Source organism: Chitinophaga niabensis, from assembly GCF_039545795.1.
Classification (GTDB): Bacteria; Bacteroidota; Bacteroidia; order Chitinophagales; family Chitinophagaceae; genus Chitinophaga; species Chitinophaga niabensis_B.
The window spans coordinates 3406084-3867456 of sequence record NZ_CP154260.1 but is presented as its reverse complement, the minus strand read 5'-3'; the positions used below and the strand labels follow the sequence as shown (position 1 = coordinate 3867456).

389 protein-coding genes and 5 tRNA genes (2 of these 394 cut by a window edge) are annotated in these 461373 nt (G+C 46.2%); 237 read left to right on the top strand and 157 right to left on the bottom strand.

From position 1 onward, the window contains the following. Both AAHN97_RS15200 and AAHN97_RS15195 read right to left on the bottom strand, forming a co-directional pair. A protein-coding gene (locus AAHN97_RS15200; RefSeq protein ID WP_343302892.1) for a hypothetical protein crosses the window boundary here: on the bottom strand, nucleotides 1-272 show its 5' portion. Its footprint begins 121 nt before the window's first position; 272 of the gene's 393 nt are visible here — the first part of the coding sequence; its start codon is at nucleotides 270-272; its stop codon lies beyond the left edge, outside the window. A 297-nt stretch (nucleotides 273-569) separates the two neighbouring features. After that, a complete protein-coding gene (locus AAHN97_RS15195; protein WP_343302891.1) occupies nucleotides 570-989 on the bottom strand; it encodes a hypothetical protein in 420 nt (139 codons plus the stop codon). 111 nt (nucleotides 990-1100) lie between these two features. Between AAHN97_RS15195 and AAHN97_RS15190 the strand changes: the two genes are divergently transcribed. The 53 genes from AAHN97_RS15190 (at nucleotide 1101) to AAHN97_RS14930 (ending at nucleotide 47394) form a co-directional block, all read left to right on the top strand. After that, nucleotides 1101-1340 (top strand): hypothetical protein, encoded by a 240-nt coding sequence (locus AAHN97_RS15190; RefSeq protein ID WP_343302890.1) that lies wholly within the window; start codon nucleotides 1101-1103, stop codon nucleotides 1338-1340. Nucleotides 1341-1568: 228 nt separating this feature from the next. After that, entirely contained in the window at nucleotides 1569-1874 is a 306-nt protein-coding gene (locus AAHN97_RS15185) for a hypothetical protein (protein WP_343302889.1), read from the top strand. A gap of 139 nt (nucleotides 1875-2013) precedes the next feature. Then, nucleotides 2014-2433: a hypothetical protein gene (locus tag AAHN97_RS15180; RefSeq protein ID WP_343302888.1), complete on the top strand. Its 420-nt coding sequence runs from the start codon at nucleotides 2014-2016 to the stop codon at nucleotides 2431-2433. Between the two features lie 1778 nt (nucleotides 2434-4211). Next, on the top strand, nucleotides 4212-6257 hold the full coding sequence (locus AAHN97_RS15175; RefSeq protein ID WP_343302887.1) for an AAA family ATPase: 2046 nt from the start codon (nucleotides 4212-4214) through the stop codon (nucleotides 6255-6257). A gap of 9 nt (nucleotides 6258-6266) precedes the next feature. Next, on the top strand, nucleotides 6267-7121 hold the full coding sequence (locus AAHN97_RS15170; protein WP_343302886.1) for a recombinase RecT: 855 nt from the start codon (nucleotides 6267-6269) through the stop codon (nucleotides 7119-7121). Next, nucleotides 7121-7843: an MBL fold metallo-hydrolase gene (locus AAHN97_RS15165; RefSeq protein ID WP_343302885.1), complete on the top strand. Its 723-nt coding sequence runs from the start codon at nucleotides 7121-7123 to the stop codon at nucleotides 7841-7843. The genes AAHN97_RS15170 and AAHN97_RS15165 overlap by 1 nt, the downstream gene beginning before the upstream one ends. Next, a complete protein-coding gene (locus tag AAHN97_RS15160; RefSeq protein ID WP_343302884.1) occupies nucleotides 7843-8250 on the top strand; it encodes a hypothetical protein in 408 nt (135 codons plus the stop codon). Before AAHN97_RS15165 ends, AAHN97_RS15160 begins: the two co-directional genes overlap by 1 nt. A 254-nt stretch (nucleotides 8251-8504) precedes the next feature. Next, the gene (locus tag AAHN97_RS15155; RefSeq protein ID WP_343302883.1) at nucleotides 8505-8834 is read left to right on the top strand and encodes a hypothetical protein; all 330 of its coding nucleotides are present in this window, start codon (nucleotides 8505-8507) and stop codon (nucleotides 8832-8834) included. Between the two features lie 2 nt (nucleotides 8835-8836). Then, complete coding sequence (locus AAHN97_RS15150) at nucleotides 8837-9034, top strand: hypothetical protein (protein WP_343302882.1); 198 nt, start codon at nucleotides 8837-8839, stop codon at nucleotides 9032-9034. 11 nt (nucleotides 9035-9045) lie between these two features. Then, nucleotides 9046-9846, top strand: coding sequence for a hypothetical protein (locus tag AAHN97_RS15145; protein ID WP_343302881.1), 801 nt, complete (start codon nucleotides 9046-9048; stop codon nucleotides 9844-9846). Beyond that, nucleotides 9843-11228, top strand: coding sequence for a replicative DNA helicase (locus AAHN97_RS15140; protein WP_343302880.1), 1386 nt, complete (start codon nucleotides 9843-9845; stop codon nucleotides 11226-11228). Before AAHN97_RS15145 ends, AAHN97_RS15140 begins: the two co-directional genes overlap by 4 nt. A gap of 9 nt (nucleotides 11229-11237) precedes the next feature. Then, nucleotides 11238-11462 carry a helix-turn-helix domain-containing protein gene (locus AAHN97_RS15135; protein ID WP_343302879.1) on the top strand — a complete coding sequence of 75 codons (225 nt, stop codon included), beginning with the start codon at nucleotides 11238-11240 and terminating at the stop codon, nucleotides 11460-11462. A gap of 11 nt (nucleotides 11463-11473) precedes the next feature. Further along, complete coding sequence (locus AAHN97_RS15130; RefSeq protein ID WP_343302878.1) at nucleotides 11474-12343, top strand: phage Gp37/Gp68 family protein; 870 nt, start codon at nucleotides 11474-11476, stop codon at nucleotides 12341-12343. 3 nt (nucleotides 12344-12346) lie between these two features. Beyond that, on the top strand, nucleotides 12347-12790 hold the full coding sequence (locus AAHN97_RS15125) for a recombination protein NinG (protein WP_343302877.1): 444 nt from the start codon (nucleotides 12347-12349) through the stop codon (nucleotides 12788-12790). A gap of 679 nt (nucleotides 12791-13469) precedes the next feature. Then, nucleotides 13470-13916 (top strand): hypothetical protein, encoded by a 447-nt coding sequence (locus tag AAHN97_RS15120; protein ID WP_343302876.1) that lies wholly within the window; start codon nucleotides 13470-13472, stop codon nucleotides 13914-13916. Beyond that, a complete protein-coding gene (locus tag AAHN97_RS15115) occupies nucleotides 13909-15201 on the top strand; it encodes a DNA cytosine methyltransferase (protein ID WP_343302875.1) in 1293 nt (430 codons plus the stop codon). The genes AAHN97_RS15120 and AAHN97_RS15115 overlap by 8 nt, the downstream gene beginning before the upstream one ends. A 5-nt stretch (nucleotides 15202-15206) precedes the next feature. Further along, nucleotides 15207-15917, top strand: a complete 711-nt coding sequence (locus tag AAHN97_RS15110; RefSeq protein ID WP_343302874.1) for a DNA methyltransferase — start codon at nucleotides 15207-15209, stop codon at nucleotides 15915-15917. A 9-nt stretch (nucleotides 15918-15926) separates the two neighbouring features. Beyond that, complete coding sequence (locus AAHN97_RS15105) at nucleotides 15927-16349, top strand: hypothetical protein (RefSeq protein ID WP_343302873.1); 423 nt, start codon at nucleotides 15927-15929, stop codon at nucleotides 16347-16349. A 416-nt stretch (nucleotides 16350-16765) separates the two neighbouring features. Next, the gene (locus AAHN97_RS15100; protein WP_343302872.1) at nucleotides 16766-17878 is read left to right on the top strand and encodes a hypothetical protein; all 1113 of its coding nucleotides are present in this window, start codon (nucleotides 16766-16768) and stop codon (nucleotides 17876-17878) included. 457 nt (nucleotides 17879-18335) lie between these two features. Continuing rightward, nucleotides 18336-18641: a hypothetical protein gene (locus AAHN97_RS15095; protein WP_343302871.1), complete on the top strand. Its 306-nt coding sequence runs from the start codon at nucleotides 18336-18338 to the stop codon at nucleotides 18639-18641. 35 nt (nucleotides 18642-18676) lie between these two features. Continuing rightward, nucleotides 18677-19210: an RNA polymerase sigma factor gene (locus AAHN97_RS15090; protein WP_343302870.1), complete on the top strand. Its 534-nt coding sequence runs from the start codon at nucleotides 18677-18679 to the stop codon at nucleotides 19208-19210. 1 nt (nucleotide 19211) lies between these two features. Continuing rightward, nucleotides 19212-19511, top strand: a complete 300-nt coding sequence (locus AAHN97_RS15085) for a hypothetical protein (protein WP_343302869.1) — start codon at nucleotides 19212-19214, stop codon at nucleotides 19509-19511. 17 nt (nucleotides 19512-19528) lie between these two features. Continuing rightward, nucleotides 19529-19720: a hypothetical protein gene (locus AAHN97_RS15080; RefSeq protein WP_343302868.1), complete on the top strand. Its 192-nt coding sequence runs from the start codon at nucleotides 19529-19531 to the stop codon at nucleotides 19718-19720. 172 nt (nucleotides 19721-19892) lie between these two features. Further along, nucleotides 19893-20201: a hypothetical protein gene (locus AAHN97_RS15075; RefSeq protein ID WP_343302867.1), complete on the top strand. Its 309-nt coding sequence runs from the start codon at nucleotides 19893-19895 to the stop codon at nucleotides 20199-20201. Between the two features lie 259 nt (nucleotides 20202-20460). Continuing rightward, a complete protein-coding gene (locus AAHN97_RS15070; protein ID WP_343302866.1) occupies nucleotides 20461-20781 on the top strand; it encodes a hypothetical protein in 321 nt (106 codons plus the stop codon). Then, nucleotides 20778-21167: a hypothetical protein gene (locus AAHN97_RS15065; protein ID WP_343302865.1), complete on the top strand. Its 390-nt coding sequence runs from the start codon at nucleotides 20778-20780 to the stop codon at nucleotides 21165-21167. Before AAHN97_RS15070 ends, AAHN97_RS15065 begins: the two co-directional genes overlap by 4 nt. Further along, nucleotides 21164-21694 carry a DUF1643 domain-containing protein gene (locus tag AAHN97_RS15060; protein ID WP_343302864.1) on the top strand — a complete coding sequence of 177 codons (531 nt, stop codon included), beginning with the start codon at nucleotides 21164-21166 and terminating at the stop codon, nucleotides 21692-21694. Before AAHN97_RS15065 ends, AAHN97_RS15060 begins: the two co-directional genes overlap by 4 nt. Before the next feature lie 417 nt (nucleotides 21695-22111). Next, complete coding sequence (locus tag AAHN97_RS15055) at nucleotides 22112-22672, top strand: terminase small subunit (RefSeq protein WP_343302863.1); 561 nt, start codon at nucleotides 22112-22114, stop codon at nucleotides 22670-22672. Next, entirely contained in the window at nucleotides 22629-23918 is a 1290-nt protein-coding gene (locus AAHN97_RS15050) for a PBSX family phage terminase large subunit (protein WP_343302862.1), read from the top strand. Before AAHN97_RS15055 ends, AAHN97_RS15050 begins: the two co-directional genes overlap by 44 nt. A 1-nt stretch (nucleotide 23919) precedes the next feature. Beyond that, nucleotides 23920-24531 (top strand): hypothetical protein, encoded by a 612-nt coding sequence (locus AAHN97_RS15045; RefSeq protein WP_343302861.1) that lies wholly within the window; start codon nucleotides 23920-23922, stop codon nucleotides 24529-24531. Further along, nucleotides 24528-25169: an O-methyltransferase gene (locus AAHN97_RS15040; protein ID WP_343302860.1), complete on the top strand. Its 642-nt coding sequence runs from the start codon at nucleotides 24528-24530 to the stop codon at nucleotides 25167-25169. The genes AAHN97_RS15045 and AAHN97_RS15040 overlap by 4 nt, the downstream gene beginning before the upstream one ends. Nucleotides 25170-25172: 3 nt before the next feature. Then, nucleotides 25173-25844 (top strand): hypothetical protein, encoded by a 672-nt coding sequence (locus tag AAHN97_RS15035; RefSeq protein ID WP_343302859.1) that lies wholly within the window; start codon nucleotides 25173-25175, stop codon nucleotides 25842-25844. Next, nucleotides 25841-26866: a glycosyltransferase family protein gene (locus AAHN97_RS15030; RefSeq protein ID WP_343302858.1), complete on the top strand. Its 1026-nt coding sequence runs from the start codon at nucleotides 25841-25843 to the stop codon at nucleotides 26864-26866. Before AAHN97_RS15035 ends, AAHN97_RS15030 begins: the two co-directional genes overlap by 4 nt. Nucleotides 26867-26875: 9 nt before the next feature. After that, a complete protein-coding gene (locus AAHN97_RS15025; RefSeq protein WP_343302857.1) occupies nucleotides 26876-28282 on the top strand; it encodes a phage portal protein in 1407 nt (468 codons plus the stop codon). Further along, nucleotides 28283-29341: a hypothetical protein gene (locus AAHN97_RS15020; protein ID WP_343302856.1), complete on the top strand. Its 1059-nt coding sequence runs from the start codon at nucleotides 28283-28285 to the stop codon at nucleotides 29339-29341. Between the two features lie 140 nt (nucleotides 29342-29481). Continuing rightward, nucleotides 29482-30153 carry a hypothetical protein gene (locus AAHN97_RS15015; protein ID WP_343302855.1) on the top strand — a complete coding sequence of 224 codons (672 nt, stop codon included), beginning with the start codon at nucleotides 29482-29484 and terminating at the stop codon, nucleotides 30151-30153. After that, nucleotides 30150-30524: a hypothetical protein gene (locus AAHN97_RS15010; protein WP_343302854.1), complete on the top strand. Its 375-nt coding sequence runs from the start codon at nucleotides 30150-30152 to the stop codon at nucleotides 30522-30524. The genes AAHN97_RS15015 and AAHN97_RS15010 overlap by 4 nt, the downstream gene beginning before the upstream one ends. A gap of 46 nt (nucleotides 30525-30570) precedes the next feature. Next, nucleotides 30571-31671, top strand: coding sequence for a major capsid protein (locus AAHN97_RS15005; RefSeq protein ID WP_343302852.1), 1101 nt, complete (start codon nucleotides 30571-30573; stop codon nucleotides 31669-31671). A 15-nt stretch (nucleotides 31672-31686) separates the two neighbouring features. Next, the gene (locus tag AAHN97_RS15000; protein WP_343302851.1) at nucleotides 31687-31998 is read left to right on the top strand and encodes a DUF6706 family protein; all 312 of its coding nucleotides are present in this window, start codon (nucleotides 31687-31689) and stop codon (nucleotides 31996-31998) included. A gap of 307 nt (nucleotides 31999-32305) precedes the next feature. Beyond that, complete coding sequence (locus AAHN97_RS14995) at nucleotides 32306-32821, top strand: hypothetical protein (RefSeq protein WP_343302850.1); 516 nt, start codon at nucleotides 32306-32308, stop codon at nucleotides 32819-32821. Beyond that, nucleotides 32818-33234 carry a hypothetical protein gene (locus tag AAHN97_RS14990; RefSeq protein ID WP_343302849.1) on the top strand — a complete coding sequence of 139 codons (417 nt, stop codon included), beginning with the start codon at nucleotides 32818-32820 and terminating at the stop codon, nucleotides 33232-33234. The genes AAHN97_RS14995 and AAHN97_RS14990 overlap by 4 nt, the downstream gene beginning before the upstream one ends. A gap of 12 nt (nucleotides 33235-33246) precedes the next feature. Continuing rightward, complete coding sequence (locus AAHN97_RS14985) at nucleotides 33247-33753, top strand: hypothetical protein (protein WP_343302848.1); 507 nt, start codon at nucleotides 33247-33249, stop codon at nucleotides 33751-33753. Nucleotides 33754-33762: 9 nt separating this feature from the next. Then, the gene (locus AAHN97_RS14980) at nucleotides 33763-34275 is read left to right on the top strand and encodes a hypothetical protein (protein WP_343302847.1); all 513 of its coding nucleotides are present in this window, start codon (nucleotides 33763-33765) and stop codon (nucleotides 34273-34275) included. Nucleotides 34276-34458: 183 nt separating this feature from the next. Further along, nucleotides 34459-38538: a tape measure protein gene (locus AAHN97_RS14975; RefSeq protein WP_343302846.1), complete on the top strand. Its 4080-nt coding sequence runs from the start codon at nucleotides 34459-34461 to the stop codon at nucleotides 38536-38538. Next, nucleotides 38538-39026 (top strand): hypothetical protein, encoded by a 489-nt coding sequence (locus AAHN97_RS14970; protein ID WP_343302845.1) that lies wholly within the window; start codon nucleotides 38538-38540, stop codon nucleotides 39024-39026. The genes AAHN97_RS14975 and AAHN97_RS14970 overlap by 1 nt, the downstream gene beginning before the upstream one ends. Beyond that, complete coding sequence (locus tag AAHN97_RS14965) at nucleotides 39023-40567, top strand: hypothetical protein (RefSeq protein ID WP_343302844.1); 1545 nt, start codon at nucleotides 39023-39025, stop codon at nucleotides 40565-40567. The genes AAHN97_RS14970 and AAHN97_RS14965 overlap by 4 nt, the downstream gene beginning before the upstream one ends. Before the next feature lie 10 nt (nucleotides 40568-40577). Then, a complete protein-coding gene (locus tag AAHN97_RS14960; protein WP_343302843.1) occupies nucleotides 40578-41900 on the top strand; it encodes a hypothetical protein in 1323 nt (440 codons plus the stop codon). A gap of 56 nt (nucleotides 41901-41956) precedes the next feature. After that, nucleotides 41957-44224, top strand: coding sequence for a hypothetical protein (locus AAHN97_RS14955; RefSeq protein WP_343302842.1), 2268 nt, complete (start codon nucleotides 41957-41959; stop codon nucleotides 44222-44224). A gap of 125 nt (nucleotides 44225-44349) precedes the next feature. Continuing rightward, nucleotides 44350-44640 carry a hypothetical protein gene (locus AAHN97_RS14950; protein ID WP_343302841.1) on the top strand — a complete coding sequence of 97 codons (291 nt, stop codon included), beginning with the start codon at nucleotides 44350-44352 and terminating at the stop codon, nucleotides 44638-44640. A 294-nt stretch (nucleotides 44641-44934) separates the two neighbouring features. Beyond that, complete coding sequence (locus tag AAHN97_RS14945; RefSeq protein ID WP_343302840.1) at nucleotides 44935-45252, top strand: hypothetical protein; 318 nt, start codon at nucleotides 44935-44937, stop codon at nucleotides 45250-45252. Then, a complete protein-coding gene (locus tag AAHN97_RS14940; protein ID WP_343302839.1) occupies nucleotides 45249-46199 on the top strand; it encodes a hypothetical protein in 951 nt (316 codons plus the stop codon). Before AAHN97_RS14945 ends, AAHN97_RS14940 begins: the two co-directional genes overlap by 4 nt. Further along, nucleotides 46196-46870 carry a DUF6549 family protein gene (locus tag AAHN97_RS14935; protein WP_343302838.1) on the top strand — a complete coding sequence of 225 codons (675 nt, stop codon included), beginning with the start codon at nucleotides 46196-46198 and terminating at the stop codon, nucleotides 46868-46870. Before AAHN97_RS14940 ends, AAHN97_RS14935 begins: the two co-directional genes overlap by 4 nt. A 2-nt stretch (nucleotides 46871-46872) precedes the next feature. Next, entirely contained in the window at nucleotides 46873-47394 is a 522-nt protein-coding gene (locus tag AAHN97_RS14930; protein ID WP_343302837.1) for a hypothetical protein, read from the top strand. 97 nt (nucleotides 47395-47491) lie between these two features. Here AAHN97_RS14930 and AAHN97_RS14925 read toward each other — a convergent pair whose 3' ends face one another. Continuing rightward, nucleotides 47492-47887, bottom strand: a complete 396-nt coding sequence (locus tag AAHN97_RS14925; protein WP_343302836.1) for a hypothetical protein — start codon at nucleotides 47885-47887, stop codon at nucleotides 47492-47494. A 442-nt stretch (nucleotides 47888-48329) separates the two neighbouring features. Beyond that, entirely contained in the window at nucleotides 48330-48608 is a 279-nt protein-coding gene (locus AAHN97_RS14920; RefSeq protein ID WP_343302835.1) for a hypothetical protein, read from the bottom strand. Nucleotides 48609-48665: 57 nt separating this feature from the next. On the opposite strand from AAHN97_RS14920, the gene AAHN97_RS14915 reads away from it, so the two are divergent. The 3 genes from AAHN97_RS14915 to AAHN97_RS14905 all read left to right on the top strand — a co-directional run bounded on the left by AAHN97_RS14915 (nucleotide 48666) and on the right by AAHN97_RS14905 (nucleotide 50225). Then, nucleotides 48666-49133, top strand: a complete 468-nt coding sequence (locus AAHN97_RS14915; RefSeq protein ID WP_343302834.1) for a LexA family protein — start codon at nucleotides 48666-48668, stop codon at nucleotides 49131-49133. After that, nucleotides 49123-49353: a hypothetical protein gene (locus AAHN97_RS14910; RefSeq protein ID WP_343302833.1), complete on the top strand. Its 231-nt coding sequence runs from the start codon at nucleotides 49123-49125 to the stop codon at nucleotides 49351-49353. Before AAHN97_RS14915 ends, AAHN97_RS14910 begins: the two co-directional genes overlap by 11 nt. A 626-nt stretch (nucleotides 49354-49979) precedes the next feature. Further along, the gene (locus AAHN97_RS14905) at nucleotides 49980-50225 is read left to right on the top strand and encodes a helix-turn-helix domain-containing protein (protein WP_343302832.1); all 246 of its coding nucleotides are present in this window, start codon (nucleotides 49980-49982) and stop codon (nucleotides 50223-50225) included. On the opposite strand, the gene AAHN97_RS14900 is transcribed toward AAHN97_RS14905, so the two are convergent. The 6 genes from AAHN97_RS14900 to AAHN97_RS14875 form a co-directional block, all read right to left on the bottom strand. After that, the gene (locus AAHN97_RS14900) at nucleotides 50222-51439 is read right to left on the bottom strand and encodes a tyrosine-type recombinase/integrase (RefSeq protein ID WP_343302831.1); all 1218 of its coding nucleotides are present in this window, start codon (nucleotides 51437-51439) and stop codon (nucleotides 50222-50224) included. The genes AAHN97_RS14905 and AAHN97_RS14900 overlap by 4 nt on opposite strands. 98 nt (nucleotides 51440-51537) lie before the next feature. Next, nucleotides 51538-51621 (bottom strand) — tRNA-Leu (locus AAHN97_RS14895). Between the two features lie 69 nt (nucleotides 51622-51690). Then, nucleotides 51691-52503, bottom strand: a complete 813-nt coding sequence (locus AAHN97_RS14890) for a 2,3,4,5-tetrahydropyridine-2,6-dicarboxylate N-succinyltransferase (RefSeq protein ID WP_343302830.1) — start codon at nucleotides 52501-52503, stop codon at nucleotides 51691-51693. 51 nt (nucleotides 52504-52554) lie between these two features. Continuing rightward, nucleotides 52555-53538 carry an MvdC/MvdD family ATP grasp protein gene (locus tag AAHN97_RS14885; protein ID WP_343302829.1) on the bottom strand — a complete coding sequence of 328 codons (984 nt, stop codon included), beginning with the start codon at nucleotides 53536-53538 and terminating at the stop codon, nucleotides 52555-52557. Further along, complete coding sequence (locus AAHN97_RS14880) at nucleotides 53531-54493, bottom strand: MvdC/MvdD family ATP grasp protein (protein ID WP_343302828.1); 963 nt, start codon at nucleotides 54491-54493, stop codon at nucleotides 53531-53533. The genes AAHN97_RS14885 and AAHN97_RS14880 overlap by 8 nt, the downstream gene beginning before the upstream one ends. 70 nt (nucleotides 54494-54563) lie before the next feature. Further along, on the bottom strand, nucleotides 54564-54734 hold the full coding sequence (locus AAHN97_RS14875; protein WP_084185295.1) for a microviridin/marinostatin family tricyclic proteinase inhibitor: 171 nt from the start codon (nucleotides 54732-54734) through the stop codon (nucleotides 54564-54566). Between the two features lie 384 nt (nucleotides 54735-55118). Between AAHN97_RS14875 and AAHN97_RS14870 the strand changes: the two genes are divergently transcribed. From AAHN97_RS14870 to AAHN97_RS14835, 8 genes are all read left to right on the top strand, one after another. Further along, nucleotides 55119-56240: a glycosyltransferase family 4 protein gene (locus AAHN97_RS14870; RefSeq protein WP_343302827.1), complete on the top strand. Its 1122-nt coding sequence runs from the start codon at nucleotides 55119-55121 to the stop codon at nucleotides 56238-56240. Nucleotides 56241-56253: 13 nt separating this feature from the next. Further along, nucleotides 56254-56829: an L-threonylcarbamoyladenylate synthase gene (locus AAHN97_RS14865; RefSeq protein ID WP_343302826.1), complete on the top strand. Its 576-nt coding sequence runs from the start codon at nucleotides 56254-56256 to the stop codon at nucleotides 56827-56829. A 63-nt stretch (nucleotides 56830-56892) separates the two neighbouring features. After that, entirely contained in the window at nucleotides 56893-58311 is a 1419-nt protein-coding gene (locus AAHN97_RS14860) for a CCA tRNA nucleotidyltransferase (RefSeq protein WP_343302825.1), read from the top strand. Nucleotides 58312-58345: 34 nt separating this feature from the next. Next, nucleotides 58346-58924, top strand: coding sequence for an IS1096 element passenger TnpR family protein (locus AAHN97_RS14855; RefSeq protein ID WP_343302824.1), 579 nt, complete (start codon nucleotides 58346-58348; stop codon nucleotides 58922-58924). 10 nt (nucleotides 58925-58934) lie between these two features. Further along, nucleotides 58935-59837, top strand: a complete 903-nt coding sequence (gene miaA, locus AAHN97_RS14850) for a tRNA (adenosine(37)-N6)-dimethylallyltransferase MiaA (RefSeq protein WP_343302823.1) — start codon at nucleotides 58935-58937, stop codon at nucleotides 59835-59837. 253 nt (nucleotides 59838-60090) lie between these two features. Further along, nucleotides 60091-60609, top strand: coding sequence for a hypothetical protein (locus tag AAHN97_RS14845; RefSeq protein ID WP_343302822.1), 519 nt, complete (start codon nucleotides 60091-60093; stop codon nucleotides 60607-60609). Between the two features lie 47 nt (nucleotides 60610-60656). Continuing rightward, entirely contained in the window at nucleotides 60657-61703 is a 1047-nt protein-coding gene (locus tag AAHN97_RS14840; protein WP_343302821.1) for a hypothetical protein, read from the top strand. 15 nt (nucleotides 61704-61718) lie between these two features. Next, nucleotides 61719-63302, top strand: coding sequence for a hypothetical protein (locus AAHN97_RS14835; RefSeq protein ID WP_343302820.1), 1584 nt, complete (start codon nucleotides 61719-61721; stop codon nucleotides 63300-63302). Here the strand turns inward: AAHN97_RS14835 and AAHN97_RS14830 are convergent, their stop codons facing one another. Both AAHN97_RS14830 and AAHN97_RS14825 read right to left on the bottom strand, forming a co-directional pair. Beyond that, entirely contained in the window at nucleotides 63303-64853 is a 1551-nt protein-coding gene (locus AAHN97_RS14830; protein ID WP_343302819.1) for an OmpP1/FadL family transporter, read from the bottom strand. Between the two features lie 113 nt (nucleotides 64854-64966). Further along, entirely contained in the window at nucleotides 64967-65983 is a 1017-nt protein-coding gene (locus AAHN97_RS14825) for a hypothetical protein (protein ID WP_343302818.1), read from the bottom strand. Between the two features lie 320 nt (nucleotides 65984-66303). On the opposite strand from AAHN97_RS14825, the gene proS reads away from it, so the two are divergent. From proS to AAHN97_RS14810, 3 genes are read left to right on the top strand one after another with little or no spacing between them, the layout of a single operon-like run. Next, complete coding sequence (gene proS, locus AAHN97_RS14820; RefSeq protein WP_343302817.1) at nucleotides 66304-67779, top strand: proline--tRNA ligase; 1476 nt, start codon at nucleotides 66304-66306, stop codon at nucleotides 67777-67779. Nucleotides 67780-67813: 34 nt separating this feature from the next. Then, on the top strand, nucleotides 67814-70777 hold the full coding sequence (locus AAHN97_RS14815; RefSeq protein ID WP_343302816.1) for a sensor histidine kinase: 2964 nt from the start codon (nucleotides 67814-67816) through the stop codon (nucleotides 70775-70777). Continuing rightward, nucleotides 70774-71535 (top strand): LytR/AlgR family response regulator transcription factor, encoded by a 762-nt coding sequence (locus tag AAHN97_RS14810; protein WP_074237512.1) that lies wholly within the window; start codon nucleotides 70774-70776, stop codon nucleotides 71533-71535. The genes AAHN97_RS14815 and AAHN97_RS14810 overlap by 4 nt, the downstream gene beginning before the upstream one ends. A 295-nt stretch (nucleotides 71536-71830) precedes the next feature. On the opposite strand, the gene AAHN97_RS14805 is transcribed toward AAHN97_RS14810, so the two are convergent. Together AAHN97_RS14805 and AAHN97_RS14800 are read right to left on the bottom strand one after the other, a co-directional pair. Next, nucleotides 71831-73366, bottom strand: coding sequence for a trypsin-like peptidase domain-containing protein (locus AAHN97_RS14805; protein ID WP_343302815.1), 1536 nt, complete (start codon nucleotides 73364-73366; stop codon nucleotides 71831-71833). Nucleotides 73367-73598: 232 nt separating this feature from the next. Then, nucleotides 73599-74615: an acyl-CoA reductase gene (locus tag AAHN97_RS14800; protein ID WP_343302814.1), complete on the bottom strand. Its 1017-nt coding sequence runs from the start codon at nucleotides 74613-74615 to the stop codon at nucleotides 73599-73601. 92 nt (nucleotides 74616-74707) lie between these two features. Here AAHN97_RS14800 and AAHN97_RS14795 point away from each other — a divergent pair, with 92 nt between their 5' ends. The 4 genes from AAHN97_RS14795 to AAHN97_RS14780 all read left to right on the top strand — a co-directional run bounded on the left by AAHN97_RS14795 (nucleotide 74708) and on the right by AAHN97_RS14780 (nucleotide 77342). Then, nucleotides 74708-75055 (top strand): 4Fe-4S dicluster domain-containing protein, encoded by a 348-nt coding sequence (locus tag AAHN97_RS14795; RefSeq protein WP_343302813.1) that lies wholly within the window; start codon nucleotides 74708-74710, stop codon nucleotides 75053-75055. A gap of 109 nt (nucleotides 75056-75164) precedes the next feature. After that, entirely contained in the window at nucleotides 75165-76154 is a 990-nt protein-coding gene (locus AAHN97_RS14790) for a D-alanine--D-alanine ligase (protein ID WP_343302812.1), read from the top strand. Nucleotides 76155-76178: 24 nt separating this feature from the next. After that, nucleotides 76179-77006, top strand: a complete 828-nt coding sequence (locus tag AAHN97_RS14785; RefSeq protein WP_343302811.1) for a PASTA domain-containing protein — start codon at nucleotides 76179-76181, stop codon at nucleotides 77004-77006. A 30-nt stretch (nucleotides 77007-77036) separates the two neighbouring features. Next, nucleotides 77037-77342, top strand: a complete 306-nt coding sequence (locus AAHN97_RS14780) for a rhodanese-like domain-containing protein (protein WP_343302810.1) — start codon at nucleotides 77037-77039, stop codon at nucleotides 77340-77342. Between the two features lie 33 nt (nucleotides 77343-77375). Here AAHN97_RS14780 and AAHN97_RS14775 read toward each other — a convergent pair whose 3' ends face one another. The 7 genes from AAHN97_RS14775 to AAHN97_RS14745 form a co-directional block, all read right to left on the bottom strand. Continuing rightward, nucleotides 77376-77771 (bottom strand): RidA family protein, encoded by a 396-nt coding sequence (locus tag AAHN97_RS14775; protein ID WP_343302808.1) that lies wholly within the window; start codon nucleotides 77769-77771, stop codon nucleotides 77376-77378. Nucleotides 77772-77790: 19 nt separating this feature from the next. Next, nucleotides 77791-78981 (bottom strand): hypothetical protein, encoded by a 1191-nt coding sequence (locus AAHN97_RS14770; protein ID WP_343302807.1) that lies wholly within the window; start codon nucleotides 78979-78981, stop codon nucleotides 77791-77793. After that, nucleotides 78978-79799: a type 1 glutamine amidotransferase gene (locus tag AAHN97_RS14765; protein ID WP_343302806.1), complete on the bottom strand. Its 822-nt coding sequence runs from the start codon at nucleotides 79797-79799 to the stop codon at nucleotides 78978-78980. The genes AAHN97_RS14770 and AAHN97_RS14765 overlap by 4 nt, the downstream gene beginning before the upstream one ends. A gap of 13 nt (nucleotides 79800-79812) precedes the next feature. Beyond that, nucleotides 79813-80913: a carboxylate-amine ligase gene (locus tag AAHN97_RS14760; RefSeq protein WP_343302805.1), complete on the bottom strand. Its 1101-nt coding sequence runs from the start codon at nucleotides 80911-80913 to the stop codon at nucleotides 79813-79815. Nucleotides 80914-80954: 41 nt separating this feature from the next. Next, complete coding sequence (locus AAHN97_RS14755; protein WP_343302804.1) at nucleotides 80955-81899, bottom strand: ATP-grasp domain-containing protein; 945 nt, start codon at nucleotides 81897-81899, stop codon at nucleotides 80955-80957. A 3-nt stretch (nucleotides 81900-81902) separates the two neighbouring features. After that, nucleotides 81903-82613: an esterase family protein gene (locus tag AAHN97_RS14750; RefSeq protein ID WP_343302803.1), complete on the bottom strand. Its 711-nt coding sequence runs from the start codon at nucleotides 82611-82613 to the stop codon at nucleotides 81903-81905. A gap of 103 nt (nucleotides 82614-82716) precedes the next feature. Further along, nucleotides 82717-83535, bottom strand: a complete 819-nt coding sequence (locus tag AAHN97_RS14745) for a DUF695 domain-containing protein (RefSeq protein WP_343302802.1) — start codon at nucleotides 83533-83535, stop codon at nucleotides 82717-82719. Nucleotides 83536-83622: 87 nt separating this feature from the next. On the opposite strand from AAHN97_RS14745, the gene AAHN97_RS14740 reads away from it, so the two are divergent. Beyond that, nucleotides 83623-84387, top strand: coding sequence for an alpha/beta hydrolase (locus tag AAHN97_RS14740; protein WP_343302801.1), 765 nt, complete (start codon nucleotides 83623-83625; stop codon nucleotides 84385-84387). A gap of 61 nt (nucleotides 84388-84448) precedes the next feature. Here the strand turns inward: AAHN97_RS14740 and AAHN97_RS14735 are convergent, their stop codons facing one another. Further along, nucleotides 84449-87700 (bottom strand): TonB-dependent receptor, encoded by a 3252-nt coding sequence (locus AAHN97_RS14735; protein WP_343302800.1) that lies wholly within the window; start codon nucleotides 87698-87700, stop codon nucleotides 84449-84451. 316 nt (nucleotides 87701-88016) lie between these two features. Here AAHN97_RS14735 and AAHN97_RS14730 point away from each other — a divergent pair, with 316 nt between their 5' ends. After that, entirely contained in the window at nucleotides 88017-89219 is a 1203-nt protein-coding gene (locus AAHN97_RS14730; RefSeq protein WP_343302799.1) for a bifunctional 3,4-dihydroxy-2-butanone-4-phosphate synthase/GTP cyclohydrolase II, read from the top strand. 181 nt (nucleotides 89220-89400) lie between these two features. Here AAHN97_RS14730 and AAHN97_RS14725 read toward each other — a convergent pair whose 3' ends face one another. Further along, the gene (locus tag AAHN97_RS14725) at nucleotides 89401-94197 is read right to left on the bottom strand and encodes a translocation/assembly module TamB domain-containing protein (RefSeq protein WP_343302798.1); all 4797 of its coding nucleotides are present in this window, start codon (nucleotides 94195-94197) and stop codon (nucleotides 89401-89403) included. 513 nt (nucleotides 94198-94710) lie between these two features. Between AAHN97_RS14725 and AAHN97_RS14720 the strand changes: the two genes are divergently transcribed. The 4 genes from AAHN97_RS14720 to AAHN97_RS14705 are packed head-to-tail and all read left to right on the top strand — an operon-like array spanning nucleotide 94711 to nucleotide 101213. After that, on the top strand, nucleotides 94711-97959 hold the full coding sequence (locus AAHN97_RS14720) for a SusC/RagA family TonB-linked outer membrane protein (RefSeq protein ID WP_343302797.1): 3249 nt from the start codon (nucleotides 94711-94713) through the stop codon (nucleotides 97957-97959). Between the two features lie 18 nt (nucleotides 97960-97977). Beyond that, a complete protein-coding gene (locus AAHN97_RS14715; RefSeq protein WP_343302796.1) occupies nucleotides 97978-99570 on the top strand; it encodes a RagB/SusD family nutrient uptake outer membrane protein in 1593 nt (530 codons plus the stop codon). A 17-nt stretch (nucleotides 99571-99587) separates the two neighbouring features. Continuing rightward, a complete protein-coding gene (locus AAHN97_RS14710; protein WP_343302795.1) occupies nucleotides 99588-100256 on the top strand; it encodes a hypothetical protein in 669 nt (222 codons plus the stop codon). 18 nt (nucleotides 100257-100274) lie between these two features. After that, complete coding sequence (locus AAHN97_RS14705; RefSeq protein ID WP_343302794.1) at nucleotides 100275-101213, top strand: DUF5007 domain-containing protein; 939 nt, start codon at nucleotides 100275-100277, stop codon at nucleotides 101211-101213. 42 nt (nucleotides 101214-101255) lie between these two features. Here AAHN97_RS14705 and AAHN97_RS14700 read toward each other — a convergent pair whose 3' ends face one another. The 3 genes from AAHN97_RS14700 to AAHN97_RS14690 all read right to left on the bottom strand — a co-directional run bounded on the left by AAHN97_RS14700 (nucleotide 101256) and on the right by AAHN97_RS14690 (nucleotide 105307). Then, nucleotides 101256-101981 carry a LytR/AlgR family response regulator transcription factor gene (locus tag AAHN97_RS14700; protein ID WP_343302793.1) on the bottom strand — a complete coding sequence of 242 codons (726 nt, stop codon included), beginning with the start codon at nucleotides 101979-101981 and terminating at the stop codon, nucleotides 101256-101258. Between the two features lie 3 nt (nucleotides 101982-101984). Further along, nucleotides 101985-103073, bottom strand: a complete 1089-nt coding sequence (locus AAHN97_RS14695) for a sensor histidine kinase (RefSeq protein ID WP_343302792.1) — start codon at nucleotides 103071-103073, stop codon at nucleotides 101985-101987. A gap of 80 nt (nucleotides 103074-103153) precedes the next feature. Continuing rightward, nucleotides 103154-105307, bottom strand: coding sequence for an outer membrane beta-barrel family protein (locus tag AAHN97_RS14690; protein ID WP_343302791.1), 2154 nt, complete (start codon nucleotides 105305-105307; stop codon nucleotides 103154-103156). Between the two features lie 139 nt (nucleotides 105308-105446). On the opposite strand from AAHN97_RS14690, the gene AAHN97_RS14685 reads away from it, so the two are divergent. After that, nucleotides 105447-105773, top strand: a complete 327-nt coding sequence (locus tag AAHN97_RS14685) for a YegP family protein (protein WP_343302790.1) — start codon at nucleotides 105447-105449, stop codon at nucleotides 105771-105773. A gap of 2 nt (nucleotides 105774-105775) precedes the next feature. Here the strand turns inward: AAHN97_RS14685 and AAHN97_RS14680 are convergent, their stop codons facing one another. The 5 genes from AAHN97_RS14680 to ggt are packed head-to-tail and all read right to left on the bottom strand — an operon-like array spanning nucleotide 105776 to nucleotide 110375. Beyond that, entirely contained in the window at nucleotides 105776-106633 is an 858-nt protein-coding gene (locus AAHN97_RS14680; RefSeq protein WP_343302789.1) for a TraB/GumN family protein, read from the bottom strand. A gap of 9 nt (nucleotides 106634-106642) precedes the next feature. Beyond that, a complete protein-coding gene (locus AAHN97_RS14675) occupies nucleotides 106643-107707 on the bottom strand; it encodes an aminotransferase class I/II-fold pyridoxal phosphate-dependent enzyme (protein ID WP_343302788.1) in 1065 nt (354 codons plus the stop codon). A 1-nt stretch (nucleotide 107708) separates the two neighbouring features. Further along, nucleotides 107709-108119 (bottom strand): hypothetical protein, encoded by a 411-nt coding sequence (locus tag AAHN97_RS14670; RefSeq protein ID WP_343302787.1) that lies wholly within the window; start codon nucleotides 108117-108119, stop codon nucleotides 107709-107711. After that, the gene (locus tag AAHN97_RS14665) at nucleotides 108116-108652 is read right to left on the bottom strand and encodes a DUF1572 family protein (protein ID WP_343302786.1); all 537 of its coding nucleotides are present in this window, start codon (nucleotides 108650-108652) and stop codon (nucleotides 108116-108118) included. The genes AAHN97_RS14670 and AAHN97_RS14665 overlap by 4 nt, the downstream gene beginning before the upstream one ends. Before the next feature lie 28 nt (nucleotides 108653-108680). Next, nucleotides 108681-110375 (bottom strand): gamma-glutamyltransferase, encoded by a 1695-nt coding sequence (ggt, locus tag AAHN97_RS14660; protein WP_343302785.1) that lies wholly within the window; start codon nucleotides 110373-110375, stop codon nucleotides 108681-108683. Nucleotides 110376-110462: 87 nt separating this feature from the next. On the opposite strand from ggt, the gene AAHN97_RS14655 reads away from it, so the two are divergent. From AAHN97_RS14655 to AAHN97_RS14635, 5 genes are all read left to right on the top strand, one after another. Beyond that, entirely contained in the window at nucleotides 110463-112964 is a 2502-nt protein-coding gene (locus AAHN97_RS14655; protein WP_343302784.1) for a M14 metallopeptidase family protein, read from the top strand. 80 nt (nucleotides 112965-113044) lie between these two features. Further along, entirely contained in the window at nucleotides 113045-113743 is a 699-nt protein-coding gene (locus AAHN97_RS14650) for a basic secretory protein-like protein (protein WP_343302783.1), read from the top strand. A gap of 127 nt (nucleotides 113744-113870) precedes the next feature. Next, the gene (locus tag AAHN97_RS14645) at nucleotides 113871-115079 is read left to right on the top strand and encodes a sugar MFS transporter (protein ID WP_343302782.1); all 1209 of its coding nucleotides are present in this window, start codon (nucleotides 113871-113873) and stop codon (nucleotides 115077-115079) included. A gap of 46 nt (nucleotides 115080-115125) precedes the next feature. Continuing rightward, complete coding sequence (locus AAHN97_RS14640; protein ID WP_343302781.1) at nucleotides 115126-116445, top strand: PQQ-dependent sugar dehydrogenase; 1320 nt, start codon at nucleotides 115126-115128, stop codon at nucleotides 116443-116445. Nucleotides 116446-116456: 11 nt separating this feature from the next. Beyond that, the gene (locus tag AAHN97_RS14635) at nucleotides 116457-118418 is read left to right on the top strand and encodes a TonB-dependent receptor (RefSeq protein ID WP_343302780.1); all 1962 of its coding nucleotides are present in this window, start codon (nucleotides 116457-116459) and stop codon (nucleotides 118416-118418) included. Between the two features lie 2 nt (nucleotides 118419-118420). Here the strand turns inward: AAHN97_RS14635 and AAHN97_RS14630 are convergent, their stop codons facing one another. From AAHN97_RS14630 to miaB, 8 genes are all read right to left on the bottom strand, one after another. Next, nucleotides 118421-119023, bottom strand: coding sequence for a thioredoxin family protein (locus AAHN97_RS14630; protein ID WP_343302779.1), 603 nt, complete (start codon nucleotides 119021-119023; stop codon nucleotides 118421-118423). A gap of 104 nt (nucleotides 119024-119127) precedes the next feature. Beyond that, nucleotides 119128-120093: a YihY/virulence factor BrkB family protein gene (locus AAHN97_RS14625; RefSeq protein WP_343302778.1), complete on the bottom strand. Its 966-nt coding sequence runs from the start codon at nucleotides 120091-120093 to the stop codon at nucleotides 119128-119130. A 40-nt stretch (nucleotides 120094-120133) separates the two neighbouring features. Continuing rightward, nucleotides 120134-121183: an endolytic transglycosylase MltG gene (mltG, locus tag AAHN97_RS14620; protein WP_343302776.1), complete on the bottom strand. Its 1050-nt coding sequence runs from the start codon at nucleotides 121181-121183 to the stop codon at nucleotides 120134-120136. Between the two features lie 100 nt (nucleotides 121184-121283). Continuing rightward, nucleotides 121284-121637, bottom strand: a complete 354-nt coding sequence (gene secG, locus AAHN97_RS14615) for a preprotein translocase subunit SecG (protein ID WP_343302775.1) — start codon at nucleotides 121635-121637, stop codon at nucleotides 121284-121286. Between the two features lie 8 nt (nucleotides 121638-121645). Further along, nucleotides 121646-123502 carry a hypothetical protein gene (locus AAHN97_RS14610; RefSeq protein WP_343302774.1) on the bottom strand — a complete coding sequence of 619 codons (1857 nt, stop codon included), beginning with the start codon at nucleotides 123500-123502 and terminating at the stop codon, nucleotides 121646-121648. Nucleotides 123503-123560: 58 nt separating this feature from the next. After that, nucleotides 123561-124076: an LptE family protein gene (locus tag AAHN97_RS14605; protein ID WP_343302772.1), complete on the bottom strand. Its 516-nt coding sequence runs from the start codon at nucleotides 124074-124076 to the stop codon at nucleotides 123561-123563. A 19-nt stretch (nucleotides 124077-124095) separates the two neighbouring features. Beyond that, nucleotides 124096-125343: a sigma-54 interaction domain-containing protein gene (locus AAHN97_RS14600; protein ID WP_343302771.1), complete on the bottom strand. Its 1248-nt coding sequence runs from the start codon at nucleotides 125341-125343 to the stop codon at nucleotides 124096-124098. An 18-nt stretch (nucleotides 125344-125361) separates the two neighbouring features. Then, nucleotides 125362-126777, bottom strand: coding sequence for a tRNA (N6-isopentenyl adenosine(37)-C2)-methylthiotransferase MiaB (gene miaB, locus AAHN97_RS14595; RefSeq protein WP_343302770.1), 1416 nt, complete (start codon nucleotides 126775-126777; stop codon nucleotides 125362-125364). A gap of 82 nt (nucleotides 126778-126859) precedes the next feature. Here miaB and AAHN97_RS14590 point away from each other — a divergent pair, with 82 nt between their 5' ends. Then, the gene (locus tag AAHN97_RS14590) at nucleotides 126860-127129 is read left to right on the top strand and encodes a hypothetical protein (RefSeq protein WP_343302769.1); all 270 of its coding nucleotides are present in this window, start codon (nucleotides 126860-126862) and stop codon (nucleotides 127127-127129) included. Here AAHN97_RS14590 and AAHN97_RS14585 read toward each other — a convergent pair. The 5 genes from AAHN97_RS14585 to AAHN97_RS14565 form a co-directional block, all read right to left on the bottom strand. Further along, nucleotides 127118-127819 carry a hypothetical protein gene (locus tag AAHN97_RS14585; RefSeq protein WP_343302768.1) on the bottom strand — a complete coding sequence of 234 codons (702 nt, stop codon included), beginning with the start codon at nucleotides 127817-127819 and terminating at the stop codon, nucleotides 127118-127120. The genes AAHN97_RS14590 and AAHN97_RS14585 overlap by 12 nt on opposite strands. A 26-nt stretch (nucleotides 127820-127845) precedes the next feature. Then, the gene (locus AAHN97_RS14580) at nucleotides 127846-128040 is read right to left on the bottom strand and encodes a hypothetical protein (RefSeq protein ID WP_343302767.1); all 195 of its coding nucleotides are present in this window, start codon (nucleotides 128038-128040) and stop codon (nucleotides 127846-127848) included. A gap of 186 nt (nucleotides 128041-128226) precedes the next feature. After that, the gene (locus AAHN97_RS14575; protein WP_343302766.1) at nucleotides 128227-129213 is read right to left on the bottom strand and encodes a bestrophin family protein; all 987 of its coding nucleotides are present in this window, start codon (nucleotides 129211-129213) and stop codon (nucleotides 128227-128229) included. Nucleotides 129214-129612: 399 nt separating this feature from the next. Beyond that, nucleotides 129613-129685: transfer RNA gene (locus AAHN97_RS14570), tRNA-Gly, on the bottom strand. Between the two features lie 35 nt (nucleotides 129686-129720). Beyond that, nucleotides 129721-130125, bottom strand: a complete 405-nt coding sequence (locus AAHN97_RS14565; RefSeq protein ID WP_343302765.1) for a winged helix-turn-helix transcriptional regulator — start codon at nucleotides 130123-130125, stop codon at nucleotides 129721-129723. 106 nt (nucleotides 130126-130231) lie between these two features. Between AAHN97_RS14565 and AAHN97_RS14560 the strand changes: the two genes are divergently transcribed. Continuing rightward, entirely contained in the window at nucleotides 130232-130612 is a 381-nt protein-coding gene (locus tag AAHN97_RS14560; RefSeq protein ID WP_343302764.1) for a nuclear transport factor 2 family protein, read from the top strand. After that, nucleotides 130612-130923: a TfoX/Sxy family protein gene (locus AAHN97_RS14555; RefSeq protein WP_343302763.1), complete on the top strand. Its 312-nt coding sequence runs from the start codon at nucleotides 130612-130614 to the stop codon at nucleotides 130921-130923. Before AAHN97_RS14560 ends, AAHN97_RS14555 begins: the two co-directional genes overlap by 1 nt. 19 nt (nucleotides 130924-130942) lie before the next feature. Here the strand turns inward: AAHN97_RS14555 and AAHN97_RS14550 are convergent, their stop codons facing one another. Genes AAHN97_RS14550 through AAHN97_RS14540 form a run of 3 tightly spaced genes read right to left on the bottom strand, consistent with a single transcriptional unit; the run spans nucleotide 130943 to nucleotide 133561 of the window. Further along, nucleotides 130943-131452 carry a hypothetical protein gene (locus tag AAHN97_RS14550; RefSeq protein ID WP_343302762.1) on the bottom strand — a complete coding sequence of 170 codons (510 nt, stop codon included), beginning with the start codon at nucleotides 131450-131452 and terminating at the stop codon, nucleotides 130943-130945. Nucleotides 131453-131467: 15 nt separating this feature from the next. Beyond that, nucleotides 131468-132247: a (Fe-S)-binding protein gene (locus AAHN97_RS14545; protein WP_343302761.1), complete on the bottom strand. Its 780-nt coding sequence runs from the start codon at nucleotides 132245-132247 to the stop codon at nucleotides 131468-131470. A gap of 27 nt (nucleotides 132248-132274) precedes the next feature. Continuing rightward, nucleotides 132275-133561: a (Fe-S)-binding protein gene (locus AAHN97_RS14540; RefSeq protein WP_343302760.1), complete on the bottom strand. Its 1287-nt coding sequence runs from the start codon at nucleotides 133559-133561 to the stop codon at nucleotides 132275-132277. A gap of 63 nt (nucleotides 133562-133624) precedes the next feature. Between AAHN97_RS14540 and AAHN97_RS14535 the strand changes: the two genes are divergently transcribed. Next, nucleotides 133625-134122, top strand: a complete 498-nt coding sequence (locus tag AAHN97_RS14535; protein ID WP_343302759.1) for a phosphoribosyltransferase family protein — start codon at nucleotides 133625-133627, stop codon at nucleotides 134120-134122. Here the strand turns inward: AAHN97_RS14535 and AAHN97_RS14530 are convergent. The 3 genes from AAHN97_RS14530 to AAHN97_RS14520 form a co-directional block, all read right to left on the bottom strand. After that, nucleotides 134119-135102, bottom strand: coding sequence for a DUF2279 domain-containing protein (locus AAHN97_RS14530; protein ID WP_343302758.1), 984 nt, complete (start codon nucleotides 135100-135102; stop codon nucleotides 134119-134121). The two genes, AAHN97_RS14535 and AAHN97_RS14530, sit on opposite strands and share 4 nt — an antisense overlap. After that, complete coding sequence (locus tag AAHN97_RS14525; protein ID WP_343302757.1) at nucleotides 135099-136823, bottom strand: phospho-sugar mutase; 1725 nt, start codon at nucleotides 136821-136823, stop codon at nucleotides 135099-135101. Before AAHN97_RS14525 ends, AAHN97_RS14530 begins: the two co-directional genes overlap by 4 nt. 61 nt (nucleotides 136824-136884) lie before the next feature. Beyond that, nucleotides 136885-137640: a HEAT repeat domain-containing protein gene (locus tag AAHN97_RS14520; RefSeq protein ID WP_343302756.1), complete on the bottom strand. Its 756-nt coding sequence runs from the start codon at nucleotides 137638-137640 to the stop codon at nucleotides 136885-136887. Between the two features lie 47 nt (nucleotides 137641-137687). Between AAHN97_RS14520 and AAHN97_RS14515 the strand changes: the two genes are divergently transcribed. Then, nucleotides 137688-138344, top strand: a complete 657-nt coding sequence (locus AAHN97_RS14515; RefSeq protein WP_343302755.1) for a protein-L-isoaspartate(D-aspartate) O-methyltransferase — start codon at nucleotides 137688-137690, stop codon at nucleotides 138342-138344. Between the two features lie 44 nt (nucleotides 138345-138388). On the opposite strand, the gene AAHN97_RS14510 is transcribed toward AAHN97_RS14515, so the two are convergent. The 4 genes from AAHN97_RS14510 to AAHN97_RS14495 all read right to left on the bottom strand — a co-directional run bounded on the left by AAHN97_RS14510 (nucleotide 138389) and on the right by AAHN97_RS14495 (nucleotide 146627). Continuing rightward, the gene (locus AAHN97_RS14510; protein ID WP_343302754.1) at nucleotides 138389-139774 is read right to left on the bottom strand and encodes a right-handed parallel beta-helix repeat-containing protein; all 1386 of its coding nucleotides are present in this window, start codon (nucleotides 139772-139774) and stop codon (nucleotides 138389-138391) included. A 369-nt stretch (nucleotides 139775-140143) separates the two neighbouring features. Next, nucleotides 140144-142855: a family 78 glycoside hydrolase catalytic domain gene (locus AAHN97_RS14505; protein ID WP_343302753.1), complete on the bottom strand. Its 2712-nt coding sequence runs from the start codon at nucleotides 142853-142855 to the stop codon at nucleotides 140144-140146. A 2-nt stretch (nucleotides 142856-142857) separates the two neighbouring features. After that, complete coding sequence (locus AAHN97_RS14500; RefSeq protein WP_343302752.1) at nucleotides 142858-145914, bottom strand: glycosyl hydrolase; 3057 nt, start codon at nucleotides 145912-145914, stop codon at nucleotides 142858-142860. Between the two features lie 23 nt (nucleotides 145915-145937). After that, nucleotides 145938-146627 (bottom strand): SGNH/GDSL hydrolase family protein, encoded by a 690-nt coding sequence (locus AAHN97_RS14495; protein WP_343302751.1) that lies wholly within the window; start codon nucleotides 146625-146627, stop codon nucleotides 145938-145940. Nucleotides 146628-146748: 121 nt separating this feature from the next. Here AAHN97_RS14495 and AAHN97_RS14490 point away from each other — a divergent pair, with 121 nt between their 5' ends. Next, nucleotides 146749-147639 (top strand): AraC family transcriptional regulator, encoded by an 891-nt coding sequence (locus AAHN97_RS14490; RefSeq protein ID WP_343302750.1) that lies wholly within the window; start codon nucleotides 146749-146751, stop codon nucleotides 147637-147639. Here the strand turns inward: AAHN97_RS14490 and AAHN97_RS14485 are convergent. The 3 genes from AAHN97_RS14485 to AAHN97_RS14475 form a co-directional block, all read right to left on the bottom strand. Continuing rightward, nucleotides 147636-149048 carry an arabinose isomerase gene (locus tag AAHN97_RS14485; protein WP_343302749.1) on the bottom strand — a complete coding sequence of 471 codons (1413 nt, stop codon included), beginning with the start codon at nucleotides 149046-149048 and terminating at the stop codon, nucleotides 147636-147638. The two genes, AAHN97_RS14490 and AAHN97_RS14485, sit on opposite strands and share 4 nt — an antisense overlap. A 110-nt stretch (nucleotides 149049-149158) precedes the next feature. Continuing rightward, nucleotides 149159-151783, bottom strand: a complete 2625-nt coding sequence (locus tag AAHN97_RS14480) for a TonB-dependent receptor domain-containing protein (protein ID WP_343302748.1) — start codon at nucleotides 151781-151783, stop codon at nucleotides 149159-149161. Between the two features lie 248 nt (nucleotides 151784-152031). After that, nucleotides 152032-152105: transfer RNA gene (locus AAHN97_RS14475), tRNA-His, on the bottom strand. Between the two features lie 314 nt (nucleotides 152106-152419). Here AAHN97_RS14475 and AAHN97_RS14470 point away from each other — a divergent pair. Further along, nucleotides 152420-153625 carry a hypothetical protein gene (locus AAHN97_RS14470; protein ID WP_343302747.1) on the top strand — a complete coding sequence of 402 codons (1206 nt, stop codon included), beginning with the start codon at nucleotides 152420-152422 and terminating at the stop codon, nucleotides 153623-153625. A gap of 18 nt (nucleotides 153626-153643) precedes the next feature. On the opposite strand, the gene AAHN97_RS14465 is transcribed toward AAHN97_RS14470, so the two are convergent. Then, nucleotides 153644-154831 carry a hypothetical protein gene (locus tag AAHN97_RS14465; protein WP_343302746.1) on the bottom strand — a complete coding sequence of 396 codons (1188 nt, stop codon included), beginning with the start codon at nucleotides 154829-154831 and terminating at the stop codon, nucleotides 153644-153646. 71 nt (nucleotides 154832-154902) lie between these two features. After that, a complete protein-coding gene (locus AAHN97_RS14460; RefSeq protein ID WP_343302745.1) occupies nucleotides 154903-157332 on the bottom strand; it encodes an MG2 domain-containing protein in 2430 nt (809 codons plus the stop codon). Between the two features lie 158 nt (nucleotides 157333-157490). Between AAHN97_RS14460 and AAHN97_RS14455 the strand changes: the two genes are divergently transcribed. Further along, nucleotides 157491-158717: an NAD(P)/FAD-dependent oxidoreductase gene (locus AAHN97_RS14455; RefSeq protein WP_343302744.1), complete on the top strand. Its 1227-nt coding sequence runs from the start codon at nucleotides 157491-157493 to the stop codon at nucleotides 158715-158717. Here the strand turns inward: AAHN97_RS14455 and AAHN97_RS14450 are convergent. Both AAHN97_RS14450 and AAHN97_RS14445 read right to left on the bottom strand, forming a co-directional pair. Further along, the gene (locus AAHN97_RS14450; protein WP_343302743.1) at nucleotides 158704-160560 is read right to left on the bottom strand and encodes a hypothetical protein; all 1857 of its coding nucleotides are present in this window, start codon (nucleotides 160558-160560) and stop codon (nucleotides 158704-158706) included. The genes AAHN97_RS14455 and AAHN97_RS14450 overlap by 14 nt on opposite strands. A gap of 108 nt (nucleotides 160561-160668) precedes the next feature. Then, a complete protein-coding gene (locus AAHN97_RS14445; protein ID WP_343302742.1) occupies nucleotides 160669-161277 on the bottom strand; it encodes a hypothetical protein in 609 nt (202 codons plus the stop codon). Nucleotides 161278-161472: 195 nt separating this feature from the next. On the opposite strand from AAHN97_RS14445, the gene AAHN97_RS14440 reads away from it, so the two are divergent. Then, entirely contained in the window at nucleotides 161473-161679 is a 207-nt protein-coding gene (locus AAHN97_RS14440; protein ID WP_343302741.1) for a hypothetical protein, read from the top strand. 53 nt (nucleotides 161680-161732) lie between these two features. Here AAHN97_RS14440 and AAHN97_RS14435 read toward each other — a convergent pair whose 3' ends face one another. Continuing rightward, a complete protein-coding gene (locus AAHN97_RS14435; RefSeq protein WP_343302740.1) occupies nucleotides 161733-162356 on the bottom strand; it encodes a deoxynucleoside kinase in 624 nt (207 codons plus the stop codon). A 2-nt stretch (nucleotides 162357-162358) separates the two neighbouring features. Further along, nucleotides 162359-162853 carry a 2-amino-4-hydroxy-6-hydroxymethyldihydropteridine diphosphokinase gene (folK, locus tag AAHN97_RS14430; protein WP_343302739.1) on the bottom strand — a complete coding sequence of 165 codons (495 nt, stop codon included), beginning with the start codon at nucleotides 162851-162853 and terminating at the stop codon, nucleotides 162359-162361. A 137-nt stretch (nucleotides 162854-162990) separates the two neighbouring features. Here folK and sppA point away from each other — a divergent pair, with 137 nt between their 5' ends. Next, on the top strand, nucleotides 162991-164733 hold the full coding sequence (gene sppA / locus AAHN97_RS14425; RefSeq protein ID WP_343302738.1) for a signal peptide peptidase SppA: 1743 nt from the start codon (nucleotides 162991-162993) through the stop codon (nucleotides 164731-164733). A gap of 140 nt (nucleotides 164734-164873) precedes the next feature. Beyond that, a complete protein-coding gene (locus tag AAHN97_RS14420; RefSeq protein ID WP_343302737.1) occupies nucleotides 164874-165599 on the top strand; it encodes a hypothetical protein in 726 nt (241 codons plus the stop codon). 3 nt (nucleotides 165600-165602) lie between these two features. Here AAHN97_RS14420 and AAHN97_RS14415 read toward each other — a convergent pair whose 3' ends face one another. Then, complete coding sequence (locus AAHN97_RS14415; protein WP_143197310.1) at nucleotides 165603-165944, bottom strand: hypothetical protein; 342 nt, start codon at nucleotides 165942-165944, stop codon at nucleotides 165603-165605. Between the two features lie 197 nt (nucleotides 165945-166141). Between AAHN97_RS14415 and AAHN97_RS14410 the strand changes: the two genes are divergently transcribed. The 4 genes from AAHN97_RS14410 (at nucleotide 166142) to AAHN97_RS14395 (ending at nucleotide 168974) form a co-directional block, all read left to right on the top strand. Next, a complete protein-coding gene (locus tag AAHN97_RS14410) occupies nucleotides 166142-167239 on the top strand; it encodes an ABC transporter permease (RefSeq protein ID WP_343302736.1) in 1098 nt (365 codons plus the stop codon). A 62-nt stretch (nucleotides 167240-167301) separates the two neighbouring features. After that, the gene (locus AAHN97_RS14405) at nucleotides 167302-167841 is read left to right on the top strand and encodes an SRPBCC family protein (protein ID WP_343302735.1); all 540 of its coding nucleotides are present in this window, start codon (nucleotides 167302-167304) and stop codon (nucleotides 167839-167841) included. A 104-nt stretch (nucleotides 167842-167945) separates the two neighbouring features. Next, complete coding sequence (locus tag AAHN97_RS14400) at nucleotides 167946-168404, top strand: SRPBCC family protein (protein ID WP_343302734.1); 459 nt, start codon at nucleotides 167946-167948, stop codon at nucleotides 168402-168404. Nucleotides 168405-168479: 75 nt separating this feature from the next. Then, nucleotides 168480-168974, top strand: coding sequence for a DUF2911 domain-containing protein (locus tag AAHN97_RS14395; RefSeq protein WP_343302733.1), 495 nt, complete (start codon nucleotides 168480-168482; stop codon nucleotides 168972-168974). A gap of 58 nt (nucleotides 168975-169032) precedes the next feature. Here AAHN97_RS14395 and bioA read toward each other — a convergent pair whose 3' ends face one another. After that, a complete protein-coding gene (gene bioA / locus AAHN97_RS14390) occupies nucleotides 169033-170319 on the bottom strand; it encodes an adenosylmethionine--8-amino-7-oxononanoate transaminase (RefSeq protein WP_343302732.1) in 1287 nt (428 codons plus the stop codon). Between the two features lie 145 nt (nucleotides 170320-170464). Here bioA and AAHN97_RS14385 point away from each other — a divergent pair, with 145 nt between their 5' ends. From AAHN97_RS14385 to AAHN97_RS14365, 5 genes are read left to right on the top strand one after another with little or no spacing between them, the layout of a single operon-like run. Beyond that, nucleotides 170465-170764, top strand: a complete 300-nt coding sequence (locus AAHN97_RS14385; RefSeq protein WP_343302731.1) for a GNAT family N-acetyltransferase — start codon at nucleotides 170465-170467, stop codon at nucleotides 170762-170764. Nucleotides 170765-170781: 17 nt separating this feature from the next. After that, nucleotides 170782-171153, top strand: a complete 372-nt coding sequence (locus AAHN97_RS14380; protein WP_343302730.1) for a hypothetical protein — start codon at nucleotides 170782-170784, stop codon at nucleotides 171151-171153. A 13-nt stretch (nucleotides 171154-171166) separates the two neighbouring features. Further along, nucleotides 171167-171406 (top strand): (4Fe-4S)-binding protein, encoded by a 240-nt coding sequence (locus AAHN97_RS14375; RefSeq protein WP_343302729.1) that lies wholly within the window; start codon nucleotides 171167-171169, stop codon nucleotides 171404-171406. Next, on the top strand, nucleotides 171390-172262 hold the full coding sequence (locus AAHN97_RS14370; protein WP_343302728.1) for a pirin family protein: 873 nt from the start codon (nucleotides 171390-171392) through the stop codon (nucleotides 172260-172262). Before AAHN97_RS14375 ends, AAHN97_RS14370 begins: the two co-directional genes overlap by 17 nt. Before the next feature lie 10 nt (nucleotides 172263-172272). Next, the gene (locus AAHN97_RS14365; RefSeq protein WP_343302726.1) at nucleotides 172273-172980 is read left to right on the top strand and encodes a DNA alkylation repair protein; all 708 of its coding nucleotides are present in this window, start codon (nucleotides 172273-172275) and stop codon (nucleotides 172978-172980) included. A gap of 189 nt (nucleotides 172981-173169) precedes the next feature. On the opposite strand, the gene AAHN97_RS14360 is transcribed toward AAHN97_RS14365, so the two are convergent. The 4 genes from AAHN97_RS14360 to AAHN97_RS14345 are packed head-to-tail and all read right to left on the bottom strand — an operon-like array spanning nucleotide 173170 to nucleotide 178994. Beyond that, nucleotides 173170-174039 (bottom strand): aldose 1-epimerase family protein, encoded by an 870-nt coding sequence (locus tag AAHN97_RS14360; protein ID WP_343302725.1) that lies wholly within the window; start codon nucleotides 174037-174039, stop codon nucleotides 173170-173172. Between the two features lie 11 nt (nucleotides 174040-174050). Beyond that, complete coding sequence (locus tag AAHN97_RS14355; protein ID WP_343302724.1) at nucleotides 174051-175220, bottom strand: DUF5009 domain-containing protein; 1170 nt, start codon at nucleotides 175218-175220, stop codon at nucleotides 174051-174053. 50 nt (nucleotides 175221-175270) lie between these two features. Then, on the bottom strand, nucleotides 175271-178129 hold the full coding sequence (locus AAHN97_RS14350; RefSeq protein WP_343302723.1) for a PVC-type heme-binding CxxCH protein: 2859 nt from the start codon (nucleotides 178127-178129) through the stop codon (nucleotides 175271-175273). 25 nt (nucleotides 178130-178154) lie between these two features. Continuing rightward, a complete protein-coding gene (locus tag AAHN97_RS14345; RefSeq protein ID WP_343302722.1) occupies nucleotides 178155-178994 on the bottom strand; it encodes a phytanoyl-CoA dioxygenase family protein in 840 nt (279 codons plus the stop codon). Between the two features lie 113 nt (nucleotides 178995-179107). On the opposite strand from AAHN97_RS14345, the gene AAHN97_RS14340 reads away from it, so the two are divergent. Beyond that, nucleotides 179108-179953: an AraC family transcriptional regulator gene (locus AAHN97_RS14340; protein WP_343302721.1), complete on the top strand. Its 846-nt coding sequence runs from the start codon at nucleotides 179108-179110 to the stop codon at nucleotides 179951-179953. Between the two features lie 156 nt (nucleotides 179954-180109). On the opposite strand, the gene AAHN97_RS14335 is transcribed toward AAHN97_RS14340, so the two are convergent. Both AAHN97_RS14335 and map read right to left on the bottom strand, forming a co-directional pair. After that, nucleotides 180110-184096: a DUF7594 domain-containing protein gene (locus AAHN97_RS14335; protein ID WP_343302720.1), complete on the bottom strand. Its 3987-nt coding sequence runs from the start codon at nucleotides 184094-184096 to the stop codon at nucleotides 180110-180112. A 259-nt stretch (nucleotides 184097-184355) separates the two neighbouring features. Beyond that, on the bottom strand, nucleotides 184356-185120 hold the full coding sequence (map, locus tag AAHN97_RS14330) for a type I methionyl aminopeptidase (RefSeq protein WP_343302719.1): 765 nt from the start codon (nucleotides 185118-185120) through the stop codon (nucleotides 184356-184358). A gap of 49 nt (nucleotides 185121-185169) precedes the next feature. Here map and AAHN97_RS14325 point away from each other — a divergent pair, with 49 nt between their 5' ends. The 6 genes from AAHN97_RS14325 (at nucleotide 185170) to pepE (ending at nucleotide 190201) form a co-directional block, all read left to right on the top strand. Continuing rightward, nucleotides 185170-185904 carry a LytR/AlgR family response regulator transcription factor gene (locus tag AAHN97_RS14325; RefSeq protein ID WP_343302718.1) on the top strand — a complete coding sequence of 245 codons (735 nt, stop codon included), beginning with the start codon at nucleotides 185170-185172 and terminating at the stop codon, nucleotides 185902-185904. Between the two features lie 12 nt (nucleotides 185905-185916). Continuing rightward, a complete protein-coding gene (locus tag AAHN97_RS14320; protein WP_343302717.1) occupies nucleotides 185917-187773 on the top strand; it encodes a histidine kinase in 1857 nt (618 codons plus the stop codon). 173 nt (nucleotides 187774-187946) lie between these two features. Beyond that, on the top strand, nucleotides 187947-188519 hold the full coding sequence (locus tag AAHN97_RS14315) for a hypothetical protein (protein WP_343302716.1): 573 nt from the start codon (nucleotides 187947-187949) through the stop codon (nucleotides 188517-188519). Nucleotides 188520-188531: 12 nt separating this feature from the next. After that, a complete protein-coding gene (locus tag AAHN97_RS14310) occupies nucleotides 188532-188870 on the top strand; it encodes a hypothetical protein (RefSeq protein WP_343302715.1) in 339 nt (112 codons plus the stop codon). A gap of 35 nt (nucleotides 188871-188905) precedes the next feature. Continuing rightward, a complete protein-coding gene (locus tag AAHN97_RS14305) occupies nucleotides 188906-189385 on the top strand; it encodes a hypothetical protein (RefSeq protein WP_343302714.1) in 480 nt (159 codons plus the stop codon). A 111-nt stretch (nucleotides 189386-189496) separates the two neighbouring features. Beyond that, a complete protein-coding gene (gene pepE, locus AAHN97_RS14300) occupies nucleotides 189497-190201 on the top strand; it encodes a dipeptidase PepE (RefSeq protein ID WP_343302713.1) in 705 nt (234 codons plus the stop codon). 233 nt (nucleotides 190202-190434) lie between these two features. Here pepE and AAHN97_RS14295 read toward each other — a convergent pair whose 3' ends face one another. Beyond that, nucleotides 190435-191247, bottom strand: coding sequence for a hypothetical protein (locus AAHN97_RS14295; RefSeq protein WP_343302712.1), 813 nt, complete (start codon nucleotides 191245-191247; stop codon nucleotides 190435-190437). 284 nt (nucleotides 191248-191531) lie between these two features. Here AAHN97_RS14295 and AAHN97_RS14290 point away from each other — a divergent pair, with 284 nt between their 5' ends. Beyond that, nucleotides 191532-194555 carry a two-component regulator propeller domain-containing protein gene (locus AAHN97_RS14290; protein WP_343302711.1) on the top strand — a complete coding sequence of 1008 codons (3024 nt, stop codon included), beginning with the start codon at nucleotides 191532-191534 and terminating at the stop codon, nucleotides 194553-194555. Here the strand turns inward: AAHN97_RS14290 and AAHN97_RS14285 are convergent. Next, a complete protein-coding gene (locus tag AAHN97_RS14285; protein WP_343302710.1) occupies nucleotides 194552-195190 on the bottom strand; it encodes a response regulator transcription factor in 639 nt (212 codons plus the stop codon). The genes AAHN97_RS14290 and AAHN97_RS14285 overlap by 4 nt on opposite strands. A gap of 267 nt (nucleotides 195191-195457) precedes the next feature. Here AAHN97_RS14285 and AAHN97_RS14280 point away from each other — a divergent pair, with 267 nt between their 5' ends. From AAHN97_RS14280 to AAHN97_RS14270, 3 genes are all read left to right on the top strand, one after another. Next, nucleotides 195458-196738: a sensor histidine kinase gene (locus AAHN97_RS14280; RefSeq protein ID WP_343302709.1), complete on the top strand. Its 1281-nt coding sequence runs from the start codon at nucleotides 195458-195460 to the stop codon at nucleotides 196736-196738. A 157-nt stretch (nucleotides 196739-196895) separates the two neighbouring features. Then, on the top strand, nucleotides 196896-199241 hold the full coding sequence (locus AAHN97_RS14275) for an ABC transporter permease (protein ID WP_343302708.1): 2346 nt from the start codon (nucleotides 196896-196898) through the stop codon (nucleotides 199239-199241). Nucleotides 199242-199341: 100 nt separating this feature from the next. Beyond that, nucleotides 199342-200805: a Gfo/Idh/MocA family protein gene (locus tag AAHN97_RS14270; RefSeq protein ID WP_343302706.1), complete on the top strand. Its 1464-nt coding sequence runs from the start codon at nucleotides 199342-199344 to the stop codon at nucleotides 200803-200805. A gap of 192 nt (nucleotides 200806-200997) precedes the next feature. On the opposite strand, the gene AAHN97_RS14265 is transcribed toward AAHN97_RS14270, so the two are convergent. Beyond that, nucleotides 200998-201849 carry an AraC family transcriptional regulator gene (locus AAHN97_RS14265; protein ID WP_343302705.1) on the bottom strand — a complete coding sequence of 284 codons (852 nt, stop codon included), beginning with the start codon at nucleotides 201847-201849 and terminating at the stop codon, nucleotides 200998-201000. A 135-nt stretch (nucleotides 201850-201984) separates the two neighbouring features. On the opposite strand from AAHN97_RS14265, the gene AAHN97_RS14260 reads away from it, so the two are divergent. From AAHN97_RS14260 to AAHN97_RS14240, 5 genes are all read left to right on the top strand, one after another. Further along, nucleotides 201985-202875: a dihydrodipicolinate synthase family protein gene (locus AAHN97_RS14260; protein ID WP_343302704.1), complete on the top strand. Its 891-nt coding sequence runs from the start codon at nucleotides 201985-201987 to the stop codon at nucleotides 202873-202875. Beyond that, nucleotides 202872-204287: an aldehyde dehydrogenase (NADP(+)) gene (locus AAHN97_RS14255; RefSeq protein WP_343302703.1), complete on the top strand. Its 1416-nt coding sequence runs from the start codon at nucleotides 202872-202874 to the stop codon at nucleotides 204285-204287. The genes AAHN97_RS14260 and AAHN97_RS14255 overlap by 4 nt, the downstream gene beginning before the upstream one ends. An 18-nt stretch (nucleotides 204288-204305) precedes the next feature. Next, nucleotides 204306-205319, top strand: a complete 1014-nt coding sequence (locus AAHN97_RS14250) for a 4-hydroxyproline epimerase (RefSeq protein WP_343302702.1) — start codon at nucleotides 204306-204308, stop codon at nucleotides 205317-205319. 76 nt (nucleotides 205320-205395) lie between these two features. Then, nucleotides 205396-206643 (top strand): NAD(P)/FAD-dependent oxidoreductase, encoded by a 1248-nt coding sequence (locus AAHN97_RS14245; protein ID WP_343302701.1) that lies wholly within the window; start codon nucleotides 205396-205398, stop codon nucleotides 206641-206643. A gap of 10 nt (nucleotides 206644-206653) precedes the next feature. Next, nucleotides 206654-208372, top strand: a complete 1719-nt coding sequence (locus tag AAHN97_RS14240; RefSeq protein WP_343302700.1) for a DUF885 family protein — start codon at nucleotides 206654-206656, stop codon at nucleotides 208370-208372. Nucleotides 208373-208515: 143 nt separating this feature from the next. Here the strand turns inward: AAHN97_RS14240 and AAHN97_RS14235 are convergent, their stop codons facing one another. The 7 genes from AAHN97_RS14235 to AAHN97_RS14205 all read right to left on the bottom strand — a co-directional run bounded on the left by AAHN97_RS14235 (nucleotide 208516) and on the right by AAHN97_RS14205 (nucleotide 218104). After that, complete coding sequence (locus AAHN97_RS14235) at nucleotides 208516-209415, bottom strand: DUF6528 family protein (protein WP_343302699.1); 900 nt, start codon at nucleotides 209413-209415, stop codon at nucleotides 208516-208518. A gap of 21 nt (nucleotides 209416-209436) precedes the next feature. Beyond that, entirely contained in the window at nucleotides 209437-211125 is a 1689-nt protein-coding gene (locus AAHN97_RS14230) for a sodium:solute symporter family transporter (RefSeq protein WP_343302698.1), read from the bottom strand. A 17-nt stretch (nucleotides 211126-211142) separates the two neighbouring features. After that, nucleotides 211143-212645, bottom strand: coding sequence for an L-arabinose isomerase (gene araA / locus AAHN97_RS14225; protein WP_343302697.1), 1503 nt, complete (start codon nucleotides 212643-212645; stop codon nucleotides 211143-211145). Between the two features lie 9 nt (nucleotides 212646-212654). After that, entirely contained in the window at nucleotides 212655-213356 is a 702-nt protein-coding gene (gene araD, locus AAHN97_RS14220; protein ID WP_343302696.1) for an L-ribulose-5-phosphate 4-epimerase AraD, read from the bottom strand. Next, nucleotides 213353-214984 (bottom strand): ribulokinase, encoded by a 1632-nt coding sequence (locus AAHN97_RS14215; RefSeq protein ID WP_343302695.1) that lies wholly within the window; start codon nucleotides 214982-214984, stop codon nucleotides 213353-213355. Before AAHN97_RS14215 ends, araD begins: the two co-directional genes overlap by 4 nt. 79 nt (nucleotides 214985-215063) lie before the next feature. Then, nucleotides 215064-215774: an NUDIX hydrolase gene (locus tag AAHN97_RS14210; RefSeq protein WP_343302694.1), complete on the bottom strand. Its 711-nt coding sequence runs from the start codon at nucleotides 215772-215774 to the stop codon at nucleotides 215064-215066. Further along, nucleotides 215771-218104 (bottom strand): glycoside hydrolase family 127 protein, encoded by a 2334-nt coding sequence (locus AAHN97_RS14205; protein WP_343302693.1) that lies wholly within the window; start codon nucleotides 218102-218104, stop codon nucleotides 215771-215773. The genes AAHN97_RS14210 and AAHN97_RS14205 overlap by 4 nt, the downstream gene beginning before the upstream one ends. 172 nt (nucleotides 218105-218276) lie before the next feature. Here AAHN97_RS14205 and AAHN97_RS14200 point away from each other — a divergent pair, with 172 nt between their 5' ends. After that, nucleotides 218277-219416: an aldose epimerase family protein gene (locus AAHN97_RS14200; protein ID WP_343302692.1), complete on the top strand. Its 1140-nt coding sequence runs from the start codon at nucleotides 218277-218279 to the stop codon at nucleotides 219414-219416. Here AAHN97_RS14200 and AAHN97_RS14195 read toward each other — a convergent pair. Beyond that, the gene (locus AAHN97_RS14195) at nucleotides 219388-220767 is read right to left on the bottom strand and encodes an APC family permease (protein WP_343302691.1); all 1380 of its coding nucleotides are present in this window, start codon (nucleotides 220765-220767) and stop codon (nucleotides 219388-219390) included. The two genes, AAHN97_RS14200 and AAHN97_RS14195, sit on opposite strands and share 29 nt — an antisense overlap. A gap of 155 nt (nucleotides 220768-220922) precedes the next feature. Here AAHN97_RS14195 and AAHN97_RS14190 point away from each other — a divergent pair, with 155 nt between their 5' ends. The 10 genes from AAHN97_RS14190 to AAHN97_RS14145 all read left to right on the top strand — a co-directional run bounded on the left by AAHN97_RS14190 (nucleotide 220923) and on the right by AAHN97_RS14145 (nucleotide 237063). After that, the gene (locus AAHN97_RS14190; RefSeq protein ID WP_343302690.1) at nucleotides 220923-223163 is read left to right on the top strand and encodes a S9 family peptidase; all 2241 of its coding nucleotides are present in this window, start codon (nucleotides 220923-220925) and stop codon (nucleotides 223161-223163) included. Between the two features lie 67 nt (nucleotides 223164-223230). Continuing rightward, on the top strand, nucleotides 223231-224592 hold the full coding sequence (locus tag AAHN97_RS14185; protein WP_343302689.1) for a sensor histidine kinase: 1362 nt from the start codon (nucleotides 223231-223233) through the stop codon (nucleotides 224590-224592). After that, on the top strand, nucleotides 224589-225278 hold the full coding sequence (locus AAHN97_RS14180) for a response regulator transcription factor (protein ID WP_343302688.1): 690 nt from the start codon (nucleotides 224589-224591) through the stop codon (nucleotides 225276-225278). The genes AAHN97_RS14185 and AAHN97_RS14180 overlap by 4 nt, the downstream gene beginning before the upstream one ends. A gap of 77 nt (nucleotides 225279-225355) precedes the next feature. Next, the gene (locus tag AAHN97_RS14175) at nucleotides 225356-228061 is read left to right on the top strand and encodes an outer membrane beta-barrel protein (RefSeq protein WP_343302687.1); all 2706 of its coding nucleotides are present in this window, start codon (nucleotides 225356-225358) and stop codon (nucleotides 228059-228061) included. Nucleotide 228062: 1 nt separating this feature from the next. Continuing rightward, nucleotides 228063-228755: a hypothetical protein gene (locus tag AAHN97_RS14170; RefSeq protein ID WP_343302686.1), complete on the top strand. Its 693-nt coding sequence runs from the start codon at nucleotides 228063-228065 to the stop codon at nucleotides 228753-228755. 110 nt (nucleotides 228756-228865) lie between these two features. Continuing rightward, nucleotides 228866-229447 carry an RNA polymerase sigma factor gene (locus AAHN97_RS14165; RefSeq protein ID WP_343302685.1) on the top strand — a complete coding sequence of 194 codons (582 nt, stop codon included), beginning with the start codon at nucleotides 228866-228868 and terminating at the stop codon, nucleotides 229445-229447. 61 nt (nucleotides 229448-229508) lie between these two features. Continuing rightward, nucleotides 229509-230543: a FecR family protein gene (locus AAHN97_RS14160; RefSeq protein WP_343302684.1), complete on the top strand. Its 1035-nt coding sequence runs from the start codon at nucleotides 229509-229511 to the stop codon at nucleotides 230541-230543. Nucleotides 230544-230602: 59 nt separating this feature from the next. Then, nucleotides 230603-234322: a SusC/RagA family TonB-linked outer membrane protein gene (locus AAHN97_RS14155; RefSeq protein ID WP_343302683.1), complete on the top strand. Its 3720-nt coding sequence runs from the start codon at nucleotides 230603-230605 to the stop codon at nucleotides 234320-234322. A gap of 23 nt (nucleotides 234323-234345) precedes the next feature. Beyond that, nucleotides 234346-236022 carry a SusD/RagB family nutrient-binding outer membrane lipoprotein gene (locus AAHN97_RS14150; protein ID WP_343302682.1) on the top strand — a complete coding sequence of 559 codons (1677 nt, stop codon included), beginning with the start codon at nucleotides 234346-234348 and terminating at the stop codon, nucleotides 236020-236022. Nucleotides 236023-236115: 93 nt separating this feature from the next. After that, on the top strand, nucleotides 236116-237063 hold the full coding sequence (locus AAHN97_RS14145; protein WP_343302681.1) for a YihY/virulence factor BrkB family protein: 948 nt from the start codon (nucleotides 236116-236118) through the stop codon (nucleotides 237061-237063). Here the strand turns inward: AAHN97_RS14145 and AAHN97_RS14140 are convergent. Then, entirely contained in the window at nucleotides 237038-237784 is a 747-nt protein-coding gene (locus AAHN97_RS14140; RefSeq protein WP_343302680.1) for a DeoR/GlpR family DNA-binding transcription regulator, read from the bottom strand. The genes AAHN97_RS14145 and AAHN97_RS14140 overlap by 26 nt on opposite strands. Before the next feature lie 94 nt (nucleotides 237785-237878). On the opposite strand from AAHN97_RS14140, the gene AAHN97_RS14135 reads away from it, so the two are divergent. After that, nucleotides 237879-238427 carry a 5' nucleotidase, NT5C type gene (locus tag AAHN97_RS14135; protein ID WP_343302679.1) on the top strand — a complete coding sequence of 183 codons (549 nt, stop codon included), beginning with the start codon at nucleotides 237879-237881 and terminating at the stop codon, nucleotides 238425-238427. Nucleotides 238428-238485: 58 nt separating this feature from the next. After that, nucleotides 238486-239532 (top strand): hypothetical protein, encoded by a 1047-nt coding sequence (locus AAHN97_RS14130; RefSeq protein ID WP_343302678.1) that lies wholly within the window; start codon nucleotides 238486-238488, stop codon nucleotides 239530-239532. Here AAHN97_RS14130 and AAHN97_RS14125 read toward each other — a convergent pair. Then, entirely contained in the window at nucleotides 239523-240872 is a 1350-nt protein-coding gene (locus tag AAHN97_RS14125; RefSeq protein WP_343302677.1) for a glycosyltransferase, read from the bottom strand. The two genes, AAHN97_RS14130 and AAHN97_RS14125, sit on opposite strands and share 10 nt — an antisense overlap. 123 nt (nucleotides 240873-240995) lie before the next feature. On the opposite strand from AAHN97_RS14125, the gene AAHN97_RS14120 reads away from it, so the two are divergent. Together AAHN97_RS14120 and AAHN97_RS14115 are read left to right on the top strand one after the other, a co-directional pair. Then, nucleotides 240996-241433, top strand: a complete 438-nt coding sequence (locus AAHN97_RS14120) for a carboxymuconolactone decarboxylase family protein (RefSeq protein WP_343302676.1) — start codon at nucleotides 240996-240998, stop codon at nucleotides 241431-241433. Next, nucleotides 241433-241864 (top strand): GNAT family N-acetyltransferase, encoded by a 432-nt coding sequence (locus tag AAHN97_RS14115; protein ID WP_343302675.1) that lies wholly within the window; start codon nucleotides 241433-241435, stop codon nucleotides 241862-241864. Before AAHN97_RS14120 ends, AAHN97_RS14115 begins: the two co-directional genes overlap by 1 nt. Here AAHN97_RS14115 and AAHN97_RS14110 read toward each other — a convergent pair. The 4 genes from AAHN97_RS14110 to AAHN97_RS14095 all read right to left on the bottom strand — a co-directional run bounded on the left by AAHN97_RS14110 (nucleotide 241852) and on the right by AAHN97_RS14095 (nucleotide 245996). Further along, a complete protein-coding gene (locus tag AAHN97_RS14110) occupies nucleotides 241852-242469 on the bottom strand; it encodes a Crp/Fnr family transcriptional regulator (protein ID WP_343302674.1) in 618 nt (205 codons plus the stop codon). The genes AAHN97_RS14115 and AAHN97_RS14110 overlap by 13 nt on opposite strands. Nucleotides 242470-242489: 20 nt before the next feature. Continuing rightward, nucleotides 242490-243620: an epoxide hydrolase family protein gene (locus AAHN97_RS14105; protein WP_343302673.1), complete on the bottom strand. Its 1131-nt coding sequence runs from the start codon at nucleotides 243618-243620 to the stop codon at nucleotides 242490-242492. A gap of 309 nt (nucleotides 243621-243929) precedes the next feature. Continuing rightward, complete coding sequence (locus AAHN97_RS14100; RefSeq protein ID WP_074237686.1) at nucleotides 243930-244718, bottom strand: 3-keto-disaccharide hydrolase; 789 nt, start codon at nucleotides 244716-244718, stop codon at nucleotides 243930-243932. Between the two features lie 36 nt (nucleotides 244719-244754). Continuing rightward, nucleotides 244755-245996 carry a DEAD/DEAH box helicase gene (locus tag AAHN97_RS14095; protein ID WP_343302672.1) on the bottom strand — a complete coding sequence of 414 codons (1242 nt, stop codon included), beginning with the start codon at nucleotides 245994-245996 and terminating at the stop codon, nucleotides 244755-244757. 27 nt (nucleotides 245997-246023) lie between these two features. Here AAHN97_RS14095 and AAHN97_RS14090 point away from each other — a divergent pair, with 27 nt between their 5' ends. The 6 genes from AAHN97_RS14090 (at nucleotide 246024) to AAHN97_RS14065 (ending at nucleotide 255063) form a co-directional block, all read left to right on the top strand. Then, nucleotides 246024-246695 carry an RNA polymerase sigma factor gene (locus tag AAHN97_RS14090; protein ID WP_343302671.1) on the top strand — a complete coding sequence of 224 codons (672 nt, stop codon included), beginning with the start codon at nucleotides 246024-246026 and terminating at the stop codon, nucleotides 246693-246695. A 102-nt stretch (nucleotides 246696-246797) separates the two neighbouring features. Then, on the top strand, nucleotides 246798-247763 hold the full coding sequence (locus tag AAHN97_RS14085) for a FecR family protein (protein WP_343302670.1): 966 nt from the start codon (nucleotides 246798-246800) through the stop codon (nucleotides 247761-247763). 87 nt (nucleotides 247764-247850) lie between these two features. Then, nucleotides 247851-251312, top strand: a complete 3462-nt coding sequence (locus tag AAHN97_RS14080; protein ID WP_343302669.1) for a SusC/RagA family TonB-linked outer membrane protein — start codon at nucleotides 247851-247853, stop codon at nucleotides 251310-251312. Nucleotides 251313-251323: 11 nt separating this feature from the next. Further along, nucleotides 251324-252784, top strand: a complete 1461-nt coding sequence (locus AAHN97_RS14075; RefSeq protein WP_343302668.1) for a RagB/SusD family nutrient uptake outer membrane protein — start codon at nucleotides 251324-251326, stop codon at nucleotides 252782-252784. 10 nt (nucleotides 252785-252794) lie between these two features. Further along, nucleotides 252795-253628 (top strand): DUF4843 domain-containing protein, encoded by an 834-nt coding sequence (locus AAHN97_RS14070; RefSeq protein ID WP_343302667.1) that lies wholly within the window; start codon nucleotides 252795-252797, stop codon nucleotides 253626-253628. A 16-nt stretch (nucleotides 253629-253644) separates the two neighbouring features. Next, nucleotides 253645-255063: a PKD-like family lipoprotein gene (locus tag AAHN97_RS14065; protein WP_343302666.1), complete on the top strand. Its 1419-nt coding sequence runs from the start codon at nucleotides 253645-253647 to the stop codon at nucleotides 255061-255063. On the opposite strand, the gene AAHN97_RS14060 is transcribed toward AAHN97_RS14065, so the two are convergent. The 5 genes from AAHN97_RS14060 to AAHN97_RS14040 form a co-directional block, all read right to left on the bottom strand. Continuing rightward, nucleotides 255060-255203: a hypothetical protein gene (locus AAHN97_RS14060; protein WP_343302665.1), complete on the bottom strand. Its 144-nt coding sequence runs from the start codon at nucleotides 255201-255203 to the stop codon at nucleotides 255060-255062. The genes AAHN97_RS14065 and AAHN97_RS14060 overlap by 4 nt on opposite strands. Nucleotides 255204-255207: 4 nt before the next feature. Continuing rightward, complete coding sequence (locus tag AAHN97_RS14055; protein ID WP_343302664.1) at nucleotides 255208-255951, bottom strand: isocitrate lyase/PEP mutase family protein; 744 nt, start codon at nucleotides 255949-255951, stop codon at nucleotides 255208-255210. Nucleotides 255952-255962: 11 nt separating this feature from the next. Further along, complete coding sequence (locus AAHN97_RS14050) at nucleotides 255963-256460, bottom strand: SRPBCC domain-containing protein (RefSeq protein ID WP_343302663.1); 498 nt, start codon at nucleotides 256458-256460, stop codon at nucleotides 255963-255965. 219 nt (nucleotides 256461-256679) lie between these two features. Next, entirely contained in the window at nucleotides 256680-256865 is a 186-nt protein-coding gene (locus AAHN97_RS14045; protein WP_343302662.1) for a hypothetical protein, read from the bottom strand. Nucleotides 256866-256907: 42 nt separating this feature from the next. Further along, on the bottom strand, nucleotides 256908-257921 hold the full coding sequence (locus AAHN97_RS14040; protein WP_343302661.1) for a winged helix DNA-binding domain-containing protein: 1014 nt from the start codon (nucleotides 257919-257921) through the stop codon (nucleotides 256908-256910). Nucleotides 257922-257953: 32 nt separating this feature from the next. Between AAHN97_RS14040 and AAHN97_RS14035 the strand changes: the two genes are divergently transcribed. Next, nucleotides 257954-258844, top strand: a complete 891-nt coding sequence (locus AAHN97_RS14035) for a helix-turn-helix domain-containing protein (RefSeq protein WP_343302660.1) — start codon at nucleotides 257954-257956, stop codon at nucleotides 258842-258844. A gap of 66 nt (nucleotides 258845-258910) precedes the next feature. Beyond that, nucleotides 258911-259789 carry an NAD(P)H-binding protein gene (locus tag AAHN97_RS14030; protein WP_343302659.1) on the top strand — a complete coding sequence of 293 codons (879 nt, stop codon included), beginning with the start codon at nucleotides 258911-258913 and terminating at the stop codon, nucleotides 259787-259789. Between the two features lie 37 nt (nucleotides 259790-259826). On the opposite strand, the gene AAHN97_RS14025 is transcribed toward AAHN97_RS14030, so the two are convergent. The 6 genes from AAHN97_RS14025 to AAHN97_RS14000 all read right to left on the bottom strand — a co-directional run bounded on the left by AAHN97_RS14025 (nucleotide 259827) and on the right by AAHN97_RS14000 (nucleotide 263719). Beyond that, nucleotides 259827-261413, bottom strand: a complete 1587-nt coding sequence (locus AAHN97_RS14025) for an FMN-binding glutamate synthase family protein (RefSeq protein ID WP_343302658.1) — start codon at nucleotides 261411-261413, stop codon at nucleotides 259827-259829. 115 nt (nucleotides 261414-261528) lie between these two features. Continuing rightward, complete coding sequence (locus AAHN97_RS14020) at nucleotides 261529-262365, bottom strand: universal stress protein (protein ID WP_343302657.1); 837 nt, start codon at nucleotides 262363-262365, stop codon at nucleotides 261529-261531. 60 nt (nucleotides 262366-262425) lie between these two features. Then, nucleotides 262426-262773 (bottom strand): YciI family protein, encoded by a 348-nt coding sequence (locus AAHN97_RS14015; protein ID WP_343302656.1) that lies wholly within the window; start codon nucleotides 262771-262773, stop codon nucleotides 262426-262428. Nucleotides 262774-262815: 42 nt separating this feature from the next. Next, entirely contained in the window at nucleotides 262816-262977 is a 162-nt protein-coding gene (locus tag AAHN97_RS14010; protein ID WP_343302655.1) for a hypothetical protein, read from the bottom strand. A gap of 18 nt (nucleotides 262978-262995) precedes the next feature. Further along, entirely contained in the window at nucleotides 262996-263424 is a 429-nt protein-coding gene (locus AAHN97_RS14005; RefSeq protein WP_343302654.1) for a carboxymuconolactone decarboxylase family protein, read from the bottom strand. After that, nucleotides 263408-263719 (bottom strand): phosphoribosylpyrophosphate synthetase, encoded by a 312-nt coding sequence (locus tag AAHN97_RS14000; RefSeq protein WP_343302653.1) that lies wholly within the window; start codon nucleotides 263717-263719, stop codon nucleotides 263408-263410. Before AAHN97_RS14000 ends, AAHN97_RS14005 begins: the two co-directional genes overlap by 17 nt. Before the next feature lie 257 nt (nucleotides 263720-263976). On the opposite strand from AAHN97_RS14000, the gene AAHN97_RS13995 reads away from it, so the two are divergent. The 4 genes from AAHN97_RS13995 to AAHN97_RS13980 all read left to right on the top strand — a co-directional run bounded on the left by AAHN97_RS13995 (nucleotide 263977) and on the right by AAHN97_RS13980 (nucleotide 270605). Beyond that, entirely contained in the window at nucleotides 263977-265359 is a 1383-nt protein-coding gene (locus AAHN97_RS13995; RefSeq protein WP_343302652.1) for a sigma-54-dependent transcriptional regulator, read from the top strand. 33 nt (nucleotides 265360-265392) lie between these two features. Continuing rightward, nucleotides 265393-267726 carry a tetratricopeptide repeat-containing sensor histidine kinase gene (locus AAHN97_RS13990; RefSeq protein ID WP_343308262.1) on the top strand — a complete coding sequence of 778 codons (2334 nt, stop codon included), beginning with the start codon at nucleotides 265393-265395 and terminating at the stop codon, nucleotides 267724-267726. Between the two features lie 337 nt (nucleotides 267727-268063). Beyond that, a complete protein-coding gene (locus tag AAHN97_RS13985; protein WP_343308261.1) occupies nucleotides 268064-269425 on the top strand; it encodes an MFS transporter in 1362 nt (453 codons plus the stop codon). A gap of 7 nt (nucleotides 269426-269432) precedes the next feature. Further along, the gene (locus AAHN97_RS13980; protein WP_343308260.1) at nucleotides 269433-270605 is read left to right on the top strand and encodes an AGE family epimerase/isomerase; all 1173 of its coding nucleotides are present in this window, start codon (nucleotides 269433-269435) and stop codon (nucleotides 270603-270605) included. Nucleotides 270606-270644: 39 nt separating this feature from the next. On the opposite strand, the gene AAHN97_RS13975 is transcribed toward AAHN97_RS13980, so the two are convergent. The 4 genes from AAHN97_RS13975 to AAHN97_RS13960 are packed head-to-tail and all read right to left on the bottom strand — an operon-like array spanning nucleotide 270645 to nucleotide 274186. Further along, a complete protein-coding gene (locus AAHN97_RS13975) occupies nucleotides 270645-271274 on the bottom strand; it encodes a response regulator transcription factor (protein WP_343308259.1) in 630 nt (209 codons plus the stop codon). A 4-nt stretch (nucleotides 271275-271278) separates the two neighbouring features. After that, complete coding sequence (locus AAHN97_RS13970; RefSeq protein WP_343308258.1) at nucleotides 271279-273045, bottom strand: sensor histidine kinase; 1767 nt, start codon at nucleotides 273043-273045, stop codon at nucleotides 271279-271281. A gap of 16 nt (nucleotides 273046-273061) precedes the next feature. Then, nucleotides 273062-273541 carry a DoxX family protein gene (locus AAHN97_RS13965; RefSeq protein ID WP_343308257.1) on the bottom strand — a complete coding sequence of 160 codons (480 nt, stop codon included), beginning with the start codon at nucleotides 273539-273541 and terminating at the stop codon, nucleotides 273062-273064. A 60-nt stretch (nucleotides 273542-273601) separates the two neighbouring features. Next, nucleotides 273602-274186 carry a Crp/Fnr family transcriptional regulator gene (locus tag AAHN97_RS13960; RefSeq protein ID WP_343308256.1) on the bottom strand — a complete coding sequence of 195 codons (585 nt, stop codon included), beginning with the start codon at nucleotides 274184-274186 and terminating at the stop codon, nucleotides 273602-273604. Nucleotides 274187-274301: 115 nt separating this feature from the next. On the opposite strand from AAHN97_RS13960, the gene AAHN97_RS13955 reads away from it, so the two are divergent. Next, nucleotides 274302-275516, top strand: coding sequence for a sialidase family protein (locus tag AAHN97_RS13955; RefSeq protein ID WP_343308255.1), 1215 nt, complete (start codon nucleotides 274302-274304; stop codon nucleotides 275514-275516). A 163-nt stretch (nucleotides 275517-275679) separates the two neighbouring features. Here AAHN97_RS13955 and AAHN97_RS13950 read toward each other — a convergent pair whose 3' ends face one another. Then, on the bottom strand, nucleotides 275680-275919 hold the full coding sequence (locus AAHN97_RS13950) for a hypothetical protein (RefSeq protein WP_343308254.1): 240 nt from the start codon (nucleotides 275917-275919) through the stop codon (nucleotides 275680-275682). Nucleotides 275920-276076: 157 nt separating this feature from the next. Here AAHN97_RS13950 and AAHN97_RS13945 point away from each other — a divergent pair, with 157 nt between their 5' ends. The 5 genes from AAHN97_RS13945 to AAHN97_RS13925 all read left to right on the top strand — a co-directional run bounded on the left by AAHN97_RS13945 (nucleotide 276077) and on the right by AAHN97_RS13925 (nucleotide 278734). Next, nucleotides 276077-276280 (top strand): YwbE family protein, encoded by a 204-nt coding sequence (locus AAHN97_RS13945; protein WP_343308253.1) that lies wholly within the window; start codon nucleotides 276077-276079, stop codon nucleotides 276278-276280. A 75-nt stretch (nucleotides 276281-276355) separates the two neighbouring features. Next, nucleotides 276356-277186, top strand: a complete 831-nt coding sequence (locus AAHN97_RS13940) for a hypothetical protein (protein ID WP_343308252.1) — start codon at nucleotides 276356-276358, stop codon at nucleotides 277184-277186. A gap of 45 nt (nucleotides 277187-277231) precedes the next feature. Next, entirely contained in the window at nucleotides 277232-277690 is a 459-nt protein-coding gene (locus AAHN97_RS13935) for a response regulator transcription factor (RefSeq protein ID WP_074239142.1), read from the top strand. Nucleotides 277691-277805: 115 nt separating this feature from the next. Next, complete coding sequence (locus tag AAHN97_RS13930) at nucleotides 277806-278345, top strand: DUF4199 domain-containing protein (RefSeq protein WP_343308251.1); 540 nt, start codon at nucleotides 277806-277808, stop codon at nucleotides 278343-278345. Nucleotides 278346-278356: 11 nt separating this feature from the next. Then, nucleotides 278357-278734 (top strand): VOC family protein, encoded by a 378-nt coding sequence (locus AAHN97_RS13925; protein WP_343308250.1) that lies wholly within the window; start codon nucleotides 278357-278359, stop codon nucleotides 278732-278734. Nucleotides 278735-278764: 30 nt separating this feature from the next. Here AAHN97_RS13925 and AAHN97_RS13920 read toward each other — a convergent pair whose 3' ends face one another. The 5 genes from AAHN97_RS13920 to AAHN97_RS13900 form a co-directional block, all read right to left on the bottom strand. Then, the gene (locus AAHN97_RS13920) at nucleotides 278765-279412 is read right to left on the bottom strand and encodes a response regulator transcription factor (protein ID WP_343308249.1); all 648 of its coding nucleotides are present in this window, start codon (nucleotides 279410-279412) and stop codon (nucleotides 278765-278767) included. After that, on the bottom strand, nucleotides 279399-281117 hold the full coding sequence (locus tag AAHN97_RS13915) for a sensor histidine kinase (protein ID WP_343308248.1): 1719 nt from the start codon (nucleotides 281115-281117) through the stop codon (nucleotides 279399-279401). Before AAHN97_RS13915 ends, AAHN97_RS13920 begins: the two co-directional genes overlap by 14 nt. Nucleotides 281118-281240: 123 nt before the next feature. Continuing rightward, nucleotides 281241-281687 carry a DUF6265 family protein gene (locus AAHN97_RS13910; protein ID WP_343308247.1) on the bottom strand — a complete coding sequence of 149 codons (447 nt, stop codon included), beginning with the start codon at nucleotides 281685-281687 and terminating at the stop codon, nucleotides 281241-281243. A gap of 30 nt (nucleotides 281688-281717) precedes the next feature. Continuing rightward, nucleotides 281718-282206 (bottom strand): DinB family protein, encoded by a 489-nt coding sequence (locus AAHN97_RS13905; RefSeq protein WP_343308246.1) that lies wholly within the window; start codon nucleotides 282204-282206, stop codon nucleotides 281718-281720. Between the two features lie 122 nt (nucleotides 282207-282328). After that, entirely contained in the window at nucleotides 282329-282715 is a 387-nt protein-coding gene (locus AAHN97_RS13900; RefSeq protein WP_343308245.1) for a DoxX family protein, read from the bottom strand. Between the two features lie 160 nt (nucleotides 282716-282875). On the opposite strand from AAHN97_RS13900, the gene AAHN97_RS13895 reads away from it, so the two are divergent. Then, nucleotides 282876-283865 (top strand): GlxA family transcriptional regulator, encoded by a 990-nt coding sequence (locus AAHN97_RS13895; RefSeq protein ID WP_343308244.1) that lies wholly within the window; start codon nucleotides 282876-282878, stop codon nucleotides 283863-283865. Between the two features lie 258 nt (nucleotides 283866-284123). Here AAHN97_RS13895 and AAHN97_RS13890 read toward each other — a convergent pair whose 3' ends face one another. Genes AAHN97_RS13890 through AAHN97_RS13870 form a run of 5 tightly spaced genes read right to left on the bottom strand, consistent with a single transcriptional unit; the run spans nucleotide 284124 to nucleotide 292701 of the window. Next, complete coding sequence (locus tag AAHN97_RS13890) at nucleotides 284124-287597, bottom strand: hypothetical protein (RefSeq protein WP_343308243.1); 3474 nt, start codon at nucleotides 287595-287597, stop codon at nucleotides 284124-284126. Nucleotides 287598-287633: 36 nt separating this feature from the next. Beyond that, nucleotides 287634-288824: a hypothetical protein gene (locus AAHN97_RS13885; RefSeq protein ID WP_343308242.1), complete on the bottom strand. Its 1191-nt coding sequence runs from the start codon at nucleotides 288822-288824 to the stop codon at nucleotides 287634-287636. A 34-nt stretch (nucleotides 288825-288858) separates the two neighbouring features. After that, on the bottom strand, nucleotides 288859-289062 hold the full coding sequence (locus AAHN97_RS13880) for a hypothetical protein (RefSeq protein WP_343308241.1): 204 nt from the start codon (nucleotides 289060-289062) through the stop codon (nucleotides 288859-288861). A 17-nt stretch (nucleotides 289063-289079) separates the two neighbouring features. Continuing rightward, on the bottom strand, nucleotides 289080-290321 hold the full coding sequence (locus AAHN97_RS13875) for a hypothetical protein (protein WP_343308240.1): 1242 nt from the start codon (nucleotides 290319-290321) through the stop codon (nucleotides 289080-289082). After that, nucleotides 290293-292701: a hypothetical protein gene (locus tag AAHN97_RS13870; protein ID WP_343308239.1), complete on the bottom strand. Its 2409-nt coding sequence runs from the start codon at nucleotides 292699-292701 to the stop codon at nucleotides 290293-290295. Before AAHN97_RS13870 ends, AAHN97_RS13875 begins: the two co-directional genes overlap by 29 nt. Nucleotides 292702-292882: 181 nt before the next feature. On the opposite strand from AAHN97_RS13870, the gene AAHN97_RS13865 reads away from it, so the two are divergent. After that, on the top strand, nucleotides 292883-296032 hold the full coding sequence (locus AAHN97_RS13865) for a sensor histidine kinase (protein WP_343308238.1): 3150 nt from the start codon (nucleotides 292883-292885) through the stop codon (nucleotides 296030-296032). Continuing rightward, the gene (locus AAHN97_RS13860; protein WP_343308236.1) at nucleotides 296029-296790 is read left to right on the top strand and encodes a LytR/AlgR family response regulator transcription factor; all 762 of its coding nucleotides are present in this window, start codon (nucleotides 296029-296031) and stop codon (nucleotides 296788-296790) included. The genes AAHN97_RS13865 and AAHN97_RS13860 overlap by 4 nt, the downstream gene beginning before the upstream one ends. 49 nt (nucleotides 296791-296839) lie before the next feature. Here AAHN97_RS13860 and AAHN97_RS13855 read toward each other — a convergent pair whose 3' ends face one another. From AAHN97_RS13855 to AAHN97_RS13840, 4 genes are all read right to left on the bottom strand, one after another. After that, on the bottom strand, nucleotides 296840-297748 hold the full coding sequence (locus AAHN97_RS13855) for an IS3 family transposase (protein ID WP_343308271.1): 909 nt from the start codon (nucleotides 297746-297748) through the stop codon (nucleotides 296840-296842). Next, nucleotides 297676-298206, bottom strand: coding sequence for a helix-turn-helix domain-containing protein (locus AAHN97_RS13850; RefSeq protein ID WP_343307340.1), 531 nt, complete (start codon nucleotides 298204-298206; stop codon nucleotides 297676-297678). Before AAHN97_RS13850 ends, AAHN97_RS13855 begins: the two co-directional genes overlap by 73 nt. A gap of 62 nt (nucleotides 298207-298268) precedes the next feature. Then, a complete protein-coding gene (locus tag AAHN97_RS13845; protein WP_343308235.1) occupies nucleotides 298269-298676 on the bottom strand; it encodes a VOC family protein in 408 nt (135 codons plus the stop codon). A 101-nt stretch (nucleotides 298677-298777) separates the two neighbouring features. After that, on the bottom strand, nucleotides 298778-299137 hold the full coding sequence (locus AAHN97_RS13840; protein ID WP_343308234.1) for a winged helix-turn-helix transcriptional regulator: 360 nt from the start codon (nucleotides 299135-299137) through the stop codon (nucleotides 298778-298780). A 101-nt stretch (nucleotides 299138-299238) separates the two neighbouring features. On the opposite strand from AAHN97_RS13840, the gene AAHN97_RS13835 reads away from it, so the two are divergent. The 17 genes from AAHN97_RS13835 to AAHN97_RS13755 all read left to right on the top strand — a co-directional run bounded on the left by AAHN97_RS13835 (nucleotide 299239) and on the right by AAHN97_RS13755 (nucleotide 323522). Beyond that, nucleotides 299239-299616 (top strand): DoxX family protein, encoded by a 378-nt coding sequence (locus tag AAHN97_RS13835; RefSeq protein WP_343308233.1) that lies wholly within the window; start codon nucleotides 299239-299241, stop codon nucleotides 299614-299616. 734 nt (nucleotides 299617-300350) lie between these two features. Continuing rightward, nucleotides 300351-300992, top strand: coding sequence for a response regulator transcription factor (locus AAHN97_RS13830; RefSeq protein ID WP_343308232.1), 642 nt, complete (start codon nucleotides 300351-300353; stop codon nucleotides 300990-300992). Between the two features lie 38 nt (nucleotides 300993-301030). After that, complete coding sequence (locus tag AAHN97_RS13825; RefSeq protein WP_343308231.1) at nucleotides 301031-302224, top strand: serine hydrolase domain-containing protein; 1194 nt, start codon at nucleotides 301031-301033, stop codon at nucleotides 302222-302224. Between the two features lie 51 nt (nucleotides 302225-302275). Then, nucleotides 302276-302896 carry an RNA polymerase sigma-70 factor gene (locus tag AAHN97_RS13820; RefSeq protein WP_343308230.1) on the top strand — a complete coding sequence of 207 codons (621 nt, stop codon included), beginning with the start codon at nucleotides 302276-302278 and terminating at the stop codon, nucleotides 302894-302896. A 79-nt stretch (nucleotides 302897-302975) separates the two neighbouring features. After that, the gene (locus AAHN97_RS13815; protein ID WP_343308229.1) at nucleotides 302976-303992 is read left to right on the top strand and encodes a FecR family protein; all 1017 of its coding nucleotides are present in this window, start codon (nucleotides 302976-302978) and stop codon (nucleotides 303990-303992) included. A gap of 137 nt (nucleotides 303993-304129) precedes the next feature. After that, a complete protein-coding gene (locus AAHN97_RS13810; RefSeq protein ID WP_343308228.1) occupies nucleotides 304130-307558 on the top strand; it encodes a SusC/RagA family TonB-linked outer membrane protein in 3429 nt (1142 codons plus the stop codon). Nucleotides 307559-307568: 10 nt separating this feature from the next. Then, the gene (locus AAHN97_RS13805) at nucleotides 307569-309458 is read left to right on the top strand and encodes a RagB/SusD family nutrient uptake outer membrane protein (protein WP_343308227.1); all 1890 of its coding nucleotides are present in this window, start codon (nucleotides 307569-307571) and stop codon (nucleotides 309456-309458) included. Between the two features lie 23 nt (nucleotides 309459-309481). Next, nucleotides 309482-310666 (top strand): DUF5000 domain-containing lipoprotein, encoded by a 1185-nt coding sequence (locus AAHN97_RS13800; RefSeq protein WP_343308226.1) that lies wholly within the window; start codon nucleotides 309482-309484, stop codon nucleotides 310664-310666. A 26-nt stretch (nucleotides 310667-310692) separates the two neighbouring features. Next, a complete protein-coding gene (locus AAHN97_RS13795) occupies nucleotides 310693-311373 on the top strand; it encodes a DUF4998 domain-containing protein (RefSeq protein ID WP_343308225.1) in 681 nt (226 codons plus the stop codon). After that, the gene (locus tag AAHN97_RS13790) at nucleotides 311374-312078 is read left to right on the top strand and encodes an SGNH/GDSL hydrolase family protein (protein ID WP_343308224.1); all 705 of its coding nucleotides are present in this window, start codon (nucleotides 311374-311376) and stop codon (nucleotides 312076-312078) included. Next, the gene (locus AAHN97_RS13785) at nucleotides 312075-314033 is read left to right on the top strand and encodes an FAD-dependent oxidoreductase (RefSeq protein WP_343308223.1); all 1959 of its coding nucleotides are present in this window, start codon (nucleotides 312075-312077) and stop codon (nucleotides 314031-314033) included. Before AAHN97_RS13790 ends, AAHN97_RS13785 begins: the two co-directional genes overlap by 4 nt. Before the next feature lie 150 nt (nucleotides 314034-314183). Further along, on the top strand, nucleotides 314184-314774 hold the full coding sequence (locus AAHN97_RS13780; RefSeq protein ID WP_343308222.1) for an RNA polymerase sigma-70 factor: 591 nt from the start codon (nucleotides 314184-314186) through the stop codon (nucleotides 314772-314774). Between the two features lie 76 nt (nucleotides 314775-314850). Further along, nucleotides 314851-315798 carry a FecR family protein gene (locus AAHN97_RS13775; RefSeq protein ID WP_343308221.1) on the top strand — a complete coding sequence of 316 codons (948 nt, stop codon included), beginning with the start codon at nucleotides 314851-314853 and terminating at the stop codon, nucleotides 315796-315798. 39 nt (nucleotides 315799-315837) lie between these two features. Continuing rightward, nucleotides 315838-319248 carry a SusC/RagA family TonB-linked outer membrane protein gene (locus tag AAHN97_RS13770; protein WP_343308220.1) on the top strand — a complete coding sequence of 1137 codons (3411 nt, stop codon included), beginning with the start codon at nucleotides 315838-315840 and terminating at the stop codon, nucleotides 319246-319248. A 7-nt stretch (nucleotides 319249-319255) separates the two neighbouring features. Continuing rightward, nucleotides 319256-321163 carry a RagB/SusD family nutrient uptake outer membrane protein gene (locus tag AAHN97_RS13765; RefSeq protein ID WP_343308219.1) on the top strand — a complete coding sequence of 636 codons (1908 nt, stop codon included), beginning with the start codon at nucleotides 319256-319258 and terminating at the stop codon, nucleotides 321161-321163. Between the two features lie 35 nt (nucleotides 321164-321198). Continuing rightward, complete coding sequence (locus AAHN97_RS13760) at nucleotides 321199-322377, top strand: DUF5000 domain-containing lipoprotein (protein ID WP_343308218.1); 1179 nt, start codon at nucleotides 321199-321201, stop codon at nucleotides 322375-322377. Between the two features lie 17 nt (nucleotides 322378-322394). After that, nucleotides 322395-323522: a DUF4998 domain-containing protein gene (locus AAHN97_RS13755; RefSeq protein WP_343308216.1), complete on the top strand. Its 1128-nt coding sequence runs from the start codon at nucleotides 322395-322397 to the stop codon at nucleotides 323520-323522. Nucleotides 323523-323694: 172 nt separating this feature from the next. Here the strand turns inward: AAHN97_RS13755 and AAHN97_RS13750 are convergent, their stop codons facing one another. Both AAHN97_RS13750 and AAHN97_RS13745 read right to left on the bottom strand, forming a co-directional pair. Further along, the gene (locus tag AAHN97_RS13750) at nucleotides 323695-323964 is read right to left on the bottom strand and encodes a hypothetical protein (protein ID WP_343308215.1); all 270 of its coding nucleotides are present in this window, start codon (nucleotides 323962-323964) and stop codon (nucleotides 323695-323697) included. A gap of 128 nt (nucleotides 323965-324092) precedes the next feature. Then, complete coding sequence (locus tag AAHN97_RS13745; protein WP_343308214.1) at nucleotides 324093-324839, bottom strand: alpha/beta hydrolase; 747 nt, start codon at nucleotides 324837-324839, stop codon at nucleotides 324093-324095. Nucleotides 324840-324936: 97 nt separating this feature from the next. Between AAHN97_RS13745 and AAHN97_RS13740 the strand changes: the two genes are divergently transcribed. Then, the gene (locus AAHN97_RS13740) at nucleotides 324937-329205 is read left to right on the top strand and encodes a caspase family protein (protein ID WP_343308213.1); all 4269 of its coding nucleotides are present in this window, start codon (nucleotides 324937-324939) and stop codon (nucleotides 329203-329205) included. Here AAHN97_RS13740 and AAHN97_RS13735 read toward each other — a convergent pair. The 4 genes from AAHN97_RS13735 to AAHN97_RS13720 all read right to left on the bottom strand — a co-directional run bounded on the left by AAHN97_RS13735 (nucleotide 329195) and on the right by AAHN97_RS13720 (nucleotide 336357). Next, on the bottom strand, nucleotides 329195-330802 hold the full coding sequence (locus AAHN97_RS13735; RefSeq protein WP_343308212.1) for a caspase family protein: 1608 nt from the start codon (nucleotides 330800-330802) through the stop codon (nucleotides 329195-329197). The two genes, AAHN97_RS13740 and AAHN97_RS13735, sit on opposite strands and share 11 nt — an antisense overlap. A 93-nt stretch (nucleotides 330803-330895) precedes the next feature. Beyond that, complete coding sequence (locus AAHN97_RS13730) at nucleotides 330896-333076, bottom strand: TonB-dependent receptor plug domain-containing protein (protein ID WP_343308210.1); 2181 nt, start codon at nucleotides 333074-333076, stop codon at nucleotides 330896-330898. A 48-nt stretch (nucleotides 333077-333124) separates the two neighbouring features. Then, nucleotides 333125-335893, bottom strand: a complete 2769-nt coding sequence (locus AAHN97_RS13725; RefSeq protein ID WP_343308209.1) for an RICIN domain-containing protein — start codon at nucleotides 335891-335893, stop codon at nucleotides 333125-333127. A 35-nt stretch (nucleotides 335894-335928) separates the two neighbouring features. Beyond that, on the bottom strand, nucleotides 335929-336357 hold the full coding sequence (locus AAHN97_RS13720) for a hypothetical protein (RefSeq protein WP_343308208.1): 429 nt from the start codon (nucleotides 336355-336357) through the stop codon (nucleotides 335929-335931). Between the two features lie 403 nt (nucleotides 336358-336760). Between AAHN97_RS13720 and AAHN97_RS13715 the strand changes: the two genes are divergently transcribed. Next, a complete protein-coding gene (locus AAHN97_RS13715; RefSeq protein ID WP_343308207.1) occupies nucleotides 336761-337729 on the top strand; it encodes a hypothetical protein in 969 nt (322 codons plus the stop codon). A gap of 124 nt (nucleotides 337730-337853) precedes the next feature. Continuing rightward, nucleotides 337854-339284 carry a capsule assembly Wzi family protein gene (locus AAHN97_RS13710; RefSeq protein WP_343308205.1) on the top strand — a complete coding sequence of 477 codons (1431 nt, stop codon included), beginning with the start codon at nucleotides 337854-337856 and terminating at the stop codon, nucleotides 339282-339284. Here the strand turns inward: AAHN97_RS13710 and AAHN97_RS13705 are convergent. Beyond that, nucleotides 339276-339641, bottom strand: a complete 366-nt coding sequence (locus AAHN97_RS13705) for a response regulator (RefSeq protein WP_343308204.1) — start codon at nucleotides 339639-339641, stop codon at nucleotides 339276-339278. The two genes, AAHN97_RS13710 and AAHN97_RS13705, sit on opposite strands and share 9 nt — an antisense overlap. Nucleotides 339642-339652: 11 nt before the next feature. After that, nucleotides 339653-340696 carry a sensor histidine kinase gene (locus AAHN97_RS13700; protein ID WP_343308203.1) on the bottom strand — a complete coding sequence of 348 codons (1044 nt, stop codon included), beginning with the start codon at nucleotides 340694-340696 and terminating at the stop codon, nucleotides 339653-339655. Between the two features lie 394 nt (nucleotides 340697-341090). Between AAHN97_RS13700 and AAHN97_RS13695 the strand changes: the two genes are divergently transcribed. The 19 genes from AAHN97_RS13695 to AAHN97_RS13605 all read left to right on the top strand — a co-directional run bounded on the left by AAHN97_RS13695 (nucleotide 341091) and on the right by AAHN97_RS13605 (nucleotide 360890). Next, entirely contained in the window at nucleotides 341091-341759 is a 669-nt protein-coding gene (locus AAHN97_RS13695) for a response regulator transcription factor (protein WP_343308202.1), read from the top strand. Between the two features lie 124 nt (nucleotides 341760-341883). Beyond that, complete coding sequence (locus tag AAHN97_RS13690) at nucleotides 341884-342714, top strand: polysaccharide biosynthesis/export family protein (protein ID WP_343308201.1); 831 nt, start codon at nucleotides 341884-341886, stop codon at nucleotides 342712-342714. A 7-nt stretch (nucleotides 342715-342721) separates the two neighbouring features. Next, entirely contained in the window at nucleotides 342722-345070 is a 2349-nt protein-coding gene (locus tag AAHN97_RS13685; protein WP_343308200.1) for a GumC family protein, read from the top strand. A gap of 141 nt (nucleotides 345071-345211) precedes the next feature. Then, on the top strand, nucleotides 345212-345739 hold the full coding sequence (locus tag AAHN97_RS13680) for a UpxY family transcription antiterminator (protein ID WP_343308199.1): 528 nt from the start codon (nucleotides 345212-345214) through the stop codon (nucleotides 345737-345739). Nucleotides 345740-345745: 6 nt separating this feature from the next. Further along, complete coding sequence (locus tag AAHN97_RS13675; protein WP_343308197.1) at nucleotides 345746-346765, top strand: mannose-1-phosphate guanylyltransferase; 1020 nt, start codon at nucleotides 345746-345748, stop codon at nucleotides 346763-346765. A 1-nt stretch (nucleotide 346766) separates the two neighbouring features. Continuing rightward, nucleotides 346767-347717 (top strand): GDP-L-fucose synthase, encoded by a 951-nt coding sequence (fcl, locus tag AAHN97_RS13670; RefSeq protein ID WP_343308196.1) that lies wholly within the window; start codon nucleotides 346767-346769, stop codon nucleotides 347715-347717. Between the two features lie 29 nt (nucleotides 347718-347746). Then, a complete protein-coding gene (gene gmd / locus AAHN97_RS13665) occupies nucleotides 347747-348844 on the top strand; it encodes a GDP-mannose 4,6-dehydratase (RefSeq protein WP_343308195.1) in 1098 nt (365 codons plus the stop codon). 3 nt (nucleotides 348845-348847) lie between these two features. Further along, the gene (locus AAHN97_RS13660) at nucleotides 348848-350398 is read left to right on the top strand and encodes a lipopolysaccharide biosynthesis protein (protein WP_343308194.1); all 1551 of its coding nucleotides are present in this window, start codon (nucleotides 348848-348850) and stop codon (nucleotides 350396-350398) included. Nucleotides 350399-350401: 3 nt separating this feature from the next. After that, nucleotides 350402-351544 carry a glycosyltransferase family 4 protein gene (locus AAHN97_RS13655; protein WP_343308193.1) on the top strand — a complete coding sequence of 381 codons (1143 nt, stop codon included), beginning with the start codon at nucleotides 350402-350404 and terminating at the stop codon, nucleotides 351542-351544. Beyond that, entirely contained in the window at nucleotides 351541-352770 is a 1230-nt protein-coding gene (locus AAHN97_RS13650; RefSeq protein ID WP_343308192.1) for an O-antigen ligase family protein, read from the top strand. Before AAHN97_RS13655 ends, AAHN97_RS13650 begins: the two co-directional genes overlap by 4 nt. Nucleotides 352771-352773: 3 nt before the next feature. Next, nucleotides 352774-353400 (top strand): acyltransferase, encoded by a 627-nt coding sequence (locus AAHN97_RS13645; RefSeq protein ID WP_343308191.1) that lies wholly within the window; start codon nucleotides 352774-352776, stop codon nucleotides 353398-353400. A 7-nt stretch (nucleotides 353401-353407) separates the two neighbouring features. Continuing rightward, on the top strand, nucleotides 353408-354193 hold the full coding sequence (locus AAHN97_RS13640) for a glycosyltransferase family 2 protein (protein ID WP_343308190.1): 786 nt from the start codon (nucleotides 353408-353410) through the stop codon (nucleotides 354191-354193). A gap of 5 nt (nucleotides 354194-354198) precedes the next feature. Further along, nucleotides 354199-355329 carry an XrtY-associated glycosyltransferase XYAG1 gene (locus AAHN97_RS13635; protein WP_343308189.1) on the top strand — a complete coding sequence of 377 codons (1131 nt, stop codon included), beginning with the start codon at nucleotides 354199-354201 and terminating at the stop codon, nucleotides 355327-355329. After that, complete coding sequence (locus AAHN97_RS13630; RefSeq protein ID WP_343308188.1) at nucleotides 355329-356228, top strand: glycosyltransferase family 2 protein; 900 nt, start codon at nucleotides 355329-355331, stop codon at nucleotides 356226-356228. The genes AAHN97_RS13635 and AAHN97_RS13630 overlap by 1 nt, the downstream gene beginning before the upstream one ends. 3 nt (nucleotides 356229-356231) lie before the next feature. After that, nucleotides 356232-356777 carry a WcaF family extracellular polysaccharide biosynthesis acetyltransferase gene (locus AAHN97_RS13625; RefSeq protein WP_343308187.1) on the top strand — a complete coding sequence of 182 codons (546 nt, stop codon included), beginning with the start codon at nucleotides 356232-356234 and terminating at the stop codon, nucleotides 356775-356777. Then, the gene (locus tag AAHN97_RS13620; RefSeq protein ID WP_343308186.1) at nucleotides 356774-358015 is read left to right on the top strand and encodes a WcaI family glycosyltransferase; all 1242 of its coding nucleotides are present in this window, start codon (nucleotides 356774-356776) and stop codon (nucleotides 358013-358015) included. The genes AAHN97_RS13625 and AAHN97_RS13620 overlap by 4 nt, the downstream gene beginning before the upstream one ends. Before the next feature lie 5 nt (nucleotides 358016-358020). Further along, nucleotides 358021-359406 (top strand): undecaprenyl-phosphate glucose phosphotransferase, encoded by a 1386-nt coding sequence (locus AAHN97_RS13615; protein ID WP_343308184.1) that lies wholly within the window; start codon nucleotides 358021-358023, stop codon nucleotides 359404-359406. Beyond that, nucleotides 359396-360097, top strand: coding sequence for a tyrosine-protein phosphatase (locus tag AAHN97_RS13610; protein ID WP_343308183.1), 702 nt, complete (start codon nucleotides 359396-359398; stop codon nucleotides 360095-360097). Before AAHN97_RS13615 ends, AAHN97_RS13610 begins: the two co-directional genes overlap by 11 nt. Nucleotides 360098-360185: 88 nt before the next feature. Beyond that, nucleotides 360186-360890 carry a hypothetical protein gene (locus AAHN97_RS13605; RefSeq protein ID WP_343308182.1) on the top strand — a complete coding sequence of 235 codons (705 nt, stop codon included), beginning with the start codon at nucleotides 360186-360188 and terminating at the stop codon, nucleotides 360888-360890. Here the strand turns inward: AAHN97_RS13605 and AAHN97_RS13600 are convergent. The 7 genes from AAHN97_RS13600 to AAHN97_RS13570 all read right to left on the bottom strand — a co-directional run bounded on the left by AAHN97_RS13600 (nucleotide 360887) and on the right by AAHN97_RS13570 (nucleotide 373563). After that, nucleotides 360887-362710, bottom strand: coding sequence for a hypothetical protein (locus AAHN97_RS13600; RefSeq protein ID WP_343308181.1), 1824 nt, complete (start codon nucleotides 362708-362710; stop codon nucleotides 360887-360889). The two genes, AAHN97_RS13605 and AAHN97_RS13600, sit on opposite strands and share 4 nt — an antisense overlap. 165 nt (nucleotides 362711-362875) lie before the next feature. Further along, a complete protein-coding gene (locus AAHN97_RS13595; RefSeq protein ID WP_343308180.1) occupies nucleotides 362876-364132 on the bottom strand; it encodes a glycoside hydrolase family 71/99-like protein in 1257 nt (418 codons plus the stop codon). Between the two features lie 6 nt (nucleotides 364133-364138). After that, a complete protein-coding gene (locus tag AAHN97_RS13590) occupies nucleotides 364139-365470 on the bottom strand; it encodes a glycoside hydrolase family 71/99-like protein (RefSeq protein WP_343308179.1) in 1332 nt (443 codons plus the stop codon). Nucleotides 365471-365548: 78 nt separating this feature from the next. Next, on the bottom strand, nucleotides 365549-366226 hold the full coding sequence (locus AAHN97_RS13585) for a DUF3823 domain-containing protein (protein ID WP_343308177.1): 678 nt from the start codon (nucleotides 366224-366226) through the stop codon (nucleotides 365549-365551). 18 nt (nucleotides 366227-366244) lie between these two features. Then, nucleotides 366245-368134, bottom strand: coding sequence for a RagB/SusD family nutrient uptake outer membrane protein (locus AAHN97_RS13580; protein WP_343308176.1), 1890 nt, complete (start codon nucleotides 368132-368134; stop codon nucleotides 366245-366247). 10 nt (nucleotides 368135-368144) lie between these two features. Beyond that, nucleotides 368145-371285, bottom strand: coding sequence for a SusC/RagA family TonB-linked outer membrane protein (locus AAHN97_RS13575; protein ID WP_343308175.1), 3141 nt, complete (start codon nucleotides 371283-371285; stop codon nucleotides 368145-368147). Between the two features lie 115 nt (nucleotides 371286-371400). Continuing rightward, complete coding sequence (locus AAHN97_RS13570) at nucleotides 371401-373563, bottom strand: GH92 family glycosyl hydrolase (protein ID WP_343308174.1); 2163 nt, start codon at nucleotides 373561-373563, stop codon at nucleotides 371401-371403. 356 nt (nucleotides 373564-373919) lie between these two features. Here AAHN97_RS13570 and AAHN97_RS13565 point away from each other — a divergent pair, with 356 nt between their 5' ends. The 8 genes from AAHN97_RS13565 to AAHN97_RS13530 all read left to right on the top strand — a co-directional run bounded on the left by AAHN97_RS13565 (nucleotide 373920) and on the right by AAHN97_RS13530 (nucleotide 388947). After that, nucleotides 373920-376412 carry a Kelch repeat-containing protein gene (locus AAHN97_RS13565; RefSeq protein WP_343308173.1) on the top strand — a complete coding sequence of 831 codons (2493 nt, stop codon included), beginning with the start codon at nucleotides 373920-373922 and terminating at the stop codon, nucleotides 376410-376412. A 239-nt stretch (nucleotides 376413-376651) separates the two neighbouring features. Beyond that, nucleotides 376652-379591, top strand: a complete 2940-nt coding sequence (locus AAHN97_RS13560; RefSeq protein ID WP_343308172.1) for a SusC/RagA family TonB-linked outer membrane protein — start codon at nucleotides 376652-376654, stop codon at nucleotides 379589-379591. A 10-nt stretch (nucleotides 379592-379601) separates the two neighbouring features. Continuing rightward, nucleotides 379602-381230, top strand: a complete 1629-nt coding sequence (locus AAHN97_RS13555; protein WP_343308171.1) for a RagB/SusD family nutrient uptake outer membrane protein — start codon at nucleotides 379602-379604, stop codon at nucleotides 381228-381230. 18 nt (nucleotides 381231-381248) lie between these two features. Continuing rightward, nucleotides 381249-382196 carry a LamG domain-containing protein gene (locus AAHN97_RS13550; protein ID WP_343308170.1) on the top strand — a complete coding sequence of 316 codons (948 nt, stop codon included), beginning with the start codon at nucleotides 381249-381251 and terminating at the stop codon, nucleotides 382194-382196. Between the two features lie 11 nt (nucleotides 382197-382207). Continuing rightward, nucleotides 382208-385054 carry a glycoside hydrolase family 38 C-terminal domain-containing protein gene (locus AAHN97_RS13545; protein ID WP_343308169.1) on the top strand — a complete coding sequence of 949 codons (2847 nt, stop codon included), beginning with the start codon at nucleotides 382208-382210 and terminating at the stop codon, nucleotides 385052-385054. A 5-nt stretch (nucleotides 385055-385059) separates the two neighbouring features. Next, complete coding sequence (locus tag AAHN97_RS13540; RefSeq protein ID WP_343308168.1) at nucleotides 385060-386862, top strand: class I mannose-6-phosphate isomerase; 1803 nt, start codon at nucleotides 385060-385062, stop codon at nucleotides 386860-386862. Then, nucleotides 386855-388126 (top strand): MFS transporter, encoded by a 1272-nt coding sequence (locus AAHN97_RS13535; protein WP_343308167.1) that lies wholly within the window; start codon nucleotides 386855-386857, stop codon nucleotides 388124-388126. The genes AAHN97_RS13540 and AAHN97_RS13535 overlap by 8 nt, the downstream gene beginning before the upstream one ends. Further along, nucleotides 388123-388947, top strand: coding sequence for an ROK family protein (locus AAHN97_RS13530; RefSeq protein ID WP_343308166.1), 825 nt, complete (start codon nucleotides 388123-388125; stop codon nucleotides 388945-388947). Before AAHN97_RS13535 ends, AAHN97_RS13530 begins: the two co-directional genes overlap by 4 nt. Nucleotides 388948-388986: 39 nt before the next feature. Here AAHN97_RS13530 and AAHN97_RS13525 read toward each other — a convergent pair whose 3' ends face one another. Both AAHN97_RS13525 and AAHN97_RS13520 read right to left on the bottom strand, forming a co-directional pair. Then, complete coding sequence (locus AAHN97_RS13525; RefSeq protein ID WP_343308165.1) at nucleotides 388987-389715, bottom strand: GntR family transcriptional regulator; 729 nt, start codon at nucleotides 389713-389715, stop codon at nucleotides 388987-388989. Between the two features lie 71 nt (nucleotides 389716-389786). Further along, complete coding sequence (locus AAHN97_RS13520) at nucleotides 389787-390089, bottom strand: DUF1330 domain-containing protein (RefSeq protein ID WP_343308164.1); 303 nt, start codon at nucleotides 390087-390089, stop codon at nucleotides 389787-389789. A gap of 94 nt (nucleotides 390090-390183) precedes the next feature. Here AAHN97_RS13520 and AAHN97_RS13515 point away from each other — a divergent pair, with 94 nt between their 5' ends. The 5 genes from AAHN97_RS13515 (at nucleotide 390184) to AAHN97_RS13495 (ending at nucleotide 397549) form a co-directional block, all read left to right on the top strand. Beyond that, on the top strand, nucleotides 390184-390762 hold the full coding sequence (locus AAHN97_RS13515) for an RNA polymerase sigma factor (protein ID WP_343308163.1): 579 nt from the start codon (nucleotides 390184-390186) through the stop codon (nucleotides 390760-390762). Between the two features lie 59 nt (nucleotides 390763-390821). Beyond that, on the top strand, nucleotides 390822-391982 hold the full coding sequence (locus tag AAHN97_RS13510) for a FecR family protein (protein WP_343308162.1): 1161 nt from the start codon (nucleotides 390822-390824) through the stop codon (nucleotides 391980-391982). Between the two features lie 330 nt (nucleotides 391983-392312). After that, the gene (locus AAHN97_RS13505) at nucleotides 392313-395501 is read left to right on the top strand and encodes a TonB-dependent receptor (RefSeq protein ID WP_343308161.1); all 3189 of its coding nucleotides are present in this window, start codon (nucleotides 392313-392315) and stop codon (nucleotides 395499-395501) included. A 10-nt stretch (nucleotides 395502-395511) separates the two neighbouring features. Further along, nucleotides 395512-397020, top strand: coding sequence for a RagB/SusD family nutrient uptake outer membrane protein (locus AAHN97_RS13500; RefSeq protein ID WP_343308160.1), 1509 nt, complete (start codon nucleotides 395512-395514; stop codon nucleotides 397018-397020). Between the two features lie 4 nt (nucleotides 397021-397024). Continuing rightward, complete coding sequence (locus AAHN97_RS13495; RefSeq protein WP_343308159.1) at nucleotides 397025-397549, top strand: discoidin domain-containing protein; 525 nt, start codon at nucleotides 397025-397027, stop codon at nucleotides 397547-397549. 52 nt (nucleotides 397550-397601) lie between these two features. On the opposite strand, the gene AAHN97_RS13490 is transcribed toward AAHN97_RS13495, so the two are convergent. Continuing rightward, entirely contained in the window at nucleotides 397602-398327 is a 726-nt protein-coding gene (locus AAHN97_RS13490; protein WP_343308158.1) for an acyl-CoA desaturase, read from the bottom strand. A 328-nt stretch (nucleotides 398328-398655) separates the two neighbouring features. Between AAHN97_RS13490 and AAHN97_RS13485 the strand changes: the two genes are divergently transcribed. After that, complete coding sequence (locus AAHN97_RS13485; protein WP_343308157.1) at nucleotides 398656-399561, top strand: bestrophin family protein; 906 nt, start codon at nucleotides 398656-398658, stop codon at nucleotides 399559-399561. Nucleotides 399562-399563: 2 nt separating this feature from the next. On the opposite strand, the gene AAHN97_RS13480 is transcribed toward AAHN97_RS13485, so the two are convergent. The 3 genes from AAHN97_RS13480 to AAHN97_RS13470 all read right to left on the bottom strand — a co-directional run bounded on the left by AAHN97_RS13480 (nucleotide 399564) and on the right by AAHN97_RS13470 (nucleotide 401740). Further along, nucleotides 399564-400421 (bottom strand): hypothetical protein, encoded by an 858-nt coding sequence (locus tag AAHN97_RS13480; RefSeq protein ID WP_343308156.1) that lies wholly within the window; start codon nucleotides 400419-400421, stop codon nucleotides 399564-399566. A gap of 234 nt (nucleotides 400422-400655) precedes the next feature. Further along, a complete protein-coding gene (locus AAHN97_RS13475) occupies nucleotides 400656-401114 on the bottom strand; it encodes an ester cyclase (RefSeq protein ID WP_343308155.1) in 459 nt (152 codons plus the stop codon). 35 nt (nucleotides 401115-401149) lie between these two features. Further along, complete coding sequence (locus tag AAHN97_RS13470) at nucleotides 401150-401740, bottom strand: Crp/Fnr family transcriptional regulator (protein ID WP_343308154.1); 591 nt, start codon at nucleotides 401738-401740, stop codon at nucleotides 401150-401152. 55 nt (nucleotides 401741-401795) lie between these two features. On the opposite strand from AAHN97_RS13470, the gene AAHN97_RS13465 reads away from it, so the two are divergent. The 5 genes from AAHN97_RS13465 to AAHN97_RS13445 all read left to right on the top strand — a co-directional run bounded on the left by AAHN97_RS13465 (nucleotide 401796) and on the right by AAHN97_RS13445 (nucleotide 404588). Beyond that, the gene (locus AAHN97_RS13465; RefSeq protein ID WP_343308153.1) at nucleotides 401796-402842 is read left to right on the top strand and encodes a phage tail tip lysozyme; all 1047 of its coding nucleotides are present in this window, start codon (nucleotides 401796-401798) and stop codon (nucleotides 402840-402842) included. 111 nt (nucleotides 402843-402953) lie between these two features. After that, nucleotides 402954-403757, top strand: coding sequence for a hypothetical protein (locus tag AAHN97_RS13460; RefSeq protein WP_343308152.1), 804 nt, complete (start codon nucleotides 402954-402956; stop codon nucleotides 403755-403757). A gap of 4 nt (nucleotides 403758-403761) precedes the next feature. Then, nucleotides 403762-404067: a hypothetical protein gene (locus AAHN97_RS13455; protein WP_343308151.1), complete on the top strand. Its 306-nt coding sequence runs from the start codon at nucleotides 403762-403764 to the stop codon at nucleotides 404065-404067. Nucleotides 404068-404146: 79 nt separating this feature from the next. Further along, nucleotides 404147-404386, top strand: a complete 240-nt coding sequence (locus AAHN97_RS13450) for a hypothetical protein (protein ID WP_343308150.1) — start codon at nucleotides 404147-404149, stop codon at nucleotides 404384-404386. Beyond that, the gene (locus AAHN97_RS13445; RefSeq protein ID WP_343308149.1) at nucleotides 404370-404588 is read left to right on the top strand and encodes a hypothetical protein; all 219 of its coding nucleotides are present in this window, start codon (nucleotides 404370-404372) and stop codon (nucleotides 404586-404588) included. Before AAHN97_RS13450 ends, AAHN97_RS13445 begins: the two co-directional genes overlap by 17 nt. Nucleotides 404589-404650: 62 nt before the next feature. Here AAHN97_RS13445 and AAHN97_RS13440 read toward each other — a convergent pair whose 3' ends face one another. Continuing rightward, a complete protein-coding gene (locus tag AAHN97_RS13440) occupies nucleotides 404651-407212 on the bottom strand; it encodes a TonB-dependent receptor (protein ID WP_343308148.1) in 2562 nt (853 codons plus the stop codon). A 204-nt stretch (nucleotides 407213-407416) separates the two neighbouring features. Here AAHN97_RS13440 and AAHN97_RS13435 point away from each other — a divergent pair, with 204 nt between their 5' ends. After that, nucleotides 407417-408295 (top strand): NAD(P)-dependent oxidoreductase, encoded by an 879-nt coding sequence (locus AAHN97_RS13435; RefSeq protein WP_343308147.1) that lies wholly within the window; start codon nucleotides 407417-407419, stop codon nucleotides 408293-408295. On the opposite strand, the gene AAHN97_RS13430 is transcribed toward AAHN97_RS13435, so the two are convergent. Next, a complete protein-coding gene (locus AAHN97_RS13430; RefSeq protein WP_343308146.1) occupies nucleotides 408284-408688 on the bottom strand; it encodes a winged helix-turn-helix transcriptional regulator in 405 nt (134 codons plus the stop codon). The two genes, AAHN97_RS13435 and AAHN97_RS13430, sit on opposite strands and share 12 nt — an antisense overlap. Before the next feature lie 146 nt (nucleotides 408689-408834). On the opposite strand from AAHN97_RS13430, the gene AAHN97_RS13425 reads away from it, so the two are divergent. Genes AAHN97_RS13425 through metQ form a run of 3 tightly spaced genes read left to right on the top strand, consistent with a single transcriptional unit; the run spans nucleotide 408835 to nucleotide 411308 of the window. Beyond that, a complete protein-coding gene (locus AAHN97_RS13425) occupies nucleotides 408835-409851 on the top strand; it encodes a methionine ABC transporter ATP-binding protein (protein WP_343308145.1) in 1017 nt (338 codons plus the stop codon). Continuing rightward, nucleotides 409844-410500 carry a methionine ABC transporter permease MetI gene (gene metI / locus AAHN97_RS13420; protein ID WP_343308144.1) on the top strand — a complete coding sequence of 219 codons (657 nt, stop codon included), beginning with the start codon at nucleotides 409844-409846 and terminating at the stop codon, nucleotides 410498-410500. The genes AAHN97_RS13425 and metI overlap by 8 nt, the downstream gene beginning before the upstream one ends. A 1-nt stretch (nucleotide 410501) precedes the next feature. After that, entirely contained in the window at nucleotides 410502-411308 is an 807-nt protein-coding gene (gene metQ / locus AAHN97_RS13415; protein WP_343308143.1) for a methionine ABC transporter substrate-binding lipoprotein MetQ, read from the top strand. Here metQ and AAHN97_RS13410 read toward each other — a convergent pair. Beyond that, the gene (locus AAHN97_RS13410; protein WP_343308142.1) at nucleotides 411280-411939 is read right to left on the bottom strand and encodes an NAD(P)H-dependent oxidoreductase; all 660 of its coding nucleotides are present in this window, start codon (nucleotides 411937-411939) and stop codon (nucleotides 411280-411282) included. The two genes, metQ and AAHN97_RS13410, sit on opposite strands and share 29 nt — an antisense overlap. A gap of 104 nt (nucleotides 411940-412043) precedes the next feature. Between AAHN97_RS13410 and AAHN97_RS13405 the strand changes: the two genes are divergently transcribed. After that, entirely contained in the window at nucleotides 412044-412997 is a 954-nt protein-coding gene (locus AAHN97_RS13405) for a hypothetical protein (protein WP_343308141.1), read from the top strand. 59 nt (nucleotides 412998-413056) lie between these two features. Here AAHN97_RS13405 and AAHN97_RS13400 read toward each other — a convergent pair whose 3' ends face one another. The 11 genes from AAHN97_RS13400 to AAHN97_RS13350 all read right to left on the bottom strand — a co-directional run bounded on the left by AAHN97_RS13400 (nucleotide 413057) and on the right by AAHN97_RS13350 (nucleotide 432425). Next, a complete protein-coding gene (locus AAHN97_RS13400) occupies nucleotides 413057-414922 on the bottom strand; it encodes a DUF3472 domain-containing protein (protein WP_343308140.1) in 1866 nt (621 codons plus the stop codon). Between the two features lie 241 nt (nucleotides 414923-415163). Next, nucleotides 415164-416027: a sugar phosphate isomerase/epimerase family protein gene (locus AAHN97_RS13395; protein ID WP_343308139.1), complete on the bottom strand. Its 864-nt coding sequence runs from the start codon at nucleotides 416025-416027 to the stop codon at nucleotides 415164-415166. Nucleotides 416028-416179: 152 nt separating this feature from the next. Next, on the bottom strand, nucleotides 416180-418372 hold the full coding sequence (locus tag AAHN97_RS13390; RefSeq protein ID WP_343308138.1) for a S9 family peptidase: 2193 nt from the start codon (nucleotides 418370-418372) through the stop codon (nucleotides 416180-416182). Next, nucleotides 418353-419441: a thioredoxin family protein gene (locus AAHN97_RS13385; RefSeq protein ID WP_343308137.1), complete on the bottom strand. Its 1089-nt coding sequence runs from the start codon at nucleotides 419439-419441 to the stop codon at nucleotides 418353-418355. The genes AAHN97_RS13390 and AAHN97_RS13385 overlap by 20 nt, the downstream gene beginning before the upstream one ends. A gap of 7 nt (nucleotides 419442-419448) precedes the next feature. Next, nucleotides 419449-421695 carry a zinc-dependent metalloprotease gene (locus AAHN97_RS13380; protein WP_343308136.1) on the bottom strand — a complete coding sequence of 749 codons (2247 nt, stop codon included), beginning with the start codon at nucleotides 421693-421695 and terminating at the stop codon, nucleotides 419449-419451. 17 nt (nucleotides 421696-421712) lie between these two features. Next, nucleotides 421713-424178: a zinc-dependent metalloprotease gene (locus AAHN97_RS13375; protein WP_343308135.1), complete on the bottom strand. Its 2466-nt coding sequence runs from the start codon at nucleotides 424176-424178 to the stop codon at nucleotides 421713-421715. 78 nt (nucleotides 424179-424256) lie between these two features. Next, nucleotides 424257-425195: a hypothetical protein gene (locus AAHN97_RS13370; RefSeq protein ID WP_343308134.1), complete on the bottom strand. Its 939-nt coding sequence runs from the start codon at nucleotides 425193-425195 to the stop codon at nucleotides 424257-424259. Between the two features lie 11 nt (nucleotides 425196-425206). Beyond that, nucleotides 425207-426736 carry a RagB/SusD family nutrient uptake outer membrane protein gene (locus tag AAHN97_RS13365; RefSeq protein ID WP_343308133.1) on the bottom strand — a complete coding sequence of 510 codons (1530 nt, stop codon included), beginning with the start codon at nucleotides 426734-426736 and terminating at the stop codon, nucleotides 425207-425209. A gap of 20 nt (nucleotides 426737-426756) precedes the next feature. Next, entirely contained in the window at nucleotides 426757-430344 is a 3588-nt protein-coding gene (locus tag AAHN97_RS13360) for a SusC/RagA family TonB-linked outer membrane protein (RefSeq protein ID WP_343308131.1), read from the bottom strand. Nucleotides 430345-430606: 262 nt separating this feature from the next. Continuing rightward, nucleotides 430607-431767 (bottom strand): FecR family protein, encoded by a 1161-nt coding sequence (locus AAHN97_RS13355; RefSeq protein WP_343308130.1) that lies wholly within the window; start codon nucleotides 431765-431767, stop codon nucleotides 430607-430609. A 61-nt stretch (nucleotides 431768-431828) separates the two neighbouring features. Continuing rightward, nucleotides 431829-432425 carry an RNA polymerase sigma factor gene (locus AAHN97_RS13350; RefSeq protein ID WP_343308129.1) on the bottom strand — a complete coding sequence of 199 codons (597 nt, stop codon included), beginning with the start codon at nucleotides 432423-432425 and terminating at the stop codon, nucleotides 431829-431831. Nucleotides 432426-432600: 175 nt separating this feature from the next. Here AAHN97_RS13350 and AAHN97_RS13345 point away from each other — a divergent pair, with 175 nt between their 5' ends. From AAHN97_RS13345 to AAHN97_RS13315, 7 genes are all read left to right on the top strand, one after another. Continuing rightward, a complete protein-coding gene (locus AAHN97_RS13345; RefSeq protein ID WP_343308127.1) occupies nucleotides 432601-433593 on the top strand; it encodes a GlxA family transcriptional regulator in 993 nt (330 codons plus the stop codon). A 17-nt stretch (nucleotides 433594-433610) separates the two neighbouring features. Further along, nucleotides 433611-434621 carry a type I glyceraldehyde-3-phosphate dehydrogenase gene (gene gap / locus AAHN97_RS13340; RefSeq protein ID WP_343308126.1) on the top strand — a complete coding sequence of 337 codons (1011 nt, stop codon included), beginning with the start codon at nucleotides 433611-433613 and terminating at the stop codon, nucleotides 434619-434621. Between the two features lie 108 nt (nucleotides 434622-434729). Next, the gene (locus AAHN97_RS13335) at nucleotides 434730-435584 is read left to right on the top strand and encodes a helix-turn-helix domain-containing protein (RefSeq protein ID WP_343308125.1); all 855 of its coding nucleotides are present in this window, start codon (nucleotides 434730-434732) and stop codon (nucleotides 435582-435584) included. 86 nt (nucleotides 435585-435670) lie between these two features. Continuing rightward, the gene (locus AAHN97_RS13330; RefSeq protein ID WP_343308124.1) at nucleotides 435671-436087 is read left to right on the top strand and encodes an OsmC family peroxiredoxin; all 417 of its coding nucleotides are present in this window, start codon (nucleotides 435671-435673) and stop codon (nucleotides 436085-436087) included. Nucleotides 436088-436106: 19 nt separating this feature from the next. Beyond that, nucleotides 436107-436595, top strand: a complete 489-nt coding sequence (locus tag AAHN97_RS13325; protein WP_343308123.1) for a hypothetical protein — start codon at nucleotides 436107-436109, stop codon at nucleotides 436593-436595. 94 nt (nucleotides 436596-436689) lie between these two features. Then, the gene (locus AAHN97_RS13320) at nucleotides 436690-437385 is read left to right on the top strand and encodes a hypothetical protein (RefSeq protein WP_343308122.1); all 696 of its coding nucleotides are present in this window, start codon (nucleotides 436690-436692) and stop codon (nucleotides 437383-437385) included. A 72-nt stretch (nucleotides 437386-437457) separates the two neighbouring features. Further along, nucleotides 437458-438531 (top strand): serine hydrolase domain-containing protein, encoded by a 1074-nt coding sequence (locus tag AAHN97_RS13315; RefSeq protein WP_343308121.1) that lies wholly within the window; start codon nucleotides 437458-437460, stop codon nucleotides 438529-438531. Between the two features lie 200 nt (nucleotides 438532-438731). On the opposite strand, the gene AAHN97_RS13310 is transcribed toward AAHN97_RS13315, so the two are convergent. Continuing rightward, nucleotides 438732-439145, bottom strand: coding sequence for a winged helix-turn-helix transcriptional regulator (locus tag AAHN97_RS13310; protein ID WP_343308120.1), 414 nt, complete (start codon nucleotides 439143-439145; stop codon nucleotides 438732-438734). A 36-nt stretch (nucleotides 439146-439181) separates the two neighbouring features. Between AAHN97_RS13310 and AAHN97_RS13305 the strand changes: the two genes are divergently transcribed. Both AAHN97_RS13305 and AAHN97_RS13300 read left to right on the top strand, forming a co-directional pair. Next, nucleotides 439182-440060, top strand: coding sequence for an SDR family oxidoreductase (locus AAHN97_RS13305; RefSeq protein WP_343308119.1), 879 nt, complete (start codon nucleotides 439182-439184; stop codon nucleotides 440058-440060). Between the two features lie 22 nt (nucleotides 440061-440082). Beyond that, nucleotides 440083-440406, top strand: a complete 324-nt coding sequence (locus AAHN97_RS13300) for a nuclear transport factor 2 family protein (RefSeq protein WP_343308118.1) — start codon at nucleotides 440083-440085, stop codon at nucleotides 440404-440406. Between the two features lie 136 nt (nucleotides 440407-440542). Here the strand turns inward: AAHN97_RS13300 and AAHN97_RS13295 are convergent. Then, a tRNA-Pro gene (locus tag AAHN97_RS13295) sits at nucleotides 440543-440616 on the bottom strand. A 182-nt stretch (nucleotides 440617-440798) separates the two neighbouring features. On the opposite strand from AAHN97_RS13295, the gene AAHN97_RS13290 reads away from it, so the two are divergent. From AAHN97_RS13290 to AAHN97_RS13260, 7 genes are all read left to right on the top strand, one after another. Then, the gene (locus AAHN97_RS13290) at nucleotides 440799-442139 is read left to right on the top strand and encodes a Gfo/Idh/MocA family protein (protein ID WP_343308117.1); all 1341 of its coding nucleotides are present in this window, start codon (nucleotides 440799-440801) and stop codon (nucleotides 442137-442139) included. Between the two features lie 296 nt (nucleotides 442140-442435). Beyond that, on the top strand, nucleotides 442436-443011 hold the full coding sequence (locus AAHN97_RS13285) for an RNA polymerase sigma factor (protein WP_343308116.1): 576 nt from the start codon (nucleotides 442436-442438) through the stop codon (nucleotides 443009-443011). A 79-nt stretch (nucleotides 443012-443090) separates the two neighbouring features. Continuing rightward, complete coding sequence (locus tag AAHN97_RS13280; RefSeq protein WP_343308115.1) at nucleotides 443091-444245, top strand: FecR family protein; 1155 nt, start codon at nucleotides 443091-443093, stop codon at nucleotides 444243-444245. A 324-nt stretch (nucleotides 444246-444569) separates the two neighbouring features. Next, complete coding sequence (locus tag AAHN97_RS13275) at nucleotides 444570-447770, top strand: TonB-dependent receptor (protein ID WP_343308114.1); 3201 nt, start codon at nucleotides 444570-444572, stop codon at nucleotides 447768-447770. Between the two features lie 13 nt (nucleotides 447771-447783). Beyond that, nucleotides 447784-449313: a RagB/SusD family nutrient uptake outer membrane protein gene (locus AAHN97_RS13270; RefSeq protein WP_343308112.1), complete on the top strand. Its 1530-nt coding sequence runs from the start codon at nucleotides 447784-447786 to the stop codon at nucleotides 449311-449313. 12 nt (nucleotides 449314-449325) lie between these two features. Further along, nucleotides 449326-450024, top strand: a complete 699-nt coding sequence (locus AAHN97_RS13265) for a DUF4397 domain-containing protein (RefSeq protein ID WP_343308111.1) — start codon at nucleotides 449326-449328, stop codon at nucleotides 450022-450024. 24 nt (nucleotides 450025-450048) lie between these two features. Continuing rightward, nucleotides 450049-453795, top strand: coding sequence for a right-handed parallel beta-helix repeat-containing protein (locus AAHN97_RS13260; protein WP_343308110.1), 3747 nt, complete (start codon nucleotides 450049-450051; stop codon nucleotides 453793-453795). Nucleotides 453796-453943: 148 nt separating this feature from the next. On the opposite strand, the gene AAHN97_RS13255 is transcribed toward AAHN97_RS13260, so the two are convergent. After that, nucleotides 453944-454017 (bottom strand) — tRNA-Pro (locus AAHN97_RS13255). A 233-nt stretch (nucleotides 454018-454250) separates the two neighbouring features. Here AAHN97_RS13255 and AAHN97_RS13250 point away from each other — a divergent pair. Next, nucleotides 454251-456695 (top strand): ABC transporter permease, encoded by a 2445-nt coding sequence (locus tag AAHN97_RS13250; protein WP_343308109.1) that lies wholly within the window; start codon nucleotides 454251-454253, stop codon nucleotides 456693-456695. Nucleotides 456696-456707: 12 nt separating this feature from the next. Here AAHN97_RS13250 and queG read toward each other — a convergent pair whose 3' ends face one another. Further along, nucleotides 456708-457607, bottom strand: coding sequence for a tRNA epoxyqueuosine(34) reductase QueG (gene queG / locus AAHN97_RS13245; RefSeq protein ID WP_343308108.1), 900 nt, complete (start codon nucleotides 457605-457607; stop codon nucleotides 456708-456710). Nucleotides 457608-457709: 102 nt separating this feature from the next. On the opposite strand from queG, the gene AAHN97_RS13240 reads away from it, so the two are divergent. Then, nucleotides 457710-459740 carry a transglutaminase domain-containing protein gene (locus tag AAHN97_RS13240; RefSeq protein WP_343308107.1) on the top strand — a complete coding sequence of 677 codons (2031 nt, stop codon included), beginning with the start codon at nucleotides 457710-457712 and terminating at the stop codon, nucleotides 459738-459740. Nucleotides 459741-459742: 2 nt separating this feature from the next. Then, on the top strand, nucleotides 459743-461373 hold the 5' portion of the coding sequence (locus tag AAHN97_RS13235; protein WP_343308106.1) for a DUF3857 domain-containing transglutaminase family protein. It continues 274 nt past the right edge of the window; only the first 1631 of its 1905 coding nucleotides appear in the window; the start codon lies at nucleotides 459743-459745; its stop codon lies off the right edge, out of view.

The window sequence follows — 461373 nt, the reverse complement described above, 5'->3', positions numbered from 1 at the left end:
TTAGATTTCGTGACTTCCTGTCCAGTTCTGCGATCTGTAATTTTAACATATCCTTGGTAGGGCTGTTTAAGGCTCACAAATTTATAGGAACCGTCCATTAGCAATTCAATAATATAATCTGCAGATGTTGAATCCGAAGCAATTTTGTGACCTTCGAACTTAACCTTATTTGTAACATGCTCAACGCTTTTAATGTCTTTTCCGACAACAAAAAAGGTTTGCCCGAAGGAAGTTTTTGCGATCAACAATAGCGGGAGTAAAAGGAATTTCATTTTAGGAATTTTTGCGTTTTCAATTATTTTAAGTAGATCATTTTGTATCCTACGCACCTTATCTGCGTTCTAAAATTTAATTATCCACAGTGGATATATTGTGTACTACGCATTTCTACTGCGGAATGGTTGCAGACTTTTAATTCCTGTTACATTTTGTTTTATCACCAAAACCTGTTGAAATGGGAAACGCCAAAAGGAAGAAAAAGATGTCCGCAAAAGCCAAGGAAACATCACCTACTACAATTCTAAAACCCACCAAAAAGGGATTAACTTACCTCCGTTACTTAGACCGATCTACTCTTCAGATAATATGTTTAATAATTCGTTAGAATAGTAATCATCTATCGCACTATTGCTCTTTTTCCTTACTTCTGAAAGCAATTCTTTAATAAGTTTTGTATGTAAGCTATTCCTGGCTTTCAAATTATCAACATCCTGCCTTAACCTAATGATTTCCTCATTTTCATCTACAGTTACTACAGATATTTCTGTATGCTCCTCTGGGAGCCATTTAAATGTTTTCTGAAATAATTGCCATTTGTCAGGTTGGATATTGACTCTACCAGCCTTGATTTCAGAAATTGCCGTGGCATTTTTATAGCCCAAAATAGTAGCCAACTCCTTTTGATTTTTTATAACCTTTTGATTTGTAAGGATTTCTAGTGCCTTTACAAACTCTTTTGTCCGTTCTTCAATCTTTTCAGCCTTGGCCATAAAAAATAGTTCAGAAAAGTTTGGATAATTCAGAATAATCTGTACATTTGTATTGTCAACGCAAAGGTACACTACCTAGAAGGCGACAAACAAGAGCGAAAATACGAAATAATGAGAACCGTAGAACCACGCAGCAGGGTAAGGGTTGCAAAACGCAAGATCCGCTCTCAAATGAAGAAATGGGGAGTGATGGTGAAAGATGTGGCTGAAGCTACTACTTATCACCCCCAGACAGTGAAGGATGCTTTAAATCCAGAGCTGCCATATTGGAACGAGGCCATTGCACAAAAGGCAATGGAACTGGTGAAACTTAAGCAAGAGACTTTGAAGACGTTACCTGTACTGTTATAACTTCTTTGATACAATGCATGTTGCCTATAAAAAAGATGATCACGCGCTACCGGCGAAGAAACCTCTCAGCAGAAAGGAAATGATCACACGGTGGGCTGTAGTCTTGGAGAGGAAGTGGAGGGCTCGTGATAGAGCAGAGGCACTGCGGAAGTTCAGGGGGCGAATTGAGAAGTTAGGTGCGAATTGCTTATCAATATATAGTAAACCATAACCTTTTAATCCACGATCATGCCTTCAAGACAAACCGCGATCGAATACGCTACAGACCAATTGCAACAAGGTAATATAACTGCAGATCAAGCAAACGTAATGGCAGTTCAAATAGAGGGTGTTCGAGTTATTTGTGGGAAAGTTCCATCTTCTGTTAGGAAAGCTTTAAATGCGGCAGTTAAAGCTGGTGAATTAGGTCATATAAAAAAGGAAGGACTTAAACCAGAGGTATACCACCATAAAAATGCTCGTGCTAATGCGCTTGAAGAAAGGGAAAGAGTATTCAGAAGGGCTATTGAAAGTATTAAAGGTGTTTTTGCCTAAACTATAAAAAATCCACGATCATGAGCATTGATAATACAACCCTTCTTTGGTGTGCATTAGTTATACTGATGCTTGCAGATTTGATCCTCGGAACCTTACTATTCAAACTACTTTTCTTCAAACATAAAACTCACATCAAATGAATACAATTATACAATTCGTAGCAGAAAATCCGGTTCTTGGCCAGATCGCCTTGGCAGCTATCGCTGGTTTTGCATTTTACAAAGTAATGCCTGGTTTGCTGGAGCACTTTGATAGCCATGGAAAAGAGGTGACGATCGTTGAACCGAACGAAGAAGAAGTTCACCATCGGGAAGAAGTTGCGGAGGTCCAACTGGAGTGCTATAAGGATTATATGCGCCAGTCCCGTACCTGCCGGTTAATGGCAAAGGAAACGCGGTGGTTCTGGATGAATATCTATTACATATACAAAGCCAACCAGTACAGAGATTATGCACTGCAGCATTGGGAGTTATACGCAGCATTTTCTGGGAGGCACGACAATATTGGACCAGAGCATCTGGTAATAAATTCCTACGGCTCAATAGAGCAATGCTAGGCTGATCAAAAGGTAAGGTTTTTCATAGGATATGGTTTGAAAGGTAAACAGCCAGGTGAGATCTCTTTCCTGGGAAAATTTAAGGTATGTCACTTTTAGGTTTAGTTATTATAGGTTCCTTACTCAGTATTCTTGGTTATGCAGCATACTTGCAGGTCCGAGACTACAAAAGGGATAAGAACCGATTCAAATAGAAATTTATTGTTACAGTATTTGGGGTTGAAAAAAAGAACAATAAAACTCCGGCACTTTTCCAGGTGCCGGATTCCCTGAAGTTTTTTCATAACGTGGAATTTATAAGCGGCGTACCGGCCATGTTTATGGCTGGTGCCTTTTGAAAGTGATAGAAGTTCTTTGAAAATATTGGGGCAGGACAAATCCCTGGTCACCGAAAGGAGGCGAGAGTACTCTGGACAGCCCCAACCTTATTCCCGGTTACGCATATAAAGGAGTGCGGCGCCTGATCAGCGAAGAGCGGTGTCGAACGCCTTACCCGCACCGGGATACTTTATAAGGAGGGTAGTCAGCCCCTAAAGCGAGCATGAAATATCATATCGCTGCCCGGATGAATTGGAACCGCAGAAATAACCAGCCATTCTAACGAATGTGATGTGACGGCTGGTAGCTAAAGCCGGGGAAAAACTACGGCGGTTTTAAAGATAGTTGCAGGATTGTAGGGCAAGTACCCAGAAACCTGATCATCGGGCGGCGAGTGCGGCGCGGTTACTGGTGTTCGCTATCCACCAGACTAAAATAATGAAGCGGGAGCCTATCGGACACAAACCTTTACAGGGACGTCTTACCGTGGCCTTTGATGGCGAATAGGCGCAATGGTTAGTAGCATGCCAGAGTCAACTGCTACGGTTATGGTAGGACTGAAGCGACCCGTTAAACCATTTGAGGCGTAAAGTGGTGACTGAGGGAGAGCCACCTCGGACTGCCGGAAAGACGGGATCCCATAATGTAGTGTTACTGTCGCAGTATTCACGCACTACAGGAGCCGGGAGCGAATATTGCACAGCTTATCTAATGTTGGGCTTTACCAAGAGTGGCAGCCGGGGAAGACCGGCAAATGGGGGCAGACAATGGAGTTTTTCTCTTAGTCCATCAGGGTCTTGAGGGTTCGATTCCCCGGCCTCCACAACGCAACCAACACGAGGAACGAAGGAAAGTAGATTACGTGTAAACTTCCGGTGATCAGGTGTAACCGGTGACATGCTGGAAAGAATAGGGATACGACAGCACGGACGCGATTATTAAACACTAAACGTTGAAATCCTTCTGACCAGGCCGGGAAAGTAGCGGCCACTTTTTAAAAATTGGTTTATGGAAAAATGGATGCAATTAGATGTTAAAAAAATAGAGGGAAACACAGTTCAATGCAATTTGTATGCTGACGGCAGGTGTGTGCCCGTAATTATGAGGTCAGATGACTACCGCCTTCTTCAGAGTGAGGGATTCTTCATTCGTTCTGGCAAAGAACTGGATTCAGCCGGGGTATTAAACACAACGGAGACTTACAATTTTAAGAAATAAGTTTTCTATTCTTTAACAATAAAACCAAAAGCGAACATGGACAATTTCGATCCAGAAGTAAAAGACGGCCAGGGCGCCGAAGACGCAACCGAAAACGTTGCTGAAGCAGTCAATGCTGAACAAGGTGAAGCTGGCAGTGATGCCAGCGAATAGTTGACAGAAACTAGCGGGTAAAAGAAAGGCCCGGTCTGATCACCGGGCCTTCTTAAAGAAAACTTAAAATTTGAATACACTATAAAGTTATGAAAACAATTTATTTACAAACACTTTCTTTGAGAAATTTCAAGGGTATAACGGATCTCCTGATTCAGTTTGGACAGTCCACTAAAATCAGTGGGGCTAACGAGTCAGGCAAATCTACGATCCTGTCTGCGTTTTTCTGGTTACTTACCGGCAAGGATGAATTTGACCGTAAGGACTATGAGATCAAAAACACCCTCCGTAAAGAACTGAACGCACAGTCTCATGAAGTGGAGGGTGTCTTCCTGGTAAACAACCGGGAGCTAAAACTGAAGAGGGTTTACATGGAGGACTGGCAAAAGCCGAAGGGCCAGTCACAGAAGGTATTCAAAGGTCATTATACCGAATACTATGTGAATGATGTTCCCGTGTCCTTAACCGAGTATCAGGCAGATGTAGATGCAATGATCTCTCCCAGCCTGATCAAACTTCTCACCAACCCCCACTACTTCAATTCTCTTGACTGGAAGGACCAGCGCCGAGGCCTGGTGGATATTGCTGGGGAGATAACCAACGAGGACATTTTTACCTCGATGAACTCCAAGGTGACAGACTTCTCCCATTTAAGGGAAGTTCTCGGAAGTGGTAAATACAAGGACCTGGACGATTACAAAAAGCAGCTGGGTGCTAAGAAAGCTGGTTTGAAGAAAGATTCCGAACAGTACCTTCCACGAATTGACGAGGCAAAACGTGGATTGCCGGATGTTTTGGATTGGGACGACCTGGCCAAACAGATAAAAGCTAAGAAGGCGCGTGTGGAGGATATAGACCAGCAGCTGGCTGACTATTCAAAGGGATTACAGGAAAAGCAAAAGGGCATCACGGCTTTGAATAATGAGATTTTCCTGAAGAACACGCTCTTGGATGGAATCCGGAGTAAGATCAAAAGCGGTTTGCTTGAAAACCAAAATGGCAAAACATCTGAGATTGCCTCTGTTCAAAACCAGATTGATTCCAATAATCGGGAGGTTTCCAGGTTAGAAAAGGAGATCACATCCAAGGATGAAATGGTGGAAAGGTGTAAAACTGAAATTGAAAGGCTGGACATGCTGATCCAGGGCAACCGGGAACAGTGGGAGAAGATCAATGCAGAAAAGTTTGTTTTCGATGAAAACGGTTGCGTTTGTCCATCATGCAAGCAACAACTGCCAGTTGATGATGTTGTTAAAACAAAAGCGGGGCTGTTAAAGAACTTCAATGAAGGAGTTGCGTCCCGCAAAGCGGATGAAGTACGTAAGTCCGATCGCAGCAAGGAGCAAAAGGCGCAGGAAGAGAAAACCCTGCAGTCCTTAGAGCAAGCGATTGAAGACCTGGGCACCCAATTAAAAGTAACCAAGGAAAAAGTTCCTGCACTGGCCCAACAACTCGCGGACATTAAGGAGCTTGCGAAGAACGCATCGTCCATAGATATTGAAGCTGCAGTTACCGTTCTTATGGATAAAAACGGGGATGCTCTGAACCTTCTGGATGAAATAGAAGAACTGAGAAAGCTGGTTAAAATTCAGACTGACGCGCTGGGGGAGCCTGTGACATTTGAAAAGGAGAAGGCTGAGAAAGCTACCCTGAATGAAGAACTGGATGAACTTAAGGAGAAGTTATCCAGGAAGGCAACCATTGAGAAGACGGAATTACGGATTGCCCAACTTAAAAAGGAAGAATCCGCAACTGCTCAGGAAATCGCCACCATTGAACAGAAGGAGTTTGAGATCGAGGCCTATAACAGGGCAAAAATGGACATACTTGAGAAAAGGGTAAATGATCGCTTCCGGTATGTTTCATTCCGTCTCTTCGACCAGCAGGTTAATGGAGGAATCGCAGATACCTGTGTCTGTGAGTACAAAGATGTTCCATACAAGACCCTCAATACTGCCGCCAAACTGCTCGCCGGTCTCGATGTCCTAAATACTCTTTCCCAGCATTACGAGATCTATGCTCCTGTATTCTGTGATAACCGAGAGTCCGTTACGTTCATCCCGGAGATCAATTCCCAGATCATTTCTCTTTTTGTTTCACCTGCTGACACCACTTTGAGGGTAGAGGCTGCTTAATATTAATCGATGTCAAATACAACAACTCCGGCAGCACCGGCCACAAAACAAGACAGGAACATTACTGATGGTGTTCTATCAAGGATATCTCAATTCCAGGAAGCCGGCGAATTGGTGTTGCCCAAAAACTATAGTGCGGAAAATGCTTTAAAATCTGCTTACCTGGTTTTAGTGGAGTTAAAGGATAAAGACGGTAAACCTGTACTCGAATCATGTTCCAAAGATAGCATCGCAAACAGCCTGTTTAAAATGGTGACGGAAGGCCTAAGTGTTGCTAAAAGGCAAGGTTCCTTCATTGCATACGGAGGAAAATTATCCTGGCAACGGGAATACGCCGGCAACATCGCAATGGCGCGTAGGGTTGCTGGTTTGAACAAAATAAAAGGTAATGCCATTTTTAAAGGGGATGAATTTGAATTTGAAGTGGATGAGGAAACTGGCCGCAGGAAACTCATACACCATAAACAAACGTTGGAAAGCATTGGATCCGGAGTTATAGTTGGTGCATATGCCATAACCGAGCTGGAAGATGGGACTAAGGACATGGAGGTTATGACCTGGGATCAAATTCAAAAGGCGTGGGCACAAGGTCATGCAAAAGGAGGTAGCCCTGCACATAAAAACTTTGCTGACCAGATGGCCGCCAAAACGGTTATTAATCGTGCATGCAAGTTGTTGATAAATACTAGTGATGATGCTCACCTGTACGAAGATTCTACTGAAGATATCCAATCGGAAGTTGTTAGAACCACAATTGGCGAACGGGCAAACAGAGAAGTGCTCACAATTGATCCTGATCCTGCACCTGTTTCTGTGGAAGAAAAGGAAGAGGAATTAACCGGTGAAGAAAAAAATCCAATCTGATGGAACTACGGGTCATAGGTAGCAACAGCGCGGGCAATGCATATCTCCTTAAAGGGGAGACGGAAACACTTCTTATTGAGTGCGGAGTTCAATTTAGAAAAATAAAGGAGGCATTACAATTTAACCTCCAAGGCGTTTCCTGCATTGTTACCCATTGCCATGGCGATCATGCAAAGGCAATCAAAGATGTGCTGAATGCAGGAGTTCCTGTGTACGGTGGGGTGGATACCTTCAAGGCCTGTGACGTGGATAGGCATCATAACGCAATGGTTATAAGAGCGGGTCTTTCCTACCAGATTGGTGAATTCAAGGTGAGACCGTTTTCGGTAAACCATGATGTTCCCTGCTTTGGGTTTCTGATCCACCATCCAGAATGCGGCCTTACTCTCTTCCTGACAGATACTTATTACTGTGATTACGTTTTCCCAGGCATTAACAACATCATTGTGGAGTGTAACCATGATGAGTTAATAATGGAAGGGAATGGAACCCCTGGCTTTCTACGGGACCGGATTGTGCAATCACACATGAATCTGGAAACATGCAAGGGGTTGCTGGCTGCAAATGACCTGTCTACTGTGAATAACATTGTGCTTATTCACCTGAGTGACTCGAACAGTGATGAACGCAGGTTCGTCCGTGAGATCAGGGATTTGACGGGCAAGAATGTGGTTGCCGCTTCGGCCGGGCTTTCTATTCCATTTAATAAGACAGCCATCTAATGTCCCAGCGAATCTGCCATATCGAAAACGGCCGGATTAAGAACCGGGAGGAAATCAGAAAGCAGTTCGCTGAATTGAAGGATGGCATTTATCTGGTAAAAGTCTCAACCCGGAAGGTTAGGAGTCTGAGCCAAAATGCCTACTACTGGGGTGTGGTTTGTGATATGGTCAGGGATGGGTTGATAGACGCCGGCTTTGAATCAATAGAAAGTGGAGAGGATGCACACGAGGTTATGAAGGGGCTTTTCCTGAAACGGGATGTGATCAACTACAATACCGGGGAGATTTTGACAGGGGCCGTCAGCACAACGGAGCTTACAACCACAGAGTTTAATCAATATATAGAAAAGATCCAACAATGGGCTGCTGAATATCTCGGTATCAGCATCCCATCACCAAACGAATAACGATGAATACAAGGTTTTCATACACAGATAAGCAGAAGGTAAAACACGAAAGGGAAATCGTAGGTGAGTTTTATCAGTATGGCCGCAGAATCTATGATATGGTTGATCCTAAAACTAAGATGCCACACACAGGAATTGCGGACGAAATCGATAAAACTTTCTTTCCAAAGCGCGGTGCTGTGCTCCCGAGGAACAAAAAAGGCTTCATCGGTTTGAAGAGAAAAAGAGGTCGATAATCAAGCAAATAAGTTCTTATGCCACGAAATCCAAATGCAGTGTACAAATTTGACAGCCAGGGCAGAATGGTTCAGGAGTATCCAACAGTAAAGCAAGCCTGCAAAAGTGAAAACACCACGCAGTATAAGCTTTACAATGCAATGGAGCACGATCTGCTCATTAACGGACATAAGTTTTCCTTTGATGAGCATGCCGGTCTCCCTTTCGAACCGGAAGATCCAACAAAGGAGCGGGAGCCGTTCGACCGCAATGGGTTCTTCGATGTGGATGAGTTTGGTCAGCTGTACAATAGTGGTAAGTGGTCAGAGGAATCAAGCATTGAGCCTGTTAAAATAAAACTTCGGTAGCAATGGATAACGAAACGCTCCAAAAGAAGTTCGACCGGTTGCTGGAACTTTCCCGCCGGGTCCGAGGGTACCGTAAGGAATATGAGAAGTATCACGCTTCTGTTGATTGGGAAAAGACCAGGTACTGGGAAAGGAAACTGGATGCTTTTATAAAAACAGAATTGAAAGTCAGGGATTCGAAACAAAAGGAACTTTTCTAACAAAAGTGATAATGCCAAGGATAAGATCAATAAAGCCGGATTTTTGGAATGATGAGAAGTTGGGGCAGGAGCCCGAGGCTATCATGTTAACGTTTATTGGCTTATGGAATTTCTCGGATGATTATGGGGTTGTAAGGTCTAATCCCCTATGGTTAAAGAACCAAATATTCCCCTATAAATCGGCTCTCAGAATTGAGGTTTTTTCTAGCTGGCTGGAACGCCTGGCGGAGTTAGAGGCAGTGATCCCGTTCTCCTACCGTGGGGAAGGCTTCTACTGTATCAGAACTTTCCGGAGGCACCAGAAGGTAGATAAACCCTCCAAGGCGAGGAACTGCCCGGAGGAGGAATTATTAAGGTTAATGAACCTGAAAGGCTATACAATCAGTGAAGGCATTGAGTTTACACAGCACTCCACTAACACTCCACGAGTGTTAGACGAATACTCTACGAAGGAAGGGGATATAGGAAGGGGAAAAGGAGATGGAGGGGAAAGCGGAGGCGTGATGCCATCACCAATACTTTTTGGTTCTTCAATTTCCAAATCTGTGGATGTGCTAATGACCGATTGTTTGGCAGACAAGATCTACTTCGTTGACCATGTGCGAAAGAAGTTCACCATTTCGGAGATTCAGATTGTTAAAGCTCTTCAGGCGTTTAATTCCCATTTAAAGTCAGTGGGAGAAGGGGTCAAGGGCGTAAAGGATTATAGATCACATTTCCAGAACTGGCTTGCTAAGCAGGATTTGAAATCTTTCCGGATAAAGCCAGGGGGAGGATCAGTTGAAGAAGCGTTAAAAGGCTTAGGCATATGAAAGGATTTTTGTTTGATAAGGACATTGAACGCGCTGTTTTGGGGGCCATCCTCCTGGAAAAAACTGCAATCGCAAGGGTGAGTGTTCTACTCAGGCCAGAAATGTTTTACGTTCGGGCGCATGAGGAAGTAGCGAAAGCTGTATTTGTGTTATTCAAGAAGGCATCACCGATTGACATCATCACCGTGTGGGGAGAAATCAAGAAAGCCGGTAATGAGTCAAAAATAACAATGCCTGAGCTTGCTTCAATGACAAATTCTGTGGTTTCTTCTGCTCACCTGGAAGATCACACAATGAAGCTAGCCGAGCTTTATATGTCCAGGGAGTTACAGAAGATCACGGGAAGCATCCATTACCAATCAAGTGAGTGGGGACATGATGTTTTTGACCTGGTGTCTGATCTTCAAAAATCACTATCTGACCTTCTTGCCGGAACGATGCAGGGAGGGCTGGTGGGAATTGATCGGATCATTGTTGGAACGCTGAAGTATATCGATTCCATCAAACCTGGTGTTATGTCCGGGGTGCCGTCCGGAATAGATCCGTTGGATAAGATATTCTTCGGTTATAAGGCAGATGAACTGCACGTCATTGCTGCACGGCCGGGATGCGGAAAAACGGCTCTGGCACTTCAGATTCTTCGTAATGCGGCAAAGGCTAAGAAAAAGGGCGCATTCTTTTCCCTGGAAATGAACAGGGATAAAATTAACCAGAGAATGTTCTCGGCAGAGTCCGGAGTTGACTTTGCAAAGATACAGCGTAATCAGATGGAAGATTTTGAACGGCAGCTAATGAGTGAAGCTGCTGACAGATTGGCCAGGCTTCCCATATACATGGATGACTCCTTTAGCCAGAATGTACAGGTGCTGCACAGCAAATGCATCCAGCAGAAGTTTAGGACAGGTCTTGATTTCGCGGTAGTGGATTATCTCCAGCTAATCGGTGGAAACAGAGGGAGTAAATCCCAAAACAGGGAACAGCAGATTGCAGAGATATCTAGGGGATTAAAGGGAATGGCAAAAGACCTTCGAATGCCGGTCTTTGCACTAAGCCAGATGAGCAGGGATATCGAAAAAGGAGGAAGGAAGGAGCCTGTCCTATCTGACCTGAGAGAGTCAGGGGCAATAGAGCAAGATGCAGATAGCGTATTATTTCTCACGCCGGAAGAAGAATCAGAAGAAGTGCGATTTGGTGATCCAATATTGGTACGATTCAAAATCGCAAAGCAAAGGGATGGCGCGAAATTGTCCTTCCCAATGAAATTCGAAGGGAACTTCATGAGATTTTCCGTACCCGAGACAGAATCAAATCAACATTCACCACGGCCCGCTAATTGGCATCCTGTTCACAATACAGTTAATGAAGAGGACGGACCCTTTTAAAAAATATTTATGTGCATAAAGAAAACATTCGCCAGTAACCTCCTATTCCTGCGTGAGCGGGAAGGATGGACGCTGGATCAGGTCGCCCGTAAACTAGGGATAAACATATCCCGGTACCAGCATTGGGAAAGAGGGCGTGTATTACCACAAAGCCCGCAGTTCCTTATAACACTTTCCGATATGTACGGGGTAACTATTGATGATCTGTTGAAAACCGTGATGGTAAAAGCATAAAAAGTTAAAGCATGGAAAATTCTAAAATAGAATGGACAGATCACACTTTCAATCCTTGGTGGGGATGTATGAAAGTCTCCGAAGGGTGTAAAAACTGCTATGCGGAAACGCTGGATAGTAGATGGAAGGGAGGCCACTGGGGTCCAGGCAGTTCCCGGAAGCCAATGAGTGAGGCGTATTGGAAACAGCCATCGAAATGGGATAAAGCGGCGGCAAGAGCCGGAGTAAAAGCCAAGGTGTTCTGCGCGTCTATGGCAGATGTGTTTGAAGGACATCCTGATACTTTACCTCATTTGTCGAGACTTTTTAACTTGATTGACAACACTCCCAACCTGATCTGGCAATTACTCACCAAGCGCCCTGAGCATATAAATATCCTTTCCAAAGGTCATTGGCCTAACGGCCTTCCTGAAAATGTTTGGATTGGCACCAGCGTAGAGAATCAGGATACAGCCAAAAAGAGGGTTCGTGAACTTCTTAAAGTAAATGCGATCATTAGGTTCTTATCTATAGAACCTTTATTAGAAAACGTTAACCTAAGGTTTCCTCTTCTGCCAACTGATGTGATTACGGCGAATACATGTTGCAAAAACCCGAATAGAAACTTTGGTATTCATTGGGTAATAGTTGGGGGTGAATCAGGACATAATGCTAGGCCTCTACATCCGGATTGGGTTAGAAATATAAGAGAAGATTCAGACAGAATTGGGGCAGCATTCTTCTTCAAACAATGGGGAGAATGGTTGCCTGTAGAAAGGGGGCGATTATATCGGGAGCCCAGTATTGACTTCACGGATGGGCAGCAGATGGTAAAAGTTGGGAAAAGGGTTGCTGGCAGGAAGCTGGACGGAATAGAATACAATGATTTTCCAAACTATTGAAACATGGAACTAACAGCAGCTCAAATACAGAAATACCAGAAGAAAACAATCCCCCAGCTGATTAAACTGGCAACCGTACACTTCAACCGGTACATCCGGCAGCGTGATGACTTGGGTGGGTATTTCCAATGCATTTCCTGCGGGGAGCACAAATCGCTGGATCAGATGAATGCTTCCCATTATATGGCTGCAGGTAACTACTCAAACACCAGGTTTAACGAGGATAATGTTCATGGTGCTTGTATAAAGTGTAATAAGTTTCTTCATGGGAACCTTATTGAATATCGGAAAAGATTAGTGCAAAAGATTGGATTGGATCGAGTTGAGCTTGTTGAATCTATTGCCAGAAAGAACGTAAAGCAGGATCGTTTAAGCTTGATATGGGTTATTGAGAACTACAAACTCAAATTTAAAAATGGGAAAAAAGCTAATAGTATCTACCGGTGATCGTTATTGGAAGCTGGTAGTGCAAAAAGAAGGTGACCGCATTGTTTTGCCGTCAGGTCAGAAACATCGGGCATTTGTTTGCCAGTGTGATTGTGGAAAAATAAAGACGGTAAGGCTTTTACACCTGGTTAGAGGAAGAATAAGATCCTGTGGATGTTTGTCTGGTGTATTTCATGGGGAGTCAAGATCAATGTTATATACAGTATGGCGCGGCATGAAAAATAGGTGTTCAAGGGAGTATCCAGAAAAGCATCTTTATTGGGATCGAGGAATCACTGTATGCAAAGAATGGGATGAAAACTATCTCACGTTTAAGGCCTGGGCAATAAGCAATCAGTGGAGGCATGGGCTTCAACTTGATAGGATTAATACGGACGGAAATTATTGTCCAGAGAATTGTCGGTTTGTCACACCAAAGGTAAACTGTAATAACAGAAGATGTACTATGATGGTAACATTCGAAGGGAAACCTCAATCATTTCAATTGCTCTTGAGTGAACTGGGGCTTACAGATCACGAGGCAGCTATAAGGATGCGTATTGTCAGAGGATGGAATGATGAACTTGCGATTCTAACGCCGATTAGAAAAGGAAATTACCGGAGAAACTCTATACGTCAATCTACATGCTGTTTGTGAGTGATTGATCTATGTTATAGAAACCTATAAAGCTAAATGCAAATGAATCTTAAGAATTACACATCCGAAGTCCCTCCAGACCTATCGGTAAGCCGGATCGAAAGAAAGCTAGTGGAAATTGGAGCAACCAACATCAGCAAAAGGTATGAGGATGGTACCCTGGTGGCAATCTCCTTTGTCATACTGCAAAATGGTACAAGCATAGTATTACAACTCCCGGCCAGGGTTGAAAGGGTGTTCGAGGTAATGTGGAGAGAGGTAAAGCGACCGGTAGCCGGAACTAAAGCCAGAACCAAGGAACAGGCAGAAAGAACTGCATGGAAGATCGTTTCAGATTGGGTAGATGTTCAGGCATCCATGGTACTGCTGGAGCAAGCGGAGTTACTGCAGGTTTTTCTACCATATGCAATGGTAAGTTCCACGGAGACTCTTTTCGATAGAATGAAAGGGAGTGAATTTAAACTTTTAAATGCTGGAATTAATGCCTAAGAAAAATTCTCATATCACAGTTACAGATCAGTTCTGCGGAGCTGGTGGAAGCTCACAAGGCGCAAACAACGCAGGAAAAAAGATCGGTGGTGGAGTAGAAGTAAAATTGGCCCTCAATCACTGGGCATTGGCTATCGAGACACACAATACTAACTTCCCAAACACTCTGCACGATTGCACTGATATTAGCGCTAGTGATCCACGGAGGTATCCATCTACTACCATTCTGATAACATCCCCTGAATGCACCAACCACTCTGTCGCTAATGGCAAAAAAAAAGCAAAAAAACAATTAGATCTTTTTACCACTGGAAAATTAGATCCTGCGGCGGAGCGGTCAAGAGCAACAATGTGGGATGTACCTAGGTTTGCAGAGTACCATGGTTATGAAGCTATCATAGTGGAAAATGTGGTTGATGCAAGGAAATGGATATTGTTCGATACTTGGTTGAAAACAATGCATGCTCTTAATTATCAGCACCGATGTATTTACCTTAATAGCATGCATTGTTATCCAACACCACAGTCTCGTGACCGGATGTACATTGTATTTTGGAAAAAAGGAAATCGGGCCCCCCTTCTGGACTACACACCAACAGCGCATTGTCCGAAATGCAGTAAAGAAGTTAAAGCTGTTCAAACATGGAAGAAACATGGGGTTCGGTTTGGCAAGTATAGGGACCAGTACGTTTACTGTTGCCCCGTAGACGGAATGATAGTTGAGCCATATTATCATGCAGTTTTCAATATCATTGACTGGTCAGATTTGGGAGTTCGTATAGGGGACAGAAAAAAGGCCCTTTGTAAGAATACTATCAAACGTATAAATCATGGGTTAACCAAATATGAAAAAATATACACCAGTGGTGTGCCTCCCTTTATCATAAAAACAGAAAACACCCAAAATGAGGACAATGTTCGCTTGTTCAATGAAGTCCTGCAGACCCAGACAACATGGCAAACAATGGGTCTTGTAACTCCGATGGGGGTAAACGGATTTCTTGCTGGTTATTACAATGGCAGCCACTGTGTAAAGCATATAACTGAGGAAATGGGATCAGTCACTACTGTAGATAGCCACGCTTTGGTTACTTATCAATACCCAATACTGGAAGATTGCTATTATCGTATGCTCAAACCTCACGAAATTAAATTAGGAATGGCCTTCGATCCCGATTATATAGTACTAGGCTCGGGAAAAGACCAAGTAAGGCAGCTGGGAAATGCAGTTACTCCTCCTGCAATGGAATGGTTGGTCGGACAGGTTATTGAATCCCTTAAATAGCACAAATGGAGCTTAACAAGATATACAACATGGATTGCATGGAGGGGATGGCACAGTTTCCTGATAAGTTTTTTGACTTGGCTATTGTAGATCCACCTTATGGGATCAATGTAAATGGAATGCAGTTAGGTTCCGCCCCAAACCGATCTAAGATTGATGGTAGTGGACCAAGTTTAGGAACTGCAGCTAGATTGAAGAAAGAAAGGTACCACGGTAGGGGGAAACTAAAAGACCGCGCTTTTAACAGGCTTAATATGGATTGGGATGTTCCTCCATCTGTAGAATACTTTGAAGAGCTATTTCGCATATCTAAAAATCAGATTATATGGGGAGGAAATTATTTTGTCCTACCCCCTACGCGCTGTATTGTATGTTGGGATAAGGTTCAGCCATGGGATAACTTTTCTCAGTGGGAAATGGCATGGACTTCATTTGATCGGCCTGCGGCAATGTTCAGGTATTCAAATACAGGGGGGGGCAATCATGAAAAGAAGATTCACCCTACACAGAAGCCCATTGAATTATATCGGTGGTTACTTACCAAGTATGCTCAGCCTGGGATGAAAATTCTCGACACCCACGGAGGAAGCTGCAGTTCAGTAATAGCCTGTGAGGATCTGGGGTTTGAATACGCGGCGTTTGAGCTGGATCCTGAATACTATGAAGCGGCTATCAAACGAGCAGAGCAATTTAAATCTAAACTTAAGCTTTTTTAACCTGATACAATGAAACTTTTAAAATCTAAGAGGGTCATTTTCGGATGTGAACTGCGCGGTGACCACATGACGCCATACCTCACCAGGTACACCCTAATAGAATGTAAAAACTGGCAATTATGTCTTCATGTCTTTCACAGATCCGACTGGGAGGATGCCCTTCATGATCACCCTTGGAACTTTGTAAGCCTGTTGTTGTGGAGGGGTTATACTGAACATACGTTGACCGGCAAGCGTAGATATTACCCGGGTTCAGTCCTAGTAAGACCTGCAAGTCATATTCATAGGGTGGAGATCCCCGCTGGAAAGAAAGCAATTTCCTTGGTATGGATGGGTAAAAGGAAAAGGGAGTGGGGATTCGTGGTAAAAGATAAATGGGGGTACTTGACCTGGACAAGCTTCCTGAAGTATTTCATTAAGAATAAATGTTAGATGATGAAGAAATTTTGGTTCATAGTTCACAATGCATTAGCGCATCCCTTGCTTTGTTTTTCTAACAGGAAAGCCTCAATCTTTGGAAGGTTCCATGATTGGACGGCGGAGAAGATGGGGATGCCACACTAACTTAAAACGGCGCGGGCAACGATCCCGTTGAAATCAGATGAAAGAAATGATAATATCAATATTAGTAGGTTGTGTGATGATTCTATGGTTAGGGAGGACAACAATAATTTTCCATCCTTTCCGGATATCAATGGAACGTCCTGGAATGGGGATAGGAATCTTGTTGATAGGAATAGGGTTGTCTATCGTTTTCGCAAGCGAATTTAACTCCGGATGGAGAGAAGGCTTTAAGGAGGGCCAAAAGGAGGAACACAGCAAAAGTCAGAATTCACAAAATCAAAGCCATGAACAACGATAAACAACTTACACCGGAGGAAAGAAGCATTATTTGTAGTAGTTGCCATGGATCGGGTGGCGGAATGCTAAACAATGGTGACGGTTACATGGAGTGTATAAATTGTGATGGAGAGCCGATAGCAAAAGCAACATGGTCACATTTACAATACGCCGCCCAGCAGACCGCAGCGAAGGACGAAGAAAATACAAAGCTGAGGCAGCATAACAGCAGTATGGTTGCATCCATTCAAGACAGGGAGAGGGAAATATTAGCGAAGGACGAGGAACTAAAGGAGTTGATAATTAGTAGGGATAAGTGGGAAGAAACCGCATTGTTATGGATAAAGGAGGCGGATCAACGTAAAATTGAAGGGGACGAACGGATAAAGGAACTGGAAGGAGAATTGTTGAGAATTATGGAACTGTGTGGCGTACAGCATATAAGCGGAGAAGGTGAGGCTCTGGTGGCAGTTTCCTTCATTTTGAAAGAGAGAAAAGAATTATCCGCTTGGAAGAAAGAGCAGATAGAAACATTTTCCCCATTACTGAATTACGGTCATAGACCTGAATCAGGAATAAAAATAGGGGAAAGCATTGTTACAGCAGCAGTGGCGGCCTTGAAATCACAGAAAGAGCAGGCCTTGCGAATTGCGGAGCTGGAAAAAGAATTAGCAGATAAGACCGATTCCCCCGGATGGGATAGCTACAACCATGCTGTTACTGAAACAGGAGAAGCTAACATGAAAATTGGCGAACTAATCGAAAAAGTACAGCAGTTGGAAAAGGAACTTTCAAAAAGAACTAAAGAGAGGGATTTGCTCGCGGAGGTTGTTGTTAAGGATACCGAATTTGTAAAGACCAATCAGAAAGCGGCAATAGATATGAGAATTGAACGTGATCAGGCTTTTGGCCTGCTGGAAAGGTGCTTACAAGAGGACTGTCTTACCACTTCTTGCAGAACTGCTATTGAATCCCTCCTTTCCTCACGCGAAACTAAGCAGGTAGATGTAGACAATGACGAAATATTAAAACTTCATGTAGAGATACTTTCCTCACGCGAAAACAAAAAGCCTGATATCATTGATCCAGACTTTGAAAAGGGCATGATGGAAGGACTTTAAACCACACACCGGGAAGCCGGGTAAAATGTAAAAATTATGTTTGGACTATTCAGTAAAAAGCGATCATGCCCTAAATGTGGCAACACCAATTTACGTCTAGTGGCTGGCCCATTAACAGACAAGTTGAGGTGTGAACGATGCTTTAATGAAGCAGTAAGGATGGAGGCCGCAGAGAGGAGAATAGCGGAACTAGAAAATAAGATAAAGTTAATACCGAACAAAGACATTTAAAAAACCCTTCCGGCGGGATCACCGGGTAAAGTATGGAAATAGAAATTAAATCTCGCGGTATGTGGAACGCTTTGGTGCAAGTTGTTGAAAATAATAATGACTATTCAAGTCAAGCAAAGACGCTCTTAAGGCATTTGAACACGGCAGCTGGTAAATATTATTTGAAGGACGAAATATTGTCTTTCTTAGAACAAGTAAACGCATCCGGAAGCGATACCGGGATAATATGAATGTAATAGAAAAGCTTTTGGCTTTCATGGAAGAACAAACATGGACGCCTATATCCATAATAACGGAGGATCAAATAATAAAAGGGATTGAGCGAGATAACGGTAAAATCCTCTACTCTATTTCAGGCAAAGGTGTGCCACATCATATTAGTATGCGATTCTTCGAACGTCAGAAAGAGGAAGAATATTTCGATCATATCTACATATGGCAGACTGTTGGATTCCTGGGAGATGATTACTCTGGTTATCAGTTAATACCAGTTTATAAAGGTAAATATTTACTTGTCAGCTATGAATGTTGATTAAACGCCACCCGGAAGCGATACCGGGGAATGCCATGGTAACGGATGAAATAATTACAAAAGGCCTACGTGCAGGAGACAAAGCAGCGTTGAAATTGGCTTTTGATAAGTATTTCGATGCTCTCCTGATTAGGGCCATGCAATTTGTACCTGCAGAGGATGCCCAGGATATCGTACAGGAAGTATTAATTAAGCTGTGGAATCACCGATCCTCCATAAGGAGAGATAATGTTCTGGGTGCTTACCTGTTCAGAATGCTAAGAAATCAATGCCTGGACTACCTGGAGGAACAAAAACGACAAAGGAAGCATGATGCAGCGGCCTTCTACCTATCAGAAAGATATACAGATCCAGCAGTCAAAAAAGAAGATAATCCAAAAGAACAGGTGATTATCCGGGCCCTTGAAAAGGTAAGCCCCCGTAATCTGCAGGCAATACGGTTGGTTTACTACAACCGCCTTCGATATAACGATGCTGCGGTAGCTATGGGTATCAGTCCAAATACTTTGAGGAACCTATTGGTGAAGGGACTAAATCAGATTAGGAAATATTTTAACTCAAATAATTGATATGACCGCAGAAAATAAACAAGCCCAACCGGCTGGGGAAACTAAAACGATCAGGTATGAAAAGGGAGGAATACATCCCATTGGAAGCCTATGGTTTATTCCTGAGGTAGCTTTTTACCAACATTTTTTGTATAAGGCGTTTTCAGGAACAGATTATGTGTGTGTTAAATCCTTCACCCTACAAATAAACATCATTGAAGATAAAACCACACACAACTATCTGAATAACGATTGCAAACATCCGGATATTGGGACTGATGGTGGTGGGGATTATTGTAAAAGGTGTGGACATAGGTTTTAACAAATAAATAATTGAAGATGACAGTAAAACAACTTTATGACAAACTGGGTAGTTTCCCACCAGACTTGAATATTATGATACTGGAAAAGGGGGACGAATATTACATGGAAATAGAAGACGTTTCAGAGTTGACAAGTCCTGTTATTGACTCTTATGGAATTATCATTGGTGAACAAGGAGAGGGAGAATTAATTCTAACTGTAAAGTAATTGAAGATGAAGAAAGTTAGTTTTATAAAGGGGGTAGGTTATGGTTTTAGTGATATATCCTATCTGCCTAACGATATAAAATCAAATTTTTTTAGTGATGTAGATGATGGATTCTTTCCGTTTTATTGCACCGAATCCTTCACCGCAGATATCACCGTTAAAATCGTACCGTATGAGCAAGTATGAGGATTTGATTAAAAAACGCCAAGACGAACTATATGCATGCTGGAAGATGGGATCATCTGGTTCAGACGTATTTGAAGAACTTGCCCGGCTATCCGTCCAGCGGGAGGCAGAAGCGCATGAGCAAGGCTTTAGAACCGGATTACGATCTGGTCACACTGGCATAATGATAAAACGGAGTGACGATTTATTTAACAAAGGTTTTATAAGTGAAGAGGAACGTATAAAATGCGAAAATGAACCAAAGATAGAGCAATCTAACGGCCTTATTCCACCTAAAACAGAAACAACTATATGAAAAAGGGAGATAATTATTTTTATCAGGCAATCCTAAATTTGGATGGCACCGAAAACGATTTTACGCTTTACTATGTACACTTTTACGATGACGAAATCCCCACTATAGTTAGGGCTTCTAATACCACAACTGCTGAAATTCTAGCTATGGCATCCAGAATATTAGATAAAAAGTCCTTCGGCGTTAGAAAAGTGGTAAACTCTGTTACAGGAAATTATGTACCATCGGTAATGCAATCATATTGATAAAAACCAATAACATGACCAGGGAAGAACAGATAAAACTGGCGTCTGCACGATGGGCCGAAGGGAATACCGACCGCATTGCCACACAATTTATACAAGGCGCTCTCTGGGCAGACGCCAACCGATGGGTGAAGGTGGGGGAGGCGGAGCCGGAATACGGGGTGCTTTACGATATTGTTATAGATGGGTTTACATCCGGTATAGGAATATATAACGGTAAAAAATGGTTTGGCAAAACATGGGGTTGGGATTTTCTTAAAGAACATGATACGGTCACCCATTTTGCAATAAGATCCCCATTGCCATTACCCGAACCACCAAAAGCAGAACAATGACACCGGAACAAGAAAAACAAAAGGCTGCCAACGAACATGCAACCGCCCAATGGAAAGAACATCCTGAAGAAAGGAACGCTTCCTTCGAAAACTGGCAGAATTGCCAGGACGATTTTATAGCAGGGGCAGAATGGGAGGCAAACCGGGTAAAATGGATTCCTGGACTTCCAAATGACCAAGAAATATACCAGTTCCATATCATATATCAGGCTTTAGATACAACTGGTGTAGATGAATGGGTGGCTGCTGAGGAAATAATAATAGCCATGATGGACGACGAAGGAGGCTTGCGCTATCCTTCTGGTGAACCAACAGGATGGGAAGCAAAAGAAGTAGTACAGCATTATCAACCGGCAGCCGTGCCGCCTAAATCAGGGTCCAAATGAAAAAGGGTGCTACAATTTCAGAATGCGGAATTTTCAGATACAGTTTATGGAGGTTATGGGATGAAAAACCAATTGTACTATTTATTATGCTAAACCCCAGTACTGCGGATGGAGATTTTGACGATCCTACAATCCGCCGACTAATAGGCTTTTGTCAAAGATGGGGAACTGGCGGCTTTTATGTAGGAAATCTGTACCCCTATCGAACATCAAGCCCAGCGATACTGAACGAATGGTGGGGTAGTTTTGACAATTGGCATGAAATGATCGATGCAAACAAGGAAAACCAATGCCTCGTAAAGGAAATGGCTATCAAGGCTTCATATTGTGTAATAGCCTGGGGTGCAAATGGAATGTCTAAAGGCTTACGAACATCAGAAGAATATAGGTATGTTACAGGAGAACTCCAACTATTTTGTCTGGGAGTTACCAAGGCTGGTTTCCCTCGCCATCCGCTATATGTCCCGTATGATTCACCATTGATCACGTGGCCTGAATGTGAGAAGACGGAAAACCCTTTAGCCTAATGAAAAACCTCGGTAAACTCCGCCAACCGCCCATCGGATTAATCGTAACCAGAAGGGGAAGGCCTTATTTAAGATAAGGAACGACCACGTTGGCCTTGATCCCGTTTTATGGTAGCAAGGAACAAATCAGCAATTTAATCAACCCCAAAATTTTCATAATCTGCACAATAAGCTGTAGGATGGAGTTGATTACTCTAAATTTCTTGATGATTTGATCCCAGGTAATTTTGGTTTTCGTTTTTACTCCCTTACCCATAAAATGTTTTAATATTAAATAGCAGTTATTCTGGATTTTACCCAAAAAAGTAAAATTATTATGCCTCATCGACCTAAGAGCCCTTGGTGGCAGTTCGCCAACTTGGGTAGTACCATAATGAGATGAGAAAATTTCCCTGTGTATACCCCTAAAAATTACATTTGCCCGCAGAGGAAACTTTTAACCAGGTGGCATTAAAACCAGAACACAAGAATTTCATCAAGCATTACGTGAAAACGGGCGACCATATAGGGGCGTACCAGAAGGCTTTTCCGCATTCTGACCGCAAAAGTGCGGCAACAAATGGCGGTAGATTGCTGAAAAACGAAGAAATCGCCGAAGCAATCCGCAGAGAGGCTTCAAAAATCAGCAAAAAGGCTGAAGAAAAGGCGACAAATGAGCTGAAAGATGAAATCAAGGGTGAAGTGCTAACCGCAATAGAGAAGCGGGATTTGCTCCGTAGAATAGCGAAAGGTGAACTGGTAAATGGGAAAAAGGCAACCATCGCTGAAATGATCAAAGCTATAGAGGTTGATAACAAAATGGGGGGAGATAATGCCCCGGATAAACTGGATCATACTACTAAGGGTAAAGCACTTCCCGTTACAACCGTACAAACAATCCGAGTAATTCATTCCAATCCTGAGCATGGTAACCCAGACGCGAACGATACAGACGATGCCATCACCGATGCCGGAGATGGGGTCGATGGTGATCAATAGGGCCGGAGAGCTGAAAATGCTTGACGAGAATGGGGAGATCAGAGTCAGTAACGTATTTGATCGCCTGTATACGGCTTGGCAGAAGGTTATTTATAATGTTTTCGTGCTGGAAGGAGGGTCACGGTCATCTAAGACAATCTCTATTATCCAGTTTCTCCTTCTCTATGCACAGCTTACGCAAGGAACAGAAAAGAGGGTGATTATCAGCCGGGCGGTCGGCACCTGGATAAAGGGTACAGTGCTGCATGATTTTTTAAAAGTGGTGAAGGCTTACGGATGGTACGACAAACGACACTATAATAAGACGGACCGAGTTTATAAGCTCTTTGACTGTGAATTTTGGTTTCTAGGTTTAGATGATGACCAGCGACTCCATGGGATGACGTGCGATGTGTTCTGGATCAATGAGGCGATGGAGGCGGGGAAAAATGACTTCGACCAGCTCGAACAACGTTGTGCTGAGTTTGCCATCATCGACTATAACCCCACGGAGGAAGAACACTGGATCTATGAGAACGTATGCGGCAGGGATGATGCCATGTATATTCACTCTACGATGCTGGACAATCCCTTTCTACCGGCAAACATGCGGCGGAAGATACTGTCCTATAAGCCCACGAAAGAGAATTTCCGGCAAGGTACCGCGGATAAGAACAAATGGGAGATATACGGGCTGGGTAAGCGGGCGCGAATAGAGGGGGTAGTGTTTGAGAACTATGAGATTGTAGATGAGGTGCCGGCGTGGATCAAAAGGGTCTGCCAGGGGCTGGATTTAGGGTATACACACGACCCTACCGCAATACTGGATGTGTGGATGGATACTGGTCATAATGCACTGTACCTGGATGAATTGTGCTACCGGACCCACATGTTGAGCAGGGATATTGTAGCAGAGTTGAAGACTGTAAACAAGAAACGAAAAATCATCTCAGAGAGCGCAGACCCCCGCATGGTAGACGAAATTGCCCTGGGAGGCTTTAACATACATGCAGTAGAAAAAGGCCCAGGATCAATTAAAGCCGGTATCGACAAGATGAAGGGGATGAAGATCTATATCACCCGTAGATCCATGAACCTGATTAAAGAATTTAAGAACTACAAGTATAAAAAAGATAAGAACGGCAAGTGGTTGAATGAACCAATAGACGACTTCAATCACGGAATAGATGCAGCCCGGTATGTAGTTCTTATGGAGCTGTTAGGTAGGGCAACAAAACGGAAAAAATACACTGGAATATTCCATTAATATGAAGCTAAACATCATCACGCCGGTAACCCGGCCACAGAACCTCCCGGCAATCAGGGAAAGCATCAGGCAGCAACTCGGAAAGGGAATTGACATCGCCTGGTGGGTTATTTTCGACTCTACATGTCCGATGCCAGCGGATGGTTGGAAAGACCAGCTTGACGAGGTAGAGAATCAGGTCCAGGCAACCATTACCGGCATTGCCGGACACTGTCACCGTAACACCTTCCTTATGCAGCAGGAGCTACGGGCGCGGATAGAAAGCCTGAATGTTCTCAAAGAGTGGATATACTGCATTGACGATGACAATATACTTCACCCTGACTTAGTGCCATGGCTGGTAAATAAAAAAGCAGAACTCGGGATATATGGCATGGTGGCTTTTGATCAAGTCCTTAAAACAGGGGAGCTTCGCCTCAAAGCTGGTAAAATTGCGCCGAACCATATAGATACAGCCCAGTTCATGTGGCGCGGTCTCCGTTCTCAGGGTGTGAGATTCAGGGAAGATTTATATAACGCCGATGGATATTTTGCCATGGAGATATGCCAGCCTCACATCGAGGAATTGATCGTTAACCAGCCTCTGTGCTACTACAACTATCTCCGCTCATGAGTAACATCCTCGATAAATGCCCGGTTCCCATCCTGCAGGAGCCGTGGGAGTTTGAACAACTGGTAAAGATATTCAAGGCTTATTCCCCCAAGAAGGTGTTAGAGATTGGGTCGTTCTACGGAGGGACATTGTGGTTCTGGCTTCAGGCTAGAATAAAAAAGGACGGTCTTAAACAAGACGGCCTTTATGGGGATTTTAAACCTGCAGGAGAATGGCTGGAAGTCCCCGTTGTTCATTCACTAATGTCCGTTGATTATCCAATCGGCCCATCCGATGGAAGGTATGCGGAAATGCTTAGATGCCGAACATTATGGAGCGAATGGACAAAGCATATTGAATTCCATGATCTCCAAGGTGATTCACATTCGTGGGAAATCATACAGAAAGCGCATACCATATACCCGCAAAATGACGTGGATTTCCTCTTCATCGATGGTGATCACTCCTACAACGGTGTAAAAGCCGACTATGAAAACTATGCGCCGCTGGTTCGCTCAGGAGGGCTCATTGTCTTTCATGATGTATACGGTCTACCCGAGGTAAAACAGTTCTGGAAAGAGCTGAAACAGACGGAACGGACACAAACCATCATTGGCCAGCCTGGCGGATGGGGAATAGGTATTGTTTACAAAAAATAGCACATGAAATACTTCATTGGGACTTACACCAACTGGGCAAAGGAATACTGCGACAAACAGTTTTTGGAGAATATAGGGGAGATACAGCAAGCGGCTGAAACTATTCCACCTGTTGTGATCGTGGACAACACCGACCCGGAGAAGCATGATTACGTAGAGGATTTGACAGGTTTGGCGGACGAATATCTCGCTGGTAAGGTAGCAATTACCCAGGTTTACCGAAAGCATGAAGATCACCAGTTCCACCACAACGTTGTTGCTGGCGCATTATCGGTTCGTCAGCATTTTTTGAACAGTGACGCCCAATATCTTCTTCTGGTAGAGTCTGATGTCATCCCGCCTGTGGACCTGCTCGGCCGCCTGGATGCCTCCATTTCCCAACTCCCAGAGGATTGGGGTATCCTCGGATGCCTTTATTACGAAGGCTTCCACGACTATTCAAAAACCGGCATTCACCAGGCCGCCCATGCCCTGTCCGGATGTACTGTGTACCGCAGAGAAGTTGTTGAACAGTACCCGTTCCGTATCAGCGAGGAAAACTGGGCGGCCTTCCCTGATGCCTGGATATCCTACGATGTGAATAAAGACGGGAAGTTCAAAATTTTCAATGATCATGATATTCGGTGCGAGCACCTGCATTACCGTGGTCCAATGAGGCAATGCCATCCATTATGATCCGAGCGCTCGCCATATACTCCGACAATTCCGGGTGTGATTATCACCGGGTAAAATTGCCATTTCAGTATGGCGGCCAGTATGTTGATCATGCTGCATTCAAGCCAGCAAACGGGGACTTAAATAAGCTGCTGGATATATCGGAACTGGTTTTGGTGAATAGGGATTGTCCTCTACCAGGTGTAGACCTTTCTGCAATTAAGAAAAAGGGTGTCAAAGTAGTACTGGATTTGGATGATCACTGGGAGTTAAACCCGGGTCACTACATGACGGAGTATTACAGGTCACAGAGAGTACCAGAAAAGATCAGTCGAAATATTCGACTGGCTGATGTTGTAACGGTTACTACTTCCCGCCTCGCAGAAAAGGTAAAGCCGCTCAACAAAAACGTTCATGTGATCCCCAATGCCATTCCATACGGGCACGGACAGTTTAAAGATAGAGAATACCAGCCTTTCGAAATATTCAACGTCCTATATGCCGGCCAAAAGTCCCATTTGCATGATCTCGGATTGATCGGAGAAACAATGAAGAGGTTCGCGGAAGAAAACCCTTTAGATCTCTGCTTCGTTCTGGCTGGCTATCAGTCCGGAGATAAGGAATGGGAAGGGATGGAGGGTGTGTTTACTGCAGGTGGAAAGCTAAAGAATTATTACCGTATTCCCAATGCCCCGTTGGACAAATATATGTCAGTGTACGAGGCTGCGGATGCTGTATTGGTGCCCCTGCTTAATAACTCGTTCAACCGGCACAAATCAAACCTGAAATTGCTGGAAGCCGCAGCACAGAAGATCCCGGTAATATGCCAGCGGGTACCTCCTTACTCTGATACTTCGGACGCACCGGTTCTTTGGGTGGAATCGCCCGGGGATTGGTATAGGCATATCAAATACCTGTCGGCAAACAGGGAGGCAGCGAAAGAAATGGGACAGTCCCTACACGAATGGGCTGTAAAATACTACAATTTGATTACCTGGAACAAAACCAGGTTTGAACTATACGAAAGCATTGTTAACAGTTAACCCAACACAATGGAACCAAAAGATTTTACCGGGCTCTCAGGAGACGGTTACGATAAAGTAATTGAGAAGGTAAAGGACGCAAGTCCTCAGCCTAAAAAGGTGCCTACCGAAACATTACTTCAGCTCGATCCCAAGGAGCATGATGTCATGAAGCCTGGGAAACGGAAGGATAAGATTAAAAAAGTGGAGGAAGAAGATGGAACAAAAACCCAAACAATTGTTCCGGTTGCGCGCTTGCCTATTGCTCTACAAAAATTGATTGTTCGCCGTGCTGCAGCTTTCCTCTGTGGGAATCCTATTACCCTCGTAGCCCAACCCGATGGAGATGATCAGTCCGATTTTCTGGAACTTCTTAAAAAGGTGTGGGATGACAACAAACTTGATTATGAGTCATTGGAACTGGCTAAGAAAATGATGGGCGAAACCCAATGCGCCGAGCTGTGGTATTACGTGCCCGCAGAGCCGGGTTATTGGGGGGAGGGACCAAACAATAAGGCAAAGAACAAAATGCGCGTAAAGGTCTTGGCGCCTTCATTGGGGGATTTACTTTATCCTGTATATGATACTACTGGGGATATGATCGCTTTTGGCAGGGGGTTTAATATAAAGGTCGACCAAAAGGACGAGGAGCATTTTGATTTATACACTGCAGAACGCATTTATTACGGGAAGAAAGGCCCCACGAATTGGGAAGTGAAGGCAGAACCGAATTTGTTCAAGAAAATACCTGTTATTTATTGGACACAGGGCGTACCTGAGTGGTATGATGTAGAGGAACTGATAGGGGGATTGGAAACCGTTGTAAGCAATACGCGTGATACCAACGCCTATTTTGCAAGTCCAATGGTAGTGCTATCCGGGCAGGTTTCAGGGCTGGGTGATAAAGAAGATCAGGGGAAAGTGATCCAGACGGAAAACGGCGGTGAAGCGAAATACCTGACATGGGACAACGCTCCGGAGGCAACAAAGTTTGAGTACCAAAACTTGAAGAGCCTCATTTTCGAAATGACTGACACGCCAGATATATCCTTTGAAGCAATGAAAGGGGTAAATACCTTTTCAGGAATTGCCCTCAAAATGCTTTTCCTCGGTGCCCATCTGAAAGCAGCAGAAAAGGAGGGGACTTTTGGTAAAGGGGTTCAACGCCGGATTAACTTCCTAAAGGCAGGGCTGGTGACCATCAATGGGAACCTGGAAAAAGCGTCTTCAATGACGATCAAGCCGAAATTCGAGTACTACCTGCCGAAGAATGACCAGGAGGCGATTGAGGTATTAACTACAGCGGTCGGTTCGGGCAAAGCAATTATGAGTCAGGAAGCCGCAGTTAGACAGAACCCTCTGGTAGGTGATGCAGAAGCCGAGTTGGAGCAAATGAAAGAGGAGGGCAGCCTTGGATCTGATATTGAAGCATCTTAAATGGACGAAAACCAGCAATACCTAAAGAAGCTCGTTAACCTGCAGAACAAAAAGGAGCGAGAGATCCGCCAGATCTATTATGATGTGATAGTAGATCTGGCCGCTTTGGCCTCCACATTGCCATATAAGAAAACCATTTTCACCCTTTCTTTATATCCACTGCTTAAACGCCGGGTGGATTACTTACTCAAACAGATGGTCGGGAAGCTGGAATTGGCGGTAATAAATGGCATTGACCAGGCATGGGAGTTATCCGGACGAAAGAATATCCTCTTCCTGGACAAGAGGTTAAAAGGCTTCGAAATACCAGCAAAAACCCGAAAACGATTCTATGATCCCAACCTTCAGGCAAAGGAAGCATTCACGACCCGGCAGGTAAAAGGGCTGAATCTCTCTGATCGGATATGGAGGGCGGTAGAGCCGTTCCGTATTCAGCTGGAACTGAGTTTAGGGGAGGGGATATCCACTGGAGATAGTGCCAAAAGTATGGCAACCCGAATGAAACGGGAACTGAATGAACCTGATCGACTATTTAGAAGGGTGAGAACAAAGAGCGCAGATCCCAATTCCCCACTGAAGTTATCCAAAACTGCGCTGAACTACCAGCCGGGGCAAGGTGTCTACCGGTCCAGTTATAAAAATGCCCTCCGGGTAACCAGAACGGAGACGAATATGTCTTACCGATCAGCGGATTACGTTCGCTGGCAAACTCAACCGTTCATTGTTGGTATCGAAATACGTCTTTCCAATGCTCACCCGCGTGTTGATATATGTGATCCCCTGGCCGGTAAGTACCCGAAGGACTTTAAATGGGTTGGCTGGCATCCGCAGTGTATCTGCTATGTTGTTCCTATCCAGGTAACGGATGCTGAAATGGAGAAGATTATCGATGAGATACTGGGTAACGGCAAATGGGACGGCAAGAGTGTGAATAGGGTAGAAGATGCGCCGGCAGAATTCTACAAATATGTGGTTGATCACGCCGGAGAGCTGAAACGGTTGAAGTCTGCGCCATACTGGTTGCAGGACAATGGAAAGTTTGTAACATCATTAAAATAGATGGAAAAAAAGTTTGGCGTATATCGCTAAAAATTACATTTGCTGCATAAGAAGCTCAAAAACATTGTTTGTTAACCTTTCTTTTCTTTACCCACAATGGGTTTGAGCTGATTTTATTGTTAACCTAATCGTTCTTTCACATGCTTAAGGAGAAGATCCTGGCAGAACTGAAGAAGAAATATTCAGGGCTGTCCAACGAATTTCTGGGGTTTTTGGCTGAAAAAATGGCCGTGAAAACAACAGAAGAATCTCAAATAGAGGGCGCTATCAGCGAACTCGAAAAATCACCCATTTCCGTAACAGATCTCGCTGCCGAATTCCAAAAGGAAGGCGACAGGAGAGCAACAGGCGCATCCAACAAAAAGGAAGCTGAACTCAAAGAGAAATACAATCTAGTTGAAAAAAAGGCAGAGCCGCCAAAGCCGCCCACACCTCCTAACCCCGAACCGGGAAAGGAAGGGAATACTGAGATCGCAGAACTTAAAACTATGGTTCTGGAACTTAGTAAGACATTGGCAGAAAAGGACGCCAAGGCAACTAAGGATTCTCTGTTTGCAAAGCTGAAGGGGAAAAATCCGGAAAAGAAAATCCCGGATATGTTCTTCGAAGGGAAAGTGGTTGAAAAAGAAGAGGATATCGACAAAGTATACGCGGACGTGGAAGCTGCCTATACTGCTGCCAAGCAACATTTCATTGACCTGAGCATGAGCGAAAGCTCAAAGCCTCTCGGTGGAGCTGGGGCTAATGGTGACCAGGTGTCTTCTCTCATGAAGGAATACATTGATCACGAGAAAAAAACCGAGCAAAAATGAACGGTATCAAAATTACAGGTGGCGGATTCGACAAAGTAGTGTTCGAATCCGAAATAGATACACTCGCCGGGGGTGTCACGCTTGATGTATCAGGAGTGACCTTCGCGGATGGAGTGGTACCCGCCGGCACACTGGTTAGTGTAAAGGATTCCAATGGTTTCTCCTACCCAGTAAAAATCACAAACCCCGGTGACTCCGCAACTTTCGACAGAGTGCCCCTCGGTTTTGTGCATATGACAGTGCCGGTCGATGATAATACGCTCGTTGGAGTGGTTATCGAAGGTGTTGTTCGTAAGGATGCTGTAGCAGCCGATGTTAAAACATCTGCCAAAGCTATTGCCGCAGTGATTCCGAAGATAACATTCGTATAGTCACCGGCCAGTAAACCATTGTTTTTAACCACAATTTCAACACAAAATGGTAAAAGTAACAGACCTCGTAAGCGAGTTCAACAGGGCGGATATGCAGGCATACGTTGAGCGCTATACGCTGGGGAATTTACAATACAAAACCTATTTCCCTGGTGTTTATACGCCAAACCTCACATTCGAGTCCCTGCAAGCACAGTTCAGTGCTATTGTGGCCGCAGATGTGGTTGCGTTTGACAGTCGCGCACCAAGAAAGGGCCGTCCTCTGCCGGGGAAAATGACAGGCGATATTCCTAAGATCGAAATCTCTCGTCCAAAGAAGGAAACCGATCTCAACCGGTATCGTATGTTGCTTTCAGCAATCAGCCAAACATCAAATGGGAATGCTTCTGCTCAGGCAAAGCGAGCCCTGGTTGACTGGATGTATGAAGATACCAAGTTCTGCCTGGATGGCGTAAATGCTCGTTTAGAGTGGCTTGCTAAGCAAGTTGCATCAAACGGCAAATACAGCCTGACCATTGCTAACAACGAAGCTGGTGTTCAGACCAAAGTAGAAGTGGATTTTGGTATCCCTTCTGCAAACAGAAAGAACGCCGCATTCGACTGGAGTAATCCGACAACAGCAAAACCGATCACCGATTTCAAAACGGTTGATACTGCATCCCGTGCGAAGGGTATCATCCTGGGTTATGCCTTCATGACTAAGGAAACCTTTGATCAGTTTGTAGCTGCAGAAGAAACTCAAAAGGCGGCAGCAACATTCGCAAGCCTGGCTCTCAACAACCTGGCGGTTCCAAACCTGGAGACTGTAAACACCGTACTTCGTAACCGCAGCCTGCCTCAGATAATCATCTGGGACAGCTATGTTAATATCGAAAGCAAAGCAGGTGTGCACACAGCCGTTTCTGGCTGGCAGGAAGGAAACGTTACCTTCTCTGTAACAAACAGGCTGGGTGATACTGCAAACACCACGACTGCGGACGCGTTCGTGACCAATGATGTCTCCACTAAAGCGTTCAACGACTTTGTGCTGGTGAAATCTTGGGCTGAACAAGACCCTATCACGGTGATCACCAAGGGTATTGCGTATGCAACGCCCGTGTTGCAGGGTGTCAACAACATCTACATCCTGAAGACAAAACTCAGTTAAGCTCTTTGATATCTGATGACGAATAAAGAGTACATACAGGTTTATCTGTCCAAATTTGGGATTACCGATCAGGAAATTGAACTGATGCTGTTAAATGCCGGGTTGAATGGTGGAGATCCCGTAACCGACACAAAAGCGTTGGATACGGCTATCTACTATCAGTTACCGCCGCTTTTTGCTGGCATGCAGGACGTTTCTGAGGGAGGTTATTCTATCAAATGGAATTTGGACGGCATAAAACTGTGGTACTCTTGGCTCGCCCGAAAGCTCGGCCTTCCGGATAACCTCGTTCCAAAGCCTACCGTAAAGGGGATAAGTCCATGGTGACTCAATATCCCCATACGTTGACTGCCACTATCGTCACTGAATCACATCAGGATGCCAATGGCAATTGGGTGCCGGGAGTAACGACAACCAGGTCTTTTGATTGTCGGTCTGAACCTAATGGCGGAGGAAAGATGATCCAGGTTGCTGATGGCAGACAGGTAGTTTATGCCTCCACTGTGTACATCCCGAAGGGGACCGCGCCTTTACCCGATCAAACACAGGTAACTATTACCTGGAAGGGTGACGGCGTGTTTGTTTCCAGCGGACGGGTGCTTCGGTTTTCTCAAGGACAATTAAACTGCCGGCTATGGTTATAAAGATCTGGCCGAAGTTTACAGCGGCCGAGATTTCCCGGATGATACAGGAACGGTTGTTAAAGGTTGATGCTGCAATTATTGCCCGCCTCCTGTTTATAGGCGAGAAGTTCGTAAAAAATGCCAGAGAAAAAGGGGGTTATCGTGATCAAACGGGAAACCTTCGAAATTCCATAGGGTACATCATCATGAGAGACGGTGTAATCCTAATGGAAAATTTCAGGCGATCAGCATCAGTTACCAAAACTATCTCCCAGGGGAAGAACAAAGGGCAAACGAGGACAACATCTGGTAGCAAGGATGGGTTAACGACAGGGAAGGCAATAGCTTACCAAGCTTCAGCAAAGTTTCCAGAAGGCTATGTTTTGATCGTGGTTGCAGGAATGGATTATGCCGCAGCGGTAGAAAGCAGAGGCAAAGATGTGATCACTGGATCTAGCCTGATTGCCAAAGAAGATCTTAAAAAGGCTATGAAACAATTGCCCGCCCAAATATCAAAAATGCGATGAGGACTTCTTTTACTGCTGTGGATATAGTTTGGACGAGGCTTAAAACAAGCCCGCTCAGTGCTGCAATATCAGGAGGAATCTATAAACATGGCCGCCCATTGAATTCAGGGAAAGAGGATTGCGTAGTTAACAGTCTCCCAATTTCGGGTGCGCAATTGCAGGAAGGGGTTTTGAATGTGAACATTCATGTGCCCAATATAGTAATTGTCTCTGAAGGAAATCAGGATGCAACGCAACCAAATTCTCCACGCCTTGATGAACTGACCAGGATTGCGATTGACCGCCTCACTGATGCCTGGGAGGAAAGCGGTGATGTCAATTTTACAATAGAGCAGCAGGTCTTAATTCAGGAAGACAGTATCAATGAACATTATTCTAACATTCGACTTACATTTTTTTCAGTAAACGTATAAAATTGTTAACTCATGCCCAAAGTAAAAATTGGTCTTAAGCTACTCGAAATGGGTCCTATTGCCGTTGATGGAGGAATGGGAACCGTGCTTACTCCGCTTGCATGCACAGTAGTAGACACAGCTCTTCTGACAAGTGAGGCGGCGACTGTAACAGATTTCCCAATTGAGGAAGAGGATGATCCATATTACACAAGTTCTGTAGCTGGGAAAAAAACGCTCACTTTCAGTTCCTATGATATGGACCCGGCTTCCCTTGTGAGGGTGCTGGGAGGGTCCGCCACTACAGATGCCAGTGGTAACAACATCTACGAAGCACCATCTGCCACTCCGGTAATAGAGCAGTCATTCAGGCTAACGGATCAGAAGGGGAACATCACTGAAATCCCCCGGGGAAAGGTTGATGCCATCATTCAGCAAAAGTTCCAAAAGTCAGGGCTTGCTCAAGTGGACGTTACGGTGACTGTTCTCAAGCCAACAAAGGCAGGAGTCGCACCATACAGGATTATCAGTCTTCCGTAAAAGATATATATGAGTGATTTAAATCCTCAGGAGGTATTGACCTCAGAAGTAAATGCCATACTAGAAGAACCAGCAATCATCGAGATTGAAATTGTAAGTCCAGGACTATGGGATAAAATTCTTTTCAAATTTGGCGCACCAACCAAACGAAAATTTGAATTAAAGCCTATTGTCCTGGGCAATTTGGTTAGGATCTCAAAGCGGCTGCTAACGGTGGATATGGACATTTTTGAGCAAGGGGGGAATATCCTTGTTGCCAATTATACTGCCATTCAAAATCATTCAACAGCGCTTGCGGAAATAGTGGCCATCGGGATGACTAACCAACGGGAAGAACCCAGTCCGCGGCTGGTAAGGTTCATACTCAACAATTTTACGGCCGTGGAGTTGCTGAATGTTGTGACCAAGGTTGTGAAGATGATGGAAATAGGGGCTTTTATGAACACTATCATTTCCGCAAAGGGAATGAGCCTGTTAAATCCAGGGGAGACAATAGCCTCTGGGGTACCATCGGAGGGCTGATAAAATATTTCCGATTCACATGGGACGAGGTTCTTTGGGAAAGGAGCTGGACGAACCTGATGATGCTATCTGCCTCAGTTCCCACGTATGAAAAGACGGATGAAAAGAAGGGGAAGGAGGAAGAGCGGGAAGGTGATTTAACAGATGCAGCCAGCATTTGGGGAACAATTTAACTACTACAAAATGGCAGTAACGATAAATGGCGGGCCTCTTGAATTTGATGCCATAATTCACGGTTCACAATTCAAAGCGCAATTTGACGCTATAGAGCGCCAGTTGAAATCCCTTACTGTCACAGCCCAAAGAGAATCCAACGCCATCGAAAATGTAGCCAAAAAGGCTGCAACCGCGGTTGGAACATATTTATCTATTGCAGGGGCTACCAATTTTATTCAACAGATGATCAGGGTCAGGGGGGAGTTCCAGCAATTGGAAGTTTCTTTTAAGACCATGCTGAAAAGCAAATCAGAAGCAGACAAACTGCTGGCACAAGCCGTTGAGCTTGCTGCCAAAACCCCATTCCAATTATCCGATGTAGGAGCAGGAGCAAAGCAGCTATTGGCCTACGGTTTTTCAGCTGACCAGGTAATCGGCACCCTAAAAACACTCGGGGATGTATCATCTGGGGTAAGCGCACCTCTTGGGGATATCGTATACCTCTACGGAACCCTTCGAACCCAAGGAAGAGCTTACACAAGGGATATCATGCAATTTACTTCCCGCGGTATTCCTATTATCAGCGAGTTGGCTAAGCAATTTGGAGTTACCGAAGACAAGGTTTCGGAGCTGGTGGAAGCTGGTAAAGTAGGATTTCCGGAAGTAGAAAAGGCATTTAAGTCGATGACAGGGCAAGGAGGATTGTTCTTCAACCTGATGGAAGAGCAATCAAAAACCCTTACTGGCCAAATCAGCAACTTAGAAGATGCCTTTTCCCAAATGTTGAACAATTTAGGCAAATCCCAGGAAGGGCTTTTCTCAGGAGCCATCCAAAGCCTCACGTTTCTGGTAAATAATTATCAAACAGTTCTCGACATAATCAAGGTCCTCACCGTTGCTTATGGGGCCTATCGTACTGCCCTGATCATTACCAATGCGCTGGAAAGCATCAGGGTTATTCAGTTAAACCTTCAGGCAGCCGGTGTTTCCCGTCTTACTGTTGCTGAACTACTGCACTATGCTGCATTAGAAGCCACCAGCAGGGCACAGAAGATTTTGAATGCGACAATGCTATCGAATCCTTATGTGGCGTTGGCAACAATACTCGCCGGGTTGACAACCGCCTTGTTGATAATGAAGGATTCAACTCTGGAGGTAAAAAGTAGCCAGGAACTGCTGGCTGAAACCACGAAAAGATCGGGTTCGGCGCTTACCGAACAGGAAACAAAGATAAATGCTTATGTGACCGTACTGCAGAACGCAAACAGTACGGAGCAGGAACGGCTTGTTGCCTATCAAAAACTTCGGGATATCAATCCTGTGCTCGTAAAAGGCATAAATGCCCAATCGGTTGCGCAAGGCCAGCTTACTGCAAACGTTAAGGAGTATGTGGCGGCGCTGCGGGAAAAGTTCAGGCTTGAAGCTAATGAAGCCGCTGCTTCTGAAAGTTTCAAGCAAGAGCAATTGATCCAGGAGCGTATCACCAAGTTAAACACACAATTGGCTGATATTTCTACGAAAGACCAGCGTAGAAGAGAACAATACCAAAATGCCATCCAATACATGATTGGTGTAGAAACCAAAAAATTGGAAGAGCAGAAGAAGGTTACAGAATCCCTGATAAGTAGCCAGATAAAACAAGAGGGGGCAAAGGCAGAGGCAGCTAAAAAGACCAATGCACAGTTAATTGCAGAGGCGCAATCGCTGGAGCAAATAAAGGCTATCCGGGAGGACATAGAAAAGGCTTATAAAGCTTCCACGGTAGAGAAAGAACGTTTACAACTAACTAAAGACCTCGAAGCCGCTGATCGCAGAATAAAAGAACTCGATCCATACGGCCGGCAGAAAGCGTCTGCGAAAGAAGCGCAGAAAGAAGTTTCGAAACTAACAGATCTCCTGAAGGATTTGGCTGACGCTGAAGGAGAAGCAAGCAGGAGCGGACTGGTTCGTGATGAAAACGAAATAGCCAGGATCAATGCCCGTTATGACGAGCTTGTAAAGCGTGCAAAGGAACTACAAAGTGCAGGTGTAAAAGTGCCTGGTGCTGTTTTTACGCGTATAGAATCAGCCCGCGGTACAGAAACCGGGAATGCCCGTATAAAGCAGGATGTAGAGGATTATAAAAAGGTAATTGCCGCGCAAAAGGATATTTTTAAGGACTTCCAGGAGTTCCAGCAGGAAGTGGGGATTGAAAAAGCACAGCAGGTTTACCAGGAACAGGTCGGAAATGCTCTTTCCTTCGTTGAATTCCTACGGAATGAACTGTCCAAGCTGGATGGTGATTCTTCGGTAACCGCCAGTTTTAAACGGGACGCTTTGGCGAATGCGCTTTCTGCAGCGGATAAGGAAGAGATTCAGAACACCTTAAACAGGTATAAAGAAGTTATCCAGGCAACGCTGACCTATGAGCAGCAGAAGTATATCATAACCCAGAAATACGAAAAAGAGCGCGCCCTGCTCCTAAAGAATGGGCAATTAGTGCAAGCTGCCGAAAGGGACAAGCAGTATAAGGAAGATATTGACCGGCTGAACGATAATAATATTCAACAACTCAAAGCCTATAAGGATCTCTTTGGCGATATCGATGAGCTGGATACCAGTTCGATAAAGAAAATTATCGATGTTTGGACAGGTCCCGATGGAATGCTCGAACAACTGAAAAAGGCCGGGAAAATCAGTGAAGAAGAGATCAAAAAGATTAAGAAGCAGTTAGGTGAGGCGATGGAGGAGGTGACCGGAAGAGGCATTGAGGCGTTTGCCTCTTTTATTTCGGTATTAAGATCAGTATCCAACGAATTTAAGGGCATAAATGATGGGTTAGCGGATACTATCGATACTATGTCGGATGTACTGGAGGCAGTTGGAGGCATAGCGGCTGTAGCTGGGGTGGCATCGAATGTGAAAACAGGCAAATTTTCTTCTGATCAGGCGAATAATGCATTAGGAACAATCGGAGGTTTGATTGGTACAGGTGCGGCCATAGGAGGAGCATTAACATCCTGGACGGGGCCTGGGGCAATTATTGGTGCTGCAATTGGTGCAGTGGTTGGTGCTGTCGCTGCAGCATTAAAAGGTGGCAAAAAAGTCCGTGAATCCCTGCAAAAAACTTACGAAGCGCAATATGCCTTCCTGGTTAATCAGGAACTGGGAGAATACCGGATCAATGAAGTGATCCGTCAACGAAATCTCCTGAAAGCCCAGGAGATTGATTTAACCCTCAAAGGCATCCAGGCACAGAAACAGGCAAACATTGAGAACCAGAAGCAGAATAAAGCAGAACAGGAAAGGATCCTCGCATTGCTTCAGGGGGAGGCTTTTATTTCCGGTGTCGATGCAAAGAAATATGGTGGGTTTCTGGGTCTTTGGCGGAAAAAACAAGCTGTCAATCAGTATTCTTCTCTGATGGGGATGACTATTGACCAGATAGAAAAGCTTTACGCCGAGAATAAACTGGACGGCCGGGCCAAAACACTCTTTGAGCAGTTGCAGAAGCTTCAGGCGGAAGGCCAAAACATACAGCAGATGCTCAGCGACCTTGAGCAGCAAACAAAAGAGATTTTTACCGGTACAACTGCAGATAGCATCACTGATGCCATAGTAGATGGCTTTGCCAATGGCAAATTTGCTGCTCAAGATTTTGCCGGAACATTCGAAGATCTGATGCGTCAGGCTGCATTAAATGCCTTGAAATATAAATTCCTGGAAGAGCCGTTAAAGGCTTTTTACGACCAGTTCGCAAAGAACGCTGAATCCGATGGCGTGCTCACAGGATCTGAGATATCAAAATTGCGGGATCTCTATGATAAAATAATCGCCAAGGCAGGTGACCAGTTTAAAGACCTGGAGGATATCACAGGTTTGAATCTCGCAAACGGCGGATCTGGCGGCAATAGCCTCATGGCAGGAATCCAGGGTATGTCCCAGCAAACCGCAGAGCTGATCGCGGGGCAGTTTGGAGGATTAAGAATAACTGGGTTGCAGCAAGTCCAGATTATGAATTCAAGCCTCAGCGTATTGAACGCTATCAAAGGCGATACGTCTTATTTATTGAGTATAGACAGCCGACTGAGAAAAATTGAAAACGAAGGTATCAAATTGAAAAAGTAATGGCTTATCCAACCGGACAATATTATATCGATGGAGCCGACCTGTGGCTGGTATACGGAATGATCATAGAAGATCGTGCCGGTACAGATGCTCTCCTGCAATTCCCGGAAAGGAAGGAAAGTATTTCCCATGATTGGGCGGACGAGAATGGGCTGGATATCGATTTGTCCCGCGTATACCTGAAGGAGAAGGAATTTTCTTTAAATATTAGCATCCAGGCCGCGGGCGAAAGTGACTTTTGGGATAAGTATCACAAATTCCTGAACATGCTCCGGCAACCTGGTTTAAGGAGGTTGGAGGTTTCTGAGCTTGCCAGTTCATATTTCGTTTTCTATAAGTCCTGTACAAGTTTTGCCCGCCGTACCCGGATCAAAGGGAGTTCCAAAATAGCGGCACAGTTTTCCATTACCCTGGTAGAACCCAGCCCACAGTTGGACTCAACCAACGTTTACATTATGGATGAGGAAGGGAGGTTCCTGATCACATGATCACGCTGAACATCATGAGGGGAGAAGTCCAGGTGGAATCCATAAAGCCGGGGAACAACAGTTCCCAGTCTAAAACCATTATGGGTGATAACCAGCTGTCCATACAGTTTGAGCTGAGCAGACTCATGGACCTGCGGATCGGGGATTGGTGTGAAGTCTTCGGAGAGAGGTATTATATCAACCAGTTACCCAAGATATCAAAAGGATCCTCCCGAGAATACGCGTATGACATGGTGATGCAGGCAGATTACTTCGGGCTGGCAAAAACTATGTTCATGTTCTACGATGAAAACAATGAACTGAAGGAAGGCGTGTTTTCATTAATGGGAAAACCGGAAGTGTTCATTGATCTGATTGTGAAGAACGCAAATAGGGTAGGAGCGGGGTGGACTCGCGGAGCAGTGATCATTGCAGATGCACAGAACATGACCTTCAATTCTGAAAGCTGCCTGGAAGTACTCGGGAGAATAGCGCAGCAGTTCGGAACTGAGTATTTCATTGAGGGAAAGAAGGTTTCTCTGGATAGAAAGCTTCGGGACCGAGGTGTTACCCTTTCGGTAGGTAAGGGCAAAGGGCTGTATGATTTGGGTCGGGATCCGCTGAATGATACGAACGTTGTGACCAGGCTTTACGCTTTCGGGTCGGAGAAAAACCTGCCTCCTGATTACAGGAATTACTCCCGGAGGCTGAAGATGACAGGCGGAGAAGTTTATCTGGAAAAGAATGTCGGGACCTACGGGTTAAACGAGCAAACCACTGTCTTCGAAAATATTTATCCGCATCGTACTGGCAAAGTCACAAACGTGAATGCACTGAATCCAAATGTCTTCTTCGACAGTACAATGGATTTTGATGTGAATGATTTCCTGTTGCCTGGTGTAGCGGCAAAGGTAACGTTCAATACCGGCCAGCTGGCTGGTTATACCTTCGATATTAAAGCGGGAGGATATAATAACATCACAAAGCAATTCACGGTCCTTAAAAATAAGAATGAGAAAGCGATCGATGTACCCTCTTCATTATTCCGGCCGGCAATCGGGGACGAATATGTTCTGGTGGATATCCAGATGCCGCCGAGCTATGTTACGGCGGCTGAGGCGGAGTTAACCGCTGCGGCGCAAAAGCTGTTGGATACAATCAGCGTTCCTCAGTTCACAAACCCAATTTCTGTGGATCCGGCTTATTTCAGGAAAAACAACCTGCAGGTAGATATAGGCGACCTCATTTGGATCGTAGACACCCCTCTTTCGATAAACAGGAGAATTAGGGTAACCGCGTTCACCAGGACGTTTGAGGACGAGTTCAACTACCAGTTGACCCTATCGGATGGTTTGTCAATAAACGCCGGTTCTGAGATTTACAATCTCATTGGAAATAACGGGCGGTCCATCGATGAGATAAACAGCCAGTTGAATAACAGAGCAAGTGAAAATGATTTCATTGGGCCTGTGACGATGGCGGACTTACCAACAACGACAGATATTACCGGTATGTTTCCACTTTATGTGGATGCGACCGGGAAAGTATATAAAAAGATATAATTGTTAACCCATGGCTTTAGTTACAGGAACTATAGTAGGAACAGGGCAGGTTGTAACGATAGAATTGCCAACCGCGCGAGTGCCGGAATTACCCGATTTCGTTGTTATCGATGATGATGATGAGCTGGCAGGTTATGATACTTCGGAAAACAAAACCAAGGGAATGAAGATTTCCCAGCTCAGGGCGAAAATAAACGGCGTTGCAACGCCCGAAGCGCCAGTCGTGTCTGGTGCCGATATGGAATTGACAGTTCCTGCAGAGTTGGATGGTCTAAAGCAGTGGGATATTCCTGCACTGGCAGGACTGAACTACTCGCTGGAAAGGGTAGGACCTAGTTCGTCCTCAAGGTATATGTCGGATTGGTTTGAAACGCTATCAACTGGAGGATTTGAATTAACCAGGGACTTTGACGTTTTATACAGTGGTGAGCGATGGATTGCTCATATCTACGAGTATGAGGGTGGTAATAGTACGGTTCCGAGCCCTGGTGCTGGGCAATCTGATAAAGGATTCAAACTGATCGATAGTACGTACCCTTTGGTGCCTGATGATGTTGGTTACACGTTCAATATTTCTGGTGGAAGCAATAAGCCAGTGATAACATTGTTGGCTTTAGCCGACACTCCAGACAAAGCGGAGCTACCCTTCGAGACCATGATCAACAACAATTTTCAAAGTACAATCCAAACGAAAAACGGTGAGTTCATCTACTTCAAAGGCCAGGCACTGACGAAGGTTTATATGGGGAAAGGGGATACCCTCAAGCTTAAGAAGGCAGAGGACGGGTGGTATGTAATTGATTTCTTCGGTAACTACCTGGTGGCAGGCCAGCCTATCGCCGGTTATTCCACTATGCTTAACACATTGATTGCAGACGGATCCTTGGTAAGAAAAGATTCTTACCCCCGTTTGTGGGAAGCTGTGCAGGCAATGGGTGATGCATTGATAGAGGATACCTTATGGCTTTCCTCTGTTGATTACCAGGGCTGCTATTCTTTGGGGCCGGAGGATGATCCGGATGTATTCAGGATACCTGCTCTTGATGGTACCGTCTTGCGTTTTTTGAACCAGGGTAGAAGTTTGGATACAAATGGCCGCACTCACCAATTCCCTGGCGGATACCAGGCGGATGGTGTTGGGAACTTCCTTCCCGATCCGAATTTTGACAAGCTGCTGGCTGGTTCATCTGGAGGAAATGACACTGCGGCAACCTTTGCGCCCGGAGGTAGGCCCCCAAACTGGCCACAGATAGACGATTCGAAGTCAATAGTTGGATTGAAATCAGAAACCACGATGAAAAATACTGGGGTTTTAGGTCTGATTCTCACATGATATACCGCTAAAAATTACATTTGGCGCGAACATTTTTGTTAACCTAATCGTACGAAATGAAGCGATTGCTTATTATGGTCTGTGTTCTGTTAATCTCATTGAGAGTTTTCTCCCAGTCACAGTTCCCTCCGTTGGATCCGGCACCAAAGTCATTTAACCAGTTGAAAATTGGTAAAATATTTTGGATAAATACAAATGACACCCTGGGTGTTTCAGCGCTGTCCTATCCTGGCGCTTTGATATTTAGACAACAGACTGGTGATACCGCTCACTATTACTCGAATGGGGTAAAGTGGATGAAAATTGGAGGTGCCCCCAATTTCTCTACGCTTGTCAAATATACCGACACGGCGGCAATGCTTACTCCATATCTTCGAAAGGCTGATACCATTTATCTTTCTAGCCGAATCGATGGAAAAGCGCCTATCACTGGAGGCACAGGATATATTCAAAACCAAAATGCTGCTGCTCAAACAGCAAATTTTTGGTTAGACGGAACCGGACAGGGGAATGTTTTGCGCGGAAATACAAGATTAGAGGCTAGTGCCAGTTGGCATATCACCGGGAATTCTGGCTCACTCACTTTCTCTTACCCTTCTGGAAGCCGATCCCCTGTGACAATAAGTTCATCCGGCAACACAAACTTCGATGGTGGTGTAACCATGGAGAACGGTAATACTACTATGGATTTTGGCGGCACAGTTTCTCCGCGATTCATGCAGTTCACAAATTTTGATAACGTCAATCAATTAGGAACAACATCCAATGACTTATTGATGTTTGATCCTGCTACAAGCAGGATGAAGAGATTGCCTTTTGCTTCTGCCTTTGGGGCTTATGAATTACTGGCAAACAAAGCCACTACATTAGCCGGTGCAAATAACACAACCTATCCTACTACGCTGGCGGTAGCAAATTCCTTAGCAGGATATGCACCAGTAAGCGGCTCAGGCAATTATATACAAACTCAATTTTCCGCTGCACAGGCAGGGAATGGCTGGATTGATGGTCAATTTCGTGTAGGTGGTTCGCCAAGCAATGGGTACATTCATTTGAACACCGCTGTTGGTGCTACAGGCTGGGTAGGGTTTTATAAACCGGATAATACTCGGCTGGGGTATATCGGTAGTAATACTACAGACATGTCTTATGTGGCCGAAAATGGTGCTCGCCATGCTTTTTCTGGTGGCCGTATGCTGGTGAATGCGCCTACAGATGATGGATCAAGCGCAGTACAAATTAATGGAGTAATTAAAACGAATAACGATATTATTTCGACAGATGGCACTATAGACGCTCGTTTAACTTACAGCCCTGCCAATTCTATTGCTGCCATTGGTTCATTTTCTAATCATGCATTAGGTATTTATATAAATGCTATTGAAAGGATGCGCATTACCTCAGCAGGAAATGTAGGCATAGGCACAATAACACCTCAAGCCCCGTTGCATGTGCAAAACCCTAATGGTTTAGGGGTAGTGATTGGAAACAATGGCAATGCAATTGACGGGATGAACGGGAACGCATATGATAATTTATACATTAATCACTTTTCAAGTGGTAATGTGTTTATGGGTACAGGTGGTGGTAAGGTAGGGATAAACACAACAACGCCTGCCACTACTTTAGAGATAAATGGTGTCGCTACAGCGCCTGCCATATACAGCCCTTCTGGAAGCAGTTTAGAATTAAGGGCGGCCTCTGATTATATTGTTATGAGCCAAGGCGGTGCCGGTCAATTTACCTATGTTAATAGCGATGGATTAGGAGTTGGCGGGTTTGCAGGCGGTACTCACTCAGCAAAGGGTTTTTTTAATGGTAATGTTGTGAGTACAGACGCTTTTATAGCTGAAGGCGGTGGGGTATTAGCTGAATTTTGGTTGGGGACTGGCTTAGCGGGTAACCGCACTGTATCCAATCACCCTTTTACATTTTCAACCAATTCCTTAGAGAGGGCAAGATTTACGGCAGGGGGAAACCTACTTATAAATACAACAACAGATAATAGCACTCTCACTCTTAATGGCAGTTTTGCTGTAAAGACCCGTACAATTTCAACTGCAACACCCTTCACGGTTGCGAGTGATGACCATACTATACTCATGGAGGGAATGGGTACAGGTGCAGCGGATGGTGTACTGATAACATTGCCAGATCCCGCAACATGCCCAGGACGAATCCTGCATTTCCATGAGTACAGTGCAAGTAATTGGGCGATTAATTATAATATTTCACGACCCAATGCTGCGGCACTTACAACCATGACTTTAACAACGGTAATTCAATCAGTAGGCGGATCGTGGCGATTGATTTCCAGAAATTAAATTATTAGTCATTAGGATAGTGATCAAATAAAATCAGACAAATGGCAAATACAAAATTCGGGTTTACCCAGGTTACTGAATACTCCTTCTAAGTGGGGGATGGGTGGATTTTAAAAAATAATGAAATGGCGAATAATCTTTCAAAACACGCGCCTATATGGCTTGTAAACCTTACAGGCATTCTGGCAACTTTAACAGCAACAATATCCCCTTTAATATCCTCCATGCCGGGAAATGTCCCCCAGGATGTTAAGGACTGGATAACCTGGATATTTGCAGTCTTAACCTCTATATCAGGCATTGGAGCCATGGTAAGCAAGAGTACGTCCATTGCGGGCACAAAGCTAACGCTAGAAATTGAAGATCCCGGGGAAACTGACTTGGTAGGTGGACGTCCAGATGATCGTAAACCATGAGAACGGATAATACCATATTGCTAAGTGCTTTGGCCGTTTTAATCGTAGGCTATAACCTTTGGCCAAGATTATGGACAGGAGCATATTACCAATCAATTGCCATTGGGTTCTTTCTGCTTTTTTTGACAATAAAGCGTCTTAATAAGGGAGAGGGAGTTATGGACAAGGTAGCAACTATTGGGTTGTTCCTTTCCCTTAATAACCTGCTTGACGAGATTTTTTTCGATCCGAAAGTTTTCGGGATTAACGAATATATAGTAGCCACAATAATTATAACCGTTACACTATTGAGAAATGGCAGAAAACGCAAATGAGCAGGGTCCGCTTTTGGTCAAGATTTTAGTATACGTGGGCGGGGTAGTTATTGGATTGGCGGCTAAACTCGCAACACTCAACATGGAAGCTAAACTCACTTATAAGGCAATCATTTTTCACACAACAGTTGCTTTTGCTGCTGCATGGGCGGTGTGGATGTGGTTGGCCAGCTATGGCAAATATGATTTGGCCATCATCAGCGCAGTTATCATAGGGCGGTTTGGCGACAGCATTCTCCTGGCCATTGGTAAAGCCGTTAGACAAGGATTAATCAATCTATTCAAATTCGATAAATGAAGAAACTACTCTTAATACTACTATTTCTACCGATTTTGGTTTCTGCCCAATTCGGCGGTAACCTTCAAGCCTACCAGGTAAAAATTGCCAGCTACGGAGCGACACAGAACGCTTTGTTATCGCTTCCGGATGATTACACATCCACATCACAGAATTATCCGCTTATCATTTTCCTTCATGGTTATGGAGAAGTGGGGAGCACAGTGCAGGACCTTTCGCGCCTTATAAAGCAGGGATTACCCAAAGTGATCTCCAGTGGCCAGAAGGTGGAAGCCGTTCACCCGGTTTCTGGCCAGCGGACTAAATTCATCGTTCTGGCGCCACAGCATCATGGCTGGACAACAACTCCTGAAGCTATTGAATACATGTTGACCGACCTGCCAAAGAAGTTCCGCATAGATACCAACAGGATATACCTTACCGGTTTGAGCGCTGGTGGCCAGGGAGTAATCCAGGCAGTTACGTTCAAAGAGTCCTTAACCAAGAAGATCGCCGCCATTGTTCCCATGTCACCGAGTGCTCCGAGTGACGACTACATGAAAAACTTCAGATTCTTCTCGGGAGGATATCCTGCAGCCTGGTTCTTTACTGGCGATAATGATCAGGTGACACCGCCGGCGAATGCTCGCCGGTATAGTGATTCGATCAACAGATACAACCAAGGAGGCGGCACTGTTACGATATACAGCGGAGGCCATGATGGATGGGCCAATATTTACGATTCCTCTTACCGGGTGAATGGCCGGAATTGGTTAGAGTGGCTTTTGATGCATCCACATCCAGGTGGTCCTCCTGTAATTGATCCTAAGCCGGTACCTAAGTACACAACTATCCTGCACGACAAAAGCAGGATCAACAAAATTATAGTCCTGGACCTGGACGGTAAGGTGACGCTTTACGATTCTACCAGCGTGGAATCAGAGGGCATAAAACTGGAATTCAAATGAATACCATTTACCGGTTTATAATTGTTGCCTTGCTGGTTGTGATAGGAATCCTGGCTACCCGCTCATGCCATCGTAAAGAGAAGGTGATCACTTCAATTGAAACCATCCAGGATATCAGGGACGATAGCGTTAGATTCTGGCAAGATCTGGCCGGCAGGGAGCATGCTGAAAAGCAGGTGGCAGAGGGTAGTATCTCCGCATTGAAAATCTATTATAAATCGGAAATAGATAGCCTAAAAAGAATCTTCAGAATGAAGGAAAATGCCCTGCAAAGCTTTGTGTCCGCCCAAACCGAAACGAAAGGATCTGTGGTACTGAAGGTCGATACCGTTTATGGTGACACCAGCAAGACCTACCAGTTTCATTATGATGACCGCTGGATTTCACTGCAAGGAGAAATAGCCAAAGAGCCCTTTATCCGGTATTCGGTCAGGGATTCTATCACATTCGTTACCTATAGCAAGAAAAAGGGACTGTTCACAAAGGAAACCTATGTGGATGGTTTTAGCCAGAACCCTAATACACGAATAACTGGTCTTACCGGCATTCGGGTGAATAATGCGAAATCGAAGCGGTTTGGGGTAGGTCCTTATGCCGGCTATGGTTTTAATGGCACCAGGTGGACACCCTCTGCCGGAATTGCAATTCAGTACTCACTAATTAACTTCTGAACATGAGAAACGCATATCCAGAAAAACCGGTTCTACAATACAAAAAGACCAGCATCGAAATGGCGTTTGCCATTCAGTACATTAAGGAAAGCCAAGCACCTGCAGAGGTGAAACGGGCCGCTTACATCTTCTTCCGGATGGAGTCCGCTAACGGTAAAAGTGGCGTAAACAACAATTACGCCGGCATTCAGGCAGATGGCGCCAGGTGGCCTGCAGAGTTTGATAAGAAAATTGCCGGAACGGTAGTAAAGCGGGAGAACGGAACAGGAAAAGAGCGGATCTTTATTGCTTTTCACTCCTGGAAGGACAGCATAGATTTTACGATCAGCAATTCGCTACGGCGGGAACTATATATTGGTGGCCTGACCTGGAAATACACTCAAATAGCGATTAAGAATCCAAGGGACCTTTGCACAGCTTATAAAAGGGAGTGGGTGACCGGTGATCCAGAGCATGAACCCAGTGAGCAGAATTACCGGGATTTTGAATCAATGTATAAGCAGGCTGCAAGGTTATTTGTGTGACTGGAAGGCTAACTTCCTTCAACATGGAAAGCTAGGGTGGGAGGATTGCGCATCTTTTGATGTGATAGATAGGTTGGAGAAAGTGGACTTTAGCTGTTCATCTCGTCAGGAGTTTTTTCTTAAGTAGGTCCTTTACTGTGCCATCAAAATTCTCTTTCTCTGCTTTGTCATACACTGATAGAAGGTAAACGGAAGAATCTATTATTTTCACCTCTATTATAACCCGCGCCCCACCGCTTTCTCCACACCCTTTGTCGCTAATAGGCATTCTTACCTTATAGCAATCACAGCCAAGGGCATCGTTGCCCGTTATTGGATCTTTTTTTAGCGTGGTTGATAAGTCCCGGAAATCGCTGCCAATGTTAGGATATTTCTTCTTTAACCTTTTGGCTTCTTTGATGAAAAGGTCGGTTGTCATTACTTTAAAATCCTTCGAGGAATTCGTCGAATGTCTGTGCTTTCCTTTTCCCGGCGTGGATTTGTTTTGCTTCATGCAAGCTTCTCATTATTTTATTAACTCGCCTTTTGGCTTTAATTTTTACCACGCAACGTGTTATCCAGCCTACATTTTTGTTAGGAGTAGGGCTTGGAGAGGCCGTTACAGCTACTGCCGGTTTATGTGTCATTGCTATCGTGGTCATGGCATGTTCTTTTAAAACGTGAACAACGTGAAACTTATTCAGGAGTATAAATGCTGCTAATATGTCGTCTTTTGTTTTATGGATTTGGTCTAATTAATACAGATGAACAAAATTAACACCAAAATGGTTAGCATTGAAATATTTAACAAATTAAGTTTCCGGAAACATAAACAATTGACAAACAGTGGATTATAAAATATCTCGTGGTTGGTACAACTTTTCTGAGGAAATTTAGGGACTTTTTGGTATTGTAAATCCACAAAATCAGTGGCGGGCTACAGTGAAAATCTCTAATCAATCTTTTATTTTTGCTCTAATACCCTCTAATATCTTCATTTCTATGCCCGTCACATCCCCCGCAAAGATCTCTTCAATTATCTTCCGGTCCAGGTGTAATTCCATAACCAGGTAATCAACGGTAAAACCCCGTTCCATCCACTTCTCTGCAATCTGCTTTGCGAGATCCTGTTTTCTTTGATCAAAACTATCCATGCCTTCCCTGTTTCCCGCAAAATAATCCATCCGGTAATTATCCAACTGCCCTTTTGTTAATCGGGTTGTTAATTTCCGCAAACTCCTTTGATTGTTAACTAAATAATTTAGTATTATTGCTAAATAAATTAGTTAGACATGAGAGCTACAGCTGTGCGGAACGGCCTGCGATTCTATGGAGTTGAATTACAGGCGCCGGAATTCCTTTTGCCATATGTTGGACCTGTGAAGGCCGGATTCCCCTCCCCGGCACAGGATTTCATGGAAGAAGATATAGACCTCGTTGCATTTTTAGGAATGAACAAGCCCTCCGTATTCATTGTCCGAGTTGATGGTAATTCCATGCAGGATGAACACGTTCCGGATAAAAGCTACCTGATAGTAGACAGATCCCTTAAACCCCAACCCCATGACCTGGTAGTCGCGGTTTTGAATGGAGAATTTACTGTTAAGACCCTAGTAAGTTCGAAAGCCGGCTGGGTTCTGTATGCGGCTAACAATCTGTATGATCCCATTCCGGTAAAAGATGAAGACGAATTCCAGGTGTGGGGAGTTGTCGCCCAGGTAATAATTGATCGTAAAGAAATGCGGCGACATGCCAGATAGAATCCAGTTTCAGGCATCCTTTGGGCTGCAGGTCAAAACCGTAGAGATCAGCAAAGTATATGGCGCGGGAGACTCCTATCATGTGTACATTGATCGTTACTACAACGGGTCATTCATAAAAACCAATTTGGGCTACGCAAAGCACTTGCCACCAAACTCTCAGCTGACCTCAGACGACATACAGATCATTGAGGAGTTGATTGAGGGACTTTCCATGTAAGATAAAGGGTGTCTGATCGTTGTAAAGTGTAGTACCAGAGAGGAATCCCCGGTAGGTTAGGTAATTGATTATATTTCGTCTTCCCTTGGTCGGTTTCGGCTTCTGCCTTTATATATGATCCAGTAGTTTCTTTCCTTTGAAGGTGTTTGTACGTTGCGAATTGAATCAAAAAAACAAAAAGGCCTATCGCCAAAACGAAAAGCAAGGATTGCCAGAACGGAAATTCAAGGACCTGCTGGGGGGATGTGCTCGCTTTCATATCACCAGGTTTACTGATTAATATTCCGAGCACATAAAAATGGCGCGGAACTCAACTCTGTCGGCCAGGACGTCTTGGAACGCATGGAGCACGAGCAAAGAAGAGCCCGCACCGTTCTGGTACGAGCTGCTTTCTTCCCTCAGCGCTCCAAAGTGAATTTTCCAAGATTCCTGGCACTGATCGAAGTAGCGGCCTTCAATATTTTCAGGCTGCAAAGAAAGCTAATATAAAGCTTTTATACAAAAGGACTACTTAAATAGGGGCTATTAACATATGGGCTATTATAATAGTATTTTATTAACTCATTTGCAAATAAATTAACAATACTCGGGTAATTAATCATTTGTTGATTAAATTGCCCCGGCTTATGGCAGGTCAAAAAGAAATACCATCACCGCAGGACTATTATGAAAGATTGGGGGAAAGGCTTAAAACCCTTCGCCTTGAGGCCGGTTTTGATAGTGCCGAAGCATTCGCAATCCATCATAAAATGGGCAGAACGCAATATCTGGCGTATGAAAGGGGAAAGGACCTGCAGTTATCTACAATAAGAAGGCTTGCAAGGTTTCACAAAATTACTCCTGATGAATTATTGCGAGGATTAGGTAGTTAAATTACCCTGCTGTTTTCCACTGCTTCTCTGTTTACCAGTAACCCCAAATCCCTTAAGTATATCATGGTTTGTTCCAATGTAGTGTGCCGGAAAAGCTCCATGATGGCGTAGGGGCTAACTCCCGAAGTGGCAAGATGTATTGCCCTGGTATGCTTCCAATTATAAAGTTTTTTTGCATCATCAATCCCATGGCGCTCTCGTATTGGTTTGTACACTCGTGCATAATAATTCTCTGCGGCCATTTCCGGGCCTGGCCGATGATCCTTGCCAAAGAGGTACCAGTCCTTTGGAAGCCTATCATATCCCTGCTTCAAGTAGAACTCTTTTAAAACAGGATCAAGTGGCACATAATCTTCTCGTCTGGCTTTTGTGCCATCAGCTGACAGCAGTAGCATATCCCTGTCGAATAAGATATTTTCCACTTTAAGCGCTCGCATTTCGGCTTTACTTCTTACGGCCGCATAGTAACAGGTTAGGATAATACCCTCCATATAGGTGTCTCCTGCATCACGAACATCTTTTAGTATAGCTTGGAGTTCCTGGTCAGTATAAGCTGAGGGCTTACGTTTCAGTGTTTCTCTTTGGGTTGCACCTTTTATGGGGTTCTCTGGGATGATATTACCGTTAATCTTTTCAGCCAACCAGTTCAAAATTGTTTCTAGGTAAAGAAGATAGTTGTTGTATGTCTTGTTTGCCCAACCTACCCCCGTTTCCTTATCCACCGATGCTACGGTGATCATGTCCATGTACTGCGTATCTGTGATCAGGGCAGCCGGAACAAGAAGCATACCGTTGTCATTCAGCCAGTTCCTCATGAAATTGGCTGTGGTTGTGTAGGCGCTTATTGTAGAATCCGATTTACCTTCTTTTTCTTTAGCAGTCAGGAATAACTTTAATCCCTGGATCATCGTGAACTGGGTTTTAACCCCTGTAGAAGCCGCAGCATTCCTCTTTTCGGTTTCCTGGATCCACATTTCTACCTTTTCTACTTCATCAAATGGACTGTACCCATTACGCAGAGCCAGGTTAACGGCATCGCGCAGGTTCTTCGCATACTCTACTTTACTTTCTCCCTTATAGAGATTGATATCTTCATACACTTTTTTTCGCTCGTATTGCCCTTTAAAGGGATGCATGAACCAGTAATATACATACCACTTCCGGACTGAGAGGTCCATGGATTCAGGGTAAATTTTCGCGGGTCTGTACTGCATATCCAGGAATTTTTTCTTTTTTGCCGTGGCCCCATTGCGGCCCCGGTCTGGCCCTAAAATAGTAAAACCCGCTCTAGGAGCGGGTCTATTTTCTCTTGTGCCCAGAACTGGATTCGAACCAGCACATCCTTGCGGACGCTGCGACCTGAACACAGTGCGTCTACCAATTTCGCCATCTGGGCATCTTCAGGGAGTGCAAAAGTAAGGAGTTTCAGCATATTTCCAAAACTCCTTACAAATAAAATTTAATACTATACGGCAATATTGAATTCGCGCAGCGTATCATTCAGGCTGGTCTTCAGGTCTGTACTGGCTTTCCGCTGACCAATGATCAGTGCGCAGCTCACCTGGTATTCTCCTGCAGGGAATTTCTTGGTGTAAGTACCGGGGATCACTACGCTCCTGGCAGGTACACGGCCTTTGTATTCGATGGGCTCAGGGCCGCTTACATCAATGATCTTGGTAGATTGGGTTAACACCACGTTTGCACCCAATACCGCTTCTTTCTCAACATGCACACCTTCAACAACAATGCAACGGGAGCCCACAAAAACACCGTCTTCAATGATCACAGGGGAAGCCTGTAATGGTTCCAGCACACCGCCGATACCCACACCACCGCTCAGGTGAACGTGTTTGCCGATCTGTGCGCAGGAGCCTACTGTAGCCCAGGTATCCACCATGGTTCCTTCATCAACGTATGCGCCGATGTTTACATATGAAGGCATCAGGATAGCGCCTTTGGCAATGAATGCACCATAACGGGCCACTGCATGCGGAACTACGCGAACACCCAGCTCTTTATAATTGGTTTTGAGCTTCATTTTATCATGGAACTCAAAAGGAGGTAAGCTCATGGTTTCCATGGGTTGAATGGAGAAATACATCAGGATAGCCTGTTTCACCCATTCGTTTACTTTCCAGCCATTTTCTACGGGTTCCGCTACACGTAATTTTCCTTTATCTACTGCTTCAATCACTGCTTTCACGGCATCGGAATATTGTCTTTCTTGTAACAGGCCACGATCGTTCCAGGCAGTCTGTATTAGTTGCTGTGTATCCATTGTCTAAAAATATTTCCGCAAAAATAGTATAATCGGGCAGAGTTAACAGCCTTAATCTCTTCTTTCCGCCTGGTTTAATAATACGGCTGCCAGCTGGTGGGAAATAGCATTGCCGCATAGCTTGTCCAGCCAAAAATATTCCCCGGCGGCATTAACTTCCAGGAAATAATACTTTCCTTCCGGTGTAAGGATCAGGTCTATGGCTCCGTAGTTCAGGCCGTAAATATCCATGAAGCGCAGCAATGCCTGGCTGATATCGGGTGGCAGGATATAGGGTTGCCATTCATCGGCCAGCGCGGCTCCTTCTTTCCGCCAGTCTACCAGTTGCCGGGAGTCGATAGAAAAAGGGAAGATCTTACGGCCAACAATGGTGACGCGCAGTTCCAGGGACTTCTCCAGCTTTTCCTGGAACACCATGGGGCAATACCGTAATTCATTCAGCTGGTCCAGGTGGGCGGTGGTGACCTCATTGGTGAACACCACATGTTCCTGGCCATCCCGGTAAATGGCAAAAGCACTCTGCATTTTGGCGATCACGGGTTTGTTGGTGCCGGCCAGGAAGGCTTTTAGCTGTGCAGGAGAATTGGTGATGCAGGTGGCAGGTACTTCCAGCCCGCAATCCCTGGCAATGCGCAGTTGTTCTTCCTTACTGTCCAGGCGGCGGTATACGCTGTATCTTTCAATCTGGAAACACTTTAATCCCTCCAGCATCCCGAATAGCGTACGCCGCAGTTCGCCGAGGGTGGAAGAGAGGTATTCCTTTTCCAGCAGGGTTTCCAGGCCTTTGCCAATATGGTAACTGCGCCGGTACCAGACGGCGGTAATATCATCCAGTGTGTAAGTACCCGCTGTTGTTTCCAGCAGGCCCTGCCATTGCCCGTTGATAATGGAAGAGCTGAGCCTGCTTTCAACCGGGTAGCGGTCTACATCAAAACGTACGCAGCTGCCGCCCAGTTGTTGAATCTGCTGTATAACGGTATCTACTGCGTAATTATCTTCGGAATGGGTGATAATGAGGACTTTACCTTTATTCATTGGTGATCCGGTTAACTAATTTCTCTGCAATGGTTTCGGCGATAGGAAATCCGAGGTATTTTTCCAGCATGCCCCATTCTCCCTGTGGGTTCACTTCCAGGAAAACGTATTTGCCATCGGGCTGTACGATCATGTCTATAGCACCAAAGGGAAGGTTAAGCAGGCGCATCATGGCATCTATCTTTTCTGCTGTTTCGGGAGGGAGCTGATAAGGTTCCCATTGAATGATGGTAGTGCTGTTCGTGCGCCAGTCTGTAGACTCCGGGGCTTTCAGGCTGCCGGTAAAGATCTCTCCATCGATATAGGCAACACGCAGTTCTCTTTCTTTTGGAATGTATTCCTGCAGGATCATAGGGCAGGCGGCCAGGGATTCCAGCATGGGTACATCTTCTTTACGCAGGCGGGTAGTGGGGAAGAAGTCGCCGGCACCATCCATGGTTTTGGAAAGGGCGCCGTGCAGTTTTACCACCACGTCTCCGTTATTGGCATCATAAAATTTGATGGCGTCTTCTGCATGATTGCTGATGAGGGTTTGCGGAACATGCAAACCGGCGGCCTGTGCGGCGGATAATTGTATGAGTTTATTATTGCCGATGCCATGGTCTATATGCATGGGATTGATCCATGGTACATCCAGGGCATCGAGGAAAATATGAAGGGAAGTATTGTATTCTTTGATGAAAGCAGGAACATAGGCGGGGTCCAGGGAAGGAGGCACCTGTAGTTTCCATAGTTTTCTGTACCATACAGCACTGACATCACTGGCATTCAGTGTTTGTTTTCCATGCTGCAGCTGGTATTGCGGACCCTCTGGTGTGAGCCGGTACCGGAGCCGGTAACGGGTGCCAAATTCATCAGAGTTGAAGCGGAAGCTGGGATATCCAAGCTGTTGCAGGCGTTGTTGTACTAACTCTATCGTGTAGGCGTCCTGTGAATGAGTAATGCAAAGAATCATGAATTTTCAGATAAAAAAACAAGCAATAGCTACTGCCATTGCTTGCAATGATCATTGAATGTTAGATGAACTATAACAGCCACCATTCCTCATCCCCATCTGAAGGGTACTTGAGGGTCTGATCGGGAGCATCTGATAATTTGCTCGTCCAGTTACTTTCTTTTTCCTGGCGTTTTTCAGTTTGCTGTGCTTCCAGGAATTGTGCAAAGAATGGTTTCATTACTTGTTCATTGGGTTTCATACTTGATTGTTTTTTGTTGATGTTACAAGATGATACAATAATGGATACGTATGTTTAATGGGAGTAAATGTCTTTCCAAGCCTGATTTTCCGACCTGGTATGCTTCTCAAAAGCGGACAATTAAATTAGTCTTTTTTGTGGAATTAAACAAATCTAATTACCTGATCCCCCGGTTAATAGCGTATCAGAAGATGGTATTTACCAACGGTATATTAACCCTAAAGGGTGAAGCAATGAAAGAGCTTTGAAAGAGCCTTGAAAGAACTTTGATGGCCCTGTGTGAAGAATGCTTAAAATACCGGCATTACAGCCTGAAAACTGATAGCTTTTTAACCAATCGCATTTATTTTGTTATTTTGCCGCCTGAATTAAATGTAACGCAACTTGAACATTGGTTTCGATGCTAAGCGGGCTTTTCAGAATCGTACGGGGCTGGGTAATTACAGCCGTACCCTCATACGTTCCCTGGGAGAATACTATCCGCAAAATAACTATTTTCTTTTTGCCCCCAAAGAGAAACCGCTGTTTCAGCCATCTTCCGGTATGCAAACCATTCTCCCGCAACGGGCGCATCACAGGTGGTTAAAATCTGTATGGAGAAGCCGTTGGGTGATCCAGGACCTGATCGATAAGGAGATAGACCTTTATCACGGACTGAGCGCAGAACTGCCCTTTGGCATCAGCAACAGCGGTGTGCAGAGTGTCGTGACCATGCATGACCTCATTTTTGAACGCTACCCTGAGCAATACAATCCCATTGATGTGTACACCTACCGCAAAAAGGCCCGGTACGCCTGCAAACATGCGGATAAGGTGATTGCCATCAGTGAGCAGACCAAACAGGACCTTATACAATACTACCATACGCCGGAGAACAGGATTAAAGTTTGCTATCAAAGCTGCGATCCCTCTTTCGAAAAACAATGTACAAAAGAGCAGATCAGCAGTATGCTGGCGGCTTATCAGCTGCCATCCGCTTATTTCCTCTATGTAGGTTCCGTAATAGAACGTAAGAACCTGCTGGGTATCGTAAAAGCTATGCGTCTGCTGAAAGGTAAGATAGACCTGCCTTTGGTGGTTTTGGGCGATGGTGGTAAATATAAAGATGAGGTGAAAGCCTACCTGCATAAAGAAGGTATGGAAAAACAAGTCATCTGGCTGAATGAAGGACCTAAATTCTCCTTTAAAGATCTGCCGGCCCTGTACCAGGGCGCCACGGCACTGATATATCCTTCTATTTTTGAAGGCTTTGGTATACCCATCCTGGAAGCACTCTGGAGCCGTACACCGGTAGTCACTTCCAACGTTTCCTGCTTCCAGGAAACAGGAGGAGATGCAGCGCTGTACATAGATCCTTATCTGCCTGCATCTATAGCAGAAGGTATGGAAAGGGTGGCGATTGATCGTACCTTTGCGGCTGGTATGCAGGAAAGAGGCATAAAGCATGCACAGCTGTTCACTTTAGATAAATGTGCAGCCGCCGTGATGGAGGTATACCAGTCTTAAACTTACAACGTACATGATAACTGAATTTGAAGAAGATCTCGTGCAAAGTCTCAGCACCCTTCGCGCCGGAGGCATCATCCTTTATCCTACAGATACTATCTGGGGCCTCGGTTGCGATGCAACAGACGAAGCAGCTGTAAAGCGCATTTTTGACCTCAAGCAGCGGAGCGAATCCAAAAGCCTGGTGATACTGGTGGCAGATGTACGGGACCTTGTTAAATACCTGTCGCAACCACCTCCCGATATTGCAGATACCATTGCGGCCTTCGACCGGCCTACCACAGTGATCTATGAAGGGGCGCTGCACCTTGCGCCCAATGTGATCGCAGAAGATGGTACAGTAGCCATCCGCGTGGTAAAAGAACCTTTTTGCCGGCATCTGATCAAAAGATTCAGAAAACCGATCGTTTCCACATCCGCCAATATCAGTGGCGCTCCTTCACCTGCTACCTTCCTGGATATAACGGATGAGATCAAACAGGGGGCAGACTATACCGTAGTGCACCGGCAGCACGAGATCGCTATCCGCCAACCCTCACGGATCGTGCGTATTCAGCCGGATGGAAAGCTGGAAATACTGAGAAATTGACCTTTGGGCGGGAGGAATAAATCTGAATTGAGTACTTTTGCGCCTTAAACCAGTAGATAGTATATGCAGATTCCCTGTACAACACGGGAAAAGGAGTTATTCGATCGCGTGGCATTAGCGGCACGCCAGCTTGGCGTTCCCTGTTACCTCATTGGTGGTTTTGTAAGAGATAAACTACTGAACAGGAACACGAAAGATATGGATATCGTTTGTGTGGGAGATGGTATTGCGCTCGCACACAAAGTGGCAGCTTTGCTGGACCCTTCACCTAAAGTGAACTTTTTTAAAACGTATGGTACTGCCCAGATCCGTCATAAGGACCTGGAGATAGAATTTGTGGGGGCCCGTAAAGAAAGTTACCGCCAGCATTCCCGTAATCCTGAAGTGGAGCCGGGAAGCCTGGAAGATGATCAGCTCCGCCGGGATTTTACGATTAACGCATTGGCTATCAGTTTGAATGAAGCTGATTTCGGGACTTTGCTGGATCCTTTCAACGGGCGGCAGGATATGGCAGACAAACTGATCCGTACACCACTGAACCCTGTGCAGACCTTCAGCGATGACCCTTTGCGTATGATGAGGGCCATCCGTTTTGCCTCCCAGCTGCATTTCACCATTGTGCCTGAAACATTGCAGGCCATCCGGGAGAATGCGGACAGGATTAAGATCATCACCCAGGAGCGGATCACGGATGAATTAAATAAGATCATGTTATCGTCTAAACCTTCCATTGGTTTGGACCTTTTATATCAAACCGGCCTGTTAAAGATCATTTTCCCCCAGATGGTAGACCTGGCGGGGGTGGAAATGCAGGAAGGGAAGGGGCACAAGGATAATTTCTACCATACACTCCAGGTAATAGACAATATTTCCCGGAATACGAAGGACCTCTGGTTACGTTGGGCAGCATTGTTGCATGATATTGGCAAACCTGCTACCAAGCGATTTGAAGAAGGGCATGGCTGGACGTTTCATGGGCACGATGCAGTTGGAGGTAAAATGGTGCCGCGTATTTTTGCCCGGCTCAAATTGCCACAGCACGATAAAATGAAGTTTGTAAGAAAGCTGGTGGAGCTGCATCTGCGCCCGATCAGCCTTACAAAGGAGAATATAACAGATTCGGCTATACGGCGTCTGCTGTTTGATGCAGGGGATGACCTGGAAGCGCTGATGCTCTTGTGTGATGCGGATATCACTTCCAAGAATAAAGCGAAAGTTAAACGCTATCTTGAGAATTTTGAAATGGTACGGCAGCGTTTGAAGGAAGTGGAAGAAAGTGATCGTATCCGCAACTGGCAACCACCTATCACCGGTGAAATGATCATGGAGATCTTTGCTCTCAAACCGGGAAGAATGGTGGGCGATTTGAAAAGCGCGATCCGGGAAGCTATCCTGGATGGTGAGATACCGAACAGCTACGAGGCGGCTTATCAGTATATGTTGCAGAAGGCCAAAGAACTAGACTTGACCCCTGTTAAATAATTTGGTAATTTTACAGCACGTTTAATTTGATCATATGCCGGTATTGAAGTTCAGAGTTTATTGGGAGGAAGATGAGAGTGTCTATAGAGACATTGTGGTTAAGCCTACCCAGAATTTTTTACAGTTCCATCAGGCCATCTTGTTGGCATATGAGTTTGACTCCAAACATAAAGCCACTTTTTTCCGTAGTAACGACAACTGGCAGCGTGGCCGCGAGATCATCCTGGAAGCAGATGGGCAGCCGCGTAAAGCAGAGCCGTTATTAATGCAGGAAACCGCCGTTGGTGCAATGGTGCGGGACCCCAATCAGAAATTCATCTACCTCTATGATTATGCCAAGAACTGGACGTTCCTGGTAGAACTCATTGCTGTAGCCAAAGACGAAAACACCAAACTCAGTTACCCCGCCTGCGTACGCAAGGAAGGGCTTGCTCCGAGCCAGTACGGTACCAAAGGCCTCATCGGCGATAAGCTGGTGGAAATGGAAGAGAAATATGATCTCAACCGGGAAGGCATGCCGGACGATGGTTTTGGAGAAGAAGGCGAGGAAAGCGGAGAACGTGAGGAAGATGGTGCAGAAGAGAATGGCGCCGAGGAAGAAAACCTGTTCTAAAATCCATTGATTGAAAAATACGGTTGTTGTATTGGCTGGCCCTACGGCTGTAGGTAAAACTGCACTGGCTATACGAATAGCGCAGCAGCTGGGTACGGAGATCATCTCCGCAGATTCCCGCCAGTGCTACCGGGAACTGAGCATCGGAACCGCCAAACCGGATGCTGCAGAACTATCAGCTGTTCCTCATTACTTTATTAATTCTCATTCCATACGGGAAGAAGTGAATGCAGCCATGTATGAGCAACTCGCTTTGCAATATGCGGCCGATATCTTCACAAGGCACCCTGTTGCCATCGTTACCGGTGGTACAGGCCTGTATATCAGGGCTTTCCTGGAAGGTATGGACGAGATGCCCTCCATTCCGCCTGCTATCAGGGCTGCTGTCAGGGAACGTTATGCTGCAGAAGGTTTAACCTGGCTGCAGGAAACCCTGCAGCAAAGAGATCCTTCTTTTTATGCAACAGCGGAAACGCAAAATCCTCAACGTCTCATGCGTGCGCTGGAGGTACTGGAAGCCACAGGCCAATCCATCAGTACATTCAGAACAGCCACACCCCGTAACCGCGATTTCAGGATCATTAAAATAGGGATACAATTACCAAAGGAGTTATTACACGAAAATATTGTAAAACGTGTAGATGCCATGATGGTGGCAGGGTTGGTGGACGAAGTGGAATCGGTGAAGGAGTACCGCCATCATAATGCCCTGCAAACAGTAGGATACACAGAGATCTTCGATTATTTTGATGGAAAACTGCGGATAGCAGAAGCGGCAGAAGCTATTAAGATCCATACAAGGCAATATGCAAAACGCCAGCTCACCTGGTTCAGAAGAGATGCGGAAATGAATTGGTTTGATGCACGGGAAGGAGAAGAGGTGCTCACATGGTTAGAGAAACAGTTGCAGTAATGCTATTCATGCAGTGTGGAAAACTTCCATCTAATTTTTTTTATGAACTACTATAGTTGATTAAATATAAATTCCTAATTTAGACGAAATTATGGAAACCATCTATTTTAATTTTTGATCTGCCTGAATGGATCTGTTCATTACTTCGGCGGGTTGAAGTTAGCCCAGAGATAGATAAGACTTATTGTTGTTGCCTATGATGCTTTTCCATGCCATGAAGTCCCATGCTTTTTTCATCAATTAAACAAATACCATGCAAAAGTTAACTCGTGCTTTTTTGCTGCCATTCCTTGGTATCTCAATTGCCGCCCTATTGTCCAGTCTTAAGGCACCCGTACCGCCAAGTACCCGGCCATCTTTAACACCGGTGGACTGCAACCTTAAACTTCAGTTTATTGCAGACGTGTCTACGGACAGGTCTTGCCCAACGCCCAACCCTCAGTCCAATCCACAAACTGTCAATGGGGCTACTGCACTTGTCACCACCCAGAGTCACACTTACTATTGTAAGATCACCGTGGAGCCAGTTGAAAACATTTACAATTACAATGCAGCCACTTACAAAACTACCTGGGTTACGAGTGGTCAATCCATGAACATCAAGGTGCCGAGAGAAGTGCCTTCTACCCTGATCATTGACTTCTATGAGAATTGCAATGCCTGCAAAGGTGGAACAACAGGAAGACCCATGTTCAGAGGCCGCGCGCAATTGGCTCCGGGGCAAACGCATGCGTTTACGCTGCTCTCTTATTCCATGAAAGCGGGATGCTAATCAGCTTTCCACGCATTTTCTCTCACTCTTTTAATTCATTTAATGATATGAAGCCTATTAAGCTTTTCTTATATTTTATTGCCCTGATGGCAATGACAAGTTGCGATAAGAATGCAGTTAACAAACAAAATTCACTGGAGAAACTGGAGGTTGGAAGATCCGATGTATCTACCATGTCTGGCGTTGGTGACGGTATAGAAGCCTTTTATACATTTCTCCAGACACAAAGTAATGGTTCTTTCGGTTTGGTGAACTTTTCTTCTTATCGGGTAGCCGGGTTAACGTCTCCTGTAACAGGTGACCGCGGGGATGGCAAATATGAGTTCACCGGTGCATTTTATGATGATAACCAGAACATTGTTCCCGGTGGTTTGGTTAGCTTCGGCCCACTAAGTATTTCTTCGGACCCGGCCAGAGGTAATATGTATTTACAGAATAGTTTTGGAGGCGCTGCCGCTGCCGCTGCTCCTGCAGCTACTCCTGCCCCTGCATTTGACCCTGTTACAGACTATAATTCTGTAGCCGGTCAAACGCTGAACTTTACACTGAATCCCAGTGCTCCCGGACTCCCTGTTAGTGGCTCATTGTATGTTCCACAACGTATGTCAGTGAAGTTCGGTTTTGAAAACCCTAACACTGATGGCGGATCTTCCCCTCCACGTTCGAGCCCTATTATGGGTAATAATTTCCCTCGCTGGGGTACCACCGTTAATAACACGGTTGGATGCGAACTTGGTTGGGTGGCAGATCCTTTGAATACCAGCGGAGTGATTGTTACCGTGGAGTATGATGTTGAAAACAGCAAGTCGGTCCTTCCGGCATCACCAGCTGGTGGTGATCGCAAACGTTATGTGGCTTTCCGTGTTGCGGACAATGGAAGGTTCATCATTCCAACTACTGTTTACAGCACGTTATTCCCCGGATTAGACCCGAGAGATGGTTTTAGTGCGCTTGTGACGATAACTGTTGGTCGTGCGACTTATACCATGGCCAGCAATAGTGCAGATCCTGCCAGGAAATATTCTGTGTACGCCGCAACCGTGGTTGAAGTACCGGTATACATCAGCGTGGCCAGGTCTAACGGTCCGAGATAATAGAATAATAAGAGAATGAAGGGTCATATCCTCCTCCACGAAAACAATCGTCAGCAATGGCCACAATTCCTGATCAGCTGGCTGTTCTTTGGGCTCCTGCTATCCATGTCCTGGTACGTGCACCCGCTTTTTTCGCTGGTCTGTTTTGTGCCTTACTTTAAGGTATTGTTTCAGGCTAAAAAGAACCTGTTGTATTATGTTCAGCTGTTTGTGCTGAACCTCACATGGAATACAGCAGTCACCTATTGGATATACCAGTTAAGGCCGCTGAAAGGACTGGCTACGCTGCTGACCAATAGTATGCTCTTTTTGATGCCGGTGTTGATCTGGCATCTGTGTTCCCGTTCTTTTCTGAAAAAAGGGCAGGGGATGATGTTGCTGGTGTGCTGGTTGCTATTTGAATACCTGCATCATATATGGGATTTTTCGTGGACATGGCTCACTGTGGGGAATGTGTTCGGAAGCCATCCTCAATGGGTTTTGTGGTACGCATATGCAGGCGTATTGGGAGGGTCTGCCTGGATACTAAGCAGTAATTATCTCATTTATCAAGTAGCCAGGGTTTCTCGTCCTGGCCTGAAGAAATGGATTTTACCCGGCTTCACCATATTACTGCCGGTTGTGATCTCTTTAGGTCTAAAAGTCCGAAGCAATGCACAACCGGCAGGTATGGTAAGCCATATTACAGCGGCAGCGCTGTCTGTTCATGATAAAGACAGCATCAGTGACATCCGGAAGCTCAGGATTGTGGACTCCCTGCTGGTGAGTGATAAACAGCCCAAAGAGATCGTGCTGTTGCCGGAAGCATTATTGACGGACCAGGTTTGGCTGGACCGTTTTCCTTTCAGCCGGCAGTACGACCTGATCAAACAAAGTTTGAAAAGGTGGCAGGCCAGCCATATTATTACAGGTGCTCAACTGAATGTCTATGACACCACGGGAATAGTTAATGCTGGTCCGGAGCAGGCGGATGGGATCAGTGCATACAATGCCGCATTGATGATAGATACATCAGATATGATCAGCATCAAGCTTAAAAAAGTATTGGTGCCGGTAGAGGAGTATGTGCCTTCCTATCTTTCCTTCCTGCCCCTGAAAAAGCGGTTCAGGATAGAACGCAACAATTCAGATGTTTTTGAAATAAGCGGCCGGCAATACCTGATCGGTATCTGTTACGAAGTGGTGAATAGCATTTTTATAGCCAACAGGGTACAGGAGCAGACCAGCGCTCTGTTAATGCTGTCCAGCGAGAGTTTCTTCGGGCAGTCTGAAGTAGGGCGGGAACAATACATGAACATCTGCCGGTTGCGTTGTGTAGAAAACAACCTGCCCCTGGTAAAATCTTCCAACGATGGCATTGTAATGTCTCTGAGTGCAGGGGGAGAAATACTGGAAGCTAAAAGAACATCCGGGCCATACCTGCTGCATGCTGCAGTGAGGTCGCCGGGTATTTCGTTTTACCATATGATCGTACCCTTTGTGCCATGGGCTTTATTGCTCCTCCTGGGAGGTGTACTGATGGTGAATTTTTTCTTAAAAGTAAAAAGCCGGGAAAGCGTACATGCTCCTTCCCGGCTTTCTATTTACATAAATGATTGATCAGAATTTAAACCCTATCGTAGCCACTACGTTACCGCCGGTGGTTTCCAGGGAAGCCGGCTGCACGTTGGTAGCGCGTAATATGTAAGGCTGATACGTATCGTTCCAGGCCAATGTGTGGATGTAAGTGAGGTCTGCAAAAAATCCTTTGTTACGGTAACCTAAACCACCACTGATCTTCTTGATGCTGCCATCAATATCAGACTGTTTGTATGGACTGCCATAGTAAGAGAAACCAGCGCGAACGGCCAGTACAGTAAATTTCAATTCACCACCCACCCTCAGGTTCATGGCGCCCTGGTAGGTATCGCGGATAACCTGGTTCAGGCTATTGGCCAAAGCGGGTTGAGGGTTCGGGCCTTTGCTGAAATTGTATTTTGTTCCCCCGTAGTTAACGTATTCCACATCTGCAGTAATAAAGCCGTGTTGTTTGCTAACATCCGCATTGGTACCGAAGATATAAGAAAGACTCACCAGCGCGCGGGAGGGCGTTCTGAGCTTGTATTCATATTCCAAAGGGAACCCATCGTTTACCTCTCCTGATTCTATGTAAACGGGATATTGAATGGGATTGGAAGGATCCGGCTGGAAGCCTTCCAGGTCATTCTGTAAATTGGCGGTAGACTGGTCACGCATAGAATACCAGGATGGTGTATGATAAGAGAGGCCTATACGCAGGGCAGGCATGGGTGAATAGATCAACCCTAATTTAGCATTGAAACCCACAGCGTCTGTTTTCAGGCTCTCTTTGTATTCGAGGAAAGAAAACTCATTCCCGGTATCATCTGTATTATCGTCTTCCGCATAAGTGCGGTTACGTTCGTAACGAATAGTAGGAAAATTCAAAGCTGCACCTATGTAAAGCTGGTCGTTGTAGTTGCCGCCCAGGCCTATGGAGAACTCGTTCATGGCGCCACTTTGTTCCACCATATCCTGCTGGTAGATACCCTGATCCACTGGTACGTAGGAATGGTAATTTCCATCATTGGCCAGCGATACGAGATAGTTCCGGTAGCCAAGGCTTGCCCCGGTAGGGAAGCCGTTGGAAGCCTGGTCTCCTGTAACAGGCTGGCCGCCGTTGTTCAGGTCTTCCGCCCACCGGTCCGTGATGCTGGAGGAGGAATTTACCCCCTGAATTTTTATTGTGCTGTTAAAATCGGCGAGGCGACTATAGTTCAATGCCACTGCCATATTTTTCCATTTACCATTATTGTGGGCAGGCAATCCGAATACGATGCCGGCATTGCCCAATGTTACGCCGGACCTGTTGGCATCGTTGCCGGTACCCAGATATCCTGTCTGGATCTTGTTGAAATAGAACCCTGGGGTGATCACAACTTCGCTGGTTTTGAAAAAGCCAAGGCCGGCAGGGTTTACGTGAGTGGCGCTAATATCGCCACCAAGCGAGCCGGCGGCTCCTCCGATGGACTGCGTACGTGCAGTTCCTCCCGGAGTCAGGCGACTATAGCGTAATGCGTCCCATTCGTCCTGTGCAAGGACCTGGGTAGATACACCAATGGCTATCAAAAGAAATACGGTTCTTTTATTCATCTTAAAATCAGTATGGTGATAAATTGAGTGCTTATGGAGATATAGGGTTTAAAAGGAAACGATCAATTACGGGCCAGGTTATGATCCGCAATTGATCGTTCTTTAGTTATCTATTAACCGCCTCTCGGACGTGTTGTTCTTGCTGGTGCCGGTGAACTGCTTGGACTGCTGGAAGGATAACTGCGTTCCGGTGCACTGCTGCGTTCAGGAGCTCTGTACGAAGGTTCCGGTGTATACTGCCGTACAGGAGGGCGGTCATTACTATTACTACGGTCAAAATTCCTTGAAGGCGCTTGTCTTGAAGGTCTTGAATCCGGATTTGTAACAGGGCGTTCAGATGGAGCGCGGTCAAATGTTCTTCTCGGAGCACTTCCACGGCCGCCATTCGGATTGCCTGGATTCACCACGGTTCCGCCGCTGCGGTCAAACGTCCTTACAGGAGCTGAACCCCTGATAACAGGCCTTGGATTGGATGAATTGTAGTTGTTGGAATTGAACACGCGGGAAGAGGAAGAACCTCTCGGACCCCATGAGTTCGCCGGACGGGTGTAGTAGTAACCACCACCACCATGCCAGCCGCCACCGGGGTAACCGCCGCCATACCATCCATTGCCATACCATCCGCCACCATACCAACTGCTACCGTACCAGCTGTTGTACCAGGGATGACCGAAGCCACCACCGTACCATCCGTTTCCGTACCAGTTATTCCAGCGATAAGGGTTGTAGCCCCATCCCAGGCCGATACTGAAGGAATTACCCCAGGAAGGATAACCGTAGAAATTGTTCATGTAGATGTTGGGGCCGCCATAGAACGGGTCTGCATAATATCCATCCCAATAGTAGCCATTATAGCCCCTGCTGAAACGGTCTATACGCCGTGCGTAATCATAGCGTTCCTCATCCTCATCCTGGTATGTTACATAATTGTCGTCGCCGTTGTCGTTATACGTTTCCTCATCTGCATTACTAGCTTGTTGTTGCGTACTTCTGGCAGTGTTATTGGCGTAGACTTTGGCTCTGCCCGGTGAATAATACACATCATCGGGAGTCTGTGCTGTTTTGTATGCGGTAGAGCAGCTGCTTAACACGAGCAGTGCAGCTATCGCACTATATATCATAGGTTTCATCTGATGATATTTGATTAACAATGTAAATTTACTCAATTTAAACGAATTTTATCGTTGAAAGATGCCACGCACACGGCGTTTTATTATCTTCGCACACCCGGAGGAGGTTTTGGTTTTTTCTAACGTAGGTTTGTGGCGATTTCCGTCTTATCTTAAACAAATATTGCGCCAATAAATTGTGCCGGAAGCCTTATAAATCGTAGCTTTCTGCCGAATGGCAACAGGGATGGATAAACGGAAAATAAGACATACTAACTCCCTGTACAGGAACACGTTGGAAATTCCGGAAGCCGGGGAAACGGAAAAAGAAAAAAACTTATATGAGTAAAGAGATCACAGCCAGATCAGAGGATTATTCGCAATGGTATAACGACCTCGTTTTGAAAGGCGGTTTAGCTGACTATTCTGCAGTGCGCGGATGCATGGTTATCAAACCCCACGGATTTGCCCTTTGGGAGAATATGCGCGATGTGCTGGACAAAATGTTCAAAGACACCGGCCACCAGAATGCTTATTTCCCCCTTTTCATCCCTAAAAGCTTCCTGAGCAAAGAAGCCGCCCACGTGGAAGGTTTTGCGAAGGAATGCGCCGTGGTTACCCATTACCGCCTGAAGAACGATCCGAATGGCGGTGGCGTGGTGGTTGACCCGGACGCGAAACTGGAGGAAGAACTGATCGTTCGCCCTACATCTGAAACAATTATCTGGAATACTTATAAAGACTGGATCCAATCTTACCGCGATCTTCCCCTGCTGATCAACCAGTGGGCTAACGTTGTGCGCTGGGAAATGCGTACCCGTCTTTTCCTGCGTACCGCTGAATTCCTCTGGCAGGAAGGGCATACCGCCCATGCCACTGCGGAAGAAGCGATCGCAGAAACCCGCCAGATGCTGGATATTTACGCAGAATTTGCAGAAAAATACATGGCACTGCCGGTGATCAAAGGTGTTAAATCTGCGTCTGAAAGATTTGCCGGTGCGGAAGATACTTATTGCATTGAGGCGCTGATGCAGGATGGAAAAGCCCTGCAGGCAGGAACTTCCCATTTTCTTGGCCAGAATTTTGCGAAGGCTTTCGAGGTGAAATTCTCCAATAAGGAAAACAAACAGGAATACGTGTGGGCAACATCATGGGGGGTATCCACCCGCCTGGTGGGAGCACTGGTGATGGCACACAGCGATGACCAGGGGCTTATACTACCGCCACGCATTTCTCCGTTACAGGTCGTGATTGTTCCGATATTTAAAGGAGACGATCAGAAGAAACTGATAGACGACAAGGTGAACGAGATCATAAAAGAGCTGAAGGCAGCCGGTATCCGTGTGAAATATGATGATTCCGATAACGCCCGTCCGGGATGGAAATTTGCGGAATATGAGATGAAAGGAGTACCTGTACGTATTGCATTAGGTGCCAGGGACCTGGAGAATAATGTAGCCGAAGTAGCGCGCAGAGATGAAAAAACAAAATCAAGCCTGTCACTGGACGGCCTTTCCGGCCAGATCGTGCAGTTGCTGGAAGACATCCAGCAGAACATGTATAACAAAGCCCTTGCCTACCGCGAGTCACATATTACGCCGGTAAACAGCTGGGAGGAATTTGAAAAAGTGCTGGATGAAAAAGGTGGTTTTGTAGCGGCGCACTGGGATGGCACTCCGGAAACGGAAGCGGCTATAAAAGAACGCACCAAAGCAACCATCCGTTGCATACCTTTAAACAATGTGCAGGAAGCCGGAACATGTATTCTCTCCGGTAAACCTTCCAAAGAAAGGGTGTTGTTTGCCAGGGCATATTGATCACCGCTTAAATATTCAGACAGATACATCGTTGATGCAAGCCATCCGTTATATAACATTGCTGCTTTTTTTCCTGGCCTTTTCCCGCATCGCAGATGCACAGGGGCTGGTGATCCGCAATTATAATGTAAAGGATGGGCTTGCCAATGCTACTGTATATGGCGCCGTACAGGATGCCGAAGGTTTCGTCTGGTTTGCCACACCCACCGGTGTCAGCAAATTTGATGGAAAACGTTTCCGCAATTACACCAAAAAAGACGGCCTCACGGATAATGACGTGATCAAACTGGCCGCCGATTCCAGGGGAAGGGTATGGTTCTTCACCAATAACGGAAAACCTTCTTTTTATAGCAAACCCGGCATACACAACGAGGAGAACGATACATCGCTCCGTTTCAACAGTCGGAGCCAGTATATACAATACGCTTTTGAGGACAATGCCCGGGTTACCTGGTTCCTGAACAGCGCAGGCAGCGTTTTTAGTTACAATGGACGCCAAACCTCTCTTGGTAAACTAGGTACCTCAGGCAATAAACCCGAGACCTCAGAAACATCGCAGACAGACGTGTTTTTCTTCCTCAGAACAGAAACCGTTTACCGTTCCCTGCAGCGTACCTTGAACTTTCCCAGTGTAAAAGACAGTAACAATCGTGACCAGAAGATCTTCCTCACGGCGCTTTCTCCTGTGCAGGCCCCCGTGTTTAAGGAAAGGATCAAAAAACAACCTGTGATCATTACGGATAATGTGCTGTATTCTTATTCCCCGAAAGACATCATTCCTTTCTTCAAAGGGGAAGACTGGGGTATCACGGAGGAGATCAGCAGCATCTGTATAGACCGGGATAATCTCTGGATAGGCAGCCAGCGTGCGTTGTACCTGATACGCGATTATTTCAAAGGAGAAAAGAAGATCAGTAAACTCCTGTATAACCACTACATCACCTCTATTCTGAACGACCGGGACGGTAACATCTGGATCACAACATATGGAGACGGGGTGTATCATATTCCTTTCAAACATTTCTATTTCGGTTACTTCGATAATACCAATGGTCTTTATTCCCATTCTGTTTACAGTGTGTATAAAGACAAGCGGAACGGCCTCCTGTATATCGGAGAGAATGCCGGTATGCTGAATACCATGGACGGGGACGGTGCTATTAGCCGCCTGACGATGGATTCCACGCTTGGCCGGAACAGCATTTTCGGTATTCTGCCTTTGCCGCATGGGCAGGAGGTATTGATCGGCACAGATAACGGCATCTATCAGTATGCCCCTGGGTATAAAAAACCAAGGGAGATATTGAACATGAAGGCGGTGAAAGATATGGAGATGACACCTTCCGGCAAATTAAGGGTGGTAACCCGCAGCAAGGTGTTAAGTGGTTTGGATTTCAAACCCACGGATCTGGGCGTGCTGGAAACCCTCATCACCTCTATTGCCTGCCTCAGTGATACCTCTTATTACCTGGGTACCGGCAGCGGGCTGTATTTCAGTAATGGAGGTATGCCATATCCCATCCAGCAAGACCCGCGTCTGAGCCAGAGTATCAAAGACCTGCAGTGGATAGACGGATATCTCTGGATAGGCACCAGCGACCAGGGGATCTTTGTATTGAAGAATAACCAGATCATCCGGCACTTTAAAGTGTTCGACGGGCTGGTAAGCGATATCTGCCAGCAGTTGTATTACGATGGGCAGGGCAGGTTGTATGTGGCTACCAATCGTGGTGTATCCGTGATCGATACAAAAGAACGGGTGCTGCTGCGCAACATCACCTCCAACGATGGTCTGATGAGTGACGATATCCGGGGCCTTTGCCACTCCGGCGATACCTTATATGTAGCTACTTCCAACGGACTGTGTTATTTTTCCCGGGACCATATTCCCGTGGATACTTTCCCGCCAACCGTATACCTGAATGCCATACGTTACGGGGATAGCAGTTTCCCGGCTTATCCTTATTTCAGTCATTTATATGAAAGGGGCAGCACCTTTGAGGTAGAATTTGGCGCCATTGCATTCGATCTGCCGGAACTGGTGGAATACCAGTATAATTTCTCCAACGATACTTCCGGTGGCTGGGTGACCACCATGAGTAATATTATACCTTACCCTAAACTGCAGCCGGGAGAGTATAAACTGCTGATCCGTGCCCGTAAGTATAAGAGCAACTGGAGTGAACCCGTGTCCCTGACCATTTCCATTTTACCGCAATGGTACCAGGAATGGTGGGCGAGAGGTATCCTGGTGTTGCTGGGTTTATTAGCTATCATATTGATACTCCGTTATATAATAGGGAGGATTAAAGGAGGAGAGAAGCGGAAAACGGAGTATAACCGGCGTATCGCAGAACTGGAGGCAAAGGCGCTTACTAACCAGATGAACCCGCACTTCATCTTTAATTCCCTCAATTCTGTGCAGCACCTGATATTGGAAAAAGAAGAGAAACAGGCCCTGAACTTCCTGGCAGACTTTGCCACGCTCATGCGCCAGATGCTCAACAATTCCAGGAAATCGTATATTTCCCTGGAAGATGAGATTGCCTTCCTTGCCCGCTATCTTGAGCTGGAAAAGATCCGTTTTGCTAATTCTTTCGTTTATAAGTTCGAAATGAGTGATGAACTCAAGGAATATACCGTATACATTCCGCCTATGCTCATTCAGCCAATTTTAGAAAATGCCATCAAACATGGCCTTGCCCCCAAAAACGGGAGCGGGCACCTGCTGGTGAAGCTTGAGATGCATGGAGACCTGCTCTATTGTGCCGTTGACGATGACGGCATAGGCTGGGAGCATGCCAACAATATCAAGAGCGGAAAGCTGGCAAAACATGAATCCACCGCCCTGAGCGTAATCCGGGAAAGGCTCCAGATTATTAAATCTTTTAATGGAAGCGTTGGAAAGTTAGAAATTATTGATAAATTTAAGTCTGGATTCGGCAACAAGGAAGGTACCTTGGTTGAAATCCTGATTCCCATTGTAAAGATGTTATGAGTATTATTAAAGCTGCCATTGTTGACGACGAGGTCCGCAACATACATATCCTTCGAAACATTTTAGAGAATTACTGCAAGGATGTAAAGGTGATAGGCGAAGCACAAAATATCCATGAGGCCGCGGAAATGATCAAAAATAACCCTATTGATGTATTGTTTCTGGATATTGAAATGCCCCCGCACAACGGGTTTCAGCTACTGGAGATGTTCCCTGTCCTCAACTTTGAAGTAATTTTCATAACAGCGTTTCAGGAATATGCGCTTCAGGCTATTAAGTTTGCGGCACTGGATTATTTGCTCAAACCTATCAAGGTAAGTGAGGTGGAAGATGCATTGGAGAAAGTGAAGCGGAGCAAAAAAGGCCGTCTGAACGAACTGGCTTCCATTTTAAAGGATTATGTTAAGAATAACGATAATGCGTTCTCCAAGATCGTTATACCGGTGAATGACGGCTACAACGTTATTGACCTGAAGGATATCATCTACTGCGAAGCTTTTGACAGCTACACCAAAATACAGCTCATCAATAACGTGTCCCATCTCATTTCCAAGTCCCTGAAGGAGTATGAGGAGATGTTATCTGATAAAGGTTTTTATCGTGTTCACAAGTCTTTCCTCATCAATATCCATCATATCGTAAAGATCATCAAAGGATTAGGTACCGCCGTGATTATGAGCGACCAAAAGAACATCCCCATATCTTCCCGTAAGAAGGACGAATTCTTTACACAACTGAAAGGGGTGATCAACCTCTAACCCCGCATCTTTTCGGATATTTATACTTGAAGAATTTTTTCACCGCAACTTTATTGCCGTTAACGAGTTATTTCTTGACGTTTACCAACTCGTATTGTTCCGGTATAACATATAATCCTACATTTAGTATAGGGTTTTCATAGGATATATGGTCATTGTAGTAAGCTCTTTGCGATGATGATCATAATAAAGGCCTCTCGCTTGCGGGAGGCTTTTTATTTTCAGGCCAAACAAAAAGGCCTCCCGAGAAGCGGGAAGCCTTTAATCCTAACCTATAAAACCTATATGAAAACTCTTAGAATGCTACACTATTACTCAGATCAAGATCGTAGTAATAAATATTCGCCTGGCGGTCCGTCATATAAAATCCTTCGAGCCTCACTGATTTCTTTCCCTGTAAAGCACTTTTCAGGGCATCTACAGATTCGATCTTCGCATTACCTGCTTTCAGGATCACGAAATTGGATTTCATATTCGTTTGTTTCTTAATGATCCCGCTGTTAACATTGGTGACCATCACGCCGCCTTCCATACCCAGGCGCTGGGCAATTTCTTTTGGTAAAGGCCTCAATTCAGCCCCCAGGTAATCGAGTACACCTGGCTTTACAATGCCCGTATTCCCGTCGAGGTTCTTCAGGATTGCGCTGGCCGTGTACTCTTTGTCATTGCGCGTATAGTTTATACTCACTTTGTCACCTGGTTTGTATCGGCTGATCTGCTCCATTAATTCAGGAACAGAAGAGGTATTCACCCCGTTTATCTTTGTTATAATATCTCCTTCTTTAATGCCGGCCGCCGCCGCAGCGCCTGTGGGCGGAACACCCAGTACCTTGATGCCTGCCAGGTCCCTGCTCATGTTCAATGCACGTAACTGGGATTCGGACATCTGGGAAGGGTCCTGGTATTCAATACCCAGGTAAGCCCTTTGCACATTTCCGAACTTCATCAGGTCATTCACTACTTTTCTCACCAGGTTCACCGGGATGGCGTAGGAATAACCTGCGTAAGCCCCTGTTGGAGAGGCAATAGCGGAATTGATCCCTATCAGCTCTCCGGCTGTATTGATGAGCGCGCCGCCGCTGTTTCCCTGGTTCACCGCTGCATCCGTTTGAATAAAGGATTCAATGGCTGACCTGCGCTGCCGGGTGTTGATGCCTATTGCACGCGATTTGGCGCTTACGATACCCGCTGTTACCGTGGTTTCCAGGTTTAGCGGATAACCTACTGCCAGTACCCACTGGCCTACCTGTATCTCATCTGAATTACCATAGAGCAGGTAAGGCAGGTTATTGGCGTCTATCCGGATCACGGCCAGGTCTGTATTCGGATCAGTACCGATCACCTTTGCCGTGTACGTTTTATTATTACTGAGGGTCACGGAAATTTCATCCGCATCGTCCACCACGTGATTGTTGGTAACGATAAACCCGTCATCCGAGATCAGTACGCCGGAACCGGAAGCCATCTGGCCTGGTATATAATACCGGCGGCCGCCTTCTTCTTCGTCAAACTGCTCTCCAAAGAACTCTTCGATCAAACTCCTTCTTTTCTGCAGGTTATTGTTCACCTGCTTGGGATTGATCTTTGTTTTGATATGCACAACTCCCGGTGTACCTATTTTCGCTGCCTGCTGAAAATCCGTAGGTGGCGTCAGGTTATCGTTGGGAATGGCACCGGGCATGTATTTGGCGTAATTCACAGGGATGTCGTTTGAACCGTTCTGGAATGTGCCTTCCGGTTTTGGTGCAAAATATTTGCTGTAAACAAATATGCTCCCTGCGGCTGTAAGTACGCTGATTAAAAAAGTGGCGGCAACTTGCTGGAATCTCATATGTGCCTTGATTTTAAAAGGGTCAAATTGATAAGGAAAATCCTTCGCTTAAGTTAATCAATTTACATGCCTGTCACACAAAATTAAGGAGGAACGGAGGATATATGTTGTAACATGGAAGCATTTAACAGATATTTATGGGATTCGTTAAAGGCTCCTTAAATTAAACGCTGCAGGCACTGCCAAAAGTATGGCAATGCCTGTCAGTATAACAATCTTTAATGTCATTTTGCTAGAGGGAATGCAGGAAGGCCGCGGTATCCACGCCATCTGCATAATCGCTCAGTGAAGGTTTCTGCGCCTGGCCAAATGGAATAGCATCCCTTGCTACCAGGCATTGCAGGTCTTCATTTTTCCTGAGTTGTTCTTCCAGTTCTTCCCGGTTGCTGTAATACCCGTAGTGCAGTACGCTGATGGGGGAGAAGATGCTTTCGTTCTCCTGCAGCAGTATGCTGTCGTTCGTAAGGCAGGGGGTAGAGTTCAGCAGGAACAGGGCGAGGTTGTAATCGAAGTTGTTCTTGTACTTATTGTGGTCTGCCATGTAAGCATACTTTGTGAATGCTTCCAGCAGCGGGCCGAATGTATATCCCTCCGGCACATATACCTTGGTTACGTTCCGGCAGCCTAATCCGAAATACAACATCACATCATCTGCGAGTGCCTCCAGCTCTTCAGGGCTTTCATCTCCCTGAAGTACGGCAACGGATGTACGGTTGCGGCGGATAATATGCGGGTATTTGGCGAAATAATAGTTGAAATAGCGGGCGGAGTTGTTGCTGCCTGTAGCGATGTAAGCATCGCAGTCTTTCAGCATATCCTGTATGGAGGTGTATGCCGCCGCTTCAGGATACCATTCCTGCAGCTTGTTCAGCAGGTGGGGAAGCAGCACACTGTCCTTCGAGGAGAGTTTAATACGTATCTCATGCCCGCTGAGGAAACCAGTCAGCCAGTCGTGGAACCCTACGAGGGGAATATTCCCTGCGGCCACGATCCCTACCTTTTTTGGCTGAGCAGGTTTACCGAATCCGGGATAGGCAGTCAGCCATTGCTGCAGTTTATCCTTATCCAGGTAATATTGGCAGATGTTACTGATAGCCAGATCAATGAATTCCGGGGTAAACCAGCCATTTTGCACATACGCCCTTTGCTTCACTTCCTGCAGGGTTTCCCGCTCTTCTTCCGTACCCTGACCGCTCATATACGCTCCCAGGCGCTGCAGTGCTGTTAATTTTTGCGATAATTCCATCATTTCCCGGAAAATAAATTGAGTATTTTTAATTGAAGATATTCTATTTTTGGAGCAAAATTAATGGCTTACTACCTAAACTAAAAGTTTGAAACATGGCAATTAAGATAACAGACGAATGTATAAACTGCGGCGCATGTGAACCGGAATGCCCTAATAATGCTATTTATGAAGGCGGTGTAGAGTGGGCAATGGCTGATGGTACTACCGTTAAAGGGTCCTTTACACTGATGGATGGATCGGTGATAGATGCTGATCAGCGTAATGCGCCTGTAAGTGTGGATACTTATTATATCGTTCCCAATAAATGTACAGAGTGCCAGGGTTTCCATGAGGAACCTCAATGTGCGGCCGTTTGCCCGGTAGACTGCTGCGTGCCTGATGAAATGTACCAGGAAACAGTAGACGAACTGATGGAGAAGAAATCCAGGTTGCATCTTTAAACTGCAAATGACAAGTTGATCATACCCGTCCGGCCAGGTTATTCCAGGCCGGATTTTTTTTACTCATTTACCTTCTTATTTTTGCTGCCTTACTGTTAATGTCTTTATGATGAAAAATATAGCCCTGGTAGCCGGCGGATATTCCGGAGAATATGTAATATCTGTTCAGAGCGCCGCAGTGATCGAAAAGAACATCGATGCTGCTTTGTACACTGTTTACAAGATCATTATCACCAGGGAAGCCTGGAATTACACCGCCCCTGATGGTACGGTACATGCAATAGATAAGAATGATTTCAGCCTCAGCATTGCCGGAAAGAAGATCGCGTTTGATGCAGTGTTCATTGGTATCCATGGTACGCCGGGAGAAGATGGCCGCCTGCAGGGTTATTTTGAAATGCTGGGGATCCCCTACACCAGCTGTGGCATGGTAACTTCCGCATTAACCTTTAATAAAAGCTATTGCAATAAGGTAGTGGCGGCACTGGATGTGGTGAAAGTGAGCCGTTCCGCGCATATCTTCCGGGATAAACCTTATGATACTACCGCTATCCTGCAGCAATTGCGTTTGCCTGTATTTGTGAAACCCGCAGAAGGGGGCAGCAGCATCGGCATGAGCAAAGTGAATAAAGCAGAGGAGCTGGAGCCGGCTATCATCAAAGCGTTTAAAGAAGATAACCAGGTATTGATAGAAGAATTCATCAAAGGCACGGAGGTGACCTGTGGAATGTTCTTTGCAAAAGGACAACTGCATGTATTACCCCTCACGGAGATCCGCAGCACCAAGGAATTCTTTGATTATGAAGCGAAATACACGCCGGGCATCACCAATGAGGTAACCCCTGCTGAAATTCCGGAAGCAGCTGCGGAACATATCCGTACTGCCGGTAAGGAGTTATACCACCGCCTGAATTGCAAAGGCATTGTACGGGCTGATTTTATCCTGGAAGAAGGAACCGGAAATGTGTATTTCCTGGAAATAAACACCATGCCGGGCCAGAGTGAAAACAGCCTGGTGCCGCAGCAGGTACGCGCTGCAGGCATGACTTTACAGGCGTTTTACGGCATGCTTATTGAAGAATGCCTAAGCAATCACTAAATAAGGCATCTATCCATACAAACTATGAAACTATTCGATAAGATAACTAAACGCTCCTTTGGCTATAACCTGCTGGTCATCATCGGGTTAATTGTGCTGATCGGCCTCATCTTCTTTTTTTCGCTCGGTTTCCTCACCCGCCATGGCGAGGTGGTGACCGTACCGGATGTAAGGGGGAAAAGCATTAAAGATGCCACCACTTCGCTGGAAGGCCTGGGATTTGATGTGGAAGTACGGGATTCCATCTATATTGATACAATGCCGGCATTGCTGGTATATGAGCAAACACCGGAACGCGGGGATGTGGTAAAAGTGGGCCGTACGGTATACCTCACTGTCAATAAAGTGGTGCCGCCCATGGTACCGATGCCTGACCTGGAAGGCCTTACCTTCCGCAGTGCAGAAATGACGCTGCGTGCCCGCCGCCTGAATATCGGGGATACGATCTATAAACCTGATTTTGCTACCAATACGGTATTACAGCAATTGCTGAACGGTAAACCCATCAAACCCGGGAAGGAGATCCCCGAGGGCAGTAATATTACCCTGGTGCTGAGCAGTGGTACGGGCAGTATGGAAAACCCTGTGCCGGAAATCGTAGGGCTTACCTATATGGAGGCAAAGGAAGTACTGGCGGCCAGCAACCTCAATATCGGTACGGTGCTGATAGACGGCGGCGTAACAGATACCCTGGGTGCTTTTGTGTTTAAGCAAAGCCCTGCCCGCAGGAATGAACTGCACGAACTGAACCTGATCCGTGCCGGTGAAAGTGTGGACCTCTGGCTCTCTGCCACCCGCCCGGTGAAAGACAGTACGCTGGCTCCGGTGCAGAAACCGGCTGAAGAAAACTAATATATTATCTTTGTAAAAAATAAAAGCATCATGCAAAACATAACAGCAGAAGAACTGAAGCAGCGTATGGACAATGGTGAGGCGCTAAACATCGTGGACGTTCGTGAACCACATGAGCATGACGAATTCAACATCGGTGGAATTCTGATACCGCTTGGGGACGTGCGCGCGATGCAGATAGATGAAATCGAAGACCTGAAAGATAAAGAAGTGATCGTTTACTGCAAAAGCGGTAACCGCAGTGGTCAGGCAGCTATGCTGCTGGAAACAATGGGGTTCAGTAATGTGGTGAACCTGCAGGGAGGAATGATGAGATGGCGCGAAGTCATTAAATAATTGAAAAGGCCGCTCTGTAAAAGCGGCCTTTTTTTATGCTTTGGAAGAAGGTACAATCGCAGTAGCTTCAATCTCCACCAGTAATTCCGGACTGATAAGTTTACTCACTTCCACCATCGTAGTGGCCGGCCTGATAGCCTGAAAAAATTCACCATGCGCACGCCCGATCTTTTCCCATTGAGAGATATCGGTTACGTATATACGCGTACGTATCACATCATGCAGAGAAGCGCCTGCTTTCACCAATGCTGCTTCAATTTTAGCAAGGGTATGTTTTGTTTGTTCATAAGGATCGTTGATACCGATCACTTTATCCCCGTCCTGGGAAACCGTGCCGGATACTTCCACCACATTACCGATCCTCACTGCGCGGGAATAACCAACTTTCGCTTCCCAGGGCGCTCCTGAACTGATGTTTAAACGTTGCATATGGAGGGTGTTTTATGACTTATTCAAAGAAGCAACTACTTCCACCTACCCAGTCTTTATCCGCATTATAATTCACGCCTATCATCTTCCCTTTGCTGAGCCTGGCCAGGTTATGTGTGAGTATAGGATCAGCTGCATCATCCGGCCAGCAATACATCAGGCGGATCTCACATTTAGCCGGACCGCTGGGCGTTTTGATCACAGGCGCGTAATTTACTTTCTGTTGTAATATCCAGTTCTCAGGATCTTTTATGGCATCTATATCTGCGGGTGTGGGATCAATGATCACACCCTGTCCGGCAAAAGAGAACAGGGGTTTTAATACATAATTTTCCAGGTCTTTTGGCAATACCGCTATTTCATGCAGGAAACCTGCTTTCGGCGCATAAGCTCCCTGGATATATGGCAGCAGGAATTTGCTGATGCGGTAATACCAGTTGGGATGCGTCACCCATTCCACTTCCATTTCGTGCTGAAAATTGATCAGGGTACCCAGTTCTTCCCGGTGTTTTTCCAGGTCTTCAGCAATCATGCGGTTATAGATGCGTTTTACCGGTAACTTTTCCCCATCCTTTTCGTAGTAGAGTTTCTTTCCTTCCAGTACCAGTGCAGATACGCAAACGGTGGGGATGCCCAGCAACTGTTCTGTACGCACAAAATCGATCAGTGTTTTTTGTTGCTGCGGCAGCACTTCCAGCAGGATCACCTCTTTGGGATCATGTCCATTGAGGATGGTTCTGCGGAGCAGTGTTTCGTATTGCGCAGCATCCATACCACCGAGAAAGTTGTTCAGGGATGAAGGTATATCAAAGTGCTGCCGGTATTGTGCAGCGAGTAGTTCCTGGAATCCAAAGAGGCTGGGAAATCCCTGTAGTTCTATCAGCTGAGGGGATAAAGCGCCTGCCTCATCCTGCGTAACAGCAAAATCTACGATCAGGAATTGCGGATGTGCATCCTGCTGCGGTACCACCTGTCCTTTCGGGATAGCCATTTCCGTGAGTGCATTGAAATCTTTCCTGCGTATTACTTCTATCACGGCATCCCCGGCTGCGATCAGTTGCTGCTTAAGGGCTGCAGGCACAAATACGGGAGTTTCTGCTACACGGAAAGAAGGGGTTATACCGGTGATGTCTGTTAGTGACCGCAGCAGCGCTTCATATGCGCCGGAGCTGAATTGGCTGTTGTATTGCTGACGGATAGCAGGGATCATGAGATCGTTTTAGTATATAGGTGTTGCAGTGCATCCTGCAGGAAATCAGGCAGCAGGGTATCATGGGTGAGCAGGATCTTATCCGGCTCCATGAGCAGTTCCAGCATATTATGATACTTCTCTGCACCATGTTCTTCCGTCACCCTTTTCTTTTTGGCGGGCGACATCAGGTATTTGCGCATGCCAACGGCATCTGCTTCAGGATGGAATTGGGTACCGGTCATGTATTCATTGAAGCGGATGGCCATGATAGCCCGTTCAAGCGGTACATGTGGCCTTTCTTTTTCAATGGCCAGCACTTCTGCACCCATGGCCTTTAGTTTTGTTTCATCAGGACTGATCACCTGCCAGTTGCGGCTATCCACAATGTAGAAAGGATCGTTCAGCCCGGAAAAGTAAGGTTCATGCAGGCCTGCGGCTGTTTTATGCACGGGAAATACACCAAAGGCGGGAGACTTGCGGCGTACTACCTGTCCCAGTTCAAAATACCTGCATACTATCTGAAAGGAGTGGCAGATCAGGAATACATATTTTTTGCGGTTACCGGGTACGCTGTTCCAGGCCAGCACACTATTCAGCCAGTTGAAATAAACTCTCTCCCATTCGCTGCCGGCACTGTCTACCGGGCTGCCGGGGCCCCCCGTTGAGATGTATGCATCGTAAGAGAGGTCCGGCACCTGTTTTTGCTGGCGCACTTCAAATTCATTTACCTGCAGGGGGATCTGCTGCTTTTCTGCAAAATCGATCAGCAATTCGCGGATGCAGCGCATACCTTCATTGGGTACGCCCTCGTACAGGTCTAATACGGCTACTTTCATGTATGCTGCAAAATTACGCCAGAAACTGCGATTGTATGAAATCAACTACCGGTACCAGTCCATTTTGTTCCTCGTAAACCTTTAGTTGTTTGTCTGCTCCTGTGCCCATGGCCAGGATGCGCTGTGTTCCCTCTACCACTTCAGCGCGGGAACCCAGGTCGTTCAGAACATCGTCCACAAAATCCAGCAGCTCATAGATCAGGGCGCGGGTGTTCACTTCCATTTCTTTCCCGAAATCTATCAGGTTACCGTCTATACCGTAACGGGATGCGCGCCATTTGTTCTCATTCACCAGTGCGCGGTTGTAAATGATGAAATTGAGGTTCTGCATGCGCAGTTTATAGATCTTCACGCATACCGCCTGGAAAAGTGCGGCAAGGGTGATGGTTTCTTCTGTGGTGAGTGGAACATCGCAGATACGGAACTCCACCGTGTTGAAGAAAGGATGTACCCGGAGGTCCCACCATACTTTTTTGGCGTTATCGATGCAATTGGTCTTTACCAGTAGTTTGATATAATTATCGTATTCCTCTATGCTGGCAAAATAGTCCGGGATCCCTGTGCGGGGGAATTTATCGAACACTTTGGTGCGGAAAGATTTGAAGCCGGTATTGCGGCCTTCCCAGAAGGGGGAATTGGTGCTGAGGGCAAAGATATGCGGCAGGAAATACCGGGCGCTGTTGGCGATGTGAATGGCCAGCTCGCGGCTTTCCATCCCTACATGCACATGCAAACCAAAAATGAGATTGGAACGGGCAGCATCCTGCATTTCATTCACCAGCGCAAAATAGCGGGGATGATCTGTGATCAGTTGTTTTTCCCAAAGGGAGAAAGGGTGAGTGCCTGCGGCGCCGATACTGAATCCCAGTTCACCGGCTATCTGGTGGATGGTTTTACGTAAGAGAAGCACATCCTCCCGCGCTTCATGGATATCCGCACAGATCTGTGTGCCTACTTCCACAACGGCCTGGTGCATTTCGGCTTTTACTTTGTCTTTGATCACCTTCTGTGCCTGCTCTACGATCTTTTGTTCATGGGAGCGGAGTTCACGGGTTTGTGGGTCCAGCACCATGTATTCTTCTTCTATGCCTAATGTAAATGCTGAAAAATTCATGTATAAGATTGCGTTACGGTGTGAATGTCCGAATTATCTGATCAATGTTGCACAGATTTTTTAAGATAGGTTCCCCAGGTAAGATTGTCTTTCCCGAATTGCTGTATCCTGGCCCTTTCTACGGCGTACTGTGCCATGGTGTTCACTACCCATTCAAAGTTCTCTTCACCAACGGATACAGCATCTGCATCCGGGGCGGGGTTGCAGAAGTCTATGGCGTAAGGGATACCTTCCCGTACAGCCAGTTCCACGGTATTGAAATCATAACCCAATGCGCGGTTCAATGCCAGCACATAATGTTCCATGGCCTGGTACAGTTTTTCAGCAGGTTGGAAGCCTGCTTTATAACGGTCTGCCGGTGGGTTGCGGGGTTCATATGGCATGATGCGCACGTGTTTACCGCCGATGCAGTAACAGCGGTAATATTCTTCAAACAATATTTCTTCCTGTAATAACATCACAGATTGCCCCGTTTGTGCGTGGAGTTTGAAGAAGGCTTCTTTGTCCGCCACCCGGTATACATCTTTCCAGCCGCCGCCGGCAAAGGGTTTCATGTAAGCGGGGAAACCTGTATAGTTAAAAATGGCATCCCAGTCCATTGGGTACCGGAGGTTACGGAAAGAGCGGGCATTGGTATCTGGTGGTAGTTCAAAAGAGGGAAGCAGTGCGGTTTTCGGAACGGGAATATCCAGGCTTAATGCCAGTGCGTTGTTGAAGAACTTTTCATCTGCGCTCCACCAGAAGGGATTGTTGATAACGGCGGTTCCATCCAGTGCGGCATTTTTCAGCCATGCGCGGTAAAAAGGAACATCGTGGGAAATGCGGTCGATGATCACGGCATATTCTCCCGCCTGGCCCTGCAGGGCTTTATCGATCACCACAAACTCCGCATGCATGCCGGGCTCGCAGTGGCGGTTCACGCGGTCCACAAAAGCCTGGGGGAAAGTATTCTCCTGCCCAAACAAGATTCCAATCTTTTTCATCATGGATCATGGCTTTAAGAACGACAAATAATGTGGCAGCATCTCTCTCCATACCGGCCAGTCGTGCAGGGTATTGGGTCTGATGTCCAGCCAGTGCTGTATCTGTTTGTTGGACAGGATGCCGGAGAACTGTTCGTTCTGGGAGAGGGTCACATCCCTTTCCGCAGCGCCCAGCACAATACCCATCCTCCAGAGGTCGGGATGTTTATTATCCGGCATGAAGTCCATGGGGTTATTGTAATACACATTATCATCGTAATACCCGTCTATCCTGGAACTGATGTCAAACAAACCACTCATGGAGAACAGGTAGGACACTAACTCCGGATGCCTGAACGCAAAATTGGCGGCGTGATACCCCCCGAAACTGCAGCCTGCTATCGCTACCCGCTTGTGGCCGGTTTCTGCTATGGCACGGGGGATCACTTCATTCAATATAACGGCATCATAACACATATGGTTCAGTGCTCTTTCCGCAGGACTGATCTGTTTATTGTACCAGCTCTGGGTATCAATGCCATCCGGACAATAGATCTTCACATGCCCGTTATTGACGTACCAGGCTACAGAGTCTATCAGGCCACGGTCTTTGCTTTCGTAGTAACGGCCCATAGAAGTGGGGAAGAGGATGAGCGGGTAACCGCTATCCCCGAAGACCAGCATTTCGAAATCCCGGTCAATATGTTCAGAGTGCCATTTATGATAGTTTTCAGTCAAGGGATCGGGTTTTAGAAAAAGGATATTTCTTGGATGCCCCGGGGGCATTGCAGGCTCTACGAATTTCATGAAAAATAATGGCTTCTCAAAGGTCAGGGAAAATTTAGTTTTTGACGGGGACGGTTTCCCATCCTTTATATTCGCCACCTAGTGCAGCGGCCTTTTTACGGAGGTATATGATCATACCGCTGATGGTGGATGCATCCGGCAGGGCATTTTTGGAAATGGTCACCAGGCCGGTACCTTCTTTGCTAATGGCTTTTTTAGGCTCGTCTGTGACCCGGAATCCTTCTTTCTTCATCTCTTCAATAAAAGTGCTTCGGTTCTTTCTGTCGGCGAAAAAGAAGCTGTAATCCACTGGTCTTTCTTTTTCCTTTTTGTCTCCCCCTTCGGCTAACTGATGCAGTACTTTGGATACATTGAGCTGTTCCAGGATGATCTCATTAGGATAGAGGAACTGCAGGTAACCCTGCCATTCAGGATCATGGCGGATATTGATATAGTATTTGAAATCCGGGAAATTGTCTTTGTAAAAGGTCTGCAGCGAAAACCGTACATCCATGGAATCCTGCAGGTAGAAATAGTTCAGGCGTTCGCAGTTATGCGTCCAGTTACCGGCAAAGGTGGTTTTTCCCAGGAAGCTTACCTGGCGTACCAGCGCATCATCGATAGATTGGAGCGTTTCCTGGATTTCGGGGGAAGGAAGGCCGTCTTTGCATTGGGTGAAAGTTACCCCTGTGATCAGCACAAATCCCTGCTCTTTCACCGGCGCTTTTTCTTTCAGGCTCATATTCACCAAAGTGATGCCGGCACCCTTTTCGTAGGCTGCTATATAAGATTCCCAATGATCTTCAACCTGGGCTGCTGCGTTTTCAGAGATGGTTAAAAGCAACAGGATATGTGTCAGTTTAGCTAAATTCATCATATAGGATTTCTACATGTAAAATATCGATTTCTTCATAATCTTCTAGCATTGTTTTTGCTAACTTAGTGTATAACCCTTCTGCTTATGCTTCCCAGGAAAGAATCTTTTGGACAATTCTCACTTTACCTGCAAAGGGAAGTGACCTTCGATTGCTATCTGCCCGCCAATACCCGCGAAACGCCTCACCTGTTATTGCTGAACGACGGGCAGGACCTGGCGGAGATAGGTTTTCCCGCAATGCTGGAACAATTGCAGGATACCATTCACCCTTCATTATGGGTAGTGGCTGTGCACGCAGGCCCGCAACGGCTGCAGGAATACGGTACGGCAAAACATGTGGATTACCAGGGCCGTGGCTGCAAAGCAGGGCTGTATACACGTTTTATCCTGAAGGAATTATTGCCTTTCCTGCAGCAGCGTTATCATCAAAGCTTTCCCGATAAAACCTTTGGCGGTTTTTCCATGGGAGGCTTGTCTGCACTGGACATTGTGTGGAATAATCCCGCGCAATTCCACAAGGCCGGCGTATTCTCCGGTTCGTTATGGTGGCGTTCTTCCAATGAGGATACCAATCACCGCATTATGCACCGCCAGGTGAAAGAAGGACGTTTTCATCCTGACCTGCGTTTCTTTTTTGAAGCAGGTACGGAGGATGAAAAGTCAGACAGGAATATTAACGGGAAGATAGACGCGGTGGATGATACAGAAGACCTGGTGGCGATCCTGGAAGAGAAAGGGTATGAGAAAGGAAAACATATTCAATATACACTTGTGGAAGGTGGTAAACATGATCTGCATACCTGGGCTGGTGTAATGCCGGGATTCCTGGAATGGGTAGTGAATACCTGATAAACACAAGTGCAAAAAAAAGCCGGGTCAATAACGACCCGGCTTTTTTTTGTGTATGAAATTAGTTGAAGATATAACGGAGACCTACCTGCATTTGCCATCTTGAAGCAACGGCAGGGTTTGTTCTGAAAGGAGCATCTACTTTCGCAAAAGAGAAGCGGGGCTGGCCACCGGGACCATTGAAGTCACGGAATGCTAGCGGGCTGGAAGTATTTGCAGTTTGTGTAACACCCCAATCGCTGTTCAGCAGGTTACCGAAGTTGATGATATCAAGGGTAAGCTGCAGTTTGCTTTTTGATTTAGGTGCCAGTTTTGCAAAATCCAGGTCCTGCGTCAGTTTCACATCAAAGCGGTTAGCCCATGGGATGTCTGCGCCGTTCCTTTCTACATATTGGCCTCTTCTGCTGCTCAGGTATTTGCTGTTATTGATGAAAGTATTCAGGTCGTCCCAGATCTGCGCCGGAGTACGGGTATCAGGAGCTGTGTTAGGCCTTGTCTGATTCGGGATAAGGATAATCTCGGAAGCATCCCTTGGCACATACATCAGGTCATTGGAAGTGCTGTTGTCCCTGTTAACAGAACCACCGTACGTATAACTTACGCGTGAATTCTGGAAGCCATCATTATAAGGAGCGCCTTCATAGATCACCGCAAGTGTGGTACCCAGGAATTTTGCATATTTCACACTGTAAGTTACAGTACCCACCACGCGGTGTTTAACCAGGAAGTTGGTGTAAGACAATACGGGGATGTTAGGATCATTTACAATCTGGTTCCCTGCATAGGCACTGTTTGCCTGTGATCCGGGGCTGGATGTAACATCCTTTGCATCTGTATAGGCATAAGCTACCATGGCACCTAAACCGAAATCAAATTGTTTTGACAATTGAGCGGATAAGGTGTAGGAATAACCTTTGGATACGTTATCCAGTACAATGGCATTGGTAATGGATGAATTGATCCTGTTGGCATTACCACCGGGGAATGTAGGGCGTTTATCGGGGCCAGGTAAAGTGCCGGTTGGCGCAACGAGATTCGCATCCCTGTGGAACACTGCATTCAGATCTTTTGTATAGATACCTTCTACGGTAGCCACGATATCACCTGGTAAACGCACATCCGCTGCCAGGTTGGAGCGCCAAACCTGTGGATATTTGAAGTCACCGTCTATCACGTTGATAGCATAAGTAGGTGGCAGGGAAGGGTTAGCCGGGATATAGGCATTCGGGTTATCTGTAAAAGGCCTGTCTGTTGGGTTGTTGCGGAATTCATTACCAAACAGCAATCCATTCTGGCCTGCCTGGTTCACTGCCCATACAAAAGGTATCCGGCCGGTGAAAAGACCGGTTCCACCACGGATCTGTAACTTCTGGTTATTCATTACATCCCAGTTGAAACCAATACGGGGAGACCACAGCAATTGTGCTTTCGGTAATTTACCCACATCCAGTTTCTCACCATCCCGGAATGTCATAGCGTTCACGAGCGGATTGCTTTGCAGGGTGGAAGGATAGAAAGGTACATCCAGTCTTACACCATATGTGAGGCGGAAGTTATCTGCCACCTGGAACTCATCCTGTACATATGCGGAGAACTGTGCTGTATTCAAGTCTGCGGTGGGGGTTGGATTACCTTTCACGGCAGAATAAGTAAGCTGGTAGAGTGATGGGTTAGCACCGGCTACACCATTGGTTGCATCAACAAAACTTTGAAGGGAAGCGTAACGATATTGTCCATACAGGAATTGAGCAAACCCATTTGAAAATTTGAAGTATTCACCGCTTACACCAAAAAGAAGGGTGTGTTTGCCGGCATAATAGTTGAAATTATCAGTGATCTGGAACAGGTCCTGGTTAAGTACGTTCAATCCGCTGAAAGGCTCAGAACCAAAAGAGATGTAGTTGGAACCATTCAGTTCAATATCCACAACAGGGAATGGTTTTCCGAATATTTCCCTTTTATCCCTGAAGGCACTGTAGGTAACAGACAGGTTATTGGACATTTTATTGGAAAGCGAACTGTTCAACTCCGCCACAAAAGAATTGATCTTATTGTACTGGCGGTATTTCATGTTCTCGAAATAGATGGAGGTAGTGCTCTGCCCGCGGCCTGAGTTGGAGTTGGAGGCGCTGGGTGCTTTATCCTGATATGCATTCAGATAAGAATAACGGAAAGTGAATTTATTCTTTTCGTTAATGTTCCAGTCCAGACGTACCGTGATCTTGTCGTTGTTTTGCGGATAAGAAAAACCCTGGTAAGCACCCGGATCATAATTGTATTTGGTCCTCAGGATATTTCCTACGGTTTCAAGGTCTGTTTTATTCACCAGGGAAACGCCGGGAGGTAATGTTCTTGGATCTGTAGTTGGCGTACCTGTATTGGCTACCAGTGTACTGGCCGGAGCATCCTGCCTTTCCATTTCACCGTTGATGAAGAAGAACAGTTTGTTTTTGATGATCGGCCCGCCGATACGGAAACCTACCTGTGTTTGGTTAAAATCGTCTTTCGTAACGCTTTGCCCTTTTACTTTTCCTCCTGTTAAGGAATTGCTGCGGATAAAGGTGTAAACAGACCCTGATATTTCATTTGTTCCACCTTTGGTAACGGCATTGATACCGGCACCGGTGAATCCACTCAGTTTTACATCATAAGGGGCCAGGTTAACCTGCAACTGATCAATAGCGTCCAGGCTGATAGGTTGTGCGTTAGCGCCTCCTCCGGGTAAGTCAGTGATACCAAAAGCATTACTGAAGAGAGAACCATCCACTGTGAAGCTGTTATATAAACCATTACGGCCGGCAAAGTTGAGGCTCTTTCCGGACTGAGGGGTTAACCTTGTAAAGTCGGAAATACCGCGGCTCAGCGTAGGGAGCTTATTCAGCTGGTCTCTGTTAATAAAGGTGGCAGCACCTGTTCTGGAAGGGTTGAAGGTATTATCCTGGCGGCCGCTGATCACCACCTCCTGCAGGCCGGTAGCGGCAGTTTGCAGGCTGAAATCCTGCCGGAGGGTCTGGCCCAGCGGAAGGTTTATGTTTTCAATCTTTTCTTCTTTGTAGCTGACATAGGTTACCGTGATGGTATAGGGACCGCCTACACGCATATTGGGAATGTTATAACGGCCACTTTCCTGTGTGGTGGTGCCATAAACTGAGCCGGTAGGGGTGTGAACAGCTTTCACTGTTGCACCGATCAGTATTTCACCAGTGGTTGCGTCTTTAACAGTTCCTGTTATACCAGAAGTAGTTACCTGTGCAAAGGCGGTATTAACACCTAATAATAATAGACATAGATAGAGTAGTTTTCTAATTCCCATAACAAACGATTTGATGATCCTGCAAATATCAATAAATATGCTTTCGAAACTTTAACTTGAAATTAACAAATTGTTACCACAGTAGGGTTTTGAAGCTACTTGCCGGTGATCTTTGATAATTTATGAGAATAACAAGGTTTAACGCGCAAACGTTTAAGAACTGGATAAGAATTTTAAGATTGACGAATTGATGTTTTTATAATGTGTACCATTTTCCGACGTTACCCTATGCTATCCTCCCCTAACGTCTATTCCTCCAAAACCGATTTTAAAGCGTAACTTTGCCCATCTTTTTATTTAACCGAGACCATAGATTATGTTGGATACAATTGAATCCGCCATTGAGGATATAAAGAAGGGAAAACTGGTGATTGTGGTGGATGATGAAGACCGCGAGAATGAAGGGGATTTTATCACAGCCGCCAGGAATGTAACGCCAGAGATCATCAATTTCATGAGCACCCATGGCCGCGGCCTGATCTGCGCGCCCCTGGTAGAGGAACGCTGCGAAGAGCTGGGATTGGAACTGATGGTAAGGGACAATACAGCTTTACACCAAACACCATTCACCGTGTCCGTAGATTTATTAGGGCATGGCTGTACAACCGGTATTTCTGCCTCAGACCGTTCCAAAACGGTGCAGGCGCTCATTAACCCGGATACCCGTCCGGAAGAACTGGGAAAACCCGGTCATATTTTCCCCTTACGGGCCAAACAAGGCGGTGTACTCCGCCGTACCGGCCATACAGAAGCCACAATAGACCTGGCCCGCCTGGCAGGCTTTGAGCCGGCTGGTGTACTGGTAGAGATCATGAATGAGGATGGTTCCATGGCCCGCCTCCCTGAACTCCGGGAGATAGCTATCAAGTTCGACCTGAAGCTGATCTCTATTAAAGACCTCATTGAATACCGCCTCCGCACGGAGACCCTGATAGAAGAAGAGGTTAGGGTACAAATGCCTACCAAATACGGCAATTTTGAACTGGTAGCCTTCAAGCAGCTTAATTCCGGGGACATGCACATGGCCCTGAAAAAAGGCGACTGGGAATTAGGCGACCCTGTTCTCGCAAGGGTGCACTCCAGCTGCTTTACCGGCGATATCCTGCATTCCCTGCGCTGCGACTGTGGTGAACAATTGCAGGCTGCCATGCAAATGGTGGAGAAAGAAGGCAAAGGCCTTATTTTATATATGAACCAGGAAGGGCGTGGCATTGGCCTGATGAACAAGCTGAAAGCTTATAAACTGCAGGAAGAAGGCAGGGATACGGTGGAAGCTAACCTGGAACTTGGTTTTGGCATGGATGAAAGGGATTATGGTGTAGGGGCACAGATACTGCGTCATATGAAAGTGTCCAAGATCAGGCTGATCACTAATAACCCAAAGAAACGGGCCGGTTTGAGAGGTTACGGATTGGAAATTGTGGAGAATGTAGGTATTGAAGTGTCTCCTAATCCGCATAACGAATTGTATCTCAAGACGAAGAGGGATAAAATGGGGCACGAGATCCTGAAGGGCTAAGCGGGTATTTGTGCCATTTGCTGATGTCTTTGGCCGTTTTGGCCGCATTTGACCGGTTTTTTGAATCAACTACGGCTCAACCCCGGGCCATCCATGGGCCAACCCCGGAGCATCCCCGGGCCAACACTGATTTTACTTTAAGAATGATATTGTACAAGGAAGTCTTTTAAAAAAGGCTTCCTTATTTTTTTATGCTATCCTTCACCGGGTTACCCAAACTATCCAGGTCCTCCCGTCTGATAGCCGCCGCTCTTCGTAAGCTATCCCCCAACAACCGTTGGGTTCTGCCCTGGAACAATTCCTTCAGCACATTATATTCCCGCACATAGGACAGCCCCAAACCGCTGCGTGTACGGTTGTAGAAGTTATAGGCATCGTAGTCCGTTTTGCTGAATGCGTTGATCCGCACCCTGCCATCCGCAGTAAGCAGGTATTCAATCCTGAAGTCTCCCGCAATGTTCTGGGAGGAAGCGTTAGTGGAAACACGGCCCCAGTCATAATCCCCGCCCACATATAATTGAATACGGTTATTGTAGAAGTTTTTGGTGATCCCTGCACTTACCAGGTTCCTGTCGAAAGTGTTGCTCACATTCGTATTGAAATTATAGGCGGTGTAGTTAACGTTAAAGCCAATCCCTGCATTTTTCAGGAAGGTGCTGGAGAAGTTGTTGAGGATAGCCGTTGCCTGCGCACTCAGTGCCTGACCCACGCTGTTTTTCCCGGTAATGGCAATATTGGCGCCTCCTCCATCCGGTGGCTGGAACTGGCCTGCTGCCAGCAGAAAGTAGATCTGGTATAAAGCCTGGTTCTGGTCCTGGTTGATCTCTTTCAACCGGGAGGCAATGGCACTTTCATAAGCCAGGGAGCCTACATCCGGTAATGTGATCTCATAGTTCACATTGGGTTGAAGCAGTGAACCGCGGAGGAATAGCAGAATGTCCACCCGTTCCGGCCTGTTCAGTTTGTCTTTTTCTCCACTGCTGCTGGTACCAAATTGCGCTTCTGTTGAAAGGTTGTAGAGGCTCACTTTCGGTAACGAATATTTGGCCGTGATGTTCAGTTTTGCTTCTGAGGGATCGCCATTCCAGGTGATAGTACTGTTCTTGTCAATATCGAACTTCCAGTTGGCAAATCTTTCAAAAGAGAAGTTGTAGATCCCTTTATTGATGATATAGTTACCATACATGGTAAAGTCACCATCCAGGTTCACGTTGATGGTGAGGTTACCCGTACCGTTGGCGGAGATCACGTCATTGGTGGTGGCATCCAGGATCACATCTATTTCTGCATCCGGGTTCGCCGCAATGTCCATCTTCACATTCAGTTTGATATCACTTTTCTTTTTAGGCTCTTCTTTAATAGTACCGTATTGTTTGAAACGGATGTAATCCCGTTTACCGATATCCTTACTGTCTGAAATAGGCAGGTAAAAGTGCGTGCCACGCAGCGGGCGGGCCAGTACACGTAATTCCAGGTTGTTCATGGGGCCGGTGAAATATACACGGCCCTGCGCCAATACATCTCCGTAATACAGATTGTTATCACCGGAACCTGTATTGAGGAACAGGAATTTGTCCGACTGTACATCGAACTCAAAATTCATGTCGTAGAAATTCTGGTGACTGATGAAGCCATTCACTTTCGCGGAGTTGTTGTATTTATCATACATCGTGAAAGAATGCATTTCTATCAGGTTATCATCCATATTATGCACATGGAGTAAAGGGATCTTGTAATAAGTGCCCAGGTAGTTCACTTTCATGCCAATGTTCTCCACTTTTACAGAACCCCGGAAAGAAGGTTTGTCTGTTGTGCCCGTTACCGATACTTTTCCGGTAGCTGTTCCGGAAAGATTACTCACGTAGGCGCCGAGGTATTTTTCCAGCAGGCTGATGGAAGCTTTGTTGAGTTCCGCCGTGGCATCCAGTACCCTGTTGGAGTCTGATACACCTACGCTGCCTCTTGCCTGGAAACTGGCCAGGTCATTATTCGAGCTGACGTCAAAAGTGACCAGGCCTGTGGGATTATCGTAACTGCCTTTGAGATCTACCAGGCCAAGGGAATCATTATCTATCCGTAACTGACTGGCTTTTATATCCGCGTTCACACCCAGTCTGTTAAAAGGATCATCCACATTGATGGTGCCGTTGGCCAAACCTTCTATGCGGGTGTCTGTAATGCCTGGAGGTATTGCGTCCGCCAGGTTCAGGTCTTTCAGGCTGATGATAAAGCGGGATTCATCCGGGTTATGTTCGTTTGTTTGAATGGTGATGCTTTGTGCGTTACGGGAAATGCGCAGGTTTTGTACGGTGAGGAAGTGTGTACTCCAATACACTTCATTACCCGGTGTCATGCTCCATTGCTTGCCGTTCACAGTAAAGCTGCTGTTCAGGAAATTCACTTTCACCCCATCACCTACTGTTACTACCCTGGCATAAAAACCATCCAGTGAAGTAGTGTCTTCTGCTTTCAGGTCTACTTTCACATAAGAAGTATCCCTGCTGGAACTTGCCAGGATGAGGGGATTGGTGAATACCGTACTGTCTTGATACAATGCCTGCCCTATGCTGGTGCTTACATTGATCTTATTAAAATCTCCGTTGGCTTTCAGGATCAGGTTACGTACGCCTATATCTGTATAGGCCGCATAAGGGATGGCCGCGTTTAAGGTTACCTGGCCGGAGAGGGTGTTCAGCGCGCCGGAAACCTGTGTTCCGTCCAGCCCTTTGATCTCGTTGGTAAATGCCCGCAGCAGTTTATCCACTTCCCCGAATTCGAAAGAGAAGGTAAAGTCCTGCCCCGCATTGGCCATAGGAGGGGATATGAAGAAGCTGGGGTAATACTTGTTCAGGAATAATTTAAAGGCATTCGGCAACTCCATGAAGCTATAGGAACCCTGCACGTAACCATTGATCTCGTTCCCTTTGATCCGTAGGGTTTTGAGGTTGTTCTCCATATTGGTGATCACGGAGAGGGAGTCAAATTCAACACGACTTTTATTCTTAAAAAGAGATACATCATAGAGGCGCGCGATCCCATCGAAGTTATCGATATTGCTACCTGCAAAGTTGAGGTCTGCTTTAGCCTGCAGGGTAATGGAGTCTTCCGTGAGGTGCAGGGCTTTGAGATCACTGTTGCGTATTTCAGAATAGAAGTTGAAGACGGGGAGGCGGCTGTTAAAGTCGATGGTACCGGCAAAATCCATATCCAGGTTAGGGTCATTCACGGTAAGAGAACCATTGAAGAATTTCCTGTTCATTTCACCGGCTGTTTTCAGGTTCTCGTACTCATAACCCCTGAGCCCTATCTTCTGGATATCTGCGTCTACAGATGCTTTCAGCGTTTTAATATTGAAACCTTCTCCTTTCACCTTGGCTTTCATCGTAACATTGGATACGATGTTGTTATCCAGCAACATGCCTACGTTGAAATTATCTGCTGTAAGACTTCCCGAATAAATAGGAACATCCTTGCTTGTTTTGAAGTTCAGGTCAGAATTCAGGTTGCCCATATTGGTCTGGAACTTACCATAGGCCACAAAGTCATTCACCAGCCCCAGGAAGGAACCCTGGAAAGCCAGATGGGTAATCAGGTCTGTGCGGATGGTATTAACGGTTTTAAGGATGGGAAGGAATTGCCGGAGGTCCTGCCCGCTGGTGGTTAGCTCCTGTGCGGAGAAGTCAATGAACGTTTCATTTATGTAGGGCAGCCCCCGCATATTTACATTCCCTTTGAAACGGGTATTATTGCCTCCCTTTACATTCAGGTTGTCCGCAGAAAGCCTGCTAACGGGGCCGTCTACACGGCCACTAACCATCAGTTCTGTTTTCCAGGAGGAGAGGGGAGGCGCAAAAAAGGCAATATCATCTGAAGAGATGCGGGTATTGTGAAACCTGGCGCGCATGGTTACTGCATCTACATAATCGCTCATGTCACTCAGGTCCCCGTACTGCATGGTATAATAATCCTGAAGATGACTATTATTGGTAACAAGATCCAGGTTATTGAATTCCATTTCCACCGGCGACATTTTAAAACGGCTTTTCAGCTGTTTTACGGTAAACCCGCTGCGTTCTTTTGTGGAGAGTTTCAGGTCCGCATAGATGCTGTCTTTTACCAGGGTGCTATTGGAGAGGGACAGGTTTATTTCTCCAAACCGGATATGCGAAGGGTCGAATTCGCCGGGAGTGGAAGGGATGGTGTCCTTCAGGTTGTCTACACCAAACAGGCCATCGTTAATATTTAATGATTTCACGATCAGTTTCCAGTTATCCGCATTCCAGCGGAGTGGTACGGGTTTCAGGGTATCTGCGGGTACGCGGGGTGTTTGTACCAGGCTGGATCTTTTTTTCCGGAGAGGGGAGGCCGGGTAGCTGCTGACAATGAAAACAGGTTTGTCCAGCAGGAACTGGTTGATCAGTACATCGTGGGCGCGAAGATCCAGCCGTTCTGCATCCAGGTAGATGCGGTTAGCGGATACGCGCATATCTTCTCCCACCCATGCATCTATAATATTGAAGTTTACCCTGCGGAGGTCTACCTTTTTAAGGTCCAGGGAAATGCCGGATTTTTTAGTGGTTTTAGGTTGAGGGGAAGGGCTGCCGCCAAATTCATCTATAATAAACTGGTAGTTCCAGAGGGAGTCGTTCCTGGGGCGGATGAGGTTGATTCTTGCATTTTCCAGGCCCACGAATTTGAGGATGGGTTTTTCCTGGATGAAGAACCAGTCTGTGATCCGCACCTGGAGAGCCCCGGCATACAGCAGGGTATCCTTGTGGTGATCTTCTATATAAACGCCTTCCAGGCGCATGCTGTTAAACAGGCGGAAGTTCACGTGATCTATTTCCACCCGCGTTTGCAACTGTTTGGAAATCCGTTGCGCAACCTGCTGCACCAACACGTTCTGTACCGCAGGAATATTAATGAGGATGCTGACCAATAATAATATACCCAGCAGGGTCAGCAGGGTAATGGTCAATATTTTACGTGCTTTTCTCAGGAAACTCCGATTTATCCGACAAAAGTAGTCATTCGCAAAATGTCTGCCAATTGAATATCGCGCTTGAGAAGCGTTTTGCGTAGATATACGGCTTGCAGTGTAGCCAATACCGTGAGTATCCTGTTTCTTTTAAAGCCCTCTTATCTACGAAAAAATCGTGTCACCGTTGTGTCAGCTGTAAATAAAAGATGTGATGGAATTTTAACGTTTGGTGATATGATTCTCTCTTGCAATTCCGTTGCATTAACGTTTGATAATGTTAATATTATATACTCATTTGATTATCAGTAGAATATTAAAGTGTTCTGCTTGATTTGCAGGATACCTTTTAATTGTAATAGAAGTATCACTATTATCCCCGGGGTTTTTTAACAAAAATTTAAAGATTCTACCTTACCCTTAAATAGTTTGTAAGAAAGCACGATAAGCATTAAAAAGTACGATAAGCATTTTAATACTAGTAACCAACAATCATTTTATCAATTAAAATCTATGACCAAGAAGCTACTCTTGTTGTGGGTCATGCTATGCATTGCTATGTTCAATGCTGCAGCCCAAGGTCGCCAGGTTACCGGAACAGTGAAGGATAAGGAAGGGGTGGCACTCCCCGGTGTATCCATTCGCGAAACGGGAACGAGCAATGGCACCGCCTCCGGTTCAGACGGAAAATTCACCCTCACCTTGAAAGGAACTAATCCCAGCCTTGAACTGACTTACATGGGTTACACCAAAACCACGCTGAAAGTGGATTCCCGTAATGACTACACCATTGTTATGCAGTCTGATGCACAACAGTTAAAGGATGTGGTGATCACAGGGTATGAATCTAAAAAGCGGAAAACGCTGACCACTTCAGTAACGCGGCTGGATGCTGATGAGATCCAGAATATCCCCGCTGCGAGTGTGGTTAACCTGTTGCAGGGCCGTGTGGCGGGTTTGGCTGTGGTAAACAACTCCGGTGCCCCGGGTATTGGAGCGCCGGTATTTATCAGGGGAAATGCCAGCGTAGCCAGCAGTTTTTCTGATAACCGTATTTACAGCGATCCTTTGTTTGTAGTGGATGGGATCATTATTCCTCCGGACAGGGCTTCTGCAAAAGGATTCTCTGTGAATGCACTGGGCTCCGGTAATAGCCCTATCTCCTGGTTAAACCCCAGTGACATTGAATCAATAGACGTATTGAAAGATGCTGCCGCCGCTGCTGTATATGGTTCCCGCGGTGCTAATGGCGTTATCATCATCAAAACAAAAACAGCCAAATCCGGCAAGCCAAAAATAGACCTGAGAGCCTATACAGGGGTTACTTTTACGCCTTCTCTTTTCCCTATCCTTGGTGGTAAAGCTGAGAGTGATGCAAAAACGGATATATGGACCCGCTTTGCGCCATATGATCAAAGAATGAGCGGCATGCCTATTCAGATGACGGACAGCCTGAATCCTTATTTCAATAATTCTACTGACTGGCAGAGCCTTTATTTCAGAACGGGAAAGATCCAGAATTATGATGCCAGCATCCAGGCGGGTAATGAAATGGGTAACTATCGCATAGGTGCAGGTTATTATAGTGAGGATGGGATTGTTTTGAATACTGGCTTTAAACGTTATACCGCCAACTTTACAGGCCGCCTGTTGCCTAACAAAAAAACAACCATCCTGATGCAGACTTACCTGGGGCGTACAGACCGTTCCCGCGGTAACAGCAAGAACGGCCAGGGTATTAATGCGCAGGGTATCTGGAGTATTCCTTCTTCAGTGTATGCCATACCCGGTAAAAATCCTGCAGGAGGTAGTTTGCTTGATGCATTTTCAAAGAACCGTGATAAGAACTATACCAATAGTGTGAATACCAGCCTTCAGCTGATGTATGCCATTACACCGGAGCTGATGTTCACATCCACGGGGTCGCTCAGTTATGCAAATGATAAACGTGATTATTTTTTTGCTGCGGTGGCTAACAATGGTTCCGCAGATGCCGGTGAATACAATGCGATCAACAACAGTTATACTTTCACGAATCAGTTGTCTTATAACCATACTACAAAAAATGGTGACCACAACTTCGGTGCTTTCCTGGTACAGGAATTTAATAAGAATACCCTGGAAATTACACAGATAGATGCGAAGAAAGGCCCGCTGGACCCTATTCAGATCATTCAGGGGTATAGCCCGAGAAATACGACCACCAAAACAGGATACGGTGCCAACGCCACTTCTTCTGTATTAGGTAAAGTGAACTATGGTTTCCGTGAAAAATACCTGGTGGACGCATCCTTACGTGCGGATGGTTCCTCCAAGCTCGCAAGCAATAACAGGTGGGGATATTTCCCAACCTTGTCTGCAGCATGGCGTATTGCGGAAGAACCATTTGTAAAGAATAACCTGCCATGGCTGAATGAAGCGAAAGTACGTTTGAGCTGGGGTAAAAACGCCAATCAGTACGTAGAGAATTTTGCCAGCGTGAATGCCTTAACGGGTGCTGCAGGAGGTTTTGATGAGCCTTCTGATCTCTATGTAAGTACCTATGGAGGTACGCCTGTTGCCGTGCAGAATTTTGCACAGATGCAGAATAAAGACCTGAGATGGGAATATTCAGACCAGACTAACCTTGGTATCGAACTGAGCACATTTAAAGGCCGTGTGAGCCTGATCGCTGACCTGTACCAGCGTTATACGGAAGGTGGTACCTACGATGAACAGCTGCCTACCAGTGCTGGTTACAGCATCATTAAAAAGAATGGTATTGATGTGCTGAACAAGGGTTTTGAAATGACCCTCAGCGTAGATGTACTGGGTAAAAATAAACTTGGCCTGGGATGGACCACCCGGTTCATGCTGGCTAAGAACGTGAATAAAGTAGCCAAGCTGCCCAACAACAACCGTCCTTTCTTTGTGGATAACGTAACCATGGTGAAAGTGGGCAGCGCTCCATATGGTTATGTGTTTATGGTAAGTGATGGGGTATGGCAAAGCGATGCAGAAGTACCGGTAGATCCTTTCACTGGTAAGAAATTATTCTTCGACTATGGTTACCTGCCATACCGCGCGGGCTCTCCTAGGTTCCTGGACCTGAATGGCGATTACAAGATCAATGACCTGAACGGAGATGGTGCACGCGAAGTGAACGACCGTTTATGGGTGGGAGATCCAACGCCGAAGATAGAAGGTGGATGGGTGAACACGCTTTCATGGAAAGGCATTACCCTGGACATGATGTTCAATTTTAAATTAGGTGTGAAAGTAGTGAACTCTGCTATGCAGCGTTACTGGAATTCCGTGAAGGTAACCGGTGGCGGCGGCCAGTTCCCGAATTATACCAAACAGGAATATTTTAATGGTGATTCTCAGGACTGGGGTGGTATACCTCCTACCGGTTATTATGATATCTATGGTTTTGCCCCCGGAGACCGCGGAGGTGTGGACGCCCGCTTCCCCACACTGGATTATTGGACAGGTTCCATTCAAACCTTCTGGAATATTTATGATTATAAAAGTGCATTCGTAGAAGATGCTTCTTTCATGCGGCTGAAAAACCTGATGCTGAGTTATAATCTTCCTATGCCGCTGATCAAACGTTTTGGTCTTGAGCGTATGATGGTGTATGGTAACGTAGAGAACGTATTTATCCTCACCAAATATTCAGGACGCGATCCTGAGGCTATCGAGTTCCCTTCCGGTTATGACAGGGGAAGGAACTATCCGCTGTCCCGTAAAATGACACTCGGTTTGAATGTCACTTTTTAATCCATTTAAAGTTATTGTATGAAAAGAGGAATATATTATGTGATGCTTTGCCTGGTGGGTTTAACTGTACTGTCATGCAACAAGCAATTGGACATTTCTCCAATCGATCAGATACCTGACCAGAATTTCTGGTCCACAGAAAAAGAACTGGATGCAGCAGTAGCGGGCGGGTATGCAATACTGCGTAAAACGCTGGCTGAAAGCCCCAAGAACAGTAATGATGCAAATGGTTACCATAACCGCTTTTATATGTATGGGGACAGGAGAGGATTACTTTTCCGTTCTTACGCAAAAGACCAGATCAGGGACCTTACAGATGGAGCATTGAAAACAAACAAACTCCGTACAGAATGGGGAACTACCAGGCAATGGGATGATATCCTGTTTAACTGGGCTCCTTTTTACCAGGTTATAGAACAATGTAATACCGTTATTGAAAATGCAGGCCGTGTGCCGGATAATGAGTTCTTTGGCGAACGCAGCCGGCAGAGCTATGTGGCAGAAGCACGTTTCCTGCGTGCATTCACTTATTTCTACATCGTACGGGTATGGGGTAATGTACCGTTGGTAACCAAATCCAAAACTGCAGATAAACTGAGTAGGACGGATTATAACGCTGTGCTGGATTTTGTAGAAACAGAACTCAGTGCTGTGGAAAGCTTGTTGCCTGTTAACTATAATGTAGCCGGTAAAAAATCTATCCGCGCTACACAGGGTACAGTACAGGCAACATTGGCGCATGTGTATGCCTGGCGCCAGAAGTATGTGGAAGCAATAGCTGCTTCTACCAAAGTGATCAATGGTGGTGTGTACAGGTTGCTGACCGGTGCACAGCGTGGAGAACCTTCAGCGTCCAGGTTTATGATGGAGTACCAGCAGATCTGGAAAGGAAAAACAGATGAAGGCATTTTTGAAATAGACTTTGATGCAGCCACAGGAGAAATAGGCGTAAATGGCTCATTGGCCAACCTTACCATGTTTGGGCCAAAAGCTGCCAACAGGAATGAACCATTCTGGGCGCTGAATTTTTTAAAGATCGGGGATTCTACCAATGCAAAAGGAACCCGCACTTCACAACTGGCTACACCTAAACAATTCTTCCCGGATACTACTTCCGATCTCCGTTTTGTTGCACAGTTTGATACCCTGAACAGCCCCACAAATCCGGCGCTGACCATGTTCACCAAATACCAGTGGGTGGTAGATGCAAGCAGAAACCTGTTTGATGCCAATATTGTGATCTTCCGCATGGCTGATATCATACTGCTGAGAGCAGAAGCAAATGCTGCATTGAAAAACTATTTGCCTGCCCGCCAGGACCTGAATACGATCCGTACCCGTGCATGGACAAAACCTTTCACTGGCGCAGACGATCAGCTTCCGATGGAAATTTTTAAAGAGCGTACGCGTGAGTTGCTGGGTGAAGGGCATTACTTCTACGACCTGGTGAGAACACGATTACTGATAGACCCGGATTACGTGAAGGTTCCGCTTCGCCCTGATGTACTGCCTGCCGATTTCAATGATGGCGCATGGACATGGCCTGTTTCTAACAGGGCTTTTGTGGATAATCCGAATATGGCGCAGATGCGTTACTGGCAGCGTTATTAATCTTTAAAAAAATCAAGATGAAAAAAATCAGATATTTTCTTTCGTTTGCTATCGTACTGGTGTTTGCAACAGCCTGTCAGAAAGAACATTTCACAGATGGCGGGGTTCGCACAGGTAAGCTCAATATGAACGTGTACGATTTCCTGAAATCCCGGCCGTTTGAGTTTGATACCATTGTATGGATCCTGGACAAAACGGGCCTTGCGGAGGCAGTAAAACAGAACAATATTACTTTTTTTGCTCCACGTGATCTCAATGTGGTGAACTACCTCAAAAGGATAGGAGGGGCAAAGCTGGACACGGTGAATGTGGATACGTTGCGTAAAGCCATGAGTAAATACATATTTCCCGGGAGGAAAGTATGGAGAGACAGTATTCCTCTGGAAAAGAGTCCCGCAGGCGGCATGCTTATCGCCAGCCTGAATGGTTACCCGATGTACCTGGATACCTGGAGAGATGCTTATAACGGTATACCCAATGCCGGCCCCATTTTTATCCGCATCTGGGATCCACATGGTTACACTGCCAGTCCTATCCGCAGGTTTGACCCCATTTCAAAATGGCCGGAACTGCAGAACAGGTATAATCCCTGGGTGAACTCTGCTGTAATTACCAGCAACCTGGAAGCTACCAACGGAGTGATACATGCTGTAGCAGGTTCGCATACATTCAATTTCCCCTACTAAGTCTTTAAAATTAAACGCATGACTAATTCATATAAAAACATAGTAAGAGCAGGGATGCTGGTAGTATTGACCGGAGTCCTGATCTACAGCTGCCGTAAGGTAGATATGCAGGATGGTTATTTTGGTGAAAATATCCGATATAAGGATAAGATCATTACCCTGGAAACCGGCCGTGACGCTTATAAAGGAGATCTGATACTGGACCGTTCTACTTTACCTATTAAAGTGGAGCTGGCAGACATCCGTCGCTGGGATGGTAAACCGGCTCCGGAAATGAAACAGGAGGTAGACGCAGTGGAGTGGGTGGAAGAATTTACCGGTCAGGAAAAGACATTGGAAGAGCTGGAGAAAAAGAAAAGGATCGTCAAACGTCCTGTATTTGAGATAAGTCCTTCTGATGGCCGCCTGAAGTTCCGTAAGGAAAGTTATGAAATGGATTCTGCTACTTATTTCATCGATGTGAAAGTAACAAACGGTGCAGGTTCCCGTGTAATTAAAAATGCATTGGAGGTGAAAGTGGTGAAAGGTGCTGATTTTGAATTCCGTGATGACGGTGCATGGATCGTTTGTTCAGACTACGACTGGGATGGCTGTTCTCCTTACTTTGATTCCATCAACATCCGCATAGATAAGTTCGAATACAAAGGCCCTGGTAATAAGATCACGGTTAAGTTCAAAGATCCGAACGGTAACTTAATGGATCCCAGGTCTTTTCCTGAAGGCAGTAAGCAAAAAGGAAAACGGATGCAGGATTTTACGTTTGCACAACGATTACTGGCAGACAGGATCGAGTATGATGTAGCGTATCCATTCAACACAGCGAACCGCCAGTTCGAATGGTGGGTGCCGGGTGCTGCCTTTGGCAAGAATGATCACTATGATCTGTTTGCGTATGTAAACTTTAAAGTATTCAGACCAGGAAATTGGGAAATTACCTGGCAGGCCTTTTATCCATGATCAAAACCTGCATTATAAAAAACAGGCCGCGAATTTCGCGGCCTATTTTTTATTTGTCATTATCTTTTCTTTCATGAGGCTCATGAAGGCTTCCTTATAAGAATCCCCTACAGGTACTATTTCTGCGGTATGTTCCAGGTGTACCGTGTTGCCTTCGATCATTTTAATAAAACCGGTGGCGAGCAGGAAGGATTTATGTGTTCTGGCAAAATCCCCTGCCGGTAACCGTTCTTCCAGGTCTTTCATGTTCAGCAGGGCAATGATCCCTTCTCCCTGGCGGGTATGGATCTTCACGTAATTCTTTAATCCTTCAATAAAAAGGATGTCCCTGATATTGATCTTGATCAGCTTTCCTTTTTGTTCTGTTTTAACAAAGATGAAATCACTGTCTTCTTTGGCAGTGGTGGCCGCTGGCTGTATCAGGGCCAGCGCGCGTTGTGCACCTTTAATGAAACGGGCAAAGGAAATGGGTTTTAAAAGATAATCCACTACTTCATTCTCAAACCCTTCCATGGCATATTCGCTGTAGGCGGTAGTGAGGATCACTTTGCTTTTACCGTTGATCGCTTTAATGAAATCAATCCCCGTCATGGTGGGCATCTGTACGTCCAGGAAGATCAGGTCTATTTTATGCAGATGCAGTAATTGCAGTCCCTCTACCGGGTCTGTAGTGGAATACAGCAGGTTCAGGAAGGGGGTTTGTTGAATATGGTGGGTCAGCAGGTCTATCGCGTGCTGTTCATCGTCTATCACAATACAGTTAATCATGTCTTATAAATTGATCGTTAATGCTGCGGTATAGAAATCCTCATTTTCCTTCACGTTAAAAGTATGTTTCTCTGCATACATCAGTTGCAGCCTTTGTTTCACATTGTTGAGCCCAATGCCTGTGGAGAGTTCTTTGGTGCCTTTCTTCTTTTTATTGTTGATAAGGAATGTAATTGTTTTTTCATTAGCTTCTGTTCTTACTACCAGCGGGTTAGCGGGGTCCAGCAGATCGCCGTGTTTGAAGGCATTCTCCACCAGGGTGATAAGCACCAGCGGCGTAATGCGGGCATTCGGGTTACTGATCTCTTCACTGTACTGAATGTTCAGCTTGTTGTTGAAACGCATCTGGTTAATTTCGATAACGTTCTTAAGGTGGGTGAGTTCCTGGGATAAAGCCACTTTCCCTTCCACATCTTCCTCTTTTCCAAGGGCGTACCGCATAATGTCTGAGAGCAACAGCACTGCATTTGAAACTTCTTCGCTCAAAGGTACTGTTTTGCTATAAATGAAACTAAGTGAATTGAACAGGAAGTGTGGGTTGATCTGGTATTTGATAGCAGCCAGTTCGGCATCCATCTTTTGTTTTATCAGTTCTTTCTGCCGGCGGTTCCTGGTGTTATAGTCGATGATAAAGGCGGCCACGAAAGATATCACCAGGGTAACGATATAAAAGAAGAAACTGCTGAGGGAGAAGAACAGGAATTTATGGTTTTTGATGAAGGTTGTAAAAGCATCCTTACTGACGCCGGATACTCTATAATTGATAGAGTCGAATTCAACAATAGCCGTGTATCCGAATTTTATCAGGAAAACGCTTAAAACAATTAATATGAACCTACTTATCTTCCTTGCCTGTAATAAGGGCAGGCAGGCCTGAAAGATCAGCAGGTAGTACGTGATAACGAACTCCAGTATGCTTTTTATCGAATGCAGGAAAACCCCTCCCAGTTTGCTATAAGTTTCATTTGCCAGGTCCGGGGCTGCTGTATAAAGAAAAGAGAGACCCAGCAGCAGCTGAACAATAGCTATGATAAACAAGGTCAGTAACTTCTTCCATTCCTGCCTGAAAAACTGAATGATCTGTTGCTTCATATCAATCTAATATATGGCTATTATCAAAAATAACTAAAAAAGCTTCCCGGCTCACCCGGGAAGCTTGTAGGAAATATAGGCTAAAAGGTAGTTGTATTAGTTCGTCCGGCTTCTGCTTCAATAGTGTTTTTACGGGTTTTGGTCTGTTTTACGTTCTTGTTGCCGAATTTGTAATTGAAAGTGAGGTTCACTACACGGGTGTCCATCTCCTGGCGGCTGCTGTTGTCAATGGCGGCATACTTCACATCAAAACGGTATTGCTTTGTGTTGAATACATCATTCAACGCCAGTTTCAGGGAGCCATTGCCTTTCATGATGTTCTTACGTAAGCCCAGGTCCACAAACCCCATTGAACGCAGAGAAGCATACCCCATGGCGAAGGGGCTCTGGAAAGACCCGTTCAGCTCTGCTGTAAAACCTGCAGGCAGGGTGAATACGTTCTGCGTGTTCAGGATGGTAGTAATATTCTCTTTCTGATACTGTACACCATCCAGGTTGGTATTGATGTTCAGGTAAAGGCCCATCACCGTCCAGGTGGTGCGGATCTTTTTAGTGAGCGGCTTAGAGATCACGAGGTTGGCATACACCACATTGAAGGCAGCCTGGTTGTCGTAACTCATCACGAGGATCTTCGTCTGAGGGTCCTGGCGGAATACCACGCTCAGGTTATCTGTGCTGCGGGAATAAGCCAGGGTAGTGAAGATGGAATAGTTATGCGCCCAGGTGGCTTCTATGGATTGATTGATCACCGGTTTGATGTCAGGGTTCCCCTTTTGGTAGGTGTAAGCATTCTTATAAGTGATGAAAGGGTTCACGATCTCAAAGCCAAAGCGGTTGATGCTCCTGCGGTAAGAGAGGCTGAACTGGTTCTTTGGATCTTTCATGTAAGAGATACTGGCGCTAGGGAACAGCTGGAAATAATCGCGGTTGAAGCGCTGATCTATGGTGAGGCTGTTGCCGGTTGCATGCGTATGTTCACCACGCAGTACGGCATTGAAAGTATATTTCTTAATGGTTTTGTTCAGGCCGATGTACGCAGCATTGATGTTCTCTTTGTAGATAAAGTGATTGGTTTTACCAGCATCATTCTGCCAGTTGTCCCCAAACTTATTCTCCCAGATCATATCATTATCCGTTTCTGTGAAAGTGGTTTTGATACCGGCTTCCAGGCGGGCAAATTTAAGCGGCTGCACATAGTCTGCACTGGCGGAGTAAACATTGATGCGGGAATCTGCATTGTTGCGGATATTGGTCTGATCGCCAATGATCTGCTGGCTTGCGTTGTAATACTGACCGGTGAACAGGTCGTTCCAGTCTTTATTGTAAGAGAAATAATCCGCATTGAAGGTGAATTCATTCTTCTTTTTCTCGCTGCCTGTTTTAAAATAAACGTTTACGGATGGGTTTACAATGGATTGATCACCACCTGCATACTGCAGGAAAGTGGAATCAGGAAGGCCGGTCTTGTTTTCTCCGTTCCTGCCGCGGTTACTGAAAGAGCCTTTCAGCAGTACGCCGGCTGAGGTGGTTTTATTTAGGTCAAAGTCTGCACCTGCTTTTACATTATGTGTGTTACGGTTTTCTTTGTTATAGTCATTGTCTTCCAGCTTGTAACCATCTTTGAAACGGCGTTCAGACTTTGTTTTGGTGAACTGATTGGTGTGAAGGAAATCATAACCGCCATAGATATTTACAGCTTTACTGCGGTTATTCAGCGTAAAACCTTCCGTAGTACGGGCGTAACGGCCAAATCCTCCGCTGATGGTAGCCGTACCATTGGTACCCAGGTCTTTGCTTTTGATCATTTTGATATTGATAATAGCAGCGCCTTGTGCATCATATTTGGTGGAAGGGTTGCTCATGAGTTCCAGTTTATCGATGTTGCCGCCGGGCGTGCTGTTGAGCAGGTTCTTCAGGTCTTCCCCGGTCAGGCGGCTGGGGCGCCCGTCTATATATACTGTCACTGATTTGCCGTTCAGCAGCAGGTTATCTGTATTATCCACTATCACACCCGGTGCTTTCTGTAATACTTCCCAGGCGGTGGAACCGGCTGCGGTAGTGGTTTTGGCAACATTCACCACCATGGTACCGCCCTGCATGGTAATGGTGGGGGCAGTGGAAGTGATGTTCACCTCTTTGAGTTGTTTAACAGTATCTTTCTTTTCCTGTGCCTGGGCTAAGCCGGAAAGAGTAAGTATGGTGGCGGAAAGGAGAGTAGTAATGTTTGCTTTCATATAGCTTAATTTGATAGTGCAAACATATTACGGGATGGAGGGCAGGGGAAATTCGTTACACCAATCACCCCTTTATCGGGATCAAAAGGGGAATTCTCCTTTAAAAGGGTTATATTCAGAAAAATCTCAAAGCAATTCCATGTGTAAATTCGTTATCAAAACAGGCAAGCACCATCAGTTCTTTTTTGACCTGAAAACAGATGATGGCACAGTGCTCATCACCAGTGATGCTTTTCATACAAAAGCGGCCTGTAATTCGGGCATAGAGGCTTTAAAAGCAGTAGCGCGCGATGATAATAAGTTTGAAAGAATGAAAGCGGCTACGGAGCATTATTACTTCACTGTTAAGGGTGCCAACGGGAAACAAATAGCAAAAAGCGTGTTATTCCCCACGCCGGCGGAGCGGAATGCGGCTATTAAAAGCATCGAGGCGGAAGCGCATGATGCGGCAGTAGCGGAGGAATGAATTTATTTCAGCACCGGTTCCACGGTATAACCCTGTTTGCGCAGTAATGCCACTACCCCCTGATCTCCACCCAGGTGCATAGCGCCGCAGGCAACGAGCGTGGTTTCTTTTGCGGCAGCTTTCTCAATTACGGGTATCCAGTTGCGGTTGCGGTTATATACCATTACATCTTCAAACCCTGCCAGTTCAGGTGAGTCTTTCAGGTAGCCATGGATCTCCGTAATGTTCTGGCGTTTGTAAGCTCCTACGAGGCGTTTGAAGAGTGCCCGCTGTTTGGGCAGGTTATCGATGTAATCCATGATCATCACACTTTCCGTACTGTCCGGAATAGCATCGAAGATGGCTACCTGGTCTTCAATATTTTCCAGTCCTTCTATGGGTTTCTTCTGCTCCTGGGCCATTTTTATAAAGGTACCTTCATACGAAGCCGGGTTGGGGCATTCCAGCGACTTCATCATCACGGAGGATAATAATATCATGGGCTTCATGGTCTTGAACATGGATACATCCATGCCCACACTGTCCTTAAAATACCGGCTCAGCTTCTGGTAATCCGCAGGTTTGAACACATTCTGCAGGGAGTAACCATCAGTTTTATCCTGCATGGATTCCATAAGCCTGGCCATCATGGCAGGATCATCCATGTCCATTTCAAGGTAAATGGTTTTGGCCTGGCCGAAAGCTTCTTTTACATGCTCCGGGAAGAAGAAGTCATCAGGGCAGATCATATGAATAGTGCCATACAGGTAGGAGGGCTGTTTGAGGCCTTTTCCTGAGATCTTGTATAAAAGGGAATGCTGCGCAAAGGCGGGTAACAGGAACAATGCTAAAAAGGCTGTGATAATGGTTCTTTTAAACATAATAATGAATTATACAGATGGATAAAACTGCGCCAGCTGGGTGGACAGGATGTTTAAGTCGGTATGGGTATGCAGAGCAGAAAGGATCACACGGTGTATCCGCTGCCCCAACGGGTCCGGGTAGGCAAAAGAAGAAATGAAAGTATCCCGGGAAAGCAGATAGGTATAAACGTTCTCTTTTTCTTTTTTGTCTTCCAGCACAAACATAGGTAATTGGTGCGGATGATGTATGCCGGTAATACCCGTATTCAATCGCTTGAATTCGATGATCAGGTCTTTTAATCTTTTACGTGCTGTAGCATAGGCGCCTGCTGCATGCAGGAATGTATAGGCGTAAGCAGGGATGATGGGTGTGCTGGCAGTAAAAAGCGGTAGCCTGCGAATAGCTGCAATATCTGCCGCATGCCCTGCCACAAAACCGCCTTCCAGGCTGAATGCCTTAGCCATAGAGGCAGTGATCAAATAATGCAAAGCCGGGTTATCCGGTAAAATACTGATGATGCCTTCTCCTTTTTCTCCCAGGATGCCCACGCCATGCGAATCATCTATCAGCACCGTCACTTTCTTCTCTATCTGCCGTAGGGCCTCAAAATCATTGATGGTAGCCGTTAAAGGATTCACACCATCTGAAACGATCACATACTGATCATCTGCTCCTTTATTCACCATTTCTACTACGGTGGTGATCCAGTCGTTCCACTGGCCAACAGGTACCAGCGCACCGGGGTACTGCAAAGCAGGATGTGTGCCCGGGGCAAAAAGTACTTCGCCTTTTGTGGCTGCATGGGTAACGGCAGCCTGTGCCGCCAGGTATCCGGAAGAGAAACAAACAGCAGACTGCTGATGGAGTAAAACAGCCAGGGCATGCTCTGTTTCTTCATAGAGTTTTAGCTGCAGGTTAGAGATGCGGGAAGAGGGATATACACTACCAAAGCGCCCTATCCCTACTGCTAAAAGATCGCGGAAGGCATGGGAAGAATGCATGCCCAGGTAAGAGAAGCCGGAGAAGTAAAGGCAGGTTCTGCCATCAACCAGGGCTGTTCTGCCGGGCGTGTTTTCTGTGATTTTGATCATGCTATTGTTTTCTCGTACGAAGGATGAAATGATAATCGCCGGACGCCACTTTCATGTCAAACAACTCATCGCTCAGTTTCACTACTTCCACCAGGTGCTCCGCTTTACGGTCTCCATTGGCTGCCGTGATGGAAATAATACTGCCATTGCTTAAGAGCTTGTACCTGCCGGAATCAGGCTGGCCTGCAATGGTGGCAATGAAAAGCCCATCGTCCAGGAACTGGTAATAAGCATCGCTGTAATATCCATTCTTCAGGTCTTTTGCCTGCGTTACCTGTACGGCGTTGTAGCCATCCTTTGCCGGAATGGTCACATCGTATACTTTCCATTTTTTGTTTTTGAGCAGGGTATTGGTTTTGCCGGAACCGCAAGCCATTAATGCAATGGCGATGCCTGATAACAGATATTTCATTTGCCTGCGGCTTTTTCCTGGTTAAATTGCTGAGAGTGTCCTTTGGGAATAGAAAGGCTTTGCCATCCTTCTCCTTTTAATACTTTACCGATATAAACGATCTGGCCCACATGGTAGGGGTGATGCGCTAATTGGCGGTTGATGGCATCTATCACAATAAGAGGTTCTGTTCTGATGTAAATGGTTTTTGCAAGGTCCGCCGCGGTTAAGCTGTTAATGGCCTGCATCATACAGTTCCAGCCCTTTTCCCAGATAACGAGCATCTCAGCTTTGGTGCCGTTGGGTGCGTCATCTTCGAACTCTGCGTCTCTTTGCCGCCAGGGTTTCTCTCCGTCTGAAGTAAGAAAGTCTGTAAAGCGGCTCAGCATATTGCCGCTCATGTGTTTTACGATGATGTAAATGCTGTTGGGTTCTCCGGCCGGCTGCCAGTGAATTTGTTCGTCTGTCAGCTGTGCAAAGGTTTTCTCTGCCAGTGTTTTATAGCCGAGTAAACGTTGCTTCACACTCTCCAGGTAAATATTTTCGGTATCCATATATACAAGTTACGAATTCGTGGAATAATCAAAAGCCTGCGGCACTGTCGTCTCCTCTTTTATCACCTACTGCTTCTATTTTGCCATTAGCATGGATTTTGATCAATTCTGTTCTGCCAATAGAGCCGCTTTTCACGATCTTATATCCCATTTTCTCCAGTGCCTGTGTGGTGCTGTCCGGGAAATCCCTTTCCACCGTTACCTGATCCGGCAACCACTGGTGATGGAATTTCGGCGCATTCACGGAATTGCGCGCATCCAGTTTAAAAATAAGATCATTTAACAGCGTCTGGAATACGGAGGTGATGATCGTAGAGCCACCGGGTGTGCCGGTGATCAATACAGGTTTATTATTTTTCAGTACAATGGTAGGCGTCATGCAGCTGAGCATTTTTTTACCCGGTGCAATAGCATTGGCTTCTGCGCCTATCAGTCCGTATAAATTAGGTGTGCCGGGTTTTACAGAGAAGTCGTCCATTTCATTATTGAGGATGAAACCGGCTGCCACTACACGGCAACCATAGCTGCCATTCAAAGTGGTGGTAACGGAAACGGCATTACCTTCTTTATCTATTACACAGAGGTGTGTGGTTTCAGTACTTTCCGGTGCTATATTCCCTGCGGAGATATTTTTACTTTCAGAGGCAATGCCCGGCGTGAAGGATTGCATCCGTTCTTCGATATACTTTTTATCTGTGAGCTTTTTTACGGGCACTTTCACAAAATCCTGATCTCCCAGGTATAAGGCGCGGTCTGCGTATGCTCTTCTTTCTGCTTCTATCATCACCTGTACGCTCTTTGCACTGTGAAAGCCCCATTCCTGCAAAGGATATTTTTCCACCATGCCCAGCATCTGCTGTATGCCAATACCGCCGCTGCTGGGTAAAGGCATGGTAAGGATCTTATATCCTGCAAAATCGAACAATATGGGCTGACGCACTTTTGCGCGATAGTTCTTCAGATCATTTGCACTGATGATGCCACCTCCGCGTTTCATTTCAGCTACTATTTTCTCCGCGGTGGGGCCTTCATAAAAACCTTTCATGCCTTTGGCGGCGATCAGTTTTAAGGTATTGGCCAGTTCTTTCTGCACAAGTGTATCTCCCTTTTTCCAGGGTTCATTTTTCACGAAGGCAGTAGGCAGTGTATTCAGGCGGAGAAAATCCTCCCTTTTCCTGTTGAGGCCTGCAGCCTCTGCGGCGGTGATCACATAACCCTTTTCTGCGAGCAGGATGGCGGGAGCCAGCAGTTTTGCAAAAGGCAGGCGTGCGTGCGCATGTGCAGCAAAGAGTCCGGCTACGGTGCCCGGAACGCCGGCAGCCAGGTGGCCATCGAGACTTTTACGGGTTTGTGCTTCACCGTTAGCATCCAGGTACATATCCCGGTGTGCAGTGCCGGGAGCTGTTTCCCGGTAATCAATGGAAATATTGCTGCCGTTCTTTAAACGGGCTACAGTAAAACCGCCTCCGCCAAGGTTCCCGGCTTCCGGAAAAACCACGGCAAGGGCCAGTTGTGTGGCGATGGCTGCATCTACCGCATTGCCGCCCTGCTGCATGATCAGAACGCCTGCTTTACTTGCCAGCGGGTGTGCAGACACTACGGCGGCGCTGTTTATTTCCAGGTATTTATCAATGGAATAATCATAAGGGTTCAGCTTAACCTGCTGTGCAGCAAGGAGCAGGGGAGCCATAATAAAGGAACATAAGATGAAATACCGCTTCATTAACAGGTTTGTTTACACCGAAATTAGTACTTATTACCAAAAGAAATAGCGGCTAAACCTTATCTTAGCTATATACAACCCAAAGCTATGAGGCGCATTATTACGACTTTTTGCATACTATTTACGACACTCTGCCAGGCATCTGCGCAAACCGCGCCTTCTCCCGCCACCTTCCTGCAGTATACCCTGGGCTCCCATTTTACGCCCCATTTCAAAGTAATGGAGTATTTCAAAGAAGTGGCGCGGAACGTGAATACCGTGAAACTGGAAACTTATGGGCAGACCTATGAAGGACGGCCGCTGATCATGGCTATTGTGGCTTCCCCCGAAAACCTGGCCCGGCTGGAAGAGATCCGTCAGCAGAACCTGGGACTGGTGGCAGGTGCAAACCCCGCTAACCAGCCTGTGATCGTTTGGCTGAGTTATAACGTGCATGGCAATGAAGCAGTATCTACAGAAGCGGCCATGAAAACATTATATGCGCTGATCAGTGAACGTACAGACCTTTTAAAGAACGCGATCGTTATCATAGATCCCTGCCTCAACCCTGATGGCCGGGAGCGTTATGTGAACTTTTATAATGCCATTCACAGCAAAGTACCTGATGCTACACCCTATGCAAGGGAACATTATGAACCCTGGCCCGGCGGACGGAGCAATCACTATTACTTTGACCTGAACCGCGACTGGGCATGGCAGACACAAACAGAATCCCGCCAGCGTGTGTTACAGTACAACCGCTGGATGCCGCAGGTACACGTGGATTTTCATGAGCAGGGTGTAGATGCGCCTTACTATTTTGCTCCCGCGGCAGAGCCATTACATGATGCTGTTACTGCCTGGCAGCGCGAGTTCCAGGTGCAGATCGGCAAACACAACGCTACTTACTTTGACGCCAAAGGCTGGCTCTACTTCACAAAGGAACAATTTGACCTGTTCTATCCCAGTTATGGTGACACCTATCCTACCTACAACGGCTCCATCGGAATGACCTATGAGCAGGGGGGCAGCGGCAGGGCAGGACTGGCCATTGCCACGCGGCAGGGAGATACCCTTACACTGCTGGACCGGATAGAACATCATTACACCACCGGTATGGCCACCGTGGAGGTGTCTGCCGCCAATGCTGCCAAACTGGTGAATGAATTTGCAGGATACTTTGCAGCGGCACGCAGTAAACCCTCCGGAGACTATAAAACCTATGTGATAAAAGCTGCCGGCAACCAGGAGAAATTATTGTCCCTGGCAGAAACCCTTCGTAAAAATGAATTAGCAGTAGGTTTTGCTACCGGGAATAGCAGTGGTAATGGATTCAATTACTTTACCGGCAAAACAGAGAATTTCAATATTGAAAAGGGCGACCTGGTGATCAGTGCTTTTCAACCACGCTCCAACATGGTGCGGGTATTGTTTGAACCGGTATCCCGCTTAACGGATTCTGTTACCTATGATATCACCGCATGGGCGCTGCCATATGCGTATGGTTTACCGGCTTATGCACTGAAGCAAAAGATAGAGCCGGCCACTTCTCCGGCACCGGAAAAAGCAGCGGTGGCAGATGCAGGTATTGATAATGCCTATGCTTACCTGGCGCCCTGGAACAGTACGAAAGATCTGAAGTTCCTGGTAGCATTGCTGAACAGGAATATAAAAGTGCGTTATTCAGAAAAGCCGTTCACAATTGCCAATAAAACATATCCTGCCGGTACACTGGTGATCACAAAAGCCGGTAATGCGGGGCTGGATATTATTCCTGCACTGGCAGCCAAAATGGAAATATCGCTGATCAAAGTGCCTTCAGGTTTTGTGGATAAGGGGGCGGATTTCGGCTCTGATAAGATCCGTTTTATCCGTAAACCCAAAGTGGCAGTAATGGCAGGGGATGGCGTGTCCTCGCTGGGCATGGGGGAGATCTGGCATTTCTTTGAGCAGCAGATCGGTTATCCTGTTACAGTGCTGAACACATCCAGTTTGTATGGCGTGAACTGGAAGGAGCTGGATGTACTGATCCTGCCGGATGGGCACTATGCGGCACTTAATGATAAAGTAATGACCGAGCGGCTGAAAGACTGGGTATCCGGCGGTGGTAAACTCATTGCAGTAGAAGATGCCGTGTCTCAGCTGGCACAGGGGGAATGGGGCATTAAACTGAAAAAGGAGGAAGAAGACAAGGATAAGAAAGACAGTAATAAAAAGGACCCTTATGTTCCTTTAAAATCATATGGTAACCGCGAGCGGGAGAGTGTTACCCAATTCATTCCCGGTGCTATTTATAAAGTGCATATGGATAACACCCATCCTTTGGCCTTTGGTTACCCCGAGTACTATTATACCCTCAAACAAAGTGATAAACTGGTGGAATTCATTGAGTCAGATGGATGGAATGTGGGGGTATTGAAGAAGGACGATTACATCACCGGCTTTGTGGGCGCACAAACAAAACTGAAACTGAAGGATGGGTTGCTGTTTGGTGTGAAGGAAATGGGTGCAGGAGAGCTGGTGCTGCTTACAGATAACCCCCTGTTCAGGAGTTTCTGGGAGAATGGTAAGCTATTGTTCGGGAATGCGGTGTTTATGGTGGGGCAATAGGTTGCAAAACCGATTTAGTTCTGGGTTTTGAATGTTTTTTTGATAGATTTACAGTAATAATTATCAAATCCCTTTAAAACATGAAATTCCCTTTAGCTTTAGTTACTGCATTGATACTTGCCGTATCTGCTTCTGCAAAAAGTGATTCAACCATTCTTACAAAAACGGTAACACCTGAAGGTGCTATTATCTATACTAAAAATGGTCTGACACTTACCCTGAACAACAAGTCTGCTACTTTTGATACCCTGGTATTGCGCCAGCGGTTAGTGAACACCTTCTTTTCTGTTTACCCGGTGTTATTGAGCACATTTAATCCTGATGCCACCAAACACGTAGTGTTTAATGTGGACTCTGCTTATGACGGGGTTGCCTATGCTTCAAGAGGCCAGATCACTTTCAACCCGGCCTGGTTTGTAAAACATCCGGATGATATTGATGTGGTTACGCATGAAACCATGCACCTGGTACAGGCTTACACCGGCAGATCGCCGGGATGGCTTACAGAAGGCATCGCGGATTATGTACGTTTTAAGTTTGGTGTGGAGAACATAGGCTGGGCATTACCGGCATTTAAGGAAACACAGAAATATACAGATGCCTACCGTGTTACGGCAAGGTTCCTGGCATGGCTGGAAGCACATGTACACCAGGGTATTGTAGTGGAACTGAATACGGCGTTACGTACCAAAACATACACGCAAAACACCTGGACAGAGCTTACAAAAAAAACTTTAGATGAGTTATGGGCTGATTATGCTAAAAATCCTGCTCTTTAGCAGATCATCCAGCAAAGCTTTCCGCTGATTATGCTGAAAAAAGTGTTACTGCCGCAGGGTAGTAACACTTTTTTTTGCTTGCAGCATCTGGAATTATGCTGTATATTCTGCCCCGAAAACCGCTATAATGAACTCACAACCACGTTTTACAGAAAAAAGCTACCTCGTTATTTTCGCCTTTGTTACTTCACTCTTCCTGTTATGGGGGCTTGCTCATTCCATGAGTGATGTATTGAACAAACACTTTCAAACCGTACTAAGCGTTACCAAATCACAATCCGGCCTTATCCAGCTTTCCGTATTCGGGGCATATGCTGTAATGAGTATTCCTGCGGGTATGTTCATGAAAAGATTTGGTTATAAAGCCGGTGTATTACTGGGCCTGTCTTTATTTGCAACCGGTACTTTCCTCTTTGTGCCGGCGGCTACGGAAAACTCTTTCGGTTACTTCCGGTTTGCATTATTCATCATGGGCTGCGGAATGGCCACACTGGAAACAGTGGCGCATCCGTTCATTGCAGCCTTAGGTGATCAGCGCACGAGCGACAGGCGTATCAACTTCTCCCAATCGTTCAATGCATTAGGTACAGTGATAGGGCCTTTGCTGGGCAGTTATTTCCTGCTGCGTGCTACCGGCGAGCAACATGATCTTTCAGCAGTGAGGAGTTTATATGTGGGCATTGGTCTTGTTATTGCAGCAGTAGCCATTTCTTTTTCATTTGTAAAAGTGCCGGTACTGGCTGATCCGCACGAAGGAGATGTACTGGAAGGCGGCATCCCGGGTAAACCGCTGTTCGCACACCGTCACTTTGTATGGGCGGTAGTAGCGCAGTTCTTTAATGTAGCTGCACAGGGCGGTACATGGGCTTTCTTTATCAATTATGGTCATGAAGTGATGGGCTTTTCTGATGAAAAGGCGGGTAACTTAATGGCACTGTTTATGGCCATGATGGTATTGGGCCGTTTTGTGGGTACCTACCTGATGAAGTTCATTGCACCGAATAAATTACTGGCTGGTTTTGCCACAGGCAGCATACTGATGTGCATCATTGTGGCGCAGGGATGGGGCTGGACCTCTTACATTGCGCTGCTGATGATCAATTTCTTTTTTAGTATTATGTTCCCCACCATCTTTAGTCTTGGTTTGAAGAGCCTGGGCGGCCATACGCAGAGAGCAGCTTCATTTATCACCATGGGGGTGGTAGGCGGAGCGTTCTTCCCATTGCTGATGGGCATGGTTGCTAACCATAACGTAGCACAATCTTATTATTTACCGATCATCTGTTACCTGGTTATTTTCCTCTTCGGCTATAAACTGTATAAAGTAAGGGCTTAGTGTATTGGCAGAGTAATTGATACCGATATCATAAATACCTGTCTTTATGAAAAACACTTTCCTGATTGCCAGTGTCTGCATAACATTAGCTGCATGCAACGGAGCACAACGGATGCCTTCGAGCAATGATTCCACAGATGCGCAGGCAAATACGCCGTCTGCAGATTCTCTTCCTGCACCGGATACTGCCAGTTCTGTCAGGAACTTCAGCAAAGTAATTGGCTGGAAAGACGGTAAAACACCACAAGCGCCTGCAGGATTTATTGTCAGCAAGTTTGCCGATAGCCTGGAGAATCCCCGCTGGATCTATGTTGCACCAAACGGAGATATCTTTGTGTCTGAAGCCAATGCCAAAAAGAAATTTGTGCAGAAGGTAGGAGAGGTAGTAGTGGGGAAAGCAAAATCCGGCAATACAGAAAAGAGTGCGGACAGGATCACCTTGTTCCGTGATACAGATAAAGACGGGCGGTACGATGCCCGGTATGTTTTCCTGGAGAAGCTGAATCAGCCATTTGGTATGCTTGTTACGGGAGGACATTTTTACGTGGGCAATACAGATGGTGTGATGCAGTTTCCCTACGAAGAAGGGCAAACGAAGATCAGCGATAAAGGAAAAAAGATACTGGACCTCCCGGCAGGTGGTTACAACAACCACTGGACGCGCAATCTCATTGCTTCGCCGGATGGATCAAAGATCTTTGTATCAGTAGGGTCCGGTAGTAATGTGGCTGAACATGGCATGGAAAACGAAGCCCGCCGCGCCTGCATACTGGAGATCAGCACGGATGGCAGCAGCCAGCGAGTGTATGCCAGTGGTCTCCGTAATCCTGTAGGAATGGCTTTCCCGCAAGGCTCCTCCACTTTATGGACTGTGGTAAATGAAAGAGATGAACTGGGGGATGAACTGGTGCCGGATTATCTTACCAGTGTGAAGGAAGGCGCATTCTATGGATGGCCATATGCTTACATGGGGCAACATGAGGATCCAAGGCTGAAAGGGCAAAATCCTGAAATGGTGCAGAAGTCTATAGCGCCTGATTATCCCTTAGGGGCACATACAGCCTCATTAGGACTCGCTTTCTATAGCGGCGGCACTTTCCCTTCCGGTTTCAATAAAGGAGCTTTTATAGGGCAGCATGGTTCCTGGAACCGTTCTGTGCTATCCGGATATAAGGTGATTTATGTACCTTTCGAAAATGGTAAACCAGCCGGCAGTGCTGTTGATTTCTTAACGGGGTTTATTGCCGATCTTGAGAAGAATGAAGTATACGGAAGGCCGGTAGGAGTTGCCATTGCAGGAGATGGCGCCGTCCTGGTAGCGGATGACGCTTCCAATACTATCTGGCGCGTAGTACCAAATAAATAGTCATACACATAATGAGGAATAAATTCCATATACCTGTTTGCCTGCTGTTATTGCTTCCATTTGCGGTGCATGCCCAGCGGGATACTTTGCCTGAAGTGGTAGTACGTTCCTATCTTTCGAAAGAATCACTCATAAGAATACCCACAGCCACCAGTATTTTAAGTGGTACACAGTTGCAGCAGCAACAAGGGTATTCACTTGTTCCTGCATTTAATACGGTACCGGGCATCCGCATGGAAGAAAGGTCTCCGGGCAGTTATCGCCTTTCCATGCGCGGAAGTTTACTGCGTTCTCCTTTCGGCATCCGTAATATTAAAATATACATGGATGAAATACCCCTGACAGATGCAGGTGGTAATGCTTATCTCAACCTGCTGGACCCCGGTGCGGTAACAGATGCGGAAGTATTGAAAGGGCCGGATGGGAGCCTCTTTGGAGCTAACTCAGGCGGTGTGATCAGATTGGGTGTTTTTAATCCTCCGCAGGATAGTTCCCTGCGTATCAGGTTACAGGGAGGCAGTTATGGTTTGTTCCATTCATCCGCCGGTTACAGCAAACAGCTGGATAACTATCGCCTGCAGCTTTTTATGGGATATCAGCGTGCAGATGGATACCGCCAGAACAGTGCATTGAAAAGGATCTATGCGCAAACTGCCCAGCAATGGGAATACAGGCCGGGTTATAATTTGAAGCTCTTAGCTTTTTATACGGACATGGCTTACCGTACACCCGGCGGCCTTACACTGGATCAGAGCAATGCCAATCCCCGTGCTGCAAGAGTACAATCCCTCACACAAAAAGCGGCTATTTACAACCGTACCTTCCAGGGAGGACTGGTACATGAAGCGCAGTTTTCTGCCAGGTGGAAACATACCATTGCCGTATTCGGTGCAAATACACATTTTGAAAACCCTTTCATCACCAATTATGAAGCGCGTGATGAAAACACTGCAGGCTTCCGCACATTCCTGGAATGGCAGAATGCGGACCGTCCTTTCCGCTTGAAATTCAATGTGGGGATGGAATGGCAGCAAACCGGTTCAGATATCGCCAACTATGGCAACCGGCAGGGCGTAAGGGATACCTTGCAGGTGAGGGACGATATCCATGCAGGCCAGCATTTTTATTTTGCCCGCTTTTCTGTACAGTCTGCCCGCAGCCTGCTGGAAGGCGCAGCCAGCGTAAATTATTATCACTTTGTATTTGACCGTAACGGGCGCACAAGAGTGGAATTCTCTCCTGTACTTATGCCCCGTTTGTCTTATTCCTATAAACTGGAGAACGATCTGTCACTTCGTATAACAGTGAGCCGCGGCTATTCTCCGCCTGCCGTAGCAGAAGTACGTGCATCGAATAATGTATTCAATACTTCCCTGCGCCCTGAAACAGGATGGAACTATGAAACAGGATTACGTTTGCTTCCGCGAACAGGACGTTACATGCTGGATGTAGCATTGTTCCATTACCGCATGCAAAATGCCATTGTGAGAAAGCTGGATGCCCAGGGAGAAGAGTTCTTTGATAATGCAGGCGGAACAAAGCAAACAGGACTTGAAGTACAAGGCTTAGTATGGCTTGGGCATAAAGTTGAAGTACGCACTGCGTATACTTTGAGTATTTTTAAATTTGAGAATTATAAAGATTTTTCCGGCAATAAAATGACCGGCGTGCCGCAGCATGTGGTGGTGAGCAGTGTGTTATGGCATTTGCCATACGCATTCTCCCTGTTTGCACAACACAATTTTACGGGCAGTATTCCATTGGATGATGCCAACAGCGTATATGCAAAATCCTATCATCTTGTGCAGGGGAAAATAAGCTGGCAGCGCTCCCGTATCACTTTGCAGGGAGGCGTGGATAATATATTGAATGTACGGTACAGTTTGGGAAATGACCTGAATGCACTGGGTGGCCGGTATTTTAATCCGGCACCCGGTAGAAATTATTTTGCCACGGTATTGTTCAGGATCTGAGGTTACATTTTCCTTTTGATCCCGCAACCAACGGAAGCGCTGGAAGTTACTTCCACTGCCTTGCCTGTAAGTACTGCATTCATGGCATTATGAAGGTACTTCTGGGATACATCCGCGGCGCTGCCGGGATTATCATCAATAGCACCTTTGTAAACCAATACAGCGTCTTTATTGAATAAATAACATTCAGGCGTACGGTCTGCTGCAAAAGCATCCGCTATTTCATTGTTCTTATCTACCGTGTAATACCAGGTGTAACTTTGTTTTTTTGCATAACTCTGCATGGCTGCATAGGAATCCCCGCCATCCCGTTCCGCTTCATTGGAATTGATCAGGATCACCCCGATGTTATTCTTCAGTGCGAAGTGGCAGATCTCGCGTGTGCGTTCCTGGTTGCGTGCTACATAAGGGCATGTATTGCAGCTGAACATCACCAGTAGTCCATTGCTTTTTTTTGCATCGTTCAGTGAGATCTCTTTACCGGTTACATCTTTCATTTTGATGTCCGGTTTCGGCATTTTGGAGCCGACTTCCAGTGCATCCGGTAAACGGAATGCAGCCAGCCATACAGTAGCAACAAGCAGTAAAACGAATTGCTTTTTCATAGGCTCAATTTTGTTTAGGTTCGTATGTAAATTAAGCTATTTTATACGCATTTAAAAGCCGTTCATCATGAATTAGATATTTTCAAACGGGCATATTAAAATTGTCATGAAAGGCCTTGTACTTCAGGGTTTTCGGCTGTACGTTCACTGGCTATTTCCCGCAGTGTACTGATGCTTGTATTTAGTTCAAAACCAATGAGAAGGATGAATGAATTGAAGTAAACTACTAACATAATCACCAGGATGGTTCCGATAGAACCGTAGATTTTATTGTACTGCGCAAAATTGGTGACGTAGAAAGAAAATCCTAATGTTACCACTATCATGGAAATAGTGGCAAAAGTGGAACCTGCGGAGATAAATTTCCATTTTTTCTTAGTGGCCGGCCCAAAACGATAGATCACGGAAATGATGGAAAAGAACAGCAATACGATCAGTGTCCATCTTACCAAACCAATGATGAATTGAGAGAAGGAATCACGGATGTTCAATTCCTGCATGATCAGTTTTAAGATAGCGCCTTGTGTAATGATCAGGGCAACAGTGACCAGTAAAAGCAACACCAGGAAGATGGTTAGTTTTAATGCAGTGAGGCGCGTTTGCCACCAGGCACGCTGATTAAAACCTGGAAGCATTTTATCGAAAGAGTTCAGCATACCCATTACACCATTGGAAGAATAATAGAAGCTGAGGATGAATGAAAAAGATAACAAAGTATTCCGCTGCGTGTAGAGGAAATCATGGATCATATCCCTCACTATTATATAACTGTTATAGTTAGGTGTGAGTGATTCTGCAAGATCATATAAGGTTGGTTCTATATTCTGCAAAGGAATATAGGGAACGAGGGTAAGTATAAAAATGAAGAAAGGAGGAATGGCCAGCAGGAAGTTGAAAGACATGGATGCAGCCCGTTCTGCCAGACTTTCCTTTGCAGTTTCCTTCAGAAAAAAGACGATGACATCATATAAAGGTGCCCTGTCGAAACCTGGTAATACCAGGCTTTTACTCTTCCTGATCACCCAGCTTACAGGTTTCGAATTCAGTATTAATTTTTCAATGTCGATCATCAGGGCATTGTTGGACAGGGGTAAAAGTACTGAAAGTTGCTTACTTTATTCCCCTTGCATTCAATGCTTTCTGATAAGCCCGCGCATTCTCCATATGATCTTTGTAATTGGTTGCAAACGCATGATAACCGCTGAAATCCCATTTCGCGCAGAAGTAGAGATAATCAGATACTACAGGCGTTAATACGGCGTCTATTGACTTGGCAGAAGGTGTACAGATAGGGCCGGGAGGCAGGCCGCTATAACGGTATGTGTTATACGGAGAATCAAATTCTGTATGCGCACCCCAGATCCTTTTTAAAGCAAAGTTCTTCAATGCAAATTTAACGGTGGGGTCAGCTCCCAGTTTCATACCTGTACGTAAACGGTTCAGATACACGCTGGCAATGACAGGTTTTTCATCATTCTTGTTGGTTTCTTCTTCCACAATGGAAGCGAGCGTGGTAACCTCAGTAGGGCTTAGTCCTAAAGCCAGCGCTTTGGCTTTGCGGCTTTCATTCCAGAAAGTATTGTAAGCATTTTCCAGTTTGTCAAATACTTTACCTGCACTGGTGTTCCAGTAGAATTCGTAAGTATTGGGCATAACGGCGCACATCACGGTATTGGTATCCAGGCCAAACTGCCGCAGGTATACCTGGTCTTCAAAGATGGCTTTAAGGCTGGCAGAATCTGCTTCCAGGTTGCTGGCAACCAGCCGGATGAAATCTTCCTTCAGGCGCAGTTTATTGATGACCAGTTTTACCGGGGATTGCCTGCCGGAACGCAGCATACGGATGATCTCCAGGTTACTCATTCCTTTCTTTATCTCATACCGGCCCGCTTTCACACGGGCGGGATAATCCAGTCTTTTTGCCACGAGGTTGAAGGTGGCAGGGGAGCCGATGATGCCTTGTTCCTGTAAACCTTCCAGTACGTTCTGGTAATTACTGCCGGTAGGGATGTAGAAGTATTTCTTATCGCCAAAGGAGCGGGTATTGGGGCCCATCAGCAGATAGGCGGCAAATACCAGAGCGCCGGCCAGCAGGCAGCCAATAACTACCGCCGTGCGGCGGATCCAGGGAGAGCGGTTATTCTTTACTTTGTTCTTCATGAATAAGATAGGGTATGGATATGATCATTCACACATGCGCACAAAAAACCCCGCTTTTAACGGCGAGGTTCCTGTAAATATTATGATTTATATAATATTATTAGTTTGTCTTGGCCGGAGGCGTAGGCTGCGGCAAAGGTGCTGTGTTTGATGGAGCAGCAGGTGCAGGGGCCGGAGCGCCGGCAGATTGCTCAATGGTGCTTTTACCTTTTTCAACGGAACCAGCGCCTTTATTGACAAACATAGCGGAAGTGAGGCAGAGGATAGCGATGGCAGATGCCAGGATCCAGGTACCTTTTTCGAGAACGTCAGTAGTCTGACGCACGCCCATCACCTGGTTACCGAAACCGCCAAAAGAACCGGACAAGCCGCCACCTTTGGGATTCTGTACCAGCACGAAGAAGCCCAGCAAAACGCAGGCTACTACGATCAATATTCCAAAGAAAATCAACATATTCGTTGCTATTTATTGTTGTCTGTTAGTAATTGTAATTCTTTGATCTTTTGCGCAAAATAAGCGTTTTTGTCGGGATTAAGCAAACTTAATTTTTGGTAAACCACGATCGCTTTTGCGTGCTGGTGCTGGCGTACCCAGATCTCAGCCAGTGTTTCAGAGACGATATCATCGTTCAGGGTAATGGACTCCATGGCCATTTTTTCCACTCTTTCAGATACTTCCGGCTCATCGTCTTCATACAAACGGTGCATTTGCTGGTGATACCAGTCTTTTGTAGCTTTTCCTGCTATAAAGTTGTCTTTCAGCTCCCGCAGCCAGTCAGTGAAGCTTCTCATTTCAGCCTGTGCTTTGTCGTTCATCATTTCTGCAGTATTCGGATCTTTCAGCTTTTTATAGGCAAAATAGTCTTCTGTGTATAGTGGCTGGAAGGTGAGAACGGTCTCTTCTTCCGGTGTATCTATCGGGTGGATGCGGATGGGGCCTTCTGCTTCGGTGTTTTCTTCCCCGTTATCCTCATCGTCTGATATAATTATTTGTTTATCAGTTGTTTCTGCGGCGGCAGGGATGGAGATGCCGGCTGCAGGTTGGGTGGTTTGAGCGGCTACAACGATGTCTTCTTCTTCTATTTCAGGCTCGTAATGTGATTTTTCTTCTTTTAATGCCTCATAATCAATGGCGACTATTTCATCCGGTGCGTCTGAAGTTCTTGCTGCTTCGAAGGCTTTTTCTTCTTTAATCGCTTCGTAGTCAATGGCTACAACTTCATCCGGTTCGTTTGAAGTTCTGGCTTCTTCGAAGGCTTTTTCGGCTGTAATGGCTTCGTAGTCAATGGCTACGATCTCATCTGGTTCTTCTGCGGCGGGTTGTTCTTCAGCGGTGATTGCTTCTTCACCTGTCGGTGCTTCGGTAATGATCGCTTCTGCGGCAGGGGAAAGTGTTTCTTCCACTGCGGGTTGTTCCTGGGCAGTGGGTTGTTCTTCGGCTACCGGCTGTTCTTCAGAAGCTATTGCTGCTATTGCTTCTTCAACTGCAGGTTCTTCTGCAGCAGCAACCATTTCTTCGGCTACGGGTTCCTCTTCAGTGGCTGTTGCTTCTTCAGTTATAAGTTCCTCTTCTGGAGTTATTTCTTCTTCTAATAAGGGAGCCTCTTCAGCAACGATCTCTTCTTCAATTGCTCCTTCTTCTGCAGTGATTTCTTCTTCAATTTCCTCTTCTGCAGTGATTTCTTCTTCAATTTCCTCTTCTGCAGTGATCTCTTCTTCAATTTCCTCTTCTGCAGTGATCTCTTCTTCTAAGACAGGCGCCTTTTCTGTAGCGATCTCTTCATCCTTAGTGATCGCTTCTTTATTTTCAAGTACCGGTTCTTCTTCAGCAAACTCATCTTCAATAACCAGTTCTTCATCCAGCTCAGACAAATTATCTACTTCATCTTCCACGAGTAAGATGTGTTCAACAACCAGTTTTGGCTGTTGAGCCTGTAGAGCAGCCAATTCAGCATTAGCCCTGTCTTCTGCTTCTATTTCATCCAGGATCTGCTGGTCTTCTGCGGAGATGGCATCTTCGGTTTCTTCTATATCAACAGCCGGAGGAATAGGCATTTCTGCTACTACCGGTGCTTCTTCAAAAAGAGAGGTATCTGTCAGTAACTGATGTAAATGTTGTGGATTGCTGCTGTAAAGCTGGGCCTTTTTCAGCGTGGGAGCCGTCAGATCAGGACGTTGAATGTATTGTTTCTGCGCCAGCAACAGGCGTGCCGCCGCAAAATAAGGATATGTTTCTACCAGCCGTTCCAGTTCAGCCTGGTCCACGTGCCGGATATCCGGTTGGTTAAAAATATGGTGAATGATCCTGTTAGCGGTCATGGGTGCTAAAATATGAAAATAAAACTTAAATCAAATAGCAGCGCGGCGATATCCGCTATTACCAGTTTGCAAATGCCCTGTTAAAAACATCATCCACCAGGTTCGGTACAATCTCCTCCAACAAGCGTGGCTCTGCTTCCGTGACAGTTTTACCGGCATCGAAATCTGCAGAGCGGGAGAAGGACTGGCTCGTAAAGCCTTTCTTATCGCCTACCCGTTTAATAAAAGTAATATTGAGCGTAATAGTAAGACGGGCAGAAGCAGGCTTATCCACATCCGTTACTGCGGCATTCGAAATAGAATAGCCGGTAATGGTACCCTTGAATTCATAATCCGCGTTCTGATCATTTGTTTGTGTCAGGCGGGTTTGTGCAAGGATCTTCGTCCGCAGTTTTTCTGTAACCTGCTGGCTTAATTGCGGATTATTCTGTGGGGCACGGTTCTCAATAAAACGGACCAGTACCGTTTTGGCCTCAGGATCGATACTGGCGCCATTGGCCGAGTATTTTATAGAACATCCCCCCAAAAGTAGCCACAGGCTTAAGCTTACAAGTAATGAAATCGTTCTGACCATAGGTTGGCGGATAGCGTATTTATTCATTGATATTATATTCCTTCAGTTTCCTGTACAAAGTCCGTTCCGAAATTCCGAGGTCGAGTGCGGCATCTTTACGTTTCCCTTTGTGTTTCTTCAGCGCTTTTTCGATCAGTTCTTTCTCTTTATCTGCTATAGAGAGGGTTTCTTCCACTTCCTCATGATGATCTATTTTGCTGCTGTCCTGGATAATGTAAGGCTGCGGATTGGAAATGATACCGGCAGGAGCGGCCTGTGGTTCCGGTTGCTTGAAGTTATGCAGTACATTTTCTTCCGGGAACACGCCGGTATGTGCTATAGAAGGATTTTGCAGGATATCGAAGAACATTTTCTTCAATTCTGTTACATCCTTTTTCATGTCAAAGAAAAGTTTATAAAGAATGTCCCTTTCACTGTTGAAGTCGCCACCGGTACCGCCGCCATTGTGATTCGGGGCGAGCATGGGCAGGCGGTTGGTCACCTGTGGTTCCGGCAGGAACCTGCGCAGCTCTGCGGCACTCACATGTTTATCTGTTGCCAGTACAGAGATCTGTTCTGCGATATTCTTTAGTTCCCGTACGTTACCTGGCCAGGGGTAATTGGTGACCATGTCCCGGGCTTCATCATCCAGCTGGATGGAAGTGGTTTTATAACGTTCTGCAAAGTCCACACAGAACTTGCGGAAGAGCATAGCGATATCTTCTTTCCTGTCACGCAGGGAAGGAACCCGGATGGGTACCGTGTTCAAACGATAATACAGGTCTTCCCGGAACTTACCCTGCTGGGTGCTTTCAAGGAGATCGCGGTTGGTAGCTGCGATCACGCGAACGTCTGTTTTCTGTACTTTGGAGGAACCTACGCGGATGTATTCGCCGGCCTCCAGTACCCTTAAGAGACGGGCTTGCGTGCCCAGGGGCATTTCACCTATTTCGTCCAGGAAAATGGTACCACCGTTTACGGTTTCGAAATATCCTTTACGGTTATCAACGGCTCCTGTGAATGATCCTTTTTCGTGACCAAATAACTCCGAGTCTATTGTTCCTTCGGGAATGGCGCCGCAGTTCACGGCAATAAAAGGGTTGTGTTTGCGGGCGCTCAGGGTATGGATGATCTGTGAAAATACTTCCTTTCCCACACCGCTTTCTCCGGAGATCAGCACCGTAAGATCGGTGTTGGACACCTGGGCGGCTACCTGCAGGGCATAGTTCAATGCCTGCGAATTGCCGATGATGCCGAAGCGGTTCTTTATACTTTGAATGTTGTCCATCAGTTTTTTAATTTTAGCTTATCCTTCCACAACCTTTCCCAGCAAGGTACCAGCGGTACAGTTCTCTACTTTGACCATCACATACTCACCCTTTTTATGTTCTCCTTTCGGGAATACGATCACTTTGTTCTGATCGTTCCTGCCAAAAAGATCGTTCTCTGAACGTTTGGAAGTGCCTTCTATCAATACTTTAAAGGTTTTTCCTACATCCTTCTGCATACTTGCGAGCGTGTGCGTACGGTGCAGGGCAACTATTTCTGCAAGACGGCGCTTCTTCACGTCTGCTTCCACATCGTCCCGGTACCGGCGGGCAGCCAATGTGCCGGGGCGTTCAGAGTAAGCGTACATATAGGCGAGGTCAAAACGGGCGTAGTTCATGATGTCCATCGTTTCCTGGTGGTCTTCTTCCGTTTCTGTACAGAAGCCCGTGATCACGTCTGTGGAAAGGCCACAGTCGGGGATCAGTTCCAGGATGCGATCTACCTTTTTCTTATACCATTCCCGGGTATAAGTGCGGTTCATCAATTGTAAGATCCTGTTGCTGCCGCTTTGAACAGGCAGGTGGATATAATTGCAAATATTTTCGTGTCTGGCGATAGTGAGGATCACTTCGTCTGTAATGTCTTTGGGATGGGAGGTGCTGAAGCGTACCCTTAACAGTGGGCTGATAGCGGCCACTTTTTCGAGTAAGAGGGCGAAGGTGACAGTTTCGTCCCTTTGCTCGTCCACGAAATAATAGGAATCCACGTTCTGGCCCAGCAGGGTTACCTCGCGGAAGCCCCTCTGGAAGAGGTCTGTAGCTTCCTCTATAATGGATTGCGGTTCCCGGCTTCTTTCCCGGCCACGGGTGAAGGGCACTACACAGAAGGAGCACATGTTATTGCAACCCCGCATGATGGAAACAAAAGCCGTTACGCCATTGCTGTTGAGGCGTACAGGGCTGATGTCTGCATACGTTTCTTCCCGGCTGAGCAGTACGTTAATGGCTTTCTGGCCGGTGGAGGCTTCTTCTATAAGGCCGGGCAGGGAGCGGTAGGAATCCGGTCCAACCACCATATCTACCAGTTTTTCTTCTTCGAGGAATTTGGATTTGAGGCGTTCCGCCATGCAGCCTAAAACTCCTACCAGGAAGCCCGGTTTGGCTTTTTTGATGCTTTTGAACTCCGTAAGGCGTTTCCGGACGGTTTGTTCGGCTTTTTCACGGATGGAGCAGGTGTTGAGGAGTACGAGGTCGGCTTCTTCCACGTCCCTGGTGGCTCCGAAACCTTCTTTATTGAGGATGGAGGCCACAATCTCACTATCGTTAAAGTTCATGGCACAGCCATAACTTTCTATATAAAACTTTTTTGCGTAGGTACGCGTATCTCCGGCCTGCGGAGCGATTGCTTCGCCCTGGCGGTTCTCATCATGTACTTTAGGTACGGTATCCAACATGCACTGTCTGAATTTAGAAGGGCAAAAATACATAAAAAAATGACAGAATGACAGGTTAAGTTTTGCTTATATTTCGGCTCTTATGAAGATAGCACCTGACAAATGGAAACATTTCTATGTGGGTATCCCGATGGGGATTGTGTTGCAGTTAGCGGGGTTTTTCCTGTTCCCGGGGGAGTTGGTATACGGGGCGGTGTTTGCCCTGATTGGAAATCTGGGGATCAGTTATGGGTTTGAGTTGTTTTCCCTGGTTACGGGGAAGGGGCATCATGATTTTATGGATGCGGTGGCGGCGGTGATCGGAGGGGTACTGGGGCAGGGGGCAGTGTTGCTGACGCTGTTACTGAGTTAGATAGGTTGAATAGTATGCGGGTGTTTCCTGAACAGTGCTATTATCCGGGATGATGAAGTGTAGTTTTTCGGGTTCCGGCCATTGCACTTCTTCACGTGGGATGAAGAAGCCTTTTATGCAGTTAGGGTTTCTGACGCATATCTGGATATGTGTTTTTTCATGGAAGCCGGCGTTTTCGTAGATAGGGGAGCCTTCGATGAAGACGCCACGGGTGGAGTCGAAGGGGGGAGTCTGTAAAATTCTCATTGATTCATGTAGATTTTCAATGACAGAACAATCAAGTTCTCTAAGGACGCAATCTTTTGAGTCTTTCGAATTCTTATTTACAGGTAGTTTTTTATTTTCTGATATAGCAGACACCTTTAGATTTTCGTAGGAAAATTGGACAGATTTAATATGTTTTTTGTCTGTTAAGTCTAAACAGCTTCCTAGGCTGAGTACGGCGCCAAGTACGGCTGGTTTCCCGATCTCTTTTTTGCCAGGAGGATTAGTAGCAAAATCCAGAGCTCGCTCATAATTATTTTGCCAGAAATAAAAACCATATCCCAGCCAATCATATTTGTTTTGGCTGGCTTTTAACATCATGTTTCCTGAAACAACGGCATCTCTAATGGCTTCTTCACAACCATGAAAGCCTAATACTAATCCCGGATCGGAAGTGTATATGAATTTGGATTCTGAGGTTAACATTTAACTGAGTTAGTCTGATAAAAATATTATTTACATACTTTATTCTCTAAAGTTCTCTTTTCTGCAGCTGCTTTTATTTCTTCTTCTGTCATAGGAATAAGCAGGTGTCTAATGCCTAAAGAATCTATTAAAGCTGCAGCGGCTTCCTTGGAAGATTCAATTCTTCTTCTTTGCTCCAATAAACCGTTCTCAATTCTTTGAATGTATTCTTTGTTTGTCATATAGTGGAACATTTTTACACTGCAAAAGTACAAATTCCTCTTCTTCAAAATCACTCAGCCACCAACTAAAAATGCAAACCAATTGTTATTACAATCAGCTTGCATTTTCATCATGTATAGTGAATAATATCTAAGCAAAAAACTCTTCCATCAAACCGTTATTCACACCTGTGTTTTTCATGGGCCTTACATTAAGATGTTGTTTTGTGGTGTGGTAGGAGAGGGGAGTTCTGCTTCATCCAGCATATCCCGCATATCTATTTCTATAGTTCGGGAAATGTTACTGATAGGTACATCGTTAGCGCTGCCTTCAAAAGGGTTGTTGGAACTTTCTCCTACAACATCCAAAGCTACAAACACCCAGGATAGCAATAAGGAGAAAGGGATGTTCAGCCAGATAGAATAACCTTCTATCATGGTACCGTTCCCCAGCTTCTGAAATTCATTGAGCAGACCAAAGGGTACTAACAGCACAAAGAAATAGAGCAGGTAACTGGCAATAGAGGAAAAGTGCCGGGGATAAGGAAAGTTTTTGATCCTCTCTGCTCTTCCCTGGCAATCGTAGAAAGCGGTCACTGATTGCTGTAATTGCATCAGCTGAAGATCTGTTAGTCTTAAGTTGTTAATATGCCTGGATTGCATGGCCATCAACTGTGTAGCTTTGTTCTTTTTTGCGAGGATATAGTGGAGTTCTTCATCCGGCAGGTATTTCTTTAACTCTTCTTCCATGGTGGTCTGCTTTTCCGGAATGCTGTAAAGCGCCGCATATTCCACGTTTTCCGGGTTGGTCATATTTTCCCAGACCCTGGGCTCTCTTAATTGATAGCGAAGCGCCGTAAGCCAGGCAAAATGCCGGTGGAAAATGGTTTTAATATCAGTATCGTCCTTTACAAAATCTCTGACCATCACGGCGAAGGCCCTGCTGCTATTAACAATGCTGCCATATATGATCCTTGCTTCCCATAGCCGGGAATAACTGGTGTTATTCTTGAAACCGACAATGAAGGATACCGCTGTACCTAATAATGCAACGGGTACCCAGGTGATGGATAAGAAAGTAAGGCCCAGGTGGTAGAGTATGGTTGGGATCAGGGCCAGAAAGAAGAGCTTGTAGATATGTCTCCTTGTCCAGTATACAAACTCTCTGAAGGTGTATCTTCTTCCTATGTTCATTGTCAGGTTTTTTGGGTATTGAGATAAATGTACAAAATCTTAGGGCTTTACCGCGGAGTAACCATGCCGTGAAGTTAAGTAGTCAACGACCGGATTTTGTTATAATAAAGCCAGTTAAGAGAAAATATTCAGCTATCTGAATATTACTTCAGAGTTACCTCTATAAAAGGTAGCTCTTAGGTAGCTCTGAGGTAAGACTTAGGTAACTCTTAGGTAAGACATATCGGACCCGGAAGGACAGTTTTCCGGCTAAAACAAGGCGTTTAGCCGTATTTAATAAGGGAACACAATTAAGCAGGCACATTGATCGCTGTGCGAATAAAAGTTTTTGACTTTCAGATCTGGTCCTAAAACAAAAATGCCTGTACATCCAATGATCTACAGGCAATTTATTTTAAGAGCGGAAAACCGGGCTCGAACCGGCCACCCTCAGCTTGGGAAGCTGATGCTCTACCAAATGAGCTATTTCCGCTGGTATTTACAAATATACAAATGTATCCCGTATAGCTATACCCCTTTCCTCAACTTCTGATAATATTCCTTAATTGCCCCGGCCTTGTCCTTCCTGATCTTCTTTCCTAACTCCCTGCGGGGACAATTCGCATTATACTTCGCTCCCCAATCCATGATCTCAATAATGATGGGTAACAGGTCAATACCCTTCTCTGTAAGACTATAAATAAACTTCGACTTATTAGCAGGTGATACACTTTTGATAAGGATCTGTTCTGCCTCCAGCACACTCAGCCTGTTAACAAGGATGTTGCTCGCGATCTTCTCTTCCGATTGCAGGAATTCGCTGTACGACAACTTTCCCCGCAGCATAATATCCCTGATGATCAGCAGTGACCATTTATCCCCAAATACATCCAGGGAACAACTGATAGGACAATCCGACCTGGTCTTTTCCATATTTTTTTATGTTAAAAGTACTTGCATTTTGAAATAACTTTTTATCTTAGCTCTTGCAAAATGCAACAACTATTGTAAAATTCCTAATCCTTAAAATCTGAAAAAAATGGAAACTTCAGCATCCACAAAAAAATTGCTGGAAACCTACTATAAAGGTTTCGCCCAAAAGGAAGGCTGGGAATCAGTTATAGCCGATGATTTCAGCTATACAGGCGGTGATATTTCAAAAACAACGCCATTGATAGGAAAGGCTGCTTATATAGAGGTGATCAAAAGGTTTTCCCGTGTGTTTCAATCCATGCGGGTAAAACAAATGATTGTGGATGGTGAAAATGCAAGTGTTATAGGGAATTACGATTTTAAATTCCCCAATGGTGAAACCGTTAACGGAGATGTATCGGAGATATGGAAAGCAAAGAATGGCAAACTGAAGGCACTCACCATTTTCTTTGACACCCTTACTTTTGACAGGAACACACCTAAATAATGGCTTATAGTGAAAAGCTGGCTGACAGGCTCAGGCAGGCATTGGCGGGCATTCCCAAAGTGGAAGAGAAAAAGATGTTTGGCGGCCTGGCCTTTATGGTAAATGGTAAAATGTGCCTCACAGCGGGTGCTGACAGGATCATGTGCCGTATTGATCCCAACTTGCAGATAGAAGGCTGCACCACAGTGATTATGGGAGGAAGGCAATACAAAGGTTATGTGCATGTAAATGAAAACAACCTTAAGACAAAGGCTGCCCTTGATCAATGGGTAGCCCTTGCGCTTGACTTCAATAAAAAAGCCTTGAAATGATCAAGGCTTTACAAATAATTTACGCTGTTTTAGCCAGTTTCGCCATCAGCCAGCTCTCCTTCAACGGTACCAGCCAATGATCTTCCAGCTCCTGCTTCGTTAACACAGTATTATTGAGATAAAGCGTATCTGTGGTAATAAACCCTTTCTCCAGCGCATAACCCACCTGGTTCAAGGGCAGTAACTGCAGTTTATCCTTCACCAGGAAACCCAGCAGCAGGCGGTCAAAAAGGTTCACGGAATATTGTCTTTCCATGCTTTTAATGATCCGCACGGAACTGTCTGTACTGCATCCGCTCACTTCGGAAGTGGTTTCATCTGCCATCAGCACTATCACCTGGTCAAATAACAGGCGGCCCCAGCCTTTTACGGGTACTCCGTGGGAATTCCATTGCACTGCAAACTGGTGCAGCTGTTCTTCTATCTCTTCGGCCTCTCTTTCTGAAAACGGGCGGTTACTTTGGTATATCCAAACCCTGGAAGCAGGGGCGAAGTCGTTCGGTAAAATATGTTTGATATCGGTGTTCATGGTACAAAGTTAAGATTATTGCATGTTTTGTGCGATCATTTCCGCAATATCCAGCACTTTTACTTCCTCTTCTTTGCCTGCTTCTTTGACCCCGTCAGTTAACATCGTCATGCAAAAAGGGCAGTTGGAAGCGATCACGGATGCACCGGTAGATACAGCTTCATGGCCTCTTTCAAAGTTGATCCGGGTAGTTCCCTTTTCCTCTTCCTTGAACATTTGGGCGCCTCCGGCGCCACAGCAAAGCCCCTTGCTTCTGCACCTTTTCATTTCCACCAATTCTGCATCGAGGGTTTCTAAAACTTGTCTTGGTGCTTCGTAGATCCCATTTGCCCTTCCCAGGTAGCAGGAATCATGATAAGTGATCTTTTTGCCCTTAAAAGTGCCGCCTTCTTTCATTTTGATGCGGCCGCCGTCTATCAGCTGTTGTAAATAGGTGGCATGATGGATCACCTCGTAGCTGCCTCCCAGTTGTGGATATTCATTTTTGAAGGTATTGAAGCAGTGAGGGCAGGCGGTGACGATGGTTTTTACACCATAGTTGTTCAGCACCTGGATATTGTTGTAGGCCATCATCTGGAAGAGGAATTCGTTCCCGGCCCGCCTGGCGGGGTCGCCGGTGCAGGCTTCTTCCTTGCCCAAGATGGCGAACTGTATCCCTGTTTTGGTGAGGATCTCTGCAAATGCCCGGGTGATCTTCTGGGCCCGCTGGTCAAAACTACCGGCACATCCCACCCAAAAAAGTACTTCAGGCGTTTCTCCATTGGCAAAATATTCGGCCATTGTTTTTATCTGCATTTCTTTCTTTTTTGCTTGGGTGTATGATTATTGTATCCAGGCGTCACGGTCATCCGGACTGAATTTCCAGGGCGCCATATTATTCTCGATATTGGAAAACATCATATTCCACTCCTGTGGTGCGCTGGATTCTTCCATTACCAGGTGCCTGCGCATCTGCAGGATGATGTGAAGGGGATTAATGCTCACGGGGCATTCTTCCACGCAGGCATTGCAACTGGTGCAGGCGCGTAATTCTTCTTCTGTTATATAATCACGTAACAGGGTTTTGCCCTCAATTGCACCCCTGCCTACTTCTTCCGCCCTGTCCCGCGTTTTCATCATGATCAGGCGGGGAGAGAGCGCTTTGCCAGTTTGTGTGGCAGGGCAGGCTGCGGAGCAACGGCCGCATTCTGTGCAGGCATATGCATCCAGCAGGTTCTTCCAGGTAAGGTCCTGTATATCTTTTGCGCCGAATTTGGGCACTGTTTCTGAAGGCGTAGTGGGTGCCAGTTCAGGTTGCATGGCGTAAAGGACCTCCTGTTGTATCTCCGGCATATTTTCCATCTTTCCTTTGGGCCGCAGGTCCGCATAATAAGCATTCGGGAAGGCCAGGATGATATGGAGGTGTTTAGAGAAGGGCAGGTAATTCAAAAAGGCCAGTACGCCCAGGATGTGCAGCCACCAGGCACCTCTTTCTATCGCTATCAGCGCACCGTCTGATAAGCCGGAAAGGAGAGGGGTAAACTGACTGGTAACCCAGAACGGCTGTGTTTGTATATAATGTTCAGCACCCCGGCTTTGCAATACCAGGTCGGCCGTGTTCATCGTGAGGAACAATACCATCAGCACGATCTCTGTGATAAGGATATAGTTGGCATCAGAGCGGGGCCAGCCATTGAGGTCTTTACTGATGAAACGTTTTAGTTTGATGATATTCCGGCGTACCAGGAAGATGGCGCAGGAAACGGCTACCAGCACCGCCAGTATCTCAAAACAGCCGATCAGTATCCCGTACAGAGATCCAAGAACGGGCGCGAATATACGATGTGTACCGGCCAGCCCGTCTATTATGATCTCCAGGATCTCAATATTAATGATCAGGAAACCTGCATACACAAAAAAGTGCAATACCGCCACCAGGGGGTTGCGGAACATCTTTTTCTGTCCGAAGGCCAGTAAAAAAAGATTTTTCCAGCGGGCTGCAGGCTGGTCGTTAAGTGCTACATCTCTTCCCAGCAGGATGTTACGCCTGATACCCAATGCTCTGCGGGAGAACAAATAGGTGGCTACGCTCAATGCGATGAGAAAGAGGACCTGGTAAACAATTTGCATATCCTTGATTTGACCGGTTGTTATCGCAATTTATGTATTTTTACGGCTGCACAAACCCACTATATGGAAAATAAGAACGTAATCCTGACGCAGGAAGTTATTGAAAAGAAAATAGAACGGATCGCGTATGAAATATATGAGCATAATTATGACGAGCCTTCCCTGATCCTTGCGGGTATCTGGGACCGTGGTACTATTCTCACCAATAAGATTGCGGCGCACCTGAAAGCGATCGCCCCCTTTAAGATAGAAGTGGTGGAGATTAAGCTGGACAAGCAACATCCGGCAGAAGTGACGCTCTCTCATGAACTGGATTTTACGGATAAAGTGATTGTGCTGATAGATGATGTGGCTAATTCCGGTAAAACCATGTTGTATGCATTGAAACCTTTTCTGCAATTCTTTCCTAAGAAGATACAAACGGCTGTACTGGTAGACCGCCGCCATAAATCTTTTCCGCTGTCTGTGGATTTTGTGGGTTACAGCCTGTCCACTACTTTACAGGACATGGTAATGGTGGATGTGGAAGGAGAAGCGATCCACTCTGCCTACCTCGTTTAAAAATACAAAGCATGCATTTTTAACTTCCCTGCGCCATTGATCTCCAATGCCGGTGCCGGTATTTTTACCATATTCAATACCTGGAACAATATCTTCAGCCCCTTTCGCCTGGTGGGTATCTTTGTGAGATCAATATCGGGAGAAAGATAGAACTGCCGTGTACGGCGGATATGCGTGTAATCATACGTTACGCCCTGATCATCCGTCCAGTCGTTTCTTTTAGCGTCATACAGGCCTTCCGCACCATAACCTACGGCAATGTTCAGCCATTTTGGAAAATTACTTTCTTTGGCAAAAGACCATGGATTTACGGATAACCAATAGGTTTGTGCGTTATAATCCTTTAAAGTGCGTTCTGTATAACGTTCCCCGAACTGGTTTACGGCGCGGGCTTTTAACACCGGATCACGGTAGTGAATGGGGAAAGAAGAGAATTTTAATTGAAAGCGGGGTTCATTCCATATCAGTTCCTGGCTGATCATAGCCGCTGAACCTATGGCATTGGCGCCCATATCGCTCCAGGAGAATCCCCAGTGTGTGGAGTGTGCATCCAGTAACTCTATTACAGATTGATAGGCAAAGCCACTTAATCCTCCGATCCAGATCTGCTGCTTGCGGGGTAAGCCACTCCATCTCCATAACTCACGGCTGTATTTTGAAAACAGGTAAGTAGTATATACATGTCCGAACTTATCCATCTGCAGCCATTCGCCGGCATCGTTGATGGTATGGAAATCACGTTTGGCATAATCCTTATACCAGTATTGATTCAATACCAGTAAAGATCCGCCGTATGCCATGGCACTGCCTACTCCCAGTGCCCAGACCCTGCCTTTGATGACAGAGTCCGGGTTCTGGAAGAATGTATGGTTTTGTGAAGAAACTTTAAGAGAGATAAAAAGAAGGATAGCCAACAGGCCAACACAACGGCCAATGTTCTGCAACAGGATATGCGTTCTTTTTAAGGCATGACCCCTCATCCAAGCTTCATGTCGTGAATAATGTTGGTTACTTTACTGTCCAGGATCTGTTCTACTCTCTCCAGGTCTGCCACGCTTTCCAGGTTTTCATGCACGCTGAAGTAGAATTTGATCTTGGGTTCCGTGCCGGAAGGGCGGGCGGATATACGGCTGCCGTCTGCCAGGAGGAATTGTAATACATTGGATCTGGGCAGATCCAGCGGTGTTTTTTCTCCTGAGCTCAGGTTTGTTACATGCTGTAATTGGTAGTCGAACAATTTCACTACAGGCTGGCCGTTGATGATAACAGGCGGATTGTTGCGGTAGGCAGTCATCATTTCTGCGATCTCTTCTGCACCTTTCATACCTTTCTTTGTGATGGAAATGAGGGACTCTTTGTAGAAACCGTAGCGAATATAAATATCGATCAGTTGTTCAAAGAGGCTTCTGCCTTCGTTCTTTGCATAGGCTGCCATTTCGCAGATCATGGCAACGGAAGCGATGGCATCTTTATCCCGTACATTATCACCGATCATATAACCATAAGATTCTTCTCCGCCGCAAATGAAGTTTTCTTTTCCTTCTTTCTGATGGATAAGGTCTGCGATCCATTTGAAACCGGTGAGGGTGTTGTAGCACCTTATCTCATTGCTGGCTGCAAATACATCTATCAGGTCTGATGTTACGATGGTTTTGCAGATGTAATCATTCGGCTGTGTTAAACCTTTACGTTTGCGGCCTTCTACGATGTAGTTGAAGAGCAGTACGGCGGTTTGGTTACCATTCAGTAAGATCCATTTGCCGGTATGGTCTTTAACGGCAATCCCTACACGATCAGAATCAGGGTCTGTTCCCAGGAGTATGTCTGCGTTCAGTGCAGCGGCTTTTTTGAGGCCGATGCTCATAGCTTCTGATTCCTCGGGGTTAGGATATACTACAGTAGGGAAGTTACCATCCGGTTTGGATTGCTCTTCCACCACATGTACATTGGTGAAACCGAAACGTTGCAGCACCTCGGGTACCAGGGTAATGCCCGTACCATGGATAGGTGTATACACTATCCTGAGATCGTGTTGTGCTGCGATCACTTCTGGATATACGCTGAGGCCTTTCAGCATTTGCATGTAGGCTTCGTCTATTTCTTTTCCGATAGGATGGATGTTCTCAGACCAGCCTGTCCACTTCACATCGCCGATGCTGGCGATCTTATCCACTTCCGTGATCACGTTTTTGTCGTGCGGTGGTACAAGTTGTGCACCATCATCCCAGTAAGCTTTATACCCGTTGTATTCCCGGGGATTATGGGAAGCAGTGAGCACTACGCCTGCCTGGCATTTGAGATGGCGGATGGCGAAGGACAGTTCCGGTGTGGGGCGGAGGGCTTCAAAGAGATATACTTTGATGCCGTTGGCGGCCATTACATTGGCCGTCACTTCAGCAAAGAAGCGGCTGTTATTGCGGCTGTCATGTGCAATTGCCATCTTAATCTCTCCCGTGAAGGAGTTTTTCAGATAATTGGCAAAACCCTGGGTGGCCATACCTACGGTATATTTATTCATCCGGTTGGTACCTACGCCCATAATGCCACGGAGGCCGCCAGTGCCGAATTCGAGGTTTCGATAAAATGCATCGGTGAGTTCGTCCGGGTTTTCTTTTTGGAGTTGGAGGATGGTGGCTACTGTTTCTTCATCGAAACCGCCATTGAGCCATTGCTCTACTTTGCTTAAAATGTTTGCGTCCATGATTCAATTTACTGTTTACAAGCCACTAATGATCAATTGCTGATGTAAAATAATGAGAAATTTAAATATCCCCGAAATGTTTGGCCATATAGGCAATGGCCTCTTCCTGTGTTTTAACGGCAAAATCCTTGTAACGTTCATGTACATCCGCTATTTCATCCAGCGCAGCCTTTACCAGTTCCGTGTTCTCCCAGGTCTTAAGGTCTGCGGTTACGGTTTCAAGGCAGCCTTTCTTATAGGCTATCTGCCCCAGCACGTGTACCAGGGTATTCCTGACGCGGGCTGTTTTGTCGAACTGCAGGGTTTTGAGAAGGGGGAGGATGTCCTGCGGGTGTGTACGCCCTCTTAGCTCAATGCCGTGGCATATTTCCCGGCGGATCTCTTTATCCGGATGTTGCAGGTATCCTTTTGCCCATGCTAATACCGGCACCGGGTTCTTTTCCCCCATCTTCTTTACAGACCCGATCACTGCATTACGCACGCTATGGTGAGCATCTGTGAGGCCCTGGTCCATGTAGGCGCGAACAGCACTAAAATCATGCCGTCCTATCTCTCCGGCGGCATTAATGGCTGTTTGCCTCACTTTGGCTTCCGGGTGCTGTACAAGGGTTGTAATGGCCTGCAATACGGCCGCAGGTTGGGCGGGGTATATTTTACCTAATGCCTGGTAGGCATTTTTGCGGATATAAGTATCCTCGTCTGCCGCGTATAATAACAGCGATTGTAATTGGCTGGTTTGCACTGCCTTTTCTATTACGGCTTCCATTTGCCGGACCAATGCGGACCTTTCTTCTTTGGACAGATCGTAAAACGCCATCTATCAAACTGTTTTGCAATGATCGAAAAACTTCTATTTTTGCGCCCATGAGGCGGTACGAAGATAATTATAAGCAAAAAGGATTACGCAAACAATTGGTAGACAATATCAGGCAGAAAGGAATTACGGACGAAAACGTATTGGCGGCCATTAACAACATCCCACGGCATTACTTCCTGGATACAGCTTTTGAGGGAATTGCCTATGAAGACAGGGCTTTTCCCATCGGAGAAGGGCAAACCATTTCACAGCCCTATACTGTAGCGTATCAAACCCAGTTGTTAGACGTTAAACCATTTGAAAAGGTGCTGGAGATAGGCACCGGCAGCGCTTACCAGGCATGTGTACTGGGAGAGCTGAAAGTAAACCTGTACACTATCGAAAGACAAAAGAAACTGTTTGATCTTGTAAAAACATTTCCTTACAAATCAAAGTATCCTACCATCAAGTTCTTTTATGGGGACGGTTATGAGGGATTACCCACCTATGCACCTTTCGATAAGATATTGGTGACAGCGGCAGCGCCTGCTATTCCGGAGAAGTTGTTGAAACAGTTAAAAGTGGGAGGGAAGATGGTGATCCCTGTGGGCGCGCAGGACATACAAAGGATGCTGCGCATCACCAAAACCGGAGAAGATGAATTCCAGGAAGAAGTATTTGATGATTTTTCTTTTGTTCCCATGCTCAGCGGTAAAAAAGGCTAAACATAAAAAAAGGGCTGTCTTAATGGAGACAGCCCTTTTTCTTTTTAGAAAGCTTTTAACCTGAACCCGGTACTTAATAATGCAGAGCCGGGTAATGGCTGAAAGTAATTATTTACATCCACACCCGCTGCTGCGATAGTGGGAAATTTAGTGTTGATGCTTGTGCCTGTTCCTTCCGTTACCTGCCCGCCATTTTCAGTATAGATATAAGCGCGGTCATCCACCACACCGCCGCCTGTGCGGGGTTGAATGAATGCGTTGGCGCTGATGAGCTGTCTGGCTTTCTGACCCAGGAGCCCGTTGATGCGCAATGCCACACCAAAAGGACGTGCTACGGTATTGTTGGTGAACTTAATCACGGCATCATCTGTTCCACGGAAAGTAACGCCATCGTTTGCCGTGTTATCGCGGAAAAGATTATTGGTGATGGTATGCTGTGCGCCGGTTTCTCCTGATCCAAAGAACTGGCAAAGATCGCCCCAGCCATCATGTATCACATTGTCGTGCACATTAGAGGCAGTCACCCTTCCGCCGATCAACAACCCGCCGCTGTGAGATGGATTGTGCTGCAGGCCCCAGTTGGTAACATCGTTGTTGGATACTTCCAGCTGATCGATCGCTGCGGTTTGTATACCATCCGCGCCAATGTCTTTCACTTTATTGTTATAGATCTTCACCTTACGCCATTTGATGGGTTGCACCAGGTCTCCGCCTGGTACCTGGCCGGGAGCCAGTTCGTAAACGGACTGATTGGTGCTCAGGTTCCAGTAAGTGGCAGTATGGCCGATGTACATCGCTTCGTTGTAAGTACCGGTAACAGACACATCATGGATGGAGAGGTTTTCCATATAGCTATTCGGATAATGTGTGCTGGCATCATTTTTCACAGGATCTGTTTTTGCCCATATACCAGTACCTCCGTTGATAATGGTGATGAAACCAATATCAAAATTATCGGAATGCGCACTTAAGGAAAGATTGAAGTAGGCGTTGCGGCTGGCTTTGGTAGAACCGTTGATAACAAATTCAGCAGCGGTTGAACCTCCCACTTTTATGTGGTGAGAATTCACAAAGCTCAGGGCAGTGGACCAGGAACCGCCATCCCAGGCGGGGTTTCCTATTTTAACCACTGTGCCAGGTGCATTGCGCACTACAATTGGTTTACTGGCACTTCCACTCAGATTGTAGAAGATAACAGCATAGAAGGTTCCTTTCAGGTTAAGGATATCTCCAGGTTGATAAAGGCCATCCTTATTATCTATTACCAGTCTGCCTTCTTTATCAGGTACAAGGGTGTACTGTTTGGCGTTTGGATCTACGGGCGGTGCGGGATTTTCCGGGGTACCTGTTTCATCTCTTACTTCTTCAATAGAACTCGTTTTGCTACAATTGGAAAATGTCAGTATGAGTGTAAGTGCTAAAAGCAACATGCTCGGTAAATTAATACAGTCTTTTTTCATGGTTTTTCAAAATAGTTATGCGTCAAAAAATAAAGGTGCTGGATCGGCACTAAATAAAAACTATCCGGATATGGTAATTAAAAATCGATTAGTGCAAATATCAAAAAAAAACGAATAGATAACTGCAACAAAACGGGCGTTAACAACGAAATATTATGAGGGCATTCAGGCGCTTTCCAGTTATGCAACTTAGCTGTCAAAAGCATGACATTGTTTCCCGGGATATTTTACCTAATAGATATCATAGTGAATTGATATACATATATCTAAATCTATATATTTATATGATGAAAATTATTCATCTGCAAATATTTTATATATGTAATTTTTTTTGTCAATCTACCGCAGGGAGAGGTGGTGACTACCGGGTCCTGCTTCATAGATCAGCATACCTTTTTCTTTCTTTATGAACCGTAATGCATTGTTTCCCATTACCTTTCCTTTTCCGATAGCAGGCAAACAGATAGTTGCGGAGGTGTTAGGGGGAATTTGTACGGTAAGGTCAAAAGTGCTGTCACTTTTATGCCATTCGCTTTTAATGAGGCCATATGGGGAATGATAACCTGCCTTGGCAAAGGTGATATCGCCAACCGGTTGCGGGCGTATCAGGATCTTTTTGAATGCAATGCTGCCTGGTTCCTGGCCTATTCCCGCAAGGCCGCTGTAGAACCATTCCATCAGGTGCCCGAGCATCAGGTGGTTGTTGGAAACAAAACGGTATGCCTGCCAGGATTCTGTAAGCGCAGTAGCTCCATTTGCTAATTGAAATCCATAACCGGGCACATCCTTGCGGTTATTCATGGTGTAGATCAGATCTGAGCGGTTGGCGTTGTTCAGCAAACGCAGCAGGTAACCGAATCCTATTTCACCGGTGGTTAAACTGTTATCTCTTTTAACGATATCATCGATGATATGCTGCAGTACGGTTTCTTTCTGCGCAGATGGTACAAGGTCCATATACAGTGCCATGGCATTGGATGTTTGACTGCCGGTGGCATACTGCCCTGTGGTTTTATCCAGCCAGGTATCATTAAAATACTTTTTAACGGAGGCACTGATCTGTTCATACTTCACTACATCCTGTTGTTTACCTAATACTTTAGCCGTGGCTATCATCACCTGCAGGTCGTGATAATAGGTGGCGAATGCGGTCAATGCAATGGGAGTGTTCTGTGATTCGCCCACACCTTTAGGCCCGATGTCGAACCAATCACCGAGGCCGCGTTTCAGGGAATCTTTCGCTGCATTTTTCCCCAGGAATTCCAGGTAGCGTACCATCATGCTGTAATTCTCTTCCAGTGCCCGTTTATCTCCATACCAGCGATACATGTCCCACGGCACTAATACGGAAGCGCTGCCCCATTCAGCAGAATTACGGAAGCCGCCATGGAATTCTACATATTCCGGAGCAATGTCCGGCACAAGGCCATCTGCGGTTTGCGCACCGCGCATATCATTTGTTATCTTATTCAGTAATGCAGGTACCTGGTAATTATACCGGATAGAATTTCCCATCAGGTGTACTTCTTCCAGCCAGCCGAGTTTTTCGCGGTGCGGGCAATCTGTTAATACACTGGCCAGGTTGCTGCGGATAGCCCAGTCTATGAGATGATGGATATTATTGAACAGTTCACTGGAGCAACTGAAATATCCTGCGGAAGCTGCTGCATGGCGGGTGTGCAAACCATCTGCTGCCAGCAGCACCGGCAATTGTGATGGATTGTTTTCATTGGCAGGAACAGCACCTTCTATCTGCAGGTAACGGTATCCGTAATAAGTGAATTGTGGTTGCCAGGTTTCTGCTTCCGTTCCTTTGATGATATAGGTGTAATACATGGGGCCACCGGAAGCCTGCTGGGTAACCTTTCCGCTATCGTCCAGCAATTCGCCGGGTATGATCTTTACCTGATCTCCGCTTTTGCCTTTCACTTTAATGCGTGGAATACCGGATGCATTTTGTGCTACATCATAGATCCATATATTGGCTGTGGGATGTGTGATCTTTTTAGTGGGGAGGATGTCTGTTACTTTCAGCGGGTCCATGGTTTGGCTGGCCAGGTGCGGGGAGCCACTCACCGGCACTGCAGCCTTCCAGTCACTGTCATTGTATCCGGGAAGGTTCCATCCTTGTTTTTCAAGGCGTGCATCATAACTTTCACCACCATAAATGCTGGAATAGGTGATGGGTCCCGGTGTTGCTTTCCAGTCGGTTCCGCTGACAATATTTTCTGTGCTGCCATCTTCATATTGCAGCAACATTCTGCAGATCATTTTTGGATAGCCGTAGGAGCCGGTGAGCTTGCGGTATCTTTCTCTTGGTATATGATAGAAGCCATTGCCCAGCATAATGCCTAAAGCGTTCTTTCCCTGTTTGAGCTGAGCAGTCAGATCGAAGGTGATGTACAATGCTTCTTTACTATATTGCGTCCAGCCCGGATCAAGGAAATGGTCGCCTACCTTTTCACCGTTCAGGCTCATATCAAAGTGCCCCAGCCCTGAAATGAACATGGTGGCACGTTTAAGTGGTTTTGAAATATTGAATTCTTTGCGGAGAAGTGGAAGTATACTTTTCCCTGGTCCCCATTCCTTTTTGCCTGCACCATGTGCCGCCGGTATGATCAGGGAGGTGTCCGGCATGGATTCATAACCTATCCAGCGCGCCTGCAGCCAGTCTGCCTGGTTAATGAGCCCCATCTGCCAGGAAGCGGTATTGCTCCAGCCGGCAGCGATTCCCTGCGCATCCCATGTTTTTACTTTCCAGTAATATACTTTTGCGGGGTCCAGCTTTTTGCCTTTGTATACGATCTGAATAGTTGCATTGCTTTGTACTTTACCGGAATTCCAGATGTTACCTTCCCGTACAGCAGGGTCGTCTGATACAAACACCTGGTAAGCCTGCTGTGTTGGTGAATTAAGTTCCCAGGATAAACGTGGGGCAGCGGAGGTAATGCCTAAGGGGTCCTTACGGTATTCGCATTGCAGGTTTGTAGCCTGACCAAATAAATGGCAGGCCTGGAACATGCCCAGGACTGCCAGAAAATATTTCATCATACTTATTTGTATTGCATGATCCTGAAATCTTCTATCAGGCCATAATCATATAGATCGTAATCCTTGCCGGAAGGATATGCTTTGATGTTCCGCCAATGCCAGGGGCTTGCTATCCCGGGTTTAGGGTTATTGTGATGTGGTCCCAGCAGGTTCTTGAAGCTACCTGTCACAATCACTTCCACCTGGTTTGTTCCTTTCTTCAGATACTTTGTGATGTTCAATGCATTGGGATCCGTAAATATAATACCTGCTTTTATACCATTCACTTTTACTTCTGCCACGGTACCTTTCCATGCTCCCAGCACCACTTCATATTGCTGGCCTGTATTGGCTACTGATAACTCCTTTTTATAGCTGATGCTTTGCCCGTATAAAGGAAGGCCCTGTTCTTTCCAGCTGCCCAATTGTAATGGCTGCGGCGGTATAATCCTAAAGCCTTTCGCTGCTGCGGCCAGGTTAAAGTCTCCCAGGATATATACGGGTTCTATCTCTGCATAAATGCTCATGGGTGTGATGGAAAGCGTAAGGGTGTTTTCGCCTGTTTTCAGTAAAGCACCTATCTCCAGTACGCCAAACGACCTGTCCAGCCACCATTTGCCTTTTACGGGTTGTACTGCTTTGCCGTTCACGAGGATCTTATTCCATAGTTCAGGATGTTCTATAACGGCAGTGAACTTATTAAAAGGTACATTTTCATCTATTTCAAAACGATAGGTGGCAGTGTAACCGGTATGGGTAGTGAAAGTATCTTTTGCTACCAGGCGGTCTTTAAATTGCACCTCATGGTTCCAGGGATTGCCGCTGGTATAATTGTATTTTTTGAAGAGCACATCTGTAGCATTGGTCACATGATTTTCCTTCAGCAGCGTATCCCCGAATGCAACATCTGCAAAATCGATCATGAGTGTATTGGCAGCGGGGCGTACAGCTTTAGCGATGCCTGTGCTTACAGTGGTGGCTGTTCCTTTAACAGGCCATGCAGGGAAACCTGGCTGTTGTTTATCTGCAACAAACAATAACATACTGCCGGCAGCGGGAACATTGAAATCAATCGTGAGACCACTGGCGGAACTTTGTGCAGGATAGTCATATACTGTGCCCGTGAAAAGGTCCATCAGCAGCACATCTTTTCCTTTCAGCTGCAATTGCCCTGTAGCTGCGCTTTCCATACCGGAGTTGGCCAGGAAGATCAGCTGGCCGTCTGCAAAGGTCCTGCGGTGATGAAAGAGGTTGCCGCCAGTGAAGCTGATAGCAAAATCTTTTGAGGGAAAGATCTTTGTATCAAGGGAGTTGTGTACTTCCCCGAAAGCCAGTGCATTACTGGCTGCACCATCCAGTGTTTGCAGTTTTTCGTACAGCAATACTTTACCGCCCTGATCTGCATATGCTTTTAATAATTTGTGAGTGGGGCCGTCTATATTTTCCATACCGGGCGGGATCACCACGGTGCTGTAAGCCCTTTGGCCTACTACAAATTTTCCGTTCTGTACTTTCCCATGCTCTTTGATAATGTATTCTGATCCCAGGTCGTATTCCACCTGTGCTTTTTCCAGCTTAGTTACAAAGGCCTGGAAAGCATTGCCTATCTCTCCGAGGTGCGGATGGTTTTTGCCGTGAATGGCGTAGGACCATGCAGTGGTGGTAGGTTCTATAACGAGTATATCGTTCCGCTGCTGGCCTTGTGACAGGGCGAAAGACAAACGGGTGTAATAATTATTCAGCGTGGCGTAGTGTTGCCACCAGGGATTATGATAAGAGAAAGATTGCGGGTAATCTCCTTTCCTTGCACCGGAGATGGTCATAAAGGAAAGGTGTTGGTTGAGGAAATTCACGCCCAGTACATATTCCCAGTCTCCCAGGCGTTTAAGGTCTTTGTAGGTAAGGTCCCAGCCGCCGCCGCCATAGGTTTCACTCAGTGTTCTTTTTTTGTTCAGCTGATTGGCAACGCTGGCTAATTCCTTTACAGAGCGGATGTTGCCGAATTGTGCGCCGGGGCTTGTTTCATTGAACTGGTTGAACAGCATGTCTATACCCGGTTGCTGATGCCAGGCATACATGGCCATGTTATCAGGGCCGTGTTCAGGATTAGGCCAGCCATGTTCCCAGTAGTGACCTGTCCAGGGCATGTTGTGCTTTTCCATGTAATTGTACATGGGTTTGGACCAGCGGTCAATGAAGAGGTCCAGCAGGGTTTGATAGAAGTTATGTCTTACTTTTTTCCAGTCTCCCACCTCTTCAAATAAGGAGGGGAGGTTCGGTTGTAAGGGATATCCCCATTTCTGCTGAAAGGTATTGAAGAGATCAGGTGTCCAGCGTACGGTGTTGGGATATTCTGCCTGTATGCCGGGTTCATCGGAGAAAAGGCCTTTAACGGTTTTGCCGAATTCGTTGCCGGCTACTTTCTCGTATCCTTTCATGGTTACTTCCAGGAATTTTTCTGTTACACCTTTCACCATCAGGTCCACATAACTGAAGCCGCCATACCAGCCGGATTTGCTGTAGTATCTTTTATGGAACAGGTAGAACCTGCCGGTTTTACCTCTGAGTTCCTGCATCTGCGATGTTACATCTTTAAAGCTGCCATTCACTTCCTGTACGCAAACAAAGAGATATTTTGTATCCTTTGGAAAGGTATCTGTTTTAGTGATCTGCAGCATTTGGCCCTGGTTATAGGATTCCGGCATCTGATCAGGCACATGCCCTCCTGCGAAACCGGAGGGGTAGGAGTTCTCGTCATAGATCCATACATCAAGCCCAAGGGCTTTGCCTTTGGCTACAGTGTACTGGAAAAGATCGAACCATTCGTTGGAGAGGTAAGAAGTGATGAGGCCCGGGCGCGGATGTACCATTACCCCACCGAATGCTTTGTCTTTAAAATCCTGCAGCATCAGGTCTATTTCCTTCTTTGTTATTTTTGTATTCCATACCCATAAAGGTGCGCTGCCATATTCCCTGCCGGGTGCAGTGAATTGTTTTTGCAGTTGAGTAAATGTTTGTGCTTTCCCCTGCATGATCATCAACATACAGATGCAGTAGAACGTGGTCGCAAGCTTTTGCATAATCGGGTATGTTTTTTTAAACTTTATTTAAACCATCGGACGATCTCTTTTGCGATCAGTTCGTGGCCTTCTTTATTAGGGTGATTCCCCTGGGACATGTAATCTTTAAGCGGTTGCACTGCTTTGAACTGGCTGTAGCTGTCAGAAAAACCTACCTTGAACGCATCGGCCATTTCCCGGATCTGCTTTGTATGTTTGGCCAGTGGCGCATCAGCACTTTGAATATTTTCAGAAAGGTCTGCAGAAGGAGAGAGCAGGATCACTTTGATCCCTTTTGCCAATGCAGCGCGTATCATTTTCTCCCAGGCAGCTTTGGCTGCTTCCAGCCCCGGCCCTCTGTCGTTCAGGGCATAGTCAATGAACAGTACATCCGGTTGATGGATGAGTACATCTTTCTCAAAACGTTTCTCTCCGTTTACACTGTTTTCGCCGCCGATAGCTGTTACAATCACATTGATCACGGCATGCGGGTATGTTGCCTTTAATGCTTTCAGTACCAGTTGCGGATATGCATCCAGCGTGTTCACCTGCGGTGTTCTGAAGTAACCGGAAGGAACAGAGTGGCCATGGAATACAAGGTTGATGGTCCTGTTCTTCGGCCATTCTTTTACCAGTTCTAATTTAATATCTTTGAGATATTCTTCCCTGTTTACCTGTGCTGAAACCAGGCCTGATAAGAACAGGAGGCAGCAAATAAGTTGTATCTTTTTCATGGTAAACAAGATATTGTTTTTATCGAACAACACCTATAAAGCTAGATGGAACGGATCAATCTCTTTTATATAAACTACCAGATTTTTTGTACTTTTTGACATTAATCATCCACGTGTACACATGAAGAACTTTTCGAAATATTTCACGATCACGTCTGCGGAAGAACGATGGGGATTATATCTCACCACAACAGGTTTTACCCGGATAGAACCTGCTGCTGCCAAAACGTATCCGGCTAATAAAGAACATCCATCCAGTTATTCACTCACCTGGAAGTCCGGCCGTGTGCTGAAGGAATTCCAGCTGGTATACATTACGGCAGGCAACGGCGTCTTTGAATCTTCGCAGGTGCCTTTGCGGAATATAGACGGCGGCACCTGCTTTCTGCTGTACCCCGGTACCTGGCACCGCTACAAACCACTGGAAACTTCCGGCTGGACGGAGTACTGGATCGGGTTCAAAGGTTATTACCCGGAGCAACTGATGCGGAAAGGTTTTTTCCAGGAAGATAAACCGGTGATAGACCTGGGCATCGATGAAGAAGTACTGATCCTGTTCCAGAAGTTATTCATGGCGGTAGACCAGGCGCAGCCCGGTTATCCGCAGGTAATGTCCGCTATGCTGATGGAGATCTTTGCGCGGATCCATACCCGCACGTATTATGATGTGCAGCATAAGGGACAGGATGAAAACCTGGTGGTAAGAGCTAAGTTCCTGATGCGGGAAGCCATTGAAGAATCCAACAACATCGAAGATATCATTAAAGACCTGCCGGTGAGTTATTCCAAATTCAGGAAAGTGTTCAAACAGGTGACGGGTGAATCGCCCAATCAGTATTACCTGAACCTTCGCCTGAAAAAAGCAATGACCCTGCTGGATGCCACACACCTCTCTGTGAATGAAATAGCTTACCAAACGGGTTTTGAATCCGTGTTCTATTTTTCAAAGCTCTTCAAGAAAAAGAACGGGCTTTCTCCCTCTGCCTGGCGGGAGCAAAAGAAGGCGGATTAGCAGACCTTTACAATGTTCATGTTCAGGAGATGCGCCAGTTTTTCCAGCTTATGATACATATGCCCTGTTCCTATTGCACAGTGATGCGCGGGGCCCTGGCTGTTCCAGCGGTTAATAAATTCCTTTGCGCCACAGGAGAAACGGTAACGGCTATTGGTATTGCCTATCTCCAGGATAGGGCCTGCCACAGATTCAGCTTCTGCCACCAGGAAGAACAATTCATTACGATCGTTTTCCACGATAGAAAGTAAAGTAACGGGGCCTTGTTTAACAGACATCTCAACAGAAAGCCCGTTGCCTACCTTGCCATGATAAACCCCTAAAGGTTTCACTTTGATCTTGCCTTCCGCGATCCTGATATGCGCAGGGCCATCATGCCCCAGGAGTACTACATCATCATTATAATCCACGGCATAATATTCAGAGAAAGATCCGCCGCAACCAAAGCTGTCCATGATCTTCATGGCCTGGGCATTCTTGATCTCATACTCACCTGCTACCGGAATACCTTTGGAAGTTAAAAGGGAATTGCCCACAATGATAGTGGCAATGGTCTCTTTATTTTCCGGGATGCCGGTGCCTTTATAGTAGTAGGCCATGGAACCCAATTTATACCTGCTGGTTAATACATCCAGTGCCACGCTGGTAACGGCTGCTTTCCTGATCTCTTCGGGATCGCAGTTGGGCTGCATATCAAATTCCTGGTAGAATTCCTTTATCCTGTCTTCTGCCTGTTTATTGGTCACATCTCTGCGGAGAGCAGATAGCTCATCTACTTCCAGCAGTTCCATATGCCCGCCGAAGTATTTGTACTGGAGGGTGAGATCGCTGTAGATATCCATCATACCGCTGTAATAATGGCCCATGCAGCCCAGGCGGTTGTAGTTCATGGTATGTGCTACTTTCGCCGCTTCCACCCAGTCTCCGATCTCTTCCCAGCATATATCATTTTGCAGTACGCCGGTGATCTGGTGAAAACGTACACCTGTTCTTTTGAATACATTGGCCAGTTCAGGAACGGGGCAGGCAGAACAATAGGCCAGCCATTCACCCGTCATCTGCGTGGTATCGTTCATTTTATTGAATGCATCATAATTGATGGCATTACCAGGAGAGAGATTTAAAAGTACTACGGGTGCGCGGTGGTTCCTGAGTACTGTCATCACTGTGGAGGAGAGGGCGTAGGTGGACACATAAATGAAGATGAGGTCAACATCTCCTGTACGCAAACGGGTGCCGGCTTCAAAGGCTTTATCTGTATTATCTACGAGGCCAAGGTTCAATACACGTGGATGGATTTTCTCCAGTCTTTGCTGGATATAGAGCAGGTTATTGCTCAGGCGTTCCTGTAATCCGCTGAACTGATTCCAGTATTCCTCCAGCCCTATGCCAAACAGTCCTATGTTCATACTATACATTTTTTCAAATGTAGATTGAATTCTATATTCTATTTGGCAGGAAAGATGTGTTTTTTGACAAAAAAAAGGCGGGCTGAATGCAGCCCGCCTTTTCTATAATATCAGAATCCTCCGCCGGTATCCATTTGCATACCATCAGCGCTGGTCTTGTTGTTCTTACGTTTGAATAAAGTAGCGTCAAACTTCCCGAAGCGGTAACTGAAGTTCAGTTTCAGAATACGTGATTCACGTTTACGGATGAAGTTCTGGGAAAAGTAAGGTGATTCCTGGTCCATCTCAAACTGGCGGGTATTGAATACATCGCTCAGGCTGAGGGTAAGGCTGGCTGCTTTGTTCTTCAAAAAGTCTTTCCTTACTGCAAGGTCTACCGCACTTAATCCTTTGATCATACCCTGTGCAGAAGTGGGGATCATCATGAAGCCGCCACCGCCGCCTCCGCCACCACGGCCGCCGCCACCGCCACCGGAAGGAACCGTAATGGTAGGTGCCTGGTAATTGGCCGTTACCTGGAAGGTAAAGTTAGCCGGCAGTTTAGTTTCAGAGTTGATCTTTGCGAGCCAGCTGAATCCGCGGTTAGTATAATTTTCTTTCGCATTCCTTACCTGCAGCTCTGTTTGATAGAGGTTCACGTTGGTGGTAACAGACCAGCCGGTGATGATCTCATTCTTCATAGTGAGTTCTGCACCGTAAGAGAAGTTCTTGTTCGCATTCACAAATGTGGTCAGCAAAGTATCATTGCCCGGTGTAATAGGTTCGTTGATGGTGCTGATCAGGTTGTTGGTATTGCGATAGTATAATGAACCCAGGAAGTTGTGTTTCTTCCATGTTTTCATATAAGAGAATTCAAGACTGTTGGTATACTCCGGCTTCAGATCAGGATTACCTTCCCGGTGGTTCAGCGGATCCGTGAAATCGCGGTAAGGTATTAACTGGAAGAAGTTCGGACGGTTCACGCGGCGGGAATAGTTCAGCTGTACTTCCTGTTCCTTTTTCAGTTTGTAGGATAAGTACACGCTGGGGAAGAGGCCCGGCACTGGTTTAGTAGGTTTATACTTCAGTGATTTACTGGGTATTTCTCCTGCGTATACATATTGTTCTGCACGTAAACCTACCTGGTAACCGAAATTCTGAATGGTGTTTGAATAGTTTGCATAAGCAGCGTAGATCTGCTCATCGTATTTATAGTCGTTGGAAATACTGTCTATCCTTACAGGATTGCCATTGTTGGCATCAAACACATCATACACACTGCTGTAGTAACGCATGGTTCCTTTGATACCGGTTTCGAATTTGCCGGTTTTACCAACAGGGTCTACGTAATCTGCCTGGAAGGAATAGAAATTAGTTTTACCATCACTGTTGTTGGTCTGTGCAAAACGATTGCCAACAGGTTCTCCGCTCAGGTTGAGCGGTTGTGTGATGAATCCGCCGCCGCGGTTATTGTTGCTGAGGTTCAGTGACACATCTGCAGTGAGTTCCCTGTTAGGTTCTGCAAAAAGGTGTTTGAAACCAAGTGTGGTAGTGTAGTTATTGAAACCGAACTTACTGTCCGTATAACGGTTGTTGCGGTTAGTGATCACTTTGTTGGCATCACTGTATACACTGGCCAGTGTTTCCCTGTTCTTGAAACTACCTCCTACGATGTTCTGGGACAGGGAGAGGGTGTTGCGGTTGTCCAGGAAATAATCCACCCCAAAACGGCCGAACTGGAACTGCCCGCCCTGACGGCTGTCGCTGTTCTGGTTAATGTAATTCTGATCCGGGGAACCGGCCACAGCAAAATTGGTACGGTCTGTGGTTCCGTTGCCCCAGTTCCTGTTAGCGTTAAAGTTGTAATTGGCAGACACATTCCATTTACCCTGGCGCACGTTCACATTACCACCCAGGTTGTATTTGTCGTTGTTGCCAATTCCGGCCATCACCATACCGTTATAGCCGGCTTTTTTGTTCTTTTTCAGTACAATGTTAATGATGCCGCTCATGCCCTCGGCATCGTATTTGGCGGAAGGATTGGTAATAAGTTCTACGCTTTCAATAGCGTCTGCAGGGATCTGATCAATGGAGAGCGTGCTGGGTTTTCCGTCCACAAAAATATTAGGGGAGGAGTTCCGCACTTTCACATTACCATCAATGTCCACGTTCACTGAAGGAACACTTTTCAGCACATCTGCGGCAGTACCGCCTACGCTGGTTAGGTTACGGTCCACATTGAACACCTTTTTATCAATGCTCATCTGGAAAGCGCTGCGCTGGCCGGTAACATTCACTTCTTCCAATGATTTGGCATTGGCTTCCAGTTTGATATTACCCAGGTCCTGCGACATGGTTTGCGGCGTAACGGTCACCTTTTTGAAGATGGTTTTATAACCCATAAAGTTGATACGGACCAGGAAAGCGCCGAAGGGCAGATTTTCCAGGTTGAAATCGCCGTTTCCTTTACTGAGCATACCTGTTACCAGGCTGGAATCTTTCGCACGAAGGAGTGCAACAGATGCGTATTCAACAGATTGTTTAGTTTGAGCGTCTACAAGTTTGCCATAGATCTGGCCTATCTGCGGCATTGCTCCGCCTCCGGGGCCACCGGCGCCACCCGGGCGTTGGCCCGCTCCCGTTCCGGGACGGCTTGCGCCGCCTGCACCCGGTCTTCCTCCATTTTGTGGGGCCTGGGCAGCCACATTCAGTTGCATTACCATCAATGCAATGAACACTGCGTATAATTTTTTCATCTTGATTTTTTCTTTGACTCCAGATTTAGACGTTGTTTTTTGATTTGACCTTTGTTACACAGGTATTTGCAGGAACAAAAATAGATGCAAAACAGCTCACCTTGCAGAGATATTGATAAAGGGAGTTAAATCAGCTACGAAATGCGGTTAATCAGGGGTAAAAGGTATTAACAGTAGTTAACACTCAGACCTGGCTTTTTAAAATGAAAAATGGCCTCTATTTACATAGAGACCATTCTATTAAGATGGGTGATTGAGGGGTCTCGAACCCCCGACCCTCAGAACCACAATCTGATGCTCTAACCAACTGAGCTACAACCACCATGTCTGTTTTGCGGATTGCAAAGGTAAGGGAAATCACCTTCAAATTCCAAATGTGCAGCCAAAAATCTTTTTCATTTATAAATGTTTTTTTTGGCGAGGGTAAGTTGCTGAGGCTAAGATACCTAACATATGATGGTTGGAAATCTGTTAGAGAGGGGTGGTTATGCACATGATTTCCACAAAAAATGAGTTATCTTTGCCTCTCGCAATTCACCCGAACTTACTAGCCCAGCATGCGAAGTGCTGGGCTATTTTGTGCCCATGAATGAACGAGACATTATATAGTAGATTGATATTCAACTTAATATGCGTATGGATCAGCTGAAATTAAAACTGCAGGAGTATTACCAGCATTATCAGAAGCAAGAGAAAAAGCCAAGAAAAACGGCTAAAGGTGGAGATGTGGACACGGTGCAGGTACTGGAAACAGATATCCTCACCCAGTTCGGTTTACCTGTATCAAAACGGTTTGTACAGATACTGCACGATTTCGTGAATCACAGTGTGGTAAATGATCAACTGTTAGATTACGTAAGCAAGAAATTGCGTACCGCAGCCCGCAAGTATTTATTAGCACCTGTTATGACAGATCTCGAACTATTAACGCAGGGCCGTGATCAGAAAAGGAGTCCGTTTGACGTACTGCCGGAGTTGGGATATCCCTCTCACGAGTATGCCGTATTCCTGATCGGGGAATTACTGTACCGCAGAAATGTATCCGCACAGGAAGTGATGGATGAACTGAAGCGTGTGCAGAAGCATAACAGTTGGAGCGACCTGTTGGTGTTAAGCAAGATCAACAACTATTCCACGCATGAGCTGTATACGAAACTGAAAAAGTACCAGCTCAGCTTTGTGGATGATTTTGTGACGCATCTGCGCCGCCAGGAAGTGGCTAAACCACAGAACAGACGCCTGACGCCTGCGGAAGAAGGGTACAAACCCAACTACAAGACCATCTCCAAAGTACAGGTGGAAGACATTGTGTTCGATGACAAAACAATGCCAACTTTGTTTGGGAAGATCAAGAGCGGCACCCGTTACACCCGCATCACTATCGGGCTGGAATTCACGGAGCTGAACCAGTTGCTGATGAGCAGCGGAGAGTTAGGTGTAGAGATCAGCAATGCTATCAAAAAACGCATGGCTAACCCGGCAGCGGAGAAACCGATGGTGATCGATATCAAAGCGGAATTCGGCGAACCCCTGAAACTGGATAACTGCTACCTGGAAGTATACAAACCGCAGCACAAGGAAGATGGTAAATGGACGGAGGATAAAGATGCTTTCTACTTTGTAGACAGGATCCTTTCCAAAAAGGAATTCGATAAAAAGTCGAAAGAAGCAGAGGTGAAGAACAAGATTGAAGAATGCCTGGAGCTGATCGGCGGTTCTTATGTATACTACCAGCGTTTACGCCGCTTAGGTATTACTGAGGAAGAAGCGCAGGTGAGAGCGGGATTGCAGGATGAATTATTGTTTAAGCTGAGTTTCTACCTGAATAAGCTGAAAGATTAAGCAGGAAATAAAGCATTTTTAAACAGCCCCCGGATACTTCCGGGGGCTGTTTTTTTTATTTCTTTTTTCCAGGGCTTCTATCCGCTTGTTCTGCTCGATCAGCAGGAGGGTCAGCTCTTCTATCTTCTGCAATAATTTCACGTTCATTTCTCCCAGGTCTACGCCATTTTCCTTTACCTCTTTGGCAGTAGGGATCTCCGGCAGGTGTTTATGTTCCCGGATATATTTTTCCAGGGAGGGGAGGGAGGGCATTTTGTAATTGTCTTCAAATACAAAGTCGGCCCAGTTGGCAGTGGTGACTTTTACTTTCTTAGCGAAGAGATCTCCATTTACAGAGAGTTTTGCACCTGTCTGCGGAGTTTTGCAGCCAATGCATACCCTGCCATCATCTTTGATCACAAAAGCAGTTCCCGCGCCTTGCGACCAGAATCCTATACCATCTCCAAGGCCTGCAGTATTGTCGTTGTCCCGCCCGAACCACCAGGCCATTTGGCCTTCATCATAAAATGCCAATGCGCGTTCTGAATTAACAGGGCCGTCAAGGATCACTGTTCCCTCTACGTTGCCGGTAGTTGATTTGTAGATATGTAATTTGCCTTTCGGAGCGGCAATTCCTATGCCCATATTAAAAGCATTCGTGCCGGCGTTCGCAGACAATACCACACTTTTAACATCAGGCACAAAGCTGGCAATGTCTTGTACGGTTGGGTTAGAGAATAGCGTACTATAGCTATAATTATCACCGGAAATACTGGTCAGATCCATCTGAAAATGGGCGCCAGTTACATCAGCTTCTACCTGCCAGACAGTATGATAATCCACATCCAGAAATATTTCTTTATAATAATTTAACTGACCTTCATAACTATTGCCGGTTGCTACAGCTTCTCCCAGCACTAAACGGCCTTTATCAACATTTTGCCCCATTGCACGCAGGCAGGAAATCTCGGGCATTCCCTGACGAACTGTTACCAGGTACTCAACAATGCCACTGGTGTAATAGTTCTCCTGAAGTGTGAACTTTATAGTGCTGTAGTCTCCCCAGTGCAACGCATTATAATATAGCCTTCCAAGGCAGACCCTTTTAGCCTGGGTTGCATTGGCGCTATAACGATTGTTCCACTTGTAATGGGTGTTTTGGCCAAACAAGAATACTGGTGCTAAGAGCAATAGCACTGTAGGTAACAAGGATAAAATCTTTCTCATGGGTTGAACTGAATTAAAAAAAAGGAGAACGAAATTGTTCTCCCTTAAAAATATAATTATTTGTGATACTGTTAAAAGTCTTTCGCTACTCTTCCCACTCTTCCATACTGGTCCATTGCTTCTACCACTACATGGAAGTTCTTGGTGAAGTCGTTGTTATAGAAGATAACCCTCGCCGTATGATTAGTAGTATCATATCTCAGGTTAGCATTCCAGTATAGTGTGAGGCGTTTATCTGCCAGCTGATGTACTGCTTTTTTCACAGAGTAATCAGGACTATAGAATTCTTTAATGATCTTGTAACCGCCTTTCTTCACCAGTTCCAGTCCTTTTACATTAGGATCCGGCCTGCTGTCTCCGCCTCTGCGCGTCCAGATAGCAATAGCGCCGTTGGCACCGCCAAAGCCGCCCATAAACGGAGGGCGGAACACTTTAATCAGTGCTACGTCAGACATGGGGATATTGGCTACCGTATTAATGTCTACCGGCATCTGATCCAGGAACACACCGGGAGCACCACCCCGCCAGGAGAGGGAGGGATTGTTCATATCGCCACCGATCTGCAACCCGGGTACCCTTGCCTGCAGGTATTGGAATACGTTGAAGGAAGTAGGATTTTCGTTCGTGAGATCGAAAGTATAACCATCGCCGCCGGAGAACATGCCGCTGGCATAACGTTTCTCTGTTGTTTCTTCAGGGGTAGGTTTCTTTGCGTTGATGTTCACTTCTTTCAGGAAGATGGTACGGTTGGTCATGCTCCTGATCACACTGTTGCCTTCCAGTACGGTAGCCAGGTAATTCTTCAATACCTTGTTATCCATAGGTGGCGGCGGTAATAAAGGGATCGGTGTTTTTACCGGTGCAAAGTTGTCGAAGAAATGGCGGTCAAACTGTACATCCACATCCTTCCACTTTTTATTGGCCATATTGCCCTGGAAATAGATCTGGGCAGTATCGTTGTACATTAAATTGGCGAGGGCGAACTGCCCTTTGTTATTTACAGGTGCAGAAGCAAATGCAGAAGAACTGTCCACCGGAATTTTGATGAGAAAGTTCACACTTCCGTCTGTTACAGGATTTCTGCCGGAGGTATAAGCAGTACCGGTGATATTGATACCCTGTTCATAAGGATAAATGATATTCGGGAATTTGTCCTGCAGGATCTGCTGCCAGTTATAACGTCTCCATCCGTTGGTGAGCATCACGAGGTCCAGCGTTTGCATGGTGCTGTCGTTCTGAAAATACCAGTACGGGTTGTGTACGTATCCATGGATATCAGAAGTAAGGAAGGTATGTGTGATGATGTTATTGGCATTTTCATCCCTTGCTACCTGGTCTGCATCCGTTACAGCCACGCTCAGGTGACCGCGCATGGAATCGGGGATCTGCAACACCAGTTCTGTACGCTGGCGGGGGCCTTTATTTAGCTCCTGGGGGTCCAGGAAGAACTCCAGCAAGTCCTGTTTCTGGTTCACATACACGAGGCGTTCCGTAAGCGGGCGGCCCTGGTGATCAAATATAGTGAGTTGCAGGATGCCGGGAGGCAGGTTGTTGGTGGGGATAAGCCCGCTCACTTTTCCTTCATCTATATTCAGTTCTGCTTTATAGATCAGCTGGTTCTGCATGGTAGCAACCAGTAAAAGGTTGTTAGCCGTGCTGTCTATTCCATTGAAACCCGTAAGGTAGAAGATGCGTGAACCACGGTTATATACTTTGAGTGCAATACCGCTTGCTTTGGCCACAGGGAGCGGGAATGTTTTCTGTTGCCCGCTGGCAGACTGCACCACGGCTTTATAGGTTTTGCCGGCTTCCGGTTTCAGTTCAAAAGTACCCATCCCGTCATGCACGGTGGTGATCACCGCCACCTGTTTATCATTGCCATCCCTTACGGCGCCGGCTACTTTGATAGGGTAACCATTCTGGTCAATGGCTTTGAAGGCCACCACGCTGCTTACCTCATTCACGAGGTCTCCACCTTCCGGGAAGAATTGTACGGCATAATCCTTACTGGCGGCTTCCTCGCCTGATTTACCCGTTTTGGGGTCAAATACCTGTATGTTTTTATAGAAAAGGAAAGTAGAATCGAAGTTCAGCATCCATGCGGTGTAGGCCCTTACCTGGTAGAGCCCTGGTTTCATGTTTTCCGGTAAGGTGAATTCACCGGATGCTGCGCCATTATATACCAGCACCAGTTCCTTCTGCACAATAGCGCCTTTCTGGTCACGCAATTCCGCATAAAGGTTGCGGGCGCCGGTGGCCGGAAGATCGTTAAGGGTAACAAATCCTGAGAACCATACGGTTTCGCCTGAAGCATAATAGTCTTTATCTAACTGCAGGTAAACTTTCTCTTGCGGATAATTGCCCGTGAATTTGGCTAAAGCCTGTTGAATCCTTGTGGCCCAGTCGTCTGGTGGTGTAAAGCCGAACGCGCCCCAGATTCCTGTGGTTAATACACAGGACATCAATAGGTAACGAAGTTTGTGCAGGGATTTGCGTTGCATGGATCAGAATGTATTTAAACCAACAAGATAATGAATTACGAATAATTAGTAGATAGTGCTTATGAGATTTTAACATTTCATATTTGAGCCATAAATCCGAAATTCGCCGCGGGAATGCCGGATGGCACATTCTGTAACGAATAAAAAATGGTAAAAGTATGAACAGGCTGGTGGTGATTGGCGGTGGAGCTGCCGGCTTTTTTTGCGCGGTAAACGCAGCAAGGCTGCATCCGGGGCTGGAAGTGGTGTTACTGGAAAAAACGGGCAAACTGCTTTCTAAGGTAAAAGTTTCCGGCGGCGGGCGCTGCAACGTAACCCATGCACTCAGCAGTATCTCTGATATGGTGAAACGTTATCCCCGTGGTACGCAGTTCCTGAAAAAATCTTTTACGCATTTTTTTGTACCGGATACCATCCGCTGGTTTGAAGAAAGGGGCGTGAGCCTGAAAACAGAGGAGGATGGCAGGATGTTCCCCGTAACAGATAATTCCCAGACCATTATTGATTGTTTGCTGCGTGAAGCAGACCGTTACGGGGTGCAGGTAAAAATGCATGCGGATGTGGTACGTATAGCTAAACAAACAGATGGGTGGATGATACAATTGCAGGACGGGCAGGAGATAACCGCACAGTATGTTTGCATCGCTGCAGGCGGATATGCGCAGGCGGAGAAATTCAACTGGCTGCAAGCCCTCGGGCATACGATAGAAGCCCCTGCGCCTTCGTTATTCACTTTCAATATGCCCCAGAACCCCGTGACTGCATTGATGGGCGTATCTGTACCAATGGCACAGGTGAAGATAGCGGGTACCAAACTACAGGAGTCCGGGCCATTGCTTATCACGCATTGGGGTATGAGCGGACCGGTGATATTACGGCTTTCCGCATGGGGCGCACGTTTGCTGCAGGCGCAGGAATATACATTTACCTTACTGGTGAACTGGTTGCCTGACTATCATGAAAGTTCCCTGCGCGATGCCTGGCCGCAATGGCGGCTGGATATGGGTGGGCAGATGATCTATACTAAAAACCCCTTCGGTTTGCCGCAAAGGTTATGGCATTTTCTCTTACAACAGTGTGGGATACACGAAGAGATCCGCTGGTCTGAATTACCGGGGAAAGAGCAGAATAAACTGATCCGTTACTTAACAGGGATGGAATTTCCGGTGAAAGGGAAAACTACTTTCAAAGAGGAGTTTGTGACCTGCGGAGGTATCCGCTTAAGTGAAATAGAGCCTGATACCATGCAGAGCAGGGTAGTGCCGGGCCTCTTCTTTGCAGGTGAGGTGATGGATGTGGATGGGATCACCGGTGGCTTTAACTTCCAGCATGCATGGACGAGTGGTTTTGTGGCTGCTAACCTGGGTGCCCTTAAAAAAAGCTGATCCCTGCCTGCCAGCCTAACAATTGATTGAGATGTTTCTCCGAGAACTTGTTAACGCCACTGGCATATTCTGAAATGGAAAGCGCAGGCCCTGCATGTATGGATAACCAACTGGTAAGGCTGAAGTTCAGCAGTGGTTGAAACCTGTATACCTGTCCAAGGCTCTTCCAGTCTTTATCAAATACATTCAGCTGCAGGATGTCTGTGGTGATAACCCATTTCTTCCCGATGCTGAACGACCTGCCAATACCAAAACCCACATTGTACAGATTGTTATCCATACCGCCGGTGAATAGGGTATAGAATTGTTTGCGCCCGCTTTTGAAAGACAGGTTCAGCGGCATCAGGTCATTCGCTGAAACAGAAAGTTTATAATATCCTCCTTTACGGATAATGTTCAGCAGGCCAAAGCTGAGGCCGGAAGAAGTATCGGCTATGTTTACCAATCCAAACTGAATGCCTGTAAGACGGCGGCTGTAATTAAAGATGGAACTGAATTGCAGGCCGGCCATTTCTCCACCGCTGATGTTGCCTGCACCGGCTAATTGCATACCCATCACATTTTTTGTGGTTGAATTGGCAACCCCGGCCAGCTGTAAACCCATCATATTCCCGCCTGTATGGTTCAGTACGCCTGTAATACTGGCGCCTGTTGTATTGCCCTGGTTGAAATTACTGATACCGGCAGCCTGTGCTCCTGTTACATCACCGCCTGCCTGGTTCAAACCACCGGTAGCCTGCACACCTTGCAGGTTTCCTTTTACCATGTTGCTGATGCCGGCTGCCTGTGCTCCTTTGGCACTGTCTCCTACAGTATTCAGGCCACCGGTAGCCTGAACGCCCTTCAGCTTTCCTTTCACCACGTTGGCAATACCGGCTGCCTGTGCGCCCTTTACGGACTGCATCACCTGGTTATAACCCCCGGTGGCTTGTGCGCCGGTCATATTACCTCCTACCATGTTAAAGAGACCGGCTACCTGTACATATTGCACATCCTTTTTATCGATATTGAAACCGCCGGCAACCTCCACACCGTTCAGGCCTGCGGAGTAACCACCAATGAGGTTAAGAGAAAACTTATTCACCACCTGCCCGGCCATTTTACCATGAGAACCAATGGCAGGCACCAGGGAGGTCTGCACCGGTTTATCTGCAAAGAACTTAGAGATATTCTGTGTTTGCCGCTTTAAACCTTCAGACAGCAGGCGTTTGCCCAACCAGGTTTTCTCCACCTGGTCAGAAACAATGAATTCCTTCAACACAACTGTTTTGGCAGGGGAAATGGCCAGGGAAACCTCCCGGTCAAAGCCGGGTAGTACATACAATGCCGTATCCGTATAAAATTCTTTACTCACGGTGAGCTGAACAGAGGGCTGCTTGCCTTTGTCCTTCAGGCGGAGATGGAAAAACCCGTCACTATTGGTAAATGCAGAATACAGGTTGGTATGATCGTAAATACTGGCATTGGGCACTACCTGCCCGTTCTCTTTGTCCCGCACATATCCGCTGATCACGTAGTTCCTTTCCCGTGCCTGTTCTGCGCGCTGAAGGATGATATTATCCCCGCTTTCCACATATTGAATGCGGCCGCTGAACAGGAGGTCCAGCACCTGTTTAACAGGTTTGTTGGCTATGTTGAAAGTAACCAGGCTATCTCCCCGGAAGGGGCTGCCAGCAAAGGAAAAAGAACAGGAGCCCTGCCGGCTGATGATGGCCAGCACGGTATCTACAGGTTTATTTGTTACGCGGAAAGACACTGTTTTGCTGAGCGGTTGCTGGGCATACAAACCGGGGGCATGCAATAAACTAAAAGTTATAAGGAGTATGAAGCTGGCACGTTTCAAAACAAAGGAGGGTTTATGCATGGCGAATGCCGGGCTGAATTTTTCAGTTCCCGGCCGCCAAAATTAGCTTAAATCGTGCAAAAGGTGCAAATGGTATTGTATAAACGGTTAAAACAAGCCGGCTTTAACGCCAAGGTGGAAGCCGGGCGCACTCAGTTTTGCATCGGAGATGCCCACATTGGAACCAGTGCCAAATACACCACGGTAAGTTCCGCCTGCAACAATACGCAGGTAAGAGGTCACATTCATTTCCACGTTCACAAAAGGTTCTGCAACAAATACAGCGCTGCGTGCATGTACATCGTCCCTGTGTTCATTATGACCGGTTCTTGTGGAAACACCGCCTCCGCCTACCAGTGCACCGGCAGACCAATGGAACAGTTTATCTGAGTTGTGTACATATTCAAATACACCACCGGTATACCAGAGATTGTATTTACGGTTGTCAGTATAGTTTGGTACATAGATATTATTTGCCAGTGAGTAGGCGCCCGCTCCGAGAAGAAACTTTTTGTTCAGCAATACACCACCATAACCACCGGTAAATACAGCGAGTTTACCATCTATATAAGAGAGTTTGCCTAAGGCTGTACCATAGGCGCCTACTTTAGTGTTGCCACCACCACTTTTGTGTTTGAAAGAGAGCGTTTCGATCTGTTGTGCATTGGCAAACTGTGCTCCCAGCAGTATTACGCAAGCGATAATAAATGTTTTCATGATATTCAGTTTTTGAATTGTTTCTGCTTCTATGACGGAGAAAAAAGCCTTCCCCCTAGAACTGCTGTAAATTTTTTTAGAGAGTAATTGAACAGAATGAACAGAGGGATTGAAAATGAACAGAATGAATAAAACTGAAGAAGTTACATTTGGTAACATACGATACCCCATTTTCTTCACCAAACAACAAAATCTATGGAAAACAAACAATTTGGCTGCGAAGCCCTGAATCCTGTCGAGCTCCAAGAGATCAATGGTGGCGGTTACGTCAACGACCTGCTGACATTGGGGAAAGGTATTTACTTCTTATCTAAAGGTTTTGTAGCAACAGTGCCATTAGCGGGCGCACTGGCTAACTCGTTGCTGACTTCTTTTGTAGATCCGGTTGTAATAGCTGCGTAATTACAGAAGGAACAAAAAAAGGTGGCAGGACTGATCCTGCCACCTTTCGTTTTTTACAGGTAGGTGATCCCCACAGGGTAATCTGTTTCCAATGCGGCAAGCAGGGTCTGAAAATCTTCCGGCCTGTGCAGGAAATCCATTTCAGTGGTATCTACCAGCAGGGTACGCACAGGATGCTGGCGGATGAACTGGCTGTACATATCCTGTACATTGGCCAGGTAACTATCCGGTATCTGCTGTTCGTAAGAGCGGTTCCGCTTTTTGATGTTCTGCTGCAGTTTGCTCACCGGGGCGTGGAGGTAGATCAGCAGGTCCGGCTGCGCCAGCTGTGGATTGATGATATCGAATAACTTCTGGTAAAGGGAGAACTCATCTTCCTTTAAGTTCATTTTAGCAAACAGCAGGCTTTTGATGAAAAGGTAATCGCTCACCGTGTGGGTGGAAAAAAGATCCCTGGTGCCCAGCATTTCCTTCAGCTGTTTGTACCGCTCTGCCATAAAGAAAAGCTCCAGTGGAAAGGCGTATTGCTCCGGTTCTGCATAGAATTTGGGCAGGAAAGGGTTGTCTGCAAACTCTTCCAGGATCAGTTTCGCCTGCAGATGTTCTGCCAGCTTGATAGCGAGGGTTGTTTTTCCGGCGCCGATGTTACCTTCTATGGTGATGAAGCGGTATTGCATAGTTAATGGGCCGCAGCAATGAATTTATGAGCGGGTAATGGGTCAGGACAAGCTTCCAGCAACTGATCCACAGTGAGTTGCAGGATAGGGTGCACCCATTGCGGGATGATCTCCTGCAGGGGGGCCAGTACAAACCGCCGGTTCTGCATCTGCGGATGCGGCACTTTGAGCTGGGGAAGGGTGATCACTTCGTTGTTAAAGAAGATCAGATCGATATCTATCACACGGGAGCCCCATTTCTGGCGGCGCACCCGGCCAATTTCCTTTTCTATCTCCAGCAGCACATCCAGCAGAACGGAGGCTTCCATGGTTGTTTCCACTACCAGGGCCTGGTTCAGGTAGTCCGGCTGCTGCACATCGCCCCAGGGAGCGGTTTCGTACATGGTGGATTCCCTGAGGATACGCCCTGCCCTTGCTGCAATCAGTGATGCAGCCTGCTGAAGGAATTTTGGGCGGTCTCCCATATTGCCACCTATAAGTAATATTGCTGTATTCATGTATTTAGACGGCCCAAAAGTAGCCATATTCCTTATTTTTGGAAAAATTAATGAAGATTTCGCATTTTGGGGAGAAAGGAAAGGGGATTCATTTGAACCTTACACCAACGAACCAGGATCTAAACTAATCAACTAACATGCGCAGTTTCTTAAAGTTTTTCTTTGCTTCCTTCCTAGCCCTTATTGTTTTTAGCGTTATAGGTTTCTTTTTCGTGCTGATGATTGCCGTGAGAATGACTTCCGATAAAAAAGTAGTGGTAGGCTCCAATGCTGTTCTGGTAATTGACCTGAGTGACCACTACGCAGAACAACGTGTTCAAACTCCTTTACGTGCTTTGGCAGGAGAAGGGGCTGATTCAGATCCCGGACTCTACGATGCCGTACGCCTGATCAGGCAGGCCGCCACAGACGATAATGTGAAAGGTATTTACCTGAAAGCAGATGGCAGTGGCAACGGGCATGCTTCCAGTGAAGAGATCCGCCGCGCTATTGTTGATTTCAGCAAAAGTAAAAAATTCGTGTATGCTTATGGAGAAGTGATCTCCCAGAACGCCTATTTCCTGGCCTCTGCAGCAGATAAAGTATACCTGCATCCAAAAGGCGGGATCGACTTTTCCGGTTATGCCATCACCATGATGTACCTGAAAGGTACGCTGGAGAAACTGGAGATACAGCCGCAGATCTTCTATAACGGTAAGTTCAAAAGTGCTACAGAGCCTTTGCGCGAAACTAAAATGACGGAGGCTAACCGCATCCAGACGACAGTTTTCCTCGGTGAGCTGTATGGCGACTTCCTTATGAAAGTGGGCGCTTCCCGCGGGATTGATACGGCCACCTTACATCAATATGCTGATGCCGGTACTATCCAGTACCCGGAGGATGCATTGAAATATAAACTGGTGGACGGGCTCAGGTATGATGACCAGGTGATGGATGAGATCAAACAAAAGCTAAGCCTGAAAGGAGATGATAAAGTGAATTTCATTGCCCTGAACAGGTACGATGAAGCAAAAGCCAGTTACGAAGGCAGCGGGAACATTGCCCTGATCTATGCGGAAGGGGATATTGTAAGCGGTTCTGCAGACAAAGCGATTGCCAGTGAAGATTATATCAAAACCATCCGCGAAGCCCGCCAGGATAAGGATGTGAAAGCCATTGTATTCCGGGTGAATTCTCCGGGTGGCAGTGCGCTGGCTTCAGAAGGTATCTGGAGGGAGCTTACACTGGCCCGCAAATCCAAGCCGGTGATTGTTTCCATGGGTGACTATGCTGCCTCCGGCGGTTACTATATTTCCTGCATGGCGGATTCTATTTTCGCTGAGCCTACCACACTTACCGGTTCCATTGGTGTTTTTGCGATATTACCGAATATGCAGGCTTTCTTCAATAATAAACTCGGGATCACTTTTGATGCGGTGAAAACGGGTGAGTATGCGGACCTTGGTACTACCAGCCGCCCGCTCACAGAAAAAGAGAAGCTGATGGTACAGCGTTCTGTGGATACCATTTACGCTACTTTTAAACACCGGGTAACAGAAGGCCGCAAGCTGGATGCAACAGTGGTAGACAGTATTGCACAGGGCCGTGTATGGACCGGTATCCAGGCACGGGAAATGGGCCTGGTGGACCGCCTGGGAGGAATAGATGATGCGGTGAACTGTGCTGCGCGTATGGCCAATGTGGCAGAAGTGAAGATCGTTTCATTCCCCAAACAGAAAGATCCTTATCAGCAGTTGCTGAAGAGCCTGGGTGGTGTACGTGCCAGTATGGTGAAGGAAGAGCTGGGAGAACACTACCAGTTGTACCAGACCATTAAGGAACTGAAGAAATTAACCGGGGAGATCCAGGCAAAGCTGCCGTATAATCTGACGATACAATAATGGAACTCAGCTTATAGATGAAAGGGAAAAGCATGATGCTTTTCCCTTTTGCTTTTTCCTGCGGTTTGTTACCTTGTGAATGATTGAGAAAATTGAAAACAAATCACAATTTACCTTGCAGTCTAATGTACATATTACCTATGATGCGAATTGCCATTGCATTTTGTGCGCTTTACCTGGTTTCCTGCCAGCAGTCTGCCAAAACTGAAGAAGGAACGAAAGACAGTACCACTACTGTTACTGATTCTGCTGCCGTTATTATCGATACTGTATCGATCGGCCGTCAGTTGTACAATATCACCGTATCAACTGCTGCAGAATTCCAGCAGGTTCCTGCGTTTGTAGCCGATACCAGCGAGGCGGTGAACATCCTGCGGGATGCTTCGCACGTGCGCAGGGCAGGTGATTCTTTGGTGCTTACGCTGGCAAATGGCCGGCAGAAAGTAATGGTCAATAATAACAACGATAATGAGGAGTACACACAATATACCTACCAGGCTTACCTTCCTGCTATTGAGCATTGGGTAGTGTTTAACGCAGGTTATGAGTGGCATTCCTATGAACTGATCAACTCCCGGAATGGAGAGATGACGCGTACTATCGGATTTCCTGAGCTATCGCCGGACAAAAGATATTTTATCTGCAGTAATACGGACCTGATGGCGGCGTTTACCCTGAACGGATTCCAGTTATTTCAGTATACACCCGGCCAGAATCCTGTATTGGTACAGGAAAGGGAACTCGTGAACTGGGGGCCTGCTACCATCAAATGGAAAGATGCTACAACCCTGGTGGCTTTACAGCATTACCTGGATGCTCACTCAGAAGAACATACCCGCTTTATCCGTTTGATGCCTGAGCCGTAAAGATCAGCCTTCCTCTGAATACACAGGATCTCTTTCTTCGCTGCTGAGGCGGATCACCGTATTATGATTATTGTCCACCACCTGCTGCGCCTGCATCCGGAGCCTGCGCAAACCGTCTGCGAGTGCTTCCATGCTTTTCTCTGCGGATTCAGCGAGATCATTGTGGTGGCGGATCACCGTTGTTAATCGTTTGATATGCTCATTGATAACGTTACAGATGATCTGCGATGCACTGAAGGCATCAAAGTCCTGCAGATTATTCAATATACCGTCATAACATTTGCACATCCTGGAAATTAATTCCTGTTGCTCAGCCGGGCTAGCCTGAGATTGTTGTGATGCCATATAAGGTCGGTTTCTGGTTGATAGATACTATGGTTAATTGCACTTCGGCAATGTGTACACAACTTAATAAAATGTGATTAAGTGAAACGCCGCAACTTTGTTAAACAACGGTTATTGGGTTTTAACCCAGCACCTGGCCGGCGTCATTTGTATTTCTTATCCAAAACATTAGCTTTACAGCCTTTAAAAGAAAACGCATGGCGGTGAAATATAATCAGTGGAAGGCGATGTGGGCGATCACAAAGGCTAGTATCAAAGCAATATTCCGCAGCCCCTCGGCGGTTGTGTTCAGCCTGGCTTTCCCGCTGGTATTTATATTGGTGTTCGGCTTCATTGGCGGAAGAAGTGTTTCCGTGAAGGTGGGTATCGATAATGCTTCTGATACCACTAACGGCATCTATGCCAAACTGAAAGAGGAGAAAAATATCCGGCTGGTCACCAACACACCAAAGGAACAAATGGAAGATGACCTGCGCAAAGGACGGCTGGTTGCTATCCTCCGTATAGATGCCTCCAAACCGGCTGTGCTGCCTGAATATAAAGTGCATGTGAAAACTTCTACTGCCGGCGGTGAAAAAACAGGCCTGTTATTCAATATCTTAACCAACAGCATCCACAATCTGGATGATAAAGCTTATCCAAGACCCACCGTAGCGCAGATCGTACCAGAAGAAGTACCCGGCCGCGCCTACAAAACCATCGATTTTATCCTTCCCGGGCAACTGGGTTTTTCCCTGCTGAGCGCCGCCGTGTTCGGTACGGCATTCCTCTTTTTTAGTTTGCGCCAGACCCTGGTGCTTAAACGTTTCTTTGCTACCCCCATCAACCGTTTATATATCATCCTGGGCGAAGCATTGGCGCGGCTGCTGTTCCAGTCTTTCGGTTCCGTGATCATTATCGGTATCGGTTATTTCTTTTTCGGTTTTACACTGATTAATGGTTTTGCCACCTTCCTGGAAATGTTACTGCTTTGTTTATTCGGGTTGATCGTATTCATGGGTTTTGGTTTTATTGTAAGCGGTATTGCCAAAACGGAAAGTACGATCCCGCCTTTAGCCAATATTGTTACTTTACCACAGTTCCTGCTGGCAGGCACTTTCTTTTCTGTGGATGTGTTCCCTGCCTGGCTGCAACCCATCTGTAAGATCATGCCGCTCACCTACCTGAACGATGCTTTGCGCAAAATAGCTTTTGAAGGGCTGCATCTCTGGAATGTAGGGACGCAATTAGGGGTATTATGCATCTGGGGAGTGGTGGTATATGCGGTGGCCATCAAAGTTTTCAAATGGGAATAATTCCGGGAAATCTGCCGGAATTGCTGTAACTTATACATCCCTCTTCACCAAAAACACACCTTATGCAACAAGCCTTATATGTTATTATTGGGGCCTTGATAGTGCTTGTGTTAGGTTTATTCATCTTTTCCTTCTATTTACCTTCCCTTGTAAAGGTGGAACGCTCTCAGCTCATCAAAGCACCGGCAGGCAGGATCTTTGAGCAGGTGAATGCATTGCGTAACTGGCCTTTATGGTCGCCCTGGCATGGATATGATCCGCAGATGAAACTGGCCTATCATGTAAAAGATACCGGTGCAGGCGCAGGGTATTCCTGGGAAAGCCAGCATCGTAAAGTAGGGAAGGGGAGCCTTATTATCACGGAATCGCGTTTGAATGAGTATATTGCCACCGAAATGAATTTCATGCAGCAGGGCACGGCTAAAGCCATGTTCCGTTTTGATACGGTAGCGGAGGGCACAAAGGTCACCTGGGGTATGGAAGCGGATATGGGGCAGAACCCTGTTCGTAAACTGATGGGAAAGATGATGGATAAATGGGTAGGCGGTGATTTTGAAAAAGGACTGCATAACCTCAAACGATTAACTGAAGCCACGGCTTAATATTTTCTCCGGATATGCGATTTGTTAAAATGTTTTTGATTGCAGTGCTCGTTTTTGGTTCACTGATCTTTATTTTATCCTTATTATTTCCCTCAACCGCCAGAATGGAACGTTCCGGTTCCATTAATGCTCCCCTTGCCGCTGTGTATGAAGAGATCAGCAACCTGCAAACATGGGCTGCCTGGAATCCCTGGCATCCTGCATATAGAAAAGGAGTGGATGTGCTGCAGCAATATTCAAAACCTCCCACCGGCCTCGGCGCCTGGTTCACCTGGAGTAATACTGCCGGCAGCTCGGCATCCGGCAGGGTAGAGATCATTACGGCAGACTCATTGAAGGGCATTACCTACAATATGACCCATCCCGCCATGAAGCCCGTGAAAGGGTTCCTGGAACTCAAATCTACGGCAGATGGCAAAGGCACTGCGATCCTGTGGCGGCTGGAAACAAATGTGGGGATCACGCCCTGGTGGAAATTGCGCGGATTCCTCATGGACCGTATGTTTGGTTCCTCTATGGAAGAAGGGCTGAATAAACTCCGCAATCTTTGCGAAAAGCCCTGATTTTGGATGAGTGGTATGGAAATTGTGAACGCAACACCGTAATTTACCATCTCAATATTATAAAAATCCTGTTTTATGAAAAGTATGTTATTTGCCCTCGCGTTACTGGTAACAACCAGCGCTGTAATGGCCCAGAATCCTCCAAAAAGTCCACGTGTTACTGCAACCGGTGATAACGTTGAGATCGCTTATGGCCAACCTTCAAAGAATGGCCGTCAGATCTTCCCTGGTCTGGAAGCTTATGGAAAAGTTTGGCGCGCAGGTGCTAACAAATCCACGGACATCACTTTCAAAAAAGATGTAACCTTTGGCGGCACTAAAGTGAAAGCGGGTACTTATGCCCTGTTCATTACTCCCGGTGAAAAAGAATTCACTGTGATCCTGAACAGCATCCCTGGTCAATCCGGCGCTTTTGATTACGAAAAGAACAAAGGAAGCAATGTTGCAGAAGTAAAAGTTCCCCGTCAGAAAACTGCGGCTACGGTAGAGAAACTCACTTTCTCTTTCCCTAAAGGCCATCTGCAGATGGAGTGGGACGATACTAAGATCTCCGTTCCCCTGAAGTCTTAAGTTGTAAGATATTATGTAAAGAAAAAAGCAAGACCGTAAGGTCTTGCTTTTTTTTATGTTAACTCCATTGTTCCTGGTATTGGGCCAGCATTTCATAGATGCTGTCGTACACCTCCGTTAGCTGTTCATCTGTGATGCAGTAAGGCGGCAATATATACAGGGTATTACCCAGCGGCCGCAGCATTATCCGTTTCTCCCGGAAGAATTTAAACAGGAAGCCTGCGAGATCATTGGTGTAACTATCTGCTTCCCCTGTCTCTATCTCAAAGGCGAGGATGGTTCCCAGCGAACGCACATTTTTCACATCAGCATGGTAAGCCAGCTCTACGGCAAAAGCGCGGTGGCGGGCATTGATCCGTTCCCGGTCCTGACGGCACGTTGGCTGCAGGAATAATTCCAGGCTGGCCAGGGCTATTGCACAGGTTAAAGGATTGGCGGTGTAAGAATGACCATGGAAGAGGGTCTTTAATTTATCGGTGGACAAAAAGGCATTATAGATCTCATTGGTGCAGGTAGTGATACCCATGGCAATGGTGCCGCCTGTGAGCCCTTTGGAGAGGGTGATCATATCCGGCGGGGTTTGTACCTGTTCCATGGCAAAGTTGCTGCCTGTGCGCCCGAAACCGGTCATCACCTCATCCGCGATCAGCAGTATACCCTGTGCACGGCAATGCTGCAGCAGCGCATCAAAACACGCCGCATCATACATCACCATACCGCCTGATCCCTGTACCAGCGGTTCAAAAATGAAAGCGGCAGTATCTGCAGCATGGGTATCCACGGCTGCTTTGAGGGCTTCTAAATTATCCGGTGCAGGTATATCCAGGAAAGTAACATCAAACAGGTATTCATCGAAAGCCCGCGTGAACACGCTGCGGGCACTCACGCTCATGGCGCCGAAGGTATCGCCATGGTAAGCATTCCTGAAAGCCAGGATCCTGGTCTTTACCTGGCCTTTGTTCTGCCAGTACTGGATGGTCATTTTCAGGGCTACTTCCACCGCGGTGGAGCCATTATCCGAATAAAAGAGTTTCTGCTGGGAGCCGGGCAGTACAGGCAGGAGTTTTTCTGCCAGTTCTACCGCCGGTTCATGCGTATAACCGGCAAAGATGACATGATGCAGTTTTGCGGCCTGTTCGGCAATTTTTTCTGTAATATAAGGGTGTGCATGACCGTGAATGTTCACCCACCAGCTGGAGGTAGCATCCAGGTAACTGTTCCCGTTCTCGTCAAAAAGGAGCGCCCCTTCTCCCCGTACGATGCCGATAGGGTCCGGCGCTGTTTGCATTTGTGTGTATGGATGCCAGATCACGGCTTTGTCACGTTCACTCAGACTTTTTTGCATGGGGCAAATTTAAGTCAGCCAAATATAACATGTGTAATTATGTTAATAAATATGGGTTCCTGCCAAATCCGTAACTTTGCAGCATGAGAAATACCGGCAGGATATTTGAACTGCAGTATTCTTTAAGTTAAAACCCAAATATAACATGGATACGAAGCTGTTGGAAGTAAAAGATAATGTGAATGCCAGGCAATTTGAAGTGAAAATTGACGGGTTGCTGGCAAAAGTTGAGTATATGATGGGTGGAAATAAGATCTTCCTTACACATACGGAAGTTCCCCCAGCCCTGGAAGGTCAGGGTATTGCTTCGGCGCTTGTGGAGAGAGTGCTGGAAATCATCGATGAGCGAAAATTAAAGATGGTGCCCCTTTGCCCCTATGTGGCCACTTACCTGCGTAAACACCCGGAATGGAAGCGGTTGCTTGCACACGGAATTAATGTATAGACACAATCCTCTAAAATATGGCCATAGAAAATTTTGATGCACTGCATCAACTGCACCAGGAATGGAAAAAAGACCTTTTGCTGAGCGAAAAGGAGATCAAATCATTAACAGCCGAACTGACGGAACTCAGTACACAATCACTGGACCAGGATCAGCAGGTAAAGATCGAGCATTTTCAAAATGCACTGATCCGCCAGAAAGAAGTAGTGAACGATGAACTGCAGCTGATCATCAAGGCAGACAAAATGATGTCTGAAAGCAATGGGGAAGCAGCACAATTGCAGATGCTGCACAACAAACTGCAGGACGATATGGATACCTTCGACCGGTTGTTCACCGATCTGCGTGAAGAGTTCAAGGCCTTCAAACGCAGCCTGCTTAAATCCTGAAAAAATTACTGATATGGAAGCAAAACTGGAATACACGAATGGGGAGGTCACCATCGTGTGGCAGCCCAGGCTCTGTAAACATACCGGCATCTGCGCACGTGGTTTGCCGGCAGTATTTCAGCCGAAAGACAGACCCTGGATCAAAATGTTTGCTGCGGATACCGCAACATTGATTGCCCAGGTAGAGAAGTGCCCCTCCGGCGCTTTGAGTTTTTATATGAATGCAGACAAATTAAATGACAAAACTCCGTAGTGTAAAAACCGTATTGTACGCCGATCTGAAAGAAGCAGGCGATATACCTGTGCGTCAGCCTTTCCCTTCTGTACATGCAGACAGGATAGATCCTTTCCTGTTATTACATCACATCAATATTGAAGTGCCCGCCTACATGCCGCCAAGGCATGCAGGCGTAGCACCGCATCCGCACCGGGGATTTTCTCCGGTGACCTTTATTTTTAAAGGCGGTGTGCATCACCGGGACAGTCGCGGCAACAACAGTGTGGTGCGCGAAGGCGGCACCCAGTGGATGCATGCGGGTATGGGTGTTATCCATAGTGAAAGGCCGCCGGACGATATTCATGAAACCGGTGGTGTGCAGGAATTGCTGCAGCTTTGGGTGAACTCGCCGGCCAGCCGTAAAAAGGACCAGCCTGCTTATTACCCGCTGCACGCAGCAGAAACGCCGCAACTGAAGAGTGAGGACGGCCTGGCGGTTGTGCATGTGGTAACAGGGGAGTTGCTGGGCACCAAAGGCCCTATTCCCACTTTAACACCCGTGAACACTTTTACCGCAAATATTAAAAAAGGCGGCGCGTTTTATTTCCCGATCCCGGCCAGCCATCATGCGTTCATCTACCTGCTGGACGGAGAGTTGAAAGTGGAAGGCGCCAGTGTATACACTGCCTTTCATGCCGTGGTGTTCAATGAGGATGGAGAAGGCATTAAACTGATCGCTGAAGAAGATACCCGGGTGTTCATTGCCAGCGGGGAACCGCTGAATGAAAAAGTAGTGGCACACGGGCCTTATGTGATGAACACGGAAACCGAAGTTTTGGAGGCCATGCGTGATTTTCAGATGGGAAAAATGGGTATCTTGATAGAGGAATAAATCTATACCAATGACATTGCAGGAAGTTTTGGACGCTATCAAAGCTTACGGTAGTGCTTCCACGAAAAACACACTCATGAAACACGGTTGCCAGGAGCCTGTTTACGGTGCTAAAGTGGCAGACCTGAAAGTGTTGCAGAAGAAGATCAAAAAAGATCAGGCACTCGCGCTTGCATTGTATGAAAGCGGTGTGTATGATGCCATGTATCTTGCCGGCCTGGTAGCAGACGGTAGTGCTATGACGGAGAAGCAACTGGAGCATTGGGTGAAAAACGCGAAGTCACCTTCTATCAATGAATACACCGTTCCCTGGGTAACCTCCGAACATCCGCAGGGCTGGAAACTTGCTTTGAAATGGATAGATTCCAAAGATGAACAAATTGCCTGCAGCGGCTGGAATACACTGGGTGGCATCGTATCCATGAAACCGGATGAGGAGCTGGACCTGCCGAAGCTGAAGGAATTGCTGAAACGGGTACAAACAGAGATCCATACAGCCCCTAACAGGGTACGTTATACGATGAACGGATTTGTGATAGGCGTAGGTACTTATGTGGATGCTTTGAATAAAGAGGCCATTGCGGTAGCAAAGAAAGTGGGCATTGTAAGCGTTAATATGGGCGATACGGCCTGTAAAGTTCCTGCGGCAGAAGATTATATCAACGCCTCCCGAAACCGGCCAGGCGGGGCTAAAAAGAAGAAAACCATTAAGTGTTAAAATAGTAAGCGCTCATCCCTGAAGATGAGCGCTTTTTTTAATCAACCAGAAATCCAAATCATACTACAACTTTATCAGTTGGCAGATTATAAATCTAAAGGCCGATGCAAATGTAAGATTCCTGCCATCCAACGGTGTTAATGGATGGTGTAACGCATAGGCGCAAACGAGTTTGAAAATGTTAATTTCTTAGAAGAACACGGCAGACCATTGTGAAGAAAAGATCTGCTCAGGTGAAAGGGCCATCATACCTTCTTTCTCCTCCAGCTTACCCGTTGCATTTTCATGATCAGCAATACCGTACCAGGGTTCAATGCAAACAAAGTCTGCATCCCTTGCATTCCAGATACCCATATAAGGGAAACCGGGGAAATGTACGGTTAAGCCATGCGGTGTTTTATCGCTCCTGATGGAGATAGCAGTGGAAGCCAGGTGTTTGAACACCAGTGCATCGTTGTAGAACAGGGATTTGCGTAGAGGCAGCTCCGTTGTATGATCGAGGTAAGGGCTGGGCTGGTTGTTGACAATACCGGCAGAAGATAACAGCCACAGCGGTGCTGTTTCCGGATCGCTGAAATGCAGGCTGTAATCTTCAAAAGCAGTACCATTCACCAGGGGCACTTTAAATGCAGGATGTGCACCGATGGAAAAGTACATTGTTTCATCGCCCATATTCTGCACTTCATATCCAACCGTCAGGGTAGCATCCTTAACGCTGTAACGGATGTTGAGGCTGAAAGGAAAAGGATATTTCAGCAGGGTAAGGTCATTGTCCTGTATATTGAAAGTAATGCTTGTTGCGGTATGTTCCGTAACAGCAAATTCCATTTCCCGTGCAAAGCCATGCCTTCCCAACTGGTAATGCTGTTCTTTGTACTGGTAAGTGTTTTCTTTTAATCCGCCAACAATGGGGAAGAGCACGGGACTCTTCTTTCCCCAGAATGCGGGATCACCGCTCCAGAGGTATTCCAGTTGATTGTCCTTCCGGATAATGCTTTGCAGTTCTGCGCCTGCCGGGCTGATCTTTACCTGCAGGTATTCGTTTGCTATTTCCAACATAGAATACAAAGTTACAGTTTCAATCGGATTCCTCCTTTACTGATCCATCCGGCAATCTGGATCATCAGGAAAGAGAATACGAGTGATTTTACGATGCCGATGGCACCGCCGGAGATCATGTCAGGGAAACTGAGATGTGCGAGGGAAAGGAGCGCATATACGAAATAGGGGATAAGATAACAGAGTAAGGTATCAGTACCCGCTGCTTTGATGCCCTTAAACCAGGATGCTTTCTGCTGCAGGTCTGCCAGCCAGTAGGTGAAGATGAACACGCCGATGGTGATAGCGCTGCAGATCAGTACCCAGCTGGGTGTTGCCATGATCTTGGAGATACCCCATATGGGCCGTGTTAAAAATCCTGCAGTGAGTAATACTACGGCTAAGGCACTGAGTACAGCTATTACGGATTGCCATTTGCCGGCAGTGCTGTAGTGACGGAAGATCTGGGAAACAAGTACACCACCCAGCACCAGTGCGGGCATAGCGCCGTCTGCAATATATCCGAAGATCCCCGGTGCCACATCCCCATGTACCGCCATGCTATATCCTAAACACAGCAACCAGGCTACTGCATTCACTATAAAATTGCCTTTCCCCAATACATATACCATGGCACTTACCAGGTAGGCCCAACCGATCAATCCCAGGATCCCCCACCAGTAGGTAGCAAAACGTTGTACCTCATCTCCTTCTCCGCCTCTGCAGATCCAGGCCATCATCAGCAGGGTAACTATACCCACACCTTTGATCACGTTCTGTGCTGTTTTAGGAAACTTTGCGGGATATTGGTTCCAGATGAAAATGAAACAGATGCAGCAGATGATGTTCCATACGCCGCGTGGCATACCGGTAGCGGCTGCATTCAGGTTTTCTCCGTTCACAAAGAAAAGGCCCATTACCAGCAGTGCTATGGAGCGTTCTACCACATGGCGTATCAGTTGCCATAAAGTATCGCCTTTTTTGATGCGGTTGCTGATCGCGTAAGGGATGCTCATGCCCACAATAAAAAGGAATGCAGGGAACACCGTGTCCGCAAGCCCCATCCCGTCGTCCTTTGCAGCAGTATGTTCCAGCCATTTGGGAATATCGTGCAGGGACCAGAGGTCATTCACGAATATCATCAGGAACATAGTCAGTGCGCGGGTTATGTCGATAGCGGCAATGCGTTGTGTTACGGTCATGTAGTTAGGGATTTACCGATCAAGATAGCTAAAATATTATAATATTTTAGCTATATGCTCTTTAAAAATCCCACTACATCGCTGATATCTTTTTCAGTAAGATTGTTACTGAAGGGATCGGGCATCAGGCTTTTTTCCTGCTTTTTCTGCGAGCTTATTTTCTTTTTGTCCACTACATGTTTTTGACCGCTCACGTCTTTGATAACAATGGACCGCTTGTTTTCCGAGAGCAGGAAGCCGAACAGCGTTTCACCTTCACTGGTGTTTACCAGCCAGGACTCATAGCCGAACACGATACCGGCGCTTGGATTCACGATCGCATCCAGCAGTTCGGTTTTATCGAATTTCTTTCCGATACCTGTCAGATCAGGGCCGATGCTATTGCCCTTATCGCCGAGTTTATGACAACTGCCGCAGCGGGTTGTAAACACGGTTTTGCCGTTTGCAGCATCCGGCTTCAGTTGCAGCATATCCGGTATGGAGTAAGCCCTTTCTGAGCCGGGTTGTTTGAAGTATTTGCCCGCCTGCATCCGGATGGTGGGGTCAGTATTGTTAAAGATCTTTTCTTCTATAACAGGCAACATGTCTTCAGGAATGGTCTTTGCTTCCGCCATGCCTATCAGCATCTGGCCTCCCACCGTATCCATGGCCATTTGCTGTGCGCGGAATTTTCTTTCATCAAAGGGCTGGCGTTTGTCCATGATCGTTTGTTTTTTCAATTTCATCTTTGCCAGCTTGCGCTCATAGTATGGGTTCAGGTCCAGCTCCTTCCAGTCAAGCAGGTCTACCCAATCATTGCTTTGCCGGAAAGCCAGCCAGTAAGTTGCGGTTTCTGCAATCTCCTGTGTACTCCCTTTTGACAGTGCCAGCATAGCCTCCGCTGCAGGTTTCGTATTCATAAAGCCAAGCGCGGTCATGGCTTCCTGCCTGTCTTTTATAGACAAGAGTGTATCACCTGCCCGTTTTGTTAAAGCATTAATTGCTTCCGGTGGATGCAAGCGCCATGCAAGGGAGACCATTTTACGGTTCCAGGCGGAAGGTTCTTTTCCTTCTCCGAATATCTTTACAATCTCCGGGTATATATCTGATTCATGGCCTTTTAAACTGGCGCCCAGGGCCTCCAGGTACCAGCGGTCCTCACCATCGTATTGTTTGATCAGTTCCAGCAGCAGCGGTTTCTTTTTTTCGTAGGAGGAATCCCGCAGGGAGCTGATCACTTCTCTTTTTATGAATGCGGAAGTATCGTTGATCATTGCTTTTGCGTAGGGCAGCAGGTCATTGCCGCTCTGGCGAAGCGCGCGGTAAGCAGTAGCTCTCAGTTGAACATCTGGATCTTTCAACAAAGCTTCCACTATTTTTGTGTTCAGCTGCGCCAGCAACCATACCGCTCTTGCCCTGATAAAGGGATTTTTGTCCTTCAACAATGCCTGCACATGCGGAACAGCTGCTGGCCCCTGCGCTTTCAGTTTTACAAATCCCTGGTTGCGCACATTAATGGCCGGGCTTTTTAAAGCAGCTATCTGGCCTTCAGTGGTATTGATATCAATTTTGGGCGCAGTGAGTTTTTTGTTTTTGGGTACTATCCGGTAGATCCTTCCATATCCCACACTGTCATTCATCAAATGGGCGCCCACTACAGGATCAAACCAATCTGCAATATAGATGGCGCCATCTGTACCAATGGTTACATCACTGGGCCGGAACCAGCTTTCTTTTTTGTTGTTATGAGCAGAGTCATGCCACACGTAATTGCTGTCAGCATTCAACACAGAGCTGATGAGGTCTTGTCTTTTTCCCAGGTTGTAACCGGAAGCATACAGGGAAGGATGATAACCGAAGATCACATTCCTTCCGGCATCAGCGCTCAGCAGCATGCCTAAGTAATCTTTGCCCAAAGCATCACTTTCATTCACAACAATACCTGTGGGTGCACCTGAACCGGAACGGTCGCCTGCCGGCATTACACCCGGATCGTCCTGGTGCCAGTGTGCGGTGAACGCTTCCTGTCCCAGGCGGTGATCTCCCTGCCAGGTGCGGGTTCCGTCTGAACTGAAATAACCCGCGTTACCGCCTTCCATCAGCCAGGTGGTCCTGCAGGCGATCACTTCGTCATCATTGTCGTTCTGCCAGAGGTTACCGTATGAATCAGGGATCACTTCGTAGGAATTCCTGAAGTTATGGCCCAATACTTTTAAACCCTTTCCATCCGGCTGAATGCGTAAAGCGAGCCCGCCCACATACACGCAGCTGTCATCGCTTTTCATATTGCCATTGTTCTTGGTGTTATAGGGTGAGCCGCCGGTATAGATACTGCCGGAACGTAAAGTCCATCCGCTTTTATCTGTTACCACATGCGGCCCTGCATTACCTGTGTTGAAATACCAGTTGCCATCCGGGCCTGCAAAGAGTGCATGCAGCGCATGATCATGGTCCAGGCCGCCGAAGCCTTTCAGGAAGATCTCTTTTTTATCCGGTTGGTCGTCTCCGTTTTCATCGGTGTATACAATGAGATTGGGGGAGCAGGATACTATTACTTTATTCCCGATCACGGCAATACCCACGGGTGCAATCAGGTCTCTGTCCTGCACATAAACTTTGGAAGTATCCGCACGGCCATCGCCATCCCTGTCTTCCAGGATCATCACACGGTCTCCCTGTGCATGATGCAGATGTTTGGTAGAATCATTTCTGAAGTTGCGGTAGTCTACAGCTTCTGTGATCCAGATCCTGCCTTTGATATCCACATCCATATTGGTGGGATTATAGAACAGCGGGGATTCCGCCCATAAGGTTACTTCCAGGTCTTCGGGAAGGTATAGGTCGAGGCTTTTAACGATTTCTTTTGTAGGTTGCCTGCAGGCATAGGAACTGAGTAAAATTGCAGACAGTATGCAATACATGATCTTCATAGCGTGGTTCGTTATCTATTTACAATTATTTCTCCCACCCCGTGTCTTTCAAAGCCGGGTCATTCTCTTTTTTCAGGAAGTCTGCTTCAGACAAAGAAGCGGCTTTCCATTGCAGGATAGCTTCATCCGGCACCACTTGTACAGGTTCTTTCCACGATGTGGATGTTTCATTATAAGCAAGGTTGGATTGTGAACAGTAACAGGAAATTACTGACCAGCGCGGATGATCAGAAAGGTTGGCTTCGGAGCGGTGCAGGATATTGCTGTGAAAGAAGAGCGCATCGCCCGGTTCCAGTTCCACATACACCAGTTCCATTGTTTTCAGTGCGTTGTTGACCATCACCATATCCGCACCCACCTGTTCACCGGCAAAGCCATGGTTCACACGGCCCAGTTTATGGGATCCTTTGATCACCTGCAAACAACCGTTCTCTTTATTCGCGATTGTTAAGGCTACCATGATAGACAAGAGCTGGTCCGGGAACATAAACTGGTTTTTGTACCAGTAGCCATAATCCTGGTGCCATTCCCAGGCGCCGCCTACCTTAGGTTCCTTTTGCATGAGCTTGGAATGAAAATGGCAAACGGGGGAATCGCTGTCCATTAGCTGTGCGGCCCTGCCCACCAGTTTTTCACTGCGGGTTAAGTACCCGAACACATCATTGCCGGGTGTGAACCAAAGGGACAATTTTGTTTTCTTGCCGGACTGGTCGTTGAGGTCCAGCGCGTTTTTACGCATGGCATCATCTTCCAGGGCCGTTTTATATAGCAGCGCTGTTTCAGGTTGGGAAACAAGGTTTTTCACGATGATATACCCATCCCGGTGGTATTGTGCTATTTGTTCAGGAGTGAATAATGTGTCCATATCCAAATTTGGGAATTTAAGCAGGGCAGGTTTACAACTATTCGACCTAAAAAAACAACTATTTTGACATTTTTAACCGCCTGTTCCATGAATTTAAGTATTTTAACTTTATCATGAAGTCCCTCATCCAAAAACTGCCACTTCCTGAACAATCCTCTTTTGTAGCGGACCGTTACATCACGCCTTATTTTGAAACCCCATGGCATTATCACCCGGAGTATGAACTGGTACTGATCATCCATGGAAAGGGCAGGCGTTTTGTTGGCGATCATGTGTCCGACTACAGTGAAGGTGAACTGGACCTTCTGGGGCCGAGCCTGCCGCACTGGTACCGGAAAGATGATGGAGAAAAACAGGGTGGTTCGCTGGTGATCCACTTCAGGGAAGAATTTTTAGGGAAAGATTTTTTGCAGATCCCCGAGATGCAAAAGATCCTGTTACTGTTTGAGAAGTCTAAGATGGGTTTGCACTTCGGTGCGAAAACGGCGGTGAGTGTTGCCGGGAAGATGGAGGCCTTGCTTTCCTGTACGGGAATCGACAGGCTGCTATGTTTGCTTACTATTTTGAAGGAACTATCTGAGTCTACTGAATATGCCATGCTTTCAAGTCCTGAGGTGATCGGGAGGAGTAACAGGGAAAACGACCGGCTGCAAAAGATCTTCGACTATGTACTGGCCAATTTTAAACAGGAGATCCAGTTGCAGGAAATAGCGCGTATTGCCATGATGAGCCCTTCCAGCTTCAGCAGGTATTTTAAAAACAGAACCAGGAAAAACTTCTCGCACTTTGTAAATCAGATAAGGGTAAGCCATGCCTGCAGGCAGCTGATAAAGGGTAATTTCAGCATCAGTTATGTTTGCCAGGAAAGCGGCTTCAACAACATGACGAATTTCAATAAGCAATTCAGGAAAGTGGTGAAGCTTTCCCCTTCTCAATTCCGGCAAAAGCACAGGGTGTGAAATGCAGGTTGATTTTATATCAGCACAGCTGTCAATAAGCACGCTGTGCAAAAGATTGTTTCATTCACATCAACATATAACCACTATCAATACAGCCGCCAATACATCTGATTTTATATAAAAAAGCAGGGCCGTTTTATGGCCCTGCTTTTTCAATTACTCCTTCACCAGTTTTTGCGTGATCACTTTGCCATGATGGCTCAGTTTCAGAATATACATACCGGATGGGAGATGCCCTGTTCTATGATTCACACGGTGTGTGCCGGCAGCCTGTACTGCATCGGTTAATACCGCCGCCTGTCTGCCGCTCAGGTCAATTAAAGACAACTGTACGCGGCCTGCTGTTTTTAGTGTGTAGGTCACCGTTAGGTTATCACCGAATGGATTTGGTAATCCCTGCAATGCAGTTTCAAGATCCACATTGCTTTTTGCCGGAGCCGTAACTGCCTGTTTCGCAAGGCTGGTGTTATGTGTTACCACCAGTTGCGGTGCATTACTGCCTGCTTCTTTTGAGTTAAAAGAAAGGATAGGCGTAGTGGCCGTGGTAGCTGTAATAGCAAAGGAAACCGTATGCCTGCCCGCCGCTTTTTCTGCCAGTACATAACTGGTTACATCCCAGGTATAATATCTCGGGATGGAATCCGGGATGGTGGTAGTGGCCAGTGTTGAACCTATTGCAGGTTTATTGTTCCAGGTGAGTGCAGACTCCGTCCAGCTGGTAGTAGCTACCGCACTGGCGGTCAATGGTGTATTGCTGCTTCTGTTATCAGAGAGCCCGCCATACAGCCTGATCTTCACATTCGTAACAGTGCTGGTGATGCTGCTGGTGTTGAAGGTCAGGAAGGCCTGACGGTCGTTACCGGCAGCAGGATTGGAATTGAGTTTCACTACCAATGCATTGGGATCTGTAGTGCCATGTGTGATAGTGGCAGAGGTACCATTCCTTGCGTAAGCATCGTGTATGGGTGCAAGGGTGGTTTCAGTAGAACCGGTGCTGGTAGTGATCTTCACTTCCGTATAACTGTTCCAGAGATTCACTGAGTTGCCGTGACCAAGGATCCGCACATACTGTGTGCTTTGAGAAGGGATGGTGAAGGTTTCCAGGTTCAGCGATGTGCCGCTGCTGGAAAGGCCTGCTGCTACGGTGTTCCAGCTGGTACCGTTGCTGCTCACCTGTATGTCGAAATTGGATGAACGCACATTACCATTATAGAATGCTATCTGTACGCCGGTCACTGTTTGCACACTGCCGAGGCAGAAAGCGATCCATTGCCCGTCTCCATTGGCAGACCAGCGTGTGGCCAGGTTGTTATCCAGTACATTGGCCGCTACGTTGCCATCATCTCCGCTGGCCGTAACAGGGTCGCAGGAAGGTGCACCCGTTACCGTGATATTAACTGCCGGAGAGGAGGTGCCGATGCCACCTGCATTGTCCGTTGCTTTTGCAGTAAGGCTGTAAGTACCTGCAGGTACATTGTTCCATGCAAAAGAATACGGCGCATCCAGGTCTTCTCCCAATTTGCTGGCGCCATTGAAGAATTCCACTTTGGTAACAGTGCCATCACTATCTGTGGCAGTTGCGGTGAGGGTGATATTAGCAGGTGCTGTAAAGGATGCGCCGTTTGTTGGAGCAGTCAGGGATACAGCAGGACTGATATTACCACCGGCATCTGTGATCACAGACAGTAAAGGCGGGTTGGAGCCAAATTCACTGGAGTTCCAGAAGATGCGCGGATCATGCGCAACCTGGCTCTTCAGGGCAAAGGACACTTTATTCCTGCCTGCTGCTTTTTCCGCCTGTACATAAGCAGTAACATCAAAATTATAATACGCGTAAGCTGTGTTGATGACGGTTACAGTAGCCAGCGGGCTGGCACTGGTAGCAGGTTTGTTGTTCCAGGTAAGCGTGTTCTCCGTCCAGGTAGTATTAGCTACGGAGTAAGCGCCTACACCTACAGATGGAACGGTAGTAAGGTCTACTTTACCATATACTTTCAGTACTACGGAAGCAAGCGGACTGCTGATGGAAGACAGATCAAACTGCAGGTAAGATTCTCTTGCGTTGTTGAGCTGGCCTGAAGGTGATAGTTTGGTGATCAGCAAAGTAGAATCCGTAGTGCCATGTGTAATGGCGGCATTGCTGCCATCCCGCACATACGCATCATGTAATGGTGTAAGGTTCACCGGCGCAGGTGCTACTTTGAAATGCGCAGTGTAAGTAACATCTGCATCTGTTACCGTAATGTTCTGCTGCCGTGCACCGCCATGTTCCCAATAATCAAAGATGTAGGTAGTGCCGTTGAGTGTTTGCGGACTGGGTGCTGCCAGTGGCCGTACCATGCCCGATAAGGATTCCTGTGTAGCCGGTGTGGTGAATGGGATCTCATTAAGCGTAAGTTGTAAACCAGCCGGTACCGTTTGTAATGTAACATCAGCGGTAACAGGGAAGATCTCTATGTAAGTAGTGTCTTTCTCTCCCTGTGAATCCGTTACTTCTAAATAAAGGCGATACCATATATCCGTTTCCGTATGGCCTTCCGCAGAAATGGGGAAGCTGCCGCCGGTAACGCCATCTGCTAATTCAGGGCCGGGATGCGTGTGATTGGCGTGATGGAAATCTACCCACCAGGTGTAAGCGCTGGCCGGTAAGTTGCCGTCTTCTGCATCCGTGCCCGTGCCGGTAAAGCTGATCTGATCGCCGCCACGGAAAGAAGATCCATTGGCAGGACTGGTGATCGTAGCTACAGGGAAGGCATTGGGTGCAGTAACCGTTAAGGTGGCATTATTGCTGGTTACACTGCCTGCGCTGTTGGTTACCACTACATTGTAAGTGCCCGCATGTGTGGATTGCACATTGCTGATCGAATAACTGGAAGCAGTGGCACCGGAGATATTAGTGGTGCCTTTGCGCCATTGGTAAGTGGGTGTTGGGTTACCGGTAGCTGTAACAGAGAACGTAGCCGTTTGCCCCTGTGGTACGGAAATGCTTTGCGGTTGTGTAGTGATCACCGGTGCTGCATTGCCGCTGTAAATAATTTTGTACAAAGAGTTGTTACCTCTTCTGATGAAGTAGAGATTGCCATCTATACCTTGTTTCAGGGTAGTGAGGCCATCACTCAGACCTGTGCCGAAAGCATTGCGGGTAGCGGGAGAGGAGGGGTTGATATAATCAATCCATTCACCGCAGTAATCCAGGAAGAAATATTTTCCATGGTAAGTGGCCGGCCAGTTGCTGATAGATCCGTTTAAGAAGGCACCACCATTGATGGCACATCCCTGGCCGGTTGCGGGTGGATCGTTCCGGTTGGTGGCATAGTAGTAAATGGGATTGGTAAGGCCTGTACAGCCGCTGGAGCAGATCCCTTCTTTAGAGGGCCAGCCAAAATTGCGGCCACCTACGGAAGCATCATTCACTTCTTCCCAGGTAGCTTCACCTACATCGTTTACATAGATCTTTCCGCTTACAGGGTCCACATTCAGTGTGAAGGGATTCCGCAAACCATAGGCCCATACACGGCTGCGTTGTGCGCCGCCACTGAAGGGGTTGCCGCTGGGCACCGTGCCATCTGTATTGATGCGCAATACTTTACCCATGTAACTGTCCAGGTTGGATGAATTACCCCCTACCTTATTATCCCCGACTGCTATGAGCAGTTTGCCGGTATTATCAAAGGCAAGGCCGCCACCGTTGTGATAAATGGCGCTGAGGGTGGGCATGTCAAGGATAGCGGTTTCTGCAGTGGCCAGATCGCCGGACATGGTGAAGCGGCTTACACGGTTATGCGGGCCGGAGGACGAGGTGTAGTACAGGTAAATGTAATTGTTCGTGCTGAAGGCGGGGTCAACGGCAATGCCTATTAATCCGCGCTCTCCGCTGGTGTTCACAGAAAGGCTCACCGCAGGGGTGGCCAGGAGGGCATTGTTCTTGAATACCCTTAGCTGGCCGTTCTGCTGGCCAATAAGGATCCTGCCATCCGGCAGCTGGGCAAAAGTAGTAGGGCCGGTAAGGCCGCCTGTTACCAATACCCGCTGGAAATTAGCCGGTAAAGTCTGTGCATACGATTGCATGCCGGCAAGTAACAAGAGCAGCAGCAGGGGAATTACCACATGCCTGAATTTGTTGAGTACATCAGTTTTGATCATAAGGGACCGGGTTTTATAGTGTTAACAAAAATCTTGGATAGTCTGCGATATGGGGTATGGCGTTAAGTACCGTGCATAGCGGATCTGCACCGGATTACCGGCATACAGTCAGGTCATTATGTAGTAGATGTCAGGTAGAATGTACTGTGGGCTCTTTCTATAACGGGTCTATGTGAAACAGTATATTACTAAGTTATGCAAACGGTTGCATAACCAAGCATAGTATTTTGCCATTTACAGATAGGATTTTGTGCAACGGTTAATTCCAGATATCGTTATCCTTTGTAAAGATCAGGGGTTCTCCGTCTGTTACCATAATGGTATGTTCATGCTGGGCAACAAAACTGCCATCTTTCGCAGTGAGCGTCCAGCCATCTCCGTTTTCGTATGCCCAGGTGGCTTTGGTGGAGATAAATGTTTCGATGGCCACAACGCTGTTCTTTTTAAAACGGGTCTTATTGTATTTATCGTAGTAGTTGGCAATGGAATGCGGCTCTTCATGCAGGTTTCTGCCAATGCCGTGTCCGGTGAGGTTTTTGATTACCCGGTATCCGCGGCGTTTCGCTTCTGCTTCAATCAGGCCGCCGATGTCTGCAATCTTCACACCGCCATGTATATTGGCAATAGCGATCTTTAAAATGTCTTTGGAAGCATCTACCAGCACCTGGTGCTGATGAATGTCCTGCCCTAATACAAATGATCCGCCATTGTCTGCCCAGAAACCATCCAGCTCTGCGGAAACATCCACATTCACCAGGTCTCCTTCCTGCAGGATCCTTCTTTTGGTGGGAATACCATGTGCAATTTCGTTGTTCACACTAATGCAGGTCCAGCCGGGGAAGCCGTACGTGAGTTTAGGTGCGGATTTTGCGCCGAAACTTTCCAGTGCAGCCCTGCCGAATTCATCCAGCTCTGCGGTGCTCATGCCCGGTTGTGCATAATTCCGCATACTCTTTAAAGTGAGGGCTACTGCTTCACTTGCCTTCTGCATACCTGCCAGTTCTGCCTGTGTTGTAATTGACATGTTATTCTTTTATAGCCTGCAAGATACGAAAATGGAATATTTTAGCGGCATGATTAGAGTAGTGATCATAGATGATGAGCCGGCTATCCGCAGAGATATGCAGGCATTACTGCAACAGCAGCCCGGTTTTATAGTGGTGGGTACCTGCGGCAGCGTGGCGGAAGCCAGGGTGCTGATCCCTGCCACGCAGCCAGACCTTCTGCTGCTGGACATTTCCCTGGGAGACGGTACCGGCTTTGACATCCTGCAGGAAGCGGGGCCGCTTTCCTGTAAAGTGATCTTCATCACTGCCCACCATGACCATGCTATTAAAGCCATCAAGTATGGCGCACTGGATTACCTGCTGAAACCTGTAGATGAAGAGGAACTGCAGCAGGCATTGCAAAGGGTGTTACAGCTGAAAGCCGTAGCGCCGGAACAACTGTCCCTGGCACAGCAGCACCTGAAACAGGGCGGCCTGCAGAACAGGATCGTCCTGCGCTCGCAGCAATACCTGCAGATCGTTGCTTTTGAGGAGATTGTGTATTGCCAGAGTGATGCAGGTTATACCACTTTCTTTTTAACAGACGGGAGGAAGATCGTTGCATCCAAGTCCATCAAAGAATATGAAGAGCTATTGCCCGAAGCAAAGTTCCTCCGCCCGCATCAATCCTATTTAGTGAATCATCAGTTCATAGACCGGTACCATAAGGATGGGTACCTGGTACTCCGTAATGGTGTGGAGATACCTGTATCTACCCGCCGGAAAGACCTGGTGATGGAATTCCTTACCGGTAACCGCTAATCCGTTTTAACCATGCGCCTTATTCCTGTTGTATTATTCCTGTGCTGTATCATTGCCTGTGCACCCAAAAAAGTGGCCGTTACTAACGGTCAGGCAGACACGCTGATGGCATTCATGAAAGAATCCGTCAACCCCCATTTTCATAACCAGCGTCCCAGGGAAGCAGGCCGGCTGCTGGATAGTATCTATCCTTTTGTGCAGCAGCTCAATAACTATATACTCACCTGCTCTTACCTGCGCTTCAAAGGGGTGCAGTTTGGAGAGGAAAAGAAGTATGACAGTGCGAGGGCAGTGATCAATGAATCCATTGCATTGGCTCTCAAGAAAGATTCCACAGGGAAACAGGTACTGGCCGGCAAGATACAGCTGATCGATATCCTGCATGAGGAAGGGTATAATGACAGTGCCCTGAAAGTAGCCAAAGAAGCCTATTACGAAGCCGCTAAAATAGATACGCCAGGCCTGGCCATCATCTGCCTGCGCCTCTCCGAAATCTATATGGATATTGGCGACCTGCCTGCTGTGAAGAAATACCTCTTCGAAGGTTTTCATCGCACTTCCCGCCCTATTCTGAAAACAGTATTTGCCAATGGCATTTCCAAATATTATGCGGATAACGACCAGCCGGATTCCGCCATTATTTTCTTCAAAGCAATGGAAACAGATACCAGCTTTGCCAGCCCTCATTTCGATGCGGTGAAATACGGGAACCTGGGCCTCCTGCTCTCACAAACGGGCAAACCGGAAGAAGGATTACCCTACCTGCTAAAGTCCATGGACATCAGCAGGGAGCTGGATCAACTGGATGGGGAATCATATTATGCCCTGGGAGAAACCTACAGTAAACTGAAGCAATACAAACAGTCCGCCGCCTACCTGGATACTGCATTCAGCATGGGAGAGCAGTCTACCCTCACCAGTGTATGGAAGAGAAGGTCGCGCAACCTGGCTGCACAGGGGCAATACGCTGCTGCCTATGCCGCATTAGATAGTTCTTATGAAAGTTACAGGGCGGAAAATGATTCTTCCCTTGCCATGCAGGGAAGAGAGCTGGAAACAAAATATGCGGTGAAAGCCAAGGACGATGAAATTGCCGCACTGGCCTTTGAAAATAAAGCTAACCATAAGATCCACCGCCAGCAGCAGGTGATCATTATTGGAATGATCGTTGGCGGAGTATTACTGGCAACACTGGGCTTATTACTCTGGCGCCGCCGCAAACTGCAGTTACAACTGCTGGAAACTTCCCTTCAGCAACGCCTGTTGCGCAGCCAGATGGAACCGCATTTCATTTTCAACACTTTGAGTGTTTTACAAAGTTTTATCAGGAATGATGAAAAGGAGAAAGCGATCCGCTATCTGAATAAGTTTGCCAAACTGGTGCGCATCAGTTTAGAGAATGCCCGCGAAAGTTTTGTGCCGCTGAAAGATGAAGTGCTGGCGCTGCAAAACTACCTGGGCCTGCAGGCCATGCGTTTTGAAGGTGATTTTGACTATGAGATTGATGTGTATGAACAGTATGAAGAAGATGAGCTGCTCATTCCTCCTATGTTATTACAACCTTTTGTAGAGAACGCCATCCTGCATGGTATCCGCCAGCTGCCGCGCAAAGGCCTCATCCGCGTAAGCATACGCAGAACACAGTGGATGCTGCACTGTGAAATAGAAGATAACGGCAATGGCATGCTGCCGGTTCGCGAGGCTACGCCGGATAAACAATCCCTTTCCACCATTATCACGCAGGAACGGCTGACCATGCTGAGCCGTCAAACCCGCCAACCGGCCCATTTGAGTATTACAGACAAAGGGACGCTGAACGGGCAGGGGGTGCTTGTAAAACTGGATATCCCTCTCCGCAGGACTAAATGACCTTCAGCAAGCTAATAACCTTCAGCAGAACCCAATAATCAAATAATGCATGTAAGCGCGCGGATTTCAGAAAAGTCCGCGCGCTTTTATATTGTAGCCCCATTTCCTCTTTAACTGCCCCTATGTTTGTGCCACAATGATGAAAAACCATTCCAAAACCTAAAACTTGTTGCATGAAAAAGATCAGCTGTTTTATGCTGCTTGCGGTTATCCTGTCTGCCTGCGAATACTTCGGTGGCGGCGGCCGGGATTTTGAAACCAGCAAAGGCATTGCTTCCCTTGTAAGCGAACTGAAAGATAAATTCGGGGAAAACGCAGGGTATACCAGCATTAATATGTCCTACCACGATGGCATCGGCACCAGTACCGTTGCCACCGGAACAAAAGATGTGAACTCCAATAAGCTGACAGAGAAATTAAAACAAAAAGGTATCTGGGAGGATAAGTCCGAAATCACACTGGAAATAGAAGGAGATGCCAAACCAAAGGATTTCATGTTCACCCTGCAGCAGGTGCAAGACCTCCAGAAAATTCCTGACCTCGTGAAGGCATCCGTAGAAAGAGTGGAGAAAGAAAAACAGATGAAAGACATGGTAGCCACCATGGTTGCCATCTCCATGCCCAGCAGGATCAATAGTCCGGATGATGGCCTCAGGATCATTATCTATGTAGAGCCTAAGAATGGCGGAACAGATTTTCAGCTGAGTTACAACGAAAAAGGTGAATTTATCAGAATGATGTATTAAAACCCTTATATCATGACACTTGAGTATAACAACAACATACCCACCCTCAACCAGATACAACAGGTTTTGCAGGAACAACTGGGTCATAAGTACGAATGCAAAGTGGTACACGACCGCTGGACGCTTAACTTCTCCGGCGCACAGTGTGTACTGGTGAAAAAGAATGGCGTGGCAGGGATCTGTGTAGCGCCGAATGAAAAGAAAAAAATAGTGGACGTGGACGGTATTGTACCGAACATGGTGATAGAAAAGATCTTCTTTAACAATTTTGCCACCAGGTTATTATTGCTTTCCTCCTGGAATAAACTGGAAAAAGAAGTAGCGGAGGCAATCAAGGCAAAGTTCGCGTAAGCCTGTTCGCTTGCCTGTTCACAAAATCCAGCAGTATGTTTTCTTTCCGCTTTTTCCGCAAACGTATAAAGTATACCCGGCCTTCCATTGAACATGTTTCCCTGGTAGAGCGGCGGGCGGAAGAATTCAGGAGATTTTATGAAGAACGGTTCGGCTATGGACTGAACTATGAAAAGAACAGTCTGCATTTATTGGATGTGATCCTTTCGGAAGCCAGGGACAGCTCATTGAATCACGACAGGAAACAATGGCTGGCCACACATGCGGGTGCTTACTTTTTCAAGGTAGTCTCGCAGCGGTTTCCGGACTGGCCGATGCAATATTTGTGGTACCATCCGCTGGAACAGTTACTGATGGTAATAGGACCGCCCACCTACCGTATTTCACTGCTGGCGCATCAGGCCGTTCTCCTGCGGCTGGATGCATTACCTGATCTCCCTGTATCTATGTTATTTCAGCGGTTTGAAAAAGCAGTATTATCTGCCAAGGCAGGTGATGATCAGCTTTTCATGTAGCTGTTTATGGAAACCATGCTCCCGGTTTTTCCGCCATCTAAAACCAGGATCAGAACTGTAGATAAAAAGCTCTCCCCGTTAAACGGGAGAGTTTTTTTACATTTGGGTATTATGATGAAGATCGTTTTAGCCAGTACCTCCACTTTATCCGGCCAGGATTACCTGGCTTACCTGCAGCCGGTGATGCAGCGCCTGTTCTCCGGTATTTCCGAGATCATTTTTGTGCCTTACGCCCGGCCCGGCGGCATCTCTCATGATGACTATACACAACGGGCAGCGGATGCATTTGCTGCTATCGGCGTGCGTGTAAAAGGCCTGCATACTTTCGAAGATCCGGCAACGGCTTTAAAACATGCAGAAGGTTTCTTTACCGGCGGCGGTAATACTTTCTTATTAGTGAAACAACTGCATGAGCTGGAACTGATGGATGTGTTACGTGCGGAAGTAGAGAAAGGGAAACCATACCTGGGTACCAGTGCAGGCAGTAATATCGGTGGGGTGAATATGCAAACCACCAACGACATGCCTATTGTATACCCGCCTTCTTTTGAAACCATGGGCCTGGTACCTTTCAATCTCAACCCGCATTACCTGGACCCAATACCGGAGATAAAACACATGGGTGAAACAAGGGAAACGAGGATCAGGGAGTTTCATACACAACAGGATGTAACGGTGATAGGCTTACGGGAAGGGAGCTGGATTGAGGTTTCCGGAACAGAGATCCGTTTACGCGGAGAACTGAGTGCGAGGATCTTTAAGGTTGGGAGGGAGGCTTATGAGTTAGGGACCGGGGGAGATCTGGCGATATTGTGAGGAAAGTATGGGTCATCTACGGGTAAAAGGCGGACTTGATGTGAAAATGAGGTAAAGTAGCTGCGGAGCTGCTCCGGAACATCATGAAAGAGGGTATAAAGGAGATATAGCAGAACAAACAGGCTTCAAAAACAAAATACTACCCGCAAAATCACACGTTTTTACGAAGCAGGTACACAGGTTTGCGAAAGGAAGCGAACTTCCAGCCAGTTTCTTTACCATAAACATGATGATCATTCCAAAGGTGGAGGTTTCTTTTTGGAAGAGCGGGGTTGTTTGCGGAGGGGGATCGTTGAGCGTGTATCAGGTTTGTAATGTACTTCTACGGATAATGTTTTATCCGGCAACATTACACCGATAATATCTGCGGCTGCATATTTAACATCCTGTAATAGGGTCAGTTCGCCATTTACCATTTGAAAAGGTATCACCTGCAATACTACGAAGGCAGCTTCTTTCCCTGTATACGATAATATGAATTCTATTTTTTCAGGTGCTGCCTGTACGTCTATTAATTTACTCTCTGAGGCAGCATGTGTATATTTCGCTTTTGCAAAATCAACACCGGTTACAAAAGCTTTTATTTCTATATGGGTAGCGCCCTTTGCTTTTTTGCAGGACGGTGTAACGGATACGCATATATTACCATCTTTATCTTTTGTAAGCTTAGGCTGGAAAGTTAACAGCTGGTCCAGCTTAGTGGCCTTATTCAGGTTGAACCCGGTTAAAGCAGGAAGATGCCGTGTAAGGATACTCCGCTGCCCGGGAAAATGATGGGCATCTGCCTTTACGATAGCTTGTAGTACTTTATTGATCCGGTTCACTAACTTTCCGTCATCCGGTATTTCCAACTCTCCCAACAATGCACGGCGCAGCAAACGGCCTCCTTTGCTCGCTGTGCCGAAATCCATCGCTGAACGTTTTGTTGCATAACTGCGTTCAACATGAGTGGGCATGCTGCGTACAAGAGGGATGCCATCCACCTCGTAACCAATAAGGTTACCCAGTTTACCCGTAAACGTTATAGGCCCTGTCTGCCTGGCCATGGTACTTGTTTTTTCATACTTACAATTTACTAAAAACACTGCACATTGCATGTGTTTATTTTATAATGATCAAATAGTTTTCATATATTAAAACTATTTTGTTAATAGTAAGGAATCCAAATAAGGTTTATATCTTTGTAGTAATAGATGAGTCATGATAGTCAATTGACTATCTCTATATATTTATGTATTATAGAATATGTCCTGCGGAAACCCTTTACTCCATCAGCATACCTGTAATGCCATCTATATAGAACACCCTAACCTTTGTTCTATTTAGAAGAATGAGACGTTTTGTTCACTTACTTATTCCGCTTTTGACGGGTACGCCTGCGTTTGCTTTATCCGGTTTATCCGGCATAGATACTTTACCGTATACCATTACTCATTACACAGATGAGAATGGTTTACCACAGAATAGCGTAAAGTTCATTGCTCCTGATGATGAGGGATTTCTATGGCTGGCCACGGAAAACGGCCTGGTGCGTTTTGAGGGCGACCGCTTCCGCAATTTCAATAGCAGCAGCAGGATCTCTTATATTTTTTCCAATTCCGGGCATGACAAACTTTTTGCCAGAACGGACCAAAGGGTAGGCATCCAGGTGGAGAACGGCCGAACGGCTACGTTTACACGTGATCCAAAAGGGGAGGATGATTATGAATTCCTGATCTATAGTGATACGGCCTTCACCTATCCGGTTAATGGGCTCCCTAATGTTTTTGCCGATGGGATCCATCCGGATTATTTCCTGATCCCTGTAAACGCACAGGAATATTACATGGTGTGTAAGGACAGCATCAGATTTGTCAGGAAAAAACAAGAGCAATACCGGTTTAAATTTCCCATTTCCAATCCCTGGAAATTTTTCACGATGGGGGATAGTCTTTATCAGTTGACTGAAAAGGGGGATATCAACTTTTTCGATAAAGACAAAGCTGTTAATGTGATGGTCAGAGGGGATATCCTGAATTTTCCTGCTTATAAGACCCGGAAAAAAGATATTCAATTATACTGGAATTTTGTTGCACAGCAGCTTTTCTTTTACCTGGACCAGCAATGTTATTTTGTAGAAGTACTGCCAGATGGCAGCCTGGGTACTACACTGGTGGTAAAGGATTTTGATTTTGAACAGCTGTCTATTCTTTCTGTTTATTATACCGCCTTCAATAAACGTGTTTACCTGGGCAGCAGTTCCAAGGGAATGTTTGTTTTTTCCTGGAAGCAGTTTCATCCGCTTCGTACGGGAGAGGGGAAAACAGACGTGTATTATGCACAGGCACCATTTGGAAATGATGGTATCATAACACCGCAAGGAATTGCATTCGATGCGCAGGGAAAACATTCTTCCTTACCCTTGTTCGACCGGGTAAAAGGAAGGTATGACAATTACAGCATGCAGGTGGATAAGGAGGGCAACATCTGGAGCAAATCCATCAGGAGCATCTATAAAATGAATGCAGCCTGTACTGAAATATTGTGGTCAAGGGATTTTCATGATGGTGTCAGCCAGCTTTATACAGATAACGCTGGCCGTTTATGGATCGGCACCCTGAAGTCCGGGCTTTATTACCTTTACACGAAGGATGAAAACCCTGTGCCGCTTTTGTATAGCGCCACTATAAAAGGTGCCACTTACATGCAGATGGAAAATGCTGATACCATGTGGGTAGGCACCAGTAAGGGCTTGTTCCGCATCCAGGTCAGCAAAAACAGGATAGACACAATTGCCGGCCTGGAGGAGGCACATGTAAGAAGTTTATACATTCCCAACAAAGATGAAGTCTGGGTCACTACATACGGGAGTGGTTTCTACCTGCACCGGCAAAACAGGTTAACTACCATGCCGCTGGATAAACTTAAATACCTGGCCTTTGCACACTGTATCATCGGCGATGCACATGGTTACTTCTGGATCACCAGCAATAAAGGATTGTTCAAAGCTTCCCGTAAAGACCTGATAGCTTATGCAGACTGGAAGCAGGACCTCGTCTATTATTTCTATTATGGAAAGAGCCAGGGTTTTTTTACGAATGAATTTAATGGCGGATGCCAGCCATGTGCTTTAAAACTCAGCAACGGGGATATCTCGCTGCCTTCCCTGGACGGTATTGTGCGGTTCTCTCCTGATTCATTAAACCACTATCTGCCGGCGAGGAAATTGTTCCTGGATGAAGTGGAGCTGGACGGGCATTCTTTGCCGGCAAACGATACGCTTTTGCTGCCGAACAACTTCCTGCAACTCAAATTGCATATCAGCACGCCTTTTTTTGGAGATAACTATAATACACAGATCTTTTATTCGGTAGCTGGTGAAGGAAACGACATCTGGTTACCGGTAGAGAGCAACCATGTTATTTCGTTTTCTTCCATGCCTTCGGGTACCTATCACCTCCGTATCCGCAAGATCAATGGTTTTGGTGCCAACAATTTTATAGAAAAATCAATTGTTTTTACGGTAGAACTGGCCTGGTTTGAAACAGTGTGGTTCCGCATACTCCTGCTGGGATTGCTGGCATTGTCTGTGGTGGCGTACCTTCGCTGGCGCATCACCAGTATTCAATACAAAACCCACTTGCTGGAAACGCGGGTGTCTGACAGAACAAGAGAACTCAAGCAGGCCCTGGAGTTCCTGCAGACTTCAGAGAACAAACTGCGCAAGCAAACCCTGATGCAGCAGCGGCTGATCGCAGCTATCACGCACGACATCAAAACACCCATGAAGTTCCTTATGCTCTTATCCAATAACCGTAATACGGGCGATAAGAGTGCAAAAGCGGTATATGATGCGCTCTACAAGATGTATCATCTTGTGGAGAACCTCATCCAGTATATGAAAACGCATATCAAGGGCGAAGGCGTTATACTGGAAGCGGTAGACCTGCACGACCTGCTGGAAGAGAAAGCGGGTATCTTCAGGCCCATTGCTGCCGCAAGAGAAGTGGAGATCTTCAACGATACTACGCCGGGCAGCAAAGTAATGGTGAACCGCCAGTTGCTGGCCGTGGTAATGCATAACCTGCTGGACAATGCGGTGAAATATACCACGCAGGGTTCTATCCATATGGAAGCCATTCACCAGGGCAATGAGGTCTGCATCAGATTTATAGATACAGGCATCGGTATGCAGCCGGTGCTGGCGGACTGGGTAAACCAGTACAATGCAACAGACACACAGGTGCATAACGGTATTGGTCTGCTGATCGTGATAGAGTTACTCCTGCTGATCAATGGCAGGTTGAAAGTAATACCGAATAAGGATACGGGAACTACAGTATCAGTGATCCTGGAAATTAATAATAGTAATTAAAGCGTGGTGCTGTACATCTTTACTTTTTCCAGCAGTTCTACAATATTGGAGATGCCCAGTTTTTCAAATACGCGTGTTTTATAGGTGCTCACAGTAGTTACCTGCAAATGCAGCATCTCTGCTATTTTTGCAACAGGTATTCCTTTCGTGAGCAGGTTCATCACTTCTATCTCCCGCCCGGATAAAGTGGCCAGTGGATTCTGTACCGGCTCCTTTTGTGCGTTCAGCATGTTCAACATCTGCTCACGTGTGGCGGCGCTCATGTATTTCTGCTGGTTCAACACCGTCTGGATAGCAGTTCTGATCTCATCTTCCGGCGAGTATTTTACAAGATACCCGTCCGCGCCTGCCTGCATATAATTAATAGCAAACAGTTGTTCATCATAACCGGAAAAGATAAGGATCTTAATCTTTGGCTGCCGGAGCTTTACGGCATCAATCATCTGAAGACTGTTACCACCGGGAATATTAATGTCGAGTATCAGAAGATCATAAGGATCCTGGTCCAGCAAAGTGATGACCTGGTCGAAAGTCTCAGCTTCTTTGATGGATACAGGAATGGAAAGAGTAGATACAATATGCGTAACACCCAATCTTACGATGGTATGGTCATCCGCAATCAGGATAGTTTTCATTTTTACATAGGTTATGTTAGCTGCCCCGGCTATACGAAGGGTGCCGGACAAAAGTAAAATATAATTCTTCTTTTTGTTCCTTTCTTTTAGGCAAGTAGAACTATTACTACAAGCAAAGACGTGATATGTCTATACGCAAGTCGTTGACATACATATTATTTTGCGCTAATAAATCATGCGGACAGTTTAACCCTGCATAAAACCTTCGTTAACAATTCAAAGCAGCCCTGCAATACCAGAATAAACTACATTTGGTGTGCAGGTGCTATGAAAAAATTCATCAAGGCAGTACTAAATGCAGGGCGGCGGCCATCGCAGCCCATCGTGGAGCAAAAGCTGATAAGGTCACTCAACCTGGGATGCCTTGTAGCGGTTTTGCTGGCTTTTTTGCTCATAATCCTCAATGGCCTCACAGGATATTACATCCTGGCGGTCACTTATTTCGTGTCCATTATTTTCTCCTCCGGTGTTATTGTTTTACAGCGCTATGGGTATTACGGAACTGCCCGCTACCTGGCTGTATTTGAAAGCATGGTGCTCTTTTCCTTTGTAGCGCTTGCCTATCATAACAGCGTGGAACTGCTGCTGCTTTTTAACATCCTCACTATTGTATTACTGTTTGATAACCCCTGGGAACGTTATTCACTGGGCGTTTTAAACGTGGCATTGTTCACCTTTACCCGCCTGTATGTGGATACGCATCCTCCCCTGATCAGTGAACTGCCTTTCCTCCGGGAGATCATGAGTTATGTGGTGGCCTGTACTTTCCTGGGCCTGATCATCGCCAATTATAAAAAAGACCAGCTGCATAACCGGCAATTACTGGAAGGCATGAACAGAAGGCTGAAAGAAAAAGCAGAGACCCTGAAGAACCTGAATGAAACAAAAGAGAAAGTATTGTCCATCCTCTCCCGTGACCTGCGTCAGCCCCTGGCCAGCATGAAATCCCTGGTGGCGCTTTCGGATGATGTAACGCCTGCTGAATTTACTTCGTTCACCAAAAAGGTAGAAAATCACCTGGACAACGGACTGCTCAGCCTGGAAAATACCATGCACTGGGCACACTCCCAGATGAAAGGGCAGGAGGCCATACCGGAAGCCTGCAAAGTGAATAGCATCCTGCTGCCATTGAAGGTGCGGTTTGAGGAAACCCTGAAAGGAAAAGCCATCAACCTTTTAATGGCCGTGCCGGAAAATGCCAGGGTATATGCAGATCCGGAACACTTTTCCATTATCCTGCGTAACCTGTTATCCAATGCCATCAAATATACTCCCAGGGGAGGTATTGTAAGCATTGCTGCAAGGCAAAGGCTCGATCATATGGAGCTGGCCATTACAGATACCGGTACCGGGATAGATCCCAAACTGATGGAAAGGCTCTTTGACCTGGAATTACATTTCACCTGCTTTGGAACGGAAAACGAACATGGCGTTGGGCTGGGCCTGCTGGTGGTAAAAGAACTGGCAGAATTAAATAACGGAGAGGTGAAACTTTCCAGCGAACCCGGGAAAGGTACCACGGTACTGCTAAGCCTTCCCCTTTGCTAAACGTTGAAACCGGACAAGCCCTGTATCAAAACCGGACACTTTCTGCTGCTTTTACCCCTGTAATCTGCTCATAATCAATAGCTGCTGTAATTGGTATGCTTTTGTGGGGAGAAAGCCATCCATCCTACATAATTTAATTCCTATGTTTAAAAATTACATGAAGGTTGCATTCAGAAATCTCCTGCGCAATAAGGCATTCTCATTCATTAATATCAGCGGCCTGGTATTAGGTATGGCCAGTGCTATGCTGATCTTATTGTGGATCCAGCATGAAGTAAGTTATGATCGCTTTCATCATCACCCGGAACGCTTATTTGAAGTATGGACGAACAATGTTGTGGAAGGAAAGATAGAATCCAATACTTATACTCCTGAATTAATGGGTCCGGCCATCACTGCAGATATTCCGGAAGCAGCCGCCGTAGCCCGCTTTGGTGGTGGCGGCATGTTATTGTTTACCTATGGAGAAAATCAGATCAATGGAAAGGGAAACTGGGTAGATCCTGCTTTTTTGAAGATGTTCAATTTCCCGCTGGTGGAAGGAGATATTAATACCCTGTTGAATGATCCTTTAAGTATTGTACTTACGCAGCAACTGGCGCATAAGTTATTCGGGAACGTTTCTGCACTGGGTAAATCATTGCGGATAGGTACAGATGAAAACTTTACGGTAACAGGGGTGCTGAAAGACCTTCCCGATAACTCCATGTTTGATTTTGAGTACCTGAACTCTTCCATGTTGCGCCAGTCCAGGGGATTTACGGATAAAGACTGGACGAATATAAGCCCCCGCACCTTTGTGTTGCTCAAACCCAATACTTCATCTGCGCTTGTGAATAACAAGCTGAAAGGTATGATCAGTGCCTATAGTAATAAACGTTCCAATACCGAAGCGTTTTTATACCCGGTGAGCCAGGAATACCTGTATGGGAAATTTGAGAATGGCGTGCCGGTAGGTGGAAGGATTACCAAAGTCCGGACCTTTGCCCTGATTGCAGGGCTTATTTTGTTGATAGCCTGCATCAATTTCATGAACCTCTCTACTGCACGCAGTGAAAAACGGGCTAAAGAGGTTGGTATACGTAAAGTGGCAGGCGCCAATAAAGAAACCCTCATTGGGCAGTTCCTGGGGGAATCATTACTGATCTCTTTTATCGCAGGTATACTGGCCGTTGCCGCTGTGATACTTGTATTACCTTCTTTTAATTTACTGATCGGTAAAACGCTTGTATTTCACTTTAACAGGCCGGAATGGTGGTTGGCCATCACGGGATTTATTCTGTTGACAGGTTTCCTGGCAGGCAGCTACCCTGCCTTATTCCTTTCCCGTTTCAGACCTGTGCAGGTGCTGAAGGGCAGTTTTAAGAACGTGCATGCCCTGGTTACGCCCAGGAAAGTATTGGTGGTGCTGCAATTTTCTTTTGCCATTGGTTTGATCATCTGTACGATCATCATCCGGCAACAGTTAAAATACGGGCAGGATAGGGAAGTGGGATATGAACGAAAGGACCTGGTATATACATTTATGAAAGGAGAGGTTGGTAAAAATTACCAGCTTATAAAAGATGAATTGCTGAATAATGGTTTTGCTTCGGCAGTTACTAAAACCCAGAATCCTATTACGCAGATCTGGAGCACAGGGTTTAGCATGCAATGGAAAGGAAAGCCGGAAAACGAAAAGGTGATGGTAAAGCGGTACGCTGCGGACGGTGATATGGTAAAAACCTTTGGCATGCAGTTAGTACAAGGCAGGGATATAGATGTAAAAAAATATCCCACAGATTCAACGGCCTGCCTGATCAATGAAGCGGCTGTTAAAGTGATGGGTTTTGCCGATCCCATAGGTGAAACGATATTCGATGATCCGGTTAAATGGCATGTGGTAGGAGTAGTGAAAGATTTTATCTCCGAATCTCCCTACCAGGCTATTAAGCCATTTATGGTAAAGGGGCCAAAGGAGGGCATGGGTGTTTTGCATATTAAACTAAGCAGCAAATATACAACAGCTAAAGCGCTGGCAGGAGTGGAAGCGATCTTCAGAAAGTATAACTCCCAATATCCATTCGAAGTTTTTTTTGTGGATGAACAATATGCCAGGAAGTTCGGAGAGCAACAATTCATGACCCGGTTAATAGGATTGTTTTCCGGCCTGACCATCCTGATCGCCTGCCTTGGCCTGTTGGGCCTGGCTATGTATATGGCAGAAAACAGAACGAAGGAAATTGGTGTCCGCAAGGTGATGGGCGCTTCTGTTGCCAGTATCACACGTTTGTTAACGATGGATTTCATGAAGCTGGTAGTGGTTGCACTTTTCATTGCTTCCCCGGTGGCCTGGTATTTTATGGACCAGTGGCTGGATAATTATAACTACAGGATCTATGTCAGCTGGTGGGTGTTTGCGCTGGCAGGACTGGGCGCCATTGCCATTGCATTCCTTACCATAAGTGTTCAGACTATCCGCGCTGCCAATGCAGATCCTATACGAAGTTTGCGGATAGAATAGGGGATTTCTGTGAACGCCTATCAAATAAAGTGTAGAGAAGTTTAAAAAATTACTATTTTAACCTCCTTAAAGTCTACTCTACAGCTCTAAAGCAACTATGATGAGTTCAAATCGCAGAAATTTCCTCCGTCACCTGGCGGTAGGTACAGGAGCCCTCGCAGCAGGGATCCCCACATTCGCTTCTTCCCCCACCGCACCAAGTGACCGGGAATTGAGGCAGGCACTGGACCAGTCCAACAAACAACAACGTTTTAACATGAGCGGTTACGCAGCGCCGAAGATCGACAAAGTACGTATTGGCTTTATTGGCCAGGGTATGCGTGGTCCGGGTGCTGTACAACGTATGTCTTTCATAGACGGTGTTGAAATTGTTGCCCTGTGTGACCTGTTGCCGGAACGCGCCACTAAATCCAACAAGATAGTGACGAAGTCCGGAAGGCCAGCCGCCAAAGAGTATTCCGGTCAGAATGGCTGGAAGGACATGATCAACAACGAAAAGCTGGACCTGGTGTACATCACCACTCCATGGGAACTGCATACGCCTATGGCGTTGTATGCAATGGAACATGGCGCACATGCCGCTTCCGAAGTACCCATTGCTTTAACGCTGGAAGATTGCTGGAAACTCGTGGAAACATCGGAGCGCACCAAAAAGCATTGTATGATGCTGGAAAACTGCTGCTATGATTTCTTTGAGCTGCTGACCCTCAACATGGCCCGCCAGGGTATGTTTGGTGAGCTGGTGCATGCTGAAGGTGCGTATATCCATGATCTGCGCGACCTGAACTTCTCCAAAAAAGGTTATCAGAACATGTGGAGGCTCCGCATGAACGGCAAACACAAAGCCAACCTGTATCCTACGCATGGCCTGGGCCCTGTTGCGCAATGCCTCAACATCAACCGCGGCGATAAAATGGATTACCTGGTGTCCGTAGCTACGAACGACTTCATGATGAATGCGATCGCGAAGGAAAGAGCAGCAACTGACGACTTCTATAAAGAATTCGTGAACCTGCCTTACCGCGGTAACATGAGCACCACTACTATTAAAACCAGCAAAGGTAAAACCATCATGATCCAGCATGATGTTACTTCCCCTCGTCCGTATTCCCGCATCCACCTGATCAGTGGTACCAAAGGTGTGGCTTCCAAATGGCCTGATCCTGAGCGTATCGCATTCGGTCATGAATGGATCAAGGAAGAAGAACTGAAAAAACTCTATGACCAATATACCCCTGAGATCATCCGTAAGATCGGTGACCTGGCTAAACAGGTAGGTGGCCATGGTGGTATGGACTTTATGATGGACTGGCGTTTGATCGACTGTTTGCGTAACGGCCTGCCGCTGGACCAGGATGTATATGACGCGGCTGCATGGAGCTGTATTGTTCCATTGACAGAGAAGTCAATCGCCAACCGTGGTAACAGTGTGGATATTCCTGACTTCACAAGAGGTTCCTGGAAAACCAATGCACCGGTTGAACTGACGCTGAAAGGTGGCGGTACTACAGGTGTGATAGGTGTTGAAAAGAAGGGTGAGTCCAAGCAACTGAACGTACATTAATTTTATACGAACGCGCTGTTTGAGATAAGCAGGCAGCGCGTTCTTTATTTTTTCAGCTCATCTGTAAACCCCGGTGGCATCTTATTTCTCCAGCTCATCTGTAAACCCTGGCGGCGTCTTATTTCTCCAGCTCATCTGTAAACCCTGGCGGCGTCTTATTTCTCCAGCTCATCTGTAAACCCTGGTGGCATCTTATTTCTCCAACTCCCTGATATACTCCCTTGGCGCTCTGCCGGTAATGGTTTTGAATACCCTGTTGAATGTAGCGATACTGTTAAACCCGCTCTGATAAGCAATCGTAGATATATTATCATTGATACCGCCGGATAGTTTCTTGCAGGCTTCGTGGATCCTCACTTCATTGAGGAAGGTGATGAAGGTAAGCCGCGTATGTTTTTTGAAATAGCGGCAGAATGCCTGTGGCGTCATGTTCGCATGTTTGGCAATATCCTCCAGCATAATATCCGTATCGTAATGTTTCATGATATAATCATAAATGGCGCCGATGCGGATGCCCTCCTGGTCGTTCACACTGGAAAGGCGGGAGCCGGAAACCAATGGTATCAGGTCCTGCAGCGGTTGCAGGAAACTCAGCAGGAGGATGAACTGCATGAATTGCTTTGCGCCCTGCGTCTGGTCTAAACGTAACATCATTTCTGATAACTCTGCAACATATTCTTCCGGTACTTTGAAGCCGTTCGGGTATTTATGAATGAAAGTGCTGATCTTCTTTAATTCCGTTAATTCAAATACGGTAGCCAGCTTGCCATTTGGGTTGAAGAAGAGTGTTAAGGATTCAACAGTATCTTCACTGGCATCGCTTTTAAATACATGCGGCTGATTACCGGCAATCCAGAATATTTCGTTGGCCCTGAAGGTTTGCATGCTGTTTTCAGCGATAAGCGTACCTGTTCCTTTCAGCACCCAGGTGAGTTGAATTTCATCGTGCCGGTGCAGGTGAGGATAGAAGAAAGGCAATTGCTCTTTTTGTACGATAATGTTCTTATCGTGGGACACAGGTATTGTAAACTGCAATACTTTCATGATGCACAATTTAAGCAAATTTTACCCTTATTCAGAAAAACATCCTTCGGATTGATCAAAATATGAGCATAAATGATTAAAAACCGCAGGCAAGGCCAAGGGTGATCGCGGTACTTTTGGAAAAAAAAGAAAGCGATGGCAATTACATGGAAGGGAGTATTTCCCGCACTCACTACTAAGTTCACAGCAGCGGATGAACTGGATCTTACATTATTCAGCAGGAACCTTGATGCGCAGCTGGAAGCTGGTGTGGAGGGAATTATCCTTGGAGGCTCATTAGGAGAGGCCAGCGTGATCACTACGGAAGAGAAGGCCACATTGGTAAAACATGCGGTTAAACAGATCGCCGGCAGGGTACCTGTGGTGATCAATATTGCAGAAGGTGCTACCCGTGAAGCCCTCCGGCAGGCAGCCCTGGCAGAAGAATGGGGTGCTTCCGGCCTGATGCTGTTACCTCCGATGCGTTATAAGTCTGATGCACGCGAAACAGTGGAATATTTCCGTACGATTGCCCGCTCCACCAGTTTACCTATTATGTTATACAATAACCCGGTGGATTATAAAACGGAGATCACGCTGGATATGTTTGAAGAACTGTCTGCCGAAAAGAACATTGAAGCCGTGAAAGAATCCACACGTGATGTGACGAATGTGATCCGCATGCAAAACCGGTTTGGAGACCGTTTTAAGATCCTTTGCGGCGTAGATACCTTAACGCTGGAAGAATTGGTAACAGGGGCAGACGGGCTCGTTGCTGGGCTTGTATGTGCTTTTCCTGTTGAAACCGTTAACTTATATAAACTGATCAAAGCCGGAAAGATCCAGGAGGCGCTGCCATTGTACAGGTGGTTCATGCCTTTGCTGGAACTGGATATTCATCCCAAACTGGTACAATACATCAAGCTGGCGGAAACACGTGCAGGTATAGGCAGCGAGTATGTAAGAGCACCCCGCCTTGCACTGATAGGAGAAGAAAGGGAACGTATCCTGAAAGTAATTGATCATGCCATTGCAACAAGACCATGAGTGAGATAAAAGAGATCATGCAGCAGGCGAAAGCTGCATTTGAGGTGTATAGTAAAACAACGCCTGTACAACGTGCGCAGTTCCTGGAGAAGATCGCGGAGCAGATAGAAGCCAAACGGGAACAACTTACAGCAAAGGCACATGAAGAAACGCATCTGCCTTTACCCAGGCTCAATAATGAGATCACGCGTACGACAGGTCAGTTGAAAATGTTTGCTGCCTATATCACAGAAGGCAGCTGGGTAGCCGCGGCTATTGATAACCAGCCATCCAAACCGGATACCCGAAAGATGCTGATCCCTGTTGGTCCTGTGGTAGTGTTCGGTGCCAGTAATTTTCCTTTTGCTTTTTCAACAGCGGGAGGGGATACGGCGAGCGCATTGGCTTCCGGCTCCACGGTTGTGGTAAAAGGGCACTCTGCACATGCCGGTACCTCTTTACTGGTATACAATGCCATTCAGGAAGCGATCCGTTTGTCCGGTATGCCGGAACATACTTTGCAACATGTGCTGGGCCCGGGTAATACAACCGGTAAAGAACTGGTGATGCATCCCAATACAACAGGTGTTGGTTTCACCGGCTCTTTCAACGGAGGCACTGCTTTAATGCGATATGCTGCAGAAAGAGAAAAGCCGATTCCCGTGTTTGCGGAGATGAGCAGTATCAATCCTGTGGTATTATTGCCGGATACCTTAACGCAAAATGGAGCAGCACTGGCTAAAAAACTGGCAGGTTCTGTTACCCTGGGAATGGGGCAGTTCTGTACCAACCCGGGTTTATTGCTGGGTATCAAAAGTCCTGCGCTGAAAGCGTTCCTGTCTCAGTTAGGAGAAGAAGTAAGCCAGGTAACACCAATGCCTATGCTGCATGAAGGAATTCATACGAATTATCAGCAGGGACTAACGGAGATGTTGCCATACGTTGTCTATAAAGGAGATGGAGAGCCGGCAACTGCCATTGCCACGGTCAAAGCTTCTGAGTTTTTAGCTGTTCCGCATCTCCGGGAAGAGGTTTTTGGACCATTCTCTTTATTAGTGGAATGTGCGGATAAAGCAGAGTTGATCAAAGTGCTGCAAAGCATTTCAGGGCAACTGACAGCTACCATCATGGGTACAGATAAAGACCTTGCCGAACACCGGGATATTATTTCCCTGCAAACTTCCCTGGCCGGAAGGGTGATCATCAATGAAGTGCCAACCGGTGTGGAAGTAAATAGCAGCATGGTGCATGGCGGACCTTTCCCGGCTACCTCCGATGCCCGTTTCACTTCTGTAGGTACCTCTGCCATCCAGCGATGGGTGCGGCCTGTTTGCTTCCAGGGTTTCCCGGATGCCCTGCTGCCGGAGGAATTGCAGAATGCCAACCCCCGCGGGATCTGGCGTACGGTGAACAATGAGTGGAAGAATGTATAATTTTATTACTTTAGAAAGATGAAGCCTGCGCGTAAAAAGACTTTTTTCTGTATTGATGCTCATACCTGTGGTAACCCGGTCCGCGTAGTGGCAGGAGGAGGGCCCACCCTCACTGGTAATAACATGAGCGAAAAGCGTCAGCACTTCCTGGAAGAATTCGACTGGATCCGAAAAGGACTGATGTTTGAACCCCGCGGCCATGACATGATGAGCGGCAGTATCCTGTATGCTCCCCATGATCCGCAGAACGATGTAGCCGTGTTGTTCATTGAAACCAGCGGCTGTTTGCCCATGTGCGGGCATGGTACTATCGGTACCATCACCATCGCTATCGAAGAGGGATTACTGTTACCTAAAACACATGGCACCGTTCGCATGGAAGCCCCGGCAGGACTGGTGAACATTTCTTATACCACCATCGGCAATAAAGTGAAAACAGTGAAGCTCACCAATGTGCCTTCTTTCCTGGAAGCCACAGAACTCACCGTAGATTGCCCGGAGTTGGGAGAGTTGGTGTTTGATGTTTCCTATGGCGGTAATTTCTACGCCATTGTGGATGTACAAAAGAACTTTGCAGGGCTGGAACATTACAGTGCGGATAAGCTGATTGCATGGGCCAGGGAGATCCGTAAAAGGATCAATGATAAATATACTTTCGTTCATCCTGATGATCCAACGATCAATGGCTGCTCGCATGTGTTATGGACGGGTGCTGTACTGGACCCCGCATCCACTGCCCGTAATGCCGTGTTCTACGGAGATAAGGCCATAGACCGTTCTCCCTGTGGTACCGGAACTTCTGCCCGCATGGCACAGTGGTATGCAAAAGGGAAACTGAAGAAAGGAGATGAATTCATTCATGAAAGTATTATCGGTTCCCGCTTCACCGGCCGCATTGAAGAAGAAACATCTGTAGCCGGGAAAGCCGCTATCAGGCCAAGTATTGAAGGATGGGCCAGGGTCTATGGATACAATACCATTAGTATTGATCCGGATGATGATCCTTATGCATATGGTTTCCAGGTTTTGTAAGTAATAAACAAAGCATGAAATACTATCGGCGTTGATCCGGGTGGTTTCCAGGTTTTGTAAGTAATAAATAAAAAGCATGAAATGTACTGTTATCGGCGGTGGGATCATTGGCTTAAGCTCCGCTTATTTTCTGCAGGAAAGCGGTTGGGATGTAACGATCATTGACAAAGGAGATCTTTCGGATAATTGCTCTTACGGCAATGCGGGATATGTATGCCCCAGCCACTTTGTGCCCATGGCTACGCCCGGTATCGTAAAGCAGGGATTGAAATGGATGCTGAACGCGCAAAGCCCCTTTTACGTGAAACCAAGATTAAGCATGGACCTGATAGACTGGGGATTGAAGTTCATCCGCAGCGCCAATGCAGCACATGTGGAAAGAAGCGCCGTTCCGTTGCGGGACATTGCCGTACTCAGTAAAGGATGGTATGAAACATGGCTGCGTCAGCCGGAGTTTGATTTTGCTTATGAACAGAAAGGTTTGCTGGATCTCTTCCAGTCGGAAGCCAATGCACTGCATGCACATCATACCGTAGAGAAAGCAAAGGAACTTGGTTTGGATGCGGAATATCTGAACGCAGAACAGGTGCAGGCCATGGAGCCGCAAACAAAACTGAATATCAGGGGAGCGGTGTATTTTAAATGTGATGCACATCTCTATCCCAATAAACTCATGCATAACCTGCTGGCATATTTACGGTCCAAAAGCAATGTCACCTTTGTGCCCGGGCAGGAAGTGGAAAGCATTGAAAAGGAACAGGGAAAGATCAAACGGGTGAAAACACGGCAAGGCGTATACGAAACTGATATGCTGGTGATCGCAACCGGTTCCTGGAGCCGTGAAATGGCTGCGTTGGTAGATGTGAAATTACCTATGGCTGCAGGCAGGGGATATTCCATTACCTATGAAAATGCGCCCTATAAACTGAATCATCCCGCCATCCTCATGGAAGGCAGGGTAGCTATCACGCCGATGGACGGAAACAAGATCCGTTTTGGCGGCACCATGGAAATCACCTCCCTGAATGCGCCGCCGGATATGAACAGGGTGAAAGGCATCCTGCGCTCCGTGAAGAACTTTTTGCCGGATTATGATATTCCGCTGCCACCGAAAGAACAGGTATGGTTCGGATACCGCCCCTGTTCAGCAGACGGACTGCCTTACATTGGAAGATTAAAACGCATTGATAATTGCATATTAGCTACCGGGCATTCCATGCTGGGGCTGAGCCTGGGTGCAGGTACCGGAAAGCTCGTCAGCGAGCTGGTGAACGAGCAGGCACTGAGTATGGATATAACCCCTTTTGCTCCTGAACGTTTTTAAACCTTTGATCATGAGAAAATCCTTATGCTGTATCTGTTTGTTACTGGTACAGTTTACCACCTATGCACAATCGCAGGATACTGACCTGTATAACCAATCCAGTGAAGTGAACAATATCATGGTGCAGTACTATGCAGACAGAGGGGCGCTGAACCGTTTCTATTTTGTCCGTAACTCTCCTGAACGCAGAGAGCGGATGACGGTATTGCAGGATGAATATGTAAAACGATTGGCGAAACTGGATTTCTCCAAACTGCCCACTGGTTCTGCCGTGGATTACGTGCTGTTCCAGCGTGATCTGAAGGATGAACTGTTTCAGCTGGAGCAGGAGCGGAAAGAGTATAAGGATGTACAGCAATGGTTCCCATTTGCAGACAGATTGTATGCAGTAGAGAAAATGCGCCGCCGGGGTACTGCACCGGATGCTGAAAAGCTCGCCGGCGAATTGAATATCCTGGCCAAAGATGTTATAGCCGCCAAAGCATTATTGCGGAAAGACAGTTCCATGCCTTTAGCCCTCAGCCGCAGAGCTTCGGGTGTTGCGAGAGGCATGCAGCAGGCCATCAAGAGTACGTTTGATTTTTACAATGGTTATGATCCTTTGTTCAGCTGGTGGATCCCTGCCCCTTATAAACGATTGGATAGTTTATTGAATGATTACGCCAATGCGCTCAGCAGCAAAGGCAAAAGCGCCGTATCCCAGAAAGATGACGGCAGTGGTATCATTGGCAATCCCATCGGCAGGGAAGAGCTGATCCGCCAATTACAGGAGGAAATGATCCCCTATACGCCAGAAGACCTTATTACCATCGCTAATAAGGAGTTTGCCTGGTGTGATGCAGAAATGCTGAAAGCTTCCCGCGAAATGGGTTTTGGTGATAACTGGAAAGCTGCCATGGAAAAGGTGAAGAACGCTTATGTGCCGCCTTCCAAACAACCGGAGGCTATGATGAAGTTGTATGAGGAATCTGTTGCCTTTATCAAAAAGAACAACCTGATCACCATACCACCACTGGCAGAAGAAACCTGGCGTATGAGTATGATGGCGCCGGAGCGTCAGCTGGTTAGCCCTTTCTTTTTGGGCGGAGAGGAATTTATTATTTCCTATCCCACCAACACCATGCAGCACGATGATAAAATGATGAGCATGCGGGGCAATAATCCTCATTTCTCCAGGGCTACAGTACATCATGAGTTACTGGCGGGCCATGCCATGCAACAGTTCATGAACGATCGTTACAGATCTTACCGCCACTTTGATACACCCTTCTGGACGGAAGGCTGGGCATTATACTGGGAACGTTTACTGTGGGACCTCAAATTCCCTGTTACACCGGAAGACCGTATGGGTATGTTGTTCTGGCGCATGCACCGTTGCGCAAGGATCATCTTTTCCCTCAGCTATCATACCAATAAATGGACGCCACAACAATGCATCGATTTCCTGGTGGACCGGGTGAATCATGAAAGGGCGAATGCAGAAGGAGAGGTGCGCCGTTCTTTTACAGGTGGTTATGGGCCGCTGTACCAGATCGCTTATATGATCGGTGGCTTACAGTTTGAAGCACTCAAAAAGGAGTTGGTAGATAGTGGTAAGATGACGTATCAGCAGTTCCATGATGCTATTATCCGGGAGAATTCGATGCCGGTGGAAATGGTAAGAGCGATATTGCTGAAGCAGCCCCTGAAGAAGGATTTTACTACGAATTGGAAGTTTTACAAACTATAAGATCAATAACCTGCAAAAGGAAGGGGGTGTCTCAAAAGTAATTTTAACTTGATTTTACACGGGTACCTGATGGAGAGAATCTTCGTTTACGCGATTCTCAAGCTCATCAAATTACTTTTGAGACGCCCCCTTTTCTATATGAGTTATTTGCAAACTTTTATTACATCATTCGCCGGATAACTGAATGTATTCACCAGGTTCCAGCGCGCCTTGTAGATCCTCAATCCCTTCTGACTAAATACCGGCTTGCCTTGTGCATCCAGCACTTCATTGGACCACCAGGATTCATTAGGCTGCAGCACAATCACCGGATAACCTGCAGGGCCGGATGATACGCTCTTTATTTTACTTTGTGGTACATCCGCCCTTGTGATCTTCTTTGTTGCAATATCAAACTGGTACACCCCTTCGTTATTGGTCAGCCACAAAGCATCTTTTCCATAAACGGGAAAGAGATCATGCGCTTCAGTGCCTTCGAGGGGAATGGAATCTTTTAGTACCAGATCCGGTTGCAAACAATTGAAATTATAAGTGAAAGATTTCAACTGGCTCAGCCCCGCAGACCATAACAGCTGGCGTTTATTGTCCCACACCGCATTATGCCCGAATTCAATGAACACCTTTTTGGTATATACATTCTCCGGGAAATGGAGGGTATCCACTTTAAACAGCATCAGGAAATTCCCATGGCTGGACGCCGCAACAATATTTCCATCCGGCAGTAACTCCGCGGAGTGGGTATTGCCACCTGCGTAAGCATAGAACACGGTTTTCTTATCCGCAATACGGATCAATGCCACGCCGCCACCGGAGGCAACCGTGAGCACATATTTCCCGTCATACACCAGTTTGGCATCACTGATACTGGAAAACCATTTGGCATGCTCCGGTTTTACGTTGGAAGATGCTGGTTTCCATTCCCAGGTAATTTTCTTCGTATTGATATCAGCAATGGCTACACGGTGTTCTGATTGTTCAGAAAGTATAATGCTGGTATCCGGTTGGGCAATTATGCTGCCGATGATCATCAATGCACTTATCATGGCGACATAATTACAAAAAGTTTACCAGAATTTTGCGTACAACGCCGTAAGGATCATCAATGTTAACACAATCATTACAATCGTGGTGGGCTTCAGTTTAAACATCTCCTTATCCAGTTCAAATGCCTTTGGATTTACCTTTGGCCCGGCAAGACTGAGCAATACCATCACAATCATGGTGAACAGGAAGGAGAGGCCCATACAGATGAGGAAGGGGATCACAAAACCACCCTTACCATCAGGATAAGCGGTATAGAATAAAGTGTTGGTGCCAAACATAGGCACAGCAAAACTATTGAAGAAAACAGAGAGCAGGAACCCGGTAAGCACACCTGCAATGGCTGCTACCCCGGTAGTCCTTTTCCAGAACATACCCAGGATGAACATCGCAAATACCCCGGGACTGATAAACCCGGTATATTTCTGGATAAAGGTAAATCCTCCTTCACCCCCTATGCCCAGCAGGTCCTCCCAGGTAAAGATCACGGCAATGAGCATCGCCAGCCAGATGGTAGCCCTGCCGACCCATACCAGCTTTTTCTCATCTGCTTCTTTATCAAAGTATTTCTTGTAAATATCCAGCGTGAAAATAGTAGAGATACTATTGGCCTTACCAGCCAGCGAAGCCACAATGGCAGCGGTTAATGCGGCAATGGATAAACCTTTCAGCCCATTGGGAAGAAAGCCCAGGATAGCGGAATACGCACCATCCTTACTGCCGCCTTCCAGTTGGGGAAGGTGACCATTCTTGTATAATACATATGCAGCAATACCAGGCAGCATTACTATCACAGGCATCATCAGTTTCAGGAAACCTGCAAAGAGGATGCCGGTACGGGCGGTTTCCAGGTTAGCACCCAGCGCACGTTGTGTGATATATTGGTTACAGCCCCAGTAATTGAGGTTCACGATCCACTGGCCTGCAAAATACATGGCAATACCGGGGAGCACCACATACCTGTCAATTTCAATCTGGGTAGATGCTGCTGTAGGTTTAGGCAGGATCATTTTAAAATGCTCCGGTGCGTCCTTCATCATTACTTTAAAACCAGCAATGGCATCGCTGCCAAGACCGAACTTTTCCGATACCATGGTAAGGGCAAGATAAGTAGTGGCCAGCCCGCCGATGATCAGTACAGCTACCTGTATCACATCCGTATAGCCGATCACTTTCATACCGCCAAGGGTAATGATCAGTGCAAAGAATGCCAGCCCTAACATAATAACATGCAGGTATTCTCCGCCGGCCAGTCCATTGATGGCCACAGCACCCAGGTAGAGAATGGAAGTAAGGTTCACAAACACATAGAGGAACAACCAGAACACCGCCATGATCAGCGCTACCGTTTCATTATACCGCATTTTCAGGAATTGCGGCATGGTGTAGATCTTGTTCTTCAGGTACACCGGGATGAACCATACTGCAATAATGATCAGTGCAATGGCTGCGATCCATTCATAAGCCGCGACGGCTATGCCCACAAAAAATCCTTCTCCGCTCATACCAATGAACTGCTCCGCGGAAATATTGGAAGCAATGAGGGATGCGCCGATGGCCCACCAGGTAAGGGAGCCTTCTGCCAGGAAGAAGTCTTTTGTGTTCAGGGAAGCCTTTTGCTTTCTGCGGTATATCCAGTATCCAAAGGAAGCAACAAGCAGGAAATAGGTGATAAACACCAGATAGTCTGATAATGCGAGGTGATTGCTCATAACGTGTTGGCTGATTATTATTTTGGATTGATCATGTAGGCCGCTTCATTCCATCGTAATTCATTTTTCAGTTGCCGGAGTTGGGTATGTTTATCGATCAGCACACATTCTATGTTCGCGATCTCCGCAAAGTCTTCCAGCTGTGTAGAAGTTAAATTCTGACTGTAACAGGTATGATGTGCACCTCCTGCAAGGATCCATGCGGCACAACCTGTTTTCATGTCAGGATAAGGTTTCCAGAGCACCCTTGCTACAGGAAGTTTAGGTAAATTATGCATGGGTTTAACCGCCATCACTTCATTGACAATTAAGCGGAAGCGGTTGCCCATATCCACAATGGAAGCATTCAGGGCAGGGCCTGCTGCTGCATTGAACACCAGGCGAACGGGATCTGATTTGCCGCCAATGCCCAAAGGATGTATTTCACAGGAAGCTTGGCCTTCTGCAATGGATTCGCAGATCTCCAGCATGTGTGAGCCCAGTACCATGGAGTTATCCGGGTTGAAATGATAGGTATAGTCTTCCATGAAGGAGTTGCCACCCGGCAGGCCGCTGCCCATTACTTTCATGGCACGTACCAATGCGGCCGTTTTCCAGTCTCCTTCTCCCGCAAAGCCGTAACCTTTTGCCATGAGGCGTTGCGCGGCAATGCCCGGTAATTGCTGCATGCCATGCAGGTCTTCAAATGTATCTGTAAAACCTTTGAAGTTCCCGTCTTCCAGGAACGCCTGTAAACCTAGTTCAATGCGTGCGGCTTCCCGTAATGCAGCATGCTGTTCATTGCCTTTGCGTAAAGAACTGGCCAATGCATAACGGTCTTCGTATTCTTTTACGAGTACATCTACAGCATGTGTACTCACAGCATCTATCACCTTGGTGAGATCGCCGATGCCATGTGTATTTACAGAATAACCGAATTTGTATTCTGCTTCTACTTTATCACCATCTGTTACCGCCACAAAACGCATGTTGTCACCGAAACGTACAAAACGTGCACCCTGCCAGTCGTGCCAGCCTGCTGCAGTACGTGTCCAGGCATTGATATCTTTGATCACTTCGGGGTCCTGCCAGTGGCCTGCTGTTACTTTCCTGTTCATACGCAGACGGCTCACCATGAAACCAAATTCCCGGTCGCCATGCGCACTCTGGTTGAGGTTCATGAAATCCATGTCTATAGTGCCCCAGGGGATATCACGGTTGAACTGTGTGTGCAGGTGCAATAAAGGTTTTTGCAAAGCCTTCAGTCCGCCTATCCACATTTTAGCAGGGGAGAAGGTATGCATCCATGCTATGAGCCCTATCACCTGTTTGGTGCTATTGGCTTCCACGATGAGGTGGCTGATCTCCTCTGTTGATTTCAGCGTAGGTTTCCAAACGATGGATACCGGTATTTCCGGTGAATCATTCAGCGCTGCTGCGATCACCTTTGCGTGTTCCGCTACCTGTAATAATGTTTCTTCTCCATATAGGTGCTGACTTCCGGTTACAAACCATACTTCCAGTTGCTTAAGTTCACTCATGTTTAAAGTTTATTGGCCGTAATAGGAATCCGGGCCATGTTTTCGTTCATAATGTTTTTTGATCAGTGCATCCTTTAAGCGTGGTGCATCCAGGCGGATCTGTTGCGTAAGGAATGCCATATGAGCAATGTTTTCCAGTACTGCGCTGTTGTATACTGCTTTCTCAGCTGTTTTCCCCCAGGTGAAAGGAGCATGATTGCCTACGAGGATCATTTCCACTTCTTCGTAGTTCATTCCTCTTTCTTCCAGTGCCTGCATGATCTGGAAGCCGGTCTGGTATTCATAGTTGCCGGCTATCATTTCGTCAGACATAGGAGGAGCGCATGGAATGTCTGCCGTGGTATGATCTGCATGTGTGGTGCCATAGATGGGGATGTCCTGTAAGGTTTGTGCCCATGCTGTGGCATAGAGGGAATGTGTGTGCACAATGCCGCCGATGTTCTTCCAGTGTTTGTATAATACGGCATGTGTACGGGTATCAGAGGAAGGACGCAGATCACCTTCAACGGTATTGCCCTCAAAATCCACGATCACCATACTGTCAACAGTGAGTTCCGTATAAGGCACACCACTGGGTTTGATGGCAAATACACCAAGGTTCTGATCTGCAGCGCTCACATTACCGAAAGTAAAAAGCACCAGGTCCAGTGCCGGTAATTGCATATTAGCGGCATAGGCGGTTTCTTTCAATTGCTGGTATTTACTTTTCATACGGTTTGTTGTTCGATGAAATTTCCTAATGCCTGGTATTGCTGATAACGTTTTGCATAGATGGCCGCATGTGCGGGATTGGGGTGATAAGTAATGTCAAAACCCTGCCCCATGGCCTGCATTGCATCTTCTACTTTATCATAGATCCCTGCTACTGTAGCAGCAAACATCGCTGCACCGGCTGCGCAGGTTTGATCAGAACGGTGAATGCGCAATGGCATATTCATTACGTCCGCCATGATCTGCATGATCTGTGGTGATTTTCTTGCTACGCCTCCCATACCTATCAGGCCTTTTACAGGAATCCCTTCCTGGTTAAACCTGTCTGCAATCGCTTTGGCGCCAAAGCAGGTGGATTCAATAATGGAACGGAATATTTGTGGGGCACTGCTGGCAAGGTCTAAACCAGTGATGGCACCTTTGAGCAATTGATTGGCATCCGGTGTGCGTCTGCCATTCAGCCAATCCAGTGCAATGCCGGTATGTTCTTCCGGAGGAATTAATGCTGCCTGTTTAGTCAATTCCGGTATGAGTTGCTCAATGATATCCGCAGGTTGTTTAAAATATTGGAGTGGCCAGCTAAGCAGGTCTCTGAACCATGCATAGGCATCGCCGAAAGAACTCTGGCCTGCTTCCATACCCATCATACCTGGGATCACAGAGCCTGGTACCTGTCCGCAGATACCTTTCACAAGTTTACCGGCTACTTCATCCACGGGCGCTACCAGCATATCGCAGGTAGAAGTGCCCATTACTTTACTGAGATGATAAGGTTCTATCTGACCGCCAACAGCTCCCATGTGTGCATCAAATGCGCCGGTACCTACCAGTACTTCCGTAGAAAGACCAAGGCGTTCTGCCCATGCGGGAGCAAGGTGCCCTGCGGCTTTATCTGCCGTATAGGTTTGTGAGAAGAGGCGGGAGGTATAACAGTTCAGCAGTGGGTCCAGCGAAGAAAAGAATTCATTCGGCGGCAGGCCATTAAATTCCGCAGCCCACAATGCTTTATGTCCTGCGCTGCAGGTACCGCGTTTCATTTGAGAAATATGTGTGCCGCCTGTAAGGAGGAAAGGTATCCAGTCGCAATGTTCCACCCAGGAATGGCAGGCGCTGCGCACCTGTTCATCCACTCTTAAAACATGCAGGAGTTTGGCCCAGAACCATTCGGAGGAATAAATGCCGCCTACAAACTGCAGGTAGTTTACAGGAAAGCTGGCAGCATGCGCATTGATCTGCGCGGCTTCTTTTGTAGCCGTATGATCTTTCCACAGCACAAACATGGCATTGGGATTCTGTTCAAATCCCGGGGTTAAAGCCAGGGGCGTTCCGCTTTCATCCACTGCCACCGGTGTGGAACCTGTTGTATCTACAGAAATAGCACGTACCGCACGGGCGGCAGCTGGCCCGGCCAGTTTTAAACAGGTACGGATAGTATGTTCCAGCCCTTCCTGGTAGTCCAGCGGATGCTGCCGGAAACGATTCCTGGCGGCATCACAATACAGGCCATCCTTCCAGCGCGGATAATAAAATACTGCTGCGGAGATCTCCTCCCCGGTATGGGCATTTACAAGAATGGAGCGGACAGAATCTGTGCCATAATCTACCCCTATTACATAAGAATCTTTCATGTGGAATTATTATTGTCAATGCGACACTTAAGTAAAGTAGCAAAAAAATTCCCATCTTTTCCATTATCTGGAAAAAAAATTAGTTAAGATTGTTGGGATTGGGAATAAAATTCAGGAAGGCATTGAATTTTGTCTGGTATTTGCGCTTATCCAGTTTGTAGTAAAAAGCGCCTCTTTTGGAACTTAAACGTTCCTTGTCCTTCTGTTTTATTAATAGTCCGGTTGACAATACTTTCCGGGAGAAGTTCCTTTTGTCCATCAGGGAGCCGTAGATCCCTTCATACAGGCTTTGGAGTTGCGGGAGGGTGAATTTCTCCGGCAGCATTTCAAATACAATGGGGTGGAAGGCTGCTTTATAGCGCAGCTTTTCTTTTGCCATTTCCACCATATCCCGGTGGTCAAAGATCAGGGATGGTATCTTTTTCAGCGGGAACCATTCAGAATGGAAGTCGTTATTGATCTGTTTTTTATACTCATTGATATCTATCAGGCTGGTGTATACCACGGATACTGTTCTTTCAATGGGATCGCGTTCTACTTCCCCGAAGGCATGCAGTTGTTCCATGTATACATCCTTCAATCCTGTCAGTTCGTGCAGGATGCGGGCAGCGGCATTATCCAATGTTTCCTTCGGCTGTACAAATCCGCCCATGAGGCTCCAGCGGCCCTGCTCAGGTTCAAATCCTCTTTTTATCAGTAATAGTTTTAATTCTGTTCCATCGAATCCGAAAATGATGCAATCAACCGCTAACAGCATTTTGTTCTTTCCTGAATAATGAGATATTTTCACTGGTGCTCTTTTAATCCTGTGGTTAATATTGTTTTGTTTTTGATCATCCGTACTCCGTATAAAGGTCCTGCGCTGTTTTGTGGCTTAGGGGCAAATTTTATGGTTACGGTGGTTTTCCCTTTGGTCAGTTCCCCGGGAATTTTGTAGCTAATATCGTAAAACTTGCTGGCTTTATACTTATTTAGGTCTTCCGTGGCAATGGTGACCCCGTTCACCTGTATGTCAAATGTCCGGCCCCGGTTATCCATACCCCAGTAACTGCATATAATGGTATTGCCTCCTTCGGGCTGTACTTTCATGTTGAAGGAGAAGAATCCTCCCGGTGCTGCCATGCGCCATTTCTTTCCATGTTCCTCTTCTGTATGCAGTTTTTCCCCGGTAAAATCATGGTCCCGCTCCGGCTGCATTTCCCCGGGCCGCAGGATATCCAGGGTAAGGTCCTCCAGTTCCCGGGCCTCTTTTTTGTGTGCCTCATACACTTTTTGCTGTTCTGCCCAGGCGGCAGGACTGAACACATCCCAGTATACGCTATAGTATTGATTTTTAGTGTCATGGAAAGGCACCATGCGGATACCCGTTTCCTTTGTTACAAAAGAGGCATCCATCCAGCTGGCCGGGTTGGCCTGATCTGTTACAATAACAGGTACACCTTTTACGGGGTCTGGTTCTTTATCTCCCAGCAGGCCGGCCAGTAAAGTGGGGCCGTAAAAGATAGCCCTGCGGTTCGGATTGTCCGGCATGGATTCCGTATAAAGGGTTTGCGGGTAATTGAGTTGGATCACATCCCCGTTTTTCCATTTCCGTTGCAGTACCAGGTAGCCATTGGCATCAGGTGATAAAACCTGTTCTTTATCGTTAATAAGGATCTTTGCTTTTAAAACCCAATGCGGTTTGCGGATACGGATAGGGAAGGAGCCGGATCCTGTAATAGTCAGCTTCATATCCGGCAGGGTAGTTTCCTGCTTAATCTTTACGCCCCGTTCTTTCCAATCCAGGGTGGAGGGAATGAAGAGGTTCACATATAAACTGCCGTCTTCCCCGCGGGCATAAATGCTTTCCCCGTATTTCACATGATTTTCCATGCCCGAGCCTACACAGCAGGTGAAAGAATGCCAGGGGTTACTGTATTCTTTGGTGCCTCCCATCCGCAGGGACACGAAATAACAGACCATGCCTGACTCATGATGCTGGGAGGCCAGGATGTGATTGTACAGGGCCTTTTCGTAATAATCCATATAAGCGGCATCCGGCTTCAGCGCAAATAAATGGCGCGTCAGCTTGAGCATATTATACGTGTTGCAGGTTTCTGTGGTGTTGTCCGTAAGCGTTTCGCTCAGTTTATCTGCCGGGCCGAAATATTCATAATTGCTGTTCCCGCCGGTGGCATAAGAATGATGTTTGGTAACGGTGTTCCAGAAAAAGTGGGCAATGTCCGCATCTTTTTTATCGAGGTTCAGCTCATGCCGGCGAATGCCCCCGATCACTTTGGGGATCTGGGTATTGGAGTGTTTGCCGGGGAGGATATCTATCCCTGCCGCCAGGGAATCCAGTATGCGGGTATCGTAGAATTTGTAACTGAGGTCCAGGTATTTTTTGTTGCCGGTTAAAGCCCATGTGTTCACCAGGGTTTCACTCATGCCGCCATATTCGCAGAACAGCATCTTCTGCAATTGCTCATGGTTCAGGTTTTGGATAATAGTACCCGCCCAGTTGGCAATGCCTTCATTGATCACCAGGGCTTTTTTATTACCGCAGTATAAATTGGCATCCAGCAAACCGGCCATGATCTTATGCACAGTATACCAGGGTGCCCATGCGCCATTGAGGTCAAATCCACGGGTACGGATATTGCCTGCTTTCACTTCTGCCCACATACTGTCTTCATTGGGAATAGCACCAACATACCCCCCGCGCCTGCAAACTTCCAGTTCATCCACGATATAATTTACACGATGCAGGAAGGCAGTATCGCCGGAAGCGGCATACTGCATGGCACAGGCAGAAAGGTAATGCCCCAGGGAATGACCTGCAAGCCCTGAAGACTCCCAGCCCCCGTATTTCTCTCCTTTGGGCGTAAGGCCTGCATGTGCACGGAAATCAGACAGGAGCCTGTCCGGTTCTATCTGTAAAAGGTATTTGGCTTCTGCCTGCATGGCCGTCTGAAAAGGACCTTCCAGTAAACGAACATCCGCCAGGTTAAATGCATAGGCCCGGATGTTTGCCTGCAAAGGCATTTTAATACGGGCATCTTTCCATTCCGGTACCAGGGATTGCGCAAATGCTGTTATACTGCTCAACAACAATAGTACGGCGATCAACAGTTTATTCATATGAATAAAGCTAGCATGCAATTCAAAGATCCACTTTTCAATATTTCGCAAATAGTATACAGATATTGATAATTAAATGTGGTACTGACAATTTAAATATTTGTCTGGATTTTTTAGAATTTAATCCGGATATTTAAGGATTAACCACGCAAACACTTAAACAAGGATCATCATGTTTAAAAAACTCTCTACGATTATGACTATCATTACCGGCAGTCTGATTGTTACCTCAGCCTGTAACAACCAGTCCTCAGAGCAAAAGACCAGTGCAGATTCCACCGTTGTGCCCGCACCTGTGCATTATGGCGACCTGGGCGGCCAGGAAGTTTTGCAATATACCCTCACAAACGACAGCGGCATGGTAGTAAAGGTTCTGAATTACGGGGGCGTTATCACAGACATTCTTGTAAAAGATAAAAATGGAGAACCGGGGAATGTGGTGCTTTCTTACGATTCGCTCGCAGGATATGTACAAACAGGCAACCCTTATTTCGGTACCCTGGTGGGCCGTTATGCCAACCGCATTGCCAATGCAAGCTTTAAAATAGATAGTAACGAATATAAACTGGCTGCCAATAATAACGGTAACAGCCTGCACGGTGGCCTGAAAGGTTTTGATAAAGTGATCTGGAAAGTGACACCTTTACCCGGAGATAGCAGCCTCCTGCTGGAATATACCAGTGCGGACGGCGAAGAAGGTTATCCTGGTGCCCTGGATGCCAAAGTGATCTATACCCTCACGGCAGACAATGCCCTGAAGCTGGAATACGTGGCTACCACCAGTAAACCAACACCGGTGAACCTCACACAGCATACTTACTTTAACTTATCTGCCGGCAAGGATTCTACGATCCTGGACCATGTGCTGCAACTCAATGCGCCCAGCTATACACCGGTAAATGATAAGCTGATCCCAACAGGTAAAATAGAGCCGGTAAAAGGCACACCAATGGACTTCACCGCGCCTACCCGTATTGGTGAACATATTGCAGAAGTGAAAGGCGGATACGACCATAACTGGGTATTTGATAAATCAGGTTTTGCCGTGATCGGTACCCTGTATCATCCTGGCAGCGGAAGACTGATGACCATCTCTACTTCAGAGCCCGGCATTCAGTTCTACACCGGTAACTTCCTGGATGGCAGCTTACAGCATACCCGTAACGGAGCCAAATATGGCAAGAACGCAGGGCTTTGCCTGGAAGCACAGCACTATCCTGATTCTCCGAACCAGCCTTCTTTCCCTAACGTGATCCTGAAACCAGGCGAGCGTTATACACAAACTACGGTTTACCAGTTCGGGACGAAGTAACAAGATAATAAACAGGGATCCCTGCAAGTGCAATGAGCAATCCGGGCCAGGTAAAACCGGGTTTGTAAATGATCAGCAGGATACAGAAACTCAGGCCCATCACAATATAAATGATGGGTAGTACCGGGTAGCCGAATGCTTTATACGGGCGTTCGGCATTCGGTCTTTTTTTGCGCAGGATAAAAATGCCTGCAATGGTAAGCATATAGAAACCCACTACTACAAAAGAGATCATATCCAATAACTGGCCATATTTACCGCTGATACTCCAGGCACAGGCAACAATACACTGGATCCACAAAGCAAATTCAGGAACGGCTGCCTGGTTGAGTTTCCCCGCCCTGCGGAAGAACAAACCATCATTGGCCATGGTATAATATACCCTGGCACCCGCCAGTATCAGGCCATTGTTGCAGCCAAAAGTAGAGATCATGATCATGGCCGCGATCAATACAGTTCCTGCTTTGCCGAACATCACATGCGAAGCTGCTACGGCCACCCTGTCTTTCTCCGCAAAAGCAATTTCCTGTAAAGGCAATACCGCGATGTAAGTAATGTTAGCGAGGATATACAGGAAGGTAACTATCAGTGTACCCAGGAATAAGCTGAGGCCAATGTTGCGCTGCGGGTTCTTTACTTCTCCTGCAATGAAAGCGATATTGTTCCAGGAATCGCTGCTGAAAATGGAACCTACCATAGCTGCTGCAATAGCACCTAATGCTGCGATGATGGTGTAAGATCCGGTGGTGGTGATGGAATGCAGGTGCCAGGGATTTTCCCAGTTGGCAGCCCATACATCCGGTTTTAATAACACCAGGCCACAAATGATCAGGGCAGCCAGGCTGAATAGTTTGATAAGGGTTAAAGTGGTCTGCACCAGTTTGCCGCTTTTGATACCCCTGGTATTAATAAAGGTCAACAGGAAGATCACGGCGATAGATAATAACTGCGCCCGGGAAATGTTCTTCCACACAAGAATGTCTTCGCTGAAATAAGGAATAATATAAGCCGTGAATTTAGCAAAGGCAACACCTACTGCCGCAATGGTAGCGGTTTGTACCACCGTAAAGAAACTCCATCCATACACAAAACCCGTTAGCGGATTGTAGGCTTCTTTCAGGTATACATACTGGCCGCCTGCTTTGGGGAACATGGCACTCAGTTCTCCATAACTCAATGCCGCCGTGAGGGTCATAAAGCCGGTGATAAGCCATACCAGCAAAAGCCAGCCGGAACTTCCGGTGAGCCGGGTAATGTCTGCACTTACAATAAAAATACCGGAGCCGATCATGCTGCCTGCTACTACCATGGTAGCGTCTAAGAGGCTGAGGGAGGGTTTAAAGTTATTCATTAAAGTAAAGCTAACCAGCAGGAGAGGAGAACACTTTGTAATTATTAACCGTTTCTGCTCAAAATTGAAAGGATAAAATCAGTACACTTATGGTTAAAATGCGTAAATCAATTCCTGTAAAATGTGCCCACTTTACAGGAGATTAAAACAGTTATATGCTGAAGCATAAGTTCTTCTGTATCATGCTGCTGCTGATCCGGACCAGTTCCCTCAGCGCGCAACAACTCCCTTACCACCCGGATGAGGAGGAAATGACAGGCCGGTATAAACATGCCCGCCTATTGGATAGCATCAGCCGGAACACTGTATTCAAAAGTACGGTGAGAGCTAACTGGTCTGTAGATGGCCGGAGTTTCTGGTATGTGAACACCCTCAAGGATTCAGTAAAGGAATACATCCTCGCAGATGCAGCCACGGGTAAAAAACGCCCTGCATTTGATCATGCAAAACTGGCTGCTGCCCTGGAACAGGACCCACTGCGTTTGAATATCACCCGGATGGATATCGGTACCAAAACGGCCATGCTGGAAGTAAAAGGGAAATACTGGGAGTGTGATCTGAATACCTATCAGCTCACAAAGAAAGATAGTTTCCCTCAACGTGTATACCCGGATAGAGTATTCCGCCGCAGCCGCTGGCAAAGTTTTTCCACAAAAAGTGAATCGCCGGATAAGAAGTGGCATGCCTTCATCAAAGAAGGGAATGTATTCATCCGTAACGCAGCAACTAAAGACACCATACAATATACCACCAATGGCACTAAAGAAAAACCTTATGCAGAGTTGGCCTGGTCCCCGGATAGCAAATATCTGGTAGGTTATCTTACCAATCCTGCACTGGATACCCTGGTATATTATGTACTCACCAGTGTATCAGGTACTAAACGCGGACAATTACGCTCGCAGAATTACAAACAACCCGGCGATCCTTTCACTACTTATGAGATGCACCTGTTCCCCATTGGGCAACGCAGTGGCATAAAAGTAAACACAGAACTGCTGGACTTTTTTGAAGCCCCTGTATTACATTGGCGCAAGGATGATCCAAGGTATTTCAGCTATGAGAAAGTAGACCGAGGGCATCAGCGTTTCAGGATCATTGAAGTGGATGCACAATCTGGGACCACACGTACATTGCTGGATGAAAAAGCCAAAACCTTTATTTATGAATCGCGCATCTTCACGGAGTATCTACCTGCTACAAATGAAATAGTATGGTCCTCTGAAAAGGATGGCTGGCGGCATTTGTATTTGATAGATGGCCTCAGCGGCAATATTAAAAATACAATTACGCAGGGAGAATGGGTAGTGCGTAACATTGATAGTGTGGATGAAAAGAAGAGAGAAATATGGTTCAGGGCCAGTGGCATGCACGCAGGTGAAGACCCTTATTTTATCCATTACTACCGCATTGGATTTGATGGTAAAAACCTGGTACAGATGACACCGGAAAAAGGGCAGCATGTGATCGCGCTTTCTAATGATAAGAAATATTATCTCGATACCTATTCACAGGTGAATATGCCGCCTGTTACAGAACTGCGGCTGACCAGTAACGGTAAGAAAATAGCGGAGATAGAACGCGCAGATGCTACGGAATTTTTCAAAACAGGCATACCGCCGGTAGAGCCTTTTGTAGCAAAGGGAAGGGATGGGGTTACAGACATCTGGGGCATTGTTTGCAGGCCTTCTAAATTTGACCCTGCCAAAAAATATCCCATCATTGAAAATATCTACGCCGGTCCGCATGATGCTTTTGTGCCTAAAACTTTCATGGGAACTTTCGGGGAAATGCAAAGCATGGCAGAACTCGGTTTCATTGTAGTGCAGATAGATGGTATGGGCACAGCCAACCGTTCAAAAGCCTTTCATGATGTTTGCTGGAAGAATATTGCAGATGCCGGTTTCCCTGACAGGATCTTATGGATGAAAGCCCTCGGCACGAAATACCCCTATGCAGATACAAACCGCGTGGGCCTGTATGGAACCTCCGCAGGCGGCCAGAATGCATTGGCGGCTTTACTGTTCCATCCTGAGTTTTATAAAGCGGCCGTTTCTTCCTGCGGCTGCCATGATAACCGGGTGGATAAGCAATGGTGGAACGAACAGTGGATGGGGTATCCTGTTGGCAAACATTACGATGAGCAGAGCAACATCACCAACGTGGATAAATTACAGGGCAAGTTGCTGCTGATCGTGGGAGAAGCAGATACCAATGTGCCACCGGAATCTACCTACCGCGTAGCGGATGCACTGATCAAATGTAATAAGGAGTTTGAGTTCTTACCGATCCCGGGAATGGGGCATAGTGATGGAGGCCCTTATGGCAGGTTGCGGAAGCGGAATTTCTTTGTGCGGCACCTGTTAGGCGTGGAAACGCCTTTGGTGATAAAGTAACAGGAGATTTGTTAAAGAGTGTTAAAACATTGATGCACGAATACTGATCTGCACGTACATTTACGGCATGTATAAACGGATCTGGTGGATCATATTGCCTACTGTACTCACTGTGCTGGCATTCCAGACGTACTGGCTGATGGCTACCTACAGGGAGCAGCGGAAGGCTTTTTACAACCAGGCGAAGGATGTATTGCAGTATACATATGACCAGGCTTTTATGGAAAGCCTGGTAACCCTGCAGATGAAACAGCTGCATTCCTCCCCCAAAGATATAGACAGCGCCATCAGGGATGTAATGGAGGACAATGAAATTACCTTCAGCAGCACTATTATAGCCTCTGATACCATGAACTTACGTGAATCCACTTTGAAAGATGCCCGTACCACTACCATGTCGCGCGAGAACCTGCAGCCATTTCTTTCCGGCATATTGTCCAACACCCCGGGGCTGCGGCCGGATAGTCAAAAAGTGTTAAAAGCCTACAGAAAAGAATTGGCTACACGAGGTATTGCCGTAGGAGTTCAATTATCTTATGCAAAAAAGACGGATACTACCGGATATCACATTAGTATACCCTTGTCTGTATCAGAGCCGGATAACCAGCTTCATGCCCGTTTTTCCGGTGTGGGAAATTATCTCATGAAGAAGATGAGCGGACCGGTGATCATCTCCCTTGTCTTATTGCTGATCGTTGCAGGCTGTATATGGGCATTGTGGCGTATCATTATGCGGCAGAAAGCACTGGAAGCCATGCGCAGTGATTTCATCAGTAATATCACGCATGAACTGAAAACACCCGTAGCCATTCTGAGCACCATTAATGAATCGCTGCTGACCTATAACGGGATGGATGATAAAACCAAAACGGAAAGATACCTGCGCTTATCTAAAGACGAACTGAATAAATTACAGGGGCATATAGAAGAAATCCTCAACCTGTCTAAAATGGAGAACGGTACCGCGTTGGCTGAAAGTAACGAAGTACTGTTGCCGGAGGTGCTCAATATGGTGCAGCAACGTTACATTCACCTGCCCGGCGTTTATATCACCACAGTGATGGAAGTAACGGAAACCGTAGTGCATACGCACCGGGAATCATTGTTTACGATCCTGAACAACCTGGTGGATAATTCCATTAAATATGCAGACAAGCCGGAGAAACGGATAGAACTGCGCGTAAAGCAGCAGGATACCAGCTACCTTTTTAGCGTAACAGATAATGGTATTGGCATCAGTAAAGAACACCTTCCTTTTATCTTCGATAAATTTTACCGTGTGCCGCAAGGGAACCTGCACGATGTGAAAGGTTATGGCCTTGGGCTCAGTTATGTGAAGGAATTAGTGAACAGGCTGGGTGGCAGTATTAAAGTATCCAGCACGCCCGGCAGCGGAAGTTTGTTCACCTTTAAAATACCCGGAACATGAGTAAGATCAGGCTGTTATTGGTAGAAGATGAGCAGGTGCTGGCCAGCGTGATCAGGGAAACGCTGGAATTAAACGGCTTTGAAGTATGCTGTGCCGCCAATGGCAAAGAGGGCTGGGAAATGTTCCGTTCCTTTTCCCCGGAGGTTTGCGTAGTAGATGTGATGATGCCCAAAAAGGATGGCATCACCCTGGTAGAAGAGATCAGGATGACGGATGAAGAAATTCCCATTGTATTCCTCACCGCCAAAACCACTACCGCCGATGTGCTCCGCGGATTGAGTGTGGGCGCGGATGATTATATTAAAAAGCCCTTTAGCATCGAAGAATTATTACTGCGTGTACAGGGCCTGTTGCGGCGTTCGAAATTAAAAACAAAGAAAGCAGCCGGTAATGGTATTTACCAGATCGGTGCTTATGTGTTCGACAGCCACCGCCAGGAGTTAAACTTTAAAGGAGAAGTACGGCGGCTCTCACAACGGGAAACGGATATCTTAAAAATGCTGGCGGATCACCTGAATGCAATAACTCCCCGGAAAGCCATGTTACTCAATGTCTGGGGAGATGATGGTTTCTTTAATGCCCGTAACATGGACGTTTACATCACCCGCATCCGTAAATACCTGCAACAGGATGCTTCTATACAGATCATCAATGTTCGCAGCGTAGGGTTTAAATTGATCGCCTAGCAAAGCTTTAACATTCATTAACACTACATACATACCCGTTAACCCATTCCGCATATCCGCTGAAATAGCTTTGCGGTATGAAACAATTATTCATATGCCTGCTTTTCTCTTTACCACTGCAAGCCCAGGTGGTAGCAGACAGTACTTCCCGTAAACCACTATCCGGTGCTTCTGTTTTGATCACCGGTACAAAGGATACCTCCATCATCACCGGCAACGATGGACATTTTAGAGTAACAGGTCTCCCCCAGGGAGATTACGGTATTACACTTTCCTATCTGGGTTATCCCACGCATCGCACCCGTTTCAGTATACCGGGAGGATTGCCGGATACATTGTTCCTTTCCGCAAGAGGAAGAGACCTCAAAGAAGTGGTAGTGATCAACGATGCCCCCGCCATCAGTATGAAAGGAGATACTATTGAATACAATGCAGATAAGTTCAAAACAAAAGAAAATGCTGTAGTAGAAGACCTCCTGCAGAAACTCCCGGGCATACGGGTAGACCGGGATGGCAGTATCAAAGCACAAGGCCATGCCGTACAACAGGTATTGGTAGATGGCAAGGAATTCTTTGGTAACGACCCTACAGTGGCCACTAAAAACCTTCCGGCAGACATGATCTCAAAAGTGCAGGTGCTGGATAAGCAAAGTGAGATGGCTGAATTTACTGGCATTGCAGATGGGAACAAAAAGAAAGTGATCAACCTCGTTACAAAGAAAGACCGTAAAAGAGGATTGTTCGGAAATGTAAGCGGAAGCCTGGGTAATAATGATCGTTATGAAGCCGGTACTAACATTAATAGCTTCAGTGGAGAACGCCAGCTTTCCCTGCTGGCCAAAACAAACAACGTGAACCGGTCCGGCTTTACAGGAGGAGAACTGTTACAGATGATGATGAAAGATCCCGGAATGGCAGATAACCTGCCACCCTTTGTATATGCAGAACTGATGAAAATGAAAGGCGTAAAAGTGAGTGTAGGCGGAGGAGATGTTTCCAGCCTGTTAAGGCCTGCCGGTTATACGGATATCCGCTACGGAGGTTTCAATTTCAATAACGACTGGGATAAGCTGAAATGGCGTAGCAGCTATTTTCACAACGGCTCAGATAGCAGGAATACCTTTGCCCGCGACCGCCAGAACTTCCTGGCAGATACTTCTTACATATACCAGCAGGAAGGTACAACCCGTAACAGGAATGAAGAACACCGGCTGGAGATGTCTGCGGAGATCACACTAAATGATAAAAACACGCTTAATATAACCCCCAGGCTAAACAGCGGTTCCTATACTAACAGCCAAAGCGAGCAATACCGTTCCTTCTCAATAGACAGGAAAACACTGCTGAATGAAGGTACGCAGGCCACCAGCTCTGCAAGCACCAATGATCACGCAGGTGCGAATATTCTTTTGATGCACAGGTTTGCTAAGAAAGGGCGAACCATGGCCATATCACTTTCCCCTGACTACTACAGGAACAGGTTTTCATCACTGAACCATACCCGTAGCCGTTATTACAATATACCACGCACAGAAGAACTGGACCAGGAAACAAACAGTACATCCACCAGTGGCAGCTTTTCAGGAAGCATCAATTACACAGAGCCACTCAGTAAAATACTCAGCCTGCAACTTACAGAAGAGGCCTATTACAACACATCTGCTACGGACAAGATCGTAAAAGACATACATACAAAAGTAATAGACGAGCGGTTCAGTGATAATTACAGCACAGCATCATTCAGGAACAGGGCAGACGTTCTTTTATCTGCCCGGTATAAAAAGCTGGAGTTCTCTGCGGGTACTGCATTTGAGCAGCATAAACTGGATGGGCTTTCCAGCAGAAAGGGTTATGAGGTGGAAAAAGATTTTACCGCCTTACTGCCACATCTCTATTTGCAATACCGCTTTTCAAACCTCCGCAAATTAGAGCTGAATTATAATACTTCCGCAAGTATGCCGGGTATGGAACAGTTGCAGCCGCTGGAAGATAATTCTGTAGCCATGGTTACGCGTAAAGGAAATCCTGATCTGCAACAGTCATCTGATCACCGTGTATCTCTTTCTTTCAGCAATAGCAGCAAAGACCAGCAACGTTCACAATACCTCCGCATGCAATATAACCTCGGAAGGCAGAAGATTGTAAACCAGGTGAGGTTTGATGCCACCACCGGAAGGCAATTGATTTCTCCCATCAATGTAAACGGGAATTATGATGCCGGTATGGATGCCGGTTTCTCTTTCCCGGCGGGGCAAAGCGGTTCTTATATCAATTTTGGAGCAGGTGTTTTTTATACAAAAAATACCGGGTATACCAATGGACAGCCTAACTATGCTACCAATTGGGCATTCAGGCCGGAAGCCGGGTATTCCGCTTATTTCGGTAAAAACATCAGCCTGCAGCTGAAAGGGAATGCCGGTTATAACAACCGCCGTTTTGATCAGCGTAAAGAACAATCCTGGTCCTTCAACTATAACATCAGCCCTATGTTCACCCTGCCCGCCAGTATGGTACTGGAGCTGGAATGGGATGGCTATGCAAATACCGGTCTGGCTGCAGGTTACAATACCAGCGTGTATCTGCTGCATGTATCCTTAACAAAGCAATTGGGAAAGAACTTCTCCCTGAGGCTGGATGGCCGCGATCTCCTTAACCAGAACAAAAGCATTCAGCGTACTTCCGGAAACGGCTACCTGGAAGATGTGCGGAACAATATGCTGGGCCGTTATGGCATGCTCGGCATCATTTATAAACTGAAATTTTTTCCAAAACCAAAAGCATAACATGAAACATTTATCAGCACTTGTAATTTTTGTCATGTCCTGTTTGCCACTGATGGCACAGGATAACACACAGGGGAAGATCAATTATAAGATCCGTGTGAACGTGCATGCCAGCCTCAAGCCGGATCAGCTGCAATACAAAGATATTATCCCTGAATTTATGGAACAGGAAGCTGTTTTCCTTTTCAAAGGCCGGCACGGGTTGGTGAAAAGCAGTGAGGGAGGAATGGAGCAGGAAGAAGGAGATGTAAACGTGCAGATAAAGATGGGGAATGAAAATGGTGTCACATATGTGGATATGGATGCAAAGAAAAACTTCCAGCTCGTAAAAGTAGGGGATAAGGAATACCTGCTTTCCGGGAAAGGTAATGATGGTGGTGATAATAATAATGTGAAGCTTGATCTTAAGGGAAAGGAAGTAGAAACAGGAGAAACCCGCAAGATCCTGGGCTACGATTGTAAAAAGGTGATCACCGGATCAGGTAAGGATAAGGCTGTTTACTGGTATACCACGGCACTTCCCATCCTGGGAGGAGCATTAGGCTTCATGACTGAAAAAGGCCTGGTGCTGGAAATGGAAAGCCAGGTCTTCTCCTTCAAAGCCACATCCGTGCAATTCCAGCAAGTGGCCGATGCAGATGTATTACCGCCTAAAGGTTTGAAAACGATCAGCAACATGAAGGAGGCAAAATAAACAACCAGGGCGGTCTTTAAAAAGAGATCGCCCTGGTTATTACAACAGTAACGGCTACATATTTCAAAAAATAATCCCTACCTTACTTTTCAGAAAGCTGCCATTCAGGAATGCCGCAAAACGTTATACCAAGCCCGGCTGACCACACAGTTTGGGAAAAATTCAAACATGGAGATCGGGAGGCTTTTGCACTATTGTATCGCACGCATATCCATATGCTTATTGCCTATGGGATGCGGATTGCCAGTGAACAAAATGTGGTGAAGGATGCTATCCAGGATCTGTTTATGGAATTATGGCGCTCGAAAGAGCAGCTCCAACCCCCGCGTTCCATAGAGGCCTACCTGCTCAAAGCACTCCGTTACAAACTCATGCGCAATGCCAAAGTGCAGCAACGTTACCAGTCAGAGGTGCCGGACGCGCCGGACACCCTTAATATAGAATCCAGCATTTTACTCCGGGAAACAGAAAATCTGCAGAAAGAACAGATCCAAAGGGCTATTTCCCAATTACCCCAGCGCCAGCAGGAAGTGATCAACCTCCGTTTTTTCCAGGGATGCAGTACAGAAGACGTGGCCAGCATCATGGGCCTTAATTACCAATCAGCCACCAATCTGCTTCACAGGGCGGTTTTACACCTCCGGAAATTCCTTAGTTCCGGGGTTCTTCTTTTTTTCTTAAAAATAATCTGATCCCACTGAGTATCCGGGGCAGGTGTTGTACACTACTTATTAAAGCGCTTAAACTTTTCGTATGTCGTATTCACAACAGGACCTGGAAGCATTGCTGCAGAATGACGAATTTATCAGCTGGGTATTAAGCCCCCGGCCGGAGGACAACGCGCACTGGCAGAACTGGGTGCAACAGCATCCTGACAGGGAGGCGATGGTGAAAATGATCCGCAGCATACGGGAAGCAGAAAAAGAAGCTGCAAACAGTCATGATCTGGCAGACCAGATCTGGCATGATCTGCAAAGCCAGCTGGAAACGCCGGTGCGCCGGATGAACTGGCGCCGTTATGTTGCTGCAGCTGTTGTAATATTATTATTAGGCACAGGAGGATTATGGTTTGCCTTATCTGGCACTAAAACAACAGAAAAAAGTGGCCTGGTAGTACAAAAGATCAACAAACATGAATTAACCGCCCGGAATACCAGTTCCGGTTTGCAGACACTCTTCCTGCTGGATGGCACCCGTATTACTTTAAGTCCTAACAGTACTTTACACTATTCCCGCCTCATGTCTGGCGATAAAAGAGAAGTATCCCTGGAAGGAGAGGCCTTTTTTGAAGTAGCCCGCGATGCTAACCGCCCCTTTTACGTATATAGTGGTAACATCATTACCAAAGTATTGGGTACCAGCTTCCGCGTGAAAGGAAATGAGCAGATAGTGGTGGCCGTAAGATCAGGAAAGGTAGCCGTTTCCCGCAAGGAAAGTACAACAGAGCAATTTATCCTGTTACCGAATGAACAGGTTATTTTTAATGCGAAACAGAACACTTTACAGAAGCTGAATGTTACTGATGTAGCCATATTGGCCAACCCCGTACCGGCACCTGCCGTATTAAACTATGATGAAGCACCTGTGGGCGATGTACTGGACAGCCTGGCAAAGATGTATGCGATAGATATACAATACAACCATTCCCTCTTCGCCAAATGCCGGGTAACGGTGGCGCTGGACCAGGAATCCCTTTACGAGAAACTAACGGTATTGTGTAAGGTTGTGGGCGCTAATTATGAAATAATAGATGAAGCTATAAATATAACAGGACAGGGATGTAATTAATACCATTCCGTTCTGCGAATAACAGTGAACAATTTAATGTCAACCAAAATAATATGCGTATGAATACCTTCCCATTCACTATGCGGGTAGCGCTATTGAAGTTATTTTTATTCGTAACCCTTGTTAGCCCGGCCTTTGCTGCGCAGGGGGTGCTGGATAAAAAGATCACGCTCAATATCTCCAACAAAGGACTCAAAAATGTGTTGGCTAAAATTGAGGAAGCCGCTGCCGTTAAATTCGCTTATGCCACCCAAACGATCCCACTGAATACCAAAGTCAGCGTGGATGCACAGAACGAACGGCTTGGCGATGTGCTCACAGAATTATTATCTCCTTACAAAGTAACCTACGAAGTGGTAGGCAACCAGATCATCATTTCAAAAAATGGTGTGAAGATGGTACTGGCCGGTGATGCTTTTGCCCCCGCAGCCTTTAAAAAGGTGACCGGTGTTATAAAAGCAGCAGATGGTACTACCATACCCGGTGTAAGCGTTGCCGTGAAAGGTTTGGCAAGAGGCGCTATTTCAGATGCCAATGGTGCTTTTTCCATTGAAGCCAATGAAGGCGCCGTGCTGGTGTTCACAGCTATTGGTTTTGAAACGCAGGAACTGGTAGTAGGTGTTGCCGCTTCTTATGATATTGTATTACAGGAATCTAAAAAAGACCTGGCAGAAGTAGTAGTAACAGCCTTAGGTGTAAGAAAGGAAAAACGCTCGCTGGGTTTTTCCGTAACGGAAGTAAAAGGTACAGAACTGGCAGCTACCAATGAAGTAAACCCGATCAACGCTTTACAGGGTAAAGTAGCTGGGATCAATATCGATCAGGGTTCCGGCGGTTTATTCGGCAACTCCAGGATCCTGATCCGTGGTAACTCTACACTGAGCACGAATAACCAGCCCATCTTTGTAATTGATGGGGTGTTTGTGGATAATGATGCCTTCAACGGACAGGGCAGGGACTTCGGGAACGATCTGAAGAACCTGAACATGGAAGACTTTGAAAGCGTATCTATCCTGAAAGGTTCCGCGGCTGCAGCTTTGTATGGCTCCCGCGCAATCAACGGCGTAGTATTGATCACCACTAAAAAAGGACGGGTGAAAAAAGGATGGGGTGTAAGTGTATCCCAATCCATCAATATACAGGATCCCTATCGCGGCCCTGATTTTCAGAATGAATTTGGCGGAGGTTCCGTAGGTAATTTCTTTACAGATACCCGCGACCCCGGTTATAAAGCCAATGAAGCATGGCAAACAAAAGTATTCCCCACTAATTCTGCCGGTCAGCCTTATATCGATCCGCAAAAGAACCGGGAGCTGGAAAACTGGGGCCCGCGTTTTGCAGGCCAGCAGGTGTTGAACTACGATGGTACCATGACGGAATATAAAGCGGCGCCGAACAATTACCTGGACGCCTTCCAGACCGGCCTGGGATTCCTTACCAGCGTATCGGTGGATGGTGCTACAGATAAATCTTCTTTCCGTTTATCTTATTCCCGCAACGAAGCAGAAGGTATCAACTTCCGCAATAAGCTGAACAAGAATGCTTTCTCGCTGAGAGCTACTCATAACCTTACCAGCTTCCTTACTTTTGATGCAGGTGCAGATTATACTTCCATCAAAGGAGTGAATCCCCCGCAGCTGGGCCTGAATAACTTCATATGGATCTTCCCGCGTAACTATGATACAAAGTACTGGAAACAACGCAGCAAGTATACCAGCTCATTAGGCGGTGTTCCTAAGGTAACGGACCCTGCAGAAACGAATGTAGTGCCTGGTGCAGATTACTGGTTCAGGATCTTCGAAAATACCTATACGCAGGAAGAACAGATGTTCCGTGGCCGCCTCACAATGACGGCTACGATCACTGACTGGCTGAAGTTACAGCTGGAAGGGAACTTCAGTTCACTGGCTGTACGGAATGATGCCAAGGAATTAGGGCAGGGTTATAACTTCACCGGATCTGATAATGGCTCCGGAGGATTTTACAGCCTGGAACATTCCAACAAACGGAGCTATCTCATGAAGTGGATGGCCCTTGTAACCAAACAGCTCACCAAAGACCTTTCGCTGAATGGGTACATCGGAGGTGAACAACAACGGTACACCCAATCGTTCAGCAAATCGCAAACAGACGGTGGGCTGCTGTTCCCCAATAACTACTTTGTGGAGAACTCCCAGAAAGCACCTATTGCTACCGGCGGTTTCAGGCCAAGGAAAACCCTGAATTCCATTTATGCAAGTGCAGACCTTGCCTGGAAAGATCAGTTATTCCTGCAAACCACCTGGCGTGGTGACTGGTCTTCCGCACTCACTTATTCTGATGGCTCAGGTAATAATTTTTTTAATTATCCCGCAGCCAGCTTATCCTGGATCTTCACAGAAACATTCCAGCTGCCTAAGTTCATTTCCTTCGGTAAACTAAGAACAAACATCGCCGCTCTGGGTGGAGATGTGGATCCATTCATCATCAATGCGGGCTTCAAGCTGAGAGGTACTACCACAGCCGGAGGAGGCAATCTTCCTTTGCTCACCTATATGCTGGATGAAAAAGGGCAGTCCTTTGTGGTAGATAAGAACATCAAACCACTCCGCAAGATCGCTAAGGAAGTGGGTATTGACCTGCGTTTCCTGAATGACCGCATTGGCATTGATGCAACCGTATACAGGGATAATACCTATAACCAGGGCATCAGGATCCCTGCCGCACCTGAAACAGGTGTGAACAACCTGCTTATCAATGCAGGTAATATCCAGAACTCGGGTATTGAAATTGCGCTGAATGGTACACCGGTAAAATCCAGGAACTTTGAATGGAATTCTACACTCACTTATTCCCGCAACCGTAATAAAATAATAGAGCTCTATGGCGATCGTGAATACTATGCTTTGGATGATGAGGGTTTAGGTTCCAACGACCAGATACCTTATGCAAAAGTAGGTGGCGCTTATGGAGTGATCAGAACACGCATTCACTCCAAAGCCTACCAGGCAGTAGATGGCACCGGCAAACCCATTGACCATCCCAATAATGGAAAGGTAGTGCTGGACTGGCGTTCTGATGCAAGAGCAGCTTTCCCGAAAAGAAGTAATGTACTGATGGATGTAGGTGATATTAATCCTGATTTCCGCGGCAGCTGGGATAATACTTTCCGCTTTAAGAGCTTCTCCGTGAATGTATTGCTGGATGCTAAAATAGGAGGGGATATGGTCATGCATTCCATGCGTTATGGTACACACACCGGTATCTTCAAAAGCTCCCTGTTCGGAAGGGATAAAGATCATGGCGGTATTTCCTGGACCAGCAAGTATGCGGATGATCTGAATATCTCTTATGATGATGGTATTATTCCGGATGGTGTATTTGACAACGGGCAAACCATTACACAACCGGATGGTTCTTCCGTTAACGTAGGGGGCATGACCTTTAAGGAAGCATATGATAAAGGATATGTACCACCCACACACCTGCCGCAGTTCGCTTACCGTTATGGCTCTTTCTCTACAGCTGTAGGAGATTACTGGGTAGTGGAAAACTCCTGGATCTCTGTTCGTCAGCTGGCCCTTAACTATTCGCTGCCGCAGAATATTGCCGCCAAACTGCATCTGAACAACCTGGGTGTAAGCCTCATTGGCCGCGATCTGTTCTACTTATATAATACCCTGCCGAATAATTTCAACCCGGCCTCCAATAATTCAAACAGGACGAGTGTGAATAAGGAAGAAGGCTTTGTGCCGCCCATGACACGTTCATTCGCATTTACGATACGTGCCGGATTCTAAATTCATCATGAAAAAGAAGCAACATGAAAAAATTACGCATATACATCCTCATAAGTGCAACGGTGCTGCTGGTAAATTCCTGTACAAAGGATTTTGAGAATATCAACACAGATCCCAGCGTAGTAACATCGCCGGATCTTAATGCATTATTTGCTTTGTCCCTGGATAACCTGGAAACCTATCAGGGTACGGAATGGATCTGGGAAAACCTGGAACAGTTGCTGCGCTTTTCACAGCACATGACCACAGATCCTTATGAACTGTCTACGAATGTCAATAGCAGGTATGGTGTATACTACAGCAATATCCTGCCCAATCTCTTTGAGATCAGGAAACAGATTGAACAGAGAGCGGATAAGGCCCGTTACCGCAATATGCGCGCTGCTACTGTTGTAGTACAGGTGCTGCATGGATTGAAAGTAACAGATATGAATGGGTCTATGCCTTATACTGAAGCTATCAAAGGAAGAACAGAACAATTGTATACGCCTGTATATGACGATCAGAAGAAACTTTACGATACATGGCTGAAGGAACTAACGGATGCAGTGGATTCATTATCCGGTACTGCAGCAGGACAGGTGAATTTTGGCAGCTCTGATTTCATTTATAAGAATAACTGGGCCAGCTGGGCCAAACTGGCAAACACCCTCAAACTGCGTATTGCCGTACGTTATGAAAGGCAGGATGCAGCCGCTGCTACAAGGATCTTCAAAGAAGTGATGCAGAATGCTATCGGGCCTATTGATGATGGTTCCCAGTTTGTATACGACAGGCCGGAACATAATCCTATCGGCAATGATATTGATTACCGCAGTCCGCGCTTTGCCACATCATCTATCATGACCTTTCTGAAGCTGACCAATGATCCGCGTTTGCCTATTTATTTTCAACCCAATGATCTCACCGGCTCTTTCAAAGATTCTTTAACGAAGTATGCCAAAACCTTACCGGCCTTCATTAATATCAACGACCCATTAGTTCAATACCAGGGCGGCCCTGCAGACTGGACAACAGACCCTGTGAATGCTGCGTTTTACAAAACGGCATTTGAAGTGAGCCAGTTCACCAAATACCGTTTGTACAGCCCTATCAATAAAAAGTTCTTTGCTCCCCGTTACGGTAATTTCAGAACAGGAAAGATGCTGGACTACATGGTAACCCGTGCAGAAACCTGCTTCTATATTGCAGAGTTCATTCAGAAAGGATATGGTGCCGGTTTTGATACAAAAGGTACCGCAGAGCAATGGTATAACAGGGGCATCGAATCTTCTATCAGAACCATGAATGCCATTGCCGTTGCAGCAGAATCCACTACCGGCCTTACCGGTAATGGTGATGCAGAAGTGCTGGCTTATCAGAACAATGTAAATGTGAAGTTCAATGGTGTAAATAACCTCGAACGTATTTACATCCAGCAGTACCTCAACTTCTACAGATTGGGTAACGAAGCCTTTACATTCTGCAGAAGAACAGGTTATCCAAAGAATACTTCTACCTATTACAAACGTAATACCTGGAATGAACCCATTCCGCGCAGGTATGCCATCAATGAACCGCCATTAGGCACCAATACTAATAACTGGACGAAGAGCCAGCAGGATCAGGGCTTTACACCCGGAGACAGAAGTATTCCTTCTTTAAGTACACAACGTTTATGGTTTGATAAAACAAGTCCGAATTTCGGGGAGGGCAACTAACCCCCGTCCCGGTTGAGAAACAGTAACCTAAGCATAATTCCCCGGCGTCTGGCGGGGAATTTTTTTTAGCAGGGTTTTTGTATTCACTGCTGTATGAACGCTATAAAACATTGGTGGGAAATGTTCAAATGCGCAGGCATCGATTTCATTGATGATAAGATCCTGAAATTAAGTGCCTCCCTTGCTTATTCCACGGTATTTTCCATTGCGCCCATGATCATTGTGGCCCTGTATTGCGGTGATATCTTCCTGGGCAGGGAAGCCATAGAAGGGAAGTTGTATGGAGAGCTCCGGGGGCTTTTAGGGTCCTCTGCCGCCGGGCAGATACAGGAGATCATTAAGAACACAGCCTTGTCAACCGACCTCGGATGGTCTGCCATTATAGGGCTTATTACGCTGATCATCGGAGCCACCGGGGTTTTTACAGAGATCCAGGATTCCATTAACCTGATCTGGCGTTTAAAAGCGAAACCTAAAAAAGGAAAGGGATTGTTGAAAATTGTCCTCACCCGTTTATTGTCTTTCTCTCTTGTGATCAGTCTTGGTTTTGTGATGGTGGTATCACTGGTGATCCATGGTATTATAGAAGTGCTGATGAGCAGGCTGAGTGCGCTGCTGCCTACTGCTATTGTTGTTTATATCGTTAACCTTATCGTTACTTTTATTACTATTACTGCTTTATTTGCCGTGATCTTTAAAGTATTGCCGGATGCAAAAGTGAAATGGCGGCATGTATGGGTAGGGGCCATGACAACAAGCGTTTTATTTATGCTGGGTAAATTCGGTATCGGGCTTTATCTCGGTAACAGCAGTATCGGCAGTACCTATGGCGCAGCAGGTTCTTTGGTGATCTTACTGGTATGGGTATATTATTCCGCAGCCATCCTGTATTTCGGCGCTGCTTTTACCCGCGAGTATGTACAGCATAAAGGAGAAAGGATCTACCCGAATAACTATGCAGTATGGGTGGAACAGGTGGAAGTGGAATCAAAAGGTGTTATCCCCGAAAAAACAACTACATCACCTGTAAACCCAACTTAATATAAGGATTAAAAAGTTCCAGCGAAGGATTATCTGTAACAATGGTATCAATATCTGTGATCTCACATACTTTAAAAGTCTCCCCGGTGCCCATCTTGTCACTGGTAGCCAGCGCTACTACTTTATTTGCTGCCTTTACCATCGCTGATTTTACTTCTGCTTCTTCAAAATCAAGTCCTGTTACACCGGCATCAGGGTGTAAACTGCAAACACCCAGGAAACAGAGGTCTGCCCGCAGGTTTTGAATTGTGCGGATGGTGTTCAGTCCACCGGATGTCTGAGAATCTTTATTCACCCTTCCTCCTGTAAAGATCACCTGCACGCCGGGATGTTCTATCAGCTGTGCTACAATAGGCACACTATTGGTAACAACCGTAAGTTGGAGGTTAGGCGGAAATAATTTCACCAGGGTAAGGGTAGAAGTACCGCCATCGAGGATCACCGTCTGACCATTATGTAATAAGCTCAATGCCTTACGGGCAATGTTCTTCTTATCATCTTCATGATACTGCAATCTTTCTTTAAAAGGATATGGATTGGGGGAGTGGGGGATGGCACCACCTCTCACTTTTATTAAAAGGCCATTTTGCGCCAGGGAATCCAGGTCCCGGCGTACCGTATCTTCAGAAACCTGCAGATCGTTACTTAACTCCGTTTGCAGCACTTTCTGGTCCGTCTGTAACTTCCTGAGAATGAATTCAAGGCGCTCTTCTCTTAACATCTTTTGCTGTTTTATGCAATATTATGTAAAATATTGCAGTTTTCCTATTGGCGAATTACCGAATATTGCATAACTTTGCAATAAATAGCAGAATATGGCAAGAAAAAGAATAGCAATAGATATGGACGGCGTAATGGCGGATATTGTTTCCCATTACATAGACTGGTACGCAAAACGCACAGGAGAACTGGTGCCGGTGGAACAGCTGAATGGCAAACCCGAACCTACAGGTTTCTCCAACGGAGAATTGATCCGTGAGTTCCTGCATACCCCCGGTTTCTTCAGAACGGCCCCGGTAATGCCTGGCAGCCAGGAAGCGATCAAGGCCCTGATGGAAGAATACGAGGTGTTCATTGTTTCCGCTGCGGTAGAATTTCCACAATCCCTCTCAGAAAAAGTAGAATGGCTGAATGAGCACTTCCCCTTCATCAGTTGGAAGAATATGGTGTTCTGTGGTCTTAAAACCATTGTGCAGGCAGATTACATGATCGATGATTACGACAAGAACCTTAAGTATTTCAATGGCGAAAGGTTGCTGTTCTCCCAACCGCACAATGCCAATTACGAGGATTATAACAGGTTTGATAACTGGGAGCAGATCGCAGAATTCTTTGCAAAACAAGCAGTGCCTTTAGCTTCATAAGTAAAAAAGCTTTATGTTTGGATGGGTGTGAAGCACAACCCATCCTATTTGAACCAGCATGAAGCCCTGTATTAGCCTGATTATTTGCCTGTTACTCTCCGGCAAACTTTCTGCACAATGTGCAGCCTCTTATATTGGCAGCTCCAACCGGATGGTGTACAACACATCGCTGATGGACAGCCTGATGACCCCGCAACGTTACAAAGCCATCCTTTACGGGGAAACACATAACGTACATTTTGAACCCGAGTGGAAGCTCCACCTGATCAAACACCTGCATGCCGGATATGGCATAAAGGATGTGTTTATGGAAGTGGGCATAGCTGCAGCTTATCTTTTCAATCAATATTTAACAACAGGCGATACTGCGCTTATTCATGGCCTGGTGTATACGGATCATCATTACCAGGATTTCTGGAAAGGCCTGCATGCCTATAATATTACATTACCTGCAGCGAAGCGCCTTGTGATCCATGGCGTTGATTTTGAAAGAACAGAAGTACTGAGGGTGCTGGCAGTTGCAACACCCGTTCCTGCCAGTTTGCAGGATGTATTTAACCGCATGGCAGCATCACATACACTCAATGCATTTGATCCGGCGTTTGAAGAACTGCTGTGTTATATTCAATCTGAATTCCGTGCAAAAGATAAAGACGTGAAAGCATTGTATGGAGAAAGATATCCGCTGGTCAGCCGCATTGTTCGTAATGATTGTCCTATTACACAAAGGGCCATTCCCCGGAACAAAGTAATGTACCGTCACCTGGCAGAGGCTTTGAGGGATAACAACATAACTACTTTTGTAGGTTTCTTTGGCCAGGCGCATACTACTTATAATACCCCTTCATCCTTACCTAATAGTTTGAAGAAAGAAAATAATTTCGCAGGAAAGGTGCTCACCTTTATGTCTGTTTATAAAGATGCTTACAGCCCTAAAGGTATCATTCCCTACACAGGTTTATTCCGTGCAGAAACACTGGCCACATTGTACAATAGATACATGGATACTTCCTGCCGGGCTACTGTTCTTCCCGCACAACAGGTAAATAACAGGAAGTTGAGCAACAGTGCAGATCTTATCTTATTCGCAAAGGACTATCTGTAGAAGAACTCCGGCCATCCCTCGCAGTCATTGGGCGGAACAAATTGTTCTATCAGCTCAACGGCTTTTGTAATACCGCCATAACTTTTCAGTTGATTGCCATGTGCTTTAGCTGCAGTACTATATGCAGGTGAATGAATGAGTTGTTTGACTTTATTTTTAATCGTTTCTGCTGCATACTCATGTGGTAGTATAAACTCTGCCGCACCCAATGCCTGCATCCTCCTGGCATTACTTTCCCGTTCAGAAAAAGTGGGGAAGATGAGAGAAGGTGTTCCGCAATAAAGTCCCGTCTGGCAGGAACCATAGCCACCATGATGGATCAGCAGATCACTTCTTTCCGCCATAAATAAACCCGGCACATAAGGCAGCTGCATAAAGTTCGCAGGCACCTTAATGGATTTTGGCAAAGGATGATGTCCTGTTGTGACCACTACATAATAATCTTCATCTGCCAGTGCATCAAAGCAAGGCTGCAGCATTTTATCTGAATCAAAGATTCTGCTTCTGCCATTGTAGGAAGGGTTGCTGGTATACAGCCATACAAGCGGTTTGTCGTCCGGTATGTTCTGTAGCCAGGCTGGCTGAGGTATCCGCGAGTCCTGCCACAGCAAAGGGCCTATGTAACGATGATCATCTCCCTGTAATGGATCTGTTTCCGGCATGCCTGTAACAAGAGACAGGTCGCCCCTGGTGATCTCTTCCACCTGTTTTATTGCCGCTAACCCATAAGAACGTAATACTTTATTGATGGCAGGTACAACGGAAGGAGTGCCCTCCGGTCTTTCCTTCCACCAGATAAAACCTTTTGTGCCGGGTAATGCATCTCCCTGGTTGATCGTGATCAGCGGAACGCCCAGTTTCTTTGCTGCAATACAGGCAAAAGGATTCCAGAAATCCACCACCACATCTGCTGCAGATGCACGGATCACCTGCATATATACTTCACACTGCGCTTTGATGAAATTGGCATTCAGTAAACCCGTGATGGCAAAGGCATGGTCCATATCCCATATTTCATGGCTGGCCGGCGCTGCGCGGTAAGGAATGGACTTCACCAGTTCTTTTATGAAATTAAATGCACCGCCATGATGGTTCCTCACTGCAGAAGAAGTGAAAATATCTTTCCAGTGTAAACCATTAAAGCTGATCTCATACAAAGGATGTGTAGGCAGCAGGTTCTCAAAACCTGCATCTGCAATAAGTTTGCGGGGAGCCCTGGCCGGATGGGAGAACATAACGGTCTTCCCTTTTTTCTGCAATGCTTTGGCTACCGGCAGCGAGCGTGTCAGTAATCCCAGGTCATTGGTGGGCAGCACAGTGAAGAGGTAACGTTTTGCCATGTCACAAAGTTGCTGCAGCCAAATGATCTTTCCTTTGATCCAGATCAAAAAATGATCACTGGACCATCTGTTAATTAAAATGTGGACTATAAAAATGGTCCAATGCCCTTTTAAATTTGTACCATGAAAGAAAGATTCCTCCTGAAAGACATATTGCCCGCTGCCTACAATGCCATGCTGGGCCTGTACAAATTTGAAACCACCACCAGCATTGATCCCATTCACCGGGAACTCATTAAGATCAGGGCTTCCCAGATCAACGGCTGTGCTTATTGCCTTAATAAACATACTATTGAAGCAAGAGAACTGGGTGAAACAGAACAACGTATCTACCTTATCAGCGTATGGCGCGATGCCCCGCAATTCTCCGAACAGGAGAAGACCGTTCTGGCCATGACGGAAGAAATTACATTCATCCATCAAAAGGGTTTAACAGAAGAAACGTATCAGCAGGCACTGGAACACTTCGGCAAAACCGGAACCGCAGAACTGCTCATGCATATTATCGCCATCAATGCCTGGAACCGCATTGGAGTTTCCTCACACAGAATCCCTGAATAATGAAAACGGTCCATACCGCATCAGACGATGCTGCTATATTAGCCTGCAGGGAAGTGATCCTTTCCCTTCGCCCGCATCTTTTGCATACAGACATTGTAGCACAGGTAAAAGAAATGCAGAGCGAAAACTATCACATCATTTACCTCAACGCAGATGATCAGCCCTCAAAGGTTGTAGCCTTCGCAGGTTTCCGCTACATGCAGAAACTACATTCCGGTAAACATATTTATATTGATGATCTGGCCACATTACCGGAATACCAGGGGAAAGGTTATGCCTCTCTGTTACTGCGTTACATCAGGTCATTAGCCAAAACAGCCGGTTTCCATTCCGTGCAGCTGGATTCAGGACATCTGTTACATCCTGCGCATAAAGTATATCATAAAGAAGGTTATTTCATTTCCGCCCATCACTTCAGTCAGCCTCTGTGAGCAGACCGGATGCGGCTTAATGTTTCCTGTGTAATGCCCAGGAAAGAAGCAATGTGCCCGAGCGATGCACGTTGTGTAATGTCCGGTAATACTTTTAGAAGATTGGCATACCGCTGTGCAGCCGTTTCAAACTGAATGCTCACGATCCTGCGCTGCAGGCGTAACATGATACGGGTCACAGCCATTCGGCTAAGGGTTTCAAACTCATGAAACTGCTCGCAGAGCTGTATCAGGGAGTGTCTTCTCATCAGCACCATTTCACAGGGTTGCAGGGTTTCTGTGTAATGCTCACTGGAAACATTGCGGAAGTAACTATTGATGGCGCAGGTGAATTCATGTTCACGGGCAAACCAGTCTGTAATATCTTTTCCATCTTTGAGATAGTATTCACGGATGGTCCCGGAAAGCAGGAAGAACATACTATCGGAATACTGGCCAGCCGTAACGAGTATGGTGTTTTTAGGAACAGAGATTGGTTCTGCAATTTCGCGGAAGGCATCGGCACAGGCAGGGGAGAGGCCTATATAGTGATCTGAAAAAGACTGGAGGGCTTGATCTATAAGTGAGTCCATACTGTAAATTACAAAAGGGCCATCTCTTTTCATGAAATGGCCCTTTTGTTTTTTTATTTCTTTACATCTATATCCGAAAAGAAAGTGATCAGCTCCTTCGTCCACAGATCTGGTTTTTCCAATGCTGCAAAGTGACCGCCATCAGGGAATACCGTGTAACGTTTTACATTCACCATCCGTTCTGCCCACTCTTTCGGCAAAGGACCATCTCCGGGAAAATGCGCCACACCGGTTGGTGTTTTCACATATTTGGCAGATTCCAGTCCTCCGGAATAACCAGCCCTGGCTGTTTCCAGGTAAGTACGCATAGAGGAGTTAATGGTTTGCGTTACCCAATAGATGGTAATATTTGTCAGCAGTTCATCTTTGGTAAAGTTCTTTTCAATATCATTTTTGGCAGGCTCAAACCTCCAGCTGTAGAATTTCTCCAATATCCAGGAAGCCAGTCCTACAGGAGAATCGTTCAACCCAAAAGCTACCGTTTGTGGTTTGGTGGAGTGCATCATATTGTAAGCTCCTTCAGCAAACCACCATTGTTGAATGAATTGTCCGAATTGCTGTAAGGCCGGAGACATTTTGGACCAATCTTCCGTTCCATCCGGATAACCTACATCCGTCAGGAAAATAGCTTTCACTGCTTCAGGATACTTATTCGCCAGGCCTTTAGTGATACCTGTACCCATATCGCCTCCCGCTGCCAGGAATGTTTTATACCCCAGCACATCGGACATCAACTTATAAAAGATCTCAGCGCTGCCATCCACGCTTTTGGCTACATGGTCTGAAAATCCGAAACCGGGGATGGAGGGGATCACCACATCAAAGCCCTGTTCCGCCAGAATGGGGATCACTTTGTAATAACGGTAAAAACAATCCGGCCAGCCATGACTTAAGATCAAAGGTTTTGGATTGGCGCCTTTTCCTTTAATGTGCAGGAAATGGATCTTGATCCCGTCAATTTCTGTGATGAACTGGGGAAACTGGTTCAAAGCGGCTTCATGTTTACGCCAGTCGTACTGGTTAGCCCAGTAGTCTGCCAGTTCTTTCAGGTAATCCGGGTTGGTACCATAGTTCCAACCGGCATTTTCTGGTGCATCCGCCCATCTTGTTTGTTTGAGACGGGCTTTCAGGTCATCGAGTACGCTTTGTGGTACTTCAATCTTAAAGGGTTTTACTGTTTGCATGTTAGGTTTGTTTTGTGCAAATGAATGGAGCAATACAATGCTTAAAAATAAGGTGCTGATTAACTTTTTCATACGGTTTCAATGATTATACCACAAATTTAAAATGTGTATATGACAGCAGTATGTCAGTAGGTTTTTCAGAAAATAAAAAAAAGCCTCCCGCAATATAATGCGGGAGGCTTCAGGATGGTTCAAAATGCCGGAATAGGGTATGCAAAGGCTCAAAATAGGGTAGCCGGATACCTGATATAGGCTCGACATAGGCTTCACATAGGCTCAGATATGCTCTCTCATTGCTTTATCCTTCTCTTAAGGTTTAGGCAATACCATAATTTCTATATTCCGGAAATCAATCGGCTGCCCCTCACTCTGCAGGGCAATAAACCCTGATTTGAGGGCTTTCCCGTCCTGTTTTTGCTTAGGATCATAGTTGTTTACCACGGGGCCGCCTATCTGCGGTTTGGAGTACTGCATGACCGTATCCCCGTTAATGATATGCGTGATCAGGGAATCCCCCAGCACAATGATCTCTGCTTTCACCCATTGCTCCCCCTCATAGGTTTTAGAGGAAGAATTGATGCAATGCCGGGTATCCAGCTTACCATTATAGAAGATATGCGTTCCTGGAGAGCACATATTGCCGGTAGGGCGGGGTTTTCCGTCCCCAAGGCCGGCCAGGAACTGCATTTCAATGGAAATAGGCCAGTCCTGCTCTTTGGGCATGGTACGCGGGTCCTGGGAATGATACATCAGCCCGCTGTTCAGGATAGTATACTCAGGGGCAGTTTTGCACCATTCCCCTACAAACCGGTATTCCAGCTTCAGGTGGTAGTAGGAAAAAGGTGTTTTGTAATAAAGGTGGCCATACTGGTTGTTGTAATCCCCATACTGGTCATAGCGTACCTTGATGATATTATCCTCCACCCGGAAGGTATTACCAAAATTCTCGCCAACCTCGTGGTGGTGGATCTTTACAAACCAGTCTTTAATGTCTTTACCATTGAACAGGGGTACCCATTTGCCGGGCTTTTGTGCAAACGCGGAATGGCTTAAGCCGGATAGGAGGAAGAGCCCTATCAGGATAGTAGATCTTATCATATTTTTAAGTGTAGAGTTGATCTTAAAAATAGCAGATTATTTCTTTTTCTTCTTCCGTTTTAGATCTTTTGTGGCTTTTTCGTGGTCCTCGATCAGTTTCTTCCAGTTATCGTTAGGGGTTTCCTCAGAAAAGCTGATGGTTTCCCGGTAATCGTCTTTATTAATGGTCATGGTAGTGATGGGTTTGCCCAGGTAAGCCTGGATGGCTTCCAGCACTGGTTTTTCCTCCTCGCTGCAGAAAGAAACAGCCTGTCCTTTTTTTACCCCGCGGCCTGTACGGCCCACACGGTGCACATAGTTTTCCGGCTCATCCGGCAGATCGTAGTTCACCACGTATTCCACATCCGGGATATCAATGCCCCGGGCATTTACATCTGTGGTGATCAGTACTTTCACTTCCCCCTTTTTGAATTCGTCCATTACGGTAAGCCGGTCTCCCTGTTCCTTACCGCCATGCATGGTGAGGCTTTTGATGTTCACCCGCTCCATGGCTGCGGCTACCCTTTCTGCCCGTACTTTGGTCCTTACGAACACCAGGATCTTATTCTCCGGGAACTCCCTTACCAGCCTTTCCAGGAAAAAGCGCTTATCGTCCATAGACACATAGGCTACGGAATGGCTCACGTTCCTGGAAACGGGGTCTTCCGGGGAGATCTGGATCCGGATGGGGTTGCGTACCACAGAATAGGCAATATCTTTAATCTCTTCATCAATGGTAGCGGAAAAGAAGAGGGTCTGGTGAATACGGGGAAGGTGTTTCAGTACATCCCGGATATCCCTGATAAAACCAAGGTCCAGCATATGATCCGCTTCGTCCAGCACCAGGATCTGTACATGGCTGAGGTCCAGGTGCCCCTGGCTGACCAGGTCAAACATCCGGCCGGGTGTGGCGATCAGGATGTCTACCCCTTTATCCAGTTTGGCGATCTGGGCTTCCTGTTCTACACCGCCGAAAAGGCCCATAATATCCACACGGGTATATTTGGCGAGTTTTTTAAATACTTCGCCTATCTGTACGGCCAGTTCCCGGGTAGGCACCATAATGAGGCATTTCACTTCTCCTTTGGTGCGGGAACGGCTTTGTTGTTGTAATAACTGGATGATGGGGATGGCAAAAGCAGCGGTTTTACCGGTGCCGGTTTGAGCAATCGCTAATACATCATCCCCTTTCAGGATGGAGGGTATGGCCTTATATTGAATATCCGTAGGGCGTTTGAACCCAAGTTCTTCTAAACTTCTCTTTAGCTCCTCTGATATGCGGTATTGTTCAAATTTCATGGGCACAAAGGTAAGCTTTAATGCCGTATGGGGAAATGGGCTTGCATCCTAACAAAGCGGGTCATATCTTTAGCAGCGTTTACACAAAGTAACAAAATCAAAATCCGGGACGAATTGTACGGCCACCTGCACGATAAAGCGCTATGGAGTAAGGTAATTGAAGGTGATAAGGATGCTTTGGCGTTCATTTATAAAACATATTTCAATTCCCTCTATCAGTACGGCATGAAATTACAACCAGACGAAGGGCTGGTAAAAGATTGTATTCACGATCTTTTCGTCACCATCTGGTTAAGCAGGGAGCGCCTCTCCGTAACGGATTCCATCAGGTATTACCTCCTCGCCAGCCTGAAAAGGAAGATCGCCAGCCAGCAACAGAAAAAACTCCCCGGTCACTTTGGCGAAAATACCGCCTCCGTCACCAGCTCCCCGGAAGAAGTACTGATCGGAGAACAATCCAACCTGGAACTGCGCGCCAAACTGGGGAAGATCATGGACCAGCTTCCCCGCCGCCAGAAAGAAATACTCTACCTGCGCTATTATGAAGGGCTGGATACCAAAGAAACAGCTGCTATTATGGACCTTAGTGTGAATTCTACCTATGTGCTCCTGTCCAAAGCCATCAACTACCTGAAAAAACACAGCGATAAACTAATAATTACCTCATTTCTAATCTTTTCACTCTTTTTTTTAAAATAAGTGAAAATTAACGCTAAGATTTTGTTCACTTCCTGCTTTATCTGTTAAGTAACTATAATGACATTCAGAAATTTCACGACGCAAGAGTATTTAGAGCATCCCATGTTTCGCAAGTGGGTGCTGGAACAGGATGAAACAGCCGCCGCTTTCTGGAACGAATGGCTGCTGAATAATCCTGACAGGAAGGATGATGTGGTGAAAGCAAAGGAGATATTACTGCTGATCTGTACGCCAACGCATACAGCCACAGCAAAGGACGAAGAAGAAACATGGGCGAAAGTATTGCAGAGCATGGACCGCCCTGCAGCTAAAATAGTGGAGATGCCCAAAAAGCATCGCCGCTGGATACCTTATGCGGCTGCGTTCATAGGATTGATCATAGCCGTGTTCGCGGCCTATACCTTTTATCCCCGTGCAGAGGTGCATCACCAGACTGCCATGGGAGAACTGAGAACAATTGAGCTGCCCGATCATTCTGTGGTGAAACTGAATGTGAATTCAAAGATCCATTATAAGGATAACTGGGACCAGGTACATCCCCGCGAAATATGGATAGAAGGGGAGGCCTTCTTCTCCGTTACACATCAAAGCAATAACCAAACCTTTGTTGTGCATACAAAAGATGTGGATATCCAGGTAGTAGGTACCGAATTTAATGTGAACACCCGCCGTATTAAAACACAGGTAGTGTTAGCCAACGGAGTGGTAAGGCTCACCTTGAATAAGAAAAGTAACCAGCCTGCCATCACCATGAAAGCAGGGGATATGGTAGTGTATTCTGCCGCCACCACCGAACTGGTGAACAAAAAAGTAGACCCGGAAGTATATTCTTCCTGGCAGCAAAAAGTATTAAGCTTTAATGAAACGCCTATTGCCGAAGTGATCAGATCACTGCAGGATAATATGGGCATTACAATACAACTGGAGGATTCCAGCTTTAGCGGACAAACGTTTACGGGGAGTATACCAATGGACAATATCGATGTGTTCTTTAAAACACTATCGAGATCATTTGAGGTGCATATAGATAAGACAGGAACAAACACATATAAGATCAGTAATAATTAACTAAGCCAACGTCATGTCACACTTTAGAGGGTCCCGAAAAAACGGGAGGTGACATTGCTATGTCTTAACCAACCAAAATCAATAGCTATGGTAGAATTTTACGCCGGAACCCGAAGGGTATTGGGAAGCCTGGCACTGGCATTGCTGATACAAGGAGGTACAGCTTCAGGAGCCGCTCACAATGTACAAGGCACGGAAGTGCAGGACAACAGGCAGGTGCCATTGAAGACTATACTGGCAGAATTGGAACAGCTTTACAAAGTTCGTATCAATTATACCGGTAACACTATCAACGGTATCACCACGCAAAAGCCTGCCGGAAAACCTACAGCCGAAAAGCTGATCGACTATCTCAGTAATTTCCTTCGCCCCATGGGGCTGGAAGTGGAACAGGCCGCACAGGACCATTTCATTATTTACAAAAAAGAGAAGCGCACCGAAAAAAAAATCGCAGATCAGGTATCCGCGACAGAACCAGCGCAACCACTTCAGCTGGAAAGTATCACACAGCAGCAGCAACCTACAGTAACCGGACAGGTAACGGAAGAATCCGGTGTACCCTTACCGGGCGTAACAGTAGTAGTGAAAGGTACTTTTAATGGTGCTAAAACCAATGAGAATGGTAAGTACACTTTGCCGAACGTTCCGACCAATGCCACACTGGTGTTTAGTTACATCGGCTATAAACCGCAGGAGGTAAAAGTAAATAACCGTACCGCTATTGATATAAAGCTGTTAACCGATGTGCAGTCCATGAAGGACTTTGTTGTGAACGGTTATCAGAAACTAAAGAAAGAAAGTTATACAGGGTCTGCGATTGTAATTACGGGAGAAGAGATCAAACGTTTCAACCCGCAGAATATCCTGGCCAGTATACAGGCTTATGATCCTTCTTTCAGGATCGTGGAGAACAACCTCGCAGGTTCCAATCCCAATGCATTGCCTAATATCAATGTAAGAGGTGCTACCGCAATGCCTACCACCGCTACTACAGATCCTCAACTCCTTTCCCGCAACCAGCTGGCTACCATCACCAACCTGCCCATGTTCATTATGGACGGTTACCAGGTAGGTATTCAAACCATCTACGACCTGGATGTGAACAGGATAGAAATGATCACCTTGCTGAAAGATGCGGCAGCCACTGCTATCTATGGCTCCCGTGCTTCTAACGGCGTGGTGGTGATCAATACCAAAACACCGAAAGAAGGTGCGCTGGAAGTGTATTACAATTATGAACTGAATGTAACCACACCAGACCTTACGGCTTATAAAGTATTGAATGCTTCCGAGAAACTGGAATATGAAAAACTGGCCGGCTTATATACCAGCAATGCTGTGGAAAATCCGGATGACCTGGAAAGGAAGTACTACCAGAAAAGAAGGAATGTACTCAGTGGAGTGAACACCTATTGGCTATCTCAGCCACTGGCTACCGATTTCGGTCATAAACATTCCATTTCCTTACAGGGTGGTACACCTACTTTAAGATATGGTGTGGATGGCCGTTATCAAACTAATAATGGTGTGATGAAAGGTTCCGGCCGTGATCGTTACAGCCTTGCCACCAGTCTTGCTTACAATCTGAAGAACAACAAACTCATGTTCCGTAATAACTTCACCATTTCCCAGGTGAAGGGAGTGGAATCTCCTTACGGGCAGTTCTCCAAATATGTGCGCATGAACCCTTATTATCCTAAAACAGATTCACTGGGCAGGATACTGAGGGAAGTAGATTCCTGGCAGTATCTGTCAAATGAAGACCGTGTTAGCGGAGACCGGGTATTATCACCTGTAATGAACCCTTTGTACGAAGCTACCACCGGCAGCTTTGATAAACAGGATTACCTGGAGTTCATTGATGCGTTCTCCGCGGAATATAATCCCAGCCCTTCCTGGAGGATCAATGGTACCATCAGTTTAACAAAACGTAAAGCTACGCTGGATAAATTCGTTTCTCCAAACAGCAATGAGTTCTACTGGTATTCCGGAAATGATCTGAAAGACCGTGGCAAATATTATTTCAGTAGTATAGACGAACAACAGGTGGATGGAAATTTCACCGTGAACTATAATAAAGTATTACAAGGGTCACACTTCCTCAATTTCTCCCTGGGTACCAATATACAGGCCCAGCAATCCAACTATAAATATATAGTGGCACAGGGTTTCACTAACGACCGCTTTACTGATATCAGCTTCGCCCGCAGTTACGAGAAAGATGGATCACCAACCGGTGAGGTAACAGAACAACGCCTCATCGGTGCTTTCCTTTCCTTTAACTATTCTTACCAGAACCGCTTCCTGATGGATGGAACAGTAAGAACAGATGGTTCTTCCAAATTCGGAAAGGATTCAAGAATGGCTACCTTCTGGTCCTATGGCCTGGGCTGGAACCTGCATAATGAGAAATTCATGCAGCATTCCATCTTCAATCAGTTCAGAATAAAAGCCACTACAGGTTTAACAGGAGATGTGAACTTCCCGGCTTACCTCTCCAACACCACCTATACCTACTTCAATGCGGATTGGTATTCCACTGGTGTTGGTGCTATCTTCAGAGATTACGGCAACTCCGCCCTGAAATGGCAGCGTACGCAGAACTACGATCTGAGCCTGGAAGTTTCGATGTTTAAAGACAGGTTGTATATGTCTCCCCGTTATTATCACAAGCTCACAAAAGACCTGCTTACAGATGTGAACGTACCTACCTCCACTGGTTTTGCAAGGTATAAAGAGAACCTGGGTGAAATGGTGAACAAAGGTTTTGAGATCTATTTCCGTGCAAACGTACTGCGTGGAAAGAACTGGTCCTTTAACCTGAACGGTAACCTGGGGCACAATACGAATGTGATCACCAAGATCTCTGATGCATTGAAACGTTATAATGAAGAAGTGGATAACAAGCAGCAAGCAGACTCCGCCTCCAGAACAAGACCATTACTGCGTTACAAGGAAGGCCAGTCACTCAATACCATCTACGCCGTAAGGTCCTTAGGTATCGATCCTGAGAATGGTAAAGAGATCTTTGTTCGTCCTGATGGCACTACTACTTATGAATATGATGTGCGTAACACCGTAGCTGTGGGAGATCAGACGCCAGACCTGGATGGTTATTTCGGCGGTAGTTTCGTTTACAGGAACTTCATGATAGAATTCAGTTTCTATACCCGTTTAGGTGGCGATATCTATAACCAGACGTTGATTGACAGGGTGGAGAATGCAGATCCCAAATACAATGTGGATAGCAGGGTGCTGGCACTGCGCTGGAAGAAACCAGGTGATCATACTTTCTATAAAGACATTAAAGACCTCAGCACAACACGTACCACTTCCCGTTTTGTACAGGAAGAGAACAGGCTGGAATTTAAATCCGTGTACCTGTCGTATGACGCACCGGCACAATGGTATAAACGTTTGAAGATGAAAAGCCTCCGCTTTGCATTGAACCTGAATGATCTGGCTTATTGGTCCAGCCTGCAGACAGAAAGGGGGATCGATTATCCCTTCGCCAGGAGTTTCACCTTCTCATTATCCACCCGGTTCTAAACTTAATTACGATGAAGAAATATATTATATCCATCATCATCATAGGCGCTTTTGCATCCTGCAGCAAATGGCTGGATGTACAGCCCAAATCTGAAGTGTCCCAGGACGCGCTTTTCAGTTCTGAAGATGGTTTTAAAGAAGCCCTCAACGGCTTATACAGCAAAAATGCCAAAGAGCAGCTCTATGGCCGTGAACTCACTTACGGTTTCCTGGATGCATTTGCACAGAACTACAGCACCGATGTTTTTGACAGCTGGGGATATGGTGCGGTGATGAAGTTCAACCGTAAAGAGAATGGTTTTGTACAAAGAAGGGACCAGATCTGGGAAGGCCTGTACACTGTAGTGGCCAATGCCAACCTCATCCTGGAGCATATTGATGAAAAGAAGAACATCCTCACTGCCGTTAATTACAACATCATAAAAGGCGAAGCGCTGGCTATGCGTGCTTACTGCCATTTTGATGTACTGCGCCTTTTTGCTGATTCCTATGTTACAAATGCAAATGGAAGTGGTATTCCCTATGTAACCAAATTCAGCAAAGAAGTACCACCGTTGTTCAAAGTAGGAGAAGCCATCGACCTGATGCTGAAAGACCTGCTGGCGGCAAAGGAATTACTGAGAGAAAGCGATCCTATCCTTTCCCCCGGTTATAAAGTAGGTTATCCTAAAACAGACACCGCTACGGAAACCAAAGGAGAAACCTTCCTGCAGGTACGCCGCCACCGCCTGAACTATTATGCAGTCTGTGGAGAGCTGGCAAGGGTTTATCTCTATAAAGGAGACAAAACAAACGCTTTGAGCAATGCCCTGGAGGTGATCAATTCCAACAAATTCCCCTTCACCAAACAGGCAGACTTCCTGAATCCTGATGAAGAGAAGAAAGACAGGATCCTGTATAAAGAACTGCTCTTTGGTATTTATGCACCGAATATGCAGGACAGGATGAAGGAAGTACTCACCAATGGCCAGTCAGCCTTATACGTAACATTAACAGAGGGCCGGAATATCTATGAGACCGGCGGCGTAGGAGGAGATGATTTCCGTTATAAACAATGGCTGCAGGAACAATCCGGTTCTACCGGTACCTATCTGCGGGTAGTAAAATACACCAGGGACCCTGATGCTAACATCCATGATCTGATGATGCCCTGCATGCGTTTGAGTGAAATGTATTACATCGCAGCAGAGTGTACGTTTGATACAGATGCCACCAAGGCATGGGATTATTTTAATACCGTTCGTTTGAACAGGGGGATCGGTACTAAGCTGAGCGATCCTTCCAAAACAGTGTTCATGAATGAACTGGTGAAAGAAGCACGTAAAGAGTTCTTCTCCGAAGGCCAGATCTTTTATATGTACAAACGCCTGAATATGCCTATTGCCGGACAATCCGGCGTAAGCATCCCGGCCAGCAAAGCAGTATTTGTACTGCCATTCCCTGATGATGAGATTGCATACGGTAACAGATAAAAAAACAGCGATGAAAAAATTATTCCTGATTGGTTTATTCGGCGCAGTTTGTTTGAGTGCTTGTAAAAAGGCAGTTGAATTAACGTATCAGTCGCCAGACAATATATACTTCGATTTTACAGATCCAAAGGATAAAGAGAAACGGGTGGACAGCTTTTTCTATTCTTTCGCCCTCTTCCCGGAGAAATCCTTTGATACCATATTTTTACCTGTACGTATTTCCGGCTTGCGGAAGTCTGTGGACAGGAAGTTCAAACTCACGGTAATAGACAGTGCTACCACAGCATTACCTGGCACGCACTATAAAGCCCTGGAACCGGAATATACCATTCCTGCTGATTCCGGCAGTGCCAATGTGCCCATCATTATCTACAGCAAGGACCCTGCACTCCTGGCAGGTTCTGTTAAGATAAAGTTCCGCCTGGCGGCCACCAAAGATTTTGCAGTTACAACCGTTGCGTTCGATACGGCAAAGGTGATCTTCTCCAACCGCCTGGAGCAACCGGTATGGTGGAATACCTGGGCCGGCGAACTGGGAGCCTATTCCCGCGTGAAGCATGAGCTGTTCATCAGAACATCCGGTACTATAGAGTTACCTGCTGTTTTTAATGCAGAAGTATTACCTAAAACACTATATCATACCCGCCGTTTCAGAAGTTTCCTGAACAATCCCATTTCATGGGTAGCAGCTAATCCCGCAGAAGGATATACCGTGGAAGATATAGGAGGAGGGAAGTATAATTTCTTCAGCATCAGCAATCCTGAAAAGAAGTACGTTATGGAGCTCAACCCGGCAGATAACAAATACTACTTCAGGGATGAGAATGGTAACCGCATTGTATAATTATTAACGATCGTACATGAAAAAATATTCCTTATATATTTTGCTGTTGTTCATCCTTGGCGCCTGTGCCAAGGACAAGGGCAACTATGATTACATCAACATTCCGGATCCTGTTGTAAAAGGGCTGGATACTGCTTATGCAGCCATCGTGGGAGACAGCCTGATCATTACCCCTGAAGTACAGCTGAAATCCGGTAAAAACGATTATTCCTGCTTCTGGAAGATAGATGTGCCGGAAAAGGCCATGTCTGTGGATTATGAGGGGCAATCATTGAGGATTGTATTCGGCCTGGGCGCTAACCGCTATAATGCTTTACTGAAAGTAAAGGATAACAATACCGGCCAGGTATATTTCTTCAAGTTTATTGTCAAAGGGCAGACACAGTTTACAAGAGGTGTGCTGGTGCTCAGCAATGAGAACAACAGAACGGTACTCACCTTCATTAAACCTGATGGAACGGTACAACCTGATATCTATGATGCCATCAACAAAGAAGTATTGCCCGGTGGTGGTATGCAACTGGTGCCTATAAGGAACCAGTTCTACATGAACCAGCTGAGTTCTTTCTGGATCACTTATACCGGCGGCACTACCGGTGCTGTACAGATTGATGCCAACACATTGCAACGCAACAAATACCTGGCAGATAACTTTTATACCGCTCCTGCTGTATTGAAGGTGAACAGTTTCCTGAATATGATCAATGGTGTAACCACTGCTATCCTCAATGGAAAAATGTACATCGGCGCTACGGAAACAGCACCATTCTGGCCTTATTACGGCTTTTGGGGAGTACCGGTAGATGGTAATTACCAGTTGCATCCCAATGTGCTGCATAACCTTTATGAGCGCCCTAACGATGGTTATTTCTTTGGCTTTGAAGCCACCAAAAAACAATTCCTGCGCTTCAGCACCAATGCATTCTTCGATACCAGCTATAATGTATTAGGTAACACTTCTTTCGATCCCAAGAACCTGAAAATGGACCTGCTCTACATGACCCGCTTCACGGATAATGAGTTCTATGCCATGATGGACAGTGTGGGTAAGAAAATAGAACTGAAGTTTGGCCTTGATTTCAATGCAGATAAAAGAACGTTCACGCCTTCTTATAAAAGAGAATTCCCCGCAGCCAGCCTGCTGATGCCGGATACCAAATGGCAAAGTTCCCCGATCGGTGTGATCTTCTTTTCTTCCAACGATAAGATCTATCGCTACAACCCGGTTAACAATGAGGTGAAGGCGCTGGATGCCACTTTCGGTGGAAAGAAAGTGACCATGCTGAAAGTGTTGAATGGCGGGAACCTGTTAGTGGCCGGTGTGGAAGGAAGTATCTATTACCTGGATACCAGTGTGGGGCATAATGGAGAAAACCCGCAGCAGGTGAATAGTATTCCGGGTGTGCCTGCGGATATCTATATCAGGGAGAATTAATTTGTAAATTCCACGTATGGAAATAGCGGCTGTTTCAGTGAAATGCTGAAACAGCCGCTGTTTTTTTGCTGGTTTATGACCAGCCCTGCACTACCCACGCCACCATAGACCAGGGCTACTTTATTTTTTAATCTGTCCATCTTTTTAAGATAAAGCTTCAAATGATTGTTTATCCATAATTTCCTGCGCCAGTTTTTCCATATGCCTGTAAGTAGCTTTGTATAATAATACCGCCATGCTTATTCGTTTTACGCCATAATCTGTTAATTCGGCAATGGACGCAATTTTTGGAACGCCAACTACATTCACCGGCAGCGTGGTGTAAGAGGTGATCTCTTTAATTGTTTCAGCCTCCTGAACACCAGGTACAAACAGGCCATCGGCACCCGCCTCTCTGTATAGTTCCGCTCTGATCAATGTTGTTTTCAGGGGTGCTGGCAGTTTTTGCAGGAAAGCGTCTGTTCTGGCATTAATAAATAACTGCTGGTTGGTTTTGACCAGGTAGTTTTTAATATGGTTCAATTTTTTCAGATAGATCTCTTCTCCCTGTGCATCTTCCAGGTTTATACCGGCAACGCCGCTGTCAATTAGCTTTTGAATGTTATCATTCAATATTGCAGGATCATCCGAATATCCTCTTTCAAGGTCTACTGATAAGGGAATGGACGTAGTGGCATTGATCCGTTGTATGATATATAATAACTCCGCAAATGGTATTTGCTCACCGTCCCTGTACCCGAGCGATTCAGCAATAGCCCCGCTGGAAGTAGCTATTGCGGCGAAGCCACTCTTTTCTGCTATTTGCGCACTTTTCACATTCCATACGTTGGCCAGTATTAACGGGGTGGATTGATGGTGTAGCTGATGGAACTTTTCGTAGTTTGTCATTTTTCTCCTGTTCAGTTGATTAAATTCCGTTCTCTTAATACCTCCGCGTTTATACCATCTTCTCCTTTAGGAGTTGGCTGTCCCTGGCCGGTAGCGATCAGATTGTACAGGCTCTGATTAATGTAGGTGCTCCAGGCAACATGGCAAACCTCATAACACTCATATTCCGGAACGAGGCCCACATGCGTGAATTTTACTTTTGTTTTACCGTCTTCACTTGAAATATCAAAAACGAGCTGGGTATTGATCCATTCTGTTTTATCCTTTGTAAATACACTGAATTGATTGTCCAAAACATGGTAAACCAGCTTTTTATCCGGAACTTCCTCAATAAGCTTAAGCTTGCACAGATGGATATCCTTATATTGATAAAGGAAAACCTCATGAAGGATGTTTGTTCTTCCTTTGATATCTTCTGACCACCAGGCACGGAAATTAGTGATGGCTTCGAATGCCTCATGTGGTGTTTTATCAACCAGGAAACTGGTTGTGAAATCCTGACCTTTCATATTTACTGAGTTTAAATGGTTATGAGATAGGAATACAAATGTAAAGTCCGGTTACTTCCCGGAAGGGGGGTGAATCGGACTTTGACATGGGGGGATTAAGACATTTATATGGGGTATTAAAGAAGCCCGGGCATCTGTTGGAACATGCCAAAAGAGCCTTTGAAAGTACCCGTAAAAGTAATGTATGAAGTAAGGTCACTGCCAGGTGAGGTAATGGGCTTATGCCTCATCCTTCGTATTCTTCACCAGCCCTATACCCGAAAAGAAAAAGATCAACCCGATGATCCCCACTACTATTAACTCACGGGTTTTGACACTGTGTTGAACAAAGCCATAACCGGCATAGATCAGTCCTATAATACCCAGAACAGTTAAGACGGCGCCGAAGATGCGTTTTACATTCATATGGGGTAGTTTTAAGAGGTTGGGGTACAATATTTGTGCCGTTTACCTGCAAAAGGCCAGGTAACGCGCTGTGGCCTTCTTTAAGGCTGTTGTTTGTGTTTTGTTCAGTGTTGTGAATATGTCCATATCCAGCCCGTCATTGTCCTTCTTTTTCCACGTACCTGCAATCTTTCCATCCACAATGATCATATGGGAATAGAAGGTACGGGCGCCTTCGTTGAAGATGTCGTGGCGGTCTTTATAGCTCATGCCGTATTCATCATAATCCGGCATAATGAAGGTATGTGTGATCTTTTCTTTCTTGTCAAATGAAGCAGGGAGGTATATTAATTCTCCTTCCTTAACGAAGTCCGCAGAAAGCGCCTCAGCGCCTTCTTTTGCATCTTTCATTGTTAAGCCGGACCAATAAGCGAAGTCCTGCAAAGTAGCTGGTCCCCTGGTAGTGAAGTATCTTTGCACAAACTGCGCCAGCGCTTCTGAACGGCTGAGTGCTTTTACAGGAGGTACCCTTTCTTCCAGCAAAGCATAGGTGAACTGTTTGCCTTCCCGGGGGCCGCTGCAAATAAGCCCTTCCAGTTCTGCAAACATCATGATATAACCGAGCCTTGGCCCGGAAGCGATGATCTTAGCATCCTTTAGTGCCTTTGCCAAAGCAGTACGTTGCAGATGTTTCCCGCCCTGTAATGCTTTTTCCAGTACTTTATTACTGCGGGAGAACAATTTGGTATCCAGTTCCAGTTGTTTATAGTAATAGGCATTGGCTGCATGTACCCTTGGTGCAGTGAGTTGCAGCAGCCAGCGGATATCCTGCTGATGCACAAAATGCCAGGTAGGCCGCATGAGATGGGTACGGAGGTAAATGCCCTCATTGAAGGATTGTTCTATTGCCTTTTCTGTTAGTCCTTTGGAGCGGAGATGAATAGCCCATTTGGCATGTGCATACTCCTGTGCCTGCATGGCAATGAGCCAGGAAACTACCTCTCCTGCTTCTTTATAGTTAGGTTTGGCCAGCTGCTGGGTATGCAGCCGCTGAAGGATAATGTCTTCGGTTTTCATACTTCCCCCAAATATAATTACTTTTGAAAGACGTGAAGAACACTCAGCCACATAATATCAAGACTATCAGCGAGTACCATCAGCATATGGACCTGCCGAAACCCCTGCATCCCCTGATCAGCGTTGTTAATTTCGATGATATCAAACGCTCACCCGGTACCGTTATACATAATTTCTATTCCATTGCATTAAAAAGGAATTTTAACTGCAAGATGCGGTACGGCCAGCAGGTATATGATTTTGACGAAGGATTGATGAGCTTCATTTCCCCCGGCCAGGTATTTTCTATAGAAGCAGCAGACGATTTCAGCCATACCGGCTGGTTACTGATCGTGCATCCCGACTTTTTATGGAACACCCCGCTGGCTAAAAAGATCAAACAATACGAGTATTTCAGCTATGCGGTTCATGAAGCCCTGCATCTTTCTGAAAAGGAAGAGCTGACTATTACTAGCCTGATACAGAACATCGCACAGGAATATCACGCGAGCATAGATAAATTCAGCCAGGATGTGATCATTGCGCAGCTGGATCTCCTGCTTATCTATGCAGAACGTTTCTATCAGCGCCAGTTCATCACCCGTAAGATCAGTAATCACAGGATCCTGGAGAAGCTGGAGGATGTGCTTACTTCCTGGTTTCAGAAAGAAAATGGAATACCCACCGTACAGTACATTGCTAATGAATTAAACGTATCTCCCAACTACCTGAGTGTAATGCTGAAGACCTTAACCGGCCAAAGTACCCAACAGCATATACACGATAAACTGATCGAAAAGGCAAAGGAAAAACTGTCCACTACGGACCTCACCGTTAGTGAAATTGCGTATGAGCTGGGCTTTGAACATTCCCAGTCATTCAGCAAATTATTCAAGAGCAAAACCAGTCTTTCTCCGGTAGAATTCCGGAATTCTTTCAATTAAAGAAATGACTACAACAATCTGAGATTTAGCTACAGGGAAAAACGCTGGAGGAGGGACCTTTATGTTATGAAAATAATAACAACAGGTTCCTTAGGGAACATAGGCTTGCCATTAATAAAAGACCTGTTACAGAAAGGCCATAGGGTAACCACTATCAGCAGCAATCCTGCAAAGAAAGCAGAGATCGAAGCACTCGGGGCCACAGCGGCCATCGGCTCACTGGACGACCGGGAGTTTCTGACAAACACTTTCACTGGCGCAGATACTGTATATATAATGGTGCCTCCCGGCTATACGGAAACAGATCAGGTGGCGTATTACAAAAGGCTTGCAGGCAATTATGCACAGGCCATTCAGCAGGCTGGTATAAAGAGGGTAGTACATCTCAGCAGCTATGGTGCACATTTGGATAAAGGCACCGGCTTCATCCTGGGTGCACATCATGCGGAAATTATCCTGAACCAGTTGCCTGGCATTTCCCTCACACACCTCCGCCCGGGATATTTCTACCCAAATCTTTACAGGTTTGCAGATATGATCAAAGGAGCAGGTTTCATCGGTTCAAACTATGGTGGAGATGATAAACTGGTAATGGTTGCTCCGGCAGACATTGCCACGGTTGCTGCGGAAGAGCTGGAGAAAACAACTGCCACACAAAACATCCGCTATATCATCAGCGATGAACGCACAGCCAGTGAAGTAGCCAGTGTGTTAGGTAGAGCAATCGGCAAACCGGACCTGCAATGGCTGTTACTTACTGAGGAACAAACGAAAAGTGGTTTGGAACAGGCCGGATTACCTTCCTTCTTTATTACCAATATCCTGCAATTGAACAACAGCATTCATACAGGTGTGTTACAGGAAGATTATAAGAAGCAGGAACCTATTCCATTAGGCAAAACAAAACTGGAGGAATTTGCAAAAGAATTTGCAGCTGCATTCTAAAAAGGAAGCCCGTACATTGTGTACGGGCTTTAAGTTTTTAATACCATCTGTCTGCATGCGCCATTTCAACATCCTGTTTATACTTTTCAGGAATTTTGTTGTTGAGGATCGCACTGGGTTCCAGGGATGGGAAGATATCTTCAAAAGTCCTCACCTCATTCATGAATACACGGCGGTAGATATGTGAGCGTGTCAGCTTTTTATAATCATCAATACCTGCGGCGCCCATCAGTTCCACGAAAGTTTTCACGGTATCTTCATGATAGTTGGCTACCCGCTGTTTCTTATCAGCTACTACCAGCCCGATAGATAAAGCGGGATCCTGTGTAGCCACGCCCGTTGGACATTTATTGGAATTACATTGCAAAGCCTGGATACACCCGATGGCCATCATCATGGCACGTGCACTGTTACAGGCATCTGCACCCAAAGCGATGGCTCTGAGGATATGGAAACCGGAAAGGATCTTACCCGAAGCGATCAGTTTGATATGTTTCCGGATATCATAACCTACCAGGATATTATGCACAAAAGCCAGTCCATCCAGTAAAGGCGCTCCTACGTGATTGGAGAATTCCTGTGGTGCAGCACCTGTTCCTCCTTCACCACCATCCACGGTAATAAAGTCCGGGTAAAGGTTCAGTTCTATCATGGCTTTACAGATGCCGATGAATTCACTCTTCCTTCCGATACATAATTTGAAACCTACGGGTTTTCCGCCGGACAATTCACGCATCTGCTGAAGCAGTAATACCAGCTCACGCGGGTTATTAAATGCGCTGTGGTAAGGAGGGGAGTATACTGTAGTGCCCGCTTTTACGTGCCGGATGGCTGCAATCTCCGGTGTATTCTTTTTAGCCGGCAGAATACCCCCGTGACCAGGTTTGGCTCCCTGGGATAATTTCAGTTCTATCATCCTGATCTGCGGCGCAGAAGATGTTTGCCTGAATAGTTCCGGTGAAAAATTCCCATCTTCATCCCGGCAGCCAAAATAGCCTGTGCCTACCTGCCAGATAATATCCCCGTTATGTTTAAGGTGATAAGGGCTGATACCACCCTCACCGGTATTATGCGCAAAGTTGCCGATCTTAGCACCTGCATTCAATGCCTCAATCGCATTGCTGCTCAGAGAACCGAAGCTCATGGCGGATACATTGAAGATGCTGGCAGAATAAGGGAGTTTGCAATCCTTGTTGCCGATCAGCACCCGCGGATTATGGTCCAGGTTACGGAAATCTTTGGGAGAGATGGAATGGCTCATCCATTCGTATCCTTCCTCATACACATCCAGTTGTGTACCGAAAGGCATGGTGTCCATTTCTTTTTTAGCACGCTGATAAATGGTGGAGCGGTCTATGCGGTTAATGGGGCGCCCGTCAATATCAGATTCCACAAAGTACTGGTACATTTTAGGCCGCAATGCTTCCATCCAGTAACGCATTCTGCCAAAAACAGGATAGGTGCGCATGATAGAATGTTTGGTCTGCCGCATATCATTAATGCCCATAATAAACAGCGCCACGATCATAGCCAGGATCACATACCACCAGGGGCTTGCGAAGTAGCCGAGCAAAGCAGTGCCTATAATCCCTATGATTGCGCTAATGATAAATCCTTTACGCATGTTGGTCTCTTTTAATCAATGGCAAATGTAGGGAATTAAACAATTGCTTACTGAATTGAGAGAGCCGGAGGGGGAGCAGCCTGAACGTGATGGGGAAGGAGCTGTATTGTTGTGATCATTTATTATGTGCAATGAATAAAGGCAATTGTAAGTTGCTCATCAGTACATCGGCCATGCTCATTCTGAAGAACCGGGAAACAGCACTTCTTCTGTAGGCACCTAAGATCACCATAGTGCCAGGTTCCTGTTCTTTCAACTGGTCCACAATAACGGTTTCCGGTGGCCCTTGCATCACTTTGATGGGAGCCGCCGGGAAATACGTTTGCATAAACTCATCCATCAGGCGGTTGTCATTCAATTGTTCAACCGCCTCTTTGTTATTAATGGAGAGCACTTCTGCCGGCAGTCTGTTGATCCAGGGTAATAGGTACCCCGCCATTTTAATAGCATAAACAGAAGAAGGCTCTCCATCATACAGGAGTATAGCTTTGGAAATTTCACGATAGGTGGAGGGGATAATTAATACAGGGCATTGTGTATCGGTCAGCAGGTCCCTCATGAACCGGGTAGGAGGTAATTTCTTTTCCTGCGTGAAAGATTCATGAATATCCACGATGATCAGGTCAGAATAAACACTATCTTCTAAAACATCCTGTATGGCAATATTCCCGCCATGATGTATACTGCAGGAAAGACCTGCCTGTTGAAGAGCTGCTTCAACATACCGGCCTGCAGTTCCCCTTTGCGTCCTGTCCCGCAGGTCAAAATCCCTGACTTCATTTTCCGATGCACCCTCCCGTATCAATTGATACATATTGTAGCTGTTATAGGTGAAGTCATCCAGGAAAAGAGCAGAAATATGGGCAGATACTTTTTTACCCAGGAATATGGCATATTGTAATGCACTTTCGGAAAGGCGTAAGCCATCAAATACCACAGTGATCTTTTTCATACCGCAAGATTTAAGAAAAGTGCCCTTGCAGAACGCAAAGGCACTTTGTTTTGCAATTCCTCACACTGTAGGAACCGCCATTCTCACTTCCACAACCGCACCCACTTGAATGATGGGGCAGCCTTTAGCAATTTCAACGGCCTCCTCATAGTCATTAGCCCTTATCAGGAACAACCCGCCTATCGATTTCTTAACCTCAGCATATGGCCCGGTAGATACTGTATTACCTGGTTTGACTACCCGGCCATCTGTATCCCATCTTTTTGGTGGATTCACCAGTCTGTCCTGCGCAGCAATGCTACTGATCCAATCCTGGTAAGGTTTCATGGCTTCTTTCATTTGCTCTGGCGTTGGTTTGGGGTTCTTGCCCGTCAGATCCCTGTGGATAGCGATTAAGAATTCTTGCATGGGTATTTGATTTTTTATGATTAAAAAAGATGTTTTGGTGTACTACTCCTCTACTTCAGGAGGCAGTTCCTCATTCATGTGAATGGCATCATCCATGAATTCACTTCCATCACTGGTATTCCCTTCCGGGAAAGGCCTTTGTAAAGGCACTATTTCTTTTGACGGAGGCACGTATTTAGCCGGGTCGTCTTTGTGCGATAACATAAGCATAATTTTAAGCGGTTATTCAGGAGAAGTACTGAACGTATTGTTGAATCTGTTCCAGGTATTGACGGTGGTGATGATCAGCGTGAGGTCTACCAGTTCTTCTTCAGAAAAGAATAACGCGGCGTTGTTATAGACCTTGTCGTTCATGGCAGCCGCTGTAACAGCTTCTGCAAAAGCGAAGGCAGCTTTTTCCCGATCACTGTACCAGTTGGTCTGCCGCCAGGTGCTCAGGCCATACAGGCGTTTTTCTGTTTCACCTTTTGCCTTTGCGCTCTTATAGTGCATGTCAATACAATAAGCACAGGAATTGACCTGGGATACCCGTAAATTAATAAGCTCGCGAAGATTTACGTCTATGGGAGATTTGCTTAAATATGCGCCGATATTAAAGAGCGTTTTTAATGCCTCCCGCCCTTTTTCTGCGATGTTAATTTTGGCTTCCATGTGCACTTAGTTTTTGGATCATCTCAAAATTCATATTCTCCGCATAGGCTCCATAACCATCTACGAGTGTGCCTTTAATACCTGCTGAGGAAGAGATGGCATAAAGCACGGCGTTGTCTTCCGGATTAGAGTCTTCCTCAAAGCGGTAGACCTCGTCGATATGAAATTCTTCAGGATAAAGGCGGATATCCAGGTCGCCACAGTAGAGGCAGCTTGGTTCAACGGAGAAGTCCTCCGTATAGCCCCTGCTTTTAACATCGGCCAGTGCATCTATCAGGGTCAGGAAACTTTTCATAAGAAGATCTGTTTAAGGTGAAAGGTTGCGGAAATGGTTTTGTTTTTCATTGCTTATTGGTTTAGGACTGATCGCGAGACTAATCTTGTGCCATTTTTTTAGATGGCTGATTTGCAGTAATTTAATTTTTACAGCGGGGGATCAATTATTGTTATATCAATAATTATTGAATAAACGCATGATTAGAAGGTTGATTAATAATACTTTGTGATTTAGAAATGGAACTTTTGTAATTTGCATTGACAAAATGTTGCCCATTGAAAGCGAAAATTTTAATTGTAGAGGATCAGTTCATTGAAGCAAAGGGACTCAATGTTATCCTCACGAACGCAGGATATGCCACCTGTACTATCGCGAGATCAGTTGCCGTTGCACTGTCAGTAATAGAAAAGGAAAAACCGGATCTTGTACTAGTAGATATTTTTTTGCAGGGAGAAGGTACTGGTATTGACCTCGGGAAAATACTGCATGATAAGAACATGGCCTTTGTTTACCTGTCTGCTAATTCCAACAGGCAGATACTGGAAGAGGCCAAATCAACCAAACCGTATGGCTTTATGGTTAAGCCATTCCGTGCAAAGGATGTATTGATCATGCTGGATGTAGCCCTGTACCTGCATAAACACAGGATGGAAGAAAGTGCCATGCAGGCTTTATCACAAAAATCCCTGCCAGCTGCGCTTCCTGCAGAATTCAGTCACCTCGTTGGCAAAAGCAAAAAATTCAAGGAAGCATTGGAGCAGGCCCGGTTGGTTGGCCCCATGGATACTTCTGTGTTGATCCTGGGAGAAAGTGGCACCGGAAAGGAATTGATCGCACATTCCATTCATAAGTATTCCACCCGCAAGAATAAATCCTTTGTTGTTGTCAATTGCGGTGCATTACCGGCCAACCTGATCGAATCTGAATTGTTCGGTCATGAAAAAGGTTCTTTCACAGGCGCTATCGCAAGGAGGGCCGGAAAGTTTGAACTGGCAGACGGGGGTACTATTTTCCTTGATGAAATAGGAGAGTTGCCTCTTGAGTTACAGGTTAAGTTTCTAAGGGTACTCCAGGAAAAAGAGATAGAACCCATTGGCGGCAAACCACAAAAGATCAATGTAAGGGTACTGGCCGCAACAAATAAAGATCTGGAAGAAGAAGTAGCAGCAGGGCGCTTCCGTATAGATCTGTATTACCGCCTGAACGTATTCCCCTTAATGTTACCTTCTCTTCGCGAGAGAAAAGAAGATATCACCTTACTGGCAGAATACTTCTTAAAGAAGTACAGCGATGGAAAAGTTTCAACACTCTCAAAAGAGGCGCTGGACAAGCTCATGGCATATAACTGGCCCGGTAATATCAGGGAGCTGGAAAATACCATTCAGCGGAATGTAGTGATGGCAAACGGTACTGTTATTGAATCGATAGAAATACCTGTTTCCAAACTAGCCCCCGTTCCAGCCATTAATGATAAGAACAAGTTTAAAACAATGATAGAGAACGAGCGGGATCATATCCTGGCCGTACTCGAAAGCTGCAACTGGAAGATCTCCGGAAAAGGAGGAGCTGCCGAAATACTGGATATCAATGTGAATACCCTGAATTCAAGGATCAAGAAACTGGGCATTGAAAAAGAGATCATTGCCAGAAAGAGTTAAGAATAATTGCTTACATTAGAGTAAACAGGGTAAATGAAGTCAGTACTTATTTTTTTATCCCTTTGTTTTATCGTTTGTTCCCTTTCGGTCTTTGGGCAAACCCAAGCCGGTAAATCCTCCTTTGGCTATTCCATTCCCACTCAACGACTGCAATTAGAACTCACCACTTCCTATGTATTTTTTTGCCTGAAAGGCAGGGTGGACATGGACAGTGTGGCCATTATGGTAAGTGATGGAGAAAACCTGCCTCATTCTCTCTATTACGACATGGATTATATTGATGGTCCGGACAATTATATTAAATCTCTATTAAAGCAAGGTAGTTCTCACCTTTTCAAAGCAGGCTCCCATAAAAAGGACCTGGATGCCGCATTGCCCTTTTTCCTTTCCGCTAAAGCTGAAGCGGATAAAACCAGAGATGTATATTGGCAGAATGCAGCTTTGACCTTATTGGGTAAATACTATCTCCAAAGCGGAGAGCCTGAAAAAAGTAAGCAATGTTTTACGCAGGCCGTGAACCTGGCCAGGAGAACGAACAACCCGGTGATACTGGCCAGGGCATTGGCAAACAGGGGGACAGGGGCTGGCTTTGACGATCCGCAGAAGGAAATTGACTTTAATGAATCACTTAAATTAGTACGGCAACAACGGGATACGGTTTCAATGATAAAAATGTTAACCGGCATCTATGAGATCTATTTTGTTCAACAAAAATACGACACTGTTAAAAAACAGTTACTCCATGTAACAGAACTGGAGAAATTAATGGGTTTCAAACATATTCATTATAACTATTCAGTGTTCTCATTCCTGGACTCTTTTATAGGAGATTATGCGGATATTTTTGCTGATTGTAAAACAGCCATTGCTATCATGGAGGCTAACCAGGATTTTGCATTTGCTAATTTTTTATATGCTAATATAGCATACCAGTATATACGTTTTGAGAACTTCGAAAAAGCCATGGAATACCTGAATAGGAGCATCCGGCATGAGCCGAAGAATATGGCAAAAAGGATATGGTACGATGCTTTTTATATGGTAGCTATAGCTGTCGCAAAAACAGGGCGTCCGAACGAAGCACTCAGTTTTGTATTGAAAACAATAGCCAGCTATCCACCTTTATCAGTGCCTGATAAAATGCATGTGGCACATGTTTTAGGCTGGATCTATTATAAGCTTGATCAACAGGCACTAAGCAGGCAATATTTTGAGGAGATGTTACCTTACCTGGATTCACTTAAAAATGACCGGACTGAAAGAGACAATATATTTTTTGCCTATTCCGATATGTCGCTCCATTACGTTAAAACAGGTAATATCAACCTTGGTAAACAGTATTTCGGGATAGCAAAAAAGTTTGCAGATTCAGGTCACATATTTAATGTGAATAAAATTCATTGGGTACAGTTTAAAATTGATTCCAGTGAAGGGAATTATCTGAAGGCTATAAATGAATACCAGCGTGGGCAGGCTATTGATGATAGCCTTTATAATGTAACAAAGACAAAACAATTTGCGGAACTCCAGATCCAATATCAAATTGAAAGTAAAGATAAGAACATTGAATTATTAGAACAGAAAGACAAAGCGCGGCAGGCCGAATTGCAACGTTCAGACCTGATGAGGAATGTTACACTGGCAGGTATCCTGGTGATGATACTAATTACCCTGCTGGTATATATCCAATACCGGAACAAGCAAAAAAGGAATATTGAGATCAATGAAAAGAACAGGATGCTGGAGCAGTTGGTAAAGGATAAGGAATGGCTGGTGAAAGAGATCCATCACCGGGTGAAGAATAATTTCCATGTGGTAGCAAGCCTGCTGGAGATCCAGTCCAGTTACCTGAAGAACAAAGCTGCCCTCTCCGCTATTAAAGACAGCCAGCACAGGATCCACTCTATGTCCATTATCCATCAGAAGCTCTATCAGTCGGAAACCCTGTCTACCATTCATATGCCCGAGTATATTTATGAACTGGTGGAATACCTCCGGGAAAGTTATGGTATCCGGGGGAACATCCGTTTCGAAATGCATGTGGAAAAAATTGATCTGAATCATGCTTCTGCCATTACATTGGGCCTGATCCTCAACGAGGCTATCACCAATGCCATTAAATATGCGTTTACCCATACAGCGCAGGGGAAAATTTCTATTGCGCTTACGTATCTCTCAGGTACAGAGATCATGTTAAGTGTTTCAGACAACGGCCGCGGCCTTCCGGCAGACTTTAATGACCGCATTGGCGCCTCTATGGGTATGGAGTTGTTGCAGGGGCTCACAGATGATATAGGAGGTTCTTTTAATATCCGCACGGATGAAGGAACGCATATCAATATTATCTTCCCCATAAAGGGGGAATAGAAAACCCAAACAAACCTCTTTTTTACATTTATCCGGCATCCGCCGCCGCATACACAAAAAATCCTGCCACCTGGCATTTTATCGTTTTCCCTTAAAAAAATCGCTGCATCTTTACATCATCAAAAAGACATTCTTTCTAATAGCTCCTTCATCCATCGAATACCCCAAAAGAATCCATTCGCGTCCCCCAAAAGAGTAAAGGAGCTAAGAATCCACCTAAAGGCCCTCCGAATTATCGGAGGGCTTTGTTTTTTTACGATAATGATCGGATAAAAAAATACTATATATTATGTGCATTTAAAGGATAGATTTGCCGGAAGCTTATTTAAATCCACGTATGCAGAAAATTTCGCTGAAGGAAAAGATCGGTTACGGTTTTGGGGATATGGCATCCTCCATGTTCTGGAAACTCTTTGGTACTTATTTGCTCTTCTTTTATACAGATGTAATGGGCCTGGCCGCAGGGGCTATTGGCACCATGTTCCTCATCACCCGTATCTGGGACACCCTTTTTGATCCCGTGGTGGGTGTAATGACGGATAGAACAACCACCCGCTGGGGCAAATTCCGCCCTTACCTGCTCTATATGGCCATACCTTTTGGCCTGATCGGGGTATTAACTTTCACCACGCCGGATTACGGTGTTACGGGGAAACTGATCTATGCCTATATCACCTATTCCGCCATGATGATGATCTATTCCCTCATCAATGTGCCATATGCTTCCCTGCTGGGAGTGATCTCTCCGGATGGAAAAGAGAGGAATATCCTGGCTTCCTTCAGAATGTCCTTTGCTTTTGCAGGCAGCCTCATTGCTTTTGCCCTGCTGGAACCGCTGGTGCGCTTTTTCGGCAGATCAACGGACCTGCAAAGCAGCTGGCAATTATCTGTAGCAGTGATCTCTGCTATTTGTGTGGTCCTCTTCCTGTTATGTTTTGCCTGGGTGAAAGAACGGGTAAAACCCATCCGGGAGGAAAAGGTGTCTTTAAAAGACGACATTAAAGACCTTTTTGCTAACCGCCCCTGGTGGATCCTGCTGGGTGCAGGTATTGCTGCACTGATCTTTAATTCTATCCGGGACGGGGCCACTTTGTATTACTTCAAATATTACCTGGGCAATGCGGAAACCTTCTCTGCCCTGAACGTCACCTATTCTGCCCTTTATCTCATGCTGGGGCAGGGTGCAAATATCCTGGGAGTGATCCTGGCTTCGCCCATCGCCAATAAACTGGGTAAAAAGAATACCTACCTGGCAGCCATGGTTGTTGCCGGTGTACTCAGTATTTTATTTTATTGGCTCGGTAAAGAACAACTTGCGCTGATTTTTGTTTTTCAGATATTAATTAGCGCTTGTGCAGGGATGATCTTTCCCCTTTTATGGTCCCTGTATGCAGATACGGCGGATTATTCAGAATGGAGGACCGGCAGGCGCGCAACAGGCCTGATCTTTTCTTCCTCCTCCATGTCCCAGAAATTCGGCTGGACGATCGGTGGGGCACTTACCGGCTGGTTATTGGAGTATTTCGGGTTTAAGGCAAATGTTGTGCAGGAAGAGGACGTACAAACAGGGATTCTTTTAATGTTGAGCTTCTTACCGGCTATCGGGGCTTTGTTATCCATTATATGCATTGCCCTGTATCCTTTAACGGAGGAAAAGATAACGGAGATCAGCACCGATCTGGAAGCACGGCGAAAATAAACAGTTCATGCAAGAGAAACTAAGACAGGACCTGCAGGATGAATTAACCGCTATCCTTGATTACTGGCAAACACACACCATAGACGAAAAACATGGTGGTTTCCTGGGTAAACTGGATAACGACAATATGCCTGACCCATTCGCCGTAAAAGGTGCCGTACTCAACGCCAGGATCCTCTGGTCGTTTTCCGCAGCTTATAATGTTACTAAAAACCCTTCTTACCTGGAAGTAGCCACCCGCGCTTTCGATTACATCACGGAATATTTTATAGACAAGGAATTTGGTGGTGTAATGTGGACGGTGGGTTATGCCGGAGATATTGTAGATACCAAAAAACAGATCTATGCCCAGGCATTTGTGATCTATGCATTCAGCGAATACTACAAAGCCAGCAAAAACGAAAAAGCGAAAGAGAAAGCCATCGGCCTGTATTCCCTCATTCAGCTGTATAGTTATGATTGTGTGTATGGTGGTTACCTGGAAGCTTTTTCCCGTGAATGGAAAGAACTGGAAGATCTGCGCCTGAGTGAAAAAGATGCCAATGAAAAGAAATCGATGAACACCCACCTGCATGTACTGGAAGCTTACACCAATCTCTACAGCATCTGGGCAGACCCTTCTCTGAAAATACATATCCAGGACCTGCTGCGTGTTTTTTACGACAAGATTATTGATCCCAACACCCATCATCTCCGTCTTTTCTTTGATGAAAAATGGAACCCTGCAGGTGACCTTGTTTCCTATGGCCATGATATTGAAGCCAGCTGGTTACTCCTGGAAGCCGCTGAAGTGATAGGAGATACTGAATTGATAGAAAAGTCCAAAGCCGTAGCCATCCAGATGACGGATGCAGCGAAAGAGGGGGTAGATACAGATGGCGGATTATGGTATGAATATGAACCGGGAGAAAAACAACTGATCGCTGAAAAGCATTGGTGGCCACAGGCAGAGGCGGTAGTGGGTTTTGTGAATGCCTGGCAGCTCAGCAAAAATCCCCGTTACCTGGAAGATGCAGCCAACAGCTGGCAGTACATTGAAAAGAATTTACTGGACAAAGCAAAGGGAGAGTGGTACTGGGGCATCAGGGATAATAAGGTGATGGATGAAGATAAGGTAGGGCTCTGGAAATGTCCCTATCACAACAGCCGTGCATGCCTGGAAGTGATGAAGCGGCTTTGATATACATGTAACAGGCCTTTGCTGCGGCAAGGCAAGGTATTAAAGTATCCCCTGCTGCTTTGCAAAATTCAGGAGTCCCGCAGTGTTCTTCAATTCCAGCTTCCGCAGGATATTCTTCCTGTGTGTATTCACCGTAAACTCACTGATAGAAAGTTCTGTACCGATCTCTTTACTCGTTAGTTCACTGCCCACCATTTTAATGATCTGCACTTCCCTTTTAGTAAGATGATATTTCTTCATAAACTCATCCAGGAAAAAAGCCGTTACCGGAGCCTCCTGGGGAACAAGGTTTTCAAAATAAGGAACGCCTGCCTGTACAGACCGTAAGGCCGCTTTTAATACATCTCCGGAAGCATTTTTCAGCAGGTAGCCATCTGCCCCGAGTTTACGTACCTCAGATAATAATTGTGGCTGGTTGTAATTGGTGAGCACCAGCACTTTGATCCCCGGGTATTGTTCTTTAATGATCTCCAGTGTTTTGATGCCATCCAGGTGTGGCATGTTAAGGTCCAGCAACACAATGTCCACCTGGGTTTCTGCCAGCCGGTCCAGCAGCTCCCGCCCATTGTTGACGGGCACGAGTATATCCCATTCTGCTGCCTCCCGTAGTACGGCCACTAATCCATCTGCGAGTAGCTGATGATCGTCTGCTATGATCAATCTGGTCATACGGTTATTTTTCAGGCAATGGTAATTCTATGTTCACCATAGCACCTTCGTTAGGTTTACTTTCTATAATGATCTTTCCTTCCATATAAGCCACTTTGGCTTCCACACTACGCAGGATCGTTGCCGGATCTATTCCTATGCCGTTATCTTCCACAATGACCGAACAACTTTTCTCCAGCTCTATTTCTATCAGTTGTATCAATACATTCGACGCCTCCGCGTGTTTAAGGATGTTCTGCAGCAGTTCCTGTATGATACGGTAAATGGTAAATTCCGTGTTGGATGGATAAGGGGTGGCAGGAGAGAAACCGATCAGCACCAGTTCAATGTTTATTTTACGGGTACCATTGGCCATCTTTACCAGGTCTTCTATCGCATGCCTTAGCCCATACTTCTCAATGGCTACAGGTGTTAACTGATGACTGATATGGCGTACGGTATGGCTGAGCTGGTCCAGCATTTCAGTTACTTCATCCAGCTTCATCGCCTGCATGTTTAAAGAAGCCAGCGATAACATCGAACCTATTTCATCATGCAGCTGATCTGCGAGTATTTTTCTTTCTTTTTCTTCCACTGCAATGATCGTGTCCGTTAATGTTCGCAGCATGGTTTCTTTTTCTTTGCGATAGGTATTGAAACGTGCTGCCAGTGCAAAGGTGATGATGATCACTTCCAGTGCTGCACCCGTGAAAACACCGAAGTGTACAAAGTAAACCGGGATCTCCAGTTTCCCGAGATAATACATGATCTCTATGGTGATGAACACAAGGAGTACCATTGTTGCCACCAGGTATACTGTTGCTGCCGTGTTCCGCTGCCATATCTTTTGCAGCAGGCTCACAGCTACCAGTCCAACTGCAGCAAGACTGAAGATGGTTAATGCCTTTTGCAATACCATGCTCACCATTCCAAAACGCGCATAATCTGTCGGCCACAGTATCACCACCAGGAAGCACAAACCAATGGCCTGGAATATTTTGAAAGGCTGGTAAGCCCAGTTATCTTTCTTTATGCCAATAAAATGTTGCAGGAATTGAAACACCAGGAGCATATTGGTGATCACAAAAACCGGCCGGGCACGGCTGGGGAAGAAATGAGAGTCCGGCCAGAGATAATGAAAACCGAGTCCTTTATTAGCCCATATCCATAACAGGATGCTCAGTACATACAACGCATAAAAACCATACACCCGGTCGCTCGTAGTAAAGAAAAGGAAAGCGCCGAATAATACGATCAATAACATAATGCCTGTGAAAAGACCACTGAGGAGATTTTCAGACGCCATCTCCTGTGCCAGCTGCTCCTGTGTAACAAGCCGGAACGGGGCTTGCAGGGATTCTAGGTGTTTGTCCACTTTCAGCAGGTACAGATCTGTTTTGGGCTGTAAAGGGAAAACAAATGTATTATGAATAACGGGGCGTTGCGCAAAAGGGAAAAAGTCGCCCGTAACGTACAAAGGCATGGGTACACTGTCAGTCACGGCATACCATTCCAGGATATTGATATGGGCATTGTCTGTTATCAGCAAAAGATCTTCCGGGGTAGGCGGTACCGTTAGGGCTATCCAGAAAACACTCTTTGTAAAACCGGGATTGAGATTTTCTTTTGGCAGCGGAGTGAAATCTCCTTTGTAGTAATGGTTTAAAGCAGAAGGTGCTGCCTGCACACGCGTACTGTCCTCCCATACCTTAAATACCTGGCCATGCTGCGCATGCAGCTGTTGTATGCCATATAGGAAAATAAAGGATAAAAGGAGGTATGCCCGCCGCATAGGTATAGAGAAACTGTTACGGCTGCCAAGATAGGGCTTTTGATCTATTTCTTATCCCGAAGAACCATACCCAGGCAATAAATATTATTTGCTCAGGGATCCTTGTCCACAGATATTCCGGTCCTTTGCCATCTGTTGTGGCTGTTTCAAGATTAATATGGTGGAGGGCCGCGTAGATATTCGCAGGAGTGATCATCACAAAGAAAACGATCAGCAGTACAGCCGTGATCCTTCTGTATGCCGGCAGTAGTAAACCAATGGCGGCCGCAATTTCCAGTATGCCTGTAAAATATACCAGCCCCAGCCGGAAGGGAAAGAAAGGAGGGATCATCATTTCCATCCCTTTGGGGAACAGGAAGTGCCCGAGAGCGGTAAAAAGCAGCATGGCACTCATGCCTATACAGCCGCTCAGCTGCAGGTTCCAGTTCCCTTTTATCAGTTTGATCAGCAGTAGCGCAATGCCAAAAGCCCCCAGTAATATCAGTAATACCATCATGATCTGTCAGTTTTATAACGCAAAGGTGAACCTTCCGCCAAAGGGAGAAAATGATGTATGTTAGTTTCCTTTCCCGTACTGTTTACGGATTCGGCTCAGGCTTTCCGGTTGTATACCCAGGTAGGAGGAGAGGTGTTTCACTGAAATGCTCTGTACCAGTTGCGGATTCCTTTTGATCAATTTTGCATATCGTTCCTCTGCGGTATCAGAGAGCAACTCCATTTCCCGGTCCAACCGCCGTACATATTGCATTTCGGCTATCAGCCTGCCGATCCTTTCGCCGGTTTTGCCCTGTGCATAAAAAGCCAGCAGGTGCTCACGCGGGATCAGGAGGGCTTCCACATCTTCTATCACTTCCAGCGCAACAGGAGAGGGGCGGCGGGTAAGGAAAGAATAATAAGCCGTAAGCAGGTCCCCTTCAAAATGAAAATCCACCGTGAATTCCTTGCCGTCTTTTGTGAAATAATTACGCGTAGCACCCTTCAGCAGAAAGAAGATGAAATTCTCTGTCTGGCCCTCGCGACAAAGGAATTCGCCTTTTTTGTAGTGCTGAAAGAGAAGTTTTTCGCTAAAGTCCGTCCATTCCTCATCCGGTATTTCCGAAAAACGGGCAATGGCCTGTCGCAGTTGCAGGAGTGGGTCCATCTGGTTTTCACTTTGGCGCAAAAATACAGAGAATCCCTGCCTGAATATTTGGAAATCTGCACCCGCCGGCTTACATTTAATATGTAGTACATATCTACTATTAAATCCCAATGTTATGAATTATTCCACCTTATGTATCCTTATTTCCCTTAGCCTCGGATGTACCAAGCAGGTAAATACCTCACCGGCTCCGAAGATAGAGGATAAAGTGGCTACCACCGCTGCTGTGGCTGCTACAGCATACCATAACAGCATGGTATTATTTAACGGAGGAAATGAAAGCATTTATCATTCCTTCCGTATTCCTTCCATCATTAAAACCAAAAATGGCACGCTGATAGCCATTTGCGAAGGACGGAGATGGAGCCCCAGTGATTGGGGGGACATCAATGTTGTCTTCAAACGTTCTACAGACAATGGTACCACCTGGTCTGCACTGGGAGAAGTAGTAGGCAGTGGTGCCGGCACCTGGGGAAATCCCACTGCGGTATACGACAAGGATAAAGGTACCAATGGCCGTGCCTGGGTATTTATGTCCTGGAACGATGCCGATAAAGATGCCTGGTCTGATATCACTGCCTGGGGAGACAGGCGGGTGTTTTCTTCCTACAGTGATGATCATGGCGCCACCTGGTCTACTCCGCAGGATATGAGCAGTACATTACTGCCAACCGGTTATACATGGGATGCCATGGGACCCGGTATAGGGATCCAGACAACCATCAACACACCCGGCCGCCTCATCATTCCTGCTTTTGGCAGGAATATTTACAGTGATGATCATGGCACCACCTGGCATTATCAGCCAATCCCCGGCGGCACAGATGAAGGCACTATCGTGGAATTAATGAACGGCAGCCTGTTGCGGAACGACAGACCAGGCACTACTGCCTGGAATGCAGCTAAAAGGAGAAGAAAATCTGTAGGCACCATTGCAGGAGGTTTTGCAGCATGGTCTATCGATAACACACTCAATGATCCTAAATGCCAGGCATCTATCCTTCGCTATAATGGGGATGATCCGCACAGGATCTATTTCCTGAATCCCAACACGATTGATAAACGTTGTAATATGACCGTGCGTATCAGTTATGATGATGGTGCTACCTGGCCGATCAGCAGAGCTATCTACAGTGGTAATACCTGCGATTATGCTAATCTCACTGTTGCAAAAGGAGGATATTCCAGCATGGTGAAAACAGCGGATTATGCGGTAGGTGCTTTAATAGAGATCAATGAAAATGTACAGGCAAGCGCAACCAGCAATAAATCAATTGAGTTCCATAAGTTTAATCTGCCCTGGATACTGAATGGGCAAACGGAACCATAAAATATATACCCCTGATTATCCCTGTACCAAAGAAGCCATCTCCATAAGGAGGAGGCTTTTTTCTTTATAAATAAAAAGGATGCCCCTTGCGAGACACCCTTTTCAGATTATACAGACGCGGCATTGAGACTAATTCTTACCAGCATCTTATACGCCATGGCCACTATGACTTCTTATTTGCTTTGTAACGCTTATCCGGCGTACCGTCTTTTTTTAAAGGCCCTTCTGGTGTTTTATTTTCTTTAAAGCGTTTATCCTTCGTTCCATCTTTCTTCAGGTGAACGGTATCTGTTTTAGTGGTAGCTGTAACTTTCTTTGGTGCAGGTTTGGTTTGCGCCATAGATGTCATCGATACGGACGCTACCATTAACATGGCCAGTATAGCCGTCAGGATTCTTTTCATAGTCAGTAAATTTTAAGAAAAGTTAGGGGAATTTCAGTTCTCTTATACAGGCCGCGACCTTTTTTAAGGGTATTTTAAGGTGAAATAAAAAGCCCATGGAAATTTTCCGCGGTTTTTTTTATTGTACTAGCTTTGCCTAAATTAATTTGTGTTTGTTATGAATGGCCAGAATAGAAAGGATATATACCCGGGCCTCGAGGTAGGTATTATCCTGAAGAAAGATCAGAGAACCGGTAAACTCACCTACGGAATTGTAAAAGACATTTTAACCTCTTCCCCTTTTCACTCCCGTGGCATTAAGGTAAGATTGGAAGACGGCCAGATCGGCCGTGTTGCCGAGATCAGCTGGTTAGATACCTGATGTTATTTTATTATGTATTACTGCTTTTAAGCTAAATTGATTAGCTTTAGGCCCGTTAAAACTTATACTGACTGAATGTTTAAACAGATCTACAGGCGTATTGTGCCTAAAAAAACATCCGCCAAACAGGACGCTACCCGCTCCATGGAGATTGAAAATTTTATCCAAAAACATCTGTTTGACCAGGAAAAGTACCAGCATCCCCTGAAATTGAATCGTTTTGAATACCAGAGTTTCTCCCAATGCGGGGAAGATGGTATCATCGATGAGATCTTCAAAAGGATCGGTACCACCAATAAGTATTTTGTTGAATTTGGTGTGGAAAATGGCACGGAATGTAATTCCACCCTCTTGTTATATAAAGGCTGGAAGGGCCTTTGGATAGAAGGGAATGCCCCCAGCGTGGAACATATCAAAACCCATATGTCCGGCATTATTTCCGCCGGAACACTCACCGTTTTAAACAGCTTTATCACCGCAGAAAATATTGAATCCCTCTTCACACAGGGAGGCTGCCCCGCAGAACCGGACCTTTTATCAATAGATATAGACCGGAACGATTATTACGTATGGAAGTCCATCGTAAAATTCAAACCCCGCGTAGTAGCCATTGAATACAATGCCATCTTCCGCCCGGATGTATCATTCACCGTACCTTACGATGGCACCAAAACCTGGGATAAAACCAGCAACTTTGGCGCATCGCTTGGTTTGCTGAACACCCTGGGAGAGGAAAAAGGTTATAGCCTGGTGGCCTGCAATTTTGCAGGTACCAATGCTTTCTTTGTGCGGAAAGACTGCCTGGGGGATAAATTCCTGCTACCGGGTGATGCGGAAGCGCATTATGAACCGGCCAGGTATTACCTCTATAAAAAGGACGGACATCCAAGGAACGTAATTCTATAATATAAGGGGCTTAGCAATAAGCCCCTTTTTATTATTTTTAGGTTGATGATGAAACGATTCTTCATGAAGAACAGGGAGACCATCCTGTATGGTCTCGCACTGGCACTGTTGTTGTTTTTGCTCAAATGGCTTGAATTACGGTTCATAATAATTGACCATGCTTTTGAGATCTACATTGGTGCCATTGCTGCTATATTCACCGCCCTCGGCATCTGGCTGGCTGTAAAGCTCACCAAACCCAAAACCGTGGTAGTGGAAAAAGAGGTGTATATAAAAGATTTTACCCTGAACGAAAACGAACTCAATAAACTCCGTTTAAGCAAAAGAGAACTGGAAGTATTACAGTTAATGGCGGAAGGCCTCAGCAACCAGGAGATCGCCGAACGCTTATTTGTTTCCCTCAACACCATTAAGACCCATTCTTCCAAAGTTTTGGAAAAACTGGACGTAGAACGCAGAACACAGGCAGTAGAAAAGGCTAAGAGGTTGAGTATCATACCTTAGTGGTATTCATCCTTATGGGTGAAAATTGCGTCTCACACCTAAAATCATTCTTAAGTATGAATGAAAAGAGGTTTTATTCCATCATTTTTGAGCCATAATCTTAAAACTAAAACAGATGAAAAAAAATGTGCTTGTCTGCGGGTTGATAGGAGGTGCCTGGTTATCTATCATGTTGGTGTATTCCATCTACCTCTGTTACACACGGGAGAATTTTGAAGGTAATATGGTGCTGGGCTTTGCCAGCATGATCCTTGCCTTTTCCCTGATCTTTATTGCCGTCAGGAATTACAGGAATAAGTATAACGGGGGAGTGATCACCTTTGGGAAGGCTTTTAAGATCGGTTTATACATTGCACTGATCGCCTCTTCCATGTATGTGCTTACCTGGGTGATAGATTATTATCTGTTTGTGCCGGATTTTATGGAAAAATTCACGGCCCATAGTATGAAGATCGCGGAATCAAAAGGAGCATCGCCGGCTGAAATAGCCGAAAAAACAAAAGAGATGAACTGGTACAAAGAAATGTACAAGAATCCGGTAATGGTGGTATTACTCACTTATATGGAAGTATTTCCCATTGGCCTGGTCATTGCCCTGATCGCCGCCCTCATACTTAAAAGGAAACATAAAAAGGAAGTTGTTGTCACTAACTAAAAACAGATATTATGAAACTGGGAATGGTAAGTATTTTCGTATACAACCCTATCGAAGCTTTTAAGTTCTATACGGAAGTACTGGGATTTGAAGAGAAGATGTATATGCCGGAAGCTCAGGTGGCAATTGTTACCGCACCTGATGGCCCGGACGGCCCGCTCATCCTGCTGGAGCCTACAGAAAATCCCATCGCCAAAAATTACCACACGCAGTTGTATGAGGCCAACATTCCCTGTATGGTGTTCTCTGTGGAAAATATAGACGAGGAGTATAACAGGTTGAAGCAAAAAGGAGTGTTGTTCACAAAGACACCACAGAAAACGGAATATGGAAGTGAAGCTATTTTTGATGATACCTGCGGCAACCTCATCCAATTACATCAGTTGTGATCTCCGCCAATCTGATACCTCCGGAGGCCATTAATCGATCAATCCTCTTTTAATGGCCTCCTTTACCAGGCCTGCCGTATTTTTTACATCCAGTTTATGGGTAATGTTGAACCGGTGTGTTTCCACCGTACGTAAACTGATAGATAATTTATCGGCGATATCCTGGTTGCTGGCTTCGCTGGCAATAAGGCGCAGGATCTCCTGTTCCCTGCGTGTAAGGGGAATTTCATAACGGCTGATACGCTGCCCTGTTAAGGCTTCATGCACCAGGTTCTTTTTGATCTGATCGTCCATGAACTGATTGCCTTCCATTACAGATTCGATAGCGGTAAGCAATTCCGCCATGCCTGTATTCTTTAACAGGTAACCGGCTGCACCGTTGCGCATCATCAGCCGCACCAAATGAGAATCATCATGACTGGTAAGGATCACGATGCGCACATCCGGGTAGTTCTTATGTACTTTCCGGCAAAGCTCTGCACCAGAGAGCCCGGGCATCTGAATATCCAGCAGTAACACATGTGGCTGATGCACTGTGAGTGCTTCCAGCAATTCTTCTCCATTGGCAGCATCAAAGAGGATGTGCAGTTCTGATCTTTTGGCCAGCATCGCTTTCAGGCCGTTCACTACTATCAGGTGATCATCCGCGATCGCTACGGATATTTTAGTTTCCCGCATGCGTAATAATTTTGAGATTAAATTCGATATATACACTGGTTTCATCCCGTTGATTCTTTTCCCAGCAGATGGTGCCATTCATGGCTGCCACACGGTTACGGAGGCTTTCCATTCCCATGCCGTCTCCGTTTGTCTGTCCATCCATCCCCACGCCATTATCTTCTACTGTTACCGTTAAGGTTTCTTTGGTCTGGGAAAGCTGCACCATGGCATAGGTAGCCTGGGCATGTTTAACAATATTGTGCAGCAGCTCCTGCACAATGCGGTAAACGGATATTTCAAAATTGGGAGGGAAGCGGGTTAAGTCCCCGATGGTGTAATAGTCTATCCTGAACCGGCTGATGCTGATACTATTGCAATACTTCCTTAAAGCTTCATACAACCCTGATTCCGCGAGCATTTCCGGCATCAGGTTATGGGCTGTTTTACGTACTTCACCGGATGCATTGTTCAGCAGCAGGTTCACCTGTTCAAAATCTGCAGAGTCTTTCAATGCAGGATGATCATATTGCAGGGATTCGAAGTGCATTTTCACAGCCGCCAGCATACCGGCTAAACCATCATGCAGGTCTTTTGCAATACGGGCTCTTTCTCTTTCTTCTCCCTGGATGGCTGCTTCCATCAGTCCCAGTTTATTTTCCTGCCGGAGGTTCATCAGTTTGCCTTTCAGTAGTTGTTGCTTATGACGGAAATAACCATACACGATCAGCCCAAGTAATACCAGGATGCCCAGGATAGCGATCAGCAGGTTCTGCTGTTTCAATGCCAGTTTATTTTCTGCCAGTTCTTTATCCTTTTGCGCGGTTCTGAACTGTATTTCCAATTGCTGTGCGTGACGGATGCTCTTTTCGCTCGCTATACTGTCTCTGAACTGGTAAGCTGTATCACGGTAGGCCAGGGCCTGTTTGAAATCTTTCTTCTTTACTTCAATAGCATGCAGTGTATCATAAGCCCGTTGCAGCATGTATTTGGAATCCATAGAACGTGCTATGGGGATCGCTTTTTTTAAATAGTCTTCTGCCAGGCTGGTGTCCCGCAGTTCCCAGTGGAGAATGCCAGCCACCATCATCAGGTCGCAGGTGAGCTGTCTCCTGTATTTTTTTGCCCTGAGCCCGGCTTCAAATAACACCAGGTGTTTGCGGGCAGTAGCTGTATCTTTTTTGGTGCTGTAACATCCTGCCAGTACCATATGTACTTTAGTGATGCCCAGGGTATCTTTTTGTTTTTCGAAAACGGAAAGGATCTGCAGCTGAAGGGGAATGGCAGAATCTGGTTTATTTTCCCAGTTGTACAACATGGATTTATTTCCCAGTGCATGCAGCTGCAGGGACTCATACTGCGTTTTACGGGAATAATTGATCCCCATATTCATGTAGTAATGCGCCCGGGGGTACTTTTTCTGGAGTTTATACTGGTTTCCGATTAACTGACTGGCAGCGGAAGCAATGCTGTCGTTCCCTATGCTTTCCGCGAGAGAAAGGGCTTCCAGCCCGTAAAAAAGACAGGAATCTGCGGCTCCGTCCAGCAGGAAGAAAGAGCCAAGTTCCAGGCTACCCCTTGCCTGCGTGAGCTTGTCGGAGGTTTTGATGCCCTCCGCCCTTTGGGCATAAAATCTCCATTTTACAAAGAAAAGGCTGTCCACCGTCTGGGCAGAGAGGTCCTGGGGCAGCCAGCAGAGCAAAAGAAGAAGGGGTATATGTTTCATGTTATTCAAGGAGGCAATATTAGTGCATACAGGGATATTGTTTCTACGTGAAAGTACTTAACTACGGTAAAATGAAAAATGCCCTTTTTATAGAAAAAGGGCATTTTAACGATATATAACCTGTTACCGGTTGAAATAATAACCGATCTCTTTGCCGTTCCCTGAAATGGTGGCCTTTAACTTATTACCATCCCGCTGGTAACTGATCTTTTTGGGGAAATCGTGCTCCGGGTTTTCGCAGGTGAATCCCTGCTCATTGATGGCGGTGAATTTGAAATACACCGGCGCCGCATTTTCTTTAAGATCTGCTACATAGTAGAGTGTATTGTCTTTTGTAATGATCTGCAGCTTCTCCTGGAAGAGCGTATCCGTACCACTGCGGGATAAACGAAAACCTTTACCCTGCCATTCCCGGTCTGATACCTTCGTCCAGTTCTCATAGGAGATATTACCTGTTTTTGCATTAATGCTTTTCCATTGCCCCAGCATCCAGCTGAGTCTGGAAAGGTCCTGCGCATATATCACCTGCGTGGCCAGCAAAAGAAGGGTGATGGATAACAGTTTTTTCATACGGTAACTATGTACCCAAATGTAAGCTTATTATCTGTCCCAGAATGGAGGTGGTTCAATGCCCAGCGAACGGAGATAAACATATCCCTGGCCGCGGTGATGGTTCTCGTTATCTATCCAGTACAACATGAGACTGGAAACTACACCTTCGTACATGCCAAAAGCCTTGTCCACTTCCTGGAAACGTTCCGGGCGGATCTGCGGCCAGATGGTATCTATTTTTGTGGTGAGGGTGTCCCAGAGCTGCAGGATCTCTTCTTTAGTAGCTGGTGGTGTATCCTTCACTAACAAAGGGCTGTCATACACATCCCATTTGCCCGTATGCATGCCGGTGATGCCTAAAGATGCCAGCCTGATCAATTCCATGGCCATAGCGGCAAAAGGCCGCATGCCACCAATAGAATACTGAAATAGCTGTTCTTCCGGAAATGCTTCAATAACGCGGCGGGTTAATGAACGGTGGCCCTGCCAGTGTACAAGTAGATCTTTTGCAAAGATCACGGGTGTTTGTTGTTCCATGTGTTTTCTGTTTATAACACAAAGAAAGATCGGGGGTATGACAACCCTATGTCAGCAGTGTTTTCGGAAAATAAAAAAGCCCCGTACAAAGTACGGAGCTTCTGTTGATGACGATCCTGGAACTAAACGGCATAAGTCATGGCGGCCGCTTTCAGTTTTTTATGATGATAAATGTATGAACCAAAGATCAGGATATAGCCGATCACTAAAGGTGCCCAGAGTGATGCGGGGTCTCCTGTGGCAATATGGCTGTATAAGGCGCCGGTGATATCAAAAAAGAGGCCTGCATATGCCCATTCTTTCAGCCTGTTGAAACCAGGTATCAGGATGGCTATAATGCCCAGTATCTTTGCAACACCTATAAATGGTAAAAGATACTGCGGGTAACCCAGGTGTTCAAATAAGGCTTTCGCTTCCGGAACCATAATGATATCAGGAATAGAGCCCATGGTCATTAATACGGCTAAAAGGCCAGTAAAGATCCAGTAGATGATTTTTATCTTTTTCATTGTTTTAGGATTATGAAACCAAAGGTATAGCCGGAGTACAAATAACATGGGCTGTGAATACGACAACTATAGGGGGAATTGCGTCAAACGGATTCAGGAAGGGGGAAAAACGTCATTTAAAGGGGTTGGTTGCGACAGGGCTTTTACTTACTTTTGAAATATGAAACACATATCTATCCTCGTTCCAAGTGGCGCTGCGGCGCTGGGTACTATTGAAGGCCCGCTCATCATGTTCACTAAAGCGAATGACTTCCTGCAAAGCATGGGTAAGAAAGCCCTGTTTAAAGTGCAAACAGTAGGGATCAATGGAGAACCACAGGTATATGACAGGTTATTTAAAGTATATCCTGACCTGATGATAAAAGATGTTCATCATACTGACCTGATCATTGTTCCTGCAGTGAATGGAGACAGGCAGGAAGTGATCAATGCCAACAAAGATTTTTTCCCCTGGATCGTAGATCATTATAAAAAAGGCACAGAGGTGGCAAGCCTGTGTGTAGGTGCTTTTTTACTGGCCTCCACCGGTTTGGTGAATGGGCGTAAGTGCTCCACGCACTGGCTGGCAGCTAATGAATTCAGGGAACTATTTCCTGATGTAAACCTGGTGCCGGACAGGATCATTACAGATGAACATGGTATCTACACCAGTGGTGGTGCCAATTCTTTCTGGAACCTCCTATTACATCTGCTGGAAAAATATACTGACCGGGAAACAGCTATCCTGGCTGCCAAATATTTTGAAATAGAAATAGACCGTTACAGCCAGAATTCTTTCGTGGTGTTCAACGGTCAGAGAGATCACCAGGACGAGCCCGTACTGAAAGCACAGGAATTCATAGAAACTAATTTCTCTGACAAGATCACGGTAGATCAGTTAGCTGCCATGTTCTCCGTAGGCCGCAGAAGCCTCGAAAGAAGGTTCAAGAAAGCTACCCGAAACACAGTATCTGAATATATTCAACGGGTGAAAATAGAAGCTGCCAAAAAGAGCTTTGAAACCAGCCGTAAGAACATCAACGAGATCATGTGGGAAGTTGGCTATAATGATACCAAAGCTTTCAGAACCATCTTCAAAAAAACAACAGGTTTATCGCCGCTGGAATACAGGAATAAGTATAACAAAGAGGCGGTATCTGCTACTGCATAATATCAGGCTGAATAGGGTCCGGTGTAGCGGTGAACCGCTTTTTGAAACCACGGCGGCTAAGGTCTGCCACCGTGGCCCGTCTCTTCCTGTCTTTTCTGTTGGCATGTTGAGAGCAAAGATACACCCGTCTGCATGATGAGAGAGGACGTAATGATACCAAAGAAGAGGAGGAAACCGGATATTATTTCCCTATACCTATTCAGCTTTTGATTCAACCGGGTAACTGTTTTCTTTTGACCCTGTATAGCATATAACTGATTATGAATTGACGAACTCTTTCTGAACGGCAGCCTGTTGTGCTTTATACTTCACCACTGCTTCTGCCGTTTTTTTGCTGCTGTATCTTCCGATGGCGCGGCCAATTTTAAGCCCTACACCTGTGGTACGCATATCAAAGTGCATGATATCACCATACCAGGCACCCCAGTCCATACCATGTTCCACCATACCTTTCACCAGTTCTTTGGATTGATTCAGGAAGCCGTACCTGGAGAAAATATCTTCCGGATTACTTCTTCTGCCTTTCCAGGCATTGGAGATCTCTGTCAGATCTTTCTTTATCAGCTTAAGTGCATCGTTCAAACTCATTCCTTTCCAGGATACCTTTACTTTCTTGCCCCATGTATTGGCAGGGGCTGCATCCAGCCTTGCCTGCAAAGCCGTATGATCTTTGAGGTAGGCAAAATATTGGAGGAAATGATTGTTCAATGTTCTGAGGTCGTCATACAGTTTCATGTATCCACTGGTTGAACCGGGTTTTTGCCATTTAGCCAGTGGAATATCTTTCCCTGCAGTGAGCCAGCCCACTCTTCTCATGAATGCATCAAAAGCACCGCGGGCCTGTATCATGGGATTACGGGTATAATCAACGTCCACACCCAGGCCAAACATGTGATAGGAATATACTGCCGTGGAAGAGGTAAGGCGGTGACCGGGAATTGCTTCCGGAGGTTTGGTCATCCCTAAGGCATCACCGGCCAGTTTGGCATTGGTGGTGTTTTTAGCCTTCATGAAATAATCTTCGATCTTTTGCAGCAGGATAGCCATTTCCATATGGATATAAGTTCCCTCGCTCAGTTTCCTGCCCAGGAAGGTGAAGCTCGTGAAATTTTTATACCATGCACCTACTTTAAAGCTGGGATCTGCATCCTCAATAATAGCTTTCAGGTAATCTGCCGGCGCTTCTTTGATCTGTGCGTGCTTTTTTTTGTCGCTGGCCGGAATCATTTCACGAAGGTTCCTTGTTAAAACGATGGGTGTGATTGTTTTGGTGCGTGATGGCATTTCGTAGTCATCCAGCTCTTTTGAAGTAACAGGCTCAAACCATGGGCGGTTGTTGATCTCGTTTTTCCATGCATAAGCAATAACTCCCTGATGCTGTATGCCTTTTGCCGGTGCAATGTTCTGTATGTTGGAATGACGTTTTGCTAAAGTATCGCCATTGATGGCCGGGCCGGTTTTTTTCCCTTTGCTGTTGAAGGCGTAATAATGATAGAGTTTGTTTTTATTCCGGTCTTTTTTCAGCCAGGTTTCAAAGTTGTATCCATAGAGGCAATCAAATCCCCAGCATTCCACTATCCGGGCATGCAGCTTGTTCCTGTAATTGAGGATGTCGCTCATGGGGCTTCCGCCGGCGGAATGTGCAGCAACAATGATCCTGCCGGGTTCTGCATCTTCAGGTATATGTTTGGCTGCTTTCATGGCTTTAAAACAGGCCGCGATAAATTTATCAAAGCCGTATTGTGCCCTGAAGATAGTTTCCACCTGTGGGTTGGTACTCAGGGAAGGCGCGAGCAGGATGGCATTTTTATTACTGCTGCTGAAGTGGTCCCTGATCTTTGAGTATTTCTGCCAGTATAGTTCCATGCCGTTTTGCTGGCTTCCCTGGCCAAAGAGACCATGTAAGTACACAACGATATCAATCTTTGAAGAAGGGGTGCAGGAAGGAGGAATGAACATACCCGTGCGCAGTCTTAAGCCTCTGATAGCGCTTACTTTGAGGTAGTCGGTAGTGCCGGCAGGAGGGTTTGTTTCGTATTCTGCTGCGATGTCCTCTTCAAGTTCTTCATATTCATCTTCCTCCTTTTCATCGTATTCCGCTTCTTCAGAGATATCTTCGGATTCGTCCTCTTCCATTTCATCATCATATTCCTGCTCATCATACGCCGCTTCCTCTTCTTCATCATATTCCATTTCATCAGAAAGATCTTCAGATTCCTCTTCATCATATTCCATTTCATCGGAGAGGTCTTCAGATTCCTCTTCATCGTATTCCATCTCATCAGAAAGGTCTTCAGATTCGTTATCTTCCATTTCCTCCTGATCGTATTCATCATCTGCTTCCCCTTCGCCGGATGCATCTTCAGATTCCATATCGTCATTCGTTTCCTCTTCATCATCTGCTTCTCCTTCATCATATGCAGCTTCATACGTCATCTCATCATCATGTGTACCCTCATGCTCATCATACGCATCCTCATATTCACTGTAGGCCCCGTCCCCCAGCTCCGGCTGCGTTTTCTTCAGCACAATGCTGGTACCGGTGCTGGTTTTGGTGACAATGGATTTCAGATCTTCTGCAATGAGCATGTTCTTGTAGCCCTCCAGCCAGTCCGCCTTATCAGGTGTGGTCATGGCTTTATAAACGGCTCTGGTGGCTTTGGCAGGATTGTTATTGAAACTCTCCTGGAAGAGTCCACGGATATATGCACTCTTATTATAATGATCATTGATGAACCGGTCGTAGAGGTCAGTGGTCTTTTGTTTGAAAGTGGCCTTCAACCTGTTTTTCAGGCCTTTCTTTTGCTCTTCCAGGTATTTGATACCAAACGTTACCTGTGCAATGATCACATCCTGGTCCAGCCCGGCATAATGGAATCTCTCAGCCCATCCATGAAAGCGCAGCTGTGCCCTGTCTTTATTCGCTACATTCCCGATGGCCGGATGTTTTTCCGTTGGATCGAAAGTGTAAACATTACTGGCGTGCAGTTCTATACCATAACGTTTAAAAGCAGCGGGTGCGAGTTTGATCCACCTTTGCAGTTTGCCGGTATGCAGTGTTAGCTGGAAGAAACCGATACTCACAACTGCAGAGTCCCAGCTGTTAAGCGTAGTGATCATGCCGCTGGTTTCTACATTGGCCATCCTTTGAAAAACATCCAGCTGGTCCTGCGTGATATTGATCAGGCCTTTATTATGCAGGTCTGCCAGTACAGTATCCACACGCGGGCAGGGGAGAACGGCAGTATCCGTTCTCAATCCTCTCCTCAATGCTTTGAAGCCGTAGGGGATCTTTATTGTACCAATAGCAGGCAGCGGTCCTTTTTTATAAAGCTGATGCCTGGCCGCCACTAACTTTTTACGGATAGCAGTAGATACAGATTTCAGTTCTTTTTTATCAGCAGCTGTCCATTTAGCAGTAGGCTTTTTGGCCAGATCGGGCAAAGCGGAAAGGGCCAGCTTTTTAATGTGTTCCAGCATGGTGGTTTCATTCCCCCATGTTTCCACAATGGCGGACGGTATGGCGGGAAGCGTTACCGGTGTTTTGGGTGTGTCAAACTCAAATCTTTCTTCCTCCTGTGCCAACACTGGGAAAAGGAAGGGAGATTCCAGTTCCATTTCCGTACCGTCTTCTCTTCTGAACCAAACCCTCCGTGGTTTCCGGAATCTATGGAAGGGGGAGAAGTCTTCCTGGTTATCCAGGATAGACCCTTCCCATTTATGGTTGTCCATAAATATGAATTTAATAGCGATGAAAAATGATGGTTATCAGGAATGAACTGCCTGGCCGTTTGTGAGGATACCATTCCCTTTCTGCAGCGGCATACTGTCGTATGTTTTAACAGCCCTTGCTTTGAGGTTATTGCCGGAAACATGAGAGTAGTTAAAGATGATCTGCTTCATCATGTTGGCAAGCGGGGAATTATCTTCATACAAGGCAGGAACGTTTAGCTCATCATTGAATATACCTGTTTCAATGAGTGTGAGCAGGAGGCTCATGTTGTCTCCCAGCCTGAAGAGGTTTTCGCTGAGCCCGTTGGCAGGTACGCCAACGATATTGGCCAATGCAAAGAGCCGCTGTGCAGGGCTTTGTTCATTGATACCAAATGCCTGAACAATGGGGCTGTTGTATTCCAGGGAAAGGTGGAACCAGGCCATCATAGACACAAAGAAGAATTCCTGTTTGGTGATGTCTCCGTTATTACGCTGGGAGAGGAAGTTCTTTTGCATTTCGTACGCACTGAAGGCAATGGCGGCATCATCGATAGGCCTTCTGCCGGTAACGTTCGCTTCGTTCTCAATACCTATCCAGATCTCTTCTGCAAACCTTTCAAAGGAACGGCGGTAGTTGAGGTGGGCGGATTTTGCTTTGTAATAAGGTTGTTCATCTCCCGGTAAGGAGAAGCCAAAGAAACGGTAATAAGAGCCCAGGCGTGTGAGCATAATATCCGGACGGGCCTTGCTGACAAAGTTGAAAGAAGAGAGCACCGGCGGGTCTGCAAACCACAATGTTTCTGTGTTATGCAGCCATTGCAATACAGCCGGCTGAAGATTGATCTCAAAATCTCCCTTCGCATAATTCTCAATTAGTTTTTGGAAGACTTTATATACCTGGGTAGATTCAATTACGTATGCATAAATAAGGTGGTCCCATAAAGAGTGACCTGTGCAGGGATTGCCTACACCCACCTGTGTAACAAAGGTGGTACCGTTCTGCCAGTTATTGTCGAACAATCCTATCAGATCATCCGGCAGGCCGCGCAGTGTTGTTTTATTGCCGGGGTGGCCGGGCTGCCTGTTTTCCTTTACCCGGAAAGACCAGGCGGATTCCAGCAGTGCATGTAATTCAGTAGGGTGTAATTGAAAAAGCCTGTTGGCACTTTCAATGTATTCCGGGGAAGGATCGTTGGCTAACGTATCCTGGAAAGAGTTACCGTTTGAAACTATTCTTCTGAACATGGTAGTTACTTTGAGGGGTTATGGAAAGACTATTTTATTCTATAATGATGGGGTTACATTTCCTGAGCTCAAGGTTAGAGAAGAACCATTGAAAGTTCACATCTCCCCTGAGGAGCTTGCGGTAGATCTCAAATTGCTGCAGTACGGTGGGAGGAGGTACGATGATCTTCTGGCGGCCGCCGTTATTGCTTTCTGAGGATTCAGGAACACCGGTGGAGGTGAGTTTTTCTTTTGCCATTGTAGTAATTGTTAGCGTTATTTAATTGAGTTTCCTAAAAGTTGCATCCATGATCTTTGCTGATCCTGGAAACGTTCCGCCTGTTCCGGTGCTGCTATCAGCTGGTAACCATTCCAGGCAAGCCTGAGCAATGGTGCTTTCAGCAGCAGGGGAGCGGAAGTATAAAAAGAAGTACCATACAGGTCTGCTGTGCTTTGCAGACTGGCAGGATGAACGGCGTTCACATCAATCTGCTGCCGGATGCTTTTGTTGCGGAAAGCGCGCAGGGGATAATCCAGTAACACCTTTACGATCTCCGGTAACAAAGGAAGCGAAGCGCGGATCAGTTTAGCCGTTGCAGGCCTTGCATTTTCCAGTGGATGCCTGCGCATCCAGTTACGGCGCATATGATCCCATACCCCGTTTCCGAAACAATGTTTGCAACATTCCGTACCTACCAGTACACGCAGGTAACTGATGGGATGCGGGTCGCCGGAGGAATAATGCAGTACACCCCGCGAAGGGCCATCCACCACATCATGTAATGCTGCTACAGAAGCAAAGCCGGTATGCACAAAAGCAAAAATGTCCGCCGCTATTTCAGACGACCAGGCTGCCCAGCTGTCTGCTAATTCAGCGCCATGTTTTAAAAGTGCATGGCGCAATGCTGCTGCCAGTTGTTCATTCCATCCTGTTATATGTGCCACCTGGTGCCCGGCTTCATGTATCAGTGCTGTGGGCCTTAACAGGTTATGCCGTACGATCTTGATGGCAGCGGCGGGGTTTTCCGAATCATCCCAGAGGCGAAGCCCTGCTTTGAGAATGGAGGCACCCATACCTTTGTCGATATAAGTGATCACTGCAGGTGTTGTATGGCCCAATGGCTCCAGCAACATCCTCATACTGTGTTCCGCTATATAATCACAGGCTTTTAAAGTAGCTGTGACGGCTGGATTGGTGCGTGTGGCCAATGCATCTGCATAAAAGTCCATCAGTGTTTCCACCTGCAGGTAACTCCTTTTGAACCGTTCTATTTCGAATTCGGTAGCAGTACCATTTTGTAGCCTTTGCTGCATGGCCTCACCTTTGTTCACCAGCTTTTTAACGCAGATGGAAAGATGCTGCCGGAGATGCGGATGCACATATTGCTCCAGGCTTTTCCACGCCAGTTCACTGGCAAGGGCATCCATATCTTCCAGCCGCTTTGCTGCTGCCAGCCAGTGATTGGCCTGCACCAGCAGCGGTTCATACTTAATCCTGCTGATGTCCCGGACTTGCATGTATGCTGCTTTCTTTGGGGTATTCGTTAAAGATGTCTTCTTTTACAGCCGCGTAATTGCCTGCCAGCATTTCTTTCATGAGATCAAAGTCCGGCGGGTTGGAGAAGCTGATGCGAAGGCTCAGGCCATCTGAATTGTCTTCTGCTGCCTGTATTAATTTGTCCGCATGGTCCCGCAGGAAACCGATCATCGCTTTGCCCGTCCAGTTGCTTAAAGCATTGCTGAAGGAACGGGTGATCATTGGCGGCACTTTATCTATGGCCATACCGGAATGACTGCCCGGCACTACATGCTGGTGAACGATCTTTAAATAATCGAACTTGCCGTAGCTGAATATATTTTTCAAACCTTCTTTGAAAGCCATCATCACCATAATGTGTGCGGCTTCAGACTGGTTCTTTTTCCTTAAGCAGGCAGCCACCGCCTGTGCATCACTTTCACTGAGGAAGAGCTGCATATTGATCTCGCCCGTTACAAAGTTCAGGCGGGCTTTGAGGGAAGTATGTTTTCTCAATACCTGTTTGCCTTTTGCAGGCTGAAAATATTGCGGGCGGGCACCATCTATTTCAAGATAATAGTAACGGTGCCCCTGCGCACTCTTCCTTTTGCCGAGGCAGTTCTCTTTACCCCTTCTGCAACCCAGACCGGGCTCACGCATGAGCAAACCAGCAGCTACAGAAGTAAGCGGGTGCAATTGCATCCAGGCACTTCTGGATGCATTGCCTAAGCCACGTATCCGTTTTGCTTTTTTTGCGATCTGGAAGAGATCATTCCGGGGAGAAGATTCAAAGAGATGTACTTTCACCGGTATGCTGGAATTAACGGAGATGCCCAGTTTGTCCCGCAGGAAAACCGATAATGGAATACCTCCGAAGGTTTTGATCTCGTTGGCAATATAGGGCGTGATCTCCGTTTCGATCACTTCATTCAGCACCTTGTATCCGGGTGCTGCTTCTTCGGCGGAAGGAGGTTCATTTTTCCAGACAACAGATCTTTCGTTGGATTCCCGCAGCTCCGGCTGGGCATCGTAGGCTTTTTCGGGAAGAACATCCGGCAGGTAGGCGGCGGCAGACTTTTCAAAAGCCTGCACAATGTAACGTTCAAAAAGCTGCCTGTCTTCCAGCACATATGAAGGAAACTCCGGTACCTGCCGTATGGTGTTCTCTACTACTTCCGCAATGGCAGTAGTGCCCGCATTCCCTTCCGCAGTTTCCAGGTTCAGCATGGTAAACCCTTTGTCTACCATTAAACGGGAAAGCATCTGGGAATTGTCTTTTCCAATAAAGGGGGTGATTAATTTACTGATGAGGGAAGTGAGCCAGCTTTTCACTCTTTCTTTGCCGAGCAGCGGTAGCGCAAATCTCAGCGCAGTGGTAACGATGGGGGCAAACTGTTCAACTGCCGGTTGCGGATTATCGCCATCTTCCAGTTCATTCAACTGTTGTACGAAACGTTGCCTGGCGACAGAAAGCACTTCCGTGTTTTCCTCCGGAGCTTCATCCAGGGATTGCTCCAGTTCCGCTTCCATCAGTTGCCATTCCATTTCATTTTCTGCTGTCAGTACCTGGGCCGTGGCAGCATTCAGGCCATCCTGGATATCTTCTGCGATATCCCGGGTGGAATCCGGTTCCGGTGCAACAGGAGTTACAGGAGCAACAGGTGCTGGCTGAGGGCGCATGCTGGCAGGCAGTAATTTGCCTGCCAGTGATTGCGCAAGGGTCCTGTATTTTCCGGGCAGCAGATTAATACCATCTTTGAGTACGCCGGCCAGGAACTTTTTAAAGATACCTGTGATCCGGCTGAGGATAGGCCCCAGTGCTGCTTTCGCTACAAACTTACCTGCAGCGATAGCACCTTTGCCTACTTTTTTTGCCACACCCACTACTTTTTTAAAGGCCTTTTTAAGACCACCCAGGAATTGTTCCTGCACATCTGTGAGGTCGGTTCCGGAAAACTCATGATCGGAGAACAGTGTTTCAAGATCTGTAACGGTGCGAAGGTTATTATCCACTTCATGACCATATTGCACCACCTTGTCGAAATAACTGTTCATCTCCCGTATCATGGGCTGGTAATAGCTTTGGGTAAGCTGGCGGGTATATACTTCATTGTTCATGTAGCCATCCCGTGAATTATATTTCTCACGGAAGTCTTTCATCTCATTCAGCAGATCCTCCATCTGCTCATTAAACTCATCATCGTGGAGTTCGTTCATAATGGTCACATAAGCTTCGGCTTTTTTATCAAAGCCCTGGGGTTTGCCATATAGCTTATTGACATTGAGAAAGGGGCTTTCCGTGTAGGTTTCCTTTACAACGGGAAGTGGTTCAGCATTCACCTCTCTTTCGAGATTGGGGAAATGCAGGAAAGGCGATTCCATAAAATTCTTTTTTGGGGTTACCAGTATCTGTTCTTCAGCATCGAAAGTATTTGCTAATTTTCGTTTCTTATAATGCAAAACCGGGAAAGGCAGGTTTTGGCTGATACCGGTAAATATCTTCTTGTAAAGGGTTTTCAGGAATTTATATTTATTGTAGCTTTACAGGAGCTTTCGTAACCCCATGAAAAAACAGTTCCTCACCTCCTGCCTTATATTGTATGGTTGTGTAGCCCATGCTCAGCTACAGGCCTCTTCTTTTGAACGGTATACGGTACAACAGGGATTATCCGATAACAACGTTTTCTGTATCACGCAGGATGATCTGGGGTATATCTGGCTCGGTACTGAGAACGGCCTGAACCGCTTTGACGGGAACATATTCCAGAGTTTTTATCATGATACCAGCAGCTACAGCATCCCCGGCAATCATGTACTGGAGCTGAAAAGGACCGGCCTGCACGAAATACTGGTGCTTACGCAAAAGGGGCTGCAGCAGGTGAATACCACCACACTCGCACGCAGGAATTACCTGTTGCCGGATACAGAAAGGAATCCGGCCAATCCCAACCGCCTGACGGATGTGCTGAAGCTGAAGAATGGCGCCTTTGCCATCAGTACCACCGTTGGTTTTTATGTAATGCATGCAAACGGCAGTATGGCATATGCTTACAACCGTTTACGCAGCGGGTATTCCGGACAGGAAATGGTGAATTATGGCAGGAATATCTTCCTGTTACCGGACCATAATGCATTGTTGTTTACGAAAGATGAAGGGGTATCCCTTTACATTCCCGCAACAAATACATTCGTGCGTTACAGAACAGCTTTACCTGCTGAATGGTCTGCATTTTATCCGCCGGGAGAAGACTGGATAGCCCGTTATCAGATGGATTCCGTTCGTTTTATGCTGGTGCACAGCCGGCAGCGGAGTTTCACTTATTACAATGCAGCCACCGGCAGGGCAAAAGTAACGGCCATGCCAGCTGTGATCCACGATGATCTTTCGGAAGACAGCAGGATCTTTCCGTTTGGAAGGAACCGTTTTGCCATTACATCAGGCGGCTCCGGGTATTATACCTTTAAGTTGAATGAACAAACGGGCGAGGTTACATTTGATGAAAACAGATCGCTGAAAGGGTATAAGTGTAACTATCTCTTTATGGATAAGGAAGAGCGGCTCTGGGTAGGTACGTCCAACGGACTGCTGTATGAAAAAAAGGAACAGCCTTTATTCACTTCTTATCTGCTGAACGACTATGCCGCAGAAGGTTATTCCTATTTCTGTTACCTCACCCGTTATAAAGATCGTTTATACCTGGCCAAAGCAGCCAGACAACCTCACATTACCGTTGTGGATACCGCTACCATGAAAGTGATAAAAAAGGTCAGGCTGCCGGGATATCACATTAACTACGATGAGAACCCTTCCATTCAATGTTATTACCCGGATACTTTATGGATAGGCACCAATGATGGCGTAGCCTGGCTGGATACAAAGAATTACCACAGTGGTAAAGTAGCCTTGCCGGAACCATTGCAGCATGGCCGGGTGGCATTAAATCCTGTGATGGAAAACGGCGATACCTGGATGTTGCGGCCATGGGGAGGTGTGGTAGCAAAATACAATATACATACCCGGCAGTTCACTTGTTATACAAATACCACCAACCCTGAATTACCTTTCGAAAGACCGAAGCAGGTGGTCTATGATGCCTATGGTGATGCCTGGTTGTCAGGTTATGGCCTTGCCCGCTGGAACTATAAGACCAACCGTTTTGATACTTTGATGAACAGGTACAATGGACTGAACAAAGATGAGGACAATATTCTCACCATTACGGCAGACAACCGTGGTTCTCTTTGGCTGCACAGCTTTGAGAATGGATTACAGGAATACCGGATCAGGGAAAAACGCTTCGTCAGCCACTCGCTTTTGGACGGCGTTTCTTTTAATGCGCTCGTTAACCTGTCTAATAAAGAAGTGGCAGGTAAGATCTGGTTTTCCACACCCAGTAACCAGATAGGCAATATCAACCTGCAAACAGGCAGTTCAAATATCTATGGTACAAAGGATGGTATCCCGGAAGGAAGGCCCAGTGCGCGGTATATCTTTTATGATGAAGCAGCAGACCAGTGTTATGCCCTGCTGGCGAAATACCTCATCCGCTTCCGGCCTTCCGCAGAACCGGTTGTACAGAACAATAACAACATCCTGATAGAGCAGGTAACTGCGCCCAATGCCCTGGTACATTATCCCCGCGATACCGTAACGTTCCCTTATAAACAGAACAACCTGTCCATCCGTTTTACCCTCATCAATTATAACAATACCTCCAGTTATCATTTCTACTACCGTTTGAATGAAAGTACTTCCTGGGTACCATTGCGGAACCTGCGTACGATCAATATGACCAGCCTTTCACCTGGTAAATACAATTTGTACATTAAGGCGCTGGACAGGAACCAGGATGAAAAAACAAAACAGCTGCTCATTATCATTCATCCGCCCTTTTGGAATACCTGGTGGTTCATAACGCTCTCCATGCTGCTGCTGGTAGCTGCTGTACTTTCTTTATTAAAATGGCGGGAACTGGTGCTGGGCAGGGCTGCTGCCGTGAAGTTCGATGCGCAGGCAAAACAAAATGAAGAAATGAAAGGCCGGCTGCAACTGGAACTGGAACTGGCTGTGCTGAACCAGCAGCTCACAGAAATGGAAATGAAGGCCCTGCACGCCCAGATGAACCCGCATTTTATCTTTAACTGCCTCAACAGTATAGTGGGCATGATCATCTATCAACAGAACGATGATGCTTCCCGCTACCTGAACAAATTTGCCCAGCTCATCAGGGAAAACCTAGACCATAGCAAACGCGCTTTTATCACGCTGCAACAGAACATCAACTACCTGCATAACTACCTTAAAATGGAACAGATCCGTTTTACGAACTTTGAATATGAAATGAAGGTGGATACATTACTGGATACAGAAGAAATAATGATAGCCCCGATGCTGATACAGCCACTGGCGGAGAATGCCATCTGGCATGGCTTACAGGCCATTGAGGAAAAGAAGCAATTGAAGATCTCCTTCTCAAAAGAAGCCGACTACCTGGTCTGTGAGATAGAAGACAATGGGGTGGGCATCAATAAAACAAAAGATCATAACAGTACCACCAAACACCTGTCCATGGGTATTGAAAATATTCAGAAGCGCATCTTGCTGCTGCGGCAGAAGTATAATACAGATTGTGTGATCACCTTTACCGATAAAGGAGACAGGCATACGGATGAAACCGGCACAATTGTAACCCTAACATGGAAGATCATATGATAAAAGCCATTATCACAGACGATGAAGTGCGCAGTGTGGAAACGCTGCGGAAACTGCTGGAAATACATTGCCCATCCGTTAATGTGGTGGCGGAATGTAACAGTGCTGCTGAAACGCAGAAACAGATCTTACTACAGCAGCCGGACCTGCTATTCCTGGACATTGCCATGCCCGGGAAAAGCGGGTTCGACCTGTTGAATGAAATGGAGCAGATCCCTTTCGAGATCATTTTTATTACTGCATACAACGAGTTCATGCTGCAGGCTTTCCGGTTCAGTGCCATAGATTACATCCTCAAACCCATTGATGAAGAGTTGCTGATAAAAGCGGTGGACCGTGTGGAGAGGAGACTGCATACTGCTGCCAACCCTGTTTCCATTGAAGTATTGAAATATAACCTGAAGAACATGCAGCACCCGCAGGAAATGAAAGTATGCATTCCGCATACAAAAGGTTTCCTGCTGGTGCATTTGGCAGATATCATTTACTGCCAGGCGGATAATACCTATACCACCTTTTACCTTACCACAGGCAAACCGCTGGTATCTTCCCGTTCTATCATTGATTTTGAATTGCTGCTGCAGGATTCCTCCTTTTGCCGGATCCATAAATCCTTTTTGGTGAATATGCTGCACATCAAAGAATATATAAAAGGAGAGGGGGGCAGTGTTGTTTTAAGTAACGACACGGAGCTGGAAGTATCCAGGAGAAAGAAAGACCATTTCCTGGCGCGGATCAAAGAGTATTATAAGTTCTGAATTAAAAAAGGCCCGTAACGTTGGACTAGCCCCCAATAGTTGGACTTTTTTAATTTTTTAAGTATTGAGCTCGGTATTGTACCGGGCTCTTTCCTTTTAGGTTAATTCTAATCCTGGTATGATTGTAATAATGAATGTATTCTTTGATGTCACTGGCTAACTCCTGGATGGATTGATACTTTTTCAGGTAAAACATTTCTGCTTTGATTGTGCCGAAAAAGTTCTCAATGATGGCATTGTCCAGGCAATTACCTTTCCTGGACATGCTGGGAGAGATGTTGTTTTCCAGCAATATTTGCTGGTATTGTTTCATTTGGTATTGCCATCCCTGATCAGAATGCAGAATGGGTTTAAGATCGCTGGTAAGCCGCCTGATAGTGCCTTTTAACATCTGTGTTATTTGCTCGAAGTTAGGACGCTCAGATAGCTTATAGCTAATGATCTCACCATTAAACAGGTCGATTACCGGGGAAAGATATAGTTTCTGATCTTTTACTTTGAACTCGGTAATGTCGGTAGCCAATTTTTGCATAGGCCGGTCTGCTTTAAACTTCCGCTGCAGCAAATTCGGCGTAGTTTTCCCTACTTCCCCTTTGTATGACCGGTATTTCTTCCGTCGGATCACGCTTTTAAGCCGGAGCTGTTGCATGAGCTTTAGTACCGTTTTGTGATTGATCTTAAGTCCTTTTGAGCGTAAGGCCAGCAGTATCCGCCGGTAGCCCAAAAGCCCTTTATGACGTTGATAGAGTTGGACAATCCGGCATTTTATAACCTCATACCGGTCTGCAACGGGCTTGTGGTTGATGTAATAGTAGAAAGAACTGCGGGCCATGGAGGCTATATGCAGTAGTTGCGCTAAATTCCCTTTTTGCCTTAATTCAAGCACTATGAGCGCTTTTTCTCTTTGGCTTTCTCCTCCTGTTTCTTTTGAATTAAGGCCTGAAGCTTTTTTAGGTATTGATTTTCAAGCCGAAGATAAGCAAGCTCTTCTTCCAGTTCCTGTTCCCTTGTTTTAACTTTTGCGCCTTTTGTTGCAGGCTTCTTCGGTGCCATAGACTTACGTTTACCTCTTTTCTCCTGCTTTAACCCTACATTACCTTCCTGTTCGTATATACGAAGCCATCTGCTCAGTACAGCCGTACAAGGAATATGGAAACGTAGGCAGGTTGCTTTTAAAGATAAGCTTTCCTGCAAATAAGTCCTTATCACCTCCATTTTAAAAGAAGCAGGGTAACGGTTGTTCTGCCGCTCAAGCCCGGCTGTGCCGAATGCCCGGTAGTAGCTGACCCACCTGCGTAGCATATCAATATTGATCTGCAGCAGATCTGCCTTTTGGCGTACTGATGATCTACCTGCGACCACCTGCCTGACCGCATCAAGCTTATAGGCCAAACTATACTTTTGTTGTCTACTCATAAAAATGCCCCCAATAGTGTCTAACTTTTTGGGGGCACTCCACGTACGGGCCTTTTTTAATGCTATTGCGGAGGTAATGCGCTTGCATCCATGTAAAGGTATTCCCAGAGATGGCCATCCAGGTCCTGGAAGCCATGCTGGTACATAAAGCCCATGTCCTGTGGTTCATTAGGCGTGGTAGCACCGGCTGCTACTGCTTTGCGGACCAGCTCATCCACAGCGGCCCTGCTTTCTGCGGAGAAGGACACGATAACTTCTGAAGTTTTCTGCGTGTCCGGGATCTCTTTATTCGTAAAACCTTTGAAGAACTCTTCCTGTAGCAGCATCACAAAAATGTCTTCTGTAATGATCATACAGGTAGCTTTGTCATCGGAAAAATTCGGGTTAAAGGTATAGCCCAGTTGACTGAAGAACGCGTTCGTTCTTACAATATCCTTAACCGGAAGGTTAACATAGATCTGTTGTGCCATGTTTGTTTGGTTTAGTTATTGTTGCAAACATAAGCCCTGCCGTCCTGCACGTGCATGTGTGAACGCGACAATAAATGGGGTGATTGCGACAGAAACGAAACCTAAGCATGCAGCATTCCCTTCACCCGCTCCCTGTGATCTGTTCCCCATTGAATTAAAGAACAGAGCACATCCTTCAGCGTATCGCTGTATTCCGTTAGTTCATATTCTACCAGTACGGGGGACTGCGCATGTACCATCCGTTTTACAAAACCATTCATCTCCAGCTCTTTCAGTTCATTTGAAAGCACCCGGGGAGAAATACCCTTTACCAGCCGTTGTAATTCATTGAAACGTTTTTTGCCGCTTTCCCTTAAGGCATTAATGATCCGCAGTTTCCATTTGCCGCCTATGGCATAGAGTGCATCTTCCAGTGCAGCGATGCCTCTTTCACATTCAGTATGTGTCATGTTATCCATCATATACAAGTTTAACTATACAAAAGGTTACTACTATCCTTTTGTATACTACTATTATTTCATTACCGAAGTTAAATAGTTTTGTGTTATCAAAAAACCGCAGCATGAAAGGAATTAAAATTACCTATTGGGCAACCACCGGCATACTCGCCATCATGATGATCTTTTCCGCGTACGCCTACTTCACTGATCCCGCCGTGGCGCAGGGTTTTCAACACTTAGGGTTTCCGGCTTACTTCAGGATAGAATTGGGGATCGCCAAACTGATCGGCGCCGTTTTACTGGTAGTACCACTTTCAGCCAGGATTAAAGAATGGACCTACACAGGGTTTGCGATCTGTTTTGTTTCTGCTTTCATAGCACATACCGCATCAGGTGATCCTGTTTCTAATCGCATAGGGCCATTGATCTTTTTAGCGGTATTAATAACATCTTATGTTACCTACTTCAAATGGCATAAGGCAGCAGTACCGGCAGTTTAATAATACAAGAGCAGGATTTCTCATGGGCTACGCTTAAAAAGCGTAGCCCATTCTATTTTACGGTATCCCATTGGGGCTGACACTTGTCAGCCCCAACTTCAGCAGGGAATCGGTTGTGAAATAGGAATGGTTATAATAAAAAACGTTAAATACCTTGAGTATCAGTTATTGTGATGCAAAGATGCAAATACGATATGCAAAAAAGAAATGATATTGATAATCAAAGGATAAATGAGGAAATACCCCCGGGAAATTGGGTGTTTTCCCTCATTTTTGAAATTGCCCCTCCTGAATTAACTCCATACCAATAAAAAACACAGCAATTTTATACTGATTTAATAATTTTGCCAGCGTCGTCCCCCCAAATAAGACGTGAATAAAATAATAACCTATCTGAAATAAAACCTCCTCAAAGAGATTCAAAGACTATGTTAAACAAAACTGCAGGAAAAATATGATCATGACTTGAAAATGCAACAGCGTAGATACGAAAAATATCCTGTTAAACCATAGATTAGTGTAGCAGTGACAATGTAAATTAAACAGCTAAGACATCAAACTTCAAGAGCCGTATCTCTTATGTCCCTTCCTATAGCGGATAATTGAAAACCCTTGATCTGCTACGCTGACTACATAGAACCTGTTCCGGATCTGAATGATATCGTCCAACAGCACTTCCTCATTTCCATCAGCTGGATCTGGGGCCTCGCTATTTGGCGGCCATAGACCAATTAATGAAAAACAAAATCATTAAAATACTATTATTAGAAGATGATCCTACCGCCAGCCGTCAGGTGGAGCTTGTGCTCCGCCAGCATAAGTATGAAACAACAACTGCCAATACCAGCAAAGCCGCTATCTTACTTGGAACCGACCTTTTACCTAATTTAGTTATCTGCAATGCCCAGTTACGTAATGGCAGCAGTCACCAGTTCCTGATTGAAATGCGCAGCAACAGCCGCCTGAAACATATCCCTTTCATCTTCATCAATGGCAGGCCGGAACTGAAACACGCCCGCTTCAGCATGAATCTCGGCGCAGATGATTACCTCCCTGCACCATTGAATACGCAGGACCTGCTGATGAGTATAAAAGCACGCCTCAACCGTTTTGAAGAGATCACTTCTTCATCAAAACAAATGACGATGGAAACATTAGAGATACCGGTAGATGTAGCCGAGAAGTTAAGCAAAACAGAATTCAGGATCTACCGCATGGTAGCAGGCGGCCTCACTGCCCGGGAGATAGCGATAGAATTATCCATCAGCATGAAAACAGTAGAGAACCACCGGTACAACATTGCCCGCAAACTAAACATATCCGGTCACTATGCTTTACTGCACTATGTGATCAAAAATCAGGGTAAAGAAAAATAAGCCTGTAATGTTTTCCCCTTTCCTGCAACTAACAGGGCATGAAAACAATCCTCCTTTGCATTTTATTGCAACAATACCTCAATGTACAGCATGAAAGACTGGGTTTTAGCGGTGTGCTGCTCATCGCAAAAAAGGACAGTATCATTTACCAGGGAGCAACCGGCATGGCCTCGATGGAATTCAATGTTCCCAACAGTATCGATAGCAGGTTTAAGATAGCCTCCGTTACCAAATCATTCACCGCCTGGTTAATCGTACAGGCTGCAAAGGAGGGGAAGCTTCGTTTAACGGACCCGCTTTCTTCCTATATCCCTAACCGTTGGTCTAAGATCACCATAGAACAATTACTGACCCATACATCCGGCATCCCGCATAATGAAGGGATCACAGATTACTGGACCATCAAATCCCGCCTGCCCCTCACGAAAGAACAGGCGCTGCAATCAATACTGGAAATGGAATTATTACCTCAGGGAACACATTATTCCAGTCCGGGTTATTTTCTGCTGGCCTGTATATTGGAAACAGTCTATAAAACATCTTATGAAAAGATCCTGGCGGCTAAACTTCCTTTACTGAAACAAACAGGTGTTTATAATATACGTTCCGTCATTCCATCCCTCTCTGCAGGTTATCATATGATAGGCGACAGTTTAACCGTAGCACCCTACAGGGATCCATCCCTGATGAAAGGAAGCGGCGATCTCTATACCACTGCGAAAGATCTTTTAAAGTGGAACAATACCTGCAATGATTTCTCCTACGGTTGGATGAAAGAAGGGGATGCTTTTTATCATGGCGGCGGATCGTTCGGGTGTTCTGCTATTAATGTGGTGTATCCTAAAGACAGTTTGTCTATTATTCTGCTCAGTAATGTATCTGTGATGCCGGTTAATGAAATGTGGCATGATATAGAGAAGATCATTTCTAATCAACCCTTTGAAATGCCAAAGGTAAATTCCCATATAAAAATAGAAAACCCGGCAAAGTTCTCTGGTATTTATCAGTCGGAGGGAACCACCCTGCAGATCATTTTACAGAACGATCAGCTGTATGCAAAACTGGGAAATAATCCTGCCTTTGAGATCTTTGCAGACAGCAGCCTGGAATTCTCCGGTAAGAAAGTGAACATCCGGATCATTTTTAAACAGGATGAAAAAGGGAATATTACCGGATTGCAGGCGGAGGGTAGAGGCCGTACCCTTCATTTTATTAAAAACTTGCAATATTAATTTATTAAAATTACTTTAGGAGCGCAGGAATGTTCCTGACCCTTTCCACGTATGGCTGATAAAATGCATCTCTCTACCTTATGGCAGAACATATGCCAGCACGATGATCAAAAATCATTTGAAGCGTTATTTCACCTCTGTTATCAGCGGCTGGTGAGGTTTTCCATGGAATATGTACATAGCCACCAGGTAGCAGAAGAGATCGTATCTGACCTGTTCCTTAAATTATGGACCGGCCGGCAATCTTTCCGGGAGGTGGTGCATATTGAAAAATACCTTTTCACCGCCATCCGTAACCAGTCCCTCAACCACATGCGCAAATACTCCGCTTATCGGGTTATCTCAACAGAGGACAGCGGAGAGGAACAAAGCATCATTCATTCCTTTGATCCTTCCCATGCAACGGAGTGGAAAGAATTGCTGACCCGCCTGGATGAAGCAATAGAAATGTTACCTCCCGGCAGACGCCAGATCTTCCGCCTTATTAAAGAAGAGGGGTTCAAGCCCCGGGAAGTGGCTGAAATACTCAACCTCTCCCACAGGACCGTGGAAACACAACTGTTCAAAGCGGTAAAACAACTCCATACCACCCTGCAGCCTTACCTGACCCGGCAAAAGACCACTGGTTCCATGCTTCCCCTGGCCATTCTTCTGGCCGCTCTCCTTCAGTAAAATATTTTTTTTAACCTGGTACGTAACCTGCCCCCCAATTGGTGTCTTATGTACAGTTACCAGCGCAAGCTTTATAAAAATGCAAACAGACAGATTTATTTGGTTGCTTACCCGTCAGTTATCCGGGGAGATCTCAGCAGAAGAGCAAAAAGAGCTGGAAACGATGTTATTGGCCAACCCTTCCTTACGCAGAGCCCGGGAAGCACTCGTGCAGTACTGGCATAACAGCCATAAAGGAGGAGATGAAAAAGGAACAAGGAATGCCTTTAACAAACTGGTGTCGCGCATGGACGATACCGTATGGCCCGCTATAAAGCCCCCCGCCACCAGAAGGTGGTGGATACCCCTGCTGGGTGCTGCGGCCGTATTGGTATTGTGTGCCGCTGCCTTATTGTGGCTGTTGAAAGAACCGGCCTTAACCTCTGAATACAATACACGTGGCACCCGTTCCCTGATCAAACTGGCGGATGGTACTACGGTATGGTTAAATGCAGACAGTGAATTGAAATACCCCGCCCGTTTCAAAAACGGCCTGCGGGAAGTATACCTGAAGGGAGAAGCCTATTTTGATGTAGCGAAGGATGCAGAAAGCCCCTTTATCGTGCATACGGATAAGATGGATATAAATGTATTGGGAACAAGTTTTAATGTACGCTCTTATCCGGATGATAGTACTTCCGAGGCCACGCTGATTTCAGGCGTAGTGGAAGTGGCGCTGGTAAAAGTTCCGGGAAAAAAGTTCCGGTTAAAACCGGCAGAGAAATTCATTATTGCCAACCAACAGGATAGCGTCAGCGAGCGTCCGGAAGAACCGGTGATCAGCGGCGCCACCTACTTCGCAAAAGAAGACAGCGTTATTGTTGAAACCGCCTGGGTGGACAATAAGCTCATCTTTAGCGATGAATCCTTTGCCAACCTTGCTACCAGGATGGAACGCTGGTACAATGTAACGATACAATTTGAAAACACGTCAATACAGCAGCTTAGATTCACGGGGCTGTTTAAGAAAGAAACTTTAATACAGGCATTAGAAGCTTTACAACTAACCGAAGGATTCAATTATAAAATTATAGAAGATCGTGTGATCATTTATTAACCAAAATAGAAATGCCTTTGCTGTAACAAAAAAACGAGAGATGTTCTAACCATCCCTCGCTCATTAGCATGTAATGGAAGTTGCCGTATTTAAGGGACAGCGGCTTCCTATTTATCAATTACTAATTCTACGAAGTTATGAAAAAAAAGCACTTAGTGTATGCTTTCAGGCCTCAGCATGCGCTAATAAAGGCATTCGTGTTTATGAAACTGACCTTCATTTTTATTTTGCTGTCTTTACTCCAGGTTTCAGCTACTGTGCGGTCTCAGGACAAAGTGTCCCTGAACCTGCAGGCAGCAGACCTGAAGAAAGTGTTGTTGCTCATAGAAGCACAAACAAAGTATCACTTCATTTTCAGTGAGCGGAAGTTAAAAACAGACCGGAAAATAGACCTGAATGTGGAAGGGGAATCTGTATTTAAAGTACTGCAAACAGTACTGCCGGTTGCTAACCTGGAATACAAGCTGCTGGAAGGAAACCTCATTGCCATTACGACCATTGGCGAGAATACCGTGAGAAAGGATGTAAGAGGTACTGTTACGGATACTTCCGGTACACCGCTGCCCGGTGTTACCATCCAGGTGAAAAGTACACCCAGTGTGGGAACCACCACTGATCTGAATGGTAAATATGTACTGGACGTTCCGGACGATGCCGCAGTGCTCATCTATAGTATGGTGGGATTTGACAAACAGGAGATCACCGTAAGCGGGAGGGATGTGATCAATGTCCGCCTGGCCTATGCGTCCAATCAACTGGAAGAAACAGTGATCGTGGCATTCGGTACACAGAAAAAGAAAGAAGTGGTAGGTGCCATGACCACCATTAATCCAAAAGAACTGAAAGTACCTTCCAGTAACCTCACCACTGCACTGGCCGGTCGTTTGGCTGGTGTGATCGCTTATCAGCGGAGTGGAGAGCCGGGTGCTGATAATGCAGACTTCTTCATTCGCGGTGTTACCACTTTTGGCTATAAAAAAGATCCGCTGATCCTGATAGACGGGGTGGAACTTACCACTACAGATCTTGCCCGTTTGCAGGTAGATGATATCGCCAGTTTCTCTATCATGAAGGATGCTACCTCTACCGCTTTATATGGTGCCCGGGGAGCTAATGGTGTGATCCTGGTTACTACAAAAGAAGGGGTGGAAGGTAAAGCAAGGATCTCCGTACGCCTGGAGAATTCCATGTCTGCCCCCACAAAGAATGTGAAACTGGCAGACCCCATCACCTACATGCGTTTAGGGAATGAAGCCGTACTCACCAGAACACCACTGGAAAAACTACCTTACCAGGAAGAGAAAATAGATAATACTATTGCAGGTACTAATCCACTTGTTTATCCTGCCACAGACTGGCGCAAGGAAATGTTCAAGGATTATACCATGAACCAGCGCGCCAACTTCAATGTTTCCGGTGGTGGTAAGATTGCCCGTTATTACCTGGCAGCCACGCTGAACAAGGATAATGGTATGCTGAAAGTGGACAAACGGAATAACTTCAATAACAATATCAACCTCAAAACTTATTCCCTGCGTTCCAATGTGAACATTAATCTTACCAAGTCAACAGAAGTAGGCGTGAGGTTATTTGGCACCTTTGATGATTATACTGGTCCGCTGAATTCCGGTTCGGAAATGTACCAGCGGGTGATCCAGGCTAATCCTGTATTGTTCCCGGCCTATTTCCCAACGGATTCCGCACATGCATTTGTAAGGCATATTATGTTCGGTAATGCCGGGGATAACGGGAACTATATCAACCCCTATGCGGATATGGTGAAAGGGTATATGCAATCCACCCGCTCCAACCTGGTAGCGCAGTTTGAACTGAAACAGAACCTGTCCATGATCACGGAAGGGCTTGTGCTCAATGCGCTGTTCAATACATCCCGTGTTTCTTATTTTGATGTGAAACGTTTTTACAATCCCTTCTGGTACCAGGTAGGCAGTTATGATAAGTATGCCGATAAGTACACCCTGTCACAACTGAACCCTAATGGCGGTACAGAATACCTCAACTATGATGAAGGAGATAAGACCATCAATTCCACTACTTATATCCAAACCTCATTAAACTATAACAAAGCCATTGATGAAAAGCATAACGTGAGTGCCTTGCTGGTATTCCTGCTGAATAACCAGGTGATGGCAAACGGCGGTTCCCTGCAATTATCATTGCCGCACCGGAACGTTGGCCTTTCCGGCAGGTATACTTATTCTTACGATAACAAGTATTTCGCAGAGTTCGACTTTGGCTATAATGGTTCTGAACGTTTCTACGAGAGCAAACGTTTTGGCTTCTTCCCCTCTGTGGGCGCTGCCTGGATCGTATCCAACGAAAACTACTGGAAGCCGCTGCAAAATGTAGTGAGCAATCTGAAACTGCGTTATACATATGGCCTGGTAGGGAACGATGCCATCGGTTCTCCGGAAGACAGGTTCTTCTATCTCGCAGATGTGAACATGAATGATGGCGCCAGGAGATCTGTATTCGGTACAACTTTTTCCTATGCACGCAACGGTATTTTCATCAACCGCTACGGCAATAACGATATCACCTGGGAAACAGCCGTTAAAACCAACTATGGTCTTGAAGTGGGACTGTTCAATAAAGTAAATATCCTCCTGGATGTTTATACAGAACACCGTAAGAACATCCTGATGACCCGCGCCTTTATTCCTGTAACAATGGGGGTGCTGGGTAATTCACTGGCCGGTAACTCAGATGTAAAAGCTAACCTGGGAGAGGCTACCGGCAAAGGATTTGATTTGTCTGTAGACTACAGCCATCACTTTAATCCTAATTTCTGGATCCAGGCAAGAGGTAACGTAACCTATGCCACCAGTGAGTTTAAAGTGTATGAAGAACCTGAATACACAGAAAAGTATTTGTCGAGAGTTGGATGGCCGCTTTCACAGCAGCGTGGATATATTGCAGAACGTTTATTCGGAGATGATGCGGAAGTAGCCAATTCGCCCGCACAGGGATTTGGAGAATACAGGGCCGGGGATATCAAATACCATGATGTGAATGGCGATGGCCAGATCACTACACGGGATATGGTGCCCATCGGTTATCCCACAACACCGGAGATCGTATACGGATTCGGTTTTTCACTGGGCTGGAAGAACTTTGATCTTTCTGCTTTTTTCCAGGGCCTGGCAAGGGAATCTTTCTGGATAGATGCAGAGCGAACAGCTCCTTTTGTGAATGAAAGAGCCTTGTTACAGGCTTATGCAGATGACTACTGGTCTGAACAGAACCGGAACCTCTATGCCAAATGGCCGCGCCTCAGTTCCCGCCCTTTAGCCAACAATACACAAATAAGTACCTGGTTCATGCGCAACGGAGCATTCCTGCGCCTGAAAACACTGGAACTGGGATATACATTACCCACTACATTCACCAAACGATATAAGATAGATAAAACAAGGATCTACGCCAACGGTATCAACCTTTTACTGCTCAGCAAGTTTAAGGATTGGGATGTGGAAATGGGCGGTAACGGTTTAGGTTACCCGCTGCAGAAAGTGATCAATGTTGGTGCGCAGTTATCATTTTAAAAAGAGATCTATGAAGTACGTAAAAATATCGATCGTATTACTCCTCTGGCCATTCACCTTTGGCTGTCATTACCTGGACATTGTACCGGATAATATCGCAACGGTAGATCATGTTTTCAGAATGCGCAACACGGCAGAACAATACCTGTTCACCTGTTATAGTTACCAGCCAAGATTTGTAAGTTCATATGAGTACGTTACCATTTTGGGTGGCGATGAAATATGGGCCAATGAGTTCAATGTGGGCGTCAATAAAATAGCCTGGAATATCGCCAAAGGATTTCAGAACGTTGTGAACCCTTATTCCAATTATTGGGGAGGCGGGCAAGGTGGAAGAGGCATGTTCGTTGCCCTCCGGGATTGCAATACTTTCCTGGATAATATCCATAAGGTGCCGGACATGGATGATTATGAAAAAGTAAGATGGGCTGCGGAAGTGAAATTCCTCAAGGCCTACTATCATTTCTTCCTGTTCCGCATGTATGGCCCTATTCCTTTGATAGATAAAAATCTGCCTATCACCAGCAGCACTTCAGAAGTAAGGGTGAAACAGGCGCCGGTGGATTCCTGCGTGAACTATATCGCCCGCCTGCTGGATGAAGCGGTGGCAGATCTGCCGGTGAGGATCGATAATGAAGCCACTGAGGCAGGAAGAGCCACAAAGTCCATTGCATTATGCGTGAAGGCACAATTGCTGGTAACAGCCGCGAGCCCGCTGTTTAATGGTAATAGCGACTATGGCACTTTTAAAGGAAAAGAAGGGGTGAACCTTTTCAATCCGCAATATGATGAGCAGAAGTGGAAAAGAGCCGCAGAAGCCTGTAAAGCCGCCATTGAAGAATGCCAGGCCGCAGGTAATGAACTCTATGTTTTCAATCCGGCCAATTATCCCTTTACACTGTCCCCGGAAACAAGAGCTGAATTGAGTGTTCGTAACGCTGTTTGTGAAAGATGGAATAAAGAGATCGTATGGACCAGCACGGTCAACCTCATCGGCAGCTTGCAGCAGGAGTGTTTGCCCCGCCTGTTTTCAGGAGAAAAACAAACCGGTACATTATCCAGCTTTGGCGCACCACTTAAAATAGCAGAGCAGTTCTATTCAAAAAATGGCGTACCCATTTCAGAAGATAAAACATGGGATTACGTGAACCGTTATAATGTAAAAGTAGCCGCTGCCGGAGATTTTCTCCGTATCAAACCCGCTTACAGCACTGCTGTGCTGAACTTCGACAGGGAAGTGCGCTTTTACGCCAACCTTGGTTTTGATGGTGGAAGATGGTATGGTCACGGCCGTTTCAGCGATACCAGTAATACCTACCTGGAAGCAAAGCTGGGCCAGATAGCCAATAACCATGCATGGGCCTATTCCATGACCGGTTACTGGCCTAAGAAACTGGTAAACCCCCAGACTGTTTCCAACGCCAATGAGATCACCTTTCAAACTTATCCCTGGCCGGTGATCCGCTTAGCGGATATCTACCTGTTGTATGCAGAAGCCCTGAATGAATCAGAAGGCCCCACCGCAGAAACAATGAAGTGGATAGACCTGGTAAGGGCACGCGCTAATCTCAAAACCGTAGCAGAATCCTGGACGCAGTTCTCTATCAATCCCGGTGCCTATATGCAAAAAGAAGGTATGCGTAAGATCATACACCAGGAACGCCTGATAGAAATGGCCTTTGAAGGGGCACGTTTCTGGGACCTCCGGAGATGGAAGGAAGCTGAACGTGTTTTAAATGAACCTATCACCGGCTGGAACTATGGCGGTAAAACAGTAGCAGAATATTACACGGTGAAACCATTGTTTAACATGACTTTCAGGAAACGTGATTATCTCTGGCCCATCATGGAAAATGATCTTATTGTGAATAACAACCTGGTGCAGAATCCCGGATGGTAATTAAAAACCTTAAAGAAACTACAATGCGCAACTTAATAATCTTACTTGCAGTACTTGTTCTGGGCTGCAAAGAGGAGCAACTGAAACCACTGGCAGAAGGCGGCAAAGCCCCCGGCCCGGTAAGCAATGTGCAGGTGCAGAACCTCCCCGGCAAAGTAACACTTACCTATACATTACCTGACGATCCCGAACTCCTGTATGTAAAAGCAGAATTCGAGATCAGGCCGGGAAAGAAAATGCAGATGATCTCCACTTTCTACAACACCAATATCACACTGGATGGTTTTGGCAGTACAGATGAAAGAGAAGTGAAATTATATGCGGTGAGCCGTACAGAAGTAGCTTCCGCGCCTGTGACCGTGAAAGTGAAACCTTTAACGCCTCCCATAGAAAAAACATTGGCCTCACTCACTTTTGAAGCAGATTTTGGCGGTATCACCACCCATTTCCTCAATGAGGATTCTTCCAATATCACCATAGGAGTACTCACAAAAGATGAAAGAGGCACCATCATCCCGGCAGATATGTTCTACACCAGCCAGAAGAGTGGCATGTTCTCCACCCGCGGTTTTGATGACAAGGAGCGCTGGTTTGGCCTGTATGTGAGGGACAGATGGGGCAACCTTTCTGATACTATTGGTAAACTCGTTACGCCATTCGCTGAAGTGCAATTGGATAAAAAGCTATTCAAAGCTTATAAATTGCCAACTGATGCCACATTCTTTGGGAACCATCCCATGAGTAACCTCTGGAATAATGTGATAGCCGGTGGTTCCAGCGCTACCGGTACCTGGCTGCGTACCGCCAACGGTTCCGGTATTCCGCATTGGTACTCTTTTGACCTGGGTGTAACAGCTAAACTGAGCCGCTTTAATTTTATCCCTAGAGGCGCCACAGATGAACAGGCTTTATTGTACAGTGCAGGTGATCCTCATCAGTTTGAAATATGGGGCAGCAATGCACCTTCTTCAGATGGTAGTTTCAGCAGCTGGGTGAAACTGATGGATTGTGAAACCGTGAAACCCTCCGGCCTGCCCATTGGTACCAATTCCAACGATGATATTCTGAAAGCGATAGCCGGGCATGAGTTCAAATTCCCGCTGGATGCACCACCCGTAAGATACATCCGTATCAAGATGTTGCAGACATGGGGTAATTCGGATTATTTCTGGATGGCAGAAATGACCATCTTCGGGCAGCTACGCTAACCTATTCATCAAAGAAAAACAGATCGATGAAACATATTCAAATACTGATCATAGCCGCACTCTTTATCATCGCCGCCTGCGGGAAAAATGATAAAGACTATAAAGACTTTGCCCCGGAAGGGGAGATAGTATACCCCGGGAAAGCAGATTCCGTTAAAGTGTATCCCGGTAATAACCGGGTTAAATTAACCTGGCTGCTGAAAATGGATTCACGCATCACCAAATGCCGCGTGTACTGGAATCAGCGTCAGGACTCTGTGGAGGTACCTGTAACACGTACTTCCGGTGTGGATACCATTACTGTATTATTAAATAACATGACGGAAGGTGCATATAGCTTTGATGTTTATTCCTATAATGCAAAAGGGAATGTATCTATTAAAGCAAATGCCACCGGAGATGTGTACGGCGCTTTCTACACCAGCAACCTGCAGAACAGGCTCTTTAAAAAGGCGGTTTACAGCGCTGGCAAAACCCGCATCGAATGGGTGGTAGCAGATCCCCGTACTTTTGGCCTGCGGCTGCGGTATAAAGATCTGGCAGGTGTAACACAGACATTACAGGTGCCTTCCGCTGAAATGATCACCAATATCCCGGCCAATGTATTGAACAATGAACTGGAATATGAAACACTCTACTTGCCTGTTCCGAATGCAATTGATATATTTGCTGCGTCCACGGTAAAATTGACCGCCAAACCCGAATAAATGCATAGAAGAGTTTTCCTGTCCACGTCCCTCATGACAGCCCTGGCCATGACGCTGCGCGCCAATTTTGCGGATCCTTTAGTGATCAATGCCGGTGTAGGTGGCAATAATACAGACGATCTGCTGAAAAGGATCGATAAAGACTGCCTCGCACACAAACCTGCGCTCACAGTACTCATGGCGGGTACAAACGACATGAACAGCCGTAAATACATTCCGCTGGAGCAATACCGGAAGAATATGGCAACACTCATAGAAAAGATCCAGGCATCAAAAAGCAAAGTGCTCCTGATGACGATCCTGCCTTTCTATGAACCTTACCTGCTCACCCGCCATGATCCTGCTCATTATGGAACGGACGGGCCTGTCAAAAGAAGGGCTGCCGTAAACGAAACCATCAAAAGCCTGGCGGCACAGTATAAAACGGAACTGCTGGACTTGGGGACACTCTTTGAGAAAGTAGGCAAGGTAGGCTTGGATAAAGACTCGCTGATCCAGAATGAAGCCAATAGTCAGAAAACAGACGGTATCCATCCAACCCCTAACGGTTACCGTTTCATAGGTCTGGCTGTATACGAACATATCCTCCTTCAAAAGCTCCCTCAAAGCAGGATCGTTTGCTTTGGCGATAGCATTACTAACGGAGACGGGAGTATCACAAAAGAAAGTTATCCAGCTTACCTTAATAAATTATTGCAATCATGAGAGTGTTGATCATTTCTATACTGATTTTATGTAACGCAGCCGCAGGCGCTAAAGAGAAGGTGGATATATGTATCTACGGTGGTACTTCCGCCGGTGTGATAGCAGCCTATACCGCTAAAATGATGGGCCGCTCCGTTTTGCTCCTGGAACCCGGTAAACACCTCGGTGGTTTAACCACCGGTGGCCTGGGCTACACAGATATCGGCAACAAATATGCGATCAGGGGATTATCCCTTGATTTCTACCGCCGTATTGGAAAGCATTATGGAAAGTTTGAATCCTGGATCTTTGAACCGCATGTGGCGGAAAGCCTTTTCCAGGATTACATCAGCAGGGCAAAAGTGAAAGTGTTATACAATGAGCAGCTTGCCGGCGCTACAAAAACCAATAAAAAGATCACCGCCATACAAATGCAAAGCGGCTTAGTGGTAGAAGCTAAAATGTTTATCGACTGTTCCTATGAAGGAGACCTTATGGCAAAAGCCGGCGTTTCCTTCACCGTAGGCCGCGAGGCCAATAGTGAATATGGCGAAACCTATAACGGTGTACAATTATTGCACGAACATCAGTTCCCCGATGGCGTAGATCCCTACAAAACCCCGGGTGTACCGGCGAGTGGTTTGTTATGGGGTATCAGTCCTGCTGCTTTGAAAGCAACAGGAACCGGGGATAAAAATGTGCAGGCCTATAATTACCGTATCTGTCTCAGCAATGATCCTGCAAACAGCATCCCCATCACACGGCCGGCTAATTATGATCCTGCCCGTTATGAATTGCTGGCACGTTTATTTAAAGCACAACCGCAAAAGCTAAGCCTCAGTGATTATTTCATTGTGAGCCGGATGCCGAATAACAAAACAGACATCAATAACAGGGGAGGCTTCTCTACTGATATGATCGGCATGAACTACGATTACCCGAATGGGGATAATGCTACGAGGGCTAAGATCATCAAAGAGCACGAAGATTATACCAAGGGGCTTTTATATTTCTGCATCAGTGATCCCCGTGTACCGGAGCCGATCAGAACTGCGCTCAGCAAATGGGGCTATCCCAAAGATGAATATACTGATAACGGTGGCTGGTCTCCCCAGTTATATATCCGCGAAGCCCGCAGGATGATAGGCCAGTATGTAATGACGCAGGCAAACTGTACCGGCAAAACAGTGGTAACAGATCCCGTAGGCATGGCAGCTTATACTATGGATTCACACAACACACAACGTATAGTGGTGAATGGTATGGTGAAGAATGAAGGGAATGTGGAAGTGGGTGGTTTCCCGCCTTATCCTGTTGGATATGGCGCACTGATCCCTAAAACGGAAGATTGCAGCAACCTGCTGGTACCGGTTTGTTTATCTGCCACGCATATTGCTTATGGTTCTATCCGCATGGAACCTGTGTTCATGGCATTGGCGCAGTCCACGGCCATTGCAGCAGACCTCGCTATCGCCAATAACCAGAGTGTGCAACAGGTGGATGCGGCTAAGATCAAAGCAGTATTGCAACAGAACCCCTTAGCCAACGGAGCCCTGCCTGATCTGTTGATCGATAACCGGGACTCTCTGGCCATTACCAAAAAAGGTATCTGGAAAACTACCGGTGGCGGATATGGACCGGATATGCTCACCGTTGATTCCGGTGCTACTGATATCCGCACTGTTCAATTCAAAGTAAATGATTTCAGGAACGGTAAATACCATGCTTATATTTATTATCCGCATTTGAAAAAGAATGCGGCGTCCACTACGGTAAAAGTTTTTAATGGCAGGCAACAACAAACAATCCTTGTGAAGAAGAAAGATGTGATGGTGCAGGGGCAGACTTCCGGCGAATGGGTGTCCATCGGCACTTATGATCTGAAGAAAGGAACCCCGGCCATCGTGGAGTTTTCTAACGAAAATGCAGATGGAACCATAGTAGCGGACGCCGTACTATGGGTACCCGAAAGGTAATTACCCGGGCCGGTCCTGAAAGGGACCGGCCCTTTTTAGATACCCTCTAATTCCGCATCCTGTACCTACCTGTTTTCCCGATTTTTTCATTTTTAATCCCTAGATTTAGCCGTTCAGCTTTAACCAACTATACTTGCTAAATCGCTTCACGTGGCCAAAATTAAGTCCTATTGCAACTTATCGGATCAGGATCTGGCTCAATTGCTCGTACAGGGAAAGGAAGATGCCTTTACAGAGATCTACCAGCGTTTCTGGGAAAAGCTGATGGCGATTGCATTCAATCTCACAAAAGACCAGGTACTGTCTGAAGAGATCACCCAGGAAGTATTCATCAGCCTGTGGGACCGCCGCCATATTGTACAGATCGATTCCCTGGGAGCTTACCTGGCCACTGCCATTAAATTCTCCGTTTTCAAACACCTCGTCCGCCAGCGCCGGCAGCTGCAGATCATTAAAGACAATTTTATCCCTGCTGCCGTATTTGCCGATGAAGAGGAAAGGGTACATGCCCGCTTCCTCACAGAATATGTGGGCGGCATCGTAGAGCAACTGCCGGAAAAATGCCGGCTCGTATTCCGCTACAGCCGCTATGAAGGTTTGAGCATTGCCGAAATAGCAGACCGGCTGGATATTTCCCCCAAAACAGCCGAAGCACACCTCACCAAAGCCCTGAAAACCATCCGCCTCAACCTGAAGGATGCCACTCCACTGCTTTTATTACTCCTCGATCACCAACTCTGATTTTTTTTCCAGCAGACTAAGGGTGGGCCCTTAGTTATGGTACTTATATTCAGCTAAAGATTGCTAAATCGTTTTTGTGGACCAGAAGACAATGTTATCATTAATAGAAAAGTACCTCAATGGTACCGCTACAACAGAGGAACGAGAGATACTACTGGACTGGTATCGCCGGGAAGCAGATCAGCCCGCCACATGGGAGGCTTCTTCCGTTGAAGATATCACCCGCCTGAAATCGAGGATGCTGGGGCAGTTGAAGCAACATGTGCGTAAAACACGTAAACCGGTTTCGCTGCTTCATCGCTGGCGGCTGGCGGCAGCTGTGCTGGTATTGGCTGCCGGAGGATTGGTGATGGCCAGGATCTTCCTGCCCGGTACCCGTAATGTACCGGAAAAAACGTTGCTCACCGGCAAAGGGGAGCGCAAAAAGATCCGGCTGCCCGATAGCACGCTGGTATGGCTGGCGCCATGCAGTGAGCTGAAATATCCTGAACAGTTTGAAGGAGATCAGCGCATTGTGCAGCTCTCCGGTGAAGCCTTTTTTGAAGTGACCAGCAATGCACAACGTCCCTTTATCATCCATACACAATCCTTAACCACCAAAGTATTGGGCACAGCATTTAATATCCATGCCTATCCGGAAGATACACTCATCACTGTTACGTTATTAAATGGCTCGGTAATATTAAATGATGAACAACGCCTGATGCCCATGCAAAAAGGTTTCTTCGGGAAAAACTCCCGTAGCCTCAGTTATGTAGATGACCCGGATGCTGCACTGATGCTGCAACGCAGGGAAGGAGAACTGGAGTATAATAACGTGAAGCTGGGCATCATCGCCAAAGACCTGGAACGCTTATTCAATGTTACAGTAACGATAGAAGAAGACGCAAAAGAATGCCTGTTCTACGGGCGCATCAAAGCCAATGAAGACATAGAGACTTTCCTGACTAAATTAAGCCGCGTTGTGGGTGTTAAAATAAACACCAAAGGAAACAAATATTTCATTCAGAAAGGAAAATGTTAAATCCCCCTTTTTTCATCACCATTTAATACATGCAATTGTATGAAGAAAACGTATGCCCTGCTACGTAAGGGTAAAGTATTGTGTTTTATATTTTACCTGCTTTGCCTGAGTACCTTTACACTTGCCCAGGATGTGCTGAAAAAAGAGATCTCTATCCAGCTAAAGGATGAACCGATCGCTTCCGCATTACGCAAGATCAGCAATGCCTATGGAATCAAATTCACCTACAACGGCCAGGTGGCCGGAAGTGATATCCGGGTGAATGTAACAGGGAACAGCACACCTTTGAAAACAGTATTGGATCAGTCTTTTAAAGGAAAGCCACTGCAATACTCCACGTTAAATGAAGAGATACTGATCTCGCTGGATGAACCACGCAAACCTGCGGAAGCAGTACAGCAAAGGATCCTTACCGGCAAGATCTACGATGTGAACAGTGGCCTCCCGGGTGCAACAGTAAAAGTAGAAGGTACCAACCGTGGTGCCGTTACCGATGCAGAAGGTAAATTCACTTTGCAGATCAATAACGATAACGAAATACTGTTATTCTCTTTCATTGGATATATTCCGCAACGCATTGTGGTAGGAAAACGCACCACGCTGGATGTAAAACTGGAACCCAATCCCGCCAATGCCCTCAATGAAGTGCAGATCGTGGCTTTTGGTACCCAGAAGAAAGAAAGCGTAATAGGCTCCATCACCACCATCAACCCAAAGGAACTGAAAGTTCCATCCAGTAACCTGACTACAGCATTGGCCGGAAGACTTGCCGGTGTAATTGCTTACCAGCGGAGCGGTGAGCCGGGTGCAGATAATGCGGACTTCTTTGTACGCGGTATCACCACCTTTGGCAACAACACCCGCCCGCTTATTCTCATAGATGGTATTGAACTCACTACCACCGATCTTGCACGTTTGCAGCCAGATGATATCGCCAGCTTTTCCATCATGAAGGATGCAACGGCCACGGCATTGTACGGAGCCCGCGGAGCCAATGGTGTGATCCTTGTTACCACTAAACAAGGGGTAGCAGGAAAAGCCAAGATCTCTCTGCGCCTGGAAAATTCCATTTCCGCACCTACCGATAACATTGAATTGGCAGATCCCGTAACGTTCATGAAAAAGCACAACGAAGCCGTGCTCACCCGCGATCCTTTGGGAACATTACCCTACACAGAGGAAAAGATCGCGAATACAGCAGAAGGTAAAAATACACTGGTCTATCCGGCAAACGACTGGCGTGAAATGCTTTTTAAGAAGTACACCATGAACCAGCGTGTGAACCTGAATGTAAGTGGTGGTGGTAATGTAGCACGTTATTATGTGGCTGGTTCTTATAGTAAGGATAACGGTATCCTTAAAGTAGATAACCGCAATAACTTCAATAATAATATCGACCTTAAGAATTATTCCCTCCGTGCCAACGTGAACATCAACGTTACCAAAACAACGGAACTGATCGTACGCCTCAGCGGAAACTTTGATGATTATACCGGTCCCATAGATGGCGGTGCATGGATGTACCGCAAAGTGATGGCTGCCAACCCTGTATTATTTCCTGCCTATTTTCCCCAGGACGAACAACACCGCCATGTGAAACATATCATGTTCGGTAACTATGGAGAGAATGGAGAATACCTGAACCCATATGCAGATATGGTGAAAGGTTACAAGGACCAGTCGCGCAGCCAGATGCTGGCACAGTTTGAAGTAAAACAGGATCTCAGCGACCTGGTAAAAGGCCTTTCCTTCCGCACAATGGTCAACACTAACCGCACATCCAGTTTTGATGTGAGCCGCTTTTACAATCCCTTCTGGTACAGGGTAAGCGGTTATGATCAGCTGACTGATAAATATAGCATATCCAAGATCAACGATGATGGAACGGAATATCTTGGATACAATGAAGGTAACAAGATCCTGAATGCTACTTTTTACATGGAATCCATGCTGAACTATTCACGCGATTTTAAAAAACATGGTGTCAGCGGCCTGCTGGTTTTCATTACCCGCCAGAGCCTCAATGCCAATGCGGGAGACCTTCAGCAATCACTCCCTTCCCGGAACGTAGGGTTATCAGGTCGTTTTACCTATGCGTACGATAACCGTTATTTCGCAGAGTTCAACTTTGGCTATAATGGTTCCGAAAGATTTTATAAAACTAACCGCTTCGGATTCTTTCCATCCGGCGGTGTAGCATGGGCCATATCTAATGAGCCATTCTTTGAACCCCTGAAAGGAACGGTCACTAATCTGCGCCTCCGCTATTCTTATGGTTTGGTGGGGAATGACCAGATCGGCTCTGCGCAGGACCGTTTCTTTTATCTCTCCAATGTGAACATGAACGATGGGAACAGAGGGGCAAGGTTTGGACGTGATGGGGCAGAATTCAAAAATGGCGTAGGCATATCCCGTTATTCCAATGAGCAGATCAGCTGGGAACGGGCAAAGAAACAGAACATTGCGCTGGAACTGAACCTTTACAGCAAACTCAATTTTGTAGCAGAATATTACAATGAATACCGGGACGATATCCTGATGACACGCGCTTCCATCCCCAACACCATGGGCCTTTCCGCACCTATCAAAGCCAACCTGGGAGAGGCTTCCGGCAATGGGGTAGACCTTTCGCTGGATTACCGGGAAAGCTGGTCGAAAGATTTCTGGATGTCGCTGCGCGGCAATTTCACGTATGCCAAAAGCAAATACCGTGTTTATGAGGAGCCACAGTATGCAGAACGCTGGCGTTATCGTGTAGGTACTCCGTTGAACCAGCAGTTCGGTTTCATCGCAGAGAAATTGTTTACCGATGATAAAGAAGCAGAAAACTCGCCCCGCCAGGAATTTGGTGCGGCATATGGGGGCGGTGATATCAAATACCTGGATGTGAACGGAGATGGCCGTATCACCAATGCAGACCAGGTGCCCCTTGGTTTTCCGCTGGTACCGGAGATTGTATACGGTGCAGGATTTTCACTGGGATATAAACAATGGGATATATCTGCTTTTTTCCAGGGCGCCGGTAACCAATCCTTCTGGATAGATCCCGTAGCTACTGCTCCCTTTAAAAGAGATGGAGATGTAGGTGGCAATAATAATACACAATTGCTGAAAGCATATGCAGACAGTCATTGGTCTGAAGAGAACAGGAATGTATATGCCATCTGGCCAAGGCTCAGCCCCACCGTTAATGCCAATAACGTACAGCCCAGTACCTGGTTTATGCGCGATGGTTCTTTTGTACGCCTGAAACAGGTAGAAATAGGATATTCTCTGCCCGCCGGCTTCCAGCGAAGGCTGCACACCAATCAGTTCCGGTTTTATGTGAATGGTACCAACCTGCTGCTGTTCAGCAAATTCAAATTATGGGATGTGGAAATGGCTGGTAATGGTTTGGGATATCCGGTACAAAGGGTATTCAACATAGGCGCCAACATTGTTTTTAATTAATGCTGTTATGAACATGAAGAAGATCAATTATATCATATTACTGATCGGGTTGCTCGCTTTCGGCGGATGCGCAAAATACCTGGATGTGGTACCCGATAATATCGCCACGTTAGAGAACGCATTCACCATGCGCTCAGAAGCAGAAAAATATTTATACACCTGTTATTCCTATTTGCCGCGGGATGGTAACCTGGTAGAAGACCCCGCCATGCTGGCAGGAGATGAAATGTGGGCTTTAACCAATCCCGGTTTCCCGGAGTTTGATCACCAGATGTTTAACATTGCCCGCGGTTTGCAGAACACCGTGAACCCTTTTTCCGAGAACTCCTGGGTAAGCCTCTACCGCGGTTTACGTGATTGCGGCATCTTCCTGGAAAATGTAAACAAAGTACCGGACCTGGAAGCCCAGGAAAGGAAAGAATGGATAGCAGAGGTCACTTTCCTGAAAGCCTATTATCATTTTGCACTGGTAAGAATGTATGGCCCTGTTCCATTGATTAAGAAAAATCTGCCGATAGATGTAGACCTGAATGCCGTAAAAGTATATCGCGATCCAGTTGATTCATGCTTTAGCTATATTGTACAGTTACTCGATATCGCCAAAGATGACCTGCCCCTGATCATTAATAACCCTGCCAGGGCATTAGGCCGTATCACCAAACCCATGGCCTATTCCCTGAAAGCAAAAGTGCTGGTCACTGCTGCCAGCCCTTTGTTCAATGGGAATACTGATCAGGCTTCCCTGAAGAGCAATAACGGTATATTGCTCTTTAATCCGAATGTAGTGCCGGCAAAATGGACAGCCGCCGTTACTGCCTGTAAAGAAGCGATTGATATCTGCCACTCCGCAGGCATGAAGATCTATACTTACAATCCGGCCTTCCAGCAATTCCAGCTGAAGGATACCACAAAGATCCAGATGGGCCTTCGTTCTGTTATTACAGAAAAATGGAACAGCGAGATCATCTGGGCTAATACGCAAAGCAATGCAGACCTCATTCAGCGGGTAGCCACACCCAATGTTGATCATCGGTATATAGACAATCCCCGGATCGTATCAGAACTGGCTCCGCCTTTGAAGATCGTGGAGATGTTTTATTCTGATAAAGGAGTACCCATTACAGAAGATAAAACATGGAACCAGTCCGCCGCCATCACCCGCGTAGCACAGGATGGCCATAAACTCAATATCCGCCAGGGATATACCACCGCTGCGCTGAATTTCGACAGGGAGCCGCGTTTCTATTCCAGCCTTGGTTTTGATGGTGGTGTTTGGTATGGACAGGGTTTTTATGATGATGGCAGTCCTAATGCGCTTTATTATGTAGCAGGCAGAAAAGGGCAGCCCAACGGAAAAGTGCAGCCGGATAAAGGTTCCGTAACAGGTTATTATGTAAAGAAGCTGGTGCATTACCAGAACACACAGGGATCCGTGGTGAATGATTACACGATCACTTCTTATCCCTGGCCCGTTATGCGCCTGGCGCACCTGTACCTCATGTATGCGGAAGCATTGAATGAAGTGAATGGCCCCACGCCGGAAGTGCATGAATACATCAACAAGATACGTGAACGTGCCGGTTTGAAAACGGTGCAGTATTCCTGGGATAACTATTCCAAAACACCTAATAAGTATACTACCAAAGAAGGCATGCGGGAGATCATCCAGCAGGAAAGCATGATAGAGCTGGCATTTGAAGGCCATCGTTTCTGGGACCTGCGCCGCTGGAAACGTGCATTGACGGAATTCCGCAGGGGCATTGAAGGATGGGATATTGAACAATCCGATCCTGCTTTCTACTACCGGAAGAAAGTACTGTTCAACCTGCAGTTCACACTCAAAGATTATTTCTGGCCTATTAAAGAAGAAACATTGATCACCAACCGTAACCTGGTGCAGAACATTGGCTGGTAAGGAACTTATTCAATCAAATCCTACAAGTAATTTTTATGAAGATATTCAACTTGATTACGGCTATCTGTTTCCTCTTCCTCTGCAGTAAATGCAAGGAAGAAGACCGGCTGGACCATTACGCAACGGGAGCAGGGGCACCACCGCCTGTAACAAATGTGAGGATCGTGAATACGCCTGGTGGCGCAGTGCTCACGTATGATCTGCCAAAAGATCCCAATCTCTCTTATGTAAAGGCAGTGTATGAAATACAACCCGGTGTTTTCAACGAAGCCAAATCATCTTATTATACTGACACGCTGGCGCTGGCAGGATATGGTGATACCAGCCAGCATGAAGTGAAGCTCTACAGTGTGGGCAGGAATGAGAAAGCCTCCGAACCTGTAGTGTTAAAGGTGAAACCTTTGACCGCACCTGTGATCGTGGCCTTTGATTCCCTGAAGCTGGAAGCTGCATTCGGCGGTGTAAAGATCCGTTACCAGAACCTCCTGGAAGCTAACCTGGCCATTGTTCTCATTGCAGATACTTTGAATAATGGCATATGGGTACCATTGCAAACCTTTTATACAAGGGCTCCCGGTGGCACCGTTTCCTTCCGTGGACTACCTTCCTCAGAAAAGAAATTTGCCATTTATCTGCGGGACAGGTGGAACAATAAATCTGATACACTGGTGAAAACACTCACACCACTGTTTGAAGAGAAAGTACCTAAACCTTTCAAAGCACTGATCCTGCCAACGGATGAAACCATCCCTGTTGAACCGCCTTATACTTTGGATAAGATGTGGGACGACCTGGTAGACCAGGGCATCTTTGCTTCCCGCCACAGTACAGTAACGCCACAGTGGTTCACAATAGACCTTGGTAAGAAGGTGGTGATCAGCCGGATGAAGATGCATCAGCGGGCACCTAATTACACCTATACCGGTGCAAATGTGAAATCCTTTGAATTATGGGGCAGTAACGATCCTGATACCAATGGCGGCTGGACCAAATGGACCATGATAGGTAGTTTCCAGTCTTACAAACCATCCGGCTTGCCGGCAGGTAAAGTAAGTGCGGAAGATATCGCCTATGCACATACGAACGGAGAAGACTTTGATGTGCAGGAGATCCCGCAGGCCTATCGCTATGTGCGTTTCAAAACCACCGCTACCTATGGCGGCGGCCCGCAGGTAACCATCGCAGAACTTTCATTCTGGGGGCAGATTCAATAATGCTTAAACAGCTATATATGAGAACAAAAATATTTATCGGCGTCATTGCTTTACTGGTAGTAGCCGCCTGTAAAAAGATGGACGATAACTACAAACAATATATTATACCCGGTGGTATTGTATACCCCGGTAAACCTATCCAGGCCAAATTTCATCCTGGTAAATACCGGGCAATGGTTTCCTGGAAAAGAGGTACTGATCCCAAGATCACCAAAGCACGCATCTATTGGAATAACTTTACTGATTCCGTGGAAGTTCAGATCGCTCCTAAACAGGATTCAGTTTCCCATATCTTCACCAATCTCCAGGAAAATATTTATTCCTATACCATCAGAACAATGGATGAGAATGGTAATAAGTCCGTTCCGGTAGAGCTTACCGGTTCTGTATTCGGGGACCGCTACCAGGCATCTTTATTGAACCGCGCGATTGCAAGCGCCACCATAGGTGAAGACGACAAACTCACCATCATATGGGGAGCAGCAGATACTACAAATGGTGCCCGTGCAACAGAAATACGTTATACCACAACAGGCGGGCAAACGGCTATCGCTTCTTTTCCTGCAAAGAAAGATACCAGCTATATTACAGGCGTACAGGGCAGTGGCGGTTTTGAATACCGCACCGTATTCACGCCTGATACATTAGCTGTTGATACTTTCTACACGGAATACCAGCAAATACCTGCCAATTTTATGCAGATTGCCCGCACTACCTGGACGGCCACAGCAGACACTTATGAATTAACCGGCCAGCTACCCAACGGTGCGCCATCAAAAGTACTGGACGGAGATGCCGGTACCTACTGGCATACCAATCACAGTAAATCACCGGTAGCAGGTTATCCGCACTGGCTGGCATTCAACATGAACCGCCGCGTGAAAGTGGACCGTGTGGTATTAACTTCCAGGAGTGATTATATAACTGCTGATTTTACAGACTTCATTGTACAGGGTAGTGATGATGGTACCACCTGGCAGAACTACGGGAACTTCACCCTCGCTGAAATTGCAGGGCCGCAGGTTTTCACGATCACAGGTGCCCCTGTGATGAGACATATAAGGATCTGGCAGGTCAGGAATGCAACCGGCTCACCGCACTCTCATCTCGCTGAGTTTTCCGTTTATGGAAGCTTTGCACCATAATTTGGTAAGGAAAAGGCGGTGTTTTTTACACCGCCTTTTTTGTATCTTTGGATATACCTTCCCATAGTTTTAATATTATTTTATCCTTTCTTCACATAGGCCTTGCAGAGTTCTTTCAAAGCTCTTTCAAAGCTCTTTCATTGCTTCGGCTTTTTTGGTTAATATAGCACCATTAGCGGTCCGGCAAAGCATTAAAGGCAGCGATCGTGGCAGCCGTTTGCGGTTTACCCTTGGAGGCATCCCAAAAGGCAGTCTGCACCAGAACGCTCTGCGCCTGTGTCACCCTTTTCTTATTGATCATACTGAACACCTGCTGCATATCCTTATCCTGGGTAACAGGGAAGGAGTTGTTATTCGTAAAGGAAATGCATACCCTTACCAGGCCACCCACCCCTTTGGCATCCTCTTCTGTTTTATGGTCACAGAACTCCGTAGCAAACACACTGTAGCCCTTAATAGCCCCTGTGATGGTGATACCCGCCGGGAGGTTGAATGGAAGGCCGGTTAAACTGATCCCATTGCATAAGCTGCCAAGGTGATGTATCCAAACTACTTAAAAGCCGCCTCGTATCATGAGGCGGCTTTTAGCGCTCTATATACCGCGTTGTGTAGAATAGTAAGATGATCTTCTTCCGGTAAAGGCATGAAAACAGCACCCAGTTGTTCCGCCAGTTTCTTTGCATCCTCTTCCATTTGTTTCCCTTCCGTTCCTACCAGAATAAAAACCTTTTCTTTACCGGTCTTCTTTGCTTGTAACAACAGCGACTCATTATCCCACCACAAGCTCGGGCTTACAATTATGTAGTTCGAAAACAAAGCCGGTTTCTTCAACAATACTTCTGTAGCCAGCAAGCCTCCCAGTGATTGCCCTATGATTGTTTTAAGCGGTTTCGTTTTAAATCTCTTCTCTATAAACGGCTGCAATTCCTTTTCCAGGAACGTTATGAACTTAGCAGATCCGCCTGTTGTGGGAAAATCTTTTTGATCCTTTTCAATGGTAGTAGGAAAAGTAAAATCCCTTTTCCTATCCACATTGGCAATGCCCACCACAATAGAAGCCGGCATTTTTCCGATCATGCTTAAGAACTGCACGATACCGCTGATATGTACAAAGTCTTCACCGGCAGAACCATCCAGGAGGTAAATAACCGGGTAGCTGGAATCAGGTGAGTATCCATCCGGTAAATAGATATTCAGTGTACGGGTTTCGTTTAGTACCCTGGAGTGGACCTTTTCTACCGGTCCCAGTTCGAACTGCTGGGCAGAAGTGGTATGGCATAAAACGAAGAGGATCAGAATAAGCGATAAATATTTCATATGATAGAATTAATTAAAAGTAGCGCTATTATGCAAAATCCGGTATTTGGCATTTTACTTTTTTCACCTTAATTTGTTTTACGCTTAATTCCCGATCATGCCCCAAATTAACCTCAACGACTTCTTTAGGAGCAGTAAAGCCTACCTGATTGCAGTAGGCGACTATAAATTTCCTTCCATTGCTAATCTGAATAGCCCGAAAAGAGATGTAGCTGCATTGAAGGAAGTGTTGGAACAACACCATGGATTCACTATTCCTCCATTAACGTTACCAAATCCGCTTATAAATCCCGATTCCAGCCAATTGCTGGACTTCCTGGATGCAATAGCCGCTCAGGAAGATGACCGGGTGATCCTCTATTTTGCAGGCCATGGTATTGCTATGGATAGCGAAGGAGAGCCGGAAGGTTATTTACTGGCAACAGATGCCGAACCAGGCAATTGGAGCAGCTTTATAAAAATGAGCGAAGTACTCAAACGTATCGGTGGTATGAAAGCCCGGCATCTGCTCATTGTTCTGGATTGCTGCTATTCGGGAGCCTTTCGCTGGGCACAGCACACAAGAGGACCGGGGAGTGATGTTCCTAAAACAATTTATTATGAGCGCTTCAGCCTTTATGCAAAGAATAAAGCCTGGCAGGTTTTAACTTCTTCTGCTCATGACCAGAAAGCAATTGATACATTGAGGTTAGGTAAAAGAGAACAGGAGGGGGACGGAAGTTTATCACCATTTGCACAGATCCTGGTAGATGCACTTAAAACGGGTGAGGCAGATATGCGCTATGGCAATACCAAACCGGATGGCGTGATCACCGTCACTGAGCTGAGCTTCTATTTGCAGAACAGGATCTTTGAGCAGTTATACAACGAAAATATCAAGGCAGATAAACAACAGGTTCCTTCCTTATTCCCTATCACCGACCCGGCGGCAGGTAATTATGGAAGTGGTGAATTTGTTTTTTTAAATCCCTCACAGGTTATTGATAATGCAGTCAGGTTATTAAACAGTACACATACCAATCCCTATAAAGGCCTGGAATCATATGGGCGCGGAGATGATAAGATCTTTTATGGCAGGCAGCGGGTATTGGATGGCTGGCAGGAGGGTACAGCAGATTATATAGGATTAATTGCCGCTGCTAAAAAATACCAGGTACTGATCGTAACAGGCCCTTCAGGTATTGGTAAATCTTCCCTTGTAAAAGCAGGACTGCTTTCTTTATTCCCGGAGAAAGATGTTGTGGATATCAGGCCGGGTAAAACACCTTTTCAGCAGCATGAAATAAAGCTGGCTGAATTAAATCATGCGGGTAGTCGAAAAGTGTTGCTGATCGATCAGTTTGAAGAACTCATCACAGTATGTGATTCAGAAGAAGAGCGGCGGAAATTTGAGATGGCAGTGGCAGCATTGGCAGAGAAACACCTGGTTATCTTAACCGTTCGTTCCGATTTTGAAAACCAGTTCAAAGATTCTCCGTTATTAGCAATTAAAGATACAGGTAAAAAGTACCGCTTTATCGTACCTCCTTTTTCCAGGGAAGAGATCCAGCAGGTAGTTACCCAACCGGCGGCACAGGAGTCACTGGAGTTTAAACCACATCAGAACGGCCCTAAAGAAGCGGAACGGTTTATCAATAACATAGTGGACGAAGCATTTCAGAATCCGGGCTCCATGCCTTTGCTTTCCATGGCTCTGAGTGAGTTGTGGGATAAAAAAGAAGGAAACAACCTGCTGGAAGCAGAGTATATTAAATTTGGCGGATTGGGGGGTATCCTGGACAAGAAATTTACAAAAGAATACGATGCATTGGCGGACGATGCGCAAGGCCAGAGATTATTTCAGCAACTGGTTTTCCGCATGATCTCTTTTGAAGGTGCCCGTACCTCCAAACGCAGTGTATATACAAAGCTGGATGATCCGGGTAACAACCCTTCCATAGACGATGAATTGCGTTTTTCTGATAACAGGTATACCGCACAGATAAAGGAAATTGCATCAAAGCTGGTAGAAGCCCGTTTGTTAAGAGCAGATAAGGATGAGTTTGAAAAACCCTATATTGAACCCTCTCATGATGCATTGCTGCGCACTTCTTCCCTGGTGGCAAAATGGATTAAACCTATGCAGGAGAAAATTCAACTGCATAAATCAGTCAGTGATGTTTCCATCAGCTATCAGCACAGCAGCATACAGGAAAGGAAGGATTATCTGAATTCATGGGCCAATCATCCCCGCTTGCTGGAAGCAAAGAGGGAGATCAGCGGCTGGCTGAATAGTATTGAGGAAGATTTTATCCATCATGCCTATGCCCGTAAGATCAGGGTAAAGAAGGTGAGGAACTGGACGTTTGGTATTGTGGGCACTATTATTACCTGCCTGGCCGTTTTTGCAGGTATCCAGGCTGTTCAATCCGCCAGGGAGGCAAAAAAGAATAAAGCCCTATACCTGGCGGCAGAAAGTGATAAGTTTGGCGCCACGGAAAAGTTGTCCCTTTTAAAGAGGGCATATGCGATCCATCAGGATACTTCCATCTATCAAAAGATGCAGGCGCTGTTTAACCAATATGATTATTACAACCCTTTTGCGATAGCCAAATGGGATGCGAAAGAAAAGGATAGTATTGATAATATGGCATTTGACAAACACCTGCCCGGCATAGATATTTTGCTCAAAGGAGGGAAGCGGGTAACATGGGATTTTGTAAAAGACAGTGCACTGAACGATATTACTCCTCATCCGCTTAACTACTCCGCTTCTTCAGATGGAGTACAGGTCTATGTATTGGATCATCGGAATTATAAAGTACAGGCACTTGCCTATACGAGTCTTGATGGAAGTCATGTACAGGCTGACTCAGGATATATTGATCTGCTGGTTGCAGATTCCAATCATCTTACTTATGTCCTCCGGCTGGATAGTAATATGCAGGCGATCTATAAAAAGCAATTGACCTTGCCGGCAGATCATGAGCTTAAATACCTTGGCGCCGGGTATTTTGCGGTGTCGGAATTTTCAGCGAACAGCTATTTATATAATGCCAGGGGAGAACTGATAGATACCAGGCCTCCCAATGTTAACATCATTGGATTACAAACTATTAATGGGAAACTGGTTGAATTGTTGCTAAAAGAAGATGAGGGGTTGGCATTGGCTGAAGTGGGTAGCAACAACCCCCCCAGGTTTTTTCCGGCGCCTGTTTACATCAATTATGGATATACCGCCTTTGGTTTTCATCCTTTGCAGGATTCTGCGGCCCTGGTTGTAGTTTATAATCCTCCTCTTGAGGGGCCGGGAGGTCAATCTACTGAATTATATGTTATAGACCTCAAAGCAAACAGGCTTAAACAGATATTTAGAACCAATTTCAGTTTTAATACTTTTGAATTGTCCGCCGATAGTACAATGGCTATTGGGACCAGTGAAAAGGACTCCTGTTATATCTTTGATCTGAAGCAGCAAAGATTGCTGAATGTTACCCGATATGATGGCCTGGAGAATGCGGTTTTCAGGGGTGATAATAATGTCTATTGTATTACCGCTAAATCTGCCGTTGGTTATACAACTGCAGTACGCGATTCGGCCGGGAACTTATTAAATACTATTGAGTATTCATATCAACCACTTTCTATAGCGATCGGATCCGGCAATAAATTTATTTCCATGCTTTTCCCCGGTTCTTCCATACTCGTATGGGAGTTGCATCCGGCTTTTAATCCCAGGCCATGGGGAGATGAATTAGATGCGACAACATCCTCCGGGTCTTTTGAAGTAAGTACGATCCGCATTGATAGCCCGGGCCTGTTTATTGAAATTGATGCATCCATATCTGCAGGACAACCTATTAACTATGTTTATTATCATAATTATAAGCTGCACACTTTTAATGCAAATGATGATAGTGCTATGATCACCAGACCGGTGCCTAAGGGGAAGCTCCTGGAATATAGCACCTTCCATTATCCGGATTCAAATAAGACAATCAGGGATTTTATCTATGGAGAAAAAAAATGGAATCAATTATTTACCGGCGAAATAAAGTCCCTTACCGGGTATGATCTGAATAGTAAAGATTCGCTTAAAGGATTCCTGGATAAAAACTTTATTATTGGCGAAGCATTCGGTCAGTTCTTTCTTTTAAATGAAGGAGTGCTTTTCTTATTTGATAGATCCGCTTCCGCAGACCCGGATCCTTTCTCCCCCGGAGAAGTAGCCGGAGGTGCATTATTTGATGCCGGCAATAATGTGCTGATGGTTACAAAGAATGGGACTGTTTACATAAAAAGAACACGCCGGTATATGGATTCATTTATAGCAAATGGATATACTATTCCTCCTAATCCGCTCATGTGGACAAAGATTAAGGTTTAATGGTCCGCAGCCCAATAGTCTCCGTTTGCCAGGCTATAGTTGCGGATGGCTTCATTGCAGGGATGTTAAGGTGTTTGGTATCCACATTCACGCCATCCTGCTGTAGCCCGAGTGTACTGATCTTTTCCTTTGCGATAAACAGTTTAAGCCATTCAGTAATAGTTGTATAACCGGCCTCAAGATAAGGTGGGTCAATTTGCATGGGTATTACATCCTTTTTTATTCCATCTTCTATTAACTCCAGCCAAACCTCCTTCCCGGGGCTTAATATTATATCAGCAAAGAAAGTGGGCGTTATGCTGTAATCAAAACCCAGCCATGCATGTGTAATATACAGGATGGAAGTACCGGTGTTTTTTATCAGTAACTTTATGAAAGGCTGTGTCCCCGATGCCTTATAATACAGGTCTGTAATAATACCACGATGCGGTACCGGTTCAAAGCCGGTTGCATGGGAACGAAATAGTTGAATGGAGTAATCCGCGTCAGTTAAACCATTGCCGGGGTTGCTGAGTTCCAGTATATGTTTCCATAGCTCTGTTTTCCCCGGCCCATCCTGTATAGTAGCTTTATAGGCACCGTGCCCTGTATGCAATCCCTGAATAGGAAATATAGCGGAAAGATCAGCAGATACTGTGCCCGTGATATAGGTTTCACCTATCCCTTCAATCATCAGTTTATTCCCTTCTTTAATTCCCTGCAAAGGCCCTGCTTGCAGGCACCATTTAAACTGAGGGTCATAAAATACAAAATGAAAAGCTTCTCTGCTCTTAGAACCTGCGGATAAGAAGATCCGGTCTTTATCAGATGCAGGAAGCCCTCCGTTAAGATGAAACAGTGGCTGCTGGTCTTCCACCATATTCCTTACAAGTATAGCTGTGCGCTTTAACAGTTCTTCATAATTAATTTGTGCATTACTGGCGTAGAGTGTTTTAAGCAGTGCATATGTAAAAGCACCATGTACTTTCCCGTCAATGATCAGTTCTTTAGCGGTTTGTGTATTTTGAGAAGCAGCAAGATGAATATGTTTTCCCTCTTTAAATCCATTTGCATCGTATCCCAGATACTCCTTTACAGACGCAGGAAAGTGTTCCTCGCTGCCGGTAAGCATACGTTCGGTAATACTTATATCTTTTGTAATAGTACCCGCATGGCAGCAATCTGTGATGGCAATAAACTGTACCTGTTCTTTGCCCTGTAAAGCATTCCAGATCAGAAAGCCCATTTCTTTATCGATAAGGTCCCTGCCACCCGGCATCCGGCTGTCCATACAAACAAACGACTGAACATTGACATTATCACTATTGATAAGGTCGGCAGGGGCTGCGCAAAATGAGCCATGGCCACTGTAATAGAAAAGACAGATATCACCCGCTTTAGCCTTACTGAAAACATCAAATGCATCGATAATATATTGCCGGGTGGGCTGCTTTTCGTCATTGTCTGTTAAAGTGGTAATGTGTATCGCTACAGCAGGGTCATTATCATATGCAAAGTGCAAGTATGCTTTTATGGCTAATACATCATTTATACAACCCTTCAAGGGCTTGTCCGGGTAATTGTTGATGCCTACCAGCAGTGCGTAGATGGACGACATTTCCATGGGATTAATCTGATTGTCAAATTAAGCCTTTTCCGGGACTTATCAGCTAAGACCCTGTAGCCCTATATAGCGCTACAGGGAATAGATTTAAAACTCCACCTTAAGCTTTAATATCAGATTCCTCCCCGCACTGCTGATACCGGAAGAAAAAACACGGTAGTTTTGGTCCAGTATGTTTTCCAGGGCTGCCTGCGCTTTCAGATAGGAAGTGATCTTCCAGGTGGTGGAAAGGTTAAGGGTACACCAGGCCGGCATGCCTTCTGCCATGGCATACTGAAGATTATCTTCTCCGGAAGGACTGTAGTCTTTTGCTCTCTTCCAGCTGTTGTATAAAGCATACGCCTCTATGCCCAGGAACTGATAACGATAACTGATCCCTGTTTTACCAAACACAGGCGGGATGTGGTCCATAGGTACCTTTACATCATCCTTGCCGCGGTAACGGCCATAAGTATACGTAATCTGGCTATATAGATCAAATGCCTCAACAGGCTGTAAACTGATGCCTGCCTGAAAGCCATATATATCTGCCCTTGCTTTATTCTGGCTGGCCACTACCGGCGTTACCTGTCCATTATAAAGTACTTCTGAGGAACCATTGAGCGAGAAGCGGTCTGTTACAATGGCATTCCTGAACAGGCTATAAAAGGCATTGGCTTCTATCGATATCCAGTCCATAAACCGGCGGTTGATACCCAGGTCGAAGTTATAGGTTTGCTCTGGTTTGAGTTCAGGATTAGGTACTACTAATTGTGTGCCGCCTGCTGATTCAAATACCTTTGCCATATCATCTATATTAGGAGCTCTGAAACCTGTTGAAATGCTGAAGCTGAATTTACTCTTATCATCCGGCAGATAAATGATCCCTGCATTGGCGCTGAAAGTGATATTACGCTGAGAGGCACTGGTGAAAGGAAGATGAAGTAATGCTGTATCCCTGAATTCACTTTGCAGGCCCACGTAGTTCACCCGCAGACCATCGTTCAGCACCAGTTTTCCGGGAATGATCTTGAAGAGATGTTGTGCATAAATACCGGAATAATGCATGTGATTACTGCCATCGGGATAACGTGTGTCCAATCCAAAACGTTTGGCGGAAGTTTTAATGTTCTGCCTGTAGGCGGTAGATTGAAGGATGTTGAATTGCCCGTCTATACCAATGTTCAGCTCATTCCTGCCTGTACTCTTACGCAGGTCTGCATTCAGCGCTATCACCTGTATATCTTCTATCCGGTGTTCCCGTTCTTCATTGCGGTAAGCCCGCTGCATCCTGCTTTCCTGGATCTTCTGATAACTGACGCCGGCCAATAACTGATCGAAGAAGCCTTTCAGGGCTTTAGCTTTGTATTGATAGGCCGCCATCAGTCTTTCCTGTGGTCCGTAGTACCATTCAGCCCAGCGTAACTGGCCATTCCGCAGATCAGTAAGCCGGTCGTAACGCGGAATGTCACTGCTGGTGGAATACTGGATGTTCAGTTCATGGCTATGGTGCTGCGCAGGCTGCCAGAGGAATTTTTGCAGGATGTCATATTGCTTGTAGCCACTTTGCCGCTGGATATTTTCATCCCTGTTCCTTACAATGGAATCCATACCCTGTATGGATTGTATGTATGATGTCCTTTTACCGAAATTCCCATACAGGGGATTTCGGTTGCTGCCCTGCCGTAAGTCTCCAAAGTTGCTGTAACTAATGGATGTAAGGGATGCAAATTTCCTGCCACCTGCATTAACATCTGCATGGCCGGAGTATTCGTTATAAGCACTGCTATACCTGGTGGATAGTGTTGTTTTGAAAGTAGAAAGCAAAGGTTTACGTGTCTGAAAATGAATGATCCCACCCAAAGCGTCAGACCCATAGATCGTAGAAGCAGGGCCGTAGATGATTTCCACTTTGTCCAGGATATCATCATCAATGGTGATCACATTTTGTAAATGCCCCGTGCGGTATATGGCATTATTCATACGTACACCATCTACCACCAGCAGGATGCGGCTAGCTTCAAATCCCCTGAGTACAGGGCTGCCGCCGCCGGCCTGGCTGCGTTGTACAAATACCTTTCCGCTCTGCTCTAAAAGCCCGCCTGTATTATTGCTAAGCGATTGGTCGATAGCCTTCAGCTGCAATACCTCTACTTTAGCTGCCACATATTTACGTTTCTCTTCAAACTTATTGGCTGTAACGATCACTTCCGAAAGCGTGTCTTTTTGCTGTGCGAAAGCAGTGCCTGTTATAGTAACCGTCATTACAAAACCTAGAATTATTTTCATGAGATAATTGTTGTAAGGCTGCCTGTTTTACAGGCAGCCATTGATAATTTATTGTACAACCAGTTTCTCCGTAGCGGACCTTGATCCGGTATCCACTTTAATAAAATAGATCCCCTTAGGTAATTCGTTCACCTGTAAGGAAACTTTATTGATCCCCTTCACCAGTTGCTGTTTTCGCCACAGCACCACTTTCCCTTCCGTATTGGAAACTGTGAGCAGGGCAGTTTCATCCTGCGCATTTGAAAATTCAATCGTTGCGGATTGTGAGGCAGGATTGGGATATAACCTGATAGTATAAGTATTGACCGGTTGTTGTTCTTTGAGCGTATTTACGGCCATTAGCGCCAGTGGTGCCGGCGGGCTGCTGATCAGATCAAACCGCCATTTTTGTGCATTGGAAGTATTACTGTCCCAGATCTGTACCTTGGTATTATTAGCATCAGTACCGCCATTCAGGTCCAGGGATTTGCCGGGTGCATGTTTGGGCATCAGGCGATAATAGCCACCACCTACACCTTCTATAAGCCATTGCTGCTGTGGTACATTAACGCTGTCGTATATCTGAACGGCTGTACCATTTGCTGTGAGAGCACCCTCTACATCCATCACTTTACCGGTAGCATGCTGGGGGATCAGTTTGTAATACCCGTTCCCCAGTGGCGATATCTGCCAGCGCTGGTTATTGGTACTGCCATCTGAATAAATGATGAGGTCTGTTCCGTTTGCGGTAGCACTTGCCGGTACATCCACATTCCTTGTTAAAGCGGCCGCGGATTTAATTTCATATATACCTCCCGGGATCAATACTGAACCTGTAGTGGCAAGCGGCACTTCCCATATACCGCGGCCATAGGTACCCACACGAAGTAACTTTGTGCCACCGGAGTAATAGATGTCTATGTCCCGGAACTGGCTGTTAGAAGGCATTCCATGGGAGTAGATCACCCAATCGGTCATGTTCTTGTTCTTATAATATACGAGATTGTTGATCAGGTATGTACTTTCATCTGTGCTGGTGGTGTCTGTTAGTATCTCACGGATGTTTACGGAGGGAAGTGTTCCACTGATATTCGTCCAGTTTACACCTGCATTGGTGGAACGGTACATCCGGCTGCCACAGGAGAGATACACCACATTAGGATCATTTGCCACAGTAGCTATCTGTACGCCACCGCTGATACTGGCAGGCACATCACTTTGTTTGGTGAACACAGGTGTTGCTGCCAGCGCATTCTGGCACAGATAGAACTCTGTATTCAATACAAGGTAGAGATAGTTTACATTATTAACGGAAGGCTCCAGTGATTTAATGGATTTGGATGTATTATAAATTGCAGTCCACGCAGGAGGATTGGTTTGCAGGTTCTGTGTACGGTAAACAGTATCATTGCCTGTAAAAGCAATGTCCACATTCCTGGAAAATGCGAGGCGTGCCGCTCCGGAAGCAGGTGAAGGCAGGGAGAGGTTCTGTGTGGTATTGGTCAGCAGTTGCCTGCGTTGTGTGGCACCATAGTAAGCACTGTTGGTAAGCTGTCCATCGAACTGGTAAAAAGGTGTATAGTCTCCTCCGCGGTTGGTATACCATGTGTTCACATTGTAATACACTTCTCCGTTATCCTGTGTGCCACCACCCATGACACCGATGGTTTTATGGCTGTTACCTATATGATAGAATTCTGTGGATGCAAGGCCATCAGATTTTGCGGTCCACAGGCTGCCGCCATCTGTGCTGATCCAGACGCCGCCATCGTTCGCATTGTATATTTGTGAAGGGATCAAAGGATGATACCTGATGGCATGCATGTCTGTATGGATCTCCGTCCACCAGCCGTCCTGCATCTTGCTCCAGGTCACTCCTCCATCCTGGCTGCGCCAGACTATATGCGAAACCAGGAACAAAGTATTCGCATCATTCCATCCGGCGGTGATATCGAAATTGTAATTACCCTGCCCGCCGGAATTTCCATCGTACCCTGCGAGATTAGGGTTAATGTCTCCACGGATCTGGGTAAATACATTACCACTGTCTGTAGATTTATAAATAATACCACCTAAGGTTGTATTGCTGCCAATGCAGGCCACATACACCACAGCAGGATTGGCTGGCGTAACCGCAATACGGCTGCCGCTGCCGGGCGTTGCAGGGTTAACAGTAGTGATCAGCGTCCAGGTATCTCCGAAGTCTGTAGATTTGTAAAATTCGGCCTGCCGTGTGATCGCATATACGGTAGTGCTTCCGGAAGCTGCGTTCATACGCATATCGCAGAAGTTAACATCTGCCTGCGTTTTGGTCCAGGTACTGCCTGCATCTGTACTTTTCCATATACCATCGTTCGTAGCCGCCAGTAACGTATTCACTGCGGAAGGTGATTGCAGGATCTCCACTGCCATACGTGTGCCGATCGTACTTTCACCAATACGCGTGAATAAAGTACCGCCATTGGTGGATTTCCAAACGCCTAATGACTGGCTGTAATAGTTAGGGTCACCGGTACCGAGATACATGATATTCTCATTCGTTCTGTCCACGCAAACAGAGGCGCAGGCCATAGTTGGCATATCATCTGTTCCCGAAACAATAGACCATGTCCTGCCGGTATCTGTTGTTTTCCATAATGCATGTGCGCTAACAGCATACATCTTCGCTGCGGTAGTGGGATGGAATTTAATTTGTACCACACGGCCAATACCGTGGATCTGCCCTGATTGATTGATGGGGAATTTGATGGGACCTATTTCTGTCCAGGGTTGATTAGATTGAGCATATAACCCCTGTGCTATGAAGATCAGGAGTGTAAGTAGGAAAGTGCGTCTCATATGGGAATGTGTTTAAACTGGTGGAGATAATAAGATTATTGGCGAAGCCCTTTTTGCTGCTTCCAGATGTCAATGCGTTCTTCCGCAGTAAGGATACGGCCATTGGGTTGCACGTAAGGTGCTACCTCTTCTTTCCAATGAAGGAACTTCTTGTACTCGAAGCGATACTTCACCGCAGGATCTTCAGCATCCTGCCTGTTACCATAACTGCTATTGCTCAGGGTACGCTCTTTGTCTTCAGCAGAAAACAGTTCATGTTCTGAAGTAGGTTTGGGTTTGCCCTGCCAGTAAGCTTCAAATACTTTGACCGCTTCAAAGTAATTGACGTTCGGGTCGTCCATCATCTGGATCCAGGAGGTGTTACCGGAGGCCTGCCTGGCAGCTGCTGTGCTTTTTCGGGAAGCGCTGCAGGACATGACTGTCAGGCACGCCAATAACAGCGCAGTGTAGAGGAAATGTTTCATTTGAACTGGTTTATTTCAGGTGATCAAAAACAAAAGGATAGCAGCGGCTTCCGCTCCGCGGGCCGGTCAACACAGCATATTATATTACGGTAACTGCACAGGTTATTCCTGCATGAATCAACAAACACAAATATTTAAAGAAGGAAGTCGGGTGATCTCACAGTCTGAATGCTTACTTATCATACGATTTTGGTCAAGGGCCTTCTTTCATCACGGGAATAACACTACTGAAAATATTAAATCATTTATCAGGAACATCATGTGTTATCTATTTATGAAGATAACATGACAATTTGAGGAATGTTACATGGGTTTATTGTCACTTATTTTGTCAGGAGCATGATCTTTTCTATCTTGAGGCTTTGATAATCAACTTATGTAACCTTAACCCAATCCTTTATCTATGAAGTTTTATGCCACTTTAAGTATCTGCCTGATTGTTCATACAGCCGGGGCACAGTCTATCAATAACTCCACCGACTTGCAGGCAGACGCCAATTTTCATATTGGTGGAAACGGAAAGGCTCACCATTTCCGGACCAATCAGGTAACCAGTTCCGGCGGGAGTGTACATTTTATGCTCGAGAATGCAGGTAACCCCAGATGGGGCATTGGTACCAGCATCGAGGAAACCGGTGTCGGGAGTGTAGGTAGTAACTTTGCCGTTTTTGCATATGGCCCGAATTATCTGGGAGAATATCTTTCCATCAACCGTGCTAACGGGTATGTGGGTATCGCCAATCGTTATCCCAGTCATAGCCTCCATATTGGCATATCAGCCATTTCCGGGAACAGTATGCGTTTTGGATTTCCACATGATGCGGGAAACATCAATGTCCCCGTTGGAGCAGTCACGGGAGGTTATAATATCGACTTCAGTACCTGGAGGGATATTGTTGGCGATCAGATTGGAGCAAGACTACGGGTAGAAAGGATTAATATTTATCAGGCAAATAATGCATTGATACAAGGATCAGATTTTGTCTTTTATACTTCCCTGGGCGACGATCAATCCTCTTTGCTGGAAAGAATGCGCATAAACAATAATGGAAACATTGGCATTGGTACTGCCAAACCTCAATACAAACTGGCAGTAGAAGGAACCATCGGCGCCCGCAAAGTAAAAGTAACACAGGAATCATGGGCGGATTTTGTATTTGATCCCGCTTACAAACTGCCCACTATCAATGAAACAGCACAATACATACAGCAACACAAACGCCTGCCAGGCATTCCCTCTGAAACAGAAGTGAAAGAAAAAGGGTTGGATGTGGGTGAAATGAATAAACTGCTGTTACAGAAAATAGAAGAACAGATGTTATACATCATTGAACTGAAGAAAGAGGTGGAAGCACTGAAGAAAGCTAAATAAATAGAAAGCCCCGGTTAAACAGCCGGGGTTTCTTATTAGCATAAGTATCCTTTCCCGGCCATACACTTCATTTTCTACTCGTTTAAGTAAGTCCCGCCCATAAATATCATCCTACCTTGCAGCCATGCAGGGTACTAAGCTTCTTATCATTTTTGCACTACTTGGTGTTTCCAGGGCACATGCCCAGTTTACAGATTCCCTGGAAGTAAAAGTAGGTACCACCGGTACCATCGCCACCAAAGACTATCAGCCTTTATGGCTGGTATCCAACCGCTTTGGTATTATCAGCGACCGGAAGGCAGATCTTTCCACACACGCAAGGATCAGTGATATTCATTTGCTGAATGAAAACTTCTATATCCGCTACGGGCTGGACCTCTATAACAACAATCAGTTCAAAGACGTATTCATACAGGAAGGGTTCCTTAAAGCAGGATATAAGAAACTGGAATTCAGAGCAGGCCGTTTTGAAGAGCGGATCGGAGAAGTAGATAAGGATCTTTCCTCGGGATCATGGGGTATCAGCGGAAATGCACGCCCTATTCCCAAAATAGGATTCGCTTTAACGGATTATGCGGATATCCCTTTTACAAACGGCTGGCTGCAATTCAAAGGGCAGATTAGTCATGGCTGGATGGGAGAAGAGCAATACATTCCCGGTGCATTTCTGCATGAAAAAGCCCTCTATGTAAGGATCGGGAAGAAACAACTGAAGTTATACGGCGGCTTGCAGCACTATGCACTCTGGGGAGGAAACCGCCCGGACCTGCCAAAGATCAAAAACTCCTTTAAAGATTTCTGGAATGTGTTCATTGGAAAAGAAGGGGATGATGGTACTGTGAATAATCCTGAGTACAGGCCCAACCGCCCTGGTGATCATCGGGGCGTACTGGAAGGGGGCATTACCTGGGAGAATGATAACATGCAACTGCACCTGTATAATCAGTCCATGTTTGAAACAGGGCAGGGGATCACGTTCAAGAACACAGACCGTATGCTGGGGTTCAGCTATTCCAATAAGAACAAATTATTAAAATTCACCGCTGAATACCTGAACACAAAACAGATGAATGACTTCTTCCCGCTGAACGTAAGGGAAAGTTATTACAACAACGGCATCTACCTAACCGGTTGGGAATACCAGAACCGTATTATCGGTACTCCCTTATTCATCAACCGCCAAAGAGCACAGCACTATTTCGATGACATCAAACCGTTCGACTGGTCGAAGCCAAAAGATTCTATCAGCGGAAAAGGATGGAACATTGTTAACAATAGAATAACAGGTTTGCACCTCGGTGCGATGTACATGCTGGGCAGTTCACTGAAAGCCAGAACCCTGCTCACTTACACTAAGAACCACGGCAATTACCTGGAGCCGCATTTTGAACCTGCACTCACACAATGGTATACTTTACAGGAAGTAAGCTGGCAAACTCCGCTGGAGCCGCTTACACTTACCGGCGGCGCGGCAGTGGATTGGGGAGACCTGGGTAACAACGCGGGGTTTATGTTAGGGGTTCAGTGGAGATTTAATTTTCCCTCCTCACACTAACACCTTCTTAATCGTTGCATGCAAATTCTTAAACAGGAAAGGCTTCGTCACATACCCCGCAGCCCCTTTCCGCATCGCCAGGTTAATTTCTTCAATCTCTGTTTTAGCAGTAAGCATGATCACCGGAATATTACTCAAAGTACTGTCGTTCTTAAAAGATTCCAGTAACTCGTACCCATTCACCACGGGCATATACACATCACTGATCACCAGGTCCGGGAGCTTCTGCCTCGCCAGCGCAATGCCATCCTCTCCGTTCCCGGCCAGGATAACTTTGAACTGATGCAACTCCAGCAACGTTTTCAACGTTTCTGATAAACTGCTTTTGTCTTCAATAAGAAGGATGGTTCTATTCATATACAGTTTGCTTAGATATGGCCTTCATACCTGAATGTCAGGGTGAAGGTGGTTCCTTTATTCTCCTCGCTTGTTACATCAATTGTGCCGTTATTCATTTCCGTAAAAGTTTTTACAATCGCAAGACCCAATCCTGTACCTTCAATATGGTCCACATTACTTCCCCTGTAAAAGGAATTAAACAAATGAGGAATGTCTTTCACCGGAATACCAATACCATAATCAAAAATTTTGATCACCAGTTTGTTCTTCTGATAGGAAAGCTGGATGGAAGGATTCTTTTTCACAGAGTACTTAAACGCATTACTGATCAGGTTCGTGAGTATCTTCGATAGCTGACTTTTATCCACAAATATCTTGCGCGGTTCCCCGGAGATCTTCACATTGAGTACCCTTTCGTCTTTCCTTTCAGAGAAGTACTGGAACTTTAAATAGTTCAGCACCTGCTCCACATCTACTGCTGTTTTCTTTACTTCATAATTATTGGATACGATCTTGCTGAGCGTTAAGATCTCATCCAGCATGCTATTGAGGTTAAAGATCTCCCCGGATACTTTGGAAATATTATGCTGATAGAAACTATTCAGCAATCCATCCATCTGCAAACGCGTTTCCAGCAGGTCCACCGTAGAAGCAATAGCTGTTAATGGTGTTCTGAACTCATGAGAGGTCATAGACATGAAATTGGCTTTCATCTCATGCAGTGACTTCTCTTTCTCCAGGTGCTGCAATTGCAGTTTTAAGCTCTGTTTTTTTTCGATGGTTTTGCCAATAGCCAGCAGGACCGGCTTGCGGTTAATATTGATACGGCTCGCCTTGAAATCTATCAGTGTTTTAGTGCCGGGGATAGAAGTAGTAATAATAAAAGAATCCTGGAACAAGGGAAGCATCGTATCCGGAAGGAACTGCCCATTACCATAATGCGCTTGCAATGGTTTATCCGTGATCGCTTTTCGTTTGCCGCCTCCCAACAGGTCTACGGCAGCATTATTAGCTTTTAGAACGATCAGCTCTGAAGGATCAATGAGTAATACGGGTTCCTTTATTCCATTCATTAAATGGCTAACTTTAATATATTGCTGAGACTTCATCGCAGTATTATACGGTTTTTCTATATGGCGCGGGCCATTAAAGCAGATTGGTCTTAAGTCTTTGCATTAGTTCAGGGGAATAAATAAAGGCACAGGAAAGATAAGCATAGAATCCCGCAAATTTTTAAGATTATTTTTACATCAACGGAACTTCCCCACAATACAGGTATATATTTCTACATTGAATATGATTTTCGTATATTTATTACTAGAATGAGTAAAATTAGCGCCTATGTAACCGACCTGTTATCAATAAATTAAAATTACCCTTCGTTTTTTTGCCTGATTTGGACTTAAATTTGATAAGTATTAGGACAAAACATATCGGCAGGAAAACCACTTTAACGTTAACCGTTATATGATCACTATTGGCATAATTGAAGACAATCACTTTCAACTAAATAATTACAAGGAGTTCTTAGAAGATTTCCAGGAGTGCAAAGTTGTATTTGCATGCCGCTCGATGGAAGAGTTTAAAGCGCTTCCCTACAAAGATCCGGACGTAAAAGCTATTCTGCTGGACATTTCACTGCCCGGCGAATCAGGCATCAGTGGCATAGAAGAATTAAAGCGCATTTACCCGGATGCAAAGATCATTGTACTCTCAGGGCATGATGGAAAAGAATATGTTATAGAATCCATTCGCAAAGGCGCCAGTGGATATATTATAAAAACCAGCAGGCTGATGGAGATCTATCACAGCATCCTGGATGCCATCAACCAGGGTGGTACCTTATCTCCCAAAGCTGCTCACATGCTCATAGATCATGTGAGCAAAGACCCGCTCGAAAATGTAAAAGACCGGCTCACAAAAAGAGAGTACGAGTTATTACAACTTTTGAAGGATGGGTATTCTTATAAAGAAATGGCGGAAAAGCTCTTTGTTACTGTATTTACCGTCAACCAGCATTTAAAAAAAATATACCAGAAACTCAACGTAGCCAGCAAATCTGAACTGATCTCCAAGATCTGGTCCAACAGCCTCTTTTGTTCCCTAACCTGCATCGCAGCTGCGGTACTACTTTAATAAGTAGTAACAATCGTCCTTATCTCCTTATTTGTACTCTTCTGAGTAAGTTTTATTTTTTTATCATGATTTAATATTGCAGTGTGATCATAACAATAGTGAACTGTAATATTAAATTGATGTAATGCACCCGAGACGAAAACCATTCTTTATTATTAAAACCTCATTACTGCTAAGTTTCAGCTGTTTGTTATTCTCCTGTGTAAGTACAAAGAAAGCGGCTTATTTCAATAATGTGAACGACACTTCACTCGCAAGGGTGAAAGGTGATTTTGAACCTGTTATTCAAAAGAACGACATCCTGCAGATCAACGTGAGCGCCATGAACCCGCAGGAAGCCATGTTGTATAATCTGCCGAACACCTATTCACCAGGTGCTGCAACACCTGCTGCTACCGGAGGCGCACACAGCCCCTCTGTTACAGCAGCCAACCCTGTAGCCGGTTACCTGGTGAACCAGCAGGGATATATCCAGTTTCCTGTACTGGGTTCTCTGAAAGCAGAAGGCCTTACCAAAAAGGCATTGACGGATACTATCCAAAACCAGCTCGCAGAACGCAAGTTACTGGTAGACCCTGTGGTAAGCATCCGTTTCCTCAATTACAGGGTCACCATTTTGGGGGAGGTAGCACAACCTGCCGTAGTGAATGTAACGAGTGAAAAGATCTCGATCATGGAGGCACTGGGCATGGTAGGTGATATCACCATCTTTGGGAAGAAGGATAATGTGCTGCTGATCCGTGAAACAGAAGGGGAACGTATAACAAAAAGGCTTAATCTAAATGATGCGCAGATGCTCACATCGCCTTACTACTTCCTCAAACCCAATGACGTTATTTACGTAGAACCCAATAAAACTAAAGTAGCTAATGCCAGCAAGTCAACTACCGTTATTCCCATTGTGTTAAGCGGTTTGTCTTTACTGGTGATTGTTCTCGACCGGTTGGTGAAATAGAAAAATTATGCAACAGTTCAATAGTAACCATAGACGTAAGCAGCCACAGGAACAAATAGACCTGATGGCGCTGATCAGGTATCGTTATCTGTCGTACTGGCCATTATTTCTGCTGGCCGCTGCGTTGGGAGTAGGTGTTGCGATGTTGTATCTCCGATATGCCACCGCTACCTATAAAATATCCGCCACATTACTGGTGAAGGAAGAATCCAAAAAACTGGGAGAAAAAGATCTGCTCGCCTCCCTGGACCTTTTTGGAACTGATAAGAATATTGAGAACGAAATGCAGATCCTGTATTCCCGTACACTTGCCACCGAAGTTGCCAGGAACCTGCAGTTGTATGGCGAAGTATACCAGAAGGGAAATGTACGCGACCTGATCGCATATGAAAATGCACCGCTGCAATTCAAATTCCTGGAGCCAGGTAAGATCAAAGCCGGCAAACCGGAAATAGTGCCTTTTGTTTACAACGCATCAAAAGCAACGGTTTCCCTCTACGACAAAACCTATCCGCTGAATGATACCGTGGCCACCCCCTGGGGTAAAATGCTCATCAAAGCACATCAGGGTGTATTGCCGGATGATAAAACCTATTACCTGCAGATCACGGACGAAAAACAATTGACGCAGGTACTGCTTAGCAGGCTCAGTGTGGCGCCCGTTTCTAAAATGGGTACTGTTATCAAACTGGAATATAGCGATGTGGCGCCCAGGAGGGGAGAAGATATCCTGAACGAACTGATCAGGGTATATAACGCCGCCGCTATCGAAGATAAGAACAGGGTAGCTGCCAGCACCATGTCTTTTGTGGAAGACCGCCTCAATATTGTAACACAGGAGCTGGGCGATGTAGAAGCCAAAGTGGAGCAGTTTAAAAGAAGAGAAGGCATTGTGGATATCAGTGAACAAAGTAAACTCTTCCTGGAAAGTGTGCAGGAGAATGATAGCAAAATGAGTGAGGCAAACATGCAGTTATCTGTACTGGATGCCATTGAAAAATATGTAAGTGGAAAAGGAGAAGGGGAAAATATTGTGCCCGCCACTTTAGGCCTCAGCGATCCGGTATTGATGGAACTGGTGGCCAAACTCTACGAAACAGAAATGGAAAGGGAGCGCCTGAAGAAAACAACCGGGGAGAACAGCCCTGTGTTAGGAGCCCTGAACCGCCAGATCGCTAAGCTCACACCCAGCATCATGGAGAACATCAACAGTCTCCGTGCTAACCTGAACGCCGGTAAAGAAAAACTGGAAAGTGCCAATAGCCGTTTCATGGGGATACTAAGGAGCGTACCAGGTAAAGAAAAGGCGTTGATAGAAGTAAGCCGTGAAAGAGAGATCAAGAATAGTATCTACACCTTCCTCCTGCAAAAAAGGGAAGAAACAGCACTGGCGTACGCAGCAGCTATTTCAGACAGCCGGATCGTAGATGCGGCAGAATCTTCCTCCGTACCCTTCAGTCCTAAAAAGATGACGGTACTCGCTATGGCAATTATAGCAGGTATTGTAGTGGTAGCTGCTATCATCACTATCAAGGATATGCTCAACAGGGAAATTGTTGAAAGGGCAGAGATAGAGAAAGCAACGGCAGCGCCTATTGTGGCAGAGATCATGTATGATGATAATAATGAAGCCCTGGTGATCGGAGACGGTAAACGCAGCCTGGTAGCAGAGCAATTCCGCTCCCTGAGAACATCACTTTCTTATATCGGCCTCAATGGCGATAACAAAACCCTGCTGGTCACCTCTTCTATATCCGGAGAAGGTAAAAGCTTTGTATCCATTAACCTGGCTGCCAGTATTTCATTGATCCGTAAAAAAGTGGTGCTGCTGGAATTTGACCTCCGCAAACCCATGATCAGCAAAATGCTGGGCATTAAACGGGAACCGGGCATCACCAATTACCTGGTAGGCCGCAGCAGTATATCAGATATGCTGCAGCCCGTGCCGGGAAATGAGTACCTGTTTGTATTACCGGCTGGTGTAATACCGCCGAATCCAACAGAACTGATCCTGAATGGCAGGCTGGAAGAAATGCTCTCACATCTGAAAACTATGTTTGATTATGTGATCATTGATACCGCGCCGGTAGGCCTGGTAACAGATGCCCGTTTGCTGGCGCCTTTTGCAGATGCCTGCCTCTATGTACTGCGGCAGCAGGTAACACCCAAACTGCATCTTAAACAGATAGACGAATTATATCGCAATAAAGAAGTGGGTAAACTTAACCTGGTATTTAATGGCGTACGTCCGCGCGGTGTGGCGGCAGCCGGCTACGGTTACGGATATGGTTATGTGGATGAACCTAAGAAGAACGGTAAACGTAAACGGTTCATCAGAAGTATTTTCAATATATAAATAGCAGCCTTATAGCTGTGAAACCATACTCATGTGACTGAGGAGGCGAAGCTCTGCCTTCTAAATAGAGAATAGTAAGTACTGCCTTTATAAACCCGCGTTAAGAAAACCAACTAATCGTTAACCAAAAATTGAAACCTTATGCAACAAGAAGTGCATGCCTGGTACGCACTGTATACCAGGTCAAGAGCGGAAAAAAAAGTAGCAGAAACGCTTACACGTAAGCAGGTGGAATGTTACTGCCCGTTAAACCAGGTGGAAAAACGTTGGAGCGACCGGCGGAAGATCGTGGAAGAACCTTTGTTCTCTTCCTATGTATTTGTACGCATCCCGGAACGCATGAAATCGCTGGTGAGAGAAGTGGAAGGGGTAGTGAACTTTGTATACTGGCTGGGTAAACCTGCCGTGATACAAACCCAGGAAATTGAGCTGATCAAAAGTTTCCTGCGGGACCACAAACACGTGACACTGGAGAAAGTGCCTATCCGCCAGAACGATATGGTGGAGATCACTGCAGGCCCATTAATGCATCACCGCGGAAGGATCATTGAAGTGAGCCGGAACAAAGTGAAAGCGGTACTCCACAGTCTTGGTTATGCCATGATCGCCACCCTTGCTGCCAACGAAGTGGTAACTGTAGACGAAGCCCTCGAACAAACCTATATATAAAGAACCATGCATCATATCTTACTTTGTGGCGGGTCCGGCACCCGCCTCTGGCCATTGTCTAACCAGCAAACACCCAAACAGCTATTGCCTTTGTTTGAAGACCGGAGCCTTTTGCAACTCACTTACTTAAGGAATAAAACCGCCTGTACAAAGATCATGGCCATCATGAATGCCCAACAGCAGCACATGATAGCCACACAATTACAGGAAGCCGGTGCAGAAGATCCTTTGCTGCTGGCTGAACCTGTTGGTCGTAATACGGCCGCTGCCATCGCTTTGGCAGCATTTGTTACAGCCCCTGAAACAGTGTTGCTCATCACACCCGCAGATCACCTGATCGGTACACCGGACCTCTATGCACAAACCATTGCTACCGCAAAGGAACTCGCAGAAGCAGACAACCTGGTTACCATTGGTCTGCAGCCAAACTATCCTGAAACCGGTTATGGTTACATACAGTACAAAGGATATGATGTGCTGCGCTTTGTGGAAAAACCGGATCTGCCAACAGCTACACTGTTACTGGAAAGCAGGGATTACCTCTGGAACAGCGGCATCTTCTGTTGCAAGGCAGGTGTAATGCTGGAGGAACTGCAAAAGTATGCACCGGCTATTTACGAAGCTGCGGCCGTTGCGGCAGAAGAATGGCTGCAGACCGGAACGGTTTCCCTGGCTACCATGGAAGCGATTCCGGCAGATAGTATCGACTATGCCGTGATGGAAAAAAGCCAGCGGGTGAAAGTAGTTCCCAGTTATATGCAATGGAGTGATGTAGGCAGCTACGAAGCGCTCTCGGAAGCTTTAACCCAACATTACCAGTACAGCAATCACCAGGCAGTTTTCATCAACAGCAATCCGCAGAACAGCATGGTGATAGGAAAAGAAAAACTGGTAGCCCTGGTTGGTGTGGAAAACATGGTAGTGGTAGATACCCCCGGCGCTTTGCTGATCATGCAAAAGGGGAAAGGACAGGAAATAAAACAATTACATCAATGGGTGAAAGAGAACCGCCCGGAATTATTATAAGATGAAACTAACAGATAAAATTTACATAGCAGGGCATCGCGGGATGGTAGGAGGTGCCATTAAAAGGAAATTGATCGCACTGGGCTATCAGAACATTGTCCTGCGTACTTCCGGGGAACTGGATCTCCGTTCGCAGGCAGAGGTAGATGCCTTCTTTGCAGAAGAGCAGCCGGATTATGTATTTCTGGCAGCTGCCAAAGTGGGTGGCATTCATGCTAACAATACTTACAGGGCTGAATTCCTCTACGATAACCTCATGATCGCTTCCAATATTATCCATGCTGCATGGAAATATAAAGTGACCAAACTGATGTTCCTTGGCAGTTCCTGTATCTATCCCCGTTTGGCACCACAGCCATTACAGGAAAGCAGCTTGCTCACCGGCCCCCTGGAGCAAACGAATGAACCCTATGCCATTGCCAAGATAGCCGGGATTAAATTATGTGAAGCATACCGGGACCAGTATGGCTGCAACTTTATCAGCGTGATGCCTACTAACCTGTATGGCATCGGTGATAATTACCATCCTGAAAATTCACATGTGCTGCCGGCGCTGATCCGCAGGTTCTACGAAGCCCGTGTCAATAAGAAAGATACGGTAACCGTATGGGGCAGCGGCACACCCAAACGCGAATTCCTTTTTGCAGATGATCTCGCAGATGCCTGCGTATATCTCATGCAGGAATATAACGGAAGGGAACTGGTGAACATCGGAACAGGGGAAGACCTCAGCATCCGTGAACTCGCAGAAGCCGTAAAAGCAGTGACCAACTTTGAAGGAGAGATCATCTTTGATGCCTCCAAACCGGATGGTACACCACGCAAATTAATGGATGTATCCAAACTCCATCAGTTAGGCTGGCAGCATAAAACAGATCTGAAAACAGGTCTGACCCTCGCTTACAGCGACTTCGTAAAAAAACAATTCTCCGTCATGAACGCGATCGGATAATACTTATATAACTTCTAAAAAACAATCAAATGAAAGTAGCTTTAATTACTGGTGTAAACGGACAGGATGGCGCCTATCTGGCGGAATTATTGTTGGAGAAAGGCTATATGGTACACGGCGTAAAACGCCGCGCTTCACTGATCAACACCGAACGTATCGATCACCTGTACCAGGACCCCCACAGCGAAAACGTCCGCTTCCGGCTCCATTACGGAGATATGACGGACAGTACCAATATTATCCGCATTATACAGGAAACACAGCCTGATGAAATATATAACCTGGCCGCAATGAGCCATGTAAAAGTGAGCTTTGATACACCGGAATATACCGCCAATGCAGATGGCATTGGAACCCTCCGCATCCTGGAAGCCCTGCGCATCCTGAAGCTGGAGAACAAAACAAAGGTATACCAGGCCAGTACTTCAGAACTCTATGGCCTGGTGCAGGAAGTACCGCAAAAGGAAAGCACACCTTTTTATCCAAGGAGCCCTTATGCAGTAGCTAAACTTTACGCTTACTGGATCACTGTAAACTACAGGGAAGCCTATAATATGTTTGCCTGTAATGGCATCCTCTTTAATCATGAAAGCCCTCTGCGTGGTGAGACTTTCGTAACCCGGAAGATCACCCGCGCAGCAGCGGCTATCGTGCTGGGTATGCAGGATAAGTTATTCCTTGGTAACCTGGATGCACGCAGGGACTGGGGCCATGCCAAAGATTATGTGGAAGCTATGTGGCGCATCCTCCAGCAGGATAAGGCAGACGATTATGTGATTGCGACCGGCATCACCACGCCTGTGCGTGACTTTGTACGCATGGCCTTTGATGAACTGGGCATTGAACTGGAATTCACAGGAGAAGGTGTAAATGAAGTAGGTGTTATTTCCGCCTGCCGGAATAAAGAATACATTCTGCCGGTAGGTAAAGAAGTAGTAGCAGTAGACCCTGCTTATTTCCGTCCTACGGAAGTGGAACTGCTGATCGGCGATCCTACCAAATCAAAAACAGTACTGGGCTGGGAACCTAAATATGACCTGCCGGCGCTCGTGAAAGAAATGGTAGCCGCTGATGTGGAATTGTTCCGGAGAAAAGAAGTGACGCAGTTTGAACATCTGATCGGATAATTTATGCAAGCGGCCAACAGGGTAGTTTTAAATACAGGATTCCTATACGGAAAGATGCTCATCTCCATGTTCATTGCATTATATGCAACGAGGCTGGTGCTGAATGCATTGGGTGTGGAGGATTACGGCATCTTTAACCTGGTAAGTGGTATTGTGGCAATGCTGTCTTTTTTGAACAGCTCCATGACCATGTCCACCCAGCGGTATATGTCGTTTTTCCTGGGAGCAGGAGATGAACAGAAACTGAAAACTGCCTTTAACTCCAGTGTATGGCTGCATCTTGCGATAGGTATTGTGGTAGTAGGCCTGCTGGAAATAGCGGGTCTCTACCTGTTCAGTGATGTGCTGAACATCCCGGCGGCAAGGTTACCCGCTGCCAAACTCATTTTTCACTTTATGGCCCTGAGTGCTTTCTTCACCATTATATCCGTTCCTTACGATGCCATCATCAATACGCATGAGAACATGTTCCTTGTGGCCGTACTGGGCATCCTGGAATCTGTGGTGAAGCTCGCAGCCGCCATCTGCCTGCAATATGTGGCAACAGATAAGCTCGTGCTATATGGCGGTGTGCTCGCTTTACTCACGGTTGCATTACTCCTGGCAAAAAGAGTTTACTGCGCCCTGAAATACAAAGAGAGCAAAATGAGTGTGCGGGATTTTGACAGGCAATTGCTGAAAGAAATGTTTGCCTATTCCGGTTGGGGTATGGTAGGTGCTTCCGGTGTAATTGCTAAAACACAGGGTGTGGCCATGATCCTGAATGTTTTCTTCGGCGCAGTGATCAATGCCGCATTTGCTATTGCCAACCAGGTGAACGCACAACTCAGCTTTTTTGCGGTGACCATGTTGCAGTCCCTGAACCCGCAACTGGTGAAAAGCGAAGGCAGTGGCAACCGGGAAAGGATGATCATGCTGTCTATGATGGCCTGTAAGTTCTCTTTTTACCTGATGGCTTTCTTCGCTATTCCTGCATTGATCGAAATGCCTTTTGTATTAAAGCTCTGGCTGAACACTATTCCTGAACATACTGTTATCTTCTGCCGCCTCATTATTGTAGCCTCGCTGGCTTACCAGTTATCCGCCGGTTTGCAGATGGCAGTACATGCGGTGGGCAGGATAGGAAAGTACCAGGTGATCATGAGCATTCTGCTGCTGCTGAACCTGCCCGGTGCCTATCTTTTGCTGAAAGCAGGATGGCCACCCGCTTCTGTATTGGTACTGAGCATTTTCATTGAATGTGTGCTCACGGCCTACAGGATCTTTGCGGCAAAACGGCATACAGGTATGCCTGTTGCTGATTTTCTGCGCAGGGTAGTGCTCAGCGCCATGGTGCCGGTAGTGCTGGCCACATTGTTCTCCCTGATCCCATACTATTTTATGGAAGAAGGATTTGCCCGCCTTTTATGTACGGGTATGATAACAGTAGTGAGCCTCACATTGTTTATCCGCCTCATGGGCTTAACACCTTATGAAAAGGAAAAACTGGAAGGGATCATTTTTAAAGTAATGTCTAAAGTACATCCCCGGATGGCTGTACCTAAAGCAAATTAACAGATGAACATCTTATTCTTTACCAATATTTCTCCATTCCCGCAAAACGGCGGTGAAAAACTCCGCAGCTACTACCTGCTGAAGGTACTGGCAGAACTGGGCCACCGGGTATTTGCCATTATTGGCAATGAGGAACAGGTAGATCTGCGGGAATATCAGATAGAAGGAGTGGAGTTTTTTATCCACGAAGAAAAAGCACTGGGCCTGGCAGACCGTTTAACAGGCAGGCATCACTTTCAACGTACCAGCTCCGTATTACAATTATTTGAAAAGATATTCCAGAACAGGAAAATAGACCTCGCTTTCCTGGATTATGGTTACATCGGTCAATACATCAGTTATTTCAGGAACCGGGGTATTCCTGTGATCCTGGGTACCCACAATGCGCAGGCCCTGCACACGCAGCAGGTACCTGCGAAGGGGTTCGTGAAAAAGCTGAGAAGGTCGCAGTTGGTAGCCGTGGAGAAACTGCACGAAAGGAAATATTTCAACCAGGCAGCTGCCGTACTGGTAGTCAGCGAAGTAGATAAAGCCTATCACAGATCATTCATCGATCCTTCAAAACTCTTTGTGATCCCCAACTTCCTGGACGAAAGGGAATATGAACTGGATGTGGTGAGAGACCCGAATGTACTGGTGATGACAGCTAATTTTTCCATGTACATGAACTATGAAGGTTTGAAATGGTTCGTGGAAAATGTATGGAACGATGAACTGGCTGCACGCTTCCGGTTATTGCTGGTGGGCCGGCATTCCAAAGAAGCCCTGAGAAAACTGAAAGGCGCGGAAGAATGGAAGAACATTAAAGCAATAGGCAAAGTACCGGATGTAAAACCTTTCATTGGTATGGCAAGTGGCGTGATCATTCCCTTACTGCATGGCAGCGGCACCCGTTTAAAATGCCTGGAAGCCATGGCACTCAGAACCCCTGTGATTGCCACCGCCAAAGGCGTGGAAGGCGTAAGGAGCGAAAACTTTATTATCGCCAATACAGCGGAAGGGTTTAAAAACGCCCTGCTCACCTTTAATGGAAAAGGACAACACTTAGGCACTTTGCTCCGTGAAGATTTTATGCAGGAATACAGCGCAGCCGTGAACCGGAAGAGAATGGAAGAGATCATTAATGCACAACTGTTACCGCAATGAACCTGAAGAAGACCGGCGTTTTTCTGTACACCATGCTAAGTACTTTGAAAGTATCCTTAGTAGGACAGTTATGGTTGAATGAGTTCCTCGTGATCCTGGCAACGCCCTTCACCTACAAACCCAGCGATCTGGATGAATACCCTTATCTGAAAAAGATGCTGGCAGCTTTACTGCTGCTGCTGATGTTCCAGGTAGTGACGGACCTGCTGATCGTACACAGCACACCGCAGAATTATTTACGCGGCTGGGCCGGTACCATCATCGCCATGTTGTCCTTCATCTTTTTATTCAAAACATTGAATGAACCCTCCACGATCTTATTCTTCATATTCATGACCATGATCAAGAACATCATCTATACGGATGATATTGTGGATTCGGACATGAGTTATTTTAAATTCAAGATAGCACCCATCTTAACCAATGCCATGTACCTGCTGGTGTATTACCTGTATCAGCGGGGAGAGCAAAAGCTGGTGTTAATTTCACTGATCGGTTTCAGCCTGTTGTGCTTTGGTATGGACTCCCGTTCCACCGGGTTGATCTTCTTTATCAGTGCTGCTATCATTTATTTCTTAAACAGTAAAGTATCCATCTCCCGGCAGAAGATCATCCTCTTCTCCGTGATTGCCGCCATACTCTTTCAGATCTGTTACTTCTTTTATGTACGGGCTGTACTGGATGGAGAGATAGGAGGGGATCACTCAAGGGAACAACTGGAAAGGCTGGATAACCCCTATAATCCGCTGGGCCTCTTAATAACAGGGCGGGCGGAAACTTTTGCGGCCGGTGCGGCCATTGCGGACAAACCCATTTTCGGGCACGGCTCCTGGGCGCCTGATAAAACATTGAAGTATTACATGATCCTGCTGATGTATCACGATGAAGAGATGAACCTGCAATCTGCGAAGGAGATAGATCACCTCGTACCCAGCCACTCTGTATTGATGGGGGCCTGGGTGAACTGGGGGATCGGGGGCTTCATAGCCATCTGTTATTTGTTCTGGCTGCTGATGAAGATTGGTTTCAATCTCATTCGCAACGGACAGGAGTTGGCATTATACCCTGTACTGGTTTTAATGACCATAGGGCTGATATGGAGCTTCCTGTTCTCGCCCTTCCAGGCCTTGCGGCTGTATGTACCGGGCATTGCAGCCATACTGCTTACTTCTTATTATGAACTGAAAGAGATGACGATGCCGGAATGGGCACTCTATAATAATTAATCTATGTCAACGCAACCATTATTTCACGAGAAAACAGACGCGAGAACAGGCAAGGTGAAAATGTACAGGGATAATCCCCTTTACTTTTTGCGCAGGTCTAACATCTCCCTGTATAAGAGCTTTTTACTCTATCTCTACTACAGCATTGCTATCTGGCTGCCAGACCCTCCGCGGCCTATTGGCGGACTGTGCATGTCCTTCCGCACTTTCCTGGCTTCGCGTATTTTCTACCGCAGCGGCAAACATATCAAGATCGGCAGGAATGTACACTTTGGCAGTGGCAAACAGGTAGAGATAGGCGATTATACAGGCCTGAACACGAACTGCTGGATCGGTAATGATACCATCATTGGCAGCGATGTAATGTTTGGCCCCGATGTGAGCATCCTCTCCGGTGGCCATAATTTCGAACGCATTGATATTCCCATGCGCGAACAGGGAGCAACACCCAGAAGGCCGGTAGTGATAGGAGATGATGTGTGGATAGGTACCCGGGTGATCATTCTGCCTGGTGTGCACATAGGTTCACACTCCATTATAGGCGCAGGTTCCGTGGTAACGAAAGATGTACCGGAATATGCGATCGTAGCAGGTAACCCCGCTACCATTAAAAAATACAGAAACCAATAAGCGACCGATGTCAAAATTAGTATCAATCGTTATTCCCGTATATAACGGGCAGGAATATATCCGGGAAACACTGGATAGCATACTGGGCCAGACCTACAAGAATTACGAGCTGATCGTGGTAGATGGGGCGTCCTCAGACAGTACGATGGAAATACTGGAAAAGAAAAGAGGCCTGATAGATGTACTGATATCAGAAAAGGATGAAGGCATGTATGATGCTCTGAGAAAAGGATTCAGCAAAGCCAATGGCGATTATCTCTGCTATATCAATGCGGACGACCGCCTGCTGCCTTATGCACTCGAAAAGGTAGTACAGAAGTTTGAAGAAGAAGATTGTGATCTCGTGTTCGGTGATGTGAACTACATCAATGAAGCAGGCAATATCATCTTCTCCTACAAAGGCGTGAACTTCAATCACAAAGCCATCCGCAGCATCCGCAGGGTACCTTTTGCACAACAAAGTTCCTTCTGGACGAGAGAGATCTACGACCGCAACGGCGGATTCGATAAATCCCTGAAGTATGTGGCAGACTCTAAATTCCTTTTGTCTGTTTGCCTGGACCCGGGCGTGATCAAAGGTTATGTGCCTTTACCATTAGGGGAATACCGCCTGCATGGCAATTCTTTTTCCGTATCTGTAACAGATAAAATGCATGAGGAACATCACCGCATGATGGCAGGATTTAACCTGGGAAGTACTTCTGTTTCCAGGTATTTCTATGAAATGGTGGCCAAGGTATTGAACTTGAAGGGCATCTACAAAAAGCTCACATACAAAGGCGCAAAATTCTAAACAGGATGAAGATTCTTTTTATAGTACCCTCTTATAAACCAGCCTATGTATATGGCGGTCCTATTGTGACCATTGCACGGTTAGCTGAGCGGCTGGTGGTATTAGGGCATGAGGTAACCGTTTATACCACTACCGCAAATGGTAAAACCGAACTGGATGTGCCCTTGCATGAACCGGTTTGGATGGATGGCGTGAAAGTGCATTATTTTAAAAGGATCACAAAAGATCATACGCATATTTCCCCGGCGCTCTGGCGTAAAACCTGGACGACCGTTAAAAAGTTCGATGCGGTACACATCCATTCCTGGTGGAACTTCCTGGTAATGGGGGCTGCCCTCATCTGTACCATGAGAGGGGTGAAACCGGTACTGAGCCCGCATGGCATGATGTGCGATTATGTATTCAACAGCAGGAACCAGTTGAAGAAAAAGATCATGCACAAACTGCTGGGCAAATACCTGCTCTCTAAAACCCACCTGCATGTTTCATCTCCCATGGAATGGAAGGAATGTTTGCAGGTGAATGAAAAATGGAAGGGCGATCTCATCTTTAACCTGGTGGATCTCCCTGCCGGCAACTTCCTGAGAAAAGAAAACCAGGACTTCACAATCAGTTTCCTTTCCCGAATAGATCCGAAGAAAGGGCTGGACATTCTGTTGCATGCCCTTTCCAAGGTTCCCTTCTCCTACAAACTGCAGATAGGTGGTTCAGGAGAAGAAACATATCTCAGGGAGCTTTCCCGGATAGTAACAGACCTGGAAATGGAAGATAAAGTGGAGTGGGCAGGCTGGAAGAACAACGAGGATAAATTCGCCTTCCTCGCAGAATCCGATCTCTTTGCGCTCACTTCTCACAATGAAAACTTTGCACTCGTAGTAGTGGAATCACTGGCTGTAGGTACCCCGGTATTACTGAGTGAACATGTAGGCCTGTCGAAGTATGTGGATGAGAACCGCCTGGGATGGATCACCGGGATTGATGATGTGGAGGAGGTGCGTGCGCAGTTAACAGCGGCTTACAGCAACTGGGAGGAACGCAGGCGCATCCGAAAAGATGCTGGAGCGATCATTTACCATGATTTTAATGAAACAAAACTGGCTACGGATTACGTGACCATGTACAAGCAATTAAGCTAATGAAGATCGCAGTCGTTATCCTTACTTATAATGAATCCAAACATATTGGCCGCTGCCTGGATAGCATGAAGCAGATATCTGACGATATCTATATCATAGACGCCTTTTCTACAGACGATACGGTAGCTATTGCAGAACGGTATGGGGCAAAGGTCTTCCCCCGTAAATGGCTGAACTATGCAGACCAGTTCCAGTGGGCATTGGAGAACTGTGGTATCACCACCCCCTGGGTGATGCGGATGGATGCAGACGAATACCTGGAGCCGGCATTGATCAAAGAAATTCAAACAGCCCTTATTCCTGATAATATCACCGGCATCTATATCCGCAGAAAAGTGCTGTTCAAAGATAAATGGATCCGCTACGGCGGTTTCTATCCGCATACCTTACTGCGCATCTGGCGCAATGCACAGGGTAGTATAGAACAACGCTGGATGGATGAACATATTGTGTTATCAGGCGGCGATACCATGTTATTCAAAGAACATATTGTAGATCATAACCTGAACTCTATTCACTGGTGGGTGAACAAACATAATAACTACGCCATCCGGGAAATGGTAGACCTCCTGAACATCAAATACCGTTTCCTGGAAACAGATGAACGGCTGATCACCAGCGAAAGCTCCCAGGCTAAACGCAAACGCTTTTTAAAAGAAAAAGTATATGCCACGCTTTCTCCCGGTGCACGGGCTTCCATGTATTTCTTCTTCCGCTACTTCCTGCGTTTTGGGTTTATGGACGGATACAAGGGATTTATTTTCCACTTCATGCAGGGGTACTGGTACCGCCTGCTGGTGGATGTGAACATGAAAGAGTTTGAGGATAAACTGAACGGGGATACCAGTAAGGAAAAACTGAAAGCATTACTAAGATCTGATTATAATATTTCCCTCTAAGCCATGAGAACTGACCTGTCAACATTCAACGTAGGCAATTATAAAGCTGGGCCGGGATGGAAAGTGTTCACCTGGTACTTTGTGAACTATTACATTTTTAACAGCGCACTGCCATGGCCTTATAGTTTTAAAAGAAAACTCTTACAGCTGTTTGGTGCCAAAGTGGGCAAAGGACTTGTGATCAAAACAAAAGTACGGATCAAGAATCCCTGGCGCCTGGAAATAGGAGATCATTGCTGGATAGGAGAATCTGTATGGATAGATAACCTGGAAGATGTGAGCATCGGCGATCATGTATGCCTTTCACAGGGCGTGTTACTGCTCACTGGCAATCACGACTATACTCTGCCTGATTTTCCATACCGCCTGGGTAAGATAAAGATTGAAGATGGCGCCTGGATAGGTGCGGAATCTGTTGTATGCCCCGGCGTTACCTGCAGCTCTCATGCTATCCTTACGGTTAATTCCGTAGCCACAAAAAATATGGAGGCCTGGCAGATCTATTCAGGGAACCCTGCATCCTTTGTTCGTAAACGCAACATGAAATGAGTAAAAGGTTATTACTGATAGGCGGAAATTTTGCACCGGAGCCAACAGGCATCGGTAAGTATAACGGGGAAATGATCAACTGGCTGGTGGATAACGGTTATGAATGTACCGTGATCACTTCCTATCCGTATTATCCGCAATGGGCAGTTCAGCAGCCTTACCAGCGGATCAAATCCTGGTATAAGAAAGAGGTCCTGCGTGATGGTAAGCTGAAGATATACCGTTGCCCGCAATATGTACCTGCTAAACCATCCGGCAAAAAACGCATTCTGCTGGACCTTTCTTTTTGCCTTTCCGCTTTCTTCAAGCTACTGCAATTGATCCCTGCTAAAAAATATGATGTGGTGATCACGGTAGTGCCTTCTTTTCAATTGGGCCTGCTGGCAGTACTGTATAAAAAGCTCCGCGGCGCTAAATTCCTCTATCATATACAGGATATGCAGATAGAAGCTGCGAGAGACCTGCAGATGATCCGTTCCAAACGGGCTATCAATATGCTGCTGGGTGTGGAAAAATACATCCTGAAACAGGCAGACATTGTGAGCAGTATCTCAGACGGTATGATGCAGAAGATAGGAGAGAAGGCAGAGAAGGACATATTCTTTTTCCCCAACTGGGTAGATACGGCACTGTTCCATCCTTTGGAAGATAAAACTGCGCTGAAGCTGGAATATGGTTTCTCCGCTACAGATAAAGTGTTATTGTATTCCGGCGCGATAGGAGAAAAGCAGGGCCTTGAATCCATCCTGTATGCCGCACAGGCTATGCAGGACAGGAAAGACCTGCAATTCCTGATCTGCGGCTCCGGGCCTTATAAAGAACAGTTGCAGCAACAGGCACAGAAGATGGGATTAAAACAGGTCACCTTTTTACCCCTGCAGTCATTTGAAACCTTCAATCGCTTTCTGAATATGGCAGATGTACACCTGGTGATACAAAAAGCCAGTGCCAGCGACCTGGTGATGCCTTCCAAACTTACCACTATCCTGGCAGTAGGCGGTATGGCTTTGATCACGGCCAACCCTGGATCAGGCCTTCACACGTTGGTGCAGCAGCACAGGATTGGCTTGGTGGTGAATGCAGAAGACCAGGAAGCATTAAATGAAGGCATCCGCCTGGCAGTTGGGGAAGAAGCCCGGGAGGTTACACGGCAGGCACGTGCCTATGCAGCGGAGCATCTGTCTATCGGAAGAGTGATGCGCAGATTTGAAGAATATGTTGTTCAACGCAATTATTAACTATTATGTTAAACCGGTATTTAAAAATATTTCTCATACAGATCATTGTGGTGGACTTCATCTTCCTGAATGCCATCTTTTTTATTGCAGGCTTCAACTGGCGGCAGTACGATCTGCTGGAACATACAGGGGCAGATGCTTTTTTGCTGGTCTCTAACATCGCCTGGGCGGTTGCCTTGTACACTACGGGTATTTATGCCGTAAGCCAGCAACTGTCCTACGAAAAAATGGCCAGGAAAACCATCCAGGGATTGCTGTTGTATTTCCTGGTATTACTTTCCTTCCTCTTTTTATACGGACATTTATATTCCCGCTTTTTTGTGATCATGTACTGCCTGCTGTTTGTATCAGCCGTAGTGATCAGCCGCCTGATATTTTACTGGGTCACCAACTCCATCCTTAATAGTAAGGAAATAGAACGGAAAATGGTGATACTCGGCTACAACGATCTCTCCAAGAAACTGGCTGATAATTTACTGGCAGAGAAAAGTAACCTGAAGTTTGAAGGCTATTTTGAAGAATATAGTAAAGTGCAGGAACTGTCCTACTACCCCGTAATAGGAGGGCTGAAGGATTGTGTGCCTTATGCAAAATCCAACAACATCCGGGAGATCTATTCCACTTTATCGCCGGAACAGTTTCCCTACCTGTATACACTGGCATATGAAGCAGAGCAGCATTTTATTCACTTCCGCTTTGTGCCTGACTTCAAGATGTTCGTGAACCGGCAGATCTATGTGGACTATTTCCATAACATGCCCATCATCTCCTTGCGCTCAGAGCCATTGGATGATATTGCGAACCGCATCCGCAAACGCCTCTTTGACCTGGTGTTCAGTTCCATTGTAGTGGTGTTCATCTTAAGCTGGCTCATTCCTCTGCTGGCATTACTGATCCGCCTGGAATCCAGGGGGCCGGTGTTCTTTATCCAGCACCGTACCGGCAGGAATAACAAAACATTCCGCTGCCTGAAGTTGCGCAGCATGTACGTGAATAAAGAAGCCAATGCCAAACAGGCCACGCGTAACGACAGCAGGTTTACCCGCGTGGGCCGCATCCTCCGGAAAACCAACCTGGATGAGATGCCGCAATTCCTGAATGTACTACTGGGCGATATGTCTATCATCGGCCCAAGGCCACATATGCTGAAACATACAGAAGAATATTCCCGCATCATTCAGCAATACATGATCCGCCACTTCCTGAAACCCGGCATCAGCGGATGGGCACAGGTGAATGGCTTCCGCGGCGAGATCACGGAAGACCTGCAATTGCGCAGGCGCGTGGAATACGACATCTGGTACATGGAGAACTGGTCTGTTTACCTGGATCTGCGTATCATATTTTTAACCGTAGCGAATACGATAAGAGGAGAGAAAAATGCGTTCTGATCTGTTACTGCACGACATGCATTCGCACCTGCTACCCGCACTGGACGATGGGGCGAAACACCTGGAAGACTCGCTGTCGCTGATCCGTCAGCTCTCAGCATTGGGTTATAAGAAGCTGATCACCACGCCACATGTGATCTCCGGTCTTTACTACAACAGCGCGGATACTATTTTTCCTGCACTGGAGGTATTAAGGGCGGCGGTGGAAAAGGAAGGGATCCCAATTGAACTGGATGCGGCCGCGGAATACATGATGGATGATTATTTTGAAACATTGCTGGAAGACAAAACGCCGCTGCTCACCATCAACGGGAAATATGTACTGGTGGAATTTTCCTATGTGGCGCATCCTCCCAATTACAGGACCATCTTTTTTGATCTTAAGATGGCAGGGTATGAGCCCATCCTGGCGCACCCTGAGCGGTATATGTACCTGCATCAGCAGTTTGACGTTTACCGTGAATTATTTGAAACCGGCATCCTTTTGCAGGTGAACCTCTTATCTTTGATGGGATATTACGGCAGCCGCGTGCAGAAAGTGGCCATGCAGTTACTGGAAGAAGGATTGGTGCATTTTATTGGTTCAGATGTGCATCATCAGAAACATATTGATACAATTTCCGGATTTGAAATGAACCGTTCGCTGGAAAAAATGTTTGATAAGGGATTGCTCAGAAATGAACAATTATGAATAAATAACGTAATTTTAATAAGCACGTTAACCTGCCAGGGGAAGGGCAGCATTTAAAAAACTGAATACATAAACCAAGGGTTGCATAATGAAAGCCTCCACAGGAGCCAATAGTTTTCCTGATACCAAGGGATTGATAGAAGATGTTTTCCATGAAATAAGGTCCATTCTTTCAAGCATTTTATCCAGCGTTGAATTAATAGAGCTATATGGGGAAAGAGCTGTTGCCGGCGATAAGATCAGCCGGCAGACAGGATCTATTAAATTACAGGTCATCGAACTGGAATTTCTGATGCAGAATGTCCGCATCATTCAGCACATCTTAAACAAAACCATCACCGCTAAAAGGCTGCCCACCAATGTGGCACACCTGCTCAGGAACCTTATCCGGGACGACAGGTATGCCCCTTTATTTGCATCCTGGGTCAAATTTGAGGTGCACAATACCAGAGAGGTAGCTTACGTGGATGAATTTCTGATGAAACAACTGGTACTGAACCTCTTGTTCCGCATGCGCAGGAATTCCCTCGATAAAACAATACCTTCCCTGGTATGCAGTTTTGAAGCAGATCACATTGTGATCACCTGTACCTATACCGCCAATGCAGGCGATCAGTCCTTTTCCTCTTCCATCAAAATATTTGAGCCGGGTAACCTGCAGGCCTTCCTGGACCAGCGGATCTGTGGCCTGATCTCCTACGTGGCCGAACTCCACGAAGGCAGTTTTGATATTAGTGCAGCAGGAGAAGGCCAGATAGAAATGCTGGTGAGGATACCTTACGATGTAGCTTAGGATACGGAAATTTTGATTTGAATATCCCTTGCCCTGAACTGTATAGGAAGTGCTTCCATTCCCGGCACAAAATTAAAGACCCGCTCTAACACCTTCATCGGGGCATTCGCTTCGATCTCAACTAATCCTCCTTTTTTACGGATCGCTATCTTTTTGTCAGACAGGATGCTGACCTTTTCGTCATGGGTACTCACCAGCGGCAGGAAATAGGATGCCTCTTTATTTATGGTGCTGGCATGGATCAGTACGGCATCCTTACTAAAGGTATACCTGGTTTCACAGCCGGCATCCGCTGCCGGCGACTGGTTTTCGTCCACCAGGGATGAATGGGTTTGTACCGTAATACGCTCATTTGTTTGTGTTGCTGTCACCATAGCCTTAAGGTCATTCACATTGCGGAAGTTGCCTGTTTCAAACCTGGGCGTAAGGCACATGCTGTTGGGATCTTTATCCGGCTGCATATTAATGGCTTCCTGCAATTGGTACCTGTTCATACTGGCCACCAGGATAATCCCCGCATTTTCATGCCACAGCAGGGATAAAGCTCCGCCACTGGCGTGCCCGCCCTTCATTACATACTCCTGGTCATATCCCGTAACCGTACCGCGCCACTTATCTTTCGCGATCAGCCAGGTATAGATATCCGGAAATGCTTTTACACCATAAGCGCTTTCTCTTGGTAATCTGGCCGTAGAAGCTTTTACTTCTTTGGCATGCATCAGCAGGGTTACCAATGCTTTACTATGTGCTATGGAATGGTTCACGCAGGGCAATACACCATGCTGTACATAATGTGGCCCTCCGTGAAGCAGGTTGTTATGGGTGCACTGTGCCAGCAGCCGGGTATTTCTTAGCGCCACTGTATAAAAAGCCGGGTCCCTGTCTGCCATTAGCCCAAATGCAGGCTGGCAGCCGTCACTGGTCCTGCTGCCCCACCAGGTCCATTTGAAATTCCGGGTTCCCCAGCTATTATCCCATGCGCCATCCGGCAGCATGAACTCCATATGCACTTTCATGGATTGTATCGCTTTGTCCATTACCTCCGTATCATTCATCAGCTTCGCATATAATACCATAGCGGGAAGCGACTCCTCCACATTGTACCCAAGGTCTACTGCATAACATCCTTTCACACTCTTTGTGGGTACCGGCTTTCCTTCTCCGAACAGAAAGTTGTCTTTCGGTGTAAAGGAGGCCAGGGCTTCATGCGCCAGTGTTTTGCCTTTTTCTGTAAAATGCGGCTGGTCCAGGTATCTGCCCAGCAGGCACAAAGCATAACTGGCAGAAACAGGGTAATTGATATTGCCGAAGTTGATACTGAAGGTTTTGTAAACATATTCGCCTGCTTTCAGCAAACGGGCCTTCCATTTTTCGATGGTATTTTTATCAAGCAGGTGCCCGAAGTGAATAAGGGATTCAGCTAATGTAACAGAAGTAAATACAGTAATGCCTTTCCAGAAATTCACTTTCGCTTCGTTGATCCAGGCGCCGTCAGGCGTGCTTACATGCTCTTCCATCCAGTCGTACAGGTGGTGTACAGCATCAAGGTATTTTTTGTTTCCTGTTTTATCTGTCATGTAGAGCAGGGGATAGATAGCATCCCCGCATCTGCCATGGATGGTGTTACAGGCCGGGCATTGAATGCCGCCGTTGCTTTCCTGTAAGGCCAGTAATTGGGCAGCCCATTGGCGTACCAGCTGATCACTTAAGGTGAGTAATTCGTTATCTGCGGGCAGGGCGAATGCAGGTAAATGGGGCAGGAGTAAGCTTGTGCTGCCCAACGCACTCAGTTTGAGAAAGTCTCTTCTGGATGTTGACATGTAATGAAAAGTTTTCGTGGAATTCCTGTAAATGTATAAAAAAGGGGGATGTATCAAAGCTTTGATACATCCCCCTTTGATATTCGGGTACTTTTTATAGATATGGAGTTGGTTTACGTCATATCCTTATGGAGCTGTTTTTTGTTTATGTGGGTAGCCCCCATTTTACTTTCTGACCGGCATCTTCAGGGTCAGGGGTTTTTCATTCCGCAGCATTTTAGCCGCTTCCCCTGTTAGCCAGAGATAATGATCAGAAGGCATGCCATCCATATCAATAAAGGAGGTTTTTGTACTCACCGGCGGGTTATTACTGCCTTTAAAGATAGCCGTAGCTTCATTCACTTCATCAAACATAGCCACATACAGCATGGAAGCTCCCGCAGTTAAAGAGGTAGCTACCTGCTGCCAGTAAAAGCGGCCACCCTGGCGGGGTATAGAGCCTACGGGCTTCACATCGTCAGGGAACTCATAACGGCTCAGGTTATGCCAGCTGAAACCGGGATAGATACATGGCACATAATCTACTTTATTCGCCCTGCACCAGGCCAGGTCATCTATCAGGTTATCGCGGTAACGGTCCATATCGTTATGTAATAAAGGAGAATAACGTTGTACCATCCAGGGTAATACAATATCACACTGCCGGATCAGCTGATGCAGGTAAGGATCATTGATGCAATCTGCATTCAGCGTACGCCAGGCAGTGGGTACACCCAGCATAATAGAACATCCTCCATACACCGGGTCATTCTGCAGAAAGTCCATCAGTTTTTCCAGTCCAATATTGCGGATGTTATACGGGCGGTCAGGAAAGCCAACGCCCCATATGGTCACCAGCGGTTTGCCGTTATGGTGCAGATAGACAGGCGAGTTGGTGACCTTCAACTGGTCCACCATATATTTCCAGTCCTCTATCAGGGCAGAACAATCTTCTCCGGAACCTCTCAGGCCGGAAAGATCATACATCACGGCAATGGCCCTTTTGTACCTGGTGGCGGCGGCAAAGGCATTCTTCATAATAACACCGGAAATGGAATCCCGGTTTTTGGCATTGTTGAAGAACCTTTGCATAAACACGCCATCAACACCATATTCCTGCATCCATTTAAAATGAAGGTCTACGGAACTTTTATCGTAAGAACTGAAGAACTTTGCCGGTTCTCCGTTCTTTAATTTCCAGGGAGTGTTATACGTTTTTTCATACTCCGTCACATCCGGCCACATGTCTATGCCGCTGCGGTCTTCATTCCCGTAAGCGAACCGCCTTGCATTGGAGCCGTCTCCTTCTGCACGGAACCATCCCTGGTAACCTGCCATTACAAGTCCTTTATAAGTAGGGTAGCTGGTTTGCTTACTGTGTTTCAGTTGCGAAAAGAGCAAGGTGTTCGCCAGTATCAGCAACGTGGTGAATAGTAGTCTCATATCTTTTTATCTTACAGGTCTGGTGTTAGTATAGCCGCTTTCTCCATGGAACCACCTGGTGGCCTGGCCTGTGAGCCAGAGGTAATGGTCTGAAGGAAGGTCTGCATCAATGCCAATGAAACGTTTATCTGCATGCAAAGGAAGTTCTCCTTCCCGCGCACATTTGTAAATGGCGGTGCCTTCATCTATTTCATCAAACATGGCCACGTACAATGATTTTGCGCCGGACAGTTTTGCGCCTGCCACCTGCTTCCAGAGAAAATCTCCTTTCAGGCGCGGAATGGAATTATAGAGGGAAGGATCGTTCCTCAGATTGCCCCAGCTGAAACCGGGAAATACCAATGGTACATAATCCACTTGATTGGTAGTACACCATTGAATATCACCTGCCAGTTCGCCGCCGGCTACATTGGCATAGTTATCATTGCTGTAACGGCCCACTGCCCAGGGCATAATCACATCTGTTTTTTTAATGAGCGTGTGCAGCAGGGTGGAGTTCTCTGTATCATTTTTTAAAGTTCTCCAGAAGTAAGGCACACCTAACATTACAGATGTTTTTTTGGTAGGTCCTTTTATCTTATCCACCAACCTGTCTACATCCGCAATCGTGTACTTCCGGTTATCATTGAAGCCTACACCCCAGATAGTAACCATTGGTCTTTTGTTATGGCGCAGGTAGGTGGGATTGGCCACATTGTCAAACAGTTTGAACAAGGTTTGCAATTCATTCCAGTCCTGCTCCAGGTAAGCTACATCCTCTGCAGTGCAGCCACTGAGGTCGTACATCACGCAAATGGCACGGGAGTATTTCTTTGCTGCTTTCAATGCATTTTCCAGCACTTTATTGAAATGCCTTTTGCCTTTAACATTGCTGTTCTTGATCTCTACTACAAAACGTTGCATAAAAACACCATCCAGTCCATACTGCTGCATCCATTTGAAATGCAGGTCTATACTTTCTTCATCGTAGGGGCTGTACAGCGGTGCAGTATTTCCATTGGCAAACTTGAAAGGAGAGGGGTAAGTTTTTGTATACTCCGTCATATCAGGCCAGAAATCAATGGTAGAGCAACCTGGTTTAAAACCGCCGCAGCTGCCGTTCTGGAAATGGTACCAGCCTCTTTCAGATGCATCACCTTCCGCCGCAAACCAGCCCTGGTACCCTGCCATTACTAATCCATTATAGGATTTGAAAAGGCAGCCCGTTTCATCATATACTACTTCCTGAACAGGAGGGTCTGGTGGCCCCGGCGGATTGGGCGGCGGTCCGCTGGATGTTTTTTTAGAGCAGCTGAGGGTTAAAAAAACAGCTGCCAATATTAGTGCGTATTTTCTCATGTTAAAAATTTAAATGGGGACTGACACAACGAACCAGAACAGTGAGAAACGAGTTGCCGTGTTCAGCCCCCCATATTTTTACAAGTCTATTTTAACAGCGGGAGCATAGTTAAACTTGGTTTCACCCATATCTATCTTAGCACCTACCCTGAAATAAAAAGGCTTGCCGGGTTTAAGGATCGTGCTGTTGGCAGCGAGGTCTATCTCTAATGTATATACCGTATTGGCATCCACTACTGCATTGATATCACGCTCACTGGCCACCTGGCGCATGGGTTCTCCCACGCGGGAATCCTGGTGTGCATAGAGGCCTATCTTCTGTACATTGTTGATCACGTTCTGCTGCAGTTTGAAAGTAGCCACTACCTTGGTGCCGGTTTTAACAATGCTCACATTGTTCACGCGGATGAAAGGTGTTACGGTAAAATCCAGTTTGGTCTGCCCCTGTATATTCACTTCCTGTGCTTCAATGGGAATGAAGTTACCTCTCACCGGCCTAACGGTGTAGGTATTGGAGAACAACAGGGTGTTAGCATAAGTACCGTCATTTTTAACAATGAGGTATTGCGCTTCCGTATATCCTTTTTCCAGGATCTCTATTTCCGTACCACGGATGATATCCTGTTCCACGAGTGCTTTTGTGGTAGCATCGATGAAGTTGCCGGACAATCCTGCATCGGGCCCATTGTAATTATCTTTCTCACAGGAAGCAAAGGCCAGTGCTGCGATCAGTATGATAGAACTTAACTTTTTCATGATAAGCTGTTTTGAAGATTAGTACTGCGGGTTTTGAACAAGACCATTGGCCCCGATGCCTGGAATGTAACGGTAGTACGCCTTTGGTTCAAAGGTCCTGGTGTTGGAGTTGGGTGTGTTCACCCGTACAAAGATGTACTTGGCAGGTGAGGTCCTCAGGTCTCTCAACGGCAGCAGCGTATGCATATACCGGTTGTTGAAAGTGGTATGGAATTCTCTCCTGCGGATCAGGTCCCAGAAACGTTTGTTCTCAAAAGCCAGTTCCACTCTTCTTTCCCTTTGTACATTGGCTGCGGTTAAAGGAATATCTACCGTGTGCCCTGCACGTTTGCGGATATCGTTGATCGCTTTGGCAGCAGCGGCCGCATCGCCGGTACCGCTTTCCACTACCGCTTCTGCAAAGTTCAGCAGTACTTCTGCATACCTGAATTCAACCCAGTCTGAAGTGCTCTGGTTCCAGCCCGGAACAATAGGATTGTTCTGGTTCATGAACTTTTTGAACCCGAAACCGGTACGCGTATTATTACCGCCATAAGTATCAAAACCGGAATACTGTGTAGTGCTGGCTGCACCATAAGTATAATAAGTAGTACCGCCAACATCTATCTGGTCTTTGATGCGGATAGCCGTTGTACCATCCGGTTTCACATAACCTGCCTGTATGATGATGGGTATATTTTTCCAGATTGTACCTGGAAGAATGGTGGTAGCCCAGAGGCGTGCATCTTTTCCTTTAAAGATATCGTTGGGAGAATCATAACGGATGTAATTCAATGCCGGATTGAAGCCGTTATAATCTGTTACATTTCCTTCTGCCGTGGTAACGATAGGCGCTTCCTGGCCCGGGTTGGCATAAGCTTCATAAGCATCCACGAGATCCAGCGTTGGGTTCATTCTGCCAGGGTGAGGCCATCCGTTGGCAGCCTGTGCAGGCTGGTACCAGATATCATAGTTATGCCCCTGGTTGTTACCCGGTAAGGTATATCCTTTGATGAGGATGGCTTCATTATCTTTTGCCACGTTAGGGTCCTGGAATAATGCGCGGTAATTCTCAGCAGCTGCGTCAACGTTAAGCGGGTTAGGCATGTAAAGGGAATGTACGCCGGAAGTCATGACAGCCTGGGAAGCAGCGATACAGGCAGCATAATAACCTGCAGCATCAGCAGCATCCAGCCCTACCAGTTTCTGCGTAACCGCGGTGCCGGACATAGGTGCCCTGCTGCCGAATTTAGCCAGGGAAGCAGCATGTAAAGCAGCACGTGATTTTAAAGCATAGGCAGCCCATTTGGATGCACGCCTGCCTCTTTCCGCACCAAGGTTGGCAATAGCCACATCACAAAGCTCCAGTACATAATCCCATGTTTCTTTTTCAGTGCTGCGGGGCACTTTAAGATCTTCTACATTACCTGTATACTTCTGTGTGGCCTTGATCAGGGAAACACCACCATATCTCTTGGCAAGCCCGAAGTAAGCAAATGCTTTAATGAAATTTGCTTCACCGGTGAGCACTGCTTTTTCAGGTGCGAGGATATCCAGGGTAGGGATGGCATCTATCAGCAGGTTCACATCACGGATCAGTTTATAACCCGGCTCCCAGTAATGATAATCCCCGTCTCCGATAAAGTCGCCGAACTCTGAGTGCATCGCCTCATCCGCTGCCATGGCAGCAGCCCAGCCGCCGTTATTGGGGTCGCCGCCGTTCTGGTTGAAGCCTGCCCTGAAATATGCAAAGTCTTCAATAGGCAGTTGGTAATAGAGGTTAGCCATATAGAGCTTAACACCCTGTGGATCGCCGAAGAGGTCTTCTGCCCTGATCTTGTCTGTAGGCTGAAGTTCCAGCACACTGTTACAGCTGAAGAGCATCATGCCTGTAACGATCAATAACATTTTCAATTTATAGATTTTCATGACCATGGCTTTAGAAGTTAAGGTTTACACCAACGTTATAGTTCTTGGTGAGCGGGTAGTTGAACCCTGCATTGAACAATCCTTCCAGTCTTTCAGGATCAAATGCTTTTACGAAAGAATCTGCCCAGGTAAAGAGGTTGAAACCATTCGCGAATACGCGGATCCTTTGGATACCGGATGCCCTGTATATTTTAGGGCTGATGGTATAACCCAGTTCAACACTTTTTAAACGCAGGTAAGAAGCATCTTTCCGCCATACGGAACTTTCGCGGTACATGCTGCCCACATCGCCATTAAACCTGGATGCCGGCCATTTGCCCGGTACCCATGCACTGTTTGGATCATAAGGGTCTGCTTTATGCCACCTGTCAAAGAAGTAAGCAGGAGTATTACCTCTGAAGGCCATGATCTCTGCATATACCTCACTGAAACGAACGGTGTACATGGCGGCGCCCTGGAACAGGATATTCACATCAATTCCTTTCCAGGAGCCGTTCAGGGAAAGACCATAGTTGATCTTGGGATTTTTGCCGGAAGGATTCTGGTTATCGTTGGTACCATTTGCACCCATCCATAAAGGCAGCAGATCATTATCATTGATCAAACCATCGTTATTGGTATCCTGGTATTTGAAATCACCAGGCAGTTCGCGGATGTTAGCCTGATCACCATTTTGCAGCGGTGCGCTGTTGATCTCATCCTGGTTCTGGAACTGGCCCAGGTAAGTGAAACCCCACACGATATCGTTGTAACGGTAGTCACTGCCTGTTCTCCATTTTCTGTAACTATTGCCATAAGCACCTCGTTCCTGGTACATGTTCATGGTACGGGAATAGTTGAAGTTGGCAGAGATGTTATATTGGAAATCGTTGATCCTGTTATTGTGGTTGATGGTAAATTCAAGACCCTGTACACGGTCTGAGTTGAGGTTCTCCTGTGGTAAGGTACCACCAAAGGTATTGGGGAGAGACACATTCCTGTATGCCAGCAGGCCCTCACGGTCCCTGCGGTATATATCAAATTCAATATTCAGTTTGCCGCGGAACAATCCGAGGTCTATACCAATATCTGTTACTTTGGAAGTGTTCCATTGCAATTGATCGTTCACAATAGCAGGAGCAGCAGCACCATTCGTTAAGGCACCATTCTCAAATTCATACCTGCCACCACCTGAAGTAGAGAAACCTGCGATGTACTGGAATGGATTACCCTGATCACTACCTACAAGACCGTAAGAAGCTCTCAGTTTCAGGTTAGAGATCAACGGCACCTTTTCTTTTATGAAAGGTTCTTCGGACAGTCTCCATCCACCGGTAACCACCGGGAAGAAACTCCATCTTTTGCTGGGATGGTAACGGAAAGATCCATCCTGGCGAAAGGCAAAGTCTATCAGGTATTTCCTGTTGTAGTCATAACTGAAACGGCCGATATAAGAAAGGTTGGCGCTTTGGCCTTCTCCTCCGTTATTCTCGGCACCTAAAGAACTACCGGCAGGGATCTGATCGCTGGTAAAAAATTCATAGTAACGTTTCAGCCAGCCAGTCCTGCTCCAGTTCTGCATTTGTTCTACTACAAGCAGACCGGTAACATTATGGGCTTTCCCGAATGTTCTGATATAATTGATCTGGCCCTGCAGGTTGAGCTGGTTATAGTTACCAAAGTCGTTGGAGATACTCGCGGTACCTACCCTTTGTGGTTGTGGTATATACTGATTGCCCACATAGGTATACAGCTTATAGGGCTTGGATACATCCTTGTTTTGATAACTGGTCATATCATATGCACCGGAAGCACGCAGGCTGAGGCCTTGTACAAAAGGTACCGTATATGTTAATACCAGGGTAGATTGCACATTCCTTGTTACGCTTTCGTTGTAACCGGTAATATCGCGGTTGGACAATATCAGCGGGTTCTGATTGGAAGGTGTTACTACTGCAGGATAATCCGGGTTGTTGTTGGCATAGGGTTTTTCCGTTGGCAGTGTTACCCGTGTACCTTTAAATATGTTGAAGAAGTTTTCGCCGGGTACCTCTCTTTTATCATACCTGCCTGCAAGGAATAATTCCGCTTTCAGGTTTTTATGCAGCTCAGTGGTGATATTGGAACGCAGGTTGAACCTTTTATAGCCCATGTCGTTACTTTTCAATAAACCGCCTTCTTCTGCATAGGCAAGGCTCATGAAGTACTGCGTTTTTTCTGTTCCGCCAGAGGCAGAAAGATTATGCTGTTGCTGCAGGGCATGTTTTTTCATCGTCACATCATACCAGTCAGTACTTTCATAACCCGGTACCCCATCTATCCATTTCTGTAATTCATCTTTGGTGAGGAAGGGTGAGCCGCCTGCAAAGATGGCTGCTTCGTTCCGCATCTGCATCCACTGGCTGGCGCTGGACATCAGCGGTACATCTGTTGGTTTCATCATACCTACTACACCGGTATAATCAAAACGCGGTTTACCTACAGATCCTTTTTTGGTGGTAACGATCACTACCCCGTTGGCAGCACGTAAACCATAAATGGCAGCCGAGGCATCTTTCAGGAAAGAAACGCTCTCAATATCATCCGGGTTCAGCCGCTGGAATTCACCTGCACCATCACGGGCAATCCCGTCAATTACAAAGAGCGGTGTTCCAAAACCACGGAGATTGATCATATTGTCAAAAGTACCGGGCTCACCACCTAACTGGCGGATCTGCAAACCGGCTACCTTTCCCTGTAATTTTTGTGCTAAACTGATATTGGTGGTGGTCTGGATCTCCTTGGCAGATATATTACTTACCGCACCTGTAAGGGTTTCTTTTCTGCGGGTACCATAACCTACCACCACTACTTGTTCCAGTTGTGCATCTGATGCACTTAAGGCAACATTGATGGTGCTTCTGCCATTGATCTGTTCAGTGACAGTGTTCATACCCATGTAAACAAATAATATTTCGGTAGCTGCGGCGGGAACATTGAGGGAATATTCTCCCCGTACATTAGTGGTAACCCCTGTTCTTTTGCCGGCAGCATCTGTGGTGAAAACACTTACACCTGGTAAGGCGCTACCGTCTTTGGCATCTGTTACTTTCCCACTGATGGTTTTCTGTTGTGCCAGCGCACAGAGCGGAAAAATGCTAAGCAGCATCAATAGGTAATAGATTTTTTTCATAACGTTAGTATTTGGTTGAATTATGGTTATTTCACTGTTTCTGGTTGCATTTACGCATCCTATGGCGGTAGAAAATAGAAAAAGGGCATAAGTCGGAATTATGATGGATTAATAATTATTTGATGGAAAGCGATTGCGGGGTGTACGTGGCAGTACCCCACTGCTTGTTAGGTTTGGGTCCCATCTCCAGTTCAAGATGACCGCCATTCACCAGTTGTTCATGGGTGAAGAAAGGCGTGTTCAGTTCCTTACCATCTATCTTAGCGCTTTGTATATATTTATTAACAACGGATGAACCATTTGCCGTGATGCGGAATTGTTTGCCACCGGGCAGATCAATACTTACTTTGCTGAATACAGGGCTGCCGATAGTATACACAGGCAGGCCGGGGGTAATAGGGTAGAAGCCCATGGCAGTGAACACCACAAATGCCGTCATACCTCCACCATCTTCATCGCCGGGGATACCAAAGATGTTATCCTTAAACCATACATCTAAAAGGAAGCGGGTACGTTTCTGTGTTTTCCAGGGAGCATCTGTGAAGTTATAGAGATACGGAATATGGAAACTCGGTTCATTACCCATGGAGAACTGGCCAATTAAACCGGTAGCATCCGGGAACGTTGCCTGGAAAGTATACTTGGAACGGCCGAGGTCCTCCCGGTAGAGCTGGTCCAGCTGGGTTTCAAAACCTTTTTTTCCTCCCATTAAACTGATCAGGCCGGGGATATCCTGCTGCACCTGCCACTTATAAGTATAACCGTTATTCTCATCATAGAATTCCCTTCCACCCATACCACCATCAAACTTGGGGTCGATATTGATCCAGTTGCCCTGGATATCTTTCGGCATGAACAATTGCTTTTGCGGATGCCAGAGTGTTTTGTAATTCTGTCCCCTTGGTGCAAACAACTTTGCGTCTTCTTTTTTGCCGAGGTCTGCAGCGAATTGCGCAAGTGCCCAGTCGTCATAACTATTACCTAATGTAACCGCTACAGCCTGCCGCTTTTCAAAGGAATGCACCTGTGGAATGGTCTCTTTTTCACCGGGTTTTAAAGAAGGGAAATAACCTTTTGCGTGGTAATGATCATCCAATGCTGTTTTGGGGCCGTTGGCCCATGGCAGCATGGTGGCATCCGTTGCATTCCTGCGCATGCCTTCATAAGCTTTGGCCACATCGAAGTTCTTGATCCCTTTCCGGTAAGCATCCAGGAACACTACAGAAGAGTGGAACCCGTTCATACAGGCATGGTCCCCAAACAATACCGGGAAGGTGGGCATCCAGCCGCTTTGCTCGTACATGCGAACATAAGATTGCAGCATATCCGCTTCCTGCGTGGGGTTCAGGATGTTCCGCAATGGATGATGGGCGAGATAGGTATCCCATGACCAGTCATCCACATAGAAGGGGCGGCTCTCTTTATGGACTTGTTTATCATAGCCACTGTAGTAACTGCCATCTTCAGAAATGTCTACCATCCTTTCATAACATCTGTAGAGCGCGGTATAAAAAGAACGTTTCTGGGCTTCGGTACCCCCTTCCACTTTAATCTGGGAGATCACGCTGTTCCATGCTTTCTTTCCATCGTCCACCACCTGCTGGAAAGACCTGTTCTTTAATTCTTCGAAGTTCTTTTTAGCCTGCGCCTCACTCACATAACTGATGGCATACCTGAACTCAATGTTCTTTGTGGAAGGAGGGAAGGTGATGGTGGCTTTCTTTCCCTGTACCGTATGTGTTGCTGCTGTATTGAACACACCATACATATACACCTTAATATCTCCGTGGTAAGTTTCCAGCCCGGTTATTTCCGTGGCGGAAGGAAAGGCATAAGATGCCTGGCCATTGTTATATACATCCAGGAGTAGTGTATTGGTGCCTGTAAACTTAAAAATGCCCGCTTTCTTCGCCGGGGTGAACTCCACCGTAATATCATCATCTACCAGGTAAGTGCTGTAATACCAGGGCTTCAGTACTTCCAGGTCATGATCATAGGTCATTTTACCCGGTTGGGCTACCGGCCTTAAAGCAAACACCTGGCCTAAACGATGTGAAACGATCGTAAGCGGGAAGCTGGCAATCTGATCATCAAGATAGTCTTTTCGTTGAGGCGCCATCCGGATCACCTGGTTAGGCAGTTGAATGGTAGGGCGGGTAGGTTCCAGTAACTGACCTACATTGCCAATAGTTGGATCTACATAATCCAGTGGTTGTTGTGCAAGCCCTGCCAGGAATAAATGGCAGGATACCAGCACCAGTAATACAGTTTTCTTCATAACCTGGTAATCATTTCATTTAATAAGTGGAATCTGTATGCAAGAAACCGGCATTGCACTAACAAAAGGGTTAATGAATGAACTAATAGGGAAATTAATTTTAAAAAAGGTTAAATATTATTGGAATTCAGGGAGTTGAAGAAGGTGTTTTTTTCTGCTACCATGGAAATTAGTGCATTAATTAATGCTTTTATTTAAGTGTAATTGCTACCCCAATGCAGAAAAACTGAAAATATCTTTATCTTGAAACCTTCCCGTTATAGAATTCAATGAAGATTGGCCGTATGATCAGGAATCGTCGCTTACCGACCGAGAAAAATGAGTATTTTGTATGCAAAGAAGCTTTTTGGTCTCCCATGTGGAAAATAATTCGTTGTTTAAGCGCTATCCTCCTCGTCTGCCATGCCGGTTTTAGCCAATCGCATGGTTTGGGGTTTTCCAGCCATGAAGTAGTACCGGAAAAAAGAACCTCCCTTCACCTTACGCCAGCCGAAGAGATCTGTTTACATAATGGCACCGAAATTTCGTTCGACCTGAAGTTCAAACCGAATATGGAAACCTATTTCGGTTACATCATGCGGGTGATCACGGGGAACCGTCAGAATATTGATGTAGTATATAATCAAAGGCTGGCCACTTTCAATTTCATCATAGGAGAAACATTAGCCGGCAACGTCACCATAGACACCCTTCTGTTATATGGCGGCTGGAGCAGGTTCAGCATACGTTTTGATGAACCGCAGCAGGAAGCCTCCTTTTATGTGAACGACAAATTCATCTGCAAAGGCAAGGTGAACCTTTATAAAAGCCCCTGCTGCCAGATCTTTTTCGGCACCAATAATTATGAAGGTTATCAAACGCTGGACACGCCACCGATGAATATTAAAGATATCCGCATCCAGGAAGATGGTAAGGTGAAACACTACTTCCCTTTATCTGAGGTGAGCGGCACAGAGGCAGGAGATAGTGCAGGGAAAAGAACGGCACTGATCAGGAACCCGGCCTGGATAAAACCAAGGCACCAGAACTGGATGACGGTTAAAACCGCTACCATCAACGGATCGCCTAGTGTGGCTTTCGACAAACAGCAGGAAGTACTGTACATCGTAGGTAAAGACTCCCTTTACCGTTTCAGTTTGAAGGATCTCCGTTTTACCGGTGTGCAACTGGCTAAAGGGCGGGAGGTATTACCTGCGGGCAATCAATCCGTTTTTAATAAACAGTTATATAACTTTTATATAGACCAGCAGAAGGTAAGCACTTACGATACGGCCAGCCGTACCTGGGATGTGAACTTTGCACCGGGAGAGCTCACAGAATGGTGGCAGGCAAACAAGTTCTATTCTACTGTGGATACAGCTATCTATATAATAGGCGGATATGGCCAGTTGCAATACAAAAATAAAGTACAGCGTTACCATATCCCTACCCGGCAATGGGATTCAATGGCTGTAAAGGGCGATGCTTTTATGCCCCGTTACCTTGCTGCTTTAGGTACCAATGCAGCCACAGACACTGCTTACATATTGGGTGGATATGGCAGCAACACAGGCGATCAGGCCATCAACCCAAAGTATAATTACGACCTGATGGCGTACAGCGTGCGGAACAGCACCTTTTCACAGATCTATCATTTACCGGAACCTGCCAGCCAGTTCTGTTTTGCCAACAGCCTGATCATTGATCCGGGCAGCCGCGATTATTATACCCTCATCTATCCTACAGACCGGTTCAATTCCAAATTGCAGCTCATCAGAGGATCATTGGAAACGCCTTCCTATCAGTTGATGGGAGATACCATTCCTTATGCTTATTATGATATCCGTTCTTATGCAGACCTGTATTACTGCCCTGCCAGCAAAAAGCTGGTAACGGTAACGCTCTATCATGAGAGAGATGATGTAACCAGCCTGAAGATCTATACGCTGGATTTCCCGCCTAACCCTGTAGTACCGGAACGGGCACCCGCAGGCAAACAAGGTTTTGGATTCTGGATGTATATAGTAGGTGGCCTGCTGATGCTGCTGCTGGCTTATAATTTTGTCCGCAAAAAGAAAGTACCTGTACCCGCAGAACGTGCAACATTGCTGCCGGATGAAGAAGCGCCGGAAGCAATACCTGAACGTTCTACTATTTATCTCTTCGGGCAGTTTGAAGTATTTGATAGGAGTGGCAACGATATCACGAAACAGTTCACGCCTTTATTAAAGGAATTGTTCCTGCTGTTATTGATCTATACTTATAAAGATGGAAAGGGCATCTCTTCAGAAGAATTGTATGAAGCCCTGTGGAGTGATAAGTCCGCAAAGGATGCACGGAACAACTATTCCGTAAACATTGTAAAATTAAAGGCCATCCTGGAAAAGATAGGCGACTGCCACATCGGGCGCGAGTCCGGTAAGTGGAAATTCGAGATCCTGCAGGATTCCATGAAAATAGATTACCAGCATTATGTAGAATGGATGGCGCATAAGCCGGCCCTGCAGAAACCTGCTGTGAATGAACTCCTGCAGATCGTACACCGCGGCTCTATCCTGAAAACAGTGCATTATGAATGGCTGGACGATATCAAGGCCAATATCTCCGGACAGGTCACAGACCTGCTGTTGCAATACATTGCCGTTACAGACCTGCAGGCGGAAGCGGAGTTCATTGTAAAGGTCACGAATGCCATCCTGCATTTTGATAATCTCAACGAGGAAGCCCTGGGATATAAATGTCGTTGCCTCATCATCTCCGGAAGGCATAAAATGGCCAAGGATGCCTACCTCAAATTCACCAAAGAATACAAAGAAAGTTATGGCCAGGAATTCGGCCGCAGTTTCACAGAAATTACTTTAGAGGCTTAACATAGCCATCCCTCCTTCATTACAGCCCTTCTTTACCCCAGCGGGGCAAAAAATAATTTGCTTTGTTTGAACATTGTATATATGTTTGTACATAGTAACAATGCCCTCTTAGCGGAGAGACGAATTATGTCAACTTAACTTACTATTAATCAGTGAGTTTAGGGTCATCCTATTGTATGTACATATCTACAGTATCCACGGACGAATTCATTTTATCAACAAACCAAAACTAGACACTTATGAAAAGTGCTTCACTCAGACCAATGCTCTGCATGTTATGTTTGCTGCTTGCCCTGCAGGGGTATGCGCAGGATGTAGTGAAGGGCGTGGTTACAGACGCCGTCAATCAAACACAGATCCCGGGTGTAGCCATCAGGGTCAAGAACAGGAACACGGGTACGGTTTCCGATCCCAACGGAGGATTCACCTTATCATTAAACGCAGCAACAGACACTATCGTAGCCAGCAGTATTGGTTATTTAACACAGGAGTTTGCCGTAGGCGGCAGAAAGGTGATCAACATCTCTCTGCAGGCAGATCCGCAAAAACTGGGAGAACTGGTAGTGATCGGTTATACCACGGTACGCAGGAAAGACCTCACCGGTGCCGTTGCTTCCATGGGCCCTGAACAACTCACCCGCATGCAAAGCAATAACGTAGTGTCCAGTCTTGTTGGCCTCGCTGGCGTAAGGGCCACCGGTTCCGATGCCGGCAGCATCCGCATCCGCGGTAACCGTTCTGTAGCAGCCAGCAACACTCCCTTACTGATCGTAGATGGTATGCCTTATTATGGTTCCCTCAATACCATTGATCAAAACGACATTGCCTCCCTGGACGTTCTGAAAGATGCTTCTTCTGCTGCCCTGTACGGATCAAGAGGTGCTAACGGCATCATTGTGATCACTACTAAAAAAGGGATCAAAGGAAAGAGCCGCATCTCTGTGGATTCCTATACCGGCGTAGGCAAATACTACTGGGGCAATCTCCGCAATATGAATGCGGCAGAATACATCCAGTTCAAACGGGATGCTAACAGGGCCGCAGGGATCTGGAATTCCACCGCAGACGATTCCAAAATATTCTCCACAGTGGAACTGGATAAACTGGGGCAGGTAGATAATAATTTCGCCAAAGACTATTACGATAAACTGGGCTTCCAGACGAACAATACAGTCACCTTTACTTCGGGTAGCGACAGGGGTTCACAGAAGATCTCTTTTAACTACCTGAACAATAAAGCGCGTGGAAAGAACATGGCCAAATACGACCGTTTCATTCTTTCCACTGATCATGATCTGCAGATCCGTAAGAACATCCGCATCGGTTTATCCAGCCGCCTTTCTTATGAAAAGCAGCAGAACGAACCCGGGAGCTTCGGATACCGCTTATTCCGCTTTATACCTACCGTTGAATTATATGATGAGAACGGAGAGCTGATTGCTTTCCCTATCGGCGATTCATTGCTGAAGAACCCATTCCTGGATGAAAACAGGGATGCATGGGATTCTCAGTCGAGCGCCTACCAGGCTTTTATCAAAGCTTTTTTTAGTGTCGACATTCTTCCCGGCTTGAACTTCAGGACCAATCTTTCCATGGACCAGGTGTTTACAGATGGTGGTTCCTATATAGATAACCGCTCTGCCGTTTTTGCGGAAGCATTGAACCAGGCCAGCATCAGCAATGGCAAAAGTTCCCGTTATGCCTGGAACAATATCCTGAACTATAAGAAAACATTTGGCGATCATGCGATCGATGCATTTGGTGTATTTGAACTGCAGGAGAGCAGAAGCCTCAGCAGCAATGCTTCCGGCAGCGATCAGGCACTGGCGCAATACAAATGGTATAACATTGATGCCTTAACACAGAATAAAACGCTGGGCAGTGAGTTTGTACGTTCACAACAATTGTCTTATGTAGGCCGTGTGCAATATGCTTATAAAGACCGTTACATTCTTACCGGTACCATGCGTTATGATGGTGCCTCTCAACTGGCACCGCGTAACCGCTGGGACTTTTTTCCTTCTATCGCTGCCGCATGGAACATCAGCGAAGAACCTTTCTTTAACGTAAAACCGGTATCCAATCTTAAACTGCGCGCCAGCTATGGTTTAACAGGGAATAATGCCATCAGTCCTTATGCTACCTATGGCGCCGTACTTACCCGTTATACTATTTTCGGAGGATCAGGCGGGGATATTCCTTATCCTACTCTGGAACCTGATCAATTGGCTGTGGAAACACTGAAATGGGAGAAGACCAAAATGCTCAATGCTGGCCTTGATTTCGGTTTGTTCGAAGACCGCATCACCGGTAGTGTGGATTTCTATAGCTCTAAAACATCTGACCTGCTGAACAGGCGCAAACTGCCTTATACTACAGGGTTCAATAATGTATGGGCCAACATTGGTAAGTCACAGAACACTGGTGTGGAGATCACACTGAATGCAGTGGCGATTGATAAGAAAGACCTGCGCTGGAGCCTGGGCCTTAACTTCTATCATAACAAAGAAGAACTCACAGAACTTTACGATCCCCGTTTAACAAAGGATATACAGAATGGCTGGTGGATTGGTTACCCGGTGAATGGTGTGACGTTTGATTATGTGTCCGCCGGTATCTGGCAAACCAATGAAGCACATATTGCAGCCGTCTATGGCCGCAAACCGGGAGAGATAAAAATAAAAGATATTGACGGCGATGGTACTATCACAGGGAGCGACAGGCAGATCATTGGTACAGAGCGTCCCACGCTGGGATCATCTCTTACCACTACGCTCACTTACCGCAACTTTGACCTGATGCTGGATGTGTATTCTGAAATTGGTGCTTTAACGCGGGACGATTGGAGCACTACCAGGTGGGCAAATGACATGGGACGTTTTAATGCCGCGAAGATAGATTACTGGACACCTGAAAATCCTTCCAACAAATATCCGCAACCTTTAGCGGGCAGAAGTTCCCTTGATTTTATTTCTTCCATCGGTTATTACAAGAATGATTTTGTGCGGCTGCGTAATGCAACATTAGGATACTCCTTCACTAAACTGCTTCCCTTTGCAGAACGTGCCCGGGTATATGTTGCTGCGGCAGAACCTTTACGTTACTGGCGTTATACGGCAGAAGGCGGATTGGCTGACAGAGAGGTAGTTTATAACATTGGTTTTAACCTCACTTTTTAAAACAGGAAGCATGAAAAAGATCTCACTATTATATGCATGTTTGTTTTTGTTGCCATTTACAGCCTGCAAAAAATACCTGAACGAAGAATCCTATGGCGCTACCACACAGGTGTTCAAAACAGAAGAAGGTGCGCTCACCTTACTGAACTCTTTATATGACCGTTTGCGGTTGATGGGCTATGGCAGTGGTAACCTGGGTTACATGACGGAAAGCGGAACGGACATCTGGCTGCGCGGCGGCGGTAACGGGAATGTGCAGTTAACGGAGTACCGTACGCTGGATGCACAATACGGACTGAACGGTAATATGTGGAACCACTATTACAAAGGCGTATGGAATGCGAATTATTTCCTGGAGCAGGCCAAAAATATCACCTGGAGTTCAGAGAGTAAAAAGAACCAGAAGATGGGAGAGGCCTTAACCTTAAAAGCCTATTTCCTTTTCTTTATCGTGAATACCTGGGGGGGTGTACACCTGCCTAAAACCACTGATTATAATGAAGGGCTGATCGCCGCACGTAGCACAGAAGAAGAATTCTATACAGAGATCTTCAAATGCCTGAATGAAGCGCTGACCACAGTACCACTTACATCCACAGAAACAGGCCGTATTACCAAACCGGTGGTGGAAGCCTTCCTGGCAAGGGTGCATTTATATCATAAGGATTGGGATAAGGTGATCGAATACAGCACCAATGTGATCACTAAATATAATTATGCGCTCATCCCCAAATGGAAAGATCTCTGGAATGCAGCGCTTGACCGCAGCAAAGAATTCGTTTGGCAGGTGAATTGGGGTAAGGATAAAAGCTTTAACCAGGCAGGCGCTAACTTCTGGTTCCAGGCATTTTCTCCTTTCATTGACCAGTTCCCCGGTATTCAAACAGAACTGATCTGGACAGGTTACGGCGGTGTGCAGATGGTAGCTTCCAAATTCTACCTGGGCCTCTTTAACCGCGATGCGGATGCCCGCTGGAAAGATGGTTTCCAGACAGTATGGTATTACAACAAACCAACTAATAAACTACCCTTGCAGGTAACGCCTTATGTGGATACAGCCTTGTTCTTTGTGCCTTATGTATTCACCGCGGCAGACAGGGCCAGGGCAGTGAACCGTTATACCGCCAAAGATGTGAATGACCTCTATAGTGTGAATGGTATTCCTAAAGACCCTAAAGTATTTATAGGATTTAAAAAATTTGATGATCATACAAGGCCGGGTGCATTGTCCACTGAGAACAGCGCAGAAGATTATTCCGTGATCCGCCTCGCAGATATTTACCTGATGCGGGCAGAGGCTTATATCATGAAAGCACAGCAGGGCCTTGCGGCAAACGATGTGAATGTGATCCGTGACCGTGCTACCGTTCCGGGCCATGAGGCAGAAATGGATGTAGATGCCTCACAAATGACGGTGGATTTTATCCTGGATGAAAGAGCCCGTGAACTGGGTGGTGAAATGATGCGCTGGTTCGATCTGAAACGCACCGGTACATTGATCACAAGAGTGAGGGCTTATAACCCTGAAGCAAGCGCTTACATCCAGCCATTCCATGTGCTGCGTCCTGTGCCGCAGTCGCAATTCGATGGTATGCCTGATCCTTCCACGCTGGGCCAGAACACCGGGTATGGTTTCTAACATCCAAAACTTTTTAACATGAAAAAGATATTATTTATACTGCTTGTACTGTTCACCGCCTGTAAAAAGGAGGATGCTCCTTCCGCCCTTAAGAACGACCTGGTGAATATCATAGCCACTACAAAGGAACTGATCTCAAAAACGGTGGAAGGAACGGAACTGGGCATGACGGCCCCCGGTTCCAAAGTTACCCTGCAAACGCAGGTGGACTGGGCCACATTCATCCTCCAGAACTCCGGCACGGATACCGCTTATGCCAATGCTAAAAAGAAACTGTTACTGGCGATCGATATCTTCAATAACAACAAAGTAAAGGCCGGTGTACCTAAATTTGTGAACGGCGCTTACTTTGACCTGGGGCAATTGAAGAACCTGGTACCGAATGTGAAGTCCTTCACCATTGAATGTAAAGTAAAACTGGCGGACCTCAATACAGATGGAACTGCCAGCCTGGGCAGTTTTATTACGGCAGATGATGGTACCACGGGTATTCTGCTACGTTATACCAAAGCCGGGAAAGTAGAAGCTTATGTGAATGGCGGTTCCTGGTTTGGTGTGGGTACAGGTAATAACGCAGTACAAGTGAACACATGGCACCATATTTCGTTTACTTTTAACGGCACTACGATTAAGATATACATAGACGGGGTGGAAGCTGCTACCGCTACTTCCGCTACAGAGGTCACGCCTAAAACGGCGGAAACGGCTCCTTTCTTTATGGGGATGTCCCGCAACTTCCAGTTCAATTCAGCAGACCAGCGGGCCATGCATGGAAATATCAAGGATGTACGCTTCTGGAAAGTACCTTTAACTGCCGCAGAAGTAATGGATAATAAGGATAAGGTATTGACAGGGACGGAAGCAAACATTGTGGCGCTGTGGCCATTTGACCTGAACCTTGGATTAACAGTGAAAGATAAAACAGGCAATTTTTCAGCAGCAGGTAAGAACGTTACCTGGGAATAAAAGAGAAGATTATGACTAAGAAAAGTTTGTTGTTGCTGGCAGGGATCAGTGGCTTTACCGCTGTAACTGCGCAGAACACATTCACCGGTATTGAGCTGCAACCTACGGTTGCTTATCTGAAGAAAAACGGAAAGGAAGCCAGGATGGTACGCCTGCTTTTTCATGGCGGTAACAGCTATGCAAAAGCAACGGTACGGATGGAATTTAACAGCAGGCTGGATAGTGTACTGGTGCCTGCCAGTGAAAAGGGCATCAGCTTATATGAACTGCCTTTACCCGGAGACGCGGTGGGCAGGGAAACGCAACTGAGTGTACAGGTAGTATCGGCCGGCAGGGAGTACAACGCACGCTGCATGGTAGCGCCTACGCAGAAATGGAAAGTATACCTGTTGCCGCACTCACATGTGGACATTGGTTATACCAACGTACAGGCAAAGGTGATGAAGATCCACCTGGATAACATTGATGAAGCCATCAAGATTGCGAAGAAAACAGAACAGTACCCTGAAGGCGCGCGTTTTAAATGGAATACAGAGGCTTTCTGGGTAGTGGACCATTACCTGGCAGGTGCAGATGAGGCAAAGAAAAAAGCTTTCTGGGAAGCAGTGAAGAAGGGATGGATCAATATTGATGGGGCCTATGCCAATATCAATACCAGTATCACCGATTCCCGCCAGCTGATGCAGATGTTCCATACCGCAGTGAAAACTGCCAAAGAACATGGCGTGGAAATACATACCATGTTCCAGGGAGATGTACCCGGTGCTTCATGGGGTTTGTCCAGCCAGGCAGATATCACCGGCATCAAATATTTCTGGGGTGCACCCAATGCAGGAGACCGTATCGGTAATTCCTTCAAGTGGCGTGACAGGCCTTTCTACTGGCAATCACCCGGCGGGCAGAAACTCCTTTACTGGCAAAGTTCCCCATACTCTATTGGTTATTCCCTGAAAGGCAACAAGATCCCTAACTTCTTTACAGTAGAAGATCCCTTGCCCTTTTATACCGGCAAACCTTCTGAGAACTTCCTGAATCCTTTCCTCTTTAATTATTTAGCTGAACTGGACCAGAAGTTATTCCCTTATAACATGACCATCCTTACCTGGGCCATGAGTGATAATGCGCCCATCGATCCGGAATTACCGGATGCGGTGAAGGAATGGAATGAAAGATATGCTTCCCCGCAACTGGTGATCACTTCCGTGAAAGATTTCTTTCATGATTTTGAAGCAGCATACGGCGCTAAAGTACCTGTAGTATCAGGAGATTATACGGAGTACTGGACGGATGGAATTGCTTCTGCGGCAAGGGAAACAGGCATCAACCGCAATAACTCAGACAGGTTGCTGCAGGCAGAAGCTATCTGGGCTTTACGTAATAAGAAGGCATTTCCTGCACGTGATTTTGATACGGCCTGGAATAATGTGCTTATGTTCAACGAGCATACCTGGGGCGCACATAACAGTGTATCCCATCCTGAAGATCCTAAAGCCATAGCGCAATGGAGTTATAAGCAGGCTTTTGCCTTAACAGCACAGGCACAATCAAAAGAGCTGCTGGCAAAAGCAGCAGCAGATGCCAGTGCTGCCAGCGGGGTCGATGTATACAATACATTGGGGCAGCAACGTACGGATGTAGTACTGATCCCTGCAGCACAAAGCAGTGCAGGAGATTTAGTGAAAGATGCCGGTGGCAGATCAGTTCCTTCCCAGCGTTTAAGTACAGGAGAACTGGCGGTACTGGTGAAACAGATCCCCGCTTTTTCAAAACAGCGTTTTACTATTCATAACGGTAAGGCCTATGTGGGAGAACGTGCCTCCGTAAGCACCACCACTTTGCAGAATAAATTCTATACCATAAAGCTGGATGAAAAAACCGGGCACATCATCAGCCTGGAAAAAGCAGGGCGTAACCTGGCAGATTCCGGCGGCCTGAATCAATATACTTATCTGCCTGATGCTGCGAAAGAGAAGATCCAGTTCGCAGGGCCGGCAAAGATTACTATAAAAGAGAAAGGTCCTTTAGTGGTAAGTCTTGAAGCTGTGTCTGACGCACCCGGTGCTCATTCGCTGAAGAGGGAAGTGAGATTAACGGCTGGGGTAGACCGTGTAGAGATCATCAACACTTTAGATAAAAAAGCGGTGCCCGCAAAAGAAGGGGTGCACTTTGCATTTCCTTTTAAAGTACCAGGTGCGCAGGTGCGTTACAGTATTCCATGGGGCAGTGTAGCAGCTGAAGAAGATCAGTTGCAGCATGCCAACAGGAACTGGTATTCCGTGCAACGTTGGGTAGATGTATCCAACAAAGACTTTGGCGTTACCTGGTCCAGCCTGGATGCGCCTTTGTTTGAGATAGGCACGCAAACCAGTGCAGGATTACTGGGTGGCCTCACCCGTTCACCTAAGTGGATCAATTACATGGAGCAAAACCCGGCTATATATTCCTGGGTAATGAACAACCTCTGGCATACCAATTTCCGCAGGGACCAGGAAGGCGTGACGGTGTTCCGTTATGCATTGCAGGTACATGATGCATATGATGTAGCGGCTGCCAATCAGCAGGGCTTCAGTAATCACCGTTCTTTAGTGGCCACGCCGGCTGCAGGGCCTGCCACAGAATCACTTTTCTTTTCCATTGACAGTAAAGCAGTATACGTTGAGAGTATTAAACCTGCAGCAGGTGGAAAAGGTGTGGTAGTGCAACTGGTAAATACACAGGAGCAGCCTGCTGTGGTTACCCTTAAAGGCAAGATCAACGTATGGCAAAGCAATATGCTGGAAGAATATAAAAATAAACTGGAAGACCGTGTTGAATTACCGGGCAAGGGTGTCATCATGGTTCGTGTAGAAACTAAATAAGAAAAATGCTGAACATTAAGGAGGAAAACAGGCGGGTAGCAGTACAACCGCTTTTACCGGTGCAATTGAGCAAACATACTGCAGGAGCATATGATATCCATCCCACCCACACCCTGGGGAGGGGACGTATCCATACGGATTACGAAGGTTTGGTGGAGTGGATGCTCCTGCATCAGCAGGTATGTATAGATGGTTATACCGGTATATGGTGGGATGAATTGTATCATACTTTACAGGAGGAATTTAATCGCAGGGGCATTACCGTACAATGGCATTTTGCAAAGGATGCTTTAAAGGAAGATGTTAACGCGCTCATAGCACCATTCCTCGGTGAAGAAGGAGACGTTTGGGGAACACGCACCAGCCTGCGCATCCATGATCTGTTCCACAAAGATAAACTGGCGGCCATGCAATCAACGCATAAAGGCCTGCATATTATCATGGGCACTGGTGCAGCACTGGTAAATGATAAAGCACCGGTGATCTACCTGGACCTTCCAAAGAATGAATTACAATACCGTATGCGTGCAGGTGTTGCTGCTAACCTGGGGAGTAATGGCAGTAATGTTTTTGCAGAAATGTACAAGCAGGCCTACTTTGTGGATTGGGTGATCCTGAATGAGTATAAACAATCCCTGTTGCCGCGCATCGGCATATTTGTGGATACGCAGCGTGGGGAAACTATTACCTGGGTGCATAAGGATGATCTGCTGGCAGGGATAGACCAGATCTGCCGGGATACCTTCCGGGTGCGCCCATGGTTTGAGCCTGGTGCATGGGGAGGGCAGTGGATGAAAGAAAGGATCCCCGGTCTTTCACTGGAAGCAGTGAACTATGCCTGGTCTTTTGAAATGATCGTACCGGAGAACGGTGTTGTATTTGAAAGTGATGGGTACCTGCTGGAAATACCTTTTGAATGGCTGATGTACCGGCAGCATAGAGCTATCCTCGGTAAACATGCAGCCATCTTCCGTTACGAGTTTCCTATCCGTTTCGACTTCCTGGATACTTTTGATGGCGGAAATCTTTCTATTCAATGCCATCCTTCCTTATCTTACATCCGGGAACACTTTGGCGAAAACATCACACAGGATGAAACGTATTACATCCTGGATTGTAAAGATGATGCAAAAGTTTACCTCGGATTCCATGAAAATATTGATCCTGCTGCCTTCCGGGCAGACCTGGATAATAGCGTGCAATTCAATCAGCCGGTGAACATCCCGCAGTATGTACAGGCTTTCAAAGCCAGCAAACATGCCTTGTTCCTCATACCGAACGGTACGGTGCACAGTGCAGGTGCTGATAACCTGGTATTGGAGATCAGTGCCACGCCTTACATCTTTACATTCAAGATGTACGACTGGCTGCGGCTGGGGCTGGATGGAGAACCAAGGGCCATCAATATTGAACATGCATTCCGTAACCTGCAGTTCGGCAGGCAGGGGGCAGCGGTAGAGAAAGAACTTATTTCCGTGCCGGCTTTACTGGAAGAGGGAAAGGACTGGCAACTGGTACACCTGCCCACACACCGGGAACATTTTTATGATGTACACCGCATTGAGCTGGATACGACTGTTAGCTTTAAAACAGAAGGCATCTGTTTAGTGATGATGCTGGTGGAAGGAACTTCCATCTCCATTAAAACAGCAGCAGGTACAGCAACAGTGTATCATTATGCAGAAACATTTGTGATACCGGCAGATGCGGATGTTTACACCATCACCAACCTGGGTAAGGGCCGTGCTAAAGTGATCAAAGCATTTTTGAAAGAAGAACATCCTGTTTTTAATAGCCTGTATGAATAGATCATTCCTCGTTATGACCACAATAGTGGCCTCCCTGGGAGGTTTCCTGTTTGGGTTTGATATGGCCGTAGTGTCTGGTATTTTACCTTTTGTGCGGGAACAGTTCGGATTGAATGCCCTGCAGGAAGGATGGTTTGTGTCTTCCGCACTGGCAGGTTGCATACTGGGCGTGATTGTTTCCAGCGATCTGAGCGACAGGCTGGGCAGGAAGAAATTATTGTTCATTGCTGCTTTTCTATTTCTGCTGGCTGCCGTTGGTTGTGCATTGTTTGCTGATCTGGCCTGGCTCATCACGGCCCGTATACTGGGTGGTGTGGCAGTAGGGATCGCCTCCACGGTAGTGCCTTTATACCTCTCTGAAATTGCACCGGATGATAAAAGAGGAAGACTTGTTACCTATTATCAACTAGCCGTAACGATAGGCATACTGGTGGCTTATCTCAGCAATGCTATGCTGCTGAACTATGCGCTGGCAAATGCCGGAAAGAGTACCAGCTGGTTATTCGTAAAAGAACCCTGGCGCGGTATGTTTGGTGTAGGTGCAATCCCTGCGGTATTATTCCTGGCAGGTTTAACACAGGTGCCGGAAAGCCCGCGCTGGTTAATGAGAGAAAAACAAACAGCAGGCAGTTATAAAGAACTGTTTGCGCCGGAAATAAAGAGAGCCATCCTGATAGGCATACTGTTACCGCTCTTCTCACAGTTCAGCGGTATCAATGCCATCATTTATTATGGCCCCAGCATTTTGCATGATGCCGGTATCACCCTGAGCAATTCTTTCATCAGCCAGATCATTTTCGGTGCAGCGAATGTGTTCTTCACCATCTTTGCCATCTGGAAAGTGGATAGCCTGGGCAGACGGCCGCTTTATCTCTGGGGTACTGCAGGTGCTGCCCTGAGCCTCGCTTTAACCGGCATCTGTTTTTTTACCGGTGCCACGGGATTACATTTGCTGCTTTGCGTGATGTTATTCCTGGCCTTTTTTGCATTCTCCATTGGTCCGCTGAAATTTGTGATCGCAGCAGAGATCTTCCCGGATCATATCAGGGCAAGGGCATTGTCTGTAAGCATTATGGTGATGTGGCTGGCAGATACGCTGGTAGGGCAGATCACACCTATCCTGCTGCATGAATTCGGTACAGCACAAACCTTCTGGTTTTTTGCCGCCTTCTGCGTGATGGCATTCATTACCGTGTATAAATTATTACCGGAAACAAAAGGACAATCTTTCGAAGAGATACAAAGAACAATGAGGCATATATGAGCGTATTGGGTGTAGATATAGGAGGCTCGCATATTACCACGGCTTTGATAGACCTGGAAAGCAGGGATCTGGTACCCGGTTCTCATCACCGGGAAAGGGTGAATTCAAATGGCAGTGCTGAAGAGATCATACACAGCTGGTGTGAAGTGATGCGGGAAAGCATGCATGGCAAACATAAGATAGGCATTGCCATGCCGGGGCCGTTTGATTATGAGGAAGGTATTTCCCTGATCAGGGGATTGCATAAATACGAGGCCTTGTATGGCCTGCCAGTGAAAGCCATGTTAGCGGAAGCTTTAGGGATAGAGAAGGAAGATATTGTTATGCACAACGATGCTGCCTGTTTTTTGCAGGGAGAACTTTTTAATGGTGCGGTAAAAGAACAACGTCCCGTGATAGGTCTTACATTGGGTACTGGTTTTGGCTCTGCCATTGCCACTAATGGTCATGCTGAAGATGCCGGTTTCTGGAACACCCCCTTCCTGGGATCAAGAGCAGAAGAGCACTTCAGCACCAGGTGGTTCATTGCCCGCTATGAAGCTTTGAGTGGAATAAAAGAAGAGAATGTAAAGAACATCGCTGCATTGGCCGCTACATCAGTTGCAGCAGCAACCGTGTTCCGGGAATTCAGTGAGAACCTGGGGATGTTCCTGCAACAGGTAACGCCCAGGCCTGCCATGATTGTATTGGGTGGAAATATATCCCATGCACACGCGCATTTCCTGCATAGCCTGCGGCAGCAGATGAAAGATGTGGAGATCGTATTATCCGAACTGGGGGAGAAAGCTGCGCTGCTGGGCGCTGCCAGTTACTGGTATTAGTACATTTACCTTCTGCGGGGATGTATAAAAATACTGGCATTAGCGCCTGCTTTCTACAGCATATACAAAACTGTCTGCCCGGTAATAACCAAGATTATATTCAATAGGGCGTTCTCCCTGGTCAAATACATAACGCTTGCGGAACAGGATGGGGCTGCCGTTGTCTACGCCAAGTTTGGATGCAATAAAATTATCTGCAGCAGTTGCGCTGATCTCTTCCTTGGATAAAGTGGCGATCACGGAATGATCTTTTTCAAAGATCTCATACAGCGGGCGCCTGAAATCTTCTTCGCCGGTTAATCCAACGCGGGGATGAAAATAGGAGATGAAGTAAACGAAGGGCCATTCCGGTTTACCCCTGAGCCTTTCCAGTTTCAGTATTTTTTTATCTGTTCCTATTTCAAAGAAGTTGGCAATCTTTTCATCCGGGAACACCCAGGTAAGATGCATTTCATAATCTTTGATCACAATACCGCGTGCCGCCATTTCCTGCGAAAAGCTCAGCCAGTTCATAGACTTGGAGCTTACCGCCATTTCAGCCACTTTAGTACCCACCCCTTTTTTCCTGATCAGCAGGCCTTCATACACCAGTTTATTGAGTGCCATCCGGAGGGTGGACCTTGAAATAGCCAGTTGTTTGGAGAGATCTACTTCATTCGGCAACATCTTCCCGTTCTGGTATTCTTCTTCCGCTATCAGCTTGCGTAACAACTCTTCTGCCTGGATATGTAAAGGGGTATGGCTATTGTGATTGATCTTCAGTTTCATGTCGCAAAACTATTGCTTTTTCGATAAATGTCTATATGTTTAAACAAAACATTTGCGAACCAAATTCGATGTTATAACGTAGTTCCTTTTATCAGCAGCATCTTTTCAATGGAAGCATCTTTCAGGTGCAGGAACTTTGCGCGTTCCTTGTCTGCCTTGAAGTCCTCAAAATCAGCTTCACTGTTAAATGTGGCCAGGTGTATCTCATAGGGCGCTTCAACCGGTTGCATAATATGGTTCTCCTGGGTTGGCCTTATCCGGAAGAGCATACGGCCATTATACCTGGCCACAATGGGAATGGCCACATTTTCAAATTCATCGAAAACGGCTTCCTGGCCGGGCTTTACATAAATGAGTTGCGTGATGTAGATCATAGTATTAACAAGATAGCGGAAATATTTTTAAAGCCCTGTGTTACGCGCACCCGCTTTTTTTGATATGTTTACAACCGCCAACAAAGAGCTAACATTGCGTAATAAGGTTGTAGATATCAGTGAACCACTCTTACAGGAAGTATCACAGGGCAGTGAAAGTGCTTTCCGTGCGCTGTTCCATCAATATGCAGATCACCTTCATACTTACATCTGGCAACTTACCAGGTCAAAGGAACTGGCGGAAGAAGTAGTGCAGGATATCTTCCTCCAGATCTGGATGGCCCGTGAAACCTTATGCAGCATCCGTAATTTCCGTACCTACCTTTTTGTTATTGCCCGTAATCATGCGCTGAATGCCCTGAAAAAGATAGCCAGGGAAAGAAAACACCTGGATGAGTGGGAGCTGACCCGTTATCCTGAAACGGAGCCGCAGGACATGGAGGCCAGCCTGGGCCTTGTAGAGCAGGCGATTGCACAGCTACCTGCCCAACAGCAAAAGGCATGGCTCCTGAGCCGCAAACAGGGCAAAAAGTACCAGGAAATTGCACAGGAAATGGACCTCTCCCGGGAAACGGTTAAAAAATACATCCGGTATGCTACGCAATCTATTATGCAATATGTGGTCAGGCATCCTGATCTGCTGTTGATGGCATTACTTTTAAGCAGGCTCTGAAATTTTTTTCCTGCCCAATAGCCCCTTTTTCAAACTTTAGTTGTTCCTATTATACCACTATGAATTCAAGACTACCTGAATTATTCGAACGCTGGATGCAAAACCAGTGCACACCCGCAGAAAAGGAAGAGTTCCTGCATCTGCTGGAAGAGGTGGGCCCGGATGAGATGAACCCTTTGTTAAAGGATGCCTGGGATTCGCTAAAAGCGGAAACCATGCTGAGCACCGGGGAAAAAGACCGTATGGTGGACCGTATATTACAGCAATCCCCTGCAGAAGAGATAGAAATTTCCCGCAGACCACGCTGGTGGGCTGCCGCGGCCGCCATATTAGTGCTTTGCATAGCCGGCGGTGCATGGTATGGTTTACAGCAAAGGTCAGGTAAGGGGCCGGTGGTGAATGCACCCAAGGGTTCACACGACGTTAACCCGGGTAAAGAAGGCGCCATCCTCACGCTCGCAAACGGCAAAACCATTGTGCTGGATTCCCTGGGTAACGGGCTTGTAGCAAAACAGAATGGTACACAGGTAGTATTGAATAATGGCAGCCTGCTTTATCATGCGGAAGATGCTGAGGCCATCAGTTACAATACCATCACCACACCCCGTGGCCGTAAGTTTCAGCTGGTATTACCGGATGGAACAAAAGTATGGCTGAATGCGGCTTCCTCCCTTCGTTTCCCCACGGTATTCTCCGGTAAGGAGCGTAAAGTGGAAATAACAGGAGAGGCATTCTTTGAAGTGAACAGGAACACGGCCCAGCCTTTTATTGTACAGATCAATGAACATGCAGATATACGTGTTGTAGGAACACAGTTCAACGTGAATGCTTATGAAGATGAAGCCAGTATTCACACTACTTTGCTGGAAGGGTCTGTGCGCATCCGTTCACATGAGCAGGTCCGTTTATTATCGCCCGGCCAGCAGGCACAGATCAGTAATAGTGGAGAACTCAGCATTGTGGAGCATGCTAACCTGGAACAGGTAACGGCATGGAAAGCAGGTTTCTTTAATTTCCGCGGCGCCAGCCTGCCGGAAGTAATGCGGGAACTGGCCCGCTGGTACGATCTGGAAGTTATTTACGAAGGAAAAATACCAGAGCAGCAGTTTGAGGGAGAACTGCCCAGAACATTACAATTATCACAGGTGACGAAAATATTAACCAAAGTCGACGTTAAATTCAGGATCGAACAGGGGCGCAGGCTCATCGTACAACCGTAAACATCAACATATAGAACCTAAAGGATCCTCCGCCACAGGTGGCGCAAGGAAAGTATTGTTATGAATAAAACGCAATGACAGGCCGGAAATAGAAACAGGGAAATGCTGCAAACATTTCCCTGCGGATAATTTCAGGCTTCTTTCATAAAAGGTCTGGCAAGACATTCTTATTAATCAACCTAAAATCGTTACAAAAGTATGAATTTCTACACTTTTTGTAAGTATGCCTTCTATTGCCTTAAGCAGGAGGGCGCAACCAAAAAACTAAGCGAGGTAAGGTCAGCTCCGGTACCGTATCGGCGGCCCTGCTTTACAACAATCGTGAACACGATGAAGATCACTACTGTTTTCCTCTTTGCCGTTTGTATGCACGTGAGCGCCAGCACCCGCTCACAGACTGTTACATTTTCCGGAAAAGATGTACCACTCTCTAAAGTATTTGCCGTTGTTAAACAACAAACTGGCTATGTATTCTTCTATAATAAAACCATCCTTCGGGATGGCGCCAGTATTAATGTGCAGGCCAAAGACCAGCCACTGGAAGCCTTCCTGAAAGTAGTGCTGCAGGGCCAGCTACTGGATTATACCATAGAGGATAAGGTGATCATCATCTCCCGTAAACCGGTGGATGAATTGCCGGATATGTCGCCCGTGACTGTCAGCGGCCGTATTACAGATGACAGAGGTGTACCGCTGCCCGGCGTATCCGTAAAAGTAAAGGGCTCGCCCAAAGGTGCTACCACCAACTCAGATGGAGTGTTCAGCATTTCCAATATACCCGAAGATGCACATCTCATTGTTTCTTACATTGGTTTTGAAACAAAGGAAGTGGCCATCCAGGGCAAAACAACCATCAATCTTCAGTTGATACCCGCCAGTAAGGATATTGAAGGCGTAACGGTAGTAGGCTATTCTTCCAAGAACGTAAAATATCTTTCCAGCGCAGTAGCTACCGTTTCCCGTGAAAAACTGCGGGACGTTACTTCCAATAACCTCAACAGTCTTTTACAGGGTAAAGCTTCCGGTGTGGTTGTAAGCGCCCCTTCCGGAGATCCTGCTGCTGCCGTGAATGTGGTGATCCGTGGCCAGGGTACACTGGCTGCCGGTATCAACCCGCTGATCGTAGTAGATGGTAATATCGGAGGCACTTTTAATCCCAATGATGTAGAGTCTGTTACTATCCTGAAAGATGCCGCGGCTACCGGTCTTTATGGAAGCCGTGCTGCCAATGGTGTGATCATTGTTACCACCCGCCAGGGTAAAGCCGGTAAAACAAGGATAGAGCTGAGCAGCGTGGTGGGTTTTAATGAAGCCAATAACGGCAAGTTCAAACTCATGAACTCCCAGCAGTTATATGATTACCAGAAAACTTTTACCACCCGCTCAGACACCGTGTTGAAAACAGATACGGACTGGCAGGACATTGCTTTCCGCAGGGCCATGACGCAGAGTTATACACTCTCTGCTTCAGGTGGTAGTGAAAAAACACAGTTCTACGCGGCAGGTAATTATTATAAAGAAGAAGGTACCCTGCTCACCAATAGCAGAACCGCCTATAACTTCCGGGTGAACATAACGCATAAGCTCACGGATAAGATCAAGATGGCAGTACTCCTGAACGGAGAATACCTCAAGAATAATAACCACCACAGCAGCACACTCTACGGCGCATATACCTATCTGCCCTGGGATAAACCTTACAATGCAGATGGTACGCCCCGTTTCGGCAGTGGTACCGGTTGGCTGGGAAGGGAGCAGCAGAATTTCCTGCATTCCCTGCAATATAATCTGTCCTTCAACCGCGCAATGAGCTTTAACGGTGACCTGAACCTGGATTATGCTATCACCAAACATATCACCCTATCCAGCTATAACAGGGCTAATATTTATAATTATAAATCAACTGAGTATTATGATCAGCGTTCCAAAGAGGGAACAGCGGATAAAGGGCTGCTGATGCACAACATCAGTTACAACAATACCCTGCTCAGCTCTAACAGGCTCCGTTATGAAAATAACTTCGGAGATCATAATCTCACGTTGTTAGGTGTAGGTGAGGCAGAGAAATATTACGGTGATGAGAATGGTATATCCGGCCGTGGCCTCCCTGCGGGCATGACTGCCATGTCCACCGCCACGGAAGCCAAAACAACACCTACCGGCGGCCGTAGCGAATACAGCTTTACCAAATGGCTGGCACAGGCAGATTACAATTTCAACAACCGGTATTTCTTCCTGGCTTCCTATGTACATGATATCTCTTCCAAATTCGGGAACAATACACCGGGTGGTAATTTCTATCAGCTGGGTGCTTCCTGGATCATTAGCAATGAAATGTTCATGGCAGGTAATAACACGATCACTTTCCTGAAAATACGTGGTAGCCATGGTACGGTGGGTAACCCTCCTTCAGACAATTACCGCTCCCTGGGATTGTATACTTATGATCAGTCTGCTTCCTATGCAGGGCAATCCGGTTCCTATCCTTCCCAGAAAGCCAATCCCAATCTTACCTGGGAAAAGATCCGCGTGAATAATCTCGGGCTGGATATCAGTTTCTTTAAACGCATCGATCTGAATATAGACGTGTATGACAAGCAGGCACGTTCACTCCTGATGCTGAAACCCTTACCGCTTACCAGTGGTTATTCCAACATCATGGAGAACATTGGTTCCATGCGTAACCGCGGGATAGAGTTCACGCTCAATACCCGTAACCTTACGGGCGAGTTCAAATGGGAGACCAGTTTTAACATGGCTTTTAACAGGAATGAAGTACTCAAGCTGAATGGCAAGGATAAGTTTGCTTCGCCCGGAAGCAATCAGCCTGTAGGGCTTGGCGAGGATATGGATAAATGGTACATGCGTATCTGGGCCGGTGTGGACCCCGCCAATGGTGATCCTTTATGGGAAAAGATCATTACCGATGCAGATGGTAAAACCTATCTCACTTACACCAATTCATACAATGCGGCTACACTTCAATATACAGGTACTTCCTCTGCGCCTAAGTTCACCGGTGGTATGCTGAACACTTTCAGCTGGAAAGGTTTGTCCCTGAGCGCTTTCTTCAATTTTGTAAAAGGCAACCAGGTGTTCAACAGTTCCCGCCAGTTCTTTGATTCAGATGGTATCTACGACAGTTACAACCAGATGGTATTGGCTGATGGCTGGAGCAGATGGTCCAAACCCGGCGATATTGCCACGCATCCCAAACCATTGCTGGGAGGTAATAAAGCAGCCAACGAGCCCTCTTCCCGTTTCCTGGAAGACGGTAGTTACATCCGCCTGCGTAACATCACCCTGGGGTACAACCTTCCGGAAAGTGTATTGCAGAAATTAAAGATCGGCAGCATCAGGGTATTCCTCAGCGGCGATAATCTCTGGACGGGTACACACTTCTCCGGTATGGACCCTGAAGTATCTTTTGTGACCGCAGGTGGCGCCACCAAAGGTGTTTCCGGTACTAAATATCCTATCAGCAAAAAATACCTGTTGGGTGTAAACATCGGGTTCTAAAAACTAACACATGAAATCATCAATCATATTCATATTCCTGCTTACCGCCACTATGGCCTGTAAGAAGTACTACGAACCATCCACCGCCAAAAATGAAAACGAGGCATTGAAGAATGTGGACGATGTAAAGTCTGCCACCATTGGTACCTACGCAGTACTGAAGAATCCCAACTATGTGCGGAGCATTCACTTCCTCACAGAATACCAGGGAGATAATATTGCCCAGGGGCAGGCTTCTTCAGATGCTTTGTCCAACGCCTACCGTTATACGCACTTAGTGGATATGAGCCATGTGAACAACGTATGGCAACAATCCTATTTTGTGATCAACTCTGCCAATAAAGTGATCTCCTTTGTGCCGGATGATGCTTCCGTTTTACTTCGCCAGCTGAAAGGGGAGAACCTTTACCTCCGTGCCATGATGTACTTCAACCTCGTGCGCGTTTTTGGAAGACCTTATCCCCAGGGCGCAGGAGCAGGCCCGGCAGTGCCTATTGTAAAGGAAGATACCAAGGAAGAATTCCCTGCACGTAATACCGTGAAAGAGGTATATGACCTGGTGATAGCAGACCTGCTGAAAGCGGCAGACCTGATGACGGAAGCCAAGAACAATAACTTCGCTTCCAAAGAAGTAGCCTGGGCTTTACTCAGCCGCGTGTACCTTTACAAAGAAGATCATCCAAAAGCTATCGAGTATGCCAATAAGCTGATCACTTCTCCCCGTTACGGCCTGCTCACCGGAGATGCCTATAAAAATTATTTCCGCGGTGTGCCGGAGGAGAACAAAGAAACCATTTTCTGCATCCGCCATATCAAAACAGAGAACCGCGACTTCAGCGCCATCGGTTCTATGTATTACAGTGAAGGCGGCCAGGGGCAAACCGGCTGGGGAGAGATCTATGCCAGCAAACAGTTCGTGGATTTCGTGGATAAACAACCGGCTGACCTGCGGCATGCTTTCATTTCTCCTTATACAAATGCCGGCCCTGTGCTAGCCTGGCCTTATACAGTGCCTGCTCCGGATGTGCGTATGAATACGCGGCTGGTGCCTAATACGCCCATGTATTACATCAACAAATACAATTACCAGGAAGGGCTTACCAACCTGAGTTCTCCGGTATACCTGCGCCTTGCAGAAATGTACCTGATCCGCGCAGAGGCCCATGCCAAATCAGGTGCTGCGCAACTGGCACTGGACGATGTGAATGTACTCCGCCAGCGCGCCGGTCTTAGTGGTGCTGCATTGCCCACCTTAGCGAGCATCGCACTGGAAGGCAGAACAGCATTAGATGTTGTGATAGATGAACGCAGGCTGGAACTGGCCTTCGAAGGCCACCGTGCTTATGATCTGTTCAGGAATAACCGCCCGCTGGAAAGGAATTATCCCGGCACGCATTCCCTGAACAACACACCTTCCACCAATATCACACAAACCATTCAGCCAACGGATAACAGGGTGATCTATTTCATTCCCAACCGTGAAAGACTGGTAAATGCTAACCTCACTCAAAACCCGTAAGCAAATGAAAAGTAATGTATATATCCTGCTGATGGCCGCTGTGCTGAGCGCCTGTGGCAAAGCAGAAGTAGTCACCTTCCAGGACAGGTCCACCGTTATAAAAGCAGATCGCAGTACATGGACGGCCACGGCTTCCAGTGAAGAAACCACCGCAGAAGCTGCGGGAGCTTCCATGCTGCTGGATGGTAAGATAGCCACCTACTGGCATTCTGATTATTCTGTAACAAATCCTCCCTACCCACATTGGATAAGGATCGATATGAAAACAGCCATCAAACTGGTATCCATAGAGATCACCGCAAGGCAGAACAATGCCAATGCCATGACTAAGTTTAAACTGGAAGGAAGTACGGATGGTAACACCTGGAGTTTAATGGGCGATAACCTTGTATTCATCGGTGCTACTAAAACAGCCCAAAGTTTCCCGGTGAGTTCTTCTGTTACCATACGGTACCTACGGCTCACTGCATTGGAGGGGCCGGTGAAGAATAACTTTATAGCAGAAATAGAAGCGTTTGCCGGTAAATAAAATATTACCGTTTGTATGAAAGCAGGCCCGTGAGTTAACCCACGGGCCATTTTTATTGTGCAAGGCGGATGACATGCAGCCAGTTCAAAACACGGATAACAGGATACACCGGATCAAATTCATACCACTTTGTACCAAAATTCACATGAGAGGGATGTTTGTGATGGTTGTTATGGTAAGATTCACCCAGCATGAGGAGATCCGGTTTTAACAGGTTGGTGGAAGTGTTCTTCAGTTCATAGTTCTTGTATCCGTATTTGTGTGCATACCAGTTAATGATAGCCCCGTGTATGGCACTCATGGCAATGGTGATGGGCAATAAGAAGAAGAACCAGAAAGAGGGCGCGAACAGTATGTATATAGCTGTATATCCCAGCACCCATAACATGCGGCTGAAAAAAGATCCTGCCCACTTATCGAATGTTGGCCAGTCCGGCAGCCCTTTGCTGAAGTGTTCACTGTCTTTTGATTTCCCTTTTACGATACGCTGATAAGCCATCCTTGCCCGCCACATCATGGCAAATACATTGGGTGAATATTTGGGAGAATGCGGATCTTTCTCTGTATCTGTATAAGCATGGTGCATGCGGTGCATGATGCCATAAGCCCTGGCGCTCATATAAGAAGAGCCCTGGGAGAAGTAAGAGAAAAGGTAGAAGACCTTTTCCCAGAACGGGCTCATTTTAAACGCGCCATGGGAAGTATATCTGTGCTGGAAGAATGTCTGTGCAAAAAGTGCCGCATACCAGTGTATGACAAAAAAAATGAGTATTAGCATGTTGATGAATTTACCGTGAATGAGATAAAAACGCAGCAAATTCAATATGTTAAAACAAGCTTGGAAGAAATGGTACGCGAATGCGAAAAAGAGGGAACTGAATTCAATGTATTTCTATGACCTATATAAGATACGAAATTTTTTTGAATAATGGGAGTTTTCTTTTCTGAAAACTTAACGTTGGTTGCAGGGCATAAAAAAGAAATATACCAGCAGCTTCATTTTTATTTTAAAGGTAGAAAGCACATGCAGGAGGAGATATGCAAAAAATGATCAATTATTATTTTTAGTGTAACTTATGTAAGTAATCCTAAATACTGCCTGCACTATGTTGCTAAGAGATAAACTCACATTTGTACAGATCTCCCGCCTTACCTGGCGGCTGGACCTGTTGATACTGTTCTTTTGTACATTGGCTTATATAGCAGACACCTACTGGCTGAAACGGCATGTAGCCATCCCCGTTACCTTCAGCACTGTGTTGGGAACAGCCATCGCATTTTTCATTGGCTTTAATAATAACCAGGCATATGGGCGCTGGTGGGAAGGCCGGCAGATCTGGGGCTCACTGGTGAATGATTCCCGTTCCTGGGGCCGCAACCTGTTGCATTTTTGTGATCAGAGCGCCAGTGACGAAGCGCCACATGTAGCCCGCAGGATGATCTTCCGCCACATCGGTTTCTTATATGCACTCAAAGCCAATTTGCGTAAAACCGGCGATCCCTATTATGAGGGTTATCTCAGCAGGCAGGAAGCAGAAAATGTAGCTAACAGCAGTAATATCCCAAATGCCATCCTTGATATCCAGGCAGCAGATCTGCAGCTGTTACGTGAACAGGGCGCGATAGATGGTTTCCTTTTCAGGGATATGAATCAATTGCTGATGAACCATTGTAATGATATGGGCAAATGTGAACGTATCCGCAATACCGCCTTCCCACCGAGTTATCTTTTCTTCACCCGTGTATTCATCTGGATCTTTGTGATCATGAACACCCTGATGCTTGCAGAATCAATAGGCTACTGGTCCGTTATTTTCGGATGGCTGTTCGGATTTGTATTCCATGTAACACATCAGAACGGGATCAGTATCATGAACCCTTTTGAACAGAACATGATGAGCCTGCCGCTGGATAGCATCACGCGGACGATTGAGATCAACCTCCTGGAGATGCTGGGGCATGAGCCTTTGCCTTCTCCGGTGGAGGCGATTGACGGGCAGTATTTATTATAATTTTATCCTACTGTGAGGATCTTTGCACAGCTTGCATATTTTACTTCCTGTATGAATGCATTCGTAATGGGCGTACCCATTTGAATACCGATGGATAGCAGCATGCTCTTTGTATCATCAATTCCTGAAAGACTGTTTAACTGCAGTGTAAAAACCTGCGCTTCGAATGCCTGCTGCACCGGTTGCCAGTCTGTATAAACAGTGTTTGCCCTGGGAAGGATGATCTTATCCTTGTAATTTGCTCCATTGTATGCACTGTCTGTAAACACACCAAATCCTATCACGAAACGATAAAGCGGGGCTTTCCATGGGAATTCCAGGTTCAGTTGCGGATGAAGATGAGGAATGTCTATTGTCGCGCTGCCGGTTTCCCGCTCAATAGTCCCTTTCAATGGATACTTCACCACGGAATCAAAAATGATGTCCTTATTCAGCTGGAATCCTTCCAGCAGGTAGCGGTATTGTGAGAAATTAACCGCGCGTTTTCCTCTTTCATTCACATTGTCCAGGAGTTGAATGTTCTTCGCCAGCGTGGTGAGCGTTGGTGTGAAATTGTAATCCGCCAGTTTGTTTAAGGGAAAGAGTGCGTTGCGGATGCTTTTAACGGTATTGGCGCAGCCACTGAATTCCGCATTGTTCTCCCGGGTGCGGGCAAAAGCCGGTAACGTTTTGATCTGTTCTTTGGAGGCACCTCCTTTTTTGCGGACTACGATCTTGTCTGTTCCCTTCATTTTGTAGAAGGACATGTTGCCAAGAGAGCCGGTGAATTCGGGGCCGTTCGATAAAAAAGCCATGGGTTTAACTGTTTTGGTGATAAAATGAGGTATAACCCATGCAAGGTACAAGATAAGTATATTCATACCTAATTTATTTATAAACTGTAGATAAGCCGTATCTATAAGGGACGGCTTATCTATGACTTATATACGGGTCATATACGGCTTATATACGGCTTATCTTGTTTTATTGAAGGCAAATGAGGGACCTGGGGGTGGTTTTGGACAGGGTTTAGGCTTTGTTTTCTTTATGGTTGTTATCCCACCTTGCCTTATGCCTGATCTATAGCAGGCTGTGGGAAATTCCAGGAAGTGAGTTTATCTTCCCAGTTGTTTCATCATCGTTAGTTCATCCGTCACCCGCCAGTGCTGGGTGATCTTTCCGTTCTCTATCTGTTCAATATTGATCTGGTTTACGGTGATCTTTCTTCCGGTAGGCGGCATGCCAAACAGCGTATCCGTTTGTGTGCCGGTCATGATCACCCGGGCAACAGCTTTGCCTTCTGTTACAATGATATCCTGTATTTCGTAGTGCAGGTCGGGGAAGCCTTTCCTGATAGCCTGAATGATGGGTTTTAACCCATCAGGGCCGGGAGGAGGGTTAGGCGTGCTGGGAGTATGGTTGATATAATCTTCACTTAAGAGTTCATCTAAGACTTCCAGTTTTCCTTCGTTCCATACTTCGTTGTAATACCGTTCTATGATCCTTTTGTTGTTCGCCTGTTGGGAACAGGAGGAAATCAATAGTAATAAAGCCACTGTCTGCAATAGTTTCATACATACAAAGCAACTTATTCCTGTTGTGCCGGAAATTAAAGTAGTTTATTTTTTAGCTGTTTCCTCCTGAGTATACTCAGGAAAACAGGGGTGATGCCCAGGTAGGATGCGATCTGCTTTTGCGGTATGCGCTGGTCCATATGCGGGTATTTCTCTGTAAAAAAGCGATAACGTTCTTCCGCTGAAGAAGAAAGGTTTTGTTCGATACGCTGCTGGTGAGCTACAAAAGCATTTTGTAAAATGATCCTGAAGAAACGTTCAAATTTTGGGACCCTTTCATATAACCGATCGATGTCCGGTTTGGATATTTGCAGTACTTCCGTGTCTTCCAGGGCATCAATCATATATTGTGCAGGTGTTTGCATCAGAAAGCTGCGAAGATCGCTGACCCACCAGTTCTCTACACCAAACATCACCACATGTTCCACACCGTTATTGTCCAGCGTATATACCCGCAGGCAGCCTTTTGTGATGAAGCTTTCGTACCTGCAGATCTCTCCCTGTTTTAACAGAAAGTCTTTTCTTTTGATGGTGTTTGGTTTAATGAGGCGCAGGAAGAATTCGGTTTCTTCTTTATCCAGGCTGATGTGCGCTTTGATGTTTTGCAGGAGGAGTTCCGTTTTCATGAAGCTTTGCTTTTCCCGTTTAAAATTAGTAACTTCCTGATGTTAAAGTTACAGTATGTCTACCCCAAAAAAAGCCCCCGGCAAGAGTGATCAGCCTGCACAGACCTCATCGTCCGGCAATACGTTCTTTTCACCTGTTAACAATTTTTTCAGTGCCCCACCTGTTATTCAAAAACAGGCTGCCACTGCAGCACCTGCAACGCCTGCCGCGGGCAGCACGTTGAGCGCACCGTTAACGGATTCAGAGTGGCGGGGAGTGGAAGTCTGGAAGTCCTGCGGATTTGTGGGAATAGACCCGCTTACCAATAATCCACGGAGAAATGCAGAGCTGATGGCTGCTGCCCTTTTCTGTGAGCGTGCACTTTTCTCCCGGGAATTTGATGAACGCCGGGAAGATCCCCTGTTATGTATCCTTACAGATGTTACTATTGCGGACCCAAGGGTACAAACACTGGCCACACATGTGGCATCCAGGGGGCCTATACTCAGCTGGGAGCAACGTACGATAGCAGACCCGGTGTTGTATGCCATGGAAAGACTGATCAATGAATACCACTTCCCGGTGAACGGCGCAGCAGGTATGGTGGGCAACCTCCGGGCAGAATCCGGTGTTATTCCCAACAGGATAGAAGGCAGTGCTGCCGGTACGCCCATGCGTGCAGAAGGATCAGATCATGCTATGCACGATTTCACGCCTGACCAGATCATGAACCGCGGTACACCTAACCAGGTAGGTCCTTTGCTGCCTGGTGTGGGCATAGCGCAGTGGACCACCGGCACCCGGCGTAGCGGATTGTTTGAGCACCAGTATTGTGGTATGACGTCCGGCGCTAATATCCTTTTTAACATGGATGCGCAGATAGATTATCTCGTCACGGAATTGCAGGGCCGTTTTGCCGGTGTGTACAATACTTTAACGAATGCCAGGACCTCTGTGGACGCAGCCAGTGATGTAGTGGTGAAAAGATTTGAAGTACCCGGTGCCATCCTGAACAATGGGGCTTTGCGCCCTGATACAGACCCTGCTGTGGTGGAAGTGCTGACCGCGCGCAGGAATCTCAGCCAGGGGGCATTCAATGCCTACAGGGCAGCACATCCCTAGGAGCTGAGGAATTTTTGCTAACTAAATGAAAAAGAGTAAATCACCGTGGTTTGCCCCTTTTTATTGCGCTAGATAATTTTCGTACATTCAGCAATCCTCTAAAGCATAATTATGGCAATCAGGTTATTTGGCTTCGGAAAGAAGAAAGGAGATATTGTATTTGATCTCTTTAAAAAAGAATTAGAGAAGCAAGGACTAAAAATAGATAAGGTTGATGAAACCGAACTTATTGACGTTAAATTGGGAGAGCTGACATTAAGGGTTAGCCTGGATAATTTGAGGAAGAATTATGAGCGTGATAAAGATGAAAACCATATTAAAGATTTCGTACAAACATTGGTCTCCTATAATGAGGAACTTCCTTCAGAATGGGAGGAAGTGAAGAGAGATATCTATGTTTCGCTATTCCCCAATGATTTTGAATTCAACGACTTTATACATCATAAAGTGACGGATGAATTTAGTAAAGTATATATTCATTCCAGTGAAGGTAGAAATACCTGGTTAAGTTCACGTGATCTGGAAACCTGGAATATTACAGTGCCTGAGTTGGTAGAACAGGCCAACCTGAATGCAGATCGTTTATTGGCTGAAACAGTTATTACTTTTCAAATAATAGAGGACCGAAAACTGGGCCTCTTCGAGTTGAAACATGAAACGCTGAAAGGGGCATTGCTTTTTGCCCCGGCATTGAAACAAAAGATCAGCGCTGATTTTGGCTTTCCATTCTATGCTGTAATTCCGGTTAGGGATTTTTGTTATTTGTTTTCTGAAAAGGACCTGGATTTTTTTGCTGAGCGAATCGGGCGGGTAGTCGTGGATGAGTATAAACAATCTGGTTATCCTGTTACAACAGAGATACTAAAATTTTCAGATGATGGAGTAGAGGCAGAAGGTAAATACCCTTTAGAATAATGCCATGTTTGATCAGTCCTTTTTAGACTTCCTTGAATATAAAGTTTGTGATGCACTGGAAGGCAGTGGACTTTGGTGCGATGGCGTAATGTCTCCAAGGTATTTAAAAGATCAAAGGGAAATATGGCTTACGGCCTTTGTGGGTAAAGACGGGCAGTCGAAATATAAATTAATACTCAGGCTGGGAGATAAATCGCTGAGCCGGTATACGAGAAATCTGGATATAAAAGAATGCTGGCCGGAAGATGACAGGCAAGGCTGGTTTGATATTGATCCCGCCAATGCCCTGATGATCATACAACTTGATTAAAAATAAACCATTTTCAGATGCTCCATCTTACCCGGAATTTTTTTTAGTAAATTAAGTGACAACCGAAAACTGATTGACTATGAACCCCGAACCTAATGTTAAGCAGGCTGTGCCTTTTTTCATGGTGGCGAATATGGAGGCCTCCCTGGTTTTTTATATAGATAAAGTTGGTTTTGAATTGGAGATCAAGCAGGTGCCTGCAGACAGGATAGAATGGTGCTGGCTGCAATTTGGCAACGCTTCCATTATGCTGCAGGAACATATGAAAACGGGTGAATATACTGAGTATAAAAAGGGTGTGGGTGTTTGTTTTATGTAGTGATACCATTGCCTTCTATACATTCAGATCAAAAGGAATAGATGTAAATGAACCTGTTGTGGAAAATGGATTATGGGTGATCAAACTGACAGATCCGGATGGCTATAATCTATTATTTGAAAGCGAAACAAATGTATCTGAGGAAACACGGTATTCAGACTGGACAGCAACTGGAAAATTACCTGATGGGAAACATCCTTAAAATAAAGAACCCTTCAGCATGCAATCATCTGAAGGGTTCTATTATATAGTTGAGTCAATACTTTAGTTAGCAGGACTGAAATTATAACGAAGCGTTATTCCGTATGTTCTGGGATCACCCAGCACACCAGCATATTGCCCTGCATTACCGGCGGCTACCAGTAATTGTTCGTAGTAATCTGTGTTGAACAGGTTACGTCCCCAGATAAATACAGATACTCCTTTTGCTGCGCGGAAGCCGAGCCTGCCATTGAAGATCGCATAACCATCCACATTCAGGAACGGCGAGGGAGAGGGACTGGAAGAAAATTCAGAGCGATAGTATCCATCCAGTGCCAGGAAGTATCTTCCGCCCTGGGCGAGGAACTTACCACCTGTAGATAATTCACCACCCAGTGAACCGCTCCATTTGGAAATACCTGGCAGCCTGCCGCCGGAGATATCTTTAAATGCACTTGTACCGCCGGTTTCTTCTAACGGCACCGGTGCATTTTTGAAAGATTTGTATTTACCATCTGTATAAGCTACTGCACCGAAGATAGAAAAGTTGTTATTGAACCGGATATTACCGTCCAGTTCAGCACCACGTACCTGTACCTTTTCGGCATTGGCCAGGTAACCACGGTTTACACCGAGTTCGGCTGTTTGTACCTGCGTCTGGAAATCCCTGATATCCGTGTTGAAGATAGCCAGGTTCAGGGTAGAGGAAGCAGATGGTGTTGTTTTAATACCTATTTCGTAATGCTGTACGTATTCAGGTTTGATCTGCGCCAGTTCCAGCATCGGCTGGCCACTGGCGGTTGGAAGCCCGCCAAGGTTCAATCCAACAGGTTTATAACTTGTTGAGAAAGTAGCGTAAGTATTGATGTTGCCATTAGCTTTGAAAGCAACTGTCAACTGACCGGTAAGATTGGTATCGTCCGTTTTGGCATTAAATACCTGGTCAGTATAAACAATGTTCTTTAATGCAATTAATGCAGGATCTGTGGTTTGCAGACCACCATATGTTTTACGGTTGAAGTCAACCTTTTTGTCGTCATAGTTATAACGCAGACCTGGCAGTACGTGCAGTTTGGGGGTGATAGCCCAGTCTAATTGCCCGAATACTGCGGCGCTCAGTGTTTGCAGGCGGGAGGTAGTGCGGATGCCATATCCGTCCAGCAATCCCGGTGTTTTCCATAATTCGCTGGTGGTGCTTTGTGAAAAACGCCATTGTGCATCGCCGGATTCTTCTATATGTACGGGGGCTGTTTTAAGGTCCTGCCCGATCACGAACACACCGATCACACCACTCAGTTTGGAAGAGAAGTTACCGGCATACCGTACTTCCTGCGACCATTGCTTGTGTTTGGAAGTAGCCTGTGATAATGATAATACAGATAATCCTGTGAAATCACGGTCGTTGGATGGATCCCAGTTCCAGTAGCGGTAGGCAGTGGTGGAAGTTAATGTACCGTTGCCGATCTTTGCGTCTACGTTTAACGATACGCCACCTAAGTCGTTACCGGAACGCCAGGTGGTATTGTGATCCACCAGGCGGTCAAAAGCATTAAGGCTGGGCAGTTTGTAATTAAGATCTGCGATGATCGCATTAAACTGCCGGTAAGCGGGACGTTTTGTTGTTACAACACCTGCAATTACCTGTGCATATCCTTCAGGGCGTTGTTGCGCTGCGTCTGCGGCAAATGTGATGCTCACATTGTCACTGGGTGTGTATAGCAACTGCAACCGTCCACCGAGGTTATTGATATCATTGATGTATTTCTGGGAAGCTACATTATAGATAGTACCATCGCGTTGTGTCCCGGAGAAGGAAAGCCTGCCGGCCAGTTTGTTGGCGATCTTACCATTAACCGAGGCTTTTGCCTGTATGTATCCGTAGTTACCAAAGCTTACTTCTGCAGTGGCAGCTGGTGAGAAAGTAGGTTTACGGGTAGTGATGTTCAGTGCACCTGCTGTAGTGTTCTTACCGAACAATGTGCCTTGCGGGCCACGCAGTACTTCGATCTGTTCTATATCAACAAAGTCCAGTGTAGTGGCAGCAGGGCGTGCATAATAAACACCATCCAGGTAAAAACCAACACCGGGATCAATACCATCATTGGTAAGGCCGAAGGTAGAACCTAGACCGCGGATGTTGAGTGTGGTATTACGCGGATTGGAAGAATAGAGTTGTACGGTAGGGATCAGCTCTTTCACCCTGTTTACGTTAAAGGCACCGGCATCCTCAATTGCACCACCGCGTACAACAGATATAGCAATGGGTACACTTTGGATCTTTTCATTACGGCGCCGGGCTGTAACGGAAATTTCATTGAGCTGGCGGTTGTCTACCACCAGGATAACTTCCACTGAGCTCAGGTTTTGCTCAGTTACTTCAACTTCACGGGTTACAAAGCCAATGGAGGTAACAGCAAGGGTAACCGGGAATGGTGCGTAAGTCTGAAGGCTAAATTGCCCCTTGTTATCTGCAATGGCATGATTGGTTGAACCCCGCAGGCTAATGGTGGCGCCGGGTACAGGGGATCCTTTTTCACCCTTTACAACACCCTTAATTACTTTTTGTGCAATTGCGGCATTGACCAGCAGGGTAGTAAGGAAAAGGAGGGGAAGTACTTTTTTCATGATCGTTTTTAATATAGGTTGAGTTGATTAGTCTATATAGTCTACTGGAATTGTAGACAAATATATTATAGTATTGTTAACTTTTCATATTTTTTTTGAGGGAGGGATAAATTTTTCCCCTACCTGAATCTTTTTTCCCTTATTGGTGGCGGGTTTTAGCGGGGGTAATTTGCAGCATTATCTCAAACTAAAAATGGAATGATCATGACAGGAGAAAAAGTAACAGTGATAGGTCTTGGCTCAATGGGCGCTGCCATTGCCGGCGCATTGGTTGCAAAAGGTTTCAGGGTAACGGTATGGAACAGGGATACATCAAAGGCAGCTCCGCTTATTGAAAGAGGGGCGGTGCTGGTAACGGACCTTTCGGCAGCAATTGCTGCCAGTCCGCTGCTGGTGATATGCGTGTCCGATTATAAGATCACCCGGTCAATACTACATACTGCAGATGCCGCTGTATTGCGTGGCAGAACTGTGGTGCAGTTAAGTACCGGTACGCCTAAGGAAGCGGGTGAATTTGATGCCTGGGTGCAGCAACAGGGTGGAACTTCGCTGAATGGAGATATCATGTCCTGGCCGCGGCAGATCGGAACCAGTGAAGCCACCATCACCATAGCCGGTGCCAGCGCATCATTTAAGCAGTATGAGGCTACTTTACAGGCCCTGGCTGGTACGGTTGACCATGTAGGAGAGGAGGCCGGTGCTTCTGCGGTGCTTTTTAATGCTGTAATGGCGTACCTGGCGGGTAACTGGGTAGGCTTTTGCCATGGTGCACTCATCTGTGAAAATGCAGGGCTACGGCCGGATGCATTTGGTACACTGATCGCGAATATTTCCCCCATACTGGCTACAGAATCAATACATATGGGTAAAGTGATCCAGGAAGGGCGTTTTAACGAGCCGGAAAGTACCATCAATACCACCGCTATAGATCTTCACCTGCTGGTGCAGCATTCAAAAGAGGCCGGTATCAGTGCGGATCTGCCTGTATTCGCGGCCAACCTGTTCCAGCGTGCCGTGGATGCGGGTTATGGTGGCGAAGAACATGCGGCTATCATCAAAGTAATGCGGAAATCAGCTATTTAAGGAAGCATGTGCGTTTTCCGGGAGGAACTGGCAGGAGCCGGGTGTATACACGCGATTGTTACGATGAATGTATTCCTTGTGTGTATTACCCCAGGTTTCCAGCTGCTCAAGTACCGGCAACAGGCTTTCGCCCACTTCGGTAAAGTGGTATTCTACCCTGGCGGGAATATCGGCAAACACTTCTTTGTAAATAATCCCATATTCCTCTAACTCCTTCAGGTGCAGGTTAATAACCCGGGGAGCGATCACATCCATCTCGCGGTGGATGGCGCTTGGGCGCCTAACGCCGCGTTTGATGCAATCCATGATCCAGGATTTCCATTTGCCGCCTATTACTTTCAGGGCTACAGCCAGGCCACAATCCAGCATTTCGGGTATCTTTTTTTCGTACATAGCTCCAAAGTTAAAACTTGTGACGGAAGTAGGGGCCAGGGAAAAATTTTTCCCTATGGAATTAGTTGATTTGGGCATAATAGATTAATAGTCTACTTTTGCGGTAGACTATTTGGTCCCCGGGTATGAACCGGGGATTTTCTTTTATGATCCAGATAAGAAATATTTCAAAAACCTTCCTGCAACGGCATCAGCCTTTCAAGGCGCTGGATGATATCAATATAGACATTGCGGAAGGTGATATCGTAGGCATTATTGGCAGCTCAGGAGCTGGCAAGAGCACGCTCATCAGATGCGTGAACCTGTTGGAAAGGGCTGACGGCGGGCAGATCCTGATCAATGGCACTGACCTGATGCAGCTCGATAGCAAAACGCTTGCGCAGCAACGCAAAAAGATCGGCATGATCTTTCAGCACTTTAACCTGCTTTCTTCCAGAACGGTATTTGATAATGTGGCTTTACCCTTAGAACTTGACAAAGCGGATCCTTCACGGATAGAAAAGAAGGTGAGGGAGTTGTTGAAGATAGTGGGGCTTGAAGACAAAGCCGGTGAATATCCTAAAAGCCTTTCCGGCGGGCAGAAACAAAGGGTAGCTATTGCGAGGGCTTTGGCCAATGATCCCCATCTGCTTTTATGTGATGAGGCCACGAGCGCCCTGGACCCCGCTACTACCCAATCTATTCTGCAGTTGCTCAGGGATATCAATCAACGCCTGAAGATCACCATCCTGCTGATCACGCATGAGATGGGCGTAGTGAAAGCGATCTGTAATCATATTGCCGTGATCGATCATGGTAAACTGGTTGCCAAAGGTACACTGGCACAATTGCTTACAGAAAACAAACACCCCATACTGCAGCAATTTATTCAAACAGATAATATACCTGTGCCGCAGGACCTGTATGTTAAATTGAAGCCAGCCCATGCAGAAGGGCTGAATCCGCTGCTGGAGCTGGAGCTGACCGGGAATATTTCCTTTGATGAATTGATCACGCAATTGCAGGTATCTTATAAGCTGATTAAGGTAGATATCGAAAATGTAGGAACAACCAGCTTCGGTAAAGTGTTACTTCATCTGCAGGGAACAGGGCCTGATAATAATAAAGCCCTTCAGTATTTCAATCAACATGGCATAAAAAATACAATCAGAGGATATGTTTGATCCAGCTACTAATTCGTTATTGCTGAAAGGTCTTTGGGAAACGATTTTTATGACGTTCACTTCAGGATTTTTCGGCTTTGTAATGGGCCTGCCCGCGGGCATTGTGCTGTTCCTTACCAGGAAGGGGCAGTTGCTGGAGAATACATTGTATCATCGTATCCTTTCAGCGCTGATCAATGTATTCAGGTCTATTCCTTTCATCATTTTGATTGTTTGGATGATCCCTTTTACACGCAGTATTGTAGGTACATCTATCGGTGTTCGTGCCGCACTGGTGCCATTGAGTATCGGGGCCGCTCCATTTATAGCCAGGCTGGTGGAAAACAGCCTGCTGGAAGTGCCGTATGGATTGATAGAAGCGGCAAGAGCCATGGGGGCAAGTCCCTTTCAGATCGTTACAAAAGTATTGTTACCTGAAGCATTGCCTTCCCTGATCAATAATGCGACCATTACGCTTATTACACTGGTGGGTTATTCCGCCATGGGAGGAGCAGTAGGTGCAGGGGGATTGGGCCAGATCGGTTATCAGTATGGCTACATTGGTTATGATACTTTTATTATGAACACGGTACTGGTGCTTTTGGTAGTGTTGGTATTTGTTATTCAGTTCACCGGCGACAGACTTTCTAAAAAATTCAATCATAGATAAGATGAAAAGATCTCCATTTATCACAGCCATTGCTGCATTGGTTTTGTTTGCATCCTGCGGTAGTTCCGCCAGTGATGATCCTAACCATATCAAAGTAGGTATTACTTCAGGGCCCGAAAGAGAAATAGCGGAGGCTGCTAAAAAAGAAGCAAAAGAAAAGTATAACCTGGATGTGGAATTAATTGCCTTCAATGATTATGTAGTGCCCAACGAAGCACTTAATCAAGGCGATATTGATGTGAATGCTTTTCAGCATGTGCCTTACCTGGAAGCACAATCCAAACAAAGAGGGTATAAGCTGGCTGTAGTAGGTAAAACATTTGTGTATCCCATTGTGGCTTATTCCAAAAAGATAAAGAACATCGATGAGCTACAGCCAGGCAGCACCATTGCCATTCCTAATGACCCTACCAATGGAGGACGTTCGCTGCTGTTGCTGCAGAAGAATGGCCTGCTGAAATTAAAAGAGGGCGTAGGCCTGCTTCCTAAAATAACCGATATCACTGAGAATCCGAAGCAGCTGAAACTGGTGGAGATCGAAGCGCCACAACTACCCCGTGTATTAGACGATAAAGAAGTGACTGTTGCGATCATCAATAATAATTTTGCTGCACAGGCTGGATTAGACCCGGCTGAACTGGGATTATTGAAAGAAGAGAAAGAATCTCCTTACGTGAATGTGATTGCTGCCAGAGAGGATAATAAGGACCTTGAAAAAGTGAAGAACTTCGTGAAGGCTTATCAGTCTGAAGCAGTTGTACAGGCAGCAGCGAAAGCATTTAAGGGTGGCGCCGTGAAGGGTTGGTGATAAACTTCGGCGTGCCCAGATCCAAAGGACCATGTTCCGGCCAGGGCTGGTCCGGGATCTTCAATTCTATATGTGGCCATGATGCCCATGCATCATTTTTTAATGATGTAGCCGTAACGAGATTCTTTAGCACGATCTCCATATCATCCGTACGCCATACATCTTCATTTGCAGGCGCTGCTGAGGCCTGAATGGCTTCCTGCCCGATGCGTGAAATAACTACCGTGGAGCAGGGTGGGCTCCAGCATCCAAGCCCTGAGAATACGGCATGTATCCTGCCTGCCACCTCAATACCTCCTACTGAATCCATTGTAACCGCACATGCTACCGGCTTGCCGAAAAATGCAGGACTGTTTTCGAAGGTGGTGACTATTTCAATGAACCTTTGTAATGGGGAGCTCCAGTTATTCCAGTAAACGCCCGTTACAACCAGGAAGCCATCATAGCTGCTGATCAGGTCGTATACTTCTCTTATCGTTGGTTTGGGGTCTGTAAGGGTGAAAATGGCGTTTGAAATACCCTGATCCGTTAAATTGGCTTCAGCCATCTTTGAGAGCGCATGGGAGTTCCCTTCGGTGCCTCTGATCGATCCGTTGATAATCAATATTTTCTTTTGTTCACTTTCCATCATTGTTAAAGGTAAGTTTCTATGGTGCAAATCGTCTCAATTTTTTGACGTTTTTTCAACGCTGCTTTTCCGGACGACTTGCTATATTACGTATAAAGTTACCCGCTATGAAAAAGATCCTTGCCCTATTATCTTGCCTTTTATTATTATGCTATGCCTGCAGCCGGAAAACGGATGATCTGCCGGTTGAAAAGCAGAAACCGGAACTCCTGGCCACTACTTCCTCCACTTACGAAGATGATTATCCGGAATGGGGAACAACCGGTACTAACTGGCCTGCGCAGTCTGTAAATGAAACGTATTCTCCCATGCCGCAGGTGTATCGCAGTTTCCGGATCCTGAATAACATTGAGCCCTTGCTGGGAAGTTCCGGTTATTCGCTTACTCCCTACTTTCATGTACAATGGAGAAAGGTATATCCCAATGGTGCACCCATGAGCCGCTGGTATAATTATCATCCTACCATTCCGGAATATACGGCATTACGTATCGATACTTTGCCCGGTGTTTTTCTGCCTGGCTCCATTTATTGGCAATTCGATCTGAGCTCCGGCATGATGCCTCAGGGAAATATCCAGGTACGGGCCAGGATGTTGCTCAGCCCTACTACTGAATCAGACAGGGCCTCCGCCACTTTGTGGAGCACAGACAATAACTTTTTCGATAACATTTTTGGTTATTCCGAGAGCGGCGGCCCCGGCGGCGGGCAGCAGGTGAGTGTAAATATAGATGCTGATATAGAGGTACTGGTCAATAACCCTACTTACCGTTATTATGATTACCTGGAATTAAGTGCATTGGGCAGAACCCAGACATTCTATCCGCCAGCTCCATTGAGCGGAACAATATCCATGCGGGTGCCTTCTTCAACTAACGCAACGTATGATCAATCTAAGATCCATAACTATACTGCCACGGTAACGGCATTTCTCGGTAACGGAACAAAGGTGGCTTCCTACAGCAAAACATTTAGCAACATTATCCTCGTAAACAGCTCCATGGGGTCCAATCCAACCGTTTACTTCGATGATTATATGGAGTTTAATATTCCGGCCTGGTAAAGATCTTTCCCTGGAAAGGACATTTAAAACCGGGCAATCTGCCCGGTTTTTCTTTAAGATCATTGTTTAATAAACCTCACCTGTTTTCCTTCAAACTGAACAATATACATTCCAGCGTCAAGGCCGGATATATCTACCAGTACTTTCCCGGACAGATCTCCCTTTATTACTTTCGCTAATACTCCGCTCATGTTAAATACTTTGATCTCTTTGCCTTTAGCGGGAAGGTCCACATACACGAATGAGGATGCAGGATTGGGAGAAACCTTCAGGGCAGTTGCTTCAGTAACACCGGGTTTTATGTAGGAAAGTGTTTGCATCGTAGCAGCTACACCCTGATCTTCCAGTAGCCAACGCTGGTTCGGCGTACCCGTGGCACCGTTTGCCGCATAAAGGATCATTTTAGTACCGTCTGCTGAACTGCTCCCGGGATTGTCGATGATATTCCCGCTGCTCATGGCGGTGCGGATGAGGTAGGAGCCTGATCCGGCAGATACCAGCTGCCATTGCTGGTTGAGGCCGTTGGTAACAGTGTACTGAATGATCTGTACACCGGAAGTTTGATCGCTGTTTGCAATATCTATCGCCTTGCTGCTATTGCGGTTTACCAGCACGTAATTGTTTCCCTGTGAAACCAGTTTCCACTGCAGGTTGTTGCTGCTGCTATTCGTGTACTGAGCAATATAAGCGAGGTTAGCGGTGCTGCTGTTCTCTATTCCAAGGTATTTTCCGCTGTGAACATTTTTGATCTTATACCAGTTGCCGGAGATCCCGCCGGAACCCACTGTGAAGGTGGTGGTTTGGGCAGTGGATACACCACCGAATATATCCGTGATGGTAACACGGGCAGTATAGGTGCCGGCTGATAATGTGCCGGAGATCACCGCACTGCGTTTCTGCGGCAGTGTTTCTGTTGAAGATCCTACCACTGTATTGGAGGCGTTCCGGATCTCAACTGTAGAAGAGAACTGCGGGCTTTTGGTGCTACTGTTCGTCCAGTTGACGGTTACAACACCAGCATTATAAGATGCGCTTACAGTGCTTACTTCACCAATGGTAAGCGCAGGCGTACTGGCCTGATTGGTCTGGTCGGGCAGGTTTAGTGTGCGGCCGCCATTGAAGGCTGCGCTGGGCGTTACATTGCCGCCATGTTCCATGAAATAGGCATCTTCTCCGCTGTCGAATCCGGCATTGTAAGCCAAATCGTAAATGCCATTGCGGTATGCATCATTTGCATTACAACTGAAGTAGCGGCTGCTGGATTTTTGCCATACGCCTGCATCTGTCCGGTTCCAGCAATCCTTGAAGTAGGCTTTACGTACGAATCTTCCATCAAAACGCGGATCGCTGCCGTGCCAGTTTTCCAGGAATGCCCCTGACCCTGCGCCTAAAAAGGTAGTGCGTGTGGGAATGGCGAGCGTAGAGGTGTGGAACCATTGATTGTTGCTGAGATTCTGCACAAAGGTGCCGATAAAAAGTTCTCCGTTCAGTTTCCATGCCCTGATCACAAAGTTGTACCAGGTGTTGAGTGTCCAGTTGTAAGGATTGATGGTTTTGGCGCCATCACCTTCGCCTCCAAAGCGGCTATAGATGGTGCCTGCGCCGAGGTATGCCTGCCGCGCCAACACGCCTCCTGCTGTATTGGGATCCCACTGGGAAGCGATCAGGATCTTGGCGGAGCCGGATGAACTGTCCGGCGTGTGTTGCAGGCCAGCATAACCACCACTCCAGTTGAACACCGAAAAGTACGATGTGTAGGCGGTTTGGGTGATCTTTACTTTCATCATCTTTAATGAAGCATCACCTGGGAAACTGAACACAAGGTGTTGGGAAGGAGCAGCATTGCTGCTTTGGGCTTTTGCCGGCGGCGCCATATACAGGCAGCACCATGCCGTTGCCAGGAAGAGTAGCAAATAAATACGCATTGGGTTGATTTTGGTAGGTAAACAAAATACACGGTAGCTTATCACACGTACTTTGAATCTAATATTTCCCGGCGCAGGCTGTATAACGAAGGGACTTAATATGACATTTGCATGTCAGGAGTGATCTCTCTGCAATAGGAGAGTAGAGGTTTTGATACAATTGGGTGACAAATGAAAGATATCAAAGACTATCGTTGAGCCTTGCAATGTTTACTGATAAACATTGCAAGGCTTTATAAAACTAAGTGTATTTCTTCTTTGCCAGGTAATCGTGGCTTGCTTTAATACTTTCGAAAACATCTCCTTTGCTGGTGTCCTGTTCAACAAACCATTTTTTTAATCCTGCCTTATCCCGGGCTGCAAAAATTTTATCAAAGTCAATTTTTCCATGCCCCACTTCTGTTATATCGCCGGTACCGGCTTCCATATCCTTTACATGCCATAACGGAAACCGCCCCGGATATCTTCCGAAATAGTCAATGGGATCATGCCCTGCTTTTACAATCCAGTAAAGATCCAATTCCATCTTTACCAGATCCGCAGGTGTGTTTTTGATTAAATGATCATATAAAAGCGTGTCCTTGTATTTTTCAAATTCGAAGTCGTGATTATGATAGGCAAACTGAATGCCTGCGGCAGCAGTTTTTTCGCCGGATCTGCTCAGCAGATCCGGGAGTGATGCATAGATTTCCGGCGTTCTTTCGTTGTCGAATAAGTACGCGCAGGCCATGTATTTAGCGCCAATAAAATTTAAGTCTTCCACCGCTTTATCCCATCCATCGGTTAGGGATCCTTTTGCTTTTTCCTTCAATCCGGTAAGGTGATGCGAACTAATCACCTTTATACCGGCATTTGCCAATATAGATTTGAATTCAGCGGGTGTTTTTCCGAAAAAGGTGCCATCATAACCGTAAATTTCCAGTTCAGTATAACCCAACGCAGCCACTTTTGCTAAAGTTCCTTCTAAGTCTTTGGCAACAGCGTCCCTCACTGTGTATAATTGCAGGGCCATGGATTTTGCTTTTGATGCTCCGCCAAACAGATCTTTTGTGTACAAACCTGCTGCCCCCAAACTGATCGTCTGTAAAAAATGCCTTCGTTTCATGCTCTTATGGGTTTTAAATGAGAAGTTGAATGGTTTTCCCAAAAGTAAACATTTCATCATCAGGAGGAAGGGGTTTGTCTCATACTTTTTGAGCCTGCCGGGGCAGGCAAATGTTACCATCTGCCTGGTTCTCCCGTACAGGACGACATGGCCTAAAGATATTGCCTGAAAAAATTTCTTAACCGCTGCTGAAAATGGTTTTTATACAGCCCTTCGTATGCATGGCTCTGCCCGGGGAGTACCAGCATATCAAATTGTTTTCCTGCCTGAATAAGCGCATTGATCATTCGGTACGTATTGCCGGGATGCACGTTGGCATCCACTTCGCCTGTGACCAGCAACAAATGCCCTTTCAGCCCTTTTGCAAGGTCCTGGTTTAGCTTCACCTGGAAGCGGAAGCCGGAATCAATGCCCTGATAGGTTTCGCCCCATGTACGATTGTAAATGCGGTTATCATGATTTCCTGAAGAGGCTACGGCTACTTTATAAAAATCAGGATAAGTGCAGATTGCCGCCACGGCCATCATGCCACCACCGGAGTGGCCGAATATGCCAACTCTTGTGGTATCGATAAATGCATAACGCTTACCCAGCTGACTAAGGCCGGCCCTGTCGTCTTCCAGTGCATAATCGCGCAGGTTATTGTAACCATAGGTGTAATAGGCCTTTGAGCGGTAAGGTGACCCACCACGATGGCCCATGCATACAACTACGAAGCCGTTCTGCGCAAGTGAGGTATTATTGTAACGATCCAGCACAGTAAATTCAGACCATACTGTTTCTGTTTGCGGACCTGGATATACCTGCGAAATAACGGGATACTTGCGGCTGGGATCAAAATCGAATGGTTTCCACATCAGCCCATAAATATCGGTTATGCCGTCTGCCGCTTTTATCCTGAACATCTCCGGCTGCTTCCAACCGTAACGGTAGAGGCGGCGGAGATCGGGCTTCCAGGCGTCCATGATCAATGCACCTTTGGTAGACCGTACTACTATGCGTGGTTCCAGATCGATACGGGAATAGGTGTCTACCATGTACTTGCCTTCCGGGCCGATAAATACGCTATGGGTAGCGTTCTCCGGCGTGAGCAGGGTTAACTCTTTACCTGAGAAACGTACGCTGTAAACAAAGGCGTAATAGGGATTTATGCCCTGCCGCTGACCGTAGCCATAAAAATATAGCTTACGGCCTGTTGTATCAATTTTCGCGATCTTTCCTGCTGTCCATTCTCCACTGGTAACGGCCTGTTGCAACTGGCCATTGCCATCGTACAGGTAGTAATGCCCCCAGCCGCTGCGGTCGGACCACCAGAGGATATCCTTTCCATCGTTCAGGATATGTACTTTGAAGAGGTCCTCATTAATGAAAGGCCGGCTTACTTCGTGGAGCAACACCTTTACCTCTGCCGTATGCGGATCCACGGTACACAATTCGATCTCATCGCGGGTACGTTTTTTACGCAGGAAGAAGATGCGGTTGCCGGCGTATATGACTTCCAGCTCCTGGTCTTTCCAGCGTTCAGCATTGACGCGGTGCAGTGCTTTACGGGCCGTATCGCCGATAAACAGTTCGAACTGTGTCACGTCTTTATCGCCGGGTAGTTCGTACTTATATGTTTCCAGGCGCGGGCGTGGCATATACAAAGTATGTAGCACAGACATCGTTCCCACCTTCCGGCGGTCTTTACGCACTACATAAAACTGTGATGTGCCTTTAATCCAGTTCGCTTCGGACGCGGATTCGCGCTGTACGGTGGTATCATCGTCATTAATGTGAAAGGAATAATACAGCGCAGCATCGCGGCTCAACTGGTATTCCGCACTGTCCGCACAACGTCTTAGAAAAAGATTATGCGCACGGGAATATAGCTGCCATCGCTTGTCTGGTGATAATCCAGTAAGCCATTTACCTTGCGGCGCATTGGCGCGCGCGGCAGGCACAAGGTTGCCAGAGAGGAACTCGTACAGATAGCGATCGCCTTTGTACTCAACGTTAATGCCTCTTTCATTCCCAATACCCGGGCCATCGATTTTGATGGCGGCAGTATCGACCAGCAAATTGCGTTGTTTGCTTAGCAAGCCGGCTAATACTGTTCGGTCTGACATATTACGGCGGGTTTTCGTTGCCGGGTCGATGTAGTAGTAATTTCTTTCAGAACTGTCTGACGCTACAAACCAGAACTTGTCCTGCTTGTTCACGAAAAATGGTACTATACCCATAGAGCCGAATTGTTTGGCCAGGTTGGGTGCATCGAAATGCAGCGCGGCATCTTCCTGCTGAGCGAACAGCGTGCAGGGCAACAACAGCGCTGCCAGCAACAATTTATAACAGCGACTTAACATGGCGGGTCAGGTTCGGGTTTTTAGAATTAGCGGCCACGGCTTCCATCACTTCTCTCCAGCGTGGCGCATTATTTCTTCTGTGACTGGGGAAGAGGGAAAGGAAATCGAAAGTGATGTCGATGTTCTTGCTTTCGAACTTGCCGATATTGTCCGCCATCAGGTTCAGTACTTTGATAGAATCTTTTTCGCATGCTGCCTGAGCCATGTCCATCATCACAAGCAGATCTTTTTTGTCCGGTAGTTGCGTGCCTTTGATCTGTTTACGGTAGCGGTCAAAATCAGTTTTATTGTAAGCAAAACTTTTCTGGTACCAGCCTCTGAAGGTGTAACCTGTTAGCTTGCGGAAAACGCCTGAGATCTTATCGTTCACCACCTGTTTACCCTGTACGGCAGCAAAATCACGCCAGTGTTCCACCAGGTAATTAAAGTTCTCGCTGTTCATGTCAGACAGTTCACGGGAGTAATTGTTTTCGCCGAACATGAACCAGTTTTCCTTTGCAGCCTTCTGCTTTGAGGTAAGCATGTTAAAGTATTCGTGTTCGAGTTCTTTGGCGCGGGGCACTTCTTTCATCTTCAGAGCTTCCCAAATGTAGTCGCGCATCAGTTCGTGTGAGCGGTCACCTTCATTGTAACGGCGCAGCATGGAGGCAATGCGGTTAGCGGGATTCATACCTTCGCGTATCTTTTCCAAGAAAGGAGCAGCATCCATGCCGCCAACAAACTTGTACACGAGCTTACCATCACCATCCAGCAACAGAAAGGTTGGAAAAGCACCTACTGCGTACTGTTTGAGCATCGCAGGCCCTTCTCCCTTTTCCATATCCATTTTCAGGTTGATGAAATGATCATTAAAAAAATCAGCCACGCTGTCCTGTGTAAACACCTGCTTAGACATGTATTTGCAGGGCACGCACCATTCTGTGTAACAGTCTACGAAAACCATCTTTCCTTCTGCTTTTGCCCTGGCCAATACGGCCGGTACATCACTGTGCGCGAAAGTGATCTCCCTGTTTTGCGCGGGGGCTTTCAGTGCGGTTAACAGCAGCAAACATCCTATTATTCTTTTCATATGTTGATCAGACTTTTATTTTACTGAAAAATTCCTTGTCTACTTTCATTTTCATGAGACGATAGTTTTCACGGCTCAGCAGGTCAGTATGTTCTTCTCCGAGTTGTGCGAGTTTTTGTGCAGTACTGGTGAGATAGTAATGCAGCAACACGTTACCATCGCTTAATCCATTGCTGATATTGGCTTTAAAGGCAGCCTGTGAAAGATTATAGATGAAATTGAGCTGTATGGCCCGTTCAGCAGGTGTAAGAGCCGTATTCTTATTGAATGATTTAAACACCGTTTTATCGATGAATGCGAATACTTCAGCTGCATCCAGGCCGTCCTGCTGCGCCAGGGCGCCCAGTACTTCCGGGCTGGTAAGCCTGGTGAGCGCTGTTTCCTGCAGGCGCACCATCCAATCCTCTACATCCAGCACTTTGCCGCTGGGGGACAGCCGTTCATTCATCCAGGCAGGCACTCCGTTAAATACATAGGTGGATAAAAAGCCAAGCGCCTTGCGCTGTTGTGAAACCGGTACTGTTACACGTCCTGTTTTACGATCGGCTGCGCCGCCGATCTGTGACAATACATCGGTCACGTATTTGTAGTACTCCCGTTGAAGTGCGCCGTACAGGGAACCGTTCACGTTGAACAGGTCAATGGTGCCGTCCAGCTGTGCGGATACTGTTTTTAGTTGCGGGTACAGCCTCTCCAGGTTCTTAATCCCAAGAATGGAAGCTTCGGTAATATCAGATGATAGATCGCCATGACGGGTGAAAGGATCAGTATTGCCTTCAGGCAGCCATGTATAACCGGGTTTCGGTTCCGTACCATAGGCCCATCTGATAGCAGCGATATCGTCCGCTCCAATGCGTGGCAGTAGTAGTTCAGCAGGTACCTGATCGCCCGGCTGCACCAGGTAATTGAAGCCCAGGTCGTCCATCACGGAGGCGCTGATACCATTGTTCTTCAGCGATGTTATATCACGAAGCTGGGCAGGTGTATAATGCGTGCTGGCTGCAAGGTTTTCTTTTAATCCCAGCACCTTACCCATGGCGCGGGTGATCTGCCATTGAATAATGGAACCGGCTATTTCGCGGTGTTTAAAATCTTTGATAATGCGGTTGTCTGCAGCTCCGCATTGTACCAGGTATTTCAGCATGAGGTCGTCTGTGACGGCTGCGGTGAGGTTGATGCGGGCCATCATGATCTCACCGGTTTCGGGATTGTCTACGGTGGCGTTCAATACGTTCGTATACGCATTACCCCAGTTCACGATGATCTTACCCGGTGCCAGTTGCAGATCGCCATCTACTGATACTTCCAGTACATCCCGGTAACCTGCGGCATGGAAAGCTTTGTTCCAGGCCAGTATACCGGCTTTAATATAACTGCGGTAGAAGTCCGGCGTCAATGGATCTATTACCACCGTAATAGGCTTAACAGGCGAAGCCAGCCCTTTTCTCTGTTTGCCCGGACGGATATCCCATTTACGAATGAACTCCGTTTTACGGGCTGTATAAGCTACTTTGCCGTAATCGGTAAAACTGAAGGTTTCAAAGCCGGAATTTTCCTGCGCTATTTTGCGTGGCATTTTTTCGCCGGACAGTTCGCTGAACAACAGTTCAATTTCGTAGCTGGAATTGTTCGGCTTTTTAGGGCCTCCTGTACTGCCCATGTAATCCGTTTGTGAGCGTTCTACGATAAAGCGCACGCCTTTGTTTTCCGGCGAGATGCTTTGCACGTAGGAACGTTGCGGATCAGGATGGTTCAGGAAAGAGAGATCATTAAATCCGAACCAGTCACCGGTCTCTGTGATCTGGCGTGTAATATCAATAATATAACTGTTCTTTTCCCTGCCCAGCGCCTCTATCCGGTAGCCGTAGTTTACCGGAACCCTGCCGGACTTTTTGATCACCGGTTCCATATCACCATTCACATCGCCGGAAGCGCCTTCGCTAAACATGGGACGGGTTACATCGAGATGATCATTAATGCCTTTGCTGAAACGTACGATGCCCGAAGACTTCGAAATGGCGGAGGCATTCCCCCGGCGCACGTAACCCATTACGAGAATATCCTTATCCAGGCTCCGGCCAGGAATTTCCATATAGTAATTCTTGCCGCGCTGGTATATGGGGAAGTCTCCATCTATAGTTTTCACATCTTTTGTCTGAAACTTATCAAACGGCATCGGCCCTTTCGGCACGTCCTGTGCCGAAGTAGTTAATACGGCGATGCAGGCCGCTATTGTCAAAATCCTTCTATACATCGTTCCTGGTGTTATCATTATTTAATTGCCATTAAACTCTGGCCTGTACCGGTTTTCCAAATATTTATCATGTCTGATAGTGATTGCAGATGCGCTTTAGTAAGCACTTCCTTTGCCAGCGGCTTACCCGCTTTACAGCCTGCCTGTACTTTTTCAATAAGCACCAGCAGTTGCACAGACACGTCTTTGGAAAAGCCCGTTTTGGATGCTGCGTTTGATATCATGCTGGCGAGCAGGGTGCGCTGCAATAGCCTGTCAAACTCACTTGCCGGCTGACCTTTCGCCAATTTGCCATAGATGTTGTTATACAAATGGTCAAATAGTTCGCTGGCTTTATAAGCCTTATCACCTGCAACTACTTGATTCTGCAGGATGCGGGAATAGGCCATGAAAAATCTGGAGAGTGCAACGGCAAATGGTTCCGCACCATCCCGTTCGAATATAAAACCAGCTTTTTTCGTGATGTCGGGCGGAAAGAGCCAGTCAGGATAATGCAGGATATACTTCTCCAGGAATTCCACTACTTCTTCCTGGCGTGCTCTGCTCACCGGTACATAAGGAGGCCGGTCTTCGGCAGGTAACGCATCTTCAGAGTTATAACGGCCGCCGAGTGTACGCAGGGCATGGTTCAGATAATTGTGATACCGGCCCAGCATACTGCGGTACTGCTGACTGTAGTATACATCGTCCGCCTTCATGGTGGTCATCCATTTATCGAAATGCGACATGGCGAGACGCAGGTTTTTCATACCCAGTTCGCCGGCTTTTGCAGCATTGCTACCCACATCTTCCGACTGGAAGCGGGGATCGAAAAGATCAGTCTCTTTGCCGAACAGCAGCCGCTCATCCTTACGTTTTGCAGTCACCCAGCGTTCAAGCGAATCTGCTTCCGCTTTGGGAGAGGGTAACTGCGGCAGGCAGCGGTATCCCCATTCGATGGCGAACAGGTCGTATACGCCGATGTTTGGCAGCAACAGGTCCACGGGCATTTTATCTTCAGGCTGCACTACGTAGTTAAAGCGCATATAATCCATCACGGAGGCGCCAAAACCATTAGCTTTTACAAAGGCAGGGTTGCGGATACTATCCACATCGTAAGTGGAGCTGCCCGCAAAATTATGCCGCAGGCCCAGGGCATGGCCTACTTCATGTGTGATCACGTTTTTTACCAGCCGGCCCATTACTTCCCGGCTGAGCGGGAATTGCCGGGCGGCGGGATCGTTGGTGGCGCACATGGCAAAATACCAGCGCTGGATCAGGTCCATGATATTATGGAACACGGCCACTCTTGAGCTGATGATCTCACCGGAACGCGGGTCGCATACCGAAGGGCCATAGGCGTTAGGAATAGGGGAGGCTTTGTAAGAGATATAGGAATAACGAACGTCTTCAAGCGAATAGGTAGTATCATCGGCAGGCGGTTCCGGCCTGGCGGTAATGGCATTTTTAAAACCTGCCTTTTCAAAGGCACGGCGCCATTCGTTTACACCGTCAATGAAATAAGGCACCAGGTATTCCGGTGTGTCCCTGTCGATATAAAAAACAATTGGTTTGGCGGGCTCTACAAGTTCGCCGCGAAGGTAACGCTGCATGTCCTCCGGCTTAGGCTGCAAATTCCAGCGGGTAGCCAGTTGTACAGGGTGCGGGTTATTGGGGTAATGGCCCAGGTCGCGGATACTTTTGGTGAAGTAACCTACTCTTTCGTCCATGAAGCGTTTGTGCATCGGCGTTTCAGGCAACAGTATCCAGGATGCGCCTACTTCCCATACGGTGGCATCGCCGGGTTTCTTCGGTGCGCGGTCAGTGCCGGGTTTGCCATCACCTGTAGCACCGGGAGGCGGCGCACCGGGGCCATAACTTTTCACCGAACGGAAATTGATATTGCCCGGGAAGCAGGTCACACTTTTAATAAATGATTTTTCCGGCTGTAATTCTCCAATGCCCAGTTCGTCTTTAGCACCCCGGAGCGAAAACAGGTCTATATCCCCTTTAAAGGCTTCCGTAAAGTCGATCAGCACAGCATGTTCGTCTTTTGCTTTCACTTCAAAAGAAAGCATGACCGGCAACAGCGATGACGTTGCAGCGCGGTAAGAAGGGGCACTGGTATCCTGTGTATTCAGGAACAAGGGTTGCACCATGGTCATACGGTTCCCCGAGGCGCGCCGGAAACGGAATACAGACTCATACACCGCATCACCGGAGTAACCGTAACGTTTATCTGCGCTGCGTTCCTTTTGCGCCGATCCTTGTATGATGGTGATGGCCGTCAGGATGTCGCGGCCTTCCAGCGAATCGGGGACTTCCATCAGATAACGGCCGTTCTGTACATAGATGTTGCACATCCCTGCATAACGTTGCGCGTCCGGCTTAATATACTCCCGGAGCGGCGGCAGTCCTTCACTTCCACCCGCATGCTGCGCCCGCACAAATGCGGACGCAGGAACGAGTATGGCGGTTAATAAAAAAGTGTGTAATATATTCATTGTTCAGATTTCCGTTGTTGCAATAAATGGCCTGTATACAGTGCTGGCTGCATATCAATCAGGATGAAAAAATATGAGTTATCTGGCGATAGCGGTGTTACCGATCGCCTGCAGGTCTACGTTGTAATTATTGATAAAATAGTTGCGTACAAGGTTGTAACGTTGCCTGATCTTACCGTTCGTATCCTTTGTTGGATGTAAGATGCCCACATATGAACGTACGGTATTAGGTGCACTGGTATTCAATACGGACTCCGGATAACCCGTCATGGCCAGGATATATTGTTCCCAATCCGCCTGTGCGGTAGACGCGTAATAATCCGTGATTGAACCGGCGGCATAAGCTGCTGCCTGCGTGGTAAATGCTGTGGCATAACTCGTCACTTTAGAAAAATCAGCAGTGGCTGCTATCTGCTTGCGCGAAGCGATACTTTGCATGAAGAGCGTGTTCACCTTCCATACAAAGATGCCGGAATCCTGCGGTGTCATAGCGGTCACCTTTGCGTTACCGAAGTTTACGCTGATGCCATCGTAGTTGAACCATGCCGCCACAGACTTTTCCAGTTTGATGACAGTTGTGGGGATGGTGGTAAAGTCATAACCGAGATATACAGAGTCTACTGCTGAGCAAAGGAGTATTTTTCCCGGCAGAAACTCCTTCAGGAATTTATCAGGGTAAAAACGGAACCAGAGCCGGTCAATGATCTGCAGCTGTTTTGGTATATATGTTTCTTCAGCCGGTTTCACCAGGAAGCCCGCGCTCCAGCGTTTGTTTACAGTGTCGTACACCGCATTTTTCCAGCCTGTGGGCGTCCAGTAGGAATCGCGGTTGGAGAACTGGTACAGCAGGTAGCTACCGTATTTATCATGGTAGTTTTTGATGGTTGCATCGAAGTCGTGATTGCCCTGCGGCAGTTTATAGGCACCGCTTTCGCCGGAAGCGGTCAGTGTTTCTTCTTTATTGCAGGCGGCAGCCAGTAAAGTGAAAGCGGCGAGTATATATAGCTTCAGTTTCATGTTGTAAGAAGTTAGCGGGGATTAGGTACGAGATTATTGTTCCTGCTGATAGCGGTGACAGGGATGGGCAGCGCATACAGCGGGCTGTTGGCCGGTAACGTATATATGGTACTGTTGCCTTCCGCATCAATGAAGTTGTGGGTAACAGATAATCCCTGACGTTTGATATCTGCCCAGCGGCTGCCCTCTTCCAGGCTCATCTCGCGCCGGCGTTCGTCTGTACAGAACCTGAGCAGCGCGTCCGCATCTGTGAAAGAAACTGGCGTATACGCTGCCGTACGTGTGTCGTAGCGGCTCAAACGCAGTGTGTTCAGGTTGCTGAGGGCCTGCACACGGTCTGCATCCTGACCGGACTTTTTAAACCTGCGGGCGCAGGCTTCAGCGCGGGTGATATACACTTCGCCAGTGCGAATGCCTTTATCCCCGGCCGTACCATTCAAACCTATTTTCAGGCTGCGGGAGGGAAACTCAGCGCCGCTTACGGTATACTTCGCAAAGTTCAGCGCGTAACGGAGGTCTCCTTTATTATCGGTTCCATTACCCTTCTCGTATATGTTCCGCAGTTCATCAGACACTGCATAGGGAGCATGGAAGCTGGTGTACGTGCCGGTAGCAGGCATAAATGTACTAATGCCTTTGGAGTTAAATCCATACTGCCACAATACCTCTGTGCTGGCCGTCTGGTCATAAATACCTACCGTGTTCAGGCTGGTATTGGATGTAACAAAACCTTTCAGGAGCGTAAGAGCGGGTCTTTCCGCGATCACCTCATCGGCGTATTCGATCACTTTGTCCATATCGGCATCCATGCCACGGTACAGGTAGAAGCGGGACAACAACGCATAAGCGGCGATGTGGCTGAGGCGGAAAGGAGTAGGGGCTGTGAAGTTAGCCTTCAGCAATGCTGCGCCATCTACCATGTCTTTCTCAATCTGGTTAAAGGTGGCTTGGAGAGTGCTGCGGCCTACGTGCTCATCGCTCACCTGCATGGTGAGGATCAGGGGCAGTCCCAATGCAGTTTCCGGTTGAACGCCGGCGCCATTATAAGGCAGGCAATATAACTGGGCCAGCTTCAGGTAATAAAAGCCACGCAATACCAATGCCTGGCCGCGAAGCGCATCTTTCGCCTGATCACTTCCTTTTACTTTGGCGGCATAGTCGATCACTATGTTGCAGCCTTTAATGCGGCTGTAATAGTTCTTCCAGGCGTCCAGCGCAGTAGAAGCAGTACCGGTTGAACCTTCCAGTTCCAGCGGATCGAAGGCGAATACGCCTTTGCCGTTTTCATAAAAACTGGAATAGGCAGTGTTAATTGTGCCATTACTGTTGCGGGGCATGCCGTAACTTTTCACATCGTCTGTGAGCATATCCGAGAAGAATTCCAACGAGGCAGCATACGGATAGGCATCGCTGATCATAAAAGCATACAGATCTTCGGTGGAAGAAGGACGGATCTCATCCGGACTTGTTTCTTCCAGGAATTTTTTACAGGATGCGGCCAACAGGCAAACTGGCAGCAGGTATATCAATATCTTTTTCATTGTTGATCCTCATTTAATGGTTAGAAACTGGCGGAAAGCGACATAGTGTACGTTTTGGTACGCGGTTGCTGGCCGGTAGCCACTTCCGGGTCCCTTCCCCTGTAATCTTTGCTTACAATCGAAAACAGCTGCGTTACGCCGCCGCTGACAGTGATATTCTGACACTTTAATTTACGGGCCAGCACTTCAGGCATGCTGTAGTTTACTGCCAGGTTGTTGCATTGAAGTGAAGAAGCATTTACCACGCGTGCGCTGCTATTGTTATACATTTCGTATGCCTGGGTGTATGTGCGTTTATCCGGCAGCAGGAAAGCAGGCACGGTGTAATCAGGCAGGCCGGGATACATGGCAGTTTTGTTGTCCGGCGTCCACCTTTTTACCAGTTCGGCCGAGAGATTTTCGTATTCGTTAGGCAATCTGCCCGTAGTGGTATTATACACTGGTAGCAGGAAACGTTTACCGCCCACCTGGAGATTTAGCCCGGTAGACAGGGAGAAGCGTTTATAGCGGAAGGTCATACTGAGTCCTGCGGTAAAGTCGGGATCAAGTTTACCCATATAACGCATGTAAGAAGTAGGATCGTTCAGCGAATCGCCCTTCTGTTTTACGGCAGTGTTAAACAGGGGGTAACCGTTGGCGCTGTTAATACCGGTATAGTCGAACGCCCAGAAGCCGGAAACAGGATAGCCTGCTTTGTAATAGTTGCCGCTTACTGCGGTTTTCCAGTTGATCTGCTGCGTACCTGTACGCTGTATTTCATTGAAGTTTTTGGCACTGTTCACCCCTATGTTCCAGGTGAAGTCGCGGGTGCGTACCGGTGTAAAGCTTGCGCTGATCTCGATACCCTGGTTCAGCATATCGCCACCGTTTACAGGCATTGTTTCTACGCCATATTCCACTGGTACGTTCAGGTTACTGATCAGATCGCGGCCTTTCTTCATATAGTAATCAACACCTGCTTGCACTTTGCCATGGAACAGGCTCAGGTTGATGCCGAAGTTGGCGGAGGTATTCTTTTCCCAACGGAGATCTGCGTATGGCAGCTTGCTGAGCGTGAGCATGTCCTCCCCCGTAAACTGGTCAACAATATTGCTTGCTGCGCCGGTAGGGATGCGCACGATCAGGTCGGGACTTACATTCGCCACAATATTACGCTGATAGCCAAAGCTGGCGCGCAGGCTAAGGTCGGCCAGCCAATTGCTGCGGTCGAACCATTTTTCATTGGCTGCATTCCACCGGACACCGCCGGCCCATACGGGATTAAACTTTTCGCCTGTATACTGGCCAAAACGGTTGGAGGCATCGGAACGAATGCTGGCATTCAGTACGTAACGGTTATCGTATACATAGTTTACGGTAGCATACAGGCCCATATTGTTTATCAGGCGGTCTGTATTCTTCCTGGAGGCCTGCATATCGGTATATAACGGGTTCGGCGTTTTAGCTGCGGTATAAGTCAGCGGCACAATAGCAAATGATTTCCCGCGTGTATGCAGGTAACCGTAAGTGGTACCTGTTGCGCCTGTTGTCCGGCTGCTGCTGGCTTCCTGTCCCGCCATTACGGTAAGCGCATGTTTTTGCGCGAACACCTTGGAGTAGGAAAGACTGTTGCGCCAGTTCCAGGCGCCCACGGTATTGCGGTTTTCGTTCAGCTCTCCCCCTACAGGCAAGCGGCTGTTAATATAGGCGGCGTCTGTAGGTTTGGCGGAGCCATATTCAAAATTGCGGAATTTGGCGATGTAAGATGTGCGCTCGGTAGCGTAGGAATAACCTTCAACCACGGTGGTGTTATAGCCGAACATTGTCTGGAAACGCAACCCGGGCAGAATGTCGTAATTCACATCAATACTGGTGTTTGCGGCGAGGGTATTATTGTTTAGTCCGGTGTTATCCCTTTCATTGAGAAAATTATAGCGGAAGCCATTCTCTGCATTGTAATACGCCAGTTGGCCGGATTCATCGTATGCCTCCAGCGCACGGTTAATTTTGGCAGCGTAGCTGTAAGGATTTACCTGGTAAAAACCATTTACCGTTTTCTTCGATGCAGATAAACGCATGGATACATTCAGCTTGCTCGTAAGCCGGGAAGTGATGTTCACGTTGCCGGTGTAACCTTTGCTATCATTTCCGATGGCTGTACCATTGGTAGAATTGTAGCCGAAGGAAGCATAATATCGGGTGTTAGCATTACCGCCGGAAATGCTCAGGTTATGATTCATGCTGAAGGGCATGCGGAACGCCAGGTCGAACCAATCCGTATTCACCGTTTCCATGCGGGCTACCTTTTGTTCAAATTCTTCAGCAGTAATACGTTTGTTCAGGTAATCGGATACTGCGCCGGCATATCCTACATTATTGTTCAGGCTATTGGAAATAAGGCCGCGCTCATATATTTCTTTTGATACAGCTACCCGTTGTTGGGAGTTCATCATCTCCAGGCGGCTGTAGTTAACCTTTTCCGTGATGCTTGCATTCACCGAGTAGGAAATGGTGGCCGGGCCTATTTTTCCTTTTTTGGTAGTGATCACAATCACGCCGTTAGCAGCCCTTACACCGTAGATCGCAGTAGCAGAAGCATCTTTTAATACGGTGATATCTTCAATATCGTTCGGGTTCAGCCAGCCGATAGAAGTGCCTACGAAGTCGCGGATATAATCAAAGTTGTCTGTGGTGATTTCGCCCAGGGCACTAAGCGTAGAAGCTTTAAACGGCAGGGGATCTTCCTGGATGATACCATCTACCACCCACACCGGCTCCTGCGTGCCCAGTAGTGTGGAGGTACCGCGCACCCTTGTTTTCTGCCGGGTGCCGGTAAGGCCTGAGTTGCTGGTAATAACTACGCCGGGCAGTTTGCCTTGCAGTGCCTGTTCGATCGTATTAATACCATTCAAATATAATTCTTCTGCCTTTACAGAACTTATGGCCCCGGCTATACTGGATTTTTTAAGTGTCTGGTAACCGGTTACAACCGTCTCGCCCAGGGAGGTAATTTGCAATTGCAGCATAATCGATAATTCACCCGTAGCTGTTTTGGAGATAAGGCTGCCGGATATTGCGGCTGATTGCCCGGCCGTCATCGATGCGGCCTTACTTACGGGGATCTCCATCCGGGAATAACCAACGTAGCTGAATTCCAGCACATCGTTATCATCTGCGTTAATAGTGAAACGGCCTTCAGTATCGGTAAATACTGTTTGCTTTTTACCTTTTACAGACACGGTAGCGCCTACGAGTACAGATCCCACATTATTGATGATCACGCCGCGTACCGGGCTTTTATCCTGCAGTATTTGCGGATATATTGGTTGCAGTTTGGGCAAAGCTGTTACTACTATGGTATTGCCTTGTATCTGGTAAGAAAAAGGTTGTTTGTTCAGCAGCGCTGCCAATGCATCGCGCAGACTGGCCCCTTTTAGTTCTACACTAACGGGTTGTGCGGTTTTAATATCCGCATCATCATAAAAGAATACATACCCCGTTTGCTTTTTGATGGCATCAAAAGCCTGCTCCAGCCTCACAGCCTTTGCCGTGTAATTTACAACTTGCGCCTTTGTAGCAGCGCTGAGGTGCAGGAATGCCCCCAGTATTAAGATCGTTGTTAGTTTCATGACTAACATTAATTTGGTTGATAACAACGGCCATCGTTTCCCGCACAGGAGAAACGTGCCGCAAAACGCCTGAATTTGCATACTTTTGCAGTGTTAAGGTTGATATTTAAGCAGTATTTTCCCTGTAAGCATTCGATCTTAATAAACCGGGGCAGGGTCCAATCTGATCCCCGGTTTTTTAATGACTGAATGCTTTTGTTCCGGCTACCGGAACTTCTCTAGTTGACGGTTTTAAGGCTTATCGATATTGTAAGATCCCCCGTTAATTCCTGATCGTGATTTGTTTTTGATTGTCTATAGTATAGTTGATGCGTGTTACGCGTAAAATTGCTAATACCTGCTGCAGGCTGAGTTTGCGTTCTATGTCGCCCGAAAATGTACGTTCCGGCACACCGCCTTCGAAGCGTACTTCTACATCATACCAGCGTGCTATCTGGCGTAACATTTCCGGTATAGTTGCTTTTCTGAAGTGGAACAGCCCGTTTCTCCAGGCGCTTACTTCTTCAGGATCGGCGGGCACTACTTCCATCTCCCCATCATTGATCACCGCCTGCTGGCCTGGTTTCAGCACTGCTGTATTGGCTTTGCCGGTGCGTACACGCACGGTACCTTCAAGCAGCGCCGTTTTAATGGCGGCTTCGTCCGCATAGGCATTTACATTAAAATGTGTGCCCAGCACTTCTACTTCCGCACGGTCATTTACATTTACCACAAATGGTTTGCCGGCAGCTTTGGCCACTTCGAAATAAGCTTCGCCGGTGACTTTTACTTTTCTTTCCTTACCGGTAAACACCACCGGGTAAGTGACGGAGCTGCCGGCATTGAGCCATATCCATGTACCATCCTGCAGCAGAAGGCGGAAGGTTCTTGCGTAGGGAGTTGTAACGGTATTATAAATAGTTGCTTCCTGGTTGGCAGTTGCAGCTGCATACGATAACTGCCCATGCTGCAACTGTACGCGGGCGCCATTATCTTCTTTTATTTCACCGGCATGAAGGCTATCCAGCACTATGGTGCTGCCGTCTCCACGGGTGAGTATAGCTCCTTCCAGGCCAGGCTGCACGTCTAAGCTTTGAGCCACCTGTGGTTTATTTACAGGCTTATTTAGCCAGGTATAGGCGCCTGTTGCCAATATCAATACAATTGCTGCTGCTGCCACCCTGCGTGGCCGCAATACGGCCAATAAACCGGTACGGCGGGCAGGTGCCTGGTCCAGCGAGGTAATATCGCGGGCAATATGCTGGTAAGGTGTAAAGTCTGTAGCAGTGTTTTCATATGCAGCCAGAAAAGCTTCTCCTGCTTCTGCAGCCATGTCATCTCCGGGATGCGCCTGCAGATATTGCATCATCTCTTCTTTTTCTTCGCCGGTCATCGAATTATCGGCCAGGCGGTCCAGTAAATAGGTAAATCGTTGCTGTTCCATAGCTGTTTCTATTATCATTAACCTTTGAAAATGAAAAAGGGGGGTATCCGGCAAAAAAAATTTAATAAAATAAACCAGCGGGTAAAAGTTTACCGGCATCCAGTAATTTTTTGCGGATCTTTTGCAGGGCGGTGGCGAGAGTTTTCTTTACATAATCAGGTGAGAGGCCTAGCAACTGCGCTATTTCCGGGCTTCGTTTACCCTGCTCGCGGCTGAGGCGGTAAATAGTAAACTGCCGGGGCGATAGTTCGGACAAGGCAGCCTGAATGATCTTTTGGGTTTCGTCCAATACCAGCCGGTGTTCTGCATGCGAAGCAGAGGTAGCTTCGCCCTGCATGCCGGCCTTAGCTGAGTGGAGTTGGTAGCGCAGGTTATTTTTCTTTAATAGCCGGTAGCATTCATTAATGATGATGCGGCGTACCCAGCCGCCGGGGTTTTCTATACCTGGTATTTTGTCACGATTGAGCCATACGCGCACAAAGGCCTCTTGCAGCACTTCTGCCACATCAGGTTCATATTTAACAAGTTGAAGGATTGCTCCGCTCAGGAGCTGCATAAAGTGCTGGTAGATTGCGTTAAAAGCATCTTCGTCACCCTCCGCCACCCGGTCAAATAACTCCCTTTCTTCCGAAAACTGGTATATTGCCGTTACGGCCATTCACATAACTTTGGTTGCATTTCAGGCACAATAATACCCAAAAGTGACGAAAAAGAGAAACGGAGCTACTTACGCAAGCCCGTTTAATATGGATGGAACGTGATAAGTAGCATATGGCCGAAATTGTATAAAATATGTCATTTGAGCCATCCGGGATTCGTCCTATTTTTGCATTATGGCGAGGACGAAAAAGAAACTAATAATTGTTGTACCCATGCCGGGGATCTTCCTCCTTGATGTAGCCGGCCCCTCTGATGTATTTGCCGCGGCGGACAGAATACTGGATGGTAACGGTGGATACGAGATATTACTCGCCTCACCGCTTAATACAAAAAAGATCCCTACAAAAAGTGGTATAGATCTACACTGCGCTGTTACGGTAACCACCATCTCTCAACCCATTGATACACTCATCATAGCTGGTTTCTCCATGCCATTGCTGGAGAATGGGGAGCGTTTTTTCAGATGGCTGAAGGACATCTATCCGAAGCTCAACCGCATCTGTTCTGTTTGCTTAGGCGCTTATGCCCTGGCTGAAGCAGGTGTTCTGGATGGGAAACAAGCTACCACCCATTGGGAATACAGCCAGCAATTTCAGCAGCGTTATCCCGGGATAAAGGTGGATACCGATCCTTTCTTTACCCGCGATGCCAATATATATACTTCGGGAGGCGTATCCTCTGGCATTGATCTGGCGCTTGCATTGGTGGAAGAAGACCATGGCCCGGAAGTGGCATTGCATATTGCACGCAAGCTGATATTGCCCCTGAAGCGGCCCGGGTACCAGGCGCAGTTTAGCAGACTGCCTGAAATATACCGGCAGGAAAACTCCATGGGCGGAAAGTTATATACCTGGATGATCCGGCACCTGGAAGAAGACCTGAGTATAGAGCACCTGGCACAGCATAGCAATATGAGCGTACGCAATTTCGCCCGGGTATTCCTGAAAGAAACCGGCGTTACGCCTGCCAAATTTGTAGAGAAAGTACGGGTTGAAGTGGCACGCCGGTACCTGGAAGACAGCGATCTGAGCATAGACCAGATCGCAGAGAAATGTGGAATGGGCGGATTGATATCCATGCGCCGCACATTCATCAGGCACATGAATATGTCCCCCAGCGATTACCGCCGTTCTTTCAGAACTTCTATGCACGCAATAGAGAATTAACTTAAAAATATAATATTATGAAAGTAGCTATTAATGGATTCGGACGCATCGGCAGAATGACCTTAAGAGCGTTGCTGAACAAGAAAGGCATAGAAGTAGTGGCCATCAATGACCTTACAGACAGTCAACTGTTAACGCATCTTTTTAAATACGACACCTCGCACGGAAAGTTTGCCGGTACCGTAGCGTTACAGGATCAATATATTGTGGTGAATGACCAGAAGATCTTATTGCTGAGTGAGCGTGCTCCGGAAAAATTGCCATGGAAGGATCTGCAGATAGATGTGGTGATTGAATCAACCGGCCGTTTTACGCAGAGAGAAGGCGCACAATTACATATCACAGCCGGCGCAAAAAAAGTATTGATCACTGCACCTGCCACCGGTAATGTGAAAACAATTGTAATGGGCGTGAATAACGACCAGATCACAGAAGAGGATGAAATCCTTTCTACAGCCTCATGCACCACTAACTGTATAGCGCCGGTATTATACCTGATCGATAAAGAATATGGTATTGAATCGGGCTTCATGAGCACGGTGCATGCATTTACCATGGACCAGATGCTGCAGGACGGACCACATAAAGATTTCAGAAGGGCAAGGGCGGCCACGCAATCCATCATTCCCACCACCACCGGTGCTGCGAAGGCGATTGGTGAAGTGTTACCCGGACTGAAAGGAAAGATGGATGGTTTTTCCTACCGTGTACCTGTGATCGATGGTTCAATAGCCGATATGTCGCTGAACCTGATGAAGCGTGCATCTGCCCAGGAGATCAATGAATTTCTAAAACACCATGCAGCCACTACATTGAAAGGCGTACTGGAGTATACTGAAGAGCCATTAGTATCGGCTGATATACTGGGTAATACGCACTCTTCTATTGTTGATGGCACCTTAACCCGTTCAATCGACAAACTGGTGAAAATTGTATCCTGGTACGATAATGAAGTAGGCATTTCCAACAGGCTGGCCGAAATGACGGTTGAACTGGCTGGTAAGGTGAACCGCCTTGTAGAGGCCTGAGTCATAAACCTGCCCGAAATTCCAGTGGTGAAAAGCGACAGGGGCATAAGAACGGGGCAAATCTTTCAATAAAAAATCCGTTCTTTATCAACAGTTTAATGATAGAAGATGGTGATTGACTATAAAAAGATTGATCTGTTTGGAAGATCGTTCATTCAAAAGGTGGTATTAAAACCACCTTTTGAATTTGCTTTCCCTGTTTCAGAACAAGCCTGCTTTTTATATATGTTAGCAGGTGAGATGCAATATCAGTTTGATGATGAGCATATCAATATTCCCACTAATTATTCATTGTTTCTAAATTGCATCCATTCCGGAAGCAGGATACACAATTCTGATTTAAACACCAACGGTGAAATTGTGATAGTTACTTTCCATCCGGATATCTTAAAAAAGATCTATGAAAGAGAACTTCCCCTATTGCTTCAACAGCCCCGTAATGCAATATCCAACCTGGCAAGCGAAAGAATAAATAATGATTTTTTGATACAGAAATATATTGAAGGCCTGTTGTTTTATTTTGAAAATCCCTCTTTGATAAATGATGATATTTTAATTTTGAAATTGAAGGAGATCATCTTGTTGCTATCACAAACACGAAATGCAGAAACCATACAAGTAGTATTGTCCCAGCTTTTTTCGCCGGCTACCTATACTTTCAAACAAATAATAGAAGCGAATCTTTTTCTACAGGTTGGTGTTGAAGATCTGGCACGTAAAACCAACTTAAGCGTTTCTTCATTTAAAAGAGAATTTGCAAAATTGTATAATGATACGCCTGCAAATTATATTAAGACCCAAAGGCTTGAAAAGGCTGCTGATCTGCTTTTAGCATCTGATAACCGCATTACAGACATTGCTTTTGAATGCGGATTTAATGATCTGGCAAATTTCACAAAAAGCTTTCACGATAAATACGGTGCAACGCCCACTCAGTACCGCTTGAACCAAAATACCAAATAATTGACCCGATTCGCCAAACCCCTCCGGTTTTTGTATTTCAATTTTGCATTGTCAATATCGGCAATCAAATTTTAATACAGGAAAAAATGAAACGTACAGCAAAAGCGCATTGGACGGGTAGTCTAAAAGAAGGCAAGGGCGAATTAGCCACACAAAGTGAAGTTTTAAACAAAACAAACTACAGTTTCAAGACTCGTTTTACAGGAGAAGGAAAAGGCACCAATCCCGAAGAATTGTTGGCGGCAGCGCATGCCGGGTGCTTTACAATGGCAGTTTGTTTTGCATTGACAGAAAAGGGATTGAGCCCTGAGTCATTGGATACGGAGGCGATTTTATCCATGGAAGGCCTGGATATCACAGGTATACATCTTTCTATCACCGCCACTGTACCAGGCATTACCGCCAATGAATTTGAAGCCATTACCAAAAGTGCTGAGCAGAATTGTCTGATATCGAAAGTGCTGAGGATACCTGTTAGTTCAGAGGCCCATATGGTGTCTTAATTCATTAAATCTTAAAATTATGGGACTATCAAATTTAGGGATCTTTCATACGGCTATAGGCGTTATTGCCATTATCGCTGCATTGATAGCATTTGTGCGATATGGTAAAATTGACTTAAGACAAATTACAGGCAAAGTCTATTTTTATTGCACGCTTGTTACGTCATTAACAGCGTTGGGAATATCCAGGAAGGGTGGATTTAACCCGGGGCATGCTTTTTCTATACTGATCATTATTCTGATCGTAGCAGCCTATTCCCTTGTTTCCCGAAAGAGAGAAAGTAACAAAGCCCGTTATTTTGAAAATTTCTTTCTGTCGTTTAGTTTCTTCCTGTCAATGCTTCCAACAGTCAATGAAACATTTACCCGTATTCCGGTCGGGCATCCATTGGCAAAGGATATCAGCGACCCTGTAATAGGAAGAACACTCTTTGCTATTTTAATACTATTTATAGCCGGGTCTATTTATCAATTCCGGAAGCAAAGGAAGATTAATAGGGCTTTATAGTGAGGAACAGCGCCTTTTGTCTTCAAATGGCGCTGTTTTGCATTGGCTCAGGGCCGGACACTATCTGTTGGCTTTTGTTGTTATCTTTACGGTTATGATAGATCTATCTCGCGCTGAGAATCAGGTTCACTGTGTCACGAGTTTTAATGATCTTGTAGCTACGCCATTTAGTGGGATAATCAATGCGATTTGCTGGACGCGTAAGTTAACAGGTGATTTTTCTGAGATTATTAAAAAGGTAGTGCTAAGTGGAAACATAACGGTAATTGAACAGGAAGAACTTTGTGAACTTCAGTTGAGTGAACAAGGGCAGCTCGCCCGTGAAATTCTTCTGAATGACTTGAATGCTTTGAAGGCTCATGGCGCATCTCCAATCCTTAATGTGATCAACCATTATGATCGGGATGATACCTTCCCGTTTTTGCCAACGGATGTTTATTCTTTTCATGTAGATCGCTCTCCTATACCCACTGATACCTTTTTATGCACTTACTATGGCGAGCCGAGTGAAATATTACCAAATTCTCAGGGCAAAAAGAAGGTGCTTATTCCAGAAATACGTGATGAACTCAAAAAGCTGTATCAGGGAGCGGATGAAGGTTTTGAAGCATTTTTAAGTGAACATTTTTTTGATCTGCACTATCAGGCTGAACCTACCGCGCGCACAATAAGCTTAGGCCTCGGTAACCTGTGGAGGTTGGCGGTTGATCATCCTGAAAGTCAGGTTCCTCCTTGTCTTCACCGTGCACCAAAGGAGTCTGGACAGCATAGATTGTTGATGATCTGTTGAGCATAAATCATTATAAATGATTTCTGCTATTTCAAAGTAGCGTATTTTAGCCAGTTCAAAATTTACAAAGCAATGCAAAGACTTTTATTGTTGGCAATATTTATTTCTCACCTCGCTTTTGGTCAACAAGAAAAAAGCAGTTCTAGTGACAATTATATATATCCCGATAGCTCGTGGCAATCAGAAACCAACGTGGCAAAAAATGGTTGGAATAATGAAAGTTTGAATAAGCTAAAGTTATACATTATTGACAGTACAAACGCGACGGGCGTAGTTGTAATCCAATCAGGAAAAATTCTTTTTGATTATGGCGATACAAAAGAAACAAGCTATATAGCATCCTGCAGAAAAAGTATCTTGTCAATGTTGTACGGACCTTTTGTGGAAAGTGGGGAAATTGATCTTTCAACCACAATTGAACGGTTGCATATTGAAGATGTTGGTGGTTTGTTGCCGGAAGAAAAAAAGGCTACTATAAAAGATTTGCTTACAGCCCGTTCCGGTGTTTATCATGCCGCAAGTAATGAGGGGGATGCATCGGCAATGGCGCCAAAACGAGGACGTGTTAAACCAGGTGAGTTTTGGCTATATAACAACTGGGATTTTAATGTTGCAGGGTATATTTTGGAGCAGCGGACAGGTAAAACTATTTATCAACTCATTGATTCAATGTTTGCAAAACCTTTAAAAATGCAGGATTGGAACATAAATGAGCAACGCAAAACTGGCGATAGTACAAGATCAAAATACTTAGCTTATCATATTTGGTTTTCAACGAGAGATATGGCAAGAATCGGCTATTTGATGTTGAGAAACGGAAAATGGAAAGATGAGCAAATTATTCCGGCAGACTGGGTAAAAAGAACAACTTCTGTTGTTTCACCTTACAGGAAGGCTGTTGAAGAAGGGACGGCTTATTATCATTTTGGTTATGGCTACTTATGGTGGATTTGGGATGGGCCTTATAACAAAGGAGCGTATCAAAATGCATATTCTGCTACAGGTGCATACGGACAATTTATAACTGTCTTACCAAAACTTGATTTAGTAATCGCATTCAAAACTAAATATGATTATGGCAGGCAAACTTCAACAGATCTTTACTTAAAGTTTTTAGATAAATTGATTGCTGCAAGAGAAAAATGAACTTACCGCCAACAATAACAAAGCCTACATCATCTCTAAGTAAAGTACCCATTGAATCCATATTATGCATTTTTTCCACTTGTCGGATAATACATTTAATGCAGCTATATCTTTAGCGCTGTATTTTGGGTTGTTTTGACAAAAGGAGTTTTTATACTAATCAGTAGAAGTGAAGAGATGGATGTATTGAATTAAATTGCTTAATCGTATTTGATGGCTTTACGTTGTTTAATACTGTTATAATTCTCTGCATGCAGTTTTATTTTACTATTCAGGATAAGATCACGTAATCTTTTCTCGTTTTCATCGCCCCATTTACCTAAAGCCCCGATGATAGGAATTATTGTTTTTCCAAAAGGTGTCATAGAATATTCCACTTTGGGAGGAGCCGCTGCGAACACTTTCTTTTTAATTAAGTCGTGAGCTTCAAGTTCGTTTAACTGTACATTCAAAACTCTTCGTGATGCATCTGGGATTTTTCTTTGCAATTCACTCGGACGTTTATGCCCTTCGTTAATAAACCAAAGTAAACGGATCTTCCATTTGCCATACAAAACCTCGCCTATCAGGTCAAGGCCGCAATTCAAATTTAAAGGAGTTTTTCTTTCGTGCATTGTATAAAATTAACCTATTGTTCTTATAAATACAATATGGGACAAATTTATCCCTATGCAATTCGATTCCCCGTAATTGTTTTAGCAGCTCATACGTCTGAAATTGCAGTATCAATTTTAAAAGAAAACAGTATGAATTACAACAATGAGTTAAATGGTAAAATTGCATTGGTAACAGGAGGAACAAAGGGAGCCGGAAGGGCAATTGCAGAAAGGCTGCTACAGGCTGGCGCAACTGTTATTATTACCGCAAGGAACGCACCTGAAAATCTAACCAAAAACCTGCATTTTATTTCAGCAGATCTGAGTACGGAACCGGGAACACAAAAAGTGGTGGACGAAGTCTTGTCAAAACACAAAAAACTCGACATCCTTATAAATAACCTGGGAGCGTCGGAAACCCCGGGAGGTGGTTTTGCGGTTTTAACCGATAAAGACTGGGAGAAAACCCTGCAAACAAATCTACTGGCACCAGTGAGATTAGACCGTGGATTTTTACCGCAAATGCTTGAGCAGAAAAACGGGGTGATCATTCATATTGCTTCTATCCAGGGGCGGCTTCCCTTATATGATGCAACGCTTCCATATGCGGCAGCTAAGGCTGGCCTGATCAATTACAGCAAAGGGTTATCGAAAGAGGTGACTCCTAAAGGGGTGCGGGTACTGACAGTTTCTCCAGGATGGATCAGGACTGAAAATGTCAAATATTTTTTGGAACGGATCGCCCATAGTTCAAATTGTTCTATTGAGGAGGCTCAACAAAGCGTTATAGATGCCTTGGGTGGAATACCCTTCGGAAGACCAGCAGAGCCCGAAGAAGTAGCTGAACTGGTTGGGTTTCTGGTTTCTCCGAAAGCGAACTATCTAACAGGGACAGAATTCGTCATCGATGGCGGCACACTACCAACAATTTAATATCCAATAAAAAAAACAAATCATGAATTTACCAAAAGTAATAACTGACTTAGTAACGGCTCAAAACCAATACGACAGTCTGGCTTATGCTAACTGTTTTACAGAAACAGCCGTTGCGTTTGACGAAGGGAAAACGCATACTGGAAGAAAAGCTATCCAGGAGTGGATCGAAGAAGCAAATAAAAAGTATAAATCGGTAATGAAGCCTCTGTCAATAGCTCATGAAGGTAAAACAAGCGTTTTATCTGCAGAGTGTTCAGGAACATTTGATGGAAGTCCGATTATCTTAAAATTTCATTTTGATATAAAAGATGGACTTATTCAAACTTTAAAAGTAACGAGCTAGCTGTATAATAAAATACGTGGCGCTTCTTATACTGCAAAGAGCAAAAGGCGGTTTTGACCGCTTTTTCTATTTTCGCTGGGAAGTTCTAAATAAGTAAAGAATAAAGAAAAGAACACATTTCCATTCCTTTTTTTCGTCGGGATGACTGGATTCGAACCAGCGGCTCCTTCGTCCCGAACAAAGCGCGCTACCGGGCTGCGCTATATCCCGTAAACATTGCGTAGATTTAGTCCTTGCACAGAAATTCCAGAATTTTTCAGGTGTAGCTGGTCAAATATAATATTTTACTTATTTACCCGATAGGTGACGAATACATAATAATGGTAGTTTTTCTTTCTACTTTATTATATTTGGGTAATTACCAAAATCAATAGAAACCCTGGCTCATGAACATGAATAGAAGAAGTTTCCTTAAAAACACAGCAGCCGGAAGTCTGGCTTTTTTGCTGCCGTTCAGGTCGCTGGCATTCAGCTCCGATAAGAAATTGAGGATTGCCCAGGTAGGCCTGGGTGCAATGGGCGTTAACGATCTGAAAAGTATTGCATCCCATCCTTCTGTAGATGTGGTCGCGCTTTGTGATGTTGACGCCAGTAAGCTGGCGGCCGTAAAGGCAAAATATCCCAACGCCAGAATATTTGCAGACTACAGGGAAATGTTCAGGAGTATGGGAGGGGATATCGATGCTGTTGTAGTGTCAACCCCCGATCACGCACATGCGCCCGTATCACTTATGGCGATGGAGATGAATAAAAATGTCTATTGCCAGAAGCCCCTTACGCACTATATTTCAGAGTCCCGTAAAATGGAGGCAGTGGCCGCTGAGAAGAAACTGATCACACAAATGGGCATCCAGGTGCACTCTTTCTATGATTACAAACTGGCTACTATTCTCATTCAAAAAGGAATTATCGGAAAGGTAAAAAAAGTAATAGCATGGTCACCAAAAGTTTGGGGCTATGATGGGCCGGTGCCCGAAGGAAGTGATCCTGTGCCTGAAGGGCTGGATTGGAACCTGTGGCTGGGTACGGCTAAAGAACGACCCTATAAAAATGGATTCTATCATCCGGGCAACTGGCGCCGGTGTGTTGACTATGGCTGTGGTACTTTAGGTGACATGGGCGTTCACATCTTCGATACGCCGTACAATGCATTGAAGTTAAGTGTTCCTTTAACGGTGAAAAATGAATCTCGTCAGCCCAACGACTTTGGGCATGCTGAAAAGAACCATGTGACTTACATTTTCCCCGGAACGGAATATACCGCCAAAACCCTGGAGTGGGTTTGGTATGATGGCAAAGGAGCGCCGGAACTGCAGGATGAGTTGGCGCTACCCGGCGGAGATGCACTGCCTGACCAGGGAGCCATGTTTATCGGTGAAAATGGCCAACGCTTATTGCTACCCCATTTCATGCAGCTGCCTAGGTTGATTGTCAGCAACAAGTACGAAAAAATAGACCTGAACAAATTCGACTCCGCGGGAGAAGCCGGTAAACCTACTGTCAGCTACGATATTGAGGGGGACAAACACTATCACGAATTTGTGGACGCTTGTCTCGGCAAATCTAAGTGCAGTGCACCGTTCTCTTATGCGGCGAAACTTACGGAAGTAATTTTACTGGGTGTTATCGCAGCGCGCTTCCCGAACCAAACGCTTAACTGGGATGGCGCAAATGCCCGTTTCAAAGAAGAGGAAGCGAATAAATATCTATCAGGCGAATACCGGACTTTTTAGGGATAAAGAGGCTCATAACTCACTTTAATAGAAAGTCAATTGAATAAAGAAAGACGCCCTGGCAACAGCTGGGGCGTTCTTATATCGGTTTTGCCGGGATTCGAACCTGTAGCATCTTTTCCGTGTCTGGAATTCCGGCTTATCTCTTAATCATTCCCGTGTGTTCGTAACAGATAAGACCTTTCTCCCTGTAAGCAAACGGAGGTCCGGCAGGTGCATAAATCATACATCCTTGTAGCCCAGGATTTTTTCCTCGAAATTCTATTACATTTGTCAGGTTATTTCACGTTCCATTCATGAACTACGACTGCCAAAGCGATACGCTCTTACTTGAACTGCTCAAAAAAGGAGACGACAAGGCATTTACTGCCATGTACAATCGTTATTGGGACAGGCTTTTGTTCATCGCCGGCATCAAGTTTCGTGATCTGGCCATTGCCGAGGAAATGGTACAGGACGTTTTTCTTGATCTTTGGAAACGCAGGGAAGAGCTTGACATCACCACCGGCCTGGAGCCTTACCTGGCCGTCAGTATAAAATACAAGGTCATCAATGCGCAGGCAAAGCTAAAGCGGGCTATGGAGTACCAGCAATACGCCGTTCATCACAACCCACCTCAGGGTAGTGATACGGAAGAGTGGCTCCGGTTTAAGGAATTGAAGCACAAATTATCCCGGCTGGTGTCGGCATTACCGGAAAAATGCCGTATTACTTACCAGCTAAGCCGGGAAGAAGGCCTTTCTCAAAACGAAATCGCCGCCCGCCTGAATGTATCAAAAAAGGCAGTGGAGGCCAATCTCTCCCGGGCACTAAAATCCCTGCGGAAAGCCTTTAATCAATTGACAGCCAGCATGCTGACTATCCTGCCCTAACAGCCCCCCCAAAAAAAATTTCACGCACATATAGGGTTTTGTTCCTGTCGATTGCCTATTATGTACACGCTTTCCACTTATGAACGACTCTTTACACAATGAGCGCTACTTATTGCTGGCGGAAAAATGGTTAAATGGTACCATAACTCCCGCTGAAGAGGAAGAGTATGCTGCCTGGTACAATAACATTTCCGAAGATGATGCCTTGAATGTGCCTGCAAGCATTGCTACAGACAGGGAAGCTCACCGGAAAAGAGTACTGCAGCAGATCAATGCGCGAAGAACACCGGTCGTACCATTGAAAAGTCGGAATCCATTGCTGCGCAGGCTTACAGCGGCTGCGGCTGTTCTGTTAATTACATCATCCATCGTTTATATTCTAATGGGCAACAGAAAAGCGAAAATCGATCCCACCCATAGCATTACCAACGACATAAAACCTGGAACAGTCGGCGCTGTACTTACATTGAGCAACGGTAAAACTATTTTAATTGACACCTTCAGTAATGGCAATATACAGGTAGCTGCCGGAAATGCGGTTGCTAAAACAGATGAAGGGCTGGCCTTCGATAGCACTCTCTCCAGCGGCAGCATTGAATATTATACACTGCAAACACCTAATGCCCGGCAACAAAAACTCTCCCTGCCGGACGGCAGCGAGGTGTGGCTAAATGCCGCCAGCTCTGTCAGGTTCCCTTCCACATTCGGCCCAACCCTAAGAGAAGTGGAAATTACCGGCGAAGTTTATTTTGAAGTAGCAAGAGACAAAACCAGACCATTCATCGTGAAGGTGAATGATGCGGCAATAGAAGTGCTCGGTACTCATTTCAACGTGATGGCCTATGAAAATGAATCAAAACTGGAAACCACGCTGCTGGAAGGTTCTGTGAGGTTCAGCAGGGGCAGGGAAAGGGTTGTGCTAAAGCCGGGTCAGCAAAGCCGTTTATCATCCGGGAACAATATCAGTGTGGTTGACAAAGTAGATACCGAGCATGTGGTAGCCTGGAAAAACGGCATACAGTCCTTCGTGGATGCGGATCTGAAAACGATCATGCGACAGGTGGAACGATGGTACGATATAAAAGTAGAATACAGAGGGGATATTCCCCGGCGGGAGTTTTCCGGCGACATCCCGCGCAGCGCCAGCTTATCCGAATTGCTTAGATTGTTCGAGATCAATAATATTCATTTTACGATAGATGCAGAACACAAAACGCTCATCGTTATGCCATAAACCACGTTATTTCAATACTACACTTACTATGCAAAAAAGAACATCCACTATGAAAGAAAAGGTCATACAATAAAAAACCGGAAGTGAGATCAGGCACTTCCGGCAACATCTGGTACAACAACATAGAAGTCGTGAGGACTTAATTATTATTTGCAACCAAAAGACAAATTTATGGTTTTAATTGCTTACTGCAATTTTTTTGTGCAGCCTGTATGGCGATGCATCATCTCATTTCTCCTTCTTGCTGCTTTGCTATGCTGGTCAGGTATTTGCGCGGCACAGTCCATTACTCTTTCTGAAAAAGAAGCCACACTGAAAAAAGTTTTGCAGTCCATAAAAAAACAAAGCGGCTTCAGTGTGTTTTATGACAATGAACTATTAAAAGAGAGCAAGCCGGTAAGCATCGAAGTAAAAAATGCCGCTCTCCGGCCAACGCTGAACCTCATCTTTGCCAATCAGCCTTTGGTGTATGAGATCGTTGGCAGCAAAGTGATCAGCATCAAACGTAAAGAAAAAGCTGAAAATACATTACCGCCTGCCGCCCCTGCAACAGACACTGTACGCGGTACTGTAAGGGATGAAGAAGGAAAACCCATGCCAGGCACAACAGTGTCTGTAAAAGGCACCAGCAATCATACAATTACAGATGCAGACGGTCGTTACCGCATTTTAGTAAACAATAAGCCGGCCACCCTGCAGTTCTCCTATGTTGGATTTATGCCACAGGAAAGGCCGGTAGCCGGCAATGGCCAACTGGACGTTACGCTGACACCCAATATTTCCAGGCTGGATGATATTGTAGTGATCGGCTATGGCACGCGAAAGAGAGAAGACCTTACAGGTTCCGTGGCATCCGTGAGCGGCGAGCAGCTTGAGAAAAACACCAACATATCGTTAAACCAGGCATTGCAGGGCCGTGCAGCCGGTGTACAGGTTGTATCGAACGATGGGGCTCCCGGCGCAGAAGTCAATATCAGTATCCGTGGCGGCTCTTCCATATCGGCCAGCAACGAGCCGTTATATGTGATTGACGGGTTCCCGCAATTTGGCGGTTCCAACCTCAATCTGAGTTCGAACGATATCGCTTCGATCGAAATACTCAAAGATGCATCCGCCACTGCTATCTACGGATCAAGAGGAGCAAACGGCGTGGTGATCATCACTACAAAGTCCGCCAAATCCGGGAAGTTCACCATCAGCTACAACCCGGTATTCAGTTTTCAGCGCATCGTAAAAAAATTACCGGTTATCAATGCCCTGCAATTTGCAGAGGCGCAGCATTTCAGGCTTTCCACGCCGGAAGGTTCCGGCAGCGATGTTTCTTTTGCCAACTGGGCTACCTACAAAGATTCTACCAGTGTTAACTGGCAGGACGTAGTGTACAGGACGGGCTGGCAACAAACCCACAACCTGTCGTTCACCGGTGGCACCAATGATGTAAAAGTTTCTGGCTCTTTCAGTTTCCTGGACCAGAAAGGTATCGCAGTTGGCACCAACTTTACACGGTACACCGGGAGGTTGAACACCATCGTGAATGTAACCAGAAAGATAACAAGCAGCACGAACATCTATCTTGCCAATACCGAACATACAGGCCCCAGTGTTACAGGCGAAACAGGCATCGGGCAAGGTGTTCTGAGGGCCAGTCCTTTTGTGACCAACGACAACCTCGATGCTTTTCTAAACCAGGAGCTGATCGGGCAGGCGGGTACTTCCAATTCCATCAGCAATCCCCTGCTCGAACTTACAACGGTAAGAATAGCGAGACGGATGTTCACGGGATTGATCAACTCTTTTCTTTCCTTCGAGCTTTCCAAAAACCTCACGCTGAAAGTAAGCGGCGGGCTTAACTACAATCAACAGATCAGCAATTCGTTTTATCCCACCACTACGAATATCGGGCGGCTTTACAACGGCTATGCGCAGCATACTTCCATTAATACAATAGACTGGATCAATGAGAATACGGTTACCTACAACAAACGTTTTGCAGGCAGGCATAATACTTCCACCGTAGTTGGGTTCACCACACAGAACAACATCCTTACCCGCAATACGTCCGGCGCACAGGACTTTCCGATACAGTCCATGGGAGCGGATAACCTGTCATTGGGCCGCACCATTCATACGCCTACTTCCTTTAAACAGAACGCCGGACTGCAAAGCTTCCTGGGCAGGATAAATTATGACTATGCAGGCAAATACTATCTCACTGTTAGCTACAGGGCAGATGGCAGTTCTAAATTCATGCGGAATAAATGGGGCTTTTTCCCTTCTGCCGGAGGCTCCTGGAAACTTTCGGAAGAGCCGTTCATGAAGCGGTACCACGATATCCTCAGCCTGAAGTTACGCGCCAGCTGGGGCATTACAGGCAACCAGTCAGTAACTCCATATAGCTCATTTACAACCTACGGCTCTTCTAACGTAGTAGTAAACGAAGGCTGGGGCGTTGGGATGGCGCCGTTACAGATAGGAAATGAAGATCTGCGCTGGGAAACCAACACACAGACGAACCTGGGCATAGACATCGGTTTATTCAAAAACAGGGTCACTATCACAGCCGATGTCTACCGGAAGCTGTCTAAAGATCTTTTGCTGAATGCCCCGATATCGCTTTACTCAGGCTATACATCGGTTTACAGGAATGTGGGTAATGCACAGGTGCAGGGCCTCGAAGCAAACCTGAATACGGTCAACCTGGACGGAAAGTTCAGATGGGTATCCAACTTCAACATTTCACTTATCCGCAGCAAAGTATTGTCACTAACAGAAGGTCAGGATTTTATCACGCTAGGCACACTCGGCAGACGCGCGGAACAGTATATCGTGAAAAAAGGAGAAGCGCTGGGCGCTATTTACGGGTTTATTTTTGATGGCATATTCAATACCCAGGAAGAACTGGCGGCAGGGCCTCTGCAACCAGGCGTATCTATTTTGGGAGGAAAAAAATACAAGGATGTCAATGGCCCGAAAGGCGTGCCTGACGGGCAGATCGATAACTATGACAGAACGATCATCGGAAATGGTAACCCGGATTTTTTTGGTGGCATCAGCAACACACTTAGCTACAAAGGATTTGACCTGGATATCCTCTTTACTTATTCCTATGGCAATAAGCTCCTCAATTCCGGAAAGGCAGAGATGGAAAGGCCGGGAATCCTTCAGGGTGGGCTTGCCGTGATGATGAACCGCTGGACGCCTGAAACGCCTTATGTAAACATGCCTAAATGGGGAGCCCAGGTTACCGAGGTGGATGTAAACACATCCTACCTGGTAGAAGATGGTTCATATTTCCGGCTGAAAACCCTGATGCTCAACTACAGCTTCTCCGGCAATTTTCTGAAAAGAACATTCCTTAAAGAGCTGAAGACCTTTGTCAGCGCGGAGAACCTGTTCACATTCACCAAATACAGCGGCTACGATCCGGAAGTGAATTACTTCAATTCCATTATCACGCCGGGCGCAGACCTGTATAATTATCCACGGGCAAGGACCTACACGATAGGGATTAAATCAACCTTTTAAAAGTATGATAAGTATGGATCGCTTGATTAAATATACGCTCATCATCGCCAGCCTGTTCACTACTATGGGCTGCAGGAAAATACTCACAGAAACACCTTATTCATTCCTTACGCCGGATAATTTTCCCCGGACCAGCACTGACGCGGACGTTGCACTGCTGGGCGCCTACAGCTATTTGCAGACCGGCAATACTTTCAGGAACACGCTCTCCTATTTATTATCCGTGCAGAACGACCTGGTGCATCCCTCTGCAAATATTGCAGGAGCCGCGCTCGGCATGTTTCAAAGCTTCCAGGTATCAGGCAGTGACCTCGCCCCTCAGAATGTGTGGATCGATCTATGGAAAGGAATGAATGCCTGCAACGGCCTGATTGGCACCTTGAATAACCTTGAGAACGCCCAGGCCTGGGTAGCACCGAAGCTGGCGGAAGCAAGGGCGCTGCGGGCCCTGTATTATTTCTACCTCGTGAGGCTTTATGGCGATCTGCCCCTGAAGCTCGAACTCACCACCAAACCTGTAGTGATACAACCACGGGTATCTGCGGAGGAGATCTACCAGGTGATTGAAGATGATCTGCTGGCGGCGGACAATAAATTATCCAATGCAGCCAACAACGGGGGGCGCTTTACCAACGGTGCTATAAAGGCTTTGCTCGCGCAGGTTTACATCACAAAAGCCGGCTGGAGAAGATCTTCTGATGGGCAGATGGTAAAAGGAGACAGCAAGTATTATGCGATGGCCCGGGACAGAGCCAAAGAAGTGCTTGATATGGAGAACACGGGCATCTATGCGCTCAACCCTGATTATACTGCCGTATTCAAAAACCTCTCATCCGATGTGTATGATAAAGAAGTGATCCTTTCTGTAGAGTTCAAAATGCCGGAAAGGGGCTCCAACTTCCCCTACTTTTTTGGTGCATCAGGAGGAGCGAACGCCACTAAGGGAAGCGGTGAGGCTTATGCAAGAGCCAACCGGGAATTTGTAGCTACGCTCGATTTCAAAGATACCCGGGTGGAATGGAATATTGCTAACTATTCCTATCTCAATGGCTGGACGCGAACACCTTCGAATGATCAGAATAGTTTTGGCATTGCCAAATACCAGAAACTCCCGGGCTCCAGTCATTTTTTTAATCATTCTACCAACTGGCCCCTTCTCAGGCTGGATGATATCAAGCTGATCTATGCCGAAGCACTGAACGAGATCAGCAACGGGCCTACGCCTGAAGCGTATCAACAGATCAATGCCATCCGGTACAGGGCAAGACCGGCAGATCATAAAACGGATGGAACGGTGCTTCCTGACCTGGCCGGTCTCGACAAGGAAGCATTTCATAAAGCCCTCATGGCGGAGCGCGCCATCGAGCTGATTTTAGAAGGCAGCAGGCGACTGGACCTGATCAGGTGGGGAGTGCTGGTAGAAAAAGTACAGATGGCCAGTTCACAACCGGCTGCCGGCAATGTGCATGAGCGGCATTATCTTTTGCCGGTGCCTCCGCAGGATCTTAATATTAATGGATGGAACCAGAATAATGGCTATTAAAAACCACAACCAATGAAATCGAAAAATATTTATGGGCTGCTGGCCTTTGTACTGCCCTTCATGTTTTGGTCCTGTAAAAAAGAAGGCGTTACCTACGAGAACATAAACACCAGTACGGTGATGTTGTTCAACTCTTATGCCGTTTCTTCCACACCCGCTATTACAGCGGATGCCTATTTCAACGGGCAGAAAATAAACATGGGCGCATTCGGATACACCACACTTGTTTCCAACCTGGTGGTCAACGCCGGCAACAAAAAAATCGCATTTAAAAAGAGCAGCGACTCAAGCCTGCTGGCCCAGGGCGATTTCAACCTGGCCGAAGGAACGGTTAATACCCTGTATCTTACCGGCACACCTGATGATGGTGCTATCGTTACTACCGTTGATGATCTTACTCCCGCCCCGGCCGGCAAAGCCCGGATAAGAGCTATCCATCTCAGTCCCAATTTGACTGCCGCCGACTTCTACATGGTAGGTGGACCGGTAGTGACCAAAGCGCTTACTTACAAGTCTTTCACGGAATATATGGAGGTGGATACCGGATCGTATGTTTTCCAGGTGAGAGATGCAGCCACCCTCTCGGTCAAAGGGGCCACTGCAAGTATCAGGCTGGCATCCACCAGGAACTATACGTTCATTGCCAGAGGCCTGGTAGGCCGAACACCGGCCCTGACATTGCAGATACTCAATAATATAAAGCCGTATTAATAACACAAAGCCGCTCCACGTTTTATGAAAAAGATCATCCTTCCACTGGTCCTGCAGTTACTATTCAGCCAACTGGTATCAGCCACCACCTATTACGTCAGCAATACCGGTAACGACACCAATACCGGCACCAGTCCTTCTTCACCCTGGAAAACAATAGCCAAAGTCAATAGCATGATGGCCAGCCTTGTACCGGGAGATTCAATATTGTTTAAAAGAGGGGATGTTTTTAAGGAAAAGCTGACCATCACAAAATCCGGCACCGCAGTATTACCCATTGTATTTTCCAGCTACGGGGCGGGCCCCAGAGCAATGCTGGATGGCAAGGATACCCTCTCCGGCTGGACGCTCTATGGAGGCAATATCTGGCGGGCATACTATAATACTCCCGCCGGCTATGTATGCAATAACGTTTTTAAAAATGGCAAGCCGCTGCGTATTGGAAGATGGCCGAACGCAACAGCCGCCAACAATGGCTTCAAAAGCATCACTGGTGTATCAGGCAGCACATCTATCAGCGACAATACGCTTTCCGGCGCTCCCAACTGGACGAATGCCAAAGTAGTGATCCGGTTCAATCATTGGAGCCTTGTCAGCTCTACTATCACCAGCCACTCCGGCACCAGCATTACTTATCAAAACTCATCCGCCTACACGCCGCTAGTCAACTGGGGGTATTACATACAGGATCATTTAAACACGCTGGATGCAGATGGCGAATGGTATTGCGATACCCTGAACAATTATGTATATCTGTATTCAACCGGGAACCCAACAGGCTCCCTCATTGAAATAGCAGCCAGGCAAAACCTCGTCAGTTTCGGGATGAGCGTATCCCACATCATCATCGATGATATTGACTGCAATGGCTCAGCCGCCAATACGATCGAAGGGAACGGAAACACATTTGTTTTCATGAGGAACATCCGGTTTAAAAATTGCGGAATTTACTATCCGGGGCAATGCGGTATCTCCCTGTTCAGGGCCAACCAGGTACAGGTAGATAACTGTTACATATATGGCAGCAACTTTCATGGGATATCCCTATTTGCAACTGACAGCAGTGTTATAGAGCATAGTATTATTAAAGCCACCGGTCTTACAACCGGTATGACGCCCGAGCAGAATGCAAGCGTACGGATAGGTGGCGGCGCCAATGCAGTCACCGTCAGGAATAATTATTTCGACAGTACGGGTTATGGACATATTATATGGAGCGGCGCCAACCATCTTTTCAAAAATAACCTGATGCTGAATTACTGTATGCGCACCGATGATGGCGGAGCCGTGTATTGCTTCCAAAATACCCAGTTGAACAACAGGATTGAAGGAAATATTTTCTCAGATGGTCAGAGAGCGCCGGAAGGTATACCTGCCTCACAACAAAATGCGCCGGCAGCTGCCATCTATACCGATGAAGGATCGGCGAATATCACTATCTCCCATAACACCATCGCCAGGAGTTTTACCGGTGTCAATTTCAATAATGCCGCTGCGATCACAGTTCGCGACAATACCCTTTTTGGCAATAATACCCATTTGCGTTTCACCCGATGGACCACCAATGATCCTGCCGGCCCCATGCGTAATTACGATGTAAAGAATAATATCGTTTTCGGCTTTGGCCAAAACGATACCCTGCTCAGGGCCGTGGATGCCAGCCAGTCCGAAATCACGAGCTTCGGCACTATTGATAGTAATTATTACTGTGCCCAGAATGGACAGGCGAAGCAGGTATTTACAACAGAAACTACCGGCAATCAGAACCGGCTGCAACACATAACAGAATGGACGCAACGTTATGGTCACGATAATAACAGCACATACGTACCTTACTCACTGCCTTTTGAGGAAACCCTGGAGAACAACGTATGGTTCCAATACAATGCAACAAATGCCGGGCAATCCTTTGCCTTGCCAGCCGGAACCTTCAGAGACGCTACAGGCAACACATATACAGGGTCAGCAAGCATTGCAGCCTACGGTAGCCTCGCATTGTACAAAGTAAAGCCTGACAGCGTATTTGCACAGGACAATATAATCGTGCTAAGGCTTGATTCATTGCCGCATGCCGCTACAGCGGGTACGGCCAACAAGGCATTCGTAGAAGAATTTGACGTAACGGGCGCCCTTGTGAAAAGTATTGACTTAAGCACTTACAACTTTTATGTGGCCGCAAAAGATATGGCAGAGGGGATATTGAACCGCTCCGCGGACGGAACTTATCTCAGTTTATCAGGGTATACTGTCAAAACAGGGATAACAGGCAGCACCTCCCGCGCCATTGCTCTTATTAAGTATGATGGGACCATCAATATTACCACGGTCAATCCATCCGTCATGGGCAATGTTGCTCCCCGTGGTGTAGCCACTGTTGATGGAACAGATATATGGCTGGTGGGGAACGGTGCATCAGGAGTGATACACACCACCGCAGGCAGCAATGGCACAGGCGCAGCTATCGCCGGCACCGTTACAGGCAATAATACCATCGTGATACCCGGCGCCTTTACAAGTGCTACCGTATTTTCTACCACAACAGTAAACGTAAGCGTCAATACTGGCCTGGCGGCCGGCCACGCAGTTTCAGGTCCCGGCATTCCTGCTGGCACCACCGTTGTATCCAATACGAATAATACTATTACATTATCGGCACCCACAACAGATCTTACACAAACAAGCATTACCATCACCCGTTCCAACAACTCCTTTGAAAACCTCTGGGTATATGACAACCAGTTATATTATTCAGCCAATACCGGCTTCCGGATCGGCAAAGTTGGTAACGGGCTTCCTGTTTCACTGCCTGACAATACCCTGAAAGGCGAGTTGTTCGGCCCAACAGCCAATGCTCCCAGCCCCACGCCGGAGCAGGTGTTCATGGCCAAAGTAAATGGACAGGATATTTTATATGTAAGCACGCAGACCGGCGGTATCTATAAATATCAGAAAGTGTCTGGCATATGGACGCTTAGAGGCAGCTATCTGGTGCCTAATGTATCGTTTACCGGCAACACCAGCACAGGAAACAATACCATTACGGCGGCCAGCACAGTTACAGGACTTTGCCCCGGAATGTTCATTACCGGCAGCGGGATCAGCGCAGGTACATACATTACAGGCATCAACGGCACATCCATCACACTATCCGCCAATGCTACCAGCACAGGAAGCACAGTTTCCCTAACAGGCAGGAATACCTTTTACAATGTTACCGGCATAGTAAGAGACAGCCTGGTTGTTTTGTATGCCGTGAAGAATGCGCCGCTATCCATCGCTGCGGGTAATACGGTAAGCGCTTATAGCCAGGTGTTGAAAATCGAAGATCATACAGGGCCTTCCGGTTCGCTGTCTTTGGCAGCTGCCACTACAATTGTATCCGGGCCTCCGTTGGGAGATAGTTATAAAAGCGCCGGGCTGTTCGCACCCATGGCTGCAGAAGCGTTCATACGTTCCTTTACTACCGGACCGCTGAAAGATCAACCGGCAGGTATCAAGCGTATCACAGCAAATAATTCCGGTAAGGAAAACGTCTCTTTAAAAATATATCCCAATCCAGTGGACCAGAAGGCGTACCTGTATCATGGAAAACTTCAGGGGCGGGCTTTCATAAAGATCTATACCGTAACAGGTGCCCTGTTGTTCCGCCGGGTTATCAATACGGATGCGGACTTTACAGAAATTGATACATCCATGCTTCCGACAGGATATTATGTAATAGAATTTGTCGAGGGGACGCGGAAAACCGGGATAGCGTTTATTAAGCGATGAATGGGGTTAAGTAACTACACATTAAACCGTCCCGGTTACTTCCCGGGACGGTCTTGGGGCTGGGACTTTTGGAAGGCAAACGCAACCTTGCCAAAAACAAAAAAGCCCCAAAATCTTTATCACTAAAAATTCCAGAGCTTTAAAGCTGTCGGGATGACTGGATTCGAACCAGCGGCCTCTTCGTCCCGAACGAAGCGCGCTACCGGGCTGCGCTACATCCCGTAAACATTGCGCAAATTTAATTCTTGCTATCAGAAATCAAAAAAATATCCACTGAAATCTCAGCCCCCGGCAGAACACTGCCAACGTTCGTATCTGAACATAAAATGTTCGATATTGAACATATTCTAAATTCGAATAATGAGTAGCAAGCTGAATAATACCTGTCTCATAAATTGGAATGAAATTCCCTGAAACTAATGCACATCATCTCTATACTTGATAATCACTAGTATATGATTCTTCAGACCAAAAGGTTATTCCGTCATCTGTGGCGCCAGCGGTTATTCACGCTGTTAAATGTATTAGGACTGGCTGTTAGCATTAGCGCCTGTTGGGTCATTTATCGCATTGTTAGTTATGAATATAGTTTTGATGACCGGTTACCACAAAAAGAGCAGACCTTCAGGCTCGTTACCGGTCTGGCTTTTGATGGAAAAGAAAGTTATAATGGCGGTGTTTCAGCGCCACTTTACCAGGGCGTTCGGGAACAGGTGCCCGGCCTGAAGAGAGTTGTTCCTGTTTTTAAAAAATGGATCGATGCTGTGAGTATCCCAGGGCAACCACCGTTAGAGATGACGGAATTTCCTGGGATTGTTGCCACTGACTCCTCATATTTTGACATGGTCCCCTATACATGGCTGGCCGGTAATCCTGCAACGGCGCTCAATGCGCCGGAGAATGTTGTGTTAACAGAGAGCCGCGCGAAAAGTTATTTCGGTGCACTTAAACCGGAGACACTCATTGGCAGGGCGCTGGTATATAACGGAAAAGATCAAAAAACCATCACTGGTATTGTTAAAGATCTGGACTATCCCACAGAGTTTACTGCAAAGGAATTTTTTGTACTTCCCTCAAAACAATATGAACTGGCAGAATGGACGAATACCAATGGTTCAGACCTGTTATATCTCCAACTTAATGACCGTGCAGATACTGCCCGGGTACTGGCACAGATCAGTAACCTCGCAAAGCAGAAATGGGACGAAAATGCGATCGACAAAAATCTGCCCAATGTGATGAAACGATGGTATATGCTGCTGCCGCTGGAAGATTCTCATTTTTCCACTTTTATCAAGGAATGGGAAACGCGGAAGGCCAGCAAACCAGTGATGAAAGGGCTTATCGGGCTGGGGGCATTACTGATCGTACTGGCCTGTATCAACTATATTAATCTGAGTACCGCATTGATCCCACAACGGAGCAGAGAGATCGGGATGCGGAAGATCCTTGGCGGTAACAGTAGCAGCCTGATCAAAAACATCCTGGCGGAAACTTTTGTGGTGGTATTGCTGGCGGTTGCCAGTTCCTTCATTTTTACGAAAATGGCGTATTCCTTCCTCGGGGATATCATTCCTGATGGAATGCATGAGTATTCCAACGGTTGGTGGATACTATATTTCCTGCTGGCTTTGCTGATCGGTGTTACACTGCTTTCCGGAGGTTACCCGGCCTGGCTGATCACTAAAGTTAAACCTATCAGCCTCATTCAGGGGGCAGGCACCCTGCATCTAAATAACGGGAGCCGCATTGGGTTGCGAAAAGTACTGATTGTATTTCAGTTTTTGATTGCCCAGGTATTTATTGCCGGAGCGCTGATTATGGGAAGTCAATTGAATTATACCCTGAAAAAGGATATGGGATTCGACAAGGATGCAGTAGTACTGGTGACTGTTCCATGGAAACTGCAACGCGACTCTGTTAACAGAGATAAATATTTTGTACTAACGGAAGAATTAAAGAGGGAGTCTGGCATACAGGCGGTTTCCCTGGGGCGGGAACCCATGTCAGCAAATTATTCTTCCAGCTTATTCGAAAACAAAGGAATACAGGCAAAAGACCCTGTCAGGTTGCAGCTTTACAAGAAATGGGCAGATACGGCTTATATCCGCTTTTACAACATGCCGCTGATCGCAGGAAGGAATATCCGCCCATCTGATACAACTAATGAATACATCATCAACGAAACCGCCGTGCGCGCACTGGGTTTTTCTTCAGCGCAGGACGCTGTAGGCAAGCTGATAGGACAACTGAATCAGGCGCAGTATCCGGTGGTAGGAGTAGTGAAGGATTTTCATACGCGCGATTTTCATAGCTCCATAGATCCGGTGGTAATATTGGCAGACAAGCGAAGTTTAAACACCATTAATATAAAGTTGAACGGTGCAGACCCTGGCAAATGGCAGCAAACGTTAAAGATGATTGAACAAAAGTGGAATACCTTTTATCCTGCAGGCAGTTTTGCCTATAAATTTTATGATGAAACGCTGGCGGCCATGTATAAGCAGGAAAGGAACCAATCCAGGCTGATCAACCTGGCTATGGTTATCGCCGTCATTATCAGCTGCCTTGGTTTGTTCGGTCTGGCGGTTTTGATCGCCTTTCAGCGGACGAAGGAAATCGGTATCCGGAAAGTACTGGGAGCAACAGTCGCCGGTATAGCAAAAATGCTGATGTCTGATTTTGTTAAACTGATCATCATTGCATTGCTGCTTGCATCGCCTATTGCATGGTGGGGAATGAACCGCTGGCTGGAAGATTTTGTATACCGGGTAAAGATCGAATGGTGGATGTTTTTGCTATCCGGAGCGGCGGCTGTTCTTATTGCCATGCTTACCATAAGCTTTCAGGCCATCAGGGCTGCATTGGCGAACCCGGTGAAATCGTTGAGAACGGTGTGAGTCAGCAATTTTCTATTTCGACAGGAATTTCAAATTCCGCCTGATCCCCGCGTATTTACTCCGCTTCAGGGGAGATTTACTGAATATCTTTTTAAACTCCTCTTCCGTCAATTCTTCCCATTGAGAAGAGGTAAGGTTCAATATCTCCGGGATAGGCGCAAATTCAGCCTCTGAAGTGGCTTTGGCGAACCGGTTCCAGGGGCATACATCCTGGCAGATATCGCAGCCGAACATCCAGTTATTGAACTGGCCTTCCATGGAAGCAGGGATCAGCATATCCTTCAGCTCAATCGTATAGTAAGAGATGCATCGGGAGCCATCCACAACAGTGGGGGAGACCAGTGCCTGGGTCGGACAGGCATCCAGGCATTTGGTACAGGAGCCGCAATAATCTCCCACAGGGGAATCATATACCAGGGGAATATCCACGATCAGGGTGGCAATAAAGAAGAAGGATCCTGCCTGTTTATGGATCAGGTTGCCATTCTTTCCGATCCAGCCCAGCCCGCTGCGTTGCGCCCAGCTCCGTTCAAGTACCGGGGCGGAATCAACGAATCCCCGGCCCTGTATATCTCCCAGCTCAGCCCGGAGTTCAAAGAGGAATTCGTTCAGTTTGGCTTTGATAACCTCGTGATAATCCTTGCCGTATGCATATTTGGCGATATGCGGCGTGTCCGGCTGCTGGGAAACAGCGGGATAATAATTCAGCAGCAGGGTGATCACAGATTGAGCGCCGTCTACAAGCAGCCTGGGATCTATGCGTTTATCGAAGTAATTCTCCATATACCCCATGGTGCCATGCATACCCTTATTGAGCCATTGTTCCAGGCGGTAAGCATCTTCGGTGAGCTGTTCCGCTTTGGCAATGCCGCAATGGTCAAAGCCCAGCGCGCGGGCTTTTTGCTTGATCATCAGGGTATTTTTCTCCAATATCTGCATCTGGCTGCAAGTTACCGGAAAATATATATTTTTACTTCCTAATCAGTGTCCCTGACCTTAAACTAATACCCTGTAATGCTTAGAAAGTCCGTATCCCTGCTACTCGGAACCATGTGTGTGTGCGCCCTTACCGTGGGGCAGGATAAAAGCCCGGCCCGTTTTGGGAAGGTTTCGCCCGAAGATTTCAAAACTACCCGTTACGAGCTGGATACTTCAGCCGGCGCGGCCATTATTGCGGATATTGGCTCCTCTGCCTTTGAATCCGGGAATGAATGGTTTATCCAGGTCTATAAACACTACAAAAGAGTGCATATCCTTAAAAAGAGCGGGTATGATGAGGCCAATGTGTCCATTTACCTGTATATGGATGGTACGGATGAAGAAAGGGTGAGCAATCTCAAAGCGGTGACCTATAACCTGGAAAACGGTAAAGTGGTGGAAACCAAACTGGAATCAAAAGCTGTTTTCACTGATAAGCTGGATAAGCATAACATTGTCAAGAAGTTCACGCTTCCGGCTGTGAAAGAGGGCTCTATTATTGAATACTCCTATACCATCAATTCTGAATTCCCTTACCGGCTCCGCCCATGGGCCTTCCAGGATGCGAATTTCCCGGTGCTGTGGAGTGAATATGAGATCTCCCTGCCGGAATATTATGAATACATCTTCCTGAGCCAGGGATATAATCCTTTTCATATCAAGGACAGTGAGAACAGCCGGCAGACCTTCAATTTCAGGATGACCACTCCCGGTGCCTATGGTGGCGCCTCCCAACGTTCAGAGGCTGTTTCCGTAACGCCTGGCATTACCCGGCATCGCTGGGTGGTAAAGGATGTAGCGCCGCTGAAAGAAGAGAACTTTGTAACAACATTGGGCAACCACATCAATTACATTGAATTCCAGTTATCTGCCCTGCGTTTTCCGAATTCTCCGGTAAGGCCCGTGATGAGCACCTGGCCCAAAATGACGGAGGACCTCCTGAAAGACGAGCAGTACGGCGGGCAATTAGGTAAGAACAATAACTTCTTCTCAGATAAGGTGGAAGAACTCACAAAAGGCACTACCAATCTCAAAGATAAAGCGGTGAATATCTATAACTGGGTGAGAGATAATTTTACCTGTACGGATTATTCCGCTTTTTATGCAGATCAGACACTGAAAACTACCTTCACCAAAAAAAGTGGCAGCGTGGCAGAAGTGAACCTGCTGCTGGTTGCCATGCTGAGGTATGCAGGCCTGGATGCCACGCCTGTATTGCTGAGTTCCCGCAGTCATGGTAAGGTATATCCTTTATATCCTATCCGCTCCAAATTCAACTATACGATCGTTAACCTGAGGATCGATGACCAGGAATATAATATGGATGCTACCCGTCCTTTCCTGGGTTTTGGTAAACTGCATACCTCCAGTTATAACGGCCATGCCCGGAAAATAAATGAAGCGGCTACCGCTATGTCTTTTGAAGCAGATTCTTTAAAAGAACAAAGCGTTACGGGCATCTTTGTTGCTGCTGACGACAAAGGAAAACTCACCGGGCATTTTCAGCAACAGGCTACTTATTTCGAGTCCTATGAGTTACGTGCAAAGGTGAAGGAGAAAGGAGAGGAGGCATACTTTAAAGACCTCGCCAAAGGTTTCCTGTCTGACATCGATCTGAAGAACGGAAAGCTGGATCAGTTGCAGGACTACACAAAACCAGTGGTGGTGGAATATGATTTTACACTGAATGAAAGTGATGAAGGAGGGATGATCTACCTGAACCCCATGTTCTCACAAGCATTGAAGGCTAATCCTTTCAAATCAGCTGAACGGAAGTATCCTGTGGAAATGCCTTATGTACCGGATGTGAACTATACCTTAAGCATGCAGTTGCCGGAAGGATATACAGTGGAAGATATGCCTAAATCCACGATCGTGAAGTACAATGATGGGGAAGGTGTTTTCCAGTATATCATCGGTAAGCAGGATAATATGCTGCAACTCCGTTGTCGCGTTAAATTAGGGCGTGCGCAATATGCGCCTGAAGAATATGAGCACCTGCGTTCGTTTTTCGATATGATCGTGAAAAAACAGGCAGAGCAGATCGTTATCAAGAAGAAATCTTAAGTATGCGGAATATTTTAATCTTATTACTGATAAGCACGGCCGCATTTGCTGGTGATCCGCAATTCCCGGTGAGTGCTATTCCCGCGCAATTGCTGAAAAATGCAGATGTAGTGCAGCGAAGGGAAGAGCTAACGATCAGGTTAATTGACCTGAAGGATATGCGTGTAACACACCGCTGTGCAATTACCATCCTCAACGAAAACGGAGATAAATACAGCGGATTCGGCGCCTGGTATGATAAATTCCGGGAAGTGAAAGATATCAGCGGTGCATTATACGATGCTTCCGGCAAACAGCTCCGCAAACTGAAGAACAGCGATGTAAAGGATGAAAGTGCCGTGGGGGAAAATAACCTCATGGACGACAGCCGCATGAAATCCCATAATTTCTACCATAAAGTATATCCATATACGGTAGAATATGAGGTGGAATACCGTTATCGCAGAACAGCAGGTATGGATACCTGGGTACCGCAGGGGCAAAGCAATTATGCAGTAGAGCACAGCCGTTTATCTGTAACAGTGCCTGAAAGTTATGACCTGCGCTATCGTTCTTACCGTTACCAGGGGGAGCCGGTTAAAACAACGGAGAAAGGAGATAAAACATTTGTATGGGAAGTGAAGGATATTGCTGCATTGCCGGAAGAGCCACTGGCTGTTCCCTGGCGGAACCGTTCTGTGATGGTTTATTTGTCTCCCAGTGAATTTGCATTTGACAGCTATACGGGTAAAATGAATACCTGGGATGATTACGGAAAATTCCAGCTGGCGCTCAACGCCGGCAGGGATGTGTTGCCGGAAAAAACAAAGGCTGCCGTACATGCACTAACAGATGGATTGAAAGATCCGAAAGAAAAAGTAAAGGCATTGTATCAATACATGCAGCAGCATACCCGCTACATCAGTATTCAGCTGGGGATCGGCGGCTGGCAGCCTTTTGATGCTACGTATGTGGCAACAAAAGGATATGGGGATTGTAAAGCACTTTCCAACTACATGTATTCTTTACTAAAGGAAGCCGGCATCCGTTCTCATTATACGCTGGTAAAAGCGGGCAGGGGAGAAACGGACCTGATAGAAGACTTTACGGTAGACCAGTTCAATCATATCATCCTTTGCGTGCCCATGGCCAAAGACACTACCTGGCTGGAGTGTACCAGTCAGGATGCGCCTGCGGGTTACCTGGGTGATTTCACCAGTAACCGGACGGTACTTGTAATAGATGAAACAGGAGGTAAGCTGGTGCGCACACCCACTTATACCATGGATCAGAACCTGCAGATCAGGCATCTTACAGCTACGATCAATGCTACGGGAGATCTGAATGGTAAAGCGGAAACGCGTTATACGGGCATGCAGCAGGACTGGTATCATGGTTTTATCCATAACGTATCGCCGGAAAAACAAATGGAGATCCTGAAAGAGAAACTGAACCTTGCCAGTTACGACATCAACAAGTTCCATTATAAAGAATATGCAGATGCTTTGCCGGTGCCGGCCGTGGAGGAAGTGCTGGATATCACCGTGCCCGGTTATGCTTCTGTAAGCGGAAAACGGTTATTCATTGTGCCGAATGTATTGAACAAAAGCAACGCAAAACTCTCCGCTGAAGGAGAGCGGCTATCAGATATTCA

What these genes read in the sequence shown, in the direction of transcription:
- AAHN97_RS15195 (WP_343302891.1), bottom strand. Translation starts at nt 989, where the DNA reads ATGGCCAAGGCTGAAAAGATTGAAGAACGGACAAAAGAGTTTGTAAAG.
- AAHN97_RS15190 (WP_343302890.1), top strand. Translation starts at nt 1,101, where the DNA reads ATGAGAACCGTAGAACCACGCAGCAGGGTAAGGGTTGCAAAACGCAAG.
- AAHN97_RS15185 (WP_343302889.1), top strand. Translation starts at nt 1,569, where the DNA reads ATGCCTTCAAGACAAACCGCGATCGAATACGCTACAGACCAATTGCAA.
- AAHN97_RS15180 (WP_343302888.1), top strand. Translation starts at nt 2,014, where the DNA reads ATGAATACAATTATACAATTCGTAGCAGAAAATCCGGTTCTTGGCCAG.
- AAHN97_RS15175 (WP_343302887.1), top strand. Translation starts at nt 4,212, where the DNA reads ATGAAAACAATTTATTTACAAACACTTTCTTTGAGAAATTTCAAGGGT.
- AAHN97_RS15170 (WP_343302886.1), top strand. Translation starts at nt 6,267, where the DNA reads ATGTCAAATACAACAACTCCGGCAGCACCGGCCACAAAACAAGACAGG.
- AAHN97_RS15165 (WP_343302885.1), top strand. Translation starts at nt 7,121, where the DNA reads ATGGAACTACGGGTCATAGGTAGCAACAGCGCGGGCAATGCATATCTC.
- AAHN97_RS15160 (WP_343302884.1), top strand. Translation starts at nt 7,843, where the DNA reads ATGTCCCAGCGAATCTGCCATATCGAAAACGGCCGGATTAAGAACCGG.
- AAHN97_RS15155 (WP_343302883.1), top strand. Translation starts at nt 8,505, where the DNA reads ATGCCACGAAATCCAAATGCAGTGTACAAATTTGACAGCCAGGGCAGA.
- AAHN97_RS15150 (WP_343302882.1), top strand. Translation starts at nt 8,837, where the DNA reads ATGGATAACGAAACGCTCCAAAAGAAGTTCGACCGGTTGCTGGAACTT.
- AAHN97_RS15145 (WP_343302881.1), top strand. Translation starts at nt 9,046, where the DNA reads ATGCCAAGGATAAGATCAATAAAGCCGGATTTTTGGAATGATGAGAAG.
- AAHN97_RS15140 (WP_343302880.1), top strand. Translation starts at nt 9,843, where the DNA reads ATGAAAGGATTTTTGTTTGATAAGGACATTGAACGCGCTGTTTTGGGG.
- AAHN97_RS15135 (WP_343302879.1), top strand. Translation starts at nt 11,238, where the DNA reads ATGTGCATAAAGAAAACATTCGCCAGTAACCTCCTATTCCTGCGTGAG.
- AAHN97_RS15130 (WP_343302878.1), top strand. Translation starts at nt 11,474, where the DNA reads ATGGAAAATTCTAAAATAGAATGGACAGATCACACTTTCAATCCTTGG.
- AAHN97_RS15125 (WP_343302877.1), top strand. Translation starts at nt 12,347, where the DNA reads ATGGAACTAACAGCAGCTCAAATACAGAAATACCAGAAGAAAACAATC.
- AAHN97_RS15120 (WP_343302876.1), top strand. Translation starts at nt 13,470, where the DNA reads ATGAATCTTAAGAATTACACATCCGAAGTCCCTCCAGACCTATCGGTA.
- AAHN97_RS15115 (WP_343302875.1), top strand. Translation starts at nt 13,909, where the DNA reads ATGCCTAAGAAAAATTCTCATATCACAGTTACAGATCAGTTCTGCGGA.
- AAHN97_RS15110 (WP_343302874.1), top strand. Translation starts at nt 15,207, where the DNA reads ATGGAGCTTAACAAGATATACAACATGGATTGCATGGAGGGGATGGCA.
- AAHN97_RS15105 (WP_343302873.1), top strand. Translation starts at nt 15,927, where the DNA reads ATGAAACTTTTAAAATCTAAGAGGGTCATTTTCGGATGTGAACTGCGC.
- AAHN97_RS15100 (WP_343302872.1), top strand. Translation starts at nt 16,766, where the DNA reads ATGAACAACGATAAACAACTTACACCGGAGGAAAGAAGCATTATTTGT.
- AAHN97_RS15095 (WP_343302871.1), top strand. Translation starts at nt 18,336, where the DNA reads ATGAATGTAATAGAAAAGCTTTTGGCTTTCATGGAAGAACAAACATGG.
- AAHN97_RS15090 (WP_343302870.1), top strand. Translation starts at nt 18,677, where the DNA reads ATGGTAACGGATGAAATAATTACAAAAGGCCTACGTGCAGGAGACAAA.
- AAHN97_RS15085 (WP_343302869.1), top strand. Translation starts at nt 19,212, where the DNA reads ATGACCGCAGAAAATAAACAAGCCCAACCGGCTGGGGAAACTAAAACG.
- AAHN97_RS15080 (WP_343302868.1), top strand. Translation starts at nt 19,529, where the DNA reads ATGACAGTAAAACAACTTTATGACAAACTGGGTAGTTTCCCACCAGAC.
- AAHN97_RS15075 (WP_343302867.1), top strand. Translation starts at nt 19,893, where the DNA reads ATGAGCAAGTATGAGGATTTGATTAAAAAACGCCAAGACGAACTATAT.
- AAHN97_RS15070 (WP_343302866.1), top strand. Translation starts at nt 20,461, where the DNA reads ATGACCAGGGAAGAACAGATAAAACTGGCGTCTGCACGATGGGCCGAA.
- AAHN97_RS15065 (WP_343302865.1), top strand. Translation starts at nt 20,778, where the DNA reads ATGACACCGGAACAAGAAAAACAAAAGGCTGCCAACGAACATGCAACC.
- AAHN97_RS15060 (WP_343302864.1), top strand. Translation starts at nt 21,164, where the DNA reads ATGAAAAAGGGTGCTACAATTTCAGAATGCGGAATTTTCAGATACAGT.
- AAHN97_RS15050 (WP_343302862.1), top strand. Translation starts at nt 22,629, where the DNA reads ATGCCATCACCGATGCCGGAGATGGGGTCGATGGTGATCAATAGGGCC.
- AAHN97_RS15045 (WP_343302861.1), top strand. Translation starts at nt 23,920, where the DNA reads ATGAAGCTAAACATCATCACGCCGGTAACCCGGCCACAGAACCTCCCG.
- AAHN97_RS15040 (WP_343302860.1), top strand. Translation starts at nt 24,528, where the DNA reads ATGAGTAACATCCTCGATAAATGCCCGGTTCCCATCCTGCAGGAGCCG.
- AAHN97_RS15035 (WP_343302859.1), top strand. Translation starts at nt 25,173, where the DNA reads ATGAAATACTTCATTGGGACTTACACCAACTGGGCAAAGGAATACTGC.
- AAHN97_RS15030 (WP_343302858.1), top strand. Translation starts at nt 25,841, where the DNA reads ATGATCCGAGCGCTCGCCATATACTCCGACAATTCCGGGTGTGATTAT.
- AAHN97_RS15025 (WP_343302857.1), top strand. Translation starts at nt 26,876, where the DNA reads ATGGAACCAAAAGATTTTACCGGGCTCTCAGGAGACGGTTACGATAAA.
- AAHN97_RS15020 (WP_343302856.1), top strand. Translation starts at nt 28,283, where the DNA reads ATGGACGAAAACCAGCAATACCTAAAGAAGCTCGTTAACCTGCAGAAC.
- AAHN97_RS15015 (WP_343302855.1), top strand. Translation starts at nt 29,482, where the DNA reads ATGCTTAAGGAGAAGATCCTGGCAGAACTGAAGAAGAAATATTCAGGG.
- AAHN97_RS15010 (WP_343302854.1), top strand. Translation starts at nt 30,150, where the DNA reads ATGAACGGTATCAAAATTACAGGTGGCGGATTCGACAAAGTAGTGTTC.
- AAHN97_RS15005 (WP_343302852.1), top strand. Translation starts at nt 30,571, where the DNA reads ATGGTAAAAGTAACAGACCTCGTAAGCGAGTTCAACAGGGCGGATATG.
- AAHN97_RS15000 (WP_343302851.1), top strand. Translation starts at nt 31,687, where the DNA reads ATGACGAATAAAGAGTACATACAGGTTTATCTGTCCAAATTTGGGATT.
- AAHN97_RS14995 (WP_343302850.1), top strand. Translation starts at nt 32,306, where the DNA reads ATGGTTATAAAGATCTGGCCGAAGTTTACAGCGGCCGAGATTTCCCGG.
- AAHN97_RS14990 (WP_343302849.1), top strand. Translation starts at nt 32,818, where the DNA reads ATGAGGACTTCTTTTACTGCTGTGGATATAGTTTGGACGAGGCTTAAA.
- AAHN97_RS14985 (WP_343302848.1), top strand. Translation starts at nt 33,247, where the DNA reads ATGCCCAAAGTAAAAATTGGTCTTAAGCTACTCGAAATGGGTCCTATT.
- AAHN97_RS14980 (WP_343302847.1), top strand. Translation starts at nt 33,763, where the DNA reads ATGAGTGATTTAAATCCTCAGGAGGTATTGACCTCAGAAGTAAATGCC.
- AAHN97_RS14975 (WP_343302846.1), top strand. Translation starts at nt 34,459, where the DNA reads ATGGCAGTAACGATAAATGGCGGGCCTCTTGAATTTGATGCCATAATT.
- AAHN97_RS14970 (WP_343302845.1), top strand. Translation starts at nt 38,538, where the DNA reads ATGGCTTATCCAACCGGACAATATTATATCGATGGAGCCGACCTGTGG.
- AAHN97_RS14965 (WP_343302844.1), top strand. Translation starts at nt 39,023, where the DNA reads ATGATCACGCTGAACATCATGAGGGGAGAAGTCCAGGTGGAATCCATA.
- AAHN97_RS14960 (WP_343302843.1), top strand. Translation starts at nt 40,578, where the DNA reads ATGGCTTTAGTTACAGGAACTATAGTAGGAACAGGGCAGGTTGTAACG.
- AAHN97_RS14955 (WP_343302842.1), top strand. Translation starts at nt 41,957, where the DNA reads ATGAAGCGATTGCTTATTATGGTCTGTGTTCTGTTAATCTCATTGAGA.
- AAHN97_RS14950 (WP_343302841.1), top strand. Translation starts at nt 44,350, where the DNA reads ATGGCGAATAATCTTTCAAAACACGCGCCTATATGGCTTGTAAACCTT.
- AAHN97_RS14945 (WP_343302840.1), top strand. Translation starts at nt 44,935, where the DNA reads ATGGCAGAAAACGCAAATGAGCAGGGTCCGCTTTTGGTCAAGATTTTA.
- AAHN97_RS14940 (WP_343302839.1), top strand. Translation starts at nt 45,249, where the DNA reads ATGAAGAAACTACTCTTAATACTACTATTTCTACCGATTTTGGTTTCT.
- AAHN97_RS14935 (WP_343302838.1), top strand. Translation starts at nt 46,196, where the DNA reads ATGAATACCATTTACCGGTTTATAATTGTTGCCTTGCTGGTTGTGATA.
- AAHN97_RS14930 (WP_343302837.1), top strand. Translation starts at nt 46,873, where the DNA reads ATGAGAAACGCATATCCAGAAAAACCGGTTCTACAATACAAAAAGACC.
- AAHN97_RS14925 (WP_343302836.1), bottom strand. Translation starts at nt 47,887, where the DNA reads ATGAAGCAAAACAAATCCACGCCGGGAAAAGGAAAGCACAGACATTCG.
- AAHN97_RS14915 (WP_343302834.1), top strand. Translation starts at nt 48,666, where the DNA reads ATGAGAGCTACAGCTGTGCGGAACGGCCTGCGATTCTATGGAGTTGAA.
- AAHN97_RS14910 (WP_343302833.1), top strand. Translation starts at nt 49,123, where the DNA reads ATGCCAGATAGAATCCAGTTTCAGGCATCCTTTGGGCTGCAGGTCAAA.
- AAHN97_RS14905 (WP_343302832.1), top strand. Translation starts at nt 49,980, where the DNA reads ATGGCAGGTCAAAAAGAAATACCATCACCGCAGGACTATTATGAAAGA.
- AAHN97_RS14900 (WP_343302831.1), bottom strand. Translation starts at nt 51,439, where the DNA reads ATGCAGTACAGACCCGCGAAAATTTACCCTGAATCCATGGACCTCTCA.
- AAHN97_RS14890 (WP_343302830.1), bottom strand. Translation starts at nt 52,503, where the DNA reads ATGGATACACAGCAACTAATACAGACTGCCTGGAACGATCGTGGCCTG.
- AAHN97_RS14885 (WP_343302829.1), bottom strand. Translation starts at nt 53,538, where the DNA reads ATGAATAAAGGTAAAGTCCTCATTATCACCCATTCCGAAGATAATTAC.
- AAHN97_RS14880 (WP_343302828.1), bottom strand. Translation starts at nt 54,493, where the DNA reads ATGATTCTTTGCATTACTCATTCACAGGACGCCTACACGATAGAGTTA.
- AAHN97_RS14875 (WP_084185295.1), bottom strand. Translation starts at nt 54,734, where the DNA reads ATGAAACCCAATGAACAAGTAATGAAACCATTCTTTGCACAATTCCTG.
- AAHN97_RS14865 (WP_343302826.1), top strand. Translation starts at nt 56,254, where the DNA reads ATGATAACTGAATTTGAAGAAGATCTCGTGCAAAGTCTCAGCACCCTT.
- AAHN97_RS14860 (WP_343302825.1), top strand. Translation starts at nt 56,893, where the DNA reads ATGCAGATTCCCTGTACAACACGGGAAAAGGAGTTATTCGATCGCGTG.
- AAHN97_RS14855 (WP_343302824.1), top strand. Translation starts at nt 58,346, where the DNA reads ATGCCGGTATTGAAGTTCAGAGTTTATTGGGAGGAAGATGAGAGTGTC.
- AAHN97_RS14845 (WP_343302822.1), top strand. Translation starts at nt 60,091, where the DNA reads ATGCAAAAGTTAACTCGTGCTTTTTTGCTGCCATTCCTTGGTATCTCA.
- AAHN97_RS14840 (WP_343302821.1), top strand. Translation starts at nt 60,657, where the DNA reads ATGAAGCCTATTAAGCTTTTCTTATATTTTATTGCCCTGATGGCAATG.
- AAHN97_RS14835 (WP_343302820.1), top strand. Translation starts at nt 61,719, where the DNA reads ATGAAGGGTCATATCCTCCTCCACGAAAACAATCGTCAGCAATGGCCA.
- AAHN97_RS14830 (WP_343302819.1), bottom strand. Translation starts at nt 64,853, where the DNA reads ATGAATAAAAGAACCGTATTTCTTTTGATAGCCATTGGTGTATCTACC.
- AAHN97_RS14825 (WP_343302818.1), bottom strand. Translation starts at nt 65,983, where the DNA reads ATGAAACCTATGATATATAGTGCGATAGCTGCACTGCTCGTGTTAAGC.
- proS (WP_343302817.1), top strand. Translation starts at nt 66,304, where the DNA reads ATGAGTAAAGAGATCACAGCCAGATCAGAGGATTATTCGCAATGGTAT.
- AAHN97_RS14815 (WP_343302816.1), top strand. Translation starts at nt 67,814, where the DNA reads ATGCAAGCCATCCGTTATATAACATTGCTGCTTTTTTTCCTGGCCTTT.
- AAHN97_RS14810 (WP_074237512.1), top strand. Translation starts at nt 70,774, where the DNA reads ATGAGTATTATTAAAGCTGCCATTGTTGACGACGAGGTCCGCAACATA.
- AAHN97_RS14805 (WP_343302815.1), bottom strand. Translation starts at nt 73,366, where the DNA reads ATGAGATTCCAGCAAGTTGCCGCCACTTTTTTAATCAGCGTACTTACA.
- AAHN97_RS14800 (WP_343302814.1), bottom strand. Translation starts at nt 74,615, where the DNA reads ATGATGGAATTATCGCAAAAATTAACAGCACTGCAGCGCCTGGGAGCG.
- AAHN97_RS14795 (WP_343302813.1), top strand. Translation starts at nt 74,708, where the DNA reads ATGGCAATTAAGATAACAGACGAATGTATAAACTGCGGCGCATGTGAA.
- AAHN97_RS14790 (WP_343302812.1), top strand. Translation starts at nt 75,165, where the DNA reads ATGAAAAATATAGCCCTGGTAGCCGGCGGATATTCCGGAGAATATGTA.
- AAHN97_RS14785 (WP_343302811.1), top strand. Translation starts at nt 76,179, where the DNA reads ATGAAACTATTCGATAAGATAACTAAACGCTCCTTTGGCTATAACCTG.
- AAHN97_RS14780 (WP_343302810.1), top strand. Translation starts at nt 77,037, where the DNA reads ATGCAAAACATAACAGCAGAAGAACTGAAGCAGCGTATGGACAATGGT.
- AAHN97_RS14775 (WP_343302808.1), bottom strand. Translation starts at nt 77,771, where the DNA reads ATGCAACGTTTAAACATCAGTTCAGGAGCGCCCTGGGAAGCGAAAGTT.
- AAHN97_RS14770 (WP_343302807.1), bottom strand. Translation starts at nt 78,981, where the DNA reads ATGATCCCTGCTATCCGTCAGCAATACAACAGCCAATTCAGCTCCGGC.
- AAHN97_RS14765 (WP_343302806.1), bottom strand. Translation starts at nt 79,799, where the DNA reads ATGAAAGTAGCCGTATTAGACCTGTACGAGGGCGTACCCAATGAAGGT.
- AAHN97_RS14760 (WP_343302805.1), bottom strand. Translation starts at nt 80,913, where the DNA reads ATGAATTTTTCAGCATTTACATTAGGCATAGAAGAAGAATACATGGTG.
- AAHN97_RS14755 (WP_343302804.1), bottom strand. Translation starts at nt 81,899, where the DNA reads ATGATGAAAAAGATTGGAATCTTGTTTGGGCAGGAGAATACTTTCCCC.
- AAHN97_RS14745 (WP_343302802.1), bottom strand. Translation starts at nt 83,535, where the DNA reads ATGAATTTAGCTAAACTGACACATATCCTGTTGCTTTTAACCATCTCT.
- AAHN97_RS14740 (WP_343302801.1), top strand. Translation starts at nt 83,623, where the DNA reads ATGCTTCCCAGGAAAGAATCTTTTGGACAATTCTCACTTTACCTGCAA.
- AAHN97_RS14735 (WP_343302800.1), bottom strand. Translation starts at nt 87,700, where the DNA reads ATGGGAATTAGAAAACTACTCTATCTATGTCTATTATTATTAGGTGTT.
- AAHN97_RS14730 (WP_343302799.1), top strand. Translation starts at nt 88,017, where the DNA reads ATGTTGGATACAATTGAATCCGCCATTGAGGATATAAAGAAGGGAAAA.
- AAHN97_RS14720 (WP_343302797.1), top strand. Translation starts at nt 94,711, where the DNA reads ATGACCAAGAAGCTACTCTTGTTGTGGGTCATGCTATGCATTGCTATG.
- AAHN97_RS14715 (WP_343302796.1), top strand. Translation starts at nt 97,978, where the DNA reads ATGAAAAGAGGAATATATTATGTGATGCTTTGCCTGGTGGGTTTAACT.
- AAHN97_RS14710 (WP_343302795.1), top strand. Translation starts at nt 99,588, where the DNA reads ATGAAAAAAATCAGATATTTTCTTTCGTTTGCTATCGTACTGGTGTTT.
- AAHN97_RS14705 (WP_343302794.1), top strand. Translation starts at nt 100,275, where the DNA reads ATGACTAATTCATATAAAAACATAGTAAGAGCAGGGATGCTGGTAGTA.
- AAHN97_RS14700 (WP_343302793.1), bottom strand. Translation starts at nt 101,981, where the DNA reads ATGATTAACTGTATTGTGATAGACGATGAACAGCACGCGATAGACCTG.
- AAHN97_RS14695 (WP_343302792.1), bottom strand. Translation starts at nt 103,073, where the DNA reads ATGAAGCAACAGATCATTCAGTTTTTCAGGCAGGAATGGAAGAAGTTA.
- AAHN97_RS14690 (WP_343302791.1), bottom strand. Translation starts at nt 105,307, where the DNA reads ATGAAAGCAAACATTACTACTCTCCTTTCCGCCACCATACTTACTCTT.
- AAHN97_RS14685 (WP_343302790.1), top strand. Translation starts at nt 105,447, where the DNA reads ATGTGTAAATTCGTTATCAAAACAGGCAAGCACCATCAGTTCTTTTTT.
- AAHN97_RS14680 (WP_343302789.1), bottom strand. Translation starts at nt 106,633, where the DNA reads ATGTTTAAAAGAACCATTATCACAGCCTTTTTAGCATTGTTCCTGTTA.
- AAHN97_RS14675 (WP_343302788.1), bottom strand. Translation starts at nt 107,707, where the DNA reads ATGATCAAAATCACAGAAAACACGCCCGGCAGAACAGCCCTGGTTGAT.
- AAHN97_RS14670 (WP_343302787.1), bottom strand. Translation starts at nt 108,119, where the DNA reads ATGAAATATCTGTTATCAGGCATCGCCATTGCATTAATGGCTTGCGGT.
- AAHN97_RS14665 (WP_343302786.1), bottom strand. Translation starts at nt 108,652, where the DNA reads ATGGATACCGAAAATATTTACCTGGAGAGTGTGAAGCAACGTTTACTC.
- ggt (WP_343302785.1), bottom strand. Translation starts at nt 110,375, where the DNA reads ATGAAGCGGTATTTCATCTTATGTTCCTTTATTATGGCTCCCCTGCTC.
- AAHN97_RS14655 (WP_343302784.1), top strand. Translation starts at nt 110,463, where the DNA reads ATGAGGCGCATTATTACGACTTTTTGCATACTATTTACGACACTCTGC.
- AAHN97_RS14650 (WP_343302783.1), top strand. Translation starts at nt 113,045, where the DNA reads ATGAAATTCCCTTTAGCTTTAGTTACTGCATTGATACTTGCCGTATCT.
- AAHN97_RS14645 (WP_343302782.1), top strand. Translation starts at nt 113,871, where the DNA reads ATGAACTCACAACCACGTTTTACAGAAAAAAGCTACCTCGTTATTTTC.
- AAHN97_RS14640 (WP_343302781.1), top strand. Translation starts at nt 115,126, where the DNA reads ATGAAAAACACTTTCCTGATTGCCAGTGTCTGCATAACATTAGCTGCA.
- AAHN97_RS14635 (WP_343302780.1), top strand. Translation starts at nt 116,457, where the DNA reads ATGAGGAATAAATTCCATATACCTGTTTGCCTGCTGTTATTGCTTCCA.
- AAHN97_RS14630 (WP_343302779.1), bottom strand. Translation starts at nt 119,023, where the DNA reads ATGAAAAAGCAATTCGTTTTACTGCTTGTTGCTACTGTATGGCTGGCT.
- AAHN97_RS14625 (WP_343302778.1), bottom strand. Translation starts at nt 120,093, where the DNA reads ATGATCGACATTGAAAAATTAATACTGAATTCGAAACCTGTAAGCTGG.
- mltG (WP_343302776.1), bottom strand. Translation starts at nt 121,183, where the DNA reads ATGAAGAACAAAGTAAAGAATAACCGCTCTCCCTGGATCCGCCGCACG.
- secG (WP_343302775.1), bottom strand. Translation starts at nt 121,637, where the DNA reads ATGTTGATTTTCTTTGGAATATTGATCGTAGTAGCCTGCGTTTTGCTG.
- AAHN97_RS14610 (WP_343302774.1), bottom strand. Translation starts at nt 123,502, where the DNA reads ATGACCGCTAACAGGATCATTCACCATATTTTTAACCAACCGGATATC.
- AAHN97_RS14605 (WP_343302772.1), bottom strand. Translation starts at nt 124,076, where the DNA reads ATGGTCAGAACGATTTCATTACTTGTAAGCTTAAGCCTGTGGCTACTT.
- AAHN97_RS14600 (WP_343302771.1), bottom strand. Translation starts at nt 125,343, where the DNA reads ATGGACAACATTCAAAGTATAAAGAACCGCTTCGGCATCATCGGCAAT.
- miaB (WP_343302770.1), bottom strand. Translation starts at nt 126,777, where the DNA reads ATGTTGGATACCGTACCTAAAGTACATGATGAGAACCGCCAGGGCGAA.
- AAHN97_RS14590 (WP_343302769.1), top strand. Translation starts at nt 126,860, where the DNA reads ATGAAGATAGCACCTGACAAATGGAAACATTTCTATGTGGGTATCCCG.
- AAHN97_RS14585 (WP_343302768.1), bottom strand. Translation starts at nt 127,819, where the DNA reads ATGTTAACCTCAGAATCCAAATTCATATACACTTCCGATCCGGGATTA.
- AAHN97_RS14580 (WP_343302767.1), bottom strand. Translation starts at nt 128,040, where the DNA reads ATGACAAACAAAGAATACATTCAAAGAATTGAGAACGGTTTATTGGAG.
- AAHN97_RS14575 (WP_343302766.1), bottom strand. Translation starts at nt 129,213, where the DNA reads ATGAACATAGGAAGAAGATACACCTTCAGAGAGTTTGTATACTGGACA.
- AAHN97_RS14565 (WP_343302765.1), bottom strand. Translation starts at nt 130,125, where the DNA reads ATGGAAAAGACCAGGTCGGATTGTCCTATCAGTTGTTCCCTGGATGTA.
- AAHN97_RS14560 (WP_343302764.1), top strand. Translation starts at nt 130,232, where the DNA reads ATGGAAACTTCAGCATCCACAAAAAAATTGCTGGAAACCTACTATAAA.
- AAHN97_RS14555 (WP_343302763.1), top strand. Translation starts at nt 130,612, where the DNA reads ATGGCTTATAGTGAAAAGCTGGCTGACAGGCTCAGGCAGGCATTGGCG.
- AAHN97_RS14550 (WP_343302762.1), bottom strand. Translation starts at nt 131,452, where the DNA reads ATGAACACCGATATCAAACATATTTTACCGAACGACTTCGCCCCTGCT.
- AAHN97_RS14545 (WP_343302761.1), bottom strand. Translation starts at nt 132,247, where the DNA reads ATGCAGATAAAAACAATGGCCGAATATTTTGCCAATGGAGAAACGCCT.
- AAHN97_RS14540 (WP_343302760.1), bottom strand. Translation starts at nt 133,561, where the DNA reads ATGCAAATTGTTTACCAGGTCCTCTTTCTCATCGCATTGAGCGTAGCC.
- AAHN97_RS14535 (WP_343302759.1), top strand. Translation starts at nt 133,625, where the DNA reads ATGGAAAATAAGAACGTAATCCTGACGCAGGAAGTTATTGAAAAGAAA.
- AAHN97_RS14530 (WP_343302758.1), bottom strand. Translation starts at nt 135,102, where the DNA reads ATGAGGGGTCATGCCTTAAAAAGAACGCATATCCTGTTGCAGAACATT.
- AAHN97_RS14525 (WP_343302757.1), bottom strand. Translation starts at nt 136,823, where the DNA reads ATGGACGCAAACATTTTAAGCAAAGTAGAGCAATGGCTCAATGGCGGT.
- AAHN97_RS14520 (WP_343302756.1), bottom strand. Translation starts at nt 137,640, where the DNA reads ATGGCGTTTTACGATCTGTCCAAAGAAGAAAGGTCCGCATTGGTCCGG.
- AAHN97_RS14515 (WP_343302755.1), top strand. Translation starts at nt 137,688, where the DNA reads ATGAGGCGGTACGAAGATAATTATAAGCAAAAAGGATTACGCAAACAA.
- AAHN97_RS14510 (WP_343302754.1), bottom strand. Translation starts at nt 139,774, where the DNA reads ATGTTGCTTTTAGCACTTACACTCATACTGACATTTTCCAATTGTAGC.
- AAHN97_RS14505 (WP_343302753.1), bottom strand. Translation starts at nt 142,855, where the DNA reads ATGATGAAATATTTTCTGGCAGTCCTGGGCATGTTCCAGGCCTGCCAT.
- AAHN97_RS14500 (WP_343302752.1), bottom strand. Translation starts at nt 145,914, where the DNA reads ATGCAAAAGCTTGCGACCACGTTCTACTGCATCTGTATGTTGATGATC.
- AAHN97_RS14495 (WP_343302751.1), bottom strand. Translation starts at nt 146,627, where the DNA reads ATGAAAAAGATACAACTTATTTGCTGCCTCCTGTTCTTATCAGGCCTG.
- AAHN97_RS14490 (WP_343302750.1), top strand. Translation starts at nt 146,749, where the DNA reads ATGAAGAACTTTTCGAAATATTTCACGATCACGTCTGCGGAAGAACGA.
- AAHN97_RS14485 (WP_343302749.1), bottom strand. Translation starts at nt 149,048, where the DNA reads ATGAACATAGGACTGTTTGGCATAGGGCTGGAGGAATACTGGAATCAG.
- AAHN97_RS14480 (WP_343302748.1), bottom strand. Translation starts at nt 151,783, where the DNA reads ATGAAAAAATTATACGCAGTGTTCATTGCATTGATGGTAATGCAACTG.
- AAHN97_RS14470 (WP_343302747.1), top strand. Translation starts at nt 152,420, where the DNA reads ATGGATCAGCTGAAATTAAAACTGCAGGAGTATTACCAGCATTATCAG.
- AAHN97_RS14465 (WP_343302746.1), bottom strand. Translation starts at nt 154,831, where the DNA reads ATGAGAAAGATTTTATCCTTGTTACCTACAGTGCTATTGCTCTTAGCA.
- AAHN97_RS14460 (WP_343302745.1), bottom strand. Translation starts at nt 157,332, where the DNA reads ATGCAACGCAAATCCCTGCACAAACTTCGTTACCTATTGATGTCCTGT.
- AAHN97_RS14455 (WP_343302744.1), top strand. Translation starts at nt 157,491, where the DNA reads ATGAACAGGCTGGTGGTGATTGGCGGTGGAGCTGCCGGCTTTTTTTGC.
- AAHN97_RS14445 (WP_343302742.1), bottom strand. Translation starts at nt 161,277, where the DNA reads ATGAAAACATTTATTATCGCTTGCGTAATACTGCTGGGAGCACAGTTT.
- AAHN97_RS14440 (WP_343302741.1), top strand. Translation starts at nt 161,473, where the DNA reads ATGGAAAACAAACAATTTGGCTGCGAAGCCCTGAATCCTGTCGAGCTC.
- AAHN97_RS14435 (WP_343302740.1), bottom strand. Translation starts at nt 162,356, where the DNA reads ATGCAATACCGCTTCATCACCATAGAAGGTAACATCGGCGCCGGAAAA.
- folK (WP_343302739.1), bottom strand. Translation starts at nt 162,853, where the DNA reads ATGAATACAGCAATATTACTTATAGGTGGCAATATGGGAGACCGCCCA.
- sppA (WP_343302738.1), top strand. Translation starts at nt 162,991, where the DNA reads ATGCGCAGTTTCTTAAAGTTTTTCTTTGCTTCCTTCCTAGCCCTTATT.
- AAHN97_RS14420 (WP_343302737.1), top strand. Translation starts at nt 164,874, where the DNA reads ATGATGCGAATTGCCATTGCATTTTGTGCGCTTTACCTGGTTTCCTGC.
- AAHN97_RS14415 (WP_143197310.1), bottom strand. Translation starts at nt 165,944, where the DNA reads ATGGCATCACAACAATCTCAGGCTAGCCCGGCTGAGCAACAGGAATTA.
- AAHN97_RS14410 (WP_343302736.1), top strand. Translation starts at nt 166,142, where the DNA reads ATGGCGGTGAAATATAATCAGTGGAAGGCGATGTGGGCGATCACAAAG.
- AAHN97_RS14405 (WP_343302735.1), top strand. Translation starts at nt 167,302, where the DNA reads ATGCAACAAGCCTTATATGTTATTATTGGGGCCTTGATAGTGCTTGTG.
- AAHN97_RS14400 (WP_343302734.1), top strand. Translation starts at nt 167,946, where the DNA reads ATGGAACGTTCCGGTTCCATTAATGCTCCCCTTGCCGCTGTGTATGAA.
- AAHN97_RS14395 (WP_343302733.1), top strand. Translation starts at nt 168,480, where the DNA reads ATGAAAAGTATGTTATTTGCCCTCGCGTTACTGGTAACAACCAGCGCT.
- bioA (WP_343302732.1), bottom strand. Translation starts at nt 170,319, where the DNA reads ATGCAAAAAAGTCTGAGTGAACGTGACAAAGCCGTGATCTGGCATCCA.
- AAHN97_RS14385 (WP_343302731.1), top strand. Translation starts at nt 170,465, where the DNA reads ATGGATACGAAGCTGTTGGAAGTAAAAGATAATGTGAATGCCAGGCAA.
- AAHN97_RS14380 (WP_343302730.1), top strand. Translation starts at nt 170,782, where the DNA reads ATGGCCATAGAAAATTTTGATGCACTGCATCAACTGCACCAGGAATGG.
- AAHN97_RS14375 (WP_343302729.1), top strand. Translation starts at nt 171,167, where the DNA reads ATGGAAGCAAAACTGGAATACACGAATGGGGAGGTCACCATCGTGTGG.
- AAHN97_RS14370 (WP_343302728.1), top strand. Translation starts at nt 171,390, where the DNA reads ATGACAAAACTCCGTAGTGTAAAAACCGTATTGTACGCCGATCTGAAA.
- AAHN97_RS14365 (WP_343302726.1), top strand. Translation starts at nt 172,273, where the DNA reads ATGACATTGCAGGAAGTTTTGGACGCTATCAAAGCTTACGGTAGTGCT.
- AAHN97_RS14360 (WP_343302725.1), bottom strand. Translation starts at nt 174,039, where the DNA reads ATGTTGGAAATAGCAAACGAATACCTGCAGGTAAAGATCAGCCCGGCA.
- AAHN97_RS14355 (WP_343302724.1), bottom strand. Translation starts at nt 175,220, where the DNA reads ATGACCGTAACACAACGCATTGCCGCTATCGACATAACCCGCGCACTG.
- AAHN97_RS14350 (WP_343302723.1), bottom strand. Translation starts at nt 178,129, where the DNA reads ATGAAGATCATGTATTGCATACTGTCTGCAATTTTACTCAGTTCCTAT.
- AAHN97_RS14345 (WP_343302722.1), bottom strand. Translation starts at nt 178,994, where the DNA reads ATGGACACATTATTCACTCCTGAACAAATAGCACAATACCACCGGGAT.
- AAHN97_RS14340 (WP_343302721.1), top strand. Translation starts at nt 179,108, where the DNA reads ATGAAGTCCCTCATCCAAAAACTGCCACTTCCTGAACAATCCTCTTTT.
- AAHN97_RS14335 (WP_343302720.1), bottom strand. Translation starts at nt 184,096, where the DNA reads ATGATCAAAACTGATGTACTCAACAAATTCAGGCATGTGGTAATTCCC.
- map (WP_343302719.1), bottom strand. Translation starts at nt 185,120, where the DNA reads ATGTCAATTACAACACAGGCAGAACTGGCAGGTATGCAGAAGGCAAGT.
- AAHN97_RS14325 (WP_343302718.1), top strand. Translation starts at nt 185,170, where the DNA reads ATGATTAGAGTAGTGATCATAGATGATGAGCCGGCTATCCGCAGAGAT.
- AAHN97_RS14320 (WP_343302717.1), top strand. Translation starts at nt 185,917, where the DNA reads ATGCGCCTTATTCCTGTTGTATTATTCCTGTGCTGTATCATTGCCTGT.
- AAHN97_RS14315 (WP_343302716.1), top strand. Translation starts at nt 187,947, where the DNA reads ATGAAAAAGATCAGCTGTTTTATGCTGCTTGCGGTTATCCTGTCTGCC.
- AAHN97_RS14310 (WP_343302715.1), top strand. Translation starts at nt 188,532, where the DNA reads ATGACACTTGAGTATAACAACAACATACCCACCCTCAACCAGATACAA.
- AAHN97_RS14305 (WP_343302714.1), top strand. Translation starts at nt 188,906, where the DNA reads ATGTTTTCTTTCCGCTTTTTCCGCAAACGTATAAAGTATACCCGGCCT.
- pepE (WP_343302713.1), top strand. Translation starts at nt 189,497, where the DNA reads ATGATGAAGATCGTTTTAGCCAGTACCTCCACTTTATCCGGCCAGGAT.
- AAHN97_RS14295 (WP_343302712.1), bottom strand. Translation starts at nt 191,247, where the DNA reads ATGGCCAGGCAGACAGGGCCTATAACGTTTACGGGTAAACTGGGTAAC.
- AAHN97_RS14290 (WP_343302711.1), top strand. Translation starts at nt 191,532, where the DNA reads ATGAGACGTTTTGTTCACTTACTTATTCCGCTTTTGACGGGTACGCCT.
- AAHN97_RS14285 (WP_343302710.1), bottom strand. Translation starts at nt 195,190, where the DNA reads ATGAAAACTATCCTGATTGCGGATGACCATACCATCGTAAGATTGGGT.
- AAHN97_RS14280 (WP_343302709.1), top strand. Translation starts at nt 195,458, where the DNA reads ATGAAAAAATTCATCAAGGCAGTACTAAATGCAGGGCGGCGGCCATCG.
- AAHN97_RS14275 (WP_343302708.1), top strand. Translation starts at nt 196,896, where the DNA reads ATGAAGGTTGCATTCAGAAATCTCCTGCGCAATAAGGCATTCTCATTC.
- AAHN97_RS14270 (WP_343302706.1), top strand. Translation starts at nt 199,342, where the DNA reads ATGAGTTCAAATCGCAGAAATTTCCTCCGTCACCTGGCGGTAGGTACA.
- AAHN97_RS14265 (WP_343302705.1), bottom strand. Translation starts at nt 201,849, where the DNA reads ATGAAAGTATTGCAGTTTACAATACCTGTGTCCCACGATAAGAACATT.
- AAHN97_RS14260 (WP_343302704.1), top strand. Translation starts at nt 201,985, where the DNA reads ATGGCAATTACATGGAAGGGAGTATTTCCCGCACTCACTACTAAGTTC.
- AAHN97_RS14255 (WP_343302703.1), top strand. Translation starts at nt 202,872, where the DNA reads ATGAGTGAGATAAAAGAGATCATGCAGCAGGCGAAAGCTGCATTTGAG.
- AAHN97_RS14250 (WP_343302702.1), top strand. Translation starts at nt 204,306, where the DNA reads ATGAAGCCTGCGCGTAAAAAGACTTTTTTCTGTATTGATGCTCATACC.
- AAHN97_RS14245 (WP_343302701.1), top strand. Translation starts at nt 205,396, where the DNA reads ATGAAATGTACTGTTATCGGCGGTGGGATCATTGGCTTAAGCTCCGCT.
- AAHN97_RS14240 (WP_343302700.1), top strand. Translation starts at nt 206,654, where the DNA reads ATGAGAAAATCCTTATGCTGTATCTGTTTGTTACTGGTACAGTTTACC.
- AAHN97_RS14235 (WP_343302699.1), bottom strand. Translation starts at nt 209,415, where the DNA reads ATGATAAGTGCATTGATGATCATCGGCAGCATAATTGCCCAACCGGAT.
- AAHN97_RS14230 (WP_343302698.1), bottom strand. Translation starts at nt 211,125, where the DNA reads ATGAGCAATCACCTCGCATTATCAGACTATCTGGTGTTTATCACCTAT.
- araA (WP_343302697.1), bottom strand. Translation starts at nt 212,645, where the DNA reads ATGAGTGAACTTAAGCAACTGGAAGTATGGTTTGTAACCGGAAGTCAG.
- araD (WP_343302696.1), bottom strand. Translation starts at nt 213,356, where the DNA reads ATGAAAAGTAAATACCAGCAATTGAAAGAAACCGCCTATGCCGCTAAT.
- AAHN97_RS14215 (WP_343302695.1), bottom strand. Translation starts at nt 214,984, where the DNA reads ATGAAAGATTCTTATGTAATAGGGGTAGATTATGGCACAGATTCTGTC.
- AAHN97_RS14205 (WP_343302693.1), bottom strand. Translation starts at nt 218,104, where the DNA reads ATGAATAAACTGTTGATCGCCGTACTATTGTTGTTGAGCAGTATAACA.
- AAHN97_RS14200 (WP_343302692.1), top strand. Translation starts at nt 218,277, where the DNA reads ATGTTTAAAAAACTCTCTACGATTATGACTATCATTACCGGCAGTCTG.
- AAHN97_RS14195 (WP_343302691.1), bottom strand. Translation starts at nt 220,767, where the DNA reads ATGAATAACTTTAAACCCTCCCTCAGCCTCTTAGACGCTACCATGGTA.
- AAHN97_RS14190 (WP_343302690.1), top strand. Translation starts at nt 220,923, where the DNA reads ATGCTGAAGCATAAGTTCTTCTGTATCATGCTGCTGCTGATCCGGACC.
- AAHN97_RS14185 (WP_343302689.1), top strand. Translation starts at nt 223,231, where the DNA reads ATGTATAAACGGATCTGGTGGATCATATTGCCTACTGTACTCACTGTG.
- AAHN97_RS14180 (WP_343302688.1), top strand. Translation starts at nt 224,589, where the DNA reads ATGAGTAAGATCAGGCTGTTATTGGTAGAAGATGAGCAGGTGCTGGCC.
- AAHN97_RS14175 (WP_343302687.1), top strand. Translation starts at nt 225,356, where the DNA reads ATGAAACAATTATTCATATGCCTGCTTTTCTCTTTACCACTGCAAGCC.
- AAHN97_RS14170 (WP_343302686.1), top strand. Translation starts at nt 228,063, where the DNA reads ATGAAACATTTATCAGCACTTGTAATTTTTGTCATGTCCTGTTTGCCA.
- AAHN97_RS14165 (WP_343302685.1), top strand. Translation starts at nt 228,866, where the DNA reads ATGCCGCAAAACGTTATACCAAGCCCGGCTGACCACACAGTTTGGGAA.
- AAHN97_RS14160 (WP_343302684.1), top strand. Translation starts at nt 229,509, where the DNA reads ATGTCGTATTCACAACAGGACCTGGAAGCATTGCTGCAGAATGACGAA.
- AAHN97_RS14155 (WP_343302683.1), top strand. Translation starts at nt 230,603, where the DNA reads ATGAATACCTTCCCATTCACTATGCGGGTAGCGCTATTGAAGTTATTT.
- AAHN97_RS14150 (WP_343302682.1), top strand. Translation starts at nt 234,346, where the DNA reads ATGAAAAAATTACGCATATACATCCTCATAAGTGCAACGGTGCTGCTG.
- AAHN97_RS14145 (WP_343302681.1), top strand. Translation starts at nt 236,116, where the DNA reads ATGAACGCTATAAAACATTGGTGGGAAATGTTCAAATGCGCAGGCATC.
- AAHN97_RS14140 (WP_343302680.1), bottom strand. Translation starts at nt 237,784, where the DNA reads ATGTTAAGAGAAGAGCGCCTTGAATTCATTCTCAGGAAGTTACAGACG.
- AAHN97_RS14135 (WP_343302679.1), top strand. Translation starts at nt 237,879, where the DNA reads ATGGCAAGAAAAAGAATAGCAATAGATATGGACGGCGTAATGGCGGAT.
- AAHN97_RS14130 (WP_343302678.1), top strand. Translation starts at nt 238,486, where the DNA reads ATGAAGCCCTGTATTAGCCTGATTATTTGCCTGTTACTCTCCGGCAAA.
- AAHN97_RS14125 (WP_343302677.1), bottom strand. Translation starts at nt 240,872, where the DNA reads ATGGCAAAACGTTACCTCTTCACTGTGCTGCCCACCAATGACCTGGGA.
- AAHN97_RS14120 (WP_343302676.1), top strand. Translation starts at nt 240,996, where the DNA reads ATGAAAGAAAGATTCCTCCTGAAAGACATATTGCCCGCTGCCTACAAT.
- AAHN97_RS14115 (WP_343302675.1), top strand. Translation starts at nt 241,433, where the DNA reads ATGAAAACGGTCCATACCGCATCAGACGATGCTGCTATATTAGCCTGC.
- AAHN97_RS14110 (WP_343302674.1), bottom strand. Translation starts at nt 242,469, where the DNA reads ATGAAAAGAGATGGCCCTTTTGTAATTTACAGTATGGACTCACTTATA.
- AAHN97_RS14105 (WP_343302673.1), bottom strand. Translation starts at nt 243,620, where the DNA reads ATGCAAACAGTAAAACCCTTTAAGATTGAAGTACCACAAAGCGTACTC.
- AAHN97_RS14100 (WP_074237686.1), bottom strand. Translation starts at nt 244,718, where the DNA reads ATGATAAGATCTACTATCCTGATAGGGCTCTTCCTCCTATCCGGCTTA.
- AAHN97_RS14095 (WP_343302672.1), bottom strand. Translation starts at nt 245,996, where the DNA reads ATGAAATTTGAACAATACCGCATATCAGAGGAGCTAAAGAGAAGTTTA.
- AAHN97_RS14090 (WP_343302671.1), top strand. Translation starts at nt 246,024, where the DNA reads ATGGGGAAATGGGCTTGCATCCTAACAAAGCGGGTCATATCTTTAGCA.
- AAHN97_RS14085 (WP_343302670.1), top strand. Translation starts at nt 246,798, where the DNA reads ATGTTTCGCAAGTGGGTGCTGGAACAGGATGAAACAGCCGCCGCTTTC.
- AAHN97_RS14080 (WP_343302669.1), top strand. Translation starts at nt 247,851, where the DNA reads ATGGTAGAATTTTACGCCGGAACCCGAAGGGTATTGGGAAGCCTGGCA.
- AAHN97_RS14075 (WP_343302668.1), top strand. Translation starts at nt 251,324, where the DNA reads ATGAAGAAATATATTATATCCATCATCATCATAGGCGCTTTTGCATCC.
- AAHN97_RS14070 (WP_343302667.1), top strand. Translation starts at nt 252,795, where the DNA reads ATGAAAAAATTATTCCTGATTGGTTTATTCGGCGCAGTTTGTTTGAGT.
- AAHN97_RS14065 (WP_343302666.1), top strand. Translation starts at nt 253,645, where the DNA reads ATGAAAAAATATTCCTTATATATTTTGCTGTTGTTCATCCTTGGCGCC.
- AAHN97_RS14060 (WP_343302665.1), bottom strand. Translation starts at nt 255,203, where the DNA reads ATGGACAGATTAAAAAATAAAGTAGCCCTGGTCTATGGTGGCGTGGGT.
- AAHN97_RS14055 (WP_343302664.1), bottom strand. Translation starts at nt 255,951, where the DNA reads ATGACAAACTACGAAAAGTTCCATCAGCTACACCATCAATCCACCCCG.
- AAHN97_RS14050 (WP_343302663.1), bottom strand. Translation starts at nt 256,460, where the DNA reads ATGAAAGGTCAGGATTTCACAACCAGTTTCCTGGTTGATAAAACACCA.
- AAHN97_RS14045 (WP_343302662.1), bottom strand. Translation starts at nt 256,865, where the DNA reads ATGAATGTAAAACGCATCTTCGGCGCCGTCTTAACTGTTCTGGGTATT.
- AAHN97_RS14040 (WP_343302661.1), bottom strand. Translation starts at nt 257,921, where the DNA reads ATGAAAACCGAAGACATTATCCTTCAGCGGCTGCATACCCAGCAGCTG.
- AAHN97_RS14030 (WP_343302659.1), top strand. Translation starts at nt 258,911, where the DNA reads ATGAAAATAATAACAACAGGTTCCTTAGGGAACATAGGCTTGCCATTA.
- AAHN97_RS14025 (WP_343302658.1), bottom strand. Translation starts at nt 261,413, where the DNA reads ATGCGTAAAGGATTTATCATTAGCGCAATCATAGGGATTATAGGCACT.
- AAHN97_RS14020 (WP_343302657.1), bottom strand. Translation starts at nt 262,365, where the DNA reads ATGAAAAAGATCACTGTGGTATTTGATGGCTTACGCCTTTCCGAAAGT.
- AAHN97_RS14015 (WP_343302656.1), bottom strand. Translation starts at nt 262,773, where the DNA reads ATGCAAGAATTCTTAATCGCTATCCACAGGGATCTGACGGGCAAGAAC.
- AAHN97_RS14010 (WP_343302655.1), bottom strand. Translation starts at nt 262,977, where the DNA reads ATGTTATCGCACAAAGACGACCCGGCTAAATACGTGCCTCCGTCAAAA.
- AAHN97_RS14005 (WP_343302654.1), bottom strand. Translation starts at nt 263,424, where the DNA reads ATGGAAGCCAAAATTAACATCGCAGAAAAAGGGCGGGAGGCATTAAAA.
- AAHN97_RS14000 (WP_343302653.1), bottom strand. Translation starts at nt 263,719, where the DNA reads ATGAAAAGTTTCCTGACCCTGATAGATGCACTGGCCGATGTTAAAAGC.
- AAHN97_RS13990 (WP_343308262.1), top strand. Translation starts at nt 265,393, where the DNA reads ATGAAGTCAGTACTTATTTTTTTATCCCTTTGTTTTATCGTTTGTTCC.
- AAHN97_RS13985 (WP_343308261.1), top strand. Translation starts at nt 268,064, where the DNA reads ATGCAGAAAATTTCGCTGAAGGAAAAGATCGGTTACGGTTTTGGGGAT.
- AAHN97_RS13980 (WP_343308260.1), top strand. Translation starts at nt 269,433, where the DNA reads ATGCAAGAGAAACTAAGACAGGACCTGCAGGATGAATTAACCGCTATC.
- AAHN97_RS13975 (WP_343308259.1), bottom strand. Translation starts at nt 271,274, where the DNA reads ATGACCAGATTGATCATAGCAGACGATCATCAGCTACTCGCAGATGGA.
- AAHN97_RS13970 (WP_343308258.1), bottom strand. Translation starts at nt 273,045, where the DNA reads ATGCGGCGGGCATACCTCCTTTTATCCTTTATTTTCCTATATGGCATA.
- AAHN97_RS13965 (WP_343308257.1), bottom strand. Translation starts at nt 273,541, where the DNA reads ATGATGGTATTACTGATATTACTGGGGGCTTTTGGCATTGCGCTACTG.
- AAHN97_RS13960 (WP_343308256.1), bottom strand. Translation starts at nt 274,186, where the DNA reads ATGGACCCACTCCTGCAACTGCGACAGGCCATTGCCCGTTTTTCGGAA.
- AAHN97_RS13955 (WP_343308255.1), top strand. Translation starts at nt 274,302, where the DNA reads ATGAATTATTCCACCTTATGTATCCTTATTTCCCTTAGCCTCGGATGT.
- AAHN97_RS13950 (WP_343308254.1), bottom strand. Translation starts at nt 275,919, where the DNA reads ATGAAAAGAATCCTGACGGCTATACTGGCCATGTTAATGGTAGCGTCC.
- AAHN97_RS13945 (WP_343308253.1), top strand. Translation starts at nt 276,077, where the DNA reads ATGAATGGCCAGAATAGAAAGGATATATACCCGGGCCTCGAGGTAGGT.
- AAHN97_RS13940 (WP_343308252.1), top strand. Translation starts at nt 276,356, where the DNA reads ATGTTTAAACAGATCTACAGGCGTATTGTGCCTAAAAAAACATCCGCC.
- AAHN97_RS13935 (WP_074239142.1), top strand. Translation starts at nt 277,232, where the DNA reads ATGATGAAACGATTCTTCATGAAGAACAGGGAGACCATCCTGTATGGT.
- AAHN97_RS13930 (WP_343308251.1), top strand. Translation starts at nt 277,806, where the DNA reads ATGAAAAAAAATGTGCTTGTCTGCGGGTTGATAGGAGGTGCCTGGTTA.
- AAHN97_RS13925 (WP_343308250.1), top strand. Translation starts at nt 278,357, where the DNA reads ATGAAACTGGGAATGGTAAGTATTTTCGTATACAACCCTATCGAAGCT.
- AAHN97_RS13920 (WP_343308249.1), bottom strand. Translation starts at nt 279,412, where the DNA reads ATGCGGGAAACTAAAATATCCGTAGCGATCGCGGATGATCACCTGATA.
- AAHN97_RS13915 (WP_343308248.1), bottom strand. Translation starts at nt 281,117, where the DNA reads ATGAAACATATACCCCTTCTTCTTTTGCTCTGCTGGCTGCCCCAGGAC.
- AAHN97_RS13910 (WP_343308247.1), bottom strand. Translation starts at nt 281,687, where the DNA reads ATGAAAAAACTGTTATCCATCACCCTTCTTTTGCTGGCCACGCAGGTG.
- AAHN97_RS13905 (WP_343308246.1), bottom strand. Translation starts at nt 282,206, where the DNA reads ATGGAACAACAAACACCCGTGATCTTTGCAAAAGATCTACTTGTACAC.
- AAHN97_RS13900 (WP_343308245.1), bottom strand. Translation starts at nt 282,715, where the DNA reads ATGAAAAAGATAAAAATCATCTACTGGATCTTTACTGGCCTTTTAGCC.
- AAHN97_RS13895 (WP_343308244.1), top strand. Translation starts at nt 282,876, where the DNA reads ATGAAACACATATCTATCCTCGTTCCAAGTGGCGCTGCGGCGCTGGGT.
- AAHN97_RS13890 (WP_343308243.1), bottom strand. Translation starts at nt 287,597, where the DNA reads ATGGACAACCATAAATGGGAAGGGTCTATCCTGGATAACCAGGAAGAC.
- AAHN97_RS13885 (WP_343308242.1), bottom strand. Translation starts at nt 288,824, where the DNA reads ATGTTCAGAAGAATAGTTTCAAACGGTAACTCTTTCCAGGATACGTTA.
- AAHN97_RS13880 (WP_343308241.1), bottom strand. Translation starts at nt 289,062, where the DNA reads ATGGCAAAAGAAAAACTCACCTCCACCGGTGTTCCTGAATCCTCAGAA.
- AAHN97_RS13875 (WP_343308240.1), bottom strand. Translation starts at nt 290,321, where the DNA reads ATGCAAGTCCGGGACATCAGCAGGATTAAGTATGAACCGCTGCTGGTG.
- AAHN97_RS13870 (WP_343308239.1), bottom strand. Translation starts at nt 292,701, where the DNA reads ATGGAATCGCCTTTCCTGCATTTCCCCAATCTCGAAAGAGAGGTGAAT.
- AAHN97_RS13865 (WP_343308238.1), top strand. Translation starts at nt 292,883, where the DNA reads ATGAAAAAACAGTTCCTCACCTCCTGCCTTATATTGTATGGTTGTGTA.
- AAHN97_RS13860 (WP_343308236.1), top strand. Translation starts at nt 296,029, where the DNA reads ATGATAAAAGCCATTATCACAGACGATGAAGTGCGCAGTGTGGAAACG.
- AAHN97_RS13850 (WP_343307340.1), bottom strand. Translation starts at nt 298,206, where the DNA reads ATGAGTAGACAACAAAAGTATAGTTTGGCCTATAAGCTTGATGCGGTC.
- AAHN97_RS13845 (WP_343308235.1), bottom strand. Translation starts at nt 298,676, where the DNA reads ATGGCACAACAGATCTATGTTAACCTTCCGGTTAAGGATATTGTAAGA.
- AAHN97_RS13840 (WP_343308234.1), bottom strand. Translation starts at nt 299,137, where the DNA reads ATGATGGATAACATGACACATACTGAATGTGAAAGAGGCATCGCTGCA.
- AAHN97_RS13835 (WP_343308233.1), top strand. Translation starts at nt 299,239, where the DNA reads ATGAAAGGAATTAAAATTACCTATTGGGCAACCACCGGCATACTCGCC.
- AAHN97_RS13830 (WP_343308232.1), top strand. Translation starts at nt 300,351, where the DNA reads ATGAAAAACAAAATCATTAAAATACTATTATTAGAAGATGATCCTACC.
- AAHN97_RS13825 (WP_343308231.1), top strand. Translation starts at nt 301,031, where the DNA reads ATGAAAACAATCCTCCTTTGCATTTTATTGCAACAATACCTCAATGTA.
- AAHN97_RS13820 (WP_343308230.1), top strand. Translation starts at nt 302,276, where the DNA reads ATGGCTGATAAAATGCATCTCTCTACCTTATGGCAGAACATATGCCAG.
- AAHN97_RS13815 (WP_343308229.1), top strand. Translation starts at nt 302,976, where the DNA reads ATGCAAACAGACAGATTTATTTGGTTGCTTACCCGTCAGTTATCCGGG.
- AAHN97_RS13810 (WP_343308228.1), top strand. Translation starts at nt 304,130, where the DNA reads ATGAAAAAAAAGCACTTAGTGTATGCTTTCAGGCCTCAGCATGCGCTA.
- AAHN97_RS13805 (WP_343308227.1), top strand. Translation starts at nt 307,569, where the DNA reads ATGAAGTACGTAAAAATATCGATCGTATTACTCCTCTGGCCATTCACC.
- AAHN97_RS13800 (WP_343308226.1), top strand. Translation starts at nt 309,482, where the DNA reads ATGCGCAACTTAATAATCTTACTTGCAGTACTTGTTCTGGGCTGCAAA.
- AAHN97_RS13795 (WP_343308225.1), top strand. Translation starts at nt 310,693, where the DNA reads ATGAAACATATTCAAATACTGATCATAGCCGCACTCTTTATCATCGCC.
- AAHN97_RS13790 (WP_343308224.1), top strand. Translation starts at nt 311,374, where the DNA reads ATGCATAGAAGAGTTTTCCTGTCCACGTCCCTCATGACAGCCCTGGCC.
- AAHN97_RS13785 (WP_343308223.1), top strand. Translation starts at nt 312,075, where the DNA reads ATGAGAGTGTTGATCATTTCTATACTGATTTTATGTAACGCAGCCGCA.
- AAHN97_RS13770 (WP_343308220.1), top strand. Translation starts at nt 315,838, where the DNA reads ATGAAGAAAACGTATGCCCTGCTACGTAAGGGTAAAGTATTGTGTTTT.
- AAHN97_RS13765 (WP_343308219.1), top strand. Translation starts at nt 319,256, where the DNA reads ATGAACATGAAGAAGATCAATTATATCATATTACTGATCGGGTTGCTC.
- AAHN97_RS13760 (WP_343308218.1), top strand. Translation starts at nt 321,199, where the DNA reads ATGAAGATATTCAACTTGATTACGGCTATCTGTTTCCTCTTCCTCTGC.
- AAHN97_RS13755 (WP_343308216.1), top strand. Translation starts at nt 322,395, where the DNA reads ATGAGAACAAAAATATTTATCGGCGTCATTGCTTTACTGGTAGTAGCC.
- AAHN97_RS13745 (WP_343308214.1), bottom strand. Translation starts at nt 324,839, where the DNA reads ATGAAATATTTATCGCTTATTCTGATCCTCTTCGTTTTATGCCATACC.
- AAHN97_RS13740 (WP_343308213.1), top strand. Translation starts at nt 324,937, where the DNA reads ATGCCCCAAATTAACCTCAACGACTTCTTTAGGAGCAGTAAAGCCTAC.
- AAHN97_RS13735 (WP_343308212.1), bottom strand. Translation starts at nt 330,802, where the DNA reads ATGTCGTCCATCTACGCACTGCTGGTAGGCATCAACAATTACCCGGAC.
- AAHN97_RS13730 (WP_343308210.1), bottom strand. Translation starts at nt 333,076, where the DNA reads ATGAAAATAATTCTAGGTTTTGTAATGACGGTTACTATAACAGGCACT.
- AAHN97_RS13725 (WP_343308209.1), bottom strand. Translation starts at nt 335,893, where the DNA reads ATGAGACGCACTTTCCTACTTACACTCCTGATCTTCATAGCACAGGGG.
- AAHN97_RS13720 (WP_343308208.1), bottom strand. Translation starts at nt 336,357, where the DNA reads ATGAAACATTTCCTCTACACTGCGCTGTTATTGGCGTGCCTGACAGTC.
- AAHN97_RS13715 (WP_343308207.1), top strand. Translation starts at nt 336,761, where the DNA reads ATGAAGTTTTATGCCACTTTAAGTATCTGCCTGATTGTTCATACAGCC.
- AAHN97_RS13710 (WP_343308205.1), top strand. Translation starts at nt 337,854, where the DNA reads ATGCAGGGTACTAAGCTTCTTATCATTTTTGCACTACTTGGTGTTTCC.
- AAHN97_RS13705 (WP_343308204.1), bottom strand. Translation starts at nt 339,641, where the DNA reads ATGAATAGAACCATCCTTCTTATTGAAGACAAAAGCAGTTTATCAGAA.
- AAHN97_RS13700 (WP_343308203.1), bottom strand. Translation starts at nt 340,696, where the DNA reads ATGAATGGAATAAAGGAACCCGTATTACTCATTGATCCTTCAGAGCTG.
- AAHN97_RS13695 (WP_343308202.1), top strand. Translation starts at nt 341,091, where the DNA reads ATGATCACTATTGGCATAATTGAAGACAATCACTTTCAACTAAATAAT.
- AAHN97_RS13690 (WP_343308201.1), top strand. Translation starts at nt 341,884, where the DNA reads ATGCACCCGAGACGAAAACCATTCTTTATTATTAAAACCTCATTACTG.
- AAHN97_RS13685 (WP_343308200.1), top strand. Translation starts at nt 342,722, where the DNA reads ATGCAACAGTTCAATAGTAACCATAGACGTAAGCAGCCACAGGAACAA.
- AAHN97_RS13680 (WP_343308199.1), top strand. Translation starts at nt 345,212, where the DNA reads ATGCAACAAGAAGTGCATGCCTGGTACGCACTGTATACCAGGTCAAGA.
- AAHN97_RS13675 (WP_343308197.1), top strand. Translation starts at nt 345,746, where the DNA reads ATGCATCATATCTTACTTTGTGGCGGGTCCGGCACCCGCCTCTGGCCA.
- fcl (WP_343308196.1), top strand. Translation starts at nt 346,767, where the DNA reads ATGAAACTAACAGATAAAATTTACATAGCAGGGCATCGCGGGATGGTA.
- gmd (WP_343308195.1), top strand. Translation starts at nt 347,747, where the DNA reads ATGAAAGTAGCTTTAATTACTGGTGTAAACGGACAGGATGGCGCCTAT.
- AAHN97_RS13660 (WP_343308194.1), top strand. Translation starts at nt 348,848, where the DNA reads ATGCAAGCGGCCAACAGGGTAGTTTTAAATACAGGATTCCTATACGGA.
- AAHN97_RS13655 (WP_343308193.1), top strand. Translation starts at nt 350,402, where the DNA reads ATGAACATCTTATTCTTTACCAATATTTCTCCATTCCCGCAAAACGGC.
- AAHN97_RS13650 (WP_343308192.1), top strand. Translation starts at nt 351,541, where the DNA reads ATGAACCTGAAGAAGACCGGCGTTTTTCTGTACACCATGCTAAGTACT.
- AAHN97_RS13645 (WP_343308191.1), top strand. Translation starts at nt 352,774, where the DNA reads ATGTCAACGCAACCATTATTTCACGAGAAAACAGACGCGAGAACAGGC.
- AAHN97_RS13640 (WP_343308190.1), top strand. Translation starts at nt 353,408, where the DNA reads ATGTCAAAATTAGTATCAATCGTTATTCCCGTATATAACGGGCAGGAA.
- AAHN97_RS13635 (WP_343308189.1), top strand. Translation starts at nt 354,199, where the DNA reads ATGAAGATTCTTTTTATAGTACCCTCTTATAAACCAGCCTATGTATAT.
- AAHN97_RS13630 (WP_343308188.1), top strand. Translation starts at nt 355,329, where the DNA reads ATGAAGATCGCAGTCGTTATCCTTACTTATAATGAATCCAAACATATT.
- AAHN97_RS13625 (WP_343308187.1), top strand. Translation starts at nt 356,232, where the DNA reads ATGAGAACTGACCTGTCAACATTCAACGTAGGCAATTATAAAGCTGGG.
- AAHN97_RS13620 (WP_343308186.1), top strand. Translation starts at nt 356,774, where the DNA reads ATGAGTAAAAGGTTATTACTGATAGGCGGAAATTTTGCACCGGAGCCA.
- AAHN97_RS13615 (WP_343308184.1), top strand. Translation starts at nt 358,021, where the DNA reads ATGTTAAACCGGTATTTAAAAATATTTCTCATACAGATCATTGTGGTG.
- AAHN97_RS13610 (WP_343308183.1), top strand. Translation starts at nt 359,396, where the DNA reads ATGCGTTCTGATCTGTTACTGCACGACATGCATTCGCACCTGCTACCC.
- AAHN97_RS13605 (WP_343308182.1), top strand. Translation starts at nt 360,186, where the DNA reads ATGAAAGCCTCCACAGGAGCCAATAGTTTTCCTGATACCAAGGGATTG.
- AAHN97_RS13600 (WP_343308181.1), bottom strand. Translation starts at nt 362,710, where the DNA reads ATGTCAACATCCAGAAGAGACTTTCTCAAACTGAGTGCGTTGGGCAGC.
- AAHN97_RS13595 (WP_343308180.1), bottom strand. Translation starts at nt 364,132, where the DNA reads ATGAGACTACTATTCACCACGTTGCTGATACTGGCGAACACCTTGCTC.
- AAHN97_RS13590 (WP_343308179.1), bottom strand. Translation starts at nt 365,470, where the DNA reads ATGAGAAAATACGCACTAATATTGGCAGCTGTTTTTTTAACCCTCAGC.
- AAHN97_RS13585 (WP_343308177.1), bottom strand. Translation starts at nt 366,226, where the DNA reads ATGAAAAAGTTAAGTTCTATCATACTGATCGCAGCACTGGCCTTTGCT.
- AAHN97_RS13580 (WP_343308176.1), bottom strand. Translation starts at nt 368,134, where the DNA reads ATGAAAATCTATAAATTGAAAATGTTATTGATCGTTACAGGCATGATG.
- AAHN97_RS13575 (WP_343308175.1), bottom strand. Translation starts at nt 371,285, where the DNA reads ATGAAAAAAATCTATTACCTATTGATGCTGCTTAGCATTTTTCCGCTC.
- AAHN97_RS13570 (WP_343308174.1), bottom strand. Translation starts at nt 373,563, where the DNA reads ATGAAGAAAACTGTATTACTGGTGCTGGTATCCTGCCATTTATTCCTG.
- AAHN97_RS13565 (WP_343308173.1), top strand. Translation starts at nt 373,920, where the DNA reads ATGTGGAAAATAATTCGTTGTTTAAGCGCTATCCTCCTCGTCTGCCAT.
- AAHN97_RS13560 (WP_343308172.1), top strand. Translation starts at nt 376,652, where the DNA reads ATGAAAAGTGCTTCACTCAGACCAATGCTCTGCATGTTATGTTTGCTG.
- AAHN97_RS13555 (WP_343308171.1), top strand. Translation starts at nt 379,602, where the DNA reads ATGAAAAAGATCTCACTATTATATGCATGTTTGTTTTTGTTGCCATTT.
- AAHN97_RS13550 (WP_343308170.1), top strand. Translation starts at nt 381,249, where the DNA reads ATGAAAAAGATATTATTTATACTGCTTGTACTGTTCACCGCCTGTAAA.
- AAHN97_RS13545 (WP_343308169.1), top strand. Translation starts at nt 382,208, where the DNA reads ATGACTAAGAAAAGTTTGTTGTTGCTGGCAGGGATCAGTGGCTTTACC.
- AAHN97_RS13540 (WP_343308168.1), top strand. Translation starts at nt 385,060, where the DNA reads ATGCTGAACATTAAGGAGGAAAACAGGCGGGTAGCAGTACAACCGCTT.
- AAHN97_RS13535 (WP_343308167.1), top strand. Translation starts at nt 386,855, where the DNA reads ATGAATAGATCATTCCTCGTTATGACCACAATAGTGGCCTCCCTGGGA.
- AAHN97_RS13530 (WP_343308166.1), top strand. Translation starts at nt 388,123, where the DNA reads ATGAGCGTATTGGGTGTAGATATAGGAGGCTCGCATATTACCACGGCT.
- AAHN97_RS13525 (WP_343308165.1), bottom strand. Translation starts at nt 389,715, where the DNA reads ATGAAACTGAAGATCAATCACAATAGCCATACCCCTTTACATATCCAG.
- AAHN97_RS13520 (WP_343308164.1), bottom strand. Translation starts at nt 390,089, where the DNA reads ATGATCTACATCACGCAACTCATTTATGTAAAGCCCGGCCAGGAAGCC.
- AAHN97_RS13510 (WP_343308162.1), top strand. Translation starts at nt 390,822, where the DNA reads ATGAATTCAAGACTACCTGAATTATTCGAACGCTGGATGCAAAACCAG.
- AAHN97_RS13505 (WP_343308161.1), top strand. Translation starts at nt 392,313, where the DNA reads ATGAAGATCACTACTGTTTTCCTCTTTGCCGTTTGTATGCACGTGAGC.
- AAHN97_RS13500 (WP_343308160.1), top strand. Translation starts at nt 395,512, where the DNA reads ATGAAATCATCAATCATATTCATATTCCTGCTTACCGCCACTATGGCC.
- AAHN97_RS13495 (WP_343308159.1), top strand. Translation starts at nt 397,025, where the DNA reads ATGAAAAGTAATGTATATATCCTGCTGATGGCCGCTGTGCTGAGCGCC.
- AAHN97_RS13490 (WP_343308158.1), bottom strand. Translation starts at nt 398,327, where the DNA reads ATGCTAATACTCATTTTTTTTGTCATACACTGGTATGCGGCACTTTTT.
- AAHN97_RS13485 (WP_343308157.1), top strand. Translation starts at nt 398,656, where the DNA reads ATGTTGCTAAGAGATAAACTCACATTTGTACAGATCTCCCGCCTTACC.
- AAHN97_RS13480 (WP_343308156.1), bottom strand. Translation starts at nt 400,421, where the DNA reads ATGAATATACTTATCTTGTACCTTGCATGGGTTATACCTCATTTTATC.
- AAHN97_RS13475 (WP_343308155.1), bottom strand. Translation starts at nt 401,114, where the DNA reads ATGAAACTATTGCAGACAGTGGCTTTATTACTATTGATTTCCTCCTGT.
- AAHN97_RS13470 (WP_343308154.1), bottom strand. Translation starts at nt 401,740, where the DNA reads ATGAAAACGGAACTCCTCCTGCAAAACATCAAAGCGCACATCAGCCTG.
- AAHN97_RS13465 (WP_343308153.1), top strand. Translation starts at nt 401,796, where the DNA reads ATGTCTACCCCAAAAAAAGCCCCCGGCAAGAGTGATCAGCCTGCACAG.
- AAHN97_RS13460 (WP_343308152.1), top strand. Translation starts at nt 402,954, where the DNA reads ATGGCAATCAGGTTATTTGGCTTCGGAAAGAAGAAAGGAGATATTGTA.
- AAHN97_RS13455 (WP_343308151.1), top strand. Translation starts at nt 403,762, where the DNA reads ATGTTTGATCAGTCCTTTTTAGACTTCCTTGAATATAAAGTTTGTGAT.
- AAHN97_RS13450 (WP_343308150.1), top strand. Translation starts at nt 404,147, where the DNA reads ATGAACCCCGAACCTAATGTTAAGCAGGCTGTGCCTTTTTTCATGGTG.
- AAHN97_RS13440 (WP_343308148.1), bottom strand. Translation starts at nt 407,212, where the DNA reads ATGAAAAAAGTACTTCCCCTCCTTTTCCTTACTACCCTGCTGGTCAAT.
- AAHN97_RS13435 (WP_343308147.1), top strand. Translation starts at nt 407,417, where the DNA reads ATGACAGGAGAAAAAGTAACAGTGATAGGTCTTGGCTCAATGGGCGCT.
- AAHN97_RS13430 (WP_343308146.1), bottom strand. Translation starts at nt 408,688, where the DNA reads ATGTACGAAAAAAAGATACCCGAAATGCTGGATTGTGGCCTGGCTGTA.
- AAHN97_RS13425 (WP_343308145.1), top strand. Translation starts at nt 408,835, where the DNA reads ATGATCCAGATAAGAAATATTTCAAAAACCTTCCTGCAACGGCATCAG.
- metI (WP_343308144.1), top strand. Translation starts at nt 409,844, where the DNA reads ATGTTTGATCCAGCTACTAATTCGTTATTGCTGAAAGGTCTTTGGGAA.
- metQ (WP_343308143.1), top strand. Translation starts at nt 410,502, where the DNA reads ATGAAAAGATCTCCATTTATCACAGCCATTGCTGCATTGGTTTTGTTT.
- AAHN97_RS13410 (WP_343308142.1), bottom strand. Translation starts at nt 411,939, where the DNA reads ATGATGGAAAGTGAACAAAAGAAAATATTGATTATCAACGGATCGATC.
- AAHN97_RS13405 (WP_343308141.1), top strand. Translation starts at nt 412,044, where the DNA reads ATGAAAAAGATCCTTGCCCTATTATCTTGCCTTTTATTATTATGCTAT.
- AAHN97_RS13400 (WP_343308140.1), bottom strand. Translation starts at nt 414,922, where the DNA reads ATGCGTATTTATTTGCTACTCTTCCTGGCAACGGCATGGTGCTGCCTG.
- AAHN97_RS13395 (WP_343308139.1), bottom strand. Translation starts at nt 416,027, where the DNA reads ATGAAACGAAGGCATTTTTTACAGACGATCAGTTTGGGGGCAGCAGGT.
- AAHN97_RS13390 (WP_343308138.1), bottom strand. Translation starts at nt 418,372, where the DNA reads ATGTTAAGTCGCTGTTATAAATTGTTGCTGGCAGCGCTGTTGTTGCCC.
- AAHN97_RS13385 (WP_343308137.1), bottom strand. Translation starts at nt 419,441, where the DNA reads ATGAAAAGAATAATAGGATGTTTGCTGCTGTTAACCGCACTGAAAGCC.
- AAHN97_RS13380 (WP_343308136.1), bottom strand. Translation starts at nt 421,695, where the DNA reads ATGTATAGAAGGATTTTGACAATAGCGGCCTGCATCGCCGTATTAACT.
- AAHN97_RS13375 (WP_343308135.1), bottom strand. Translation starts at nt 424,178, where the DNA reads ATGAATATATTACACACTTTTTTATTAACCGCCATACTCGTTCCTGCG.
- AAHN97_RS13370 (WP_343308134.1), bottom strand. Translation starts at nt 425,195, where the DNA reads ATGAAACTGAAGCTATATATACTCGCCGCTTTCACTTTACTGGCTGCC.
- AAHN97_RS13365 (WP_343308133.1), bottom strand. Translation starts at nt 426,736, where the DNA reads ATGAAAAAGATATTGATATACCTGCTGCCAGTTTGCCTGTTGGCCGCA.
- AAHN97_RS13360 (WP_343308131.1), bottom strand. Translation starts at nt 430,344, where the DNA reads ATGAAACTAACAACGATCTTAATACTGGGGGCATTCCTGCACCTCAGC.
- AAHN97_RS13355 (WP_343308130.1), bottom strand. Translation starts at nt 431,767, where the DNA reads ATGGAACAGCAACGATTTACCTATTTACTGGACCGCCTGGCCGATAAT.
- AAHN97_RS13350 (WP_343308129.1), bottom strand. Translation starts at nt 432,425, where the DNA reads ATGGCCGTAACGGCAATATACCAGTTTTCGGAAGAAAGGGAGTTATTT.
- AAHN97_RS13345 (WP_343308127.1), top strand. Translation starts at nt 432,601, where the DNA reads ATGGCGAGGACGAAAAAGAAACTAATAATTGTTGTACCCATGCCGGGG.
- gap (WP_343308126.1), top strand. Translation starts at nt 433,611, where the DNA reads ATGAAAGTAGCTATTAATGGATTCGGACGCATCGGCAGAATGACCTTA.
- AAHN97_RS13335 (WP_343308125.1), top strand. Translation starts at nt 434,730, where the DNA reads ATGGTGATTGACTATAAAAAGATTGATCTGTTTGGAAGATCGTTCATT.
- AAHN97_RS13330 (WP_343308124.1), top strand. Translation starts at nt 435,671, where the DNA reads ATGAAACGTACAGCAAAAGCGCATTGGACGGGTAGTCTAAAAGAAGGC.
- AAHN97_RS13325 (WP_343308123.1), top strand. Translation starts at nt 436,107, where the DNA reads ATGGGACTATCAAATTTAGGGATCTTTCATACGGCTATAGGCGTTATT.
- AAHN97_RS13320 (WP_343308122.1), top strand. Translation starts at nt 436,690, where the DNA reads ATGATAGATCTATCTCGCGCTGAGAATCAGGTTCACTGTGTCACGAGT.
- AAHN97_RS13315 (WP_343308121.1), top strand. Translation starts at nt 437,458, where the DNA reads ATGCAAAGACTTTTATTGTTGGCAATATTTATTTCTCACCTCGCTTTT.
- AAHN97_RS13310 (WP_343308120.1), bottom strand. Translation starts at nt 439,145, where the DNA reads ATGCACGAAAGAAAAACTCCTTTAAATTTGAATTGCGGCCTTGACCTG.
- AAHN97_RS13305 (WP_343308119.1), top strand. Translation starts at nt 439,182, where the DNA reads ATGGGACAAATTTATCCCTATGCAATTCGATTCCCCGTAATTGTTTTA.
- AAHN97_RS13300 (WP_343308118.1), top strand. Translation starts at nt 440,083, where the DNA reads ATGAATTTACCAAAAGTAATAACTGACTTAGTAACGGCTCAAAACCAA.
- AAHN97_RS13290 (WP_343308117.1), top strand. Translation starts at nt 440,799, where the DNA reads ATGAATAGAAGAAGTTTCCTTAAAAACACAGCAGCCGGAAGTCTGGCT.
- AAHN97_RS13285 (WP_343308116.1), top strand. Translation starts at nt 442,436, where the DNA reads ATGAACTACGACTGCCAAAGCGATACGCTCTTACTTGAACTGCTCAAA.
- AAHN97_RS13280 (WP_343308115.1), top strand. Translation starts at nt 443,091, where the DNA reads ATGAACGACTCTTTACACAATGAGCGCTACTTATTGCTGGCGGAAAAA.
- AAHN97_RS13270 (WP_343308112.1), top strand. Translation starts at nt 447,784, where the DNA reads ATGGATCGCTTGATTAAATATACGCTCATCATCGCCAGCCTGTTCACT.
- AAHN97_RS13265 (WP_343308111.1), top strand. Translation starts at nt 449,326, where the DNA reads ATGAAATCGAAAAATATTTATGGGCTGCTGGCCTTTGTACTGCCCTTC.
- AAHN97_RS13260 (WP_343308110.1), top strand. Translation starts at nt 450,049, where the DNA reads ATGAAAAAGATCATCCTTCCACTGGTCCTGCAGTTACTATTCAGCCAA.
- AAHN97_RS13250 (WP_343308109.1), top strand. Translation starts at nt 454,251, where the DNA reads ATGATTCTTCAGACCAAAAGGTTATTCCGTCATCTGTGGCGCCAGCGG.
- queG (WP_343308108.1), bottom strand. Translation starts at nt 457,607, where the DNA reads ATGATCAAGCAAAAAGCCCGCGCGCTGGGCTTTGACCATTGCGGCATT.
- AAHN97_RS13240 (WP_343308107.1), top strand. Translation starts at nt 457,710, where the DNA reads ATGCTTAGAAAGTCCGTATCCCTGCTACTCGGAACCATGTGTGTGTGC.